Origin of the sequence: Microbacterium meiriae, assembly GCF_032364335.1 — a bacterium.
GTDB classification, from domain to species: domain Bacteria; phylum Actinomycetota; class Actinomycetes; order Actinomycetales; family Microbacteriaceae; genus Microbacterium; species Microbacterium meiriae.
Map to the genome: position 1 here is coordinate 226,691 of NZ_CP133984.1, position 454,380 is coordinate 681,070.

Sequence of the window (454,380 nt, forward strand, 5' to 3'; positions counted from 1 at the left end):
GCTGGAGCGATGTTCGCCGGTACCTCGATCTTCTTCCTCCTCGTCTACCTGGTCGTCCCGCTTCTCGCGCTGCTGCTCCTGTGGCTGATCATCTACTCGGCGGTCCGGGCGGCCCTGACTGCGCATCGCCGCGCGCTTGCCGCCGAGCGCACCACCGCGCCGGATACTCTCTGACCCTTCGCCTCCAGCGACCTCGACGGCCTCATGCGTCGTCGCTGAAGCCCCGGTGCAGGCGCAGAGCCGTTCCTCCCGTCGCCGGCTCGGGCACGTTTCTGCCCTTCTCTGCACGGGTTCCCGTCCGGGACCCCGGTGCGGGCGCAGAAGCATCCCTGATCCTGATCTCGCCTCGACCGGAACGGTTTCGCACTCCCCACCGGGTGCATCCCATTCAGTGCCGATACGGGATCAGAACGGCCCCGACACCGCCCGCCCCGGAACGTTTTCGCACTCTGCACCCGCGGGAGACCGCACGAACGGGCCGCACGAACACCCCGGACTCACGCGGTGCTCCACCCACGCCAGTCGGGACGGTCGACGATGCAGAAGCGGTTCCCCTCGGGGTCTTCCATGATGATGTAGTCCGCGTCGTCGGGGCGGCCGTCCCAGTGCACCTCCCGCGCTCCGAGTCCGGCGAGGCGCTCCACCTCCGCGGACTGGTCCTCCGCATAGATGTCGAGGTGGATGCGCGGCGGCAGCACACGCTCCGAGTGGTGCGCGTCGAGCGCGATGCACGGTGCGTCGGCGTCGCGGGGTCTGAGCACGACCCAGTCGTCCTCCGCGGGGTCTCGTTCGACGTAGTCGAGGGCGGCCTTCCAGAACGCGGTCTGGGCCGGGAGGTCGTCCACGCGGATCACGATCGACACGATCTTCAACATGCGGCGAGGGTACGGCGAGCGAACGCATCCGCGGAGGGGCTTGCGCCGCCGCGCGGATCAGCTTCCGGACCGGCCGAAGTCGCTCGTGAGCCACTCCTCGACCGACGCGAACGGGAACTCCCGCGCCGCGAACACTCCCGGCACAGTCCGCACCTCCCGCATCCGGTCGAGCCGGAACAGCCGCCAGTCGTCGCGATCGATGTCGAAGCCGACCACGTACCACCGCCCTCCGCGGAAGATATGGCGATGCGGCGCGATCACCCGCTCCGAGGCGCGATCGTGCTGGTCGGTATAGGTGAAGGCGACGCGAGCATCCTGAGCGACCGCGTCGGCGAGCGTCCCGACCGCAGCCCACTCCGCGGGCGCCGGCTCCGCGCGCAGGATCTGCGTGGACAGCGCCGTCGCCGCAGCCCGTCGCCGGAGGCCAGGCGGGAGGACCTGCTCGATCTTCCCGCGGGCGACGGCGGCGGCCGGGTCCGCAGGGCTCCACGCTTCGAGGACGAGCAACCCGGTGATGATCGTGGTGACGTCGTCGGCGTCCAGGAGCGGCGGCGGAATGCGCGTCCCCGGTCGCAGGCGGTAGGCCGCGCCGGGACCGGGGCGGGAGTGCACGTCGTAGCCGAGGTCGCGCAGGCGCTGCGCATCACGGCGGACCGTCCGCGGGCTCACGGCGAGGCGGGCGGCGAGGTCGGGCACGCTCCACTCGCCGCCGGTCTGCAGCAGCGACAGCAGATGGAGTGTGCGGTGCGAGGGGGCGTCCACGGCTCCATCATCGCGCGAGATGCGGCCGGAATCAGGACGTATCCGTCCGTAGCGTGGAGCGACACCGACCGAGAGGACCCTCATGCGCATCGCTGTCACCACCCCCAACGGCCACGTCGGGCACCACCTCACCCGGATGCTGATCCGCGCCGGCGTCCGTCCTCTGCTGCTCACCAGGGACCCCGATCGCATAGCTGCCGACCTCCGCCCCTACGTCGACGTCGCCCGGGCAGACTCGCAGGATCCCGAAGCGATCGTCGCCGCGACACGAGACGTCGATGCCCTGTACTGGGTGGATCCGTCGGTGTTCTCCGACGACCCGCTCGCCGACTACGCCCGTGCGACCGAGGCCCTGGTGGAGGCCGTCCGGGCGAACGGCGTCCGGCGGGTGGTGTTCCAGAGCAGCGTCGGGGCGGAGAAGCGGAACGGCGTCGGCGAGATCGACGGGCTGGCCGGCACGGAGGTCGCGCTCGACGCCCTCGACATCGACGTGACGCATCTGCGCTGCGGCTACTTCTTCACCAATCTGCTGCTCGATGTCGAGTCTCTGCGTGCGGGAACGCTCGCCACCGTGCTGCCGCTCGACTTCCGGATGCCGTGGGTGGCGCCGCGGGACATGGCGGAGGTCGCCGCCCTCACGCTGCTGAACGGGGAGTGGAGCGGCCGGCGGGTGCAGGGCGTGCACGGACCCGCGGACCTGGGCTGGTCTGAGGTCGCCGCGATCCTGACGCGCGAGCTCGGGCGAGAGGTGACCGCGCAGCGCATCGACGACGAGGAGATGCGCCAGGGGCTCCGTGCCGCGGGGATGCCCGAGGCGATGGCGGAGGCCGTGCTCGGGATGTCGACCGGACTCCGCGACGGCTTCGTGGCGGAGCAGCCGCGGTCCGTCCTCTCGACGACGCCGACGACTCTCGAAGCGTGGGCGCGCGAGGAGCTCGTCGGAGTGGTGTGACCGGCATCCTGCCGACACCGCTCCCGTCCGATATGGTGCGGCCATGGAGACCACATCCGAGGTGACGCACGAGACCGATGACGACGCGCGGTCGGGGATCGCGCCTGAGACCGATGAGGCCGAGCTCGCGGAGCGGCGACGGCTGGCCGTGAACAGCTTCGGATGGATCGTCGCGTGGGGTGTGTCGGTCGTGGCCCTGATCGTCGGCATCAGTCTCACGGGAGTCGGGACGGTCGAGCACATCGTCGAGTACAGCGACAGCTACGACGTCTTCACGCGAGAGGTCTGGCCCGCGGGTCTCGTGCTCCTGGGCGTGGGCGCGCTCGGGATCATCGCCACTGCCCTCGCCACCACCGTCCTCACGCAGAAGCGCTGACCCCGGACGGAGAACGCCCCCGCCGTTCGGGTCGGCGGGGGCGTCGGTTCCATGGAGTCGCGTTACTGCACGGACCAGCCTCCGTCGGAGGCGAGGATGGCGCCGTTGATGTTCACGGCGTCATCCGAGAGCAGGAAGGTGATCGACGCGGCCAGGTGCTCGGCGGTCGCGACGGTCGGGATGGCCTGCTGGAACGGGGCGAGGCGGCCGGAGCCGTACTCGGACATGTTCGGGGGCATCGGGATGCCGGTGGCGACGCCGCCGGGGGCGACGGAGTTCACGCGGATGCCCTTCGGCCCGTACATGAAGGCGGCGGACTTGGTGACCCCGATGATGCCGTGCTTGCTGGCCGTGTAGGCGTTGCCCGAGGCGTTGCCGCGCAGACCCGCCTCGCTCGACACGTTGAGGATCGCGCCGCGACCGGCCTTCTCCATGACGGGGATGACCGCGCGCATGAGCTTGAACGGCGCGGTGAGGTTGATCGCGATGACGCGGTCCCACACGGCATCCGGGGTCTCGCCCGCAGGGGAGAAGTCGTCGTTGATACCGGCGACGTTCGCGAGCCCGTCGATGCGGTCGCCCGCGGCGGCGAGCACGGCGTCGATCGCGTCCTGCTTCGTGAGGTCGCCCGCGACCGTGACGATGTCGGCATCCGGGAGCTCGGCCTTGAGGGCGTCGAGCTTCTCGGCCGCGATGTCGCTGGCGATCACGCGTCCGCCTTCCCGGGCGATGCGCGAGGCGGTGGCCTTGCCGATGCCGGAGGCGGCGCCGGTGACGATGACGGTCTTGCCAGCGAAGCGGCCGGCCGTGACCTTCTCGGTCCAGCCCTCGGAGGCGTCGTCCTGGGGGATCTCGCCGTTGTTCGCGGCGCGCACGAGGTCGTCGACGACCGACTGCGGGAGCTGGCCCTGGCTCATGGCGACGAGCTGCTGCAGGGGGAGTCCGAGCACGGGGGTGAGGAGCTCGGGGTCGGCGCCCGTCTGCTCGAAGAGGCCCCGGATGAGCGGGCCGCCGGTGGGGTCGTTCATCCAGTCGCCGATGGTGGAGTGTGCGGTGAGGGCCATGCTCTTTCTCCTTGCTCGGGTTTCGCAACGGTGCGTCTACTTATGTTCCAGTGTACGCCTGAGTACGCTCGAATGGTGCCCCGTCCTCGCAGTGAGAAGGCCCGCCAGTCCGTGCTGGAGGCGATGCGTCGTGCGCTCGCCGCAGACGGGTACGAGGCCGTGACGATCGAGGGTCTCGCGGCTGAGGCGGAGGTGTCGAAGCAGACCATCTACCGCTGGTGGCCGTCGAAGGCCGCGATCCTCGGCGAGGCGCTGCTCGAAGGCTCGGTTCCCGGGTCCGACGCGGTCGTGCCGATGACGGATGACCTCGGTGCGGACCTGCGCGCGTGGTTCACGGCGGTGTCCGCGGGGCTGGCTCGGCCCGAGGGTGTCTCGCTGGCGCGGGCGCTCATCGAGGTGACGGCGGCCGACCCGGAGCTGGGGCTGGTGTTGAATGAGCGGCTGGCGGCGCCGATTCGGGAATGGGTCTCGGAGCGGGTCTCTCGCGGGCGCGCGGACGGCGACGTGCGGGCCGACGTGGATGCCGCCGCGGTCGCCGACGAGTTCATCGCGATCGCCTCGTACTCCGCCCTGATCGGGCAGCCGTTGAGCGCGGAGCGGGTGGAGGAGACGGTGGTGCGGTTGCTGCGGGGGATCGCGGCGAGCTGAGTCTCTCGCTGGATTGCTGTGCGGCGCGACGGTCGCAGATCTCCCTGCTGTACTCGTCGGACACCTCGAGTCGAGAATATCGGTTGTGACCTCATATGTATGCTTTCATGTGTCGCATGACGCAGCGAACGTGATCTCGCGGCATTGTATTGGTGGGCTGGCGGCTGTGTGGTGGCCGTGGGTGAGGAACTGCTAGAGGTAGACATCATGCTTTTTGTCGCGGTGGGCGTAGCTCTTCTCCTCTGGGGGGCGTTGGTGGGGCGGGTCGGCAGGAAGCTCGGCACTCTTCTCGCCATCGTTCCCGTTCTGGTGTGGTTCGGCGTCCTTGCGTGGTTCGGCTCGTCGGGCAACCTCGACAGCCCGGCTGGAGATGCGCTTCCGGTGTACCTCGTGATCGGGCTCCTTGCCTTTATGGCCGGCGTCAACCTCACCGATCGCTCCGTGTCCGTGCGCAATTCACGACAGAAGCCATGACCCGATCGGCGGGTGATGCCGGCGACGAGTGTGGCGGTGACGTCTTGACCGTGCCGCCGGCCGGGGTCTGACCTGCGCGGGCCCCACGTCCGTTTCGCTGAGCCGCTCACCTTCGGCGATCACACAGTCCCCGTGGCCGTTAGCATCGCCCGTCGCTCGCTTGATCTCCGCGGATACTGCTTGACCCGACCGCTGGCGTCGAACCACCGCTGCAGCGTTTCATCATCGCGAAGTGCCACACGGCGGCGCCTGTCGCCGCGCTCGCCTCGAGCGCCGGAGCGGGCTGCGGCACAGAATCCACGCCTACGAGCACCGCCAGGAACCAACCCCATACGCACAGGGTCGCGATGAGATGACTTCGGGGGCGTGTGATCGTTGAGAACCACGTGACGGGCTTCATTGGTTCGCCGTCTTCCGGCCTTCTGTCGGTCGAGCGGCGTAGCAACAGCTCAGGACCACGGCGACCGCGGTTCCCGCGACGGTGACCGTGATCAGAATCCAGCAGAGCAGGGCGGTCAGAATCATGCTGTTGCCGAACATCGTGGCTCCCTTCTCGTGTGGCTCGGTGTGAGCGAAAGACGAATGCATCAACGACTCGCGATGCGCTGCAGATCCGCATCGGTGACGTCCTGAAAGCCGATCGACACGGGCGCGAGGCGAGCGGTGCGTGTCTTGCCGCTGTCGTCCGTGTAGTCGATAGACGGGCTCATGACGCGGAAGTCGAAGTCTCCTCCGCACGCAAGCTCCGCTGTGACGGTGTGCGACCGGGTGTCCAACGAGACCTCGTCTGCGCGGACGTCTGTTGAGCCCGGGTCGAAGCGCTGGACCGACGCCACCGCCTTAGGAACGGGGAAGTCGGCCGTTGTGCATCGCGGCATCCCGACCACGTCCGCACGGGCGTCTTCGGAAGCGAAATCGTCGGCCGGCGCACTCGTCAGCAACCAGCCGCCGACGGGCACCTGGACGATCGTCGAGGAGCCCCCGAAGACGAGGCCGACCGTATGGAACGACAGCCCCGTGGGGGGAATGGCGACAGTGAAGGTGACGTTGCCGAGCGTGACCCCGTTGGCATCGTCTCCGCGGGCGACGGTGAAGTCGCCTGGTGGGACCGAGAGGTCGTCCGAGAGCACGATGCCGGTGAGGTCCGTCCAGATCGCGTCGTCGGGCTCGGCGACGAAGATCAGGTTGATCGGATAGGTCGCGTTGGTCGGCTGGACGATCGTCGCGGATGTCCGGGCGAACGATGCGGTCGAACGCGGCATTTCCCCGGGAGAGCAGGACGCCAGGGTGGGGATGAGGCTCAGCGCGAAGATGCTCCATGTGCTCAGCGTCCCGACGAGGTTCTGACGTCGTTGCGAGACCATCGAGAACCGCGAGCGGTCGCCTCCGAGCGGATCGTCAATGAAGATGCGCGCTCCCACGTCGCGTCTGCTCGACATCACGACGAGAGTTGTGCCGAAGTCGGCGGTAGGCCGCTCTTCCCAAGAGGAAGATGGTGTACCCCGCACCCCCGACGACGACAAGCCAGAGGAGGATGACGGTGACGGCGAAGACGTTTCCGAACATTGGGGTTCCTTCGTGCTGCGGCGCTGGCGGCGTTCAATAGGTGGAGACGGATGTGCCGCTTACGCGGATCCCGATAGAGCCCTTTGTGGTTGCCCAGGCCAAGTTCGCGGTGTACCGGAGTTCCGCCCATGCCGGGCCCGCGGCGCTCTGCGTCGCCCGCTTGATGCTGCCCGATCGGGTGCAGGAGCCGGCGACGTTGTCGCAGGTGAGCGATCGCATGTCGCGAACCCTCGCGCGACCTGAAGTGCTGGTCTGATAGTCGATGACGAAGGTCGCGCTGCTGATGAGGTCGTAGACCCCCACCCGGCATCCAACCTTCCAGCCCGCGGAGCTTCTGCAACCGCTGATCGAGGACCGCGTTGCTGCGTCTGACGCACCAGTTGGAAGCTCGAGTTCGGTCCAACTCCGAGAACCGTCGGCGAAGATGCTGATGGTGCGAGTGCCGGTGCTCGTGGATTCGATCGTCGTCCGCACAGGACCCTTTCCAGCAAGTGAGTCAGGAGCTTCGCCGTGCTCCATCTTGTCGACGAGCTGATCCTGGATCTCCAGGTCGATGCCGCCCTCGGTCATCGTGGATCGGATCGCTGACTCTTCGGCGTCGGAGAGAAGTCCCGCATCGGCCGAAGCGGGAGCCGCGAGGAGCAGCGTTGTAGCCACACTCAGGCCTGCCACCAGTCCGAGGCTGGGAATGTACCGTCTCATGGATCTCCTATACGATCTGTATCTGCAGTGAGTAAAGCGCACGTATGAGGACGATTGCAATATATTTGGATGACGAACGTAGTCCAGGCGATGATGTCGGAAACGGTGCGGTTCCCGGCGCCTACAGGGGCTCACTGACTGTTGGCCTGGGAGTGATCGGCTCTTGGGTGGGCTGCTGCTGTCCGTCCGTCCGTGAACCGCGCCTGCGCGCGGTCATGGCGTCGCGGCACGGGCACGTGTTCCGTCGCGGCTGCGAGGCCCATGCGCTTCGTCGAGGCGTACACGCTCTCGGCGGTGTCGACGAGGAACGTCTCGTGCCACACGCCGACCGCTCCCGGAGCCTTGCGGGCGGCGCGGTTGAAGGCGGTCCACGCCGGACGGTGCTGCTGATCCGGGTTCGAGGCATAGGCGTAGAGCTTGTCGACGGACGACCAGAACTGCACGACGTAGGGTCCGCCCGATCCGAGGAGGAGCTGGTAGCCGAGCAGCCCGGAGGCGGGCTCGGTGCTCAGCTCGCGGAGCATGCGCGGCATGGCGACGAACGCTGGCAGCCACAGGTCGGGGCGCCACCACCGGTTGATCTGCATCCCGATGTGGAACACGACGAGCTCGCCTTCGTGGCGGTGGGTCATGCGACCCGTGACGACTTTCGACATGGCGACTCCTCGATTGGATAGTAGCGCTATCCATAATGGATAGCGCTACTATCGAAGTCAAGGGGTGGCCATGAGGATTTCCGAACTGTCAGCGCAGACCGGCGTGACCGTGCCGACGATCAAGTACTACCTGCGCAAGGGGTTGCTGCCCGAGGGCGAGCGCACCTCTGCGACGCAGGCCACGTACGGCGAGAAGCACGTCGAGCGGCTGCGCGTCATCCGGGCGCTGCTCGATGCGGGGGTGAGCATCGCCGAGACGCGACGAGTGGTCGCGGCGCTGGATGATCCGCCCGCGAACCCGCACGAGCTGCTGGGGACCGCGCACGCCGCGATCACCCCGCCGGCCGACGACGCGTTGGACCTCGCCGGCGTCGAGGCGCTCGCCGCTCGACTCGGATGGAAGCCCGGGATGTGTGACCCCGCGGTGCTGCACGCGGTCGCGCGTGCGCTGCAGGGGCTGGAGCGTGTCGGGTTCACGGTGCCGGAGGCGGTGATGGCGGAGTACCTCGCGAGTGCGCGGCGGATCGCGGATGCGGAGATCGCGGGGGTGCCGGAGGAGTCTGCGGAGGCTGCGGTGCGGTACGTGGTGCTGGGGTCGGTGCTGGTGGAGCCGTTGCTGCTGGCATTGCGGCGGGTGGCGCAGCAGGTGAGCTCGGGGGAGCGGTTTGGACTTCCCGCCTGACAGTCTTCATTCGACGCGGCTGAGTGGGGCTCGCCTAGGTACTGAGCGCCAAACGAATCGGCCTCGGTCTGGAAGGGCCCGGTGGTAGTTGTTGCGATGCTCTTCATTGGCTGCGACAGCGGCCTCCCGGGGCACTTCCCAGCAAGAGCACTGACCGACCTCCAGGATCGCGTTCACTGCGTTGCTCCAACGCTCAGTAGTGCTTCAAGATGTACCGCCACGCCGACTCCATGGGCTCGCCCGTGCGCGGCAGCGCGTACTTCTTGAACAGGGCGTTCAGTTCGCGCTTGACGGCCTTCATGGAGGATCCCTTGGTCGTCCACTGCGGGTGCACCGCATGGCTGACCAGCTGGTCGACCTCGTTGGCGATCTGGCTGACCATCACGGTCATCCCGGCGGGCTTGTGCTCCTCGAAGATGCGGGTGAGCATCCCCACGTGCGGGGCCGGCAGGTCTGCGAGCACGCCCTCCTCGTCGGAGTCCTCCACGGTCTTCAGGTCGGTGGCGACGTTGAACAGCTTCACAAGCCAGGCAACCGAGTCATCCGCGTCGGAGATCACTCTCTGCCGTAGCTGGTCCAGTCGTTCGGCGATCGAGCTGTAGGCGCCGACGTTCGCGCCACCGCCCTCGAGCTTCTTGCGGATCCGCGCGGTGAGGGAATCGACGATCTCCTGCGCGGACTTGCCCTCGTATTCGGTCGGCACAGGCGGCAGCTGCCCTGAGTCGGTCATCTTCTTGATGGTCTCGGCGTCGGCGATTACCACCGCGATGTTGCGGTCATCGACCCGGACGTTGCGCATGTGCGTGTGTACGAGCTCGCGCGTCTTCGGTCCCAGCCGCTCCCAGAGGATGTCGTCTTCGTCGCCGTCGCTCGGGATCGCGGCGTACACCTGCGCGTACCAGCGGTAGTCGTTCTCCCAGTCCGAGAGCTGCTCGTCGGGGGTGATGGTCTCCCACAGCCCCTGTGCGTAGAGGTACTCGGCTCTGTACTCCGTGCGGTCTTCGCTCTCCTGCGGGAGGCGCTCCAGGGCTTCCTGCAGCGAGTCCATTGACCCGTCGCGGGTGATCCCCACGAACCGGCGCCGCATCTCCTTCAGCGCCGCGTCCAGGCTCTGGAGCAGCGCGTCGGTCTCGATCTGCCGCCGCGCATGCTCGGGATCGCTGGGGGCGATCGCGCGCGCGAACGCTCCGCCGAGGCCGACGTAGTCGACGATCGTGCCGTAGCGCTTCGTGAACCCCGACTGCGGGTTACGCCAGGGCCTGTTCGTGCGGGTGATCGTCTGGAAGAGCGTGTGCAGCTTCATCGGCTTGTCCAGATACAGCACACCCTCGATGGGCGCGTTGAAGCCGGTGCCGAGCTTGGCGGTGACAACCAGGAACTTCAGGTCGTCGTCGACGTCGCGGAAGCGGTCCAGCAGCGCCTCCTCCTCGCCCTCGGAGAGCTTGTACGACTCGAACTCCGTCTTGCCGGTGGCGGAGATCACGACTGTTACCTCATCGCCGCGGCCCTGCTGTGCGAGCTGATCCCGAAGAGCCTGCTCGTACAGAATGCACAGCTCCTGGTCGGCGACGACGACCTGCGCCTTCATCCCGTGCGGATCGATCGAGGGGTAGAAGTGTGCGACGATGTCGGCAGCCACTTGGCGAATGCGCTCGGGATTGTGGAAGATCGCCCGGGCGTTGGCGACCCGGCGCGCGAAGGACTCCTTCTGCGTGTCGTTGAGCTCTTCCTCATCCGCCAGCGCGTCGAACGCGGCGTCTAGCTCCTCCTTGGCGACGTCGAACCGCACGGGCCTGGGGATCACCCTCATCGGCACCGTCGTGCCGTCGGCGATCGAGCGGTCCGAGTCGTAGGTGTCCAGCGCACAACCCGGGTCCCGCTCATCGCCAAACAGCTGGTAGGTGTTCCGGTCCAGGTCCGCGATCGGGGTGCCGGTGAAGCCGAACCGATGCGCGTTCGGCAGCGCCGCCCGCATGTCCGAGCCGAGCGACCCCTCCTGCGTGCGGTGGGCCTCGTCGACGAGCAGGATGACGTTCTCTCGCTCGGTGAGTACGCCGGCCCCCTTGAACTTGTGGACGGTGGTGGCGATGATGCCCCGCGCTCCGTCTCGGAGAGCCTGCTGCAGCGCGGCGGTGCTCTGGGCCTTCACCGGCTCCGGCACCCCCGCGGAGGCGAACTGCGCGAAGGTCTGGGTGACCAGCTGCGTCCGGTCGGCGACCGCGACGATGGTCGGGTTGTGCATCCGCGGGTCGAAGTAGAGCCGGGTGGCCACCCACGACATCGTGAGTGTCTTCCCTGACCCCTGCGTGTGATAGATCAGGCCCCGGGATCCTGACTCGCTGGTCGCGCGGGCGACGATCTTCTCCACAGACTCGTACTGGAAGTAGCGCGGGAGCAGCTTGATGGCCTGCCCCGAGCCGCCGTCCTGACGGTCGTACATCGCGTAGTGCTCGATGAGGTTCAGGACCACGCGGGGTGCCAGGAGACCGGTGACGCTCATCCCGACCCGCTCCCAGCCTTCAATAGTCGCCGGCACGGCGCTCGAGCCCCAGCGCTGCCAGTGATCGAGCGGAGTGCGCACGCCGGCGTACCGGAAGTCCTTGCCTTCAGTGGCGAAGGAGAGCACGTTCGAGACGAAGAACTCCGGCTGGTGCTCCTCGTAGGAGGTGTAGATGTCCTTCGCGCCGTCCTTCCAGCTCTTCACCACCGACACCGGTGTCTTGGTCTCACCGACGACCACCGGAATGCCGTTGATCCACAGCACCAGGTCGAACCGGGCGCCGCGGTAGGTGACCTCGTCGGAGACCAGCAGAGTGTTCTTCTCCGGGTGCTCGAAATCCAGCAGCTGGAACGGCTCGTCGTGGTTCGTGTCCGGCATGAGCACGGTGCCGCCGCCGCGCAGCAGGTGCGTGAACTCCTCGTTCACGACCATCAGGCCCTCGGATTCGGCCGACAGCGCGACCTGGCGCACCTTCGCGAGCACGGCGTCGGTCCTGCCGGCGAGCTCTGTGTTCAGCCTTTCGATCGAGTCCCTCAGGTCCGCCTCGATGAAGACCTGCTGTGTCGTGCGAGGGAGATTCTTGCCCTCCACGTGCGTCCAGCCGGCTTCCACCAGCAGATCGATGAGCGCGGCCTGCACCGTGCTCTTCTCGGTGTACCCGGTCATGCTGCAGCCTTCTCGTCGAGGATCAGGAATCGGTCGTAACTCTCGGGGATCTCGTGCTCACCGGAGAGCAGCACGGTGAGCAGGTTGCTGCGGAGGGTGCGGAGGGCATCGGCTGTGGTTCGAGCGGCGTCTGCTGCATTCTCAACGGCCCTCAATTGCTCAACGATCCGTTCCTGTGCATCCAAAGGAGGGAGCGCAAATGCGATCGCTGAGACCAGCTTCTGATTCACTGACGGCATCGCGCCGTGCTGCGAGAAATCGGCAAGCCGAACGTCTTGCATCACGGCCAAGAGAATGCCGGAGAGCACTCGGGGCCCTGGCACGAGCCCGATCATATGCTGGACGAATCCAGCGTGGATGCCGAGCACACGACGCTTCTCCGTCGCGAGTGCCGCACCGAGTATCGGGAAGACCACGGTCCCCGGCGGGCAAACCACCGGCTTCACAGCGGCGACGCCCTCTTCGTCGAGCCAGTCATTTGGCATCAACAACTCGCGTTCGTTGCCTGCCGCCGTCATGTCCGACACGCGGAAGTACGGCACCGAGCCGGTGGAACGACCTTGATGTTCCGCCTTGAAGGAACGCCCCGTCACGACGCGCGAGACATCCCCGAGCGTGACCGCCTCCCACGACGGCCGGGGTCGAAGCAGATGTCTGCGAACCGAGCGCGACAGCGTCTCAGCTGCCACAGCCTCGCCATCCGCCGCCTTGATCGCATCGTCGACGGCCCCCACCAGGTCCACGATCCGACGCTGCTCGATGAGCGGAGGCAGCGAGATCGGGATCGACTCGAACGCGCCCTTGCTCAGTGTCTTGCGCCTCAGAACCGTACCTACGCAGCGGGTTGACATCTCCTCGTGGAACGTTGGCCATGTAGTAAGAAGCGACATGTAACGCGGAAGAATCTGTGACCTATCGAGCGCGTAGACCGGGAAGGTCTGCGGTGTGACGAACGATCTTTCAAAGTCGGAGGGCACCACCGTGCTCGGTGCCTCGAACGCGGTGATCGTGCGGTAAACGAGGTCATCCTCGTGCAGTTCCATGAGCTTGTCGAACTTCATCGAATCGCCGCGCGCCGGCGCCCGATCAACGAGGCCCCAACCACTACGCTGCACGCCGACGATTCGATATAGGTCGTCCGCGACGACGGAGGTGAAGTCCGTCCGGCGGCGAGACACATCCGCGAGGCGGACCTCGCGCCACCCCTCACGCATCGACACCCGCCTCCCGCAGCCGCAGGTCTAGCGCCTCGCGCGCAACATCCATCGCTGCCTGTGCATCGCGCAGCGCCGCCAGCGCAGCGTTAACGTCAGCCTCAGCGCGGGTCTCTGTCTGGATGTAGCGGCCGATATTGAGGTCGTAGTCGTGCTCCCGGATCTTGTCGCGGTGCACGAGCTGCAGCGAGAGGCCGCCGTCACCGTCGATGTCCTCGCCGCGCTTGTAGGCAGCGTCGATCGCATCGACGTCGTCGTCGCTGAGGGTGTTCTGGTTCTTGCCCGGCTTGAACTTGGAGCGTGCGTCGATGAACAGCACGTGCTTCTCTCGCTCGTCGCCTTTCTGAGCTCGGAAGATCAGCAGGCACACGGGGATCGTGGTCGAGTAGAACAGGTTGTTGGGTAGCCCGATGACCGCCTCGAGCTTGTCGTGCTCGACGGCCCACTGGCGCATCTCGGCTTCGCGGCCGCCGCGGAAGAGCACGCCGTGCGGCATGACGACGCCCACACGGCCGGTGTCCTCCTTCATGGTGGAGATCATGTGCTGGATCCACGCCCAGTCGCCGTTCTTCGCCGGTGGGACGATGCCGCCCAGGGCCCTCTTGTATCGGTCCTTGGCCCAGGTGGATGCCGGCCAGTTGTCGAGCGAGAACGGCGGGTTGGCGATCACGACGTCGAACTTCCGCAGGCGGCCGTCGTCGTCGAGGAGCTTGGGCTCCCGGAAAGTGTCGCCCCGCTTGATCTCGAAGTCCTCCACGCCGTGCAGGTACAAGTTCATCCGCGCGATGCCCGCGGTGGTGAGGTTCTGCTCCTGTCCGTAGAGGAACAACGACCGGGGGTTGCCACCGGCGATCTTCACGGCTTCCGTCGTCTCCACGAGCATGCCGGCAGACCCGCAGGCCGGATCGCACACCGAGTCGCCGGCCTGGGGGGCAAGGATCTTCACCAGCAGGTGGACGACGTGTCGCGGGGTGAAGAACTCGCCGGCCTTCTTCCCGGATGCCTCAGCGAACTCCCGCAGCAGGTACTCGTAGGCCGAGCCCAGCATGTCGCCGGAGATGTGGTTGGGGTCCAGGGTCAGCTTGTCGAAGACCTGCATGAGCGCACGGAGCGCCGACTGCGGGATGCGTTCCTGGTTGGACCAGTTCACGTCCCCGAAGACGCCGGCGAGCTTGCCCGGGTTCGCCTCCTGGATGGCGACGAGGGCCTTGTTCAGCGCCTTGCCGCTGTTCTTCGTCACCTCGAACGTGTCGTCCCAGTGCGCACCGTCGGGGATGACGAAAGTCTGGTAGTCCTCGTCTTCCTGTTCCTGCGACCACTCGTCCGCTAGGTCGTCGAGTGCCTGCTCGTGGTGATAGTCATAGACATCGCTGATCCACTTGTAGAAGAGCACCGGGAACACGTATGCCTTGAAGTCGCCGGGATCGACCGGACCACGAAGTGCGTTCGCGGCACCCCACAGGGCCTGCTCCAGCTCTCGCTGCGTGAGGTGGTCAGGGTTCGCGGGTGCGAGCGTCATCGGGTCTCCTTCTCACGAGCGCGCGGCATCTCACCGCGTCACCCGATCCCTACCGTATCGGCCTACCGGCGTCCCGATATTCCACCGACGTCGGAGAGCCAATCAGCCCGCGTGCCGTGTCGCTCAACTAGCTCTTGCCTGCAGGTCTTTGCGCTGATCAAGCACTCCAGCAGCTCGTTGGCATCAACATCGAGCGCTTTAGCGATGCGTGCCAGCGACTGCACACTCATCAGGCCTGGCCCGCCCCGTAGCCGTGAACGGGCTCGCGCCGGGGAAGGCATAGGACCGCGGCCGGCCGACCCATCGCACCACCCGTATTGACGGCTTCCGAGACGCATTGAGCGCTGCCGGACTGCTCCCGTGGGCGCCCCTACTCGAACCCGCCCGTCAACCGCCCGTCGGAGACCGACCGGGACACCGAGACGAAGTGCACCACTCGCCGCACGAAGAGCACGGATGCGACGAGGACCCCGCCCACGACTCCCACCGCGAGGTTGTGCGTGGTCAGCACGAGTACGACCGGCGCCACCATCACGAACGTCTCGCTCTTCGGCATCGGCTTCAGGGTCGACGGCTTCATGCTGTGCCAGTCAAAACGCCCCGATCGCGTGGTCAGTATTCACCCCCGCCCGGTGCCCGCAAATCGATCGCCGCGACCGTAAGGTCCCGCTCCACGCCACCCTGCTGCATCAACCGCAGCATGTCCTCCTGTCGGGGCTGCCCGAGCGTGAGGCGGTACAGGGTCAAGGCGTCGAGCAACCGCTCGTACTTCTCGTGATCCCTGCTCAACGTGAACGAGGCAATCCGCCGGTGGATCCGGGCGTCCCCCTCGTACACCCACCATGGCGCGAACTGGCCCAACCGCTCGGTTTCGGGCGACGCGAGCGCGGCAGCGAACGCGGCGTCCCACGCCCCGTCCGTCGAGGACAACACGTCCTCCCAGTGCGCGGCGGCGACGTTCTTGCGCACGGCATGGCCCATGAACCGGTGCACCCGGCCTTCGCGCTGCTCGAAGTCGACGGGGTTCGACGGCAGGTTCCAGTGCACGACGGCGTGGCTCCACCAGTGGAAGTCGATCCCCTCCTGACCGATGCTCGTCGATGCCAGCACGAACGGGGCGAAGGGGCTGTTGAATGCGGCTCGCACTTCGCTCTGACGCGCCGCGACCTTCTCATCGGCGTCCGTGCCGGTGCCGCCGTAGCGCACCGCGAACCTCGTCGGGAACGGGATCTGCGCACGCTCGGCAGTCGCCTCGTGCCCGCGCAGCGTCGCCGCGTTGGTCCGCACCGCCGACGCCGCACTCGTCGCGACCTTCCACAGTCCGTCGTCGTCGAGCAGCCGGCCGCCGAGGTCGCTGCGCAACTGGTGCACGTACTCGTCGATGACCGCCTGCAGGTTTCCGTCCGCGCAATAGTCCAGCACGGCGCTCCAGTAGTGCGCACCCGGGACACCCACGGTGTCGAGGAGAGCCGCGGCATCCGGCCGGGCGAACAGCGAACGCAGACCGAGCGACAGCACCCACGCCGCATGCCACACACCCACCTCCGTCGCATCCCCCGACGCGGCACCGCGCAACGCCCGATACGCGATCGACCCCGGAGCGTGCGCGCCGAATCGGCCTAGGTCACGGTGTGCACTGGGGCCCTGATCCATCGCCTCGACCGCCGCCCGCACATAGTCCGCGAAACGGCCAGACCGCGCATCGAGCACCCGCAAGACCGACAGGGCGTTTACGCCGGTCGGCACCGCACCGGGTGTCGCGAAGAAAGCATGTGACGGCTCGGCCGCATCATCGTCGGTGGCCGTGTTCGCCGTGAACGCCTCCGCATCGACGAGGCCGCCGGCCGCACGAGCCGCCCGCAGCGGATCCCACGACTCGGCCAGAGCCGGATGCGGCCAGAACAGTGCGAGCGAGTTCATCTGCGACGGCCGCCCCGCCTCGCTCATCGCCCACGTCAGACGGCTGCTCGTCGAGTCGGTCGACAGGTCCGAACCGGCATACGCGTGGCGAGCGGCTTCATGGCTGAGCAGACCAGCGACCGCGGTCGGCACCCCGTTCCACGCCGAGAACACGACGTGCTTGGTGACATCCCCCACGCTCGAGAACACCGGACCCGGCCGGAAATACGGCATCGACGGCGGCATCCAGAGCAGCTTCCACCACTCGCGCCCGATCGTGTCGGCGGCCAGCGCGCGCAACAGTCCGTTGCCGAGATCGAGCTCCTGCCGCGCACCCACGTCGTCCCGTGTCAGCCCCCTGGTCGCGGCCAGCAACTCGCGGACCGTGGCATCGTCGCGCTCCAACGCCTCCCGCACGCTGCTCCCCGACTTGTACGTGTCCATGAACGAGGCGAAATAGGGGATCGACTTCCACTGCTCCAGATCCACCCGCGCGCCGAGGTACGTGCCGAGCCGATGCAGCGCCGACCAGTCGGAGATCTCCGCCGCGGTCGGCACCCCGCCGTCGAGTGGACGATCGACGACCATGTCCTGGTTGCGCGCGAGCGGGGGCCGCTCCGACCGCGACATGTACGGAAGCAGCACCTCCCGCACTCGGCGAGCGGATGCTGTCGCATCGCCGTCGGTGATCATGGCGAGACGGTGTGCGTCGAGCGCATCCTTGACCGACCTGACACGGACGGCGTCCTCGTCGGTGAGGAACCCGATGAGCTTGAGGAAATCGGCGTGGTGGTCCTCCCCGACCTCAGCCTGAGTCGTGTACGGCTTGAAGGGCGTCGCCGAGAGAAGCAGGACCTTGGCGCCCTCGGCGTTGAAGAGGTCGTGGGCGAGCTCACCGCCCTCTGTCGTCGGATCGAGGAGCGGGCGGAAGCGCTGGAACTCATCGAGGATGACCAGATCGGGTTGCAGCGCATCCACCCCTGCACGTGCCAGATGCCGACGCAGCTTCGCGACAAGCTCCATCACCTCGTGCCACAGTCGACCGCGGGTCGGACGTTCGCCCAGAATACGGACCTCCTCGCGGAGCTTGAGGAACCGCGCCCACAGCGACTTGTCGACGATCGCCTCCTGGTACCGACCGGCGATCTCGGGATCGGCGCCGTCAACACCCAGACGGTCCCGCGTCCACTGCACCCGCCACGCGAAGTTCCTCTCCGACTGCACCGCCCCCTGGAAGAGCCAGCGCGTCGGCGCGTCCTCGTCCACCCCGAGCGCATCCTCCGCCAGCACGCACAGGAGTGCCCGCTCGTCGCCATTGCCCGACCGCCAGCCGCCCTCCTTGAACGACGTGCCAGGGGTGAAGGAGACGAGGTTCACCTTCTTGTGGCCCGTGTCATCGGGGGCTGCGAGCTTTCGGCTCTCCCGCGCCAACAGCGTGAGCCTCGTCGCCATCGCGAGGTGCTTGGCGCCGGTGACGTTCAGACGCTGCAGGTTCTGGTTGGCGAGGTCGGCGTTGCTGCAGATGTACACGATGTCGATGCGCTTCACCGCGTCGACCTCGTTCAACTCCTGGATGGCCCTGGCGATGATCCCCCGCGCGATCACGCTCTTGCCCAACCCGGTCTCATCCGCGACGAGGAACCGCCCGCTGCCGTCGGCGCGCCCTGACCCGTAGAAACGGTCGATCACATGCTCCACCGCGTCCTGTTGGAAGCCCTTGAGCCCGCGCATCACCGCGTCGATGTCGAGACCCGTCATTGCTGCACTCCCGCGGCTTCCGTGACAGCCGCCCACACCTCGGCGAAGCCCGGCGGCAGGGCGCTGCCGCGCGCATCCTCTGGCACATGCCGCAGCACCCGCTCCACGTCCACGAGCCCCGACCGGTTCGTGGCCGACGCCCGCACGAGAAGCTCCAACAGCCCGTCACCGTTCTCTGCGACCCCCGCGCCGAACGCGGAGGTGAACGAGCCACGGCCCCCGCCGGTGCCGATCGACGCGAGACTGCCCTCTTGCAGCATGAGCCGGATGAAACGCGCCACCGCTCCGGGCTCAGTGAGATGAGCGGCGACGATCGCGTCGCCCCGACCAGGCACGTCGTCGAGCAGGTCCGCGACCACCAGGGTCTCGCGTCGGCGGCCGTCGCCATCCGTCAGTGCGATCACCACGAACGGAGTGATCTGCTCCAGGCGCAGGGCCGTGGACTCGTAGGGGGCGCCTGCGTTCGGCAGAGGCCCGGGGATCGGATCCGGCTGAGACAGCATCCGCCAGCTCAGCGTGAACCGGTCGTCCACCACCTGCGCACCCTCCGCCCACACCGCGACCGTGTATTCGCCCTCCGCGTTCACCCGAACTACGAGCCGGGCGCGGGCGAGCTCCCGCAGCGCACTCTCCAGCCGACGGTCGGCCTCCTCGTCCTGGCTGCTCTGGGCGCCGCCCGCCGTGGTGTACTCCTCGATCAGCGGAGCAAGCGACCCGAGCACTGCTTCGACCCCGAGGTGCGACTTCGGCCCCTCGGCCTCGACCATCACCTCGACGTTGTTCGACCAGGCTGGCCCAGTGGCGTTCGCCGACCCCACGAGCAGTGTCGACTGCTTGTGCGCGTGGTCGTGCACCACCACCTTTGCGTGCAATCCGCGCAGTTCTCCGGAAGCGACCGCCGAGGTCTCGGCGTCGGCGAGCGCCTGATCCACCATCTCGTCGAGCACGCGCAGCGAGAGTCCCTGCAGCGTCTCGGGCTGCAACCGATCCAGGGCCTCCGGGCGGCTGAGCAGGGTCGTTTCGCCGCCTGGTCGGGCCCGCAGAAGCCGCACGCCCTCATCGGTGACGAACGGGGAGACGACGGCGGTGCGGATGCCGTTGAGACGCGGTCTCGCGTCGCTCAATGGCCGTCCGATCCCGAAGGCATGCACCCGGATCGCGCGCACGTGGTCTGGATGCTCCCAGCGGATGCCGGTCCACGCCTCCGCCAGCCGCGCGATCCGGTCGGCGCGATCGGGGGCGAGCGCTGGGGCTGTCCGACCGTCGTCCACCAGCCAGCGCAGCAGGCCGGCCATCACGTGGTTCGAGCGCACCGTCTCCTCGTCGAGATCCTCGTCGGGCCCGCCGTCGAGGGAGACCACCGCATCCCACGTGCGGTCGTTCGTGAGGTTCCGGCTGCTGCAGACGAATCGGTAGCGGCGCTCCTCGTCCCGCTCGAACTCCAGGAACCATACCTTCGGGTGGAACAGGCGGCTCCCCGGCATCCGCACCGGGTGCACCATCGGCTCGAGGACCGTGACGAGCTCGCTCGCCGTGCCGAGACCCAGGCACCCGGCCTGGGCGAACAGGTCGATGCGCTGCGTGGCTCGGCGCACGGCTCCGAGGATGCCGACTTCGTCGTCGACTTCCACCGCGCCAGCGAACGCGAGGGGGATCGACAGGGCGGCTTCGAGGGTCATCGTGAAGCTCGTGCCCACCGCATGCGACAGGTGGAATCCAGCCGGAGGGCGCAGCAGCTCGGACAGCAGCGAGCGCGAATCGGGTTCAAGCACGAGCCAGCCCCTCATGGATGTCGCGGGCGAACTGCCGGACGGTCGCCCAGCGGAACGTCAGCAGCGCGCTGCCTGACGCCCCCTTCCACGTCTCGAGCCGCCGCGGGTTGCCGAGACGCGTCTTCGCGCCCTTGATCTTCTCGCGCTCCCGGATCATCGTTCGAGCTTCCAGGAGATCGGCGATCGAGCTCGGATCGCTGCGCTGCACGAGAGTCGTCCAGTTCTGGACGAACCGCTGCGCGGCGGGTGCGACCGGGAGCCTACTGCCACGTTCCTCCCGGAGGACGGCGAGCAGGTCATCGACACGCCACTCGTCGTAGCCCGCCGCGAGCTCCGCGGGCCACCGGGCGAGGCGATCCCGATAGTCGTCGCGGAGCTCTGCACGGTCCGCTTCCTCGGCGAGGAGCAGGTTGTAGAGCAGTTGCGCGCCGTGGAGGATCGTCGCGAAATGCTGCGCATGGCGCAGGACCCTTGCAGCCCGTTGCGGTGCTCGGGTCGCGACCACGTCCTCCCACGGAGCCCGGCGGTCGTCCTCCGGCCGGTGCTGCACGAGATGCGCCAGAAGAGTGCCGGGTGCGTGCTCGAGCACGCGATCCCGCAGCCAGCTCGCCTCCTCGGAGGTCAGCGCGAACCCGTCAGCCACCTCATCGGGGAACCCTTTCGGGATCGGTGGGGCCGACCAGAGGGAGGTGGACGTCGTCAGGCCGTCGTCGTCGACGTGCACGTGGGGGTTCGACGCCTCGAACGCCTCCGCACGGCTCGCCGGCCGGGTGAGGATGCCGTACCGCTGCAGCATCGACCAATACACCGAGGACGGCAGGGTCTGCAGGTCCCGACCAGCACGCTCGCCGAGCAGACCGTCCGCATCCGGCGAGAACCGCAGGGTCTCGATCAGCTCCAGCTCGGTCGCATCGGGCTGGCGCGTGCCACCCTTCACTCGTGACCTCGACTGTGCGGCGTACTGGAAGCACCACGGCACGAACAGCAGATAGCGCGCGCGGGTGTGCAGGGTTGACGTGCCAGGGAACAGGGCGTCGCTGATGCCGTCGCGAAGCTGCCCGATGCCCAGCTCGTCTCGGCTGTCTCTTTGCGTGAACATGGCCGCGAGTTCCCGCATCCGTCGCTGCTCCTCTGTCGACACGTCGAGCCAGGTGATCACGGACGCCATCAGGTCGCCGCCTGTCTCTTGGCCTCATGGGCTTCCCACACGCGGGTTCTGATTTCCTGCGCGTCCTGATCGGCCAGGCGCATCAGCTCCAGCAGGTGCTTGTGGTGCGCCCAGTGCCGCTGCCACAGGTCGGCGCCGACGGCCGCTTCAAAGTCGACACGAGTCGGGGATGCCTGGCGCTCGTACTCCTGTAGGCGAGCGATGCGATCTTCGATGTCAGCAACACCCCGAGATCTCGGAGAGAGCGGGGCCGTGCTGCGCATCCAGGTCAGCCAATCCTTGTTGCCCTTGCTCTGGTTGCACTTGCCGCAGGCGGGTACGAGATTGTGGATCTCGGAGATGTATCCCGTCGGCCGCTGGTTGCTCACCAGAGGACGAAGGTGGTCCCATTCCGTGCTGGTGTCGCCGCAGTAGCTGCAGCTCACATGATCGAGCATGTCGAGAATCTCGAGGGCTGCCCGGACCTCTGCCTCGGTCGGCACGACAACGGGGATGATGCCGTTCACAAACGAGTTCGTGATGCTCGAACTCCGACCCGTGATCCGCACGGGTTTCGGCATCGCGAACGTGCTGAGGAAGGTCTTCGCGGTCAATTCGCCAGTCCTGTGCCCCGCCTCGTCACTCACTAGCCCGCCGTGTCTTTCGGTGGACGCCGACGAAAAGTGCGTCCAGCGAGGTCTGCGAAGGATCCAGCGATCTCCTTTGCCTTGTCCACGCTTTCGGCGCCGACCCGCCCGGCAACCTGGATGCCCTCCGCGCCGATGCGCAACGCGGCGTCCAATCCGTCCGCACCGGCCTTGAGTAGATCGTCGCGGGTATCCGTGGCCGCCGTCGACCAGCGTCTCGACTCCCGCACCTCCGCTGCCCCCTCGATCCCGAGTCGCTCGTGGAAGGTGCCGACAGAGTCGCTCACCTTGTTTCTGGAGCGCACGATGGCCGGAGACTCGATCGGGTTGAACAGGACCTTCGAGTTCGCCAGAGTTGCGGCCTCGTCGATCTGGTCGAGGAGCTGTCGCGTGGTCCGAGTGATCAGTTCCGCGCGCTTTGCGCGAGCTGTTTGCAGGCCGACTCGGTGTTGCTCCAGTTCCTCGGGGGAGGTCTGCAGGACACGGTCGAGTTCGATCACCCCCGTCGCCTCCTGCAAATAGAAGCACTGTGCGAGGACGGCGAGCCATTCCTGTACCTCGCCATCGATCTTCTTGGACGAGGCAGCGAGTTCGTTGACAGACTTGCTTTGGAGCTTCCCCGCCAATGCCTCGATCTGCCTCAAGGCGTATGCCTGCGTGCGGGCGATCGTCATCGAGGACGCTTGCACTTTCGACCAGGTCACCTCGGAGACGCCGCCGACCTCCTTGCGGATCGTGAGTGCCTCTTCGAGCATCATGTCTACGCCGATGACGTCCGCGAGCACGGCGTCCTTCTGCGCACGCAGTACGTCATCGACCTTCTGATCGATTGCGGCGAGGTAGTCAGTGATCTCGTCCATAGTCTGTTGCATCGCAACCTGTGCCATGATTCCGGCCACACCAGCCAGCAGCGCAGGGTTTGTGAGGATCGACCCTGGTGTCTTGAGGAACTGCAGGTTCTTCGCGAACTGACCATTAGGTGCCCGAAGAGTTGCATGGAGGTTTCCGCTCGACGAGTTGGTTACCTTGGGCAGCTTTTGGGCGGCTGCCCACGACTCTTCGGTCAGCTTCATCCAGCGCCCCGAGCTCGCTGCTATCTCGGAGCCGGCCTTCGTGACAGCCGCCCCGGCGCCGAACGCGGTCTTGAGCTTGGACAGATCCAGCTCGCGAGACCGTAATCCGTGGGCCTCAATAAACTCCTCGACTGGTTCGCGCCGGCCGATCAGGGAAATTCCATCCCCATCGATGACCAACTCAATCTCGGACAGGTCCCCGTCGTCCATCCTGATGCCCCGTTCGTCGTCGGCCCGCTGGTGGACCTCTCATGATGATGGCCTAAAGCGGGGACGTACGTATGCAGCCACAGCTGCTTGGGGTTAGCGGCGCTCCGTCCCCGCGGGGGGCTCTACTCGAACCCGCCCGTCAGCCGCCCATGCATCGTCCCGCTCGAGACATTCATCCCAACGATCTCCACCGTCTTCCCCAGCCCGGCATACTTTGTCTCGATCGCATCCAAAGCCGCAACTGTCGACGCATCCCACACATGCGACCCGGACAGATCCACCACGACGCGAGACGGATCTTCTGAATACGAGAACAACGTCGTCAGATCATTGCTCGACGCGAAGAACAGCTCCCCCTCCACGACATACGTCACCACATCGCCCGCAGGCCCCAGAACCCGAGTAACTGACACGAAGTGCGCCACCCGCCGCACGAACAGCACGGACGCGACGAGCACTCCACCGACGACCCCCACCGCCAAGTTGTGCGTGATCAGCACCAGCGCCACCGTCGCCACCATCACAAACGTCTCGCTCTTCGGCATCCGCTTCAGCGTCGACGGCCGCACGCTGTGCCAGTCGAACGCCCCGATCGCGACCATGATCATCACGGCCACGAGCGCCGCCATCGGAATCGTCCCGACGAAGTCGCCGAACACGACCACCAGCAGGAACAGGAAGATCCCGGCGCAGAACGTCGAGATGCGGGTCCGCGCGCCCGACGCCTTCACGTTGATCATCGTCTGACCGATCACCGCGCACCCGCCCATGCCGCCGAACATCCCGGAGAGCACGTTCGCGACGCCCTGCCCCCACGACTCGCGCGTCTTGTTCGAGTGGGTGTCGGTGATCTCGTCGACGAGCTTCGCGGTGAGCAGCGACTCCATCAGCCCGACGAGCGCGACCCCGAGCGCGAACGGCGCGATGATCGTGAACGTCTCCCACGTCATCGGAACGTTCGGGATGAACAGCGACGGCAGACTCCGCGGCAGCTCACCCTGATCGCCCACGGTCGGCACCGTGATCCCGAAGGCGAGCACCACACCCGTCACGATGATCACCGATACGAGCGGCGCCGGCACGATCTTGGTGAGCTTCGGCATCACGAGCATCACGACGATCCCGAGCGCCACCAGCGGATACACCAACCACGGCACGTCGATGAGCTGCGGGAACTGCGAGCTGAACACGAAGATCGCCAGCGCGTTCACGAACCCGACCATCACGCTGCGGGGGATGAACCGCATCAGCTTCGCGACGCCGAGCACTCCGAGGATCACCTGGAAGATGCCGGCGAGGATGACCGTGGCGATGAAGTAGTCCAGTCCGTACGTCGGCGCGACGGGAGCGATGACGAGCGCCACGGCTCCGGTCGCCGCGGTCACCATCGCCGGCCGCCCGCCGAGGAACGCGATCGATACCGCCATGATGAACGACGAGAACAGCCCGACCTTCGGGTCGACGCCGGCGATCACCGAGAACGCGATGGCCTCCGGGATGAGCGCGAGCCCGACGACGAGCCCGGCCAGCACTTCTCGCGTCAGCAGTCGCGGGTTCTTCAAGGCTTCGAGCACCGAGGGGTGGGCGCGATACCGGGCGCGGTCGTCGACCGTCGTTGCAGACATGGAGCTCCAGGGGAAGGCGCCTCAGAGAGGAGGCAGACGTTCCAGCCTACGCGCACGGTTCAGCCTCTCCTCCGGTGCGGGCTTGGCGCCTCGGCCGCTGTCGCCTGGGCAGTCACTCTCAGAGGTAGGGCGTGAACTCCGCCGTCACATCCCGCCCTAGAGTCTGTGCGGAACGGAGAGACAGAAGGTGGCCATTCACGTGCGCTGACCAGCGTGAAGCACTGCGGACCTCGTTCGGTCCGATCTCCCTCGCCCACTGGAGCGCATACGTGCGCGAATCGAGCACCAAGAGCGTGGCGACGTCGAAGTCAAAGGACCGAAAGACGGAGAAGACCGCATTCGCACTCGTCGATGCGCTCCTCGTTCGTGCCTTCACCTGGATTCGACGGTCACCCGCGAGCACGTCGTACGACTTGGCGGAGTTCGGCTCGAGAACGCCACCGTAGACCCGAGCGGCGATGTGCTCGGCGTAGTCCCCGAGTGGCGCGTTCCCGGTCCGGACGACTCCGCGCATGCGCAGTTCGGCGAGAATCTGGGCGTATTGCGTCAGCAGCGCGGGCGTCGGCTCCGACTCGAGAGGCCGAGTTACTTCCCTAGCGAAGACCTCATCGAAGAGATCAAGAACTTCCTCGGCGGTCAGATCCCAGGCCTTCCCGCCCTTCGGAAGAGCACCGTGACGGGACCGGAGAGCGGTGCGCGCCTCTGCTATCGGCACGTCGAACCGGGCAGCGAATGCGCGGGCGGTGATCTTCACTCCTTCACGCTACCCACGACCGAGGAGAAACCAGGAAGGCTTCCGCCCACCCCACACATCCGCCAGGATGAACACGACCGCCCCGAAAGTAGCCGCCGCATGCCGTCGCAAGCCCCCTCCACCTCCCCGGACACGGCACCCGCCGCACTCCCCGGCGCCGTGGTCATCGCCGCGATCCGCCGCGTCCTCCTCTGGTCGCTGATCACCGCATTCCTCTACCCCGTATTCATGACCGCCAGCAAGGGCATCTGCCCCGGCGGGGTCGACGCGAACGGCGGGTTCATCGACTCCGCGGGCCAGCCGGTCGACGAGGCTCCGCAGTGCATCCAGCTGACGCTCGCGCCGAGCCCCCTCGTCTACATCGCCATCGCCGTCATCGTGCTGCTCGCGCTCGGTCGCGTGATGAAGGCGGCCGATGAGCGCACGGCGTTGCGGACGCTGGAGTGGGCGCTGCGCGGAGTCGGACTGTTCGTGGTGGTCGCGATCGTCGTCTCGCACGTGTGGTTCGCGCTGATCCCGATCGAGCAGTTCACCGGCGACTCCTGGAGCGTCGTCAGCCCGTTCCCGTTCGGCTCGATCGACGTCGAGGTGACGCCGATGACGACCTCGTGACGGCCTAGTCCCGCCAGTCGATCCCCACGCCGGCGATCCGTCGCCCGGCCTCATCGGCGGCGACTGGCTCCCCGACGTCCGCCCCGCGCTCGAGCGAGACGGCGGAGTGCACGATGGTGTCGGCGTACACGTGCACGAGGTTGTAGCCCTGCGCGGCGTCCTGTCCGCGGGTGGCGCCGACGGGCTGCGCGAGGTCCTGTCCGTACGCGCTCGACGAGGCGACGGCGACGGGGATCCCGGCGAAGGTGCCGAACGACGGGTGGTGCACGTGTCCCGACAGGATGCCCCGCACGTCCGTCCCCCGCAGTACCGCGGCCAGCGCGTCCTGATCCCGCAGCTCGACCGTCACGGCGAGGTCGAGCACCGTCGGCAGGGGCGGATGGTGGATGAGCAGCAGCGTGCCCTGCGGTGCCGCCGTCGACAGCTCTCCCTCCAGCCGAACCAGCTGCGACGACGGCACCTCCCCCCAATGCGCGCCGGGCACCGTCGAATCGACGACGATGACGCGCATCCCCCCGAACCACCTCACCTCGACGATCGGCTCGTCACCCGCCCCCGCGAGTCCGAGCTCCGATCGCATGGCACGGCGGTCGTCATGGTTGCCGGCCGCCCACACGACCTCGCACCCGAGCGCCGCGGCAGCGGGCGTCACGAGTTCGCGCAGTCGCCCGTACGCGGCGGCATCGCCCCGGTCCGTCAGGTCTCCCGTGAACAGCAGCGCGTCGGGACGGAGCCCCGAGGAGACGAGCCGGTCGAGCATCTCCGCCAGGTTCGCATCGGCGTCGGCCCCGCTGCCGTATAGCGGCGACCGCTCACCGGGCAGGTGCGTGTCGGAGATGTGCACGAAGGTGTGCGACGGGCGGGGGTGTTCGGTGAGGATCATGTCTCTTCCTGGTCGGCGGACGGAGGCAGGTCGGGGCAGATGTCAGACGGCGGCGGCCGTGGATCCGGGGACGAGGGTTCCCGTGAACGAGCGGCGCACGAGCGTCTCCGGCTCGTCCGCGGTGAGCAGCTGCTGCATGGTCTCGACGGCGGCCGCGGCCACCGCCTCCACGGGGATCCGCAGGGTGGTGAGCCCGAGCAGATCGGCGCCGGGCAGGATGCCGTCGCACCCGGTCACGCTCACGTCCTCCGGCACGCGGAGGCCTGCCGCGCGGGCGGCGCGCATGACGGCGAGCTGCCGGTAGTCCGAGGCGCACATGACGGCGGTCGATCCGGCGCGCACGGCGGCGAGGGCTTCGTCGACGCCGTCGTCGGGACGCGCGCCGGCCGAGATCATCGTTACGGCGACGCCCGCCGCGGTCAGGACCTCCTGCATCGCGAGCGCGCGCAGGTGCTCGGGGTACGACGCGTCGGGGCTTCCGGCGAGCACGACGACCGTCCGGTGTCCGAGCGCGATGATGTGCTCCGCGAGCAGGCGCCCGTGCCCCTCGTCGTCGTAGTGGGCGGTGTGGATGCGGCCCGCCGACTCCACGCGCCCGGCACGGAGGATCGGCACCTGGTCGGCGAAGGGCTCGAGCTGCGCCGCGGAGATGCCGCCGGTCGCGACGATGAGTCCCGCGACCCGCATGCCGAGCAGCCGGTGCAGCGCATTCACCTGCTTGGCGCCCTGCTCGTCGGCGCCGATCGTGACGGTCACGAGGTCGAGGCCGCGCTGATGCGCCTCCTCCTGCAACCGGGAGAAGAGGAGGCCGTACGCGGGGTTGCTCGCGTCGCGCAGCATGAGGCCGACGGTGCCGGTGCGTCCGGCGGCGAGCTCCGCGGCCATGGTGTTGCGTACGTACCCGAGGCGCTCGGCGGCCTCCAGGATGCGCTCCTGCGTCTCCGGCGCGAACCGGCCCTCGCCCTTCAATGCTCTGGTCGCCGTCGCCCGCGACACCCCCGCCGCCGCGGCGACGTCGCTGATCGTGACCCGCAGGGCGGGCGTCCCGGAATCCGCCCCGCTCATGCGCGCTGCTTCCGTCGGCGGGGCGCTCCGGCGCGTGAACCTCGTCCATACACGAGATACATGGTGACACCCATGATGATCATGAGCAGCACGGTGTAGACGAACGTGATGGGCATCGCGTCGAGGTTGTTCTCCCCGCGCGTGCTCTCCTGGATCGCGACGCCGAGCGGCTTGTACAGCGGGTGGTAGAGGAAGATCGCGGCGTCGTAGTCGTCGAGCAGGCTGTTGAAGTTCAGCGCCGTGATCGCGGCCGCGGTCGGCAGCACGAGCGGGATGAGCACGCGCCGGAACGTGGTCAGCGAGCGCGCTCCGAGGATGCGCGAGGCGTCTTCCAGGGAGTCCGGCACGGACGCGAAGCCCGCCTTGAGCAGCCGCAGCGTGAACGGGATCTTCACGCAGATGTACGCGACGAGCAGCAGCACCGGCGTCCCCGTGAGCACGATGTTGCCGACGAGCGGCTGCGGGGCGTCGAACGCCATCACGAAGGCCAGTGCGATCAGCACGATCGGCAGGATCCACGGGATGTGCAGCACGTACTCGATGGCCGTGGTCAGCAGGTTGCGGTGCTTCTGCATCATCCGCGCCACGAAGAGCAGGCCGCCCACCACGATGACCGCGGCGAGGGCGCTGTAGACGACGCTCACGATGAACGGCCGGAGGGCCGCCGCGCTGGAGAACACGGTGATGTAGTTGTCGAGCGTGAAGCTGTCGAGCGTGATGGATCCGGCGAGGATGCTCCGCGCGTCCACGAACGAGAAGATCACGATGAGCACGACCGGGATGAGGTAGATCACCCAGAGCAGGTAGGCGACCACGTGCACGACGGCATTCGCGAACGGGTTGCGGATCCGCTGCTTCTGGATCGGCGTCGCCACCTTCGCCACCGAGAAGTACACCCCCGACTTCTCGGCGCGGTTCATGATCGCGAGCAGGATGATCGTCGCGACACCGAGCACGATCGCCAGCAGCGCCGCGATGTCACGGGTGATCGGACTCCGCGACAGGTCGATGATGAGGGGTGCGACGGTCTGGAAGTCCGGACCGCCGAGCACGAGCGGCGCGGTCAGGGCCCCGAGGCCGATGAGGAACGTCAGCACCGTGACGGCGAAGAGCATCGGCTTCATGACCGGCAGCACGATGCGCCGCAGGATCGTCCATGTCGAGGCACCCATGAGCTTCGCGGCCTCGATCGACGCATAGTCCACCTTGCCGAGCGACGAGGACAGGAACAGCATGTGGTTCGTCGTCGTCGCGAACGTCATCACGAACACGACCGCGAAGTAGCCGGAGAACCAGTCCCGGTTCATGTCCGGCCAGATGTTCACCATCAGATTCGTGATGAAGCCGAACTTGCCGTAGATGAAGTTGTAGCCGGCCGCGAGCACGATGCCGCCGTAGATCAGGGTGGTGGCGTAGCCGAGCCAGAGGAGTTTCGCGCCGCGCACCTGGAAGTACTGCGTCACCAGCACGATGAACACCCCGACGACGTTCACCGTGACCGACAGCGTGATCGCGAGGAGGAAGCTGTTGCCGAGCGTCTTCAGCGCGCGCTCGCTGCCGAGCAGCTTCTCGACGGCGCGGATGCTGAACTGCCCGTCCGGGAAGAAGGTCGCGGCGAGCAGCTCGGCGTTCGGCAGCACGAGGAAGGCGGCGGCGAACCAGATCACGACGATGCCGGTCACCCAGGCGAGCGGCGAGCGGAGCGTCGCGCGCACGCTGCCCGGCCGTCCGCGGCGGAGGCGGGGCTTCGTCGCGGTGCCCGCCTCGGCCGCCTCGGTCGTCAGCGCGCCGGGGGTGTCGGTCATCGCCGCGGACGGCGGCGGCACCGGACGGGAGTCGTTCTGCGGAGCGCTCATGTCACGCCGCCGGGTACTGCAGGATCCACCGCGGGTCGACGTCGATGCGCACGGCGTCGCCGACGTCCCAGCGGTGCGCGCTCGCCGCGGCCGGCACGCTCACCCGGAGCGTCGCGTCGGCAGCGGAGACCGTGTAGACGCTGTGGCTGCCGTGGTACGTGCGCTCGGCGACGGTGCCGTCGAGCGACGCCGTGCCGCCGGCGGTGGCCTCGGACGGCGACGCCAGGTGCAGCTTCTCCGGCCGCACGTAGCTCTCGGCCGTGGCATCGAGGCCGGCGCCGATCGCGATAAGCTGCGCGGGCGTGAGGCGGTTGTTCTCGCCGATGAACCGGCAGACGAACGGCGTCGCGCTGCGGTCGTAGATCTCCTCCGGCGTGCCCACCTGCTGCAGGGTCCCGGCGTCGAGCACGGCGATCCGGTCGCTGAGGGTGAGCGCCTCCTCCTGGTCGTGCGTGACGTACACGGTGGTCACGCCGACCTCGTGCTGCAGCTCCTTGAGCTGTTCGCGCAGCTGCACGCGGAGCTTGGCGTCGAGGTTCGACAGCGGCTCGTCGAGCAGCAGGATACTGGGGGTGAGCGCGAGCGCCCGGGCGATGGCGACGCGCTGCTGCTGGCCGCCGGACAGTTCTGCCACGTTCTTCTCGAGCTGCGACGCGGCGAGCCCGGTGCGGTCGGTGACCTCGTCCACGCGCCGCCGCTGCTCGGCCTTCGACACCTTCTGCACCGAGAGGCCGAACGCGATGTTCTCCCGTACGTTCATGCTCGGGAACAGCGCGTAGTTCTGGAACACCATGCCCACGCCGCGCTTCTCGCTCGGCACCCGGGTCACGTCGCGGCCGGCGATGTGGATACGGCCGCCGGTGGGCTCGATGAACCCCGCGAGCGTGCGCAGGGCGGTGGTCTTGCCGCATCCGGACGGACCCAGGAGGGTGAAGAACTCACCCTCCTGGATCTCCAGATCGAGGTGCGAGACCGCACGGTGGTCGCCGAACACGACCTCGACGTCGTCGAAACGGATCATCGTCTTCTCTCTCTGCCGGTGCGGGACTGCGCGGGTCAGCCGATGTACTCGAGCGTGACCTTCTCGACCCAGGCGCCGAGGTTCTCGCTCACGAAGCCGAAGTCGATGTCCTGACGGTCGAGCGTGCCCATGAGCTCGACGACCTCGGGGTTGGCCTTCTCGACCGCGCCCTCGTTCACGGGCATGGCGTTGAACTCCGCGGCGAACTCGCCCTGGACCTCGGCGCTGCCGAACCAGTCGATGAACTCCTGCGCCTTCTCCTCGTTGTCCGTGCCGTTGATCTGGGCGATCTGCTCGGTCACGTAGGGGACGCCGTACTCGGGGACGATCATGCCCGTGCTGGTGCCGTACTCCTCGTCGCGGGCGGAGATGCCGCTCGACGGCAGCACGCCGTAGTCCACCTCGTCGCGGGTGATGCGGGCGTAGAGGTCGGTGCCCTCCACAGCGGGGGAGCCGTTGGCGTAGTACGACTTCACCAGGTCCCAGCCCTCGTCGCTCACGCCGAGGTCGCCGTCCTCGTCGAGGTGACGGGTGAGCATGCTGGCGAGCACGAGCTGCGGGGTGGCCTGGCCGAGCGCGGGGTTGACCTCGTAACGGCCGGCGAACTCCTCGTCGGTGTACAGGTCGTCGGGGTCGGTGGGGGCGTCGCTGATGCGGTTCTCGTCGTAGACCGTGACGATCGCCTGCTCCACGAGCGGCCAGAACGCGCCGTCCTTCAGGTCGCCGGCGTCTGCGGGGACCTCGCCGCTCCAGCTCGGCTCGTAGGCCGTGATGGCTTCCTCGGCCTTGAGCTGCTCGAAGAACATGTTGTTCAGGCCGAAGACCACGTCGCCGACGGGGTTGTTCTTCTCCGCGATGATGCGGTTCGTCAGGTCGGCGCCGCCGAGGCCCACGATCTCGATGTCGATGCCCGCGTCCGCCGCCTTCTCGGTGATCCACTCCCCGCGGCCGTCGCTGTTCGAGTTCGTGTAGACGATGAGGGTGTCGCCGGAGCCGCCGTCGCTGCCACCGCCGTCGCCCGCGTCTCCGTCGCCGCCCGCCGTGCATCCGGTGAGCGCGATCGCCGCCGCGGCCGTCAATCCGATGAGCGCCCAGCGCCTCTGCTGCCTGTCGGCCATGTTCGTCCCTTTCTCGCCTTCGAGGTGTGTCGATGCGACATTACCGGTTCTTGTGGTGAAGGCACAAAGATTGTCTGGTTTCGTGAGCGCGGTCGCGCGTCCGCACTCAAGGTAGGCGCGCGGCGTGAACGCGAGGATGCGACGAGGTGAACGAGTGGGATTCGTGAATGTCACCCATTAGTTGACGCTCGCGAGTCAGGTCCATAGGCTCGCTTCATGGACGGATCATCGACCAGCGGCTTGTCGCTTGCCGACCTCGCCTCCCTCGTCGAGGCAGGCGGACGAGAAGCGCCGTCTCGCTCGGGCGATGAGGTCCTGATGATCCGTCAGGCCGACGAGTTGGTCCGGCGTTCGCGTGAGCGATTGCAGGAGTCGGTCTCCACCGCGCGCTCGCATGGCGTCTCGTGGCAAGAGATCGGCGCCACGCTCGGCGTGAGCCGACAAGCAGCGTTCAAGCGATTCGGCACCAAGGGTGAGGCAGGGATGATGGCAGCGCCGGTGACAGACCTCTCGGATCGCACGAGCGCGGTATTCGCACACCTGGATGCCGGCGACTACGAGGCGGTGCGAGCACACATGACGTACGCCTGCGGTCGCGCGCTGACCAAGCGCAAACTGATGAGCGTGTGGGACCAGATCCGGAGTGACACCGGCCGCCTCGAAGCCTGCGTCGATTCGACGGTACAGACGGCGGACGGCAGCACGCCGCTGAGCACGCTCGCCAACCGGCACCTGAGTAACGGAGCGATCGTGCAGGTGACCCTGCACCACGAGGCCGGAGAGTGGATCGGCCGCGTTGCCTACAACGGCTTCGGCAAGATCACGGGCATCCTCATCGCCCCACCGGGGTCTCGCGACCTGCCGTTCTAAACTCGTTCCACCCGGGCGGCGACCTGGTCTCGCTTGTCGCGGATTCCGACCCTCATGTTCCTGCGGCGCAGTTTGCTGCGGACGACGCCGGTCGCGTAAGTGCGGTCAGCCCGCAGCGCGAGGGACCGAGGTCATGACCGGGCGGCTCCACCTCCTGCCGCACCGCTCGACACGGCCCCGTGATCTTTCCCGCCGCGACTGCCGCCCGGCCCCGCTCTTCGACGTGTAGGGGCGGGCAGGAGGAGCGGCAGACCGCGGCAGAATGCCGGCATGCATTCGAACATAACTTCGAAAGTCGGGGCCTGACGAGATAGAATGAAGCATGTCGAAAACGTCCGGACTGCGCGAGGCGATGGATCGCCTCGACGAGGCGTGGGGCGCCGCGGGCGATGTCGCCGAGCTCTCCCGCGTGCAGCTCGTCGAGGTGGCCGACGCGATCGGACTTCTGCAGCGCCGGCTCGATGCGATCCACGTCGACGTGGCCGCCGGCATCGCTCGGGAGTCGCGCGCGGAGCTCGGGGCCGACAGCTTGGCGAAGCAACGCGGGTACCGCACGGCGGCGAAGCTCATCGCCGCGACGACGGGCATCTCGACGGGGGAGGCGCAGCGCCTGGTGAAGGTCGGAGAAGCGACCGCGCCGCGGAGCGATCTGCTCGGCGCGCCGCTGCCCGCGCGGTATCCGCTCCTCGGGGAAGCACTCGCGTCGGGTGTGCTCGGAGCGCCGGCGATCGGTCTCCTCGTCGCTCTCCTCGATCGCTGCCGCGTGGCCGCCGGTGTGGAGCGCATCGCCGAGGCGGAACGCGTGCTGACCGCCGCAGCCGAAGGGCTCGAGCTCGATGCGGTGCGCAAGCTCGTCCTCCGCGCCGAAGCGTGGCTCGACCCCGACGGCGTAGCGCCGCGGGCGGAGGAACAGCGCGGTCGGCGCGGACTGCGCATCTTCGAACGTGACGGCATGGTGCATCTGCACGCGCAGCTCGATGCCGAGTCCGCTGCGCCGGTCGTCACCGCGATCCGCGGGCACGTGTCTGCCGTGTTCGCCGCCCGCCTCGAAGCCCCCGATGCGGAGTCGCCCGACGCGGATCGGCGCTCCGTCGCGATGATCCAGGCCGATGCGCTGTCCCTCTTCTGCGCGCACGCGCTCGGGTGCGAGGGCGATCGGGTGCCGCTCGCCGGGGCGACGGTGATCGTTCGGGTATCGCTGGACGATCTGCAGGCGGGAACCGGGTCGGCGACGGTCGACGGGCTCGACCAGGTGATCGACATCGGCGCCGCGCGGCGGATGGCGGCCAGCGGGGGCGTCATCCCCTGCGTCCTCGGCGGTGCGAGCGAGGTTCTGGATTGGGGCCGCGAGAAGCGCCTCTTCACCCGAGCCCAACGGCTGGCCCTCGCCGAACGGGATGGCGGGTGCGCCATGTGCGGGCTCCCGCCCGGGATGACGAAGGCTCACCACCTCCGCTGGTGGCAGCGAGATCGAGGTCCGACCGATCTCTCGAACGGGATCCTGCTCTGCGAGACCTGCCACCACCGCATCCACGACAACGGGTGGGAGATCGTGATCGAGGGTTCCGGCGTGACCGGCCGACCGTGGTTCCTTCCGCCGCGGTGGGTCGACCCGCAGCGCACACCGCGGCTGGGCGGACGGGCGCGCTTCGATGTCGCAGCGTGAGTGGGCCGCGCCTGCTCGCGGTGGTGGGTGTCGGGGTCACAGCTGGTCGGCGCCCGAAGGGAGGGGGCGCGCGACGCTCGGTCTGTCAGCGGCGAAGTCGGGAGCGGACGCGGCGGGCGGCTCGTGCGAGGGCGTCGCGCCAGGCGCCGCCCGGCCACTCGCGGCGCAGCCGCAGGCTGCCATCCTCGTTCCGTACGAGCTCGACCCGACGGCCCGCGAGAAGCGGGGACCTGCCGAGGTGTGCCGTCACGTCCGGCGCCGCTGTCAGCGGGGCGGTGAACATCCACCCGGCGTAGCGGACGGCGACGGTGAGGTCGGCGTCGCGAGCGCCGTCCTCACGGAACGCCTTCATCGGGTCCAGGGCGATGGGCACCGCGTCGAGGCGCTTCGGGCGTCGGCCGCCGATCTTGCGCTCCGAGCCTGCCGTCGACTCCGGCGCCTGTCCGGGGGTCGGCGTATCCCGCGCGACGAGGTCGACGCGGTCAGCGCGACGCTCCTTGCGAGCGTTGAGCAGCCCGGAGGGGAGGTCTTCGGTCGCCGACGAGGGCAGGGAGACCAGCCGGTCGGCGGAACCGACGGTCTCGAACACGAACGCCTCCTCGCCGTCCCGGAGCAGACGGACGCGCACGGTGAGCTGCAACCCGCCGCGCGACCAGCGCGCCGCGGTCACGGTGGCCGTGCAGGTCGTGTCCGCCTCGAACGCGGCGAAGGCGAGCAGGTCATCCCGGCGGTCGGCGCGCAGCAGAGCCGCCCGGATGCGCTGCGGGAACGACAGCCCCGCATCCACGCCGGGGCCGAATCGACGCTGCGCGAGCGGCACCACCACGTCCAGCAGGCGGTCGCGGTACTCCGTCGGGTACTTCACCATCCGTCGTCCGGCGATCCGGTTGAGGATCTTGCCGCGGAACCAGTGCCGCAGCAGCCGGTCGCGCACCTTCCCGGGCTCCGTGTTCGCCTCGACGACATCGAGCACGGTCTCCAGGTGCGGGAAGTACGACTCGGGGTCGATGCGCGACGAGCTCGCACTCCCGGGCTCCTTCACCCACGCGTAGCAGGGCTCGCTGGCGAGCACCGAGATCGTGTCGGCGGCGAAGTACGCCTGCATCACGAACAGGTGGTCCTCGAGTCGCACCTTGCCATCAGGGAAGCGGATGCCGTGCTCGCGGAGGAACGCCGTCCGGAACATCTTGTGCGGCGTCAGCATCTCCAGGATCGGGTCCTCGCCGAGCACCGCGTGCGGGATGTCGCGCTGGAAGATCTTGGCGGGCAGCTTCCGTCCGATGCCCACCTCCTTGCCGACCACGACGTCCGACCCATGCTCATCGGCGTAGTCGCACAGCCGCTCGAGTGCGCGCGGATACAGCCAGTCGTCCTGGTCGACGAACTGCACGTACGTCCCTCTGGCCTCCTCGACGCCGCGGTTGCGCGGAGTGCCGGGCCAGCCGGAGTGCGGCAGCGACAGCACCCGTACATGAGGGCGATCCTTCGCGATGCTCTCCAGCCGCGCGGCCGTCTCCTCCCCGGAGCCGTCGTCGCAGAGCAGGACCTCGAAGGCCTCCCGATCCAGCGTCTGGGCGTCGAGCGAGGCGATGAGGTCGTCGAACGACGCCTTCGGCCGGAACACCGGCACCACCACACTCACCCGCACTCGGCTGCCCGCCGCCTCGTGCCCGGTCGTACTGCTCATGGACGCCGTCCCCCCTGTGGTCGTACCCGGCTCGAATCTCCCCCGCCGGAGGTTCCAGCCAACCATCCCTTCCTGTGGAGCGCGCCAGGCTCGCGGCGGTCGCGGGTGTATGCCGGCGCCGCGGAGGAGTCAGCGCAGGGTGAGACCGATCTCGAAGGAGCGCCGCCAGGGGAGGGTCAGCTCCTCGATCCGCACGTCGTCGGCGGGCAGCATCGACTCCAGCAAGCCCGTCAGCTCGGCGCGGATGACGCGCTCCGCCGTCGCGACCTGCGCGTCGTCGGCCATCGGATAGATGTCAGGGAAGAGGGACGGCCCCGCATCCGTGCGCACCACGGCCTGGTAGGCGAAGTCGTCGAGCAGCCGGGTCAGCAGGGCGATCCGCGCGGCGCGGTCGTCGAAGGAGCCCGAGGCCCGACCGACGACGCCGGCGGCGGCCACCGCGACGACGCTGCCGAGCGTGTTCCCGGCGGTGTTCCACCCGCCGAAAGCCTCCAGGCGGCCGAGCAGTCCGGCCTCGGCGAGCGCGCGCACGAGCGCCTCGTCCGCGCCGTTCGGGTACCGCACATCCGCCAGGGCGACGTGCTCCCCGGCGTCCAGACGCTCCCGCACGAGAGCGACCGTCCCCGCGACGGCGTCCGCATCGACGACCTCGGGCCGCCCGCGGAACATGTCGTGCCGGTCGGGGTCGGGGGCGTGCAGCACGAGGGTGACGTCGCCTCCGGTGGCGACCTCCTCGGCGCCGGCCGCGCGGATCTGCCGGCTCGCCGACGCCGCGAGCGACATGTTCTCGTAGGGCGGGACGCGCTCGATGCCGTCGGCGTCCGCGCAGGCCACCGAGAACGAGGCGGTCACCCCGGCGTTCGCCGCCAGGGCCCGGGCGACGAGCGCGGCGCCCACCTCGTCGGCCCCCGGGTACATCAGCACACGCCGGCCCGACGGCAGCATCCGCATCCAGTGCCGGAGCCACACCTGCTCTGCGCTGCCCGCCGCGAAGGGGGCGGTGTCGTCGGCGGTGATCGCCAGGAAGTCGAGGGTCTCGTCCTCCACGAGGCCCAGCGTGGAGAGGTTCACGATGTGGTTGCGCAGCCGCCGAGACGAGTAGTCGGAGACGACCGCGGCGGGCACCGGAGTCAGGTCGTCGAGCGGCAGCACCTCGGTCTCACCGAGCAGTCGGTGCGCGTCGCCGCCGAGTGCGTGGATCTCCTTGCCGTGCTCCGTCCAGTAGGTCGGCTCCTCGGCGGCGGAGTAGGAGTTGCTCGCGCGGGTCACCAGCGACACCGCCGAGATGGGCAGATCGGGCCGCATCCGCCGCACCTCGCGCAGCACGTCGAGGCGCGCCAGCACGTCGCGGGTGGTGTCGTCGCTCGTGCGGCTCGCGATGAGCCCGCCGTAGAGGAGCATGTCCACCGAGACGACCAGGTGCACCGTCGCGGGGTCGGCCGCCCGCTCCCGCAGCCACCCGCCCAACGCGTCGGCGTCGCCCGCGGTCCGGTACGAGGGGAGGATCTCGGCGGGCGGGACGTCGAGGGTCACTCCGGCGACGGCCGCGACGTCGCCCGGGAGCTTGACGTTCACCGGCCGATCGTCGAGGGGGAGCAGCGCGATGCGCGGGCGGAGGGTCGGGTCGGACACGAGGAGCCTTTCGTCGGTGAAGGGGATCGCAGGTCGGGAGTCGTCGGGGATCAGGGACGGGCGATGGAGACGAGGTACGAGTAGCGGTCGCCGCGGTACACCGACTCGGCGTACTCGATCGGGCGGCTGCGGGCGTCATAGGTCGTGCGCTTCACGAGGAAGGCGGGGGAGAACGGCGGCGTCTGCAGCGCGGCGGCCTGCTCCTCGTCGAGCACGACCGCGTGGATCTCCTGGTCGGCGCGCACGGCGGTGATGCCGAACCGGGTGCGCAGGTCGTCGTAGAGCGAGTCGCCCACGATGCCGTCCTCCAGACCCGGCACGGTGTCGGCCGCGATCGAGCACACCTCCAGGCAGATCGGGATGTCGTCGGCGGTCCGGACGCGGCGGATCCGCACGACGGGGGACTGCGGGCTGAGGTTCAGGGCGTACCCTGCGGTCTGCCCGGCCGCCGCGGTGCCGACGTCGACGGAGAGGGAGCCCGGTCGCATGTTCCGGGCGAGCATGTCCTCCGAGAACGAGGTCAGCTCGAAGGCCTTGCTGATCCGCGAGGCGCTCACGAACGTGCCCGCCCCCTGGAGCCGATACACCAGTCCGTCCCGTTCGAGCTCGTCGAGGGCGCGACGCACGGTCTGCCGGTTCACCTCGAGCGACTCCGCGAGCTCGCGCTCCGTGGGCAGCTTCTCGTGGGGTGCGAGCCCCTGGTCGATGACCTTCTCCAGATGCCGCCGCACGCGTTCGTGCTTCGTGACGCCCTCGATCGCCGACATGATTCCCCCTCGTTTGGACTAACCCAATCTTGACGATCACCCCGGTTTGTGTCAATGTCTCCTCTCAGCGGTTCTTAATTGGTCTATTCCAATCCTTTGCACGGTCAACGATGAGCGGAGAATCCCCATGCACGTGAAGCACAACATGCGCCGGCGCGTCCTGGTCGCCGGGGCGCTGGGCGCGGCGACGGTCGTCGCCCTGAGCGGCTGCGCCGGTGGCGGCGGCGACGCCGACGGCCCCACCGAGATCACGTTCTCGTACCTGTGGGGCGGGGAGGAGGCGAAGGCGCTGGAGGCGATCATCGCCGACTTCAACGCCAGCCAGGACGACATCGTCGTCAAGGGCGTCTCCAGCCCCGACACCCAGAAGCAGCTCACGTCGATGTCGTCGTCGAACGGCTCCTTCGACATCTCCGACAACTTCGGCAACACCGTCGGCGCCTGGGCCTCGAAGGGCATCCTCGCGCCGCTCGACGACGCGATCGCCGCCGAGGACATCGACGTCGACGACTTCGTCCCGAGCGCCATGGAGCAGATGACCTACGACGGCACGATCTACTCGCTGCCGATCGCGATCCACAGCTTCCAGCTCCTCTACAACCCGCAGCTGCTGGAGGAGGCCGGGGTCACCCCGCCGACGACGATGGACGAGCTCGCCGCCGCCATCCCGAAGCTCACCAAGAAGGACGCCTCCGGCAAGATCACGCAGCTCGGTCTCGGCTCGGCGAACGACAGCACCACCCTCACGACCCTCGGCTACGCGTTCGGCGGCAGCTGGGACGGCGAGGACGGCCCGACCCCCGCGGAAGACGGGAACCTCGAGGCCCTGCAGTGGTACCAGGACAACGTGATCGAGCCGGTCGGCGCCGATGCCATGGCCACCTTCGTGTCCGGACAGGGCGAGTACCTCTCCACACAGGACCCGTTCTTCAGCGGCCAGGTCGCCATGATCATCGACGGCGAGTGGCGGTCGGCCAGCGCCGCCAAGATCGCCCCCGACTTCGAGTGGGGCGTGACCGCGATCCCCGCCGCCTCGCCGGACCTGGAGAACAGCACGCAGGTCACCGCGAGCACCCTGTTCATCCCCGCGAACTCGAAGCACAAGGAGGAGGCGGCCACCTTCCTCGCCTACCTCGTGAGCGACGAGCCCATGGAGAAGTTCGCCGTCGCCCTCGGCAACCTCCCGGGCCGCTCCTCCCTCGCCGGCAGCGCCGCGTTCGACGAGCTGCAGGACTTCGGTGTCTGGGCGGAGGCCGCGTCCTCCCCGAACGCGAAGTCCCTGGCCAGCCGTCCGTACAGCGCCGAGTACGCGACGGACCTCGCGACCGCGTTCGACGAGGTCGTGCGGCTGACCGCCACCCCGGAGGAGGCGATCGCGACCGTCGAGGAGCGCATGGCCTCCTACGCCTCGAAGTGAGCCGGTCCTCGTGACCACGGCAACAGCACCCCGGGTCCGGCAGGAGAACGCTCCTGCCGGACCCGGCGCTCCCGTCCGGCGGCGCCGCAGCCGCCGGACCACGCTGATCGGCCTGGCTTTCGCGTCGCCGTTCATCGTCGGCTTCCTGTTCCTGTTCGCCTATCCGATCGCGGCGTCGGCGTACTACAGCTTCACCGACTTCAACCTGTTCCAGGCGCCCGAGTGGGTGGGGCTGGACAACTACACCCAGATGTTCGCCGACGGAGTGTTCTGGAAGTCCCTCGCCAACACGGCCGTGCTCACGGTGTTCGGCGTGCCGCTCGCGATCGGCATCGCCCTGGCCGGTGCGCACCTGCTGAACACCCCGGTGCGGGGCCAGCCGCTGTATCGCGCGCTCGTGTATCTCCCCTCGATCGTGCCGGTCGTCGTCGGCGGCTACCTGTGGCGCTGGCTGCTGAACGCCCAGTACGGCTTCATCAACCACTTCCTCTCGTGGTTCGGCATCGAGGGGCCGGCCTGGCTGCAGCAGCCGGAGTGGACGAAGCCCGCCATCATCCTCATGTCGCTGTGGACCGTGGGCGGCACCATGATCATCTACCTCGCCGCCCTGCAGGAGGTGCCGAAGGAGCTGTACGAGGCGGCCGAGCTCGACGGCGCAGGCGCCTGGCGCCGATTCACCAACGTCACCTGGCCCACGGTCTCCCCGGTCACCCTGTTCCAGGTGATCGTGAGCATCATCGGATTCCTGCAGATCTTCACGCAGCCGTACATCCTGTCGCAGGAGCGCCTCAACCAGGCGGGTTCGGGCCCGGGGCAGTCGATGCTCTCGTATGCGATGTACCTGTACCAGAACGCCTTCGTGTTCCTGAAGATGGGCTACGCCTCCGCCATGGCGTGGACGCTGTTCATCGTCACGCTCGTCGTGAGCCTCATCGTGCTCGCGACCTCGAGGAAGTGGGTCCACGATGGCGCACGCTGACATCTCCGCTCCGGTGCGCCGCCCTCGTCGCACCCGCCGCACGCTCCGCCGCGTCCGGCAGCAGATCGCGGTGACGCTGCTCGCGCTGCTGTTCCTGTTCCCGTTGCTGGTGATGCTGTCGACCGCGTTCAAGACGCCAGGCGACGTGTTCTCCTCCCCGCCCACCCTGCTGCCCGCCGAGTGGACCACGGCCAACTTCGCCGAGGCGTTCGCGCAGATCCCGGTGTGGCGCTACCTCGCCAACACCCTCTTCGTCTCCGGCATGAGCATCCTCGGCACGGTCATCTCGTGTCCGCTCGTCGCCTACGCCCTCGCGAAGGTGAAGTGGCGCGGCGCCCGACCGCTCCTGATCCTCGTGCTCGCCACGATGATGCTGCCGCCGCAGGTCACGCTGATCCCGCTGTTCCTCGTGTGGAACGGGCTGGAGGCGACCAACACCTACCTCCCGCTCATCGTCCCCGCGTTCCTGGGCACGCCGTTCTTCATCTTCATGATCCGGCAGTTCCTCCTCGCGGTACCGGACGAGCTCATCGAGGCCGCCCGTCTGGACGGCGCCTCGGAGTTCCGCACCTACGCGACGATCGTCCTTCCCTTGGCGCGTCCGGCCATCGTGACCGCGGCGATCTTCCAGTTCGTCTGGGCGTGGACCGACTTCCTCAATCCCCTCATCTACCTCAACGACCAGTCGACGTACACGCTGTCCATCGGTCTGTACGCCTTCTTCGGGGAGAACGACGTGGCCTGGGGGCCGCTCATGGCTGCGTGCGTGATGTTCACGCTCCCGGCCGTGGCGATCTTCCTCCTCGGTCAGAAGTTCTTCATCGGCGGCGCCAGTGCAGGAGCCCTCAAGTGACCCACGATCCCCTCGCTCTCCTCCGCGGCCGGCTCGTCGCCTCGGTCCAGGCGTCCACGGGCGCCCCCGCCAGGGACACCCACGTCATCGGTGCGCTCGCCGAGTCTGCGCTCCTCGGCGGCGCGAGCGGTCTGCGGCTCAACGGGCCGGACGACATCCGCCGGGTGCGTCCGGTCACCGACGTGCCGATCATCGGACTCCACAAGATCTGGAACGGCGTCCGCAACGTCATCACCCCGGAGCTCGCGCTCGCCACGGGGCTGGCGGAGGCCGGGGCCGACATCATCGCGGTGGACGCCACGACGGAGCAGCTCGGCACGGACTTCCGGCTCATCGGGGAGATCGCCGCGGCGACGGGGCGACCGGTGATGGCCGACGTGTCGACGGTCGCGGAGGGCGAGCGCGCGTGGGCGGCGGGAGCGGCGGTCGTCGGCACGACCCTGTCCGGCTACACCCCGCACTCGCCGCGCCAGGACGAACCGGACCTCGACCTCGTGGCCGCGCTCGCCGCCGCGGGGATCCCGGCCATCGCCGAGGGGCGCTACCAGACCCCTGCGCAGGTACGAGCGGCCTTCGATGCCGGAGCCTTCGCCGTCGTCGTGGGCGGGGCGATCACCGATCCCATCGCCCTCACCCGCCGCTTCGTCGCCGCGACGCCGGCCGCCACGGAGCGGGCGTGATCGTCGGGGTCGACATCGGCGGCACGAAGGTCGCCGTCGCCGGGTTCCGGCAGGAGCCGGACGGCGGGCGCCGTCGCGTCACCGCCGTGCGCACCCTGTCCACTCCGGCCAGGGAGGGCGGCGAGGCCATCGTGCGGGCGGTCGTCGATGCGATCGACATGGTCCGCGGTGCGGAGCGGGTCGCGGCGGTCGGTGTGGGCACCGCCGGGGTCGTCGATCAGGACGGCGGCATCACCTCGGCGACCGATGCGATCAGCGGCTGGGCGGGCTTCCCGCTGCGCGCGGCGCTCATCCACGCCCTCGATGTGCCGGTGGCGGTCGTGAACGACGTGCACGCGGCGGCGGTCGCGGAGGCCGCGGCAGGGGCGGGTCGGGGAGCGTGCGGGCTGTTGATGGTCGCCGTCGGCACCGGCATCGGCGGAGCCGTCGTGCTCCCGGACGGTCTCCGCGCGGGCGCGACCGGCACGGCGGGGTCGGTCGGGCACACCGAACTGGCACTCCCTCTGGAGCTGGCCGGGCGTCGCTGCGGCTGCGGAGGAGTCGGACACGTCGAAGCCGTCGCCTCCGGCCCCGGGCTGGAGCAGACGTACCGGGAGCGCACGGGCACGGCGCTCACGCTGCGGGAGGTGGACGCGGCCGCTCGCGCCGGTGACGCGGTCGCCGAGGAGGTGATCGCGGAGGGGGCGCGGTTCCTCGGTCGCGCGCTGGCCGGGGCGCAGGCGCTTCTCGACGTCGAGGTCATCGCGGTCGGCGGCGGTGTGGCGGCCATCGGGGAGCGCTATCTCGCCGAGGTCGCCCGCGCCTACCGGGCGGCGGCGATGCCGGGCCCGACGGCAGCCCGCGTGCGACCCGCGGAGCTCGGGATCGATGCGACCGTCACCGGGGCTGCGGTGCTCGCGCCGGTCTGAATCCGGATTCCCACCCCGCGTTCAGCGGTAACGATATATCGTTGAGTATCGTTCACGACTGGGAGGTCATCATGAACAACGCATTCCCCTCCACCCCGTTCGGCGGAAACAGCAACGGCAGCAACAGCGGCGATTTCGTCGGCGGCCTCGGCAATCTCTTCGGCGGCTCGCAGGGTCCGGCCGGAGCGCTGTTCGAGGCGATGGACCAGCTGCGCAAGTCGTTCGAGTCGCGCCCCTCCGGCGGATCCCGCATGGCCCGCGGCGACGTGCGCGCCGCCGTCCTCTCGCTCCTCGTTGAGCGACCGATGCACGGCTACCAGATCATCAACGAGATCGCCGAGCGCAGCGGCGGCACCTGGAAGCCGAGCGCCGGTTCCGTCTACCCGACGCTCCAGCTCCTCGCCGACGAGGGCCTGATCGAGGCCGAGGAGCAGAACGGCCGCAAGACCTACGCCCTCACCGAGGCCGGCCGTGCCGTCGCCGCGGAGAGCACCGAGACCCCGCCGTGGGTGCCGTCCTCCGACAAGGACCGCAGCCGCGACGCCCGCTACAGCGCCCTGCCCAAGGCTGGGGTCGACCTCGCCGCCGCGGCCGCGCAGGTCGGGCGCAGCGGCTCGCCGGAGCAGGTGCAGCAGGCCATCGAGGTGCTCGATGAGGCCCGCCGTAGGCTGTACACGATCCTCGCCCAGGACTGACCGCGTCGTGCGGCGTCCGGCGCGGAACGGCGGAAGGATGACGCGATGACGGCAGCGGCGGCGCAGGGCCCTCACCGAGCCCGGTACCGCCGCATCCTGTCCTTCGCGAGCCGTGAGTTCGTGGCGATCTGGTGGTTCGAGCTCGTCCTTCCGCGGTTCGGGCTGCGTGGTGTCGCCGAGCGTACCCGCGCCCGCCGCATGCAGCGGTTCGCGCGGCGGTTCCATGCGCTCGCCGTCGATCTCGGCGGCCTCATGATCAAGGTCGGGCAGTTCATGTCCTCGCGCCTCGACGTGCTGCCGCCCGAGATCACGGCGGAGCTGGAGGGGCTGCAGGACGAGGTCCCGGCCGTGCCCACGCCGCAGATCCGGGCGCTCGCGGAGGCCGAGCTGGGCATGCCGCTCGAGCGTGTGTACACCTGGTTCGACGACACCCCGGTTGCGGCCGCATCCCTCGGCCAGGTGCACCGCGCCCGCCTCTCGTCGCTCGATGCCGAGGACACCGGGCTCGACGAGGTCGTGGTCAAGGTGCAGCGCCCTGGCATCGACGAGATCGTCGCCGTCGACCTCGCCGCCCTCCGCCGGGTCGCGCGGTGGTTGACCCGGGTCCGGATCGTCGCCGACCGGGTGGACGCCCCCGCCCTCGTCGAGGAGTTCGCCGTGACGAGCCTCGAGGAGATCGACTACCTCCACGAGGCCCGCAGCGCCGAGCGGTTCCGCGAGAACTTCGCCGACGACCCGCGTGTGGCCGCCCCCGAGATCGTCTGGGAGCGTACGACCCGCCGGGTGCTCACGCTGTCCGACGTGACCGCGATCAAGATCAACGACACTGCGGCTCTCCGAGCGGCAGGCATCGACCCCTCCGCGGTCGCGGATGCCTTCGCCGAGGTCATGTTCGACCAGGTCTTCACGCACCGGTTCGTGCATGCCGACCCGCACCCCGGCAACATCTTCGTCACGCCGGTCCCTTCGACGAGCTCAGGGACCCAGGGCGGCTTCCGGCTCACGTTCATCGACTTCGGCATGATGGCCGAGGTCTCCGACAACCTCCGGCAGGGACTGCGGACGCTGCTCATCGCGGTGACCGCGCGGGACAGCCGGGGCCTGGTCCGCGCCGCGAAGGAGATCGGCGTGCTCCTGCCGACCGCCGACACCGGCGAGCTGGAGCGGGCGCTGACCGCCCTCTTCGCGCGCTTCGGGGGGATGGGCTTCGCGGAGCTGAGCCGCGTGGACCCGCGGGAGTTCACCGACTTCGCCGAGGAGTTCGGCGACATGGTGCGCCGGCTCCCGCTGCAGCTCCCCGAGGACATGCTGCTCCTCATCCGGGCCGTGTCCCTCACCTCCGGCATGTGCAGTGGCCTGAATCCTGCGTTCAACGTGTGGGACGCGGCCGAGCCGTATGCCGCGCGGCTGCTCCGGGACGAGTCCGGCACCCTCATGCAGGACATGGCGGAACAGGCGATGGCGAACGCGGCCACGACCTGGCGGCTCCCGAAGCGCATCGACGACATCATCACCCGCGTCGACGACGGCAATGTGTCCTTCGACACCTCCCGACTGGAGCGGCGGCTCGACCGGCTGGAGGGCATCGCGCGACGGATCGCCTCCGGGGTCCTGTTCGCGGCGATGCTCGTGGGCGGGGCGCTGCTCGTCGGTCCGCTGCCCCCGCTGGGCATCACCCTGCTGTGGGTGTCGGTGCTGCCGCTGCTGGGCGCCCTCTTCCTGGGTCGCCGCCGCCCCCGCTGACCCCGCGCTGACCCCGCGCTGACCCGCCCGACAGCCCCGCGAGAACAGGCGCTCGCGCGGGATCAGGCGCTCTCGTGCGGGAGCGCCTGATCCCCCGCGTTCGCCTGAGCCCGCGCAGGTGGAAAGATGGTCTCTCATGGACACGCCTGACGAGAAGCCCGCCGAACGCTCCGCAGGATCGACCCGTCCGCGCACCGACGCCGTCGTGACCGGGACGCACCGCCAGGCCGCGAAGGCCTCCGAGACCGCGCGCAAGATCGTCCGCGACATCACGACGGTCCCGCCGCGTAGCGTGCACCCGGCGCTCGTCCCCGGGGTCTCGGTCGAGGAGACGGGGCGCACCTACCGCACGGACCCGCTGGTCTTCGGCGTCGCCGCCGCGTTCGCCCTCGCCTTCATCGCCTGGGGCGTGTTCGCGGGGGACAACCTCGCCGGCACGACCAGCACGGTGCTGGCCTGGGTGGTCGAGTACTTCGGCTTCTTCTTCACGACCATCGCCACGATCATCCTCGTCTTCATGCTGTTCGTCGGGTTCAGCAAGTACGGGCGCATCCCCCTCGGCCGCGACGACGAGGAGCCCGAGTTCTCGATGTTCTCGTGGATCTCGATGCTCTTCGCGGCGGGCATGGGCATCGGCCTGGTGTTCTGGGGCGCCGCCGAGCCGCTGACGTTCTTCGAGAACCCGCCGCCCGGCACCGTCGAGGCGAACACCCTCGAAGCCATGCACACCGCGCAGACCCAGGTGCTGTACCACTGGGGCCCGCAGGCCTGGGCGTTCTACGCGCTCGTCGGCGGTGCCATCGCGTACGGCGCCTACCGCCGCGGTCGCACGCCGCTGATCTCGTCGATCTTCGCCCCGCTGCTGGGCGAGAACCGCACGACGGGTCCGGTCGGCCGCACGATCGACATCTTCTCCATCATCGTGACGCTGTTCGGCACGGCCGCCTCGCTCGGCCTCGGGGCGCTGCAGATCGGCCACGGCGTCGAGATCGTCAGCGGAGCCGGACCCCTCGGCAACGGCATCCTCATCGCGGTCATCGCCGTGCTCACGGCGTGCTTCATCGCCTCCGCCGTCTCCGGCGTCTCCAAGGGCATCCGCGCGCTGTCGAATATCAACGCCGTGGTCGCCATCCTGCTCGCGTTCTTCGTGTTCTTCGTCGGTCCGACACTGCTGATCCTCAACGTGATCCCGTCGGTCGCCGTGCAGTTCCTCGGCGACCTGCCGACCATGATCGGCCGCTCCGCCTCGCAGGGTGAGGCCGCGCAGGCCTTCCTGTCGAGCTGGACGATCTTCTACTGGGCGTGGTGGATCTCGTGGTCGCCCTTCGTCGGGATGTTCATCGCGAAGATCTCGCGCGGCCGCACGCTCCGTCAGTTCGTGTCGGTCGTCATCGTGGTGCCCTCCGCGATCTCGCTCGTGTGGTTCGCGATCTTCGGCACCACGGCCATCCAGCAGCAGATGGACGGCGCGGGCCTCGTGGTCGACCCGCCGGAGGAAGTGCTGTTCGGGGTACTGGAGAACCTCCCGTTCCCGCTCGTGACCAGCATCGTCCTGATCATCCTCATCGCGATCTTCTTCATCACCGGCGCCGACTCCGCCTCGCTCGTCATGGGCACGCTGTCGCAGCAGGGCCGCCCGGAGCCGTCGCGCTGGGTCGCCGTCGTCTGGGGTGTGCTCGTGGGCGTGATCGCCGCCGTGCTGCTGGTCAGCGGGGCCGAGGGCAGCGGACTGCAGTCGCTGCAGAACGCGACGATCATCGCGGCTCTGCCGTTCGCGATCATCATGGCCTTCATGATGATCGCGTTCATGAAGGATCTGCGGCGCGATCCGCTGATCCTGCGCGACCGGTATGCTCGCGCCGCCGTCCGGCACAGCGTCATGGCCGGGCTCGAGGAGTACGGCGACGACTTCGCCCTCGTGCCCGTCGAGTACGACCACTCGGAGGACGACCTCGCCTGGATCGACGAGGACACCGTCGACGACACGCTCGCCGAGGTCTACGAAGCGGCGACCGAGGCGATCGACATCATCCCGCCGGCCGAGGTGGACGCCGCCGTCGAGGCCGCGATGGACGCCCCGGCAGACAAGGACTGAACGCGAGAGCTCAGGCGCTCACGCCGGGTCAGGCACTTCCGCGCGGAAGGCGCCTGAACCGGCGTGATCGCCTGACTCGGCGGCCGCGGTGATCCGTGCGGCCATGCCGGAGAAGATCAGTCCGTGGAAGGGCAGCACGGCGAGCCAGTACAGCCGGCCGAGGAGGCCGCGGGGGAAGAACACGGCGCGCTGTTCGTAGCGGGCGCCCTCGCCGTCGGGCACCGCGCGCAGTTCGAGCCAGGCCTCGCCCGGCACCTTCATCTCCGCGCGGAGCCGCAGCAGATGGCCTTCCTCGGTCTGCTCCACCGCCTCCACGCGCCAGAAGTCGATCGCATCCCCGACCCGGGCGGCGGTGCGGCTGCGGCGTCCGCGGCTGAGGCCCACGCCGCCGACCACGCGGTCCATGAGCCCCCGCACCGCCCAGAGCAGTGGCGACGAGTACCACCCGTTCTCCCCGCCGATCCCGAGGATGACGCGCCACAGCTCCGCGACGGATGCGCGCGTCGCGACCGACCGCTTATCCGTGAAGACGGTCCGTCCCGCCCAGTCGGGGTCGCTCGGCAGCGGGTCGCTCGGCGCTCCGGACACCTCGGCGTCCTGCCAGCTCGTCTCCACGGCGTCCGCGTCCACCCGGCCGAGGGCCAGCGCCACGGAGCGGCGATACGGCGTGAGGCCGCCGTCGGGCCGCGGGATGAGTGCGTCGACGGCGTGATCCTTCATGATGCACTCGTTCTGCAGCGAGGCCACCAGGGGCCGGGCGATGGAGCGCGGCACCGGCGTGACGAGGTTCACCCAGTGCGACGCGAGCTCCGGCGTCAGCACAGGGAGTGCCGCGATGGCGCGCTGCCGCAGTCCGGCCTCCACCGCGTACCCATTCATCATCTGGCCGTAGCGCAGCACATCCGGTCCGCCGATGTCGACGGCGCGATTCACCTGATCGTCGACCCGTGCCGCCCCGAGCAGGTAGTGCAGCACGTCGCGGACGGCGATCGGCTGGATCCGGTTGCGCACCCACTTCGGCGCCGGCATGTACGGCAGCACGTCGGTGAGGTGCCGGATCATCTCGAAGGACGCCGAGCCGGAGCCGATCACCACGCCCGCCTGCAGAACGAGGGTGGGCACCCCGGACTCCAGGAAGATCTCGCCGACGTGGACGCGGGAGCGCAGGTGCGGGGAGAGCTTCACGTCGTCCGGGTGCAGGCCGCCCAGATACACGATCCGCCGCACCCCGGCTCGGGCAGCCGCCGTGGCGACGGCGGTGGCGGCGCGCTCGTCGCTCTCCTCGAACCCCTTGCCGGCCGACATGGAGTGGATGAGGTAGTACACGACATCGACGTCGTCCACCGCGGAGGCCACGGCGTGCTCGTCGTCGGCGGACCCCTCGAAGATCTCGCACTCCTCGCCCCAGCCGAAGGAGGCCGCACGAGCGGCATCGCGCGCGAGGACCCGGACCCGGTAGCCGGCGTTCAGCAGGCGCGGGGTCAGGCGGCCGCCGATGTACCCGGTGGCGCCGAGCACGAGGGCGCGGGGTGCGGAGCCGTCGTCGCGGGGGACCGCCCGCAGGGCGTCTTCGCGACCAGTGGGCTGGGTGAGCTCGCTCATGCTCCGAGCGTAGATCCCGGGGCCGACACGGGGAACGGGCTTGCGGCCGCAGCACCGCGCCGTCACGACACGCTCGCGGGCACCCCCGGCGACAGGGTACGGTCGTATCCGTGACTTCCATCGAATCGATTCGACGAGCGCCCGCGGACCGCGCCACCCGCCGCGCGCGCGTCGCCGTCTCGGCGCTGTTCCTCACGAACGGCGCCCTGTTCGCGAACATCCTGCCGCGGTACCCCGAGATCAAGGCCGCCCTCGGCCTCGACAACCTCGGCTACGGTCTCGCGCTCGCCGCCTTCCCCGCCGGCGCGATCGCGGCCGGACTCCTGGCGGCCACGCTGATCCGTCGCTTCGGGTCGGCGCGCATCGCGGTCATCGGCACCGTCCTCACGAGTCTCGGTCTGCTGTCGGCGGCGCTGTCTCCGACCGGCGTCCTCTTCGCGATCGCGCTCTTCCTCGGCGGTGCCTCCGACGCCATCACCGATGTCGCGCAGAACGCCCACGGCCTGCGCGTGCAACGGCGGTACGGGCGCTCCATCATCAACTCCTTCCACGCCATCTGGTCCATCGGCGCGGTGCTCGGCGGAGTGATGGCCGCGGGCGCGATCGCGCTGCAGCTTCCGCTCGCCGTCCACCTGGGGATCTCGACCGCGGTGTTCGCGACGGTCGCCCTCGTCGCCCTCCGCTTCTGCCTGCCCGGCCGTGACGACGAGACGGAGGAGGACGCCGTGGCGGAACCAGAGGAGATCTCCGGCGCCGTCCGTCGCGGCATCCCGGCGCGGACGGTGGTGGCCGTGATCGCCCTGACCCTCATCGCGATGGCCGGCGCCATCGCCGAAGACGCCGGCAACTCGTGGGCCACGCTCTACCTCGGCGACTCCCTGGGGGCGGCAGCCGCGGTCGCGCCGCTCGGGTTCATCGCCCTCGTCGGCGCGCAGTTCGTCGGGCGTCTGCTCGGCGATCCGATGACCGACCGCTTCGGACAGCGCTGGGTGGCGCGGGTCGGCGGCCTCATCGCCGCCCTCGGGATGACCCTCGCTCTGCTGTTCCCGAGCGTGCCCGGCACGATCCTCGGGTTCGCGGCTGTCGGCTTCGGCATCGCCACCCTCATCCCCGCCGCGATGCATGCCGCCGATGAGCTCCCGGGGCTGCGGCCCGGTGTCGGGCTCACCGTGGTGTCCTGGCTGCTCCGGCTCGGCTTCCTGCTGTCGCCGCCGTTCGTCGGATGGCTGGCGGAGACGCAGAGCCTTCGCGCAGGGCTCGTGGTGGCGCCGGTCGCGGCGCTCGTGGCGGTGCTGCTCGCCGGCTTCCTGGACAAGCGGCGCCCGCGGAACGCGTTGGACTAGGCCGGCTCGTCCACGAGGTCGGCGCCGCTGTGCACGGCGTCCGCCTCGGCGGCCTCCTGGATCGCGGCGGTCATCCCGACGAGGAACCGCATCACGACCACGCGCTCGTCGTCGGAGAGGTCGTCCACGAGGGAGAGCATCCGGCGGTGCATCGCCCCGAGCGTCGCCCGCACCTCGTCGTCGCTGCTCACGGTCGGCACGACGATGCCGGCGCGACGGTCGGTGGGGTGGGGTTCGCGGCGCGCGTGCCCGCCCTTCTCCAGCCGGTCGATGAGTGTGGTCGTCGACGCCGTGGAGATGTCCAGCGTGCGGGCCAGGTCGATCGGGCGCACGATGCGTCCCGCCTTCTGCTCGCGCAGCAGGAACCGGAGGGCGACGAGGTCGGTCTCGTTCATCCCCATGGACGCGCGCGTGCGGGCGCGCATCGCCGTCTCGGCGCTGCGGTAGCGCCGCAGCATGTTGAGCACGTCGACCGTGGTGGCGCGCTCGCTGTCGGGGTACCAGTACCCGGAGGCGTGGAACTCGCCGGTGCTGTCGGTCACGCGACCTCTCCTTCGTCGCTGGAACCGGCCTCCCGCTCGAGCATCTCCATCGCGCCGGTCTCGACCTCTGCAGGGACGATGCGCAGGAGCCCACCCGTGATCGCGTCGGTCTCGGCGCCGATGATCTGCTCGATCCGGCGTCGCGAGACGGAGGGGAAGAGCTCCTCCAGGCGGGCGAGCAGATCGGCGTAGCGGATGTACGACGCCTCCTCGAGACTCAGTGGCTCGGGCATGGCATCCTTTCGGGGGCAGGGTTCCATCATCGCACCTCCGGAAGTCCTGATCGCCCCCGAATATCGCTAGTCAGCCTTACTGTCAGGCAGTCGAGGTACCATAGGAGGCGGGGAGGGAGGATCTCTGCATGGGGAACATCAGTACCGACGTCACGACGTCCGCGCTCGCGCGCGACGTCGACGACTTCCGTCGCGCCGACGCGCAGCTGAACCGCCGTCTCGCCGCCCGCCGCGAGCCCAACGATACCGACCGCGCGGCGATGCACTTCATCAGCACGGCGCCCGTCGAGAAGCCGGTCACTCCCCGCGATCTCGCCACGTACCTCGGCATCAGCACCGCCGCCGTCACGAGTGTCGTGCGACGGATGTCCGAGCGGGGGCAGATCGTCGTCGCCCCGCACCCCCTGGATGCCCGGTCCAAAGTTCTCCGTCCTTCGCTCCGTGATCTGCACGGTCACGGGGATGAGCTCACCCAGCGGGTCGCCGCCCTGGAGGAGGAGTTCTCCCCGGAGGAGGCCACGGTGATCTCCCGCTTCCTGCGCCGTCTCACCGACGAACTCGGCGACCTTCCCTGATCGATTTGATTTAACTAGTTAAACTAGTAAACTATCCTCGTCCAGGTTTTCTGCCACGAGGAGAAGAACATGGGAACCCTCACCTACGCGAACCTCGCCGACCCGATCGAGATCGACGACGAGCTGCTCGCCCACCTTCGCGCCGCCACCGTGACCAAGCTGCGGCGCAACGAGCCGTTCGCGCTCACGGTGCAGACCGGCGCCGACCGCACCGAGACGCTGTGGATCCACGCGTCCATTCCGATCCGCTTCGTCGTCGAGACGTCGGTCACCCTCCAGCGGCCGCTGCTGGCCCGCCTCATGCAGGCCGCGGGCTCGACCGGCGGACTCGACCTCACCGACCCCGAGCTCTCGCTCGATGCGATGTCGCGCGAACTGCACGCGATGTCCGCCTGATAACGGAGGGGTGCACAACCTGCCTCATCGCCTCGGGATCCTCTTCAAGGGCTCTCGGATTCCCGGACGGTGACGGCTACGGCGAGAACGGAGCGGGGGCTCTGGATCGCCGACCGCGGCATCCGGCCGCCGGGATTCGGGTTCCCGGCAGCCGGATGCCGTTTCTTCGTCAGAGGGCGGTGTAGCCGCCGTCGACCAGGTGGTAGCTGCCGGTGATGAAGCTGGCCGCGTCGCTCGCGAGGAACACCACGAGGTTCGCCACCTCGTCCGCCTGGCCGAGGCGACCGATCGGGTGCTTCGACACGAGGAAGTCCTTCGCCTCGTCGCCCATGTTCGCCAGGAGCGGGGTGTCGATGAAGCCGGGGCCGACCGAGTTCACGCGGACGCCCTGCGCCGAGTACTCCAGAGCGGCGGTCTTCGTCATGCCGACGACGCCGTGCTTGGCGGTGACGTAGGCGGGGGAGCCTGCGAAGCCGACGCTGCCGAGGATCGAGGCGATGTTCACGACCGAGCCGCCGCCGTTGGCGAGGATCGACGGGATCTGCGCCTTCATGTTGCGGAACACCGCGTTGAGGTTGATGGCGATCACCTTGTCCCACGCGTCTTCCTCATAGTCCGCGGTGGGCGCGGTGGCGCCGCCGATGCCGGCGTTGTTGACGCCGATGCGGAGCGGGGCGAGCGAGTTGGCGAGCTCGACCGAGGAGGCGATCCAGGCCGGGTCCGTCGCGTCGCCGACTGACGCCTCCGCGGTGCCTCCGGCGGCGCGGATCTCCTCGACGACCGCGTTCGCGTTCTCCGCGTTCAGATCGTTCACGACCACCGCCGCGCCGTTCTGCGCCAGCAGCAGGGCGACCGAGCGGCCGATGCCGCTGCCCGCTCCTGTCACGATCGCCGAGCGGTTCGAGACGTCGTACTGAGCCACTTTCGGGCTCCTTCCCGGGCGGGCGCGGTGCCGGGAGATCTTCTCGGACGGTCCGTCCTTCCCTCCAGCCTACGCCCGGAATACCGGTGTGGATTCATGTGAATGGAAATGCTCGGCCGCCTGGCTACGCTGTGGGGACCGTCTGCCGCGGGAGTGCCGACTCCGGCGGGACGAATCCGGAGGAGGCGACCAGTGGATCCGCTCGCAGATGAGTCCGAAGGCTCTCCGGGGGCGGACGCGTTCTCGCCCCTCGCCCTGGTCGTCGTCGGGGAGGATGACGGCGTGGTCGTGCGCCGTCTGCGTGCGGTGCGGCCGGATGCGGTCGTGACGGGTCTCGGGCCCGTCGATGCGGCCACCGTGGCGCACGCCTCCGCGACGGCGCATCTCGTGCTCGGCATCGGCGAAGTGACCGCCGGCGCGTGGTGCGACGCGGCTATCGCGGAGGGCGACGAGGACGGCCTGTCCCGCTTCCTCGCCCGAGCGGCGGAGGTCGAGGAGCGCCGGAGGGCTCGGCGACTCCCTCCGGACACGCCGCCGATCCTCGAGTCCTGGTCGCCGCGCTGGGCGGTGGATGCGGCCCGCCTCGGCGCTCGGATCGCCGCGGCATTCGACGGTGTCCCGGTGCGCGTCGATCACATCGGCTCGACGGCCGTGCCCAGGCTGCGCGCCAAGCCGATCATCGACCTCCAGGTGGGGGTGCGCGACCTCGCGGACGCGGATGCCGCGGAGCAGCGCCTCGGGGACGCCGGCTTCGTGAACGTGCAGCGCATCGTGCCGGACGCGCCGGGCGTCTCCCGGGACAACGCGCGGACGGGCGGCGACCCGGACGAGTGGTCGAAACGCCTGTTCGCGAGCGTGGACGCCAGGGGCCGGGCGATCGTGCACGTGCGACGCGTCGGGGCGTCGAACTGGCGATACGCCCTCCTGTTCCGAGACTGGCTGCGGGCGGACCCGGAGGCGCGCGACGAGTATGCGGCGCTCAAGACCGCGCTGGCCTCCGCGCACCGGGGCGACCGCGACTTCGACGACTACGCGCGGGCGAAGGACCACTGGTTCGACCGGGCGCAGGGGGAGATGGAGGCCTGGGCGCGAGCGACCGGGTGGGTGGCGGGCGGCCGTGGGGCGTGAGTGCCGCGGAGAGGTCCGAGCTCATGACGCAGGGCGAGGCTGCTCCTCGGCTGCGGGATCGCTGTGCTCCGGTGCCGCGTCGTCCGAGTCCTCGGGGTCATCGACATCCTCGCAGGGCTGAAGACCGCGCCTGAGCGTGGCACCCAGGCATAGCAGGACGAGAGCGACCACCCCGGCACCGACCAGGGCAAGCCGGGGGCCGGCCACCGCCACGATGATGCCGGCGGAGAGGAAGACAAGGATCTGGATGACGTTCTCGGCCATCTCGTCGAGCCCGCCGATTCGCCCCAGGTGTTCGTCCTCGACGCTCGTCTGAAAGAGCGAGGTGACGGCGACGTTGTAGGGCGCGTTGACGAGCGCGCTGATACCCACGCCGACGAGGAGGACTCCGATGTTGGGTGCCATGCCCATCACGAACTGCGCGACCACGAAGAAGGCGAGGCAGACAAGGAACAATGGTTTGACCTTCACCCACTTCACGAAGATCCCCACGAGCAAAGCAGCGACGACCGCAATCAGTCCGTTCCACGACAGCACGATTCCGAGGGTCTCGACGGGGAGGCCGAGTTCGTCGTCGAGCAGGAAGATGAGACCGAAGGAGTTGACGCCCGCAGTGAACGTCACGCCGTAGGAAGCGACCAGCATGCCGAGCGCGAGTCGATCCAGACACTCACCTTCAACGCCGCGAACCAGGTCACCAACACCGGATTCACCTACGACGGCACCGGCAACCTCACCAAAGAACCGCAAGCCGTCTACACCTACAATGGCGCTCAGCAGATGACGAAAGTGAGCAACAGCTCCGGCGACTTCGACTACAAGTACGCCGGCACCAACCAGACTGAGGTGCTGCAGCAGGAAAGCAACTCCCGCACCTACAAGCTCGTGTACGGCCGCACCAACCAGGTCGGACTTCCCGTCGTCGAGCAAGTCCAAGCAGGAAACAGCACTGCCTACATCGAGAACGACCCCGTCACCGGCGAACCCCTCATGCTCCGCAGCTCCGCCGGCGTAGAAACGCTCTACGTCTATGACGGCCTCGGTTCCCCCGTCGCCATGCTGACCGACTACGCCACACGAGCCTATGCCTATAACCTCGACCCCTTCGGCACCGCCGTCCTCACCGCAGGCGGCACCGGCAACGGCGTCGTAGAGAACCCCTTCCTGTTCAAGGGCGGCATCCAAGACCGCGCCACAGGTTGGATCCACTACGGCAACCGCTGGTACAACACCACGCTCGGACGCTGGACCCAACAAGACGCTCTCGATGTGCCGCTCGACCCCACCAACGCCAACCGCTACGCCTACGCCGGAGCCGACCCGGTGAACAACATCGATCCATTGGGTTTGGTGAGCTGCCAGAGCGGCGTAAACCGCTCAATCGCAAGCGCCGTCCTCGTCGGGGTGAGTTTTGTCGGGCTGCTCGCCGTGGGTGCGGCAGCGTCGCCCTTGGTGGCGGGCGCTATCGCGGCAACTTCCTTCGCGTATGGTGTTGCCCGAACGACTTACTACATAGGAGATGCAGCCGCCTCATGCTGAGAGGATTAGCCAAGTGGGCATGGGCCCTTATCCCGGTCGCGGTAGTTGCGGCAGTCGTTCTGGTTGTCAACAGCCCTGACCCCGGCGCGGCCATCCTTGACCTCATCTGGGCGGGGGTGGTGATAGGCCTCTTGGTGTACATCAGCGTCAGTGCGCGCCGAAAAGCCCCCGGTCCCGACAAGGATTCTTTGGACGAAGAGCAATAGCCTTCGAGCTCCAACTTCCTGGTTCGACAGGTGCGTGGTGATATCCGACCCTGCGGAGCTCGCTGGGCCGTCGATGGCCGGCGGTTGCTCTAAGATCGGCTCTTCCTGTATCCCACAGGAACTTTTCGACGCAGTACGCCTCTGTCTTCGGGCCAGCTAGGATCCCCTTGTGAGTGCGCTAAATGCGACACCCCGGCGTGAGGATGCCGTGCGGGACGACGCCCGCTTGATCGCGTGCTGCGCCCAGATCGAACCTTCACCGAGTTGCCATGCGAGCTCATATCGCCTGGCGGCTGGGGCCGCTCGCCGCCACGACAGGAACCGGGCACCTATCCCCGGATTTTGCGCTATCCCCGAGGAGGACGCCCTCCTGATCGGCACACGGAATCTCACGGATGCGCAGCGCACCAACCTCCGCGACTTGGGCCTCACGATGCTCGGACCCCGGGATTCCGCCGGCACCGAACCCCTCACCGCGCCGGACACCCTCGCTCGCCGAGCCGACGTGATCCATCTCCGCATCGATCTCGACGTGTTCGATCCGTCCATCTCGCCGGCGAGTGTCTGCGTTGCGTCCGGTGGGCTTCATGCACGAGATGTTCAGGCCGTCGTCCTTCGCGCATGCGAGCGCGTGCCCATCGGCTCCCTCACGCTGGCCTTATATGATCCTGCATTCGACCCTGAGCAGCGCCTCTGTCGGACCGCTCTTGATCTGCTGCGATGCCTTCCGGCGCACGCAGGCAGCTGACTCACGCTCCGCCGTCCTGGGTGGAAGCCAACCGCGAGCCGCGAGCAGCCTCAGTGGTCGGTGACGAAGGGTGCCATGCGCTTGTATCCGCCGTCGGCCACGGCGGTGGCGATGAATCGCGCGAGGTTCGCGCGGGTGAGTGTCGTGCGACGACCGGAGACGTGCGGGTCGACGTCGACTTCACTGAGTGGTCCGTTGACCAGCCGGGGCACGCGGACCAGCGTCCAGTCGAGTCCGCTGCGCTCCCAGGCCCCGTACTCGGCGATCTTGTCCTTCGCTAGCTCGCCGCCCAACCGGTTCAGCAGCCAGGAGATGACCTTGTCGCGCGGTCGTTTGCGGTCTCCGGGCAGCGTCAGTCCCGCGACGCTGATGCCGACATAGCGGTTGATGCCGGCGTCTGCCATCGCCGCGGTCAGCACGCGTGCGGTGTCGCGCAGCAGGGTCGTGTCTTTGCCGACAGGGCCGAGCGCGGACGCCATCGCTGCAGTCCCCTCGAGGGTGCGAGCCACCGCATCGGCGTCGCGACTGTCCCCCTCTGCGGAACCCGAAGCGATGCGTCGGGCGCTCGAAGGATGCGACCGACTCTTCCTGATGCGGCCACCGCCAATCGAGGACGTCGAACGGTATCTCTTCCCCCTCATCGATGCCGCGATGGCGGTGGGTATCCGCCAGATCGTCTTCCTGTCCCTGCAGGTGGTCGAGCACAACAAGGGCGTCCCGCACTACCGCGTGGAAAAGTATCTGGAGAAGGTCGGGGCGCCCTTCACCTTCCTCCGGCCGAACTTCTTCATGCAGAACCTCTCCACCACCTACCGCGACGACATCCGAGATCGCGACGAGATCTTCCTCCCCGCCGGGCATGCCTTCACGGCCTTCATCGACGCCCACGACATCGGAGCCGTCGCCGCCGCCGTCCTCACGTCAGCCGGGCACCTCCGGAAGAAGTACACCCTCAATGGGGAGCAGTCGCTCACCTACCGCAACGTCGCGCGGCTCCTCTCCGACGTCCTCGGCCGACCGATCCGCTATGCCAGGCCCAGCGAGAAGGAATACCTCACTCGCCTCGCCGACGAGGGCTACCCGCGGGACTACATCGACGTGCAGCGCATGATCTACCGGGTCGTCCGCTTCAACATCTCGGCGTTCCCGAACCGCGCGGTGCGGAAACTCACCGGACGCCCCGCGACGACCTTCCGCCAGTTCGCCGAACGCGAGCGCGCGGTATGGGAGCGATGACTCGGCGCCCTCTCTAGGCCCCACCTTCGGGCGGCGTTGGCGCGTCTGTACCTCGCATTTCCCGCGGGAGAAGAGCGATCACCCCGAGCTTGGCCCCGAGCCGCATGAACGAGCGTCCTGGTTCTCAGCGTGTGAGCATGAGGACACCGACCAGGGTCGCTGCCGAGGCCCCGACCAGCGCGAGCCACCCCCACCAACTCCCTCGCGGGGGTCTTCCAGTTCCGGGAGATATGCCTAGTTGAGCGCGGATCGCGTCCGCCTCCACCTCGAGTTCCTCGGAACGATCCTGCAGGTGAACGGGGGCGCCACCCGGCCATCGCATTCGGTCGCGAGAGATGCCCTCGAGTTCGTGTCGGAGCTCCTCCAGCCGGCGATGCAGTTCAGCTCGCTCTTCGGAGTCGATCTCTTCGGGACGTTCAGGAACGCTCATGGTGTCAGCACGCTACTACCTTAATTCCGGCGGGGAACGCCTTCCTTTCGGAGATGCTGTCGGAGCGTGGCTACAACACCATGGCTTTGGGTAACGCCGTCGGCACCTTCGACACCGACGCCACGGGGGTTTGCGTGGCGAGAGTGAGCGGTCCCGAGAGGGCCGCATCAGCGTGCCCCCGGGCCATGGCGAACAGGCGGCTCCCGCCTTACGTGACCACCACCGATGCGCCTGTTGCCGATGAGCCGACGACCGAGCCCAGCCGGTCGCCGACCGTGTCTTCGAGAGCTTGGACACCGCTTGAGGAGGCCTCGGCCGCGGTCGGGTGGAGGAGAGCGCTCACGAGAGAGAGTGCGGCCGCGGTCGTCACTCCGCGTCGCGTGCGGGTTCTGTTGTGCACACGGGAGGCGCTGTGAAGTGTAGTCATGAAGGGGAGCTTTCAATCGGAGTCGGGATTGCTGTCAGGGTAGAACTGCCGACGGCAGCCGGGCGCGGGACGGGGCTGCAGGCATGGGTCGAGAATCAGTGCACCCCCGTGAGCGCAGGAAGGGCCATCCAGACAGCAACGCCGACGAGCGTCACAGCGAAGAAGTAGTCCAGCCATTTCTTGGACCTCTCACCGTGAAAGAGCGCAGAGAGCCCCTGGCCAGCCAGAGTCCAGACGATGAAGGCGACCAGATTGTTGAGTGTGAAGATCACCGAGATCGCCAGGACCGCCCCCACGCTCTCACCCAGCGGCGGACGGAGGAACTGAGTGAACATCACCGCGATGATGTAGTACGCCTTCGGATTCAGCAGCAGAACTACGGCGCCCGACCAGAAGCCGACGTTGCGGGCGGCCTGCGCCGGGTCAGACGCCTGCGCCTTCCTGGCCGAACGGAAGAACTGCCACGCCAACCAGAGAACGTAGAGACTCCCCAACGCGGCCAGGACCGTCGCGACCGCGGGGTGACGAAGAACGGTGGCACCCATCCCCAGGCCGACAGCCACCGTTACGAAGAGCGTCGCAACGTGGTAGCCGAATAGGGCCGGAACGGCTCCTCTCAGGCCCCGGGCCGCGCCGATCCCCGCGAAGAACACGTTGCCCGGCCCCGGGCTGAAGGCGAGGGGAAACAGGAACACCAACAGCGCGACGACGCTCGCCACCGTCACGGCACAGGCTATTGACACGAGGCTCTTGACACGCTCCCGACGCGGGTCTAACGTACAACCAAATGGTTGCACAAACGGAGTTGAGCGAAGCGGAGGTCGACCGTGTGTTCCACGCACTGGCGACGTCGACCCGGCGGGACATCCTGCGCCGGACGATCGAGCGGGAGCAGTCCGTCTCGACCCTCGCCTCCGAGTACGAGATGTCGTTCGCCGCGGTCCAGAAACATGTGGCCGTGCTCGAGGCGGCGAACCTCATCATCAAGCGCGCCGAGGGACGCGAGCGGCTCGTCCGCGCGAACCCCGAGATGATCGCCCGCGCCAGGGCGCTCCTCGCCCGATACGAAGAGCTGTGGCGGTCGCGCATCGCCCGGCTCGACGATCTCCTGGCCGAGCCGTCCCCGCCCGCGGGGAAGCCGGCCCCCACCGACCCCACCAGCAGTCAACGCACCGAATCGCAAGGAGACTGACATGCCTGTCACGGACATCATCACGGATGCCGAGAACCTCACCATGACCGTCGTCGCCGACCTCGCCGCGCCCGTCGAGCGAGTCTGGGCCGCCTACACCGACCCGCAGCAGCTCGAGCGGTTCTGGGGTCCTCCCGGCTGGCCGGCCACCTTCACGCAGTGGGACCACACCGTCGGCGGCCGAGCCGTCTACACGATGAACGGTCCCCGCGGGGAGAAGGCCTCCGGCACGTGGGAGTTCCTGGAGATCGACGCGCCGCGCAGCTTCACGGTGCTCGACTCGTTCGCCGACGAGGACGGCACGCCAGACGCGAACCTCCCCTCCATGCGCATGACCTTCACGTTCGAGCCGACGGCAGAGGGCACGCGCATGGTCAACACGAGCCACTTCACGTCCGCCGAGGCGCTCGAGCAGGTCGTCGCGATGGGCGCCGTGGAGGGCACCCGGATGGCCATGGCCCAGCTCGACGCCGTGTTGCAGGACCTCCGCGACTACGCCCAGGGCAAGGGCACCCGGGTGGAGCTGCTGGACGACACGCACGTGCGCATCACCCGCCTCGTCGAGGGTCCGCGCGAGCTGGTGTGGCGCGCCCACTTCGAGCCCGAGCTCATCCGGCAGTGGATGCTCGGCCCGGACGGGTGGGAGATGACCGAGTGCGTGTCGGCGACCGAGGTCGGCCAGTCGTACCGGAACTCCTGGGCGCCCGTCGGCGACACGGAGGGTGAGCCGTTCGGATTCGAGGGGGAGGCGCTGCTGATCGACGCCCCGAAGCGCGCCGTCACCACCGAGCGGATGCAGGGCATGCCGACCGAGACGCTCAACGACCTCAACCTGTACGAGGAGGACGGCGCGACCCTCGTCACGGTGCTCATCGAGTACCCCGACAAGGAGACGCGGGACATGATCCTCGCCACCGGCATGGCCGACGGCATGGAGGCCTCGTTCGCGCGGCTGGAGCGGGAGCTGCTGTCCGTCTGACGCCCCGGCACTCGCGCCGGAACAGGCGGTTCTCGTCCAGAGCCGCCTGTTCCGGCGCTTCTGCCTGTGCGAAAGCGGGATAAAGTGGCGGCACGATGAGGATCACGCGCCGTACCCTGCTCCTCGGCGCCGGTGCCGGTGCCGTCTCGGTGCTTCTCGCCTCCTGCACGCCGGAGCCGGAACCGACGCCGACCCCCACTCGCACGCGCGAACCGGAGCCGCCGCCCGGTGTTCCGGCCCCGAGCGGCAGTATCCGCAGCACCTGGACCACCGACCCCTTCGCCGGGGGTGCCGCGAGCTTCACTCCCGTGGGGGTGCTCGCCGCGACCCGCACGGCGCTCGCGCAGCCCGTCGACGACCGGCTCTTCTTCGCGGGCGAGGCGACCGACGACGAGGCGCCGGGGACCGTCCGCGGCGCTCTGCGGTCGGGCCGCCGTGCCGCTCGGGAGCTCACCGTCGCTGCGGAGGACGGCGAGCGGGTGGCCGTGATCGGCGCAGGGATCGCCGGGGCGACCGCCGCCGCGCAGCTCGCGGAGGACGGCCTGCAGGTGACGGTGTTCGAAGCGCGCGACCGCGTCGGCGGTCGGATCTTCTCCCGCACGGGCGACGACTGGCCGGTTCCGGTGCAGCTCGGCGCGTGGCTGTTCGGCGACGCCGACGCGGAGCTTCTCGATGCGATCGACGAGGAGGACATGGACCTCGTCGACCTCGAGGGGGCGCGGTGGCGCTCCGCCGAGGGCGACGTCGACCCCGCGGATCCGCAGCCGGTGGAGGCCGCGGTGACCACGGCACAGGCCGCCCCGCAGGACTCCTCGGTGGCGGACGCCCTGGTGGCGGCCGGCATCGACCCGGAGGATCCCGCGACCGCCGCCCTCCTCGCGCTCCTCGCCGCACGCACGGGCGCCGACGCCGCCGACCTGTCGAGCTGGTTCGCCCCGCCGCTCCCCGACGCAGCGCTGCAGGGCGTCGGCGACGATCTGACCCCGTTCATCGAGAGCACCTTGGACGGGGTGAAGGTCGGGCTGAGCTCCCCGGTCACCCGCCTCGCCTGGGACGACACCGGGGTGAGTGTGCGCCTCGGCACCGGTGAGGCTCTCTCCTTCGACCGGGTGCTGCTGACGGTGCCGCTCGGGGTGCTGCAGGAGCAGGGAATCGAGTTCGATCCGCCGCTGCCGTTCGACAACCGCGGCGCCGTGTCCGCGCTCGGCATGGGTGCGATCGAGACGGTCTGGCTGCGGTGGGACGAGCCGTTCTGGGACGGCGACGAGGCGATCTGGCACGCGGTCGGCGAGGACATCGCGATCCCCACGTGGATCAACCTCCGCCCCTCGACCGGCGAGAACGTGCTCGTCGGGATCGTGGGCGGTGCGGCCGCGCGGGACTTCGCGGAGCTCGGGGAGGCCGAGGCCGTCGAGGCGGCGCTCGGGTCGCTGGCGCTCTACGCCTGAACCGTCTCACGTGCGGCCTCGGCCGGGGCGCTGTCCTCGGGCGGCGGCTCCGTACGAGCGCCGTCCCACGGGTCCGGCAGGCGGCTGATGAGCACGAGCGCGGTCGCCACGGCGGCGAAGACGGCCAGCGCGATCGCGCAGGAGACCGTGAACTCGACCGGACCGCTCACCTGCCGCGGGTCGAGGAAGTAGTACGGGTACCAGCCGATCAGCGGTCCGCGGATGAGTGTCGCGACGCCCCACAGCACCGGGTAGGCGAGGGTCACCGGGATCACCCGCCACGGCACCGCCCGATGCCCCGGGGCCAGGGCCCAGGCCGCGACGGTCACCGCGGGCAGCCAGAAGTGCAGCACCTGATCCGACCACGGCACGTCGATGCGGATCCCTCGGACTCCGGCCTGCCAGACCAGGATCGCGAACACGAGTCCGGCGGTGATCGTCCAGGTGAGCACGAGGGCGAGCGCCACGGTGAGCCACCGCGGATCGCGGGCTCTCCGCAGCGCGAGGACTCCGGCGATGGTCAGGAGGACGACGAAGGCGATGTTCGACTGATTGGTCAGATACGCGAAGAAGTTCTGGCTCGCGATGGTGTTCGACGCGAGTCCCCACGCGAGGCGGTGGATCAGCGCGATGAGGCAGACGGCGGCGGCGGTGAGCCGGAGCAGGCCGAAGACGGTGCGCTTGTTCACCGTCGCCTCGTCCTTTCCGCCATCCGCCGAGTCTACGGAGCGGACCCGTGCTCACGCCGCATCAGGCCCCCGCGCAGGTTCAGGCGCGGGTGAGTATGGGGGCCTGTTCTCGCGGGAATGCCTGTTCTCGCGGGGTCGGTCAGCGCCGCGGGGCGCGCGTGGACCACAGAGCCAGCGCGATGAGGGCCGGCTGGAAGAACAGACGCACGAAGCGCTTCATATCGGTGTCGAGGCCGAAGCCGTCGCGATGATGCATCCACTGGGCCACGTTGCCGGGGAACACCGCGGCGAAGAAGAGAGCGGCGACGGTGCCGACCGAGCGACGGCGGCGACGGGCGAGAAGGAGAGCGGAGCCGAGTGCGACCTCGGCGACGCCGGACGCGAGCACCGTGGTGTCCGGATCGAGCGGCAGCGATTCCGGCACCTGCGCCTGGAACTCCCCTCGGGCGAACGTGAGGTGGGAGACGCCGGCGAACACGAGCGAGGCGCCGAGGAAGATCCGGCCGATGGTGCGGGGAGTCGACATGGTGCGAGTGTACGCCCCGCGCTCTCCGTCAGATCAGGCGGCGGAGCGCTTCTTCCAGGGTGATGCCCTGCGCTTCGGCGCGGTCCCGGAGGCGGGCGTGCTCGTCGGGGGACAGCGGGACCTGGAGCACGATGGGGTCGTCCTGGGCGAGGTCGAGTCCGTCGAGGAGGTCTGAGGTCTCGGCCCACAGCGGCTGGGCGAAGTCCGCCTCCGCGACGGGCGCCGAGGTGCGGGACGGGGCCGCGGAAGTGGGCGATGGTGCAGCGGCCGCGGCGACCGGTGCAGAGGCCGCGACGGCGGCTCCGGCGTCGGTCGCGCGGGTGAACCCGGGGCCTCGCCGCGGCTCCTGCTTCTGCTGATAGGCCTTGGCGGCGGCGTTCGCGCGCTCGTCGGCGGCCTCGTTCAGGGGGTGACCGGCGTGGCCCTTGACCCAGGAGAACTCGACGTCGCGACCGCGCATGGCCTCGTCGATCCCCTCGAGGAGGTCGCGGTTCAGCACGGGCCCGCCGTCGGACTTCCGCCAGCCGCGACGCTTCCATCCGGGCATCCACTTCGTCACGGAGTCGATCACGTAGCGGCTGTCGCACTCGATGAGCAGCTTCTCGTCGGTGCCGGCCGTCGCCTGGAGCAGCTCGAGGACGGCACGGAGCTCGCCCTGGTTGTTCGTGCCGTGCGGGGAGCCGCCGGCGGCCCAGTTCGCGTCGTCGATGTACCAGGCCCAGCCGTTCGGGCCGGGGTTGCCCAGGGCGGAGCCGTCTGCGGCGGCGGTGATGGTCATCCGTCCACCGTATCGCTGGCCGCGGACGGACTTTCGCGCCGCGGTCGCACGGAATCCCCGGGAACCTGCGACGGCAGCGGGAAACAGCGACGCCGTGCGGGCGTCAGTCCTCGGGGTCGGCGTTCGCGGTGCTCTCGGCCTCGGGAGCGGGCGGGGCGACCGGGAACACGATCGAGCTCACCGAGGAGGGGGTGTCGAGGCCGAGGGTCAGTGGGTCGAGCGCCGGCGCGGCGTCGAGCGTGTCTGCGGCCGAGGTCTCGAGAGGCTCAGAGGGGAGTCCCCACTGCTTCTCTTCTTCCTCGGGTCGCTGCTGGAAGAGTCCCATGCGTCCATTGTGGCCCCCGGTCGGCGCGAGGTCGCCGTTTCCCACCGAGGTCGCAGGGATCCGGCGGGCTCGTGCGACGGGAGTGCGAATCTGCGACCGCGGGCTCACGCGTCGCGAGCGGCCTCCCGCACGGCATCGACGAGGGCGCGCCACGGACCGTCCACGGCGGAGTCGGGCAGCTCCCGCTCCCGGCGCTCGGACGGGGTGCGGGCGCGGATGCTCCACACGAACCGGTCGGCCCCCGGCTCCGTGTCGACGTCGTCGTCCCAGGGGCAGCTGTCGATGAGGCCGATCCATTCCTCGGCGTCCGGCGGCTCGGCCTCCACGCGCCACTGGCGACGGATGCCGGCGAGCCCTCCCGAGCGCACGACGGCGATGACGACGGGGGCGTCAGGCGGCGTCGGGTCCTCGGTCATCCTCATAGACTCCCACGGTCGTCCAGGCGCGTCGAGCCGCGGCGACCGTCTCCTGATCGACCGTGGCCGCTGCGGCGACCGTGGCGTCGGCGAAGTCCGTGAAGTTCGCGGTGCTCGACAGGCCGCCGGTGAGCGCCCGGTACCAGACCGTGCCGGCGCGCTCCCAGGCGTTGCCGCCGAGGTCGAGGGCGAAGAGGGCGAAGGCGCGGTTCGGGATGCCGGAGTTGATGTGCACGCCTCCGTTGTCTTCGGTCGTGCGCACGAACCCGCTCATGTGGTCGGGTTGCGGGTCTTTCCCGAGTTCATCGTCGTCGTAGGCCGTGCCCGGCGCGATCATGGAGCGCAGAGCCGACCCCTCCACGGCGTCGGTGAAGATCTCCGCCCCGATGAGCCAGCTCGCCTGGTCGGCGGACTGCCCCAGCGCGTACTGCTCGGTCAGGGCGCCGAACACGTCGGCGACGGACTCGTTCAGTGCGCCCGGCTGACCCTGATACTCCAGGTTCGCCGTGTGCTGCACGACGCCGTGGGCGAGCTCATGCCCGATCACAGTGAGCGAGCCGGTGAAGTGCTGGAACACCTCGCCGTCGCCGTCGCCGAACACCATGCGCTCGCCGTCCCAGAACGCGTTGTCGTAGTCGACGCCGTAATGGACGGTCGCGTCGAGGGGAGTGCCGGCGTCGTCGAGCGAGTTGCGGCCGAACGCGGAGAGCAGCATCTCGAACGTCGCGCCCAGGCCGTCGAACGCCTCGTTGACGGCGGTGTCGGCGACCGGCTCGTCGTCTTCCGTGCGGACCACGGCCCCCGGGAGCTGCTGCGTGTTGCCGGCGTCGCTGATCGTGCGGTTCGGCGCATCGGAGAGCTGCGCGACGAGGTCGCCGTTCTCGTCGATGGAGAGGTCGATGCGGGCGCGGAAGGGCGGGCGCCCGGCGGTGAGCGTCTGCCGGGCGGCGGCCGCGGCCTTGGGGAAGCGACCCGACTCGGCCAGGCGCGCGAGCAGGTAGGAGGGGACGACGCCGGGGTGCGGGAAGGATTCTGCGCTGCTCATGCGTCGACCCTACGCCGGGGATCGGACAGAGCAGGAGACCCGCTGCCGTTCCGCGAGGACGGCGGGAGCCATGGCAGCGGTGGCCGTGCGAGTGCTAGTCGGCTGATTCGCCACGGGAGGCGCCGGGTCGGCGACGTGCCCCGACGATGAGCAGCACGATTCCCGGCACCCCACACGGCAGGAGACCCCCAGGACTGTCGCGTAAAATCGGCCTAATGACCGACGCGCCCGACGCCACTCCCGACCTGGGCCCCGGCATCGACCCCGACGACCTCGCCACGACGCTGCGCGTCCTCGCCGAGCTGCACACGATCGACAACGAGCACCCCGACTTCGTGGCCGTGCGCCACGCGACCGCGGCGATGTTCAAGGCGGTCAAGCGCGTGCGGCGCAAGGAGATCCGGGACGCGATCGCCGAGGCGGACAAGGCCGTCGTGGCTCGCACCGCCACCGGCGCTCCCGACCGCATCGACGACGAGACGCGCGGCAACGATCTCGCCACGAGCGTGGTGGACGCGCCCATCGCCGGCGAGCTCCTCAAGCCGCGCAACTGCTACATCTGCAAGCAGCCGTACACGCTCGTCGACGCGTTCTACCACCAGCTCTGCCCTGACTGCGCGCGGTTCAGTCACGGCAAGCGCACCGCCCGCACGGACCTCACCGGCAAGCGCGCTCTACTCACCGGCGGCCGCGCGAAGATCGGCATGCACATCGCGCTGCGCCTCCTCCGCGACGGTGCGCACACCACGATCACCACCCGATTCCCGCGCGACGCGGTGCGCCGGTTCTCGGCCCTGCCGGATGCGGGCGACTGGCTGCACCGGCTGCGCGTGGTCGGCATCGACCTCCGCGACCCGGCCCAGGTGATCGGGCTCGCCGACTCGGTCGCCGCGCAGGGGCCCCTCGACATCCTCATCAACAACGCCGCCCAGACGGTCCGCCGCTCGCCGGGAGCCTATTCGCTGCTCGCCGACGCGGAGCTCCAGCCGCTGCCGGACGGCCCGCTGCCGGAGATGGAGACCTTCGGGCACACCGTCGACCCGCACCCGCAGGCGCTGCAGGCCTCGGTCGATTCGCACCCGCTGCTGTCGGTGGCCGCGCTCGGGGGCACGGTCGCAGAGCAGGGGGGACAGGCGCTCACCGCGGAAGACCTCGCACGGCTCGCGATGGCACCGGGCTCGTCCTCGCTGGAGAAGCACGCGGACGGCACGGCGATCGACGCGGGCGGACTCGTGCCGGACGTGAACCGCGTCAACAGCTGGGTGCAGTCCGTGGATCAGGTCGATCCGCTGGAGATGCTCGAGGTGCAGCTCGCCAACACGACCGCGCCGTTCCTGCTCATCAGCCGGCTGCGGGCGTCGATGGCCGCGTCGCCGTCGCGCCGGAAGTACGTCGTGAACGTCTCCGCGATGGAGGGGCAGTTCTCCCGGCGCTACAAGGGTCCAGGCCACCCGCACACGAACATGGCGAAGGCCGCGCTGAACATGCTGACCCGTACGAGCGCGGGGGAGATGCTGGAGACGGACGGCATCCTCATGACCGCCGTCGACACCGGCTGGATCACCGACGAGCGCCCGCACTACACGAAGGTCCGGCTCGCGGAGGAGGGCTTCCACGCCCCGCTCGACCTGGTCGACGGCGCCGCCCGCGTATACGACCCGATCGTGCGCGGCGAGGCCGGCGAGGACATCCACGGCGTCTTCCTCAAGGACTACGAGCCCAGCCCCTGGTGACGCCCGTTCGACTCCGTTCGAATCGCCTGAATGGTTCTATCCGGAGCCGAAACAGGGCGAATCGCGCGATTCGAAAGCCGGGTCAGCCGGGATAGGGGTGCGGGAACCAGACGGTCACGATGAGGCCTCCGCCGGTGCGGGGGGTCAGCACGAGGGTGCCGCCGTGTGTCTGGGTGATGCGCTGGACGATCGCGAGGCCGAGGCCCACCCCGGCGTGCTCCGCTCCCCGCGTGCGCTCGGTGCCGCGCTGGAAGGGTTCGACGAGCGTCGCGACCTGGGAGGCGGGGAGCTCCGCACCGGTGTTCTCCACGACGAGGGCCACCGCGTCCGGGAGGGAGTGCGTGCGCACCGCGACGGCGCCGCCGCCGTCGCCCCGGTTGTGGACGATCGCGTTGGCGACGAGGTTCATGACCAGTTGCGGCAGCAGGGCGGAGGAGCCGAGCACGGTCGCCGGGACGCCGGAGACCTCGACCTCGACCCCGCGGCGGTCGGCGAGCGGGAGGAGGGCCTCGACGGACTCCTCGGCCAGGAGCGACAGGTCGACGAGCGTCCGCGGGAAGGTGCGCTGATCCGCCCTGCTCAGCAGCAGCAGCGCCTCGGTGAGGTCGATCGCACGCGTGTTGACCTCGCGGAGCCGGTCGATGAGAGCGTCGACGTCGCGGTCGGGATCGGTGCGGGCCACGTCGAGGAGCGTCTGCGAGATGGCCAAGGGGGTCCGCAGCTCGTGCGAGGCGTTCGCGGCGAAGCGCTGCTGCTCGGAGACGTGCGCCTCCAGCTGCTCCAGCATGGTGTCGAAGACGTCGGCGAGATCGCGGAACTCGTCGCTCGGTCCCTCCATGCGGATCCGGTGCGAGAGGGAGCCCTGGGCCGCGAGTCGGGCCGCGTCGCCGATGCGGTCGAGCGGGGCCAGCATCCGTCCGGCGAGCAGCCACCCGCCGCCGAGGCCGATCGCGAGCAGGGCGACCATCACCATCGCGGCGACGGGTACGAACACTCGGATCAGATCCGAGCGGTTGGGGATGAAGAACTCGTCGTAGCGGATCTGCACATCCGGCACGTACCGCAGGAGGTAGAGCGCGACGGCCCCGAGCAGCAGGAGGCCGGAGACGACCACGATGCCCGCGTAGCTCAGCGTCAGCTTGAGGCGGACGCTCATCCCCCGCCGCCTACGCATCCGCGTCGGCTCCGATCCGGTAGCCGACGCCGGGCACCGTGAGGATCAGCCACGGCTCGCCGAGGCGCTTGCGCAGCGAGGAGACGGTGATGCGGACGGCGTTCGTGAACGGGTCGGCGTTCTCGTCCCACGCACGTTCCAGCAGCTCCTCGGCGCTGACCACCCCGCCCTCGGCGTCGACGAGCACCTCCAGCACGGCGAACTGCTTGCGGGTGAGGGCGACGTACCGGCCGTCGCGGTAGACCTCGCGGCGGAACGGGTCGAGACGAAGACCGGCGATCTCCAGCACCGGCGGTCGCGCGCGCTGTCGGCGGCGATCCAGGGCGCGCAGTCGCAGCACCAGCTCCCGCAGCTCGAACGGCTTGGTGAGGTAGTCGTCGGCGCCGAGCTCGAACCCGGAGGCCTTGTCGTCGAGGCGGTCGGCGGCCGTGAGCATGAGGATGGGGATGCCGCTGCCCGAGGCGACGATCCAGCGCGCGATGTCATCGCCGGAGGGACCCGGCACGTCGCGGTCGAGGATGGCGATGTCGTAGGCGTTGATGCCGAGCAGCTCCAGCGCGGTGTCGCCGTCGCCGGCGATGTCGGCCGCGATCGCCTCGAGCCGCAGCCCGTCGCGGACCGCCTCGGCGAGGTAGGGCTCGTCCTCGACGATCAGCACACGCATGGCAGCGATCCTACGCAGTGCGGCATATCGGCGGTGTATGGAAAACGCCATACGCCCTGGCAACCGCGTCCTCTCTTCACTGGAAGCATGAACGACCTCCACACCCCCCGAGCCGTGCGGGCACGGCGCCGTAGGCGGATCGCCACCACGGCCTCCGTGCTGGCACTCGCCGTGGTCGCCGCCGTCGCCGTGCAGCAGTCGCTGTCGGCCGCGTTCGCCGAGACCGCCCCGATCGTCACTCCCGCCGCCACCGGCTCCTCCGGCTCCGACACCGATCCGCATCCGCCGACCACCGGATCGGTGCTCGCCCCGAGCGAGGCGGACGGCGTGATCCGCGACGGCGATCAGCCGACGGTCTTCGACGTCGACAGGATCGCCGTCGGCAACCTCGACCCCGCGCTGCTCGACGCCCTCCAGCGTGCCGCCTCCGATGCCGAGGCCGACGGGGTCACGTTGCTGGTGAACAGCGGATGGCGGTCGGCGACGCTGCAGGAGCAGCTGCTCCGCGACGCGATCGACGACTACGGCTCGGAGGAGGAGGCACGTCGCTGGGTGGCGACCGCCGAGACCTCGGCGCACGTCTCCGGCGACGCGGTCGACCTCGGTCCGCTTCCGACCCTCGACTGGCTCGCCCAGCGCGGGTGGCGCTACGGGCTCTGCCAGACCTACGCCAACGAATCCTGGCACTACGAGCTGCGACCGGAGGCCGTCGAGGACGGCTGCCCGGCACAGTACGCCGATGCCACCGAAGACCCGAGGATGCAGCGATGACCGCCGTGCTCGCGGAGGGGGCGACCCTGTCACGCCTGCACGCACCGACCCTGTCCACTCTTCCGGGCGCCGTCGCCGAGAACCTCCGCCGCGTGCGGGCCGCCGCTGCGGTTCCCGTCATGGCCGTGGTCAAGGCCGACGCCTACGGTCACGGCATAGTGGCGGTGGCGACCGCCGCCGTGGCCGCGGGAGCCGAGTGGCTCGGGGTCACCGACGTCGCCGAGGGGGTCGCGCTGCGCGAGGCCGGCCTGCGCGTGCCGATCCTCGCCTGGCTGCATCCGGCGGGCATCGACGCGCCGCTCGCGGCCGCTGCGGGGGTCGACGTGGCGGTGGGCTCCGTCGAGGAGCTGCGCCAGCTCGCGGCCGATGCCACAGCTTCCGTGCGGGTGCACCTGCACCTCGACACCGGGATGGCGCGCGGAGGGTGCCCCGTGGAGGACTGGGACACTCTGCTGCGCACGGCGAGGGCGGCCCGTGGACGGATCGATGTCGTCGGGGTGATGGGGCACCTCCCCTGCGCGGACGCCGCGGATCCGCGGGCGAACGCGGCCGCGGTGCTGCGGATGCGCCAGGGGAGGGACGCGGTCCTGCGCGCCGGGTTCGGACCGCTGCTCGTGCACCTCGCGGCGACGTCGGGGGCTCTCACGGACCCCGCCACGCACTTCGACATGGTGCGGGTGGGGGCCGCCCTCGTGGGGATCGACCCGTCCGAGACGGTGTCGTTGGTCGGGGCCTCCCGGTTCACCGCGCCCGTGGTGCACAGCGCCGCCGTGCCGGCCGGAACCGTCGTGGGCTACGGGGGCACGCACACGACGGCGACGGCCACGCACCTGAGCGTCGTGGGCGTCGGGTACGCGGACGGCATCCCGCGGGAGGTCGGGCCGGGTGCGGGGGTGGAGATCGGAGGGGAACGGCACCTGATCGTCGGGAGGGTGTCGATGGATCAGATCGTCGTCGACACCGGGGGGAGGGCGCTCCCGCGGGGAGCGGTCGCGTCGGTGTTCGGGCCGGACGGCGGCGCAGTGCCGTCGGTGCAGGACTGGGCACGGTGGGCGGGCACGATCCCGCACACCATCGTCACGGGCATCGGCCCGCGAGTGAGGAGGAGCGTCGCATGACGAAGCAGGTCCTGGTCATCGGAGGGGGACAGAACCCGGAGCACGAGGTGTCGCTCGCGTCGGCCGCGGCGGTCGCCGCGGCGCTGCGGCTGGGCGGACACAGCGTCACGGCCGTGACGATCGATCGCGACGGCGTGTGGCGCGCGGACGGCATCCCGCCCGGCGTGAGTCCGGCGGCATCGTTGCAGCAGGCCCTGCCGCTGCTCGCGGCGAGCGACGTCGTGTTCCCGGCCGTGCACGGGGCGCTCGGGGAGGACGGCGCCCTCGCGGCGCTGTGCGCGCTCGCCGGGGTCCCCGTGGTCGGCTCCGCGCTGGGGGCGGGGGCGATCGGCATGGACAAATGGGCCACGAAGCTGGTGGCCCAGGCCGTGGGGCTGCGGACCGCCAGGGGGCGACTGGTCGCCGCGGAGGACATCGGCGATGTGGAGTTCGACGGCGCGGTCGTGGTCAAGCCGGTCACGGCCGGCTCGAGCCATGGCGTGAGCCTGGTGACGGAGGAGGGCGACCTGCTCACGGCGCTGCGGGGGGCAGCGCGGTTCGACCGGCGGATCCTGGTCGAGGAGGTCGTGCACGCACGGGAGATCGACGTCGCCGTGCTGCGGGAGAAGGGCGGGGTGCGGTGGGCCGCCCCGCCCCTGGAGATCCACGCGCCCGGGCTCTTCGACACCGCGACGAAGTACGACGGCACGGCCCGCTTCACGGTTCCCGCGCAGCTCGATACAGCCGCCACGACGGCGCTCAAGCGCGCGGCGATCGCGATGTTCGATGCCCTGGGGTGCGACGGCGTCGCCCGGATGGACTTCTTCCTCACGGACGAGGGCCCTGTGCTCAACGAGGTGAACACGATGCCGGGGCTGACCGCCGCCTCCCAGGTGCCGCGGATGTTCGCGGCGGCCGGGGTGGACTACGTCGACCTCGTGGGCAGGCTCGTCCGAGCGGCCGTGTGAGAGGGGCTCGACACGGCGCGTGCGGAGGCGGATGCTCACCGGAGGACGGGATCCGGGGCGGAGAGGAGCGCGAGCTCGGAGCGACGGGGCAGCCCCGCCCAGTCGCCGGGGTTGAGGCAGGCGAAGGCACCGGCCGCGGCGGCTGTGATCAGCCGCTCGGCGGGCGTCCGGCCGGCGGCCCGCTCGGCGAGGTACCCGCCGACGAAGGCGTCCCCCGCCCCGACGGTGTCGACCGGATCGATCGGCACGGCCCCGACACGATGGGGCTCGTCGTCGATGAGAGCCGTGCACCCCTCCGCGCCGCGCTTGATGATGACCTCCCGTGGTCCGAGGGCGGCGATACCACCGGCGAGGTGATCTGGATCACCGTCGCCGTCGAGGAGCAGCTTGGCCTCATCCTCCCCGGCGAAGACGATGTCCGCATCGCGGGCGAGACGACGGTAGACCGGCCTCGCTTCGGTGGGGCCCCACAGCGACGCGCGATGGTTGACGTCGAACGACACGGTCACGCCGTGCGCTCTGGCCTCCGCGACGGCGTAGAGCACAGCGTCGTGTGCACGTGGCGACAGTGCGGGAGTGATGCCGGTGATGTGCAGGAGTTGGGCCGCGCGGATCGTCGGGAGAGGCAGGTCGGACGCGGTCATGCGGGAACCGGCGCTGCCCGTGCGCGCGTAGGACACTCGGGCGAGGGACGGAGTGCGCATCTCCCGCACCATGTGAGCGGTCGGGGCTTCCGGATCCCGCACTGCATGCACCCTCACCTCCTCGGCGCGGAGCTCGCGCAGGATGAGATCGCCGAACGTGTCTGCGCCCACCCGTCCGCACCACGCTGCGGTGCCGCCCAGACGGGAGATCGCCACGGCGACGTTGCTCTCGGCCCCTCCGATGCTGAGGGTGAAGGCGGTGTTGTGGGCGAGGGGCCCGAGGCCGGCCGAGCGGAACAGAGCGAGGGTCTCACCCAGGGTCACGACGTCCACGGCCTCGACAGCCATGGACGTCGACCTCGCCGTCATCGTGCCAACCAGCCGCCGTCGACGGGCAGCACCGTTCCGTGGATGAAGGCGGCGGCATCCGACGCGAGGAAGACGACGGCACCGGCGATGTCCTCCGGAGTGCCCCAGCGGCCTGCCGGGATGCGCTCCAGGATCTGCAGGTTGCGGGCGTCGTCGGAGATCAGTGCTCGATTCATGTCGGTGCCGATGTAGCCGGGCGCGACGGCGTTCACGTTGACTCCGCGCGGCGCCCACTCGTTGCACAGCGCCTTGGTGAGCTGCGCCACCGCTCCTTTGGATGCCGCGTAGGCGGCGACGCGCAGACCGCCCTGGAAGCTGAGCAGGGAGGCCATGTTCACGATCTTGCCGTAGCGGCGCCGCAGCATGCCGGCGCCGAATCCCTGGGCGAGCTGGAAGGCCGCGCGAGTATTGACGTCCAGGAGCGTGGAGAATTCGTCGAGCGGGAAATCGACAGCATCGTGGCGGGCTTGAACACCGGCATTGTTGACGAGGATGTCCACGTCGTGCGCAACGCGCACGTCGTCGATCGCCTGCGCAATGGACGCCGTGGATGCCAGGTCGACGGACACGGCGGCCAATGCACCGCCGTGCTCCTCGGCAACGTGCTGCAGCCTGTGATCGGGTGCGCCGCGCTGCATCGTCACGACGTTGGCCCCGGCGTGCAGGAGCCCCTCCGCGACTGCCGCTCCGATGCCGCGCGAGGCTCCTGTCACGACGGCTGTCCGTCCGTCCAGCCGGAACGACGCCATGCTCACCGCCCGCCCTCCGCATCCTTTGAACCCGCTCCGACCAGCACCTTCAGTGCGGCGCCCGCCGAGGTCGCTGCGGAGAACGCCTCTGACGCCCGATCGAGTTCGAAGATGGCCACCGGGATCCGGTCGAGGCCGAGGGCGTCGCTCCGGATGAGCTCGACGGCATCGCGGAAATCATCGGTCGTGTAGACGCGGACGCCGACGACCGACTGCTCGGCGAAGGTCACCGCCTGAAGGTCGAACGGGGTCGGCTGCTTGTACACGCCGACGAGCACGATGGTGCCGCGCACGGCTGCGGCATGGGGAAGCCGAAGGGCGACGGAGGGGTGGGCGGCGGTGTCGAACACGACATCCGCGCGACCACCGAGCTGGGCACGCACATCGTCCGCCGCCGTCTCGCCTGCCGGCAGCGTCGGGAACCCCAGTTGCTCAGCGACAGTCCTTCGTTCCGAACTGGGTTCGACCACCACCACCTTCTCCGCGCCCCGATGTCGAGCGACCAGGGCGGTGAGGATGCCGATGGGACCGGCGCCGAAGACGGCGACAGTCTCGCCGCCGGTCAGTCCGGACCGGCTCACGGCGTGCGCGGCGACAGCCAGCGGCTCGACGAGGGCGGCGACCGTCGCCGACACCGCGTCGTCCAGCGGGAAGAGTCGGTCGTCGGGGAAGACCGCGAACTCGGCGAGACCGCCGGGTGCATCGATGCCATACAGCCCGAGGCGTTCGCACACATGCGTGTGTCCCGCGCGGCAGGGAGCGCACGCCCCGCAGCTCAGGAGCGGCAGCACGGCGACGCGGCGGTCCCGGAGGCGTTCGTCGGTGCTGTCGACGATTCGTCCGACGATCTCGTGCCCCATGATCAGCGGTGCCGTCGCGCGGGGGTGGGAGCCGTGCAGGATGGAGAAGTCTGTGCCGCAGAGGCCGGTGAACTCGATCCGCACGAGCGACTCCCCGTCAGCGGAGGAAGGCCGGGGAACTGAGGCGACGCGCAGCCGCTCAGGAGCGTCCCACAGCACAGCTTTCATCGTCGTCTCCATCACGAGCGCACCTCCGGGTTCAGCAGGTCGCGCGGATCGCGTCCTGCGCAGTAGTCCACGACGTTCTCGATGGCGCGTCGCTTGAGCTCCGATTCCGATTCCTCGCTGTACCAGGCGGTGTGCGGGGTCACCACCACCGAGGGCACCTGCAGCAACGCGCTCGTCCGCGGCAGCGGCTCCTGCTCGAACACGTCGAGTGCGGCGGCCTTGACTCTGCCGCTCCGCAAGGCCCGCACCAGCGCCTCCGTGTCCACGACACCACCTCGGCAGGTGTTGACCAGTACCGCGCCCGGTTTCATCTGGCTCAGTGCTCCGTCATCGATCAGGTGCCGGGTGCGCTCATCGAGCGGCACGTGCAGCGACACCACGTCGGCTTCGCGCAGGAGCTCGTGAAACCCGACCAGCCGTACATCGCCGACTCGCGTATCCGGCCGTGGATCGTGGCCGAGCACTGAGAATCCCAGCGCTGCGGCCTTGCGCGCGGTGGCGGTTCCGATCCGGCCGACGCCGACCACGCCGAACGTCAGTGCGGAGATACGGTGCAGCGGCTTGACCTCGCTGAGGCCGTACGAGCCCGCCCTGGTCCGGCGATCGAGTTCGGTCACTCCGCGGACGAGCGAGAGGGCGAGGGCGATCGCATGGTCTGAGACGTCCTCGGTCCCGTAGTCCGGCACGTTGCACACGGCGACGCCCCGGGCCGTGGCCGCGGCGACGTCGATCGTGTCGACACCGACACCGTATCGGCCGATCGCGCGCAGGCCGGGCAGCGCGTCGAGAACACGGGCGGTGATGGGCGCGTACTGCACCACGATGGCGTCCGCACCGGCGGCTGCAGCGATCACGTCGTCCTCCGAACGGCACTGGAACAGCTCAAGGTCGACGCCGTGGGCTTCGGCGACCCTTCGCTCTTCGGCGATGGCATCGTGGTCGCAGTCTGTGATGACGATCCTCATCCGACGTCTTCTCCTTCGTGACGCTGGCTCGTCCGCTGTGCGGCCGGGCGGGGTGTTGGCAACAGTAGCGGAAGTGTGTATGTTTAGGAAATCGGTTTTCTAGCGGGTCATGACGGCCCCCGACCCGGAGTACTCATCAATGGCGAAGATCACCAAAGTCCGTACCGACCTGTATCGGGTGCCGTTGACCACGCGTCTTTCGGACAGCACCCACGGCGATATGGACGACTTCGAACTCGTCGTCGTCCGCGTGACGGATGCCGACGGTGCCACCGGCATGGGGTACACATATACCGTCAACGCCGGAGGACACGCGGTCGCCCGAATGGTCGACCCGTACCTGTGCGATGTCCTCGTCGGTGAGGACGCAGATCGCATCGAGGCGCTCTGGCAGAAGATGTGGTGGCACCTGCACTACGCCGGGCGGGGCGGGCACGTCACTTCCGCGATCTCCGCCGTCGACATCGCGCTCTGGGATCTCAAGGGACGAAGGCTGGGTCAACCGCTTTGGCGGGTGTTCGGCGGCTATGACCCAGAGGTGCCCGTCTATGCGGGCGGCATCGATCTGCAGTTCTCGGTGCCGCAGCTCCTCGCTCAGGCCGATGCCTTCCGTGCCCAGGGGTTCCGGGCGATCAAGATGAAGGTCGGGCGGGACGAGCTCCGTGAGGACCTCCTCCGAGTGGAGGCGATGCGCGAGCACCTTGGCGACGGCTTCCCGCTCATGGTGGACGCCAACATGAGGTGGTCGGCCGACCGTGCCATCGCCGCGGCCCGCGAACTCCGCGCGTTCGACCTGGTGTGGTTGGAGGAGCCCGTGATCCCCGACGACCTCCCCGGGCAGGCACGCGTTCTCGCATCCGGCGGTCTTCCGATCGCAGCGGGCGAGAACCTCCATACGCTGTACGAGTTCCGTGCCGCGATCGACGCGGGTGCCGTGACCTATCCCGAGCCCGACGTGAGCAACTGCGGCGGGATGACCGTCTTTCGCAAGGTCGCCTCCCTCGCCGAGGCGCACAACCTCCCCGTGACCAGTCACGGAGTGCACGATCTCACCGTGCATTGCCTCGCCGCAGCGCCCAACCGCACCTACATGGAAGCGCACGGGTTCAGCCTCGAGTCGTACCTGAGCGAGACCATGCCCATCGTCGACGGCGCCGTGACCGCACCGGAGCGCCCGGGCCACGGTCTCGACCTCGACTTCGACAAGCTCGCGACGTTGCGAGCCTGACCGCGTCGACCGCCGTCGCGGCGGACTTTTTCACGAATGATCAAAGGAGATGTCATGAAATCGAACCGCATCATCACCGCGGCCGCCTTGGCCGCAGGAATCCTCCTCGCCGTCACCGGATGTGCGAAGCCCCTGGACGACCAAGGCTCCGCCACTGCGAACGGCGAGGGCACCGAGCAGGTGGTCGAGAGCGCCTCGGAGGCGACGTGCACGAACCCCACGCCCTCCGACAAAGAGCTCGGGGACATGAAGATCGGATTCTCCCAGTCGGAGAACGAACAGAACCCCTTCCGCGCGACCGAGACGGCCTCGGTGCGCCAGTCGGTCGAGGAGGCGGGCGCCGAGTTCGTCTACACCAACGCCAACAGCGACCAGGCGAAGCAACTCAGCGATATCCAGTCGATGATCAACCAGGGCGTCGATGCGCTCATCGTCGCGCCGATCAGCGCCACGGGTCTGCAGAGCGCCTTCGAGGCGGCCAAGAGCAAGGGCATCCCGGTCATCACGATCGACCGCGAGACCGCCGGTGAGCCCTGCACCGACTTCATCTCGTTCATGGGCTCCGACTTCGAGCGGCAGGGCGAGCGAGCGGGGGAGGCGATGATCGAAGCCCTGGGCGGCGAGGGCTCCGTCGCGGAGCTGCAGGGAGCGCCGGGCAGCGATGTGGCGACCCTCCGCACCACCGGCTTCGACACGGCCGTGAAGAACGAGGACGGCATCGATATCGTCGCGCAGCAGACGGGCAACTGGGCCACCAGCGAAGCCCAGGACGTGCTCGCCCAGCTGCTGTCATCCAACCCTGGCATCAACGCGGTGTACACCCACAGCGACACCATGGCTCTGGGGGCACTCACCGCCATCACCCAGGCCGGGCTCACCCCGGGCGAGGACGTGAAGGTCGTCTCGATCGACGGCACGAGGGAGGCCGTCGGCCACGTGGCCTCCGGCGACATCGCCGCCATCGTCGAGACGAACCCGCGCTTCGGCCCGGCCGCGCTCGACCTGCTCGCGAAGTGGTTCGCGGGGGACGACGTGGCGCAGGAGATCATCATGAAAGACGAGCTCTACACCGAGAAGAACGCTCAGGACGCGCTCGACTCCGGTCGAGCGTACTGACCCATCCCGGCGTGCAGCGAGAGGACGAGCACATGACTTCACAGGCGGGGGACGTGATCCTCGAGGCCCGTGACATCACGAAGAGCTTCAACGGCATCCGTGCACTGAAGGGCGCATCGCTCGCGCTGCGCGCCGGGGAGGTCCACGGACTTAACGGCGAGAACGGCGCCGGCAAGTCCACCCTGATCAAGATCATCACGGGGTTCTACCAGCAGGACGCGGGCGAGGTGCTCCTCGACGGACGCCCCGTGCGCTTCGACCGTCCGAAGGACTCGCAGGACGTGGGCATCAGCACCGTGTACCAGGAGGTGAACCTCATCCCGGAGCGCACGGTCGCCGAGAACATCCTCCTCGGCCGTGAGCCGCGCCGGGCTGGCCTGCTGCGCAAGCGCGCCGCGGTCGCGCAGGCCCAGGCCATTCTGGACCGTTTCGGGCTCGCCATCTCGGCGAAGGCGCAGTTGTCCTCCCTCTCGCTCGGGATGCAGCAGATGGTCGCCATCGTGCGTGCCGTCGCCTTCGACGCGCGGGCCGTGATCCTCGACGAGCCGACCTCGGCCCTGAACGGCGCCGAGATCGACATCCTGTTCGGGGTGGTGCGTCAGCTCCGTGACGAGGGCCTGGCGATCATGCTCGTCAGCCACCGCATGTCGGAGCTCTACGAGCTCTGCGATCGCTTCACGGTGCTGCGCGACGGGCGCTTCGTGGTGGAGAGCACTCCGGCCGAACTCCCGCCCGCGGAGCTGGTGAGCGCGATGCTCGGCGGCATCCGCCTGAACGAGACCGACCGGGATCCCGAGGCCCACGGCCGGCGCGTCGAGGAGCTGCGGGCCGGGCCGCCGGTGCTGGAGGTGGACGGGCTGAGCTGGGGCAACCGGCTGCACGATGTGTCGTTCGACGTGCGGCGCGGCGAGATCGTCGGCCTGCTGGGCCTGCTGGGCTCGGGCCGCACGGAGGTCTGCAAGGCTGTGTATGGGGCCATCAGACCCGACGCAGGGGAGATCAGGCTCGGCGGCGAGACTCTTGCCCGCCGGTCCCCGGCCCGCGCGCTGCGCAGCGGCATCGCCTACCTCTCGGAGGACCGTCGGCGGGAGGGGATCTTCCCCGGGCTGAGCGTGCGCGAGAACCTCACCGCCGCTGTCCTCCCGCGTCTTTCGACCCTGGGCGTGGTGCGGCCTCGGGAGCAGAGCGACATCGTCGCCCGGTTCTCCGAGGAGCTGCGCCTGAAGGCAGCCGGTCCCGAACAGCCGGTCGCGGAGCTGTCCGGAGGCAACCAGCAGAAGGTGCTGCTCGCCCGGTGGATCGCCACCGAGCCGCGGATCGTGCTGCTGGACGACCCGACCCGCGGGATCGACGTGGGCGCGAAGGCCGAGGTCCACCGCGTCATCCGCTCGCTGGCCGACCGTGGCATCGGCGTGCTGGTCACGTCGAGCGAGACCGAGGAGCTGCTGTCTCTGTGCGATCGGCTCATCGTGCTCAGCGAAGGCGCGGTGGTGGGCGAGCTCGACCCGCTGTCCGTCGATCCGGCCGACGTCGTGGGGCTCCTTTCCGCGGCTTCGGCGGCATCCCCCGCCCTGACAGGAGAGAGTGCATGACCCTCACGACGACGACAACGGTGGTCGTCCCGGAGCGGACGCCGACCCAGAAGGCCGCGCATCTCGCGCGCACGTACACCGTCTACCTCGCCCTCGTGGCGCTGGTGGTCTTCAACCTCATCGCCACCACCGGGTTCGCGACCGCCGCGACGCTCCAGAACGTGCTGTTCGCGGTCGCTCCGATCGTGCTGATCGCCGTCGGGCAGACGCTCGCCATCGGCACCGGCGGCATCGACCTGTCGGTGGGATCGATGATGGCACTGTCGTCGGCGATGCTCGCGCTGTACCTCGGCTACGGCGAGGTCGTCGCGCTGCTGACCGGCGTGCTCGTCGCGGCCGCCGTCGGCACGCTGAACGGCACGATGATCGCGTACCTGCGCATCAACCCGCTCATCACCAGCCTCGGCCTGCTGGTCGCCGTCCGGGGGCTCGCCCAGGCGCTCTCCGGGGGTGCGCGTAGCCCCATCCCCGGCGATGGGCTGTTCGGCTGGCTCGGCAACGCGGTCCTGTTCGGCATCCCGGGCGTGGCCGTGATCGCCGCCGCGATCGCGGTGCTCATCTGGCTGCTGGTGAAGAAGACCACGTTCGGCCGGTATGCGCTGTTCGCCGGATCGAACCGCGCCGCCGCGCATCTGACCGGCACACCGCGCAACCGGACCCTCATCACGATCTACACCCTGAGTGCGGGGCTGGCCGGCCTCGCGGGGGTCTTCGTCTCTGCCCGCATCGGTGCGTCGGACCCGAGCTTCATCGGCATCCACTTGGAGCTGACGGCGATCGCGGCAGTGGTGATCGGCGGCACGCCGCTCGCCGGCGGCCGCATCAACGTGGGCGGAACGGTCGCCGCGGCGCTGTTCCTCCAGGTGATCGACACCACGTTCATCATGAACAACCTCGATTTCGCATACGCGCAGGTGCTCAAGGCGGTCCTCATCGTGGTCGCCCTGTTCCTGCAGCGGGCAGGGAAGGACGCGCGATGACCGCGACGACACAGGAAGCCCCGCGGCGGGGACTCCGTCCGCAGAGCGCGGGGCCCGGCTGGGCGGCGGGCCTGCAGCGGTACGGTATCGTCGGCGTGCTCGTCGCCGTCGCCGTGGTCGCTGCGGTCGTGTCGCCCACGTTCGGCACGATCGACAACGCGGCCAACATCGTCACGGCGGCCTGCTTCATCGGCCTCATCACCATCGGGCAGAGCTTCGTGCTCATCACCGGCGGCATCGACCTGTCCGTCGGCTCGATGATCGGGCTCGGCACGGTGCTGGCGGCGCTGGCCGCCCCGGCCGGTTGGCTGGCGGCCCTGCTCGTACCGATCGCCGCCGGCATCGGCCTCGGGCTGATCAACGGGCTGCTGGTCGGCAAGGCGCGCATGGCACCGTTCATCATCACCCTGTCTGCCCTCCTCGCCGTCAATGGCATCGCGGTGGCGCTGGCCGGCTCCAGCATCGTGATCGAACGCGGGTTCTTCACGTCGATCGCGAACGGCACCGTGCTGGGCCTGCCGAACCTGGTCTGGATCCTGCTGATCGCCTTCGTCGTCGCCGCCGTCGTGCTGAATCGCACATCGTTCGGCTCCCGTATGTTCGCCCTCGGCGGCAACGAGGAGGCGGCGCGGATGATGGGGGTCAACGTCACGCGCGTGAAGATCCAGGTCTACACGATCAGCGGCGGTCTCGCCGGCCTCGCCGGCGCGCTGCTCGCGTCGCGCCTCTCGTCCGGCGTCGCCAGTCTCGGCTCCACCTACGAGCTCAAGTCCATCGCGGCCGCCGTGATCGGCGGCGTGCTCCTCACCGGCGGCGTCGGCACCATGCTCGGCGCACTCTCGGGGGTGCTCCTCATCGCCATGATCGACAACCTGATCAACCAGATGGGGTCGCTCAACGCCTACTTCCAGGATCTGTTCACCGGCGTGTTCCTCGTGCTCGCGATGATCGTGCAGACGCTCCTGAGCCGCCGCCGAGATCATTGACCATCCATCCCAGGACCTTCAGAAAGGGAACCCACATGTCGTCTCTCGACAGCAAGATCGCACTCATCACCGGAGCCGCCTCCGGCATGGGCCGCGCCATGGCCCACGGCTACGCGGCGGAGGGCGCGCATGTCGTCATCGCCGACCTTAATCTCGACGGCGCCGAGACCGTCGTGCGCGAGATCCACGAGGCGGGAGGGCAGGCATCCGCCCGCGCGCTCAACGTGGCCGACCCCGCGGCGTCCGCGGCGCTGGTCGACGGAATCGTGGCCGATCACGGCCGGCTCGACATTCTCGTCAACAATGCGGGGATCGGGCTCATCAAGGCCGTCTGGGACACTACGCCCGAGGAGTGGGACCGCATCTTCGCGGTGAACGTGAAGGGACTGTTCTTCCTCTCGCAGGCGGCCGCCGAGCCGATGCGCCGCCAGGGCAGCGGCAAGATCATCAACATGGCCTCGGTCGCCGGACGCCGCGGCGAGGCGCTCGTCACCGCGTACTGCGCCTCGAAGGCCACGGTGATCTCCATCACCCAGTCGGTCGCGCTCGCGCTGGCGCCGCACGGCGTGAACGTCAATGCGATCGCGCCCGGCGTCGTCGACACCCCGTACTGGAAGGAGGTCGACAAGCAGTTCGGCGCGATCACCGGTAAGGCCGAGGGGGAGACCTTCCAGGGCATCGGCGAGACCATCCCGCTGGGGCGCACCTCCGTCCCGTCCGACATCGTGCCGATGGCGATCTTCCTCGCCGGCCCCGGATCCGACTACATCACCGGCCAGACGTTCAACGTCGAGGGCGGGACCTACTTCAATTGATCAGGCACGAGGAGCACGCATGACCATCACCACCGCACATCCGATCCTCGGCGAGGGCTGCCTCCTCGGGGAGAAGCCCCGAATGCTCGTCGGCGGCAGCTGGCGCTCCGCCGCGGCCACTCGTCCCGTGACCAACCCCGCGACGGGTGCCGTCTTCGCCGAGGTACCCTCGGCGGATGCGAGCCACGTCGACGAGGCCGTCGCCGCCGCCGTGGGCGCACAGCGCGAGTGGGCGCGCCGCCCCGTCGCGGAGCGCGCCGCGGTGCTCGCCGAGGTCATCCGCCTCGTGGAGCAGAACGCCGAGGAGCTCGCCGCTCTCGTCGTCGCCGAGCAGGGCAAGACCATCACCGAGGCGCGCGGCGAGATCCAGGGGGTCGTCGCCTTCTTCGACTTCGCGCTCAGCCAGAAGTACCGCACGGAGGGTGAAGTCGTCACCCCGTCGGCGGCGCAACGGCAGCTGATCGTGAGGGAAGAGCCCCTCGGCGTCGTCGTCGCCATCATCCCGTGGAACTTCCCGGCCGCGATCTTCGCGCGCAAGGTGGCGCCGGCTCTGATGACGGGGAACGCCATCATCGTGAAGCCCAGTGACGTGACGCCGCTCTCCTCCCTCGCGCTCGGCCGTATCTGCCAGCAGGCGGGGGTGCCGGACGGGCTGCTGAGTGTGCTCACGGGTCGTGGAAGCGTTGTCGGGACAGCGCTGATCGACCACCCGGAGACGGCGATGATTACGGTGACCGGGTCGACGAGAGCCGGGATCGACATCCTCGAGCGCGCTGCGAAGAAGGTCATCCCGGTCTCGCTCGAGCTCGGGGGCAAGGCTCCCTTCATCGTGTTCGGCGACGCGGATCTGCCGCGCGCCGTGGAGGATGCGTTCGAGGCCCGGTTCATGAACTGCGGACAGGTGTGCACGTGCAACGAGCGCACCTACGTCCACCGCTCCGTCTTCGACGCGTTCGTCGCACAGCTCGTGGAAAAGGTGCGCGGGCTGCGCGTGGGCGACCCGATGGACGACGAGTCCCAGATGGGGCCGAAGGTCTCGGGCGAGGAGTGGTCGAAGGTCGACGAGATGGTACGAGCCGCCGTCGCCGCAGGTGCGCAGGTCGAGGTCGGCGGCGGTCGGCCCGAGGGCATGGACGAGGACCCCGGTTTCTGGTTCGCGCCGACCGTGCTGACGGGGGTCTCGAACGACATGGACATCGTGCAGCAGGAGGTCTTCGGGCCCGTGCTGCCGATCGTGCCTTTCGACGACTATGAGGAAGTCATCCAGTTCGCCAATTCCACGCCGTACGGGCTGACCGCCTACGTCTACACCACAGACATCCGTACCGCCATGCAGGCCACGGACGATCTGGCCTTCGGGGAGGTGTACGTCAACCGCGTCGGGCCGGAGGAGGTCGCCGGCTTCCACACCGGGTGGAAGATGTCCGGCCTCGGAGGCGATGACGGGCATCACGGGTTCGAGCGCTATACCCAGCGTAAGACCGTGTACGTGGACTACAGCCGAGACAGTTGACTCCGCCGGTTGCGCTGACACCGGTGCGTCGGGGGACGAGGCGTCTCGTTCCCCGACGCACCCTGCATGAGAAGATGGCGCGTGCCTGATTCATCCCCGAGCCGTGGACGGGTCCGACTGATCGACGTCGCGAACCTCGCCGGCGTGACGAAGTCCGTCGCGTCGAGGATTCTCAGCCGTGACGAGACGCTCAACGTGCGCCCGAGCACTCGCGAGCGGGTGTTGGAGGCGGCTGAGCGGCTGCAATACGCCCCGCACGCCGGGGCCCGCGCTCTTGCGGCCTCGACGACGGGCGCTCTCTCGCTTCTCATCCCCGATCTCACGAACCCGGTGTACGCCAGGATCGCGCGCGGCGCTTACCAGCGGGCCCACGAGCTCGGCTACGTGGTGCTGCTGGCCGAGGACACCGAGGAGACGGATGCCGGCACCGACTTCACCGACCTGGTCGCGGCGGGTCGCGTCGACGGGCTCCTCATCGCCAGCGCGCGACGCAATCATCCACTGGTCGAATCCGGTCGCCTCGCCGCCATCCCGCACGTGTTCGTCAACCGGACTGTGCCGGAGTCCGGTCGTAACGTGACCGTCGATCTGCGGCTCGCCAGCAGCGTCGCGTTCCAGTACTTGCACCGACTCGGACATCGCCGAATGGCCCACATCTCCGGCCCCGGAGATCTGAGCCCCGCCCGCGAGCGCGAACGCGGATTCTCCGCCGCGGCGGAACAGGCGGGTGCTCCGCCGCCGCTGGTCGTGCACGCGGATTTCTCGGAGGCCGGCGGGTACGGCGCCGTAGAGCAGATCCTGGAGGAGCGCCCCGACGTCACGGCGATCTATGCGGGGACCCTCCCGCAGTCGATCGGGGCGATGAAGGCGCTGCACGTTCGTGGCCGACGCGTTCCGGACGAGGTCTCGCTGCTCTCTGCCGATGACCTCCCGATGGCGGGGTACTTCACACCGGCGCTCACAGCACTCGAGCTGCCGCTGCAGGAACTGGGTACGGCGGCCGTCGACGAGCTCGTGCACCAGCTGCAAGGGCAGCCGGCTCGCGACGTCACGCTCAGCGCGCGGATCCGGATTATCGAACGCGGCTCGGTGTCGGCCGCGCCCTGACCGCCTCGGCGCCCGTCCGACGGCCCCTCTCGACATCTGCCTGGGAGAGGCGGATGCTGGGGGCATGGCAGCCTTCACAGCGGAGAACGCGTTCAGCGGTTTCAGCGTCGACGACATCGACGCGGCGAAAGAGTTCTACGGCACGACCCTCGGGCTCGACGTCGAGGTCAACGCGATGGGGTTCCTCGATCTGCGCCTGCCCCGCGGCGGGTCGATCCTCGTCTACGCGAAACCGAACCACACCCCGGCGAGCTTCACGATCCTGAACTTCCCGGTGGAGGACGTCGACGCCGCGGTCGAGGAGCTCAACGAGCGCGGCGTGCAGACGAAGATCTACGGCGACGACGAGTTCCCGTCGGACTCCCGCGGCATCGTCCGCGGGAACGGGCAGGGGCCGGACATCGCGTGGTTCCGCGACCCGGCGGGGAACGTGCTCGCGGTCATGCAGGCCTGACGGGGCCCGCATCGCTCACAGCCGGTCGACCGCCGTCACCGTGACGACCGCCTCGCCCGCCTCGTCGGACGCGGCGAGGTCGACGGTGGCGCTGATGCCCCAGTCGTGGTCGCCGGCAGGGTCGTCGATGATCTGCCGCGCCGACCACGCGGTCGGACCCTCGGTGAGCAGCAGCATGCGGGAGCTGCGGGCGTCCGGTCCGGTGCCGATGTCGTCGTGCTCGGCGAAGTACGCATCCAGCGCGTCCGACCAGGCGGCGGCGCCGAACGACGGGTCGAGCTCGGCCAGCGCATCCACGTCCTCACGCGCGGCGAGCTGCACGCGCCGGAAGAGTTCGTTGCGGACGAGCGTGCGGAAGGCGCGGGTGTTGCTCGTGAGGCGCTTCGGTGCGGGCGGGACGATCGGCTCGTCGGTCTCGCCGCGGGCGGCGGTCCCTGCGGTCAGCTCGCTCCACTCGTCGAGCAGGCTGGAGTCGATCTGGCGCACGAGCTCGCCGAGCCAGGCGATGAGGTCGTGGAGGTCCTCGTCCTTCCGCTCCTCGGGAATCGTCTGGGAGGCGGCGCGGTACGCGTCCGACAGGTACCGCAGGACGACGCCCTCGGAGCGGGCGATCTTGTAGAACGCGACGTACTCGCCGAACGACATGGCCCGCTCGTACATGTCACGGACGACGGACTTCGGGTGCAGGGCGAAGTCCCGGATCCACGGTTGCGCAGCGCTGAAGGTCTCGAAGGCCGCGTCGAGGAGCTCCTCCAGGGGCTTCGGGTACGTGATCCCTTCGAGGAGCTCCATGCGCTCGTCGTACTCGATGCCCTCGCGCTTCATCGCGGCGACCGCCTCGCCCCGCGCGAGGAACTCCTGCTGGCTGAGCACGGCGCGCGGATCGTCCAGCGTCGCCTCGACGATCGAGATCATGTCCAGCGCGTACGACCTCGTCCCCACCTGGGTCCCTGAGCCCGTCGAAGGGTGGGTCCCTGAGCCTTCCTGGGTCCCTGAGCCTGTCGAAGGGCGGGTCCCTGAGCCTTCCTGGGTCCCTGAGCCTGTCGAAGGGTCCAGCAGATCGAACGCCGCGAGGGCGAAGGGGGACAGCGGCTGGTTGAGCGCGAAGTTGGGCTGCAGGTCGACCGTGAGCCTGACCCCCTTCGGTGCTCCGGGCACGCCCGTGTCGAACGTCTCCACGACGCCCGATTCCCGGAGCGTCCGGAAGATCGCGAGGGCGCGGAGGGCGAGCGCACGCTGCCGGGCGCGCGGCTCATGGTTGTCGAAGACGAGCCGGCGGACGTTCCCGAACACATCATCGCCCCGGGCGATGACGTTGAGCAGCATCGCGCTGGTGATCTGCATGTGCGAGGTCAGGGTCTCCGGCGTCGCATCGATGAGCTTCCGGAACGACGGCTCTCCCCACGACACGAACCCGTCCGGGGCCTTCTTGCGGATGATCTTCCGCTTCTTCTTCGGGTCGTCGCCGGCCTTGCGGATCGCGGCGAGGTTCTCGGTCTCGTGCTCCGGGGCCTGGGCGACGACGGTACCAGCGGTGTCGTAGCCCGCGCGTCCGGCCCGGCCCGCGATCTGGTGGAACTCCCGCGCGTTGAGCTGGCGCATCCGCGTGCCGTCGAACTTCGTCAGCGCGGTGAGCAGCACGGTCCGGATGGGGACGTTGATGCCCACGCCCAGGGTGTCGGTGCCGCAGATGACCCGGAGGAGACCGCGCTGGGCGAGCTGTTCCACGAGTCGGCGGTACTTGGGCAGCATGCCGGCGTGGTGCACGCCGATGCCGGCCCGGAGGAAGCGGGAGAGCGTCTTGCCGAACGCCGTCGTGAAGCGGAAGCCGCCGATGAGGGCGGCGATCTCGTCCCGCTGCTCACGCGTCGCGACCTTCGTGCTCGACAGGGCCTGGGCCCGCTCCATGGCGGCCGCCTGCGAGAAGTGCACGATGTAGACCGGGGCCTGTCCCGTGTTCAGCAGGTCGTCGATGGTCTCGTGGATGGGCGTCGTCTCGTAGAAGAAGTGCAGCGGGACCGGGCGCTCCACTCCGGTGACCGAGGCGGTCTCCCGTCCTGTGCGACGCGTCAGGTCGGCGGCGAGGGTGGTGACGTCGCCGAGGGTGGCGGACATCAGCACGAACTGGGCCTGGGGGAGCTCGAGGAGCGGCACCTGCCAGGCCCACCCGCGGTCCGGGTCGCCGTAGAAGTGGAACTCGTCCATGACGACGAGGCCCACGTCGGCGGCATCACCCTGCCGCAGGGCCAGGTTCGCGAGGATCTCGGCGGTGCAGCAGATGATGGGGGCGTCCGCGTTCACGGCGGAGTCTCCCGTCACCATCCCCACGTTCTCGGCGCCGAACACCTCTGCCAGCGCGAAGAACTTCTCGCTGACGAGGGCCTTGATCGGCGCCGTGTAGTAGCTGCGGCGGCCGCCGACCATCGCCGCGAAGTGGGCTCCGACCGCGACGAGCGACTTTCCGGTGCCCGTCGGCGTGGACAGGATGACGTTCGCGCCGGAGACGATCTCGATGAGCGCCTCGTCCTGCGCGGGGTAGAGGCGGATGCCGGTCGACTCCGCCCATTCCACGAACGTCAGGTAGACCGCGTCGGGGTCCGCCGCGTCGGGAACGAGAGAGGGTTCGAGCCGCGGCGTGGGATTCATGGTGCTTCGATCATCCCATCTGCGTCATGTCGCCGATCCCGTGACCCCGAGCGCGGTGAGCAGCTCGTACGCCGTGGAGCGCGCGTGCACGATCACGGTCCCGAGCTGCGACGACGAGGCCGACACCGAGAGCAGGAGCTGGCCATACGGCGCGAGGATGAAGCTCAGCAGGGCCATCTGGTTCTCTCCGATGGACAGCGACACGATGGCCGACAGGGTTGGCTCCGTCCCGCCGGCGATGATCTCGGCTTCGGCCCGCGCGACCCCGAACAGGGAGCCGTTCATCGCCGCGAGCTGCTCGCCGCCGTCCTGGTCGACGCCGAGCGAGGCGATGTGTAGGCCGTCGGCCGTGCCGAGGACCGCGGTCGTCAGCTCCGGGAAGCGCTCCTCCAACTGCTGCAGACGGGTCTGCGCCGACGGGCCGACGATGCGCGACCACAGGGCCCAGTTGCCGGCGACGTCGGGGTGCATGCGGGACGGATCGGGCGTCGCGGCGGCGTCGTGCCGCCGGGCGGGTCCGGTCATGGCTTCTCCTCCGGAAGATCGAGAGCGGCGCCGGCGACACGCATCACGCTGTCGCGGTCGCGCGCGTCGGCCGCGAGGACGCGCGAGGCGGGGATGCCGTGTCGCGCGAGAGTGGCGGCGAGCGCGCGCCGGATATCGCCGATCGCTCGTCCGGCGGTGTGGCTGACGGCGATCACGACGCGATGCTCCTCGCCCGCGAAGACGTCCAGCCACTCCTCGGCGTCGACGACGAGGGTGTCGCGGTCGCCGCGCAGCCAGAGCAGCACCCGGGTGCCCGGGATCGAGACGCGCTGCCGTGCCGACGCGAAGCGCTGCTGCCCCGGGATGCCGATGAGCGCGATGGAGACCTCGGGCGTCGGCCGCCAGGTCCCGTAGTCGAGCCCGACCGTCGTGGTGGTCTTGCCGTCACCGCTCGCGAACGACATCGGCACGTCGGTGTCCACCGGCGCGACGTCGCTCAGAGCGCGGACCGCGGTCGTCTTGCCCGCGCCCACCGGACCGGCGAAGATCACCCGGTACCGCTGAGGCAGGTCGGTCCGTCGGCGCCGGGGGCGCCTCATCGTCCGCTCCCCGGGACCGGTCTTTCGCTGTCGCCCTCTCCCGAGGCCGCTCCCCACGGCCTCATGGATCACGCGCCGAGGGCGGCGACCCGGCGGTTCACCGAGGAGCGCAGCAGGGCGAGGTTCGTGGCCTGCCGATCGGCGGCCAGGTAGATGAACAGATCGTCGTCGAGCATCTTGAGCAGGTGCAGCTGCGTGTTCAGCGTCAGCAGCATGTCCTCGAGCTCGCCATCGATGCCGAGGGCATCGATCGTGCGCTTCTTGTTCTTCACGATCTCGCTGTTGAACGCGCTCGCGACCTCGAGGTCGAAGTCCGGACGGACGGAGCTCGAGGCGAGCGGCAGCCCTGATTCGAGGTCGACGATCGACGCCCCGATGAATCCGTTGATGTCGCGCTCGATGTCCGCCAGAAGCGTGTTGAGCTGATCTTGCGTGGCCATGGTTCTCCCCAGTCGTCTTCATCGCGCGCAGCAGCGACCGCCCTGTGCGGTCGTCCCCGGCGCCGCGCGACCTGTGAAGTGTATAACGTTACTCGACGAGGGGGCCAGTCTCAGACCGAGGTCGCTGCGCGGAGGGCGATGCGGACCATGTCGCCGAACGTCTGCTCGCGCTCCTGGGTCGTGGTCTCCTCGCCGGTGACGATGTGGTCGCTGACCGTGCAGATCGCGAGGGCGCGGCGCCCGTGGAACGCGGCGAGCGTGTAGAGCCCTGCCGCTTCCATCTCGACGCCGAGGATGCCGTGCCGCACGAAGGGCTCCGTGAGCTCCGGCCGGGTGCTGTAGAACTGGTCGCTCGAGAACAGCGGTCCCACGTGCACCGTGGACGACACCGGCTCCGACTCGCTCGCCTCCACCGCCGCGCGCAGCAGGGCGAAGTCGGCGAGCGGGGCGTAGTCGAGGCCGTGGAAGCGCACGCGGTTGATCCCGGAGTCGGTGCTCGCGCCGTTGGCGATGATGATGTCGCGGACCGCGAGCTTCTCGGTCAGCGCGCCGCAGGATCCGACCCGGACGATCGTCTGCACGTCGTACTCCGTGAACAGTTCCGTCGCGTAGATCGCCATCGACGGCTGCCCCATCCCCGAGCCCTGGACGGAGACCCGATGCCCCTCCCAGGTGCCGGTGAAGCCCAGCATGCCGCGCGTCTCCGAGTACAGCTCGGCGTCGTCGAGGAAGGTCTCGGCGATCCACTTCGCCCGCAGCGGATCGCCGGGGAACAGGACGACGGGGGCGATCTGACCGGGTTCCGCGGCGATGTGCGTGCTCATCCGCTCAGCGTACTCAGCCCTCGCGACGCCGGACGATCTCCCCGATCCAGAGGGGCGCGAAGGGCGAGGTGCAGCCGGGGGCGGTGGGGTAGTCGGCCAACACCTGGAGCCGTTCTCCGATCTCCACCGCCCGTCCCCGCAGGTCCGGATGGAAGATGCCGATGTTCGCGAGGGTCTCGTTCATGGCCCACTGCAGGCGCGGCGGGGCCTGCTGCAGGTCGCGGTCGATCAGGTCGAGCAGGTGCGGCAGGTCGAGACCGTCGGCGTCCTTCGTCACCCGGACCGTCGTCAGCGACCACGCGGCGGACGCGACGGTGGGATCCGCGTCGTCGAACCAGCGCCGGCGCAGCTCCTCGGCGAGGGGCGACTTCTTGAGCACGTAGTTCACGAACCAGTCGTTCACCTTGGGGGGCCTCGTCTCGCGCAGCATCGTGTCGAGCTCGTCGGCGGTGAAGTCGGCCGGACGGCACACGAGCAGGGCCAGAAGCCGGGCGGACGTCTCGCCGGTCGCCCACAGCTCCCGCGCCAGGGCCTGGTCCGTCTTGATGCGCTTCGCGAGGGCGCGCATGCGGCTCAGGTTGATGCCGTGGTCGTCGCCGCGCTTCTCGTTCGCCGCGCGCTGCTTCGGGTCCTCCAGCGCCGCGAGCTCCGCCAGCGCCTCCTCGACTGTCATCCCGCCAGGGTAACCCCGCCGACCCACCCCTTTCGGTGCGTCCCGGCCCGCTGCGGACGCACAGAGGGGGCCGGGAGGGGCGAAAGGGGGTGGGTCGGCGCTCAGTCCTCGTCGAGGAGCTCGCCGCGGATGCGACGGAGGTCTTCCATGAGGGAGCCGATGAGGATCCAGTGCTGCGAGGACGGCGGACGGATCACGAGGGGAGCGGTCAGCGCGGGGATGGCGGAGGTCAGCGGTTCGGGCTCTGCGGCGGGAGCCGTCGTCTGCACCGCGAGACGCACGTCGTGCCCGGCCCGGCGGAGCTGCTCGGCGATCGCGGCCACCGCGGGCTCTTCGCCGAGCCGGTCGTCGTAGTGGTCGAAGTAGGCGCGGGTCATGCCGATGGTCTGCGTGACGATGGGCGAGAGCCGGTCGAGCAGCGCCCTCAGCTCCTGCAGGTCGGCGCGGTGGGTCGAGCGCCGGGGGTTCAGCGTGAGCGACTCCTCCCCGGCGGCGATCGCGGCTTCGGCGGCGTCCTTCATGGGTCGCAGCAGCCGCACCTCGAGCATGAGCTCCTGCAGCCGCGCCGGAGTCTGCGGGGCGGGCAGGGCGTCCGCGAGGCGGTCGAGGCTCGCGGCGAGCTCCCGTCCGAGCAGCCCCACATCCCGCCGCGCCGGCTCGACGAGCACCGGCGGCACGATCAGCGCATTCACGACGATGCCGATCACCACCCCGATGAGGGTCTCCCCGATCCGAGCGACCGCGTACTCCGGACTCGACGACCCGAGCGCCAGCACGAGCATCGCCGAGATCGCGACCTGGTTGCCGGTGCCGGGGGACGCCCGGAAGATCCATGCCACGAGCATCGCGACGACGATCGCGAGCAGCACGATCCAGCTCGGCGAGCCGAGGAGCAGGCCGAGGCCGACGGCGATCACCACGCCGACGATCACGCCGATGCTGCGCTCCAGCGCCTTCGACAGCGACTGGTTGACGCTGGGCTGGACGACCAGCAGCGCGGCGATCGCGGCGAACACCGGCAGCTGCCCGGGGAAGATCAAGCCCGCGATCAGCCACGCGGCGATGGTCGCCGCGGCCGACTTCACCACCTGCAGCAGGGGGGAGCGCTGGGAGGCGCGGATCGCGGCGGGGATGCGCATGACCTCCACGGTAGTCGCGCCGATGTCAACCCCATCGCCGATCTCGCCCGCAGCGGGCTGAATGGAAGCACACGAACGACGAACAAGTGAGGAGCATCCCCATGGTGCAGATCATCGAGACCATCGACGTCGACGTTCCCGTCCGCACGGCGTACAACCAGTGGACGCAGTTCGAGAGCTTCCCGAAGTTCCTCGACGAGGTCGTCTCCATCACGCAGATCGACGCGACCCACACGCACTGGAAGGTGAACGTGGGGGGCGCGGAGCGTGAGTTCGACGCCGAGATCACCGAGCAGCACCCGGATGAGCGCGTCGCGTGGAACAGCGTCGGCGGCGAGACCGAGCACGCGGGCGTCGTGACGTTCCACAAGATCGACGAGAACACCACGCGTGTGACCGTCCAGCTCGACTGGGCGCCGGAGGGACTGCTGGAGAAGGTCGGTGCCCTGGTCGGCGCCGGATCCCACGCGGTGAAGAAGGACCTGAAGAACTTCAAGGAGTTCATCGAGGGCCGTGGCGTCGAGACCGGCGCCTGGCGCGGTGACGTGGACGCCTGACGCATCCTCTTCGAGGCCCGGACCGCTGCGCGCGGCCCGGGCCTCGTCGCGTGTGAGGGCTGCGGGCGTCGGAGGGGCGTGCTTGCATGGGCGCATGGACACGAGGGAGCGTCTGCGCGGTGAGGGGCGTGCCGTGCTCGCGACCGTGGTCTGCTTCGTCGGGGGAGCTCTCGCTGGGGCGTTGCTCCTCGCCGGCCCGCCGCGGCCGCTGACGGGTGAGGGAGGACTGGCGCTGCCCGCTGCGGGGGTCGCCGGCGGTGTCGCGGCCCTGGCCTTCGTCGTCAGCACTCTCCTGCACCGTCGCGATGAGGCAGCCGCGATGCCGCGCTGGCAACGGGTCGTGTCGCGCCTCTCGGCCGCCGCCCTCACCGTCGCGTTCGGGGCGGTGACGGCGATGGGTGTGCTGCTCACGGCCGAGGTGCTCGCGGCGGGCCTGTGCGGCCTCGCGCTCGGAGCCATCGGCGGCGGGCTGCTCACGGGAGTCGCGGCCGCGGTCGGCGGACGACTCGCCTTCGGTGCGGGAATCGGGCTCCGGACCGCGGACCTCGCCGGGCTCCTGTTCGGGTTCCTCGTGATCGGCACGCTGTTCGCGATGGTGACCGCCGTCGACCCCCGGTGGTGGGAGGAGAACTTCTCGCAGCTCGGGGTGGGGTGGGCGTTCAACGGCACCCTCGTCGTCGCCGGGCTGCTGATCGCCACCGTCGGCTCGTACATCGGTCGCGATCTGCATCGGCTGCTCGGGGACCACGCGCTGTCCCGGATCGCGACCGTGGTCGTGCTGTGGGCGGCCGGACTCGCTCTCGCCGCGGTCGGGCTCCTGCCGCTGTATCGAGCCCCCGTGCCGCACGACATCGCAGCCGTCGCGGCGCTGCTCCTCTTCCTCGGGGCTGCCGCGGCGACGACTTTGATCGTCCCCGGTCGGCCCCTGGCCCTCGTGGTGACCTCCGTCGCCGTCGGGGTGCTCGTGGTCGGGGCCGTGCTGCTGTGGCGGCCGCTCGGCTTCTTCCCGGTGACCGCGGTGGAGGCGGTCGTCGTCGGGCTCGGACTGCTGTGGATGACGACGCTCGTGCGGGTGCTCGCGATCCTCGTGCCGGAGGGGGCTCGTCCGTCCACGCGGCGCTCGCTCTGGGAGGGCAGGCGTTCGCGCGGGCTCAGGCGGGTGGGTGGACCAGGAGCCTGATGCGGCGCGGGAGCCTGCGTCGGCGTAGGGAGGTCGGTGGGGAGAGGGCGCGGAAGATAGGGCATCCGTCCGATGTCGAGGGGGCACCTCAGAGCGGAGTGTAGGGATACACCGAACCGTCGAGGAGACATCATGTTCGAGCACCCCTCCCTCATCCATCAGGTCACCGTCTTCGAGCAGGAGCAGATCGAGCGCGCGGTCGCCCGTCGCCGGATGCTCATCGAGCACGCGGACCAGATCGTGCCGCGTCCTGCGGGTCCGCTGCGCCGGCTGCTGCGCCTCGGACGCGGGCGAGCGTCGGCGCCGCAGGCTCCGCGCACAGCGGCGTGCGATCCGGCCGTCGCCCGATGACGGACGGCGTCGTCCTGTCCTTCCCCGGCCCTCCGGATGTCCGCGGGCAGTGGCACGATGGGTCCATGGCCCCAGCCCCCACCGCCGCGATGGTCGGGCGTGATGCCGAGCTCGCCGGGATGCGGCGCCTGTTCGACGGCGTGCGCCAGGGTGTGCCCGCCGCGCTGCTCGTGGAGGGCGAGGCGGGGATCGGCAAGTCCCGCCTGGTGCGGGAGTTCGGCGCCGAGATCGCGAACGCGGCCGACGTGCACGGGGGCTGGTGTCTCGACCTCGGCACCTCCCGCGCCCCGTTCGGCCCGCTCGCCGGCATCCTCCGCTCGATCGTGGAGCGGCTGGGCGCGGAGCGTGTGCGCGAGGCGGTCGGCGTGGGCGTCGAGGCTCTCGGCATGCTGCTGCCCGAACTCATCGACGCGCCCGCGGCCCGCGACCGCACGAGTCCCGAACGCCTGCGCGATGCCATCGCATCTCTCATCGAGGCCGCGACGGAGACGGCGCCGCAGGTCATCGTCGTCGAAGACCTGCACTGGGCCGACGACTCGACCCTCGCGATCCTCTCCTTCCTGCTGCGCACGCTCGACCGCGGCCGCCTCCTGCTGCTCATCACCTGCCGCACCGACGATGTGCGCCGAGGCGACGCGGTGAGCCGGTTCATCGGCGAGGCCACGAGGGCGCGGCTGCTCGAACGGATGACCGTGCCGCGCCTCGACGATCATGCGGTCGGCGAGCTGGTCGCACAGATCACGGGACGCGCGCCGACCGCGACGGCGCTGGAGCGGCTGCAGGTGCGCGCGGAGGGCGTCCCCTTCTTCGTCGAGGAGATCGCCGGGTGCGCCCAGGGTCCCCTGCCGGAGAGCCTGCGCGACCTGCTGCTCGCCCGCTTCGACCGCCTGGGCGACGACGCGCGCCGGGTGGTGCAGGTGATGTCCGGCGCCGAGCGGCCGCTCACGGATCCGCTGCTGCTGCGCCTCGTCGAACTTCCGGAAGATCGTGTCGAAGATGCCGTCCGTGAGGCCGTGCGCAGCGGCATCATCGTCGTCAGCGAGGACGACTACCGGTTCCGCCACGCTCTGCTGCGGGAGGCCGTGCACGGCGATCTGCTCCCCGGCGAGAGGGCGCGGCTGCACCGGGCCTACGCCGAGGCGTTGGAGGAGGGCGGGGGCGACGACGCGGCGGCGTCGGCCTACCACTGGCAGCTCGCGCAGGACGATCGTCGTGCGATCGCGGCCGCCGCCGACGCCATGCGGCAGGCGAAGGCCCAGTACGCCTTCGCCAGCGCGGCGCGGTTCGGCGAGCTCGTCCTCGAGCTCTGGCCGCTCGTGCCGGACGCGGCGGAGGCGACGGGCTTCGCGCGTCTCGACCTCCTCCACGTGCTCGGGTCGGTCCTGCGCAACGCCGGCGACGGGGAGCGCGCGCTCGCGGTCGCCAACGTCGCGCTGAGCGAGGTCGACGCGGCGACGGTCGACCCGCGACTGCACGCCCGGCTGCTGCGCAACAAGGCGCTGTACCTCGTCAACCTCGGGCGTCTCGGAGCCGTCCCGTTGCTTCAGGAGGCGCTGGCGCTCGCCGAGCGGGTCGACGACGACGTGTTCCGTGCGGAACTGCTGAATCAGCTCGCGAGTCGTCGCATGATCGCGGGTGACCGGGAGGAGGCCATCCGCCTCGCCGACGAGGCGGAGCGCCGGGCGGCGGGCGCCCCGACGACGGACCAGCTCTCGATCGCCGCGAACGTCCGTGGCGGGTCGCTGGCGCACCTCGGACGGGTCGCGGAGGGGGTGCGCGAGTACCGACGGGCACGCGACCTCGCCGCCGGATCGACGGCCGAGATGCGTTACCGCGTCAACTACTCCGACCTGCTGACGCTGCTGGGCCGCTACCGGGAGGCGGTCGCCGTCGCGGAGGAGGGTCTGCGGCGAGCCCGTGAGCTCCGCGTCGAGCGCACCTCGGGCTCGATCATGGCGCAGAACATGATCGTGCCGCTGCTGGAGCTCGGGGAGATCGACCAGGTCGAGGACATGCTGGCCCGCGATTTCCTGCAGGGCACGCTGCGGGTGTTCCGGATGTACGTGAGCATGACCCGGGTGCGGGTGCTCGCCTGGCGGGGCCGGGCCGCGGAAGCCGCGGAGACCCTGCGGGAGTGGCTGCCGGCGTTCGAGGAGACGGGGGTCTCGGAGCGGCAGATCTGGTACGACCGGATCACGATGCAGGTCGCCGTCGCCGAGAGTCAGGGCGACCTCCGCGGAGCGCTCGACGTGATCCTGGCGATGCTGGAGGACGAGCGTCCGGCGTTGCTGCATCAGCGGCGGCTGCTCCTGGAGGCGGGGGCCCTCGTGACGGCGCTGCGTGCGGGCGGCGCGGACGTCGAGGCGGCGGCCGCGGCGGTGCGGACGGCCTGGGAGGCGCAGCCGCCGGAACTCCAGGACGACGCGTGGTCGACGGTGCTGCACGCCCTTCTCGAACCGGAGCCGGCGGTGGTCGACGAGGCGCTGGTGTGTGCGGACGGGGACGACGTTCCGGTGACGTTCCGGGTGGTGCTCCGGCTCGAGCGGGCCCGGCTGCACGTCGCCGCGGGAGAGCGCGCCGAGGCGGCTGCCGTGCTGGCCGCGGCGACGGCGATCGCTGAGCGACTCGGCCACGTGCCGCTGCAGAAGGCACTGACACGGTTCGGCGATGCGTCCGGGGTGCGTCCGTCCGGACCCCGCGAGGCTGACGCGGAGCAGCTGACGGCCAGGGAGCGGCAGGTGCTCGCCCTGATCGCTGAGGGCCTGAGCAACCGCCAGATCGGGGAGCGCCTGTTCATCAGTGTGAAGACCGTCAGCGTGCACGTCTCGGCGGTGCTGCGCAAACTCGGTGTCAGCACGCGCACCGAGGCGGCGCTCGCCCATCGCACGGCCGAAGAGGCGGCATCCGGTCAGTCGGCCGTGGTAGCGTGACCGAGCATGCATGTCGGATCATCGGCATGATGCAGGCCGCTCGAGCGGCCGGTCAACAGAAAGTAGAAAACACATGGCCACTGGCACTGTGAAATGGTTCAACGCAGAGAAGGGCTTCGGCTTCATCGCTCCCGATGACGGCACCGAAGACCTCTTCGCCCACTACTCGGCTATCGCCGGCTCCGGTTTCAAGGAGCTCCGCGAGAACCAGAAGGTCGAATTCGACGCTGAGCGTGGCCCCAAGGGCATGCAGGCGGCGAACATCCGCGCTCTCTGAGCGTGCGCTGACTTCCTGAAGCCGGCCGGATCCGTACGGGTCCGGCCGGCTTTTTCGTTGCCCCGACACCTTCGAATCGCCCACTTTGCGGTATCCGGGCGCCGGATGGGACAAGGTGGGCGATTCGAAACGGGAGTGAGGCAGCCCTAACCTCCGTGTTAGATTAGGCGAGGCTTACCAAAGGCCGGACGCTCTCGCGTCGACACCCCATCTCCCATCCCGAAGGGAACGCCTGTGCGCACCTCTCGACTCCTCGCCCTCGGCGCGGCCGCCGCGCTCGCCGTGACGCTGTCCGCCTGCTCGTCCTCCGCGCCGGAGTCGACCGCGACCACCGGGGGCAACCCGGCCTCGGACGACGCGTTCCCCGTCACCATCGAGCACGTCTACGGCGAGACGACCATCGACGAGAAGCCCGAGCGCGTGGCCACCATCGCGTGGGCGAACCACGAGGTGCCGCTGGCCCTCGGCATCGTCCCGGTCGGCATGAGCAAGGCCACCTGGGGCGACGACGACGACAACGGCATCCTCCCCTGGGTCGAGGAGAAGCTCGACGAGCTCGGTGGCGAGACCCCGGTGCTCTTCGACGAGACCGACGGCATCGACTACGAGGCCGTGGCCGACACCGAGCCCGACGTCATCCTCGCCGCCTACTCCGGCCTCACGCAGGAGGAGTACGACACGCTCTCCAAGATCGCCCCGGTCGTCGCCTACCCCGACGTCGCGTGGGGCACGTCCGTCGACGACATGGTCGAGATGAACTCCAAGGCCCTGGGGCTCGAGGCTGAGGGCGAGGCCCTGATCGAGGACCTGCACGCCGACGCCGACGCCGCCCTCGCGGCCAACAGCGCGCTCGAGGGCAAGAAGGTCATCTTCGCGTTCTTCGACCCGAGTGACCTGAGCGTCATCACCTACTACACCGCGGCCGACACGCGCCCCGGCTACCTGCACGATCTCGGCCTGCCGTTCCCCGCGATCGTGGAGGAGAACAAGGACAGCGAGCAGTTCTACCTCGAGGTGAGCGCCGAGGAGGCGCAGAAGTTCGACGACGTCGACGTGCTCGTGACCTACGGCGACGACTCCACCCTCGCCACGCTGCAGGCCGACCCGCTGCTGTCGAAGATCCCGGCCATCGCGGAGGGCCGCGTCGCCATCCTTCCCGACGCCACGCCCATCGCCGCGTCGGCGAACCCGTCGGCGCTGTCGATCCCGTGGGGTCTCGAGGACTACCTGGCCATCCTCGCCGCGCCGCTCGCGAAGTAAGCTCCGCGTCCGCCCCCCAGCGGAGAGTCGTCGTGATCTCAGCACCCGTCCTCGCGCCGGACGCCGCCACCCTGCGGCGTCCGGCGGTGGTACGCACCCTCTGGATGCTCGCCGGGGTCGGTGTGATCCTCGTGCTCGTCGTGCTCTCGGTGTCGTTCGGGGTGCGGGCGGTCACCCTCGACGACATCCTCGCGGCGCTCTCCGGCCAGACCGACACCATCGCTCAGGCCGCGGTCGTCAAGCGCATCCCTCGCACGGTACTCGCGCTCCTCGTGGGGGCGGCCCTCGCCCTCGCGGGAGCGACGATGCAGGCCGTCACCCGCAACCCCGTCGCCGACCCCGGCATCCTGGGGGTCTCGAACGGCGCCTCGTTCGCGGTCGTCCTCGGCATCGCGTTCTTAGGGCTCAGCAATCCCTACGGGCAGATGGCCTTCGCGATCGTGGGCGCCGCGGCGGCCGCCGTGTTCGTCTACACCGTCGGCTCCCTCGGCCGTGGCGGGGCGACCCCGCTCAAGCTGGCCCTCGCGGGGGCGGCGACCTCCGCCGCGTTCGCCTCGCTCATCAGCGCGGTCATGCTGCCGCGGGTCGACCTGCTGCAGACGTTCCAGTCGTGGCAGATCGGCGGCGTCGGCGGGGCGGAGTGGCCGCGGATCGCGATCACCGCCCCGGTCCTCGCGGTCGGCGCCCTCATCTGCTTCCTGTGCGCACGGGGCATGAACTCCCTCGCCCTCGGCGACGACATGGCCAAGGGTCTCGGCGAGCACGTGCTACGCACCCGGATGCTGTCGGCCCTCGGTGCGGTCATCCTGGCCGGCGCGGCGACAGCGATCGCAGGGCCGATCGGGTTCGTCGGGCTCATCGTCCCCCACATGTGCCGGATGCTCGTGGGCACAGACCACCGCTGGCTGCTGCCGTTCTCGGCCCTCGCCGGCGCCGCGCTGCTCACCGCGAGCGACATCGTCGGACGCGTGATCTCGCCGTCGTCCGAGGAGATCCAGGTGGGTATCATCACGGCGATCATCGGGGCGCCGTTCTTCATCTGGATCGTCCGCCGACAGAAGGTGCGGGAGCTGTGAGCACGACCGAGCACACCCTCGTCCGCGGCGACGAGTCCGCCGCCGCCCGCACCGCGCGCATCATCGCCGGCCGCCGGGCACGCCACCGCCGTCACGCGGTGGTGACCCTCGCGCTCGGGGTCGTCGTGGTCGTGCTCTTCACGGTGGCGCTCATGGTCGGCAACACGTTCTACCCGCTCGACGAGGTCGTCCGCGTGATCCTCGGCGAGACGGTGCCCGGCGCCTCGTTCACGGTCGGCGACCTGCGCCTGCCGCGCGCCGTCCTCGCCGTCCTCACCGGCCTCGCGTTCGGTATGGCGGGCGTGACGTTCCAGACCATGCTGCGCAACCCGCTCGCCTCGCCGGACATCATCGGCATCTCGAACGGGGCCGGCGCCGCCGCGGTGTTCGGCATCGTCGTGCTCTCGCTCAACGGCCCCGCCGTCTCACTGCTCGCGCTCGTCGGTGCCCTCGTCACCGCGCTGGCGATCTACCTCCTCGCCATCAAGGGCGGCTTCGCGGGCACCCGCCTCATCCTCATCGGGATCGGCGTCGCGGCGATGCTGCAGAGCGTCATCTCCTACCTGCTGTCCCGGGCCGCGAACTGGGACATCCAGACCGCGATGCAGTGGCTCACCGGCAGCCTCAACAACGCGTCGTGGGAGCGGGTGCTGCCGATGGCGATCGCCGCCGCGATCCTCGTGCCGCTGCTGCTCTCGCAGGGCCGGGCGCTGGGCACGCTCCAGCTCGGGGACGAGTCCGCCGCGGGGCTCGGCGTGCGGGTCACCGCCACGCGCCTCGTCTTCATCCTCGGCGCCGTGGCCCTCCTCGCCTTCGCGACCGCCGCCACCGGGCCGATCGCGTTCCTCGCGTTCATGGCGGGACCCATCGCCGCGCGGCTCACCGGTCCCGGTGCCACGCTGCTGCTGCCCAGCGGCCTCGTCGGCGCGGTGCTCGTGCTCGGCGGCGACCTCATCGCCCAGTTCGCGCTCGGCGCGCGGTACCCGGTCGGCGTGGTCACCGGCGTCGTCGGCGCGCCGTACCTCATCTACCTGCTCATCCGCACCAACCGCACCGGAGGCTCGCTGTGACCGCCGCCCACCGCCTGTCCGCCGAGGGGGTCACCCTCTCCTACGGCGACCGCACCGTGGTCGAGGGCCTCGACCTGCAGATCGCGCCGGGGAAGATCACCACGATCGTCGGCGCCAACGGCTGCGGCAAGTCGACGCTGCTGCGCGCCCTCGCCCGCCTGTTGTCGCCGGGGGACGGGGAGGTCGTGCTCGACGGGAAGTCCATCCACGCCCGCCCCACGAAGGAGGTCGCGCGCATCCTCGGCCTGCTGCCGCAGTCGCCCGTGGCCCCCGAGGGCATCGCCGTCGCCGACCTCGTCGGTCGCGGACGTCATCCCCACCAGCGGGCGCTGTCGCGGTGGAGCGCGCACGACTACGAGGTCGTCGCCGACGCCCTGGACGCGACCGGGATCAGCGACCTCGCCGACCGCAGCGTGGACGAGCTCTCCGGCGGTCAGAGGCAGCGCGTCTGGATCGCGATGGCCCTCGCGCAGGAGACCGACATCCTGCTGCTGGACGAGCCGACGACGTTCCTCGACGTCGCCCACCAGGTCGAGGTGCTCGACCTGCTCACCGACCTCAGCGTCGCCCGCGGCACCACGATCGTCATGGTGCTGCACGACCTCAACCTCGCGGCGCGCTACGCCGACGAGCTGGTCGCCATGAAGGACGGTCGCGTGCACGCGATCGGCGCCCCGCAGGAGATCGTCACCGCCGAACTCGTGCAGGAGGTCTTCGGCCTCCCCAACCAGATCACCATCGACCCGGTCTCCGGCAAGCCGATGGTCACCCCCATCGGAAGGCATCATGTCCGCTGAATCCACCACGACCGAGCGCCCGACCTACATCCTCACCCGCGCCGAGGTGCGCGGCGTCGACCGCGTCTCCCCGTCGTTTGTGCGGGTGACGCTCGGCGGCGAGGAGCTCAGCGAGCTGGGGACGCCGGGGGAGGTGTACGACAGCCGGGTCAAACTCGTCTTCCCGCCCGCGTCCGGCGTGCTCGCCGAGATCGACCGGTCGACGTACGACTGGTGGGGCTCGTACCTGTCCGTCCCGGAGGAGGAGCGCGGCTCGATGCGCACCTACTCCGTGCGCGAGCTGCGGGTCGACGACGACGGCCGCACCGAGGTCGACATCGACTTCGTGCTGCACCTGGAGCCGGGGCTCACCGGTCCGGCCTCGCGGTGGGCGAGCACCGCCGCGGTGGGTCAGGAGCTGTGGCTGGTCGGCCCGCGCCGCGGCGTCGTCGCGCACGGCGGCGCGGAGTACGCGCCGGGGGCGGCGACCTCGGTGGTCCTCGTCGGCGATGAGACCGCGGCCCCCGCCATCGCCCGCATCCTGGAGGACGCCCCGCGTGACCTCCGCGGCGTCGCGTTCATCGAGGTGCCGTCGCCCGCCGACGTGCTCGCGATCGACGTGCCGGCCGGGGTCGACGTGCACTGGCTCCCGCGCGACATCGGCGAGCCGCACGGCCTTCGCCTCATCCCCGCGGTGCTCGAGTATCTGGGGGACGACGACGCCGGGGACGAGATCCGCGTCACCGACATCGAGGGGGAGGACCTCCTGTGGGAGACCCCCGAGTACTCGAGCCTGGGGGAGGAGATCCCCCGTGAGGACGACCGCGCCGGCCGCTACTTCTGGATCGCGGGCGAGAGCGGTGTCGTGACGACGCTGCGTCGGCACCTCGTGAAGGACCTCGGCGTCGACCGCGCACAGGTCGCGTTCATGGGCTACTGGCGCCGCGGCGTCGCGATGCGAGGCTGACCGCCGCTTCGAATCGCCCGAATGGCCCCATCTCCGGAGGAAATGGGGCCATTCGGGCGATTCGAACGAGGGTTACCGGGCCAGGAACTGCGTCAGGGCGGCGTTGACCTCGTCGGCGTGGGTCCAGAGGAGGCCGTGCGGGGCGCCCTCGACCTCGACGTACTCGGCCTCCGGGACGGCCTGACGGAAGCGGCGGGCGGTCGCGTCGATCGGCAGGATGTTGTCCTTCGTGCCGTGCAGGATCAGCGTGGGCTTGCCGGCGGCGGCCACGGCCTTCACGTCGTCGCGGAAGTCCTCGATCCAGGTCGGGACCACGGCGTATGCGGCGACCGGGGCGCTGGTGACGGAGAGGTTCCAGTTCGCGTCGACGACTTGCTGGCTGATGCGCGTGCCGAGGTTCTCGTCGAGGTTGTAGAAGTCCTTGTAGAACTGGGTGAACCAGGCGTAGCGGTCGCCCTTGGCGGCGGCCTCGATCCCGTCGAAGACCTCCTGCGGCACGCCCTCGGGGTTGTCGTCGCGCTGCACGAGGAAGGGCTCGAGCGACGCGAGGAAGGCGAGCTTCGCGACGCGCTCGTGGCCGTAGCGGCCGACGTAGCGGGCGAGCTCGCCGGTGCCCATGGAGAAGCCGACGAGCACGACGTCGCGGAGGTCGAGGGTCTCGAGCACCGTGTTCAGATCGGCGGCGAAGGTGTCGTAGTCGTAGCCGGAGCCGACCTTGGAGGACTGTCCGAAGCCGCGGCGGTCGTAGGTGATGACGCGGTACCCCTGGGCGAGGAGCTCGCGGGTCTGGCGCTCCCAGCTGTGCCCGTTGAGCGGGTAGCCGTGGATCAGCACGACGGGCTGACCGCTGCCCTGGTCTTCGTAGTAGAGCTCGATCGGGGTGGTGTTCTCGGTGCCGACGGTGATGTAACCCATGATGTGTTCCTTCCGATGCCGGTGAGAACGATCGTTCTCGCCTGATGTGATCAATCTAGAGAACGTTCGTTCTCATGTCAAGTAGACTTCTGGACATGACCGAAGACGAGGCGCGCGAACGCATCCTCTCCGCTGCGGAGGAGCTCTACTACCGCAAGGGCTATGCGGCGGTCGGCATGGACGAGCTCCGGTCCGCCGCCGGGGTGTCGCTGCGGCGCGTCTATTCGCTGTTTCCGGCGAAGACGGACATCGTCGCGGCGGTGCTGACGCGGAAGCACGCCGAGTGGGAGCAGGGGCTCACCGCCGCCGTGGCGCAGAGCGGGGACGACCCGCGCGCCCGCCTCCTTGCGGTCTACGGCTACCTGGAGGACTGGTTCTGCAGCGACGGGTTCCGGGGCTGCGCCTTCATCAACGCATTCGGCGAGCTCGGGGGCACGAGCCCCGAGGTCGCCGGCATCGTCCGCGCGCACAAGGCGTCGTTCCAGCAGTACATGGCGGAGCTCGTCGCGGCGACCGGCGCCCCGGTGGGCCTGGCCGCCCAGCTCTCGCTCCTCGCCGAGGGGGCGCAGAGCACGGCGGCGATCGGTGCGGACCCGGAGGCCGCCGTGCACGCTCGCCGCGCCGCCGAGGTCCTGATCGACGCCGCCCCCGCTCCGGCCTGACGCCTCCACTCGCTAACCTGGTTAGCGAAACGAAGGGGCACTGTCAAGGCCACTCCCTTCCTTCCCCGTCCGGCGTAGGGTGCGGGCATGGAGACCTCGACGAAGGGCATCGCCCGCCAGAGCCTCGTGATCGCCGCCGCCGTGTTCATGCTGATCGCCGCGGCCATCGGCGCCGGCGCCTTCGGCGGTGACTCCGTCGATGAGCTGCAGAACGGCGCGCTCTCGGCCCAAGGCTCGTACCTCGCGCCCGCCGGACCGGCCTTCTCGATCTGGTCGCTCATCTATGTGGGACTCCTCGCCTATACCGTGTGGCAGGCCCTCCCCGCGCAGCGCCGCGACGAGCGACAGCAGGCGGTCGGCGGCTGGATCGCCCTCTCGATGGTGCTCAACGGCCTCTGGCTCGTGACCGCGCGCTACCTGACGCTGTGGCTGACCGTGCTCGTGATCGCGCTCCTGCTCGCGACGCTCGCCCGCGTCATCGTGCTCCTCGGCCGGTTCCCCGCCCGCAATCTCGCTGATCGCCTCCTCACCGACGGGGCCAACGGCCTGCACTTCGGCTGGGTCACGATCGCGACGGTCGCCAACACCGCCGCCTGGCTCACGCAGACCGCCCCGGGCCTCGGGGCGGACGCCCCCGACGCCTGGGCCGTCGCCGTGCTCGTGGTCGTGCTGGTGATCGGTGCCGCGTCGGCCTGGTTCACCGGCCGCCTCGCTCCGGCGCTCGCCACCGCCTGGGGCCTGAGCTGGCTCGCGGTCGGGCGGCTCACCGGTGAGCCGGAGAGCACGGCCACCGCCATCACTGCGATCATCGTCGCGGTCCTGCTCGTCGTCGTCGGCGTCGTGGCGGTCCTCCGGCGGCGTCGCGTCGCGGGCACGCACGACCGCGCGCCGCTCGGTCGCTAGAGGACCAGCCGGTAGCCCATTCCCGACTCCGTCAGCAGGTGGACGGGCGTCGAAGGCTCGCGCTCCAGCTTCTTGCGTAGCTGGGACATGTAGAGCCGCAGGTAGCCGGAGTCGGACACCTGGGCACTGCCCCAGATCTCCTTGAGGAGATCCTGCCGGGTCACCAGCGCGCCCGGATGCCGCGCGAGGTGCTCGAGCATCCGCCACTCGGTCGGCGTGAGGTGCACCCGGGTGCCGGCGCGGGTCACGGTCTTCGTGGCGAGGTCGACGACGACGTCCCCGAACGCGACCACGGACTCACCGTTCGCGGCGACCGCGCGGCGGGAGAGCGCCCGCAGCCGGGCCAGCAGCTCGTCGACCTGGAAGGGCTTCGTGACGAAGTCGTCCGCCCCGGCGTCCAGCGCCTCCACCTTGTCGGCGGAGCCCGTCCGCCCCGACACGACGATGATGGGCACGCTCGTCCAGCCGCGGAGCGCCTGGATCACCTCGATGCCGTCGAGGCGGGGCATGCCGAGGTCGAGCATGATGAGGTCGGGATGGCTCTGCGCTGCGGCGGCGATCGCGGCGGCGCCATCGGCGGCCACGACGACCTCGTAGCCGTGCGCCGCGAGGGTGATCCGCAGCGCCCGCACCATCTGCGGGTCGTCGTCGGCGATGAGGAGCTTCACTCCGTCCCCTCCGTGTCGGAAGACCCTGCGGCGAGCGGCAGGGAGATGACCATGGTGAGTCCGCCCCCTGGGGTGTCCTCCGGAGTCAGGCTACCGCCCATGCCCTCCGTGAAACCGCGCGACAGGGCGAGCCCGAGCCCGAGCCCCGCTGTGTTGTCGGTGTCGCCGAAACGCTGGAACGGCTGGAAGACGGCATCGCGGCGTTCCGGCGCGATGCCCTCGCCGCGGTCGATGATCCGGAGCTCTGCCCGATCCCCCAGCCGGCTGCTTGACACGAGCACGCGACTGCCGTCGGGAGCGTGACGGTGGGCGTTGGCGAGCACGTTCACGAGTACCCGCTGCAAGAGCACGGGGTCCGCGTGCAGCGGCGGCAGGTCGGGGTCCAGGGCGAGCTCGACGTCGGCGGGGCCGAGACCGAGCTCGTCCACCGCGGCGAGCACGGGGCCGGCCGCGTCGATCCGCTGGGCCGAGACCGCGAGCACTCCCGCCTCCACGCGGCTCACGTCGAGGAGATCGGTGACGAGGGCGGAGAGGGTCGCGAGGCTCTCGTCCGCGGTCTCCAGCAGCTCCGCGCGGTCCTCCGCGGACAGGCCGTGCGCGCCGCGGAGCCCGCCGATCGCGGCGACCGCCGAGGCCAGCGGCCGGCGCAGGTCGTGACTGACGGCGGAGAGCAGGGCGCTGCGGACCTGGTCGGTCTCGGCGAGGGCTTCCGCCTCCCGCGCGGTCGCGCGGAGATCGGTGTGCTCGATGGCGGCGGAGAGCTGGGCGACGATCGCGTCGAGCAGTCGGCGCTCCGGACCGGCGATCGGCTCCCCGTTGAGCTCCAGCACGGCGCGCGGGCCGCCACCGGACGCGACCCCGACCGGGATGGTGGTGGCGCGGCCGTCCGGTACCGGCTCGCCGTCGCTGGCCAGCACCTCGCCGGAGGGGGTGAGCAGCCGCACCCCGCTCAGCCCGAACGCCTCCCGCGTGCGGCTGACGAGGGCGAGCACGGCGTTGTCGCCGCGGAGCACGTTCCCGGCGACGGCCGCGAGGAGCTCCGCCTCGGCGGTCGCCCGCTGCGCGGTCCGCGCCCGGCGGGCGGCCTGGTCGACGATGAGGCTCACGAGGATCGCGATGATGACATAGAGGGTGAGCGCGAGCACGTGCAGCGGGTGCGCGATCGTGATCGTGAACAGCGGGGCGACGAAGAGGAAGTCGAGGGTGATGCCGGAGAGCACCGCCGCGAACACGGCGGGACGGATGCCGCCGATGAGGGCGACCACCACGACGAGCAGCTGGTAGGCGAGCACCTCCGCCGTGATCGACTCGGGGCTGCGGACGGTGAACATCAGCCAGGACAGCAGCGGGCCGAACACGAGGGCCACGCCGAAGCCCAGCGCCTGCCGACGCCAGCCGAGCGCACCGCCGGTGATGCGGGGGAGGGCGAGCCGGCCGCCCGCAGCGGCGTGGGTCACGATGTGCACGTCGATGTCGCCCGAGCGGCGGATGACCTCGGCGCCGATCCCCGGCCCGGTGAGGGCGGCGGCGAGGCGGCCGCGCCGGCTCACCCCGATCACGAGCTGCGTGGCGTCGGCACCCTGCGCGAACTCGACGAGCGTCGCCGGGATGTCGTCCCCGACCACCTGGTGGTACGTGCCGCCGAGGGACTCGACGAGGGAGCGCTGCGCGGCGAGGGCGCCGGGGGTCTCGTCGCGCAGTCCGTCCTGGGCGGTCACGTGCACGGCGAGCAGCTCCCCGCCGGCGGAGCGTGCGGCGATGCGGGCCCCGCGGCGCAGCAGCGTCTCGCCCTCCGGGCCGCCGGTGAGGGCGACGACCACCCGCTCGCGCGCCTGCCAGGCTCCCGCGATGCCCTGTTCCGCGCGATAGCTGCGGAGCGCGCTGTCGACCTCGTCGGCGAGCCACAGCAGGGCGAGCTCCCGCAGGGCGGTGAGGTTGCCGAGCCGGAAGTAGTGCGAGAGCGCGGCGTCGATGCGCTCCGCGGGGTAGACGAGGCCGGCGGCGAGGCGGTCGCGGAGCGTCTGCGGTGCGAGGTCGACGACCTCGATCTCGTCGGCGGCGCGGACGACCGCGTCCGGGATGGTCTCGCGCTGGGCGATCCCGGTGATCTTCTCCACGACCGCGTTCAGCGACTCGATGTGCTGCACGTTCACGGTGGTGACGACGTCGATCCCCGCGTCCAGCAGCTCCTCGACGTCCTGCCAGCGCTTGGGGTTCCGCGAGCCGGGGGCGTTCGTGTGCGCGAACTCGTCCACCAGAGCGATCTCCGGGGCGAGGGAGAGCACCCCATCGAGATCGAGCTCGGAGAGGGTGACCCCGCGATGGGCGTCCTCGCGCCGCGGCACCTCGGGCAGACCGGAGGTGAGGGCGGCCGTGGCCGCACGGCCGTGGGTCTCCACGATCGCGATGACCACGTCGCGGCCTTCGTCGCGGAGCCGCCGACCCTCGGCGAGCATCTCGAAGGTCTTCCCGACGCCCGGCGCGGCGCCGAGGAGGACGCGCAGTCGTCCGCGGCGGTTCCGGTCCGTCGCGGGGCGCGGCGGCCGCTCTGCGCTCATGCACCCTCCCGGTCGTCGAGTGCGAGATTCAGCTCCGCGACGTTGATGCGCTCCTCGCCGAGGAACCCCAGGTCCCGCCCTTGAATCCTAGACTCCACGAGGGCCCGCACCTCGTCTTCGGACAGGTCGCGGGCGGCGGCCACCCGCGGCACCTGGAGCAGGGCGTACGCGACGCTGATGTGCGGGTCGAGGCCGGAGCCGGACGCGGTCACGGCATCCGCGGGGACCGCGGACGGATCGACGCCCTCCCTCGCGGCGATCTCGGCCTTCCGTGCGGCGAGGGCGGCGACGAGGTCGGGGTTCTCCGGCCCGAGGTTGCTGCCGCCGGACGACGCCCCGTCGTACCCGTCGCCGGCCGCCGAGGGGCGGGACTGGAAGTACTCGGGCAGGGCTTCACCGTCGGCATCCGTGAAGGACTGGCCGAGGAGCGCGCTGCCCCGGTCGCCGGGGAGCATCGAGCCGTTCGCCTGTGCGGGGAGGAGGAGCTGGCCGATGCCGGTGACGAGCAGCGTGTACCCGACGCCGAGGACGAGGGTGAGGACGAGCATCGCGCGGACGGCGACACCGGCGGTGCGCATCGTGGTGCGGGTGGTGGACGACATGGCGTTCCTTTCAGGCCCGGTCAGAAGCCGGGGAGGAGGCTGACGAGGAGGTCGATGAGCTTGATGCCGACGAACGGGGCGATGACGCCGCCGAGGCCGTAGACGAGCAGGTTCCGCTGCAGGATCTGCGAGGCGCTCGCCGGCCGGTACTTCACGCCGCGCAGCGCGAGCGGGATGAGGAACACGATCACGATGGCGTTGAAGATGATCGCGCTCGTGACCGCGGAGGCCGGGGAATGCAGCTGCATGATGTTCAGCGCCGCGAGTCCGGGGAACACCCCCATGAACATCGCCGGGATGATGGCGAAGTACTTCGCGATGTCGTTCGCGAGCGAGAACGTCGTCAGCGCGCCGCGGGTGATGAGCAGCTGCTTCCCGATGCGGACGATGTCGATGAGCTTGGTCGGGTCGGAGTCGAGGTCGACCATGTTGCCGGCCTCCTTGGCCGCCGAGGTGCCCGTGTTCATCGCGACGCCGACGTCGGCCTGGGCGAGCGCGGGGGCGTCGTTCGTGCCGTCCCCGGTCATCGCGACGAGACGTCCGCCCTCCTGTTCCCGGCGGATGAGGTCGAGCTTGTCCTCCGGGGTGGCCTCGGCGAGGTAGTCGTCGACGCCGGCCTCGGCCGCGATGGCCTTCGCGGTGAGGGGGTTGTCGCCGGTGATCATGACCGTGCGGATGCCCATGCTGCGCAGCTCGTCGAACCGCTCTCGGAGGCCGTCCTTGACGATGTCCTTGAGGTGCACGACCCCGAGGATCCGCGCTTCGACGGACTGGGTCCCTGAATCGGAGTGGGTCCCTGAGCCTGTCGAAGGGCCTGAGTCCGGCTGGGTCCCTGAGCCTGTCGAAGGGCCTGGGTCCGGCTGGGTCCCTGAGCCTGTCGAAGGGCCCTGCACCGCGACGACGAGGGGCGTGCCGCCGCTCGAGGCGACGTCGTCGGTGAGGGTCGCGAGCTCGTCATCGGGGGTCTGCCCCAGCCAGGCCGCCACGGCCGAGGCGGCACCCTTGCGGATCTGCGTGCCGTCGGCGAGGTCGAGACCGCTCATGCGCGTCTGCGCGGTGAACGGGACGACGACGGCGTCCGCCGGGGCCTCGACCCGGATCCCGCGGACGGCGGCGAGTTCGACGATCGATGCGCCCTCCGGCGTCGGGTCGGCGAGCGAGGAGAGGGCGGCGGTGCGCAGCAGCTCCTCGGCGTCCACCCCGGTGAGCGGCAGCACGGCGTGGGCACGGCGGTTGCCGTGGGTGATGGTGCCGGTCTTGTCGAGGAGCAGCGTGGTGACGTCGCCCGCGGCCTCCACCGCCCGCCCCGACATCGCCAGCACGTTCCGCTGCACGAGCCGGTCCATGCCCGCGATGCCGATGGCGGAGAGGAGGGCGCCGATGGTGGTCGGGATGAGGCAGACGAGCAGGGCGATGAGGACGGGGATGCTCACCGGCGACGCGGCGTACGACGCGATCGGGTTCAGCGCGAGGACCACGACGACGAAGACGATCGACAGGCTCGCGAGGAGGATGTTCAGCGCGATCTCATTCGGGGTGCGCTGCCGGCTCGCCCCCTCGACGAGGGCGATCATGCGGTCGACGAACGTCTCGCCGGGCTTCGACGTGATGCGCACGACGATCCGGTCCGACAGCACCCGGGTGCCGCCGGTGACAGCACTGCGGTCGCCGCCGGACTCGCGGACGACGGGGGCGCTCTCGCCGGTGATGGCCGACTCGTCGACCGTAGCGATGCCCGCGACGATGTCGCCGTCGCCCGGGATCAGTTCGCCCGCGGAGACGATCACGAGGTCGTCGCGCTGCAGCTCCGCCGACGACACCGTCTCCGTCGGCGCTTCGACGAGCTCGGCGACCCACCCGGCGTCCCCCTGGGTCCCCGAGCCGATGTTCTGGGTCTCTGAGCCTGTCGAAGGGCCCACCACCCGTCGCGCCATCGTCTGGGTGCGGGTGTTCCGCAGGCTCGCGGCCTGGGCCTTGCCGCGCCCTTCGGCGACCGACTCCGCGACGTTCGCGAAGAACACGGTCAGCCAGAGCCAGAGCGCGATGCCCCAGGTGAACGCCGCCGGGACGGGGGTGCCGCCGGAGGAGGCGGGCCCGCCGAGGAAGGGCTCCGCGATCGCGAGGACGGTCGTGAACGCGGCGCCGACCCAGACGAGGAGCATCACGGGGTTGCGGACGAGCGTCGCGGGGTTGAGCTTCCGGACGGCACCGGGGAGCGCCTGCACGAGCTGGGCGCCGCCGAAGGAGCGCGGCGGACGGGCGGGGACGGCAGGGGCGTCCGGCTGTTCCGGAGGGGTGGTGAGGAGGGTCATGGTCAGAGTCCTTCGGCGAGCGGTCCCAGTGCGAGCACGGGGAAGTAGGTGAGGGCCGTCACGACGACGGTCACGGTGAGGAGCAGGCCGACGAACTGCGGCCGGTGGGTGGGGAGCGTGCCGGTCGTGGCCGGCACCCGCTCCTGCGCGGCGAACGACCCGGCGAGAGCCAGCACGAGCACGATCGGGAGGAAGCGCCCGAGCAGCATCGCGACGCCCAGGGCGGTGTTGAACCACGGAGTGTTCGCGGTGAGCCCCGCGAACGCGGAGCCGTTGTTGTTCGCGGCGGAGGTGAACGCGTAGAGCACCTCGCTCATGCCGTGCACGCCCGGGTTGAGGATGCTCGTGGACTCCACGTCCTCCCGGATCCCGGGGATCGCGAAGCTCAGGGCCGTGCCGCCGAGGACGAGCACCGGGACCACGAGGATGTAGAGGCTCGCGAGGGTCATCTCCCGAGGTCCGATGCGCTTCCCGAGCCACTCCGGGGTGCGGCCGACGAGCAGCCCCCCGACGAAGACCGCAACGATCGCGAGCACGAGCATCCCGTACAGACCCGAGCCGACGCCGCCCGGAGCGACCTCGCCGAGCATCATGTTCAGCATCGGCATCATGCCCCCGAGCGCGGTGTACGAGTCGTGCATCGAGTTCACGGCCCCGGTCGAGGTGAGGGTGCTCGCGCTGCCGAAGAGGGTCGAGCCGAGGATGCCGAAGCGCTGCTCCTTGCCCTCCATCGCCGCCCCGGCGAGCTCGGGGGCGGAACCGCGTCCCGCCAGCTCCAGCGCCGAGAGCGCGGCGAGCGAGGCGAGGAACAGGGTGCCCATGACCGCGACGATCGCGTAGCCCTGCCGGTGGTCGCCGACCAGTCGGCCGAACGCGCGGGGGAGGGCGAACGGGATCACCAGGATCAGCAGCACCTCGAGGAGGTTCGTCCACCCGGTCGGGTTCTCGAAGGGGTGGGCGGAGTTCGCGTTGAAGAAGCCGCCGCCGTTGGTTCCGAGCAGCTTGATGGCCTCCTGCGACGCGACCGGACCGCCGGGGATCGTCTGCGTGCCGCCGGAGACCGTGGCGACGTCGGTGAAGCCGTTCACGTTCTGGATCACGCCGCCCGCGAGCAGGGCCACCGCGCCGATCAGGGCGAGCGGGAGGAGCAGCCGCCCCAGACCGCGGGTGAGGTCGACCCAGAAATTGCCGATCGTCGCGGAGCCGCGGCGTGCGAGACCGCGGATGAGGGCGATGGCGATGGTGAGGCCGACCGCGGCGGAGACGAAGTTCTGCACGGTGAGGCCCGCGAGCTGCACCGTGTAGCCCATGGTCTGCTCGGGCGAGTAGGACTGCCAGTTGGTGTTCGCGACGAAGGAGGCGGCGGTGTTGAACGCGAGTCCCTCCGGCACGGCGGGCAGGCCCAGCGAGGCGGGGAGGAAGGCCTGGAGCCGCTGCAGCCCGTACAGGAGCAGGAGCCCGACGAGGGAGAACAGCAGCACGCTGCGGGCATAGGCGCGCCAGGTCTGCTCGGAGCGGGGGTCGACCCCGATCACCCGGTACAGCCCGCGCTCGACGCGGAGGTCGCGCCCGGAGGTGTAGACGTGCGCGATGTAGTCGCCGAGGGGGCGGTAGAGGAGCACGAGCACGACCACGACGGCCGTGATCTGGAGGACGCCGAAGAGGACCGTCGCGTCCATCAGAAGCGCTCCGGGGCGACGAGCGCCACGACCAGGTAGACGACCGCGGCGACGGCGAGGACGGCGGCGAGGATCTCGAAGACGATCATGCGCGGTCCACCGCCTTGGCGATGAGGGACACGAGGGCGAACAGCGCCAGGGTCAGCGTGAGGTAGATGATGTCGAGCACGTCCTCGATCCAACTGCGCCGGCCGGCCGCATCCGTCGATCCTCACGGTTCCCCTACGCCCGTCCCCTGGATGCATGCGGGTTGCTCACACCTCCTGCCTTCGAATCGCGCACTTGGTCCCCAACCCGCCGCCGATGCAGCCAGGTGCGCGATTCGAAAGGGTGGCGCCGGCCCTATGCTCACGAGGTGGGGATCGGACGGATGCGGATCGGCGTCGGCGCGGGGATCGTCGCCGGGCTCGTCGTGATCGCGCTCGTGTGCGTGCTCACGGGGTTCCTGCCGCGCACGGATGCCGGTGCGCTCGGGGCGCGGATCGCGCCGGTGCTGGGGTTCGTCGTCGCGATCACGATCGTCGCCGAGCTCGCCCGCGACGCGGCGGTGTTCGACGTCGTCTCGCAGCGCCTCGCGCGCTGGGGCCGCGGGCGGGTGCTGGTGCTGTGGGCGCTGGTGGTCGTGCTCGCCGTGGTGAGCACCGTGTTCCTCTCGCTCGACACGACCGCCGTGATCGTCACCCCGGTCGTGGTGGTCCTGGCGCAGAGCATCGGCGTCTCGCCGCTGCCGTTCGCCCTGGCCACCGTCTGGCTCGCCAACACCGCGTCCCTCGCGCTGCCGGTCTCGAACCTCACCAACCTGCTCGCCGCGCCCGCGATGGGGGACGGCCCCGGGGCGTTCATCGCGCTGAGCTGGGCGCCCACGCTCGTGGGGATACTGGTGCCCGTCGCGATCCTCACGGTCCTGCATCGGCGCACGGTCTTCGGCACGTACGAGACGCCGGTGGCGCGGCGCCCCGCCGACCCCCTGCTGTTCTGGAGCGCGACCGGCATCCTCCTCGTGCTGATGCCACTGCTCGCGCTGACCCCCGACGTGTGGATCCCCGCCTCGGTCGCGGCTCTCGCCTTGATCGCGCTCTTCGCCGTCCGTCGTCGCCGGGCCCTGCGGCTCTCGCTCGTCCCGTGGCAGGCGCTCGCGCTCGCCGCGTCGCTGTTCGTGCTGGTCGAGACCGCGCACGCGCAGGGGCTGCTCGACTTCCTGACCTCGGCGACCGCGAACGGCGACTCTCTCGGCGACCTGTTCCGGCTCGCCGCGCTCGGGGCCGTGAGCGCGAACGCGATCAACAACCTCCCCGCCTACCTCGTGCTCGAACCCGCGGCAGGGGACCCGGTCGCCCTGATGGCTCTGTTGATCGGCGTGAACCTCGGTCCGCTCGTCACGCCGTGGGCCTCGCTCGCGACGCTCCTCTGGCACCATCGCGTGACGGCGCTCGGGGTGGAGCTCCGCTGGGGCCGCTTCGCCCTCTGGGGGGTCGTCGCCGCGGTCCCCACCGTCGTCCTCGCCACGCTGGCCCTGGCAGCCTCCTGACCCCCTTCGAATCGCGCACTGTGCTGCATATCCGGCCGAGATGGAGCACAGTGCGCGATTCGAACGGGGGTCAGACGCGACGCATCTCGGCGGCCAGCGCGGGGTGAGCGGCGTCGAAGCGGGTGGCGATGCGCTCGCGGACCTCGGGGGCCTTGTTCTGGCTGAGCTTGGCGCGGGCGTCGAACCGGGTGATCCGGAGCCGGAGGCCCACCGTGCCCTTCGCCGCTCGCCGGGTGCCGGGTTCGTCCTCCGCGAGGCTCCGCCCGTGCGGCTGCCCACCCTCGAAGTGGTCGGTGAGCCGGGTGAGCATGGCGTAATTCTCCTCCGCGCTCAGGATCTCGGGGGCGCCGGAGAGGTGAGCGGTGACATGGTTCCAGGTCGGGACGAGGTCTCCCGGCGCGTACAGACTCGAGGACACGTAGTCGTGCGGCCCCTGGACGATCACCAGGACCTCGTGTCGCCCGAGCTCGTGGAGCTCGTCGTCCGGGCGTCCGAAGTGGCTCACGAGCACGATGTCGTCCTCGTCCTCGTCGAGCAGAACGGGGTAGTGCGAGGCGACGAGACCGGTGGAGGTCGGCGAGACGAACGTCGCCCACGGGTGAGCGCGGATGAGGCGCTTGACCTCCTCCGGGTCGGTCATGAGGTAGCGGGGGGTGTGACGCATGGCGCCTCCTGTCGGGTGGGGGTGGGGGTGGGGGCGGGAGGAGAACTGCGGGTGCGGACGGCGAGTCCGGCGCACACGACGACCGCGAGTCCGCCGAGCACCGTGGCCAGGCCGACGTCCTCGTGGAAGAGGAAGGCTGCCCAGGTGATGCCCATGACGGGCTGCACGAGCTGGATCTGGCTCACCTGTGCCATGGGGCCGATCGCGAGGCCGCGGTACCAGGCGACGAATCCGAGGAACATGCTGACCGCGGCCAGGTAGGCGAACGCGAGCCAGGCGGTGGGGGTGGCGACGGGCGGTGCGGCGACCCCGGCGGCGATGGCCACCGCGAGCATGACGGGAGCGGCGAGCACGAGTGCCCAGGAGATCGTCTGCCAGGCACCGAGCTCGCGCGCGAGCAGGCCGCCCTCCGCGTAGCCGACGGCCGCGGCGATCACGGCCCCGAACAGCTGGACGTCGGCGGGGCGGAGCGCGCCGGGCGTGCCGTTCTGCAGCGTCGCGAAGACGAGGGCCGCGGCGGCGCCGAGGAGTGCGAAGACCCAGAACGAGGGGGACGGGCGCTCCCGGGTGCGCAGCACGACGGCGACCGCGGTCGCGGCCGGGAGGAGGCCGATCACGACCGCGCCGTGACTCGCGGGCGTGGTGGTCATGGCGAACGAGGTCAGCAGGGGGAAGCCGGCGACCACTCCGAGGGCGACGATCGCGAGTCGCGCCCACTGGACCGGGCTCGGCGGCTGCTGGCGTGTGACGAGGAGGACGAGCGCGGCGAGCACAGCGGCGACGACCGCGCGGGCGGAGCCGATGAACAGCGGCGAGAGCCCGCCCCCGAGCGCGATCCGGGTGAACGGGAGCGTGAACGAGAAGGCGACGACGCCCAGGAGGCCCCAGGCGGGACCGGCGGCGCGGGATAGCAGTGTTCCGTTCGGACGGATAACGCTACTGTGTTCTTTCATGAGTCAGGATAGCACCGCACGCATCGTGGTCGGCCTCCGGACCTGGATCGCCGCTGCCGCTCCCGGAGCCCGCCTCCCCTCGAACCGCGCGCTGACAGCCGAGTACGCGGCGAGCCCCGTGACCGTGCAGAAGGCGGTGCAGCAGCTCGTCCGCCTCGGGCTCGTCGAGGCGCGGCCCGGCGTCGGCACCTTCGTGCGCGCGGCGCGCACGGTCCTGCCGGCCGACTACGGCTGGCAGGCCGGGGCGCTCGGAGCGGCCGCCGTGCGCCTCGACGGTCTCTCCTCGGCGCAGCGCCCGACCTCGCCGGACGCGATCGGGTTGCACTCCGGGTATCCCGCTCCGGATCTCCTCCCCGAGCGGCTCGTCCGCCAGGCCCTCGTGCGCGCCTCCCGCACCGCGTCCGCCCTCACCCGCTCGCCCGCGGCCGGCGAGCCCGGACTGCAGGAGTGGTTCGCGGCGGAGCTGGCCGCGGCGGCCCCGGCCGGGATCACGGTGCCGACCGCCCGCGACGCCGTCATCATCTCCGGGAGTCAGAGCGGACTGAGCTCCATCTTCCGGGCGGTCGTCGGCGTCGGCCGGCCGCTGCTCATCGAGTCGCCGACGTACTGGGGCGCCCTGCTCGCGGCGGAGCAGGCAGGGGTCGTGCTCGTTCCCGTCCCCTCCGGTCCGCAGGGCCCGGATCCGGACGCGGTCGACAGGGCGCTCGCCGAGACCGGAGCCCGGGCGTTCTACGCGCAGCCCACGTTCGCGAACCCCACCGGCGCGCAGTGGCCGGCGGCGACCGGGGAGGCCGTCCTCGACGCGGTCCGTCGTCACGGGGCGTTCCTCATCGAGGACGATTGGGCGCACGACCTGGGCATCGACGCCGAGCCCCGTCCCGTGGCGGCCTCCGACCACGACGGTCACGTGGTCTACCTGCGCTCGCTGACGAAGAGCGTGTCGCCGTCCTTGCGGGTGGCGGCGGTGATCGCGCGCGGTCCCGCCAGGGACCGCATCCTCGCCGATCGCGCGGCGGAATCGATGTACGTCAGCGGCCTCCTGCAGACGGCCGCGCTCGACGTGGTGACCCAGCCGGCCTGGCGCACACACCTCCGCGGCTTCCGCGAGCAGCTGCGTTCGCGGCGCGATCTCCTGCTGTCGTGCCTGGCCGCCCAGGCGCCGACCGCTCTGGTGGAGGTCGTGCCGGTCGGCGGGCTCAATCTGTGGCTCCGGCTGCCGGACGGCACCGATGCCGCGGCCGTCGTCCGCGAGTGCGCGGCGCGCGGCCTGGTCATCGCGCCGGGGAGCGAGTGGTTCCCCGCCGAGCCGTCGGGGGCGTACGTACGGCTCAACTACGCGAGCGCCGACCCGTCCCGCTTCCCCGAGGCTGCGGCGATCCTCGGCGCGGTCCTCGCCGGATCCTGACCGCCGCGAAGGGTCAGGATCCGGACGGCGGCCCGGCGGGGCGGTGCGCGCGGCGGCCGGCCACCACGACGGGCCTGCCCGCCCGCTCCTGGCCGGGAAGCGGACGGGAGCGCCGGCCGTAGATGAGCTCGGACGAGTCGAGCAGCCACGGCACCAGGGTGATCGACACCCCGTGCACGAGCATGAGCTGGTTCGCCAGGCGACGGGCGCGCCGGTTGTGCAGGAAGTTCTCCCACCAGTGCCCCACGATGTACTGCGGCAGGTAGACCGTGACGACCGAGGAGCCGTGCTTCTCGCGGTACTGCCGGATGAACTGCGTCACGGGCTGCGCGAACGAGCGGTACGGCGACTCGACGATCACGAGCGGCACCGGCACGAGGTGGTCCGCCCACTCCTGCTGCAGGCGCGCGGCGTCCTCCTGGGAGACGGCCACGTGCACCGCGAGGGTCTTGTCGTGCTTGGCGGCGATCGCGTAGTCGATGGCCTTCATGACCGGCTTCTGCAGATGGTTCACGAGGACGATGGCGACGTCGCCGGAGGCGCCGAACCGGGTGGTGTCGTCGATCGCGATCTCGTGCTCGACATCCCGGTAGTAGCGCTTGACGCCGATCATCAGGAACGCCAGCACCGGGATGGCGAAGAACACGAGATAGGCGCCGTGCGTGAACTTCGTGATCGTGACGATGACGAGCACGAGCACCGTCAGCGTCGCCCCGGCGGAGTTGATGAGCAGCCCCACCCGCGCGGAACGCCGGTCCGCGGCGCCGTCGCCGTTCGGGGGGACGGGTGCGCGCAGCAGCCGTCGCCAGTGCCGCACCATGCCGATCTGGCCCAGGGAGAAGGAGACGAAGACGCCGATGATGTACAGCTGGATCAACGTCGTCAGCCGGGCCTGGAACACCACGAGCACGGCGATCGCGGCGATCCCGAGGAGGATCATGCCGTTGGAGAACACGAGCCGGTCGCCGCGGGTGTTCAGCGACTTCGGGGCGTAGCCGTCGCGGGCGAGCACGGCGCCGAGCAGGGGGAAGCCGTTGAACGCGGTGTTCGCCGCGAGGAGCAGAACGCAGGCCGTGGCCGCCTGCACGATGAAGAACGGGATGCTGCCGCCGCCGAACGTCGCCGCCGCGATCTGCGCCATCAGGCTCGGCTGCGGGGTCGTGCAGTCGAAGCCGATGAGGTCGCAGGGGTTCTCGGCGTAGTGCACGCCGGCGATGAGGGCGAGGGCGGTGAGGCCGGAGAACAGGCAGATCGCGATGGTGCCCATGAGCACCAGCGTCGACTGGGCGTTACGCACCTTCGGGGCCCGGAACGCGGGGACGCCGTTCGACACGGCCTCGACCCCGGTCAGCGCGGAGCAGCCGCTGGAGAACGCGCGGAGGATGAGCAGCAGTACGGCCGCCTGGCTGAGGCTCTCGGCCTGGACGGCGAACTCCGCGCTGGAGGCGACCGGGGCGTCGCCGAGGGCCGTGCGGACGAGCCCGGTGACGATCATGACGCCGACCGAGCCGATGAACACATACGTGGGGATGGCGAACACGAGCGAGGCCTCGCGCACCCCGCGGAGGTTCACGATGATGATGAGCACGACGAAGCCGACGGCGAGCTCCACGCGAAGAGGATCGAGACCCGGCACCGCCGAGATGATGTTGTCCACCCCGGAGGCGACCGACACCGCCACCGTCAGCACGTAGTCGACGAGGAGCGCTGCGGCCACGATCACCCCGGGGACCTCGCCGAGGTTCTTCGACGCGACCTCGTAGTCGCCGCCGCCGGAGGGGTACGCCTTGATGAGCTGCCGGTAGCTCAGCACCACCACGAGCAGCAGCACGACGACCGCCGCCGCGACGAGGGGAGTGAAGGACAGGAACGTGAGGCCGCCGATGAGCAGGATCATCACGAGCTCCTGCGGGGCGTAGGCCACCGAGCTCAGCGCGTCCGAGGCGAAGATCGGCAGCGCCATGCGCTTGGGGAGGAGCTGCTCGTCGACCTGGGCGCTCGTGAGCGGGTCGCCGAGCAGGATGCGCTTGGCGCGCGGCGGCGCGTCCGGGGTCGGCCTCGTTTGTTCTGACACGTCCGGCGACACTACGCCGACCGCAGCCGCCCTCACGCGATCCTCACGGAATCCCTACGGCGCGGTGGCGCTCCCTCACGGAATCCTCACGGCCTCCCGGTATCCTTGCGTCAGTGGGGGATCAGGTGGTTCTGGGCGTCATCGCCGTGGCGATCGGCCTCGCTGTGGGCGTCGTGCTCTTCGTGCCCTTCGTCGCGATCAGCTACCGCCGCCGCGGACGCCTCTCGCTCGGACGCACGCTGCTCTGGCTCGCGGCGCTCGTCTACTTCTGGGCCATCTGGACGTACACGCTGCTGCCGCTTCCCGACCCGGACACCATCCGCTGCGTGGGGGCGATCACCGACCCGATGTCCGTCGTGCGCGACGTGCAGAAGGCGTTCGCCGCTCCGGGCAACCCGCTGCGCCAGCCCGCCCTGCTCCAACTCGTGTTCAACGTACTGCTGTTCGTCCCGCTCGGAGCGTTCCTCCGCGTGCTGGGCGGCCGCGGCCTCCCCACCGCCCTCGTGGTCGGGTTCGGTCTGTCCCTGCTGGTGGAGACCACCCAGCTCACCGGGGTCTGGGGGCTGTACCCGTGCGCCTACCGCTTCTTCGACGTGGGCGACCTGATGACGAACACGACCGGAGCGGTCCTCGGCTCCGTCCTCGCGCTCGTGGTGCCACGGTCGCTGCGCGGAGTTCAGGCCCGTGCGGACGCCGATGAGCCCCGTCCCGTCACGCGCGGTCGCCGCGCGCTGGCGATGCTCTGCGACGGGCTCGCGAACGGCTTCGTCGTGCTCGCCGGGGGCGTCGCGGTGCAGCTCTGGCTCGAGTACGTCGTGCAGGACCGCCAGGCCGTGCTCGACGGCACCCTCGCCGGCACGGTGAGCACGGCGGCCGCCTGTGCCCTGTGGCTCGTGGTCATCCTCGTCACCGGCCGCTCGGTGGGAGATCTCGCCGTGCAGCTGCGCTACACCGGGTCGCGACTGCCGGCCGCGCTCGCCCGGCTGCTGCGCTGGGCGGGCGGCATCGGCGGACTCACGGCGCTGGGGATGCTCGGCGGGGTGTTCGACGCCCTCTCCTCGCTGCTGATCCTCGTCGCGATCGTGCTGCTGTTCACCACCCGCCAGGGTCGTGGGCTTCCCGGCCTGCTCTCCGGCCAGCACCTCGAGGACGCCCGCGTGACGCTCTCGAATCCACAGGGGTTTCCGATCACGGATCGATAACGTCGTCCTCATGAGCGTGATCCCGGTCGACGAGCACCTGATCTCCGAGGCGAAGGAGCTCCGCGACCAGCTGCAGCGCTTCCTCCGCGAGTACGAGTTCGGGATGCGCGAGGTGGAGACGAAGATCTCGATCCTCCGCGACGAGTTCACCCACGACCACGCGTACAACCCCATCGAGCACGTCAAGAGCCGGCTCAAGTCGCCGGACAGCATCGTCGAGAAGATCGCCAGGAAGGGCATCGACGACCCGGACTTCGATCGCATCCGCACGGAGATCACCGACATCGCCGGCGTGCGGGTGACGTGCAGCTTCGTCGCCGACGTCTACCGCCTGTTCGATCTGCTGACCGCGCAGGACGACGTGACCGTCCGCACGGTCAAGGACTACATCGCGAATCCGAAGCCGAACGGGTACAAGAGCCTGCACGCCATCATCGAGGTCCCCGTCTTCCTCTCGACCGGGGCGCTGGCCGTACCGGTCGAGGTGCAGTTCCGCACCATCGCGATGGACTTCTGGGCGAGCCTGGAGCACAAGATCTACTACAAGTTCTCCAACCAGGTGCCCGCGCACCTCGTCGACAGCCTCAGCGATGCCGCCGATGCCGCCGCCGAGCTCGACACCCGCATGGAGCGGCTGCACCGCGAGGCGCACGGCGTGCCGCAGCGACAGCTCGCCCCGCCTCCTCCGCCTGCGCCGCGCGTCGTCGAGGTCTGAGCGCCCCGCCTCAGGCGAGGAACTCGCGGGCGGCCGCGGACATCGCGGTGACCCCGACCTCGATCGTCGGATGGATCTCCGGCGCGAAGAAGGGTGAATGGTTGGTGGGGATGTCCTTCTCCACGGTCCCCGCCGCAAGAGCCTCGGCGAATCGGGCGGGGTCGACGCCGCCCCAGAACCAGAACACGAGCGGGACCTCGGCGTCGCGCGCGAACCACGAGACGTCCTCGCTGCCGGTGAACATGCCGGGGTCGACGACGGCCGAGTCCCCGAGCGCGCGACGCAGCGCCGAGGAGACCCGCGCCGTCGCCTCCTCGTCGTTGATCGTGGCGGGCAGCGTGTGCTGCGTGTGGATCTCGGGCTCGCGCTCGGCACCGGACGCCATGGCCTCGGCGCGCACGATCCGTTCGACGCTCTTCAGCACCTTCTCGCGCGCGTCCTCGTTCGGATAGCGGAGGCTGAGCTCCAGCTTCGCCTCGGCCGGGATGATGTTGTTCTTGAGTCCGGCGTGGATCGATCCGACGGTCACCACGGCCACGCCCTGCGGGTCGATCTCGCGGGAGGCGATCGTCTGCAGGCGCATCACGGTCGCGGCCGCCATCACGACCGGGTCGATCGTGGCGTGCGGGCGGGAGCCGTGGCCGCCGCGGCCGTGCAGGGTGACGGTGAGGCCGTCGGAGGCGGCCATCTGGGTGCCGCTGCGCACGCCGATGATGCCCGCCGGGAGCGGGGTGACGTGCTGACCGAGCACCACGTCGGGCTTCGGGTAGCGGGCGAGCAGGCCGTCGTCGAGCATGGCCCTGGCGCCGGCGCCGTACTCCTCCGCGGGCTGGATGAGCACGACGAGGGTGCCCGACCACTCCGCGCGCTCGGCGACCAGCTTCTCCACGGCCCCGATCATCGCGGTGACGTGCATGTCGTGGCCGCAGGCGTGCATCACGGGCACGGTCGTGCCGGCCGGATCGACGCCCTTCGCGGTGCTCGCGTACGCCAGACCCGTCTGCTCCTCGACCGGCAGCGCGTCCATGTCGGCGCGCACCCACACGACCGGCCGCGGGAACTCCTCCTCTTGGGTCCCTGAGCTCGTCGAAGGGCCATCCTGGGTCCCTGAGCTCGTCGAAGGGTTGTTGCGCAGCACGCCGACCACGCCGGTCACGCCGACACCTTCCTCGACGTCGAGCCCCAGGTCGCGCAGGTGCTGGGCGGCGATGCCCGCGGTCCTGGTCTCCTGGAACGACAGCTCCGGGTGCTGGTGCAGATCGATGTAGAGCGCTTCGAGGTCGATGGCCATGCGCCCGAGCCTAGCCGGGAGGTCAGGGCCGCGCGTAGGACTCCAGGGCCGGTCCCGGATGCAGCACGCCGTTCACGATCGCGCGGATCGCGAACTCGCTCGCGGCGCCGAGGGAGACCACTCCGGGGTGCAGGAGCCACTGGAGCTGCAGTCCGTCCATCACGGCGAGGATGGCGGCCGAGGCGGCGGCGATGGTCGCGGGTTCGGTCACGCCCTCCTGGGAGCAGAGCTCGCCGAACGCCGCCGTCACCTCCCGGCGCAGGGTCGTGTAGCGGTCCTCGAAGTACTCGCGGCCGGGGTGGTCGTCGGTCACCGACTCGGAGGACAGGACCGTGTAGGCCTGCACGATGCCCGGCCGCTTCTCGTTGGCGAACGCCGTGCGGACGAGGTGGAGGAAGAGCTCCGGCCCGTCGGGGATGTGCTTCTCGGCGAGGTCGGCCACGTCGGCCTGATCCCGGTAGGCGAGCACTTCGAGGAGGAGCTTCTGCTTCGAGCCGAAGTGGTGCAGGACGCCCGCGTGGGTGATGCCGACCTGTTCGGCGACATCGGCGAGGGTGCCGTTCGTCGAGCCCTTGTTGCCGAAGATCTCCACCGCCGCCTTGAGGATCTGCTCGCGCTTCTCCCGCGTGGCCGGGCGCACCCGGACCGTGTGCACATCGTCCGTCATGAGCCCACCTCCCCTCGTCGCACTCTGCTTGCCAACCAACTTACTCCTCGGTAACCTCTCCACAGCTTACTTTCTCGACAGTAAGCAAAAGCGCGGTCGGAGGCGATCCGTCGGCCGCGTCGCCGCACAAGGACCCGTGCCCAAGGAGAAGCAATGAAGCTCACGAAAACCCTGATCGCCGCCAGCGCGGTCGCCGTCCTCGGCGTCTCCGCGCTCGCCGGATGCTCGGCAGGCGGTGGATCCGGCGACGGTGCCGGATCCGCATCCCTCACCATCGCGAAGCCCGACGGTGCGATCACCACCGAGTCGAACAACCCGTTCGTCGGGGACTCCGCGGCATCGAAATACGGCTACGCCAAGGTCGTGTTCGAGACCCTGGCCCTGGTGAACCAGACGGGAGACCGCGGTACCACGCCATGGCTCGCCGAGAGCCTCGAATGGAACGACGACTACACGCAGCTCACGGTCGTCCCGCGCGCGGACGTCACCTGGAGCGACGGCGAGCCGTTCACGGCCGACGACATCGTCTTCTCCTTCGAGACCGCCTCGATCCCCGCCCTCGACACCGCCGGTCTCAAGTACGAGGGGGCCGAGGTCGACGGCGACAAGGTCGTGCTGAGCTTCGGCGACTCCAAGTACGTCAACCAGGCACGAGTGCTGCACGTGCCGATCGTTCCCAAGCACATCTGGGAGAAGTTCGAGGACCCGGCCACCGACCCCGTCACGGGCGACGACCTCGTCGGCACCGGCCCCTACGCGATGGCGAACTGGTCGACCGAGTCGGTCACGCTCGACGCGCGCGACGACTACTGGGGCGGCGACCTCGCCGTGCCGGAGCTGCACTACGTCTCGTACGGCGACAACACCGCCCTCACCACGGCCCTCGCGAACGGCGACGCCGACTGGGCGCAGGCGTTCATCCCGCAGATCGAGGAGCAGTTCCTCTCGGCCGACCCCGAGCACAACAAGTTCCTCGCCTCTCCGACCACCGGCTCCGCCACGCTGTTCATGAACCTGCAGCAGAAGCCGTTCGACGACCCCGCCTTCCGTCAGGCGCTCGCCTGGGTGATCGACCGCGACGCCTACGTCGACATCGCGCGCGAGGGGGCCAGCGAGCCGGTCTGGTCGGTCACCGGACTGTCGTCGATCCTCGAAGACGAGATCCAGCCGGAGTTCCAGGGCGTCGACTACAAGGTCGACGCCGAGAAGGCGCGTGACCTGCTGGAGACCGCCGGGTACACGTGGAAGGACGACGCGCTGATCGACCCCGACGGCACGCCCGTCTCGTTCACGCTCTCCGTCCCGTCCGGCTGGAGCGACTGGAACACCGCGCAGGAGCTCATCGCCGAGGACGTGAAGGACGGCATCGGCGCCGAGGTCAAGATCGACATGCCCGACTGGGGCGGCTGGGCCGACCCCCGCGACAACGGCACGTTCTCTGCGATCATCCACTGGCTGGAGGACAGCGGCACGGCGTACGGCCTCTACACCTCGACCATGGATCCGCGGTGGATCTCGCCCGAGGGCAAGGCCGGCTTCAACTTCGGCCGCTTCGACGACCCGGAGGCGACCGCCGCGCTGAACACCTACGCCAACGCCTCGTCCGACGAGGAGCGCACCACCGCCATCGACACGCTGCAGACGATCTTCTCCGAGCAGGTGCCGGCCATCCCGCTGGGCGCCCACCCGCTGCTGGGCGAGTTCAACACGCGCAACTACGTCGGCTGGCCGTCGGAGGACGACACCTACGCGTCCGCCGACCCGACGCAGCCGAACATCGTGCAGATCCTCACGAAGCTGAAGCCCGCCGAGTAGGACTTCGACAGGCTCAGCCACCCACGGCGGGGCTTCGACAGGCTCAGCCACCCATCTCTGGGTCCCTGAGCCTGTCGAAGGGCCCGCCCCCCCACGAAGGACACCCCATGTCAGATCCCCTGCTCACCGTGCGCGACTTCTCCGTCGTGTACGACGTCGATCCGCCCGTCGAGGCGGTGAAGAACGTGACCCTCGAACTGCAGCGCGGCGAGATCCTGGGCCTCGCTGGTGAGAGCGGCTGCGGCAAGACCACGCTCGCCTACGGGGTGCAGCGCCTGCTGCGCGCTCCGGCCGTCATCACCGGCGGCAGCGTGACCTTCCACGATGTGACCGGTGTCGACATCGACATCAACGCGCTGGACGTCGACGCGATGCAGCGATTCCGCTGGGACAAGGTCTCGATGGTGTTCCAGGGCGCGATGAACGCCCTCAACCCCGTGGCGACGATCGGCTCGCAGCTGGAGGACGTGTTCGAGATCCACCGCCCCGACATGAACCGCACGCAGCGGCGTGCCGAGGCCGAGGAGCTGCTCGAGATCGTCAAGGTCGGGCGCCAGCGCATCCGCTCCTTCCCGCACGAGCTCTCCGGCGGCATGCGCCAGCGCGTCATGATCGCGATGGCCCTCGCGCTGCGGCCGCAGCTGATGGTCATGGACGAGCCGACGACCGCGCTCGACGTGCTGGTGCAGCGGGAGATCCTCACGCAGATCTCCCAGCTGCGGCACGAGTTCGGCTTCTCGGTGATCTTCATCACCCACGACCTTCCGCTTCTGCTGGAGATCAGCGACCGGATCGCGATCATGCGCGAAGGAGAGATCATCGAGCTCGATACGGCGGAGCGCATCTGGACGCAGCCCGAGCACGAGTACACGAAGACCCTGCTGTCGTCGTTCCCCCGGCTCACCGGGGAGAGAGGGGTGCTGGTGCGATGACCACCCTCGAATTCCGTCACGTCACGAAGGCGTACAACGTCCGAGGCGCCGGTCAGATCAAAGCCCTCGACGACGTGAGCTTCACGCTGACATCCGGGCAGACGATCGGCCTGGTCGGACAGTCCGGCAGCGGCAAGTCCACGATCGCGAAGATCCTCACCCAGCTCGAGACCCCGACCAGCGGTGAGGTGCTGCTCGACGGCACGCCCATCCCGCGCCGCGGCAGAGGCCTGCGGAAGTACCGTCAGCAACTGCGCATGGTGTTCCAGGACCCGTTCGCCTCGCTCAACCCGTACCACTCGATCCGCTACCACCTGGAGCGGCCGATCCGCCTCGACGACGTGGTGCCCAAGAAGGAGACCGAGAACGAGGTGCGTCGGCTTCTCGACCGGGTGCGCCTCGATGCGGACGCGGTGATCGACCGCCGCCCCCACGAGCTGTCGGGCGGCCAGCGGCAGCGTGTGGCCATCGCCCGTGCCCTGGCCTCGCGTCCCTCGCTCCTGGTCGCCGACGAGCCGGTGTCGATGCTCGACGTGTCGATCCGGCTCGGCGTGCTGAACCTGCTGGCCGACCTGCAGCGCGAGGAGGGACTCGGCGTGCTCTACATCACGCACGACCTGGCGACCGCTCGACACTTCAGCGACGAGATCATGGTCCTCAACCAGGGGCGCGTGGTCGAGTACGGCACTGCCGACGACGTGATCCTCAACCCGCAGGATCCGTACACCCGCGAGCTGCGCGCGGCCTCTCCCGATCCGGAGAAGCACTTCGCCGCAGCGGCATCGAACGGAGGCGCCCTGTGAGCACGGCATTCCCCCAGCTCGACGACAACGACCTCGTCGCCCGCGATGCCCTCGAGGTCGGCACCACCGCGACCACGGCGGAGCGCACCAGGCGGCCGGTGCCGTGGCGCTTCTTCGCCGGTCGCGCGGCCTTCTACCTGTTCACGCTGTGGGCGGCGATCACGATCAACTTCTTCCTGCCTCGGCTCATGAAGGGGGATGCGGTCAGCTCGTACCTCGCGCGCAACCGCACCGTGAGCCCCGAGGCGGCAGATGCGCTGCGTGTGCTGCTCGGCATCGACACCGACAAGTCCATCTGGCAGCAGTACCTCGAGTACTGGGGGATGCTGCTGCGCGGCGACCTGGGCATCTCGACCCTGCACGGTCTGCGGCCGGTCGCCGAGGTGCTCGCCGCCGCCCTGCCCTGGACGCTCGGGCTGGTCGGCATCGCGACCATCATCTCGTTCGCGATCGGCACGCTGCTCGGAGCCGTCGTGGGATGGAAGCGGGGCAGCAGGCTCGACGCGATCATCCCGGTCACGACGTTCTTCAACACGATCCCGTACTTCTGGCTCGGACTCATCGCGATCGCGATCTTCTCCTCGGCCCTGAAGTGGTTCCCCTCATCGCACGCCTACGACAAGGGGCAATCGCCGGAGTGGAGTCTCGACTTCATCGGCCAGGTGATCATGCACGGCACGCTGCCGGCGCTGACCATCGTCGTCGCCTCGCTCGGCGGCTGGGTCCTCGGCATGCGCAACATGATGCTGACGGTGCTCGACGACGACTACATCACCGTCGCCCAGGCCAAGGGCATGCCCAACCGACGCGTGCTCTGGGCGTACGCGGCCCGCAACGCCGTGCTCCCGCAGATCCAGAGCTTCGCGCTGTCGATCGGCTTCATCGTCGGCGGCACGATCGTCATGGAGATGGTCTTCAGCTACCCCGGCGTTGGCAAGCTGCTGCTCGACGCGACCAACGCCAAGGACTTCGCCCTCATGCAGGGCGTGTTCCTCGTGATCACGCTGTCGGTGCTCGTGGCCAACATCCTCGCCGATGTCGTCTACGCCTACCTCGACCCGCGCACGCGCCAGATGGAGTCCTGACATGACCGTTCCCACCACCGCAGCGACGACAGCGCCCGACGGATCGGCCGTCGTCTCCGGCATGCCCGAGACCGCGACACTGCGCACCCCGCCGGCGGGAGCGCCGCCGCGCAAGACGTTCTGGTCGCAGCTCGCGCAGGCGTTCGCGATGTTCCGCAATCCCAAGTCGATCGCCGGGCTCCTCATCCTCGGGGTGTTCGTGCTCATCGCGATCCTCGCCCCGTGGATCGCCCCGTACGGACCGACCCAGAAGGACCGCACGGCGCTGCGTCAGCCGCCCTCCTGGGAGCACTGGCTGGGCACGACGCACATGGGCGAAGACGTGCTGAGCCAGATCATCTACGGCACCCGCGGGGTGATCGTCGTCGGCTTCCTCGCGGCCTTCATCGCCACGATCATCGCGATCACGATCGGTGTGATCGCCGGCTACGTGCGCGGCTGGAAGAGCGAATCGCTGTCGGCGCTGACGAACGTGTTCCTGGTGATCCCCGGCATCCCGCTCATCATCATCATCGCCTCGCAGTTCGAGAACCCGCCGCTGATCGTGATCGCCGCGGTGCTCGGGCTCACCGGGTGGGCGTGGGGCGCCCGCGTGCTGCGGGCGCAGACCATGTCGCTGCGCAACCGCGACTTCATCCAGGCCGCGCGCGCGAACGGCGAGCCGCTGCGCCGCATCATCACGGTCGAGATGCTCCCGAACCTCATGGCGCTCATCGCCTCGAGCTTCGTCGGCACCGTGACCGCGGCCATCCTCGGCCTCACGACTCTGGCCTTCATCGGGGTGATCCCTGTCAGCAACCTGAACTGGGGGACCATCCTGTTCTGGGCGCAGCAGAACGGCGCCTTCCCGCGTCTGTGGTGGTGGTACGTGCCGGCCGGGCTCTGCATCGCGATCATCGGCGTCGCGCTCTCGCTCATCAACTTCGGCATCGACGAGTACGTCAACCCGCGCCTGCGCTCGGCGGGTGAGCGAGCCAGGGCGATGAAGAAGAAGGGGCTCAACGTGAACGACGCCGTCACGGCCGTCCGCAGCGTGCCCCTGCCGGAGAAGAGCCCCGATCCCGTATCGTCGGCGACTTCGCCGGGCGCTTCCGGCACCACCGACTCCTCGAACACCGCGACACCGCACACGAACCAGAACGCGAAGTGATGACCTCTCAGACCCTGACCACCGCACTGCCCTACCAGGACCCCGACCTCACCATCCGCGAACGCGTGGCCGACCTCCTCAGTCGCATGACGCTCGAGGAGAAGGTCGGGCAGATGCTCCAGCTCGACGCTCGCGACGACATCGACGACCACGTGCTCCGGCGGCACGCGGGCTCGATCCTGCACGCCTCGGACGAGCGTCTGCGGCGGGCTGCCGTCCTGGTCGCGCAGACCCGACTCGGCATCCCGCTGCTCGTGGGCGAGGACTGCATCCACGGTCACTCCTTCTTCCCTGGGGGCACGATCTACCCGACGCAGCTCGGCATGGCGGCCTCGTGGGACCCGGCGCTCGTCGAGCGTGTGGCGCGGGCGACGGCCGAGGAGGTCGCCGTCACCGGCATCCACTGGACGTTCTCGCCGGTGCTCTGCATCGCCCGCGACCTGCGCTGGGGGCGGGTGGGGGAGACCTTCGGGGAGGACCCGTTCCTCATCGGGGAGCTGGCTTCGGCCATGGTGCGCGGCTATCAGGGTGACGGGCTCGACGACCCCACCGCGATCCTCGCCACGGCCAAGCACTTCGCCGGCTACTCGGAAACGCAGGGTGGACGCGACGCCAGCGAGGCGGACATCTCCCCGCGCAAGCTGCGCTCCTGGTTCCTGCCGCCGTTCGAGCGGGTCGCCCGCGAGGGCTGCCGGACGTTCATGCTCGGCTACCAGACGACGGACGGGGTGCCCATCACGCTGAACGAGTGGCTGCTCAGCGACGTGCTCCGTGGCGAGTGGGGCTACACCGGCACGCTCATCACCGACTGGGACAACGTAGGCCGGATGGTGTGGGAGCAGCGGGTGCAGCCCGACCTCACGCATGCGGCGGCCGCCGCGGTGCGCGCAGGGAACGACATGGTGATGACCACGCCCGGGTTCTTCGAGGGGGCGCTGGACGCGGTCGCCAGGGGGCTGCTGCCGGAGGACGCGTTCGACGACGCGGTCTCCCGCATCCTCACGCTGAAGTTCGAGCTCGGACTCTTCGAAGACCCCCGGCTGCCCCGCGACGACGTGTCCGCCGTGGTCGGCAGCGCCGCGCATGCGGAGCTCAACCTCGAGATCGCGCGCCGCTCGCTCGTGCTCCTCGAGAACGACGGCCTGCTGCCGCTGGACCCTGCGGAGCCGCTGCGGGTGGCGGTGACCGGGCCGCTCGCGGACGACGCGCAGACGCAGCTCGGCGACTGGGCGGGCGGCTCGGGCCAGGCGGGCTGGCTCGACGGACAGCCCCGCGAGATGATCACGACCGTGCTCGACGGCCTCCGCACGGTGGGCGCGTGGACGGTCACGCACACGCGCGGCGCCGACATCCTCACGCTCGCCGACGACCCCCGCGGCACGCACTTCCCGGACAACCAGCCGCGTCCTCCCGTGGTGCAGCCGTGCCCTCCGGATCCCGCGCTGATCGCGGAGGCGGTGGCCGCCGCCGAGGCCGCGGACGTCGTGGTCGCGGTGGTGGGCGATCGCATCGAGCTCGTGGGCGAGGGACGGTCCACGGCCACGCTGGAGCTCATCGGCGGTCAGAACGCCCTGCTCGATGCGCTCATCGAGACCGGGAAGCCCGTCGTCGTGGTGCTGCTGGCGTCCAAGCCTCTCGTGCTCCCGTCTTCGGTGCAGCGCGCGGCGGCCGTCGTGTGGGCGGCCAACCCGGGCATGCAGGGCGGACGGGCGTTCGCCGACATCGTCACGGGTGCCGTGGAGCCCTCGGGCCGGCTGCCGATCTCGTTCGCGCGGCACGTCGGACAGCAGCCGACCTACTACAACCAGATCCGCGGCCAGCACGGCGACCGCTACGCCGACCTCATCCAGGCGCCCGCGTGGGCCTTCGGCGAGGGCCGGTCGTACACGACCGTGGCGTACGCGGACCTGGAGCTGGAGCAGACGGAGCTGCGCCTCGGCGACACCGTGGTGGGGCACGTGACCGTGACGAACACGGGAGACCGGCCCGTCCGCGAGACCGTGCAGGCCTACGTGCGGGACGAGGTGACGAGCGTGAGCTGGACCGACCGTGAACTGAAGTCCTTCCGGCAGGTCGACCTCGCGCCGGGGGAGAGCGCCCGCGTGCGGATCGAGGTCCCCGTCGCGGACTGCGCGATCGTGACCGCCGCCGGCGTCCGCACCGTGGAGCCCGGTGCCTTCACGCTCCTCGTCGGCCCCAGCTCCCGCGAGGAGCACCTCCTCCCCGCCCCCTTCGAGATCTCCCCGTCCTGATCCCGAGACCCCGCTTCCCCGCCGAGACCCCGTCGTGTCCGCGCGGCGCAGGCGGGGTCTCGGCGCGAGGCCGGGGTCTCGGCGCCTCGATTGACCTCAAGTGCACTTGAGGTTTTACGGTGGAGGGCGTGAGTGGGACAGAGAAGAAGTCGCGATGACGTACGTGATCGCGCTGCCGTGCGTCGACCTCAAGGACAAGGCCTGCATCGACGAGTGCCCCGTCGACTGCATCTACGAGGGCGAACGGTCGCTCTACATCCACCCCGACGAGTGCGTGGACTGCGGAGCGTGCGAGCCGGTGTGCCCCGTCGAGGCGATCTACTACGAGGACGACCTCCCCGACGAGTGGCAGGACTACTACAAGGCCAACGTCGAGTTCTTCGACGAGATCGGCTCGCCCGGCGGCGCCGCCCGCACCGGACTCATCCGGCACGACCACCCCCTCATCGCCGCACTTCCGCCGCAGGAGGTGCACGAGTGACCCCGCGCATCGCCATCGTCGGCGCGGGGCCCGCGGGCATCTACGCCGCCGACCTCCTCCGGGCGCAGGTGCCGGAGGCGGCCATCGACCTGTACGAGAAGCTTCCCGCCCCGTACGGCCTCGTCCGCTACGGCGTCGCCCCCGACCACCCGCGCATCCGCAAGATCATCGATGCGCTGCACGACGTACTCCTCCAGCCCGGCATCCGGCTGCGCGGCAACGTCGAGGTCGGCGTCGATGTGACGGTCGACGAGCTCCGCCGGGCGTACGACGGCGTCGTCATTGCGACCGGAGCCGACCGTGACGTGACGTTCGACGTGCCGGGAGCCGACCTTCCCGGATCGTACGGCGCCGCGGAGTTCGTGGCCTGGTACGACGCGCACCCCGACGTCGCCCAGGGCTGGGGTCTGGAGGCGGAGTCCGTGGCCGTGCTCGGCGCAGGCAACGTCGCGCTCGACGTCACGCGCATCCTCGCGAAGCACGCCGCGGCGCTGGAGTCGACCGACACCCCCGACCACATCCTCGACGCGCTCGCCGCGAGTCGGATCCGCGACGTGCACCTCTTCGCCCGCCGCGGTCCGGCCGATGTGCGCTTCTCGGCCCTGGAGCTGCGCGAGCTGGGCGAGCAGCACGACGTGGAGGTGATCGTCGACCCCGCCGATCTCGAGCTCGACGACCATGCCGCCCGCATGCTGGAGCAGTTCTCCCAGCGCCGCATCATCGTGCGCACCCTCACGGAGTGGGCGCAGCGTCCGTCCGCCGGGGCCTCCCGGCGCATCCACCTGCACTTCCGGCATCGACCCGTCCGCGTCCTCGGTGCGGACCGCGTGGAGGGCATCGAGTTCGAGCGCACCGCGTCCGATCCGCTCGGCCGCATGGTCGGCACCGGCGAGCTCGTGCGCTACGAGGTCGGCGCCGTCTACCGGGCGATCGGCTACCTCTCCTCGCCCGTGCCCGGTGTGCCGTTCGACGCGGCGCGGGGCGTCGTGCCGAATGCGGAGGGGCGGGTGCTCGATGCCGACGGCGCGCCCGTCCCTCGCCTCTACGCCACCGGCTGGATCAAGCGCGGGCCGATCGGACTCATCGGCTCGACCAAGTCCGACGCCGCGCAGACCGTGCAGCATCTCGTCGAGGACCTCGCTGCCACTCCGTCCGCCCGCATCGACCGGGACCCGCCCCTGGACCTCCCCGGCGTGGTGGACTGGGAGGGTTGGTTGCGCATCGACGCGGCCGAGCGCCGCGCCGGAGCCGTCCGCGGCCGGGAGCGCACGAAGCTCATCGACCGCGCGGCCATGCGCGCTCACGCGACCCCCACCCCCATCCCTCTCGAGGAGAGCACCCGATGACCCGCGACCCGCACACCACCCCGCACCCCGCCGCTCCGGTGCCCACGCCGGTCGGCGAGGGGCTCAAGGCGGCGTTCCGCACCCACCCCGCCGGTGTCGCCATCATCACGGCGCAGGGCCCGGACGGCCCCGTCGGCCTCACGGCGTCGAGCGTGTCGTCGGTCGCGGTCGATCCGGCGGCCATCGTGTTCTCGGTGACCAGGGCGACCGGAAGCGCCGGGGCCATCCTCGGCGCGGAGACCTTCGTCGTGCATCTCATCGACGACGAGCACTCCGCGCTCGCCCAGAGCTTCGCGGTGAGCGGTTCCGAGCGCTTCACGCCCGAGCAGGGCTGGACGACGCTGCCGACCGGGGAGCCGCACCTGGCGGAGGCCAGGGTCGCACTGCGCTGCCGAGCGATCCAGACCGTGCCCGTCGGCTCGTCGACCGTGGTGATCGCCGAGGTGCTCGAGGTGCTCGCGGGCCGCCCCGCCCGCCCGCTCGTCTACATCGACCGCCGATTCCACGCCCTGTCCCACGACACCGCCCTCTGACCCCGTCACGAAAGGAACAACCATGTCCACTCCGTACACGCTCCCCGAGCTGCCCTACGACTACTCCGCGCTGGAGCCGCACATCTCCGGCAAGATCATGGAGCTCCACCACTCCAAGCACCACCAGGCCTACGTGACCGGCGCGAACACGGCGCTGGAGCAGCTCGCGGCGGCCCGGGACAGCGGCGACCTCGGAGCGGTGAACAAGCTCGAGAAGGACCTCGCGTTCAACCTCGGCGGCCACATCAACCACTCCGTGTTCTGGCAGAACCTCTCGCCGGAGGGCGGCGGGGCTCCGGAGGGCGAGCTCTCGGCGGCCCTGGCGGACTCCTTCGGGTCGATCGACGGCTTCCGCGCGCACTTCACCGCGACGGCCCTCGGCGTGCAGGGCTCCGGGTGGGCCGTGCTCGCCTGGGACTCGGTGGGGGCCCGCCCGGTGATCTTCCAGCTCTTCGACCAGCAGGGCAACGCGCCGCTCGGCGTCATCCCGCTGCTGCAGCTCGACGTGTGGGAGCACGCCTACTACCTCGACTACCTGAACGTGCGGGCGGACTACGTCAAGGCGTTCTGGAACCTCGTGAACTGGCCCGACGTGCAGCGCCGCTTCGAGACGGCCCGCACCGCGACCGCGGGTCTCCTCGTCCCCTGACCCCCTCTTTGCCGACCCGGCCCCTTGCGTGCGCCCCGGCCCGTTGCGATCGTCCGCAACGGGCCGGGGCGCACGCAAGGGGCCGGGTTGCGTTCAGGCGAGGGTGAGGAAGAGCTTCTCCAGGTCGGGGAGGGGGACGGCGTCGTCCTGCGCGGGGTCCTCGAGGCAGGTCTTCATGGCGGAGGCGATGATCTGGAACCCCGCCTTGTCGAGGGCGGAGGTCACGGCGGCGAGCTGCGTGACGACGGCCCGGCAGTCACCGCCGCTCTCGACCGCGGCGATCACGGCGCCGAGCTGTCCCTGTGCGCGCTTGAGGCGGTTGGCGATCTTGCGCTGCGTGTCGATGTCGACGGTGGTCATGGTCACTCCCTGAAGGCCGGCTGTGCGCTCCACTATACCCCCGGGGGTATAGTGTCTGCATACCCACCGGGGTATCGAGTGAGGAGAGAACACATGTGTCGAGCAGTCCGTTGCCGTACCTGCGGGAAGACCACCTGGGCGGGGTGCGGTCAGCACGTCGATGCCGTCCGCCGCACCGTGCCGGCATCGGACTGGTGCGCGGGCCATCCGAAGGACGAGGCCAAGAGCGGTCTCCTGGCCCGGCTGTTCGGCCGATGAGCGCGCCGCTCCGCGTCGTCATCGTCGGCGGGGTCGCCGGCGGCATGTCGGCGGCGACCCGGCTCCGGCGGCTCGCCGAGTCCGCGGACATCGTCGTCTTCGAGCGCGGGCCCGAGGTCTCCTACGCCAACTGTGGTCTGCCCTACTACGTGGGCGGCGTGATCGAGGAGCGCGACGCCCTCCTGCTGCAGACCCCGGAGCCGCTGCACCGCCGCTTCCGGCTGGACGTCCGCGTCCGTCACGACGTCGTCGGCATCGACACCGCGCGCAAGACGGTCGAGGTCGTCGATCTCGACAGCGGCCGTCGGAGCACCCACCCGTACGACCGCCTCGTGCTCGCCACCGGTGCCCGGCCCCGCGGCGACGAGCCGACCGGAGCCCTCCCCGCGCGGAGCCTGCGGACCGTGGCGGAGGCCGATGCGATCGAGGCCGCCCTCCGCCCCGGACTGCCGGTGGTCGTCGTCGGCGGCGGATACACGGGACTCGAGGCCGTCGAGAACCTCGTCGCCCGGGGCGCCGCGGTGACCCTGGTGCAGCGCGGTGCCCAGCTGCTCGGGCCGCTGGATCCGGAGATGGCCGCGCCCCTCGCGGCCGAGGTCCGGCGCCGCGGAGTCGACGTGCGACTCGGCGTCGAGGTCGTGGCCACGGCCGCGGATTCCGTGACCCTGAGCGACGGTGCCACCCTCCCTGCGGAGTTCCTCGTCGACGCCTCCGGGGTCGTGCCCGAGGTCGGACTCGCCCGCACCGCCGGGATCCGTCTTGGCGAGACCGGCGGAATCGCCGTCGACGAGGCCTGCCGCACCAGTGCGCCCGACGTCTTCGCGGTCGGCGACGGCGTCGAGAAGGCCGACCTCATCGGCGGTGGTGCGGCACTCGTGACCATGGCCGGTCTCGCCAACCGCCACGGCCGGATGGTCGCCGACGTCATCGCGGGGCGGGAGGAGTCAGCGCGCCCCGCGCTCGGCACCGGCATCGTGCAGGTGTTCGGCCTGGCCGCCGCGAAGACCGGATGGAGCGAGAAGCAGCTCCGTGCCGCGGGCCGCGACTTCTACGCCGTGCATGTGCATCCGGCGTCGCACGCCGGCTACTACCCGGGCGCGGAGACCCTCTCGATGAAGCTCCTTGCCGACCCCGCCACCGACCGCATCCTCGGGGCGCAGATCGTGGGTCGTGACGGCGTGGACAAGCGGATCGACGTCATCGCGACGGCGCTGCAGGCGGGCGTCACGGCCGCCGGTCTCGCGCACCTCGAGCTCGCGTATGCCCCGCAGTTCGGCTCCGCGAAGGATGCCGTGAACATCCTCGGCTACGTGGCCGAGAACACCCGCAGCGGCACCACGCCGACCCTCCAGTGGCACGAGCTCGACGACGCCCTGCAGGCGGGCGCAGCCCTCATCGACGTCCGCTCCGCGGGCGAGCATGCGAACGGCGCCATCCCCGGCGCGCGGAACATCCCGCTCGACGAGCTGCGTGACCGCCTCGACGAGCTGCCGGACGGGCCCCTCGTGGTGCACTGCCAGGTCGGTCTCCGGGGGCACATCGCCACCCGGCTGCTGCGGCAGCACGGGCGCGAGGTGCGCAATCTCGACGGCGGCTACCGCACCTGGCGGGACGCGACCGCAGAGTGCTGAGCTCGACGCGTTCACAACTCAGGAGAACCGGCGCACCTGCGCCCGTCAGGGCCAAAACCGCGGTCTCCGCGTGCCGTACTCCTGAGTTGTGAACGCCGCCCGGCTCAGACGAGCCGGGCGGTCGTGCCGCGGACGTTGAGCTCGTACGGAAGGGCGGCGGGCGGGCGCACGGCTTCCGGGTCGGTGAGCTTCGCGAGGACCGCGTCGGCCGCCCGTTCGCCCTGTCCGAGCGGGAACTGGTCGACCGTGGTGAGGCGGAAGAACTCGCCGAGCTCATGGCCGTCGATGCCCACGATGGACAGGTCCCCCGGCACCGCGAAGCCGAGGTCGCGCGCGGCGAGGAGCGCCCCGATCGCCATCTCGTCCGACGCGGCGAACACCGCGGTGGGACGCGGCCCCGGACGCCCGAGGAGCTGCTTCGCGGCGCGGTAGCCGCCCTCCACCGTGAAGTCCGCGGGCTCCAGGAACGCGGGGTTCAGGGGGATGCCGGCCGTGGCCAGTGCCCGCTCGAACCCGAGTCGTCGGTTCGTGGGGATGTGGAAGTCGATGTCGAACTCGGGGTTCGCGCCGATGTGGGCGATCTCGGTGTGGCCGAGGCCGAGCAGGTGCTCCGTCGCGAGCTGCGCCACGGCGACGTCGTCGACCGTGAGCGTGTCGAGCTTCGGATTGGGGCCGCCGATCGCGATGACGGGTAGGCCGAGGTCGAGGAGCTGCTGGGTCTCGTCCTCGTCCAGCTCGATGGACACGGCGATCACGGCGTCGACACGCTGGCGGCGCAGGAACGTGTCGAACACGTGGCGGCGCACGTCCTTGTCGGCGGTGATGTTGTAGAGCGTGATGTCGTAGCCGGCCCGCATCAGGGCCGCGGAGACCCCGGACAGCACGGTGCTGAAGAACCAGCGGTCGAGGAACGGCACCACGACTCCGATGTTGCGGGTGCGCCCCGACGCGAGGCTCGAGGCGCGGGAGGAGACCACGTATCCGAGCGAGGCGGCGGCGGCCTGCACGCGCTCGCGCGCGGACTCCGACACGTGCCCGCGGCCGCTCAGCGCGCGCGAGACCGTCGCGGTGGAGACGCCGGCGAGCCGGGCGACCTCGTCGATGCTCGCCATCGTGGTTCCTTCGGATCGGAGACGCCCGTGCCGCGCCCCGGGTGGAGCGCGCCACGGGCGCCGCGGTGTCAGGCCGTGGTGTACCAGACGGCGGTGTCGACCGGGACCTGGGCGCCGTCGAAAGGCTGGCTGCGGAGCAGGACGACCGCGCCTTCCGGAAGGTCGAGCGGAGCCGTGCCGAGGTTCGCCAGCACGTGGACCTCACCGCGACGGAAGGCCACGGCGTCGGGGTCGGCGTCCTCCCACACCAGCGACCCGGTGCCGAATCCGAACTCGCGACGACCGGCGAGCAGGCGCTTGTACAGGGCCAGGGTCGACGCCGGGTCGACCTCCTCGACGTCCCGGGCGTAGGCCGCCCAGTCCGCGGGCTGCGGGAGCCACGAGAGTCCGGTGTCGTTGAAGCCGAACGCCGGGGCCTCCGCCTCCCACGGCAGCGGCACACGGCAGCCATCGCGGCCGTAGCGCTCGCCGTTCGTGCGGAACCAGGTCGGGTCCTGACGGTACTCGTCCGGGATCTCCATGGCCTCGGGCAGTCCGAGCTCTTCACCCTGGTAGAGATAGGCGGAGCCGGGGAGCGCGAGCATCAGCGTGGTGGCCGCGCGGGCGCGGGCGAGGCCGATGGCCGTGTCCGGCTTGTCCGGGGTGTTCGGGCCGATGCCCTCGCCCTGCGGGTTGTCGATCGTGAGCGCCAGGCGCGTGGCGTGCCGCACGACGTCGTGGTTCGACAGCACCCAGGTGCTCGGTGCACCGACCGCGCCGAAGGCGTCCAGCGACTCACGGATCACGTCGCCGAGCGCCTTCGCGTCCCACGCCGTCATCAGGTACGGGAAGTTGAAGGTCTGGTGCATCTCGTCCGGACGCACCCAGAGCGCGGTCTCCTTCAGCGTCGGCATCCAGGCCTCGCCGCACAGGGCACGGTCGCCGTCGTATTCGGCGAGCACCTTGTGCCAGTCGCGGTAGATCTCGTGCACGCCGTCCTGGCCCCAGTACGGCACGTTCGACTCGCCGCCGCCCATGGAGTCCGCGTCGGTCGGCGGCGTGTAGTCGGGAAGCCCCTCGGTCTTGATCATGCCGTGGGCCACATCGACCCGGAAGCCGTCGACACCGCGGTCGAGCCAGAAGCGCAGGATCGAGCGGAACTCCTCCTGCACCTCCTCGTTGTTCCAGTCGAAGTCGGGCTGCGTGGCGTCGAAGATGTGCAGGTACCACTGACCCGGCGTGCCGTCGGCCTCGGTGACACGCTGCCACATGCCGCCGCCGAACACCGACTCCCAGTTGTTCGGGGGCAGTTCGCCGTTCTCACCGCGGCCGTCGCGGAAGATGTAGCGTGCGCGCTCCGGGCTGCCCGGCGCGGCCTTGAGCGCCTCCTGGAACCAGGGGTGCTGGTCGGACGAGTGGTTCGGGACGAGGTCGACGATCACGCGGATGTCGCGGGCGTGGGCCTCGGCGAGCATGAGGTCGAAGTCGGCGAGCGTGCCGAACAGCGGGTCGACGTCGCGGTAGTCGGCCACGTCGTAGCCGGCGTCGCGCTGCGGGCTCGTCATGAACGGGCTGAGCCAGATCGCGTCGACGCCGAGCTCCTGCAGCGAGTCGAGGCGACTCGTGATGCCGGGGAGGTCGCCGATGCCGTCGCCCGACGCGTCCGCGAAGGAGCGGGGGTAGATCTGGTAGATGACGGCGCTGCGCCACCACTCGGAACCGGGGGCTGCGATCTGTTCGAGCTGTGCCATGCGATCAGGCTACTGCAAACGCTTACAGTCCCGCCACCACAGGTATCGAAACGGTTCGGTGATCCCTTGTGCCCTCTCCGCCGACCCACCCCTTTCCGTCCGACCCACCCCCTTGCGGACGGCCGGAAGGGGCCGGGAGGAACGGAAGGGGGTGGGTCGACAGGGGATGAGAGTCAGGGCGTGGGCATGCCGCCGTTGACGTTCAGGGTCTCGCCGAGGACGTAGCTCGACTCCGGAGAGGCGAGGAAGACGTACGCGGGAGCGAGTTCGGCGGGCTGACCCATCCGGCCCAGAGGCGTGTCCTGGCCGAACTGGTCGATCTTCTCCTGCGGCTGCCCGTCACTCGGCTGCAGCGGGGTCCAGATCGGTCCGGGCGCCACGGCGTTCACGCGGATGCCCTTCGGCGCGAGCTGCTGGGCGAGGCCCTTCGTGAACGCGTTGATGGTCGACTTGGTCGACGCGTAGTCGACGAGGATGTCCGACGGCGAGTAGGCCTGGATGGAGGTCGTGTTGATGATCGTCGACCCCGCGGGGAGGTGCGGCAGGGCGGCCTTCGTGATCCAGAACATCGCGTACACGTTGGTCTTGAACGTGTCGTCGAACTGCTCGTCCGTCACGTCGGTGAGGGACTCCTGGAAGACCTGCTTGCCGCCGTTGTTGACGAGGATGTCGAGTCCGCCGAGCGCTGCGACGGCCTCGGCCACGAGGGTGCGGCAGTACTCCGGGTCGCGCAGGTCACCGGGGATGGTGGCCACGGTGGCACCCGCCTCGCGGAGAATCCCGGCGATGCGGCTCGCGTCCTCCTCCTCTTCGGGGAGGTAGGAGATCGCGACGTCGGCCCCCTCGCGAGCGAACGCGATGGCGGTGGCCGCGCCGATGCCCGAGTCGCCGCCTGTGATGAGCGCCTTGCGTCCGGTCAGTCGTCCGGTGCCGCGGTACGACTCCTCGCCGAGGTCGGCCTTCGGGGTGAGGTCCGCGTCGAGACCGGGCTCGCGCATGTGCTGCTTCTGCGGCTGGATGTCGGCGTAGAGCTCGACCGGGTTGGTGAAGGTGTACTGGTCGCGGGACATGGGGTGTCCTTTCCGGGAGGTCGGGGACGGGAGGACCATCGTGCGCGTCGGTCCCCGTGTCCGGCAAACGCCTTGCACGCATCCGGTCGCTTTGGTACACGCGTATATGGCCGAAAGGCACTTCCCCCCGCGCCTCCTGTCATGACAGGGTTGCGAACATCCCCCCGTGTCGCTCGCGGCATGTCCCCCGGGGGTCCTGCCGTCGAGAGGTCGTGATGTCCGCTTCCGCCCGCCGATCCGCGCCCTGGGTGGTCGTCGCCGCCCTCGTCGTCGGCGCCGTGCTCGTCGGTGCCGCCCCCGCCGTGTCCGATGCGTTCGGCGCGCGCGTGCAGCCCCCGGCTGACCCGGTGAACGACCCCGCCGCTTCGGTCGCGCTCGCCTACGAGTTCCTCGACGCCCGGGTCGACGAGTTCTGCGACGGCGAGGGCCGGTGCCTGCCGCGCAGCTACGAGGGCGGATTCTTCACCACGCCGTCCTGGGACTTCACGCCCTCCTTCGTCTACGACGACGCCCTTGTCGTCATCGCCTACACCGCCCGCGGTCTGCCGGACGACCTGCGCCGCGCGCAAGCTGTCGCGGACACCCTCCTCTTCGTGCAGGAGAACGACCCCATCGGCGACGGCCGCGTCCGCACCTCGTACGAGCCGCACGGCATCCGCCAGGGGCGCATGGAGATCACGGGGCCGGGCACCTTCACCGGCAATCAGGCCTGGGTGGGCATGGCGCTCGCCCGCCTCTTCCACGCCACCGGCGAGACGCGGTATCTCGACGGCGCGGTGCGCATCGCGGAGTGGATCCAGGACAACACCGCCGACATGACCCGCGCGCCCTACGGCTACACCGGTGGGCAGACCGATGCCGGGGTGCCGCTGGAGTGGAAGTCCACCGAGCACAACAGCGACATCGCCGGGTTCTTCACGCAGCTCGCCCAGCTCACGGGCGACGCGGTGTGGGCGGAGCGGGCGGCGGTGGCCGCAGGCTTCGTCGCGGCGATGCAGAGCGCCGACGGGCACGTGGACACCGGGACACTGCTGGACGGCAGCACGATCAACACCCGCCCGATCCCGCTCGACGCGCAGACGTGGAGCCTCCTCGGCACCGGGGACGCCCGGTACGGAGCGGCCGTCGACTGGACGCTCGCGCACCTCGTGGCCCAGGACGGTCCCTACCGAGGCCCGTCGATCAGTGACGTGGACGTGTCCAAGGTCTGGTTCGAGGGGAGCGGACACCTCGCCCTCGCGCTGCAGGAACGCGGGGCCCCTGGTGACCAGGCGCGCGCGGAGGAGCTGCTGGCCGACATCCGACTGGTGCAGCGCGACGCGGCGAACGGCGACGGCAAGGGCATCGTGGCGACTTCGACCGACGGACTCGACTCCGGCTTCGGCGACCTCTACTACGCGAGTCTGCACACCGGCACGACGGCCTGGTACCTGCTCGCGGCCGTGGGCGACAACCCCTTCCGTCTCCCCTGACCTCGTCCGTCGACCCGGCCTCTTGCGGTCGGCCCGGCCTCTTCAGTGCGCCCGCAAAGGGGTGGGACGCACGCAGAGGGGTGGGTCGACGGAGAGGTCAGGCGGCGACGCGGGCGACGGCGGCGATCGCGCTCGTGAAGAAGTCGAGACCGTCCACGCCGCTGCGCATCGCGACGGCGGTGTCCGGACCGAAACCGGGCTCCGTGGCGTGCTCGGGGTGCGGCATCAGTCCCACGACGTTGCCGGCCTCGTTCGTCAGCCCCGCGATGTCGCGCAGGGAGCCGTTCGGGTTCACGCCGGCATAGCGGAACGCCACGAGACCCTCGCCCTCGATGCGATCGAGCGTCTGCTCGTCGGCGATGTAGCCGCCGTCCGCGTTCTTCAGCGGGATGATGATCTCCTGGCCGGTGCGGAAGGCGTTGGTCCACGCGGTGTCGGCGTTCTCGACCGTGAGCTTCTGGTCGCGGCGGACGAAGTGCTGGTGCCCGTTGCGGATCAGGCCGCCGGGGAGCAGGTGCGCCTCGACGAGCATCTGGAAGCCGTTGCAGATGCCGAGGACGGGCATGCCCTTCGCGGCAGCGTCCTTGACCTCGCTCATGATGGGCGAGAGCGCGGCGATGGCGCCGGCGCGCAGGTAGTCGCCGTAGCTGAAACCGCCGGGGAGGACGAGGGCGTCGACGCCCTCGAGGTCGTGCGAGCCGTGCCACAGGGCGACCGGCTCGGCTCCCGCGATGCGGACGGCGCGCTGCGCGTCGACGTCGTCCAGCGAGCCGGGGAAGGTGACGACGCCGATGCGGACGGTCACTCCGCCACCTCGACGCCCACGACGTCTTCGATCACGGAGTTCGACAGGACCTCGTCGGCGAGGCGACGGGCCTCGGCGAGGACCTCGTCGGTGACCTCGCCCTCGACCGTGAGCTCGAAGCGCTTGCCGATGCGGACGTCGGTGAAGCCCTCGACGCCGAGGCGGGCGAAGGCGCCGGAGACGGCCTTGCCCTGCGGGTCGAGCAGTTCGGGCTTGGGCATGACGTCGACGACGATGGTGGGCATGACGGCTCCAAGAGTCGCGGGCGGACGGGCGGTTTCAGTCTACCGGCTCGCCGATGCTCCGCTGAGACCCCGGGCTCCCGTCCAGACCCCGCCCTGCGCCCGCCGCTACACCGGGGTGTCGGCGGGAAACCGGGGTCTCGGCGTCAGAGGGGGTCAGGAGTGGAAGACGGTGTGGAGGTCGCCGATCGCCTCGCGGCCGCCGAGGCCGTCGATCTCGAAGAGCACCGAGATGCCGGCGACGTGGCTGCCGAGGCGCTCGACGAGCTGGCGACCGGCGGCCAGGGTGCCCCCGGTCGCGAGGACGTCGTCGATGAGGAGAACACGCGAGCCTGCCGGCAGATCGTCGTGCATCTCGATGGTCGCGGTGCCGTACTCCAGGGCGTAGTCGACGGACGCCGCGGGCCGGGGGAGCTTGCCGGCCTTGCGGATCGGGATCAGTCCGACGCCTGCGGCGACGGCGGCCGCCCCGGCGAGGATGAAGCCGCGAGCCTCGATGCCGGCCACCACGTCGAACTGCCCCGCAAAGGGCTCGATGATCGCCTCGGTCGTCACGCGGAGGGCCTCGGCGTCGGCGAGGAGCGGCGTGATGTCGCGGAAGATGATGCCGGGCTCCGGGTAGTCCGGGATGCTGCGGATCAGGGATTCGGCGCGGGTGAGGGCGGGGGAGAGGGTGGCTTCGGGCACCGGACAAGGGTACGCCGCGTTCACAACTCCGGAGAATCCGCGGGCTCCGGGCCGATAGCGGTCGAACGGCGGCATCGGATCCCGATTCTCCTGAGTTGTGAACGGGGACCGGCGGGCACCCGGCACCCTTGACATCGTGGGAGCGCTCCCATAGAGTTCACGGAAGTTCGTGGGAGCGCTCCCACGACTCACCCACGCACCACCACCGCACGAACCCACAAAGGAGTGAACCGTGAACTCACGTGCCCGCACCCGGATCCTGGCGACAGCCGCCGTGGCATCCGTCTCCGCTCTCGCCCTGGCCGGCTGCTCCGGCAGCACCGGCGGCGACGGCGACACCGGCGGCAGCGCCGACGAGAAGGTCACACTGACCGTTACCACCTTCGGCACCTTCGGCTACGACGACCTCTACGAGGAGTACGAGAAGGCGCACCCGAACGTGACGATCGAGGCCACCAACATCGACACCGGCGGCAACGCCCGCACCGACGCCTTCACCAAGATCGCCGCCGGCTCCGGCCTCAGCGACATCGTCGCGATCGAGGAGGGCTGGCTCGGCGCCATCATGGACGTCTCCGACACCTTCGTCGACCTGCGCGACTACGGCATCGAGGACCGCAAGGACGACTGGGTCGACTGGAAGTACGGTCAGGCCACCGACGCCGACGGCCGCGTCATCGGCTACGGCACCGACATCGGCCCGAGCGGCATCTGCTACAACGGCGCCGCGTTCGAGGCCGCCGGCCTGCCCAGCGACCGCGAGTCCGTCGCCGAACTGCTCAACGGCGACTGGGAGAACTACTTCCAGGTCGGTGCCGACTACACCGAGAAGACCGGCAAGGCCTGGTACGACCACTCCGGCTTCGTCTGGAACGCCATGGTGAACCAGCTCGACGAGGGCTACTACACCGCCGACGGTGAGCTGAACGTCGAGGGCAACGACGAGCTCCAGGAGCGCTTCGAGCTCCTCGGCGCCGCGACCGAGGGCGGTCAGTCCGCAGCGCAGACCGCGTGGGACTGGAACGGCGGCAAGTCATTCGTCGACGGCACCTTCGCCACCTTCGTCTGCCCCGGCTGGATGCTCGGCGTCGTGCAGGGTCAGGTCGAGGCCGGCGGCGGCGACGCGTCGACCGGCTGGGACTTCGCGGACGTGTTCCCCGGCGGCGCGGCCAACTGGGGCGGCGCGTTCCTGTCGATCCCGGAGTCCTCGGAGCACAAGGAGGCCGCGGCCGAGCTCGCCGACTGGCTGACGCAGCCCGAGCAGCAGGTGAAGCAGTCCGCCGCCGCGGGCAACTTCCCCTCGACCATCAAGGCGCAGGAGTCCCTCGCCGATGAAGCCACGCCCAACGCGTTCTTCAACGACGCGCCGACCGGCGCCATCCTCGCCGAGCGTGCCAAGGGCGTCGTCGCGCAGTTCAAGGGCGCCGACGACTCGGTGATCCAGGAGAACGTCTTCGGCCCGGCGCTGAGCGCACTCGACCGCGGTGAGACCGACACGCAGGGGGCCTGGGACCAGGCGATCGGCCTGCTGAACGACCTCGTCGGCTGATCATCTCGCTTCGACAGGCTCAGCGACCCAGAGTGGACGCCCAGCGCCCCGAGTGGACGCCCAGCGCCCCGAGTGGACGCCCAGCGCCCCGAGTGGACGCTCAGCGCCCCGAGTGGGTGGCTGAGCCTGTCGAAGCCCCGGCAAAGGACACGCCCATGACCCTCACCGCCCCGCCGGCGGAGCCGCAGGCCGCCGCCCCCGTGGCGGCGGACGCTCCGCCGCGACGCTCCTGGCGCACCCGCGTCTCCCGTTTCGACCACCGCGCCTCTCCGTACTTCTACATCTCCCCGTTCTTCCTCCTCTTCGGGCTCATCGGCCTCTTCCCGCTGCTGTACACGGTGTGGGTCGCGGTGCACGAGTGGGATCTGTTGAAGGGCGAGGGGCCTTTCGTCGGCTTCGGCAACTTCGCGGCGATCCTCGGCGACGGCATGTTCTGGAACTCCATCCGGAACACGCTGAGCATCTTCCTGCTCTCCGCCATCCCGCAGCTCGCCGTCGCGCTGGTGATCGCGTACCTGCTGGACCGCGGACTGCGGACGCCGACGTTCTGGCGGATGAGCGTCCTCATCCCCTTCGTGGTGACGCCGGTCGCCGTGGCGATCATCTTCTCGAGCATCTTCAACGAGGCGGACGGGTTGGCCAACAACCTCCTCAACCTCGTCGGCATCGCCGATCAGCAGTGGAAGCACGACACGTTCCTGTCGCACATCGCGATCGCGGTCATGGTGAACTTCCGCTGGACCGGCTACAACGCCCTCATCCTCCTCGCCGCGATGCAGGCCGTGCCGCGCGACCTCTACGAATCGGCCGCCCTGGACGGTGCCGGGGCTGTGCGGCGGTTCTTCGCCATCACGATCCCCACCATCCGTCCGACGCTGATCTTCGTCATCATCACGGCGACCATCGGCGGCCTGCAGATCTTCGCCGAACCGCGTCTGTTCGACGTCTCCACCGCGGGCGGCATCGGCGGCAGCGATCGGCAGTTCCAGACCACCGTGCTGTTCCTCTGGGAGCTGGCGTTCTTCCGCCGGAACCTCGGCGAGGCCTCGGCCGTCGCGATCCTGCTGTTCCTCCTCATCGTCGCGATCGGCCTCATCAACTTCCTGATCTCCCGGCGCATCGCCACCGGAGACGCCCCGAAGAACCGCGCGGCCCGACGCCGCATCCGCCCGACCGGAAAGGAGGAGGCGCGATGACCGCCACCCAGGCCCTCAGCGTGCCGGAGCGGATCCGCCGCCGGCGCGGCGCCGCGAGCGGGAGCGCCGGCCTCGGCAGCCGCCCCGGCTTCCTCACCTACGGACTCCTCGCGGCCTTCGTCATCGGCGGCGCCTACCCGCTGTGGTGGTCGTTCGTCGTCGCGAGCGGGACGAACGCGACCCGCGGTGAGACCCTGCCCCTCGTCCCCGGCGGCAACTTCCTCGCGAACGCGGCGAAGGTGTTCGATGCGATCCCGTTCTGGCTCGCGCTCGGCAACTCGTTCCTCATCTCGACGATCATCACGATCTCCGTCGTCACGTTCTCGACCCTCGCCGGCTATGCGTTCGCGAAGCTGCGCTTCCGCGGGCGGGACGGCCTCATGGTGTTCGTGATCGCGACCATGGCCATCCCCACGCAGCTCGGCATCATCCCGCTGTTCATGCTGATGCGCGAGCTCGGCTGGACCGGGACGATCGGCGCGGTGATCGTGCCGACCCTCGTCACGGCGTTCGGGGTGTTCTTCATGCGGCAGTACCTCGTGGACGTCATCCCCGACGAGCTCATCGAGGCCGCCAGGGTCGACGGCGCGAACCAGTTCCGCACGTTCCTCACCGTCGGGGTGCCCGCGGCGCGGCCGGCCATGGCGATCCTCGGACTGTTCACGTTCATGACCGCCTGGACCGACTACCTCTGGCCCCTGATCGTGCTCTCCCCCCAGAACCCGACGCTGCAGACGGCGCTCAGCCAGCTGCAGTCCGGCTATTACATCGACTACTCGATCGTGCTCACCGGCGCGGTGCTCGCGACCCTTCCGCTCCTCGTGCTCTTCGTGATCGCGGGGCGGCAGCTGGTCAGTGGCATCATGGCGGGCGCGGTGAAAGGATGACCCCTATGACGCGTGCCTTCCCCTCGGACTTCCTCTTCGGCGCGGCGACCGCGGCCTACCAGATCGAGGGTGCCGCCTTCGAGGACGGACGGACGGCCTCCATCTGGGACGCCTTCTGCCGGGTGCCCGGGGCCGTGGTCGCCGGCGACGACGGGGACGTGGCGTGCGACCACTACCACCGGTACCCGCAGGACGTCGCGCTGATGAAGCAGCTCGGGCTGCAGACGTACCGCTTCTCCACCTCGTGGTCGCGGGTGCGCCCGGACGGCGGCGCGGTCAACCAGGCGGGGGTCGACTTCTACAGCCGTCTGGTCGACGAGCTCCTCGCGGCCGACATCCTGCCCTGGCTCACGCTCTACCACTGGGACATGCCGCAAGCCCTCCAGGAGGTCGGCGGCTGGACGAACCGTGACGCCGTCGACCGCTTCCTGGAGTACGCGGGCACCATGCACGACGCCCTCGGCGACCGCGTGAACGTGTGGACGACCCTCAACGAGCCGTGGTGCTCGTCCTTCCTCTCCTACACCGGGGGCGAGCACGCCCCGGGGCACACGAGCATCGCCGAGGGACTGCTGGCCTCGCACCACTTGCTCCTCGCGCACGGTGCGACGGTGCGCGAGCTCCGCGGTCGCGATGCCTCCCTCAACCTCGGCATCACGCTGAACCACACGGTCGCCGATCCCGCCGACCCGCAGAACCCCGCGGACGTGGACGCCGCCCGGCGGCTGGACGGCCAGTTCAACCGCTGGTTCCTCGACCCCATCTACCGCGGCGCGTATCCCGCCGACACCGTGGAGGACATCCGCGCGGTGGACCCCGACGCGGTCGCGCGGTTCGAGGCGGCCGTGCACGAGGGCGACCTCGACACGATCGCGCAGCCCATCGACACGCAGGGCGTGAACTACTACCACGGCGACCTCGTGTCCGGCACGGGGCCCGACGACGCCCCGGTCTCCAGCGGCCCGGAGACGGCACACGTGACCCGGAGCCCGTACCCCTCGCACGAGGGCATCCACGCGGTCGAGCGCGGGCTGCCCCGCACCGCCCAGGGCTGGGAGGTCCAGCCGGAGGGACTCACGCGACTGCTGCAGCGGTTGTGGACCGAGTACGCCGAGCCCGCGGGGGTCGTGCTCTCGGTGACGGAGAACGGCGCGGCCTATGACGACACGGTCGTGGTGGCGGACGGGGAGACCCGGGTGCCCGATGCCGACCGCACCGCGTTCCTGCGCGCGCACCTCGACGCCGTGCTGGACGCCAGGGACAGCGGTGTGGACGTGCGCGGCTACTTCTACTGGTCCCTGTTCGACAACTTCGAGTGGGCGTGGGGGTACGACAAGCGCTTCGGGATCGTCCGCGTGGACTACGACACCCAGGAGCGGACGGTCAAGGATTCCGGCCGCGAGTACGCCCGGATCATCGCCGCGCGCTCCCTCTGACCCGTTCGAATCGCCCGATTGGCTCCATCCGCGGCCGAGATGGGACCAATCGGGCGATTCGAAGCGGGGATTTTCACGGGCGAGGGTCCGGGTGGATGAGAATGGGGCGATGGAAGAGAGCAAGCGATGATGTCGCCCCGGGCGACCATCGAGGAGGTCGCGACGGCCGCCGGCGTGTCCCGGTCGACCGTGTCGCGGGTCGTCAACGGGTCGACGGCGGTCAGCCCGGAAGCGCTCGCCGCCGTGCGCGCCGCGATCGACGAGCTCAACTACGTGCCGAACCGGGCCGCGCGCTCCCTCGCCTCCCGGCAGACGCACGCGATCGCCCTCATCGTCCCCGAGGACACGTCGCGCTTCTTCGGCGACCCGTTCTTCGCGGCCATCGTGGCCGGCATCACCGGCGCCCTCCGCAGCTCCGACTACCTCCTGAACCTGCTGATCGCGAGCGACGACCCCGGCGACAAGATGACCAGCTTCGTGCGCAACGGCGGCGTCGACGGTGCTCTCATCGTGTCGCACCACACGAGTGACGCCTTCGTCGACCGGATCGCCGACGCGGTCCCCGTCGTCTACGGCGGCCGCCCGGTGCGCCGCGCCGAGGGGGACTACGTGGTCGACGTCGACAACGTCGCCGGGGCACGGGCGGCCACGCAGCGCCTCGTCGACATCGGACGCACCCGCATCGCCACGATCTCCGGTCCGCTCACGATGCCGTCGTCGACCGACCGCGTGCAGGGGTTCCGCGCCGCGCTCGCCGCCGCGGGGCTGACCCCCTTCGCGGAGGAGGAGGGCGACTACAGCGAGGCGAGCGGAGCGGACGCCGCCCGCCGGCTGCTCGCGGAAGGGCGACCGGACGCGATCTTCGTCGCCAGCGACCTCATGGCCCGAGGGGCGCTGACGGCGCTGCGGGGCGCCGGGGTGCGGGTGCCGGAGGACATCGCGCTCGTCGGCTTCGACGACTCGTCGGTGGCGCTGACCACCGATCCGCCCCTGACGACGATGCGTCAGCCGATGTACGCCCAGGGCGAGGCGATGACGCAGGTGCTGCTCTCCCGGCTCGCGGGGGAGGATCCGCCGCGCACCACGATCCTGCCGACGGAGCTCGTCGTCCGCGGTTCCGCCTGAGCCGCGTCGAGCCCGGACACGGGTGAGGCCCGATCGCGGACGACCGGGCCTCGAGGGAGCCACCGCAGCTGCGGCGACGGTTCAGTTCCCGTAGAGGGAGACGACGCCGGTGCGGTCGGCAGTCGTCATCGAGAGGTCGTCCGAGCTGCCGTTGCACTGCGGGTAGTGCATGATCGACGACGAGTCGTACGGGGTGAGCGGACGCCAGTTGTTGTCCTCGAAGCAGGTGCCGGCCTCCGGACGGGTGTGCTCGTGGCGGAAGCCGAGCACGTGGCCGAGCTCATGGCCGAGCACGTTCGTCGGCGTCCACGCTCCGGCGCTCCAGATCGAGTCGTCGATGAGCACGTTCTGCTGCCGGGCCGGCGTGCTGGGGAAGAACGCACGGGCGATGTACTGCGTCGTGGCTACCGGCTCGACGGAGAAGACGACGGCGTTGTTCCGCGTGGTGCAGTTGGCGTCCGCGCTGCTCACGTACCGGAAGTCGATCTTCGAGGACGCGGACTCCCAGAGCGCGGCGCCGCCCTCCATCGCCCGGACGACGTCGGCGTGACGGCTGCCGAACTTCGTGCTCACGCAGTAGGTGAGGTTGGCCACCTGCGACGCCGACCACTTGTCGTCGATGTTGTTGACCGTGTTGACGATGAGGCCGTCGTTGCGGGTCTCGGGGCCGATCAGCCGGTCGTAGAAGGCACGCAGCTCCTTCTTGCCGGAGATCACCTCGTCGCCGTTGACGACGTAGGCACCGTCGATGTCCCGGTAGGTGGACGACGCGAACTCCTGGTACGAGGGCGCGGAGTCGTCGGGCGACGCGGCCGTGGCGGGGATGACCGCGCTGAGGCTGAGCGCGGCCGCCGCGGTGGCGGCGAGCGCGAGTTTCTTGGTGAATCGCATGGAAGATCCTCTTCGATCTGAGCGGTGCCGCGCGTCCGGTGGGCGAGCGGTCTCCGGTCCGGACGGTGAGCATCGCTGCCACCGAGGGGCCGAAGCCCGCTCACGCTAACCGCGCCGTTTCGACGGGGTCAAGGCGCGACACGGCCCATCGTGCGCTTTCTGCACTCAGGTCAGGAATCTGCCCGATGGGCCACCGTCGAAGGTCTCGTCGGCGCTCGGCCGGACGTCGGCACCGGTGGTCGACGACCGGGCCTGGTCCTCGGTCCGTCGTCGTATGCCGGAGGTCGAGGAGGGCCACGGACGCATCTCCGCCTCCCCCTCCATCGGCTGGAGACGCGTCCGTGGCTGCTGCGGCGAGCCCCCGCGCCGCGAGTGCTCGCACCCTCCATAGGTTGAACGAGCATTCAGTGATTAATCTATCCCGAGACGGCCCGTGAGGGAATTCCGCCGGACCCGAAAGGTGGATGCCGTATGGCGCGATCGGATGAGCAGAACCGTCTGGCCCGCGAACGCGCCAGGGAGAACATCCTCCAGGCGGCGATCGAGGTCTTCAGCGAACGGGGCGTCGCCGGGGCGGGCATCGCCGAGATCACCCGTCGCGCCGGAGTGGCGCAGGGGCTGGTGAACTATCACTTCGGCGGCAAGGACCAGCTCGTCGCCGCGGTGATCGACCGCTGGTTCGAGACGATCCTGGCCTTCGCGCAGGTCGAGGGCACGCCCGACGAGATGCTCGCCGCCATCATCGACGGGGCGATCGGTGCGACGGCCTTCGCGATGCCCTTGCAGCGCGCGGTGCTCGCCATGCAGCAGCAGCCGCTGACGCATCGCCTGTTCGCGGAATCGGAGCAGCGCTATGCCGAAGGTGCGACGGCCGCGGAGGACGCCGTGCGCGCCGTCTTCCGCGCCCGAGGTGCCGAGGACCCGGCCTTGGAGGAGGTCATGCTCCGCAGCACCCTGGAGGGGGTGTTCGTGAAGTACTGCGTCTTCGGCGACACGTATCCGCTCGAGGACGCGCGGCGCTGGCTGCACCGCCGGTACGGGTTGCCGGAGCCGGACGCTGCGCTGCCGGGCGTGCCGGCGTCATACCGGGGCGAGGAGCCCCGCCCCCGCGCGACCGCGGCGCTCCGGACCGACGCGACCTGAGCCGCGGACCCCGCTCAGCCGAGCTGCATCCGCGCGAAGGCGCCGAGCACGACCCGCTCGGACTGCACGAGATATCTCTCCAGCTCCGCCGCCCCGGCTTCGGCGCCACGGGTCAGGAAGGTGTCGAGCACGGCGCGGTTCTTCCGGACGAACGGCTCGTGCAGCGCGCGGGGATCGTCGATCTTGAGGAATGCGAGGCGCAGCTCCGCCGCGACGTTCCGGTAGGTGCGGGCGAGGCGCGGGCTGTCGGCGAGGTCGACCAGCGCGACGTGGAACGCCATGTTGGCACTGCCGACCGCGCGCCAGGCGGACGTGTCGTCGGGGGAGACCCCGGCCACGGCGGCCTCGGCCGCGGCGACCGCATCGGTCATGCGCTGGACGGCGGGATGCTCCGGTTCGGACTGCCGGAGAGCCGTGCACTCGATGACCCGGCGAGCCCGGTAGATGTCGATGACGTCGGCGATCGAGGGCGAGGCCACGGAGACGCCGCGGTGCGGGATGTGCTCGACGAGTCCCTGTTCCGCGAGCACCCGGAACGCCTCGCGCAGGGTGTTCCGGGACACGTCGAAGCTCTCCGACAGCGCCGACTCGGACAGCCGGGAGCCCGGGGCGACGTCGCCGTCGATGATGCGCTGACGGAGCACGTCGGCGAGCGGGCCCTGCTGGTTCATGCCTTCATCGTAGGCGCGGTCGGTGCGGGAGATCGTGCCGATGATCACACGAAAGCAACCGCGCTGTAGCACGACGGAAACATGATTGTTGAACAATCGGGTTCTGTCCGTTCTACACTGGGGGTCACCCGACACCCACCAACGACGATGGGACCCCCTATGTCCGAGCAGTCCGCCCCCGCCCTCACCCCCGAGGACGAAGCCCGCGCCGCCCACGCGAAGAAGCGCGCCGGCCGCAGTGCCGTCATCGGCGCCATCTTCCTCATGGCGACGAGCGCCATCGGTCCCGGCTTCATCACCCAGACCGCGACGTTCACCGCCCAGATGGGAGCCGCGTTCGCGTTCGCCATCCTCGTGTCGATCCTCGTCGACATCGCGGTGCAGCTGAACATCTGGCGCATGATCACCTCGTCCGGCAAGCGCGCCGGCGAGCTCGCCAACAGCGCCATCCCGTTCTCCGGCCACGTCATCGCCGTCCTCGTCGTCATCGGCGGGCTCGCGTTCAACATCGGCAACATCGCCGGTGGCGGCCTCGGCCTCAACGCGCTGCTCGGTATCGACGCGAAGATCGGCGGCGCGCTCACCGCGGCCCTCGCCATCATCATCTTCCTCGTCAAGAAGGCCGGGAAGGTGATGGACATCGTGCTCATCGTCTTGGGCATCGGGATGATCGTGATGACGCTCGTCGTCGCGTTCATCGCCCAGCCGCCGGTCGGCGACGCCCTGCGCCAGACCTTCGTGCCCGACCAGCTCAACTTCGCCACCATCACCACGATCGTGGGCGGCACGGTCGGCGGCTACATCACCTACTCCGGCGCCCACCGCTACCTCGACTCCGGCCACGTGGGCCCGCAGTACGCGAAGCCCGTCATGCGGGCCGCCGCCAACGGCATCCTGGTGACCGGCATCATGCGCTACGTGCTGTTCCTCGCGATCCTCGGCGTGGTCGCCTCCGGCGTGGCGCTCGACCTCTCCTCGCAGGCCGCCAACCCCGCCGGCCAGGCGTTCGGCGCGGTGCTCGGCGACGCGGGTCTGCGGATCTTCGGCGCGATCTTCTGGGCCGCCGCGATCAGCTCGGTCATCGGCGCCGCGTACACCTCGGCGACGTTCCTCTCGACGTTCACCGCCAAGCTCCGCGGCGGCTGGCCGCTGCAGCTCGCCACGGTCGCGTTCATCGTGGTGTCCCTCGGTGTCTATCTCGCGATCGGCACGGCCCCGGCCGCGATCCTCGTGTTCGTCGGCGGCTTCAACGGCCTGATCCTCCCCATCGGCCTGACGGTGTTCATGTACATCGGCTGGTTCCGCCGAGACCTGCTCGGCGACCGGAAGTACCCGATGTGGCTGCTCATCGCGGGTACGGTCGTGACCGCCCTCACCTGGTACATGGGCGCCGTCTCGATCGGCCCCATCTTCGCCTTCCTCGGAATCGGAGCGTGACGACATGGCGACCATCGACCTGAACTCGGACCTCGGCGAGAACGTCCCCGACCGGATCGTCAGCGACGACGCGAGCATGCTCGAGATCGTCACGAGCGCGAACGTGTCGTGCGGATTCCACGCCGGGAGCCCGGAGGGCATCCGCGAGACCCTCGCGGCGGCGGTCGCCGGCGGCGTCGTGATCGGTGCGCACCCCGGGTACCGCGACTACGAGAACTTCGGGCGCACGAACGTCGACATCGACTCGGCCACGCTGCAGGCACATGTCGAGTACCAGCTCGGTGCCCTCCTCGGGCTCACCGCGGCGATCGGCGGGCGGGTCTCCTACGTCAAGCCGCACGGGGCCCTCTACAACACCATCGCCCGCGACGAGCGGCAGTCGAAGGACGTGGTGGCGGCCATCACGGCGATCGACCCCTCGCTCGTGCTGCTCGGCCTCGCCGGCGGCGTCGTGCTCGACGTCGCCGAACGGGCGGGGCTCGCTGTCGCGGCGGAGGCCTTCGCCGATCGCGCCTATCAGCCCGACGGTCAGCTCGTCTCGCGCACCGAGGAGGGGGCCGTGCTGCACGACCCCACCGCGGTGGCGGAGCGGATGGTGCGCCTGGCCGCGGAGGGCGTGATCCGGGCGATCGACGGCACCGACGTCGCCGTGTCCGCGCAGTCGATCTGCGTGCACGGCGACAGCCCGGGATCCGTCGCGATGGCCGCGGAGACGAAGCGGCTGCTGCAGGCGGAGGGCATCACCATCGCCCCGTTCGCCGGAGTCTGACATGGCGGTGCTCGCGACTCCCGCCCAGCTCGCCGACGCCCGGGCCGCCCGTGCGGCGCACCGCGCCGGTCACTCCGCGCCTACCAGCGGCGTCGCCCCGGGGCTGACCCAGGCGAACCTCATCGCCGTGCCCGCGGACTGGGCCTTCGAGACCCTCCTCTATGCGCAGCGCAACCCGAAGCCCTGCCCCGTCCTCGAGGTGATCGAGCAGGGCGAGGTGGAGTCGCGGCTCGCGCCGGGCAGCGACATCCGCACCGACATCGGGCGCTACCGCATCTGGCGGGACGGCGAGCTCGTCGAGGAGGTGTCCGACGCGACGGCGGCGTGGGCCGAGCATCCCGGCCTCGTCGCGTTCCTCATCGGCTGCAGCTTCACGTTCGAGACGGGGCTCGTCGAGGCCGGGATCCCGATCCGTCATCAGGAGCTCGGACGCAACGTGCCGATGTACCGCACGGCGGTGGACTGCACGCCGGCCGGGCGCCTCCGCGGCGAGATGGTGGTCTCGATGCGTCCGATCCCCGCGGACCGCGTGGCCGACGCCGTGCAGATCTCCGGGCGCACCCCGGCTGTGCACGGCGCGCCGGTGCACATCGGCGATCCGGCGTCGCTCGGCATCGCCGATGTGATGGCGCCCGACTTCGGCGACGCCCCCGAGATCCGCCCCGGCGAGATCCCCGTGTTCTGGGCGTGCGGTGTGACCCCGCAGGCGGCGATCATGGCGTCGAAGCCGCCGTTCGCCGTCACCCACGCCCCGGGGTACATGTTCGTCACCGATGTTCCGGATGCGGAGTACCGGGTCTGATGCGCATCCTCACGGCCTCCGACAGCGCGCTGCTCGTCGAGGCGGACGACCTCGAGCAGGCCATGCGGCTGAATCTGGCGTGGAGCGACATGCCCGGTGTGCTCGAGCGCATCCCCGGCGCCCGCACCGTGCTCGTGCGGTTCGATCCGCACCGCACCTCGGCCGCCGCGCTCGCGGAGGCGCTCGCCGCGACCGAGGTCGACGCGGCGGCCCTGCCCGATGCGGGGGAGGTCAGCATCCCGGTCCGCTACGACGGGGAGGATCTCGACGAGGCCGCCGCGCTCCTCGACGTCTCGGCGGAGGAGCTGGTGGCTCGTCACCTCGCCGCGGACTGGCGCGTGGCCTTCTCGGGTTTCGCTCCCGGCTTCGGCTACGCCGTGAGCGGCGACCCCCTCTTCGACGTGCCGCGGCGGTCGTCGCCGCGCACCCGGGTGCCCGCCGGCTCCGTCGCGCTCGCCGGGGCGTTCAGTGGCGTGTATCCGCGGGAGAGCCCGGGCGGCTGGCAGCTCATCGGCCGGACCGCCCTGGAGATGTGGGACATCGACCGCGACCCGCCGGCCCTGCTCGCGCCGGGTCGACGCGTGCGCTTCGTGCGTGCGGAGCGGGAGACCGTGGCGGCGTCGCCTATGGGGGTGGCCGACGCGACGCGTGTCGACCGCCGTGCGGGCGGTCCGGCGGTCGAGGTCGTGCGATCCTCGCTGCAGCTCCTCGTGCAGGACGCGGGTCGCCCCGGCTTCGCGGCCCTGGGCGTCTCGGCCTCCGGCGTCGCCGATCGTGTCGCGATGCACGCGGCGAACCGGGCGGTGGGCAACACCCCCGCCGCGGCCGTGCTGGAGAGCGTCGGCGGAGCCGTGCTGCGCTTCCACGGTGCGGGAGTGGCCGCGGTCACCGGCGCCACGGGCCCGCTCACGCTCACCGACGTTGATGGCACCGAGCGCACGCTCCTCCCCGGGGTGCCCTTCGCGACCGTCGACGGCGATGAGCTCACGCTGGGCCACCCCGACCGCGGACTCCGGTCCGTGATCGCGGTCCGCGGAGGGCTCGCTCCGGCCGCGGCGCTCGACAGTCGCGCGACCGACACGCTCGCCGGGCTGGGCCCCGCGCCGCTGTCCGTCGGCGACCTCCTCCCGATCGGAGATGCCGCCGTGGCCGCCGTCGAGCCGGATCCGGTGCCGCGCGCGCTTCCCGCGGCCGGGGAGCTGGTCGCGCTCGAGATCACCCTCGGGCCGCGCGACGACTGGTTCACCGCCGCCGGCGTCGACGCGCTCACCGGGCAGGAGTGGACGGTCACGCCGCGCTCGGACCGCGTGGGCATCCGGCTGCAGGGCGACGTGCCCCTGGAGCGGGCGGTCGGCGGCGAGCTGCCGAGCGAAGGCGCCGTGACCGGGGCCATCCAGGTGCCGCCGGACGGGCAGCCGGTGCTCTTCCTCCCCGATCATCCGCTCACCGGCGGCTACCCCATCATCGGTGCCCTCACCGATCGCAGCCTCGACCTCGCCGCCCAGCTCCCGCCGGGTGTGCGGGTGCGCTTCACCGTCAAGGAGACCTCATGACCACTGTGCTGATCGCCAACCGCGGCGAGATCGCGGTCCGCGTGATCCGCGCGTGCGCCGAGGCCGGCTACACGTCGGTCGCCGTCTACGCCGACCAGGACGCCGACGCGCTGCACGTGCGGCTCGCGGACGAGGCGATCGGCCTGGGCGGCGACACCGCGGCGACGACGTACCTGTCGGTCGAGGCGCTGATCGACGCGGCCCGCCGCAGCGGTGCCGATGCCGTGCACCCCGGCTACGGCTTCCTCTCCGAGAGCGCCGCGTTCGCGCGAGCTGTGGAGGACGCCGGACTCGTCTGGATCGGGCCCTCGCCGGAGAGCATCGACGCACTCGGCGACAAGATGACCGCGCGTCGGATCGCCCAGCGTGTGGGCGCCCCGCTCGCCGCCGGCACGGATCAGCCGTTGTCCGGACCGCAGGAGGCGGTGGCGTTCGCCGAGGAGCACGGCCTCCCGATCGCGATCAAGGCCGCGTTCGGTGGCGGCGGCCGAGGACTCAAGGTCGTCCGCGAGCTGTCGGAGGTCGCCAGCGCGTTCGACGCGGCCACCCGCGAGGCGACCGCGGCATTCGGCCGCGGGGAGTGCTTCGTGGAGCGCTTCCTGGAGAGCCCGCGGCACATCGAGGTGCAGGTGCTCGGCGACGGGCGCGGCGGCGTGGTCGTCGTGGGCGACCGCGACTGCTCCATGCAGCGGCGCAACCAGAAGCTCATCGAAGAGGCTCCCGCGCCCGGCCTGACGGAGGCGCAGCGGGCGGCGTTCCATGACGCGGCGCGGGCGATCTGCGCCGAGGTGCAGTACCGCGGCGCCGGCACGGTCGAGTTCCTCCTCGCCGCGGACGGCACGATCTCGTTCCTCGAGGTGAACACCCGGCTGCAGGTCGAGCACCCCGTGACCGAGGAGGTCACCGGGACCGACCTCGTCCGCGAGCAGTTCCGGATCGCGTTCGGCGAGGGGCCGTCCTTCACCGACACCCCGGCTCCGACCGGGCATGCGTTCGAGTTCCGCATCAACGCCGAAGACCCCGGCCGCGGATTCCTGCCCAGCCCTGGACGGGTGGACGCCCTGCGCATCCCCGGCGGACCCGGCGTGCGGTGGGACAGCGGCATCGAGGTCGGCGACACCGTGCAGCCCGCGTTCGACTCGATGATCGCGAAGCTCATCGTGCACGCGGAGACCCGGGACGCGGCGCTCGTGCGGGCGCGTCGAGGGCTGCGGGAGCTCGCTGTCGAGGGTCCGGCGACCGTGATCCCGTTCGACCTCTGCGCCATCGACGACCCCGCGTTCGCGACCGCGACCTTCGCCGTGCACACCCAGTGGATCGAGACCGTGCTGCTCCCGGCGCTGGAGTCGCAGCCGCGCCCTGCGGTCGCCCCGGTCTCCGGACTGCAGCGCTTCCCGGTGGAGATCGACGGCCGCCGCGTGATGCTCGGTCTGCCCGCGGAGCTGCTGGCCGGCATCGGCCGTCCGGCGGGAGAGGCCGCTGCACCCGTGTCTGCGGCGGACCCCTCCGAGCTCCGGGCTCCCGCGCCGGGCACGCTCGTGCGGTGGCTCGTCGACGACGGGGCCGAGGTGGCCGAGGGAGACCCGGTGGCCGTGCTCGACGCGATGAAGATGGAGACGACGGTCACCGCGCACCGCGCCGGCACCCTCACCCCTCGCGCGGACACCGGCGCGACCCTCTCCGCCGACGCCCTCCTCGCCACGATCGCCTGACCCCGCCCGTCCCGTCCCGTCCCGTCCCGTCCCGTCCCGTCCGGGTGTGCGGAGTGCGAATACGTCCCTCCCGCGCCCTTCGGACGACCCTTTTCGATCCCGCGTCCTCTGCTCCGGGAGCGTCTCCCACGTGCAGGTGCAATAACGTCCCTTCCGCGTCCCTCCGACGCCCGTTTTCGATCCCGCAGCCGCTGACCCGCACCGCGTGGGCCGGACGTGCGCGCACCGCGGCGAGCTGGCACGTTCCCGTCGGGGGAGTGCGAAAGTGCACCTCCCCCCGCCGCGGAACGCCCCATTTCGATCCCGCACTCGAGGCGGGCGAGCAAGTCCCATGAGAGTGCGAAAACGCCCCCTCCTCGTGAGAGGAAGGGGCGTTTTCCATCCCGGCTCGTGAGGTCCCGGGGTCGCGTCCCTGCCGGCGAACCGGTGGCGGTGCGAAAACGGGCCTCCGAGGGGTGCGAGAGGGGCGAAAGCCGTCCCGCACGCACCCCGACGGAGCGGGGCGGGCGTTACGCGGGGTCGCCGCCGAGGGGGCCGACGGGCTCGAGGGGCTTCGGGTCGTCGGCGCCGGTCTTGCGCGCCCGGGCGATGAGGTTGCCCAGGTGGTAAATGAGCAGCGCCGCGACCGTACCCAGCACGATCCCGCCGAAGGCGAAGTCACCGAGCTGCATCGTGAACCCGGCGATGCCGATCACGAGGGACACCGCGGCGGTGTACTGGTTGACCGGCCGGGAGAAGTCGACGCGGCTGTCCACCCAGATCTTGATGCCGATGATGCCGATGAGGCCGTAGAGCGCGGTCGTCGCCCCGCCGAGCACGCCCGCGGGGATCGAGTTGAACACCTCGCCGACCTTCGGGGAGAAGGCGAGGAGGATCGCGAACAGACCCGCCACCCAGTACACGGCGGTGGAGTACACGCGGGTCGCGGCCATGACGCCGATGTTCTCGCCGTAGGTCGTGGTGCCTGAGCCGCCGAAGCCACCCGCGATGGTCGTGGCGACGCCGTCGGCGATGAGCGCGCGGCCGGTGTGGCGGTTGATGGCGGGGTCCTCGGTCATGGTCGCGACACCGCGCACGTGGCCGACGTTCTCCGCGATGAGCACGAGCACGACGGGCAGGAACATCGCGATGGTCGACCAGGTGCCCGGCTCGACGAAGTCCGGGAACTGGAAGTGCGGGAGGCCGATCCAGGGGGCGTCCGCGATGAGCTCGGCGGGGGTCTTGTCGCCGCGGAGCGGGTTGGGCACCTCGAACGAGCCGTTGAACGCGGCCCAGATGAAGCCGACGGCGACGCCGAGGAAGATCGAGATCCGTCCGAGGAAGCCCCGGAAGAGCACGGCGAAGAGGATGATCGCGACGAGGGTGATCGTGGCGGTCACCGGGTCGAGCGCGAAGTTGCTCCAGGCGGTGGGGGCGAGGTTGAAGCCGATGAGCGCGACGATGGCGCCGGCGACGACCGGGGGCATCAGGGCGTCGACCCAGCGCAGGCCGACGAACTGCACGACGAGGCCGACGACCGCGAGGAGCACGCCCACCGCGACCACGCCCGCGAGGGCCGAGCCGGTGCCGCCCGCCGCGACGGCCGCGGTGATGGGGGCGATGAAGGCGAACGAGGAGCCGAGGTAGCTGGGCAGCTGGTTCTTCGTGATGAGGAGGAAGAGCAGCGTGCCGATGCCGCTGAAGAGCAGGGTCGTCGACACCGGGAAGCCGGTGAGCGTCGGCACGAGGAACGTGGCGCCGAACATCGCGACGACGTGCTGCGCGCCGATGGCGATGGTCGCGGGCCAGGACAGACGTTCCTCGGGGGTGACGACGGCGCCGGGCTCGACGGTGCGGCCGTTTCCGTGCAGCTTCCACAAAGCCATGCGGGCTCCTCAGGGTTCGGGATCGGGGGCGGAGTGCTGGAGCAACACTACCGATTCCTGAGTTTTCCCTGTGCGCCCCGCGGTCGCGGGGAGCGCGGTGTCAGGCGCCGAGGCGGTCGATGAGCTCGCGGTACCGGGCGGCCGTCCGGGCGACGACCTCGTCGGGCAGCACGGGGGGCTCGCCCTGCTTGTCCCAGTTCGCCGCGAGCCAGTCGCGCACGATCTGCTTGTCGAAGCTCGCCATCCGCTCGGCAGGCGTCGACCCCGTGCGCCAGGCCTCAGCGTCCCAGTACCGGGAGGAGTCGCTCGTGAGGACCTCGTCCGCGAGGCGGAGGGTGCCGTCGGCGTCGGTCCCGAACTCGAACTTCGTGTCGGCGAGGATGAGGCCCTTCTCCTCGGCGATGGCCGCGGCCCGACGGTAGATCGCGAGCGAGGCGTCGCGGAGCTCGGCCGCCCGGTCCGCCCCGACGAGCTCGACGACGCGGTCGAACGTGATGTTCTCGTCGTGCTCACCCATCGGCGCCTTGTAGGCCGGGGTGAACAGCGGCTCGGGTAGACGGTCGCCGTTCTGCAGCCCTGCCGGCAGGGCGATGCCGCACACGGTGCCGTGCTCCTGGTACTCGGCCCAGCCGGAGCCGGTGATGTACCCGCGCACCACGCACTCGATCGGCAGCATCTCGAGCGACTGGGCGAGCATGGCGCGATCGGCCACCTCCTCCGGCAGGTCGCCGTCCGTGAGGTGATTCGGCGCGTCCAGCTGGGCGAACCACCAGCGGCTGAGGCGCGTCAGCAGGGCGCCCTTGTCGGTGATGCCGGGAGAGAGCACCACGTCGAACGCGCTCACCCGGTCGGACGCGACGACGAGGATGCGGGTGTCGGCCGGGTCCTCGGAGGCGTAGAGGTCGCGGACCTTTCCGGAGTAGAGGTGTCGCCATCCGGGGATGGCCTGCGCGTTTCCTGCGGACGGTGTGCTCACCCGCCCATTATCCCGGTGATGCGTGCTTATCCGCGCCGAGACCCCGCGTTCGCGTCGAGACCCCGGGGTGAGCGCGCCGGGACCCCGGGGTCTCGCCGGAAAGACGGGGTCTCGGCGGAGGAGGGGCGGGTGTATAGTCCATGTGGACTATTCGTGCGGGGCAGGGGACAGGGCATGAGGGGGAGAGGCGTGGGGAAGAGCAGGGATGTGGTGGCGGCGCTCACGCCGCTCGGCGTCATGGTGCTGGCACTGCTCCGCGAGAGCGACATGCACCCGTACGAGATGGTGCGCCTGCTCCGCGCGCGTCACGACGACCGGCTCATCACCGTCACCAACGGCACGCTCTATCACACCGTCGCCCGACTCCAGCGGGCGGGGCTGCTCGACGAGGTCGGCACGGACCGCGAGGGCAACCGGCCGGAACGCACGACCTACACCCTCACCGACGCCGGACGGGAGGCGGTGGTCGCCTGGGTACGGCGCTCCCTTCCCCGCATCGACCGCGAGACCGACGCCCGCGTCGCGCTCGCCGAGTCGCACAACCTCGACCGGGACGACGCCGTCGCGCTGCTGCAGGAACGGCGTGAGGCCCTCGTCGCCTCGTACGCGCTCCACCACGACGGCCTCGCCGCCGCCCGCGCCAAGGGCGTCCCGCCGCAGGTCCTCGTCGAGATCGAACGGCAGGAGGCGCTGCTCGACGCCGAGCTCCGCTGGCTCGACTCCCTCCTCACCCGCCTCGACGGCGACGAGCTCCGCTGGGGCCCCGACGCCTTCGACGACACCGACCGCTACCGTGCCCAGCGAAAGGCTGCACAGCAATGACCGATTCCCGCCAGACCTCGGGGCCCGAGACGGGGCCCTTCGCCGCCGGTCACGCGCCGAAGAGTCCGTGGCCCGCGCTCTGGGCGCTCGTCATCGGGTTCTTCATGATCCTCGTCGACACCACGATCGTCTCCGTCGCGAACCCCGCGATCAAGGCCGCCCTCGACCCCGACACAAACAACCTCGACAACGTGGTGTGGGTCACCAGCGCCTACCTGCTCGCCTACGCCGTCCCGCTGCTGATCACCGGACGACTCGGCGACCGCTTCGGGCCGAAGAACATCTACCTCATCGGGCTCGCGGTCTTCACCCTCGCCTCGCTCTGGTGCGGACTGTCGACGACGCTCGAGGGCCTGATCGCTGCCCGCGCGGTCCAGGGGCTCGGCGCCGCATTCATGACGCCGCAGACCATGGCCGTGATCACCCGCACGTTCCCGCCCAACCGCCGCGGCGCGGCGATGGGCCTCTGGGGCGCCACGGCCGGCGTCGCCACTCTCGTCGGCCCCCTCGCCGGCGGTCTGCTCGTCGACGGCTTCGGGTGGCGGTGGATCTTCTTCGTCAACCTCCCCGTCGGCGTCATCGCCTTCGTGCTCGCCTGGATCCTCGTGCCGAAGCTGAAGACCCACCCGCACCGGTTCGACGTGGTCGGCGTCGTGCTCAGCGCCGTCGCGCTCTTCCTCATCGTCTTCGGGCTACAGGAGGGCGAGAAGTACGACTGGGGGACCATCGTGGGGCCGATCTCGGTCTGGGGGCTCATCATCGCGGGCGTCGTGGTGCTCGCGCTCTTCATCGTGCAGCAGGCCCGCACCCGCAGCGAACCCCTCGTGCCGCTCGCGCTCTTCCGCGACCGCAACTTCTCCGGCGCGAACGTGGCGATCGCCGCGGTCGGCTTCACGGTCACGAGCATGTCGCTGCCGATGATGTTCTTCCTGCAGACCGCACGCGGCCTCACCCCGACCGAGGCGGCGATGCTGCTGATTCCGATGGCCGTGCTGTCGGGGGTGCTCGCCCCGGTCGCCGGGAAGATCCTGGACCGTGTCGACCCGCGCCTCATCCTCGTCCCCGGCCTGATCTGCGTCGCGGCTGCCCTGGTCTGGTACTCCGCCCTGACCACGATGGACACCCCCATCCTGATGTTCCTGCTGCCGTCCGCCCTGATGGGCATCGGCAACGCGGGCATGTGGGGGCCGCTGGCGACCACGGCCACGCGCAAGCTGCCGCCGCGGCAGGCCGGTGCCGGCGCGGGCATCTACAACACCACCCGCACCATCGGCTCGGTTGTCGGCTCCGCCTCGATCGCCGCGTTCATGCAGTCGCGGCTGGAGGCGAACCTCCCCGGGCTTTCCGACGCCCCGGCCGGCACGAGCGGCGGCGCGCTGCCCCCGCAGGTCGCCGAGGGCTTCGCTGCGGGAATGTCCCAGACGCTCCTGCTGCCGGCGGGCGTCATCCTCATCGCCCTCGTCGCCTCGCTGTTCCTCCGCGGACACGACCGGAAGGACGAGCCCGTCGCCACGGCCCCTCCGGCGTGACCGCGGCGGCCCCGACACGCCGGTGTCCGCGCGGGTTCCGGCGGGGTTCGCCCTCCCGCCGAGATTCCGGTGAGCGGGAGGTGCAGGGTTAGGGTGGATGGTCGGCGGCCGCCGGGTCGCCCTTCCGAACCCCGAGGAGCACTCGACGTGAGCCGCCATCCATCCTCTCCGCCGAGCCGTCTGCGGCGGTTCGGCCGCACCGCCGGCGCGACCGCCCTCGCCGCGCTCGTCGCCGTCGGGGCGCTGCTCGCCGGAGCAGCGCCCGCCACCGCGGCCGACGACGGCGAGACCTATGTCATCGGCACCGACACGACCTTCGCGCCGTTCGAGTTCACGAACGAGTCCGGCGACCTGGTCGGCATCGACATGGATCTCCTGCGCGCGATCGCCGAGGACCAGGGCTTCGACGTGGAGATCCGCCAGCTCGGGTTCGACGCCGCCGTGCAGGCGCTGCAGTCGAACCAGGTCGACGCCGTCATGGCCGGAATGTCGATCACCGAGGAGCGCCAGCAGACGTTCGACTTCAGCGACCCGTACTTCACCAGCGGCGTGCAACTCGGCGTGCTCGAGTCCAGCGACATCGAGTCCCTCGACGACCTCGACGGCAAGACCGTCGCGGTCAAGACCGGCACGCAGGGGCAGACCTTCGCCGAGGAGAACGCCGACGAGTACGGCTTCCGCATCACGCCCTACCAGGACACGACCGACATGGTCGACGCGGTCAAGGCGGGTCAGGCCGTCGGCTACTTCGAGGACTTCCCCGTGCTCGCCTACGGCATCCAGCAGGGATCGGGCTTCCGCCTCGTCGGCGAGCCCGCGCTCGGCGGCGAGTACGGCTTCGCGGTGAACAAGGGCGAGAACGCCGAGCTCCTCGAGATGTTCAACGCCGGCCTCGCCAACCTGCAGGACTCCGGCGAGTACGACGAGATCGTCGACACCTACCTCGCGTCGGGCGACGACGCGCAGGAGGCGCAGCCCACCGACATCATCTCGGTCGCGGTGAAGTACTGGCCAGCCCTCATGCAGGGTCTGTGGCTCACCATCCTCGCCACGATCGTCGCGGTGATCGCGGCCTTCATCCTCGGGATCATCTTCGGCTTCGGGCGCCTGTCGAAGTTCGCGCCGTTCCGCTGGATCGCGACCGCGTACGTCTACGTCTTCCGCGGGACCCCGATCCTGATCCAGGCGTTCTTCGTGTTCTTCGCCATCCCGCAGCTGATCCCCGACCTCAAGTTCGACCCGTTCGTCGCCGGTGCGATCACCCTGTCGCTGAACACCGGTGCGTACATGACCGAGATCATCCGCGGCGGGATCCAGGCGGTCGACCCCGGTCAGGCGGAGGCGTCGCGCTCGCTCGGTCTCAGCCACTGGAAGACGATGCGGAAGGTCGTGCTGCCGCAGGCGTTCCGGATCATGATCCCGTCGTTCGTGAACCAGGGCATCATCACGCTGAAGGACACCTCGCTCATCAGCGTCATCGGTCTCGCCGAGCTGACCTTCGTCTCACGTCAGATCATCGCCTCGACGTATCTCTCGGCGCAGGTGCTGACGATCGTCGCCATCATCTACTTCGTCGTGATCACGCTGCTAACGCTGCTCGCGAACCGCCTGGAGAGGAAGGCCAACGCATGAGCAAGATCGAGGTCAGGGACCTGCACAAGTCCTTCGGTGACAACGAGGTGCTCAAGGGCATCGATCTCACCGTGGAGGACGGCGAGGTCATCGCGGTGATCGGCCCGTCCGGGTCGGGCAAGTCCACGCTCCTGCGCTGCCTGAACAAGCTCGAGGAGCCGACGTCGGGGCATGTCGTCATCGACGGCGTCGACCTCACGGACAAGAGCGTGAAGCTGGACGAGGTGCGGCAGCGCATCGGCATGGTGTTCCAGCACTTCAACCTGTTCCCGCACATGACCGTGCTGGAGAACATCACGCTCGCCCCGGTCGAGCTCGGCCGCATGACGAAGGCCGAGGCCCGCGACCGCGCCCGTTCGCTGCTCGAGCGCGTCGGCCTGTCGGAGAAGGCGGACGCGAAGCCCGCGTCGCTCTCCGGCGGTCAGAAGCAGCGCGTGGCCATCGCCCGTGCACTCGCGATGGACCCGGAGATCATGCTGTTCGACGAGGCCACCAGCGCCCTCGACCCGGAGATGGTCGGCGAGGTGCTGCAGGTCATCCGCGACCTCGCCGAGGGCGGTATGACCATGGTGCTCGTGACCCACGAGATGGGCTTCGCCCGCGAGGTGTCCGACCGCACGGTGTTCATGGACGGCGGCGTCGTGGTCGAGGAGGGCATCCCCGCCGACCTGTTCGGCGCCCCGAAGAACGAACGCCTCCAGGACTTCCTGTCCAAGGTCCTCTGACCCCGGCTTTCGAGTCGCGTGAATGGCTGCATTTCCGCTCGGGATGCAGCCATTCGCTACGTGAAGCGGGTCAGCGGGCGACGCGGGCAGCGATGTCGGTGCGGTGGTGGGAGCCCTCGAGGCGGATGCGGCCGATGGCGTCGTAGGCGCGGGCGCGGGCGGTGCGGAAGTCCGGGGCCACAGCGACGACGTTCAGCACACGGCCGCCCGTCGCGATGAGCGAGCCCCCGGGTGCGTCGGGGCTGGCGGTCGCGGCGTGCACCAGTCGGACGCCCTCGACCGCGGCGGCGTCGGTCAGGCCCTCGATCGGACGCCCGGTCTGCGGCGCCTCGGGATATCCCTCGCTCGCCAGGACCACGGTGATCGCGACCTCATCGCGGAACACGGGCTCCGGCTGGTCCTCGAGCGTGCCGGAGGCGGCGGCGAACAGGAGCTGGGACAGCGGGGTCTCCAGTCGCGGCAGCACGACCTGGGTCTCCGGGTCGCCGAAGCGCGCGTTGAACTCGATCACACGCACGCCCTGCGGGGTGAGGATGAGGCCGGCGTAGAGGAGCCCGATGAACGGGGTCCCCTCGGCATCGAGCTGTCGGACGACCGGGAGCGCGACGTCGTGGGTGACCTCCTCGACGAACGCCTGCTCGCTGCCGAACTGCTCCGCGAGCCAGGGCAGCGGGGAGTACGCTCCCATGCCTCCGGTGTTGGGGCCGGCGTCGCCGTCGAGGGCACGCTTGAAGTCCTGTGCCGGGCTGAGGGCGCGTACCGTGTCGCCGTCGCTGAGGAAGAACAGCGAGACCTCGGGGCCGGACAGGAACTCCTCGACCAGGACGGGGCCGGCCGGGAGGTACTGCTCCGCGTGGGCCAGGGCCTCGGCGCGGTCGGAGGTGACGATGACCCCCTTGCCCGCGGCGAGTCCATCGGCCTTGACCACGTGCGGGGCGCCGAGCTCCTTGAACGCGGCTTCGACGTCGGCGACCGTGGCAGCGCGGACCGCGCGGCCGGTCGGCACACCGGCGGCGTCCATGACGCGCTTGGCGAAGGCCTTGGAGCCCTCGAGCTGCGCGGCGGCCTTGCCGGGTCCGAAGACGGGGATGCCGCGGCCGCGGAGCTCGTCCGCGACGCCTGCCACGAGCGGAGCCTCCGGGCCGATGACGACGAGGTCGATCGCGTGCTCGTTCGCGAAGGCCGTGACCGCGGCGCCGTCCAGCGGGTCGAGGGCGACGGGGGTCGCGTCCTGCGCGATGCCGGCGTTGCCGGGGGCGACGAGGATCTCGTGCGCGGTGGACTCGGCGCGCAGCGCCAGGATGATCGCGTGCTCACGGGCACCGGAACCGAGGACGAGGATCTTCACGCGTCCAGCCTATCGAGGCACGTGCGCGGGGTTTCGGCCGGTCCGCGTTCACAACTCAGGACGATCGGCGCGGCAGCCGGGATCCGACGCATATCCGGACCGATCCGCCGCGGTTCTCCTGAGTTGTGCACGCAGGTCGGGAGGGTCAGAGCGCGATCGGGCGCTCGTCCGCGGTGTCCCAGGGCACGGTCCAGCCGGTCGCATCGAACAGCGCGTCGAGAACCATGGCGGTGAAGCCCCACACGATCGTGCCGTCCACGTCGAAGGCGGGTCCGCGGAACGTGCGGCCGGCACGGGACAGGGTCGAGGTGAAACGGGTCGCCGGGTCGAGGAGCTGGGCGACGGGGACGCGGAACACCTCGACGGTCTCCGCGTGGTCGACGGCGACGACGCGGGACGGCGACTCCCACCACGCGAGCACCGGGGTGACGAGGTGGTTGCTGGCTGCGAGGGGGATGACGGGGAGCGTGGCGAGCACCTCCACGCCGGCAGGGTCGAGGCCGGTCTCCTCCTCGGCCTCCCGCAGCGCCGTGGCGACCGCGTCGGCGTCGGCCTCTTCGGCGCGTCCGCCGGGGAAGGAGACCTGGCCCGGATGCGAGGAGAGCGTCGGAGCGCGACGTTGCAGCAGGACGTCGAGATCGCGTGCGACCGCCGCGTCCACGGTCGGTGCGGGGATGTGGTCGAGGACGCCGAAGAGGATGAGCACGGAGGCGTCGTGGGCGCCGCCCGGGTCCGCGAGCGGAGGGATCGGCACGCTCCAGGAGTGGTCGGCCGCGGCGGCGAGCAGCTCGGCCCGGGCGCCCTGCGGATGCATGCTCATGTCCTCGAGCTTATGACCCGGTCCGGGGCGGCGGATCTAGGGTGGGGGGATGGCCAGGAAGATCGACATCGTCGACGGGCGCGCGGCGCTCGGTGCCGTGCGCGACGCGGAAGCCGCGGGGACGAAGCCGGCGCGTGCGGAACTCGCGACCGCGGTGCGCTACCTGCTGCAGCTGCTCGACGAGAAGGCCCCTGGCAACAGCGTCGAGGTGCGGGTCCCGCCGTTCGGAGCCGTGCAGGTGATCCAGGGGCCGCGGCACACGCGCGGCACGCCGCCGAACGTCGTGGAGATGGACGCGGCCACCTGGATCGCGGTCGCCACCGGCGCCGAACCGTGGGCGGACGCCGCGACGGCCGGGCGCATCCACGCCTCGGGCACGCGCGCTGACCTCACCGGCGTGCTCCCGTTGCGTCCCTAGCGGCGCGCGACGACGAGCGGCACCCCGGTGCGCGGGTGCGGGAAGACGTCGACGGGCTGCCCGTAGACCTCCTCGATCCGCGCGGCCGTGAGGACCTCGTCCGGCGTGCCGGTGGCGGCGACCCGCCCGTCGGCGAGCAGGGTGACGCGGTCGGCATGCGCGAGCGCGGCGTTCAGGTCGTGCAGCACGATCGCGACCGTGACCCCGGCCTCCGCCTGGGTGCGGACCACGCGCATGACGTCTTCGTGATGCTTGAGGTCCAGCGCTGCCGTCGGCTCGTCGAGCAGCAGGATCCCGGTGCTCTGGGCGAGCACGCGGGCGAGGGCGACCCGTGCGCGCTCGCCGCCGGAGAGCGAGGGGACGGACCGCTCCCGCAGCGCCGTGACCTCGGTCGTCGCCATCGCCGTGGCCACGGCGCTGTCGTCCTCCCCGGCGGCCGGGGTCCGCGCCCACGGGGTGCGTCCCATCCGCACGACCTGCTCGACCGTGAAGGGGAAGGTGACGGTGTTCTCCTGCAGCAGCACGGCCCGGTGCCGGGCGAGGTCGCGGGGGCGGGTCGCCGCCACCGGACGGCCGTCGAGGAGGACGGTGCCCGAGACCGGGGCGATGTCTCCGGAGAGCACGCCGAACAGGGTGGACTTGCCCGCCCCGTTCGGCCCGACGAGGGCATGCACCTCCCCGGCGTGGATGTCGATGGCCGCGTCGTCGAGGATGGCGCGTCCGTCCCCGACGCGGACCGTGAGCCCGCGCCCCTGCAGCCGGAGGCTCACGCCCACCCTCCCGACCGCCGCCGCGTCCGCACGAGGAGCCAGAGGAAGAACGGGCCGCCCACGAGCGAGGTGATCATGCCGATCGGGAGGTCCGCGAGCGGCACCGCGGTGCGGGCCACGAGGTCGGCGACCGCGATGAGGAGGGCGCCGCCGAGGGCGGAGGCGATCACGAGCGGCAGGTGCGCCGGGCCGATCAGCATGCGCATGAGGTGGGGGACGACGAGTCCGGCGAAGCCGATGATCCCCGCGAAGGCCACCGCCGCGCAGACGAGCAGCGCCACGGTGACGATGACGACCATCCGCAGCAGCTCGACCGGGACGCCGAGATGCCGGGCGGTGCGCTCGCCGAGGGCGAAGAGGTCCAGACCCGGCGCCACGATCAGGGCGACGACGATCCCGATCGCCACGAGCGGCGCGACGAGCTGGATGTTCGACCAGAGCGCGCCGTTCAGCGAGCCGAGCTGCCAGAACACGATCTGCTCGCGCGTCGAGGTCGTGCCGAGGAAGGTGAGGAAGGCCATGCCGGCGCCGGCGATGGCGTTGATCGCGATGCCGGTGAGCAGCAGGGTGACCACTTCGGTGCGGCCGCCGGAGCGGCTCAGCAGGTACACCGAGAAGACGGCCACGAGGCCGCCGAGGAAGGCGAAGGCGGGCGTGGTCCACATGCCGAAGGTGGCCAGGCCGAACGTGATGCTCGCCGCCGCTCCGAGCGCCGCGCCGGACGAGACGCCGACGACGCCCGCGTCGGCGAGCGGATTGCCGAAGATGGCCTGCATGAGCACACCGGAGACCGCGAGCGCGGCGCCGACGAGCAGGCCGAGGACCAGCCGCGGGAGGCGGAGGTTGTAGATCACGCCGTCGTCGGTCGCCGCAGCCGCAGCCCCCGTGGTGTCGATGCCGAGACCGCGCAGGAGGACGCCGACGAGCGCGGTCGGCGACAGGTCGTACTGCCCGCTCGTGATCGACGCGACGCAGGTGACAAGGAGGGCCACGACGAGGGCCACGACGACCGCCGCGAAGCGCAGTCCCTGATGCCGGGTCGGCGTCGGGGTGACGACCTCGCCGGTCACGAGGCGGGTTCCGGCGCGTACAGGGCGCGCGCGAGGGCGCTGATCACGTCGGCCGACCGGGGGCCGAAGCTGAGGATCTCGGCGTCCGCCATGTCGATCACCCGGCGATGTGCGCCCGCCGGGGTCTCGGCGATGGCGGGGATGCGTTCGATGAGTCCGTCGACGCCGCCGACCGATTCCAACCCGTCTGTCATCATCACGAGCACGTCGGGCTGCGCGGCGACGAGCGCTTCCGCGGTCATCGGCTTCATGCCCTCCCAGCCGATCTCCTCGGCGACGTCGACCCCGCCGACCGCGTCGATGAGGGAGTCCGCCCCCGAGTCCTCGCCGAAGATGTAGTACGCGTTGGCGCTCCCGCGCACGTACAGAAACAGTATGCGGGCCCTGTCCGCCTCGGCGGGCGGGGTGACGGCGGCGATCTCCGCGATGGCGGCGTCGAGCTCGGCGTCGAGGCGGGCGATGAGCGCCGCACCGCGCGTCGGGACGCCGAGGGCCGTGGCGATCTCCGTCACGAGCGCGTCGGTGGTGTCGATCCGTCGGTCGCTGGAGATGACGACGACCGCGATTCCGGCGTCCCGCAGCTGCTGGCGGACCTCCTTCGGGCCGATGGTGGTGTCGGTGAGCACGACGCTCGGCGCCAGTTCGAGGATCGCCTCCGGGTTGAGCGTGTGCCCGGTCTTGGTGACGACCGAAAGGTCCTCGGTGCCGGGGAACTGCGTGGACGCGTCGCGCCCGACGACCTGATCGCCGAGCCCGAGCGCGAACACGGTGGCGGCGATCGTGCCGGAGATGTCGATCGGGAGGATGCGATCGACGTCTGTGATCTCGACCTCGTGGCCTTCGCTGTCGGTCGCGGTGACCGGGAGCGCCGGGGCGGTGTCGTCATCGACGGGGACGACCGCGTGACTCGCGAGGCACGCGGTCGAGGGACCCGTGGCCGCGCGCACATCGGCGACCAGGTCGAGATCGTCGAGAGGAGTCGATGCCTGCGGGCACGCTTCGTCGACGGGAGGTGTCGACGCGGGGTCGGAATCCGGTCCGGCACAGGCGGCCAGTCCGAGAGCCAGCGCGGCGGCGAGGAGCAGGGCAGAGGCGCGTCGCATTAGGCAAGGCTATCCTAAAACTTGACGCCCTCACCGGTGCCCCTCTACGCTCGGGATCGGCGGCTTGCTTAGCCAAGCCTAACCAAACTCCACCTTCGCCCGACTGCCGTGCGGTACCGCCGGGAGCGCACGATCGATCGCGCCCCGCGGGCCGCGGAGAACCGTGAACGCCACAGCACATACCCCCTCAGCGAGCACACGCCTGCGCGTCCTGCTCGCCGCCCTCGTCTCCTTCGTCCTCGTCGCCGCCGGGGCGATGGCCAGCCCGCCGGCGCACGCTGCCGCGGCGACCGTCACCGCAACGGTGTCGTCCGCCGACACCACCGGCTTCACCGTGCAGGTGCGGGCCGAGGGTCTGCCGGACGTGACGGGCGTCTATGCCGCACTGATCGTGTCGGGCACCGAGAGCGGCGTCTCCGTCGGTGGTGGCTACGCCGCGTTCGCGCTGCCCTTCCCGAGCGTGCAGCAGGGGGCCGCCTCCTTCACGCTGCAGGCGCCCGTCGCGTCCCTGGACCGCACGAAGACGTACGAGGTGCTCGTCTGGCAGCAGCACTCCGCGCCGACAGCCGCCACGATCTACGGCCGCGGCGACGTCACGGTGACGCCTGCGCAGTGGGACACGGTCTTCGGAACGACGCCCGTCGAGCCGGGGGAGACGGAGCCGGGCGAGACGACTCCGGGTGAGACGGAGCCCGGTGAGACGGAGCCCGGGGAGACGGAGCCCGGGGAGACGGAGCCGGGCGAGACGGAGCCGGGGGAGACGGCCCCGGGCGAGACCGAGCCGGCGCCCGCCGAAGCCGCCATCGACGTGTTCCTCGCCGACGGCACCACGCCCGCTGCGGGTGTTCGCTTCCAGGCGGGTGACGAGATCGTCGTCAAGGGCACCGGCTACGACCCGACCGCGAACGTCGGCGGGCGCGGCGTCCCGATCCCGTCGAACCTGCCCCAGGGCACCTATGTGGTCTTCGGCAACTTCGCCGCGACGTGGCAGCCCTCGCAGGGGGCGCCGTCCTCGGCGCGTTCGGTCGGTGCACAGGCCTGGGCGCTCGCCGAAGGCGTGCTGACCCAGGTCCCGGCGCAGTACCAGGGCGCGATCCGCGCACAGTGGGTGGACATCACCCCCGAGGGCTCGTTCCAGGTCACGCTCACGCTGAAGGACACTCCGGCGACGCCCGGCTCCTACGGCGTGTACACCTACCCGGCAGGCGGTGTCGTCAACGCCGACCAGGAGCGCAGCGTCCCTCTGGACTACCGCGTCGCCTCGGGGCTGACGACCACCGTGAAGGCGGCGACGGCCGATGATGGCCTCACGGTCACGGCAGCGGCGACGAAGCTCGGCGCCGTCTCGGGCGCCTACGCCGCGCTGATCGAGAAGGGCACGGAGGCCGACGTCACGGCCGGAGGCGGCTTCCTCGCGATGCAGTACGTGCGCGGCATCACCGGTGGCGGCTTCAGCGTCGACCTGACGGCGGCGGCGACAGCGCTGGACCGGTCGAAGGCCTATGAGGTGATCGTCTGGCAGCAGCACACCATGCCGAATGCGAACACGATCTACGCGCGCTCCACCGTCACCGTCACCGACGCGCAGTGGAAAGCCCTGCTGCCGTCCCCCGGGCCGTCGGTCACCACCGCCGTCACGGGAGCCTCGGCCGCGGACGGGCTCACGGTGAAGGTCACCGCCGCCGACCTCGGCGCGGTCACCGGCGCCTACGTGGCGCTCATCGAAACGGGGACCGAGGCTGACGTGACGGCCGGCGGCGGCTTCCTCGCCATGCAGTACGTCCGGAACATCGGCTTCGGAGCCTTCGCGGTCGACCTGAACGCGGCGGCGAAGCACCTCGACCGGTCGAAGACGTACGAGGTGATCGTGTGGCAGCAGCACACGATGCCGACCGCCGACACCATCCACGCGCGGGGCGCGATCACGATCACCGACGCGCAGTGGCGCGCACTGCTCGGCGAGAAGCCGACCGAGCCGAAGCCCCCGGTCACGCCGAAACCCCCGGTGACGCCGACCAAGCCGGCCGCGACCGTCCCCGGCGGGTCGCTGCGCTGGGCCATCTCGTCCTCGTTTACGAACTACATCACCGGCCCGATCGCCCAGGGTGCGATCGCCGTATCCGGTGGCGCTACCCGATCCGGCGGCCAGTTCCAGTTCGGGCAGACCGTCGGCGGCGATTTCGACGCGACGTCCGGGCGCGGCAGCGTGGTCTACCGCGGCGCGGTGCGCTTCACCGGCCACCACGGGGTGCTCGACGTCACCGTCGGCGACCCGATGATCCGGATCACCTCGGCATCCTCCGCCACGCTGTCCGTGACGAGCGGGGGTGCGCAGGTGCCGTTCGCGACCCTCGACCTCTCCCGCGCCGTCCGCACGGCGGCCGGCGGCGCCGTCACCTACACCGCGGCGCCGGCCGCCCTCACGGACGCCGGACGCGACCGCGTCCTCTCGGGGTACGGCACCACGCTCAACCCCGTCTCGTTCACGATCGGCTCCGTCGCCGCCGCGCCCTCGGGCACGACGGGAACGGTCGCGGCGGCAGCGGTCGCGCCGAAGGTCACGCTCCCGGCGACCGCGCCGACGGCCACCGGCATCGAGGCCGACGCGGAGAACCTCGCCGCGCTCGCCGCCGGGAAGGCGGCCACGGTCTCCGCCTCCGGCTTCCGTCCGAACGAGGAGGGCATCAGGGTGGTCGTGTACTCGACCCCCGTGCTGCTCGGCACCGTGACGGCGGATGCGTCGGGTGTCGCGACGTGGTCGGGTTCCCTCCCGGCGACGCTCGCGGACGGCGACCACACGCTCACCTTCCAGGGCTCCGTCGATCGCGGCCTCTCGTTCACCCTCGCCAGAGCGACCACGGAGCTCGGGGTGTGCACGGTGGAGGGAGCGATCCTGCACTGGGGCTACAAGGAGTCGTTCCGGACCTACATCGAGGGCATCGCGCGGGGTGGCTGGACGCTGACCGACGTGACGTACGAGTACCCCGCCTTCGTGTGGTCGAACGGCACCGGTTCGCTGGATGACGCGGCGCGCACGGGTCTGGTCACGTACGGCGGCAGCATCGCCTTCACGGGCCACGACGGGGCGCTGAACACGACGCTGGCGAACGCGCGTGTCGAGCTCGCAGGCGATACCGGGTACCTCGTCTTCGATGTCACCGGGACCACTCAGGATGGAGAGGCCGTGGCGCAGCAGGGGGTGCGTCTCGCGGAGTTCGCCCTCACGGACGCCGCCGTCACCGACGGTGCGCTGACCCTCGACGACGTACCCACGACACTGACCGCGGCCGGCGCCTCCGCGTTCGGCACGTATCAGGCGGGTGAGAAGCTCGACCCGGTCTCCGCCGTGATCCCGGTCGACGATGCGTGCGGCGCTCCTGCGGAGGAGGAGTCCGAGCCGGAGGCCGAAGCCGATGCGGCGGTGACCGCGATCAGCGCGCCGGTCGCCTCGGACGAGGCCACGGTGTGGCCCTGGATCGTCGGCGGTCTGGTCGTCGTGGCGCTGGCCGCGACGGGCGGGGTGCTGGTCGTGCGACGCACCCGGCGGGGGGAGCCGGCCGAGACGTCGACCGAGGTCTGAGTCCGGCGGACTGCGGAACCGCCCTTCCCGGTCATCTGGGGAGGGCGGTTCCGCATGCGGCTGCGCACACCTGCGGAGGGTGGGACAATGGAGGCATGCCCTCCCGCGACACCCATCAGACCGTCGAAGCGACCGTGCGCCGCGTGCCGCGGTACGGCGTGCTCATGGGCATCGGGGTCGTGCTGGGCGTCATCGCCGCCGGCATCCTCACGATGGTCGGCAGCTTCGAGCAGTCGCAGGCGCTCGACGTCGTCTATCCGCCCGGTCAGGTCTTCGGCTTCCTCCTGCTCTGGACCGTGCCGATCGGTCTCGCGCTCGGCGGCGTGGCCGGTCTGGTGCTCGAGCGTCTCGCCCGCCGCCACGACCGCGTCGTGACCGTCGACCGGGAGACCGTCGTCGACGACGGCACCACGGACCGCGCTTAGGCGAGCTCGGCGATCACCGGGCGGATCGCGGAGTCGAACGCCACGACGTCCCGGCGGAGCCCGTCCGTCACCGCGACCGTGAGGTCGCCGATCCACCAGATCCCGCGCTGCGACAGAGGCAGCACCTGCACGTTGAGCTCGAAGGAGTGCGCGCGGCGCCCGATGTCGCGCTCGAACTCGGCGATCGCGCTCGCGTACGCCCGGTAGGCGTCCCCGCCGGTGTGGCTCTTCATCGACCCCACGTACCGGTCGTGTGCGGCGGTGGCATAGCGGAGCGCGGTGCCGGCATGCGGTCGGATCGCCGACGAGAGCGCCTCGGCGCCGGTCGCCGGGAGGGCCACCAGCGTGTCGAAACCGTCGATCAACTCCAGCGGGACGCCCGAGTGATGAGCCCGCGGCTCCACGGTCATGTCCCAGTAGCCCTGCCACTGCGCCTCGACCTCGGGCGGGGCGTCCACCGCGTCGGGTGCGCGGACCGACAGGTCGCGGGGGGACGGCAGATCCAGGGGTGCCCGGATGCCCAGCAGCTGGCGCAGGGCGAGCGCGACGAGCACGGGGACGCTCGCGTCTTCGCGGATGAGCCACTGCGGCTTGTCGGCCATGGCCCCATCGTAGGCGGGTGCAGCAGCCGTGCGGAGCCCCGGCACGGTAATGCCCGCGGAGAGCCGCGTCAACCCTCGCTGTGATCGCCGGATCCAGGGGTAGACCTGCTGACACGTCGGCGGCCGTCGGCGGGAGTCGAGAGGAAGAACGATGTCGCAGAGCAATGCAGAAGGTGCCGCGGGCAGCGGTACGACCGAGTCTCCGGGCACCGTCCGGACCGCCGCGCACGAGGCCGCAGGCGTCGCCGACGAGGCGAAGAGTCAGGCGGCGGGCGTCGTCGAGACCGCGAAGGCCGAGGCCGGTGCCGTCGCCCATGAGGCCAAGGACCAGGTTCGCGACCTGTACCACCAGACCAAGACCGAGCTGTCGGAGCAGGCGGCGGTGCAGCAGCGCCGTGTCGCGGACGGGCTCCGGTCCGTGGGCGGGGAGCTGGGCACGATGGCCGAGCGCTCGGACGGCGGTGTCGCCGCCGACCTCGTGCGCCAGGCGTCCACCCGGATCCAGGGCATCGCGGGCTGGATCGGCGACCGCGACCCCGGTTCGCTGCTCACGGAGGTGAAGTCGTACGCACGGGCGAAGCCCGGCACGTTCATCGCCGTGGCGGCACTCGCCGGTCTCGTCGCCGGCCGGCTGACCAGAGCGCTCTCCGAGGGCGCTGCCGAGTCGGCTTCCTCGGGGTCGGGTTCCGCCGGGTCCGGCTCTTCGTCGGCCGCTGGGGCGACGGCAGCCGCCGTTCCGCCGCGTCCCGTCGTCCCCGCGGCGACCACGCCCGGGGCGGTTCCCGGTGGTGCGGGCGCGGCCGGTGTCGCCGGAGGCGCGGGAGTCGCGGAGAACACCACCCTCGGTCAGCCGCCGCTGCCGACCGATGGCACCGTCCCCGGAGCGCCGGACGGGATGAGCGGTATCGACGCCGGCACCGCGCCGTGGGGTGTCACGCCGCACGGCGAGACGGTGGACGACGGGGACACCCCGCTCTACGACCGGACGGATGCCGCCACCCGCGGGTCCGATGAAGAGGGACGACCATGACCGACCCCATCCCCACACCGTCGGAGCAGAAGGCCGAGACCACATCTCTCGGCGATCTGCTCAGCGAGGTCACCACTGACCTGTCGACCCTGATGCGGCAGGAGCTGGAGCTGGCGAAGGCCGAGCTCAAGCAATCGGCGACGCGTGCCGGCCGGGGGGCGGGCATGCTCGGCGGGGCCGGATACGGCGCGCTCATGGCCGTGTTCTTCCTGTCGGTGGCCCTCTGGTGGGCCCTCGGCGCCTATGTCACCGGTCTCGGCTGGTCGGCCGTGATCGTCGCCGTCATCTGGGCGGTGATCGCCCTCGTCCTGTTCGTGATGGGACGCAAGCAGTTGAAGAGCATCGAAGGGGCTCCGCGCACCGTGGACACCCTCAAGCGCATCCCTGATGCGGTGAAGAGGAATGAGGAGAACAAATGAGCGATTCACCCGACGCGATCCGCGCCGACATCGAGCGGACCCGAGCAGAGTTCGGCAGGGACGTCGACGCTCTCGCCGACAAGGTCACCCCCTCGAAGGTCGTGCACCGGCAGACGCAGAAGATGAAGGGCGCTGTGCGCTCGGCCGTCGACCGGGTCATGGGCGCCGCCGATGACGCCGGTGACCGCCTGGGGGACGCCTCCTCCTCGGTCGCCGATGCCGGGCGGCACACCGTCGCCAAGGCGCAGGGGAATCCGCTGGCGGTGGGCCTCATGGCCTTCGCCGCCGGCCTCGTCGTGGCCGCCGTCATCCCCGCCTCCTCGAAGGAGAAGGAGCTGGCCGAGGACATCAAGGAGAAGGCCCAGCCTCTCGTCGATGAGGCGACCGACGTCGCCAAGACGATCGGACAGGACCTCAAGGAGCCGGCGCAGGAGGCCTTCGCCGCCGTCAAGGATGAGGCCGCCGGCGCCGCAGCCCACGTCCGTGACGACGCGACCCACGCCGTCGACGAGGTGAAGGGCAGCGCTCAGGACGCTCGCGACAACGTCGCAGGCCAGAGCTGACCGTACGGAACCCCGTTGCACGAGGGCCCGGTCCGATCCGTCGGACCGGGCCCTTCGCGTCGCGGGCGAGCGTCAGTTCTCGATGCCGGTGCTTCCGGGTGCGGAGTCCGCGTGGGTGGCGGACCGACGGCTGAGCAGGATCCACGCTGCGAGCGCCAGCACCGCCCCGGTGGCGAGTCCGATCAGACCGCCGGGGTCGCCGCCGGTGGCCGCGAGGCCCGTGGTCGGCGGCGAGGGCGGTGCCGGCGGCGTCGAGGGTGACGGCGGTTCCGTCGTGGTCGGCGGCGTGCTCGGGGACGGCGGGGAGAGCGTGGCCGGGTTCGTCAGCTCGACAGCCACGACCGACCCCGCGCCGATCGTGAGCTGTGCTCCTTCGTCCGTCGTGGTCACGCCGTCGCCGCGGAACTGCGGGGTTCCCCACACGACGCCGGGGACGGCATCCGCGGTGTGCTCGGACAGCGTCACGACCGTGCCGACGGGAATCCGCCCGACGCTTCGGTCGGTGCCGTCCACGGGCAGCGTGAGCGTACCGGTGACGGGGCCGTCCGCTCCGGGGTACGAGTAGTCGACGGCGAACGTCGCGCCGGCCGGGACGAGGGGTGCGGCCGCGCCCGTGATCCGCTTCGCGACCGAGAAGCCGCCGAGACCGTCGCCATCGCCGTCGCCTCCGGCCAGGCTCGCGGTGACGGACGCCGTGGTGGTCGTGAAACTCGACCCGGAGACGGTGTTGCTGAACACCTGTCCGGTGTGCGCGTCTGCGGGCAGGCGCGTCTGGTACGAGACGCGATAGAGGCGGTCAGGCTCCGCCGGCGCGGCGAAGACCACTGTGAACGAGGAGCTGTCAGCGTCCGGGGTGAAGACATAGTCCGACCCGGCTGTGAGGGTGCGGAAGTCTGCGGCATCGAACAGGCCGCCGTTCCAGGCGTCCACGGCGACCGAACCGATCGCCACGGTGCTCGGCAACAGGCTCAGCCCCGGGGTCGCGGTGTCGGTGAGGGTCGGGCGCTCGCCGCTGAGCAGGCGTCCCGGCACCCAGATGTACCACTCGATCGTCCCGTCGGCGGTCTGCACGCCCGACTTGGTCGCGTCCGTCGGGGCCGGCTCGGAGCGCTGCGGACCGACGCCGCCACCGGGGATCTCCACGGTGATCGGGCCTCCGTCCCCGGTGGTGAAGGTCACGGTGTCGTCTTCCGTGGTCTCCTCCGCCTTCATCTGGAAGAACAGGGTGCCGCGGACGTTGTCGTGCGTGAGGACGTAGTCGCTCAGCGTGCACGTGATGGCGGTCGCCGCGACGGTGCACGTGCCGACGGTGGCGCCGTCCGGGGCTCGCAGCGGGAAGGACGAGGTGACACCGACGAAGCGGGGCGTCGTCGGAAAGCTGAGCGAGAAAGTGTCTCCGGGCTGCGCGCTGTCGGGGACGGCCCACGTGGCCTCGAGGCGGAGGGTGTCGTACAGGTGCACCTCACCTGTCGGCTCCACCACCGTCGCCGAGGTGATGGCGTCCCACTCCGCGGCGTGCGCCGCCGGCGGCACGGCGAGCCCGACCAGTGCAAGGAGGGCGATGGCGCTGCTCACGCCGACAACGCTCCTCCCCTGTCGTCGCTGCGTTCTCCTCTTCTGCGCGCGCACTGTCCACCTCTCCTGTTCTTTCCGGGAACCCCGGAAGCCGGGCCCGCCTGCTTCGGCGATAGACTCTCACATACAAAGATGATTACGCCACATATGAGGATTGATAGGTGCAGATCGCGGCGGGTGAGCCGGGAAGGAGGCGGCGAGCCGAGTGGTCGGCCGCGGGCGGTAGGCTGTTCGAGTGGCTGCCTCCCCCACCAACCCCTATTCCGAAGCCGGCGTCGACACCGCGGCGGGTGACCTCGCCGTCGAACTGATGAAGTCGTCCGTCCGTGCCACGCACGGCCCCGAGGTGCTCGGCGGCGTCGGCGGATTCGCCGGTCTGTTCGACGCCAGCGCGCTGCGGGACTTCCGTCGCCCGTTGCTCGCGACCAGCACCGACGGCGTCGGCACGAAGGTCGCCATCGCGCAGGCGATCGACAAGCACGACACGATCGGCCAGGACCTGGTCGGCATGGTCGTTGACGACATCGTCGTGGTCGGCGCGAAGCCTCTGTTCATGACCGACTACATCGCGTGCGGCAAGGTCGTCCCCGAGCGGATCGCGGACATCGTGCGCGGCATCGCCGAGGCGTGCGCGGCGACGGGCACGGCGCTGGTCGGCGGCGAGACGGCGGAGCATCCCGGCCTCCTCGGTCCGCGCGACTACGACGTCGCCGGGGCGGCGACGGGCGTGGTCGAGGCCGACGCCATCCTCGGCGCCGAGCGCGTGCAGGACGGTGATGCGGTCATCGCGGTCGCCTCCAGCGGCCTGCACTCCAACGGCTACTCGCTCGTGCGTCACATCATCACCCGCGCCGGGATCTCCTACGGTGACAACGCCGCGGACTTCGGCTCGACCTGGGGCGAGGCCCTCCTCGAGCCGACCCGGCTCTACACGCTTCCGCTGCTGCGCCTGATCGAGGCCTCCGGCGGAGTCCACGCCCTGAGCCACGTCACCGGCGGGGGCATCGCCGCCAACCTCGCCCGCGTGCTGCCGCAGGGAAGCTGGGTCGAGGTCGACCGCAGCACGTGGTCGCCGAGCCCGGTCTTCCGTGTGCTGAGCGACATCGCCGGTTCCACGCTCGAGTCCGCCGAGGGCACCTGGAACCTCGGCATCGGATTCCTCGCCGTGGTGGCGGCGGACAAGAAGGACGCCGCGATCGCGGCGCTGAACGCCGAGGGCATGCCCTCCTGGCAGGTCGGCACGGTGGGCTTCGGCCCGCGTCCGGCCGGTGAATTCGAACAGGGCGCCAAGGGCGTCGATGGTGGAGCAGTGCGCCTCGTCGGCGCCTACGCGGACGGAGCGAAGTAAGAGCCCATGTGCGGCATCGTCGGAATGGTGGGCTCTGCCCCGGTCAATCAGGACATCTACGACGCCCTCCTGCTGCTGCAGCATCGCGGGCAGGACGCGACGGGCATCGCGACTGCCGAGGCGAACGGCGTCATGCACAACGCCAAGGCTCAGGGGATGGTGCGCGAGGCGTTCCGCACCCGTGACATGCGCGGCCTGCTGGGCAACGTCGGCCTCGGCCACGTCCGCTACGCCACCAAGGGCACCGCGTCCAGCGAAGAGGAGATGCAGCCGTTCTACGTGAACGCGCCCTACGGCATCATCCTCATCCACAACGGCAACCTCACGAACACGCGCGAGCTCGCCGCCGACATGGCACAGCGCGACCGCCGGCACCTGAACTCGTCGAGCGACACCGAGCTGCTGCTCAACGTGCTCGCCGGTGAGCTGCAGGCCACGACCTCCACGGTCGACCTCGACCCCGACCGGATCTTCGAGGCCGTCGCCCGCACGCATGACCGCATCGAGGGCGCGTACGCCGTGATCGCCGTGATCGCCAACTACGGCCTGCTCGCGTTCCGGGATCCGTTCGGCATCCGTCCGCTGATCCTGGGTCGTCGTCCTTCGACCGTCGTCGGCGCGGAGGGCAAGGACGAGTGGGTCGTGGCGAGCGAGTCGCTCGTGCTCGAGAACGGCGACTACGAGGTCGTGCGCGAGATCGAGCCCGGAGAGGCCGTCTTCATCACGAACGACGGCGAGCTGTTCTCCCAGCAGTGCGCCACCGCCGCGACGCTCGCACCCTGTGCGTTCGAGTACGTCTACCTCGCCCGTCCGGACTCGGTCATGAACGGCATCTCGGTGTACGAGTCGCGCCTGCGGATGGGCGACAAGCTCGCCGACACGATCGCGAAGCACGTGCCGATGGACAAGATCGACGTGGTCATGCCGATCCCCGACTCGTCTCGTCCCGCGGCCATGGAGGTCGCCCGCAAGCTCGGCATCGAGTACCGCGAGGGCTTCTACAAGAACCGCTACGTCGGCCGGACCTTCATCATGCCGGGGCAGGCGGTGCGCAAGAAGAGCGTGCGCCAGAAGTTGAACGCCATGTCCACGGAGTTCCAGGGCAAGAACGTGCTGCTGATCGACGACTCCATCGTGCGCGGCACCACCTCGAAGGAGATCATCCAGATGGCCCGGGATGCCGGAGCCGCCTCGGTGACCTTCGCCTCCGCCGCCCCGCCGGTCCGGCACCCGCACGTGTACGGCATCAACATGCCGTCCCGGCACGAGCTCATCGCCCACGGCCGCACGATCCCCGAGATCGCCGAGGAGCTGGGCTGCGACCACCTCGTGTACCAGGAGGTCGACGACCTGAAGGCCGCGATCACCGAGGGCTCCGCGCTGGAAGACCTCGACATGAGCTGCTTCGACGGGCGCTACGTCACCGGCACCGTCACCGACGAGTACCTCGCCTGGGTGGAGGGGTCGCAGACCTCTTGATGTCCGGGTCCCTGAGCGCACCGCAGGGCCGACCCCTCTGGCAGGGGCGCGCCCTCGCGTTGGTCGGGATCGTGCTGGTCGCGTTCTCGCTGCGGTCCGCCGTCGCCTCGCTCTCCCCGGTCTTGGACCACGTCGCCGAGGACTTCCCGGTGGCCCCCGTGATCGTCGGGCTGATCGGTGCGGCCCCACCTGTCTGCTTCGCGCTGTTCGGGCTGCTGACCCCGCTGTTCGAGCGCCGGTTCGGGTTGGAGCGGATGGCGGTCGCGGCGATCGTGCTGATGGCGGCGGGCATGCTGCTGCGCGGCCTCGCCCCCGACTCCTGGAGCCTGCTGGCCGCGACCGCGGTCGTGTTCGCCGGTGTGGGGTCGGGCAACGTCCTGCTGCCGCCGCTGGTCAAGAAGTACTTCGCCGACCGGCTCGGCGTCATGATGACCGCGTACTCCACGACGCTCGCGGTCTCGACCTTCCTCCCGCCGCTGGTCGCCGTCCCGGTCGCCGACTCGCTCGGGTGGCGGATCTCGCTGGGCATGTGGGGCGTGGTGGCCGCACTCGCCCTCGTGCCGTGGGTCACGCTCCTGGTGCGCTCCCGCGGCGGCGACGATCGCCCGGTGCCGACGGAGCTCCTGGTCCCCGACCCCACCGACGGCGTGGACGATGTGCGCGACGCGGTCGCCGCCTCGACCGGGCCGATCACGACCCAGTCCGCGAGTCCCCGCGTCTTCGGCCGGCTCTGGCGGCTGCCGCTGGCGTGGGCGCTCGCCCTCGTGTTCGGCACCTCCTCGACCATGGCCTACGTCGCCTTCGCCTGGCTGCCGACCATCCTCGTGGACCTCGGCGGCGTGACCCCGGCGACCGCCGGCTTCCTGCTCTCGCTGTTCGCGCTCGTCGGGCTGCCCTGCTCCATGCTCGTGCCGGTGCTCGTCGTGCGGTTCCAGGCGACCCGCCCGCTGTTCTTCGTTGCCGTGGTCGCCGGCCTTGTCGGGCTCGCCGGCCTGCTGCTCTTCCCGACCGTCGCGCTGCCGCTGTGGGTCGCGATCTTCGGGCTCACCGCGATCATGTTCCCGCTGAGCCTCGTGCTCCTGAGCATCCGCGCCCGTACGCCGGAGAGCGCCGTCGCCCTGAGCGGCTTCGTGCAGAGCATCGGCTACGCGATCGCGGCGGTGTTCCCGCTCCTCGTCGGCCTTCTCCACGACACCAGCGGCGGGTGGCAGGTGCCGCTTCTCGTGGTGGCGGGGGTGCTGGTCGTCTCGGTGCCGGCGGGGATCATCGCGGGTCGCCGCCGCACGATCGAGGACGAGTGGGAGCGCCGCCACGGTCGCTGGTGACGATCGCGGTCAGAGCGCTCGTCGGGGTGGGGCGGTCGAGGAGCGCACGATGAGCTGCGGGTCGGTGGAGGGCATCTCGCCGACCGGGTCGTGGCCCTCGATCTGGGTGATGAGCCGCAGCGCGGCGGCGCGGCCCATGGCCTCGAACGGCTGACGGACGGTCGTCAGCGCGGGGGAGGCGTACGCGGCGAGGGCGATGTCGTCGACGCTCACCACGGAGATGTCCTCCGGCACGCTGCGCCCCGCTTCGTGCAGGGCGCGGATGAGGCCGAACGCCATCTCGTCGCTGCTGACGAAGACCGCGGTCGCCTCGGGGATCGCGGCGATGGTGCGCCCGGCCCGGTACCCGGACTCCGGGGTCCAGTCCGCCGGGATCACCGGCGGCGGGACGATGCCGCGCTCGCGGAGCGTCTGCTCCCAGGCCTCGCTGCGCTGCTGCGTCTCCGTCCAGTAGTCGTCGCCGGAGACGTGCCACACGGTCTCGTGGCCGAGGTCGAGGAGGTGCTCCACGGCGAGTCGGGCGATCGCGCGCTGGTCGACCGCGAGCGGGGCGTCCTCCTCCAGGGAGGTGCGCTCGCTGCGGGTGGCGGGCGTCCGTTCGGTGCGCGCCCGCATCGCCGGTGTGTCCAGGGCGATGGGCACGCCGAGGATGATGCCCTCCGCACCCTGCCGCTCCAGGCGGTCGAAGGCCTCGAGGAAGGCGTCGTCCGAGGCGTGGTCGGCCACCGCGGCGGTGGTCACGGTGTAGCCGTTGGCCGCCGCGGCCTGCTGGATGCCGACCCCGAGTGCGGCGGAGGAGTAGCGGTCCGTCGAGACGACGATCACGCCGAGCACGCGCGTGCGTCCCGATGCGAGCGACGCGGCTGCGGCGTGCACCCGGTAACCGAGTTCCTCGACGGCGGCCAGCACCCGTCGCGCGGTGTCGGGGCGGACGTTGTCCTGCCCGGACATGACGCGCGAGACGGTCTGCGTGGAGACGCCGGCAAGGCGGGCGACGTCGACCTGGCTGGGGGCGCGGTCGTCTTTCGGGCGGCGAGGGGACATGCCCCAATGGTAGCGATCCATCGGCGGAAAACCAGGGAGCGCGGACCTCGGCGATGCGATAATGTGAACGCAAACAATTCAGCTGGGAGTGCAATGTCCGACCTTCTCGCCGCGGCTTCCGACGGCTCGACCACCGCCGTCGCCGCGCCGGCAGACGCCGCTGCCTCCGGCGCTCCCGCCTTGTCCTGGCGCGAGGGGGAGATCCTCCGCGACGGTGTGCCCCACCGCATCCTGTCGGGCTCGATCCACTACTTCCGCGTCCACCCCGACCAGTGGGAGGACCGCCTGCGTCGGCTCGCCGCGATGGGCGCGAACACGGTCGACACCTACGTCGCCTGGAACTTCCACGAGAGGGTCGAGGGGGACATCCGCTTCGACGGCTGGCGGGACGTCGAGCGCTTCGTGCGACTGGCCGGCGAGGTCGGCCTCGACGTCTTCCTCCGACCGAGCCCCTACATCTGCGCGGAGTGGTCCAACGGCGGGTTGCCCTTCTGGCTCACCGGCAGGGTCTCGGCGCTGCGGACGAGCGACCCCGCATTCCTCGCCGCGGTCGACGCCTGGTACGACGCCCTGCTCCCGCGGCTCGCCCCTCTGCAGGCGGCCTACGGCGGGCCGATCGTGGCGATCCAGATCGAGAACGAGTACGGATCGTTCGGCAGCGATGCCGCCTACCTCGCCCACCTGCGTGACGGGCTCCGGCGACGGGGCATGGTGGAGATGCTGACGACGGCCGACGGGATCACCCCGGACATGATCGCGCACGGGAGCGTGCCGGGTGCGATGACGACGTTCACGTTCGGCACCGGGGTGCCGGTGGCGGCCTCCCTGCGTCGGCACGGGGAGGCGCTCATGTGCAGCGAGCTCTGGGGCGGCTGGTTCGACCACTGGGGCGAGCGGCACCACGTGCGCTCGGCGGACAGTATGGGCGGGACGATCCGCGAGCTCCTCGACGAGGGCGGCTCGGTCAGCCTCTACATGGCGCACGGGGGCACCAACTTCGGCCTGTGGAACGGTGCGAACCACGACCTCGTGCTGCAGCCCACGGTGACCAGCTACGACTCCGATGCCCCGATCGGCGAGGACGGCACGCTCGGGGAGAAGTTCCATGCGCTTCGCGCGCTCTTCGCCCCCTTCCACGCCGACGGACTGCCGCCCGTGCCCGACCAGCCGCGGCGGCAGTCCGCGACCTCCGCGCCTCTGGAGCGGCGAGCGAGCCTGCTCGACGTGGTCCGGGCGACCCCTGCCGCGGGCGGGCTCTCGCCGCGCCCGCTGACCTTCGAGCAGCTCGGAGCGGAGGACGGCCTCGTGGCCTACGCGGCCGACGTGTCGTTCCCGGACGAGGCGACACTGACCGTCGACGGCCTGCACGATCGTGCGGTCGTCTTCCTCGACGACCGCCGCCTCGGTGTGCTCGAGCGGGACGGCGAGACGTCCCTCGCTCTCCCGGCGGACGGCGGTTCCGGTCGGCTGGCGCTCGTCGTCGAGAGCCTCGGGCGCATCAACTACGGGCCGTACACCGGCGAGGGCAAGGGCATCATGCGCGGCGTGATGATCGGCCGCCGTCTCGTGAACGGCTGGACGCATCGCCTCCTGCCGCAGACGGCACCGGCGGTGGACGCCGCTGCCGTGGGCGGGGTGGACGGCCTCGCCGTCGCCGCGCTGGACGTCGCCGAACCCCTGGACGCGTGGCTCGCCTTCCCCGGTGGCGGCAAGGGACTGGTGTGGCTGAACGGATTCCTGCTCGGACGCTACTGGAGCGTGGGCCCGCAGGAGACGCTCTACGCCCCCGCGCCGTTGTGGCGTACCGGGCGCAACGAGATCGTGGTGCTCGACACCGACGGCCTCGGTGCGACGGTGGAGATCCGGGAGGCGCCGTCCCTCGGGGAGACCGAGGAGTTCATCGGCTCCTGAGCCGCACTCGGGCCTCGGGTGGTGACCTTCGGCCAATGTTTGCGCATACTTGACGTTCGACTCTTGTCTTAAGCCACAAGCTCGCTCTACGGTGATAGCGCAAACATCGGTTTCGATCGATGATCCATCTGCGACGCACCGGGGCGTCCCTTCCTCCGGCCGTCGCACCGTTCGAGAGGCAAGACGTGTCGACACCTTCCCGACCGCCGCGCACCGCCGTCGCTGTCAGTTCCCTGCTGGCGACGGCTCTCGCGCTCGGCGGAGCGCTCCTCCCTGCGACCGCGGCGCAGGCCGCCGATCTCGTCCCCGTCCCGCACGCGGACTACCGGCTGCACGCGGTGTCCAGCGAAGCCGATCCGTATCCGGCGCCGCCTTCGCTCGACGGCACGGCTCTCGGCGCCTTCGACGGCGACTACTCGACCCAGTGGACGTCGCGGTACTCGGCCAACGCCCCCTTCCCGCACTGGATCGCGCTCGATCTGCAGCGGCCCCTCTCGGTGAAGGCGCTGGACTATTCGGTCAAGCGCGGGCAGAGCGTCGCGGCGAAGACCGTCGAGGTGTACGTCGCGGATGACGCCGACGCCGCGCGCACCTCGCCCGCCGACGGGGGATGGGGCGCCGCCGTCGCGGCCGCGACGCTGCACGCGCCCACCGCGAACGACGAGAAGCAGCGCATCTCGCTGGAGACCGCGAAGGACGGCCGGTACGTCGCCCTCCTCATCATCGACGCGCAGGGCACCACGGGCGGCGGCGCCGGCGAGATCCAGGTGCTCTCCGACGAGGAGCTCCCGCCGATCGTGACCCAGCCGGAGACGCCGGAGCAGCCGGAGCCCGGGGACACCGTCGAGATCGCCGCGGGCGGCACCACGGCCACCGTCTCCTCCGCGTTCCCGCAGATCCTCGGCTACCGCGTGGGCGATGAGCGCCTCGGCGGACAGAAGGGCTCCCCGCGCACCTGGGCGGTCAACGGCACCGCCTATGCGTCGACCACCACCTCCACGGCGACGGCGACCGGCGTCGACTACGTCTCGACCCTGACCGGCATCGACGTCACGGTGCGCAGCAGCATCCGCGTCGCGGCGAACGGCACGGTCGAGTTCGCCGTGACCGGAGTCGACGGCTCCGCTGCGGTGAACACCCTGGCGCTCCCCGACAACGCCTTCCTCTCCGCGACGGCCGCGGACGGCGCCGTCCTCGACCGCACCGTGATCAGCCCGAACAGCACGACGAACGCCGATGAGCACATCGCTGTGGCGCCCGCGACCGCCACCGGGACGAAGGGCGCGGCTTTCGCCTTCCTCGGCGACGGGACCCTCGCCGGCAGCGTGATCACGAACGCGACGACGCAGGCCTCCGGCGGCACCGCCTCATGGAACACCCGGCTCACGACGCGGGTGACCGCGGCCGACGGCCGGACCGCGGAGATCGGCTCGAACACCTGGCTCATCCATCCGACCACCGCCGTCGACAGCCGGGTGACGACCTACGCCCTTCCGAAGGTCACGGTGCTCCTCACCGCCGATCGCAACGGCGACGAGACCGTGGACTGGCAGGACGCCGCGATCCGCTACCGGGAGGTCGACGCCCCGCGCCTCGGTGCCGACCGGGTCGCCGACCGCGTGATCAGCCGCATCCCGTTCAACTTCGCCTCGAGCGCCACGAACTACTTCGACCTCGTGCTCGACAACACCAAGCGCATCGCGAACCAGACCGACGGCCTCGGGCAGTGGGTGCTCAACAAGGGCTTCGGCAGCGAAGGACACGACTCCGCGAACACCGACTACGGCGGGAACTACAACGAGCGCGCGGGCGGCCTCGCCGACCTCAACCGTCTCGTCGACGAGGGGGCGAAGCTCAACGCCGACATGAGCGTGCACGTCAACGCCACCGAGATCTATCCGCAGGCGGACGCGTTCGACGCGGCGATCCTCGACGGCACACCGCCGTACAAGCCCGGCTGGAACTGGCTCGACCAGTCGTACTACATCAATCAGCAGACCGATCTCGGCACCGGACGCGTGCTCGACCGCTTCCAGCAGCTGCGGGACGAGGTGCCGGGGCTCAGCGGCGTCTACATCGACGTGTACTACTCCAACGGCTGGGTGGCCGAGGAGCTCGCGGACGAGCTGAACGCCATGGACCTCGAGGTCGCGACCGAGTGGGGCGACAAGTTCGTCGACAGCACGGTCTGGTCGCACTGGCCGAACGACCTCGCCTACGGCGGCAAGGACAACAAGGGCATCAACTCCACCATGGTGCGGTTCATCCAGAACGCGCAGGCGGACGTCTGGAACGACGACGTCCTGCTGGGCCAGCAGCGTCTCGTCGATGCCGAGGGCTGGGTGGGCAACCGCAACTGGGACGGCTTCATCGGCAACATCTGGTCGCAGAGCCTGCCGACGAAGTTCCTGCAGCACTTCGACCTGCAGACGTACGCGGCGGGGGCCGAGGCGACCTTCACCGACGACGTGGCGGTCCGGATCGACGGTGGTACCCGCGTCATCACGATGGACGGCGCGACCGTCCTGCGGGGCGACTCCTACCTGCTGCCGTGGCAGTCGCTGGAGTCGAGCGCCGAGTCGGGTTCGCCCGTCGACGCGGACAAGATGTACTTCTTCACGGCCTCCGGCGGTGAGAAGACCTTCGGGCTCACGGATGCCTTCCGCGGCAACACGACCTTCGACGTGTTCGCACTCGGCGACCAGGGGCGCGAAAAGGTGGACACCGTCACCGCGGTCGACGGGAAGCTGACGCTCTCCGGCGAGAAGGGGGCGGCTTACGTCGTCGTGCCCCAGGGTGGGGCGCAGCGGGCGGCGATCGAGTACCGCGACGCGGGCCTGGCCGATCCCGGGTTCAACTCGGGGTCGCTGGACGGCTGGAACCCGCGGGGCGACGTGACCATCGAGCGCACGGACCTCGGCGCGGCGAAGAACGCCTCACGGGGCGACAACATCGCGGTGTTCGGCTCATCCGCGTCCGCGATCTCGCAGACCGTCACCGGCCTCACCCCCGGGAAGCGCTACGCGTTCTCCGCGCAGGTGCAGATCGATCCGACGGCCACGCGCGACGTGAGCGTCGCGGTCGACACCGGCGCCGGCGTCGTCAGCCGCACCTGGAACCTCTCGCCGACATACAACTACATGCGCGCCGACTCCAAGGCCGGGCAGTACTACCAGCGCGGATCGGTGTCGTTCCTCGCCCCGGCCTCCGGCGACGTGATCGTCTCGGTCTCGGCGGTCGCCGGTGACGCGGCGGTGCGAGTCGACAACGCCAGGGTGATGGCGGACACGACGGCGCCGACCGCCGCGGGCACCGTGTACTCGAACGACTTCGAGGGCAACCAGCCCGGGTGGGGCCCGTTCGTGAAGGGTGACGCCAACGGCATCGACGACCCGCGTACGAGCATCTCGCGTCGGCACGACCCGTACACGAGCAGCGACTGGCGCAACACGGCCAAGCCGTTCGACTCCGGAGCCACGGCGGGCCTCGCGGTGGACTCCACCCTCACCGGTGAGCACTCGCTGATGTCGCACTCCGAGAACTCCGGCGTCGTCTACCGGACCGACCCCACGCTCGTCCCGCTGCAGGCTGGGCACACCTATCGCATCGGGTTCGACTACCAGGCCGGAGCGAGCGGAGCGTACCGCTGGCTGACCGGTACGGACGCCGTGATCGACGGGGAGATCTCCTCGACGACCCTGCGTCGCACTCCTGTCGTACAGGCGCTGGAGACCACCGCGTTCCGCGAGGACGTGATCGTGGGCTGCGGCGACTACACCTGGGTCGGTCTGGAGCGCGTCGGCGGGCCGGACGTCGACTTCGTCCTCGACGACTTCACGGTGACGGACCTCGGCCCGACGGACGGAGGCACCCCGTGCGCCACCGTCGCCGGCGAGGCCGTGACCCTGAGCCCCGGGGCGCAGACATCCTTCACCACGACCTTCACCAACAGCGAGGACATCCTGGCGGAGAACGTCGGCGTGCAGCTCGACCTCCCGGAGGGCTACATCGTCGAGGTCGCGGACGGCTCCTCGAACCTGTTCACGAAGGTCGCCCCCGGCGAGAGCGTGACGACGGACTGGCTGCTGACGGCACCGGCGTCGGCCGCGGGCTCGCCGGTGAGCATCGGCATCGCCGCCACCTACCTCGTCGACTGCGATGTGCGGACCGTGCAGACCGCGCAGGAGGCCGCTGTCGCGTCCCGCGCCCGCATCCCGAACGCGCAGATCACCGCGACCGCGAGCTCCGAGGAGACCGCGGGTGAGGACGGCACGGCGGCGAACATGCTCGACGGCAACGCCGGGACGTTCTGGCACAGCCGCTGGAGCACTGACGCCGCCGCGTATCCGCACGTGCTGACGTTCGACCTCGGTTCCGCCGAGACGGTCGACGGCATCTCCTATCTGCGTCGCGGCGCGAACCAGAACGGCCCCATCAAGGGCTTCCAGGTCGCGGTCTCCACCGACGGGCAGACCTTCACCGACGTGGCCGCGGGGGAGTGGAAGAACGTCGCGGAGTGGCAGGACGTCGACTTCGCGGCGACGACCGCGCGATACGTTCGGGTGACGGCGACCTCGTCGATCTCGGGCACGCCGTTCGCGGCCGTGGCGGAGATGGCAGTGTACGGCACCACCGCCCCGCAGGCCGGGCACGCACCGGAGGCGCGACCCGAGGACGACCTCGGGGTCTGCGCTCCGGAGACCGATCCTGCGTTGACGCTCGGCGCGGATTCCGTGCGGGCAGGGGAGACGGTCGAGGCCGTGCTCTCGGGCTTCGCGCCCGACGCCGCCGTCTCGTTCTGGCTGGACGGCGTACGGCTCGCGGACGCCACGGTCGATGCGCACGGCGCGCTCACCACGCGGGTCCTCATCCCCGCGGACGCGACGGTCGGAAAGCACCGGTTCCTCGTCAACGACGCCTCCGGCGCGGAGGTGGCCGGCGCCGCGCTCAAGGTCAAGAAGGCGAAGCCGGCGAAGACGGCCGTCCTCACCCCGTCGGTCGGCACCGCGGCGGCAGGAGACTCCCTCCGCGTGCAGCTCCGCGGCTTCGACCCCGAGGCGGTCGTGCAGCTGTGGCTGCACTCGGAGCCGGTCCGCGTGGGCGAGGTGACGATCGCTGCCGACGGCAGTGCAACGGCGACCGTCACCATCCCGGCGGCCACACCCGCGGGTGCCCATGCGCTCGTGGCGACGGACGCCGAGGGCGCCGAGCTCGCTCGTGCGGATCTCGCGGTCACCGCGGCCGCGACCGCCGCGGGTGGGGCGCTGGCCACGACCGGCGCGGAGGGGATGACGTGGCTGGCGGTCGCCGTCGGTGCGCTCGCCCTGAGCGCCCTCGGTGCGGGGCTCTGGCGACGGCGACGCAGCTGAGTCCCTCTGCTGCACACGAGAGGCCCGGGGTTCGCCCCGGGCCTCTTCTGCACGCGGCGGGGAGTTTGCCCGTTCTCCACGGGTTGCGGTTCCGAGGCCGGAGAGCGTGCCTCCGGTCCCCGATACTCGAGGGGTAGCCACGAAAGGAGCCGCACATGCCGGACGTACTCATCCGCACCGGAACGTCGACCCGAGTCCTGCAGGCGCGGCTGGAGGACGAGTTCCTGCTGCCCCCTCCTCACGCACGACCGGAGGCTCGCGCGGGCGGCCGCCGGTCTGTGCGCGGTCGAGGTGCCTAGCCCTTGACGGCGCCGGCGGCGAGACCGGAGCGCCAGTACTTCTGCAGCGTGAAGAACAGGGCGATGAGCGGGATCACGCCGAGCAGCGCCCCGAGCATGACGGAGCCCTTGTCGGGCGAGAAGTAGCTCATCATGCCGTAGAGGCCGAGCGTGACCGGCTTGAGGTCGGGGCTGGAGATCATCATGAGCGGGAGGAGGAAGTTGTTCCATGTGGCCACGAAGATGAACAGGAAGATCGTCACCATCGCGGGGCCGAGCAGCCGCAGCACGATCGTGAAGAAGATCCGGGCCTCACCGGCGCCGTCAATGCGGGCGGCCTCCAGCAGCTCCGTCGGCACCGACGACTGCGCGTAGACCATGCCGAGGAAGACGCCGAACGGCGAGACCGCCGACGGGATGATGATCGCCCACACGGTGTTCGTGAGGCCGAGCGCCTGGAACTCGATGTACAGCGGCACCGTGAGCAGGGCGACGGGCAGGAGGAGCCCCGCCATGATGATGCCGACCGCGAGCTTCTTGCCGGGGAAGGCGAACTTGGCGATCGCGTAGCCGGCCATCACGGCGAACAGCGTGCCGATGACCCCGGCGCTGAGCGAGTAGAACAGCGAGTTGCCGACCCAGCGCCAGAACAGGCCCTGCGTCCAGCCCATGAGGCTGTCGTAGTTGGCGGCGAGGTTCGGCTCGGCGAACCAGAACCCGAACGTCGAGGTGAGGTCGGTGTTGTTCTTCGTCGAGGCCACCACGAGCCAGAACACCGGCACGAGGAAGTACAGCGTGGCCACGACGAGGGCGATGATGCCGAACGTGCGGGCCGCGGGACCCGGGGCGATGGACGGGGGAGGGGCGTCCGCCGCCTGCGGCTTCCGGGAGCGCCGCTTCGTCGGCGGTGCCACGGTGACGAGTCGTGTGGTGGTCATGCGTCGCCCTTCCGCCGCTGGAGCAGTGCGTACACGATCGCGAGCACACCCGCGATCCCGGCCATGAGCAGCGAGTACGCCGACGCCGGACCGCTGCCCGACGGCGACAGTTCGCCCATCATCGTGTTGTAGGTGAGCATCATGGGCGTGAAGTCCTTGCCCATCCACGAGTTCGCGGCCTCGAGGATGACCGGCTCGTTGAACAGCTGGATCGTGCCGATGATCGACAGCAGCACCGCCAGCAGCGCGGCACCGCGCACGAGCGGCACCTTGATGCGGGTCGCGATCTGGAAGCCCGTCGCACCGTCCAGACGGGCGGCCTCGTAGAGGTCGCGGGGGATGGCCTGCAGGGCGCTGAGGAAGATGAGCATGTTGTAGCCCGTGTAGGTCCACGTCGTCATGTTCGCCATCGAGAAGAGGATCGTCTGCGGCGACATGAGGTCGGTCCCCTCCGGCAGATACGGCAGGAAGGGCGACACCTCGGGCGTGTAGAGGTAGAGCCACATCATCGCCGCGATGATGCCGGGGACCGCGTACGGGAGGAAGAAGGCGAGGCGGAACAGGGCGGGGCGGCGCACGATGAACGAGTCCAGCAGCAGGGCCAGGGCGAGGGCCGCGATGATCATCACCGGGATCTGGAACGCCGCGTAGAGCACGACCCGTCCCATGCCGGCCCAGAAGGCGCCGTCGGTCGCTGCCGCCGCGAAGTTGTCGAGGCCGACGAAGGTGTCGACGAGCTCGCCCCCGCCGTACAGACCGCCGCCGGCGGGCACCTGGGCGAAGAACGACGACCGGACCGACACGATGATGGGGATGAGGAAGACGACGGCGAACAGCAGCGCGAACGGCGCCATGAACAGCCAGCCCGTCAGCCCCTCCCGTCGGATCCGCGATCTCCTGGTCGCCGGTGCGACGGGGTGGCGCGCGGGAGGAAGGGGCGCCGCTGCCCTCGTCTCGGTCACTGTGGCCATGATGTGCCTCTCGCTCTCACGACGACGGCGGAGTGCACGATCGCCCGTGCACTCCGCCGTCGTTCATCCGATGATGCCGTCCGGTCCGGTCATTCCGCGACCGGGAGGCCGAGGTCCTTCAGCGACGTGACGGCCGTGTCCTGCGCGGTCGTGAAGATGTCGGCGACCGTGGCGGTGCCGGCGGCAGCCGCGGCGGCCGTCTCGTTCATGTTCGCCAGGGTGGAGAAGCCGGGGGCGTACGGGAAGTCGGGGTTGAGGTTCTCGGTGGCCGTGCCGAGCTCGGCCAGCACGTCCTGGCCGCCGAACTGACGCAGCATCTTCTCCGGGGTCTCCACCTCGCCCTTCGCGGCGACGACGAGGCCCTGGGAGGCGAGGTCATCGACCTGCGTGTTGAACCAGTCGTTGAACTCCATGGCGGCCTCGGGGTTCTCGCAGCCCTTCATGACCGAGACGCCGGACCCGCCGTCGGGGCCGCTCATCGCCCCGGCGCCGAAGTCGGGGAGCTGGGCGACGCGCCACTGCCCCTCGGCCGGAGTGCCGTCCAGGGAGTCGAGGAGGAAGCCGGCCTCCCAGGCCGCGCCGACGTGGCCGATGAGGCTGCCGTTGTTCAGCGCTGCCGTGAACCCTTCACCCCAGCGCTCGGTCGCAAGTGTCTGCTTGCCGTCGAGCAGGCCCTGCCAGAAGGCGGCGACCCGCTCGGAGCCCGCACCCTCGGCATCCACCTTCCACTCCTCGCCCTCCGTGGAGAACCAGGTGTCGCCGGCGGCGGCCGCCTGTCCGGAGAGCCAGTTCTGCGCCTCGTCCGGCGTGAACGCCGTGACGAACTTGCCGGCGGCGGCGGCCGTGGCGGAGGCGGCGGTCAGGTCGTCGAGCGTCGCCGGGGCGTCGAGGCCGAGCGCCTCGAACTCGGCGGTGTTGTAGAAGTAGACGAGGGGTCCGGTGTCCTGCGGGAGACCCACGATGGCGTCGCCGACGCGCATGCCGCTGAACGCTCCCGCCGAGTAGTGGTCCTCGTACTTCTCGGCCTCTGCGGCGACGTCCTCCAGCAGACCCTTCACGTAAAGCTGCGGCACCTCGGAGTATCCGGTCTGCGCGAGGCACGGGCCGTTCCCGGCCTTGATGTCGGTCTCGAGCTTGAGGATCATGTCGCTGGCCTTGCCGTCGAACTTCGTGGCCTTGACCTGGATGTCGGGGTGCTCCTCGTTCCAGCGGTCGACGATCTCGGCGACCGTGGTCATGCCCTCGCCGTCGGGGAGGCGGTGCATGTACTCGATGGTGACGGGCTCTCCGCCGGCGTCGCCGCCCCCGGAGGCGGCCGGGGCGCAGGCCGCGAGCCCGAACGCCGACACCGCGCCGAGGGCGACGACCGCGGCGACGCGGGGGGTGCGTGAGGTGGGTGCCATGCTGTTCTCCTCTTTGAGGTCATGTTCCTGCGGATCGCCCGAAGCCGGGACGCGGCGAGGGTGCGCCGTCGATCACATGCACATCAAATCAGAAAATGTTTGCGCTCACAAGACGTGGATCAGCGGAATTGCGTCGGATTTTCCAGCCCTTGAGGGAGCGCTGACATCGCGAGGGTTTCCACAGTCCGGCAGCAGGCCGCGCGGCCGGGGTGAGCGACCGGGTCGTCGCATCGCCGCCCGAGAACGACGAAACACCCGCACGAGCCGTGCGGGTGTTTCGAACCGAGGGGCTAGGCCTTCTCTAGTTCGTCTTCGTCTTCGTCCGCGTACTCGTCGGCCCACTTGTCGACGTAGGCGTCTTCGTCGGAGTCGCTCGAGTGCGCGAGCTCGCGCTCCAGCGCCGAGTAGTTCACCGACGGACTGTACGCCTTGAGTTCGCGGGCGATCTTTGTGTGCTTCGCCTTCTGACGGCCACGGCCCATGCCTGAGACCCCCTCACGAGTTAAGCTGCGGGCAGACAGGCGCCCGAGTCATTCACGACACCGGCTCGAGGCCGGTAAGAGTAGCATTCAGGATAGCACGCGGGGAACAGACCCTGGCCGCGGCCAGGCCGGCGAAGGGAGCGATCTCCATGACCGACAGCACCTCCACTCCGTCCGACGAGGCCACGCAGAACGCCGCTCTGCAGAAGGCTGTCATCGTCGGGATGCAGCTCGACCAGGACCCGCACGTTCTCGATGAGGCCGTGCGGTTCGCCCGGCTGCTGAACGCTCCGCTCGTGGTCGCCCACGTCGACATCACGCGCTTCGTCACCTACGAGGATCCGGACGGCTACGTGCACTCCGCCCCCATCGACATCAACTTCGACGCGGGCGCCGCCGAGTTCGAGGCCGTCGAGGCCGCGGCCGCCACGATCCTCGCCGGGAAGGGGGTCACCTGGACGGCGCGACAGCTCGTCGGCGACCCGGCCCTGGCCATCAAGCAGCTCGCCAACAAGCTCGACGCCCAGCTCATCGTGGTCGGCACCCGCAAGCGCGGCATCGGCGAGTCGATCCGGGAGTTCTTCACCGGCTCCGTGGCCGCCCGGCTGGCTCATCGCCAGCACCGTCCGGTGCTCGTCGTGCCCCTGGGGGAGTCGGTACCGGACGAGCAGAAGGAGATCTGGCCGGAGTGACCCGGACGCGACGAGGCCCCGCCGACGGATGTCGGCGGGGCCTCGTGCTGTGTGATGGAGGCTCAGGAGTCCGGCTGGCTCAGCGCGACCGTCACGGTGCGGGCGGCCTGATCCAGCGCGTTCTCGAGGTCGGTGACCACCGACGCCGGGAGGACGCCGCCCTTCGCCACATGGGTACGCAGGTCAGTGCGGACCCGTGCACGGAAGGCGTTCACGACGGCGTCGGCGCGGTGCAGCTCCTCGCGGCTGGTCAGCCGTGCATCCTCGCTCGCGGTGCGGGGCCGCGACTTCGCCGCCGCCCGGTCGTCCTCGGTCGCCGTCGCCAGATCGGCGCGGAGGCTCTTCATCGCCTCCTGCACGCTCTGGCGCACCTCGTTCGCGATGAGTCGGACGGTGTCGGTGATGCCCGCCTCGATGTCGGCGAGGTCGTTCTCGCGGGAGGCGAGCTCGGCGCGCCCGGCCTCGGTGATCGCGTAGATCGTGGTGCGTCCGTCGACCGTCTTGGTGACCAGCCCCTCCTCTTCGAGCTTCGCGAGGCGCGGGTAGATCGTGCCGGCGCTCGGGGTGTACGTCCCGCCGGTGCGGTCCGTGAGGGACTGGATGATGCCGTAGCCGTGCTGCGGGGACTCCGCGAGCAGCGACAGCAGGTACAGGCGCAGATCGCCGTGGGAGAAGACCGCGGGACTCATGCTTCCCACTCCGGGTCGTTCTCGATCGTCTGCGGAGCGCGGCGGAGAACCGTCACCCCTCCGGAGACGGAGTTGGCGCGGAGGTCCACGAAGCGCCCGGCGAGCTCGCCGGACGTGCCGTTGTAGGTGCTCGGGCCGGAGGTGCTGCGCTCGACGCCGTCGATGAGGAGACGACCGCTGAGCGAGCGGATCACGTAGTTCGCCGCGAGGGACTCGTCGAGCCGGACGGTCGTGCCGCCGGAGACCGAGTTCACGGTGATCGTGTTGACGTCGCCCGCGGCGTCCACCAGCGTCGAGCCGGAGACGATGTCGACCGTGGCTTTGCGGATCGCACCGGTGACGGCCACGTCGCCGGAGACGCTGTTGGCGTTGATCGAGCCGGTGAGGTTGCGCACCTGCACGTCGCCGGAGACGGAGTTCACGCTGAGGTCGCCGATGAGGGTGTCGACGATGATGTCGCCGGACACGGTGTTGAGCCGGGTGTCGTTGCGGATCCCCGACACGAGGGCGCCGGCGCTCACGACGCCCAGGGTCAGGGCGATGGAACGCGGGACGGCCACGCTCACCTCGGCGCGCGGGCCGCCGGAGCCGAAGTTCCGGAACACCTCGAGGAAGTTGTCCCAGCCCAGCTGCGGGTGGTCGATCTCGACTTCTCCGTCGCGGGATTCGATCCGGAGGTCCTTGGTGGTGACGCCGTGCACCTCAATCCGGATGCCGGGTTCGTCGTGGGCGATGACGTCGACCTGTCCGCCGACGAGGCCCACCTTGAGCCGGGTCGCGGAGGCGATGTCGATGACGCGTTCCTCGCCGGGGGCGATGAGCCACTTCTCGGTCATGTCTGCTTCTCCTGTGTCGAGGGATTCACGATATATCGTGTTGCCGTCAACATAACACGATATATCTCGATTCCAACACCCCCTCTCTCCTTCGAATCGCCTGATTGGCCCCATCTCCGCCGGAAATAGAGCCAAGCACGCGATTCGGAGGCGGGGTTGACGTTGACGTAGCGGCAACTTCTACGGTGGGAGGAGACCTGACACGGAAGGGGTGGGCGGATGGAATCGCGGGACTGGTCGATCCAGGAGATCGCGCGGCTGGCGGGCACGACGAGCCGGACGCTGCGGCACTACGACGACATCGGCCTGCTGCCGCCGTCGCGCATCGCGGCCAACGGCTACCGGCACTACGACGCGGCGGCGCTCGTGCGACTGCAGCGGATCCTCCTGCTGCGCGAGCTCGGACTCGGGTTGCCGCAGATCGCGGAGGTGCTGGGCCCTTCGACAGGCTCAGGGACCCAGGGCGGGGGCTCAGGGACCCAGGGCGGGGGCTCAGGGACCCAGGGCGGGGGCTCAGGGAGCCCGGGCGGGGGCTCGGCGGCCGAGGCGTCGGCCCTGGAGGCCCACCTCGCGCTGCTGCGCGAGGAGCAGACCCGGCTGGCGCGGCAGATCGCGTCGGTCGAATCCACCATCACGGCATTGAGAGGAGGTGAGAACCTCATGGCAGAGAACATGTTCGACGGCTTCGACCACACGCAGTACAAGCAGGAGGTCGAGGACCGCTGGGGGACGAAGGCCTACGCCGACAGCGACCGCTGGTGGCGCAGGATGAGCGACGCCGAGCGCGCCGACTGGCAGCAGCGCGTGTCCGACCTCGGACGCGACTGGATCGCCGCGGCGGAGAGCGGCATCGATCCCGCGTCCGCCGAGGCACAGGAGCTCGCGCGTCGTCACGTCGCCTGGCTCACGGGCATCCCCGGCACTCCGGCCGCCGCCCTCCGGAAGGGGCCGGATGCCGCAGCCAAGGCGTACGTCATCGGACTCGGCGAGATGTACGTCGCGGACCCGCGCTTCGGTGCGAACTACGCGACGTCCGCGGGCGGCACGCAGGGTGCGGAGTTCGTCCGCGACGCGCTCCGCATCTACGCGGACGCCGCCCTCTGATCCGTCGAGCGGCCCCTTTGCGTGCGACCCACCCCGGTGCGGTCGTACTCAAGGGGGCCGCTCGCACGCAAGGGGGTGGATCGGGGGAGGAGGGGAGGGCGTAGGGTCGTGCCATGACGGGGCGACGGAAGCGCGAGCGCGACGACCGCCCCGCGTCCGGAGTCTTCGCGGCGGCGGCGACGGCCTATGCGGCGAACTGCGCCCTCGGGGCTGCGGTGGCGGGACGGCTCATCGACACGCGTCGTTTCCGCTGGGTGCACCACGCGCTCTACATCCTGACCTGCGCGACGACCGGACTCGCCGTCGTCGTCGGTCTGGCCACTCGCACGCCGCGCAGCCGCCGCGCCGCCCTGGCCCTCCTCCCCGCTGCCGTCCCGCTGGCCGCGATCCCCTACGCCGGGACGCACACCCGGCGGCACCCGCTCGTCGCCCTCACGGCAGCGCCCTTCGTCCTCGCGGGCCTCGTGGTCTCGCGCCTCCCCTCCGACCGGAAGTGACCGTATGGAACTCCTCGACGCCATCCGCCGCCGCAAGACCACGAACGGAGCGTTCCTCCCCGACCCGGTCTCCGAGGAGCACCAGCGCATCCTCCTGGAAGCCGCAGGTCGCGCACCGTCGCAGCTCAACAGTCAGCCGTGGCGCTTCGTCGTGATCGAGAACCGGGACACGATCGACGAGATCGCGCGCATCTCCGGCGAGAGCATGACCGAGGCGATGTCGAACGGCACGTTCTTCGAGCGGTACAAGCCCTACTTCCGCTTCAGCCAGGAGGAGATGGAGGAGAAGCGCAGCGGCATGCTGTTCGACAAGCTCCCCGCGCCGCTGCGCCCCTTCACGTCGCAGGTGTTCACGAAGCGCGGCCAGACGCTGATGAACACGTTCGGGGTGCCGAAGACGCTGGGCGCGGAGAACCGCAAGCTCGTGGCCGGGTCGCCCCTCCTGCTCGGCGTCATGCTCGACCGCAGCGAGTACCGGCCGGGGCAGCTGTCGTCGTTCTACTCCGTGTTCAGCATGGGCGCGGCCATGGAGAACGTCTGGCTGACCACGGTCGAGCTGGGCATGGGCATCCAATTCATCTCGTTCCCGATGGAGGTGCCGGGGCGCTGGGACGAGATCGTGCGGCTGCTGCGGGTGCCCGACGACCTGGAGCTCATGGCCGTCTACCGGCTGGGCTACCTGCCGCCGGAGCAGCGCCGCCCGGCGATCGACTGGTCCAGCAGCCAGCGCAAGCTCGTGTCGCAGTACGTGTTCCGCGAGGACTGCGACAGCCCGCAGCAGGGCTGGGACGCGCCGCCGCGCCGGTCCTGAGTCAGGAGCCGCCGGCCGTCCGCGGCATCTGCTCGAGGTCCTTCAGAGCAGGCCCCTCGATGCGGGTGCCGTCCGCGGCGAACCGCGACGCGTGCAGCGGGCAGTCCCATGTGCACTCGGCGTCGTTCCAGTCGAGGACGCCGCCGAGGTGCGGGCACACCGCGCTGACCGCACGGGTCACGCCGTCGACGGTGGAGATGGCGACCGGGCGGCCGCCGCGGTTCGCCACCACGCCCTCGCCCTCCGCGGGCTGCGGCACCGGGACCGGCGTGGTCTCGGCCGCGACCCAGCCCTTCGTGGCCGCGGCGGCCACCTTCGCTCCCTCGACGGCGCCGCGCGCGAGGTCGGCGGGGACGGTCAGACGGGTGCCGAGGCGCAGCATCCAGGACGGACGCTCGCTGCGCTTCGTCCCGATGATCTCCTCGGTGAGCCGCAGGGCCGCGGCGGGCGCGTTCGACAGCCCCCACTTCGCGTACCCGGTGGCGATGCGGATGCGACCGAGGCCGCGCGGCAGAGCGCCGACGAAGGGGATGAGGTTGTGCGACTGGTAGTCCTGCGCGGACCAGCGGTGCGTCTCCTCCGCGTCCGGGAAGTGCAGCCGCGTCCAGGCGACGAGATCGTCGATCGCCGCGGTCTCACCGTCCGAGCGGCCGACCGGATGCCCGTTGCCGCCGACGACGAGCTGTGCCGTGTCCGCCGGACCGTCGGCAGCCGAGACCGGGCGGATCGACCGCGTGGGGCTGTCGGCGGAGATGAACGTCCCCTCCGGCACCCCGCTGGAGACCCGGAACGAGACGCAGTACGACCGCATCCCGGCGACCTTGGAGAAGTACAGGCCGCGGTCGAGGATCGGGGTCCCCGTCGCGAGGACGATGTGCTCGGCGAACATCGGGCCGGCCGTGGTCTCCACCCGAGGCTCCGGGAGGGCGTGGGCGCCCGTCACACGGACGCCGGTGTGCAGGGTGCCGCCGCCCGCGAGGAACTCCTTCGCGAGCGCGTCGGCGACGGCGACCGGGTCGATCGTCACCTGGGAATCCAGCGCGACCGCGCCCGCGACGGGGAACGGCGTCGACAGCTCGCCCGCGGTGAGCAGACGCGTCGGCAGTCCCGCCTCCCGCGCGGCGGCATGCTGGGACCGCACCGATTCGAGCCCCTCAGGACCCTGGGCGTAGGTGTGGTCGGTGCGCTCGGTGTAGCTGAGGCCGGCGGTGTCGGCGAAACCGGTGAGCCACTCCATGCCGGCGCGGTTGGCGTCGACGTACGCCTGGACGAGCGCGGCCGGATGGTGCGTGCGGATCGTGGCGAGCTGCTGCCCCTGGAGGAGGGAGAGCTTGCCCGTGTTGCCGCCCGTCGACAGCTCCGCCACATCGCCTGCATCGACGACGACGACGTCGAGTCCGGCGCGGGTCAGGAGCACCGCGGTCGAGAGTCCCGTGAGGCCTGCCCCCACGATGAGCACGTCGTGCTGCGCGCCGGGATCGAAGGGAGTGCCGTGGGGTGCGTCCTGGTCGACCTTCCAGAGTGGCTTCATGCCGACAGTCAACGCCTGTCCCCGTCCCCGCCCCAACGCCTTGACATCCGACGGTCGCGCTGTCATGCGCGACTACAGTGGCCAGCGTGAGTCTCCGTCGTGTCCTGCTCGTCGCGCTCGGCGGCACGCTGGGGACGGCGGCGCGTCTGGGCCTCGGGCTCCTCCTCCCCGACCTCGGCGGGTTCCCCCTCGCGGTGCTGCTGGCCAACGTGCTGGGCGCCCTGCTCATCGGCGTCGTGGCAGCCCGGCTCCCGGCCTCGGCGGAGCTGCGGCTGCTGCTGGGCACCGGCGTCCTCGGCGGCTTCACGACCTACAGCGCCTTCATGACCGGGACGCTGGCCCTGTGGGCGTCGGCACCGCTCCTCGCCGCCGCGTATGCCGCGGTCAGCCTCGCCCTCGGCCTCCTCGCGGCGTCCGCGGGGCTCCGGCTGGGGCGCCCGCGCCGGGGAGGGGCGACGTGAGTCCACTGCTGTTCCTCGCCGCGGCGCTCGCCGGGGGCGTCGGCGCCGTCCTGCGCTATCTCCTCGACCTCGGTGTCGCCCGGCTCGTCGGCCGGCGGTTCCCGTGGGGGATCCTGGCCGTCAACCTCACCGGCTCCTTCGCGCTGGGGCTGGTGGCGACGGCGCTTCCGGACGCGGCGTTCGTGCTCGGCGCTGGTCTGCTCGGGGGCTACACGACCTTCAGCACCGCGATGCTCGATGCGGTCGCGCTGTGGCGGGACGGCGAACGCGGCGCTGCGGCGTTCGACGCGCTCGGCATGCTCCTGCTCGGTCTCCTCGCCGCGGGGCTGGGGCTGGCGCTGGGATCCGCGCTCTAGATCGGTGCTTGCGAAGAACGGACGCGGCGCGCTACTCTCACTGCTAATCGTTTAACGCTAAACGGTTAACATCGCGCACCGCCTTCTCGTGCACCCGTCAAAGGAGACCTCGATGCCCCGCACCTCCCGCCGCGCCCTGGGCGCTCTCGCCGCCTCCGCGGCCGCCGTCCTGGCGCTCTCCGCCTGCTCCTCCTCCGCGACCGGGGAGTCCTCGGGCGGCGACATCACCCTCAGCTACGCGATCTGGGACGAGAACCAGAAGCCCGCGATGGAGGACATCGCCGCCGCCTATACCGAGGAGCACCCGAACGTCACCATCGAGATCCAGGTCACGCCCTACAAGGAGTACTTCACCAAGCTCCAGACCGCGGTGACGGGAGGGTCGGCCGCCGACGTGTTCTGGATGAACGGGCCGAACTTCCAGCTCTACGCCTCGAACGGCCCGCTCGCGCCGCTCGACGACGTGGACGCCTCCGACTACCCCCAGGGCCTCGTCGACCTCTACACCTACGACGACGCGCTCTACGGCGCCCCCAAGGACTTCGACACCGTCGCGCTCTGGTACAACAAGACGCTGTTCGACGCCGCCGGAGTGGAGTACCCCAGCGCCGGCTGGACCTGGGACGACTTCACCACCGCGGCCGCGAAGCTGACCGACCCCGCGAGCGGCCGGTTCGGCGTCGCCGCGAGCCAGTACGGCCAGGAGAACTTCTACAACTCGATCGCACAGGCCGGCGGCGAAGTCATCTCCGCGGACGGCACTGAGAGCGGCTACGGCTCGCCCGAGGCTCTCGAGGGCGTCGAGCTGTGGACCGACCTCATCGCCGACGGCTCCTCGCCCACGGCGCAGCAGATGACGGACACGAACCCGGAGGACTTCTTCCTGTCGGGCAAGGTCGCCATGTTCCAGAACGGCTCCTGGGCCGCCATCGCCTACGCGGACAACGCCGACATCGGCGACAGCGTCGACGTGGCTCCGCTGCCCGCAGGCCCGGAGGGCAATCAGAGCGTGATCCACGGCGTCGGGAACGTCGCGAACGCCAAGAGCGCGCACGTGGAGGAGGCGAAGGACTTCGCCGCCTTCGCGAGCGGCGAGCAGGCGGCGAAGATCCAGGCCGAGACCGGGACCGTGATCCCGGCGTTCAACGGCACGCAGCAGGCCTGGGTGGATGCGCTCCCGCAGTACGACCTGCAGGTCTACATCGACGCGCTGGAGACGGCCGTCCCGTACCCGGTGTCGAAGAACACCTCCGCGTGGACGAGCATCGAGAGCGAGGTGCTGTCCCAGGTCTGGTCCGGAGCGGTCTCCCCGAAGGAAGGCCTGCAGGATCTCGCGGCGCAGATGCAGACCGCGCTGGACGCCGAGCAGGAGTGACCGGATGACCGTCCTCGCGCCTCGCGCGGTCGCCCCCGCCGCCGGGCGGGCACCGGAGGCCCCGTCCTCCGGTGTCCGGCGGCGGCGCCGGACACCCGGTGCCTCGCCGTGGTGGGCCCTCGTCTTCCTCGGGCCCACCGCCCTGGGGCTGGCCGTGTTCTACCTGTGGCCGACCGTGCGCACGCTCATCATCTCCTTCACGAAGTCCGGCCCGTTCGGCGGCTCCGAGTGGATCGGGTTCGAGAACTACGTGCGGCTGTTCCAGGACCCGGAGCTCCTCGGCGCTCTGCGCAACACCGCGGTCTACACGGTGATCGCGCTGATCGGCATCCCCCTCGCGGTCGGGATCGCCGCGCTGCTGAACACCACCGGCCTCACGGGCCGCAGCGCCTACCGCACCCTCTACTTCATCCCCGTCGTCACCATGCCCGCGGCGATCGCCCTCGTCTGGCGCATGATCTACAACGGCGACTACGGCGTCCTTAACGCCGCCCTCGGCACGGTGGGCATCGACGGGCGGAGCTGGCTGACCGACCCGAACACCGCGTTGATCGCGATCGCCGTCGTCGGCATCTGGGCGGGACTGGGGACCAACATCGTCATCTTCCTCGCCGGACTCCAGGGCATCCCGGACACGATCATGGAGGCGGCCGACCTCGACGGGGCGGGCCCCGTGCGGAAGTTCTTCTCCATCACGATCCCGCTGCTGTCGCCGTCGATCTTCTTCGTCAGCGTCATCAGCGTCATCGGGGCTCTGCAGGTGTTCGACCTCATCTACATGATGCTCGGCCGCAGCAACCCCGCGATGCCGAACACCCGCACGGTCGTCTACCTGTTCTACGAAGCGGGTTTCCTCGACAACGACCGCGGGTACGCCGCCGCCGTCGCCTTCCTCCTGCTGCTGATCATCCTCGTGCTGACGATCGTGCAGTTCCGGCTGCAGAAGAAGTGGGTGCACTATGAGTGACGTCTCCCTCGACACCCGCGCGGTCGTCGGCGCCGCCCCCGCACGATCGCGGACGGCCGGCACGCCCCGGAACCGCGGACTGTGGATCGTGCACGTCGTGCTCATCGTCGGCGCCGCACTCATGGTGTTCCCGTTCGTCTGGCAGCTGCTGACCTCGTTCAAGACGCTGTCCGACTCGGTGCAGGTGCCGCCGTCGTTCCTCCCGCGCGAGTGGGTGTTCACGAACTTCGCCGAGGTCTTCGACTCGATGCCGTTCGGCCAGATGTTCCTGAACTCCGTGCTCCTCACCGTCGGACGCACGGTCGGGCAGGTCGCCCTGTGCACCATGGCGGGCTACGCGTTCGCGCGCATCGCCTTCCCCGGCCGGAACGCCCTGTTCGTCGTGTTCCTCTCGGTACTCATGGTGCCCTCGCAGCTCTACCTGCTGCCGCAGTACGAGATCATCCAGGCGCTCGGCTGGCTGAACACGTTGCAGGCGCTCATCGTGCCCGGCATCTTCAGCGCCTTCGGGACCTTCCTGATGCGCCAGTTCTTCCTCTCGATGCCGGCCGAGCTGGAGGAGGCGGCGCGGATCGACGGGGCGAATCCGTGGCAGACCTTCTGGCGGATCATGGTTCCGCTGGCGAAGCCTGGCATCATCGCACTTGTGGTGTTCACCGTGCTGTGGTCCTGGAACGATCTGCTGTGGCCGCTGATCGTGACGACCGACCCGGCGAAGATGCCGCTGTCTGTCGGACTCTCGCAGCTCGTCGGCATCCACGGCACCGATTACCCGGTGCTCATGGCCGGCGCCCTGCTGGCGACCCTGCCCATGCTGGTGACGTTCATGATCCTGCAGCGGCAGTTCATCCAGGGCATCGCGTTCAGCGGGACGAAGGGATGAGACATGGCACAGCGTGAGCACGCCCCCAGCCGCCGACCGACGCTGCGGATGGTGGCCGAACGTGCCGGGGTGTCGACCGCGACCGTGTCGTACGTCTTCTCCGGCCGCGCCGGTGCCAGCGGGGCGGGCGTGGCCGAGGCGACCGCGGCCCGGGTGCTCGCGGCCGCGGACGAGCTCAACTACCGTCCGAACACGGCGGCCCGGGCGATCCGCACCGGTCGCAGCGGCATGGTGCAGCTCTCCCTCCACATGCTGAGCGATCCGTGGTCGCTGGCGGTGGCCGACGCCGTGAACGCCGAGGCGAACAAGCACGGGCTCACGACGCTGATCCTCGCCGACGGCGACTGGCACGCGGCGCTCGACCGCGTCGAGAGCGACGTGGCATACCTCGACGGCGTCGGGCTGGACGAGGAGGACGCCCGACGGCTGGGCGACCTCGTCAAGCGCGGCCAGCGGCTCGTGGTGTTCTCGGAGCATCTGGAGCCGGACGGGTTCGACGTCATCCGCTCGGACGCGATCCCGGGGTGCGAGCTCGCGATGGACCACCTGCTGGAGCGGCACGCGGCCATCGGCTGCATCGCCGCGGAGGGCGCCGTCCGCCTCGCGGCCACGCAGGTCACGCGGTACACGCCGTATGTCGAGAAGCTCGCGGCGGCCGGCATCTCCCCGGACCCGGCATGGACCGTGACCTATGCCGAGACGCAGGCCAGCGCCTTCACCGCCGCGATCGAGCTGCTGTCGCAGGAGAACCGCCCGGACGCCGTGTACGCGACGACCGACTTCGCCGCGATCGCCGCGATCAACGCCGCCCACATGCTCGGGCTCCGCGTGCCGCACGACGTCGCGGTGGTCGGCGTCGGGAACACCCCGGACGCCCGGCTCATCGCCCCCACCCTCACCACCGTCGGCCCGACGGACTTCTACGAGCGGCAGGCGCGGATCATCGTCGAGAAGGCGCTCGAGAGCGACCCCTCACCCGGTGCGCTGCACGAGTTCCCCTGGGCCCTCGTCCCCGGCGGCTCGACCGATCTCGACGCCCCGGCAGCCCGCGGCCGCTGAGCCGCCCCCTCTTCTTCCCCCCTTTCACGAAGGACTTCTGTTGGACCTCCACATCGGCATCATCGGCTTCGGCGCGCGCTCCACCCTTCAGGAGGAGGTGCATCGGCCGGGCCACGGCTCCCGCATCACCGCCGTCTGCGACCTCGCCCCGCGTGCCCGCGAGGACGCCAGGGCGCTCGTCCCCGACGCCCTCATCACCGACTCCCTCGACGAGCTGCTCGCGTCCGGGGTCGACGCGGTCATGGTGCTGACCCCGGACGACACGCACGCCGCGCTGACCATCCGGGCGCTGGAGGCCGGGGTGCCCGTCTTCTGCGAGAAGCCCCTCGCGATCGACCTCGCCGATGCCGACCGCATGCTGGAGACGGCGCGACGGACCGGGACCCGCCTCTACATCGGCCACAACATGCGGCACATGCCCGTGATCACGCTCATGCGCGGGCTCATCCAGGCCGGGCGCATCGGGCAGGTGAAGGCCGTGTGGGTGCGGCACTTCGTGGGGCACGGCGGCGACTTCTACTTCAAGGACTGGCACGCCGACCGGAGCCGCACCACCGGACTCCTCCTGCAGAAGGGAGCGCACGACCTCGACATCATCCACTGGCTGGCGGGCGCGTACACCGAGCAGGTGGCGGCGATGGGCGGTCTCAGCGTCTACGGCGACATCACCGACCGGCGGGACCGCACGGGGGAGCGGATGCCCGACTGGTTCAGCATGGACAACTGGCCGCCGACCGCGCTCACCGGACTCCACCCTGTGGTCGACGTCGAGGACATCTCGATGGTGAACCTGCGGCTCGAGGGCGGGATCTTCGCCTCGTACCAGCAGTGCCACTTCACCCCGGACTACTGGCGGAACTACACCGTGATCGGCACCGAGGGGCGCATCGAGAACTTCGGCGACGTGGCCGGCAGCGAGGTGAAGCTGTGGAACCGTCGGCATGCCGGGGCCGCCGACGCGGACGAGGTGTTCGTCGTGCCCGAGGTGCCGGATGCCGGACACGATGGAGCCGACGCGCTGCTCGTGGCCGAGTTCCTCCGGTTCGTGCGGCACGGGGGTCTCACGGCGACCTCTCCCGTCGCGGCGCGCGAGGCCGTGGCCGCCGGCATCCTCGCCACCGCGTCCCTCCGGGGTGACGGCTCCGCGATCGCCGTCCCCCCGCTCGACCCCGATCTCGTCGCCTACTTCGAGCGCGGCCAGACCCCCTCCTCCGCCCCGTCTTCCTCCGCCGCCTGACCCCGCCCCCGCCCCACCCCGGTACGTTTTCGATCACGGGAGGAGGTTCCCGCCCGTGAGAGCGCGAAAAGGGACCGAGAACGGGGGTGCGGGGTGCGGAAGTGATCCGGCACAGCGGGGAGACAGGAAACAAGTGGGCGGCCGTTCTCAGGGAGTTCACACCGGAGCGAATGTACAAACGTACATGTACGGGTGTCCAGGGGGTGAGCGATGGCGGAGAGCGCGCGTCGGCGGCGTGACCCCGAAGCGCGTCGTCGGGAGATCGTCACCGCGACGGCCGAGCTGATCGTCGAGGTCGGGGCCGACGCCATCACGCATCGGATGGTCGCCGCCAGAGCCGGAGTGCCGCTCGGGGCGACCACCCAGTACTTCGACACCCTCGACGACCTGCGCACCGCCGCCTTCCGAGCGCTCGCGGACGAGATCGAATGCCGACTCGACGGAGTGCGGCAGACCCTCGCCGAACGGGGAGCCGGGGCCGACGTCATCGCGGCGCTCGTGTACGACAGCATCCACGACGGCCACGCGGTGCAGGCGGATCGAGCCGTGGTCACGGCAGCCGTGCACGATCCGCGTCTGCGCCAGCTCGCGCGCCACCTGTCCGACCGCCTCGTCGACCTCCTGGAGCCGACCTATGGCGCCGAGCGGGCCCGAGCGGCGATGATCTTCATCGACGGCGTCATGTGGAGCACGCAGATCCGCGACGTCGATCTCAAACAGTCCTTCCTCGAATCCGCACTGGCGCGGATCCTCGGAGAACCTCTCTCCCTCCCATCCGCAGCGACCGCCACCCCCTGACACCGAGGACCCCGCCTTGTCGAAACTCGCCATCCTCAGCCTGAAGAACCGCGCCCTCATCGCGCTCGTGACGATCGTCGCCGCGGTGTTCGGCGGGCTCGCGCTGACCAACCTCAAGCAGGAGCTCATCCCGTCGCTCGAGCTGCCGGCGCTCGTGGTCATGACCACCTACCCCGGCGCCTCGCCCGAGGTGGTCGAGAACGACGTCTCGACGCCGATCGAGTCCGCCATCCAGGGCGTGCCCGACCTGGAGTCGACGACCGCGACGAGCACGACCAACGCCTCGATCGTGCAGGCGATGTTCTCGTACGGCACCAACCTCGCGACCGCGGAGCAGAAGATCCAGCAGGCGATCAACCGCATCTCCTCGCAGCTCCCGGAGGACGTCACGCCGCAGGTGCTCTCGGTGTCGATCGACGACTTCCCGGTGATCCAGGTCGCGGTCACGGGCTTCGAGGACGCGGACAACGCCCAGGCGCAGCTCGAGAGCGTCGCGATCCCCGATCTGGAGGACGTCGACGGGGTGAACGCGGCGGAGATCGTCGGCGGCGTCGGACAGCGCATCACCATCACCCCCGACCTCGCGAAGCTCGCCGCCGCCGGGCAGAGCAGCGAGGCGATCAGCACCGCGCTGCAGCAGAACGGCACCCTCTTCCCCGGCGGTGAGATCACCGAGGACGGCGAGACCCTCACGGTGCAGACCGGCGCCAAGATCACCTCGGTCGACGAGATCGCCGCCTTGCCTCTCGTCGGCACCGCGGTGACCATCGGCGACGTCGCGACGGTGGCCCAGGTGTCGGACCCGGTGACCTCGATCTCCCGGGTCGACGGCGAGGACGCCCTGTCGATCTCCATCACCAAGCTCCCCGCCGCCAACACGGTCGAGGTGTCGCAGGGGGTGCTGGCCGCGCTCGACGAGATCGGGGAAGCGCTCCCGGACGCCGAGTTCACCGTCGTGTTCGACCAGGCGCCGTTCATCGTGCAGTCGATCGACACCCTCGCCACGGAGGGTCTGCTCGGTCTCGTGATGGCCGTGCTCGTGATCCTCGTGTTCCTGATGTCGGTGCGCTCGACGCTCGTCACCGCGATCTCCATCCCGACCTCCGTCCTCATCACCTTCATCGGGCTGCAGGCATTCGGCTACTCGCTGAACGTGCTGACCCTCGGGGCGCTCACGATCGCGATCGGCCGCGTGGTCGACGACTCCATCGTGGTGATCGAGAACATCAAGCGCCACTACGTCGGCGACGCGGACAAGGGCGATGCGATCCGTCTCGCGGTGCGCGAGGTCGCCGCGGCCATCACCGCGTCGACCATCACGACCGTGGCGGTGTTCCTGCCGATCGTGTTCGTCGGCGACATGGTGGGCGAGCTGTTCCGTCCGTTCGCGATGACGGTCACCATCGCCATGGTCGCCTCGCTCTTCGTGGCTCTGACGATCGTGCCGGTGCTGGCGTACTGGTTCCTCAAGCCCGGCAAGCCGCTCCTCGACGAGAGCGGGAACGCGATCGACCCGGAGGACCCGGCGGCCCCGCCGACGCGGCTGCAGCGCGGCTACCGCCCCATCCTCGGCTGGACGCTGAAGCACTCGGGCATCACGGTGGCACTCGCGGTGGTGGTCCTCGCCGGGACGCTCGCCGCCGCCCCGCTGATGAAGGTGAACTTCCTCAGCGACTCCGGTCAGAACACCATGACCGTGACGCAGGACCTCGGGCCGACCGCGAGCCTGCAGGCGAAGTCCGATGCCGCTGCTCCCGTCGAGGACGCCCTTCTCGACATCGACGGCATCGAGCATGTGCAGGCCTCCATCGGGTCGAGCGGCTCGGCGCTGCGCGACGCGTTCTCCGGCGGCGCGGGGATCACCTACTCGGTTCTCACCGACGGCGACGCCGATCAGGAGAAGCTGCGTGCCGAGGTGCAGGATGCCATCGACGGCCTCGGCGACGAGGTCGGCGAGGTCAACGTCGCGGCGTCCGCCGGCTTCGGCTCCAGCGACATCGAGATCACCGTGACGGCGGCGAACGGCGACGACCTCGCCACCGCGACCTCCGCCGTGGTGGAGGAGCTCGACGGCCGCGAGGGAATCGGGCAGGTCACGGACAACCTCGCCGAGGCCCTGCCGTACATCGCCGTGGTCGTGGACCGCGAGGCCGCCGCGCGGGTCGGGCTGTCCGAGGTCGCCGTCGGGTCGATCGTGTCCAACACTATGCGTCCGCAGCAGATCGGATCGGTCGAGATCGACGACACCGCGCTGACGGTGTACCTCGTCAACCCGGAGCCGCCGACGACCGTCGCCGCGCTCCAGCAGCTCGCGATCCCCACCGCGGCGGGCATCGTGCCGCTGCAGGACATCGCGACCGTCGAGCAGCGCAACGGCCCCACCTCGATCACCACCGAGCAGGGACGCCGCACCGCGACCGTCACCGTGCCGCCCGCGTCCGACAACCTCGCGGTCGCCACCCAGTCGGTCACGGAGGCGCTCGCCGCGGCGGACCTCCCGGACGGCGCCTCGGCCGAGGTCGGCGGCGTCGCCTCGCAGCAGGCCGATTCGTTCGCGCAGCTCGGCCTCGCGATGCTCGCCGCGATCCTCATCGTGTACGTGGTGATGGTGGCGACGTTCAAGTCGCTGCGGCAGCCGCTCCTGCTGCTGATCTCGGTGCCGTTCGCGGCGACCGGAGCCATCCTGCTGCAGATCGTCACGGGCGTGCCGCTGGGCGTGGCCTCGCTGATCGGTGTGCTGATGCTCATCGGCATCGTGGTGACGAACGCGATCGTGCTCGTCGACCTCGTGAACCAGTATCGGGAGAAGGGGCTGTCGACTGCGGAGGCCGTGATGGCGGGTGGGGAGAAGCGTCTGCGCCCGATCCTCATGACCGCGCTCGCCACGATCCTCGCCCTCACCCCGATGGCGCTGGGGATCACGGGGCACGGCGGGTTCATCTCCCAGCCGCTGGCCATCGTGGTGATCGGCGGACTCGTCTCCTCCACGGTGCTGACGCTCATCGTGCTGCCGACGCTGTACAACCTCGTCGAAGGGGCGCGGGAGCGCCGCCGGGCCCGCAAGGGCGAGCACCACGAGGATGCCGCCCCGGTTCCGGTCCATGCGGACGGCACACCGGTCAGCCGCCGAGAGCTGCGCGAGAACCACGGCGAGTAGCCGAGCGTTCACAACTCAGGAGAAAGGCCCCGATTCCGTCGGTGAGACGAGGATCGGGGCCTTTCCGCGTGTGTTCTCCTGAGTTGTGAACCGCGGTCAGGCGAAGGAGAGGCCCCACTCCAGCGTCCAGGTCTCGCCAGAAGCCAGACGGCGCACGCCGAGTCCGCTGTTGAACGCGTCCGCCGGAGCGGTCATCGGCTCGATCGCGATGGCGAGCGGGGTGCCGGGGTAGTTCGTCGCGGTGTACACCTGCACGAAGTCGAAGCCCTCGCCCTGCCAGAGCGTGACGGTCCGGCCGTCGGGCGCCGTGAGGGTGTGCCGCACCCGGCCGTCCGGGTCGCGCACGAGGTCCGTGAACCCCGTGTCGAGCGAGACGTCGCCGACACGGATGCCCTCGCGCAGGTCGGGGTCGGCGGGACGGGTGCCGGTCGGAAGCATGCGGTCGTCCGTCTCGAACACGGTGTGGGCCGGGACGCGGAGGACGAGGTCGTGCGGGTCGACGTCGCCGATCGTCGGGAACGGGTGCGTGCCGAGCGCGACCGGAGCCGCCGAGTCGGACCAGTTGGTGAGCGTGTGCGTGACCTCGATGCCGTCCGCGGTGAGGACGTAGGCGACGGACGTCTCGATCAGGTACGGGTAGCCGGTCTGCGGGAAGACGGTCGCGCGCAGGGTCGCGGCTCCCTCCGTCTGCTCGACCGCGTAGGCGGTGTAGCGCAGGAGCCCGTGGCTGGCGGTGGTGGTCTTCGGCTCGCTGATCGCGAGCTGACGGACGGTGCCCTCGTCGTCCCAGCGGCCGTCCCGCACCCGGTTGGGCCACGGCGTCAGCACGACTCCTGAGCATGACGGCGTCGGGACGTCGAGCGGGTAGGGCGAGACGAGGTCGACCTCGCCGATGCGCAGGCCGCGGAGCGAGGCGCCGACCTGGGCGATCTGCGCGGTCACGTCGCCGAGGCGGAGGTGGACCTGGGTGCCGGTGGGAGAGACGGAGTTCACCTCGACATCGTAGTGCCGCAGGCCGCCGGAGTGCGGGGGTCTCCCAGGGTCGCCGGGTAGACTGGGGCGGTCGGCTTCGGACACCCGCGCAGGGCGCGGACGTTTTTCAGTGTGTGAAGTGTGAGTCCAGGGGCCGATGGTGCGCGTCGATCGACGCGAATCAACCATCACAGGAATGGCCCCGGCCGCAGATCGTCCGGACTCCGCTGGATCGGAGTGCTCGCGCGTGCGCGCAGCGCTGTTCTCGTGCGAGAACGCAAGAAGGACACCCGAATGCCCAAGAACAAGAAGCCCCGTGGCGGTCGCGCCGCCGCGAACTTCGAGCCGCGCTACGGCGCCAAGAAGACCTCGTTCCACGACCGCCACCGTCCGACCGGTGGTCGCGACACGGCCCGCGACGAGCGTCCCGCTCGCGAGGACCGCGACTCCCGGGCGACCGGCGGGTACGACCGCCGCCCCGGCAGCCGCAGTCCCGGCCACCGCGGCTATCGCCCGGAGGAGACCGAGTCCGGTGCACCGAAGCGTCGGTGGAGCTCTCAGGAGCGCGCCGGCCGCGACGAGGCCCGCGGCATCCGTAATCGTGCGGAGTCCGGACGCCGCGAGGCCCCGCACCGCCGCGACGACCGCGCAGGTGCCGGCCGGTTCGACGACCGCTCCGAGCGTCCGCGGTACAACGACCGCGCAGGTGCCGGCCGCTTCGACGACCGCCCGCGGCGCGACGACCGCGGCGGCTCGCAGCGACAGGGCTTCCGCGACGGCGACCACCGCGACGGGGGACGCCCGCGCTTCGACGACCGCCGGAACGAGCGTCCGCGCTTCGACCGCGACGACCGTCCGCGGCGCGATGACCGCGGCGGCGACCGCGCCCGCGGCAACGACCAGGGGGCCGACCGCTCCTACGACGCCGCCCGTGCCCGCCGCGCCTTCGACCGCGACCGCACGCAGCGCTCCTTCGAGGGCGGGCGCGAGCGGCCGTCGACCGGCGGGGCCTACCGTACCGAGCGTCCGCGTCGGGACGAGCGCCCCCGCCGGGACGAGCGTCCGACCCGCAACGACTGGAACGCGAAGCCGAAGGCGGCGTTCGAGCAGGCCGACGACGTCGTCCACGAGCGCCTCGAGGCGCAGGCCGTGCAGGCCGTCGAGGTCGAGGGCATCACGTTCGCCGATCTCGGCCTCGGCTCGAACATCACCGAGACCCTGAACGGCATGGGGGCCGCGACGCCGTTCCCGATCCAGGCGGCGAGCATCCCCGCCGTCCTCGAGGGGCGCGACGTGCTCGCCCGCGGCCGCACGGGCTCCGGCAAGACCATCGCCTTCGGCGCGCCGCTCGTCGAGCGGGTGCTGAAGTCGCAGGCGGGCAAGCGTCGCGAGTTCGGCCGCTCGCCGCGCGCGATCATCCTCGCCCCGACGCGCGAGCTCGCGCTGCAGATCGACCGGACCATCCAGCCGATCGCCCGGAGCGTGGGCCTGTTCACGACGCAGATCTACGGCGGTGTGCCGCAGGGTCGTCAGGTGGGCGCGCTGAAGAAGGGCGTCGACATCGTCATCGGCACCCCCGGCCGCGTCGAGGACCTGATGAACCAGGGCAAGCTCGACCTGTCGGACTGCCGGATCGCGGTGCTCGACGAAGCCGACCACATGTGCGAGCTCGGGTTCGTCGAGCCCGTCCAGCGCATCCTCCGCCGCACGGCCGAGGGCAGCCAGAAGCTCCTGTTCTCCGCGACGCTCGACCGCGAGGTCGCGGCGCTCGTGGACGAGTTCCTCGTCGACCCCGCCGTGTTCGAGGTCGCGGGCGAAGACCAGGGCTCCAGCACGATCGAGCACCGGGTGCTCGTCATCGAGCACCGTGACAAGGCCGACATCCTCACCTCGCTCGTCGACCGCGAGGGCAAGACCCTGGTCTTCGCCCGCACCCGTGCCTACGCCGACATGCTGGCCGACCAGTTCGACGACGCGGGCATCCCCGCGGTCTCGCTGCACGGCGACCTCAACCAGGCCAAGCGCACGCGGAACCTGGAGAAGCTGACCTCGGGCCGGGTAAACGTCCTCGTGGCCACCGATGTGGCCGCGCGCGGCATCCACGTCGACGACATCGACCTCGTAGTCCAGGCCGACGCCCCGGACGAGTACAAGACGTACCTGCACCGCTCGGGTCGCACCGGTCGCGCGGGGCGCTCGGGCCGGGTCGTCACGCTCATCACGCGGCAGCGCCAGCGTCGGATGACCGAGCTGCTCGGTCGCGCCGAGATCGAGGCGCCGTTCGAGCAGGCGCGCGTGGACGACGACGTGATCGAGGAGATCGCGGGGCGCGTGCCGTCCGCCGCGGAACTCACCTCCTGACGCGTTCGGGATCAGAAAAGCCCCGGAGACTTCGGTCTCCGGGGCCTTTTCGCACTCGGCGCCGGGCGGGTGCGCGGGAAGCCGGGGTGTCAGGGGAGGGTGTGCTCGTGGAGGGTGGTCGTCAGGGACGTGCCGTTGAGGTCGAGGTAGAGGACGCGCTCGGTGACCGTGAGGGTCAGGGAGTTCCGGCGGGCGAGGTGGGGCGTGGCGCTCTCGATGAAGCCGGGGTCGAAGCTGTACACCCGGATGTCCTCGGAACGATGGATGCGCTTGTCGGTCCACGGCGCCATGACCTTGGCCGGATCGCGGTGTGTGTAGACCACCGTCCGGTCTGCGAGGCGGGAGGCGTGATGCAGCCGCGCGGCATCGGGAGCGCCCACCTCGATCCACACGGTCACGCGTCCCGTGAGGTCGCGCACGAGCACCGCGGGCTCCTCCGTGTCGGAGACGCTGCCGCCGAACGCGATGCCCTCCGCGAACTCGAGCCCGTAGGCGAGGACCCGGGTGAGCATGTACGCGTCGGTCTCGGACGGATGCCGGGCGGCCCGGAGCGAAACGTCTTCGTAGACCCCGCGATCGGTGTCGGCGAGCTGCATCTCGAACGTGTGGACTGTCGAACCGATCGCCATGATCCTCGAGCCTACGCGGAGCCGCGCCCTCCGGCCGACCGGGTCAGAACAGCATCGGCTGCGGCGGGGCGGCGGCCGCGCGGCCGCTCGGCGTGAACATGACCGGCCCGGCCGGCGGCGTCTCCGTCTGGACATGCCCTTGGCCCGGGCGGGACCCGCGCCGCGGATAGTCGTCTTCGTGCCGGCCGTCGAGCCCGTGCATCCGGATGAGGGGGCGAGCGCGCTTGGCGAGCCACTGCCGGTACGGCTTCGGTGCCTCGACGGACGCCCCGGGATACAGCCCGCGATACGACGACACGAGATCGGGACGGTTCTCACCGAGCCACTGGAAGAACCACGGCTTGACCCCCGGACGCAGATGCAGGGCCCCGTAGATCACGCTCCGCGCTCCGGCGGCCTTGATGCGGCGGAGGGCGTCGTCGATCGCGGGAAGGGAGTCGGTCAGATGCGGCATGATCGGCATGAGGAACACCGTGACGGGGAAGCCGGCGTCGGCGAGCGCGCGCACCGTGTCGAGGCGGGCTTGCGTGGTCGGGGCGCCCGGCTCGATCGCCTTCTGCAGCGCGTCGTCGTACATCGCGATCGACATCTGTACGTCGACCGGCACACGCTGCGCCGCCTTCTTCAGCAGCGGGATGTCCCGACGGATCAGCGTGCCCTTCGTCAGGATCGACATCGGGGTGCCGGACGCGGCCAGCGCCTCGATGATGCCGGGCATGAGGCCGTAGCGCCCCTCGGCCCGCTGGTACGGGTCGGTGTTCGTACCGAGGGCGACCGTCTCGTGCTGCCAGCTCCCGCGGCGCAGCTCCCGCTCGAGCACCTCGACGACATTGACCTTGACGACGATCTGGGTGTCGAAGTCGGCGCCGCCGTCCAAGTCGAGGTACTCGTGCGTGCCTCGGGCGAAGCAGTAGGTGCAGGCGTGGGAGCAGCCGCGATAGGGGTTGATGGTCCAGGCGAAGGGCATGCGCGACGCCCCGGGGACGTGGTTGAGCGCTGACTTCGACAGCACCTCGTGGAACGTCATGCCGGCGAACTCCGGTGTGGTCACCGTGCGGAGGACGCTCGAACGGTTCTCGAGGCCCGGCAATGCCGCCTCGTCGCTGTCCGCGAGTTTCTGTCCCTGCCACCGCATCCTCCCAGTCGAACAAAGAATCGAATCGAAGTCAAGTGAGTGTGGCACTGATGTTCGAATGGAAGAATGGGGGCATGCCCTCCTCGCCGTACGCTCAGCATGCGGCGCCGCGCTCCCCGATCTTCGGACCCGCCCTGCCGGTCGGGCTGGCGGTGACCGCGATCGGCGTGGTGCTCTCGCTCACCGGGGCGGCCGCGACCCCCGTGGCATCCCCACCGCTCCCGCGCCCCGTCGCGGTGATGCAGGTACCGACCGTGCAGAACACGGCGACCCCTGCGGCGGACCCCTGCGCCGACCCCGTGGTGCAGGCTGCGATCGCGGCCGGGGACGACGCCGCCACCGTCGCGGGGTTCGGCGGTGGAGCGCGCTTCCGTGAGGCGGTGATCGCCGGTAATGCACCCTGTGTCTCGCTCAGCGATCCCGCCCGGATCTGGGTCGTGGTCAACAAGGGGCGTCCGCTCGAACCCGCCGCCTACGAACCCGAAGGACTGAGCCAGGTGCCGCTGCAGATGACGACCCCGTCGGGCCGGGTGCGCGCGGAGGTCGCCGACGCCGCCGGGCGCATGGCGGACGCCGCCGGGGCGGCCGGGGTCGGACGCATTGGCGCGAACAACGGCTACCGTTCCTACGGCCTCCAGGTCGCGACATACGGTGCGCACGTGCGGGACCAGGGGCAGGCGGACGCGGATGCCGGCTCGGCGCGACCGGGTCACAGCGAGCATCAGACCGGTCTCGCCCTCGACGTCGTGGCCTGTGATGACGGCTGCGGCGGTCTGGACGGCTTCGGCGCGACGCGTCAGAGCGAGTGGGTGGCGGCGCACGCCTGGGAGTACGGATTCATCGTGCGCTACGAACAGGTCGGCACGCCCGTCACCGGGTACGCCCCGGAGCCCTGGCACCTGCGCTACGTCGGCACGGAGCTCGCGGCGGCGTATCACGAAGGCGGCTATCACACGCTGGAGGAGTTCTTCGGGCTCCCGGCGGCGCCCGATTACGACCACTGAGTCGGCGGGGCAGGGGTGTGATCCGCTCGCACTGAGGCATTCCACAAAGGCGATACCCAGTCCCACCCACGATGGGATGCATTCTCACAATCGCCTGTCCTGCCCCGTGTTCCCGCCGTAGACTCGCCGGAGCAACGACGCACGACACGTTCGGGAGGACGGCATGGAACGCGACATCTACGAAGAGGATCACGAGGCATTCCGCGACCTCGTCAAGGATTTCGTCAAGCGCCACGTCACGCACGAGGCGATCGAGAAGTGGGACGCCGCCGGCGAGGTGGACCGCGCCACGATGCGCGCCGCGGGTGAGGCCGGCATCATCGGGCTCTCCGTGCCGGAGGAGTTCGGCGGCGCCGGAATGCTGCAGGACTACCGCTTCCGCGCGATCGTGAACGAAGAGGTCATCGCGGCCGGAGCGGGATCGCTCGCCGGGGCCTTCGGCATCCAGGACGACCTGGCCGTGCCGTACCTCGTGCACATGGGCACGCAGGAGCAGAAGGAGAAGTGGCTGCCCCGCATGGCCACCGGTGAGGTCGTCGGCGCGCTCGCCATGACCGAGCCCGGCGCCGGCTCCGACCTCCGCGGCATCAAGACCACGGCGAAGAAGACGGACGGCGGCTACATCGTCAACGGCGCGAAGACGTTCATCTCATCGGGCGCGACCGCCGACCTCGTCGTCACGTTCGTGAAGACCGGCGAGGGCAACCGTCCCGACGCGTTCAGCCTCGTGCTCATCGAGAAGGGCATGGAGGGATTCGACAACGGCAAGAAGCTGTCCAAGATGGGCTTCCACGGCCATGACACCGCCGAGCTGTCGTTCAGCGACGTGTTCGTGCCGGAGGAGAACCTCATCGGCGGCGTCGAGGGCAAGGGCTTCATCCAGCTCATGATGAACCTGCCGCTCGAGCGCCTCTCGATCGGCGTGGCCGGAGCCGCCGCCGCGCAGGCCGCGTTCGACTGGACCGTCGCGTACACCAAGGACCGCGAGGCCTTCGGGGAGCGCATCATCGACTTCCAGAACAGCCGCTTCACCATCGCCGACATGTCCGCCACGGTCGACGCGCTGTGGGCCTTCATCGACCGCGCGCTGCTGGCCTACAAGGACGGCAGGCTCTCGGCGGAAGAGGCCGCGAAGGTCAAGTTCTGGGCGACCGAGCGTGAGTGGGAGGTCCTCGACGCCGGGGTCCAGCTCCACGGCGGCTACGGCTACATCACCGAGTACCCCATCGCCCGGGCCTTCCTCGACGCGCGTGTGCACCGCATCTACGGCGGCACGAACGAGATCATGCGCGAGATCGTCGGGCGTCAGATCGCCGGCAAGCGCTGACGTCCCCGGGCACAGCTTCGGAGATCCCCATCGACACGCCGGGGCGGCATCGTCCGCCCCGGCGTGTCGTGTCTTAGCTCCGAAGCTGTGCCCCGGGATTACGTGCGGGGCTCCGTGGCGGCCTCGCGGGCGGCCTTCGAGGCGGGGGAGGCGGCGCCGATCTTCCAGTAGCCGCAGAAGCTGACGGCGTTCCTGTCGACGCCGCGCTCGCCGACGAGCTGCTTGCGGATGCCGGAGGCCAGCGCCTGCTCTCCCGCCGCGTAGGCATGGAACGGCGCGGCGGGCAGAGTGGTACGAGCGAGGGTGTCCAGAGCGAGGGCCCCGGGCGGAATCTCCTGAGGCCGCACGACCCACACCACCTCGAGCCCCGACGGGTGCGCGAACTCCAGGGCGTCCTCCGCGGACGGGACCTCGATGATCGCCGTGCCCGAGGCGTCGGTCGGCAGGGAGGCGCTGATCGACGCGATCGCGGGGAGCGCGGTCTCGTCACCGACGAGCACCACCCGATCGGTGCCCCGCTCGGGGTTGAATGTCAGGCCCTCGTCGATGATGAGGACGTGCTCGCCGGGGACGCACGTCTCCGCCCAGCGGGACGCCGGACCGGCGGTGCCGTCGGCCGCGGAGCCGTGGAGGACGAAGTCGACATCGAGCTCGGCGCCGGTCTCGGCCGTGGCCGGGCGGTAGGCGCGCACGGTGTAGTTGCGCATCACGGGGCGCTCGCCGTCGGGGATGCGGAGGAACTTCAGGTACCCGAACATCCGGTTCGCCTTCGCGGGCACCCGCTCCAGCCCCGCCTCGCCGCCGATCGGCAGGAACAGCCGGAACCACTGGTCGTAGCCCATCGGGCGGAAGCGGTCGATCTCGCCGCCGCCCAGGGTCACCCGCACCCAGTGCGGCGCGAGCCGTTCGGTGCGGAGCACGGTGAGGTGCAGGAGCTCGGCCGTCTCCGGCTTGACCATCTTGCTGAATGCCATGGGGCACCTTTCAGGGGAGCTGCCAGGGGAAGAAGACGACGAAGATCGCGGTCGACACGGCGAGCATGACCACGGTGAAGACGGTGTCCCTCGTGCGGAACGCCACGAGGTGCCGCTCGGTCCGCGTCGGATGCGCGCCGAACGCTCGGGAGTCCATCGCGAGGGCGACGCGCTCCGCATGCCGGATGGCGCCCGCGAGCAGCGGGACGATGTACCCCCAGCCGCGGGCGATCCGCGCGAAGGGGCCGCGGCCGCCGTGGTAACCGCGCACCCGGTGCGCGGCGCGGATGACGGCGAGCTCGTGCCCGAACCGGGGCACGAAGCGGAAGGCGGCCAGGGCCGTGTACCCGATGCGGTACGGCACGCGCAGCTGCTGCACGCTCGCACGCACGAGATCGGAGCCGCTGGTGGTGAGGCCGCCGACCAGCGCGAGCGCGACGATCGATCCGAGCCGGAGCGCCGTGGCGAAGCCGATGAGGAGGGCGCCTCCGTAGAGGGTCCAGTCGCCGATCGTCACGACGGGGGCTGTGTCGGCGACCAGGGCCGCGTCGACCCACAGCGAGAAGCCGACGCCGATCGCGAGCATGCCCGCGGGCAGACCGAGCAGGAGCAGCGCGAGGAGGCGGCCCGTCACCCGCGCCCCGACGAGGATGAGGACGTACGCGAGCACGAGGAAGGCGGCCGGGGTGGCCAGGTCGCGCACGAAGACGAGGAGCAGCATCGCGGGGGCGAAGCCGGCGACCTTCGCCAACGGATTGAGGCCGTAGAGGAACTGCCGCCGCGAGGTGGCCACGAGCGGCGCATACGGATCGAGCGTGGACATCGTCACGGTGTCACCTCCCACCCGGCCTCGGCGAGCACCCGCTGCAGGGCGGGGACGCGCAACCCGGCGGAGGGGAGGATCGCGGGATCGGAGAACAGTGCCGCCGTGGGGCCCGCGGCCCGGACCCGCCCGTCGGCGAGGACGACCGTGTCGGTGGCGTGCTCCGCGACGAGCTGCAGATCGTGGGTGACGATGACGACGGTCGTGCCGTCCGCCCGGAGACTCTCCAGCAGGTCCAGGAGCTCGGCGGCCCTGGCGCGGTCCTGCCCGAAGGTGGGCTCGTCGAGGGCGAGGACGGGTGGACGGGTGATGAGGGCCGTGCCCACCGAGAGTCGTCGCTTCTCGCCGCCGGAGAGGAGGAACGGGTGCACGTCGGCCTTGTGCGTGAGCCCGAACCGCTCGAGCATCTCCGTCACGCGAGCGCTGACCTCGGCGTCCGGCACATGGCGCAGCCGGAGCCCGTGGGCGAGCTCGTCGAACACGGTGGCGGCGATGAACTGGTGCTCCGGGTTCTGGAACACGAAGCCGATCCGGGCCGCGAGATCCCGGGGGGAGGCGGTGCCCGGGTCGATGCCGTCGACGGAGACCCGGCCCTTCGGCGGCGGCACGACCCCCGCGAGGGCCTGGATCAGCGTGGTCTTGCCCGCGCCGTTCGCCCCGACGATCGCGGTGAGACTCCCCGCGGCGATGTCGAGGTCGACCCCGTGCAGGATCTCGGTGCGGCGCCGCGAGACGATGAGGCCGCGCGCCCGGATGATCGGCTCCCGGTCGACGGCGGGAGGAGCGTCGGCGAGGATCGAGGACGCGCGGGCCGGACCGGCAGGCAGGGCCGCGGCCAGTGCCTCGGGCGTCAGCGGCAGCGGGTCGAGGACGATCCCCCGGTCGCGGAGGCGGAGCGCAGCGAGCGTCGCGGCGGGCAGCCAGACCCCCATCGCCACGAGCTCGTCGGCATGCGCCCGGATGGTCTCGGCGGCCGGACCGTCGAAGACCACCCGGCCCTCGCGGTCGAGCACGACGGTGCGCGTGACGAAGCGCATCGCCGCATCGAGGTTGTGCTCGACGAGGAGGATCGCCCGGTCGCCGGCGGCCACGACCTCGGTCAGCGCCGCATACACGTCGTCGATCCCCTGCGGGTCGAGGTTCGCGGTCGGCTCGTCCAGCACGATGAGAGGGGAGCCCATCGCGAGGGCGCAGGCGATGGCGAGACGCTGTCGGCCGCCGCCGGACAGGTGGTCCGGGTTGTCGTCCCGGCGCTCCCACAGGCCCACCCGCCGCAGCGCATCCTCGACGCGGGCCCGCACGGTGCCGAGCGGGAGCAGGAGGTTCTCGGGGCCGAAAGCCACCTCGTCGTACACCGTCCCCGTGACGATCTGGGCGTCAGGGTCCTGGAAGACCATGGCGACGTGCGTGCTGAGCGTCGCGGTGTGCGCGGTGGTCGTGTCGACACCGCCGGCCTCGACGGAGCCGGACATGGTCGCGGGGAGCGCGTGCGGAATGAGGCCGTTGAGGGCGAGCGTGAGCGTCGACTTCCCGGAGCCGGACGGGCCGAGCAGCAGCACGACCTCACCGGGGTCGATGTCGAAGGTCACGTCACGGGGCGACGGATGCGCGGCATCCGCGTGGGTGAGGGTGAGCTCGCGCACGCGGAGGAGAGGCGCGGATGGGCGCACGGCAGGTCCCGGGTTCGACGGAGGGTGTGCCTCTAACTTAGCTGAGCCTTACCTGTGTTGCCAGCAGGGCACGTGCGCGATCAGCGGCGTGCGACGCCGGCGGTGCGCAGCGCCGAACCAATGGCGAGGCCGATCGCCGTCCAGGCCACCGGGCCGAGCACGGAGATCGTCAGGTACAGCAGCTGGGCCCAGAGCGGCAGGACGGCGAGGTTCGCCGCGAAGAACACCGCCACCGCCACGACGACGCCGATCACGACCGCCGAGATGAAGAACCGCCAGGCGCCCCAGGAGCGATAGCGGGTGAGGGCGGCGACACCTTCCTGGATGAGGCCGAACAGCAGCGCCGTGCCGATGAACCGCAACGACCACGCCGGGTTGAAGGCGCTCGCGATGAGCGCGGCGAACACGTGCGTGATGAGTGCCACGAGCGGCAGCCGCAGCACCTCCTGCGCGATGATGCCCGGCAGCACGTGCGAGCCCAGCACGAGGCCGTAGAGGAACAGCAGCGGGCTGGCCAGGAGGAGGGGAGTGACCCATCCGGCGATGCCGCCGAGGATGCCCGTGGCCACACCGATCGCTGCGCAGATCAGCAGCACTCTGGTCGACAGGACGGAGGTACGGGCCACGTCTCCAGCCTACTGGCGACATTCGGAGAGCCGGCCGTCGTCCACCCTGACCGATCGGCGCGATCGGGATTCGACCATCGTTCAGTTCTCGATCCGGCGCCGAGGAGCGGGTCTATCGTGAGCCGCGGTGCGGCAACGAGGCGGCATCGGGATCATCGGATCATCAGGAGCGAGATATGGGTCGAACACCCCTTCGGATCGCAGCAGCCACCACCCTGGCGACGCTGTTCATCGCATCGACGGCAACCGCAGGCTACGCAGCGACCGGGGAGGTGACGCACCCCGTTCCGGTCGCGGGGACCCCCGGGCACTACATCGTGATCATGAAGGCCGATCCCCTCGCCAGCTACGAAGGCGACGTCAAGGGACTCAAGGCGACGAAGCCCGACGAGGGCGAGCAGCTCGAGACGCAGTCGCAGGACGCGCGGCGGTACGTCAAGCACCTCGAGTCCGAGCAGAAGAGCCTCATCAACGACGTCGGCGTCACGCCGGACACGACCTACCAGGTCGTGCTCAACGGGTTCAGCGCCGACCTCTCGGGTGAGCAGGTGGACCAGCTCCGTGCCTCGAAGGACGTCCTGGGGGTGTATCCCGACGAGATCCGTCATCCCGATGCGCAGACCTCCACGGACTACCTCGGCCTCGGCGACGACCGCAAGGGCCGTGGCGGGGTGTGGCAGCAGACCGGAGGCGTGAAGAAGGCGGGCGAGGGTGTCGTGGTCGGCGTGATCGACACCGGCATCGCTCCCGAGCACCCCTCGTTCGAGGGCAAGAAGCTCAAGCAGCAGAAGAAGCAGAACAGCCGCCACAAGGGCACGGATCCCTATACCGACGGCACCTACGTGTACTTCGACAAGTCCGACGGCGGACAGTTCCGCGGCGCGATGGTCGACGGCCAGGACTGGGACGAGCGCGACTACTCCACGAAGCTCATCGGCGGGCAGTACTTCTTCGCGGGAGCGCAGGCCGCCGGGTTCGACTTCCAGTACGACTACCTCTCCCCACGCGACGGCGATGGCCACGGCTCGCACACCGCGAGCACCGCCGCGGGCGACTTCGGAGTGGAGGCCGCGGTCGAGGGCGTCGACTTCGGGACCATCTCGGGCGTCGCGCCCGCAGCGAAGGTCGCCGCGTACAAGGCCTGCTACGTCGGTCCGGACACGACCGTGACCACCGATGACATCTGCGCGCTGAGCGACCTCGTCGCCGCGATCGATCAGGCCGTCGCCGACGGTGTCGACGTGATCAACTACTCGATCGGCGGCGGCGCCGCGAGCACCGTGATGGCCCCGGAGGACCTCGCGTTCCTCAACGCCGCGGCCGCCGGCGTCTTCGTCGCGACCAGCGCCGGCAACGACGGTCCCGATCCGGTCACCGCCGACCACGCCTCGCCGTGGTACACGACGGTCGCCGCGTCCACCATCCCCACGTGGGAAGGCACCGTGCAGTTCGACGGCTTCGAGGAGGCCGGGGCGTCGGTGAGCGTGCCGTTCGGGGAGAGCGTCTCCGGGCCCTCCATCGCCGCCGTGGATGTCGCGGCGCCCGGTGCGGTGGATGCGCAGCTGTGCCTGCCGGGCACCCTCGACCCGACGAAGGTCGCGGGGCACATCGTGGTCTGCGACCGCGGCGGCAACGCGCGCGCGGAGAAGTCCCAGGTCGTGAAGGACGCCGGAGGCATCGGCATGGTGCTGGTGAACGTGCCCGGTGGCGCGGACTCGCTGGACAACGACTTCCACGCGGTGCCGACGGTGCACCTGAACGCCGTGCACCGCGCAGCCGTGCTCGCCTACGTGCAGGGCGGTGTCGATCGGCCGATCACCCTCGTCGGTGAGAACACCACCGGGGTGACCACCCCGACCCCGCAGATCGCCGGATTCTCGAGCCGTGGGCCGGTCCTGGCCGACGGCACCGACGTCCTCAAGCCGGACATCGCCGCTCCCGGCGTCGCGATCCTCGCCGCCACGCACAACGCGCCGGGCGAGGAGCCGACCTTCGGCATCCTCTCCGGAACGTCGATGGCCTCCCCGCACATCGCGGGCCTCGGGGCGCTGTACCTCGGGGAGCACCCGAGAGCGACTCCGGCGGAGATCCGTTCGGCCATGATGACCACCGCGTACGACACGGTGCTGCCCGACGGCTCGAAGAACACGGACCCCTTCGAGCAGGGTGCGGGGCAGATCGACGCGAAGCGCTACCTGAACCCGGGCCTGCTGTACCTCAACGGCTTCAAGGACTGGGCGGCCTTCCTCGACGGGAAGGGGCTGTCGGACTTCCCCGGCATCGACCCCATCGACGGCAGCGACCTGAACCAGGCATCGATCTCCATCGGCTCCCTGGCCAGCGCGCAGACCGTCACCCGCTCGGTCACCTCGACCGAGAAGGGCGTGTTCACCGCGAAGGCGTCGGTCCCGGGCGTGAAGGTCACCGTCACTCCCTCTCAGCTCGCCTTCGACAAGCCGGGACAGACGAAGACGTTCACGGTCACGTTCGACAGCACCACCGCTCCGGTCGAGCAGTGGGCCACCGGCTCCCTCACCTGGACGAGCAAGAAGAACACGGTGCGCTCGCCGATCGCGGTGTTCCCGGTCACAGCGGATGCCCCGGCCGAGGTCACCGGCAGCGGCGTCGACGGCAGCACGACGGTGGACATCATCCCCGGTCTCGACGGCGATCTGGCACTGGGCGTCTCGGGCCTCACCCCGTTCCAGCTGCTCAGCGACCCGGACAACCCGGTCGAGGGGCACTCGGGGAACGAGAAGTCGGGGGACGCGAACAAGGACGTGTCCTGGATCGTCGACGTGCCGGAGGGCGCCACGCTCTCCCGGTTCGACCTCGACTCGTCCGACGACGAGGGCAGTGACCTGGACCTCACCGTCTACCGGGTGGTGAGCCCCGACGACCTGCGCTACTACGAGCACTGGCAGTCGGCCACGGGCTCGGCCGACGAGCAGGTCACGATCCCCACGCCGACTGCGGGCACCTACCTGGTCGTGGCGAACGTGTACTCCACCACCGGGCCGATGACGTGGGACATGACCTACGCCAACGTGCTCCCGGACGGGGAGGGCTCGTTCACCGCGACGCCGAACCCGATCGCCGCGGTCCGCGGGCAGGAGACGAGCTACGAGCTGAGCTGGACCGGTCTGACCGCCGGGACCCGCTACCTCGGGCTCGTCCAGTACGGGGACTCGGCCGTGCGCACCGTGGTGACGGTCACGACGCCCGCGGAGGTCGCGCCGACGCCGACCCCCGCTCCGAAGCCGACACCGACTCCGGATCCGTCGCCGACCCCGGATCCGACTCCCGCGCCGGAGCCGACCCCGGAGCCGACCCCGCCCCCGGAGACCGACGCCCCCGGGTGATCCGGGATCGTCTGCACGACTCAGGCACGGCCGCACGACGGAATCCGTCGGGCGGCCGTGCCGTCGTCTCCGGGTCGTGCATCCGGTCGGAGCGGGGACTGCCGGGCATCCGTTCGTCGCATGGCCGCCGCCGCTCGTCGCAGCGTGCCCGGATCCGGGTGCGACGGCGGGACGCACTCCCTACCGTGGGGAGACGCAATGATGCGCCCCCAGAGGAGAACCCCATGACCGCACCTTCGTCGCGCCGCCGCGACGGCACCGGGCTCGTCGACGACGACCCCGTCATCGAGACCGACCCGAACCTCCCACCCGTCGCCCTCTCCGCGGAGCACGAGGCCAAGAGCCGCCGCTGGACCCTGCCGAAGATCCTGCTGTGGACGGCCATCGCCCTCCTCGGCGGCGTCGCCTGGGTGATGCTCGCCATCGTGCGCGGTGAGACCGTGAACGCGATCTGGTTCGTGTTCGCCGCCGTGTGCACCTACCTGATCGGCTACCGCTTCTACTCCAAGGTCATCGAGCGGTACATCACCCGCCCCGACGACCGCCGCGCCACGCCCGCGGAGGTGAAGCAGGACGGCAAGGACTACGTCCCCACCGACCGCCGGGTGCTCTACGGCCACCACTTCGCCGCCATCGCCGGCGCCGGCCCGCTCGTCGGCCCCGTGCTCGCGGCACAGATGGGCTACCTTCCCGGCACCATCTGGATCATCGTGGGCGTCGTGCTCGCGGGGGCCGTTCAGGACTACACGGTGCTCTTCTTCTCGATGCGTCGCGGCGGTCGGACCATCGGCCAGATGGCGCGGCAGGAGCTCGGCAAGATCGGCGGCACTGCGGCGATCATCGCCTCGCTGCTCATCATGCTCATCATCGTGGCGATCCTCGCGCTCGTCGTCGTCAACGCGCTCGGCGAGAGCCCGTGGGGCGTCTTCTCCGTCGCGATGACCATCCCGATCGCCCTCTTCATGGGCGTGTACCTGCGCTACCTGCGTCCCGGCAAGGTGACCGAGGTCTCGATCATCGGCTTCGTGCTGCTGATGGCCGCGATCATCGGCGGCGGCTGGGTCGCCGGCACCGAGTGGGGCCAGGCGATCTTCCACCTCGACCGCACCACGATCGCGTGGGGCATCATCATCTACGGGTTCATCGCCGCGGTGCTGCCGGTCTGGCTGCTGCTCGCACCCCGCGACTACCTCTCCACGTTCATGAAGATCGGCGTCATCGTCATGCTCGCCGGCGCGATCATCCTCGTGCGGCCGGAGATCTCGGTCCCCGCGGTCAGCATCTTCGGCGAGAACGGCATGGGACCGGTGTTCGCGGGTCCGCTCTTCCCCTTCCTGTTCGTGACGATCGCGTGCGGCGCGTTGTCCGGATTCCACGCGCTGATCGCGTCGGGCACCACACCGAAGCTCGTGGAGAAGGAGCGGCAGACCCGGTTCATCGGCTACGGCGGCATGCTCATGGAGTCGTTCGTCGCGATCATGGCCCTCGTCGCCGCGATCTCGATCGACCAGGGCATCTACTTCGCGATGAATGCCCCCGCCGCCGCGACCGGGGGCACCGTGGAGGGAGCGGTCGCCTTCGTGAACTCGCTCGGTCTGACCGGGGTGAACCTCACTCCCGACATGCTCACGGACACGGCTGCGGCGGTCGGCGAGGAATCGATCGTCTCGCGCACCGGTGGCGCTCCGACGCTCGCGCTCGGCCTCGCCCACATCATGCAGCAGGCCCTCGGCGGGCAGGCGCTCATGGCGTTCTGGTACCACTTCGCGATCATGTTCGAGGCGCTGTTCATCCTCACAGCGGTGGACGCCGGAACCCGAGTCGCGCGCTTCATGTTGCAGGACTCGATCGGCGCCTGGTTCCCGAAGTTCCGCGACGTCTCCTGGCGCCCCGGGGTGTGGATCTGCACCGCGATCATGGTGGCCGGCTGGGGAGCGATCCTCATCCTCGGCGTCACCGACCCGCTCGGCGGCATCAACACCTTCTTCCCGCTGTTCGGCATCGCGAACCAGCTGCTCGCGGCGATCGCGCTCGCCGTGGTGCTGGCCATCGTCGCCAAGCGTGGTCGCAGCTACTTCCGGTGGCTGTGGATCATCGCGCTGCCGCTCGCCTTCACCGCGGTCGTCACCATCACAGCCTCGCTCTACAAGATCTTCTCGCCGGTGCCGGCGATCGGGTACTGGGCGAACCACTTCCGCTACCTGGAGGCGCTGAACTCCGGTGACACCACGCTCGGCGCACCGGAGGTGCTGCAGGCCGTCATCCGCAACACCGCGGTGCAGGGCACGCTGTCGATCATCTTCGTGGTGCTCGCGATCATCGTCATGGTCATGGCCGTCATCGCGACTGCGAAGGCGATCCGCAACGGCGGCGGCGAGAACACCGAGGACCCGCCCGTGCCGTCGCGCCGCTTCGCCCCGGCCGGGTTCCTCCCCGACGCGGAGGAGCGCGAGCTGGAGAAGCAGTGGGAGCCGATCCTCGCCGAAGAGCGCGCGGCGGCACGGCACTGAGATGACTCACGCGATGGATCGGACGGATGCCGCGACCTCCCCGCTGCGGGCGCTGTGGAGCGCCCTCGGCCGGGTCGGCCGCGGCATCCGCTGGTACATGACGACGCTGATGGGCGACACCGCGTACGCCACGTACGCCGCCCATCACCGTCGGCATCATCCGGGCGAGGAGCCGCTGACGGAGCGGCAGTTCTGGCGTCAGCGCATGGACGACCAGGACCGCAATCCCGGTGCCCGCTGCTGCTGACCCTTCGACAGGCTCAGGGACCTTCGACAGGCTCAGGGACCCAGGGTGGGTCGCTGAGCCTGTCGAAGCGTGGGTCGCTGAGCATGTCGAAGCGCGGGTCGCTGAGCCCGCCCGCGCGTCCCTAGGCTGAGCGCATGAACGACGTCGTCCTCGCCGCGGTCCTCGGCACGCTCGGCGGCATCGCCCTCACGGCGCTGCTGCTGCTCGCCCGCCGGTTTGCGCGCGGGTCTGCCGATCTCGGCAGCGAGGCGGAGCAGGGGGCGCTGCGGGCGCTGCATCAGGCGAGCCTCGCCGCCCCGCACCTCCGCGGCGGACTGACCGGGCCGGATGCCGTCAAGGCCGCCCGGCACCTGCGGGCCCTGCTGGGCAGCGCTGCGGTCGCCATCGTCGGCGACGACGACACGGTCACGCTCGACGGCGCCGCGGACGGGCTCGAATCCGCCGCCGTGCGCATCGCCGCCCAGGTGCGCGCGTCCGGGCGACGGCAGGTGTTCCCCGCCCCGTCGCGGACGGACGACCTGGAGGCGGTCGGCGCGCCCATCCTCGTCGACGGGGTGCCGGTCGGGGTGGTCGTCGCCTTCGCGTCCCCGGTACGGGCCGCGCTCGTGCGGGCGGCGGAGGAGGTCGCAGACTGGTGCGCGGCGCAGGTCGAGCTCGGCGGACTCGAGGCCTCCCGCACCCAGCTCGCGGAGGCAGAGCTCCGGGCTCTGCGCGCGCAGATCTCCCCGCATTTCATCTACAACGCCCTCACCGCGATCGCGTCGTTCATCACGACCGACCCGGACCGGGCCCGCGACCTCGTGCTCGAGTTCGCCGATTTCACCCGATACTCCTTCCGTCGCCAGGGGGAGTTCACCACGCTCGCGGAGGAGCTGGGCAGCATCCACTCGTACCTCGAACTGGAGCGCGCGCGATTCGGCGACCGCCTGCGGGTGACGCTGCAGATCGCACCGGAGACGCTCGCGACGGTCATCCCGTTCCTCTCGGTGCAGCCGCTCGTCGAGAACGCCGTGCGGCATGGCCTGGAGCCGGGGGAGGGCGGCGGCGAGATCCGCATCACCTCCCGCGACGACGGCACGCACACCGAGATCCTCGTCGAGGACGACGGCGTGGGCATGGACCCTGACGGCCTGCGCGTTCTGCTGACGGCGCGCGAGGAGGGCGGTCACGTGGGTCTGCGGAACGTCGACACCCGGCTCCGTCAGGTCTATGGAAGCGGGGGCGGACTGGTCGTCGAGACCAACGCCGGCGCGGGTACCCTGGTGCGCATGCGAGTCCCGAAATCGCAGCCCCTCCACGACCCGGACGACGACTGAGGAGCGGCATGATCGACGTCCTCGTCGCCGACGACGAGCAGCCGGCCCTCGACGAGCTCGTGCACCTGCTGCGTGCCGACCCCCGCATCGGCGAGATCCTCACCGCGGCAAACGGCGCCGACGCGCTGCGTCAGCTCTCCGCGCGTGCGGTGCGGATCGCCTTCCTCGACATCCACATGCCCGGCCTGCTCGGCACCGAGCTCGCCCGCGCGCTCCTCGGTCTCGCGGAGCCGCCGGCCGTCGTGTTCGTCACCGCTGACGAGGCCCGCGCGGTCGAGGCGTTCGAGCTGCGCGCCGCGGACTACCTCCTCAAGCCGGTCCGGCGGGAACGGCTGCGGAGCGCCGTGGACAGGGTGGTCGCGCAGGAGGCCACCCCGCGTAGCGAGGACGAGGTGCTGCCGGTGACCGTGGGCGCGTCCGTGCGATTCGTCCGCCGCAGCGACGTGCGCTGGGTGCAGGCGCAGGGCGACTACGCGCGCCTGCACACCGAGGACGACGGCCCCGGCCACCTCGTGCGCGTCCCCCTCTCCGAGCTCGAGACCCGGTGGGCGCCCGCGGGGTTCCTCCGCATCCACCGTTCCACGCTCGTCCGGATCGCCGCGGTGACTGAGGCGCGGCTGTCGGGCGGGGACCCCGCTGTCGTCGTCGGCGCGGCCGTGCTCCCGGTGAGCAGGAGGCTCGTCCCCGCGGTGCGGGAGGCCCTCGTGCGGGGCGAGGGGACGGCATGACCGAGGCGCCGAAGCGGGTGCGGGTCACGGCGGACACCCCGCCCCGCCGTCCCTCCGCCGCCACGAGGGGGATCGCGCTGCCCGGATCACCGGTCGCGGAGGCCGATGCCGTCTACGCGCGCGCCCTGATGCGCAGCCAGCTCCGGCTCGCCCTCGGCACCGTCGCCGGCTTCGTGGTTGTCGTCGTCGCTCTGGCGCTCGGGATCGCGCTCATCCCGGAGATCGACGCCGTCGTCCTCGGCGGGCTGCCGCTGTCATGGCTCCTCCAGGCCTTCGCGTTCTATCCCGTGATCCTCGTGTTCGCGGTGCTGTACGTGCGCACGGCGGTCCGCAACGAGCGGCGGTACCGCGCCCTGCGGGACCGCGAGTGAACGCCGTGCTCGACCTCGTCGGGGTCGCCCTGGTCGTGATCGCCACCCTCCTCATCGGCGTCTACGGGCTGCGGGTGTCTCGCACGACGAGCGACTTCTTCGTGGCGTCGCGCACGGTGCGCCCGGTCTGGAACGCCTCGGCCATCAGCGGCGAGTACCTCTCCGCTGGCACCTTCCTCGGCCTCTCCGGGCTGGTGCTGCTGGACGGCGCCCGCGGGTTCTGGTTCCCCATCGGATACGCCGCGGGGTATCTGCTCGTGCTCGTCTTCGTCGCCGCGCCCCTGCGCCGCAGCGGGGCGTACACGATCCCGGACTTCGTCGAGGCCCGGCTCGACTCGACGGCCGCGCGCCGGGTCACCAGCCTCGCGGTGCTCATCATCGGCTGGCTCTACATCGTGCCGCAGCTGCACGGCGCGGGCATCACGCTCGTCGTGGTCGCCGGGTTGCCGGAGTGGGTCGGAGCCGTGACGATCGCGGTGCTCGTGGCGGCGGCGGTCGCCGCGGGCGGGATGCGCGCGATCACCTTCGTGCAGGCATTCCAATACTGGCTCAAGCTCACGGCGCTCCTCGTGCCGGTGGTGTGCATCGCGTTCGCGCTGAGCGGCGGCCCGCACGATTTCGATCCCGCGCTCGTCTTCCCCGCGGAGGCCGGGCCGTCGGGCTTCGACGCCTACGAGACCGCGTCGCTGCTGCTCGCCCTGCTCCTCGGCACGATGGGTCTGCCGCATGTCCTGGTGCGGTTCTACACGAGCCCGACGGGGGCCTCCGCGCGGCGGACGACCGTGATCGTCATCGCCATGGTGAGCGCGTTCTACGCCGTGTCGAGCGCGATGGGGCTCCTGGCGCGGATCGCTGCCCCGGACCTCGCGCGGCCCGGGATCGCCGACACCGTGGTGCTGCAGCTCCCGTCGCGGGTGTTCCCCGGGCCGGCCGGCGAGCTGCTGACGGCCCTCATCGTCGCCGGGGCCTTCGCCGCGTTCCTGGCGACCTCGGCCGGACTCGTGGTCTCGCTCGCGGGGGTCATCAGCCAGGACGTCTTCTCCGGCTCCGTGCGCTCCTTCCGGCTGTCCGCGGTGCTGTGCGCGCTCGTGCCGCTGGGGGTCGCGCTGCTCACGGTTCCCGCGGGGCTCGTGTCGAGCGTGGGGGTGGTGTTCGTCGTGGCGGCGTCGACGCTCTCGCCCGTAGTGCTGCTGGGCGTGTGGTGGCGGGGCCTCACCGCGCGTGGGGCGATCGCGGGCATGGTGTGCGGCGGTCTCGCGACCGGCCTCGCCCTGCTCGTGCACGCCGCCGTGGACGGGGTCGGCGTCGCGGCGCCCTACCTCGCGCAGCCCGCCGCCTGGACGATCCCGCTGGCGACCGGGGTCACGGTCGCCGTGTCGCTGCTCGACCCCCGCGGACCCTCACCCCGCACGGACCGCTTCCTCGCGCGCGTGCACACCCCCGACCGCGCTTGAGTCTGCTTCTGCTTCCTGGAACAGGCGATCACGCGGGTTCAGGCAGGTGAAAGCCAATCGAGCCTGAGCCCGCGCGAGTGCCTGAAGAGCGGGGAGGGTCGGTGTGGTGGGGTCAGGGGGCTCCCGCGCGGGGGCAGGCAGCGGCGCGAGAACAGGCAGGGAGCACCAAGAGTGCCTGTGTTGGCGGGAGTGCCTGAATCAGCGGGAGTGCCTCAGCGGGAGGGGGTCAGAGGGTGCGGCTGCGCGGCATCAGGCGCACCGGAGGGAGCGGCGGCGCGGGGATGCGCTGGTCGTGCCCCTCGACGACGCCGAACCGGGGGGACGCGGCCTCCCAGTCCTCGCGGGCGGCGACGATCTCGTCGTGGGAGCGCCCGGCGAAGTTCCACCACATGACGATCTCGTCCTCGAACGGCTCACCCCCGAGGAGGAACAGCAAGCCGCCCTCACTGCTCGTCACCTCGACGCCGTCGCGGGAATCACCGAGATAGAGCATGTCGTTGCGGGTCATCGCGTGCTCTGGGACGGCGGCGTCGCCCTCGACGAGGAGCAGCGCGTGCTCCCACTCGGGCCGCAGCGGCAGGCGCACGGCGGTTCCAGCCGGCACGACGATCTCCGCCCCGACGATCGGTGTGTGCACGGTCGCCGGCGAGTGCACGCCCGCGAACTCGCCGAGCACGACCGTGGCCGTGGCGTCCGATCCGGTCGCGGACGGCAGCGTCGTCGTCGGCAGATCGGTGTGCCGCTCGAAGCCGCCGTCGCCGTGGCGCGCGGACTCCGGGAGAACGACCCAGAACTGCAGCGCGTCGAGCGGGACGGGGCCGTCACCGACGGAGTACTCCGAATGCGAGATGCCGTTGCCGGCGGTCATGAGGTTGAGCTGTCCGCGTCGGAGGTCGGCGTCGCTGCCCAGCGAATCGCGGTGCCGGATCTCCCCGACGAGCGGCCAGGTCACCGTCTGCAGACCGATGTGCGGGTGCGGCTCGACGCGCATCCGGGTCTCGGCCGGGCCGAACCGGTCGAGGAAGCACCACGCGCCGATGGTGGGGAGGTTGCGATGCGGCAGCACCCGGAGCACCTCCATGCCGCGCACGCCGCCGAGCGGCACCGCCCGGGGTTCGAGGACGAGGCGGCGCTGCCCGATCATTCCGCCCTGCCCGTGGGGTCCTCGTCCGCGCCGGCCGACTCCTCCTGCACCGGGGCGTCCGCCGTCGAGCCCGGACGCTGCGGCCAGCGGATCTCGGCGCCGGGCACCTCGTGCGTCTGGAGGTACTTCGCGATGTACGGGCACAGCGGCACGATCGCGTCGCCCGTCGACGCCACGTCGGTCAGTGCCGCCGCGGCGAGCTTCCCGGCCAGGCCCTGGCCCTGGAAAGCCGGGTCGATCTCGGTGTGCAGGAACCGGATCGCGCCGGGGCGGGTGTCGAACTCGGCGAACCCGGCCAGCACGTCATCGGAACGGATCTCGTAGCGGGAGGCCTCGTCGTTGCGGGTCACGGTGATGTCGGTCATCGGATGCTCCTTCCGGCGTCTGGAACCAACCTACGCCCGGGATCGAGGGTGCGGGCCTGTGGACGTCGCCGTGCCGCTGTCCGCCGGGGTGATTACGCTGGAGGGATGCCGCAGACTCCCCGTGATCCGTATGCCGGATGGATCCCCGAGCCGGACGCGGCATCCGACCAGCCCTGGGACGACGGATGGGAGCCGACCGAGCCGCCGGAGCCCATGGACTGGGAGCCGCAGGGCGCCGGCTTCGAGCCGCCGCTCGACTGGGGCCCGGGTCCGACGACCGCGGTGACCGCTGCGCCGGCTGTCCGCCGCGCCACGCCGAGCCGGTACCCGACGGCCCGCGAGGCATTGCACACCGTGTTCGGCTACGACGACTTCCGCGGCGACCAGGCGGCCATCGTCGAGCAGGTCATCGGCGGCGGCGACGCCGTCGTCCTGATGCCCACCGGCGGCGGCAAGAGCATCACGTACCAGGTGCCGGCACTCGTCCGCGAGGGCACCGGACTGGTCATCAGCCCGCTCATCGCGCTCATGCACGACCAGGTCGACGCGCTGCGCGCCAACGGCGTGAAGGCCGCGTACCTCAACTCCACCCAGTCCATCGAGGAGCGCCGCGAGGTCGAGCGCGCCTATGTCGCCGGGGAGCTCGACCTCCTCTACGTCGCCCCGGAGCGGCTGTCGGGCGCGCAGACGACCTCCCTCTTGCAGCGCGGCACGCTCAGTGTCATCGCCATCGACGAGGCCCACTGCGTGTCGCAGTGGGGTCACGACTTCCGGCCCGACTACCTCGCGCTCGGCGACCTCGGCGAGCGGTTCCCCGGCGTCCCGCGCATGGCCCTGACCGCGACCGCGACGCGGGCCACGCACCAGGAGCTCACCGAGCGTCTGCACCTCGACGCGGCGACGCACTTCGTCGCGAGCTTCGACCGCCCCAACATCCAGTACCGGATCGTCCCGAAGGTCGACCCGCGCAAGCAGCTCGTGCAGTTCATCCGGTCGCAGCCGGAGGGCGCGGCGGGCATCGTCTACGCGCTCAGCCGGAAGTCCGTCGAGCAGACGGCGACCTATCTCGCCGCGCAGGGTCTCGACGCGTTGCCGTACCACGCGGGCCTGCCCGCCGAGGTGCGGGCGGCGAACCAGTCGCGCTTCCTCCGCGAGGACGGCGTGGTGATGGTGGCGACGATCGCGTTCGGCATGGGCATCGACAAGCCCGACGTGCGCTTCGTCGCCCACATCGACCTGCCGAAGTCGGTCGAGGGGTACTACCAGGAGACCGGCCGCGCCGGCCGCGACGGCGAGCCGTCCGTGGCGTGGATGGCGTACGGGCTCGGCGACGTCGTTCAGCAGCGCCGTCTGATCGATCAGAGTCCCGGCGACCGCACGTTCAAGATGCGCATGGGGCAGCACCTCGACGCGATGCTGGCGCTGTGCGAGACGGTGGAGTGCCGCCGGCAGAACCTCCTCGGGTACTTCGGTCAGGACTCGCAGCCCTGCGGCAACTGCGACACGTGCCTCGACGACACGGCGACCTTCGACGGGCTCGTCCCCGCGCAGAAGCTGCTGTCCACCATCGTGCGCCTCAAGCGCGAGCGGAATCAGGCCTTCGGCGCGGGCCACCTCATCGACATCCTCCGCGGTGCCTCGACCGAGCGCATCCGCCAGCAGCGGCACGACGCCCTCGCGACCTACGGCATCGGCGCCGACCTCTCCGACCAGGACTGGCGGAGCGTGGTGCGCCAGCTCCTCGCCCGGGGCATCCTCGTCGCGCAGGGCGACTACGGCACGCTCGCGCCGGGGGAGGCGGCGGCCGGGGTGCTGCGCGGCGAGACCGCGGTGCCGCTCCGGAAAGACACGATCGGACGCCCGTCCTCGCCGTCCCGCGCCCGGAAGGCGAGTGCCGCCGACGCCCTCGACGCCGGAGACCGGGAGCTGTTCGAGGCGCTGCGGGCCTGGCGGGCCGAGACCGCCAGGGAACAGGGCGTCCCGGCGTACATCGTCTTCGGTGATGCCACGCTCCGTGCTCTCGCGGAGCATCGTCCCACGTCGCACGCCGACCTCGACGGCATCACCGGCATCGGTGCGAAGAAGCGCGAGGCCTACGGCGACGGCGTGCTCGCCGTCATCGCCGCCTCCTGACGTCGACCCACCCCCTTCCGTTCGAGCCACCCCTTTGCGGACGCCCGCAGGGGGCCGGGGCGCACGGAAGGGGGTGGGTCGACGGGCCGAACCTGTCGCGAGCCGACAACGACGGGCGCGGACGGGGCGGCGGGGGGTTGGAGGATGCGGACAGGGGACTTCGTGTCGTTTTGTCGCACACCTACCATGAGAGGCATCCACCTTCGTCTCTCCGAGAGGAACGCTCATGGTCGACGCCGCCGTCCGCCCTTCGACGACACCTGACCCGCGCGAGAGCGCGACCGCCCCGCGGATCGATGTCGCCCGCCTGAACGACGCCCTGATGGGCACCTGGGGCGACGTGCGCCGCCAGGCCCGCGAGATGATCAAGGATTCCGCATTCTGGCGGAAGGACGAGCTCGGCAAGGACGACCACCGCGAGCGGGTGCTCAGCCAGCTCCACCTCCTCGTCGACAACAAGGCCGTGCACCGCGCGTTCCCGAAGCGCTTCGGCGGCGAGGAGAACAACGGCGGCAACATCGCCGGATTCGAGGAGCTCGTGGCCGCCGACCCGAGCCTGCAGATCAAGTCGGGCGTGCAGTGGGGGCTCTTCGGCTCCGCGATCCTGCAGCTCGGCACGAAGGAGCACCACGACACCTGGCTCCCCGGCGTGATGGACCTGTCAATCCCCGGTGCGTTCGCGATGACCGAGATCGGGCACGGCTCGGACGTCGCCGCCGTCGGCACGACCGCGACGTACGACCCGGAGACGGAGGAGTTCGTCATCCACACGCCGTTCCGCGGCGCGACGAAGGAGTACCTCGGCAACGCCGCCCTGCACGGCATCGCCGCGACGGTCTTCGCTCAGCTCATCACGAACGGCGTCAACCACGGCGTGCACTGCTTCTACGTGCCGCTGCGCGGCGAGGACGGCGTCGACCTCCCCGGCATCGGCCGCGAGGACGACGGCCTCAAGGGCGGACTCAACGGCATCGACAACGGCCGTCTCTCCTTCGACCAGGTGCGCATCCCGCGCACGAACCTGCTCAACCGCTACGGCGACGTCGCCGCGGACGGCACCTACTCCAGCGCGATCGACAGCCCCGGCCGCCGCTTCTTCACGATGCTCGGCACCCTCGTGCAGGGACGCGTCTCGCTCGACGGCGCCGCCTCCTGGGCCTCCGCGCTCGGTCTGCACATCGCGATCACCTACGCCACGCAGCGTCGCCAGTTCGACGGTGCGGACGGGCAGGAGGTCGTGCTGATGGACTACGGCAAGCACCAGCGCCGTCTGCTCCCGCGCCTGGCCACCACGTACGCGCAGATCTTCGCGCACGACGAGTTCCTGCAGAAGTTCGACGGCGTCTTCTCCGGTCGCACCGACACCCCGGACGACCGGGAGGACCTGGAGACGCTCGCGGCGGCGCTCAAGCCGCTGTCGACCTGGCACGCGCTCGACACCCTGCAGGAGGCCCGCGAGGCGTGCGGCGGCGCCGGCTTCATGTTCGAGAACCGGCTCGTCGGGCTCCGTGCCGACCTCGACATCTACGTCACGTTCGAAGGCGACAACAACGTCCTGCTCCAGCTCGTGGGCAAGCGGCTGCTGACCGACTATGCGAAGCAGTTCCAGGGCAAGGACGCCGCGGCGCTCGCGCGCTACGCCGTGGGGATGACCGCCGGCAAGGTGTTCCACGGTGCCGGCCTCCGTCAGCTCGGTCAGGCGGTGACCGACTTCGGTCAGGTCGCCCGGTCGGTGGAGCGCGGGCTGCGCGAGGAGCAGCAGCACGACCTCCTCGCAGGCCGCGTGCAGCAGATGGTCGCCGACATCGCGACCCGGCTGCGCGCCGCCGGCAAGGACAAGGTGCTCGGGGCGCGGCTGTTCAACGAGAACCAGGCCGAGCTCATCGAGGCGGCCAGGGCGCACGCCGAGCTCCTGCAGTGGGAGGCCTTCACCGACGCCGTCCACGCGATGGACGACGCCGAGACGAAGAAGGTCATGACCTGGCTGCGCGACCTCTTCGGTCTGCAGCTCATCGAGAAGCACCTCGCCTGGCACCTCATCCACGGACGGCTGTCCACCCAGCGGGCCGCGGCGGTGTCAAGCTACATCGATCGGCTGTGTGCGCGGCTGCGTCCGTACGCGCTCGACCTCGTCGACGCGTTCGGGTACGAGCCCGAGCACGTGCGGGCGCCCATCGCGAGCGGTGCGGAGAAGCAGCGGCAGGACGAGGCCCGTGCGTACTACGCCGACCTCGAGGCCACCGGTCAGGCGCCCGTCCTGGAGAAGACGCTCAAGCGGCAGAAGCGCTGAGTGGCGTTCCCGGACGGCGCGGACACCCGGGCCGTCCGGACAGCGGATTCATCGACGGAGGCGGATAGTCTCGGCGAGTACCGACCCGAGGAGCATCATGTCGACCGTCACCGCCTACGCCGCCCCCGCCGAAGCCGCCCCGCTCGAGAAGACCGTCATCGAGCGTCGAGAGCTCGGCCCGCACGACATCCTCATCGACATCGCCTTCGCCGGCATCTGCCACTCCGACATCCACACCGTGCGCGGCGACTGGGGTCCGCAGCAGTACCCGCTCGCCCCGGGACACGAGATCACCGGAACGGTCGCCGCGGTGGGCGCCGAGGTCACGAAGCACGCCCTCGGCGACCGCGTCGGCGTCGGCTGCCTCGTGAACTCGTGCCGGGAGTGCGTGTACTGCCTCCGCGGCGACGAGCAGTTCTGCACGCAGGGCGCCGTCGGCACCTACGGGGCGGTCGACCGCGACGGAACGATCACCCAGGGCGGCTACTCGCAGCAGGTCGTCGTCACCGAGGACTTCGTGCTGCGCATCCCGGACGCCCTGCCCCTGGACGCGGCGGCTCCGCTGCTGTGCGCGGGCATCACCACGTACTCGCCGCTGCGGCATTGGAAGGTCGGCCCCGGCACGCGCGTCGCGGTGGTCGGACTCGGCGGCCTCGGTCACATGGGCGTTCAGATCGCACACGCCCTCGGCGCGGAGGTGACCGTGCTGTCGCAGACGCTCTCGAAGCAGGACGACGGCCTCCGCCTCGGCGCCGACCGCTACTTCGCGACGAGCGACCGGGAGACCTTCCGTGACCTGCGCGGCTCCTTCGACGTGATCCTCAACACCGTGAGCGCCGTCATCGACCTCCGCTCCTACCTCGGGCTGCTCGACGTGGACGGCACCATCGTGTGCGTGGGTGCTCCGGCGGAGGCCCTCGCCCTGAACGCGGGGTCGCTGATCGCCGGACGACGCTCCATCGCCGGCTCGAACATCGGTGGCATCAGGGAGACCCAGGAGATGCTCGACTTCTGCGCGGAGCACGGCATCACCGCGCAGATCGAGGTCATTCCCGCGTCGGCGATCAATGAGGCGTACGAGCGGGTCCTCGCCTCCGACGTCCGCTACCGCTTCGTCATCGACGCCGCCACCTTCGCCGACTGACCCCCGCCCGGTCCCGGGTCCGTCCGCTGACGGTCTCCGTCCGCTCCAGTACGGGATCAAAAGCGGGCCTCCGGCCCCTGCCTGAGGAGCGATTTCCGTCCCGGCCCCGGTCCCCGTGCCGTCCGGTCCGACGCGGAATCAAAAGCACGCCTCCGCGGCCTGCATAAGGAGCGACTTCCGTCCCGCGACCGTCGAGTCCCTGGGGCCGGGACGGAAAAGTCTCCGGATGAGGACCGCGCACGTACAGTTCTGATCCCGCGCTGCTCTCGTGAAGGTCCCGCGCGCCCCCTGCGGAGAACTGCCTCCGCGCTCGGTGCGGGATGGGAAAGGGGCCGCAGGGTTGTTCCGGGAGGGCCTTTTCGATCCCGCGTTGGAGGAGTGCGTCGTGGCGGGATGGGGAACGGGCCGGGGGAGGCGGGGGAGGGGCGGAATTGAACTCGCACGAGGGGACGCGGGACGGGGCGGGTGGGGCGTCGGTGGGGGCGGATACGGTGAGGGGATGACCTCCCTCCTCCTGGGGCCGGACTCCCGTGCGCGCTGCGCGTGGGTCGGCGACGACGCAGAATACCGCCGGTACCACGACGAGGAGTGGGGAACGCCGCTGCACGGGGACCGGGCGCTGTTCGAGAAGATGGCGCTGGAGGGTTTCCAGGCGGGACTGTCGTGGATCACGATCCTCCGCAAGCGTCCGCGGTTCCGGGAGGTGTTCGCGGGCTTCGTGCCGGAGGCGGTGGCGGCGTTCGACGACGCCGACGTGGAACGGCTGATGGCCGACACCGGCATCATCCGCAACCGCGCCAAGATCCTCGCGACGATCGGCAACGCTCGGATCGTGCAGTCGATGGCCGACGGCGAGCTCGATGCGCTGATGTGGTCGTTCGCCCCGCCGGCGACCGGAACGCGGCCACGGTCGTTCTCCGAGGTCCCCGCGGTCACACTGGAGTCGACCGCACTGAGCACGGAGCTGCGCCGGCGCGGGTTCCGCTTCGTCGGCCCGACGACGATGTACGCCCTCATGCAGTCGGCGGGCATGGTGGACGACCACATCGAGGGGTGCTGGAAGGCCTGACGTCTCGCCGGAAAAGAGCGCGGGGCCACGGTCCCTCGCCCGATATACTCGGCACATCGGGGGATCTCCCGGCGCACGACGCCGGGTGGCTGCAGGCGCGCGGTCTCCCATCAGACCGTGAGGAGCAGGAGTGGCAACGCGCATGGCCGCGACACCGCCGACGCTGGCGGGGTACAGCTACGTGCGTCCACTCGGGTCCGGCGGGTTCGCCGACGTGTTCCTCTACGAACAGGACATGCCGCGTCGCGTCGTCGCCGTCAAGGTCCTGCTCGCGGATGCCGTGAACCCCGAGGTGCTGCAGACCTTCAACGTGGAAGCCGACATCTCGGCGCGACTGAGCGCCCACCCGTCGATCGTCACGATCTACCAGGCGTCCATCTCGGCGGACGGGCGGCCGTACTTCGCGATGGAGTACTGCCCCGACACGATGAGCGCGCGGTACAAGAAGGCCCCGCTCCCGCTCGCCGAGGTGCTGGACATCGGCGTGCGCATGGCCGGCGCGCTGGAGACCGTGCACAGGGCCGGGCTGCTGCACCGCGACATCAAGCCGTCGAACGTGCTCATCAACTCACTCGGCGCGCCCGTGCTGGCCGACTTCGGCATCGCAGCCGCCGTCATCGAGGAGGGTGAGGGCGAGACCATCGCGATGTCCGTGCCCTGGAGCTCCCCCGAGGTCCTCCAGGAGCGCGTGTCCGGGTCCATCCCCAGCGAGGTCTGGAGCCTCGGCGCGACGCTCTACACGCTGCTCGCCGGCCGCAGCCCGTTCGAGCGCGCCGACCGCGGCTCGAACTCCCGCGATCAGCTCACGGACCGCATCATCAAGGCGCGGTACACGGCGGTGCCCGTCCCCGGCATCCCGCCGATCATCGACGACCTCTTCGCGAGCGCCATGCATCGCGACCCGGCGAAGCGGCCGGCGAGCATGGCGGAGTTCGCGGAGAAGCTGCGCTGGGCGCAGTACGAGCTCGGCATCTCGCCGACGGCCTTCGAGGCGGCGTCGGCGGAGTGGGCTGCAGCCGCGCCGGTGAACTTCTCGGACGCGACCGTCCGCGGTCCCGTCATCACCACGGTCGCGCCCGACTCCCGGAGAGCCGCGCGTGCGGCCCGTCCGCAGGTGGCACCCCGCGAGCGGGACGACGTCCCGGCGAGCACGCGCGGCCGGACCCGGTCGCCCCTGGTCGTCGGCATCGTCGGCGCGGTGATCGGCGCGGCCGCCATCGCGGGGATCGGCACCGCGGCCCTGTTCCTCACGGGGATCCTCTGATGGCGGCAGGCAACCGCACCGGCGCCGATGCCACGACCCCACCCCGGGGCAGGCTGATCGCGCTGATCTCGGGGATCCTCGCGCTCGTGGTCGTCGTGGCACTCGCGGTGACGGCGCAGGGGTATCAGTCCCAGGAGGTGCCGCGCCTCGAGCCGGCCGTCTGGGTCATGCGCGACAGCGGACAGTACGCGCGCGTCAACACCGAGCTCGCCGAGATCGACACGGTCCGCGACGTCGACGACCCCGAGGCGGTGTGGCAGAGCGGCTCCAGTACGGTGCTGTTCGCCCAGGGGAACCGTCAGCGGTGGGACGTCGATGCGGCCAGCCCCGCCGATCTGCTCTCCGACAGCTCGGAGGAGGGCACGCCGCTCGCCTCGCAGCCGACGCCCGCCGGGACGCGCGACGTCCTCTCCGCCGGGGTCTACGTGGCCTACCGGACCGACACCGGGCAGGTGTCCGTGTCGACTCTGGCCGCCGGGGCGGGGACAGCGCTCGTCGACCCGTTCGCGGAGGTCGAGGTCGAGGAGGGGGAGGACCCGCCGACCTACACCGCCGACGCGATCGGGCTCTCCCCGGACGGCCTGCTCGTCCTCTACTCCGCGGACGAGGGAGCTGTCCGCCGTTTCGACATCGACGAGCACCGCTTCCTCGGGGATGAGTCTCCGGTGGCCGATGCGCCCGAGGCGGGTGAGGGTCTGGCGATCGCGGTCGTCGGCGAGCGCTGGGCGATGCTGCAGCCGGGGTCGGGGGAGCTGTGGCTCTCCGGACGTGATGAGGTCGTCGCCCTGGACGTCGCCGAGGACGCACGCCTGCAGCGCGGGGCCGCCGAGGGCGATGCGGTGCTCGTCGCCGATTCCGACGGCCTCGTGTCCGTTGACCTCTCGTCCGGCGAGTCCGATCGCGTGGCGGAGGCGTCCGGCGTCCCCGCCGCACCGGTCTCCGTCCGCGGGGAGACCTACGCGGCCTGGCTCGACAGCGGCGGCGGGACGCTCTGGAGCGCGGGGGAGACCACCCCGCTGCAGGTCCCTGACGAGACGCTCGACGCGGCCGCCATCGAGCCGGTCTTCCAGGGGAACGGCGACCGCGCGGTGCTCGTCGAGACCGGGACGGGGCTCATCTGGACCGCTCCGGACGGCGTGCTGATCCCGCTCGAGCAGTGGAAGATCGAGGACGACACGGAGCAGCAGGAGGGCACCATCGTCGTCGAGGACGTGGCGGAGCAGCTGCCGCCGGTCGCGGTCGACGACGCGTTCGGCGTGCGCGCGGGGGAGCAGGTCATCCTGCCCGTCCTGCTGAACGATCACGATCCGAACAAGAAGGACGTCCTGACGATCGACCCCGAGTCGGTCTCGGCAGGACTCAGCGACCCTGCGTTCGGGGACCTCGCGCTCGTGGCGAACGGGCAGTCCCTGGTCGTCGATGTGAAGGCGGGCTCCGGCCAGGCGAGCTTCACCTACGCCGTGACGGACGGCGCGGCCGTCTCGCCGCCGGCGACCGTGACGCTGACGGTCGTCGATCCCGGCGTCAACTCGGCCCCGGTCTGGTGTGGCGTCGAGGCCTGCACGCAGGACTGGCCCGCGCCGCAGATCCTGGCCGGCGGCAGCACGATCGTCTCGGCGCTCTCCGGCTGGGTGGACCCCGAGGGCGATGCGTTCATCCTGAGCGACGCCTACGAGACGGACTCCTCGGCGCCGGTGATGGTGGCGCCGACGGACGACGGCCGGGTCGCGATCCGGCACACCGATCCGAACGCCGCGGACGCCGTGATCCCGATCACGGTCGTGGTGCAGGACGTGCACGGTGCGACCGCGGAGAAGACCCTCGAGGTCCAGGTCAGTGGCAGTCCCGCGCTCCAGGCATCGGCTGTCGCGGTGACCGCGCGCGTCGGCGAGCGGCAGTCCATCCGGATCTCCGATCACCTGTCCGGAGGCTCCGGGTCGTATCGCCTCCTGGACGCCGTCCAGACCGCCGCGACCGCGCAGGGCTTCGAGGTCACCCCGAACGCGGCCGCGGGCACCGTGGAGCTGACCGCGGCGAAGCCGGGCCAGTACGTGGTGACCTACACCGTGCAGGACGTCACGACCCAAGCCGAGCAGTCCGCCGTCATCCGCATCACGGCGGTCGACGGCTCCGCGGCGCTCGCCATGGCACCCCTGACCGCGTTCGTGCGCGAGGGTGAGGACACGACCGTCGATGTGCTCCGCGCCGTGCAGAACACCAGCGGACGCGTGCTGCTGCTGTCCGACGCCGTGAGCTCCACACCGCAGCTCAACGTCCGCGTGGTCGGCAACGAGAGCCTGCGGGTGAACGGCACGACCGAGGACGGAGAGCCCGGTCTGATCGGCACGGCCACCGTCACGGTCGCGGATGGCGCGGGCGGGGCGGTGCAGGGCACGGTGAGCGTGTTCCTCACCCCGCCGTCCACCGTCACCCGCCCGATCGTCTTCCCGGACGCGGTGACGGTGCGCGCCGGTTCGCTCACGCGCATCGAGGTCGCCGCGAACGACGTCGCGCCACGCGGGGAGCCGCTCCTCGTGCTCCCGGAGGTGACGGGATCCGGCGAGCCGGACGAGCTCGTGTTCGCCGACCGCAACGCTCTGCGGTACCTGGCACCGAAGACGCCCGGCACCTACCGGCTGACGTATTCGGTCTCGCTCGAACGGAACCCGTCGCTGTCCGACGACGGCGTCGTGACGGTCACGGTCGTCCCGCCCGGAACCAACCGCGCTCCCACACCGATCACCCTCACCGGTCGCGTCCTCAGCGGCCAGACGGTCACCGTCCCCGTGCCCACGACCGGGATGGACGGCGACGGGGACCGCGTGGTCCTCTCCGGCGTCGATCAGCCGAAGAAGGGCGGCGGCACGGCGACCATCTCGGCGAACGGCGAGGCGATCGTGTACCGGGCGCCGGCAGGCGGAGTGGACGGCGGACAGGTGTCGTTCCGCTACACCGTGCGGGATCCGCAGGGCGAGGAGGGCAGCGGCGCTGTCCGCATCGGCGTCCTCGACGCGGATGTCGACGACGCCGCTCCGGTGACGTTCAGCGATTACGTCCGCGTCGAGGCAGGATCCCGCACACCGGTCGTGCTGGACCCGCGCTCGAACGACCTCGACCCTGCGCAGAGCGAGCTCGAGATCACCGCGCTCGTGCCGAACGCGCCCCCCGTCAAGGGCAATCCGCTGTACGAGCGGCTGAACGCGCTGATCGATTCGGACACCTCCCTGAAGGACGGCCGCGTCGTGCTGCGCGCCGGGGAGACGGCGGGGACGAACTCGTACTTCTACACCGTGAGATCGACGCGGACCGGGAGCACGGCGCAGGGCCTCATCGTGTTGACCGTCACCGAGGGCACGGTCGCCGATCAGCCGGTCATCGCGGACACCGTGCTCACGGCGCGCGACCGTGACGATCTCGCGGACGGCGGTGTCGATGTCGTGACGGACCGGGTGCGGTGGCCGTCCGGCGACGTCTCGTCCCTGCGCCTGAGCCTGTGGGGTGAACAGTCCGGATACACGGTGCGGGGCAACCGGATCATCGGGGAGGCGCCGAAGGAGGGCGCGCTGGTCCCCTTCCAGCTCACCGGCACCGCCGCGGGCGGACGGGACGTGGCCGCCTACGGCTTCCTGCGGATCCCGGCGTTCGACGATATGCAGGTCCAGCTCGTCCCCGGCGCGACACCGGTCGTCGTCGACGAGGACGCGTCCGTGTCGTTCGCGGTGCAGGACTACCTCGATCTGCCGTCGTCGGATGCCGTGGAGATCGGCTCCGGCGCCTTCACTGCTCAGCGGGCCGCAGCGTCGTGCGCGGCCGACGGTCCGCGCAAGGCGGAGTACCGCGCCGGTCGCGAGGCGCCATGGTCGGACACCTGCCTGATCCCGGTGCGCCTGGAAGGTCAGAAGCGCTGGTCCTTCGTCGACGTGCCGGTCAGCATCCGTCCCTCGGAGCCCCAGCTGCTGCTCTCCTCGATCTCGCACACGATCGCCCCAGGGGCCACCGAGAGCGTCGACCTCTACGCCAACATGGCCGCCTGGGAAGGCGGACGCGAGGGCAACGCGGGCTCCCTCGAGTACCGGATCGTGTACTCGGGGTCGGCGTTCGTCGTCACGCAGAGCGGGGCGAAGCTGACGATCGAGGCGCGCGCCGATGCACGACCCGGCAACACCGAGAACGTCAGCGTGACGGTGCCGCAGTACGGTCAGCCGTCGGCCTCCGTGCGCCTGGTCGTCGGCGCGGCCCCGCCCGACGCTCCACGGGGGGCCACCTTCACGAAGCAGTGCGTCGTCACCAGCGCCAACTGCTCGATCGACGTCGTCGACGTGGCCGGCGAGTACGATCCCTTCGACGGCAAGCCGGGCTCCGGCTTGCGGCTCATGTCGCTCGGGGCAGGCGCGCGCTGCGACGTCGCCTCCATCTCGACGACCGGCACCAAGACGATCACGGCGAGCTGGCCCCGCGGCGGCCAGGCTCCGGGAGGACAGTGCGTGATCCCGTTCGTCGTGGCCGACGCCCAGGGGCGGACCGGCACGGGAACCCTCACGCTCGACCTGCAGGGCTTCCCGCAGGCGCCGGCGAGCGTGACCACCGTGGGCTTCACCCGCTCGACCGTCGTGCTGGAGGTGCCGCTCGGGGAGGCGCGGCGCGCCCACCCCGGGGTGTCCGGCGTGACCATCCTTCAGGACGGGGCCGCAGCCAACGCCTCCTGCAGTCCGGCCGGTGCCGTGTACCGCTGCACGGTCAGCGGTCTGACCAACGGCGCCCCGCACACCTTCACGGCGGCCGCGGTCAACGCCGTCGGCACATCGGCGTCCACCTCGCCGCACACGAGCTGGGCCTACGCGGCTCCGGTCGTCGCGAACGCGACGGCCACGCCGGAGTATCGACCGGGTGTCTCGGACCGCGGGCGCGGGGCGGTCAGGGTCTCGATCGACGCCGCCGACGACGCCGTCTCGTTCCGGATCGAGGAGACGGGCGAGGTCATCAACCGCACGGGGGCGACCACCACCGCCGACATCGCGCTGTCGCCGGGAGCGCAGACCCTCACGATCGTCCCGATCAGCCAGTTCCAGCCGCCGACCGGCGGCGGGAACGAGGGTGGTGGCTTCCGCACGTCCGTGACGGTCGCCGGCTCCGTGTACTTCGACCCGGCGGCGACACAGGCGACCGCGGTCTCCAACACGGCGGTGAACGTCTCCGGCATCGCCGCGCAGGCCAACGGCAGCGCCAAGGGCGTCCAGGTCACCTATGTGGCGTGGCGGTCCGGCAACGTCAGCTGCACCGCGAACGGGGACGGCTCGCTGTCGGTCTCCGGCGGAGAGGTGCGCTCCGAGTCCCCCTCTCTGCAGGGGTTGCGGCCGTACCAGCTGTACTACGTCAAGGCGTGCGCGTCGAACGGCTACGGTGTGGCGGAGTCGTCCCCCACGAGCGTCTTCACGTTCACGTTCGTCGACGGCCCCGGTGGCGACACCACCTACACGGTCGCGAAGGACCCGCGGCGCGACGGGAACCGCTACGACTACGGCCTGGCCTCGGCGCCGCGCATCGACGTGGAGAACGGCTTCGTGCCGCAGTACTACCTCTACGGGCAGTGGGTCGGCGACTTCGCGCTCACCCCGGATTCGTCCCCGGGTCAGGTCCGCGCACGCGCCTGCCATGCCACGCAGACCGGCTCCTGCTCCGGAGAGGTGAACATCACCGCGACGACCGCACCGACCGTCGTCAACGCCGTGTTCCAGCCCTGCATGCCCGTCGTCGAGGGTGATGTCGTGACGGTGTCCGGCGCGGCACGCGGCTCGTACATCCTCGAGGTGACGCCCCTGGTCGACACCCCCGGCACCTTCGACGTGAAGCTCACGTGGACCGGCGCCTTCGCCACCCTGACCCCCATCACGCATCGCGTCACGGGCCTGTGCCCCTGATCGCCGAGCACACCGACACGAATACTCTTTCCCTATGCCAGCCACCGCAGCCGCCCCCGTCACCCTCGCCCCCGAACAGGCCTCCTGGTTCGCCGAGACGTTCTCGATCCTGACCGGCAACGTCGAGCAGGCGATCCTCGGCAAGCGCCACGTGGTCGAGCTCGTGCTCGCGACCGCCGTCAGCGGAGGCCACGTCCTCCTGGAGGACTACCCCGGAACCGGGAAGACGGCGCTCGCCAGGGCCGTCGCCCAGACGGTCAACGGAACGAGCAGCCGCATCCAGTTCACGCCCGACCTCCTCCCGGGTGATGTGACCGGCATCACGGTGTACGACCAGAAGGAGGGCACGTTCGAGTTCCACGCGGGGCCCGTCTTCGCGAACATCGTGCTCGCCGACGAGATCAACCGGGCGAGTCCGAAGACCCAGTCCGCGCTGCTGGAGGTCATGGAGGAGGGCACGGTCACGGTCGACGGCGTCACCCGTGCGGTCGGCTCCCCGTTCCTCGTGATGGCGACGCAGAACCCCATCGAGCAGGGCGGCACCTACCGGCTCCCCGAGGCGCAGCTCGACCGCTTCATGATCAAGGCCTCCATCGGATACCCGGACGAGGCGGCGACCATGCGCATCCTGCAGGGCGCCGGTCGCCCGAAGACGGTGCTCGACGGCATCGTGGACACCGACACGATCCTCACGATGGCGGAGATGTCGCGCGGCGTGTACGTGAACCCGCTGGTGTCGGATTACATCATGCGCATCGTCGATGCCACGCGCCGGGCGTCCGAGGTCCGTCTCGGTGCCAGTGTGCGCGGCGCCCTCGCGCTGTCCCGCCTGGTGATGACGTGGGCGGCCAAGAACGGACGCACGTTCGTCACCCCCGACGACGTGCGCGAACTCGCCGTCGTCGCCCTCGCGCACCGCCTGGTCCTCGAGCCGGAGGCCGAGTTCGACGGGGTGACGGCCGTGGCCGTCGTCGGGCAGATCCTCCTCGACGTCGAACCCCCGCGCGAGAACGGCACTGCGTGACCTTCAGCACCGAATCCCGCCTGACGCGGACGACCGCGGGCACGAGCACGTCGACGCGGACGTCCACCGTCACGCGTTACGACCGCACGCGCCGCGGTCCCGTGCGCGGCGCGGTCTTCGGCGCGCGTCGCGTCGCCCGCTCCGTGGGCCGCGCGACCAGGGCCACCGTCGGCTGGGTCCGCGAGACGGTGACCACGGCGGGCATGCTCGTGGCCGTCGCGGTGGTGCTCGGTGTGCTCGCCGGGCTGCTGTTCGGCTGGGTGGAGGCCTGGGCGGTGGCCACGATCGCGCTCGTGCTGCTGGTGGCCTGCGTCCCGTTCATCCTCGGTGCCCATGACTACCGGATCGATCTCGTGCTCGATCGCGACCGCGTCGTCGCGGGCGCCGAGATCGGCGCGACCCTGGACGTCCGCAACAACGGCGAGCGCCTCTCGCTCCCCGGTGTCGTGGACGTGCCGGTGGGCGAGGGCCTCGTCGAGGCGCACGTCCCGCTGCTGCGGCCGGGGGCGCATCATCGGGAAGAGCTGACCATCGCCGCGCACCGCCGCGGCGTCATCGACGTGGGCCCCATGACCATCACCCGCGGCGACCCGATCGGCATCCTCCGCCGCGAGCTCCGGTGGCCGGACGTGCAGCGCATCCACGTGCACCCGGTGACCGTGCGGCTCCCCAGCACCAGTGCGGGACTGATCCGCGACCTCGAGGGCACGCCGAGCACCACTCTGGTGGACGCCGACCTCTCCTTCCACGCGGTGCGCGAGTACGTCGTCGGCGACTCGCCGCGCCACATCCACTGGAAGTCCACGGCGAAGACGGGCACCCTCATGGTGCGGCAGTACGAGGAGTCCCGGCACGCGCGCATCGCCGTCATCCTGGATCTCGACCCGGAGTCGTACGCCGACGACGACGAGTTCGAGAACACCGTCAGCGCGGCCGCCTCGCTGGCGCTGCAGGGTGTGCGGGACGGCAGGGACGTGCTGTTCTCGGTGAGCAACGAGATCCCGGAGCACGGCCGCGCCGAGGTGCTGTCGATCCGTACGCTGCCCACGGTCACCCCCAAGGCTCTCCTCGACGCGACCTCCACGATCGATCAGACGGCGCGGGTGATGAGGCTCGAGGCCGTCACCGCTCTCACGGCGCAGTCGTACCCCGACCTCTCGATCGGGTTCCTGCTCACCGGGTCCGTCCTGCCGATCGAGCGTCTGCGTCACGCGGCGGTGAAGCTCCCGGCAGCCGTGGAGGCCGTCGCGGTGCGCAGTGAGCTCGGCGCGCAGCCGACGATGCGGACGGCCAGGGAGCTCGCGGTGATGACTCTCGGTGCGCTGGGCGACCTCCCCCAGATGCTCGCCCGCGGAGCGCTGCGGTGAGCGTCGGCGGGCCGAAGCGCGGACGCGCGCGATCCGGACGGGGGTTCGTGCCGTCGGCGCTTCTGCTCTGGTCTCTGGGATACGTGCTGGCCGGTGTGCTCCTCGCCACGGCGGCCGCCTGGCCCGTCTACGAGTCGTCCCGAGCCCTCGCCGTCGGGATCATCGGCGGCCTCCTCGGCATCGCCGTCGCCGTCGTCGCGCGCGTCCTGCGCTGGGGAACGCTGCTCGCCGCGGTCGCCGCGGCCGGCGTGTACCTGCTCGTCGCGGTGCCCCTCGCGATCCCCTCCGCCCTGACCTCCGTGCCCGCGTTCCTCGGCGGTGTGCGGGATGCGGTGCTTGGAGTCGTGCTGGGCTGGAAGCAGATGCTCACGCTGAATCCGCCGCTGGGGGAGTACCAGGCAGTCCTCATCCCCTTCCTCGTGGTGATGCTGTTCGGCTCATTCGTCGCCACGCTGCTCGTCTGGGGCGGGGGCAAGCGGGCGGCGGCGGCCGTCCCGGTGGTGGTGGCGATGAGCGTCTTCGGCATCGCCTTCGGTGTGAGCGGGACGTCCTCTCCCGTGACGGTGGCGGGAATCGAGCTCCCCGCGCCGCGCGAATGGCTGGTCGGGGTGGCGGTCTTCGTGGTGTCGCTGGTCTGGCTCGTCGGGCGCACGCGCCTGCAGCGCGCCGCCGCGCTGCGCAGCGTGGCGGCGGCGAACATCTCCCGTCGCGCGACCCCCGCCTGGCTCACCGTGCGCCGGCACCTCCTCTCGGCGGGGCTGGCCGTGGTCGCCCTGGCTGCGGGCTTCGCGATCGCCCCCGCCGCGGCCGGCTGGTCCGACCGCTCCGTGCTCCGCGACGAGATCGAACCCATGGTCGTGGTGCAGGAACAGCCGAGTCCGCTCAGCTCCTACCGGTCCTGGTTCTCCGGCGACACGCTGGACACGCCCGTGGTGCAGCTGGAGGGCGACCCCGGCGCCGTGGACCGCCTCCGCCTGGTGACCCTCGACGCGTACGACGGCGAGGACTTCCACATCGACGCCGACGACCGCTTCAGTCGTCTGCCGCGCTCCGCCCTCCCGGGCTCCGGCCGGGTGACGCTGGAGGTGACGATCGGCGACGCCTACCGCGGGATCTGGGTGCCGGCACCCGCCGGACTCGCGGAGGCGCCCGGATTCTCCGGGGAGCGTGCCGATGCGCTCGCCGACGGCTTCCATGTGAACGCCGACGGCGACACCGCGATCACCGTCGCCGATGCGCCCGGTGGCGGGGAGGGCCTCGTGCCCGGTGACCGCTACTCCGTGCTGATCGATGCGCCGGAGAAGCCGGGCGACATCACGGCCCTCCAGGGCGGCCGGTCGACCCTCGACGCCGATCGATTCCCCGCGCTCGTCGAGTGGGCGGAGATGCAGGAGCAGCCGCGCACCGGCGCCGGCTACCTCGAGCTGATCGATCGCCTCCGGTCGCGGGGCTACCTGAGCCACGCGCTGCTCGAGGACGCCTCCGCTGCGGAGTGGATCGCGGCGCTCCAGGCGTCCGAGGGGTACGCGTTCGCGCCCAGCTACGCCGGACACTCGGCCGCGCGCATCGAGGAGCTGTTCACCGAGCTGACGGAGCAGGAGCGGCGGGCCGGTCCCGACGCCGACCCCGAGCTGCTCGTGTCGGCGGTCGGTGACGACGAGCAGTTCTCCGTGGCCGCGGCGCTCCTCGCGCAGCACTGGGGTCTCGAATCCCGCGTGGTGCTGGGCGCACGACTCGCGACGGCGGAGGAGGTCCCGGGGATCCCGGCCTGCACCGAGGTCTGCACCGGCGCGAACATGAGCGCCTGGGTCGAGGTGCGTGCGTCGGGCGACGAGTGGATCCCGGTCGATGCGACGCCGCAGTACGCGATGCTGCCGAGCGCCATCACCGAGGGAGAGCAGCTGCCGGAGCACCCGACCGTTCCGGAGCAGCCGCGGTCCGAGGCACTGGACCCGCCGCAGGCGCAGAGCGACGCGAACAACGACGCGCCCCCGCTGGAGGAGCCGGGCTCGGAGGTCCTCGCCTTCCTGCTGCCGATCCTCAAGGGCGTCGGACTGGGGCTGCTCGCCCTGCTCCTGCTGGCCCTGCCGTTCCTCGTGCTCCTGGTCGCGAAGAGCCGACGTGCCCACGCGCGCCGCACGGCCCCGGACCCCGAGGTCCGGCTCGCCGGCGCCTGGGAGGAGCTCGCCGACGTGTACGCCGACCACGACGTGCCCATGGTCGCGCAGGGCACCCGGACGCAGCGCGCACAGTCGAGCGGTCGTGCGGCCGCGCAGCGGCTGGCCGCTCTCGTGGACCGCGCCGTCTTCGCCGAGCACCCGCCGACTCCCGACGACGCGACGGCCGCGTGGGCGATCGTGGATGCGGAGCGAGCGGAGCTGGCGAAGACGGGGACGCGGTGGCAGCGTCTGCGCACGCGTGTGCGGCCGACGTCTTTCGTCGCGAGGACGCGCTCCCTGCGTCTCCCCGGCTTCGGCGCGCGACCCACGCTCGGTACGCTCGGAGGGACCGGTTCACTGGATGACCGGAAGAAGGGGGACTCATGACCGCGCCCGCGGACTCCGGTCCGGCCACGATGCTCGCCATCATCGTCGGACTCGGCCTGCTCGTCGGCCTGGCCGTCTACGTCTGGTACGCCCTGGCGCTCTCGCGCCTGTTCCCCCGCATCGACGGGGAAGGGTGGAAGGGATGGGTGCCCGTCCTCAACGAGGCCGAGATCCTCGCCCGCGGGGGAGTGCCCGCCTGGTCGGTGGTCTTCTACTTCATCCCGCTCGTGCAGCTCTACGGCATCTACCTCAAGGTCGTCGCCACGCATCGCATCAACCGGCGGTTCGGACGGGGCGCGGGGATGACGGTCCTCGCCATCCTCCTGCCGCCCGTGTGGGCGACCATCCTCGCGTGGGGCCCGGCGCCCTATCCGGAGGGGGACCGACTCGCGGCGCTCCAGCCGGGTCCGCGCCGTAGTGCTCCGCCTTCCGCGGCTCCCGCGCGCGACGCCTCGGGGTACACGATCCCCTCCCTCGCTCCGGCGGGGAACGGATCGCCGGAGGCGCCGTCGCTGATCTTCCCGGACTACGCCGCGCCGCCCGCGGTCGCTCCGACCCCACCCCCGGGTGCCCCGCCGACCGCGGGTGCGCCGCAGGGCGAGCCCGCGGCACCGAGGTCGTTCGCGCCGCCGGTGTTCGCTCCGCCTGCCGCGCCGCCGGCTCCGTCGTCCTCGACGCCGTCTCCGTCGTTCGCACCACCGGCGCCGCCCGCGCCGTCGCCCGCGGCTGCTCCCGTTCCGCCGGCTGCGCCCGTTCCGCCGACTGCCTCGATTCCGCCTGCTGCCCCGGTTCCGCCGGCGGCGCCCGTGCTTCCGCCCGCGGTGGCTCCGACACCACCCTCTCCGGCCGCACAGCCGACGCCCTCCGCTCCCGCGCAGCCGACGACCGGCATCATGGCCGCGATGGGCGACGTACCGCCGGCCGCCCCGCAGCCCGCGCCGGCCCCTGCTCCCTCCGTGGACTCGCCGCCGAGCGAGGAGCCCGCTGCCCCCGCGCCGGCTCCGGAGGCGAACCGTGTCGTCCGACCCGTGCCGCCCTCGTTCCGCGACGGCGGTCAGCCCGAGGCCCCGCAGATGCCCACGATCCGCCCTGTTCCGTCGATGACGGCTGCGGCACCCGCGGCGGAGCAGAGCGCGCCGGCGCCTGCCCCCGCGACAGAGGCGCTCGCGGTCCCGGGCGGTCTGGTCCCCGACGTCGACAAGACCGTGGTGACACCGCGCCCGACCGACGACGACCTCGATGCCACGGTGGTGGTCGCCCGCAAGCGCGGCGTGCGGCGGGTCCTCGTGCTGGACGACGGTCGCCGGTTCTCGCTGTCCGGTGCGAGCGTCGTGATCGGCCGGAACCCCACAGGCGAGCCGGGCGAGCAGCGGCTGGCCATCCCGGACACCACGCGCACGCTGTCGAAGACCCACGCCCGCCTGGTGGTGCAGGAGGACGAGTGGCGACTGACCGACCTGCACGCCACCAACGGCGTCGTGGTGGTCGCGGACGACGGCTCGGAGACCCTCCTGGACGCCGGGGAGAGCGTGGTCGGCACCGGCCGGTTCATCCTGGGCGAAGTGGGCATGCACGTCGTCGCGGAGCGCGATTCGTGACCGTGGAATCCGTCGTCCTCCGGGTCGCCGCGCTGACCGACACCGGGCTCACGCGGACGGCCAACGAGGATGCGGTGCTCGACGCACGCCCGGTCTTCCTGGTCGCCGACGGCATGGGCGGTCACGACGCCGGTGACCGCGCCAGTGCGGCCGTCGTCGCCGCCTTCGAGCCGTTGCGGGGGCGAGCGGTCGACGTCGGCGACATCAGCGACGCTCTGAGCCGTGCCACGGCCGTGGTCGAGGCGATCGCCTCCGCGCACAAGCGCGGCGCAGGCAGCACCGTGACGGGTGTGGCCCTCGTGGAGCACGAGGGGGCGCCGCACTGGCTCGTCTTCAACGTCGGGGACTCCCGGGTGTATCGGCACCACGGCACCGAGCTGGCGCAGCTCACGATCGACCACTCCCTCGGGCAGGAGCTCGTCGATGCCGGGGAGCTCCGCCCCGAAGACCTCGCCTCGTTCTCGCGCCGCAACGTCATCACGCGGGCGGTCGGCGCTCCGGACAGCACCGCGGACAGCTGGCTCCTCCCCGTCGTCGACGGTGAGCGGCTCCTGCTGTGCTCCGACGGGCTCACCGGCGAGGTCAGCGACGAAGCCATCCGCGCGACCCTGACCATGAACGGCCGGCCGGAGACAGCAGCGTCGGCTCTGGTGCGCCGCGCGCTGCAGGGCGGCGGACGCGACAACGTCTCGGTCCTCGTGATCGACGTCGTCTCCGGCGGCGCGCGGACCCGTCCCGACGACGCGACGGGCGGACGGGCCGCGGTGTCCGCGGTCACCGACTCGATGCTCGACGGCACGACCGTCCCGGTACGGGCGCGATGAGCGGCGACGAGGTCGAGGAGACCGTCATCCTGACGCGGCGGGACCGCCGGCGGGCCGAAGCGGCCGTCGACCCGGTGCCCCCGGCGGCCGATGACACCTCGTCCGCCGTCGACGAGGCGACCATCGTGGTGGATCGCGCGAAGACGGCTCCGGCTCCCGACCGGACCGACGATGCCGCAGTAGACGCGCCCGAAAGCACCGTCGCCGATGAGCCGGACGATGCCGGACCCGAGGACGCCGCGGGTGAGGCCATCGACGACGCGACCGTGGTCGTCGATCGGTCCGCACCTCCGGCGACCGACGCCCCCGAGGACGCCACCGTGGCGGTCGCGCGTCCGGCTCGACGCCTGCGGCGGAAGAAGGGTGCCGCCGCAGCAGGCGACGGCATCGTACCGAAGACCGCCGGGCCGCGGTTCACGGTCGATTCCTTCGCCGCCCCGGACGGCGCACCGGCTCCCGCGATCTACAAGCCCCGACCGGCACCCCGCACCCCCGTCGCCCCGCCCGTCGTCGTCGGGGCGGCCGCACCCACGCGGGTGGTGGAGACCGGGCTGCCCTCCGTCGCCAAGCAGGCGCAGCGGTGGAGCGTCTTCACCCTCGCTGCGACCGTCGGCGCGAGCGTCGTGTCGGTGGCCGGTCTCGTCGTGCTGGGCTTCGTCGTCTTCGGCTGAGGAAGGAGGCGCCGTGCGGTCCTCGCTAGGGTGGGACGTCGGGGGAGGGGACGGACGGATGGATCAGGGTGTGAAGCGGTCGGCGACGACGAGCACGTCGCGGAGGCCACGTGTCGCCGGCGTGTTCGCCCTTGTGTTCGGTGCTCTGACGACGATCGTCGCGATTCCCTCGCTCGTCGCGGCGGGGACCGACCCGGGATTCCTCTTCGCGGGTCTGGTGGCTCTGGTCGTCGCAGCGGTGTCGTTCCTCTTCGCCGGCTTCGCCTTCCGGTTCGTCCGGGAGCCCTCGACGACGCTCACCGCGATGACCCCACTGCTCTGGCTCGTCGCGGCGGCGCTCTTCGTCGGTGTGCTGGGCAGCATGGGGGCCTTCGTCTACGGTCAGGTCGTTCAGAACCAGCAGAGCGCGGCCGTCGGGCTGCTCCTGCTCCCGTTGGCGGGAGGTGTCATGGTCACCGGTGCGGTGCTCGTGGGGGCGGTCGTCAGGGCGCGAAAGGCGGAAGCCGCCGGCCGCTGAGTCGGGTCAGCGCCGTCGTTCCCCGATCGGCCGGTGGGAGCGGAGGTCTCCCGCGAGCGGGCGCGCTTTCCACGTGAGGAGCAGCAGCGTCTCGAGGGCGGCGGTCAGCACGACGGCATAGAGGACGAGTCCGAGCCATCCCTCGGCGCCCACGGCGGTCAGCGCCGAGAAGACCATGGCGAAGACGACGATCAGACCGGCGAGGGCGATGAGCCGGTCTGCGGCGGCGCTGCTCTCCGTGTGCCCGCCGCGACGAGAGAGGGCGAACGATCGCGCGGTGGCCACGCCGAAGCCAGCCGTGAGGAGGAGGTTGCTCGGCAGCGAGAGCATCGCGGGAGCCATGGTCTGCGTCCACAGATCCAGGGTCACCAGCACCCCGACCACGCTCATGACGCCGAGGAGGATCGCAAGGACGCCGCGCAGCCGCGCGGCCCTGCGCACGCCATCGACGGGGGAGGGACCTGTGGTGATCATCGTGTGTCCGCCCTCTCAGACTTCGGGCTCGGGGCGGTCGAGGAGGCCGCCCTGTCGTTCGACGTCGGCCGCCGCGTCGGGCGGGGACTCCCGGCGTCGCCGGAGCACGATGAGGATGCCGAGGACCCCGAGCAGGCTCGCCCCGGCGATCGCGGCGATCAGCGCCACCTCGCGGGTGAGGATGAAGGGCGGCACGCCGTGGTCGGGGTCGACGCTCACGACCGGGGGTCGCACCGCGCTCTCCGCGGTGTCGAAGAAGGGGCTGACGGGCCCGCGCGTGGTGGGGTCGGGGAGGAGCTGGATGGCGGCCGACGGCCGGATGAAGCCCCAGCCGTTCACGTCGTCGCGGTTGTCGGCATCCGCGCGGAGTGCCGTGGCCGTCAGTCGATACGCCCACCCCGCCGGAGGACCGTCCGGGTGCGCCTGGGCGACCAGCGCGGCCGCCGCGCTCACGTAGCCGGTCGCGAAGCTCGATGCCGGGGCGTCGGAGGCGAACAGGCAGTCGCCGCCGCCCGTCGCCGCGGTGAGGACATTCGCGCCGGGGGCCGTGACGCCGACCTGCGGCCCGTGGATCGAGCTGTCGGTCGCGAGGCCGTTGGCGTCGGCCGCGCTGACGCCGAGGGCCTGTTCGTAGGCGGCGGGATACCGGGCTCCGTCTTCCGCCTCGGGGTCGGAGGCCCTGTTGCCGCCGCTGGCGACGACGAGCGCTCCGACGGCAGCAGCGTGCTCTACCGCCCCGCGCAGCGCAGGCGAGTCCGTCTCCTGTGACGATGAGACGTTGATGATGTCCGCGCCGTTGTCGGCCGCCCAGTTGATGCCGTCGGCGAGGCGCTGGGCGCTCGGGCCCCACCCCTTGTCGACGTCCTGCGGCGAATCGCTGCGGAACGCGCGCACGGACAGCAGGCGCGCGTCGGGGGCGAGGCCCACGACACCGGAGCCGGAGACGGGCTGCGCCGCGATCTGCCCCGCGATGGCCGTGCCGTGTCCGGTCAGATCGCTCAAGCCGTCGCCGCGTTCGCCGTCGCCGACGAGGTTCACACCGCCGACGACGACGCCGGCCAGATGCGGGTTGCCGGCGTCGATCCCGGAGTCGACGACCGCCACGACGACGCCCTTGCCGGTGGCGAGGCGGTTCGCGTCATCCGCGCCGAGGGCGGCGAGTGCCGACGGCGTCTCGGGAGCGAACACGACGGTGCCGGGCTCGCAGGCGCCGGTCGCCATCGACACGATCGTCGCCGGGGCGGCCGGCGTGGCCACCGCGGCGGCGGGCGTCCCCAGCACGGCTGCGCTCACCACGAGGGTGGCGAGAGCGGCACGGCGGCGCATCAGTCGGCCCCGGAGCCGGGCGACTCTCTCGCGGCCTCGGTGGTCAGCGCCGGCCCGGCGGCGAAGAACTCGATCCACGCGCTCGGCACCCGCCCCACGTCGCCCGGGGTGTAGCCGAGCTGTGCGAGTGGTCCGCTCGCCGCGTCTTCGGCCGACTCGTCCAGGACGGCGCCCGGGACGGCGTAGGCGGTGCCGGACTCGTCGACGAGCACGGCCATGCCCACCGCTTCGTCCGACGGGCCGCTCGTCTGCACGAGGGCGCCGCCGCCGACGGTGACGCCGACGCGGTCGCGATCTTCCGGCAGCTCGGTGCTGGTGGATCCGAGGACGGTGCGGGCGTCGTCACCCAGGACCGCGCACGGCGTCTCGCCGGAGGCGAGCGGCGTCAGCGGAAGCGTGGGCCAGTCATCGCCACCGGCGTTCGGCACGGTGGGCACGTCGGCCACCTCCGCCGGCGACACCTCTTCCTCGTCCGCGCCGGCCTCCTGCGCGCTGCCGAGCAGGTAGAGCTGGTACGCGAGCGGGCTGAGGCGCGCGAGCTCCCCGGTCGCGAGCGCCACGTAGCGCTCGTCCGCGGGACTGCCCTGCACGTGCACGATCGTGCCCGCCGTCAGGTCGGTCCCCGGCACCTGGGCGCCGACGGCGTTCAGCCGGATCGGCTCCAGATCGGCGCCGCTCTCGAAGAGGTTGAGCCAGCGCCCGTCGACCTCGATGACGTCGCTGGTGCCGAGGCCGACCGCGCGCAGCACCGCGTTGGCGTCGTCGGCGGGAACGGCGTACCGCAGGCCGTCGGCGATCACGAAGAGCTCGTCGCCACGCTGCACCACAGCGCCCGTGCCCGTCGACGGTGCCGCGATCGGCGCCCCCGACAGCGAGACGGCGGTGCCGGCGGCGTCGTCGACGCACGCCGTCCATGCCGTGTTGATCAGGGCACTCGGTGTCGGCAGGTCGTCGGGGGCGCCGAGGATGCCGATCGAGCCGCCGACCGGGATGCCGTCGAGGGCGGCCTGATCCGTGCGTACGACCTTGAACTCGCCGGCCGGGATGAGCAGGCGGGCGCTGGCGGTGTTGATGACGGGGTACAGCGTCCCCTCGACCGAGACGTAGCGGGCGCCCGTGTCGGTGGCGACGATGAGGCGATTGTTCTGCCAGTCGCCCGGGAGGCCCGGCTGCATGATGCCCCAGAACACGCCGACGAGGATCACGCCGACGGTGAGGGCGATGCCCGCGATCACGGCGCGCAGCGGCTTGGCGGGTTCGAGTTCCTTGCCGCCGGGGGCGCCGCCGGTGAAGGCGGAGAGGAGTCGTCGTCGGCTGAAGCCCTGGGCCTCGATCAGGTCTTTCTTGGTCGCCATCGGTCAGACGAGCCCCGCCGTGATGACCCCGAGCGGGAGCAGGAGGGCGAGCGCGACGACCTCGACCGTGTCGCCGAGTCGCGTGAGGCGGAGGCGGGCCTTCGGCGTGAGCAGCGTGAGACCGATGAGGACCACGGTCGCGACCACGAGGATGAGCAGCATCCAGGTGCGCACGTCGGGGAGGGTCAGAGCGACGGTCACACCGGTCGCGGCGAGGCCGATGGCCCCGATCGCCATCAGCACGAGCACCCCGAGACGGGCGTGCATCTGCCGCGACTGGAACATCATGCCGACGAAGGCGAGCACGCACAGCACGGCGCCCGTGACACCGCTGGCGGCGACGAGCGGGGTCGCGATCAGGGCGGCGAGGCCGAGCGCGGCACGGAGCGCGATCAGCGTGCGGGTACCGGCCGCGGCGCGACGCTTCACCTCCTCGGCATCGATGGGCTGCGGTGCGGAGAACATGTCGGCATCACTCTGCGGCGAGATCACCCGGATGCGGGTGGAGCTCAGGGCCAGCCAGGGGATGCCGTTCGCGAGCAGCGCCGTGGTCGCGAGCATCAGGGCGTACGAGGCGAGCGGATCGCCGAAGACCGCGGCCGCCGTGGCCGTGATCCCGATCGAGGCGCCGAGGGCGATGGGCACGAGGTGGATCTCGGGCTTGTCCTGGGTGACGGCCAGGCTGAGGCCCCCGACCACGACGAGTCCGAGCCCGAGAGCCGCGAGCGGCCAGCCCCAGATGCTCTGCGCGGGGACCGCGAGGTAGCCCGCGAGCCCGCCGTACGCCGCGGCGGTGAGGCCGAGCGCATGACCGGCCTCGGGCTGCCGCAGCCGCATCAGCACCGCGGCCGCGACGCTGAGCACGACCGCGCCCGATCCCGCGATGATCGCCGGGAGCAGAGACGTCGGCGGCGTCGCGACGAGGAGCACGGCGCACAGGGCGAGGAAGGTGAGGCTGACGAAGAGGGCGGTGCGGGAGCTGTCCGCGGGCGTCCAGGAGTTGTGCTGCTCCGCCGTCGCGTCGATCACGGCTTCCACGACGTCGTCGTAGATGCGCGGTTCGCGCATGAGGCCGCCGCGCACCAGGGTCAGCAGCTCGCCGTCGTGCACGCCCTGGGCCGCGGCGCCGCGAGCGGGGTCGAGGGGTGTGCCGTCCGCCCGCTGCAGCGCGTATCCGCCGTGCGTGAGGGTCGGATCCAGCACGCCGAGACTCCGAGCGAAGCCGGGGATGATCTCGACCAGGGGGACCTGCGACGGCACGCCCACGTCGAGCCTGCGGTCGTCGCTGACGACGGAGATCCGCAGCACGGTTCCTGCCACGGTGCCGCTCTGGCTCATATCGGTGGTGTCCCCCCACGTGTGCGATGCTCTCCCGCCGCAGGCGTTGCGGGGGTCCGGCCCGGACTCACTCTAGTTGACTGGCCAGATCCTATCCGTTGCGCACGCGCGGGCTGCGGCTGAGGCGGCTCGGGCCGGGTCCGGGCAATTCATCGATCGAACGTAGAAATTTCGATACGGATCTGTCCAGGCCGTTGGAAATGGGCACCGACCTGCCTTAGCCTATGTGCGGAAACAGATTGGTCGGGGGTTGTTCCGAAGTCGTCCCGTATCGGGAAGGCGCTCCCCCGCGTGTGTCCTCATGGGGACCGGAGGGAGTGAGTAATGGCTGATGTCATCTCCGCAGAAGAGGGGGCTCTGCGTCGCGGAGCCCAGGCCGTGCGGGAGACGAAGTCCGGGATCGATCAGCAGACCAAGAAGGTCCGCGGTGAGATCGAGCAGCTGCGCGGGTTCTGGACGGGTGCGGCTGCCGCATCGTTCACCACGCTGATGTCGCGGTGGGACGAGCAGGCTCGTCAGCTCAACGAGGTCCTCGTGACGCTCGAGGATGCCCTCGCCGGCACCGAGCGCGACCAGGCCGCGACCGAAGAAGCTCACCAGCAGACCATCTCGGGCCTCGGCTCGATGATGGGCGCCTGAGCGCAGACCGCAGAGATTTCAAGGAGAACATGATGCAGTCGATGTCCGTTCGCCCGGAGCAGGTCAACGCTCTCGCGGCGCAGATCCGCAGCGGGTCGCAGGGTATTCGTTCCGAGCTGGACCGCCTCGAGTCCGAGGTCAGCAAGCTGCGTGCGGCGTGGGATGGTGCCGCGCAGCAGGCCTACGACCAGGCGCAGGCCAAGTGGAACCGCTCGCTGAGCGAGATGCAGCAGCTGCTCACGCAGATCGCCGGGAAGACCGAGGAGATCTCGGGTCAGTACGTGCAGACCGACAAGTCGGCTGCGGGGCGCTTCGGCGCGTGAACCCGGGGCGCGGGTCTGACGCAGCGATGCGTCGGGCCCGCGCCGTCTGCTGTGCTTTTCGGTAAGCCACCGGACGGTACAGCAGGCGTGACGGGATCGCCGGAGGAAAGAAGAGGGGGCGTCGATGACCATCGGAATCGACCTTGATCAGATACTCGCTGAGATCAAGCGCATTCAGCGGGACATGCAGCAGCTTCCTGCTGCATCCGAGGTCGCCGTCTCGGAAGGTGGCGTGTCGGAAGCGACTGCGGAGTTTCGCGACGCCGTGAGGAGCGTCGCTGACGGCATGGGCAAGGCGACACAGAACTCGATCGTCGCGCTGAACGACGCCAATGAAGCCATGCGTCTCGCGGTCATGGCCATCGCGGAACAAGATGCAGCGATCGCCGACGAAGCGAAGCTCATCCTCTCCTTGTTGGATTCCGCCGTGGAGCAGGCTCCGACGACGCCCCAGCCGATGCCCGCAGGGGCGCAGACCTCGGAGACCTCGACGGATGAGCCCGAGGAGATGGACTACTGATGAAACGCGGACGACACCTGGTCGCTGCCGCGATCGGCGTGGTCGCGATGAGCGTCGCGGTCGCCGTGCCGGCGACAGCATCGGATGCGTCCGAGGGCGGGCTGTGGTATTTCAACCGGGGCAAGGTGCAGGCCGCACAGGACGCGGGCCTCGACGGTTCCGGAGTGACGATCGCCGTGATCGACACCCAGGTGAATCCGGATGCTCCCGGTCTGCGGGGCGCTGACCTCCAGGTGCGGGAGGAGTCGTTCTGTTTCGACGAGTCGGGAAAGCGGTATGACGCGATCTCCTCGGACTATGTCGCGGCGAATCACGGCACGAACGTCGCCTCGATGATCCTGGGCACGGGAGAGGCGGTCGGCGGCACCCCCATCAAGGGTGTGGCGCCGGGCGCGACGGTGCTCTATTACAACTCGATGATCACCACCAGCGCGCCGGAGGGAAATGATGTCGAGTCGACCTGTCTCCAGGAGAACGGGGACCTGATCGGTAGCGGCGAAACCCGGGAAGAGAGAAAGCTCGCGTCGGGTCTCGCGAAGGCGATCTCGGCTGCGGTGGACGACGGTGCGGATATCATCTCGGTTTCGCTGGGCGGGCTGGTCGACGCAGCCGATGCGGTGGCGAAGGCTCATGCCGCCGGAGTCGTGGTGTTGGGTTCGCTGCCGAACGTGGGCGGGGTCGGTGACTGGCCTTCGAGCTACAACGGTGTCGTCGCCGTGCAGGCGTTCGGTCCCGATGGCAAGATCCAGTACTCGACGTACGATCCGGTGCTCGCCGAGCCCTCGCCGAATCTGAGTGAGGACGTGAAGGTGGCGTCTCCGGGGCTGGAGATCATCGCGCAGGGCACCGCGGACTCGTGGGACGCGCAGCAACTGCGTTCGGGGACCTCATTGGCGACGCCGATCGCGGCAGGCTTCCTGGCGGTCGTGAAGCAGAAGTACCCGGAGGCGACGTCCAATCAGCTCATCCAGAGCATGATCCACAACACCGGGACGAAGGGCGAGCACGAACCGAAGTGGAACAACAGCGGCGGGTACGGGGCGATATCGCTCTCCGGCATGCTGGCTGTCGATCCGACGAAGTACCCGGATGTGAACCCGCTCTGGGACGCCGACGATGAGAACGCTGTTCCCCAGCAGGCCAACGTGGACGAGGAAGCCGCACTGCTCGCCGCGAGCGCTTCTCCGCAGCCGACGAGTGAGGCGGGCGATGATGCGGGTACCGCGGGGACGGATCTCGTACCGCTGCTGATCGGCGGTGGGGCCGTGCTCGCCATCCTCGTCATCGGCGGAGTGGTACTCGCCGTGGTGCTGACGAGCTCATCACGACGACAGAAGACGCAACAAGGGGGAGACCGATGACTGGACCGTACGAAACCGAGCTCAATCGCATTCGCGGACTCGAGGACTGGCGCATCCCGAAAGCCGCTTCCCTGCAGACGGCGCTCAACTCTCTCGTCGGTGCACTGGGCACCGTGCTGGATTCGTCGGCGTGGAAGGGCAGCTCTTTCGAAGCCGCACGAGAGTCGCTGGGGAAGCTGCAGGAGAACTTCCGCATCCTCGAAACTTACGTCGGACAGCTCACCACGACGATCGAGAACGTGAACACCTACCGCCGCAACGCGGCATCGACGGAGCTTCCGTCGACCCGCGTCGACCCGTTCTGGGCGAACGCCGCCAAGGTCGGTTCCGTCGTCGTGCACCCCGTCCTTGGGCCGCTCGCTGCGGACAAGGCGCTGGACGTCATCGGTAGCTTCCTCGGCAACAAGCGCGAGGAAGAGGCGAAGCGCATCGTGCAGCAGATCGAGCAAGATCTGACGCCGTCAGCTGAGTCGCTCAAAAGAGCCTCGGCGACGTTGGCGAACTTCGATCCACGGGTCGCGGTTCCCACACCGCCACCGAAGCCGGTGGACCCGGGCACGGATGTCACCGCTCCGCACATCACCTATCCCGCAGGTGGAAGCTCTCCCGGTGGCTCCATCCCGGGTGGCGGAGGTCACCCTGGAAGCGTGAGTCCGCCTGCCTCCCCTGGCGGTGGACAGATCGGCGGGGTGAACCCTGGTGGCTGGGAGCCGACACCTCCCGGCGGCGGCTGGGAGCCCATCCCTCCCGGTGGCTGGGAGCCGACCCCTCCCGGTGCGGGCGGCGATGATCCCTCGATCGACTCTCCCGGCGGCGGCCTGCTTCCGGGCGGGCCCGGTGGCGGTCTTCCCGGCGGTTCCGGTGGTCCTGGCGGCTCCGGTTCCGGCTCGCTTCCCGGCGGTGCCCTTCCGGGCGGGGTCTTCCCCGGCGGTGGTGGCGGCCTCGGCGGCATCGTGGGCGGCGGCGCCGGTGCGGCGGCGATCGCGGCGAGCTCAAAGATCGCCGGCTTCGGCAGCATGGGCGGACTCGGCGGTGCCGGCTTCGGGCCGGGCGCCGGCGCTGGGTTCAAGGTCGGTGGCGGTCTGCTCGGTAACTCCGCTGTCGGTGGCGTCGGCGGCGTCGGTGGAGCAGGCGGTCCTGGCGGTATGGCCGGTGCCGGCGGCGTCGGCGGGGCGGGTGCCTCGGGCACCGGGTCCTCCGGTGCGGCCGGTGCCGGTGGCCGACCCGGCATGGGCATGATGGGCGGCGCCGGTGGCGCCGACGAGGAGGAGAAGGCGAAGCGTTCGGGCCTCGGTGGTCCTATCGCGCCGAAGCTGGAGGACGACGAGGAAGCCGGCCCCCGCGCCAAGGGTGCTCGCGCCGGATCCCGCGACGAACCCACCGACTGAATGACGCCGCTCCGGTTCGAGAAGGCGCGGTACGAGGGTCGACGCGGGGGCATCGTGAACCCCGGGACCGCCTGCGGCGGTGCCCCGCGGCGAGAGTCGCGCGCAGTGGATAGGGTGCAGGTGTGTCAGTCGAGATCGTAGAGCGGCGTCGGATCGTCCTCCAGAGCGAAGACCGCCGCATCGACCTCTCCCTGCCGCTCGACGAGACCCTGGAGGACGCCCTCACTCTGAGCGGGATCCCCGACGCGGACCGGTTCGTCACGATCGGCCCCGGGGGCTACGAGATCCCCGGCGACACCGAGTGCGAAGACCTCGTCGACGGCGGCCTCTACGCGCTCATCGACCGCACGGCTCTGGCTCCGCAGGCGCGCCCGGTGGAGAAGGCGACGGGCCCGACGCGCGCCGACCACGGCGCACGGTGGTGGCTGCTGGCCGTGAGCGGGATGCTGCTCGTCGCGGTCTTCGCCCAGGGCGCCGTCGATCCTCTGATCCGGCTGCTCGTCGCCCTCCTCGTCGCCGCCGGTGCGATCGGTGGCGCCGTCGCGTGGGCGCGACGGGACTCCGCGGCGGGAGTGCGCGGCATCCTCGGGGTGCTCGCGCCGGTGCTGCTGTCGTTCGCGGCCGGCTTTCTCCTCATCCCGGCCGGGCTGGAGGACGCGTCGCACCTGTCGACCGCCACCGGGTTCCTCGCGGCCGGCATCACCACCGCGATCATCGCCGTCACGGCCAGGGCTCGGCCGATGCGCGCCGCCGCCGGCACGGCGACGGTGCTGCTCGTGGGCCTGGCCGCCGTCTGGGGCCTCGCCCTGCTGCTGCGCTGGGGGGAGGCGGAGGCCGCCGCCCTCTCGCTCGGCCTCGTGCCGCTGGGCCTGCGTGCCCTCCCGAGCAGCCTCGTCAACCTGCCCGAGGGCTACTTCATCGACTACAAGCACTTCATGACCAGCCGGTGGACCGTGCGCGGAGCCATCCCCGAGTCGGTCGGGCTGCTGCGTCCGGAGCGCATCACCGCCGTGGTCGACGATTCTTCCGCGCGCCTCATCGCGGGCACCGCCGTGCTGAGCATCGTGGCCGCGGCGATGGCTCCGGTCGCGTTCCTGCGGCCCTGGCCCGATGACGCGTTCGTGGTATCCGGCGGGATCGCTCTCCTCTGCTGCCTCGCGCTCGCCCTGCTGCTCACGCCGCGGCACACCACCTCGCGCCTCCTCCGGTGGTTCCCCCGCGCCGCAGCCGCGGTGGTCTGCCTCGTCGCCGGCATCCAGGTCGCGGCGGCCCTCGGGAGCGGCTTCCACCTGCTCGGAGCGGCCCTGCTGTTCCTCGTCGGGTTGGCGGCGGTCGCCGTCGTCATCCCGGTGTCCAAGGGCGCGAAGTCGCTGGTGTGGTCGCGGGTCGGAGACGCGTTCGAGTGGCTCGCCGTCGCGCTCGCCCTACCGTCGGCCCTGCTCTACGCGAATGCGCTCTCCCTGGTTCGTGGAATGATGGCCGGATGAGCGGGAACGGCCCATCACAGTCCTGGCCGAGCGGGGGTCCGATCCCGCCGATGGCGCCCGGCGGAGACCGTCCAGGCGAGATCCCCGCGCTGCCGCCCGCACTGATCGCGGCGCCGCCGGGCGTCGACGGCACGCCGCTCCGCCAGACGCCCGCGCCGCCCACGCCGATCGCCTCGTCGCGACGTGCCGTCCCGCGACCCGCCGAGGACCTCGGCCCCGCCTTCCGTGGAGCACCCGCCGGCACGATCCAGCGGATCGCCGCCTTCACCCTCGACGCGGCCGCCGTGTTCCTCGCGTCCGCCGTCGTCCTCGTGCTGACCCAGAGCGTGCTGCTCGCGGGCCTCACCGTCTTCGAGCTCGCCCTGTTCCTCTGGGTGCTGGAGGCGCGGACCGGCCTCACCCTCGGCAACGCCGTGCTGCGCCTGCGCAGTGCCCGCGCCGACCGGCCGTGGTCCCCGGGGATCGGGCGCCAGTTCGTCCGCGGCATCATCACCGGCGCCGGCTTCCTCGTGGCTGTCGGCAGCTGGGTCGTCGTCGCCTCCAGCGCTTGGGATCGCGGCGGCAGACGGCAGTCCTGGGCCGACCGCGTGGCCGGCACCGTCGTGGTCGCCGTGCCCGCCAAGGCGGCCATCGAGGCTCCGCCGACTCCTGCCGCGGTGGAGGCCGCTCCGCTCGCTCCGCCGCAGGTCGTGCCGCTGGTGGCGTCGCCGTCTGTCGTGGACGAGGATTCCCAGCCCACCGACGCCCGCGCGGCCTCCCGCCGCACCGAGACCCCGGAACCGGCGGCACCCGGATCGGATCGGCCGCTCTTCACCGTCGCCCCGGCGCCCGGGTCGCAGGCGGGTGCCGAGGCCCCGGCCCCTGCCCCCGAGACCGGGGCGCTGCTGCTCATCTTCGACACGGGTCAGCGCGTGCAGCTCGCCCTCCCCGTGGCCGCGAACCTCGGGCGCGGCCCCGTCGCCAGCGCCCACGACGACCGCCTCATCATCGTCACCGACCCCGACGCGTCGGTCTCGAAGACCCATCTGCGCATCGAGCACTCCCGCGGCCGCACCTGGGTCACCGACTTCGGTTCCACGAACGGCTCCGACGTCCGCAGCGACGACGGCCAGACGACCGAGCTGGTCGCGGGCGAGCGCGTGCTCCTCGACGACGCCGACCGTGTCCGCATGGGCAACCGCAGCTTCACCATCAGCCTCCTGCTAGGTACAGACAGCAGCGCCGGAGAGAGAGCATGACAGGACCCCGTCTCGCCCCGCCCCGTGTCCCCTCCGGGAGGCTCCCGGTCCAGGCCCCGCCGGAGCTGCAGCCGAACGACGGCGGCATCGGGATCCTCGGGTCGCTGCTGCCCATGCTCGGCAGCGTCGGCGCGATCGTCATGGTCACCATGTCGAACCAGTCCGTCACGGGTCTGCTCACCGGTGGCATGTTCCTGCTGTCCTCGCTCGGCTTCGTCGCCGTCAACGGCTGGCGGCAGCGCTCCCAGCGGCAGGCGGCCACGCTCGGTGCCCGCCGCGAGTATCTGGCGTACCTGACCGAGTTGCGGCAGACCGTCCGCGTCGCCGCCCGACAGCAGCGCCGCTCCGCGAACTGGCACCTGCCCGCCCCGTCGACTCTGCCGTACCTCGCGGAGGAGCGCACCCGCGTCTGGGAGCGCGGCGTCAACGACCCCGACTTCCTGTCGGTCCGCGTGGGCGTCACCGATCAGCCGCTGTGCGTCACGCTCGAAGCCCCGGAGCTCCCGCCACTGGCGCAGCTCGACCCCGTCGCCGCCTCGGCCGCGCACCGCTTCATGCTGACGCACGAGGTCCAGAAGAACCTCCCGCTCGGCGTCACCCTCCGCGACTACGCCCGCATCGAGATCACGGGCGACGAGGACGAGACCCGCGCGCTGGCGAGAGCCATGCTGCTGCATGCGGCCACCATGCACGACCCCGACGTGCTGCAGATCGTCATCGCCGCGGATACCGGCGTGCTCCCGCAGTGGGAGTGGGCGAAGTGGCTGCCGCACACGCATTCGCGCACCGTGCGGGACGGCCTCGGCGCCGCCCGCATGATCGGCTCGCAGCTGTCCGAGCTCGAGGACATGCTGCCGCCCGAGGTGCGCGAACGCTCGCGCTTCGCCCGCGACGGCTCCGGACCGAAGACGCCGCACATCGTCATCGTCACGGACGGCGCCACCACGTCGTTCAACGATGCCCTCGTCACCGGCGACGGCGTGCAGGGCGTGACCGTGATCGACCTGCCCGCCCGGTGGGGCGATCTCGACGACCCGAACGCCCTGCGCATCGCGTTCGAGACCGGCGGTGCCGGCACACGCGCCGAGCTCGTCAGCCTGCAGGTGCCCGCACGCCCGTTCGAGGCGGACGCGATCACCATCGTGGAGGCCGAGGCGACCGCCCGCCGGCTCATCGCCCTGTACTCGGGCGGCACCGCGATCGCCAGCAAGAAGAGCGCGACCGGCCAGGCCGAGCTCGTCGAGCTCCTCGGTCTTCCCGACGTGCGCGACCTCGACCTCGACGCCGCATGGGCGCCGCGCCTGGAGCGCGACCGGCTCCGCGTGCCGATCGGCCAGACCGAGGACGGCAGCCCGCTCATCCTCGACATCAAGGAATCGGCGCAGCAGGGTATGGGCCCGCACGGCCTCATCATCGGCGCCACCGGCTCCGGGAAGTCCGAGGTGCTCCGCACGCTGGTGCTGGCCCTCGCGATGACCCATTCGCCGGAGCAGCTCAACTTCGTGCTCGTCGACTTCAAGGGTGGTGCGACGTTCGCCGGTATGGCCGACATGCCGCACGTCTCGGCGATCATCACGAACCTCGGTGAGGAGATCTCCCTCGTCGACCGCATGCAGGATGCGCTCCAGGGCGAGATGGTGCGCCGCCAGGAGCTGCTGCGGGCCACCGGCCCGTTCGCCAACGTGGCCGACTACGAGAAGGCGCGTCGCGGCGGACGCACCGACCTGGCGCCGCTTCCTGCCCTGCTCATCGTCGCCGACGAGTTCTCCGAGCTCCTGTCGGCGAAGCCGGAGTTCGTCGACACGTTCGTCAACATCGGCCGCCTCGGCCGCTCGCTGCAGGTCCACCTGCTGCTGTCCTCCCAGCGGCTCGAGGAGGGAAAGCTGCGCGGCCTCGACACGCACCTCTCGTACCGCATCGGTCTTCGGACGTTCTCGGCGGCCGAGTCCCGCACGGTCCTCGGCGTGCCGGACGCCTATCATCTGCCCACCCAGCCGGGCGCCGGCATCCTGAAGTCCGACACCGAGACGATGACGCAGTTCCGCGCCGCGTACGTATCGGGCCCGCCGCCGCGTCGTCGCCGGAGGGCGTCGTCCGGCGGCTCCGGCCAGAGCACCGGCTCGACGGCGGTCGAGCTGTTCACCGCCGCGCCGGTGTGGCGGGCGGAGGCACCCGTGGACGAGCCGGAGGTCATGGTCGACGCCGAACCGGAGGAGAAGCGCAACACTTTCGAGATCGCGGTCGAGTCCATGAAGGGACGCGGCCCCGCGGCCCACCAGGTGTGGCTGCCGCCGCTGGTGACGCCGGCCACCCTCGACCAGCTCTTCGGCGACCTCGTCGAGGACCCGTCGCTCGGGCTCGTCTCCCCGCGCTGGCGGGGTGCGGGGGCGCTCACGGTCCCGCTCGGCATCGTCGACGTGCCGCTGGAGCAGCGCCGCGAGAACCTCGCGGTCTCCCTCGGCGGCGCGGCCGGCCACATGGCGATCGTCGGCGCGCCGCTGAGTGGCAAGAGCACGCTCGCGCGGACGACGGTCGCCGCGCTGGCGCTCACCCACACGCCCCAGGAGGTGCAGTTCTTCGTCATCGACTTCGGCGGCGGCAGCTTCACCGGCCTGCAGGACTTCACGCACATCAGCGGCGTCGCGACCCGCTCCGAGCCGGACGTGGTCCGCCGTACGGTCGCCGAGGTCACCAGCCTGCTGAACGCCCGCGAGGTGTACTTCCGGCAGAACGGCATCGACTCGATCGACGCGTACCGCCAGCGCCGTGCGCAGGGTCTCACCGACGACGGCTATGGCGACATCTTCCTCATCGTCGACGGCTGGGGCACGCTGCGCGCCGAGTTCGAGATGCTGGAGCCGCAGATCCAGGCGATCGCCGCGCGGGGTCTCACCTACGGCGTCCACGTCGTGATCACGGCGGCGCGTTGGATGGAGATCCGGGCGAACATCAAGGACCTCATCGGCACCCGCATCGAGCTGCGCCTGGGCGACCCGACCGACTCCGAGGTCAACCGCAAGGCGGCGGAGAACGTCACGGCCATCCCCGGCCGCGGCCTCAACGACCGCGGCCTGCAGATGCTCACGGCGCTGCCCCGCGTCGACGGGGTGGACGACGCGTCGAGCCTCGCCGATGGGATCGACGACCTCGTGGCCCGGGTCGCGGCGGCGTGGCACGGACCGGCGGGGCCGAAGCTGCGGCTGCTGCCCTCGCGCATCAGCCATGCCGACCTGCGCGCGGTGGCGGCCGCGCAGTCGCCGGACGGCACGGAGCCCCGCGAGCTGCTGCTGGGCATCGATGAGGCGAGTCTCGCGCCGTTCTCGATCGATCCGGTCGCCGAGCCGCTGCTGTACCTGTACGGCGACGCGGACTCCGGCAAGTCGTCGATGCTCCGCGGCGTGGTGCACGAGATCACGCGCCTGTACGGGCCGACCGAGGCGAAGATCTTCGTCGTCGACTACCGTCGTGCCCTCCTGGGCGAGATCCCGCAGGAGTACCTCGGCGCCTACCTCACGTCGCACGAGATGACGGAGGGCGGGATGAACGAGCTCGCCCAGTTCTTCCGCAGCCGCATCCCGGGACCCGACGTCACGCCCGACCAGCTCCGCAGCCGGTCGTGGTGGAAGGGCGCGGAAGGGTTCGTCCTCATCGACGACTACGATCTCGTGGCGACCTCGCAGGGCAACCCGGTCGCGGTCCTCGCGCCGCTCCTCGCGCAGGCGGCCGACCTCGGCCTCCATGTGATCCTCACCCGCCGCACCGGCGGGGCGAGCCGCGCCGCGTACGATCCCATCATCCAGCGCATGACCGACCTGGGTGCGACCGGCATCCTGCTCTCCGGCAGCCCCGAGGAGGGCCAGCTCATCGGCAAGGTGAAGGCGGTTCCCGCGATCCCCGGCCGTGCGCAGATCGTCAGCCGCGATCGGGGCCTCGTCTCCGCGCAGCTGCTGTGGGTGCCGCCGAGCTACGAGTGACAACCGAGGAGAGACCGAGATGACCTTCGAACCGACGCCGGCCGCAGCGCCGATGGTCCCACCCGTGCTGTACCTGCCCCTGAGCGTGACGTCGACGCCGGAGGAGCAGCTCGTCGAGATCCGGGAGCTGAAGGACGGGCGGCGTGCGCTGCTCGCCTACACCGCCCTGGACCGGCTGCTGGAGCTCGCCGGCGAGCGGCAGCCCTGGGTCCTGGTGCGCACCGAGGACCTCGGTCAGATCAAGGAGGCGCAGCCCTACGACGTCGTCATCTTCGACCTCGACGTGCCCGCGTCCTACCGCCGGAACGGAGCCATCGCATGAGCCGCATCGCGATGGACCCGGAGGTGATGGCCGTCCATGCGGACATGCACGAGGAGGCGGTCGAGCTCATCGAGACGAAGCTCTCCGGCATTCCGACGGCCGTCGACGGCGGACTCGCCTCCGACACGGTCGCCGCCATCATGCAGCGGGTGGGGGAGGGCGTCGACGCCCTGTACCGGATCAACGGCACCCTGGGAGAGATCGTCCGCGCCATCGCCGACGACGCGGAGACGAACGAACAGGACGTGATCGACCAGCTCGACCCGGTCGCGGCCATCGTCGAGGACCTCTGATGACGATCGACACGACCACATACGGCGACGCCGACCAGGTGCAGGCGGCCGCGGACTGGCTCGACCCCGACCTGAAGGACGCCGCGGACGTCTCCTCCAACGTCACGACCTTCATCCCGACCGGCGTGCGCGGGCACTGGTTCGGCGAGTCGGCGGACGACTACGTCACGATCCTCTCGCGCACGACCGACGCCGCGAAGGAGATCAAGGACCTCGCCCGTGACGCCGCCGAGAAGCTCCGGTCGTACGCCGGGCAGCTGCGGCGCATGAAGGAGGACTTCGCGACGCACCGCGACAATGCGCGGGCGGCGGGGCTTCCGGTCAACGGCATGATCATCGGCCGGCCGGTGTCCCTGATCCCGGTGTGCCCCACGTCGAGGGACGACCCCTACTGGGACGAGTGGCAGGAGCACCTCGACCGCATTGAGCTGTACAACGAGATCGCCGCCGACGTCGGCTCCTGGTGGGGCGAGCTCGAGGTCTGGATCAGCGAGAACCTCGACGGCTTCCTCGGGACCATGCCGAGCCAGTCCACGGCGGGCCAGATCCTCGCGGGCCTCGGGAAAGCGGGCGGGGAGCTGCCGAAGGCGTACCTCGAAGGACAGAAGCTCGCCTGGGAGGGAACGGCGGCTGACCTGGTCAACCACGCGGGAGAATTGCGTGAAGGCGCATCGGACTTCGTTCGTGAACTGCGCTCGGGCAACCCCGCTGTGAAGGCGGCCGCCGAGGCGGCCAATCCGAGCGGTATGCGCTGGGCGGCGGACGAAGCCGAAGACCTGGCGAGGGGCTTCTCCCGAGCGAGCAGAGCCCTTCCGCTGGTGGGATGGGGCATCGACGCCTGGAGCTTCGGGTCCGCGATGTCATCCGGGGACGACCCGTCGGCCACCGGCATCCAAATACTCGCCGGTGCCGGCGCCGCCGCAGGAGTCGGGGCGCTCGCAACGGCCGGGGTCATCACCGCCCCGGTGTGGGGTACGGCGCTGCTGGCCACCGGTGCGGCGTTCGCGGTCGGAGCCGGTGCGGTTTGGGCGTACGAGAGCTGGGTACCCCAGGACGTTCGGGAGGCGATCGACGCCGGGCTGGCGGATGGGTGGGATGCTACCGCCGACTTCGCCGAGGACGCGTGGGAGAACACCAGCGATTTCGTCGGCGACGTCGGACACAACATCGGCAAGGCGTGGAAGGGTCTGTTCGGGTGATACAGCAGGAGAAGACGAACTCGGAGACCATCTGGGTCCGCGGTCATGCCGGCTGGCAAGGTCAGCAACGTGCGACGACGGGGCTGGTCCTCTTTGCAGCAGTGTTCAGCCTCTTCGCGCTCCTTTTCAGCATGATCCTGTTCGCTGCCCCGGCACCAGCGCTGAAGCTGGTGGGTGTCGGCGTTCTCGCCGCGGTCGCTGTGGGACTTTGGCTGCTGGTGGCCCACATCCGTGTACCTCGCACGCGGATCGTCCGGGTCTCGGTGGCCGGCCCGGAGGTCGTCTTCGCCGGTGTCGGTGCGATCATCTGGCCCCTGCGCGCCTTCGCTCCCGTCGGAGCGATCCTCCTCGCGAGCGGGGTATGGAGTGTCTTCACGTCGTCCCCGGACACGGTCACGATGCGCACGCTCCTGGGCATTCTCTTGATCGGCCTGATCATGTTGATCGCCGGTACATGGTTCTGGTTTCGCGCCCCTGCGGCACATCGTCTGATACTCCGTCCCGAGGGGCTGGACCTGCGGATCCCGCGCAACAATGCGACCTTGAAATGGGAAGACGTGACCGGTGCTTCCCTCGAACGCAACCGTGTCTTCCTGCGGACGGCGAGCGTGCGGCCCTCATCCTGGGCGGTCACGGACCTCGCCAGCGACCCGGTCCTCTTGGCCGAACTCGTCACGTACTACGCGAACCGTCCCGACGCCCGTTCGGAGATCGGTGCGGGCACGCTCGCCCGCCTGCGGTCCGGGGACTTCTAGCGGCGCCTCTCAGCGGGCGCCGGCGGCGTCGGCGAGATGACGCGCCTCGTGGCCGAGGACCTTCACGATGATCCCGTGTCGCCGGAGCTCGGCGACCGTGCGGGCGCCCTCCTCGGCGTCGAGCCCCAGGGCCCGGATGTTCGCCACCACGACCACGTCTCCGGTCCGGAGCGTCGAGATGAGCCGCGCGAGGCGGTCGTTCCAGCTCTCCAGGATGTCCGGCGCCGGGTGACGGAAGCCCTCGATGGGCACGCCGAAACGGGTGAGGTCGGCGCGCTGCTCGACGACCGACGGCATGCCCTCACGAGCGACGACGAGGCCTACCAGGCGGGAGCCCGCGGGACGCGCGGTCCAGAAGTTGCGGTTCTGCTGCAGCTCCGTGAAGCACTTCGGGCACGTTGCTGCGTCGTGCGGGAGGTGGAGCGGGCTCGTCAGCGCATCGTCGAGAGACGGCGTCGTGCCCGCCGGGTCCATCGTGTCGCTCATCCCGCACCTCCGCCCTCTATTCTGCCCTGCCGGGGCGTCCCGCGGCGACCGGATCAGAGCAGTCCGAGGGCACGGACCGCCTCCCGCTCCTCCACGAGCTCCGCGACCGAGGCGTCGATGCGCGTGCGGGCCCAGTCGTCGATCTCCAGGCCCTCCACGATGCGCCACTCGCCGTCGACGGACTGCACGGGGAACGAGGAGACGAGCCCCTCCGGAACGTCGTACTCTCCGCGCGAGACGACGGCGGCGGAGGTCCAGTCCTCGGTCCCGCGGACCCAGTCGCGCACATGGTCGATCGTCGCGCTCGCGGCGGAGGCGACGGAGGACGACCCGCGGACCTCGATGATCTCCGCGCCGCGCTTGGCGACCCGGGGGATGAACGTCTGCTCCAGCCACGCCGGGACGTCGCCGACGATCCGCTCCAGGGCGTCCTGCACGGGCTTCCCGCCGACGGTCGCGTGCGACACGTCAGGGAACTGCGTGGCAGAGTGGTTGCCCCAGATGGGCACCCGCCGGACTGTGTGCACGGGGGCGCCGAGCGTCTGGGCGAGCTGGGCCCGTGCGCGGTTCTCGTCCAGCCGCGTGAGGGCGGTGAAGCGGTCGGCGGGCACGCCGTCGGCCGCCGCGGAGGCGATCAGGGCGTTCGTGTTGGCGGGGTTGCCCACCACGGTCACGCGGACGCCGGGGTCGGCGTTCGCGGCGATGGCGGCGCCCTGCGGCCCGAAGATGCCGCCGTTCGCGGCCAGCAGGTCGCCGCGCTCCATGCCGGGGCCGCGGGGGCGGGCGCCCACGAGCAGGGCGAGGTCGCATCCGTCGAAGCCGACCGCGGCGTCGTCGGTCACCTCCACGTGCTCGAGCAGGTCGAAAGCGCCGTCCTGCAGCTCCAGCGCCGCGCCCTCCGCAGCGCCGAGTCCCTGCGGGATCTCCAGCAGCCGCAGCCGCACCTTCTCATCCGGACCGAGCATGTCGCCGGCGGCGATGCGGAAGAGGAGCGCGTAGCCGATCTGTCCGCCCGCGCCGGTGATGGTGATCGTGGTGGCCATGCCACGAGCCTACGTCCGTCAGGGTGTCGGCGCGCGGAGTACCCTCGACGCATGACGTTCAATCCCGACGCCGACCTCTCCCGCAACACCACGCGCCGCCGCGGACGCACGGCGGCGATCGCGGGCGGCACCGGCATCGGCGTGCTCGGTCTCCTCGCCCTCATCGCCGGCCCCCTGCTGGGCATCGACCTCAGCGGACTGGTCGGTGGCGCGCCCGGGGGCGGGAGCGAACCCGCCGGCGGTTCGGCCATCGAGAACTGCGACACCGGTGCCGACGCGAACGCGAACGCCGAGTGCCGGCTCGCAGGCGCTCAGCTCGCACTGGACGCGTTCTGGGGGGACAACGTCGAGGGCTACCGGGCTCCGCAGAACATCGTCGTCGACGGCGCGACATCCACGCAGTGCGGAACGGCCTCCAATGCCGTGGGGCCCTTCTACTGCCCGCCGGAGGAGACCGTCTACATCGATCCCACCTTCTTCCAGCTCATGCAGGAGCAGTTCGGGGCCTCGGCCGGAAACCTCGCGCAGCTCTACATCATCGGGCACGAGTGGGGGCACCACATCCAGAACATCACCGGGACGATGGACCAGTACCCGAACAACGGCACCGGTCCCGGCAGCAACGGCGTGCGCATGGAGCTGCAGGCCGACTGCTACGCCGGCGGCTGGCTCGGCCGCATGACCGAGCAGACCGACGCCGACGGCGATCCCTACCTGGAGAAGCCGACGGAGACGCAGATCGAGGACGCCCTGAACGCGGCGGCCGCGGTCGGAGACGACCACATCCAGGAGCAGGCCGGCATGGTCAATCCGGAGAGCTGGACGCACGGCTCCAGCGCGCAGCGTCAGCGCTGGTTCGCGGAGGGATACCAGAACGGGCTCGACGCGTGCGGGCAGGTGTTCACCCTTCCCGCCGATCAGCTCGACCCGTAGGCCCGGTGATCCCGCCGTTGTCAGATAACGTGGACTCGGCAGGACCGCACGACCGGTTGGGGGACCGAACATGACGAACACCGAAGGGCTCTATCCGTCCATCGAGCCGTACGAGACCGGGGTGCTGCTCGTCGGCGACGGGCACCGCGTGGCCTGGGAGATCAGCGGCAACCCCGAGGGCAAGCCCGTGGTCTTCCTCCACGGAGGTCCGGGTAGCGGGACGTCGCCGTGGCAGCGGCAGTTCTTCGACCCCGAGGCCTACCGGATCGTCCTCCTCGATCAGCGCGGGTGCGGTCGGAGCACGCCGTCCGCCGCGGAGCCCGATGCCGATCTCCGGCACATCACCACCGCGCACCTCATCGCCGACCTCGAGCTCCTGCGCAAGAACCTCGGCATCGAGAGCTGGCAGGTGTTCGGCGGGTCCTGGGGGAGCGCCCTCGCGCTGGCCTACGCTCAGGCCCACCCGGATGTCGTCTCCGAGCTGATCCTGCGCGGCATCTTCACCCTGCGTCGCGCCGAGCTCGAGTGGTTCTACGAGGGCGGGGCGGCGGCGCTGTTCCCCGACCTGTGGGAGGACTTCATCGCGCCGATCCCGGTCCTGGAGCGCTCGCGGATGATCGAGGCGTATCACCGGCGGCTGTTCGACCCGGACCCGGCGGTCCATGAACCGGCGGCCCTCGCGTGGGCGGCGTGGGAGGCGGCGACCGTCACGCTGCGCCCCGACCCGGAGCAGATCGCGGCGATGGCCGATCCCCGCCGGGCCGTCGCTTTCGCACGCATCGAGAACCACTTCTTCGTGCACCGCGGCTGGTGGGCCGAGGGGCAGCTGCTCGCTGGGATCGACGCCATCCGGCACATCCCGACCGTGATCGTGCAGGGCCGCCACGACGTGGTCACGCCGATGATGACGGCGTGGGACCTGCACCGGGCTTGGCCGGAAGCCGACTTCCAGGTGGTCGACGACGCGGGCCATTCCGCCGCCGAACCCGGCATCCGCGCGGCTCTCCGCGCCGCGACCGATCGGTTCCGGCCCGAGGCCTGACGCGTCCCCTCAGGCGCGGAGCGCGCGCATCAGGGTCTTCACGAGGCCGACGGCGCCGCCGTCCGCGCGATGGCGGGTGAGGCCCTCGCTCACGGCCGCGCCGGTGCGGGAGGAGACGAACCACGGCGGCTTCGGGAGGATGGTCAGGCGTCCGCCGCCGTTGGCCACGGGCAGCGAGCGCGGGAACGGTCGGAAGGGGCCGCGCAGCACGGAGCGCTCCACCCGATCCAGCAGCAGGGCATTGTGGACGACGCCGATGCCGCTGCCGACGTCGTCGATCGTGCCGCCGGGGAAAGCGCCCCAGGTGAGGGTCGGGGTGATGAACCCGAAGGCGGTCCACCCGTTGATCGCGATCGAGCCGTAGTGCAGGGCGGTGAGCGCCCGCTCGAACCCGCTGCCGAGCGCCTTCTCGGTGGCCGGGTCGATGAGCAGGTTCGCGCCGAGCGTGCCCTGCAGCTTCTCGTTCGCGTGGGCGACCGCGGCGTCGAGGAACTCCTGGCCGGTGCCCGGAAGGCTCACCACGCCGAGGACCGGGGCGAAGTACTCCGTGCTCTCCAGGGCGGCGGGGTCCTCATCGCCGTCGATCTCGACGAGGAGCCGGTCCCCGAGCACGAGCGCGTCCGGGTAGTCGTCCGTGGCGGCCTGCATGCGGGAGGGGGCGCCGGGGTACCAGATGGGGCGCTCCGGAGCGGTGGCGTAGGCGTGGCGCAGCGCGGCGCGGAAGTCGTCGGCCTGGTCCCAGTCGGCGGAGAGGATGACGACCTGCCCCGCGATGCAGTTGTGGCCGCTGTTCTGCAGCCGCATGGTCGCGATGTGCTCGGCCTGATACGCGAGGTCGGCGGCCGTCCACTTCCCGGGCACGACGATGATGGGGGAGACCCCGCCGAGCTCGGCGGTGATGGGCTTCTTCAGCAGCGGGCGGTTCTCGCGGCGGCGGCGCTTCGTCGCCGCCGCGCCGTCACCGGAGGACGGCCCCCAGACGATGGTGTCGAACGTCGCCGCCGAGCCGGTGATGTGCACGTGCGCGAGGCCCGGGTGCTGGGTGAGATACGCGCCGGCCGCCGGGCCCCCGCGCACGATCCGCAGCAGTCCGGGCTCGATGAGCGGGGCGAGCGCGCGCTTGTAGACGGGGACCAGGGCGTCCTGCGTGGGGTTCACCTTCAGCAGGGCGGTGCGGTTGTGGGCGAGCAGTTCGTACAGCACGTCCAGCACGGGGATGGAGGTCACGTTCCCGGCGCCGAGCACGAGGCCCACGCCGCCGGACACCGTCGGCGTGCGCTGGGCCAGACCCGCACCCGCCCTGGCGGCGTTCGGCGTGGTCCCCGGCTCGAGCCAGACCTCGCCGGTGAATCCGGACAGCAGGAACCGGTCGATGCCGGTGAGAGGGAAGGCATGCACGCGTGCCCGGCCACCGGGCGCCCGGTCGACCCGGATGCCGTCCAGTGGATTGGCCCCGTTCGCGATCCGGGTCAGCGTGGCGATCGAGGCGTCGAGCGCCCCGAGGACGCTGTACGGACCGCTCAGCCACTCCTCGCCGCGGAGCGGATGCCGCGCGTCCAGGCCCTTGGAGGCGGCGGCGGTCGTCGCCCAGTCCTCGGCGGTCGCGGCGACGCTCGTGCGGACCTGCCGGAGCAGCGTCGCGCGCTGCGCCACGGTGAGCGCGGTCCACACCGACGTCCCTGTCTGCAGGTCGGCGACGGCGGCGTCGAGCCGCTCCGCCTCGCCTTCCCCGAGAGCGGGAACGGCAGGCGCTGTCGTGGGCGCAGAAGTCATCGGCGTCTCCTTCGAACGGGCTTTCAGCTTAGGCGTCCGCGCGGAGATCCGCCGAGTGGCGAGACGATCAGATGAGCGAGAGCTCGCGCAGCTTCGACTCCACGTCGGCGTTCGACGGCTCGACGTGGTGCGAGGCGTCGGGGTAGACGACGACGGGGATGTTCGTGCGGCCGGAGATGTCCTTCGCGATGTCGGCGGCGTCGGGGTCGGCGACCAGGTCGACGTAGGTGTACGCGACGCCGAGCTCGTCGAGCTGCTTCTTCGTGCGGATGCAGTCGCGGCACCAGTCGGCGCCGAACATCGTGATGGTGTCGGAGGCGGGGTTGGTCATGCCTCCAGCCTACGTCCGTGGGGGAGGGGCGGCTCCGAAGAAGCCCGCCAGTGCGGCGGCGAGAGGTTCTGGCGCCTCCTCCGCCATGTGGTGCCCGCTGTCGATGCCGTGGCCGCGGACATCGTCGGCCCAGTCCCGCCAGATGCGGAGAGGGTCGCCGTAGAGCTCTTCGAGATCGTCGCGTTCCGACCAGAGCACGAGCGCGGGCATCGCGAGTCGGCGCCCGGCGGCGCGATCCGCCTCCTCGTGTGTGCGGTCGATCGTGAGACCGGCGCGGTAGTCCTCGAGCATCGCCCGGATGACCGACGGCTGCCGCACCGCGTGCAGGAACTCGGCATGGTTCGCCGCGCCCATCGTCGCCGGGTCGGCCTTGGGGGCGTACCAGGCCTCCGGGTCCGCGCCGATGACGCGCTCCGGGATGTCCGGCTGGGCGAAGAAGAACCAGTGCCACCAATGCACGGCGAAGGTCGCGTCGCAGCGGCGAAGGTGCTCCGAGATCGGCAGGCAGTCCAGCAGCGCGACCTGTTCCACGGTCTCCGGGTGATCGAGGGCGAGCCGTAGCGCGACGTAGCTGCCTCGGTCGTGCCCGACAAGGCGGAAGCGGTCGTGACCGAGTCTCTCGGCGACGGCGCGGATGTCTCGGGCGACGGCACGCTTGGAATGGGCCGAGTGATCGGAGGTGGGCGCCGGGCCGCGGGAGCGTCCATAGCCGCGCAGGTCGGGGCAGATCACGGTGAAGCCGCGCTCGACGAGCAGGGGAGCCACCCGATGCCACGTCGCCGAGGTGCGGGGGTGACCGTGCAGGAGCACCACGGGCGGTCCCGAGCCACCGTGACGGACGAGGATGTCCGCCTCGGAGGTCGGGATCCGAGTGGTCGTGAAGCCGGGGAACAGCGCCTCGTCGGCGGCGCTCATCGCCCGGGGTCCGCTTCGGCCGGCAGCTCCTCGACCGGGATGATCACGACGTCCTGCACCTTCCAGTCCAAGTCGGCGATGCCCTCGGATGCGGCGGTCAGGTCGGCCGTGCGGACGGTCCGGTGATGCGGCACGACGAAGGCCTCGATGTGGAACACCTGGCCCTGATCCCGCATGCGCACGGCAGCCTGATCCACCCAGGGGCGGCTGCGCAGGTAGGAGACGACATCGCGGGCCAGCGGATGCGGCTCCGCGCTGTCGAAGGTGCGGGCCTGCTGATCCATGAGATCGACGATGGCCGTCTTCGTGTTGCGGAAGCCGTCCCAGATGATGCCGAGCGAGATGAAGAGCGCCGCGGCGCCGTCGAGCCACCAGATTCCCGCGCCCACACCGAGCACGCCGACGATCGAGGCGACCGTCGTCTGCCAGTCCGCCTTCGCCATGTCGGCGTCGGCGTAGAGCAGCTTGTTGTGCAGGACGGGAGCGAGCTTGGCCTTGGCCGGACCGTAGAAGAACACCGGTCCGACGATCACGACGGCCATGACGGCGACCATGAGCCAACCGAGCCAGATCGTCTGCCCGAACAGCTGCACCGTGCCGATGGTCGGGTGCTCCCCCCGGAGGAGTCCGGCGACGGCCTCGACGGCGAGGTTGAGGCCGACCGCGAGGAGCGCGACACCGGCGACGAGGTGCCCGACGCCCATCACGCGGTGCAGGCCGTAGGGGTGCTTCCGGGTGGGGCGGCGCCGCACGAACACCAGGGCGAGAAGGAACGCGAACTGCGGGATCAGGGACAGCATGTCCTCGATCCACGCGGTGCGCATCGCCTGGGACTCGCCCACGACGAGCGCGATCACGGTGATCGTGATCGAGGTGTAGACGATCGTGAAGATCTCCCAGCGCACGGCTTTCCGGGTCGCCTGCTGCTGTTCGTCGGGGAGTTCGGTGCGCCCGAACCGCTTCGTCTCGGTCATCGATCGGCCTCACCGTCGAGGTAGGTCTCGAGGGCCGAGAGGAAGGCGTTCTCGCCCAGGGGGACGAGCATCACGAGCTCCCGACCGCCCGCGCCCTCGATCCCGGGATAGCCGCGGGTCACGCCCGCCTTGTCGATCCACGGGGTGTCCGGGGTCAGGCCGCCGGCGACGAGATCGAGGTCGCCGGTCTCCAGCATGCCCACCAGGCTCTCCTCGGTCGCGACCGTCCAGGTGACGTGGGCGTCCAGGCTCGCGGCGAAGCCGTCGACGAGGGCGACGACCGGCCCGTGGGGCCGGCCGCCGTCTGTCTCGACCAGGCCGGGGTCGGGCGAGGTGCCGACCCGCAGCTCTCCGCCCGTGACTCGGTCCAGGGTGCCGTCCGGGTCTGCGGGGACCGTCGCTCCGCACCCGCTCAGGGCTGCGGCCACGATCAGGCCGACCAGGGCGCCGACCAGGTGGCGTCCGGCGGGCGTGCGTCGAATCCTCTCACTGCTCATGGACTCAGGATGACGCGTGGCGCCGTCCGGGTAAAGGTGTTGACGAGCGCCGTCGCGGAGGACTCACGGCTCTTGATGGTAAGGATAGCCTTACCTATAGTGGAGGCATGAGCAGCGCGTGCGAGCACCTCGAGGATCCGGACTGGGAAGCGATGGAGGGAGCCGTCCTCATCGCCGGGGACGCCGCCGATGTCGGAGCCATCGCTCGTGTCGCGTCCCGGCTCCCGTGGGATGCGCACGGCGTCATCATCATCGAGGCGGCGGCCCGTATCCAGTTCCGGCACATCGACGTCCCCCAGGGGGTCTCGGTCCGCTGGCTCCTGCGCGCCGAGGGGCCGCGCGCCCATGCCCGCGGCGAGCGTCTCGCGAACGCCGTCTACGCGTGGTGCCTGGAGTGGACGTGCAGTGAGCCCCCGGAGCACTGGACGGTGTGGCTCGGCCCGCACACCCCGCCGCACGTGGCGCGGATGGCACGCAGCCTCCTCGGCGTCGCGAACTGACCGACGCCGGCTTCAGCGGGTCCCGCCGACCACCGACGCCGTGGCGTTCGCGGTGATCGCGTCGAGCGCGCGGCGGAGCGCCGAGCTCGACGTGTGCGCGGTGTACGGGAAGTAGACGACCTCGACGCCCACCTCCGCGAACTCGCTCTCCAGCCGCAGGCCCTTCTCGGTGCCGCGCCAGTCGTCGCCCTTGAAGAAGTGCGTGAAGCGCACGTCGCGCCAGGAGTCCATCTTCGACGGCGTCGTCTCGACGTAGACGTCGTCGACGAAGGAGATGTGCCGCACGATCTCCGCACGCTCGGCGGTCGGGATGACCGGCTCGATCCCCTTGACCTGACGCAGCATCTCGTCGCTCACGACACCGGCGATCAGGATGTCGCAGTGCTGTTTGGCGTGCCGCAGCAGATTGAGGTGCCCGACGTGAAACAGGTCGAAAGCTCCGACGGCATAGCCGATACGCGTCCCCATGATCTCCCCAGATCGATCATTCCCCAGTCGAACGGATCCCCACCCGTTCGTCGCGACTCCCACAGCCGCAGACGACACTCTAGCAGGAACATGTCCTGCGGCCCATAGGAACCCATGGAACGATGGATGCCGGAGCCGATGGGGCTGCGGAACGAAGGGGACCACGTTGGGGGCAGGGGTCACGGTCATCGTGCCGACGTACAACGAGCGCGACAACGTCGCCGAACTCGTGGAGCGGACGGCGGCGGCATTGGCGGGAAGGGACGCCGAGATCCTCTTCATCGACGACAGCACCGATGACACCGCGGCCGAGGTGGAGCGCCTCGCGGCCGACGCCCCGATCGCGGTCCGGGTGCTCCATCGCGCGGACAACGTCGGGGGCCTCGGCGGCGCGGTCGTCGTCGGCCTGGGGGCCGCGAACGGCGACGTCTGCATCGTGATGGACGGCGACCTCCAGCATCCGCCGGAGCTCCTGCCGACCCTGCTGGACCGGTACGCGGACGGCGACGCGGACGTCGTCGCCGCCTCCCGCTACATCGGCGGCGGAGACACCAGCGGCCTCGGGACGGCCGTGCGCTTCGGCGTCTCCCGCGCCGCCACCTGGCTGACCCGCGCGATGTTCCCGCGGCGGCTCGCCCGGAGCACCGATCCGATGACCGGGTTCTTCCTCGTCGACCGGCGGCGACTCGATCTCGCCGCCCTGCGGCCGCAGGGCTTCAAGATCCTCCTGGAGATCCTCGCCCGCACCGATCTGCGGATCGCGGAGGTCCCGATGGAGTTCGGTGAACGCCGGCACGGCACCTCGAAGGCGAGCCTCCGGCAGGGGGCCACGTTCATCGCCCACCTGGCACGGCTGCGCTTCGGAAAGATGTCCCTGTTCGCCGCGATCGGCGTCCTCGGCGCCATCGCGAACCTCGCGATCATGTGGGCGCTGACCGCCGCGGGCGTGCCCTACGTGTGGGCGGCGATCATCGGCGCCGAGGTCACGATCGTGGGCAACTTCCTGCTGCAGGAGCGGTTCGTCTTCGCGGACATGCGCACCGACGCCCGCAGCGCCGCGGCACGCTTCGCGGCCTCGTTCACGTTCAACAACGTCGAGGCGGCCCTGCGCATCCCGGTGATGGCGCTCATGGTCGAGACGTGGCACATCTCCAGCGTGCTCGCCACGGCGCTCTCGCTCGTCGTGGCGTTCTTCGCCCGCTTCCTCTTCCACTCGCTCGTCGTGTACGCGCCCCGTCGGCGACGGGAGGAGCGGGAGGCGGCGGGTGAGCCGGAGCCGGACACCGCGACCCTGCGCATCATCCGCGCCATCGACGCGGAGGCGATGAAGCCGGGCGAGCTCTAGGCGTCGTCGGCGGACAGGTAGTCCGCGAGGGCCGCATCCGCATCCCTCGGCGTCCAGCCGGTGGCCGTGATCCGGGCGAGGTCCAGGACGCTGTTGCGCGGACGCGGCGCGATCGGTCCGGCCTGGTCGGCGAAGTACTCCTCCGTCGTCACCGGGGTGACCGCGGCCGGGTCGTGCCCGGTCAGCCGGTAGACCGCGCGGGCGATGTCGGCCCAGGAGCGCGGTTCGCCGCCCCCGGTCACGTTGTAGAGCCCGAACGGCGCCGAGACGTCGAGCAGGTGCCGGATGGCCGCGGCAAGGTCCGCCGTGAAGGTGGGCCGCCCGATCTGGTCGCCGACGACCCGCGGCGCGACGCCCCGCTCCGCCAGCGAGGCCATCGTCCGCACGAAGTTGCGGCCGTCGCCGATCACCCAGGAGGTACGCAGGATGTAGTGACGGGGCACGGTCGCGACGATCGCGTCCCCCGCCGCTTTCGTCTGCCCGTAGACGCCGAGCGGCCGGACCTCGTCCGTCTCCGTGTAGGGGCCGTCCTTCGTGCCGTCGAACACGTAGTCGCTGGACACGTGCACGAGCGTGAGGCCGTTCTCGGTCGCGATGCGGGCGAGCGCGGACACGCCCGTGACGTTCGCCGCCCAGGCCTCGGCCCGCCCCTCCGCGGTCTCGGCGTGGTCGACGGCCGTGTAGGCGGCCGCGTTGATGATCGTCCCGTAGTCGCGCCAGCGCCGTGCGACGGCCAGCTCGGGGTCGCGGAGGTCGAGCGTCTCCCTGGTCGTGTACTCGACGTGCTCCGCGTCCCCGAGAGCCGCCCGCAACGCCAGGCCGAGCTGACCGGACGCCCCGACGACGAGGGTCTTCCGCGGGCCGATCGGGGTCACGTCGGCCAGTCGAGGATGCGCCCGGTCCTTCGGGGAGATCTCGACCTGGTCGAGCGGGATCGGCCACGCGATGGCCGCCGTCTCGTCGGCGAGATTGAGGAAGGAGTACGCCGCGTCCGGCGACCAATGGTCGTTCACCAGGTAGGTGTAGGCGGTGTCCGCTTCGAGCGTCTGGTACGAATTGCCGACGCCGCGAGGCACGAGGATGGCGCGCGACGGGTCGATCTCCGCCGTGAAGACGCGCCCGAAGGTCTCGCCCGCCCGCAGATCGACCCAGGCGCCGAAGATCCGGCCGGTGGCGACGGAGACCCACTTGTCCCACGGTTCGGCATGGATGCCGCGGGTGGTGCCGATCGCGTCGTTGAACGAGATGTTGTTCTGCACGGGGCCGAAGTCCGGAAGGCCGGCGGCGACCATCTTCTCGCGCTGCCAGTTCTCCTTGAACCAGCCGCGGGCATCGCCGTGCACCGGGAGGTCGACGAGGAGCAGGCCGGGGATCGGCGTCTCGGTGATCGTGAGCGCCTTGCCGAACGCGGTCATCACTGCCCCCGGGCGGCGTAGAACGACTCCGTGGCGTCCTTGGCCGGCGCCCACCAGTCCTCGTTCGCGCGGTACCACTCGATGGTGGAGGCGAGGCCCGACTCGAAGTCGGAGAACCGCGGCGCCCAGCCGAGCTCGGTGCGCAGCTTCGTGGAGTCGATGGCATAGCGCAGATCGTGACCGGCGCGGTCCGTGACGTGGTCGTAGGCGTCGGCGGGCTGGCCCATCTGCGTGAGGATCAGCTCGACGACGGACTTGTTGTCCTTCTCGCCGTCGGCGCCGATCAGGTACGTCTGGCCGATCTCGCCCTTCTCCAGGATCGTGAGGACGGCCGAGGAGTGGTCGTCGGCATGGATCCAGTCGCGCACGTTCTGTCCGGCGCCGTACAGCTTGGGTCGGATCCCGCGCAGCACGTTCGTGATCTGGCGCGGAATGAACTTCTCCACGTGCTGGTACGGGCCGTAGTTGTTCGAGCAGTTGGAGATCGTCGCCTGCACGCCGAACGAGCGCACCCAGGCGCGCACGAGCAGGTCGCTGCCGGCCTTCGTGGACGAGTACGGCGACGAGGGGTTGTACGGCGTCTGCTCCGTGAACCGTGCCGGGTCGTCGAGCTCGAGGTCTCCGTACACCTCGTCGGTGGAGATGTGGTGGAACCGGCGATCATGCCGACGGGCGGCCTCCAGCAGCGTGTACGTGCCGATGATGTTGGTGTCGAGGAACGGCCGCGGGTCGTGCAGCGAGTTGTCGTTGTGGGACTCGGCGGCATAGTGGACGACCGCGTCGGTCCGGGCGAACAGGCTGTCGACGAGCGCGGCGTCGGCGATGTCCCCCTCGACGAGTTCGACCCGGTCGGCGGGGAGACCAGCGAGCGAGGCGCGGTTGCCGGCGTAGGTGAGCTTGTCCAGCACGGTCACGTGCGCGTCCGTGTGCGCGACCACGTGGTGCACGAAGTTCGATCCGATGAAGCCGGCGCCGCCGGTCACGAGCAGGCGGGTCATCGAGCGCCCCTTTCGAGCAGTCCGAGCAGGTAGGTTCCGTAGCCCGACTTCACGAGGGCTTCCGCGCGCGTCCGAAGCGCCTCGTCGTCGAGGAAGCCCTGACGCCAGGCGACCTCCTCCGGCACGCCGATCTTCATCCCCGTGCGGCGCTCCATCGTGCGCACGTAGTCGGCGGCGTCGGTCATCTGGTCGAAGGTCCCGGTGTCCAGCCACGCTGTCCCGCGGGGGAGGACCTCGACCTGCAGCTTGCCCCGTTCGAGGTAGGCCCGGTTCACGTCCGTGATCTCGTACTCCCCGCGAGCGCTGGGCGCCAGGTTGCGAGCGATCTCGATGACGTCGTTGTCGTAGAAGTACAGGCCGGGCACCGCGTAGTTGCTCTGCGGGGCGGCGGGCTTCTCCTCCAGGGAGACGGCCTGGCCGTCGGCGTCGAACGCCACGACTCCGTAGGCTTCCGGCTCCGCCACCCAGTACGCGAAGACCGCGCCACCGTCGATGTCCGCGAAGCGCTTGAGCTGCGTGCCGAGGCCCGGCCCGTAGAGCAGATTGTCGCCGAGGACCAGCGCGACGCTGTCGTCGCCGATGAAGTCCGCGCCGATGGTGAACGCCTGGGCGAGGCCGTCCGGCGACTCCTGCTGCGCGAAGGACAGGGAGACGCCGAACTGGGAGCCGTCTCCCAGCAGCCGCTCGAAGTGCGCGGCGTCGTGCGGCGTCGTGATGATGAGGATCTCCCGGATCCCGGCGAGCATCAGGGTCGACAGCGGGTAGTACACCATCGGCTTGTCGTAGACCGGGATCAGCTGCTTCGAGACCCCCAGCGTGATGGGGTGCAGCCGCGTGCCCGAGCCGCCCGCCAGAATGATGCCCTTCATATATGTCCCCCTCGTGAAACATCGATGCTCGTGGCGGCGTCACTGAGAGGACGGCCATCCCCTGCCGTCCGACGACCCCCACAGTCGTACGCTCGACTCTAGCGGAGAACTCGCCCTTTACACCGCCGGGGCCGAGGTCCATAGTGGGCCTCGTGGGATCCGAGGACAGCCCGGCGCTGTCCGTCACCTGGGCGCACCGTGCCGAGCAGTCGGCATCCGCCTGGGCGCGCGCACACGCCAGGGGAGAGGTTCCGAGCGTCTGGCCCTACGGGCTGGACGCTCTTCGCGACCACGCCGTCGTGGAGGTGGATGAGCTCCCCGACCCCGGCCGGATCGCACGGCTCCGCGCACGCGCCGGCGTCGGCCCGCGGCCCCGTGCCGGGTTCGCCATCGCGTGGGACGAGAACACCGCCTATCGTCTGCAGATCCTGCGGCCGCGGACGCGGTACGCCGCTGGCGTCATCTGGCTCACCGACATGGCGGCGGCCGGCGCTGCACCCGGTCGACTGGTGGCGATGCTGCGGGCGGCCACGGCGCTCTGGGTGCTGAGCGAGGCACAGGTCGTGCCCCTGCAACGGCTCCTCGGGGCCGACGCGCCCCGCATCTTCGTCGTGCCGTTCGGGATCGACCACGAGTTCTTCGGCGCGCAGCCACCCGCCGCCCGACCCCGGATCGTCAGCGCCGGCAACGATCGCGACCGGGATCCCGCGACGCTGTACGCCGCGCTCGCCCTGGTCCTCGCTGCGCGCCCGGGAGTCGATGTCGTCGTGCAGTCGCCCTCCGCGCTGCCGCCTCCGGAGGGCGTCCGGCTCGTGCGTCGGCTGCCGCACACGGAGCTCCGCGATCTGTACGCGACGGCGAGCGTCGTGGTGACCGCGACCCGCCCCAACCTGCACGCGTCAGGGATGACGGTGGCGCTGGAGGCTCTGGCCACGGCCCGCCCCGTGGTGGTCTCGGACACCCCTGGCATGCGCGATTACGTCAGCGCCCGCACCGGTGTCCTCGTCCCGCCGGAGGAGCCGGAGGTGCTGGCGGAAGCGCTGCTCGGAATGCTGGACGATCCCGACCGCGCCGCCGAGCTGGGTCGGCAGGGCCGGATCGAGGTCGAGCGCCGCTTCACGACCGCGACGATGGTCGACGCCCTCGTCCGCGGTCTCCGAGCGGACGGCTGACGTCGACGCTCAGACCGAAGGGGGCACGTCGCTGATGATGTACTTCGTCTTGCCGCCCGTGTAGGGCAGGGAGTCGACGAAGTCGGTGCGCACCGGCACCTCGTTCGCGATCCGCTCCTGCAGTGCGGCGACCGCGCTCTCGATCTGCCTCCGCGCCTCCGCGCCGTCACCCTCCACGACGCGGATGGTGATCGAGTGATCGGCGAGCTGGTGGATCTGGAAGAGACGCACGGCTTCCGGGTGTGCGGCGAACATCCCCATGAGGCGGTGCGCGAGCACGGTGCCGCTGGGGAGACGGATCATGTCCGTCGTCCGCCCCTGAGGCTGCTCCATGAGCGGGAGGGCACTGCCGCAGCGGCAGGGTTCCGATCGCAGGATGCCCTTGTCGCCGGTGCGATACCGGATCAGCGGGAAGACCCTGTTGCGCAGATCCGTGATGACGAGGTCACCCAGCTGGCCGGGGGCTGCGGGGGCCCCGTCCTCGTCCACCACCTCCACCCGGCGGACGTCGGCGAAGACGTGGAGACCGTCGCGATGAGCGCATTCCCCGGCGATCCATCCGAATTCGGAACCGCGATACTCGTCGTGGACGGGAGCGCCGAAGACCGACTCGAGCCGTGCGCGGGCGGAGGCCGTGAGCGGCGCCGCCGTCGTCGCGATCGCCTTCGGGATGGGCACGCTCAGCTTCCGGCGCTCCAGGAAATCGGCGAACTCCAGCATCGCTCCGACGTACCCCTCGATCAGGCGCGGTCGCGTCGCGGTGAGTCGTCGATGGAACGCTTCCATCGTCTGCTCCGAGATCAGACCGGCGTCGAGGTAGACCTGAGTGGTGGGCCACCAGGCGAGGTCGTTCTTGATGGTCGCCAGCCGCCCGAAGTTCCAGCGACCGACCCGGGCGAGGTCGTCGTACGGCTCGATCCCCCACCAGGAGTACATCCTCCAGCTCAGGGCCAGAGCCGGCACCCTGGCGTCGTGGAGGGTGGCGAGGGGCTCTCCCGTGCTGCCGCCCGTCAGAGCAGGGCGCGCACTGGCTTCCGTCGCCTCGGGCGTGCGCATCTCCGCCGCGTGCTGCTTGACGGTCGTCCGGTCGAGGATCGGCAACGACGCCCAGGCTTCCGGATCGGTCAGGGAATCCGGGCGGACGCCGAGCTCCCGGTAGCGGGCGCCGTAGAACGCGGAGGAGTCCATGGCGAACGCCGCGATGTCCCGAGCGAGCCTGTTCTGCATACCGGCGAACTCGGCCGGGGCCAAGCGCTCGTTCGAGAGGAGTTCACGGTGGAAGGCTCCCGCTCTCGCCCGTACGGTCGCGGCCTTGGCGCGGAAGAACGCGCCCTTCAGTGATGCGGACATGGATGGAGCCTCTCGTCATTGAGCGGGCGGGTGGGAGGGTGGGTCAGACGCGGTGGCGGCGCCGACGCTTGTGTGCGACGCCCTCGCGGAAGGCGTCCCGGTGGGCACGGCCGGCGTCCGCCCATTCGCGGCGGGAGAGGTCGGGTGCCCCGGTCAGCGTCGATGCCGCCCGCCAGGCCTCGACCACCGCTGCGGCGTCGAGGTCGCCGTCGTACAGGAGCACCCACTCGGCGCCCACTTCGCGCGCCAGCGCCTCATTCGCCTCGTTCCGCGGCACCAGCACGGGCCGTGCCATCGACAGGGCGGCGAGGACGCTGCCCGAGTTGTGCATGAAGCGGTAGGCCAGAACGATCAGCTCGGAGGAGGTGGCGAGCTGGACGAGCTCGGCATCGCTCAGGAAGTCGAGGTGCAGTTCGACGGCGGGGAGACCGGACGTCCGTTCACGGAGGTCGTCGCCGAGCTCGGGGGTGGAGGGGCGACCGCCGATCTTCAGGCTCAGCGTCGGCTCGATCGTCACCGCCTCCGCATAGGCGTCGATGAACCCTTCGAGCCCTTTGTAACGACGCACCCCGCCGAACGATCCCAGCCGACCGGGCACCCGCTCGGCGGAGGGGAACGCGGCGTACCAGTCGCGGTAGTGACCGTGCAGGATGAGGCTGTGCGGCGTGCCCGGAGGGAGCGGCGTCGTCTCGTTGATGACGATCCGATAGTCGGTGTGCCGATCGATGGACCGCAGCAGCCACAAGCGTGGCGCGTTGTCATCGGGAAGCTCGATGTTGTGGACCGTCCGCACCACGGCGATACGTCGAGACAGGCGGTGCCTGGCGACGAGGGCCGCCGTGAGGAGGAACTTGCCGGTGGACTTCCACCAGGTCGATCCGTGGAGCTTGGCCTCGGGCCAGTGCCAGTGGAAGGCGTCGTAGCGGCCGAAGAGGGCGGTCTTCCACGAGAACCGGAGATGCTCCAGGCCCTCCGTCGTCCCCAGGGCCTCGTCGAGCATCTTGTTGTACGGATTCGTCGTGGGGCGCGGGGCGCCGAGGGACTGCATCACGCGGATGCTCGACGCGGATTCGGTCATCGTGTTGTCCTCCGAGGGGCGACGGTATTCGTCGTAGCGGCGGCCGAGAGCGGCGGCGATGGTGCCGCGGCCGCGGTGGATCAGGCGGGTGCCGCGGGCGTGATGGGCGATGTCCGAGGTCGCGGTGCCGAAGGCTCGACGTGCTGCACCGACGACGATCCGGGCGATCCCACCGATCAGGGAGCGCACCCGGAGCAGACCGCGGCGCAGCCTCCCGCGGGTGAGCTGCAGGTCGATGCGGGTACCGGCATTGGCCGAGCTGAACGCCCGCTGCGCCGCCCACGCGCGGCTGAGGCGCGCGGCGACGACGAGGTCCTCGGTCTCGGACTCGTTGCACCAGACGATGCGGCCGCCTCGGCCGACGAGTTCGCGGGTGAAGAGCGTGTCCTCGCCGCCGCCGAGCCCGAGGGACGGGTCGAAGCGCACGCCGAAGCGGCGCACCGCTCGGAGGTCGAGCAGCAGGTTCCCCGCCGCGGCGACCGAGAGCACGGTCCCGGTCGGGCGGGGCGGACGACGGAACGTGCCGGATGCGAGCAGCCAGGGATCGACGTCGTCGTCCAACACGGAGATGACGCGGCCCATGACGGCATCCGCGTCGAACGCGCGCCACGTGGTGATCAGCGCCGAGAGCCAGCCGGCACGGGGGACCTCGTCGTCGTCGATGAAGGCGAGCAGGTCGCGGTCGGCGCACTCGTCCAGCAGCCGGTTCCGCGCGGCCACGATGCCCGGCGTCGGCTCGACGACGTACCGGACGGGCAGGGCGGCGTTCGCGGCCACCTCGCGCGCGGAGCCCGCGGCGTCGTTGTCGACGACCAGCACCTCCACGTCCACGCCGAGGTCCGCACACTCCGCGATCCGGTCAGGGAGTGCGCGCAGCAGCGCCGCCAGCAGCTCCGGCCGTCGGTAGGTGGGTACGCCGATCGTCACGGCGATCGCGTCGCCCGTCCCCGGTCCCCTCGTCATCCGCCTCATCCCCATGGCAGTCGTGCGCCTGTCTCCCCGCGCCGGCTCATCGTACCGTGAACGACGGGTGCGCCGAGCCGCCTCTGGCGTATAGTCGGTGTCCTGGGAGTCGACGCCGGTCGCGACTCTGGGGAATTCGACCGGCGACCCGAGCGGACCGTGTGGGCGGATCCGGGGGGAGGATCGCGTGTCAATCGTGCACGGACGGCTGGCCGTCGTCGTCGTGAACTACGCCTCGGCGCGGCTGCTCGAGCGCAATCTGGTGCTCGTGGAGCGCGAGGCTCGTGCCGTCGACGAGGAGGCCCTGGTGGTCGTCGTCGACAACTGGGCCGGTGCCGCGGAGCGCGAGGCCGCCGTCGCGGTCGCGGAGGCGCACGGATGGACCCTCATCACCCCCGAGACGAACAGCGGATTCGGCGGCGGGGTCAACATCGGGGTCACACGGGCGCTCGCCGACGGCGCGACCGACGTCCTCGTGATCAACCCGGACGCGCACATCGACCGTGCGTCTCTGGGGCGCCTGGCCGCGGTCACCGCGGCCTCGCGCACGACCCTCGCCTCGCCGGTGATCACCGACTCCGAGGGACGCACCTGGTTCGCCGGCATCGACCTCCTGCTCGACGACGGCACGATGCGGGCGCGTCGCAAGCGCCGGGCGGACGACGCGCGCCCCTACGAGCCGTGGCTGAGCGGTGCCTGCCTGTGGATCACCCGCGAGGTGTGGGCGCTCTCGGGCGGCTTCGACGACGAGTACTTCCTCTACTGGGAGGACGTCGACTTCTCGCGCCGTGTGGTCTCGGCCGGCGGGACGCTCGTGCTCGTCGAGGAGGCGACGGCCGTGCACGACGAGGGCGGCACGCAGCGCGCCGAACCCCAGCTCGCGAGGGCGAAGTCGGAGGGCTACTACTTCTACAACATCCGCAACCGGATGCTGTACGCGGTCCGGCACCTCGACGACGAGGCCGTGCACCGCTGGCGCCGGTCGATACCCCGTACCGCCCGCGAGGTGATCCTCCGCGGCGGCCGCCGACAGCTGCTGCATTCCGCCGCTCCGCTGCGCGCCTACGTCCGCGGGGTTCGCGAGGCCAGACGGATCGCGCGCCTGTCCGGCACGGAATCGAAGGGAACGTCATGGTCGTAGACGCCTACCGTCAGCTCGCCAGGGCGCAGAAGGGCCATGCCCGCGGCGCCCCCGCCTACTCGGTCTACGTGAACCGCCGACTCGGACGCGTGCTCGCCGCGCTGGCGTTCCGGCTCGGCCTCACGCCGAACCAGGTGTCGATCATCAGCGCCGTCCATTCGTTCGCCGCCATCGGCCTCATCGCCTTCGCCCCGGTCACGGTGCCGCTCGGGCTGCTCATCGCGCTCCTCCTCGTCCTCGGCTACGCGTGGGACTCCGCGGACGGTCAGGTCGCGCGGCTCCGCGGCGGCGGGAGCCCGCAGGGCGAGTGGCTGGACCACTTCATCGACACGCTCAAGATCGCGTCGCTGCACCTCGCGGTACTGATCGGCCTGTACCGGGTCCTTCCGGAGTCGCCGGCGCTGCTGCTGATCCCGATCGTGTTCAGCATCGTCGCCTCGACCACGTTCTCGGGCATGCTCCTGAACGACCTCCTCAAGGGCAAGCACGCCGTCGCGTCCACCCATGAACGCGGCGGAGGCACCCTGCGACGCTCGCTCGTGCTGCTGCCGACCGACTTCGGGCTGGTCTGCCTCGTCTTCGTCCTCTGGGGCTGGACGCCGGGATTCCTCGTCGCGTACAGCGCGCTCTGCGCCGCCGCGGTCCTGTTCCTCGCGCTCGCCGCGGTGAAGTGGTTCCGCGAGATCGGAAGGCTCGGTGACCCGGCATGACCGGCGGCTCGATCCTCATCGTGTGCGCGGCCAACGTCTGCCGGTCGCCGCTGGCCGAGCTGGAGCTGCGGCGCCGGCTCGGGGAGGGCTCCTCGCTCTCGGTGCGCAGCGCCGGCGTGCGCGCCAACGACGGAGACCCGATCTGCGCCGACGTCGCGTCGCGGCATGCCGACGAGGACTGGCGGGCACGGGCGCAGGCGCATCGAGCCCGCGAGGTCACCCCGGAGATGCTGGCCGCAGCCGACCTCGTGCTGACCGCCTCGCGCGATCTCCGGGGGGAGCTGGTGCGGGCGGCGCCGGAGCACCGCGAGCGGATGTTCACGCTGCGTGAGGCCGCGCACCTCGGCGTCGGGTTCGCGCCCGGCGGCTCCGATGTCATCGCCGACTACGTCGCTCACCTCGACCGGGCACGGACGCGTGCGGTGCCCCTCAGCGGCTCGCCGGGTCGCGGCGGCGGGCTCCGGCGTCTCCTCGGTCGTCGCTCCGTCGAGGACCCTGCCTCCATCGCGGATCGGCACGGGAGTCGGGGTCATGCCGGCACCCTCTCCGAGGTCGAGCAGGCCGTCGACGCGATCGGCGGGCAGCTCGGGAGACAGCGCCGACACTCCTCCTGACCGGAGGGTTGTGGTTTTCCACGGTCCGCACTACCATTAGCCGACGCCGTGTTCTGCATGGCTGGGGGGAAACCGGAGCCGAGGGGGCTCCGGCTGGGGATCTGGGTTCTGGGGAGCTGCAGTGTTCACTGTTTCAGCATGCCGTTCTGGGGACGGCTCATCACGCGCACGCCGTGCGCTTTTCATCGCGCCCGTCGTGGCGCTCGCGCTCGTGTTCGCCGGATGCACGGCGGCACCGGACACCGCGGCGTCGCCGGAGCCCGAGGGCACCAGCACGACCGACTGGACGCCGCCGGCCGATCCCGACGCCCAGGGGCCCACCGAGGCCCCCGCGCTGACAGAGGAGAGTGGTGCGCTGGACGCGGAGATCGCGCTGTCCACCGACATGGTCGTGACCGTCGACGACATCTCGACCACCGAGGTCACCCCCGAGACGCCGGGCGAGTATGCCGGCTCCGCCGTCGTGGTGACCGTGAAGGTCGCCAACGACTCGAAGCGGGCGCAGAGCATCGACTCCGCCGTCGTCAGCCTCGTCACGGACGACGGCGACGTCGGGGTGGCCACCACCGCGGGTCCGAACGAACCTCTCCATGGAGAGCTGGCCGCCGGCGACGAGGCCACGGGAACCTACGTCTTCATGCTCGACCCCACGAAGGGTCGCGCCGTGAAGATCAGCGTGAACTATGCCGCCGGCGAGCCGGTGGCGACCTTCGCGGGCGAGCTCTCCTGAGCCGTGGGCGCGACGACTTTCACCGCGTCTCGTACGTGACATTTTCGAAGAAGAAATCTGGGGCTGGGGAGCAACATGGGTAAGACATCCACTTCGAGGCGGGCGCTGAGCGCACTCGCGTCGGTCGTGACGGCGGCGCTGCTGATCACGGGCATGACCACGCTGGGGGCGACCGGGGCCGCGGCGGCGGATTCGCCGTCGACGCCGCCGCCGCTGCTGCAGCGGAACGACGACGTCGTGACGTCGGATCCGATTCCGACCGTGCAGATCGACAACGGCTACGTGTGGTCGCAGACCACGATCGGGTCGACCGTCTACGCGGTGGGCAAGTTCGACAACGCCAGGGCGCCGCTCGCCGTACCGGGGACCAGCCTCACCGCCCGGTCCAACGTCCTCGCATACGACATCAACACCGGTCAGCTGCTCTCGTTCGCACCGCAGGTGAACGGCGTGATCAAGGCCGTCGCCGCCTCGCCGGACGGCAGCCGCATCTACATCGGCGGCTCCTTCAACTCCGTCAACGGCCAGACGCGCTGGAACTTCGCCGCGCTGGACGCCGTGACCGGGCAGCTGGTGCCCGGGTTCTCGCCCTCGATCGGCGGCAGCGGCGTGTACGCCCTCGCCACCTCGGGCTCGAGCGTCTACGTCGGCGGTCTCTTCACGCAGGGCAACGCGACCCCGCGGAAGAACCTCGCGGCCTTCTCGGCGACGAACGGCGCGCTGCTCAGCTGGGCGCCGCAGACCGACCTCCAGGTCGACGCCATGGTGATGGACCCGGCGGGTCAGAACGTCATCGCGGCCGGCCGCTTCTCCCAGGTCAACGGCGACCTGACGATGCGCGGCACCGTCGCGCTCGACAAGACGACCGGCGCGGTGGACAGCGGATGGGCGCTGCCGCAGACGGTGAAGAACGGCTCGAACACGGGCGCGAACTCGGGCAAGGCGGGGATCTTCGGCCTCGCGGCCGACGCCAACGCCGTGTACGGCACCGGCTGGGTCTACGCGGATGCGGCCACCGGCAACCTCGAGGGCACCTTCGCGGCCGAGGCCGGAAGCGGTCAGGTCCGCTGGATCGCGGACTGCCTGGGCGACCACTACGGCGTCTACTCGACCGGCAAGACGGTCTACACCACCAGCCACACCCACGCCTGCAGCACCATGGGGATGCACCCCGAGCAGAATCCGCGCACGCACCGCTACTCGGAGGCGTACACCGCCGACGCCCGCGGTCTGCTGGGCAACCAGCCCGCCGCCGGAGGCACGTACAAGAACTGGGCCGGGACACCGGCGCCCTCGGCCTACGCCTGGACGCCGGACTGGGCCGTGGGCGTGACCACGGGCATGGGTCAGGCCGGACTCTCGATCACCGGTGCGGGGAACATGATCTCGATCGGCGGCGAGTTCCGCTCCGTGAACAACGGCCGCTTCGAGGGACTCGTGCGGTTCTCCACCAACCCGCCCGGCGGCGCGAAGGACGGCCCTCGGCTGTCGGGTGCGAACTGGACCGGCACGGCGCAGTCGTTCATCCCTGGACGCGCGCGGATCTCGATCCCCGCGAACTGGGACCGTGACGACCTCACGCTGACCTACGAACTGCGTCGGACCGGCGCCACCGCCCCGGTGGCCACCGCCACCGCCCGCGGCACCTGGTGGGACCGCCCCTCGGTGAACCTCGAGGACAAGACGGCAGCTCCCGGATCGACGCAGGAGTACACCGTCGTCGCGAAGGACAGCGCGGGCAACTCCGTCTCCAGCCAGGCGATGAGCGTGACCATCGCGGCCGGTGCCGTGTCGAACTACGTCAACGCCGTCACGGCGGACGGCCCGCAGCTCTACTACCCGCTCGGCACCGCCGCGCAGGACTGGGCCGGGTCCAACACCCCCGTGTTCGGCACGGGCGTCACCGCCTCGACCTCCGGGGTGGAGAACACGGCGACGGGCGCCTCGACCTTCACCGGGACGAGCGCGGGACGCGTGGCCTCCGGGAGCAAGATCGCCGCGCCGTCCGAATTCTCGACCGAGCTCTGGTTCAAGACCAACACCATCAGCGGCGGCAAGCTGATGGGCTACGGCGCCGCGGCGTCGGGCGAGTCGACCAGCTACGACCGTCATCTCTATATGACGAACAACGGGCGTCTCGTCTTCGGCACGTACAACGGCAGCACGCAGACCGTCCAGAACGACGCCGCGCTCAACGACAACGAGTGGCACCACGCCGTCGCGTCGCAGAGCGCGGAGGGGATGAAGCTCTACGTCGACGGCAAGCTGGTGTCGTCGCTCGCGGGGGCCACCACGGCGGAGAACTACACGGGATATTGGCGTATCGGCGGAGACAACCTCGCCGGATGGCCGTCCGAGCCGAGCTCCAAGTACTTCAAGGGGTCGTTGGACGAGGTCGCGGTCTATCCGTTCGCCCTCACGGCGACCCAGGTGAAGACGCACTACGGAATCGGCAAGGGCTTCCAGGCCCCGACCGCTGCCTTCACCGCCACGCCGACCGACCTCGCCGTCGCGTTCGACGCGGAGGCTTCGGCGCCCGCGGGCTCGGCGACGATCGCCGGCTATCGGTGGGACTTCGGCGATGACTCGGCGACGGCCACCGGCAAGACGACGAGCCACACGTACGAGGCGTCCGGCACCTACACGGTGGCGCTGACCGTCACGGACAGCAACGGACTCGCCACCACGGCGGAGAAGCAGGTCGTGGTGAAGGCACCGAACGTCCTGCCGACGGCGGCCTTCGAGACGACGGCGAACGGGCTGTCGGTCTCGGCCGATGCGTCCGCCTCGACGGACTCTGACGGCTCCCTCGCCTCCTACGCATGGAACTGGGGAGACGGCACCACTTCGACCGGTCAGGTCGCGACGCACGTCTACGCCACGCCGGGCACCCGCACGGTGACCCTGACGGTGACCGACGACCGCGGCGGGAGCGCGTCGACCACACGACAGGTCGAGGCGACGCATGCCGACCCGGTCGCCGCCTTCACCGCGACCGCGTCGGGGCTGAGCGTCAACGTCTCGGCAGCCGGATCGAGTGCGTCCGACGGCGCGACGCTGTCCTATTCGTGGAACTGGGGCGACGGGTCTCCCGCCGGTTCCGGGGCCACGGCAGGCCACACGTATGCCGCGGCCGGCGCGCATGACATCACCCTCACCGTGACCGACAGCCTCGGCGCGTCCAAGGCCGTCACGAAGACCGTGACCGTGACCGCGCAGGTCTTCGCCGCGTCCGACGCGTTCGGTCGCGTCGTGTCCAGCGGCTGGGGCGCCGCCGACAAGGGCGGCACCTGGGCGCCGATGAGCGGCTCCGCCGCAGCGCTCTCCGTCGGCGACGGCGTGGGCAAGGTCAACCTGACACCCGGTGACACCAGGGAGATGCTGCTGCAGGGCACGTCCCTTCTCGACACGTCCGCGCGGATCACCTACACCCTCGCCTCCGGGCCCTCCTCCGGGGCGGCGTACGAAGGTCTGGGCGCACGGCGCTCCGGGTCCTCGGGCTACCGGGCTCTCGCCTGGCACCGTCCTGACGGCACCACCTGGCTCGTGATCCACCGCAACGGCACGGCGATCGCCAGCACCGCCGTCTCCGGTCTCTCCTGGAGCGCGGGCAGCTCGTTCTCGCTCCTGATGGAGACGACCGGGTCGTCCACCACGACCATCCGCGCCAAGCTGTGGGCGGCGGGGTCGGCGGAGCCCGCCAACTGGCAGCTCACCACGACGGACGCGACGCCGGCTCTGCAGGTCGCCGGTGCCCCGACGGTGTTCTCCTACCGGTCGGGCAGTGGCACCGGCACCAACCTCGCCAGCTTCGACGACTTCACGCTGAAGAACCTCGGCACGCCGGCGCCGGAGCCCGAGCCGCAGCCCGAACCGGAGCCCGCGAACGTCGCTCCCACCGCCGCGTTCACCGCGACCGCGACGAACCTCACGGTCGCCGTGGACGGCAGCGCCTCGACCGACTCCGACGGCACGATCGCCTCGTACGCGTGGGACTTCGGCGACGGGACGACCGGCACCGGTGCGACCACCAGCCGCACCTACACCGCGGCGGGGACCTACACCGTCACCCTCACGGTGAAGGACGACAAGGGCGCCACGCACACCACCAGCAAGCCGGTGACCGTGACGGCGCCTCCCGTCGACCCGCAGCCCGAACCCGAACCCGAACCCGAGCCGCAGCCGGCTCCGGTGGCGGACGACGGCTTCGACCGCACCGCGGGGCCCGGCTGGGGCACCGCCACGGTCGGCGGGGCGTGGACGATCGCCGGCGGTTCGCAGGCGGCGGCGACCGTCGCCGACGGCCAGGCGAAGCTGAATCTCATCGCCGGCGACACCCGGCATGCGACGCTCAACACCACGTCCGTCGCCGATGCGGTGCTCGAGACACAGTTCCGGGTCGATCAGGCCCCGGCCGCGGGTGGCGCCTACGTCGGCGTGATCGCGCGGCAGTCGGCGGCCGGGAAGTACTTCGTCCGCGCCTGGCTGCGTCCTGACGGCACGGTCTGGCTCGTCGTGCACCGCGAAGGGACCGTCCTGCGCACGCAGGCCGTGCCCGGACTGGTGTGGGCCGCGAACACCTCGTACAACCTCGAGGTGTCCGTGACGGGGACGACGTCGGCGACCCTCTCCGCCAAGTTCTGGCCGACGGAGACGACGAAGCCGGCAGCCTGGCAGATCACCACGACCGACGCGGCACCCCTGGGTGCGGGTGCGGTGGGACTGAGCGGCAACCGCTCCGGCAGCGCGACCGCGCCGCTCGGCGTGTCGTTCGATTCGTTCCGCGTCACCGCACCGCAGTAAGATCCTGACGCATGGCCACTGCTGTCCCGATCGCGCTCCTCGCCTTCGGTGGAATCGCGGCAGTGGCCATCGTCGTGTTCGCACTCCGGCTGCTCCCGCGTACCGCCTTCGTCGTGTGGGCGGTCGTGCTGTTCTTCGTGCCTCTCTGGGTAGGGGTGAACATCAGCTTCTACTGGGCGGCGATCACGCTGCTCACCGTCCTGCTGATCATCGTGAACTGGTCGGTGGTGCCGTTGCGGGCGGCCGATGCCTGGGTCGCCGCGTTCGTCCTCGTCGTCGTCGGGTTGTACGGGTTCGGCACGGTCGACCTCGCCTCCCTCGTGGCATCGCTTCTCGAGTGGGTGATCCCCTACATCTGGGGGCGCGTGGTGCTTGCTCGCGTGACGACCGAGTGGATCACCTCGACGATCGCGGTCGTGGCGATCGTGGCCGCCGCTCTCGCGGTCGTCGAGTTCCTCACCTCCTTCAACCCCTTCGTCCTCATCCCCGGATCCGGCGTGGTGTACGACACATGGAGCCCGCTGCAGGAGCGCGGCGGGGTGCTGCGTGCGGAGGGGGCGTGGGGGCACTCGATCGCGCTCGGCGCCGCGCTGGCGATGTCCTCCGCGTTCGTCGTGGCGACGCGATGGCGACTGTTCCCGAAGATCACCGGCATCGTGCTCATCGCCACCGCCACGGTCTTCACGTTCAGCCGGGCGGGCCTGCTCACACTGGTGTTGACACTCGTCCTGTCCACCTTCCTCATCGTCGGGGTATCGACGCGCTTCCGGGTGACGGTGGCCGTCGCCGGGGTGATCGGCACCGCGATCGTCATCCCCGTCATCGATTCCGTCTTCGGTGCCGCGGGGGACGAGGCCGGAGGCAGCGCCGACTACCGCACGGACCTGCTGGTCCTCCTGGAACAGGTGCAGCTGTTCGGGAACCCCGGCGACTGGCATTCCCTCGTCTCCGGCGACTACTACCTCGGATACTTCGCCCGGTCGGTGGACAACGCGCTCGTGCTCACGCTCCTCCGGTACGGGTACGTGCCGACCCTGCTCATCATGGCGGCCGTCGTCTGCGCGGCGCTGATGGCCGTGCGGCGCTCGACGCGGAGTCCCGCCGCCCTCGCCGTCGTCGGACAGCTCCCGAGTCTGGTCGTCGTCGCCCTCATCACGCAGTACAGCATGTTCCTGTGGTTCTGCGTCGGACTCGCGGTGACCTGGGCGCGCGACGCCGGAACGCGATCCACCACCGCGGAAGAGGCCTTCCTGCGGGATCTCGGGACGGCGTCACCGCCGGCGACGACCGGACCCGCTCCACAGGTGCGGCAGACGTGAACGGGCCGTGCAAATGGCTCCTCTAGAATCGAGACCTCAGGGGGAATGGGGAGTCATGGCCGAGAGCCGGGTCAGCCTGCGTGTCATCGCGGGCTCGCTGCGCAAGTTCTGGTGGTTGATCGTGCTGTGCGGCGTCGTGGGCGCCGCGGGGTCGTACGGATACGCGTCGCTGCAGACGCCGTTGTTCCAGGCGACGACCTCGCTGTACTTCGCGCTGAACCAGGGCACGAGCGCCTCGGACCTCAACCAGGGCTCGGTGTACACCCAGAGCCAGATGCTGTCGTTCGCCCAGCTGGCGACGAGCTCGCGCGTGCTCGATCCGGTTATCGAGGAGCTCGAGCTCGACACGACGCCCCGCGCGCTCGCGAGGGACATCGAGGTGACCATCCCGCAGAGCACCGTCACCCTGCGGATCACCGGCATCACGGACGACCCGGAAGCTGCGGCCGAGCTCGCGAACGCCGTCGCCGAGCAGCTCATCACGGTCGTCAAGGACGTCGCTCCGAAGGATCCGCAGGGCGAGTCCACCATCACCGCCGAGGTCATCGACGACGCCGTCGTCCCCGAGTTCCAGTTCACTCCGAGCAAGCCCAGGGACGCGGCCCTCGGCGGTTTCCTCGGAGGCGTGCTCGGCCTTGCGGCCGCCGTGCTCATCGGTGTGCTGGACACCCGTGTCCGCAACGAGGAGGCGCTGACGCAGGCCGGCGGGGATCCCGTGCTCGGCGTCGTCTCCAAGTCGCCGCTGCTGGAGGCGCGGGGAATCGCCGTCGCCCAGGAGCCGCTCGGCCACACCTCGGAGGAGTTCCGCCGCATCCGGTCGGCGCTCGCGTACGCGAACGTGTCGTCCCGGGTGAAGGTGCTGCTGGTGACCTCCGGTATGCCCGCCGAGGGCAAGTCGACCGTGTCGGTGAATCTCGCGATGACCCTCGCCGCGCTCCGTAATTCCGTCCTGCTCATCGACGCCGACATGCGCCGCCCGCGTGCCCACGAGCACGCCGGCATCGACGGTTCGGTCGGACTCACGAGCGTCCTGCTCGACGAGGTGGAGTTCGAGGTGGCCAAGCACCGCGTCGCGGACACCACGCTGGACATCCTCCCTGCCGGGACGATCCCGCCGAACCCCGCCGAGCTGCTCACGTCGGCGCGCATGGCACAGCTTCTCGACTTCGCCGCGGCGGACTACGACTACGTCGTGATCGACTCGCCCCCGACGCTGAGCGTCGCGGACGCCAACCTCCTGGCCACCCAGACGGACGGTGTCATCCTCGTCGTCGACGCCACCAAGACGCGGCGGGCGGCACTGGCGAAGAGCATCAAATCGCTGGAATCGGGCGGCGCCCGCATCCTCGGCACGGTCCTCAACCGTGCGCGTCCGGACCGGCATCGCAGCGAGTACTACAGCGAGTGAGCGACCCGCCGTCCTCCCGGGGGAGGCGTGCAGCATATCGGCGGAAGGGCTCGAATCGTTTGCCATCGTCCAGACGGGCGGTTATTCTTCATGGGTTGCGAGGGGGGCTCGCACTTTGTCGCCGGGGTTGAAACTGCGGCGAAGCGTGGGTGATCGTGTATTCCACCCCAGAAACGGTGACATCGTGTCCTTTCCGTTCCCTGTTCGTCTCTCATCGCCAGCGGCGCCACGGCGTCGCCATCGCCTGCTCGCGGGTGCCCTGGGCGTCACCGTCGCGCTCTCCGGAGTGCTGATCGCCGCACCGGCCTCCGCGGCGGTCGCCGCCGCCTCGCCGTCGGCCCGACCGGCGGCAGCGTCTGCGGGTCCCCTCCTCTCCGACCCGATGAACCGCACCGTCGCCTCCGGCTGGGGCGCCTCTCCCGTCGGGGCCTGGCGTGTCGTCGAGGGTGCGTCGAGCGTCGGGAACGGGCAGGCGATGCTCGCCAGTCGGAAGCCCGGGATCACGGCGCGGGCGACCGTGGCCGGGGTGACCGCGGCGGATGTGTCGAGCCGCTACACGGTGACGGTCCCTGCCCTCCCCGTCGGCGGTCCGCTCTACCTGGCCCAGGCCGTCCGCATCGTCGGCAAGGACTCCTACGGTGTGCGTCTCCGCGTGCACCCCGACGGCTCCGCCTACGTGTCCGTGGTCCGGATGACCGACCTCACCACTGTGCAGAACCTGAGCGAGCGACGACTCCCCTTCCCGGTGACGACGGGCATGTCGCTGCGCGTCGCCCTCGACGTGACCGGGACCAGTCCGGTGACGCTCGCGGCCAAGGCCTGGGCGGCAGATGGGGACGAGCCGTCCGCGTGGCAGGTGACGCACGCCGATTCCTCGGCCACGCGGATCACGGCCGCGGGTGGTTACGGCTTCGCGCTGTACACGTCCTCCGGAGCGAAGGCCGCCGTCCCGCTCGCGATCGACGACGTGCTCGCAGCCGCGCCGGTGGCGACTCCCACTCCGACGCCGACGCCGACGCCCGCCCCCGCGCCGAACCCGGCTCCTGCGCCGAACCCGGTTCCGGTTCCCCCGGTGACGCCGACCACCCCGGTGACACCCGCTCCACCTGCCACCCCGGCCGGTGTCCGCGGGAAGCCGGGCGCCGCCGCCCCGGGGTCGCTGTCGTACCCGGCACCCGCCACCGCGATCTACGCGGCGCCGGGCGGATCGGACGGCGCTGCCGGTACGAAGAACTCGCCGGTGCGCACGATCGCGGCCGCGCTGCGGCTGGTACCGAACGGCGGCACCATCGTGCTCCGCGGTGGCACCTACCACGAGGAGATCGTCGTGCCGCCGCAGAAGCGCGTCACGATCCAGCCCGCTCCGAACGAGGCGGTCTGGATGGACGGCGCGAAGACCGTCACCGGCTGGAAGCCCGCAGGCAAGACCTGGACGGTCGACGGCTGGGGGACCGCGCTCGACTCGAGCCCCACATACACGAAGGGAGCGCCCGACAACACCCAGCCGGAGTGGCGCTTCGTCGATCCCGCGCACCCGATGGCCGCGCATCCGGACCAGGTGTGGGTCGCGGGCGTGCAGCTGCGGGAGGTCGCCTCCGCCGCGCAGGTCGTCGCCGGGACCTTCTTCGTCGACGATCGGGCGAAGCGGCTCGTGATCGGCACCGACCCGACGGGCAAGCCCGTGGAGGCGAGCGTGCTCACCCAGGCGCTCTCGATCCGGTCCGCCGGATCCGAGGTGCGCGGCATCGGCATCCGCCGGTACGCCACCAGCGTGCCCCAGATGGGGACCGTCATCGCCGCAGCGAGCGACATCACGCTCGCCGACGTGACGATCCGCGACAACTCGACGACCGGCTTCTACTCCTGGGCGCCGAGGACGACGTTGACGCGCGTCTCGTTGATCGGCAACGGTCTCCTCGGTGGCGGCGCCTCCCAGGCCGACGGCTTGAAGGTGAAGCAGATGCTCTCCGTCGGGAACAACGCCGAGCGCTTCAACCACTCCCCGGTGTCCGGCGCGTTCAAGGTCACCCGGACGCGCGGAGTGACCGTCACCGACAGCGCGTTCACGGGGAACGCCGGTCGTGGTCCGTGGTTCGACGAATCGGTCATCGACATCGTCTTCACGGGTAACGACGTGATCGGCAACACCGGCCACGGTGTCATGGTCGAGCTCTCGGAGCGGGCGGTCGTCGCCGACAACATCATCGCCCGCAACGGCGACTTCGGGCTGTTCGTCCTGAACTCCGGCAACGTGAAGATCTGGAACAACACCTTCGTCGGCAACGCCAACCGGAACGTCAGCATCGGTCAGGACGGTCGCCGAGCCTCCGACCCGAACGCGGCGGGCCACGATCCGCGCACGCGCTTCGCACCGCTGGCGCCGTGGATCGTGCGCAACACCGTGATGTCCAACAACGTCATGGCGGAGAGCGCGGGCAACTGCCTGGTCTGCGTACAGGACTACTCGACCACCTTCACCGGTGCGCAGATGATGTCGAGCGTGAACGGCAACCTCTACCACCGCACCGCCCCCGGCACGCCCCGATGGTTCTCGGCCTGGTCGAAGGGATCCGTCTCGCGGGATCCGGCGGTGGCAGACACCCTCGCGGCGTTCACCGCGGCGACGGGTCAGGACCGCCGCTCTCAGTTCGTGCAGGGAGCCTCCGTGGTGTCCGCCACGTATGTGCTGGCGCCCGCGCAGGCGCAGCGTCAGGCCGCAGTGGCGGTCCCCGTGCCGGCGGATATCGCCTCGGTATCGCGACTCCCCGGCAACAGCGCGACGCTGGGAGCCCTGCCGCGGTGACGATCTAGGTATGGGTTCTCTTCTCGCTGTCGGCGCCCGCGCGCTGACGATGGTCATCGCGCTGGTCTGCGGCGTTCTCACGACGCGGATGATCATCGGAGACGCGGGCGTCGGCAGCTTCGCCCTCTATACGCTGCTCACGACGATCCCGTCGCTGCTGACCTTCACCGATCTCGGCAGCGGCGCCGTGCTCGTGAACGCCGTGGCCACGAGCGACGACGTGCGGACGGACGAGAAGCTCCGCTGTCAGCTCACGTCGGTCGGCCGGGTGCTGCTGATGTTCGCGGCCTCCGCCATGGCGATCAACACCGTGCTCCTGGCCACCGGTGCCTGGGAGATCGTGTTCGGCGATGCCGGAGGAGAGCCGGGGGCGTCGCTGGCCGCCTTCTTCTGCGTGACGATCTTCTGTCTCGGTATCCCGCTGGGCATCTGGGCGCGGATCATGCTCGGGCAGCGCAAGAACCACATCGTGATCCTGCTGCAGGGCCTCATCTCGCCGCTCACGCTGGCCGGGGTGTGGCTGCTGCTGACGTTCGGTGGCGAGAATCTGCATTCCTACGCGGCGATCGCGTCGTTCGCGGCCTCGCTGATCGTCTCGATCCTCGGCGTCCTCATCACCGCTCGGACCACGTCTCCGCTGATCCCCGAGGCTGCGCGCATGGTCCTGCGCCCGCGACGGTTCCCCGGCGTACGGGTGATGGACGTGGGATGGCCGATGCTGGCTCAGATGGTGACGTATCCGATCGCGGTGGGGTCGCAGCGGTACGTGATCGCCCAGCTCGGCGGTCCGACCGACGTCGCCGAGTACGGTGTGGCCGGGCAGGTCTTCTTCGCGCTCAACGGTCTGGTGATGGCCGGTGGGCTCGCGCTCTGGCCGCATTTCGCCCGCATGCGACACCAGGGCGATCTCCGCCGCGGACCGTTCCTGCTCTCCGGACTGTTCGCCGTGGCGGTCGCCCTCGCGACGGTGGTGGTGTGGCTCGTCGGGCCGTGGCTGTTCGGGTTCATCACGCAGGGAGAGCTAGAGGTCCGGCCGACCACGATCTTCGCGTTCGGCCTCATGATCATGCTCACGGCGGCTGTCTACCCGCTCGGGATGTTCATCATGGACAAGCCCGGGATCCGATTCCAGGTGATCCCCACCCTCAGCATGGCCGCGGTCGGGGTCACCCTGGCGTTCGTCCTCACACCGATCCTCGGTATCGCCGGTCCGCTCCTCGGTGTCGCCTTCGCGCTTCTGGTCTGTCAGCTGATCCCGTTCTCGATCTACATCGTGCGTCATCGGGCGCGGCTCACGGCCGAGGCTGCCGTCTCGGCGTGAGCCCAGGTCGCGCGCGCCCGGCGCCGTGCGGATACCGGCGGGTCGTCAGTCGAGGACGCCGGCGGTGACGCCGGCGCGGTAGACCGCAGGTGCGTGCCGACGCAGGGCTTCGTCGCGGCTCTCGGCCACACTGCCCACGAGGTCGTCCCACCGTGCGCACACGTCGTCGAGTGCGGCGGCGATCGCCGGAGCATCGTCGGGTGCGACCAGCTGCGCGGTGGCATAGCCGCCCGCGGCCTCGCGCAGACCGCTGCTGTCGCTCGCGATGACGGGGCGGAGCCCCAGCACGCCCTCGACTGCAGTGTTCCCGAACGGCTCGTCCACCCGGGAGGGCACGAGCAGCACGTCGGCTTCCGCGAGGAACGGCCAGATGTCGGCGTGGAAACCCGCGAAGGTGACGGAGACCCCGGTCTCTGCGGCACGGGCGCGCAGTTCGCGCTCGTACCATTCGTATCCCTCGAAGACCGCCCCGAGGAGCGTGACCTCGACGGGCCGCCCCTCCGCCTGCACTGCCGCCGCGGCGTCGATGACGAGGTCGGGACCCTTCCGAGGCGAGAGCCGCCCGACGTACAGCACGCGGAGGGCGCCGTCGATCCGGGGCCGCGGCGGCGCGGGGTGCGGGGGCGACGCGACGCCGTTGGCGACGATCCGGGTGCGGTCGGCGAGAGCGGGCAGCGCGCGCCGGATGGTGTCGAGGCTGAAGCGGCTGTTCACGAGGGTGCGGACCGAGGCGAGGTGCGGCATGTAGAGCAGGCGGTTCACCAGCGTGCTCCCGGAGGCCTCCGCCTCGTGCACGTGACTGACCGCGCGAGTGCCGCGGAGTCGGGCCACGAGGGGCCATTGCGGAATGATGATGGTCGACACGTAGACGGCGTCGGGGCGCACGCGTCCGATCAGACGCCATGCGGCGCCGAGGCCCCGGAACATGTCGCGGAACAGGCGGGGCAGACCGCGCGGGGTGAGCAGCACCTTGCGCAGGACGAGCATCGGCAGGATGACGACCTCTGCTCCGGCGGCACGCAGCGGCGGGACGAGCAGACCCGAGCTCGGAAGGGCGACCACCACACGGGCGCCCGCCTCCACGAGACCGGTCGCGCTCTCGAGGAGCATGCGGTCCGACCCGAACATCTCGGCACCGGGATGCACGAGAAGGACGGTCTTCCTCTTCACGCCGGTGGTCATCGTGTCGCGTCCGCGGGGGCGGGTGCCCAGTCGGCGCTCCGTCGGCGCGCGCGCCGCGCGGACGCGTGGACGCTGGAGCCTTCGGACAGACGGCGGGCGAGGTCTTCGTACTCGTCCGCCACGTCGTCCCAGCGGAAGCGCGTGCGGGCGATCTCCTGCACCGCGGCTGCATGCGCGTCGCGGGTCGTGGGGTCGGCTTCGGCGGCCGCGACGTGGGTCGCGACGTCATCCGCGTCGGCGAAGAACCAGCCGTTGCCGCCGAGGACCTCCCGGTTGAAGGGCACCTCGTAGCCGATCACCGCGGTGCCCGCCCCCATGGCGCGCAGGAGCGACGGGTTGGTGCCTCCGACGGAGTGGCCGTGCAGGTAGGTGGCGGCGTGGGCGTAGAGCCCGTCGAGGAGCTCCTGGTCGTAGACGCCGCCCACGAGGCGGATCCGCTCGTCGCCCTCGCCGGCGTTCCGGATCTCCTGGATGTATCCGGCGGCGTACGGCGCGGAGCCGACGACCACGAGCGGCAGTCGCGCGGCGCTGGCGCGGTATCCGCGGACGATCTCGAGCACGTGGTTCTCCGGCTCGAACCGAGCGACGACGAGGTGGTAGCCGTTCGGAGTCAGGTCCATCTCGGCCAGGCGGTGCGTCGACGGCTGATCGAGGATCGGCGCGCCGTATCGGATGAGCTCCGTGGGCACGTCGAACTGGTGGCGGTAGTAGTCGGAGATGCCGGGGGCGTCGGCGATGAGCGCGTCCGCGGTGCGGACGCCGAACTGCTCGGCCCAGCGATAGTACGCCTTGCCGCGGGGACCCCACTTCGACCGGCGCCACTCCAGACCGTCCATGTGCAGGGCGACGGGCGCCCGGCGCAGCCGGAGCAGCGGGAGGAACGGCGAGTTCGCGGCGTTGAAGACGAAGGTCGCGTCGGGGCGGCGGTGGAAGAGCAGATGCAGGGCCGACAGCCCGGTGTGGCTGAGGGTCTCGATCTGCTTCACCGGGACCGCGGGGAGGTGTACCACGCGCATGCCGAGGTACACCTTCTCACGGTGCTCGGAGCCGCGGGTGTACACGACGACGTCGTGGCCACGGTCGGCGAGCCGTCGCCCCACCTCTTCGATGGCCGTCTCGAATCCGCCGTAGGCCGCAGGCACGCCGCGGGTCCCCACCATCGCGATCGTGAGGGGTGTCGTAGTGCTCATCCGCTCAGTATGCCCCGCTCGGCTGCGCCATGACCTTCGCGGTGCGCCACATGATCTGCAGATCGTTCATGACGGACCAGTTCTCCACGTAGCGCAGGTCGAGCCGCACGCTCTCGTCCCACGACAGGTCGCTGCGTCCGGAGACCTGCCACAGACCCGTGATCCCGGGCTTGATGTACAGGCGGCGGAACACGGTGCCGTCGTAAGCGGTGACCTCGCTGGGCAGCGGCGGCCGCGGACCGACGACGCTCATGTCGCCGACCAGCACGTTCCAGAACTGCGGGAGCTCATCCAGCGACAGCTTGCGCAGCACCTTCCCGACGCGGGTCACGCGGGGGTCGTCCTTCATCTTGAAGAGGAGGCCGGCGCCCTCGTTGTGGTCCTTCAGCGCCGCGAGCTGCTTCTCGGCGTCGGTGCGCATGGAACGGAACTTGACCATCTTGAACGTACGGCCGTCCCGGCCGACACGCTCCTGGAAGAAGAACACGGGCCCCGGAGAGTCGAGCTTGATGAGAGCGCTGAGCACAGGTGTGAGCAGCGCGATCGGAATCAGCGCGATGGCGGCCACCAGTACGTCGAGGGCGCGCTTCAGCAGGTGGACGCCGCCCTCGTAGGTCGGGATCTTCACCTGGATCAGCGGCAGGCCGTCGACCTGGCGGAGCGAGATGCGAGGACCCGCGACGTCCGTCAGGCGGCTCGAGAGGACGAGCTCGGCGGCCGTGCCTTCGAGCTGCCAGCTGAGCTGCTTGACGAAGTCGGGGGACCCCTCGGGGCGGCTCGCCACGATGATGGTGTCCGCCCCGAGCTGTGCCGCCGCGGGGGCGACGGTGTCCAGATCGCCCACGACCGGGTAGATGCTCTCCCCGATCCTGAGCGCGCCGGCATTGCGATCCAGCAACGTCGTCCCCACGACGTGGTAGCCGTTCTCCCCGCCCTTCTGCAGGGAGTCGATCACATACTCGACGTCCTCGGTGGCGCCGACCACCAGTGTCCTCGACGCGAACCGTCCGGACAGGCGCTGCCGCTGCAGCCAGCGACGCCAGGCCCAGCGGGCGAAGAGGAGACCGAGCATGCCGACCGGGAGCGCGATGAAGAACAGCGGCTGCAGCCCTTCCCACTCCAGGAGCACGCCCGCAATGGCGGTGATGCCGAAGGCGAGACCCGCCGCGTGCGCGACGCGACGGTACTCCGTGGCCCCAGACCCGAAGATGGCGGCGGCTCGGCTGTTGAGCGCCGACAGCATCAGGTACCAGGCGAGACCCAGCAATGCGGCGTTGCGCACGGCCTCGATCACCGTGACGCCGGTGAGCAGCTGGACCGCCGCCGTCAGTGCGACGGCGATCAGGATGACAGCCGCATCCGTGATCCGCAGCCGCATCCGATAGCGACGCTCCCACTGCAGGCGTCGTTCGAGCGTCGCCGAGACACGCGGCGTGCTCGCCGCATGCGTCACCGACGCGGTCGCCCGCGGAGCCGTGATCGGCGTGAAACCCGTACGAGCGATGCTCAGAGCATCCTCGACGGAAGTCATGCCGAGGCCCCTTGAGCCGTGAATGTACGCAGATAACCCCAGTGCGCCATCGTTTCCCCAGTTTTCCCCAGACCATGAACCCCACGTTCACGGACACGTCTGCGTCCCGACCCCTCGGGTCCTGCTGAAGCTTCGCGATCCCACATCGAGAAGGTGTCCTCGTCGTCCCAAACCGACGAGGCGTGCAGCAGGCACTGCAGACGGTCATCACTGTAGCGGATTCGGCCGCCCGACGGAAGCGCTTCCCGAGGGTGAGCGAAAACCCGTTCCGGAATACCGCATGCGAGGGTGCACCCGGAGCTAGTCTGTCGCGGTGACCGCGCACCCGACATCGAGTCCTCGCTTCCGTCTGCAGCCCATGCGGCCGCGCGACCCCGGTCAGCCGCATCGGGCCGCGAGTCCGCTGGAGCTCTTCTTCGACCTCGTCTTCGTGGTGGCGGTGAGCATCGCCTCGGCGCAGCTGCATCACGCGCTGAGCCACGGAGACTTCCTCCACGGGATCACCTCCTACGCGATGCTCTTCTTCGCTATCTGGTGGGCGTGGATGAACTTCACCTGGTTCGCGACCTCGTTCGACACGGACGACTGGCCGTACCGGATCGCCACGTTCGTCCAGATGGCGGGCGTCCTCATCCTCGCCGCCGGGATCCCCGGGGCCTTCGAGGAGAGCGACTTCACGCTCCCCGTGGTGGGCTACGTCGTCATGCGGATCGCGGTGGTGGCGCAGTGGCTGCGGGCCTCGCGGAACGAGGGCCCGCTCCGGCGCGTCGCTCTGCGGTACGCCCTCGGCATCGCCGTCGTGCAGGTGCTGTGGCTTCTGTTCCTGCTGATCCCGTCCGGCCCCGTGCAACTCGCGGCCTTCGTCGTCTTCGCGCTCATCGAGATCGCGGTCCCGGTGTTCGCCGAGCGCCGGCACCAGACACCCTGGCATCCGCACCACATCACGGAGCGCTACGGTCTGTTCACTCTCATCGTGCTCGGCGAGAGCCTCCTCGCCTCCGCCAACGCGATCATCGACGCGCTGGACGAGGTGGAGGCCCTGGGTCCGCTCCTGGCCATCTCGGCCCTCGCCTTCGTCGTGACGGCGGCGTTGTGGTGGATCTACTTCTGGCCGCCCCACCACCGGGCTATCACCACTCTCGGCCGTTCGCTGCGCTACGGCTACACGCACTACTTCGTCTTCGCGGCGGCCGCGGCCTTCTCCGCCGGCATCGAGGTGGAGCTGGACGTGATGACGGGGGAGAGCCATCTCGCTCCCGTGGCGGCCACCTTCACGGTGTCCATCCCGATCGCGGTGTTCCTCATCGGGATCTGGTGGGTCGCCATCCGCGACAATGCCGACCGCGTCGTCAACACGGTCATCCCCGTGGGGGCGCTGCTCGTCCTGCTCGACCCGTTCGTGCCCGTGCCGGTGGCGCTGACGGCAGCGGTCATGGTGGGGATCGTGGCGGTGCTGGTGATGCGGCCGCCGATTCCCCGCGGCGCCGCGGCGACGGACGCCTGAGCGCCGCGGTCAGACGCTGGCGGCGAACAGGTCCAGGCATTCGACGCGCAGGCGCGCGATCGCCTCGGTGTCACCGCGGAGGTGACGGATGAGGGCGTGCTGCATCATGCCGTCCGTCAGCGCATACGCGAAGAGCGGCGTGAAGCGGCAGGGCCGACCGCGCAGCTCGGAGTAGCGCTCGACCACGCGCCAGATGGCCTCCTGCAGGTCGGCCTCGACCTCCGCGATCGTGTCGCCGAAGCCGGACTCGAACAGCGATTGATTGCGGAGGTCGTACCAGAGCCGGTGCAGGCGGGCGTCGTCGTGCACGCTCCTGGCGAGCTCCTCCGCGGCGCCGGCCGCCAGGTCCTCCGCGGTCTCCGCCTCCTCCATGACGGCGAGGTAGCGGTCACCGAGCCCGCCCTTGGAGATCCGCACGGCCTCCGCGATGAGGTCGTTCTTGTCGGTGAAGTAGTAGTGCAGGGCTCCGTGCGAGAGCTCCGAATGCTGGGCGATCTCGCGGAGTCCCGTCCTGGCGAACCCGCGCTCGGCGATCGCCTCCAGCGCCGCTTCGGCCAGCGCTCGCCGGCGGATCGCGAACTTGTCCACCCCTGCGCGTTCCGCCCGCTTGGTCGCCGTCGTCATGCTGTGCCCCCGGTCTCGTCCCCTTCGGGATCGGTGCGGGCAATGCTATGGCATTCTCGCGGATCCGGACAGACGTCCAGGAAAAACTTGACAGGTGCCAAGCTGCGTGTTGCACTGGATGCGCCACGGCCGCGCATGTCCCCTGCATGCCGGCCGTCTTCGTGGCCGCGCGAGCGATTCCCCCATCGCCCCGGCCCTGCGTTGTCCGCCGAGTTCTTCGAGCGCCAGCGCTGCAGAGCGGAGCGATGTCCCCGCATCCTCCGCTCTGCTCCCGCTTCTAGGCTCCTCATCGGTCGCGCATAGCTCCCTGATTGTTCACTCGTCGAGCATCGGGGGCAACGCCGCCCACGCTCGAGAGGAGCACATCATGAGCCGAATCCCCGAACCGACGTCGACGCCGCAGGGGCCCATGTACGAAGGACGACCGCTGGATCGCGCGGACGAAGAGGTGGTCGACCAGGGCGTCGCCTTCGATCTCCGGACGCTGATGAGCCGCCGCGGGCTCCTGATCGGCGGCGGCCTCGGCCTCGGTGCCGTCGTCCTCGCCGCCTGCGCCCCGGCAGCCACCGGCTCGTCGTCGACGACCGCCACGCCCACGCCCAGCGCCGGCGCCACCGCAGCGGACTCCGCGATCACGGAGATCCCGGATGAGACCGCCGGCCCCTACCCGGGCGACGGCTCGAACGGTCCCGACGTCCTCGACGAGGCGGGGATCATCCGCCAGGACATCCGCTCGTCCATCGACGGCGGTGCCACCGCGGACGGGGTCCCGCTCTCGTTCGAGTTGCAGATCCTCGACCTCGCGAACGGAGGGGTGCCGTTCGCGGGCGTCGCCGTGTACGCCTGGCACTGCAACGCCCAGGGGGAGTACTCGCTCTACTCGTCGGGGCTCGAGGACGTCTCCTATCTCCGCGGGGTGCAGGTCGCTGACGACGACGGCAGGGTCTCCTTCACGTCCGTGTTCCCCGGGTGCTATTCGGGGCGGTGGCCCCACATCCACTTCGAGGTCTACCCGGACGCGGCGTCGATCACCGAAGCATCGAACGCGATCGCGACATCCCAGCTCGCGCTGCCCGAAGACGCCTGCGGAGCGGTCTACGCGGAGACGGCATACGCCGGATCGGCGGACAACCTGGCAAGGATCACGCTGACCTCCGACAACGTCTTCGGCGACGACGGCGGGGCATCGCAACTCGCGACGACGACGGGTAGCGTCGCCGGCGGCTACACGGCGACGCTCGTGATCGGCGTCGACACCACGACCGCCCCGAGCGCCGGTTCCGCACCGAGCGGGAGCGGGAGCGGACGCCCGCCGGGAAGTTGAGGTCGTCGGAGCGTGGTTCCGTGGATCTGTTAGACTGATCGTGCAACGTGTGCGTTTCGCCCCCTCTCGGCCGCCTCGTCGCCACTGATCAGGGCCATCCACGGACCACGCACATCGACGCGCGCGGAATCCGCCCTCGGTCTCTTCACGTGCGGAGCGCGACAGCGCGCCCGCCCCACAGCAATGAGCATGAGCATGAGCACCACCACCATCCCTCCGTCCACCCCTCTCACCTGGAAGCAGGCCGACGTCGACGTGCACGTCGCCACCCGGAACGGCGAATTCGCCGGATTCGTCGAGTTCGACGGATCCGCGCACCGACTGCGCGACGAGCGTGGCACCGATCTCGGATCCTTCCCCTCCCTCGACGACGCCTTCCGTGCGCTCGCCGAGGCGAACGAGCCGAAGCGCCCCGCGGCGTCGCCGACTCGCCCGCGCGCCCGCCGTCCGCGCATGCGGCGGGCGCGAGCCTGACTCGTATGCCGGCTCGCGTATGCGGGCGCGGTTAGTGTGGCCACAGCGATCGGCATCCGCCCTTGGCTACCTCAGCTCAAGGGCTCCCGATCGGCAGGAGAGCATCATCTCCCTTTCACCCTCCCCGTCCGTCACCGCCACTCTGGGGCCCGTGCGTCAGACCTATGCCGGCAACGCGGACTTCCCGCCGCTCGCCCGGGCCTACCGGGACGTGCAGCAGGTCGTGAAGGAGACCGGGCTCCTGCAGCGGACGCCCGTGTTCTACTCGCTCGTCGGCGCCGCGCTGGTCGTCGCCTTCGCCGGTTGCGTCGCCGGATTCTTGCTCCTCGGTGACAGCTGGTTCCAGCTGCTCATCGCCGCCGCCCTGGGCATCGTCTTCACGCAGGTCGCGTTCCTCGCCCATGAGGCCGCGCACCGCCAGATCCTCTCCACAGGACCGGCGAACTTCCGCCTGGCCCGCGTGCTCGCCGGCATCATCGGCATGAGCTACCACTGGTGGGATTCCAAGCACACCCGCCACCACGGCAACCCGAACCAGGTCGGCAAGGACCCTGACATCCAGGTCGACACCATCTCCTTCCTGGAGGAGGATGCGGCACAGTCGCGTGGCATCGTCCGGCTCATCACGCGGAAGCAGGGCTGGCTCTTCTTCCCCCTTCTGACGCTGGAGGGGCTCAACCTGCACTTCCTGGGTCTGAAGCACCTGATGACGCGCAAGAACGTGAAGGGGCGCTGGATCGAGCTCGGACTCATCGTGCTGCGGTTCGCCGTCCTCCTCGTGCCGCTGTTCCTCCTGCTGCCCGTCGGCATGGCCTTCGCGTTCCTGGGTGTACAGCTCGCGGTCTTCGGCGTCTACATGGGCGCATCCTTCGCCCCCAACCACAAGGGCATGCCGGTCATCGCGCCCGACGCCAAGCTCGACTTCTTCTCGAAGCAGGTGCGCACGTCGCGCAACATCCGCGGCGGGTGGTGGGTCACCGGGCTCATGGGAGGCCTCAATCACCAGGTGGAGCACCACCTCTTCCCGAACATGTCGCGGTTGCACCTGTCGAAGGCGCGCGGCATCGTGCGCGACTACTGCGCCGCCAACGGCATCCCGTACACGGAGACGAGTCTCGGGCGCTCGTACGCGATCGTCATCGCCTACCTGAACCGGGTGGGCCTGGCGGCGCGCGACCCGTTCGACTGCCCCGCGGCGGCACAGCTCCGTCGCGCCTGACGCACACGGATACGACGAAGGGGCGAGCAGACAGCTGCTCGCCCCTTCGTCGTATCCGCGCGGATCAGCGCTTCGAGTCGTCCGTCTCGACGACGTCGATCGTGATCTTCTCCAGCGGACGGTCGTCGTCGAGCTCGTCGTCGAGGACCTCGTCTCCGCGGAAGCTCTCGACGGACGCCTCGACGACGTCGTCCTCGTTCTCGTCGTCGTCCTCGTCGATCGTGGCCTCCGTCAGCGCGATCTCCGTGGGGAGGCTGTCGTCGCTGAAGATGCCGTCGGGGCGGATGAGCTCGCGTACCTCGGCCATGAAGCTGGTGAGCTGCTGCTGCTGCCACCGCAGCTGACGGGCTCGGTCCTCAGCGTCGCGGAGGACGGTGGAGGTGTGGCCGGTCACCGCATCGACGATCTTCTGCGACTTCACGCGGGCACGCTCGAGGATGTCCCGCGCACGGACCTGTGCGTCGGCCTCGATCGCCTGCGCCTGCGAGCGCATGAGCTTCTCGTAGCCGTCGGCCTTCGCGGAGATGCGCTGGGCGTGCTCCAGCGAGGCCGTCACCTGCTCGTTGGCGTCGGTCGTGATGCGCTCGGCGTGGGCGACGGCCTGGTTGTGGAGGACCAGGAACTCCTGCTGCGCGTCGTCCTGCCGGCGGGTGAGGGTCTCCTCGAACTCCAGCACGCGGGCGTTCATCTCGCGTACCTCGCGCTCGGCGTCCGCCCGCAGCTGGGTGGTCTCGCGCGTGACGAGGGAACGCAGCGCGGCGGCCCCCTTCTCGGCCTCGGTGCGGATCGCCGTGGCCTCCTGCGACGCCTGGCTGACCTTCTCCGCGGCGTGTGCGGCCTCGCGCTCGATGCGCGCCTCATGGGCCGTGTACTCGGTCTCCATCTTCAGTCGCACCTGGTCGGCGTCGCGCTGAGCCTGGGAGATGATGCGCTCGGCATCCGCCTCGGCCTCGGCGCGCTGCGCGGCGACTTCTTCGCGGGCAGAGGTCATCAGGCGGTCGGCCTGCACGGCGGCGTTCTGGATGAGGACGTTCGCCTGCTCCTCGGCCACCCGCAGGATCGCCTCGAACTGCTGGCGAGACGGCGCTTCCTCACCGTCGGCCTGCGGCATGTCGACGAGCTCGGAGGTGAGCGTCGCCACCTGCTGCTCCGCATCCGAGGCCTTGGCGTTCGCCGCGGCGAGCTCGGCCTCGAGGGCCTCCCGTGCCTCTCGCTCCTCGGCCTTGACCGCTTCGACCGACTCGGCCTCGCGGGCCTTCGCCTCGGCCACCTCATCGGCCGCCTGCTGGAGCTGGGCCCGCATCGATGCGAGCGCGGCGTCGACCTCGCCCTTGTCGTAGCCGCGGAATCCGATGGTGAATGCGGCCGAGGACGAGGACGACGTGTCGCGGGGATTCGTCTCGATCAGCTGATCGAAGAAGTCCGGCGACCGCTCGTCGTCGCGGGGAGTGCCCGAGGATTCGCTCATGGGTTCAAGCCTTTCTGGCGTGTCCGCGACACGAAGCGGACTTCGTTTCCGTGGACGGGATCGCAAGCACGGAGGAGGAGGCCTCCGGCATGCGCCACGACCGGGTCGTCATCCGAGTCCCCGCGGGGCGCGGCGCGCGTCTAGCCTAATTGCGTCGCCTGAGAATCGTGACCCCCATCTGCGGGGGCCGGTGAACGCTGATCAGGCCTGGCGGAACCAGCGCGCGTTGCGGTCGTCGAGCACAGGGCCCCGCTCGAACACGGAGACGGGTCCGTCGGCCACCTCGATCTGGCGGGTAGCGGCCTCCGCGGCCACCAGGGCCCGCAGCTCCCGCCACAGCGGTGCGGTCTGCGGGAAGCCGAGGTACTCGCGGAAGGTCTCGACGCGCAACAGTGTTCCCTCGGGGCCCGGAACCAGTCGTGCGACCGTGTCGTCCGGTTCCACGAAGCGGATGCCCAATGCGTCGTCGGGGAGCAGAGAGAAGCTCGTGCCGCGGTCCGCGATGACCGTGCGCACGATCTCGGCCGCGGCTGTGGGGAAGTCACGGACGACGAGCGTGGCGCCGAGATCGGCGAGGATCTCCTCCGTGCGGGCGGCGGTGTACCGATCGCCCGCACGCTGTCCCGCGGACGACGCGCTGCGCCGTACCCACCCCCGCAGGAACGCCGCTCCGACGATGAGGCCGAGGATGATCACGAAGAGAGCCGGGATCACGGCGGTGTCCACGGGCAGCGCCCCTTCCGTACCGGACGTCGGAGCGCGTCAGCGCGGGTCGGTGAGGTGGTCCAGGTGAAGATCGCCGGAGGCGTTGAGAGCCTGCACGATCTGCTGGATGCGGTGCGGGTCCACCGCTGGCGGCTCCGCGTCGTCGAAGCCGAACTGCAGGGGGATGGCGGGGTGGATCCACACGCTCGCCCGCCGGTCGATGCCGCCCTCGAGAGGCCGCCACGTCATCATGAAGCTCTCCTGTCGGCGCAGCTTCGTGGCGATGACGATCTTCAGATGCGCGAGCGTCTCATCGTCGATGAGGATCGGATCCGAGTGCCCGTCGTACCGGAGTCTTCCCATGATGCTGACGGTACACCCCTCCGGGGTCTCACCCCGTCCGGGGCGCGAGAGCAGCGGAACGGGAGCGAAGGGGGTGGCGTTCGCGTCGCGGGACGCCCGCCCTTGGTACGGTGACCGCGGAGGACACCACGTCCCCTGGGGCCGCCGAGCAAGAGAGAACTTCGAGATGAAGCGCACGTCCCGCTTGCGTCTTGGTCGCATCGGGATCGTCGCCGTGCTCGCGATCGTGCTGGGATCCCTGGTGCCGGCCCTCACCACGACCGGCTCCGCGGTCGCCGCTTCCGACGGCTACATGGTCTATCCGGCCTCGGGCAACATCCAGTCGAAGGTCGGAGACGGCTGCCTCGGCAACTATCGCGCGCACGACGGCATCGACATCTCCCGGAACGGCGGGACACCGATCCTGGCGGCGTACGACGGTGTGATCAAGAGCCGCACGTCGAACGGCGGCTACGGCAACTACGTCGATGTGCAGCACCCGGGCGGCTATGTCACCCGGTATGCCCACATGGCGGCATCCGGCTGGTACGCACCGGGGACGAAGGTCCTGCGCGGGCAGCAGATCGGCGTCGTCGGGAACACCGGCAACTCCGCCGCCTACCACCTGCACTTCGAGGTGTGGCTGAACGGCAAGGTCTACTCCCAGATCAACCAGGGTTTCACCTGCCTGTCGAACGTCACGCGAGGTGGGACGATCCCGCTGTTCTTCCCCGGTCTCGGTGTCGGCGACCCCGCGAACGTCAGCGCAGGGGACTACACGGGAGACGACAAAGCCGATCTGCTCGTCGTCGCCGGCAACGGCGACCTGCGACTCCGGAACGGGAACGGACGAGGATCGTTCGCCGCCCCCACCACGCTTTTCGGAGCGGGATGGGCGGCCTCTCGTCGGCACATCACCCATGCGGACTTCAACGGCGACGGCAACGCCGACATTCTCGTCGCCCGCTCCGACGGAGCACTGGAGTTCTGGGCCGGAACGGGTGCCGGGCAGTTCCGCCCCGCGACGACGCCCGGGTCAGGCTGGTACGGGATGCGGCACGTCGCCTCCGGGGCGGACTTCACCGGCGACGGCCGGCAGGACGTGGTCGGTGTCTCGGAGGCGGGGATCCTCACCGTCTACCGAGGAAACGGCGCTGGTGGGTTCAGCCCTCCCCACACGACGATCGGCGGCGGCTGGGAAGGATTCCACTACCTCGTCGCCGGCGATTTCGACGGAGACGGCCGGGGGGATATCGCCGCCATCGCCGGGGACGGTGTGCTGCGCATGTACAGTGGCGCGTCCGGACTGCGCTCGCCGCGACAAGTCGGGATCGGATGGCAGGAGTTCACCGAGGTCACGGGAGGCGTCGACTACAACGGAGACGGTCGCGCCGATCTCCTTGCTCGCACGGCGGCGGGTCAGCTCTACCTGTATCCCGGCAACGGCAGCGGGAGCTTCGGCGCCAAGGTGCTGGTCGCTTCCGATACCGCGGACTACCTCGCCATCGAGTAGCCGTTCCCGGACGGAAGCGCGACGCCGACGCGTATCGTGGGCGCATGGCCGCTCCGACCCTCGATGACATCGCGGCGGCGCTGTATGCGGGGCCGCCCGAGGAGTTCACAGCCGCCCGGAATGCGCGGGCGAAAGACCTCGACGATCGCGCGCTCGCCGCGGAGGTGAAGGCGCTGCGTAAGCCGGCAGTCGCCGCCTGGGTCGTCAACGTCTTCGCGCAGGAGCGTGCTGCGCAACTGGGGGAGGCCCTGGCGCTGGCCGCGGAGCTGCGCGAGGCGCAGGCGGATCTGGACGCTGCGGCGCTGGCGAAGCTCGGCCGGGAACGGCGCGCGCTGACCCGACGGCTCGCCGAGACCGCTGCGGACCTCGCGGGCTCCCGCGGAGAACGGGTGACCGCGGCGACGCGGGATGCGGTCGAGCAGACGATCTCCGCGGCGTTCTTCGACCCGGACGCGGCGGCGGCCGTGGCGTCCGGACGTCTCGTGCGGACGTTGGAACCCTCGGGCACGGCGGACGACATCCGCGACGCGGTGGCCGGGACGCTCCCCGCGCTGCAGCCGCAACCCCCGCGTCCCCCGGACGAACTGCAGGAGCGCCGGAAACGTCGGGACGCGGAACGTCGGGTGGCTGCTGCGGAGAAGGACCTCGCGGCGGCGGAGCGTGCCCTCGCGAAGGAGGACGAGGCGGTGCAGGCGCTGCACGACCGCGCCGAGGAGCTGGCCGACGGAATCGCCGAGCTGGAAGCGCAGCTGGAGCAGCTGCGTCAGGAGGCCGACCGCGTCGACCGCGACCGTCCCGCCGCGGAGAAGAGGCGCACCGCGGCCGTGGAGAAAAAGGACACCGCTGCCGAGGCCGTGCAGGCGGCGCGCGAGGCCCTCGACGGCCTCTGAGCGTCAGCTTCGGGCGGCGGTCTTCTCCTCGTCGGAGTTCGGCGTCCATCCGAACCAGCCGTCGTCGGACGGGATGACGCTCCAGTCGCCGCAGACGAAGACGGTGCTCGCCTCGTACGCGGAGGGGGCATCGTCCAGAGTCCAGGTCGGGGCGGAGGTCCGCTCCGTCTCCACGCACTCCTCCGGCAGCGCGGTCGCGCTCGCCAGCAGGAGGACGGCGTCGTCCGCGTCCTCGATGGTCGACGTCCGGAGCGTGAGGGCGGTCGCGTCGTCCGGAACCCAGTCCGCATCGACCGGCGCGTCTGTGCGGAAGGCGTCGGCATCCTCGAAGGTCCTGGTCGACTGCTTGTGCACGAGACCCTCCACGGCGGCGCATCCGCCGAGCAGCAGGGTGCCACCGAGGAGCAGGGCGGCAGCGGGGAGGAGGGTGCGTCGTGTCATGATTCCACTCTGCTCACGGGCGCGGCGAACGGCGTCCGTCGGGGGAGGTATCCCTCGTCATCATCGGGAGTGATCTCTCCCGGAGGCGCCTCCGATAGCCTCGGAGGATGCGGGAGGAAGTCCTCGAGGGCGGCAACGCGAGCGGACCCGTCGTGCGCGTGGGGAACACCGTCCGCAAGGCATGGACGGCCGCGACCCCGCACGTGATCGCCTATGTGCAGGCGATGTGGGACCGCGGAGTGGATGCGCCCGAGCCGCTCGGTCGAGACGCACAGGGGCGGCAGATCATCGAGTTCGTCCCCGGCACGCTCGCGATGGACTCCGCACCGCTCTCCGCCGCCGAGCTCGGCCGCGTGGGCGGGATGGTCCGGCGGATCCATGACGTATCGGCGCGCCATGTCCCCGCCACCGATGCGGTCTGGGAACCTCCCCTGTCAGCGCCGGCGCAGGAGCTCATCTGCCACAACGACCTGGCGCCGTGGAACCTGATGCTCGGCGACCGCTGGGTCTTCATCGACTGGGACGGCGCCGCCCCGAGCACCCGGTCCTGGGACCTCGCCTTCTCCGCGCAGACGTTCGCGCTTCCGGATCCGGCCCGCGACCCGCAGCGCTCCGCCGACGACCTGGCGGCCTTCGTCGACGGATACGGCGCCGACGAGGAGCTGCGCGCGGAGCTTCCGGACATGATGCGCCAGCGCACGCAGGCGATGCTCGATCTGCTGCGCTCGTCCGCGGAGACGGGACGCGAGCCGTGGGGGACGATGTACCGCACGGGTCACGGGGCGCACTGGAAGGCGGTGCTCGACTACGTCACCGCGCATCGGGATGTGTGGCAGCGCGCGCTGGGGTGACGTTCCGCCGGTGTGATTCTCCTAAGGTGATCGACATGAGTGACGACCTCGGCCGCGCAGTGATCGCGGATCTCTGCCGGATCCCGAACCCGGAGTCGATCGATAGGACGGCGTACGTCGACCTCGGCGGTGTCTCCCAGTTCGTCTCGATTCGCGGCCGCAGCATACGGAACCCCGTGCTCATCGTCTGTCACGGCGGTCCGGCCCTGCCGTCGCTGCCCTCGTCGTGGATCTGGCAACGAGGCGTGGAGGAGTACTTCACGGTCGTCAACTACGACCAGCGCGCGAGCGGCAAGTCCGCGAGCGCGGTATCCGAAGGCATGGACCTCAGCGTCGACCGGTACGTCGACGATCTCGCGGAGCTGATCGCGTGGCTCCAGCGGGAGCTCGGCGTGCAGAAGGTCGGAGTCCTCGGGCACAGCTGGGGGACGGTCCTCGGTCTCACTCTGGCCCAGCGGTGCCCCGACCTGCTGTGGGCGTATATCGGCGTCGGGCAGGTCATCTCCGGACCCGAGAACGAGGTGGCGAGCTTCCGCCACGCGATGCGGAGTGCTGTCGCGGACCGGAACGAGCAGGCGATCTCCGAGTTGCAGGCGCTCGGGGAGTACCCCGGTGAGGAGCCGTTGACCGTCGAACGCATCGTGACCTGCCGGAGGTGGGCGCAGTACTACGGCGGCCTCTCGGCGTATCGCTCCGACTTCGCGTACTTCACCGACTCGCAGGAGCTGTCCCCGTATTACACGGACGCCGACCTGAGCCTCATCGGTGTCGGGCAGCGCGCGACCATGCCCGAGGTGCTGCCGGCCCTGCTCGGCTTCGACGCCCGCGATCAGACGGCGTTCGAGGTGCCGATGCTCCAGTTCCTCGGACGACACGACTGGACGACGCCCACCGGGCCGGTCGCCCGCTGGCTGGAGACCGTGACGTCGCCCGCGACGCACGTCGTCTGGTTCGAGAACTCCGCACACCTGTGCATGTTCGAGGAGCCGGGGAAGTTCCTCGTGAGCCTCGTGACCTACGCGCTGCCGCATGCGGTCGCCGCGGGGAACGCAAGGGGGGACGGCTCGACGGACTCACCCGTGCCGACGTAGGTCTGCGGGCCACCCGTCCCGTTCTCCCCTCTCTCCGAACCCAGATTCTGCATCGTCGATGCAACACTTCGGCCAGGACCGGACATGAGTGGTAGTGAACGGATCATCGGAGGAACCATGGACGACACACAGCTCAACCGGCTGCTCACTCCGCACGACAAGTGGGCGGAGTCGCAGGGACTCCTTGACGCGACGTTGGAACGAGTCGTGAGGAACGCGGCAGAGCAGTATGCGCGTCCGCCGCGTCGTCGCTGCGGTGTACGCATCGCCGTCGTGGTCGGCGCCCTCCTGGGCGTGGGGGTTCTCGCGACAGCAGCCGCCGTCTACGTTGCCCCGAACTTCACTCCGGACGCCGTCATCCCGATCACGTACGTCACCGACGAGGGCAACGCCGTCGAATGCACGTACTCGCTCGCCGTCACCTCCTGGGACGGCACGAACGTCACCGAGGCCAAACAGTGGATCGCATCCCACGACTGGACGGGCGTCGGCCAGCGGGGATACGACCTCGGCGAGCAGCACCCCCTCTCCGTGGGCGACCCCGACGTGGATCCGACACTCAGCCGAGAGGACCTGGACCAGGCGACTGTTTCCACCGGCATCGTGACCGCGGTTATCGAGGAGATCCCGGCGGAGCTGCTCGACGGCGTCGGGGTCGGTACAGCAGGAACGTCGACGTGCACCTGGGTGCGGCACTGATGTCGGGCCGTCCCGACGAGTCCGTCGAATCTCTGGCCTCGATGCTCAGCGATGAGACGCTGGACCTGCCGCGTCTGATCGAGGAGAGCAAGCGAGCGCTCTTCGCGTACTTCGCACGAAGGGTCGTCTCCACTGACGACGCTGCCGATCTCACCGGTGAGGTGCTGCTCACGATGTGGCGCAAGGTCGACGCGATGCCACGAGCGCCCGTCGAAGCACGGATGTGGGCGTTCGGGATAGCCCGCAACGTGCTCGCCAACCACCGACGTACCGTATCTCGCCGGATGAAACTCAGCGACAGGCTCAGAGGCGAAGCGCTCGTCAGCGGCGATGCTCGTCCCGTGCGCGACGACGTGTGGGACGCGCTCCAAGCACTTCCAGCGGGGGACCGGGAGATCATCCAACTCCTCCACTGGGACGGTTTCTCCCTGGGGGAAGCCGCGACGATCCTCGGGAAGAAGTCGGCGACGGTCCGCAGCAGATACGCGCGTGCGCGAGCAAGGCTTCGGGCCGACCTCACCGTGGAGTCCGACCTCTAGAGGATGCGCCGTACCCCACGACGTGCGGCGATGGGGACCGCGGGGGCGATCCTCCTCAGGGGTCAGAGATGGATGGGGCCGGGGGAGGGGACGGCTGTCGGCAGGCCGCCATCGAGGATCCGCTCGACCATGCCGATAGCGCGATCGCTGAGACCGTCGCCCGGGTAGAAGTCCTCGTAGTGAGCCTCCGCCGCCTCCAACGTGGTGATGCCGCAGAGGGTGAGCAACTGACGAATGTCGTCCACGTCGCGTCCTGGTCGGTTGGCGCGGAGCTTCATAGCGAGAAGCGCGCCCTTCGAGGCGACCTGGATGATGACGCCATCTCGGTCGTAGATCGTCTCCCACTCGACAGTTCGACGCCCGAACGTCGGCACGGAATCCGCGTGCTCCACAGCGAAGTTGAACCAGCCGTCGCTCCACCCTCGTCGGTCTCCGACGCGCGAGGCCGCGGCGAGAACGGCTTCGTCACTTCCAGGGTTGATGTGAAGGGAATCGAGGTCTCCGGTGGCACGGCGGTCGAAGTACCTGATAACGAGCGCAGCGCCACCGACAAGTCGGATGCCTGCGACTTCGCCAGCGGCATGAAGCTCGCCGACCAGGTCGCGGAGGCCGGCGATGATGTCGTCGCGGTTCAGGGCGTCAGCCATCAGACGCTCGTCAGCGTGTCTCGCCAGACAAGGACACCACGCTCGAAGAACTCCGCGGGCACGTCGTCGGGTGCCGGGATCGGATCCGCCGGATCGACGTCCAGGGTACGGGGCACGTGGACCCGCCTGTTCGGCGCGTCGACCCACGCCGGAGTGGGGAGCCCCTCCTCGCGGAGGCGAAAATCCACGAGCGCTGCCAGGGCGGCGTCCCAGACGCGGTCGCCGGTCGGCTCGGGCTCCGCGAGACCGAGGACCCCACGTACGAGGCCGTGTTCGGCGTTGAGGTTGTCGCTCAGCTGGATGAACTCGCGAAGCGCGCTGTGCTTGTCACCCGCTCGCAGGTACCCGCGGATCGCCGCCGCGATGGTCGCCGCGTCGTCCCGTCGCGTTGGTGCGGAGTACAGGCGATAGCCGGCGCCACGGAGGAAGCGTTCGACTGTGCTGAACTCAGCCTCGCGGCCACCTTCCACTCGAGATACTCGGCCTTGATCGACGTTGGTTCGCTCGGCGAGATCCTTCTGCGTGAGCCCGCTGCTCTTCCGCGCAGCGCGCACGAGCACTGATGCGTTGGTCACGTCGCCTCCCCGTAAAAATGTCCTCTGAGCCATATTCTACGTCAGCTGGGACAAGGATGGGACGCCTCCGATCGGGGAAGCCGCGCCCCGTTCGTTCCAGGGCAAAGCAAAACCCCCGCCATGTAGAAGCTAGGCGAGGGTTTCTGGGCTGATTGTAATGATCAGCCTTGTGGCTCCGACCGGCATCGATCGGTGACCTTTCGAGTAAGAGTTTCGCCCTATCAGGGGTTTCTGCGGACTTGCGGGTGCTTTGAACAGTCCTGATCGCGCCTGCTTTCGGTTGCCAGCGAGTGCCGCGAGCTGGCGGTGAATCTGCGGAATAGATGCGGGGTTCTGGACATTCGGTAGCGTCTGCTCCGTGTCGATGGTCGCGCTTTATTCTTTGGCCACGAACCGATCGCGGTCCTCGTCCAGGCGCGGGGTCGCCCACGGCACCGTTTCCGCGAGCGACGCGAACCGCTCGGTGGGGTCGTCCGGCGTCGTGGGCATGCCCTCACGGTACTCGTGTCTCGCCTGCGCGAGGACTCCGGTGTTGTCTCCGCGGCCGCCAAGATGGAAGCATGACGTTCCCGCTCAACGACGAGATCGCCGCCGCCTTCGCGCAGTTCTTCTTCGGCGGCGGTAGCGGGCCGAGCCACTCCACGCTGTCACGACTCTTCGCGGGCGCCGGATACGTCGACGCTGATCCCTACGACTTGAACACGCAGGCACCGAACAAGCAGCAGCGCGTCCTCGCGGTGTTCCGAGCGGCCGAGCGGCGGCCCGCGGGCGCGCTCGTTGACGGGATGCTCAACGCGCTCCGGCTCGACGGCGCGTTTGGGAAGTATGCCGACGACAAGCACGTCGCTGACCTGCACGCGGCGGTGACCCACGCCGGCTGGGCGCTCTCGGCGTACGGACGGCTCGAGTACGCGGGCGACATCCACCTCGAGACCGGCGGTCGCGCCGCGCTCGATGAACAGCTCGAGCGGCTGCGGCGGAACATCGACGACCCGGCGGCGCTGCTCGGCGGGGCGAAGGAGCTGCTCGAAGCCGTCGCGAAGTTCGTCCTCGAGGAGGGCAACCGCCTGCCGGAGCGCGCCGACTTCCCGGCGCTGGTGGCGCTCTCGTTCGAGAAGCTGGGGCTTCGCCCGGCGGTCGTCGACGACTCGGTCCCGGGCGCGAAGCAGGTCCCCTCGATCTACCAGTCGGCGAAGACCGTAGCATTCACCGTCAACGAGCTGCGGAATCTGCAGGGCACCGGCCACGGCCGGACGCTCCTCACCGGAGTGACTGCTGAGGCGGCGCGCTACGTCATCCGCGAGGTTGTACACGTCGCCGACCTGATGTTGTCGACGCACGACCGCCAGATGGGGCGGTAGGCAGGCGCGGCCGTCGGAGGCCTTCGGGCGCGGCTAAGCCACGTCGCTCAGTAACTGATTCACCCGGCTCCGGCTGACGCCGAGCGCCTCCTGGAGCTCCTTGATGGGCGTGCCAGCTGCGCGAAGCGCCTTGCACACCGCCGCTCGCTTGGCGAGCAGCTCGGCGTGCTCGGCCTCGTTCGCCTGCAGACGTGCGACGATGTCCACTGCCTCTTTCAGCAGGGTCACCCGTGTCTCGGCGCGCTCGACGGCGGTCATGCGAACACTGTATAGCCATATGCACATATCTGTACAACCTGCTGTACAGATATGTGCAATGAGCATTACACTGAGTGGATGCCCCAGCCCAGCTCGCGCCGCGCCATCAAGGCGCAGTCGGACCCCCGCCGTATCGTCGCAACTATGACGCGGTCAATCTCTTGCGCGAAATCGCACCTCGAGCTCGACGGGGCAGGCCGATGACGCTCATCACTGCCGCGAATGGCAATCTGTCAGCGGCGAGGGGGGCCAAGAAGGACGAGTTCTACACCCAGCTGGTTGACATCGAGAAGGAGCTCAGTCACTACCGGAAACACTTCGCCGGCAAGGTCGTCTACCTCAACTGCGACGACCCAAGGGTCAGCAACTTCTTCCGTTACTTCTCCGAGAACTTTGAGGCGCTGGGCCTGAAGCGACTCATCGCCACGTGCTACCAGAGCGAGGATCCGGGCCAGTTCAGCCGGGGCGACTCCTCGCGCGCTGTCTGGCTCGAGTACGACGGCGACAAGAACGGCAACCGCGTGCCGGACGCCAACGAGATCGGCGTGCGTCCTCTCAAGGGCGATGGCGACTTCCGGAGCGCCGAGAGCGTCGAGCTGCTGCGCCAAGCGGACATCGTCGTCACGAACCCGCCATTCTCGCTGTTCCGCGAGTTCGTCGCCCAGCTCGTCGAGCACGACAAGCAGTTCATCATCCTCGGGAACATGAACGCGCTCACCTACAAGGAGATATTCCCGCTCTTCCAGAACAACCAGATGTGGTACGGCCCGAGCATCCGCAGCGGCGACCGCGAGTTTCGCGTGCCAGCCGACTACCCGCTTGAGGCTGCAGGGACCCGGGTTGATGCGGAGGGAAACCGATACATTCGCGTCAAGGGCGTTCGTTGGTTCACCAACCTCGACTATGACGAGCGGCACCGAGACCTCGAACTGACTAAGCGATACCGCGAGGCCGACTATCCGCGCTACGCGAACTTCGACGCAATCGAGGTCGGCAAAACCGCGGATATTCCGTCCGACTACGCCGGCCTCATGGGCGTCCCGATCACGTTCATCGACAAGTACAACCCAGAGCAGTTCGAGATCGTCGGGTCGAGCAAGACCTTGGGCCAGCCCATGTCCCAGATCGCCGAGAAGGGCACCTACCAGCAGGGCGGCCCACGGTTCTACCTGCCGACACCGCGCGGCTATCGACGCATGTACGACCGGATCGTCGTGCGAAACCGGCGCCTTTCGGGCGGGAATCGGGGATTGGACGCGCGTGTCGTATCGCTACCTCGGTAATAAGACCAAGCTCGCTGACTGGATCGTCGGCGAGATCGCGGAAATCGTCCCTGCTGGGTCGAGCATCGCGGACCCCATGTGCGGAACGGCCTCCGTGTCGCTCGCGCTCGCTCGTGCCGGCTACGACGTCACGGCCTCGGATGCGCTCACCTTCCCGGTAATTCACGCGCGCACGCGGCTGCTCGCGAAGAAGCCTCCCGAGTTCAAGGTGTTCGGTGGCTACGCCGAGGCACTCGAGTGGATGCGCGCCGCCGAGCCTCGACGGGGGTACTTCTCCCGCGAGCTTGGAGCCGCGGGTGCCCCAGCAAACGGCCGGGCGCCGAGGCTCTACTTCTCCGCCGAGAACGCCGCGCACATCGACGGCGTGCGTGCGGGCATTCTCGAGCTCAGGGCGGCTGGTTCGCTCACTGAGCTCGAACACAGCGTCCTGCTCCAGCATCTACTGCTCGCGACGAACAAGGTAGCGAACATCAGCGGTACCTACGGGTACTTCCGCAAGACGCTATCGAGTACTGCCCTTCGCCCGCTCACCTTCGAGCCGCTCGAGTTCGAGACCACGCCGGGCGAGCACACCGTGCTGCAGGGCTCCGTCGAGGATCTGGCGTCGTCGCTCCGAACGGAGGCGGTCTATCTTGATCCGCCGTACACGAAGCGCCAGTATGCCGGGAATTACCACGTCCTCGAGACCCTCGCCCAGGAGGACGAGCCGGTGGCAGCAGGCGACGGCGGACTGCGTCCGTGGATGGACCAGGCCTCGGACTTCTGTTACCGCCGCAGCGCCGGTCGCGCTTTCCGGGCCACGATGGAGCGGCTCGATGCTCGCCACGTGTTCATCTCCTACAGTGAGGATGGACAGGTGAGTGGGGAAGAGTTGCTCTCGATCCTGGGAGACTTCGGCAAGGTCACCGTGCACGAGCAGCCGCATCTCCGCTACCGGAGCAACGACCGAGTCAAGGACGGATCCGTGCTGGAACGTCTCTATCACGTGGAGGTCTTCTGAGCATGGCGCAGAAGCTGAACATCGAGCGCATCTGGTGGCGAAACGTCCAACCCGGCGAGTTCTATAACATCGAGCGCCACTATCAGATTCGCGGCGGTGGCGGTTCGCTGTACATCGAGGTCCCGGCGTCGATCGTGCCCGAGACGCTCGACTTTCTGGGGGTGGCCGGAACGAACGTGGACGCCCTGCCTGCGATCACAATCCAGGCCGGGGTCGCTGGCGTGCCGGGGATCTCAGGACCGATTGAGTTTCAGCGTAAGGCGGGCGGACGGATGCGGATCGCGCGGCAGAACCGGCAACAACCGAACTCGCAACGCCATCCGGCGTGGACCGTCGCTCGCGGATTCCCATCGGCACCGGACGATGTGCGGAACAAAGAGGAGGCGCGTCCGTTCTTCCCCGAGGGCGGCCTGCGCATCTACATCGCGAAGACGGTTGAAGGTGACTACTACGCTGGCTTCACCAAGGGCGTCCGCCCCACTGCCATGGCGAGGAACGACCCGGCATGGGATCTGTACACGCAGGGCAAGACCGTGGGCGGAGTGATCGATGCGGGGTGAGGTGGAGCGTGGCTGACAAGATCGATGACATCTTTGCGTCGTGGGGCGCCGGACGAAACGTGTTGCTCTACGGTCCGCCGGCAACCGGCAAGACGCGGCTCATCAGCCAGCTCTTCCAGTCGCTGCAGGAGCCTCCGGAAGGCAGCCGCGGTATCCTGTTCGATCCCAGCGACGCCGCGTCGCCCTTCAGCCGACCCAAGCAGCCGATCACGATCCCGCTCCCGGCGAAGGTCGTGTGGACCACGTTCCATCAGTCGTACGGCTACGAGGATTTCGTCCTGGGGCTCAGGCCGGCCATGGACGCCGAGGGCACCCGCCTCGAGCCGTGGGCCGGCGTGTTCCTGGATGCGGCGATCGAGCTCGCGGACGACGACTCAAAGTACAACTCCGTGGTGATCTTCATCGACGAGGTGAACCGCGGAAACGCGGCACGCATCTTCGGCGAATTCATGACTTTTCTAGACTTCGACTACCGCGACGGCGGCAGCGTCCCACTCCCAGTGCCGCTCCGACAGCTGACGTTTGCCGACGGTGCAAGCGAGCAGCTCCATCGGCCGGGTGGGGCGTCAACGACGATCCCCGACGGCTTTACCTTCCCGAGGCACGTCTACGTCGTCGCCACCATGAACAGCGTGGATCGCGCTGCGGTCCCGATCGACAGCGCGCTCGCGCGCCGGTTCGACCGGATCGAGATGCGGCCGGACCTTGACGCCCTCGCCGGTCATTGGGGCCTGGACACGACGGCGATCCCGACGCCGACTGAGGACAACTTGGAGACGTTGGACCCGTTCCAGACCGCATACCTCCTGCTCGATCGGCTCAACGTGGTCATCGCCTCCGACCTCGGCTCGGAGTTCGAGCTGGGCCACGGGCTCCTGACGCCGATTCCGGCGACGGTGACGCCCGCCGACGAATCCGAGCAGCCGATCTCAGAGACCGACGCCTGGCGAAGCCTGTCGAAAACCTGGGACGACGTGCTCTTCCCACAGCTCGAGGATCGATACTCGGGACGGCCCGAGCAGCTCATGCAGCTGCTCCACGTCGACACGGCGCCCCCGACGGGCGACTACGCGTGGACCCTGCGGGCGTCGAAGAGTGGGACTGCGCAGGCCCGTGCCCTCGCGCCGGTCCGGACGAGCGAGCTCCCGCTCGACACGATCAAACGATCCTTCAGGTGGCTGGCTCGGTAGTCGCGTCGCCGCGAATCCGACTCCAGGAGTACGGTGCCCCGGCGGTGCATCGAGTTGATGAGATCGACCTCGTCGCTCTGACCGAGGCGAACAAGCGCTGGCGACGCGCGCTTGGTCTCGCGAGCGATCCCATCCGGGTGGAGGACGTCGGCGACGGTCGCATACTGCTGCGGGCAGAGGCGGTCACCGGGCTCGTCAGGGTCGGAAGCACCGACATCGAGATCGCTCCGAAGTTTCTTAGCACGGTCGAGGGCAGCTGGCAGACCGTGCTTTGGCGCATCCTCTCGATCGTCGAGGGCGGGCATGTCGACGACGCGTTCACCACCGCACACGAACTGGCCGAGTTCTCGCTCCCCGACCTCCTCGCCGAGATGTTTCTGACGTCATACGCGAAGGGCGCTGCACGCGGCCTGCCTCGCGGTTATTGGACCGAAGCATCGTCCGGAACGGTGCTGCGCGGGAGCCTCGATGTGGCGCGCCTCGACCGGTGGATCTCACGCCCCTGGGAACTCCCGTACGTCGCCGACCTCCTCACCGACGACACCTCACTTGCACGGCTGCTGCGGTGGGCAGCGGACTGCCTTGCTGCGATCGTGAAGGCCCCCGGCCGGTCGCGCGCGATGAGGGAAATCGCCGCTGGGCTATCTCATGTAGACCGGAGGCCGCCTCACCTCCTCGACGCGCAGCGGATCGTGCTGGGCACACAGCACCAAGGGCTCGAGCCGGCACGAATCGTGGGGCTCCTCCTACTTGAGGGTGCGGGCGTCCATCACGCCAGCGGTGAGCACGCTCTGTCGGGCTTTCTCTGGAACTCCGATGCGATCTACGAGAACTACGTGTACTGGCTGTGCACCCGAGCCGCGAGTTCCCGCGGCGAGCGGGTGAGCAAGCACACGACGAAGTTCGGCGAGGTCATCGCAGGGCACGGCTCGCGACTTGAAACCACCCCCGATGTCGTCTTTCGAGACCATCAGAGCGCGGCGGTCGCCGTCATCGACTCCAAGTACAAGCGCGTTGGATCACGCCCGAAGGCCCCGGACACGTATCAGGTCCTCACCGCGGGCCACGTCCTGGGCTGTCGCAGGGTCTCCTTGGCGTACCCAGTGGCCGAGCGTGCTGAGCCGACCGTGTGGCGCGTGCCGTCAGCTCTGGGCAGCGAGGACATCGAGCTGACCGCGCTGCCGCTCAACCTCATGGCGTTGGCTCATCCGGACGGCCCTCAGCTGCTCATCGAGACGATTAGCGCCTGGCTCGACGGCGAGTTGATTCCTCCGCCCGAGATGAGCCCTCCTGAGGCGCCATGAGACCGGTCGTTATCCTCGACTCCACCACCGTGAACGGCCGCCGTCCGTTCACTCACGTGGATTTCTGAACGCGGAACACGCGCCAATGTCATCGAGAACGATGCTCAAACTCAGCCAGAGCGCTCGCTAGAGTCGGGATATTGGCGCTTACTGTCCGTACGCTGGTAACGGTGTTACTCGCTACTTGCGTTACCCGATTGCTGTCGCATGACAGGGTTCGCAGCCTCTACAACCGAGGCCAGTAGGTCAGCATCGCTTAGTTGCCGCAACGACGCTCGTTCCACAGCTTGCTCCATTGCAGGAACGACGGAGATGAAAGCTGCCGTGTCGATCTCAAACAGCTGTGGCTCCAACAACTCGCCGCCAACCCAGATCATGACTTCGAAGCCGCGGCGAACGACGGGACTCACGAAGACTTGCACGCGTCCTGGCTTCAGCAGGCACCAACGGTCTGAGCCGTCATGGCGCAGACTACGATCCGTGCGGGCAGACCTCCAGCCGCGCGAGCTTAGAATGACGTCGAGCTCATCGTCCACTCCGTGCTCGTACTCGTCATCCGCTGAGTCATAGTCCTCGTCATCAAATCCGCATGCCTCGGGGGCCCTTTGCGGAGAGCCACTGACCAACTCTCCGGCCTCTGGCACGATCGCCGCAAGTGCTTGACTGTGCGCGATATACACAGCAGCGACGAGGTCCGATACGTTCGTTTTCGCGTCTGGAGGAAGACTGTCCCACCGTGCGTGGTCGTCGCCTGTCAGCCGGGCCTGAGTATCGCTAAACCTCTTTGCCGTTTCATCGATGATGCGAACTTGGAAGGGATCCATTTCATCTCGCCATGCGTTCCCTGTCACGAGTGCTCCTTGATCTTTGGGGTTGCCGGCCGGATCAACGCCGCCCGACGGTCTGGATAATCTTCATAACCGTCTCGACGTCGCCTCCGTCTACGAGCCATGCATTCGAGTTTGGCGTGCGACTGCGATGAGGTTCCTCCTGCGGCGTGTGCATGAACTGTGCAGAGATGAGCCATGCAGGGTCATCCGACAAGCGGACGATGGCGTCGACGAGGGCTTGCACGTCTTCGTGTGTCGGTCGTGAACCGTCGCCGTGCCCTCCGTTGGTTCGTGCCATGAGCTGAACGATATGTCATTGCCGCGGACTAAAACCACAAGTTTCGTGGAGTGCGGGATGCATTCCGAAAGGATTTCTACTCATGTATCAATGAGTCCGCCATTTTTGCACGTCGCGACTCTGCGAATTGGCAGCTTTGCCTTTTCTGCGAGTGGTATTAACGCCATGTGAGGGATGGACAAATGGACCAGCCGAGCGTCACGTCGTTGACGCCGAGCGAGCGCACGGTGACGCTGATCGCCTTGGACATCGATGGCGTGCTCAACGGCTTTAAGAACACTCGCGGAGAGCAACTGGCCGTGGCGGAAGTCGGTAGGTGGAAGATCCGCTGGAGGCCGCTGGTGGTCGGAAGGCTTCGAGCGATCCTCGCTCGCTCGGACGTCCAGGGCGCCTGGCTGACTACCTGGCTGGAGCAGCCGTGGTTACTCGACGAGTTCGAGGCTGCGCTCGGTCTCGACGGGCTGATGCCTCATCGCGCAGATCATCCCTCGGTGGATACTCGCGAGGGTAAGACGATCATCGACCAACGCTTTGACCAGAGCATCGCATTCGACTCGAACTCCGAGTGGTGGTGGAAGCGTCGGGCCGCTGAACTGCTTCTTGACCGTGTGCAGCCGGCGCGATTCGCATGGATCGACGATGAAATCGGGAACGTGGGCATCAAGGCCGACCCATGGGGACCGCAACAGAATCATCAGCGCCTGCTCCTGCGGACAAGGTCCTTGCCGGGGCTCCTGCCGCGCGATCTGCAGCGGGTCGAAAGCTGGCTGAATGAGGACGCTCCCTAATAGCGCCTTTGCCGAGGCCAGTAGCCAGTCGTGCCGCTGAGGATGCGGGGCAAAGGTGGCGCTGTCATTCGGGCGGTCAAGGTCTGCTGACTCGCGGGACGTCAGCCGCCCCGAATGCTCGGTCCGGGAGATGTGGTTGGGTGCCGCCGTAGCGCTCGTAAACACGTGCAGCGTATGCCTAACGCTCATTGTGGCCGCGTGCATGTTCCACGCGGCGCGTAGCGACGTCGCGGCCCATCAACCAGGATTCCGCAAAGGGGTGTTGCCCAACGGCTCAGGCGACTGAGCACCGCCGCTGGAGCCTGAATTGAGCTCCGCCCCTGGAACGGTCCGTACGTTTCGCTCTCAACCCCGAAAAATGGGGCTTCGCGCCGATAGTTCGGATAACTGTGAATATCGGCGGTTAGAAACACACCCCTTGAAGTGAGATGGGGCTGAGCACGAGCTTAACTGTCGGAACCGCGTTGAAGTGGCACAACCCCGCTTTGCGTGCCACGCCTGGCATTGCTGACAGCATGTGTCACCCATGCTCGGTGGCCACGCCGTTGTGCGATTCAGCCAAAACTGTTCACTTGTCGTTTCCGTGCGTATTGGGTTCGGCAGAGGGTTGCGGTGGGTTTTCGTCAGCGTGTCGTACGCTGCAGCAGTGCGCCCAGGTGACTGCCGAAGACGATCGTTTTCGGCGGGAGATGGACCCCGGAGCCTAGACCGAGGAATACCCTGAATATTGTTCGCGATGCTGCGCGGGTACTCGCTGCGGGAGCCGCGTGGCTCGGATGGGTATCCCCGGTTCTCGGGACCGTCATGTATATGTGGGGCGGGGCGCCATTCCATACCGGCGCGGTGAGTGAGCTGCGGGCGCGCACGCCCGGGCCTGTCGTCAGGATCGTCGCCTGTGCGACGCGGTCGCAGAGCGCGGCGTCATCGGGTCCGGTCAGTGGTTGTGCCGGGCGTCCTGGGCTTCGGGGTCACGCATAGGAACGCCCCGTAAATTGAAAACTGTGCCACTCGCCCCAACGGTCAATGCAACTCGTCCCGGTGGTTCTTGCCGCAACCGTGCTTCTCTCCGTGCGGTCGGAGCCGCGCTGGCCGCGGTCTTCATCGTCGGCCTGAGCGCCTGCGCGCCCGATCCGGTCAGTGAATCGTTTCTCAGCGGAGAAAACACGGGCTTTGTCTCCGGCGACGGTGCGATCGTAGAGATCCCTGAGGCTGACCGTGGAGACCCTGTCGACTTCGGCGGCATCACAGAGACCGGCGAGAAGCTTGACAGCGCTGACCTTGCAGGCGAGGTTGTGGTCGTTAATTTCTGGTACGCCGGGTGTGCACCCTGCCGTGTCGAGGCGGCCGACTTGGAGAGCGTCTGGCAGGAATACAAAGGGAACGGCGTCTCGTTTGTCGGGATCAACACCCGTGATCAGGCCGATACCGCCGCCGCATTCGCCAACGAGTTCGGTGTCACCTATCCGAGCCTGATCGATGCCGACACGGCGGAGGCCAAGCTCGCCTTCGCCAAAGTCGTTCCGATCGCCGCCACCCCGACCACTCTGGTGCTCGACAAGCAGGGCCGTGTTGCCGCGCGCATTATCGGTCCGATCGAGGGTACCTCAATCCTGTCCACACTCGTCGAGGACGCCCTCGCGGAGTCGTCGTGACGATCTCGGCGACGCTATGAATCCCGAAGCGATCATCGGATCCGGCGCGCTCTGGCTCGCAATCCCTCTCGCCATGCTCGCCGGACTCGTGTCGTTCCTGTCCCCATGCGTGCTCCCTCTCGTCCCGGGCTACCTCGGCTTCCTCGGGGGAACGGCCGCTCCGCGAGGCGCTGCGTCTCGCGGAGCTCGCTCAACAACCGGGGATGCCGGATCGCCGTCGCGAGGACGGCTACTGTTCGGAGTGCTGCTGTTCATCTTCGGGTTCAGCATCGTCTTCGTGTTCATCACGGCACTCAGCGGCACGGTGGGCGTCTTCCTGCTGCAGTGGGGTGACCTGATCACACGGATCCTCGGTGTGATCATCATCATGATGGGGCTCGTGTTCCTCGGCTTCTTCGGCTTCGCCCAACGTGAGCTGCGCTTTCACATCGATTCCAAGTACGGCATTGTCGGTGCCCCGCTCCTGGGCATCGCGCTGGGCATTGGCTGGGCACCCTGCATGGGCCCGACCCTCGCCGCCATCGTGGCGATCTCTTTCAACGCCGGCGATCCCGTGCGTGCCAGCTTCCTCGGGCTCGCGTACTCCCTGGGCCTCGGTATCCCGTTCCTGCTCGTCGCTCTCGGATTCGGATGGGCGACGAAGACAATCGGGTTCCTCCGCCGACACATCCGCGTCGTGAACGCCATCGGCGGGGTGCTGCTCCTCGCGCTGGGCGCCTTGATGGTAAGCGGAATCTGGACCGACATCATGTCCCGGCTGACGGCGGTGATGGGCACCGTCATCCTTCCGCTCTAAGACTGGCGAGGCAGCGGACAGTGAAGCGGTGAGTTCCGAGGAGAGCCTCTCGATGGCCGCCGATGCCTGCAGCCCCGATCGGTTTGGTGCAGACGATGTCAACGGCGGGATCCTGCGGTTGCAGTCATCGGGGATCGACTGGCGACCCACAACGGTCGTGGCGCCACCGAGTAGGGAATGAGATGGAAGCTTGTTCGCGCATCGCCCGCGGGGTGGGGAGTGGGCAGCCCATTAGCGATTGGTCATCCACTGCTGTACAGTCAGTGTGTGCTGACTATTACTTCCCGTATCGACGTGATGAACCGGCTTGGCCGGGCGATGGCAGATCCCACGCGCTCACGGATCTTGATGACTCTGCTCGAAGGACCCAGTTATCCTGCAGTGCTTTCGCGGGACCTGGTCCTTACCCGTTCAAACGTTTCGAACCACCTGACATGCCTACGCGATTGTGGCATCGTGGTCGCCGAGCCTGAAGGTCGCCAGACCCGCTACGAGATCGCCGACCCGCATCTTGCAGCGGCCCTCGTCGCGCTCGTCGATGTGACGCTGGCTGTCGACGCGCATGCGCCGTGCGTGGATTCAGCGTGCATGGTGGTTGGTTGCTGCGCGACGGGAGTGGACGCGTGAGCGCGGCGTGCGGCTGCGAGCACGAGCCCTCTAGTACTGCTGACGAAGAATCCGACGCGGTCGAGCAGCCCTGGTGGCGAGACCGCGGGATCATGGTGCCTGTTTTCTCCGGCATAGCGTTCCTGGTCGGACTGATTCTCGAGTGGTCGGGTCAGGAGATCCCGGCGCTGGTACTGTTCTGGATCGGCCTACTGCTGGGTGCGTCGACGTTCACGCCCGGTGCGATTCGGAAGCTCTTCAAGGGCAAACTCGGCATCGGGCTGCTGATGACAATCAGCGCCATCGGAGCAGTCGTCCTCGGCTACGTGGAGGAGGCCGCGGCCCTGGCGTTCTTGTACTCCATCGCTGAGGCACTCGAGGACAAGGCGATGGACCGCGCCCGCGGCGGGCTGCGTGCACTGCTCAAGCTCGTACCGGAGACAGCGACCGTCTTGCAGGGCGGCACTGCCGTGCACGTCCAGGCGAGAGAGTTGATGGTCGGTCAGGTCATGGTTGTCCGACCGGGCGAGAGGATCGCGACCGACGGGATCGTCCGCTCCGGTCGCTCCAGCCTGGACACATCGGCTATCACTGGCGAATCGATCCCGGTCGAGGTCGAGCCCGGCGATGTGGTCTCGGCCGGCGCGATCAACAGTGTCGGTGCACTGGAGGTCGAGACAACTGCGGCCGGCAGCGACAACTCGCTCACCACGATCGTTGAGCTGGTGGAGAAGGCGCAGACGGAGAAGGGTGAGCGTGCTCGTCTAGCCGACAAGATCGCCCGACCGCTGGTGCCAGGCGTTCTGATCCTCGCGGCGCTCGTCGCGATCATCGGTTCGGTGCTGGGCGATCCTGAGGTGTGGATCACCCGCGCGCTTGTGGTACTCGTTGCGGCGTCTCCGTGTGCGCTCGCGATCTCGGTACCGCTGACGGTCGTCGCCGCGATCGGTGCGGCGAGCAAGTTCGGTGTAATCATCAAGTCCGGTGCTGTTTTCGAGCGCTTCGGTACGGTCCGCCACGTTGCCGTCGACAAGACCGGCACACTCACCCGCAACGAACCGGCAGTCACCGCCGTCCTCACCGCGAACGGCGTGACGGAGGCTCAGGCCCTGGCGTGGGCGGCAGCGTTAGAGCAGCACAGCACGCATCCTCTGGCTGCCGCGATCACCGCAGCGGCCCCGGGTACTCTGGCGGCTGCCGATGTGACCGAGCAGCCCGGGCACGGCATCGACGGCACCGTTGACGGATCGAGAATCACCGTCGGCAGCCCCCGCTGGCTGGACGCCGACGACCTGACGGACCGGGTGGCGGGGCTCGAGGAGCAGGGCATGACCGTCGTGATCGTGCACCGTGACGGGTCCCCGGTCGCCGCGATCGGCGTTCGCGACGAGCTGCGTCCCGAAGTCCCCGACGTGGTCCGGACGCTGACAAGACAGGGCATCGGCGTGACGATGCTCACCGGCGACAACACCCGCACCGCTCGTGCACTGGCTGCGCAGGCCGGCATCACTGACGTGCGAGCCGAGATGCGCCCCGAAGACAAGGCGGCCGCGATCGGTGAGCTGTCGAAGGCAGGGGCGGTCGCGATGATCGGCGACGGCATCAACGACGCTCCGGCCCTCGCTGGCGCGGACATCGGTATCGCGATGGGCGCGACCGGCTCCGACGCGGCGATCGAATCCGCGGACGTCGCGTTCACCGGCCATGATCTCCGCCTCATCCCACGGGCGTTCGATCACGCCCGCCGAGGGCGACGGATCATCAACCAGAACATCATCCTGTCGCTGCTGATCATCACGGCACTGCTCCCGCTCGCACTCTTCGGAGTGCTGGGGCTCGCGGCCGTCGTCCTGGTCCACGAGGTCGCGGAGGTCATCGTGATCCTCAACGGGCTGCGAGCCGCCCGCGCACACACTCCGCGGCTGGAAAGCTGATGCTCGCAACCATCGGATCAGCGATCGGCTTGTTCGCAGCGACCAACATCGACGACATCGTCGTGCTCACCGTGCTGTTCCTCGCCTCAAGCCGGGGGAAGCCCCGGCCCTGGCAGATCGTCGCTGGCCAGTACCTCGGGTTCATCGCCCTCGTCGTGATCAGCGTGATCGCCGCGCTCGGCCTCACGATCGTCCCGGACGAATGGGTCGGTTTCCTCGGCCTGATCCCGCTCGGCATCGGTATCTGGACGCTTGTCGCCGGCCTGCGCCGCAACGGCGATGACGATGACGACGACGCCAAGATCACCGCGGTTGGAATGTGGGGTGTTGCGGGGATCACGATTGCCAATGGGGCGGACAATATCTCTTTGTACACGCCGATCTTCCGCACCACCGCACCCGGCGACGTCGCCGTCATGATCGTCGTGTTCCTCGTTCTCGTCGCCGTCTGGTGCGCCGCTGGACGGCTGATCGGCACCAACAAGGCTGTCACTGAGGGGCTGGAACGCGTCGAGCACTGGCTCGTCCCGGCCGTGTTCATCGGTCTGGGTCTGTTCATCCTGATCGAATCCGGCGTCATCGTTCGTCTGATTGAGGTCCTCGCATGACGTCGCCCGAGGCAGAAGCTCGCCCGTCCGCTCCGCGGAAATTGTCGCCGGCACAGCGCTGGCAACTCACTGGCGGAGCGCTGCTGATCGCCGCGGTTGTTGTTCTGATCGATCAGGGAACGAAAATGTGGGCGGAAGCAAGCCTCACCGAACGCGAGCGCATCCCCCTGATCGGGCGGCCTGGCTGGTTGCAACTTGCTTACAACCCCGGAGCGGCATTCTCCTTCGGGGAGGGCTACACCTGGGTCTTCGCGCTACTCGCCGTCGCCGCCACCATCGCAGCGATCGTATTCGCACTCCGAGTTCAGCGCCCAGGTTGGGCGATCATCGTCGGCGCGCTCGGCGGAGCTGCAGCATCACACGCAGGCGATCGTCTCTTTCGGGGCCTGGATTCGCCCGCGGACATGTCGTGGACTTCCTCGCCTATGGGAACTGGTTCATCGGGAACATCGCCGACATCGTGATCTTCGCAGCGGCGATCGCGGCGCACTCCTAGTCTCGGCGACCTTCTGCGGCAGCGACTGGACCAGCCCTCCGACGCGCGTGACCTCCGCGGCTTTGGCCGCTTCGTTGCTTTTGACTCGTTGGAAATCGTCCCAACCGAGATAGGACGCCGCGTACGGGGCGGACACGCCGGAGGTGATGCCGAAGCTGGCGAGAGCAACGGCGCTGAGGGCGCGATGTCCGAGCGCCCCGCGCCGGCTGATGCGCAGCTTCCAGAAGGAGTCGCGTTCAGCGGGGGTGGGCGCGCACCCGCAGTCCTCGGATGATGCAGCTGCTTCGTTCGCGATGTGGGCGTTCACGCTTTCCCTTCTTTCAGTCGCATGGATAACGTGTTCGCGCGTCCATCGTCTCCTGGGGGGCTGCCGCTTCCGTGGCACCTCGCCACATGTGACTGATTCGCGCTGGGTATGGTCGGCGCGTAACTGCGTCGTCGCTGCGACCCGATGGCCGGGGTCCGTACATCAGTCATGGCGCTGATCCTTCTTTCGGCGCAACTGTCGTGCGACGAGAGCTGTGGCGATGACGCCAACTCCGACCACGCCTACGGCGATGATGAGGGGAATCGCGATGGCTGTGGTTTCGTCCTGGGGTGGGGATGTCGGTGCCGACGACGGCTCTGAGTTTTCCGTTTCACCGCTCGTTGTGGGGGTAGGCGACGGAGTCGACTTACCGGGTTGAGCGCGGGACTCTTCATTTCCGCATGCTGGTTTGTCCCACCCGAATTCGGGGTCCACGCCTGTCGGTGCGTAGGTGAACGTGTAGCTCTCGGAGATGGGGTGCCCATCGCTGGAGACCGCGTTCCAGAGGACGGTGTAGACACCAGGTTTTCCGAGTCTCACCGGAGTGGTGAGGACGTTGCGGTCGATAGTCGAGCACGCGCTCTCGTAGTACAGACCATCGGGGCCTTGGACCTGCGCGAAGCTGGCCTGGCTGAAGTCGATGAGCTCTCCGCTGAAGGTGAGGGCGACGGCGTCGAGCTGTGTCACCGTCTCTTCCGGCGCGGGTACCGCGTCGAGGAGGTTATCGTGCGCCATGGCCGCGGGTGCGGGGGCGACGATGATGCTCAAGGCAATCAGGGTCATGATGCTGCCGGCGAGCCAGGTCGGGCGTCGGGTCGAGGTCACCGCGATGCGTCCTTTCGGGAGGTGTGCGTGGGGAGGGTAACTGAGTTTGTGCGCTGGGGGCGCAGCACCGAGGCTGCGATCAGGGCCGCGAGCAAAGCCGCGATTCCGACGATGATGATTCCTCCGACGCGCTGGTCCTGGAGCGGGGTGGATCCCCAGCTCCGTCCCATGGCGCCGAACCACTCGGCGACGATGAGGTCTGTTCGGGTGATGGTGGCGATGCCGATGAACACCGTCGTCAGAGTCAGAGTGATGAGTGCGGTGAAGGTCCACCGCCGAGATCGCCCGGGAGCGGGCACGGCGCCATTGCGCCGGAAGAGCGAACTGACGAAGAGGCACCCGATAACGAGGAGGTGCGTGATCATCCATTCGCTTCCGAGTTGGTCGTAAAGCGACCATCGGAAGAGGTCCGAGTATGTGATCAGCCACATCGTGGCGGTGAACAGTATGGCGGTGATGATGGGGTTGAGCGCCAGCCGAATTGTTCGGCTGGCGGCAACCCACAGAAGCCATTCGAGAGCTCCGCGGCTGTCGTCGTCCCGAGGATGTATGACGGTGAGTGCGAGCACGAGGGGCGCAGCGGAAACGAGAAGTACCGGTATGACGAGGCCGAGAAGTGCGAAAGAGAGGAAACGCATACTGATCAGAGGTTCGTCGTACACAGCGAGCGGGCCACTGGTGGTCCACACGAGCGCGCCCATCCCGATCACCCAGCCGATGGTGCGCCGCATCGGCCAAGGCTGCCCGAGACGTCTCATGCGCTCCACCCCGGCAAGGTAGAAGAACACCGCGAAACCTCCCACAATCACCCACAGCAGATCAATGCTCCACGCCGTGAACCATCGCTCCGTCGTGAATTCTGGCGGGACTGGGGCGTCGGTGAGGATCTCCGCGGCCGTGGTCTGAGGAATCGTGATCGTGTCCGCGGGTGCGGCTGTTCGGGCAAGGGCCGCGGCGGCGCCGCTTGCGATACCCATGAATGCCAGCTCGACGCACACGAACATCCAGAAGGTGTTGCGGCCCTCGCCCGCTTTTGCGATGAGTCGACCGCGGTAGGCGGCTCCGAGGATGCCCATCACCACCAGCGCGAGGATCTTTGCGAGCAGGATCAGCCCATACGGCGTGACGAGGTCGTCCCATCGTCCGAGGGCAGTGAGCGCCCGGGCATACCCCGATACGGCGACGACGACGAAGGCGATGAGTGCCAACGTCGAGTACCGTCGGAGTATGTCCTCGAGGGTGGACGATGGAAGGCCCGGACGGATCACGATGAGCAATGTGAGCCCGCCGAGCCACACCGCCGCCGAAACGATATGCAGGGTGAGAGACATGACTGCCGCGTCGTGGTTGGCCAGTTCCCCGGAGTGCCCCTGAGTGGACATCGGAATCAGGCTGATGATCGCGAGCATCGTTGTGACGAGCACGGCACCGTAGCCGCGCACCGCGAATGCGAGCACGGTCACGACCGACGCGAAGATGGCGGTGATGAGCCAAGATCTTCCAAGCTCGGTGTCGAGGAGGAAACGGCCCAGTTGTGCGCCGAACTCTGCCTCCAGGCTCACCTTCGGGTTGAACGAGGACAGGAAGGTGAGGAAGGTGACCGTCCCGCTCGCGACGGTAAGAATTGCGGCACCCGCCGAGGCAAGATTGAGCGCGGTGAGGAAGGGCTTCGTGCCGGATGCGAGAGCGAACAGAGCGAACACGAGTGGTCCTACCATTGCAGCGCCAGAGAGGTTGACGAGTAGTTTCGCGACCGGGAGGCCCCAGCGAACCACCGCGCCGGGGTCGCTGGTCAGCCTCGGTGCAGCTCCTCCGCCGATCACCAGCCCGATGACGACGGCGACGATTGCAGAGACGACGAAAATCGTCAGCCCGGCGACGCGGAGAATAGGAGGCGTCACGGTGTCGCTCCCTCCGTCGAAGAGGTTTCTTCGTCAGGGTCTTTCGTGATCGGTTCTGTGCACGCATCGTTCTTCGGAAGCTGCTGAATCGCTCCGGCAAGTGCTTGGAGAACGGCGTCGGCCGACAACGTCGTCGTGTCCACATACACTTGCGCTGCGGGCTCCCGCCCGTAGGTCGTCAACCGTAGATTTGGTGTCTCCGCTTCGTCCACGATCCAATCGACGCCCCCCAAACTCACACATTGCAGCGTGGTGGGAGCCGGTGAGTCCAGCCCGCAGGTGAGCAGCACGCTGGTGGGACTTCCCCATGCGCCAGTGGCTTGCGCGTCCGTCCACACCCGCGCCTGATCACCGATAGAGTCGGGTAGCCGGGCCGTGACCTCCGCGCACAACGGATCGTTCGCTTTCGGAGCCGCCTCGAGATGCACGGTGGGAGCGCACCCGCTGAGCAGAAGCAGCGCGCCGAACGCCGCACCAAGCGAGAGCGATTTTGTCTTCACAGCGTGTTCCCTTCGTGAAAACGGAAATCCTCGCCCGCTCGCTGCTGACGAGTAGCGGTGGTGACGAGCAGCATCAATACGGTTCCCATGCTCAACGCCCACCCGATCCACGGCATAAGAACCACCGCTGGCGTGGTCCCGGTATAGAGGGGCACTTCGGTGACGTTTGCGCCTTGCGTGTTCACCGCGAGCTCTGCAAGTGGGGTCCCATCAGGGCGGATGACCTGGCTCGTGCCGGTCGTCGACACGTTCACGATGCTTCTTCCGGTTTCGATGGCGCGCATACGCGCAATAGCGAGCTGCTGGAGGTTCTCATCTGTGCCTCTGAAGTCGGCGTTGTTCGTCTGGAACACGTACAGTTGTGCGCCCTTCGCCGCGCTGTCCTCAATGACGTTGTCGTAGATGACGTCGAAACAGATCGCCAGACCGACGGGAACACCGCCGACGTTCACGAGGGGCGTGTTTGAGCCAGGCGTGTACTCGCGCTGAATGAGTCCGATGAGGTCAGGAGCGATGGCCTCGTAGAACCAACGGTCCGGGACGTATTCGCCGAAAGGCACGGGGTTGGCTTTGTCGTGGATCTGCTGCGGTCCGGCGCTCGTCCACAGGATCGACGTATTGAAAGTATCGTCGCCGCGCACGGTCGCCGCATTCACCAACACCGGAGCGCCGGCGTCTGCTACGAGTCGGTCAAGCCGGTCGGTGACGTCTGCATCCTGGAAAGGATCCGCGTCGACTGCGCCTTCTGGCCAGACGAGAAGATCCATCCCCCGACCGAGGAGAGGAGCTGTCGCCCCTTCCTGAGCCCGCATGATGTCGCCGGGTGCTTTGGTGTCGAAGTAGCCGCTTGGTCCGTTTCCTTGCACCCATCCGACACGTATGGCACCTGCCTGCGTAGTGGGGAACAGGGGGGCGAGCGCGGTGGCAGTGAGAGCGAGAACTGCGACTGCTCCCGGTCGCCGTCGTCGATGAGCGAGTGCGTCCAAGCTGCTCGCGCAGATGAGGACCGTCAGGAAGGAGAGCCCGGTAGTTCCCACCCAGGAGGCGGCTTCCGCGAACGGGCTTTGAGTAAGGGTGAATCCGATCCGCGCCCAGGGGAACCCCGTGTAAGGGAAAGTTCCCATCACGGTTTCGCGCAGCACCCACACGCCTGCGATGAGCGCAGGCGTGATCATGGAATATCCGCACCGCGAGCGGCTGGTCATCACCCTATATGCGAGCGCAATCAGCATCCCACCGGCACCAAAGAGCAGCGATTCCAGTCCGGCCAACGCCACCCAGGGGATGGGGCCGAGAAATCGTGAGACCCAGACGAGGTGGGTGAAATAGAACGCGGCCCCGTAGACGAGGGCAACCAAGAACGCCGCGGGTAGCGAACGCCCGCGCAGTGTCCACAGGCCGATCGTCACACTCGCAAAGGCCACGGGCCACCAGCCGAGCTCCGGGTACGCAAGATCCAGCGCGGCGCCGGCGATAGCGGACGCGACTATCGCAACGGGCAACGGTACTGCCGTCGACATGGTGCGTGGATCGAACCCGATGTGACGACTACACCTCCTGCGGGAGGCGATTGGGCGCCTCACGACTGCATCAACGTTGAGGGTCATCAGAGTTCAGTTTGCTGAGGTAGGAGTTATACGCGTCGAGCTCTGAGTTCCCATGCAGATCGACGTACCGGTCTGCAGCAGCAGCAGCGGCCGTGTCGCTGCGGAACCAGCGGTGCATCACGTACACCAGCATCAGCACCGTGGGCGCTTCGCCATACGACCAAGCCAGCGCGCCGGCAAGCTGTTGATCTTCGAGGGGGTCGACGCCCAGGGCCTCCGTGGGTGCGACGAACGAACCGACCAGGATCGTGCTGGCCATCATGAGAAACACTCCGAAAAACGCGTGGAGTGCGGCTTCGGCGAACACATCGAGTGCCCGCGCTCCGTGACCCAACCTCACCGGGAGTGGATCCGAAGACAGGATCGGAATGGTGAACAGCACGCCGGCGAGGAGGAACGCCAACTCGAGCATGACGTGGCCGGCAGGCAGGGCGAGGATGACGTCCGCCGAGCCCGCGAGGTAGAGGCCGTAGAAGGCGAACAGGTAGAGGGGAACCGTGCACCACGGGCTGAGCAACCACCTGGCGGCGCGACTCCGAAGACCGGTATGCGCTGCCGTGAGGATCATCCGGCCGGCTCCACGGTGCGGTGTCGCTCGGAGGAGAAGAGTGCCCGGCGAGCCCAGAACCAGCAACGGCGGCACCGTCATCATCAGGGTCAGCTGCTGGAACATGAACACAGAGACAAGGACTTCTCCGTACGCCTCTACCCCAAGGCCAGTGACTGCCGCCAGGAGAACACATCCGAGAAGAAAGCTGACGGTCCGCCAGACGGACCAGCGCCGACCATGCATCCATAGGCGGACCGCTCCGACGAGATAGAGGGCCGCAAGGACTCCGGCGATGACGGGCAACACAGGAATGGTCAGATCCGCCGGCGCGAGCAAGGACTGCAGCGTTGGCGGAGTGTCGGGGATCGCGCCGCTCACAAGCATGGTGTTGACGCGAGGTTCCCGCAGATCATTTCCGGATCACCTTGATCGTCGCCCCCGCCGCCAGGAAGACCACAGCGGCGACGGGCTGAGCTATCTCCCACACGACACCGGAGAAGGGGAAGGGCATCACCGGATTCCAGAGCACAGCCACCGCGACGAAGATCGGTACCCACCACCAATGACGGGCCTGCACGGCGAACCATGCGATGATCAGCCCGAAAATCGACGCAACAAACAGGACGAGTGGCGCCCAGCCCGCCTGGACGAGCAAAGGCGCGAGAAACAGGATGGCGGCAGCGACGAGGCTGGGGGCGAGAGCATTGCGCTGATAGGTGGAGGGAACACGTTGTTTGGGGCTCATGGGCGGGCCATCTCTTCGGCTGGTGCGGGATCTGTGGATTCGGGGCGAGAAGGCGAGGAGTGTCGGCGACTGGCGCGCAGACCCGCGATCACAAGGAACACGGCGCCGATACCCAGGGCGACATCGGCCAGATTTCCGATGAAGAGGTTTCCGTAGGCGAGGAAGTCGGTGACGTGTCCGATTCCGAACGACGGGGGAGAGAAGAGGCGATCGATGAGGTTGCCGATCGCGCCTCCCACGATGAAACCGAAGCCGACTGCTGACCATGCGTTTTGGGTTCGCGTAGCGGCTCCCACGAGCAGAGTGGTCGCGATGACGCCGACGACAGTGATGACCCAGGTCGCATCTTCGCCCAACGAGAAGATCGCCCCCGGGTTGAACGCCAATTGAAGACCGAGCCAATCGCCGACCAGGGGTATGCGCTGATCCTGGCTCAATGAGCTCAGAGCGAGGGCCTTGGTTCCCTGATCGACCAAAGTGACGATCGCGGCGATGATCAACACCACGGCGAACCTTCGTGCCCGGTCACGCATCGTGACCCCCCTCCCCAGCCGCCGTATCTCTAGAAGCCTGGGCACGGTCTTGCTGGTGGCGCCGGCGTCCGGCCAGAATCACTCCGACGACGCCGAACCCGAGAATCACTGCCAGGCCGCCGACGAAGAACACGGGCAGCATCTCGGACTCTGCTCCGCCTGATGGTGTGCCACCGTATGTCTGCCTGGCAGGAGCGGGCTCTGGCTCCTCCGTAGTGTTGTCGGATTCTTCCGGGCTGGGACTGGGATTGGGGCTCGGCGTTGCGGGTGGCGCGGTTTTCGTACTCGGTCCGGGCTGTCCGACGGTGTACGAGAACTGCCCGCTGATCGGATGCCCGTCCCCAGAGACTGTCTTCCAGCGCACTGTGAACAGACCATCGGCGGCTTCCGGGGAGAGATGCTGAGTGATCGATTGACCGCTCACCGTCGGCGAATCGACAGCAACGTCTTCTCCGCCTTCATCAAGGACCTCGATGATCGTCGTGCCGGCCTCGTTGTTGAGGGTTCCCGTGAACATCAGTGAGATCTCATCAGGCGAGCCGCTGATGGTCGAGTCGGCAACGGGGTACGACGAGTCGAAGTTGTCGTCAGCGACAGCGACCGTCGGGGTGGCGACGACGACTGCTCCTGACAACAGCACGGCGGATAAGACAATGGCGGTGCGTCTGGGGAGGTTCTTATGCATGGGTGTCGTGCTCTCCGGGATGCGATTCGGGTTCGATCTGGAAAGTGGAGTGCTCGATGCTGACGGCGAAGTGCTCGCTGACGCACTCCTGAAGAGTTGTCAGCAACGCCGCGGAGGTCTCCATGGTGACGGTGTCGTCGACCACGACGTGGGCACTGAGGGTGGGGAGGTCCGTTGAGACCTGAGTCGCGTGCAGATCATGCACCGCGACCACGTGCGGAAGGGCAAGGATGTGGCGGCGGACATCGTCCAGATCGAGACCCGGGGGTGTCGATTCCAACAGCACACGTCCGGATGCTCGCAACAGGATGAGCGTGCGAGGGATGATGAGCAGGGCGATCAAGATACCGGCGACGGCATCGGCCTGATACCAGCCGAAAGCGGCGATGAGGATCGCGCTGGCGATCACGCCTACGGAGCCGAGGGCGTCGTTGACGACCTCGAGGAATGCGGCGCGCATGTTGAGATTGCGTCCGCGGCCGCTGAACAGGACGAGCATGGATGCGATGTTGGCGACCAGGCCGACGATACCGAAGAACAGCAGGCTTCCTGACGCGATCTCTGGGGGTTCGAAGAGCCGCCGTATACCTTCGACGAGCGCGAAGATGCCGACCCCGAGGAGCAGCGCTGCTTGGGCGAGTGCTCCGAGAACCTCGGTCCTTTGCAGGCCAAAGGTGTACTTGGGGGTGGGAGGGCGATTCATGAGATGCGCCGCGGTGACGGCCATAGCCAACCCGGTGACATCGGTGAGCATGTGCGCCGCATCGACGAGTAGTGCGAGGCTGCCGGTGATGATCGCCCCGATCACCTCGATGACGAAGACCGAGGAGGTGATCGCGAAAGCGATGATCAGACGATTGCGGGGAGTGGCGTCACCCACTCCGTGCGAGTGCCCTGCTTCTGTCATGGTGATCCTTTCAGGGGCGGTCGATGATGTTGGGGGCGACGATGGCAGCATCACTCCATGCCCCCGGAATCGTGTCTGCGCCGGTTCGGGAGTACTTCGGGATGCCGACCGTGAACAGTCCGGGAATATGCGTGTTGGCTTGTGTCCGAGCACCGGTGGGTTCCGGGGCGGGTAGCCACTTGTCGCCGGGTTCGTAGCCGGTAGCGAGGATCATGGAGTGCGGCTGCATCGTCGACTCATCGGCAAATGTCACGACGGCTCCGTCGGCCTCCACGACGGGGGGCGCGTGGCTCACGCCGGCCAGAGCGGTGGGCGCGGGGCCGGAACGAATCGAGTGGTTGCGGCGCAGCCTCGGCCAGATGGACCATCGCGCTGACGGCCGCGGTCGTTCTGTTCGGGTGGATAGAGTGACATCTCGCGAGTGAGCGAGTTCTTCGGCGATCTGTACGCCGCTGAACCCTCCGCCGACCACCAACACGGTCCCCGAAGGGATCTGGCCCGGGTGTAGGTACTGACTGGAATGTAGAACCGTTCCGGGTGCCGACAGATTCTGGCGCCAGGTAGGGACTCGGGGCACTGCCGCAGATCCTGTGGCACAGACAACGTTTCGCGTTTGCACGTCCCCGATGGACGTCGAAAGGTGCAACGTGGATCCGTCTCCGCGGCGTTCCACCTCGAGAGCGCGAACGCCCCAGAGAGGTTTCACGCCGAGCGTCTTCTCTACAGAAGCCAGGTAGTCGCTCATCTCGCGACCGCCTGGATGACGGCGATTGTCCCCGGGAAAGGGGAACCCGGGGAGAGTGCTGTTGCGAGCATCGCTGAGAAGCCTCATCGAGTGCCAACGGGTTGCCCAGCTTCGTTGACCGGTCGGCGCGGAATCGATGATGACGAAGTCTTTCTGTGCCTCCAGCCCATAGGACGACAGCGCGGACGCCATCGCCAATCCAGATTGGCCGGCCCCGACGATAATCGCTCGGCGATGCGATAACGAACGCACCATCACTGCGTCCCGTTCACCGCAGCTTCGATGCCGTCCTCGAGGTCCGTCCACTTCTCCAATACGACCTGCTCCCCGTCGATGAAGAACGTCGGAGTGCTGCTGACGCCGAGTCGCTCGCCCTCATCAACGTCGAACTCCACTCGTTGTGCGGTCGCCGGATCCGCGACCGCTTCATCGAAAGCAGCCATATCCAACCCGAGCTCCACAGCGAAACCCCGGAACAGGTTCGCACGCGACTCCTGAGCCTCACCCCACTGGGCCTGTGTTTGGAACAAGCGGTGGTACATGTCTTCCAGCCGTCCCTGCTGGGCCGCCGCTTCTGCCGCGATCGCAGCGTTCTTCGAGTTGAAGTGGCCAGGCAACGGGAAATACCGGATGACGTAGGTGATCTCCCCATCAAACTTCTCACGAAGGTCCTCGACCAGCGGGTAGAAGGCGCCACACGCCTCGCACTCAAAATCGAGGAACTCGACCACGGTGACCGCTGCGTCGCCGCCATCGTCGAGCACATGTGAATTCTCTCGCACCACCTGAGGGCCGTCGTTGCCTTCTGTCTCGGGCGCGGAGGCCCGATTCTCACTGAGAAGGACGTACACCAGCGCGACGACAAGGAGGACAACGACGAGACCCACCGTGACGAGGATCGCCTTTTGAGACGCTTTCATTTCTCTCCAACCACAACACAGCACAACGAACGTGAACCCCACCGAATGTGAAGCGCCATCGTGAGATGGCTGATCGATGTCAGGTGCGCGACAGAGAGAGTTGCGTGAGGGAAAGAGTTCGTGCAAACGGGCGGTCGGGTGCGGCCCTCATCTCGGGCATGCGCGGAAGTCGCTCGCGATTTCCGTTCGGCACGCGATTTACGAAGGCTCGAGCGACGATGAGGATCAGGAAGGAGCAGACGAGGCCAAACACGCACCCTGTAAGGCCGATCAGTGCGTTCGCGGAGGCGCCGTCTATCAGGAGCCGTTCCGATGAGGCGCCACCAGAACCATGCGTCGACGAGCCAACCGCACCATAGCTCGTAAGCTCGGTTTCCATCGATGCAGTCGAGGTAGCAGTGAGATATGGAGAGGCGTCCGCGTCGCGATGACCACCGGACCATGCTCCGACAATCAAGAGCAGGGCCAACCCAAGGCCTGTAATGATCTTCGTTATCAGGAGCTTGTCAACAGACGCCGCCTGGTTACGAGACCGGCCAGACGTGATCATTTCACGAGGATGTTACCAGCCTCGACAATCAAACCGTACGGGTACGCACCCTCGTGGACGAGGCCTCCTGGACTAGTACCTACTAGGGCCCTCCATGACTGACACCACCACCAAGCGCTCCGTCCTCTTCGTCGGTGTCCACAACGCCGGACGCTCGCAGATGGCGGCCGGATGTCTCCGCGACATCGCAGGCGACCGCGTCGAGGTCCGCTCGGCGGGATCCATGCCCGCCGAGCGGTCCAACCCGACTGCTGACGAGGCGATGGGCGTGCTCGGAATCGACAGCACAGCCGAGCAGCCCAAAAGTGCTGACAACCGAAGCCGTGCAGGCGTCTGACGTCGTCATCAGTATGGGATGCGGCGAGGCCTGTCCGTTCTTTCTTGGCAAGCGCTACGAGGACTGGAAGCTGGACGACCCAGCGCGCCAGGGTATCGACGCCGTCCGTTCGAACTGCGACGACATCCGCGCACGCATCGAACAACTCGAGAGTGAACTCACCTGATCTCGTGGGCGGGATGGCAATCCGGTGGTGCATCGTCAGGAATGTGTCACCGCAAAGCGCGTAGAGAATCCGACGCCGTCCCCGTCCGAGTGACATCTAGCGTCATCTCACCGCGCTTCCGACATTATCGCGGCCGATGCACTCGTTCTCAGTGGGGTGTCCGACTGAACGGACATCCGGACGGGTGCAGCGGGGGGCTCCAGCGCACAAGACGCAGAACCTCTGATGTTTATCTGATGTACTCTGGTCTCATGAGCACCGCGACTTTCACCGATCTCCTCCGTAAGCCGAAGGATGTCCTTGCCCACATCGACGAGGGCCAGGTGCGTATCACTCGTCGGGATGGCGATGACCTGGTGATCCTTCGTGGCCACGACCTCGACACGCTCGAGCTTGGCGTGAAGCTCTCCAGTGAACTGCTCCGCGCTATCGGGCGGAACAGGGGCGATGTCGGCGCTGCGCTGCGGGAGCTCTTCGCGTGGACGAGTGAGTTCGATGAGGGCGAGCTGGCCACTTACGCGAGCGAAATTGAGCGGCTGGTTTACTCCGCCAGCGAGTTGGGCACGTTTGAACGCCTGCTGCGTGCTCAGCACGAGTGGCGGGAGACTGCTGCGGCTTACGCCATGGGTGCGCGGCCGGCTAAGCCGATCGATCTGACGGAGACGTCTGCGCGGGTCGAGCGCCCGTAATGGCGGGAAGGCGGGGATCGTCGGTTCCGCGACCGACAAGGGTCAGCGAGTACGAGATCGTCTTCGGCGACGTCGCGGCGGAGCGCGGGTGGCGCGACCTTCGCGCGACCGCGAAGAACGCCCTCGCGGATGCCTGGGACTACCTGACCGCTCACCCGACGCGGTTCGACAGCTCGCGCTGCTACCAGCTGAAGGGCAACCTATCTACAGCGGTGGTGGGCGGGAGGACCCTGCCCGTCTGGCAGTACAAGGTCACGGACGGCGCGAGGCTTCGCTACGCGGTCGACGCTCCCCAGCCGAAGGGCAAGAAGCCGGGACGGGTGATACTCATCGAGGCATCCCCGTCGCATCCGAACGACACGGACTCGTCGAAGAACTTCCGGTAGGCGCGATCCTGAGTGAAGCTCGGCACGTTCCAGGAGGTGGTGGACAAGGCGCCACGCCTCGATGCAGTGTCCAGTGGAGTCGCCATCGCTATAGTTCAGTGTCCCGTGTATAGTCATCGTGTGCTGACTATTGCTTCTCGTCTTGATGTGATGAACCGGCTGGGTCGGGCGATGGCCGACCCGACGCGTTCGAGGATCCTGCTGTCGCTGCTGGATGCCCCGGGTTATCCGGCCGAGCTCGCCCGTGATCTTGAACTGAGCCGCACGAACGTGTCGAACCATCTCACCTGTCTTCGGGGCTGTGGACTGGTGATCGCGACGCCGGAGGGTCGTCGCACGCGGTACGAGATCGCAGATCCGCACCTGACGGTGGGCCTGCGGCATCTTCTCGACGCGGTTGTGGCGGTCGATGAAGGCGTGCCGTGCGTTGACGAGAAGTGCGAGTGCTGCGCATGAGCGCGGAGTGCTGCGGCGACGACGAGCCGCGGAAGACAGGCACCATCCACCGCGTCGAGTTGTCGCTACCGCAGGGGGGAGACGGCTGCTGCGGCCCAGAGGTCGTGCAGGCGGCGGCGGGCGTATCTGCTCATGATGACGGCGATGCGTGCTGCGGCCCCGCCCTGCCACCAGCCGCCGGCGCCGATCACGAGTTCGAGGTGCGTCCACCGTGGTGGCGGGACATCGCTCTACTGCCGTCGGCGCTGTCCGGTGTGTTCCTACTCGCCGGGTACGCGTTCGAGTGGACGGGCCTGGAGATTGCCGCACTGGTGCTGCAGTGGGCAGCTCTGCTCGCTGGCGCGTACACGTTCGTTCCCGGTGCGATCCGGCGCGTGATCCGTGGCCGGCTCGGTGTCGGTCTGCTGATGACGATCGCTGCTGTCGGCGCCGTCCTGCTCGGGCACGTCGGTGAAGCAGCGACCCTGGCGTTCCTGTTCTCCCTCGCTGAGGCGCTGGAGGACCGAGCGATGGACCGCGCTAAGGAGGGCCTGCGCGCACTGCTGTCACTGATCCCGGAGACGGTGCGCGTCTCACGGCTCAGTGGCGACATCACGGTCCCTGCTGCCGATGTGCGCGAGCTCGACATCCTCGTCGTCGGAGCGGGCGAGCGTGTGGCGACCGACGGTGTCGTCGTCGAGGGACGCTCCAGCCTGGACACATCGGCGATCACCGGGGAGTCCATCCCGGTCGAGGTCGGGCCCGGCGACGTGGTCGCGGCAGGTTCGGTGAACGGGTCGGCGACGTTGCGGATCGAGGCGACCGCGGATGGCCGCGACAACTCCCTCACGCAGATCGTCTCGCTGGTGGAGCAGGCCCACGCCCGCAAGGGCGATCGGGCACGACTAGCGGATCGGATCGCGCGCCCGCTGGTTCCCGTCGTCCTGATCGCCGCGGCGCTCGTCGCGCTGTTCGGCTTCGTCGTCGGTGACCCCTGGACCTGGATCGAGCGGGCACTGGTGGTCCTGGTCGCGGCGTCCCCGTGCGCGCTGGCGATCGCGGTGCCGGTCACCGTGATCAGCGCCATCGGCTCCGCGTCGAAGTTCGGCGTGGTGATCAAGTCCGGGGAGGCGTTCGAGCAGCTCGGCACGATCCGCGCCGTCGCGCTGGACAAGACCGGGACGCTCACCCGCAACGAACCCGCGGTGGTCGACGTCCGACCCGCCGACGGGACCAATCGCGACGACCTGCTCGCCTGGGCTGCCGCCATCGAGGCGACCAGCACGCACCCCTTGGCCGCCGCGATCACCGCGGCATCCCCGAAGGCGCTGTCCGCCATCGATGTCGTGGAAGAAGCCGGCCACGGCATCGCCGGCCGCGTCGACGGCACACTCATCCGCGTCGGGAACGCGCGCTGGCTTGACCCGGCCGTGCTCAGCACCGCCGCCGAAGGGATGGCTGCGGAGGGCATGACCGTGGTCGTCGTCGAAGCCGACGGCGCTGTCGCCGGGCTCATCGGCATCCGTGACGAACTGCGCCCGGAGTCGGCCGAGACCGTGCGGATGCTCCACAGTCAGGGCATCGAGACCGTCATGCTCACCGGCGACAACGAACGCACCGCCCGCGCCATCGCCGCCCAGGCAGGCATCGACGATGTGCGGGCCGAGCAGCTGCCCGCCGACAAGGCCCACGCGATCGAATCCCTGACCACCGTCCGCCCGACGGCCATGGTCGGGGACGGCATCAACGACGCCCCAGCACTAGCGACCGCCACGGTCGGCATCGCCATGGGACTGAAAGGTTCGGCGGCCGCCATTGAGTCCGCCGATGTCGCGTTCACCGGCCACGACCTCCGCCTCATCCCCGGCGCGCTCGCGCACGCGCGCCGCGGGCGACGCATCATGACCGCGAACATCGCCCTGGCCCTCGCCATCATCATCGTGCTCTTCCCGCTGGCGCTGTTCGGCGTTCTCGGTCTGGCCGGTGTCGTCCTGGTACACGAGATCGCCGAGGTCGTCGTCATCCTCAACGGCGTCCGTGCAGCCCGACGCCCCGCTGCTCTCCGAGAGCTAGCGCCGGCACCCGAGCCCGCACGCGCCTGACCAACCCTGCGGTGATATCGCCGTCCGAGCTGGAGCCATCCTTCGTGAAGACCCCCGTCAAAGTCAGCCTCATCACCGGTGCCGTCGTTATCGTCCTCGTGATCGCAGCTCTGGTCGTGGTCATGCTGACCCGGCCCGCTGCTCCCGACCCTTCCGGCTCGGCGGGCGCACTGCCCGGCGCCCGGACTGACTCGCACGTCCTGGACGACGCCGGCCCGGATGCGCCGACGCTGGTGGAGTTTCTCGACTTCGAGTGCGAAGCCTGCGGAGCGTTCTACCCGGTGGTCGAACAGATCCGCGCCGACTATGAGGGCGAGATCAACTACGTCGTGCGGTACTTCCCATTGCCCGGACACTTCAACTCCATGAACGCCGCCCTCGCCGCCGAAGCGGCAGCTCAACAGGGCAAGTTCGAGGAGATGTACGCTCGCCTGTTCGAGACCCAGGCTCAGAGGGGCGAGCAGCAGACCTCTCACACCCAGTTGTTCCGGACGTTCGCCGAAGACCTAGGCCTCGACATGGACTCGTACGACGAAGCAATCGCCGACCCCGCCACCAAGGAAAGAGTCGAAGCAGACCGCAACGACGGCCAGTATCTCAACGTCAGTGGCACGCCGACCTTCTTCCTCGACGGCGAGAAGCTCGAGCTCACCCAGCTCAGGGACCTCACGGATGCCCTCGACGAGGCCGTCGCTCGCTGACACTATCGAGCGTGCGCGAGGCCCGCCTCAGCGGACAGACTTTGAATCAGAGGATTTCGTCGACCAACCTCTCGATGCGTGCCCGGATCTCGTCTCGGATCGGGCGAACAGCCTCGATGCCCTGACCGGCAGGATCGTCGAGCTTCCAATCCTCGTAGCGCTTGCCAGGGAAGAACGGGCAGGCGTCGCCGCATCCCATGGTGATCACGACGTCGGAGGCCTGCACGGCTTCGGTGGTGAGGATCTTGGGCTGCTCGGCGGTGATGTCGATGCCCAGTTCCTTCATCGCTTCCACGGCGATGGGGTTGATCTGGTCGGCCGGCATGGAGCCGGCGGAGCGGACCTCGATGCGGTCGCCGGCGATGTCGCGGAGGAACCCGGCAGCCATCTGGGAGCGGCCGGCGTTGTGCACGCAGACGAAGAGGACGGAGGGCTTGGTGGTGTCGGTCATGAGGGCTCCTGTGGGTGGTGGTCAGTGCGTGAGCTCATCGACGAGGGCGCGGACGCGGTCCTCGATGTCGTCGCGGATGGCTTCGACGCCCTCGCGGGATGCGAGGGCAGGGTCGCCGACGGCCCAGTCGTCGTAGCGGACGCCGGGGATGATCGGGCAGACGTCGCCGCAGCCCATCGTGATCACCACGTCGGCGGCACGGACGGCATCGTCGGTGAGGGGCTTGGGGAAGCGTTCGGCGGCCAGGTCGCCTTCGATCTCGGCGAGGATCGAGCGGACGTGCGGATGGATGACGTCCGCGGGAGCAGATCCTGCCGAGCGGGCGACAACCCTGCCGGCGGCGAGCTTGTTGACAAGCGCGGCAGCGAGCTGCGAACGCCCCGCATTGGCCACGCAGACGAACAACACCTGGGGTACAGCGGAGTCGCGGTCGCGCGTGAGGTCGGCGAGTCGCTGACGTGCGAAGCGTTCGGTGAGCGGGACAAGCGCTCCCGTGACTATTGCCGTGCGGGCGAGTGACGTGTACGACTCACGAACGATGCCCAGCACGGTCTCCGGGGCGAGCTCGGGGACCTCGGCGGCGAGCTCATCGGCGAGGTGGGTGATCCGCGCATCGAACTCGGGGTGGCCGGCGCGGCCTTCGGCGTCGCCGTCTTCGCCGGGCGCCGTCATGGTCGCAGGCGCGAAGGAGTCCAGCAGAGCGGTGACGGCGCCCCGGCGGCTGGGGTTGATGCGGTACCAGACCCAGGTGCCGCGCCGTTCGGAGGTGAGCACGTCGACGCCCTTGAGGACCTTCAGATGGTGCGACACGGTGGGCTGTGAGACGTGTGCGAGCTCGGCGAGATCGCACACGCAGGACTCGCCTCGCGGATCGGAAGCGATCGCGGAGAGCATGCGCAGGCGCAGCGGATCCGACAGAGCCTTTAAGGTCGCGGCGACGGTGGACGCCGCCTCGTGGCCGATGGCGTGGGTAGCGACCGGGCTGCAGCTGTCGACGGCGTCGGTGAGCGTGACGTTCATGAGGTGATCCTTTCGCCGGTGTAGGGATCGGTGTGGAACCAAGCGCGCGCCGCCCAGAGGGAGACGTAGACGAGTCCAACGAGGACGGGCACCTCGATGAGAGGGCCGACGACGCCCGCCAGAGCCTGCCCGGAGGCGGCGCCGAAGGTGCCGATGGCGACGGCGATGGCGAGTTCGAAGTTGTTCCCGGCCGCGGTGAAGGCCAGCGTGGTGGAGCGGGCGTAGTTCAGGCCCAGGCTCTTGCCGAGCAGGAGCCCTGCGAACCACATCAGCCCGAAGTAGACCAGCAGTGGCAGCGCGATCCGCGCGACGTCCAGCGGGTTGGCCAGGACCGCATCGCCCTGCAGCGCGAACAGCAGCACGATGGTGAACAGCAGCCCGTACAGCGCCCAGGGGCCGATCACGGGGAGGAACTTCTCCTCGTACCAGGCGCGGCCGCGACGCTTCTCGCCGATCCAGCGGGAAGCGAAGCCGGCGACGAGTGGCACGCCGAGGAAGACCAGCACGTTCAGGGCGATCTGCCAGACCGAGATCTCCAACCCCTGAGTGTCCAGACCCAGCCAGCCGGGCAGGACGGTGAGGTAGAACCAGCCCAGCAGTGAGAAGGCGACCACCTGGAAGACAGAGTTGATCGCGACGAGTACGGCGGTCGCTTCCCGATCGCCGCAGGCGAGGTCGTTCCAGATGACGACCATCGCGATGCAGCGGGCGAGACCGACGATGATCAGCCCCGTGCGGTACTCGGGCAGATCTGGCAGGAAGATCCAGGCGAGGGCGAACATGACCGCAGGGCCGACGAGCCAGTTCAGCACCAGCGAAGACACGAGGAGCTTCTTGTCGCCGGTGACGGCCGCGATCTTGTCGTAGCGGACCTTCGCGAGCACCGGGTACATCATCACCAGCAGCCCGAGCCCGATGGGCACCGAGATGCCGCCGACCTCGAGGTGGCCGAGCAGGTCCGACAGAGCGGGGACGAATCGGCCGAGGAGAAGTCCTGCGACCATGGCGAGCCCGATCCACAGTGGCAGCCACTTGTCGAGGGTGGACAGACGCCGGACGGCGGCGGGAGCGGAAGCTGCGGTTGCGGTGGTCATGCGAGCAGCGCCTCGATCTTCTCGGCGATGACGGGCTTCGGGTGCGCGCCGATGAGGATGTCCGTGCCGGTGCCGTCGCGGAAGAAGCCGAGGGTGGGGATCGACGTGACGCCAGCGGCGGTCACGGTCTCGGGATTCCGATCCGCATCGACCTTGACGATCTTCACTCGTCCGTCGTACTCGGCGGCGAGCTGCTCAAGAAGCGGAGCGACCTGGCGGCACGGACCGCACCAGGTGGCCCAGATGTCGACGACGACAGGGATGTCGGAGTCGAGAACTTCGTCCTCGAACGTGGCGTCGGTGACGGCGGTGAGCGTGCTCATGCGAAGACCTCCTCGGCCTCGATCGGAGCGGCCGGGTCGTTCTCGAGGTTCGAGAGGTAGTGCTGGGCGTCCTGAGCGGCGGCGCAGCCGGTGCCGGCGGCGGTGATCGCCTGCCGGTAGGTGTGATCGACCAGATCGCCGGCCGCGAACACCCCGGGGATGTTCGTGCGGGTGGAAGGATGATCCACTCGGACGAACCCGCCTGCGTCGGTGACGACCTGTCCTGTGACCAACTCCGAGCGGGGGTCGTGGCCGATCGCGACGAAGACACCGGTCGCCGCCAGCTCGCGCTCGGTGCCGGTGACGGTGTCACGGAGGGTGACGGATTCGAGCTTCTCGTCGCCGTTCAGCCGGGCGATCTCGCTGTTCCATGCCACCTCGATCTTCGGGTGGTCAAGCACGCGCTGCGCCATGATCTTCGAAGCGCGGACCTCGCCGCGACGGTGCACGACGGTCACCTTGCATGCGAAACGGGTGAGAAACAGGGCCTCCTCCATCGCGGAGTCCCCGCCGCCGACGACGACGATCTCCTGCTCGCGGAAGAAGAACCCATCGCAGGTGGCGCACCAGGACACGCCTCGGCCGGTGAGTCGCTCCTCATCCGGCAACCCGAGCTTGCGATAGGCGGAGCCCATGGTGAGGATCACCGCACGCGCACGGAACGTCTCACCCGCGCCAGTCACGATGGCCTTGATCGGTCCGTCGAGGTCGACGCTGACTGCGTCGTCGAGGAGGATGCGGGCGCCGAACCGCTCGGCCTGCTGACGCATCGACTCCATCAACTCCGGTCCGTTGACGGCGTCGACGAACCCAGGGAAGTTCTCCACCTCGGTCGTCGTCATCAGCGCACCACCGGTGGTCACCGAACCGGCGATAACGACCGGGGCGAGGTTTGCCCGGGCCGCGTAGATCGCGGCGGTGAAGCCTGCGGGGCCCGATCCGATGATGACCAGCTCAATCTGTTGATTCGACATGAATCTATATTGACATTCTTCAAAGTAAGGCGCAATCGGCGGCGAGACAGTTCACGGACACTGCACCTGGATGCCAAGAAGCGACCTCCCAATCGGGAAGTCGCCCTCTCGTGGGTCGGTCAGACTGCGCCGACGGGCCTTGCGCCGATCTGCGCAGTACGGATGGCGTGCCGCAGCAGCTGGCACCCTCGGCGTCGAAGCCGCCGGCACCGCCGCAGACCCCGGTGTCGGGAAGGACGAGCTCGTTGCGCTCCGCAGCCTCGTGATCTCCGGCAAGGTGAGCTGCGACGCTGCGGACCTGCTCCTAGCCCGTGAGCGCCAGGAAGGTGGGGGCGCGGCCATAAGACTTCGCACCGACGATGAACAGGTCCTTCTCGGGCTGCGCGAGCTGGCGTGCGCCGGTGGCTCCGACGGAGCCGCAGGAGTGGATGTTCGGGTCGATCTCCGAGGCGATGCTGGCCACGGCGTCGAGCACTGGCGAGGATACGGCCATCGCAGCCGTCCTGGTCGACCGTGTGCACAACGAATGGCTGGCCCTTGCGGCCGCTGTCTACGTCTTTGTCGCGCCCCTGCCGCGCGATTCCCGTCACCGTTGTGCCGTAGAGGACGCGGTCACCCAGCACATCGACGAGTGGGGTGAGGTACTCACTCACCCACTCCGCCCCCGTCGGGTAGCCGTTTGCCGGCGCCGTCCCGGTCGGCTCGAGCAGGCGACGCGCTGCAGTGTCGGTGAGCTCCGGCCAGCCTGAGAAGAGGCGTGCATGACCCCACTCGGACACGGCAGCACCAGCGGAGGAGCCACGCTCGACGACCACGTCATCGACGCCACGTTCGGTTAGATGGGCGGCTGCAGCCGGATGGCCAGCCCAAGCCCGTCATCGATCACGATGGCATCCTCGATCAGTTGCTCGATTCTCAGCGTCAGGACGGCGCCTTTGACTACAGGCGCGCAAAGTCCTGAGCGTCCACTCGCCCAGAGCTATCCGAGGAGCATCGAAGGCATCCGCGGGGCCGCCTCGCTGGCTTAGCGGACGAGGCGTGCGATGGCCTGGGATGCTTCAGTGATCTTGGCCTCGGCAATGTCTCCGCCTGCACGTGCGGCGTCGGTGACGCAGTGGCGGAGATGGTCTTCGAGAAGACCGACAGCAACGCCCTGGAGTGAGCTCGTCAGCGCTGAGATCTGGGTGAGGATGTCGATGCAGTACTTCTCCTCGTCGACCATGCGGTGGATGCCGCGGGCTTGTCCTTCGATCCGTTTGAGACGGGCGAGATAGCGGGCTTTGTCGGTGATGTAGCCGTGTTCGCCGTGTTCGCCGTGTTCGCAGGCGGTGTCGGACTCGACCTGGTCGGTCTCGATGGTGTCGGTCATCGTGGTCTCCGGTTCTGGATTGGTTATCGGTTGAGGATCGCGCGGGCCGTGGTTTCCGGGCGAAGGTCGAGTCGCCGCAGGAGCTGCGCGTTGAGGGCAACCACGATGGTGGACAGGGACATCAGGATCGCCCCGACCGACATCGGCAGCACGAACCCGATGGGGGCGAGGACGCCGGCGGCGAGGGGTACGGAGATCAGGTTGTAGCCGGCGGCCCACCAGAGGTTCTGCTTCATCTTCCGGTATGCGGCGCGGGACAGTTCGATGACGGAGAGCACCGAGCGGGGGTCGTCGCTGGCGAGGATGACTCCGGCAGAGGCGATGGCAACGTCCGTGCCGGCGCCGATCGCGAGCCCGACATCGGCCTGGGCGAGGGCGGGGGCGTCATTGACGCCGTCACCGACCATCGCGACCTTGCGTCCCTCGTTCTGGAGCTCCTGCACCTTCGCGGCCTTGTCCTCCGGTCGGACGCCGGCGAAGACACGGTCGATGCCGAGGTCCTCGGCCACGGTGTGCGCGACGGCTTCGGCATCGCCGGTGATCATCACGACCTGCACACCCAGCGCGTGCAGTGCATCGACGGCTTCGCGCGATTCCGACCGCACCTCATCGGCGAGCTTGAGAGCGCCGATCACACGGCCGTCCTGAACCACGTGGAGGATGATCGCACCGTCATTGCGCCACCGCTCGGCAACGGGCAGCTCCTGCGCATCTTCCTCGGTGAGCAGGTGCGGTCCCCCCACCCGTACAACGGTCCCGTCGACGGTCGCGGTGACGCCGACTGCGGGAGAGGAGGTGAAGTCCGAGCTGCGGGGCACGTCGAGGTGACGGTCGGCGGCGGCGCGGACGATGGCCTTGGCGAGCGGGTGTTCACTGTCGGCCTCCGCGGCGGCGGCCAGGGCGAGCACCCGGTCGGTGTCGTTGCCTTCGACGACTGAGACCTCGGAGACGGTCGGTTCGCCCTTGGTGAGGGTGCCTGTCTTGTCGAACAGCACGGTGTCGACGGTGCGCATGCTCTCCAGCGCGAGCCTGTCCTTCACGAGTACGCCACCGCGTGCGGCGCGTTCGGTGGCGATGGAGACGACCAAGGGGATTGCGAGACCGAGTGCGTGGGGGCAAGCGATGACGAGCACCGTGATGGTGCGGATGACGGCATCATCGGGAAGCCCAACGAGCGTCCACACGATCGCCGTGATCACGCCAGCGCCGAGAGCGAACCAGAACAGCCAGCCTGCCGCCGTGTCGGCAAGGCGCTGCGCGCGCGAGGACGAGCTCTGTGCTTCGGTGACCAGGCGTTGGATGCCGGCGAGAGTGGTGTCGTCACCGGTGGCGGTAATCTCCACGCGCAGCCCGGAGTCGGTCGCCACAGTTCCGGCCGTGACCTGGTCATCGATACCGCGCGTCACGGTGCGGGACTCGCCGGTGACCATTGACTCGTCCATCGACGCGCGACCGTCGACGATGCGACCGTCGGCGGGGACGCTGCCCCCGGGGCGAACGATGACGACATCACCGACGACGAGTTCGGCAGGCGAGACCGTCACGACCTGGTCACCTTCGACGCGTTCTGCTTCGTCGGGCAGGAGCGCGGCCAGGGAGTCGAGAGCGGACGTGGTCTGCGCGAGGGACCGCATCTCGATCCAGTGCCCGAGCAGCATGATCACGATGAGGAGCGCGAGCTCCCACCAGAAGTCGAGCTCGTGGTGCAGCAGGCCGAGGCTCGCACCCCAAGAGGCGATGAACGCAACGGTGATGGCGAGTCCGATGAGGAGCATCATCCCGGGCTTGCGGTCGCGGATTTCGCTGACAGCACCGACGAGGAACGGCTTTCCACCCCAGATGTACATCACTGTTCCCAGTACCGGGGACACCCAGGCCAGGCCGGGAATGTCGGGGAGGGTGTAGCCGAGGATCATCGCGAACATGCCCGACAGCGCGACGGTGGGGACGGCGAGGATCAGCATGATCCAGAACAGGCGACGGAACTGTCCGACGTGGTCGCCATGCCCCGCATGACCCCCGTGTCCACCGTGAGCGTCGTGTCCACCATGTGCGTCATGGCCGGCATGCTCGCCGTGACCCTGGTGGCCCATCGGCGCGCCGCTTCCGTGCGGTGCAGTATCGGGACCGTCGTGGTGCACGGCGGTGTCGTGGTGAGGGGTGTGGACGGGGGGGTCTTCTGTGGCCGCGGCGGGGACCGATGGGGTGTGCCCGTGCGCTGCGTGTTCGTGGGTGTGATCAGCGTCGTCGCTGTGTGGCTGGCTCATGAGGCTATCCTCCTCGGAAACGATGAAGCTGTGCGGGGCGATCCGTGTGCCGCCCCGCACAGGTGAAGCGATGTCAGGCTGCGGTCACGTACTTGGCGGGGTCAGCGTCGAACAGGGGGCCGCAGGCGGCGCAGCAGAAGTAATAGCGGGTGCCCTCGTAGTCGCGGTAGAGGCCAGCGGCTTCAGCGTCCGCTTTCACGACGGTGCTGCCGACCATCACGGGGCATTCGGCGAGCTGTTCGGCGGACGGCGCGAGGAGGTCCTTGCGTCCGTCGGCTGGGACAGAGCCGTGGCTGTTGTGGCTGCAGCAGGATCCGGAATCAGACATGTGTGTTCCTCTTTCGTGATTTCAGTGGGTTCCGACGGTTGCGTTCCGCGTCGCATGATCACGCGGTGCGGGCGCGGCGGTCGGGGATGGGTCCGCCGCCTGGCTGCGGAACGTGCGCAGGCGGAGGCTGTTGCCGACGACGAAGACGCTGGAGAACGCCATCGCGGCGCCGGCGAGCATGGGATTGAGCAGACCGAGGGCTGCCAGCGGGATGGCGGCGACGTTGTAGGCGAAGGCCCAGAACAGGTTGCCCTTGATCGTGCCGAGCGTCTTCCGAGACAGACGGATCGCGTCGGCCGCGCTGCGCAGATCGCCGCGGACGAGCGTGATGTCGCTGGCCTCGATCGCCACATCGGTGCCCGTGCCCATGGCCAACCCCAGGTCTGCCTGGGCGAGCGCGGCCGCATCGTTGACGCCGTCTCCGACCATCGCCACGACCTTGCCCTCGCGCTGCAGCCTGGTGACCACGTCGACCTTGTCTTTCGGGAGCACTTCGGCGATGACCTCATCGATGCCGACCTCAGACGCGATCTGCTCGGCCACGGCACGGTTATCTCCGGTGAGGAGCACCGGTGTCAGTCCCAGCGCCTTCAGCTGCCTGATGGCTTCGGTGCTGGTCGGCTTGATGGTGTCCGCGACGATGAGCACACCGCGTGCTTCCCCGTCCCACCCCACGGCGACCGCGGTCTTGCCCTGACGCTCTGCTTCGCTCTTCGCGGCGGCGAGATTCTCGGGAAGGCGCTGGGACCAGTCCTCGAGAAGCGACTCGCGGCCGACAAGGACGGCGTGCCCGTCGACGATGCCCTGCACTCCCTTGCCCTCGATGTTCGCGAAACCCTCGGGTGTCGGAAGCGTGCCGACCTCTTGGACTGCGGCTTTGGCGATGGCCTGCGCGATGGGATGCTCGGAGGCGTCCTCCACCGCACCCGCCAGGCGCAGCAGCTCGCCGCGGTCGACGCCGTCAGCGGTGAACACGCCGGTGAGCGTCATCCGCCCTGTGGTCACCGTCCCGGTCTTATCCAGAACGACGGTGTCCACCCGTCGCGTCGACTCGAGAACTTCCGGACCCTTGATGAGGATGCCCATCTGCGCGCCGCGGCCCGTGCCCACCAGCAGTGCGGTGGGCGTGGCAAGGCCCAGGGCGCACGGGCAGGCGATGATCAGCACCGCGACCGCGGCGGTGAACGCCGCCGCGGCAGGGAATCCCGCGCCGAGCCAAGCGCCCAGCGTGGCGATGGCGATCGCGATGACAATGGGCACGAAGATACCCGACACCCGGTCGGCGAGGCGCTGCACCTCGGCCTTGCCCGATTGGGCGTCCTCGACGAGCTTCGCCATCTGCGCCAACTGGGTGTCCGACCCGACCCTCGTCGCCCGGATGACGAGCCGGCCACCGGCATTGACCGTCGCCCCCGTGACGGAGTCTCCTTCGCCGACCTCGACCGGCACGGATTCACCGGTGAGCATGGACGCGTCGACCGCGGAGGTGCCGGAGACGATCACACCATCGGTGGCGATCTTCTCGCCGGGCCGTACGACGAACTCGTCGCCCTCTCGCAGGTCCGCGATGGGAATGCGGGTCTCGGCGCCGGCGCGAAGCACAGCAACATCCTTCGCTCCCAGCTCCAACAGCGCGCGCAGGGCGGCGCCCGCCTGCCGTTTCGCCTTCTTCTCGAAGTAGCGTCCGGCGAGGATGAACATCGTCACCGCGGCACCCACTTCGAGGTAGATGTTCGCCGCCCCGTCCGACGGTGCCACGGTGAGCTCGAACGGGTGGGTCATCCCGGGGACGCCGGCCGTGCCGAAGAACAGCGCGTAGAGCGACCACAGTAAGGCGGCTATCGTCCCCATCGAGATGAGCGTGTCCATGGTCGCCGCACCGTGCCGGAGATTCGTCCACGCTGCCTTGTGGAAAGGCCAGGCCGCCCAAACGATGACGGGGCCGGCCAGGGCGAGTGAGAGCCACTGCCAGTAAGTGAACTGCAATGCGGGGATCATCGACATCGCAATCACAGGAAGGGTCAGCACGATGGAAGCGATCAAACGGTTCCGCAGGCTCACCAGCTCCCTATCCGGAGCGTCCTCACCGTCGACTACCGCGGACGGCTCCGGTGAGGGAAGGGCGGCCGTGTAGCCGGTCTTCTCCACCTCGGCGATCAGCAGCGCCGGGTCGAACCCGTTCGGTGCGGTGACCTTCGCCTTCTCCGTCGCATAGTTCACGGTGGCGGTGACACCGTCCAGCTTGTTGAGCTTCTTCTCGATGCGCATCGCGCACGACGCGCAGGTCATCCCGCCGATCTCCAGCTCCACGCTGGACGCGGCTGCTGACTGCGTATCCGTCATGATGTCTCCTCGATCCTTCTTGCAACTCGATGCGCACTGAGCGGGTCAGTGCCCGTCGTGCTCGGCGTCGTCTTCGGTGTCCGCCTGGTCGCCGGTGGCGGGGGTCGCCTCGAGTACGAACTGTGCGGTGTGGACCTGTCCGTCGACCTGGAAGTCCAGGTACAGCAGGTAGCGGCCGGTGGTGGGTGTCTCGGCGGTGAATTCCACCTCGGGGCCGGCCAGATCGCCCGGCTGTGGTTCCTCGCCGCGCGCGTGCACATGCAGATACGCCAGGTCGCCATCGCGCAGGGCAACGAGGTGGCCGAACGCACCGAGGTACGGCTCCAGCACCGTGACGGGTTCCCCGTCCCGAGAGACCTTGACAGTCAGTTCGCTTCCAGTTCCGGCGACCAGGTCGCCGCTGACGGTCACGTCGAAGCCGTCGACCGTGTCGCTTGTCTTGACGGCGACCTCGGGCTCCGGTGTCAGCTGCCCCGCCACATCGACGGTGCGGGAGAGCGTGGCGCTCACCCCCTCAGAGGTGAAGTCCGCATACAGCCGGTACGTTCCCGCGGTATCCCAGGACCATGGCAGCGACCAGACCCCGGTCCTCGGGTCGAGTTCGGGGTGCACGTGACGGTATTCACGCCCGTCGTTGCGGACCACGATCAGGTGCAACTGCTTATCGTGGGCCTCGTCGAAATCGGTGATCGGGACACCTGAGGGATCGCGGATGTCGAAGGAGAGTTCACCGTCCGTCTCGACGTTCGCCGGCGCCTGTACGGGGCTCATTGTGAATCCCGATGCCGCGCTCATCACTCCACTCACCCCCATCTCCTGATCGTCTTTCGTGCCAGCAGCATCCTCGGGCGCTTGCGCGTCATGCGAGGAATGCCCGGCGTCCGCCCATGCGGTCACCGTGCTGTCGGGCACGAGTGCGCCCGCGGCGGCGAAGGCGGCGCCGAAGACAACGACAAGGCCCGCGCCGTAGAGGCCGAGGCGGCCCGGGGCGTTCATGAGAGTCGGACCGCCTCGTACCCGGCCTCATCGACGGCCGCGAGCACGGCCGCGTCATCCACTGCGGAACTCGTCGTGACGAGAAGCCGGCCGGTCTGCGCACTCACTTCGATGTTCTCGACGCCGGGGACCTGGCTGACCTCGCCGCGAACAGCGACCTCGCAGTGGCCGCAGCTCATCCCGCTCACCTGGTACTCGCTCGTGCTCATGATGGCTTCCTTCCCTCGATTCGGAATACCCCGGTAGGGTACTGGTATGCCTAACCATATACCCACCCAGGGTATTCCGGTCAAGGGGGTGAAGGGAGCTTCTCATGGATAAGACCAGCTCGGATGTGCTCATCGTCGGCGCGGGCGCCGCGGGTCATTCTGCGGCGGTCACGTTGCGGCGCAGCGGTTTCGACGGGTCGATCCGGATCGTGCATGCGGAGCCGTTCGCCCCGTACAACCGCACGCTGGTGACCAAGGGCATCCTTCGTGGCCTGCTCACCCCGGAGCAATCCGCGCTGCCTGCCTTGGACTCGATCGATGTCGAGACGATCCCCGGCAGCGCTGTCGGGATGGAAGAGCGGGGCATCTTGCTGCACGATGGCAGACGGCTGATATTCGCAACGGCTGTCGTGGCGACCGGCGCCGCCCCGCGTCCCCTGCAGGCGACAGGCGTCAGCGAGGGGGTCTTCACGCTGCACAGCGCGTCCGACGCGCTACGCATCCGAGGGCATGCGGGTCCGACGTTCGAAAGGCGGGTTGTCACTGTCCTCGGTGCCGGGCTGGTCGGAGCAGAAGCAGCAAGCTACCTTGTGAGCGCTGGTGCCAGAGTGCATCTCGTCGCGCGCTCCGAAATCCCCTTGGCGCACAGCCTCGGGTTGCCGATCGCCACCCGGCTCCGCGATCTGCACGCTGCGCACACGGAGTTCCATCCAGGCCGGACAGTGCGCTCCATCTCGGCTTCCGGAAGCGGGGGTGACGTACTCCTCGATGATGGGACATCTGTATCGTCAGACGTGATCGTCCTCGCCCACGGAACAGTTCCGGCTGTCTCATGGATCCGCTCAGACGGTGCCGCGATCGAGGTCGATGACCGGCTCCGTGCCAGGACGATCCCGGCAGTGTATGCGGCCGGTGGGGTCGCCGCTCATGTCGGTCCCGACGGTTCGCTCTATCGTATGGATCATTGGGATGATGCGGTGGCACAAGGGGCTCACGCCGCCCGAGCGCTGCTTCATGATCTGCACGGCGGGGACGATCCTGGCCCGTACCGGCACGTTTCCGGGTTCACGGTGAATGTGCACGGCGTCACGCTGAGTGGAGCGGGCGTCGTCTTGCCGCAGGCGACCGCGGAAACGACGTCATCGGCCGGCGGCGGCCTCGTCTCGACCTTCAGGACCGCCGACGGCAAGAGGGCGGGTGCTGTCGGGTGGTCAGCGGCAAGGGAAATCCTGGCGGTCAAGCACGAGCTGGCAGGCGGCTTCTGAGTGTGCACAGGATCGATGTCGGGCACACAGGCGGCGGTGCTAGCGTCGTGAGGAACAGGAAGGATCGAGGATGCAGGTGACGGTTCGCGCCACAAGCCCGCAGTTGTCGCTGCGCACCCTGCTGATGCTCGGCACCGCGGCCGTCCTGATCATCGTCGGCCTCCTGGGCATGCACACCTTCACCGCGGAACCTGCCGGGCACGGCTCCTCGGGCGTCGCCCATTCCGCATCGACAGTCGCTCACGTTCCGGACGCCACGGCGAGCCTCGACGACGGTGGTGCCGCTGCCTGCGACGGGCCGTGCCACGTGACCACCGGACAAGGGCAGGGTCACGACGACATGGTCACCGCCTGCGTACTCGCGTTGCTGGCCGGCCTTCTGCTCCTCGTCCCACCGACGTTTGCCCGACGCTCCGGCATCTCCCTTCGCGAGGTGACCAGCTGGTTGCGGTGGGAAGCGACCGATGCCCTCCCTCGTGGCCCCTCGTTGACGGTTCTTTCGATCAGTCGAACTTGAGTATTCGCACGCCGACCCAACTGTGGGCGGCCCTGCGGCGCCCGTTGGCGCCGCCGCTTCAGCGAACTCTCATACGACTTACGAAGGAACGACCATGAACAAGAAGATCCCCCTCGCACTCAGCACCGGCGCTCTCACCCTCGCCCTGGTACTGACCGGCTGCGCCGACACCGGCACCGCGCCGTCCGGTACCAGCAGCTCACCGTCCGCGTCGACGTCCTCGTCGGCCTCAACCGAGGCTGACGAGATGTTCGTCACGATGATGATCCCTCATCATGAGCAGGCCATCGAGATGTCGGACATTCTGCTGGCCAAGGACGGCGCGGACCCGCGGGTGGTCGAGCTCGCCGAACAGATCAAGGCGGCGCAGGGCCCGGAGATCGACAAGATGCTCGGGTGGCTCGAGGACTGGGGTGTGGAGTACGACCCCGATTCGATGGGCGGCATGGACCACGGCTCCATGGGCGGCGACGACAGCATGATGTCCGAAGAGGACATGACCATGTTGGAAGACGCCGACGCGACCGAGGCCAGCCGTTTGTTCCTCGAGCAGATGATCGTGCACCACGAAGGCGCCGTCGACATGGCACAGACGGCGCTTGACGACGCGCAGAACCCGGACGTCCTCGAGCTCGCGCAACAGGTGATCGATGACCAGACGGCGGAGATCGCCACGATGAAGGACCTCCTCGGAGAACTGTAGAACCACGCGGGGCGGGCCGATTCCCGAACGACCCGCCCTGCGTTTCCCGCGCGATCGCCCCGCGCGAAGACCGACCCCGCGGCGCGCTCCCTGCTGCCCGCGTCACAAGCCTGGCCACCCTCCTGGCCGCTACCCGGAAACCATCATGAAACGATCATTTCTTCTCGCCGCCGCAACCATCCCCGTGCTGACGCTCGTCATTACGGGCTGTACTGCCGCGCAGTCCGACGAGCCCGATGCGACACCCCGCATCGACCACATCCACGGCATCGCCGAAGACCCCCGCGGTGACGATCTGCTCGTCGCCACGCACAACGGCATCTTCACCGTCACACCGGACGGGAACGTCTCCGGACCCGTCGGCGGCCATGACTTCGATGCCATGGGATTCACTGTCACCGGCGACACCCTGTTCGCCTCCGGACACCCCGGAGAGCAAACCCCGGCCGAGCTGGGATCCCCGAACCTCGGCATCATCCGTAGCGATGACTATGGCCTCAACTGGTCGCCCATCGCCCTGAACGGAACAACCGACTTCCACGTCCTCACCGCCAGCCCCGACGGAACCCTGTACGGCATCGCTTCCAGCCAAATCGACCTGCTCTCCAGCACCGACAACGGAACGAACTGGACCACCCATGCCCCTCTAGCGGCAGCCGACCTCGCCGCCACAGAGTCCGGGCTCTATGCCGCCACCGAAGAAGGACTGCTCGTCAGCACCGACGGTGGCGACACCTTCACCCCCGTCCCCGAATCACCCCTGCTCTACGCCCTCGTAGCACGCACAGACGGCACACTCGTCGGCGCCGGCACCGACGGGGTCCTCTGGGCCCAAGATCAGAACGGGACGTGGCAGCAGCTGGGGCCACTCGACGGAGCCGTTCAAGCCCTCAGCACCATCGATGACCGCATCATCCTCGTCGATGACCGAGGCATCGTTGGTGTCACTGTCGACGGCTTCACCGTCCTCAGCCCGGCCCGGTAACCGCAGCCCACTCACGAATCCACCATGAACGAACACAAGAATCCGTTCCGGAACTTCGTCTTCTTCATCACCGCGGCAACGATCGCCGTCGTCCTCCTCGCCTTCGCCACCTACCTCGCGATTGGAGCGATCCTCTGATGTCGCCGGACGCACGATTCGATCCGCTCCGCCTGTCCGCGCTCAGCCATCGTTCCGCACCGAGCAGGCCGCCACCTCGCCCGTCGCGTGCGTACCGACTGCACCGCCGACTTGTGCGGTTAGGGATTGTGCTCCTGGCAGCCGGACCCGCGCTCGTCCTGATCCATCTGAGCACCGATACACAATACGGAAGCCACAATGGCACTTGGTGGACGTACACGGTGGCGAGCTACGACGTCGCCATCATCACCACGATCATCGGGGTAGCACTGGTCTGGCGATCGCCGCCGGCCTCCGATGAACGGCGTGAATGACTGGCCGAATCGCGGCGTCAAGAGACAGGGACATCCCAACGTCTCATGACCTTGTCGATCTCGACGAGGCCGGCGAAGCGGGCAACGTCGCGTCCACCCATGACGCGGTTCCGAGCGAGCTTCGCCGGGAACTGCTTCAGGGGAGGGATCTCGGTCTCGTGTTGCGGCGAGGGTCTGGCGTTGAGCCTGGACGGTCGCCGCTAGCGCACGCCGGAACGGAGCCACTGATCGTGTAGCAGTTGGCTCATCGCCACGCGTGGTGTCAGGTCACCGTGTCGAGCTCCACGCCGTAGTCATCGGCGTTCTGCGTTATCGGCACGAATATCGAATCATCCCCGGCGTACTCAGCGAGCTCCGGCGGGCAATCGAGATCGCCGATCGAGAGCGCACGTTCAGGTGGCAAGAGATGGGCTTGTTCGAAGCCCTTGCCCGAGGGTCGACGATTCGGTAGCCGTCAGCGAGACTGGCGGAGATCGAGGCCGAGGGCAGACTCGGACCGCAGATCATCGGCCCCTCGATTGCGGGGCATCCAGCTCAAGAAGGGCGGTATCCATGACCGACGCATCCACTCCCCCAAGCGACACCGTCAACGATCTGACCAACCCACCCGTGCCGCCGGGAGCCTTGTTGCTGGAGCTCGTGCCGGTTCCGGTCACCGACATCGAACGAGCAAAGACCTTCTACCGAGACCAGCTCGGCTTTCGGCTCGACGTCGACATCAACCCAGAGCCCGGCGTCCGCATCGTCCAGCTCACGCCACCGGGTTCGGCATGCTCGATCACCCTGGCCGAGGGCCTGCCCACGCTCGACATGCCTCCGGGGACCCTGCGAGGGCTGCACCTGGTGGTCGCCGACATCGAGGCATCTCGTGCCGAACTGGTCGAGCGCGGCGTCGAGATCAGCGAGGTCGAGGACCTCGGCGGAGTGTTCTACGCCTTCTTCGCCGACCCCGACGGCAACACCTGGTGCCTGCAGCACATGCCCTGGCGATAGCTACGACGCCGGCGAGGGCGCCGGGGTCGGTTTGATGCGGCGGGTCGGCACACGCAGGAGGACGAGCGCGACAAGGTAGATGCCGCCGACGACGATCGCGATGTCGGCGACGTTGCCGATGAACAGATCGAAGTAGCCGATGAAGTCGATGACGCCACCGCGTGCCAGGCGGTCAGCGGCATGACTGATCGCACCGCCGAGGACCAGGCCCAGCCCGATTGCCCACCAGAGCGATCCCACCCGCCACAGGTAGACCGTGATGGCGACCGCGGCGGCAGCGGCGAGGAGTCCGAGCAGCCAGGTGAAGTCGGTGCCGAGGGAGAACGCGGCGCCACGGTTGACGGTGAGTTGGAACTCGAGAACCGGTGGCAGGACGTCCTTCGATTCTCCGCCCGAGAGCGCAGAGGCGGCCCAGATCTTGGTCCATTGGTCGACGGCGACGACGACCGCTGCGATGGCCAGCCCGGCGAGGAAGGACCAGCGCACTCCCGAGCGTCGGTTCGTGGTCGGTGACGTCACTGTGCAGTTCCCTCTTCGTGCGATAGCTCGTGCCGGGCCGGTTTTCGGTTACCGGCTTCACCAGACTATTCGCTGGGCTATGGCCGAGAGGTCAGGGCTTCGACGCCAGTCACACTTTCACGGGGAACGTCGCCAAGATGACCACACCGATGACAGCGAGAGTCAGGCCCAGAATGAAGAAGGTGCGCCGGCGCCATTCGGCGCGCTGGTTCTGGGACAGCGCCGCGAAGAACAGCACGAGCGCGAAGAGCACGGTGAGCAGAGCGTAGTTGTCTCCGCGCTGGTTGTTCACGAGTGCTTCGTCGAACTTGGCGTCCGCGCGCGCGTGCAGGTCTTCCGCTTCCTCGGTCCCCGGCGGAATGTACTCCTCCCTGGCGAGGGGCCCCTGGGATACGCGCCCCTCCGCCGTCCAGGCGTCGAACGCGATCCGGAACTCGTCCGTGAAGCGTTCCTCGATGAAGGTGACGAGTTCCTGGTCGTCGTCTGCGGTGGCGAGCACCCATTCGGTGTAGATGGTCAGATCGTATTGGCGCGCCGCTTGGGCCCTGCTTTCGGCGGAGGCGGCCTGGACACGTGCGCTGGACGCTTGGCTGAAGGCGATAGACATCTCACCGCCCCATTTCGACGCCTCGAATCCGCACCATGCGGTGATGACCGCGGTTATGGACAGCAGCACCACCGTGGCCACCTCCAACCACCGGCCGGGATGAGTGACTTTCTCGGTGGCGTCCATGCGCGCCGTCTTTTAGGGCAGCACGATCTCGAATGCCGGGTCTCCGGGGGTCAGTACGCCGAGCAACTGCTTCAGGACGCCGAGGTCGCCGCGCACGTCCAGGCCCTCGGCGTCGAGGTCTCCGCCGGCGAGGCGGATGAGCCGCTCCTTGGTGAGGGTGAGATGCAGTGCGGCATCTGTGGCGGGTTCGCGCTCGACGTAGACGAGCACGCCGTTGCGGAGCGTGACGTGGAACGAGCGGTCGAGATCACTGAGTGTGATGTCGAATCCGAGGTCGAGGTCCCAGGCGCGCGGGCCGTCGACGGTGATCGCGACGGCATCGAACAGCTGTTCCGGGGTGAGCTGCGCTCGGATGGCTGGGGCGTTGGTCACGGTCGGGGTACCGAAGTTTCCCTCGCGCAGTTCGGTCGCCCCGGAGAGGAAGAAGTTGCGCCAGGTGCCGTTCTCAGCGCCGTAGCCGAGCTGCTCGAGGGTGTCGGCGTAGAGCGCCTTCGCTTCCGCATTGTTCTCCTCGGTGAAGACCGCGTGGTCGAGCAGTGTGGCCGCCCAGCGGAAGTCTCCCGAGTCGAAGGCGGCGCGGGCGAGCTCGAGGACCCGGTCGATGCCTCCGATCGCGTCGACGTAGCGCTTCGCCTGCTCCTTCGGCGCGTGCGGCCAGAGCCGAGCCGGGTTCCCGTCGAACCAGCCCATGTACCGCTGGTAGATGGCCTTTACGTTGTGGCTGACCGAGCCGTAGTAGCCGCGGGCGTGCCAGGCGTTCTCGAGCGCGGGCGGCAGCTGGATCGCCTCGGCGATCTCGGCGCCCTGCATGCCCTGGTTCAGCATCCGCAGCGTCTGGTCGTGCAGGTACCCGTACAGGTCCCGCTGCAGACCGAGGAACTCACGGATCTCCGCGTTGCCCCAGGTCGGCCAGTGGTGCGAGGTGAACACGACTTCGGCGTCGTCGCCGTAACGCTCGATGGCCTCGGTGAGGTACTGCGACCACACGTGCGGATCCCGCACGACCGCGCCCCGCAGGGTGAGCAGGTTGTGCAGCGTGTGCGTGGCGTTCTCCGCCATGCACAGCGCCCGGTACTTCGGGAAGTAGAAGTGCATCTCGCTGGGCGCCTCGGTGCCCGGCGCCATCTGGAATTCGATCTCCAGCCCGTCGACGGTGTGGGTCTGCCCCGTCTCGGTGATCTCCAGCGTCGGCGCGAGCAGGGTCGCCTCCCCGGTCGACGTCGTCTGTCCGAGACCGGCGCCGACTGCCCCCTGCGGGCCGCGTGCGAGTGCCGCGCCGTACATGTACCCGGCGCGCCGGCCCATCGCGGTGCCCGCGTAGACGTTCTCTGCCACCGCGTGCTCGACCATGCCCGCGGGGACGATGATCTCGACCCCCGCGTCGACGTCGGCCTGTGAGACGATGCCCTGCACGCCGCCGAAGTGGTCGATGTGAGAGTGGGTGTGGATGACAGCGGTGATCTTGCGGTCACCGCGGTGACGCCGGTAGAGCGCCATCGCCGCGGCTGCGGTCTCCTTCGAGATCAGCGGGTCGATCACGATCACGCCGGTGTCGCCCTCGACGAATGACATCACCGACAGGTCGAGCCCGCGGATCTGGTACAGGCCGGGCACGACCTCGAACAGGCCGTGCTTGGCGACCAGCGTGCTCTGGCGCCACAGGCTCGGGTTCACCGTCTCCGGAGCATCACCCTGCAAGAAGTCATAGGTGGACGCGTCCCAGATGATATCGCCGGCGGCGTTGCGGATCGCAGGCTCGTCTAGCGTGCCGATGAATCCTCGCTCGGCCGCCGCGAGATCCCGCTCATCGTCGAACGGGAGCCGTGCCTGCAGCTCTGCCTGCTGTTGCCGGATGGTCTCTGATGCGTCGCGCTGACCCATGATGGTGCTCCCGTCTCCGAAGAACAGTTCACGACGAGTCTTGCGGTCACGAAAGACGGTGACAACCACCTTTCGTCTGAACCTTGTGCCGGCCGCTGTCACGCGGCATCCTGAGGTATCGGATCACCGCGGGCCCCCGCGGGTGTCCGGTTCTGGGGACGAGGCTGGGGAGGCCTCACGCGGGATGCCTCATGGGTGGCGACTCCCTCGGTCGCACGTGCGGCATCCCGCACACCCGGACGGACGCTGGCTGATACCGTCGGCGCATGCCCCGACGTATGGCGGACCCTGAGTTTCGACAGCAGCAGTGGGACGATCGCTATGCGCTGCACATCGCGCCGGTCAACGAGTACGTCGACGAACTGCGTGAGGTCGGCCGCGGGTGGGCGCCGTACGTCGCGCCCCTTCATGGTGGAGTCGAAGCGCGGGTGCTGAGCATTCTTCGCGATCCAGGGCCCGCGACGCAGGACGGCAAGGGTTCGGGCTTCATCTGCGTCGAGAACAACGACGGCAGCGCCGAGCTTCAGGCGGTCCTGCTCGAGCAAGCAGCGCTATCTCCGTACGAGCTGCTGCCGTGGAATGCGTACCCCTGGTACATCAACCGCGCCCCGAAGGCGGCTGAGCTGGATGCCGGCGTCCAGACGATCCTGCACCTGCTGGAACTCGCGCCGAGGCTGAAGGTCGTGCTACTCCAGGGTGGTGATGCGGATCACGCCTGGCGCCGGTTGCTTAGGCAGTCCCCTGAGATCGAGCGTGAGCGGGGTCTCACCGTCGTTCGGACGTTTCACCCTTCGCCGCAGGCTCTCTTCGTGCGGGATCTCGAGGAGAGAGCTGCACGCGTAAAGCGACGAGCCGACGCGTTCGTCGAGGTGGCAGGTCTGCTCGAGCCCGTGCGATCGACGCCATGACGGGCACGGGGAGCTCGCCACGCGAGCGCTGATGACCGTCCGGTAACGATGGTCATCAGCGCCTTTCGCGTCTCGCACTGAGAACCGAAGGTGTCAGTAGGCGCTGATACGGTCAGCGTCGACATCAACCTGCTCGGAGAGGCATCCCTTGAACATCACAGCACCCAAGCTCGGCGCGACCATCGCACTTCTGGCACTCCTCGGCATCAGCGCCGTGGGGTGCGCATCTCCCGAACCGTCCAGCTCGTCGTCTGGCGGCGAGTCCTCCTCGTCCGAGACCGAGCAGGTCCAGGAGGAGGAAGCTCCGGAGCCGGTGAGTCTGGAGGGCTCCTGGAAGCAGAACAACTCCAACTCCGAGGACGCGTGGCAGGAGGCCACGATCACCGGTGACACGATCGAGGTCCACTGGGTCGCCGACGGCGGTGACACGAAGTCGCTGTACTGGGCCGGCACCGTCGAGGTCCCGGCAGAGGGCGACTCGTTCACCTTCGATTCGGCGAACGACACGTCCAAGACCGAGTCCTCGATCATGGCATCGAGCGACGCGACCAAGACGTTCACGTACGAGAACGACGAGCTCAGCTACGAGGTCACCGCGATGGGCACCACGATGACCGTGCGCCTCAGCCGCGAGTAAGCACTTCGCTCACTAGTCGGCACAGCCCCCACGCTCTCGGAGCGAATGGGGGCTGTTCTGTTGCAGTTGGTGGCTCGTTCCAGGCGAGTCCCGACGGACACATGGTGTCGCGAATCTTCAAGCACGCTGGTTCTCGCGCCCCGTAACGTCGAAGCCATGACAGGAAGAGGACACCGTTGAGCGCGTTGATGGGCGAAGAGATCAGGACCGCGGAGGTCAGTGGCGACATGAGGACGGCAAGAGGAACGTTCGAGGTGTCGCTCGAGCCCGCGGAGCACGATCAGGCGGGCATCCGCCGAATGGTCATCACCAAGACATGGCGGGGTGACCTTGCCGGGCAGGGGGCCGGGACGATGCTCGCAGCTGGCGATCCGGCAACCGGAAAGGCGGGCTATGTCGCCGTGGAAACCGTTGACGGCGAGCTCGACGGGTTGCGCGGAGGCTTCGCGTTCCAGCAGTTCGGAACGATGACGGCACCCGACCAACAGCTGCGCTACGAGATCGTGCCCGGCTCGGGAACCGCGGACCTGGCAGGAATCACCGGAACGCTCGACCTCGAGATCATCGACGGGAACACCGCTACCTGTTGACCTACGCGCTGAGCTGACAGCACGGGTGAAGCGCAAGCGGCTCGCCTGTTGAAGGTGTCTCAGGCCTGACTGAGATTGCTCGCGGCTTCAGTCTGCTGGTCAGGCGCGGCGGCGTCGAAGACGCGCGTTCTGATGACCTGGTCGACGCCGACGAGGCCGGCGAGCTTCACTACATCGCGGCCGCCCATGATGCGGTTCAACATGAACTGCGGCGGGAAGAGGTCCAGCAGCGGGTTCTCACCGTCGAACGACCGCGAGGTCCTGGCGGCGAAGATGCGCGTGGTGTCGAGAGCTCTGAAGCTGTCGATCGAGAGGATGGACGTTCGGGGATCGGGCCAGATCAACCGGTCCAGAGGCTTCGCACCGGTCCAGTGCTGCTTGATGCGCTTCATCACTCCGACCGAGGCGTTCGTCGCGCCGACATACGCCTGGCGGTACTCGTCGAGCACCATGACGTAGAGGCCGGGCACCCCATCCCACTTCGTGAGATCGGTGACCTCGGTCATGCCCGGTTGGCTGGTGATTGCCGCCTGCAGCGCGGCATCGAACTCGGCAGTGTCGAGGGAGGCGAAGTGCGCCATGTTGAGGTCGTAGTTCGCCAGTGCCAGCTCCTGGAGGAACGAGCACCATGCGTCTGTGTAGATGCGGTGGTCGGGGTCCTCGTATCTGTCGTCGATCGCGTCCCAGAGATACGGGTCCTCCTCGCGGTACCAGCGTTGCAGGGAGGAGCGCTTGTTGATCCGGGCGTAGGTCTCGCGCGACATGCGGAGGCCGAGCTCGCGGCTGCCGCGGACCTTGAGTCCGAAGTGCACGGCGCTTTCGACCGGACTGGTGCCTGCTCGGCGACCACGCTGCGACGAGACGGCGACCCCCCAGATCTTCCGGGCTGGTCGCGGATGCCACCGGTGCCAGAAGAGCACGTGACCGGAGTCGACGAGCATCTGCAGGGACGCGTTCGCGTCGGCGCCGATGTCGACGTTGAAGATCCGCGCAGGGTCGAACTCGAGATGCTCGCCCTCGGGGATGATGCTCTGCTGGTTCAGCTCCCACGGATCAGCATCGAGCACTAGGTAGCCGGAGTCAGTCAGCTCTCGTCGCAGCTGTGCAGCGTGCTCGGTCGACGGCGCCCAGACGAGTGTCTCGCGCGGAGTAGCGGTGATCTCGAGTTCCACGATGGCGTTCAGCCCTCGGGGCGCCACGCGGCGGCCTCGGCGGCCATCGCGGCTCGAGCAGCCGAGAGCCGGGGGAGCCTGCCGGGGTTCTTGTCCAAGTTGATCGGTGGTGTGAGGCGCACGATGACGCTGGTCTCGACGTCGCCGAGCGGGACCCGCATGTCCGCTGGCGCCGGCCAGACAGAGAGCTGGAGGCGCGCGTGCATCCACTCGTTGAGGCGTGCGTCGCCGCCGTCGGCAAGGGCGTAGTTCGCGAAGCGCTCCGGCTTCGCGAGGTTGCGCGGGACCGCATGCAGATCGAGGAAGTCGCGCAGGAGGGCGGCGAACGACCGCCGGACCGTGGACCCGCCGGTGCGGGGCTTGGACTTCGGGTTCGTGGCGAAGTGACCGTTCAGGTCGCGCGAGACCAGGCTCTCCTCGGCCTTGCCGACGTACAGGGGATGATCCGGAGCCGGCTCAAGCTGGAGATCCCGCCAGGCCTGCTCGTCGCCGTAGATGGCGTACAGTCCGGGACGGGCGGGGACGAGTTGCGCGGCCTCCATGATCGCCCAGCGCTCTCCGGTGAGCGCGGCGACGGCAGGATTGGTGAGGTCGTGCAGGGAGTCAGCGCTCACGCCGAGGTCCTGCCGAAGTGCGCACGAACCTCGTCGGCCTGCTCGGGGGTCAGCTCCCAGCGCTGGTTCTTCAAGTGGTCGGGGTAGCGCTCGCGCAGATAGCGGCGCACAGTGATGCCGGGCCGATCACCGTCGTTGTGACCGAGTTCGCGGCCGAGCTCGGCGGGGGTGATGACGTCGTGCGATGCGCTCATGAGGTCATCATGCACGATGCCCTCGTTGACCGCATTCCCACGGATTGTCCTCGAAGGTCGGCAGTGTCCCGGGTTGTTCTCAGTGCTGCAGGCCATCTTCTCGCTGAGGTGCGGAGGAGCCAGCAAGACCATACCGATCGAGGTGCACACCGCGAAGCTCGGGGAAGGCATCGGAGACGCGCTTCGGTGGCGCGGGAGTCCGCGGCACCTTCGGGGCGGGGGTGTGCTGAGCCGCACTCTGCAAGCTGGACCGAACCATGTGCGAGGTGAACTGTCGCGGCCGCATCATCAGCCGGCCGTTCCATGCGGGACCGAGATCGATGAGGTGATGGTCGGAGGAGACGATCACGTCCGCGTCGACGGCGGGGTCCTTCGCGAGGGCGAGGATGTTATTGTCCTCGTGATTCCCGATGGCATAGTCGCGGACGACCGGGTCCACGATCGCGCCTCCGGAGTCGTCGCAGGCCTCGGCGACGAACTCGATGTACTTGGCCGTGGTTCGTTCAGACTGCCCGGAGGCGATCATCAGGCGGTGGACGTTCCGCAGGATGTGCGGCGAGGTGAACAAACGCACCTGCTGATCGAACGCGAGCGAGAGAGCGTCGGATGCCGCCGAAGGGGAGGGGAGCTTGTCGGGGAGCAGCATTCCGGTGCCGCTACGGATGTGGTCGAGGTAGACGTTGATGTCGTAGACGACCGCGATCCGAGGGCGCTCCCGCTGGCTGTTCATGAGGTTCCCAAGTCCTCGATGAGCTTGAGCGTTTCCTCGGTCGTGTAGACCTTGCCGCCGCGCTCTTCGAGCATCTCGGCGTGCAGATCGTTCATCTGCTGGACGCGGAGCTTCTTCTTGAACTCCTTCATGGCGACGCGCAGGAATTCGCTGCGGTTGCCGCCGCCGAACGCATCGGCGAGCTCCTGGAGCAAAGGGACGTCCGTCTCTTCGACGGCGAAACTGATCGGTCGTGCAGCCATTCGAGGCCTCCAAGCGTGTTAGTAATGCATTAGTAATGGTACGTCGAGAGGTCGACATCGACAAGAGTGGTCTCGAATCCCGCACGCAGTTCGCGGGATATCGGCCACCATTGCGATTCGGCTTAGATGCTGGCTGATATGTTCGGCGGCATGGCCCGCAAAATCGTGCATCAGCTCGTCGACGACATCGACGGAGAAGTCCTGGAAGTCGGATCCGGCGAGGCGGTGACCTTCTCCCTGAACGGCACCGCGTACGAGATCGATCTGTCCGAGAAGAACGCAGCAGCGTTGCGAGAGGCCTTTGAGCCGTGGATCGCGGCAGCCCGCCGGGTGTCCGCCGGCGGTACTCGCGGAGGCCGTGGGCGCCGGAACTCGCAGGGCGCCGCCAAGCGCGACCTCTCGGCAATCCGCGCGTGGGCGAAGGAGAACGGTCACCAGGTCTCCGACCGCGGCCGCGTCCCCGACGCGGTGCAGCAGGCGTACGACGCCGCGCACTGAGGCCGCCGTGGGAGAGGCGCGCGGGTTCGAGCAGGGGACGAACTGGAAGGCGAAGAACGCCGCGAGTATCCGTCTGCGCGTCGGCGACGGAAAGAAGCACCCGGTTCGTTCCTCTGATGGCGCCCCGCGGCTTACGTCTGAGGAGCAGCGGCGAGCGGACGTCCTGCGTGAGCAGGAGCGTGAACGCATCGCGAAAGAGCGCCAGGCGCGCGCGGGGCGCGCACGTGGGCAACGGCGTGAGGCCGGGCTCGACGCACGCCATGCTGAGCGCGATCACACACCAAAGGGGTGGGTGCCGGCGAACCGGCGAGGGTACGTCGATCCGCTCTCGCAGGCAGCTGATCCACGGCCGACGGCGCCGCTCAAGAAGAAGAAGTTCCGTCGCGGCCGCCGCGAGCTACAGTAGCTGAATCTCAGCGGTACTGACGAGCCTGCGCCGCGAGAATCGCTTCGCGCATCACGTCGCCGAGTTCGGCGACGATGATCTCGATGCCGGCGTCGCGGATGGAAGCCGTCAGCCACGCGCCCGGGCGATGCAGGTAGCTGGCCGCCGCCTCGTCAGCCACGGCGAGGATGAGCCGGGTCGCACCGAGCTTCTGACCGGCCCAGGCGAGTTTGAACGCGTCGGTGGCGAGCTTGCGGGGCTGCGCACCCTTGAGTGCGCCGATACGGGCGTAGGCCTCCACGAGGACCATGCGGTCTGGGGTCGCCCGTCGATCTCCATGTGGGCGTCATCGATCGCGATCCGAGCGGGAGTGAGCGCGACGCCCAGCTGCTCGGCGACGGCCGCGACGATCGCGCGCTCCGCCATGCGCTGCTCCGCCATGCGCTGCTCGGCCGAGTCGGAGGCGTGCGGGGTGGCGGATGACGGACTCATTCCGCGGCCACCAGGTCCGCGCACCCGATGGCGAACTTCGACGTATAGTCGACATGGCCACAGGCACTGCTTTCTGCAGCCTGGAGCTGGTCGCTCGAGACGGGCGCTTTGCCTGCAGCGGCGTGGAGAGCGTTCACTGCTGCGAGCATCTGCTCGCGTTCATAGAGAACCCATCCGAGCTCCGTGTTGCCGTCCTCGAGCTGGACAAATTCCTGGCGCCGATAGCGCGTCTGCTGAGCACGCGTGAGCGTAGTGCGAAGGTATTCGAGGTCTTGAGACCAGGTACGGGCGGTCATGACACCCTCCTTTCGGGTCTCTACGCCAAGCCGAGGCCTAGGGTCTTCGCGAACGACTCGAGCGTCACGGTGAGTCCAGGCGAGCTGAGTTCGATGTCCGCGGTCGGGCTCACCGGCAGGGCGTCTTCGGCGCGCTCCCACAGCGCCGCGGCGCGAGCCTCGGGGAGCTGCGGACGCTGCGCGATGGTGCGGGGGCGGTAGAAGACGCCGTCGACGTCGGGATATGCCTGGTGGATGGCGCGGGCCCACGGCCGGGACAGCGACCGATCGCCAGTGTTGATCTGATCGTTCCCGCCGACGTCCGTGACCCAGGTGCTGTCGATAAGGTCGAGGAGTGTGATCTCGCGGGTGGTCGCGAACAGCACGAACCGAGGCTGCGTGCCCCCGGTCCCTCCCGCTCCGACGCCACCGCGTTCGATGACGCCTCGGTCGCTGAAGCACTCTGATAGGCAAACGAGCAGGAGGCTCTGAACTGCCGTCTCCGGTGGAACCGTGATCTGGGGCGTGACGTAGGTCACGGCGTGGTTCGGATGGTGACCCACGGGATCGGGGTGGTGATCGAATCGGCTCCCCGTGGGCCCGAAGTGGCGGAGCTCGTGCCACCGGGCAGGGTGAGCGCCGCCGGCGTCGTAGATGCGTCCGAAGATCGTGCCGGCCGGCAGCGTACGGACAGCGCTCGGGGGGAGAGGATGCGGGAACTTCGATGCGTCGGGGGCAGGAAGCGCGCTCATCGGATCGAGAACGCCTGCTCGGCCAGCGCCGCGACAGGTTCTGCGGGCTTGCCGGCTGCGAGCCACTGGGCAGGAGTCAGCTCGCCGTCTCCCAGGTCGGGGTGAGCGTGAGTGAGGAAGTACTCCACGGCCACGGGGTTCGCCCCTTCGGGCAGCGCTCGGCTCACCGTTCCCCAGCCCGGGAGCTCACCGTGGTCGGTGAACTGGAACGTCGGGAACCGCAGGCCGCGGCCGGGGCCCGGGATCGCGAAGAGAGTCCCCTCGCCGTGGCGCTGGCGCACTCGGCCTTCGGTCACGTCGAGCAGTTCTGCGACGCGCTTAGTCGGCAGCGCCTCAGCGAGGATGTCCTGCTGGCGGAGGGCCGTGAGCACGCTGGGGCGCTCTTCGACAGGCAGCGCGTTCTCCGGCTCAACGAGCGAGCCGGCTGCGCGCAGTGCGTCCAGCTCAGCCTCCGTCAGCGACGAGTGCCCAGGCTCTTCCTCGAGCCGGAGCGCCTTGTTCACGCCCTGCAGGATGCTGATGAGGTGAGCGCGCCGACCGCTGGAGCCCAGCACGTTCAGCTCGTGCGCGAGCTCCTCGGCCTCGTGGTCCGTGAATTCCACAGGACCGACGATCTTGATGGTGATCTCGCGACCTTCGTCCGACCGAGTCGCCGTGAGGTATGCGCGTCGATCGCTGCGGAGGGGGTGTGCGGTTGCGTTCGACATCATCGGATCCTAACGGTCATTAGCGAGTATAGCTTGCGTAAGCGGCGGGGGGTCACTGTTGATGCAGAACCTCAGCGATCAGGTCGACATCGTCGTAGTCGGCGCGGCCGGGGCAGGCGCCCGTGACCTAGCTATCGACGTCCCGCGTCGATGTGTTCAGAGCGACGTGACCACGTAGCTGCGTGGGCCGGCGTGCGCGCAACGTGAGCTGCCCCGCGAAATAAACAAAGTAAATACGATTCGGCTCATCGAGTTCAGCATCGAGCCGGGTTCATCATCATCCAGGCCGCTGGCGGTCCAATGACACACTTAGCTCCATCGGCGTCCGCTGAGGTCTCATTCCCGTGATTAGAAGGGCAGAGAGGTCAGATTTGTGCCACGCCCGGAGACGAGTTCTGGGCGGATGAGCACAGGGCTCAGCGGAATGCTCCTACGGAGCTGGGGCGCTCGCTAAGCCCCCAGCAACCGGTTCGGGGCAGCGCGATCTGCGCCTCGAAGTGGAGAGCGCATGAGGCCAGTCGCTTCCGGGCTGCTCGCATCATCCCGCGGAGGGTGACGATCCGCCGGTCCATCAGCTGCGAACGACGGCGCCATCGCCTTGATCAGCGCGGTGCTTGTACCGTCGTCTTCCGCCGCGGATCTCGTTGAGTGGAAGTGGGCTGAACGCGAGGCCCGCGAGGTCGAGCACTCCTGCGTTGCAGGCAAACGTGTCCCGATCGAGACTGACCACGGTCCTGCCGTCCTCGCGCTCAAACTTACCGTAAACGTGCATATGGCCGTGCATGTGCAAGCGGGGGAGCGCAGCATCAGATACACGTTGCACACGCTCTCTCTGTGCAGCAGATACGGCCAACGCCTCGGGAGGAAAATCATGCGGATTGTTCGTGAGCAGCCGCTGCACCTCCGGTACCGCGATCGCTGGAGACTCGTGCGTGAGCATAAGGTCGGCCGGGCCGCCGGCAATCGCGGCGGCTTCCATCGGTTCCGTGATGAGTTCATCCTCGAACCAGTCCTTGCCCGCAGTTCGAAACGCCTTGTCGACGCTGGACGCGCCGCCGAGCGATAGCACCTCGCGTCCCGCGATCTGAAAACGGAACGGCCGGGGGATGAGCCACACGACGTCACTGACCCTGATCGCCATACCGGAGGCGCTTTCCTGCGCCGGGGTGATGTGGTTCCACTCTTCGTGGTTGCCAGGCGTGACCAGCACGCGCTCGATGCCTGTGCGCTTCGCCCAATAATCGACCGGGCCAGTCCCGGGCTGAGCATGCTCGAAACCGTAATCTCCGAGTTGAAGGATGGTGCGCAGCGATGGGTCATGCCGACGCATCGCGGGCAGCAGCGTTTGAATCCATCCAGCATTGCCGTGGAGGTCGCCCACGACCCACACGCGCTCATCCGGCAGGTCGAAGCTGTCGGCTGTCTCATGGATCTGCATCCATCCATCATGCCCGTGAGTGCCGACTCGGACATGGCGTCGACAACTCAACGTGGAGAATGCGAAACGGCCGAGATCAGTGGGCGCCGAGCGACCATATTGTGGTCATGTTCTGGCCACCCCTGCTGCCCAGCGAAATGCCGGTGTCCCGTTAGTGACCACGAACCGGCCTGTAAAGGACCAGCTGAAGCCCGTTTTTCGGACTGCCACTAGCGACTATGTAGTGTGGGCACCGTCGGACCACTATATGGACACGAGGCGGTCACCGGCCACCCACTGCACAGTGCTAGTCGCCGATGCTCCGTTCTTGGTGATCGGGCGCGGAAAGCTCCGCCTCTTCGAAGAGTGCGGGGAACCGCAGTCGCAGCGGGCGAGGCTTGGGGGAGGTCTCCTGATTCTCACCGGTGTTAGCCTGCGGCCGCGCCGATCGCGGTTGCTCGACGTCGTGCGGACGGTAGTCGGGAACCGTGACCTCCGTTTCTGGTTCCTCTGGGTCCGCGATCCGTGGCTGAGTTTCTCGGAGTTCCGACAGTCCCATTGTGCCCGGGACTGCGGGTAGCTCGGTGGGAGCGTGCGCACCGGAATTCTCGTGTTCGCTTGTCATCGCGTCGGCGTTTGACAGGGCTGTAGCCACCAGGCGTTGCGCGGCGCGATTTGCCTCCTGTGTCGCCTCGTCCAGAGCGATCATCATGCGTTTCTTGGGCGACAGTCGGCGTTCAACAGTCGTGTGTTGTGGCACGGACAATGTCACCGCGCTGTTGCGAGCGAAAGCGGTCTCAACAGCGTCCCTCTCGAAGGCCGTGCCGAGTGTGGTGCAGCGGCGTCGATCACTCGGCGTTGGATCGGCTGGGGTTCGGTCCGGATTCTCGCGAAGCATGCCGTACGAAATGCCACGGCCCTTCTTGCCGCGCTGTTCGATCTGAACGCCTCGGGTTCTACCGACTTCGACGAAGCTGTCCCAGTCGACAACGGCTGGATCGGCGAGCGTGTTCTCGATGCTCGCCCTCAGCACGGTGAGACTAAAAGGTTGCTTGTTGCGGGGCGCACCGAACTCATCCGCGAGGTCGCATTCTGTTTCCCAGATGATGTGCCGCTGCCATTCGCGAAGCTCACTGTCCGCGGTCGACCCGGCGCGGCGAAGACCGCTCGGCTCGCCCCGCTCGAAGCGCTCGTTCGCGTCGCTGAAGGCCTGCTTGAGGTCCGCTCGCTGCTCGAAGCCGCGCTGTTCAAGAACACGCTCATGTGCCTCGACAAGGCGTGCGTGCGTGACGACTGAACTGTTGAGACTGCGGCCGGTTTTGGTCTCGATGGAGTTCGCGACGAGGTGGTTGTGCACACAGCCTGTTCGCCCGTCTCGTTGTGTTACAACGAGCACCTGTCGGCCGGGGAACCTCTCTTCTGCGAGTGCTGTCCCGAGCTTCTGAGCCGTCAGCCAGTCGTCTGGCTCTTCGGGGTCCAACTCGTCCTTCGCGAAAGACTGGATGACGTGATACGCCTGGACGAACGCGCCAGGCTTGTCCTTACCCCACTTCTTGCGGACGTCGCGCATCTGCTGCTTCGCGACCGATACCAGCATGCCGCCCACGCCGGACGCCATGACGTACCGCTCGCCATCTTGCTCGGGCTTGTCATCGAGCGCATAGTTGATCAGCGCATCGGCCGACCGCGTCGAGCTCGCCACCACAACAGGCATAACTACACCGTCCCGCGCGGCGGCAGGCCATGGTCCACGAGGCGTGCGATGCGCTTCTCGATATCGTCGGGAACATCGCGTAGCTCAGCCACCGTAAGGAGAGCCTCCGAGACCTCCCCAGCGGTCACCGGGTCGCCGATATTCAGCCGCTTCGCGATCTGATTGAGGTTGCCGCCGATATGCGCGATGTGATTGCGAATCGGACCGAGCTCGTACCCGAGCCGATCGGAGATGTCGGCCAGGCCCCAGTCGGTCACGTTCGGGCCCTGGCGCTCGATAGCCAGCGCCCTCGCTTCCACCTCGGCGGCACCCTCACGGTCAGTAATGAGCAGGCGCAGAGCTTCGGAGAAGGAGACCTCTTCGAGGTCGCGTCCGGAGGACTTGGCCAAAGCTCGCCGCACGTCGTCGACGGCTCGTTCCTCGTCGTCGCTGAACCTCAGTGTGCGGCGCTTCGCAAAGTTGACGACCCTCTTCCTCGGACGACGCGGCGTCGCTTCGCTCGCCTTGCCGGTCCTCGTCATCAGGTCGTCCCCTTCGCTCGGTTCTTTGTGCAGTCTGGGCCTTTGCTTCCCCGCTCCGCGAGGGTGGTCCCAGACTACACAAATAACGGCAAGCAGTTTATCCGTCAGACATATCGCTGCGCTCCTGTCCTTGGATACTCCTTGGTCAGGCCTCCGGCCCGACACCCGGATGAAGGCTCCCGCCTCCACGCACAGGTCGTGGCGCCACCTTCCGAAACGGAGAAACCCCATCAGCGCCTCTTCGAGGGCAGATGGGGTTTCTCTACTCGCCGCGACCGCACGGGGCCGCGGGCGACGCAACGCTCAGGCGGCTGGCTGCTTGACCGCCGTCGGCGTGCTTGAAGTCGTCGCGACCAGGGCCGGAGAAGCCGCCTGCGGCGGTCTCTCAGCTGCCTGAGCAGGAACCTGACGATCACTGCCGACTGGTTGCGTCGTAGGCTGCTCCTCAATTGATAGCAGGACGGTGACAGCCTCGATGAGGCGAGCAGCGCGCTTGGCCTCGTCCTTATCGGACGTGACCTCGTAGCGGCCGTGCTTGCCATCACGAATGATGGGTGGTTCAGGCTGGACGTCGAGAAGCTCGTACAGCTGCTCGACGGCGTCACAGCGTGCGAACGCCGCGACCTTGATCGCGTCGTTCACGTTCTTGTCGTAGGCGTCCTGCTCGGCCTGCAGCGCGGCGATCTGCGCAGCTCGGAGCTGACTACGGGTCCTTCGCATGGTGTTCTCCTAACGGTGCGGTGTAGTGGTCAGCCCCGATCAACGGGGCTCGGTCTTAGGTGGGGCTACGGTCTCCTCGCCCCTACCCGGAGGTGCAAAGGGATCGCTGCCGACGTACTGGTCCAGGTCAGCAACGCTGATACCGAGAGCCGTGAGTTCGTCCGCGAGTCGTGAGGTCAGCGCTCGGGACCGCTGCAACGGCGTGTCCCACTCGGAGCGCCAGCCGGCAGTGCAGCCGGGCGTCCGGCAAGTGATAGGGAAGCCCGAGCTCGCAGCGGATCCGTGGTCGGTGGCGCATGAGGCGGTGGCCCCGTTCGCCATGAACCTAGCGATCCACGCTCGAACGTCTTCAGCGACGAACTCGCGGGTCAGTTTCACGCTCGCAAGATCCGCATCGGAGATGGCGGAATCCGGAGGCACCAGAACCCAAGTCTTGGAACGCTTGGTGGTCGGGTCCGGCTTGATCTCGTCGATCTGCCACCCTGCCTTTCGAAGATCCGGAGCCACTCGCCGGAGCTTGCCACTCATGCCACGAGGCTCGGGCCAATAGCGATCGTCCGAGGGTCTGCGCAAGAGCTCGTGAAGGGCCTTGCCGGTACCCGTCCAGCGACGTTTGATCGTCTCGGTGATCGCCACCAGGAACTGGTCGGTGCTCACGATGTCCTCGGCGACAGAATCTTGCGCCCGCCGGTAACGGCTCAGAGTGTCTGACCCCGTTGCATGATCAAGAGCGGCCAAGATCTCGGCGAAGTCCGCCATCCGAGGCTTGTTGCCGAGTTTCACGACGGGCAGCTGCTGCAAGGTCAGAACAACAAGGTCCAACAATGCACCCACCATCGAGGCGTAGCTCGCGTTCCAAGCGGAGTTCAACTCGCGTTCTGAGCGACGCCTGTCTGCGGGGATCACCTCAAGATCTCCCCAGACGCATCGCTCGGCGAGGTCGCCGTTGAGAACGCCGATATCGATACTGGTGAATCCCAGGACGCCCTGCACCTGCATGATGCGCACGTCGTCGTCGGTGTACAGCGCGCGGTCGACATCAGCTTCACCGGTCACGAATCGGCACAAGCCGTCCGACAACCAACGCGGCATCGACGACATATTGTCGAAGACCACGCCGCGCGAGTGAGCCCCGGCGTGAAGCAGCCGGTCCGCATCGTTCGGTGGGCGCCTCACCGGCGCGGTGGTCGGATCGAACAGGGAGAAGAGCCGTCGTGCACTACTGGTCTTGGCGGTTCCCTGTTCACCGAGCAGAGCCAAGGCCGGGCACGGAAGACCGACAAGGATCGTCGCAGCGACGAGCCAGCCGATGATCAAGCCGCGGTCCGAGGCCGGCAGATTGACGAACTCCCACAATGCGTCGAGGTTTCCGCCGCGCGCAGGGACGGGCAAAGGGGCGGTCACGGCGGTGCGGCGAAACAGCACGGGAAGGTCATCGTCGCCGTCGAGGATCTCCCAGCCGGCTGCCGTCACGCGGATGACCTGCTCACTGCGATCGCCGATGTCGATGAAGATCTCGTCGTCGCTGGGGCGCGCCGTGCGCAGGTGCAGCTTGATGGGCTCGAAACTCTCCTCCGCCTCGTACTCAAGCGCGCTCATCGCCTCAGTCAACGCGTTCTGCGAGGCTGTGCGAGCGGTCCGACGCCGGTACATGCCGCCGAGTTCCTTGCGGACGGAGCGTCTGCTGCCGAGGAGAGGAATCGCTACGTGACCGCCCTTGCGAACACCGAAAGGCTTGCCATCGGTATCGACGTGAAGGTCGTAGTGATCGAGGGCCAACTCAACGAGCTGCTGCGCGGTGGACCGCTTCCCGAGCGCCTCGGGGATATCGCGGTCTTCAGGTACGCTGGTGGTAGTCAAATGCAGGATCTCCTTTCAGATCCGCCATGGGGTCGCCGAGTTGCAGCTCGGTGGCCCTTTTTGTTTCTTCCGTATGGGTAGTGCTCGCTCAGGGTTCGAGCGTGATGTCGATCTTGTGGTTGCGGTCCCTTCGTATCCGCGCCTGCACCCTGCCGTGCGCGTGTTGAGCACCAGCAGGCCGCTTCGGGGGCGAGGCAAGAGCAGGCACGCTCCCGGGAGCCGAGGAAGATCGGTAGTGCGGAAGTCACCCCCGCACTTCTCCTGCGCGGACTGCACCTATTTCGCCTCCGAGGTGCCAATAGAGAAGTGATGGGGTTCCGTCCGCATCTCCGCTCCCGTGCGCGGGTTATCTAGGCGACGGCGGGGCGCGCCACGTGCGGAACACCACGCGGAACGTGTCGGTCCCGACAGTTGCCTCGAAGTTCCGCACGGTTTCCGCGCGCAATGGGTCCGGCGAGGACGCATCACATCGCCGGCTCGAGCTGCTCCTCGATCCAACGGTCGACATCGGCCTGACGCCAGCGAACAGCGGCGCCGATCTTCACGGCCCGGGGGAGCGGCTCACCGAGCGACCGCTTGCGGTAGATAGTCGACACAGACATGCCGGTCTGGGCGGAGAGATCGTGAACGTCGAGGAGGGTGTTCGTCGTCTGTGTCATGCGGAGTCCTTTGATAGCGAGTACCAGAAATTTGTAACTTGTGAGGTACCGTAACACAAGCTACATGATTCTGGTAACTTGTAAGCATGGAATCAATGGCATACGCGGAAGCGGTGGGCGGATTTCTTGCCGCCTACCGGCGGCGGCACGGGATTACCCTTGAGGCGATCGCGACCGTTGGACGCGATTACGGAGCAACGTGGAGCCTGTCTAGCGTCCAGGCGATTGAGCGGGGCAAGGCTGCGCCGACGGTTCCGACGCTTCTCACGCTCGCACTCGCACTTGGAAAGCTCTCTGGTGAGCCGCTTCGACTCGCCGACCTTCTTGGGGCTGCGGAGTTGCTGGAACGGCCGTACGAGCTCCGTGAGGATCAGCCCGTGCGGCGGGAGTGGGTCAACCGCGTACTGTCGGGCGCACCGATCGCGCTCGAGGATGGCGACTATGCGCACGTGGGCGCCGCGCCGATAGGTGGGGATCACGAGTGGGACGAGGAACTCGAGATGGCGGCCCTTGAGCATATGAGGGTGCACGGCAGGAAGTCCGAGTCGTATGACCAGGTGGATGCACAGTGGGGGGCCATGACGGAGGTGCCCGACCGTGACACGCGTCAGAGCGCTCGTCGGCCTAGTGTGAGCCTTGCAGAGTCTCGGGCGGCAAAGAAGCTTGGGATACGCCCACCTCTGCTTCAGCAGTACGCGGCGCGACTCTGGGGCCATTCCCTTGAAGTCGAGGCCCTGCTCCGTGCCGGCGAGGACAGCACGCCGCAGGCGCGTGGGCGCGTCACGCGTGTGCTCATTGACGAACTCCGCGCATCCACCGACGGTGAAGTCTGATGGCCAGACCTCGAATGGCGATCGGAACCTACGGCACCATCCACGTGGCCGAGGTTCAGCCGGGGAAGTGGCGTGCCCGCACGCGGTATCGTTTCGCGGACGGCAAATCCCGCCAGATCGAGAAGCACGCGCCGAGCAAGGCCAAGGCGACGGCCGCGCTGAGGCATGCGCTGACCACGATCGAGGCCGACCGCGGTGGCGAGCTGAAACCGGCAACGCACCTCCGCGCCCTCGGCCAGAGGTTCTTGGAGTCCCGGCGTGAGTTGGGGCGCTCAGAAGGCACGCTGGAGACCTACGGCTATGCAGTCACCGCTCATATCGCGCCCCGGATCGGCGACCTCTCAGTCGCCGAGGCCACACCTGAACGGCTGCAGAAGTTCCGTAACGCCGTTGAGAAGGAAGCCGGCCCGGGGGCAGCAAAGAACTGCCGATCGGCGCTGAGTGGCATGCTCGGCCTAGCGGTGCGGAACGGGGCTTTGTCGCACAACCCCGTGCGTGAGCTCGAGCGCGTCACCCAAAGGAAGAAGAAGGGCAGCACCGCAATCCCGTTGGACGAACTGCCGATGTTTCTCCAGCGCGTCCGTGAGGACGAGAAGCTCAACGAGTGGGACACGGTGGATCTGATCACGTTCATGCTCGCGTCAGGGTGGCGAGTGGCCGAGGTGTGCGCGCTCGAAGCGAGCGCTATCGACTTCGCCGCCGGCACAGCTTCCGTTGTCGCGCAGAATGTGCGTGTGAAGGGGCGGGGAATTGTGCGGCAGGAGTTCGCGAAGACCGACAAGTCCGCGCGTACCACCCACTTGCCGGAAGCGACCATGCTCCTCCTTCACAAGCGGCACGAGAGGCTGCGCGCCGATACCAACCTCATCTTCCCGACTCCGCTGATGCGCCCTCGCGATCCCTCGAACACGCAGCGGGAGCTTCGAGACCGTCGCGACGGCCTGGGGTACCCGGGATTGTCAACGCACGCGTTCCGAAAGTCGGTAGCCACGATTCTTGACAAGGCTGGACTGTCCGCGACAGAGATCGCCGACTACCTCGGACACGAGAACCCGAGCATGACCCAGGACGTGTACATGAACACCATCAAGGGCTCCACCAAAGCTGCAGGCATCATGGGCCAGAAGCTGGACGGGCTGATCTAATCCGGTGCGAGAAGCAGCCCGGGGCGGAGTGAGGAGAGGGCTTCCGCTCTACCCGATCGTAGTGTCCGTGGCTGCGGATACGATCCATCGATGACTGATGAGCAGCCGCCGGCGCCTGATCCTGCGAGCGGGCTGAATCTTGCGGACGAGCTGAACCGTGACTTCTATTCGCATTCACCATCGCAGTACCTGCGAACTCGAATCGCGTTGCTCGTCGCCCTCGGCGACGCCGATGCCGCCTTGCATCCCGCGCTCGTTGGAGGTGTCCGTGCGTGGGGTATGGGCGTCGAGCTAGAGGTGCCACTAGACGACGAAGAGATCGACGGATTCGCTGTGGTCGAGTCGATCTCGATCATGTACCTCGCGGCGGAGGCACTCCTGCGGTTGTACTTCGCGCACGTGGAACCGGAGCCTTGTCCGCCGCTGAAGCTCTCGTCGTTGACGAGCTTCGCGAAGTTCAAGCAGATGGCGGGCGACTTGTTGACCAGCCCTCCGCGCAATGAGCTATTGCGCGAGGTATTCCGCGGCAGGCTCGATGCGCCTGCTGAGGTATCCGCGGAGGCATGGACAGAGGACGCTGACGTCCTTCGATTTCTCTTGACTCGGGCAGCCGCGCTGCTCGCCCGCGAGGCTAACGTGTACAACTCGACGAAGCACGGGCTTGCAGTGCAACCTCGGAAATCCGGGCTGCGCCTCGGTAGCGAGGAGGACCCGAATGGCGTGATCATCGACCACCACGGACCGTCCATCCGGTTCCTCAGCAAGGGTCCTAGCGCCGAAGAGGGGGTGCAACAGTGGCGAGAGACGATCCAGTTCGCGTTCCCTTCCATCAACCTCGCAGTTGCATCCGCTTTCGCCGACGAGATCGACGCGATCCACGCGGTGGCGAAGGCGCGCTTGACTGGTGAACAGGGCTCAGTGACGATTCGTCAGCGAGCGTTGATTGACCACCTTCGTGCCGTGCCCTTCGCTAGCAACTACACGGGGCTTCTATCTCTGGGGATGCATCGAGACTTTGGGGTCAGGATTGGGCGCTAGTTGCGTTCGGGCGACGCTGCTGCCTGAGCCTGATAGTGCGGAGTTTGTGCGGAGTCCACGACTGAAAACCCCAGAGCCTGCCCGGAGGGAGGCAGTCGCTGACGCGGAAAAACCCTGATAAGCGCATAAAAGAACCCCCGCGATGTAGAAGCTACGCGAGGGTTCCAGTGGCTCCGACCGGCATCGATCCGGTGACCTTTCGATTTTCAGTCGAACGCTCTACCAACTGAGCTACAGAGCCGCGCGGCGATGATGCTGCCGCGTCCTAGACGAAGAGCCCTCTCCGAAGAAAGAGCTCGTCGCACGGAGCGACCCTGACGGGACTTGAACCCGCGACCTCCGCCGTGACAGGGCGGCACGCTAACCAACTGCGCTACAGGGCCATACTGGTGTTTTCAATTGTATCGGATGGAGTGACCCCAACGGGATTCGAACCCGTGCTACCGCCGTGAAAGGGCGGCGTCCTAGGCCGCTAAACGATGGGGCCGAGTCAGTCCCGGGGGACTTCCTTGCCGACGCTCAAGCATAAGGGATCATCCGGGCAAATCGCGAATCGAGGCCGGAACCCGCTTCCCCCGGGCGTGTTCGAGCGGGACGATGGAGGGGCCGGGGATGCCGTTCGCGCCGTTCCAGGAGTCTGGTGCTGGTGTGAAAGTTGTTGTTACTGTGGCATCTGTGAAACCGGCGGAAGGGGCCGTGTGAACGAGAAGACCACGCAGGATGCGGCACTCGCGGCATCCGCGGACTGCGGGTGTGCGCCCACCCCGGCGGAGCGCCGTACCCTCTTCCGAGACGGGATCAGCCGCCGCGGCGCTCTCGGACTCGGCGCGCTCAGCGTCGTCGCCCTCAGCGCGTTCGGCATCTCGTCCGGTGTCACGGCCGCGCACGCCGCGTCGTATCCGAGCTGGGACGACGTGCAGAAGGCCAAGCAGAACGAGGCCTCCAAAGCCGCAGAGGTGAAGCGCATCGAGGGACTGATCCAGTCGCTCACGCAGAAGGTCTCCGAGACGCAGGCCGCGGCCGAGGTCGCCTCGACCGAGTTTTACAACGCGCAGCAGGCCTACTTCGCCGCGATCGCGGAGGCCGACTCCCTGCAGGAGAAGGCGGACGCGCAGGCCGCCGTCGCCGACGAGTCCGCCCGCAAGGCCGGCCAGGTCGCCGCACAGCTCTACCGCAACGGCGGTGACGACACCTCGCTGGAGCTGTTCTTCGCGGATTCCGCCGCCAACGCTGACGAGCTCCTCGCCCGCCTCGGCTCCATGGACAAGCTCCTCGAGTACAACAAGACCGTCTACAACGACGCGGTTGCCGCGCGGAACTCCGCACAATCGCTCAGCGATCAGGCCGTCGTCGCCCGTGACGAGCGCGACCGCCTGCAAAAGATCGCCGAAGAGAAGATGGTCGCGGCGCAGCAGGCCGCCGACGCCGCGCAGGCCGCGCTCGACGAGCAGTCCTCGAACCTCGCCACCATGCAGGCGCAGCTCGCCGCGCTGAAGGACACCACCGCGACCACCGTCGCCGGCTACCAGAAGGGCGTCGAGGAGCGCGAGAAGGAGCGCAAGCGCCGCGAAGCCGCCGAGGCCGCCGCGAACGCCGGCGGCAACAGCGGCGGCGGCGGGACCCCGGGGAGCGGCGGCTGGGTGCGTCCGCACGGCGGCTACCGCAGCTCCGGCTACGGCCCCCGCTCGCAGCAGTGCAACGCCAACGGCTGCTCATCGAGCTGGCACTACGGCGTCGACCTCGCCAACGGCTGCGGCGCGGCGATCTACGCGGCGCACTCGGGCACGGTGGACGCGGCCTTCTACAACGGCGGGTACGGCAACTACGTCCGGATCCAGCACGGCGGCGGCATCGCCACCGGATACGCGCACATCAAGCCCGGCGGCTTCGCCGTCCGGAACGGCCAGTGGGTGCGCGCCGGCCAGGTCATCGCCTATGCGGGAAACACCGGCGGTTCCTTCGGCTGCCACCTGCACTTCGAGGTCTACATCAACGGCCGCTACACGAACCCCATCGACTTCATGGCGGGCAAGGGCATCTCCGTCTGACGGACGGCTGGACAGCAGAAGACCCCCGGATGCATGGCGTCCGGGGGTCTTCGCTTCGACAGGCTCAGCGACCCAGAAGGTCAGCGACCCAGAGAGGTCGGCGACCCAGAGAGCTCAGCGACCCAGAGAGGCGGCGACCCAGATGGGTCGGGTCAGTGGCCCTGCTCGCCGAAGCGGACGATGGCCTCGTCGAGGATGCGCTGCGCCTCGGCGGCGTTGCCCCACTCGTCGACCTTGACCCACTTGTTGGGCTCGAGGTCCTTGTAGTGCTCGAAGAAGTGCGCGATCTCCTTCTTCGTGTACTCGGCGATGTCGTCGATGTCCTGGATGTGGGCCCAACGCGGGTCCTTCGAGAGCACGGCGACGAGCTTGTCGTCTCCGCCGGCCTCGTCGCTCATCTTGAGCACGGCGACGGGGCGGACCTCCACGACGACGCCCGGGTAGATCGCGTGGTCGAGCAGCACGAGCACGTCGAGCGGGTCGCCGTCCTCGCCGAGCGTGTTGTCGAAGTAGCCGTAGTCGGCCGGGTAGCCGAAGGTCGTGTAGAGCACGCGGTCGAGGTGCACTCGCCCGGTCTCGTGGTCGACCTCGTACTTCACGCGGCTGCCGCGCGGGATCTCGATGACGGCGTCGTGTGCGCCCATGCGTGTGCTCCTCAGGAAGATCGGTTGGATGCCGCGGACCAGCCTACTCGGGGGCCGCGGATCCGACCGTGACGGCCGAGGCCGTGCCCTAGCGTGGAGGGATGCCTTCCCTCGCCCCCGCCGTCGCCGAGATCCGCCTCGCCGTGCGCACCGCGCTCGCCGATCTGCCCGAGGGCTCGACCGTCGTCGTCGGCGTCTCCGGCGGCGCCGATTCGCTCGCGCTGGCGGCGGCCACCGCGTTCGAGGCTGCGAAACGCGGGGTGCGTGCGACCGCGGTCACCGTCGACCACGGTCTGCAGCAGGGGTCCGCCGAGGTCGCCGCCGAGACGGCACGCATCGCCGGACGGCTCGGGCTCGAGGCGCTCGTCGTCCGTGTCGAGGTCGACGGCGACGGCGGTCCGGAAGCGGCCGCGCGGGATGCGCGCTACCGCGTGCTCCGGGATGCGGCGGGGGACATCGGCGCGAGGGCGGTCCTGCTCGGCCACACCCTCGACGACCAGGCCGAGACCGTCCTCCTCGGACTCGCCCGCGGCTCCGGGGCGACGAGCCTGCAGGGGATGGCACCGGATCGGGAGGACGACGACGGCCTCCGCTGGCTGCGTCCTCTGCTCGGCGTGCGCCGCGAGACCACCCGCGCCTTCTGTGCCGCGACGGAGCTGCAGCCCTGGGAAGACCCGCACAACGTCGACGACCGCTACACGCGGGTACGGGTGCGTCGGCACGTGCTGCCGGTGCTGGAGGCCCAGCTCGGTCCCGGCATCGCCGAGGCGCTGGCCCGCACCGCCGAGCAGCTCCGGGAGGACGCGGAGGCGTTCGACGAGATGATCCACGAGACGATCGAGGACATCGTCGAGCATGCCGAGGCCGGGATCTCCGTGAGCGTCGCCGCGCTCGCCGCCAACCCCGCCGCGTTGCGCAACCGCATCATCCGTCTCGTGGTCGACAGCGAGTTCGGGGCGAGCCTGAGCCGTGCGCAGACGATCGAGGTCGCCCGACTCGTGACCGACTGGTCGGGTCAAGGGCCGATCGACCTGCCAGGGTGCGCCGCCGTGCGCCAGGGCGGCCGGATCGTGTTCACCGCCGCGACCCGCTGAGTCCCTGGCCGCGGCGGCGTCACGTCCTACTTCTTGCCGCCGAAGAGGCCGCCGAGGATGCCACCGAGGTCGATGCCGCCGCCGGAGCCGCTCTTGCCGCCGCCGAGGAGGCCACCCAGCACGTCACCCAACCCGCCGCCGGAGCCGGAGTCGCCTCCGCCGAGGATGCCGCCGATGACATCGCCGATCCCGCCGGAGCCCTCCGCACCCGCGTCCGCCTTCGCCGTCTTGTCCTTGGTCGCGTTGGCGATGAGACCCATCACGATCGGCGCGAGGATGGGGAGGAGCTTCCCGAAGTCGATGCCCGGGGTCGCCTTCGACTCCGTCAGCTCCTTCGTGACCTCCTTCTCCTTCCCGCCGAGGATGTGGGAGACGATCTTCTCGCCGTCCTCCTGGTCGATGTCGTCGACCGTCGCCGGGCTCGACGCGCCGCGGTGCCTGCCGAGGGCCTTCTCGATGGCCGCCGATCCTTCCGAGCTCTCCGCGTTCTTCGCGAGTCCGCCGAGGAGCACGGCGCCGCCCTGCTCGACCGCGACCTTGGCCTCGTCACGCGACACTCCGAGCTTCTGCGCGATGTCGTCGAGGGGCACCTGGCTGAGGATGTCGTGAGTCGCCATGGGGATCTCCTTCCGTCGGGGCGTGCGCCCGCGTCACCGTCAGAGTAGTGCGGTGTCGTCGCGCAGGGGAGGGTACGCGCCTGCGACCGGAGCACACCGCCGCGTCGCCTAAAATCGATCCATGCGCGCCGCGGAGATCCAGGACGACCTTGCACAGATCCTCGTCACCGAGGAGGAGATCAACGCCAAGCTCGAAGAGCTCGCGGCGCAGGTCGCGAAGGACTACGAGGGCAAGGACCTCCTCCTCGTCGGCGTGCTGAAGGGCGCGGTCATGGTCATGGCCGACTTCGCACGCGCACTGCCGTTCCACGCGCCGATGGACTGGATGGCGGTGTCGAGCTACGGCGCCAGTACGAAGTCGAGCGGTGTCGTGCAGATCCGGAAGGACCTCGACACCGACCTGCACGGCAAGCACGTGCTCATCGTCGAGGACATCATCGACTCCGGCCTCACGCTGAGCTGGCTGCTGGAGAACTTCGGGTCCCGCGGTGCGGAGTCGATCGAGGTGCTCGCGCTGCTGCGCAAACCGGAGGCCGCGAAGGTCGAGATCGACTGCAAGTACGTCGGCTTCGACATCCCCGTGGAATTCGTCGTCGGCTACGGGCTCGACTACGCCGAGCGCTACCGCAACCTCCGGGACGTCGCGGTGCTGGCGCCCCACGTGTACAGCTGACGCTTCGACAGGCTCAGCGACCCACGCTTCGACAGGCTCAGCGACCCACGCTTCGACAGGCTCAGCGACCCACGCCTCGACAGCGGCGGGGGCGTTGCGCCGTGGGTGAACGCACAGCGGCCCCCTAGCACGGAGGCGATACGCTGATCCGACCATGGATGTGAAGAAGCTCACCCGCAATCCGCTGATCTACGTCGCTCTGATCGGCGTGCTGCTCTTCGGCGGATTCCTGCTGATCTCCAACCTCGGCGCGCCGAAGCAGATCACGACGCAGGAGGGGCTCGAGCTGCTCTCCGGCAAGACCGTGACCGAGGTCGTCACCACCGATGGCGATCAGCGCGTGGACATGACGCTGTCGAAGCCGTTCGAGGGCTCCGAGAACGTCCAGTTCTACTACGTCGAGGCCCGCGCCGACGAGGTGGTCTCCGCGATCGACGCGGCCGCTCCGAAGGACGGCTTCAACGACGCCGTGCCGCGCGCGACCTGGTTCGACGGCTTCCTCTCGCTGCTGCTTCCCCTCGTGCTGCTCGGCCTGCTGTTCTGGTGGCTCCTGTCGTCCATGCAGGGCGGCGGCGGCAAGGTCATGCAGTTCGGCAAGTCCAAGGCCAAGCTTGTCAACAAGGAGACCCCGACGGTCACCTTCGCGGACGTCGCCGGAGCAGACGAGGCGATCGAGGAACTCCACGAGATCAAGGAGTTCCTGCAGGACCCGGCGAAGTTCCAGGCCATCGGCGCCCGCATCCCGAAGGGCGTGCTGCTGTACGGCCCTCCCGGAACCGGAAAGACCCTCCTCGCCCGCGCCGTCGCCGGTGAGGCCGGCGCCCCGTTCTACTCGATCTCCGGTTCCGACTTCGTCGAGATGTTCGTCGGCGTCGGTGCCTCCCGCGTGCGCGACCTCTTCAGCCAGGCCAAGGAGAACGCTCCGGCCATCATCTTCATCGACGAGATCGACGCCGTCGGTCGCCACCGCGGCGCCGGCATGGGCGGCGGAAACGACGAGCGCGAGCAGACGCTGAACCAGATGCTCGTCGAGATGGACGGCTTCGACCCGAACGCGAACGTCATCGTGATCGCGGCCACCAACCGTCCCGACATCCTCGACCCCGCGCTCCTGCGCCCCGGACGTTTCGACCGTCAGATCGGCGTCGACGCCCCCGACCTCAAGGGCCGCCAGAAGATCCTCGAGGTGCACAGCAAGGGCAAGCCGCTGTCGAAGAACGTCGACCTCGAGGTCGTCGCCCGCAAGACCCCCGGCTTCACCGGCGCCGACCTGGCGAACGTGCTCAACGAGGCCGCGCTGCTCACGGCCCGCTCGAACGCGCAGCTCATCGACAACCGCGCTCTCGACGAGGCCATCGACCGTGTGATCGCGGGTCCGCAGCGCCGCACGCGCGTGATGAAGGACAAGGAGAAGCTCATCACGGCGTACCACGAGGGCGGACACGCACTCGCGGCGGCGGCGATGAACTACACGGATCCCGTGACGAAGATCACGATCCTGCCCCGCGGCAAGGCGCTCGGCTACACGATGGTGCTGCCGCTGGACGACAAGTACTCCGTGACCCGGAACGAGCTGCAGGATCAGCTCACCTACGCCATGGGCGGCCGCGTTGCCGAGGAGATCGTCTTCCACGACCCCACCACCGGTGCCTCGAACGACATCGAGAAGGCGACCTCGATCGCTCGCAAGATGGTCATCGAGTACGGCATGACGACGCAGGTCGGCCCCGTCAAGCTCGGCACCGAGGGCGGCGACATGTTCGTCGCCCGCGACATGGGCCGCGGCCGCGAGTACTCGGAGAAGGTCGCGGAGCGCGTCGACGCCGAGGTGCGGGCGCTCATCGAGCAGGCGCACAACGAGGCGTACGCGGTGCTCAGCGAGAACCGCGACATCCTCGACCGTCTCGCTCTGGCCCTCCTCGAGGAGGAGACCCTCGACCACAACCGCATCGCCGAGATCTTCACCGAGGTGAAGAAGCTCCCGGAGCGTCCGCTGTGGCTGTCGAGTGAGGACCGCCCGGTCTCGGAGCGGCCGCCGATCGAGGTCCCGAAGAAGGACGTCTCGCTCGCCGCCTCCTTCGAGGCGCCGACGACCCCGCCGCGCCCGCAGCAGGGCTCCGCCGGAGCGGGCAGCCCTCGTCCCGCGACGGCGTGACGTGACCGTCGACAAGGGACGCGTCGAACGGCTCACCAGGGAACTCCTGGAGGCGATCGGCGAGGACCCCGATCGCCCGGGGATCAAGCAGACACCCTCGCGGATGGCCGAGCTCTACGCGGAGTTCTTCGCCGGGGTGGGCGAGGACCCCGCCGAGCCGCTCGCGCACACGATCAGCGTGACCCGCGGGCCGGCGCCGGACACCTTGCCGTCCGGCGCCGTGCTCCTGCGCGACATCCGCTTCCGCTCGGTGTGCGAGCACCACCTCCTGCCCTTCGCGGGGCATGCGCACATCGCCTACCTTCCGGGCGAGCAGGTCGTCGGCCTCGGCGCGCTCGTGCGCGTCGTGGAGATCCTCGCCGCGCGACCGCAGGTGCAGGAGCGACTGGGTGAGCAGATCGCCGACACGATCGCCGAGAACCTCGATGCGCGCGGCGTGCTCGTCGTGCTCGATGCCAGCCACGGCTGCGTGACGATGCGGGGCGGGCGGCAGACCGAAGCCTCGACGCTGACCATCGCGGCGCGCGGGGTCTACACGGATCCCGTGGCCCGTGCGGAGCTGGTGACCCTGATCGGCATGACCGTGCCGGGGCCAGGGATGTCCCGCGCATGACCGGGATCTGGGGCATCGTCAATGTCACCCCCGACTCGTTCAGCGACGGCGGGCGCTACCTCGACGCGGACCGGGCGGTCGCCCACGGCCTCCGTCTGCGTGCCGAAGGCGCGTCCGTCCTCGACGTCGGGGGCGAGTCGACCCGGCCGGGGGCGGAGCGCGTCGGGGTGGAGGAGGAGCAGCGCCGCGTCCTTCCGGTCGTCGAGCAGCTCGCGGCGGCCGGCGTCGTCGTCAGCATCGACACCCTCAACGCGTCGACCGCGGCGGCGGCCGTCCGTGCGGGGGCGCGCATCGTCAACGACGTCTCCGGCGGGCTCGCCGACCCCGACATGCGCGCCGCGGTGGCGGAGTCGGGAGCCGACTTCGCGATCGGGCACTGGCGGGGCTTCTCCGCCGACATGTACGCGAACGCCGACTATCGCCGTGTCGCCCGGGAGGTGGCCGGCGAGCTGCGCGAGCGGATCGGGGAGGCGGCGACCGCCGGCATCGCTCCGTCCCGCGTGATCGTCGACCCGGGTATCGGGTTCGCCAAGGCGGGCGGCCAGAACTGGGATGTGCTGCGGGGCCTCGACGAGATCGTGGGCCTCGGCTTCCGCGTGCTGGTCGGGACGTCGCGCAAGCGCTTCCTCGCCGACGTGCTGCAGTCGGCGGCGCCGGGCAGTGACGGCGTCTCCGAGGAGCGCCGGGACCTGGCCACCGCGGTGACGAGTGCGCTCGCGATGCGCGCCGGCGCCTGGGCGGTGCGCGTGCACGACGTCGCGGCGACCCGCGACGCCCTTGCGATCACCCGCGCCTGGGAAGGCTGAGTGCGGAGTCGGAGCGTCACCGTACCCTAGAGGCATGGACTTCCTCGACGAGATCGTGCTGACAGGGCTGACCGTGTTCGGCCACCACGGCGTCTACCCGCACGAGCGGGAGAACGGGCAGGAGTTCACGGTCGACCTCCGGCTGCGGCTCTCCCTCGAACAGGCCGCCGCCTCCGACGACGTGGCTGACACGGTCCACTACGGCGAGCTCGCGGAGCGCGTGGCCGCGGTCGTGTCGGGTGAGCCGGTGAACCTCATCGAGACCCTGGCCGAGCGGATCGCGGACGTCGCCCTCGGCGACCGCCGCGTGCAGCAGGTGACCGTGACGGTGCACAAGCCGCAGGCGCCGATCGCGCTGACCTTCGGTGATGTGGCCGTGACGGTGCATCGGACGCGGGCGCCGGAGTCGCTGGAGGACATCACGACATGAGCCGCAACCTCACGCGCCCGCCGGAGGTGCCGGGCCCCCGGCCGCCACGCCCGGAGACGGTGGCGGTCGTGGCGCTCGGCGCCAACCTCGGCGACCGCGAGGACACGATCCGCGCTGCGGCGGCACGAATCGGGCGTCTTCCGCTCGTCTCCGACGTGCGCCTGTCGCGCCTGTTCGAGACGGTGGCGCTCCGCGTGGACGGCCCCGATCCCGACGCCCCCGGCTATGTGAACGCAGTGGCTCTGGTGACCACGCGCCTCGCTCCGGAGATCCTCCTCGGCATGCTGCACGCCATCGAGGACGAGAACGGTCGCGTCCGCGGCGAGCGATGGGGTGACCGCACTCTGGACCTCGACCTCATCGCCTACGGCGACGTCGTCTCGGACGACCCACGGATCCAGTTGCCCCATCCGCGGGCGGCGGAGCGGCTGTTCGTCCTGGAGCCCTGGCTCGACGTCGCCCCCGACGCCGAGCTCGCGGGGCGCCGCGTCGCTGATCTGGCGGCGGACCTCCGCGCGCGAGGCGAGGGATGAAGCGCACCTCTGCCGGGCTGCTCGCCGTCCTCGGGCTCGTCGGCGCCGGTGCGGGGTTCATCCTCGACCAGATGCTGACGGCGACGGGGCGGGCCACGTTCACGCCGTCCCTCTTCCTCCCGGTGCTGCTCGTCCTCATCGCGGGTGCGTCGCTCGGGGTGGCCTGGCCGGTGCGGCGCAGCGTCCGGTCGGGGGTGCGCATCGACCCGTTCCGTGCCCTCCGGGCCGCGACCCTCGCGCGGGCGTCCAGCCTGCTGGGGGCGATCATGGCGGGTTTCGGCGCCGGGCCGCTGGCCTTCCTCCTCACGCGCCCCATCGATCCCCCGATAGGGTCGACTGTGGCCATGGTGGCGCTGATCGCGAGTGCGGTCGTGCTCGTCGTCGCCGCTCTCGTCGCCGAACAGTTCTGCACCCTGCCGAAGGATCCTGATGACTCAGAACCCAGAGACCGCGCCCCTGAACCCGGCGGAAGGCACTGACCTAGGCGCCCTCGACCAGGGCACCTACACGGGCCTGCGCACGGCGCGCAACGAGGCCCGCCTCGAGCTCGACGGCACCTGGCACCAGATCTCGCCGCGCTACGTGGTGTCGCAGATCGTGCAGAACGTCATCTTCCTGGCGATCGTCGTGGCGGCGGCCGTCGTGCTGAACATCGTGCTCGAACAGGACTGGGTGTGGATCCCGGCCGGGGTCATCATCCTCATCACCCTCGTGACGCTGGTCATCCTCCCGCGTCAGGCGCGGGCGATCGGCTACATGCTGCGGGCGGACGACATCGTGTTCCGCAAGGGCATCCTCTGGCAGCGCATGATCGCGGTGCCCTACGGTCGCATGCAGCTCGTCGACATCACCCAGGGGCCGCTCGACCGGGCGTTCGGCATCTCCCAGCTCAAGATGGTCACCGCGGCGGCGACCACCGGTGTGCAGATCCCCGGCCTCACCCAGGGGGCGGCCGAGGCGCTGCGCGACACGCTCATCCAGGTCGCCGAGACCCGCCGGACCGGCCTGTGAGCGAGTCGCAGCTCCCCACCGCCGCGCCAGGGCACACCTCCGCGGGCACTCCGTCGACGCACCTCGCGGACGGTGAATGGCACCGGATGCATCCGCTGACCCCGCTCTTCAAGGGCGGCCTGGCGCTCATCATCGTGGGCGGCATCGTGATCGCGAACATGCGCGATCGGGTCATCGCCTGGCTCGTGGGGCAATTCGCTCCCGAGGAGGCGCACTACGACGACTACACCGGCGGCGACCCGGTGGATTGGGTGCTCGCGAACAACTTCGCCCTGATCGCGCTGCTGGGTGTCCTGGCGCTCGTCGTGGTGCTCGTGGCGATCTTCTGGTTCGTCTGGCGCTTCCAGCAGTTCCGCATCACCGGCGACCACGTCGAGGTGCGCAAGGGCATCATCTTCCGTTCCCATCGCCGTGCGCCCCTCGACCGCGTGCAGGGTGTGAACCTCACGCGGCCGTTCCCCGCACGCATCATCGGCCTCGCGAAGCTCGAGGTCGTGGGCGCGGGCACGGATGCGAACGTCGCGCTGGAGTACCTGGCGACGCCGCGGGCCGAGGGGGTGCGCGCCGAGATCCTCCGACTCGCCTCGGGCGCGCGCGCCGCACGGCACGCCGCCCTCGACCCTCAGGGCGCAGCGACGCCCGACGGGTCCGCTCCGACCTCCGCGCGCGCACAACTCGTCGGCTCGATGAACGAGGGCGTCAACGGCTTGCTCGCCGGAGTGGACCTGCAGGACGTCGTGCCCGAGAGCGTCGTCAAGATTCCCGCCGGCCGACTGATCGGCTCGCAGCTCATCTCCGGGCTGCTGTGGCTGGTGTTCTTCGGCGTGATCTTCGCCATCGCGATCGGCAGCACCCTCATCGGCGTCCTCATCGACGGGGATCCCGACGGCGGGATCGTCCTCCTCGGCATCGGTCTCGGCATGGGCGTCCCGATGCTCATCGCGGTCGTCGGTATCACCTGGGCGCAGATCTCGAAGTCGCTGCGGTACTCCATCGCGCCCACCCCCGACGGTGTGCGCATCACCTACGGACTGCTCACCACCGTCACCGAGACCCTCCCGCCCGGCCGTATCTTCGCGGTCGAGGTGTCGCAGTCCCTGCTCTGGCGACCGTTCGGCTGGTGGACCATCAAGATCAACCGGATGAGCGGCAAGAGCGCCGCCCAGCAGTCGTCGAGCAGCGGTCAGCAGTTCAACGTCGTGCTGCCCGTCGGCAAGCGCGCGGACGTCGAGCGCGTGCTGTCGCTCGTGCTGCCCGACGTTCCGGCGGAGAATATCCCCGCGCTGTGGGATCAGGGCGTCGTCGGTCCGGCCGAGAACGACCCCTACCGGACGATGCCGCGCCGGGCGTGGTGGCGGCGGCCGGTCTCCTGGAAGCGCCACGGATACACGCTGACGACGGACGGACTGCTGCTGCGCCGCGGCATCGTGTGGCGCAAGCTCGCGGTCTTCCCGCTCGCGCGTCTCCAGGGCGTGTCTCTCAGTCAGGGCCCGATCGACCGGGCTCAGGCGGTCTCCGGAGCCCAGGTGCACACCGTGCCCGGCCCGATCACCGGCCTCCTGTCGGGGCTCGAGCGGGCCGATGCACTCGCGCTGCTCGACGAGGTCAGCATCGCCGCCGCCGAAGCGGCATCCCGCGACCACACCCACCGGTGGAGCGAGCACGCCGCGGCTCCCGTCGCGCCGCCCGCTCCGCGGCAGTTCGGCGGTCCTGCCGCTCCGATGCCGCCCGCGCCTCCCGTGTTCGGCGGCCCGGCATCAGTCCCGTCCGTGGCGCCCGCGCCCCCGGTCGCGCCGCCCTCCGCATCCCCGGGGTCGGCGGCCTCACCTGCTCCGCCGGTGCGGACTCCTGCGGTGACGCCGCCGCCGGCGCCTCCGGTGACCGCGCCCCCGGTCGCACCACCTCCGGCCCCTCCCGTCACGGCGCCCCCGGTCGCACCCCCACCTGCTCCGCCGGCACCGACCGCGCCGCCCGCGCGGCCGGTCCCGCCGGCGCGAACCGACGCGCCGCGCGAGGAGTGAGCGTGGTGCGCGACGGCCGTCTCGGCGTCGGCATCATCGGCGCGGGGCGGGTCGGACCGGTCATCGGCGCGGCGCTGGCCGGGGCCGGGCACGCGATCGTCGGGATCACCAGCGGGTCGGACGATGAGCGTGCGTCGGCGGTGCTCCCCGGCGTCCCGGTGCTGGAGACGCAGGAGGTGGTGCGGCGGTCCGAACTGGTGATCCTCGCGGTCCCTTCCGCTGAGCTGTCTGCCCTGGTCTCGGGCATCGCTGAGCTCGGCGGGTGGCAGATCGGCCAGCTCGTCCTCCACACCGATCCGGCACAGGGCATCGAGGTCCTGCGCCCGGCGGCGGAGCGCGGCGCCATCCCGTTGGCGGTGCATCCGGCGATCACGTTCACCGGGACCTCGATCGATCTCCGGCAGTTGCAGGCAGGATTCGCGGCGGTCACCGCTCCCGCCGCCGTGCTTCCGATCGCCCAGGCGCTGGCCGTCGAGATGGGGTGCGAACCGGTCGTCATCGCGGAGGCCGACCGTGCCGCCTATGCCGACGCGATCGCCACGGCCACGGAGTTCTCCCGTTCGATCATCGGACAGTCGACCTCGCGGCTCCGGGAGATCGGGGTCGAGAATCCGGGCGGCTTCCTGTCGGCCTTGGTGCAGTCGACCGTCGAGCGGGCGTTGCGCGACGCCTCGGACCCGCCACCTCTCGTCTGATCACGCGCCCGCGCCGTGCCCCCGGCTCAGCGTCCGCCGGAGAAGCCGCCGCCACCTCCGCCCCCGGAGAAGCCTCCGCCGAACGAGCCGCCGGTGCTGGACGACGTGCCGGTGGACGGGGCCGAGTAGGTCGCGGCCGCCGTGGAGGAGCTCATGAACGCCACGAGCGACGTGCGGAGAGCGAAGGACGTGGGGTCGCCGATCCACGTCGGGCCGTGCGCCTCCCGGCTGTACGCCGTCTCGAGCACCCGGCCCCACTCGTCCTCCATGCCGAACAGCATCGCGTAGGGGAGGAGGCGCTCGTACACATGGATGACGTCCGCGCCCTCCTCCGTGCGCCGTTCCGCGCCGGTGTAGGACTGCAGCATCCGCAACCGATCCTCCTCCGCGACGCGGATGAACTCGCGCACCCCCTGCAGGTGCTCGTACGCCTGCGCTCCCTCCGGAGTCAGGACCGTGTGCCGAGAGAAGGTGAAGAAGCTCGAAGCCGCGACGAGCAGCGTCCCGACGGAGATGGCCAGAAGCGCGGGTCCCGCAGACAGGCGACCGGATGCCACGGCGACGATGGCGACGACGAGACCCACCACGGCGACGGCGATGGCCACGGACTGCAGGATGACGGCAGCGCGGCTCCGCACCCTGGTCGTCAAGCCCCGGCGGGAGGCCTCCTCCTGGCCCTTCGTCGTCAGCGCGGTCATCCGCGTGGCGAAGGCCTCGCTCTCGGCCGGCAGGTCCACGACGCCGTCCGCATCCGCGTGGAGGAAGAGCGCGTCGAGCGCAGCCTGGTCGAGGGGACTCGGCGCGCTGCCCTGGGGCTGTCGTCGCAGCCGGGGCGCTTCGTCCGACGCCCCTTCCTCGATGCGCAGCGTGCCGCGGACGGCGAGGTGGACGATCTCCGCCGGGACGACGTTCTTCGCGCCGGGGATGAGCGCCGCGGCGAGCAGGGGCGGCTGGTCATCGGGGACGTCGTACTGCGCCACGATGATCCCGGTGGCGCGGCGTCGACGTCGGTCGGCGGCCACGGTCGCCACCCAGCCGGCCGCCGCGAGACCGACGGCGCCGACGGCGGCGACCACCGGCCCGACATCGGCGACGGGGTCGGGGGTCCGCGCGGATGGCTGGACCACCGTGCCGGGGTCGAAGCCGACGGCCACCGTCACCCCGTCCGCCGCTGGCAGCGGTCCGGCCTCGACGCGGAAAGTCGTGGCGTTTCCGTCTGCGACCGGTCCCTCGAGGTCGCAGGGCTCCGTGGAACCGGAAGGACCGATGTAGCACTTCGTCGCCCCGGTGAGATGGCTGCTCAGGGCGGCATCGAATCGGATGTCGGCCCGGAACGCCTCGATCGGCTGCGTGCTGTCGAGGGGGAGGAGGTCCCAGTAGAACTCGTCCGCGGCGCGGGAACCGGACGCGTCGGGTGCGCTCCCGACGATGACGTCGCGCATCTCGTATTCGATGACATAGGTGGTGAGGCCATGGACGAAGTCGTCGTCCCCGGTGAGGACGAAGAGGGTCCCGTCGTCCTCCTCGGTCTCGTACGGGACCGCGGTCCCGTCCTCGTCGGTGACCGCGATGACCCGGGTGTCGATGCCGGCGCCCTTGTACGTCGTCGCCAGGCCCCGCACGATGCCGCGGTTCTGGTCGGCGTCGGGGAAGCGGGCGACCACCGTGTCCGTCACCTGCATGCGCGCCCGGCCATCGTCGTCGAGTCCGACGTCGTAGACCGCATCCCAGGATGCGTACGAGAAGTCGTCGACATCGGCGGCCGCAGCGACCGTCGTCGCCGGGCGTTCCACGGCCATGGCGACCGAGGGGGCGAGGACCGGGATGACGGCGAGGGCGAGGACGGCGCTGGCGCGGAGGATCCGGGTGGGGGCCATGGTTCGAGGCTACCGAGCCCCGCGCCGCGGGAAGAACGCCCGCCGTCGGTCTCCGCCCGACCGGCCGGAGTCCGCCGCGCCATCTCGGTAAACTGGGTACGACTTCCAAGGAGCCCCGCACATGACTGACGCGCCCGCCGCGCCCGAAACGGCCTCGGCCGCCTCTTCCGCCGAAGAGGACATCCACGAGCAGAAGGCCGTCCGCCTCGCCAAGCGCGAGCGCCTGATCGAGAAGCGCGCGGACGCGGGTGGCGGGGCGTTCCCGGTCGCCGTGCCGGTGACGCACAGCATCCCCGCCCTGCGGGCGGAGTACGGCGACCTCGAGCCCGGAGCCGAGACCGGTGTGATCGTCGGCGTCGCCGGCCGCGTGGTCTTCAGCCGCAACACCGGCAAGCTCTGCTTCGCCACCCTCCAGGCTGGGGACGGCACCCGGATCCAGGCGATGGTCTCGCTGGCCAACGTCGGCGAGGAGTCGCTCGCCGAGTGGAAGGAGTTCGTCGACCTCGGGGACCACGTCTTCGTGCACGGCGAGGTCATCTCCAGCCGCCGCGGTGAGCTGTCGATCATGGCGGATGATTGGGCCATCGCCTCGAAGGCGATCCTGCCGCTCCCCAACGCCTACGCCGAGCTCAGCGAAGAGGGCCGGGTGCGGAGCCGCTACCTCGACCTCATCGTGCGGGAACAGGCGCGGACGACCGTGCGCGCACGCGCCGCGGTGAACGCCAGCCTGAGGTCCACGTTCGCCGCGCACGGCTACCTCGAGGTGGAGACTCCCATGTTGCAGGTGCAGCATGGCGGCGCATCCGCCCGACCCTTCATCACCCACTCCAACGCCTTCGACACCGAGCTCTACCTCCGCATCGCGCCGGAGCTCTACCTGAAGCGCGCGGTCGTGGGCGGTATCGAGCGCGTGTTCGAGATCAACCGGAACTTCCGCAACGAGGGCGCCGACTCGACCCACAGCCCGGAATTCGCGATGCTCGAGGCCTACCAGGCCTACGGCGACTACAACCAGATGGCCGCGCTCACCCAGGAGCTCGTCCAGCAGGCGGCGGTCGCGGTCGCCGGGTCGACCACGGTGACCTGGGCGGACGGCACCGAGTACGACCTGGGCGGTGAGTGGGACCGTATCTCGATGTACGAGTCGCTGTCGGCCGCCTCCGGCCGCACCGTCACGCCGACGGACGCCGTCGAGGACCTGATCGCCTTCGCCGAGGCCAACGGCGTCGACGTGCCGCCCCAGGCCACGCACGGGAAGCTCGTCGAGGAGCTCTGGGAGCACTTCGTGAAGGGTGACCTCGTGCGGCCGACCTTCGTCATGGACTTCCCCGTCGACACGTCGCCTCTCGTGCGCGAGCACCGGTCCGTCGAGGGCGTCGTGGAGAAGTGGGACCTCTACATCCGTGGCTTCGAGCTGGCGACCGGCTACTCCGAGCTCGTGGACCCGGTCATCCAGCGGGAACGGTTCGAGGAGCAGGCGAAGCTCGCCGCGCGAGGCGATGTCGAGGCCATGCCGATCGACCAGGAGTTCCTGCGGGCGCTGGAGCACGGCATGCCGCCGTCCGGGGGCATGGGCATGGGCATCGATCGCCTGCTGATGGCGATCACCGGCCTCGGCATCCGCGAGACGATCCTCTTCCCGCTGGTCAAGTAGCCGCGAGCCGCTCACTCTCCACGCCGCCCGCGGAAAGCCCACTCGGGTAGCACGGCACCGCACATCATGGTGTCCAGGAGCAGGGCGAGGCTGTAGTCGGGATCGATCTCCCTGGCCATGTCGAGGTAGCGTCCCGCGTGCGTGGCGCGGCCGAGCGCCCACGAGAGCCAGGCGGCGACCGTGAGCGGTCCGGGGCGCGCTTCTCGTGGCGCCAGGGCGGTGGCGTGTCGGACGGCGTGCAGCGCGGTACGAAGGCGCTCGCCGTCCGGCGCCGGGCCGCGACCGAGGAACACCCGTCCGATGTCGTCGGGTACCGGAGCGCCGGAGGCTGCGAAAGCCAGCTGCGCCTCCATGGTGCGGATCCCGCGGCGGTGATCGGTGGCCCACTGGGCGATGGCCGCGTCGCGCACCGGCGGGCGCCCGAGGCACCACACGAGCGCTGCGGCGGCCAGAGGCTGCAGGGGTTCACGGGCGAGGGCGACGGCTTCGAGGAAGGCGGGGATGTCGTCGAGGAGGGCGTACGCCGCGATCACCTCCGCGTCCGCCGGATCGGGGGCCTCGGCAGGCCCGGACGAAAGCGCGCCGTCGAGTCCGCGCAGCACGCGCGCGACCTGCTGCTCCTCTGCGGCGGGAACCGGCGGGAGTCCCGCGCCGGAGAACTGGTCGCCGGAGACGTCGCCGAGCGCGGAGGCGTCCGGCGGGGGAACGATGTCCGACAGCGGATGGAGCGCCGGCTCGGCGTCGTCGTAGCGGGCCCATCCCTCGGGCGTGACGCACAGGGCCTCGACGGCGCGCAGGCCCGCTCCCTCGGCGCATCCCAGCAGTGTGTCGACCATCACGGCGTGCGGCAGGACCAGGCCGTCAGGCGTGCGCTGTGGGAGCTCGTCGGTGTACACCACGACGGCCACCGCGTCGGTGCCAGGGACACGGACGACGAGCTCGACCGCCGCTGCGGCGTAGTGCAGGACCGGGACGGCGGCGTCAGGGAGGTCGAGGCGCATCGCCCCGTCGCTGCGGGTGCCGTGGAACGGGAGGAGGGCGATGCTCTCGCGCGGCGTGAAGCCGGCGAGAGCGGGCACGATACTGAGGAACTGGGCGGAGTCGGAGGCGCGGAGCACGGTTGTCATGAGGAGAGGTTCGCGTGCCTTCGCGCCCGTCGGACCGGTGATGGACCCATGTGGATGAGAATCCTGAGAAGCGCCGCCTGTGCACGATCAGTCGCTCGCGTACGATGGAGGCATGGACAACTTCTGGCTCGCCGCGGCATGGTCGCTCCTGCCGACGGTCGGCGTCAGCATCGTCTTCTTCGTCGTGCTCCGCGGCATCCTGCGGTTCGACCGCACGGAACGGAAGGTCCACGCGCAGATCGAGGCCGAGGAACGCGCCGCGCGCGGGCTGCCTCCGCGGGCCTGAGTCCAACCCATCCGCTACTGTGAAGCGAGCGCGCCGGGTCCGGTGCGCCCCGGGGTGACGATCCCCGGTGTGGGTGAGGGGGCGTGATGACCGCGGAGTCCTGGGGCTGGTGGGTCGCCGCCGTGGTCCTCGTGCTCGACATCATCATCCGCGTCACCGCCGTCATCGTCATCCCGCGCAACCGCCGCCCCACCGCGGCGATGGCCTGGCTCCTCGCCGTGTTCTTCATCCCGGTGGTCGGCGTCTTCCTGTTCCTGCTGATCGGGAACCCCCGCCTGCCGCGCGCGCGGCGCCGGAAGCAGGAACAGATCAACGAGTACATCGCCGAGACGAGCGAGCACCTGCACTTCGGGACGCTGCGGCCCCACGCCCCCGCATGGTTCGGTCCCATCGTGCAGATGAACCAGCGCCTCGGTGCCCTGCCGCTCTCCGGGGACAACGGCGCGCACCTCATCTCGGACTACCAGGAGTCGCTCGACGAGATGGCCGAGGCCATCCGCGCCGCGCAGGATTACGTGCACGTGGAGTTCTACATCCTGCAGTCCGACGACTCGACGGACAACTTCTTCCGCGCCCTCGAGGAGGTCGCCGCGCGGGGCGTGGCGGTGCGCGTGCTCCTGGACCACTGGGCGAACCGCGGCAAGCCCCGCTATCGCCAGACCATCGCGCGTCTGAACGAGATGGGCGCCGAGTGGCACCTGATGCTGCCCGTGCAGCCGCTCAAGGGCAAGATGCAGCGGCCGGATCTGCGCAACCACCGCAAGCTCCTCGTCGTGGACGGCAACATCGCCTTTCTGGGGTCTCAGAACATCACGGATTCCACCTACAACCTGCCGAAGAACATCCGGCGCGGTCTGCACTGGGTCGACCTGATGGTCAGGCTCGACGGACCCGTCGTGCTGAGCGTCAACGCGATCTTCCTCAGCGACTGGTACAGCGAGACCGATGTCGTGCTCGAAGAGATCGACATCTCCCACGCCAACATCGGCTCCGGGGACCTGGACTGCCAGGTCGTGCCCTCCGGGCCCGGCTTCGAGGTCGAGAACAACCTGCGGCTGTTCCTCGCGCTCCTCTACGCGGCGAAGAAGCAGATCATGATCGTCAGCCCGTACTTCGTGCCCGACGAGGCCCTGCTGCTGGCGGTCACCGCGGCCGTGGACCGCGGGGTCGAGGTGCAGCTGTTCGTCTCGGAGGAGGGCGACCAGGCGATGGTCTACCACGCGCAGCGCAGCTACTACGAAGCGCTGCTGCGCGCCGGCGTGCGGATCTGGATGTACCGGAAGCCGTACATCCTCCACACGAAGAGCCTCACCATCGACGACGAGGTCGCCGTCATCGGCTCGAGCAACATGGACATGCGCTCCTTCGGCCTGAACCTCGAGGTCTCGATGCTCGTGCGCGGCGAGGAGTTCGTCGCCGAGATGCGCGAGGTGGAGGACAAGTACCGGTCGCTGAGCAGGGAGCTGACCCTCGAGGAATGGATGCAGCAGCCCCTGCGCTCCACCGTGCTCGACAACCTCGCGCGGCTCACCTCCGCACTGCAGTGAGCGGGCATTCCGTCAACCCCCGTTTCGGGTGGAGGAACCCGCCGCTACCCTGAGGGCATGACTCCCCGCAGGCTCGTGATCGCCGTGTCCTCCGCGCTCGCCGCGGCCCTCGTCCTCGCCGGCTGCACGGTGGGCCCGGGCGGCACCGCACCGCACACCACGTCGGATCCCTCCAGCGGCCCCGGGAACGCCGGGAGCAGCGACGAGCAGGACGACATGGACGCGACGCTCCTCGACGACGGGCGGATGTTCGCCGTCGTGAGCTGGGGATCCTCGACGTGCCTCCCTCAGGTCGACGAGATCACCGCCGAGGGGCAGCGGGTCTCGGTCACCCTCGTCGAACCGGAAGGCGATGGCGCGACGGAGCAGGCGTGCACGGCGGACCTCGCGCCGCGGGCGAGCGTCGGCGCTCTGCCCAAGGGCGTGGACCCGACGAAGGACGTCACCCTCGTGGTGACCTACGGCGACCTGCTCGACGAGATCGATGTCGATGCCGACCCTGACGCCACGGCGACACCGGGCTCGGCGACCGAGTACCAGCCGTCGGCCGGCTGGTTCGACGACGGTGGGCTCGTCCTGTTGACCTGGGGGTCCTCCAGCTGCGCTCCGGTCGTCGAATCCGCCGAGGCCGACGGATCCACGGGGACCGTGACCTTCGTCACCGACGAGAACCAGGTCTGCACCATGGACATGGCGCCCCGGGCCACGGTGGTCGAATTCCCCGAGGATGACGTCGACGACGACGGTCCGTTCCAGCTGACGCTCGTCGGTGGCGGCCTCGACGGCACGGTCGAGGTGCGCTGAGTCCGCAGCCCCTGGTCAGAGGATGTGCACCGGGTGCCCGGTGGGCAGCGCCAGCAGGAGCGCACCGGGGTCCGCCCGGCAGGTGACGTGCACGGCCTCCCCGAACTCGTCGCCGTCGAGCTCGATCGGCGTGGGGCCGGGCGCCGCGGCCTCGGCGCGGGCGCCGCGGAAGTAGTGGACGGACGCGTCGGTGCCGCGGCGATCGAGCACGAAGCGTCCGGCGCGGAAGCGGCGCAGCACGGAGTTGTCCCACCAGATCTTCCGCCAGACGCCCAGCCAGCCGAGCACGCCGGTGGGCTGGATGACCGCGACGTCGAGGGTGGCGTCCGTGATGGAGGCGTCCGGGATGAGGGAGATGCCCGCCGGGAGCGTGCCGCAGTTCGCGAACAGGATGCTGTGCACCTTCGTGGAGTGCAAGCGTCCCGTGCCGATCTGGTACACGGCGCGGAAGGGCTTCGCGCGCGGAAGGGACCGGGCCGCGCCGTCGACGTACGCGATCCAGCCGACGGACTTCTTCAGGTCGGCTCGGGTGTTGGCGATCATGTCGGCGTCGAGACCGATGCCGGCGAGCACGACGAAGGCGTGCTCCTCCTCGCTGCCGTCCTCCCTGGTCATCCGTGCCCACCCGATGTCGATCGGATGGTGGAAGTCGCCCAGCGCGGCGCGGATCATCTCCGCAGGGTCGGTCAGCGGGAGGCCGAGGTTCCGCGCGAGGAGATTCCCGGTGCCGCTCGGGAGGATCGCGAGCGGGACACCCGTGCGGGCGATGGCTTCGGCGACCGCCCGCACCGTGCCGTCGCCGCCGGCCACGAGCACGACGTCCACCCCGCGTGCGAGCGCTTCCGCCGTCGCACCCTGCCCCGCGTCCTCGATGGTCGTCGGATAGAAAGCGGGGTGATCCCACCCCGCTTCGCGGGAGAGGTCGCGGACCTGAGCGCGCAGGCGCTTCCCGTCCACTTTCACCGGGTTGTACACGAGCGCCGCCTGCTTCAGGACGGGGGGACTCGTGGTCATGGCGCTACTCTAGACCGCCCGCCCGGGCCCTCCCCTCGCACCTCGTAGACTTGCGGGATGATCGACCTCGCACTCCTCCGCGACAACCCGGAGATCGTCCGCCGTTCGCAGGCTGCCCGTGGCAATGACCAGAGCACCGTCGACGTCGCACTCGAGGCCGACCGGTCGCGCCGCGCCGCGCTCGCCGCATTCGAGGAGCTGCGCGCCGAGCAGAACGCGTTCGGCAAGCAGGTCGCGAAGGCACCCAAGGAGGAGAAGGCCGCCCTGGTCGCGCAGGCCAAGGACCTCGCCGACCGGGTCAAGCAGGCGCAGCACGCGGCGAACGAGGCGGCCGAGGCCGCGGCCACGGCACTGGCGCGGATCGAGAACGTCGTCATCGACGGTGTCCCCGCCGGCGGTGAGGAGGACTTCGTCGAATTGCGCCGCGTGGGCGAGGTCCCCGCGTTCGACTTCGAGCCGCGCGACCACCTCGAGCTCGGTGAGATGCTCGGCGCCATCGACATGGAGCGCGGGGCCAAGGTCTCCGGAGCGCGCTTCTACTTCCTCCGCGGGATCGGCGCCCGGCTCGAGATCGCCCTCATGAACCTCGCTCTCGACAAGGCGCTGCAGAACGGCTTCGTCCCGCTCATCACGCCCACCCTCGTGCGCCCTGAGATCATGCAGGGCACCGGCTTCCTCGGCGAGCACGCCGACGAGGTCTACCACCTCGACAAGGACGACGACCTCTACCTGGTCGGCACGAGCGAGGTCGCCCTCGCCGGCTACCACAAGGACGAGATCGTCGATCTCGCGCGCGGTGCCCTCCGCTACGCCGGATGGTCGACCTGCTACCGCCGTGAGGCCGGCTCGCACGGCAAGGACACCCGCGGGATCATCCGCGTGCACCAGTTCAACAAGCTGGAGATGTTCGTCTACACCACGGCCGAGGACGCCGAGGCCGAGCATCTGCGTCTCGTCGCCCTCCAGGAGGAGATGCTGACCTCGCTCGGTCTGGCCTACCGCGTGATCGACGTCGCCGCGGGAGACCTCGGGTCGAGCGCAGCCCGCAAGTACGACATCGAGGCGTGGGTGCCCACCCAGGGCGCATTCCGCGAGTTGACGTCGACCTCGAACTGCACGACCTTCCAGGCGCGTCGTCTCGACGTGCGATACCGCCCGACGGCGGAGGACGGTGGCACGGCACCGAAGACCCAGCATGTCGCGACCCTCAACGGCACGCTCGCCACCACGCGCTGGATCGTCGCCCTGCTCGAGACGCATCAGCAGGCGGACGGCTCGGTGCGGGTCCCCGAGGTCCTGCGCCCCTACCTCGGCGGACTCGAGGTGATCCGCCCGCTCGCCGACGAGCAGAGCACCCGGTGACGGCGCCCTGGCTGGTCGGCCTCGACGTCGACGGGACCATCCTCCTCCAGGACGAGACGATGAGCCCCGGGGTTCCCGAGGCCATCACCCGTGTCCGCGAGGCGGGGCACGTGGTCACCATCGCCACCGGCCGCAGCTGGATGGCGACCCGCCGCTATGTGGAGGAGCTCGGCCTCACCGCCGACTACGTGGTGTGTTCCAACGGTGCCGTGACGATGCGCCGAGACGGGGATGACTGGGAGCGCTGGCACGTCGAGACCTTCGACCCGACACCCGTGCTGGCCCTGTTGCGGGATCGGCTTCCGGACGCCCGGTACATGGTCGAGCTCGGCTCCGGCCAGCGCCTGTTCACCGAGCAGCTCGACGACTGGACTCTCGACGGCGGACGCCAGGTCGACTTCGAGGAGCTCGGAGCCCTTCCCGTCTCCCGAATCGTCGTCGTCTCGCCCGGACACGACGAGGACGACTTCCATCGGCTCGTCGCCGACGCCGGCCTCAACGAGGTCTCCTATGCGATCGGGTGGACGGCCTGGCTGGACATCGCTCCGCAGGGCGTCGACAAGGGCACGGCCCTGGAGCGTGTGCGGGACGAACTCGGTCTCGACGCTGCGCGGGTGCTCGTCGCCGGGGACGGACGCAACGACATCGGCATGTTCGGCTGGGCCCGCAGCGGCGGCGGACGCGCGGTGGCCATGGGACAGGCGCCGGTCGAGGTGAAGGACGCCGCGGGGGAGATCACCGCCGACGTCGAGCGGGGAGGGCTCGCCGCCGCCCTGAACACGCTTCCAGCGCCCGCCCAGGTCGACGCCGGAGAATAGAACTCGGCTAGACTCGCGCCTGGTCGACAGAAGTTTCTGTCGGGAGGGTTGTCCGAGTGGCCGATGGAGCTGGTCTTGAAAACCAGTGGGCAGAGATGTCTCGTGGGTTCGAATCCCACACCCTCCGCTTCCTGAGCGCGGTACCCCCGCCGTCGCTGAATCCGAAAGGGCCCGAGTGAGCGAGAACACCCGACGCCGCCGCACCGTCGCGCGACATGGTCAGCTGCGCTCGCCCGGTCCCGTCAGCCAGCTCCTCCGGCTTCTCGCGATCAGCATGGCGGTGGTGCTCGTCAGCGGCATCGGCGTCGCGGCCTACTTCTACCTCGACTTCTCCAGCACCGTCTCCGCGAACGCCGTCGATCTCGACGGGCAGGAAGACCTGCCGCCGGACATCGGGGCCTACAAGGGTGGGTTCAACCTCGTCCTCGCCGGAGTCGACACCTGCGAGGACGACTACAAGCAGTACTTCGGCGACCGGTGCACCGGCGGCGACGCCGAGGGCACGCTCAACGACGTGAACCTGCTCGTGCACGTGTCCGAGGAGCCGCGGCGGATCACCGTCGTCAGCTTCCCGCGTGACCTCATGATCCCGATCCCGTCGTGCGAGGACGAGGACGGCAACGCCACGGCCGCGATGAGCAAGCAGCCGCTCAACGTCGCGTACACCGACGGCGGGCTGAACTGCGTCGTCCGTACGATCTCGGCGCTCACGGACCAGGAGGTGCAGTTCGCCGCCTCCGTGACGTTCGGTGGTGTCATCGAGATCACCAACGCGATCGGCGGAGTCGACGTCTGCCTCGCGAACCCGATCCGGGACCGCTACACGGGTCTGGACATGGCGGCCGGCACGCACACCGTGCAGGGCCTCGAGGCTCTGCAGTTCCTCCGCACCCGGCACGGCGTCGGCGACGGCAGCGACCTGGGCCGCATCGGCAACCAGCAGCAGTACATGTCCAGTCTCGCCCGCAAGCTCATCAGCGGCGAGGTGCTGGGCAACGTGCCGGTCATGCTGAAGCTCGCCAACACCGGCATCCAGAACCTGGAGACGAGCACGTCGCTCGCCGACCCGATGATGATCGTGCAGATCGCGCTGGCCGTGAAGTCGGTGCCGTTCGAGGACATCGTGTTCGTGCAGTATCCGACCCTGGAGGACTGGGACGACCCGAACAAGGTCGTGCCGAACGAGGAGGCCGCCGCCGCCCTCTGGGACGCGATCGAGGCCAACGCCCAGTTGCAGATCACGCACGAGAACACCAGCAACGATGGCGTCGTCGTGGAGGAACCGACGACTCCGACCGAGCCCACGGAGCCCACCACGCCGACACAGGGGGCGACGCCGACCCCCACGACGGCTCCGGACGTCGTGGCGCTTCCCGATTCCATCAAGGGCAACTCCGCCGCGCAGCAGACGTGCTCGAACGGCAACGTGCGCTGAGCGGGACTCAGGAGCTCCGCGGGCGATAGGCCGCCGGCGGATGCGTCGCGGCGACGAGGGCGCGAAGCTCCGAGAGCTCGGCCGGCGCCGCGCCCAGAGCCCGCGCCTGGACGAGGACGTTGCCGAGGGCGGTCGCCTCGACAGGCCCTGCCAGGACGGGAAGCCCGGTGCGGTCCGCCGTCGCCTGACACAGCAGCCGGTTGAGAGACCCGCCGCCGACGAGGTGGACGACGTCGAGAGGCTGTCCGGAGAGCCGGCCCGCCGTGCGGACCGCGTCGGCGAAGGCGGCGGCGATGCTCTCCACGACGAGCCGGACGAACGCCGGACGATCGGTGGGCGCGACGGCACCGTGTGCGTGCAGGAGGCCAGCGATACGCGTCGGCATGTCCCCGGGGGCCGACAGCGAGGGGTCGTTCGCGTCGAACACGGCGGAGGGCGGCGCCGTGGCGGCCGCCTGGTCGAGAAGCCCGGACAGGTCGATGGCCTTGCCGTCTTCGCTCTCCCACGCGCGCACGGTCTCGCTGAGGAGCCAGAGACCGGTCACGTTGTGGAGGACGCGGAACCGATCGTCCACACCGCGTTCGTTGGTGAAGTTCGCTTCCCTGGCCGCGTCCGTGAGGATCGGCTGAGCGTGCTCCACACCGACCAGCCCCCAGGTGCCGCAGGAGATGTACGCGGCGCGGGGCGACGTCATCGGAACGGCGGCCACCGCCGACGCGGTGTCGTGCGAACCGACCGCGATCACCGGCAGATCGGCGCCGATGCGCTCTGCCACCTCCGGGCGCAGCCGGCCGATGACCGTGCCGGGATCGACGAGGTCCGGCAGGAGGGAGGCGTCGATCCCGAGACGGGTCGCGAGCGCCACATCCCAGGTGCCGGACTCCACGTCCAGCAGGCCTGTCGTCGAGGCGTTGGTCCGTTCGGCGACGCGGGCACCGGTGAGGAGGAAGGCGAGGAGGTCCGGGATGAGGAGCGCGGTGTCGGCGTCGTGCCGGAGCTCGTCCGCCCGGAGCTGGTAGAGCGTGTTGAACGGGAGGAACTGCAGGCCGTTGCGGGCGTGGAGCTCCTCGAACGGGACCAGGGCGTGGACCTCGTCCACGCCGCCGGCGGTGCGGTCGTCGCGGTAGTGGAATGGCTCGGCGAGCAGCTCACCGGCACGCAGGAGGCCGTAGTCGACCGCCCACGAGTCGATCCCGATGGACTCGATGTTCGGTTCCCGGCGCACCGCTTCCGCGAGGCCATCGAGGACATGGGCGACGAGGGCGTCGAAGTCCCAGTGCAGACCGTCGGCGCGGGTCACCGGTCCGTTCGGGAACCGCGACACGGGCTCGAGCTCCAGGACACCCGGTCCCACTCGGCCGATCATCACCCGACCGCTCGTGGCGCCGAGATCCACCGCCGCGACCGCACGGACGTGCCGTACGGTCGCGGGCGAGCGGTCGTCGGTCATCGCAGGAACGCCGCGGCGACGCCGGAGTCGACGGGGATGTGCAGACCGGTGGTGCGGCTCAGCTCCGGGCCGGTCAGCACATAGACGGCGTCCGCGACGTTCTCCGGCACGACTTCGCGCTTGAGGATCGTGCGGTCGGCGTAGAACTGCCCGAGGTCCTCCTCCTTGACGCCGTATGTGGCCGCCCGGTTCGCTCCCCAGCCGGAGGCGAAGATCCCGGACCCGCGGACCACGCCGTCGGGGTTGATGCCGTTGACCCGGATGCCGTGCGCGCCGAGCTCCACGGCGAGCAGCCGCACCTGGTGCGCCTGGTCGGCCTTCGTCGCCGAGTACGCGATGTTGTTCGGGCCGGCGAAGACGGAGTTCTTGGAGGAGATGTAGATGATGTCGCCGCCGAGTCCCTGGTCGATGAGCACGCGCGCGGCGGTCTTCGAGACGAGGAACGAGCCCTTCGCCATCACGTCGTGCTGGAGATCCCAGTCCTTCTCGGTCGTCTCCAGCAGAGGCTTCGACAGCGAGAGGCCGGCGTTGTTCACGACGAGGTCGATGCCGCCGAACGCGAGCACCGCCTGGTCGATCGCGGCCTGCACCGCATCGGCGTCGGCGACGTTCGCGGCCACGCCGATCGCCACGTCGTCGTTCCCGAGCTCGGCGGCCGCGGCCCTGGCCTTGTCCAGGTCCAGGTCGGCGACGACCACGCAGGCGCCCTCCGCGGCGAGGCGGGTCGCGATGGCCTTGCCGATCCCGCTCGCGGCGCCGGTGACGAGGGCGATGCGGCCCTGGTGGGACTTCGGCTTCGGCATGCGCTGCAGCTTCGCCTCCTCCAGCGCCCAGTACTCGATGCGGAACTTCTCGGCGTCGGAGATGGGGGAGTACGTGGACAGCGCCTCGGCACCGCGCATGACGTTGATGGCGTTCACGTAGAACTCGCCGGCGACACGAGCGGTCTGCTTGTTCGCCCCGTAGGAGAACATGCCGACGCCGGGCACGAGGACGATCAGCGGATCCGCGCCGCGGATCGCCGGCGACTCGGCCGTGGCGTGGGCGTCGTAGTAGGCCTGGTAGTCGGCGCGGTAGGCGGCATGGAGCTCCCGCAGCCGTGCTGTCTGCTCCTCCACGGTCGCCGTGACAGGGAGGTCGAGGAGGAGCGGCTTGACCTTGGTGCGCAGGAAGTGATCGGGGCAGCTCGTGCCGAGGGCGGCGAGGGCCGGGGCCTTCTCGGAGGCGAGGAAGTCGAGGACCACGTCGCTGTCGGTGAAGTGACCGACCATCGGCTTGTCCGTCGACGCGAGCCCGCGGATGGTTCCGGCGAGGGCGGCCGCCCGCGCGCGGCGCTCCGGCTCCGGCAGGGCTTCGAAGCCCGAGCGCGTGCCGCCGAACGGTTCGGGGGACCCGTGCTCCGCGATGTAGGCGGCGGCGGTGTCGATGATCCAGAGGGAGTTCGCCTCCGCCTCCTCGGAGGAATCGCCCCAGGCGGTGATGCCGTGTCCGCCGAGGATCGTGCCGATGGCCTGCGGGTTCGCCGCCTTGATCTCCGCGATGTCCAGCCCCAGCTGGAAGCCCGGGCGGCGCCACGGCACCCAGACGACCCGGTCGCCGAAGATCGCTCTCGTGAGCTCCTCGCCGTCGGCCGCGGTGGCGATCGCGATGCCCGAGTCGGGATGGAGGTGGTCCACGTGCGGGGCATCGACCAGGCCGTGCATCGCGGTGTCGATCGAGGGGGCGGCGCCGCCCTTGCCGTGGAGGCAATAGTCGAAGGCGGCGACCATCTCGTCCTCCCGCTCGACGCCCGGATAGACGTCGACGAGCGCGCGCATGCGATCGAGGCGGAGGACGGCCAGGCCGTTCTCGGTCAGCGTGCCGAGGTCCCCGCCCGACCCCTTGACCCAGAGGAGCTCGACCGGCTGCCCGGTCACGGGGTCGATCTCGGTGCCCTTGGCGGACGTGTTGCCGCCGGCGTAGTTCGTGTTCTTGGGGTCGGCGCCCAGGCGGTTGCTCCGCGCGAGTAGTTCGGCGGCGGTGGGGTTCGTCATTGATTCTCCTGGGCGAGCCATGTCGAGCGCGGGCTGCGCTGTTCGATCATGTGAAAGATAACATGATGTGAACGTTGCGCCAAGGGGTCACCGGAGCTCGACCTCGTTCCGGAAGGGGCTGAGGCGCTCATCCGCCGGGTCGAGCTCGGTGATCAGCACGCTGATGTCCTCGCGGGTCAGGGCGCGGGCCACCGAGCGGCGATCGAGCTTGCTCGAGTCGATGCACAGCACCGTCGTCGTCGCGTTCGCGGCGAGGACCCGCTTCACTTCCGCTTCCTCCAGCGACACCTCGGACGAGCCGTCCTCGGGGTCCAGGGCGTCGGCGGAAGCGAAGAACGTGTCGTAGTACACCGACCCCAGACTGCGGACGGCGATCGGGCCGGTGAGGCTCCCCGTCGTCGGCTCGGCCGTGCCGCCGGACAGCACGGCGGTCACCCCCTCGAGCGGCTGCAGGATCTGGAACGTCTCGACCGCATTCGTGTGGACGGTGAGGTCGTTCCGCGGACCGATGAGTGAGGCGAGGGTGCTGATCGTGGTCGAGGCATCCAGCGCGAGGGTCCCCGACGGCGGGATCAGCGGAAGGGCCTTGTCGGCGATGATTCGCTTGGCGCGCGCCCGCTGCGCTCGACGGGCATCGAACGGTCGGGCCCGCGACGCCGCCGTCGCGCCGCCGCGCACCCGGCGCACGCGCCCTTCGGTCTCCAGCTCCAGCAGGTCCCGCCGGATCGTCATGGACGAGACCTCGAACAGGGTGGCCGCTGCGTCGATCGACACCCCTCCCGGCTCGTTGGCGAGCGCGACGAGGCTGTCGCGACGTCGTTGGGCGTCGAGGTTTCCGGAAAGGGTCATGGGAGGAATCTATCCGGTGACCGGTATGACCCCGGCGCTACCGGGGCGGGAGGATGCGGGATGTGAAACGGGCGATCGTCGCGGCGAAAGCGGCCTCTGCGGGCCGGTTGAGGTGGCCGTGGGTGGTGCCCGGTTCGGTGTGCACGGCGACCTCTATGCCCACCGTGGCCAGCGTCCGACCGAACGCCTCGCCGGACATCCGCAGCTCGTCGGTCTCGCTGTTCACGATGATCGTGGCGGGGAAGTCTCTGAGATCGTCGGCTGTCGCGGTGCCGGGGATCGCATGAACGTCCGCCGCGCTCACCGGGCCACCGATGTAGTTCTCGTACATGTCGAGGACGAAATCCGGACGGAACACGTCTGCCGCCGGATCGGCGTCCAGCAGCGCGCGCAGCTCGGGGCCGGGGGCATCCTGAACGGCATGCAGTGTCGGGTACGCCAGCACGGCGAGGGTTGGCCGAGGGCCAGTCCCGCGACTGAGGCGCAGGGCGGCGCCGGCGGCGAGGTTCGCTCCGGCACTGGCGCCGCCGATCGCCCACCCGCCGGTGGCGAGGCCCGACGCGACGGCCCACCGGAACGCGGCCGTCACCTCATCGTGGGGCACCGGGAAGTGGACACCGCGTCGTGGCGCCGCATCGAGTCGCACGGCCCAGGCCTCCGTCATCGGGGCGAGGCGGTAGTCGACGCTCACCACCGCGATGCCGGCTGCGGCGAGAGCGGAGGCGACGGCGTGCGCCTCCGGCATGTCCAGGTCGCCACCGGCGAAGCCGCCCCCGTGCGCCCACACCAGCCCTGGTCCGCGCGGCTCGGCGGGACGGTAGCCGCGCACGCGGAGGGGACCGTGCGGGCCGGTGAGGACATGGTCGGTCACGGTCGGCGCTGCGCGGAGGGTCATGAGGGGAATCTATCGATCCGGCACGCCCTGCCGACGCAGGACGAGCCCCGCCGCGGAGGCGCCGTAGGCATTAAACGCTCATCTGAGCGGGCAGTGTTCCGAAGTGAGCGGGCCGGGATATGCTCTGCTCCATGTCTGCATTCACCCCCGAACCCCTGCTCGCCCGGACCGCCGTCGTCACCGGGGGAGCCCGGGGCCTCGGATACGCGATGGCCGAGGCCTTGGCGGACGCCGGCGCCCGCGTCGCCCTGTTCGATCGCCTCGACACCGTGCAGGAGGCTGCCCACGACCTCGCGGCCCGCGCAGGGCGCCCGTGCCTCGGCGTCGAGGTCGACGTGACGTCGGAGGACTCCGTGAGAAGCGGACTGGACACCGTGGCTCGGGAGATCGGGGTGCCGGACATCCTCGTCAACAGCGCCGGGATCACGCTCGGGACGCCGCTGCTGGAGACCTCGACGGAGGACTGGCGGCGGCTCTTCGACGTGAATGTGACGGGCATGTTCGTCGTCAGCCGGGAGTTCGCCCGACGGCACGTCGATGCCGGGCGGGGAATCCCGGCGAGCATCGTCAACGTCTCGTCCATGTCGGCCTTCGCCGTGAACATCCCGCAGACCCAGGCCGCCTACAACGCCTCCAAGGCGGCGGTCTCGATGCTCACCAAGAGCGCGGCCATCGAATGGCATCCCCACGGGATCCGCGTCAATGCCATCGCCCCCGGCTACTTCGCGAGCGACATGACGCGGGACTTCGTCGCGGAGCATCCGGAGATGGCCGAGGACTGGGTGCGCCGCATCCCCGCGGGCCGCATGGGGGAGCCGGAGGAACTCGGCGATCTCCTCGTCTACCTCGCCAGCGAGCGCTCCCGCTACGTTCTGGGCCAGAGCATCCTCATCGACGGCGGATACACCAGCGTGTGACGACGAGGGAACCCTAGGCTGAGGGGCATGCCCGTCCCGCCCCCCGGCTCGGAGACCTTCCGTGCTGCCGCCATCGACCTCGGTGGCTCCAGCGGCCGTGTGGTCGGTGCGGTGCTCGACCGGGGTCGTCTGCACATCGAGGGGGTGCACCGCTTCCGGAACCGGGCGTTCAGCGATGAGCTGGGCCTACGGTGGGACGCCGAGAAGCTGTACCGCGATGCGGTCTCCGGCCTGAGGATCCTCCGCCGTCGAGGCGAGGCGTTCTCCAGCGTCGCGGTCGACACCTGGTCCGGCGATTACGGGCTGGTCGCCTACGGGGGCCTCGTCGAAGCACCGTTCCACCAGCGGGACTCCCGGACCGACCGCACCTTCCCGCTCGTCGACGCCGTCCTTCCCGCCGTCGACGCGTTCCGGGCGACGGGAGTCACGGCGCTCCCGATCATGACCGTCTACCAGCTCATGGCCGACAGGGAGGCCGGCCGCCTCGACGGCGTCGACCGCATGCTGCTGATGCCCGACCTGCTGTCGCACTGGCTCGGTGGTGCGCAGGTGGCGGAGGCGACCAACGTCTCCACGACCGGACTCGCGCGTCCTCGCGGACAGGGCTGGGACCACGATCGGATCGCGGCCCTCGGGGTGCCGGCGCGGATCTTCCCGGAGGTGGTCTCTCCCGGCACGATCATCGGTCGGGTCGAGCGGGGGATCCTCGGCGACGGCGACCGCACGGCCGTCACCGCTGTCGCCTCCCACGACACGGCGAGCGCGGTGGTCGCCGTTCCCGCCGTCGACGAGCACTTCGCCTTCGTCTCCTGCGGCACCTGGATCCTGACCGGCGTGGAGGTGGATCACCTCATCACCTCGGAGCGCGCGCGGCTCGCCGGTTTCACCAATGAGCTCGGCGTCGACGGCACCGTTCGGTTCCTCCGCATCGCCGCCGGCTTCTGGATCGTGAACGAGTGCATGCGCGAATGGGGTCTGGACGACTGGGGTCCTCGCAGCACGACGGTGCGCGACGAGCTCTTCGATCGGGCGGCCACACGGGACGAGCCCTCCGTGGTCATCGACACCGGTGATCCTCGCCTGCTCCGGCCGGGGCAGATGACCGCGCGCATCGCCGAGCTCGTCGCGGAGGCCGGCGGTGCCATGCCGTCCGATCGCGCCGACGTGGTCCGCCTCGTGCTCGAGAGTCTCGGAGCCTTCGTCGCCCGGCAGGTCGACGAGGCGGCTGCCCTCTCCGGGGTCGACGTGCGGGTGGTCCACCTGGTCGGGGGTGGTTCCGCGTCGGCGATCCTCGCGCAGGCGGTGGCGAACAGGTCGGGTCGGGCCGTGGAGACGGGGCCGTCGGAGGCGACCTCCATGGGCAGCATCCTCGTCCAGGCGCGCGCCCACGGCGCCGTCCACGGAAGTCTCGGTGACCTGCGACGGATCGTCAGGGCGTCGACGGCGGTGCGGCGCTACGATCCTCTCGTGCGCTGAGTGCCAGGGTGACGTCCGTCACGCGGGGGCGTCGAGCAGGCGCCGGGCCAGCGCCGCATCCGTGACGAGCGAATCGACGATCCCGGAACGCAGTGCCGCCGCGACCGCGCCGGTCTTCGATGGGCCACCCGCCACGGCGATGACCTCCGGGATCCGGCGCAGCTGCTCGGTGGACACGGCGAGCGCGCGCTCGGCCACGGATCCCACCGGCGCCCCGTCCTCGTCGATCAGCGTCGCGCAGATCTCGGCCTTCACCCCCAGGGCGAGCAGCTCGTCGAGGACCCCGGCGCGACCGGCGTTGTCGTAGAGCTGGGAGTCCGGCGGATTCCAGGAGCCGATCGCCACGACGGCCTTGGTGACGGAGTCGAACCGCCGGAAGGTCTCCAGGATCCCGGGCTCGCGCCGGAGTGCGGACGCGGTGGCGGCCGACTCCACGAGCAGCGGGGCGAAGATCGCGCGGGAACGGCCCCCGGAGACCCTGCTGACCTGGCGGATCACCTCCACGCCGTTCTCGGGAGTGGGGGCGGCGACACCGGCGAGCTGCACCACCTCGCACGTCGCCAGCGTGCGGAGATGGCCGGCCATCGCGGTCAGCGTGCGACCCGCCGTGAGCCCGAGGACGTCGCCATCCGTCACGATCTCGCTCAGCAGCTCGGCCGCGGCGCGACCGAGCCGGTCCTGGATGAGGTCGGGAGTCGCGCCGGGGGTGATCACGGCGAGGGCTCGGGTCAGGCCGAAGCGGGCCCGCAGCTGCATCGACAGGTCCAGGTCGAGGGATGCCGGAGCTTCGATGGTGATCTTCACCAGCCCCTGCGCGAGGGCGTCTTCGAGCATCCGGGCGATCTTGAAGCGCGAGACCCCGAGCTCGTCGGCGATCTCGATCTTGGTCTTGCCGTCCAGGTAGTGCCTGCGTGCGACGTGCGAGATCCGCACCAACTCGTCGGGACCCATCGCGCCTCTTCGTCTCGTGTCGGACCGTGTGCTCCCCACCCTAGCGCGCCGTCCTTCCGAACGCTCATATGAGCGCTCAGTTGTCTCATCCGTCACGGGTGGCTAATGTCGGTCGGGCACGAACGACAGCCCCTCGGAGGAGCCCGATGAAGCGCACTGCCCTGCCGTCCACCATGCGCGCGAACGTCCTGGTGCGCGCCGGCGAACTCGCGAACGAGACCCGGCCCGTTCCCGCCGCGGCACCCGACGAGGTGATCGTCCAGGTGCGCGCGGTCGGGGTGTGCGGTTCCGACGTGCACTACTTCCACGAAGGTCGGATCGGCGACTTCGTGGTCGACGCGCCTCTGGTGCTGGGCCATGAGGCCGGCGGCGTCATCGTCGCCGTCGGTGCGGACGTCGATCCGGCTCGGGTGGGGGAGCGCGTGTCGGTCGAGCCGCAGCGGCCGTGTCGCCGATGCGAGTACTGCCGCAGCGGGCGCTACAACCTCTGCCCGGACATCGCGTTCTTCGCCACGCCCCCGATCGACGGGGCCTTCGCCGAGTTCGTCGCGGTCCCCCAGGACTTCGCCTACGCCGTTCCCGACGCCATCAGCGACGAAGCGGCCGCCCTCATGGAGCCGCTGTCCGTCGCCATCGCGGCCGTGCAGAAGGCCGGCGTGCGTCCGGGGAGTCGGCTGCTCATCACGGGAGCAGGGCCGATCGGCATCGTCACGGCGCAGGCCGCCCGTGCCTTCGGGGCGACGACGATCGTGGTGAGCGACCTGATGCCGGAGCGTCGCGACGTGGCCCTGCGATTCGGCGCGACGCAGGCGGTGGACCCGGCGGTCGGCCCCTTGGGGTCCGACTTCGACGCGTTCGTCGACGCCTCGGGCTCGCCCGTGGCGGTGAAGCAGGGCATCGCCGCCCTGAAGCCCGGGGGTGTGGCCGTTCTCGTCGGGATGGGCGCGGACGAGATCGCGCTCCCCGTCTCCGTGATCCAGAACCGTGAACTCGTCGTCACGGGCGTCTTCCGCTACGCCAACACCTGGCCGCTCGCGATCGAGCTGGTCGCCTCCGGGGCGGTGGATCTCGACGCCCTGGTCACGGGCTCCTTCGGCCTCGACGAGGTGCGGGCGGCGCTGGAGTCCGCCGCGCGTCCGTCCACATTGAAGAGCATCGTCCGCCCGGACCACGCGATCGTGAGTGACTCATGACGTCGCTCGCGCAGGCCGTGGACTCCGCGCTGCCGGAAGAGCCGGAGATGCTGGCGTGCGTCGACATCCGCAAGGCGTTCGGCGGGGTACCCGTGCTGAAGGGCGTGGGCCTGCGTCTCGTGCCCGGCACGGTCACCGCGCTCGCCGGCGAGAACGGCGCGGGCAAGTCGACGCTGATGAAGATCGCGTCCGGCCAGATGAAGGCCGACTCCGGAGAGGTGCTGGTGCGGGGCGAGGTGCTCGCCTCGGGGTCGGCGCGGGACGCCCACCAGCGGGGAGTGGCGATCGTCCCGCAGGAGCTGGCATCGATCCTGGACACGACCGTGTACGAGAACATCTTCGTCGGGCGGGAGCGGCGTCATCGCTCCGGCTTCCTGGACCGCCGACGCATGGCGAGGGAAGCCAAGGAGATGCTCGCCGAGTTCGGCGTGGACATCGACCCCACCGTGCGTATGGGATCGCTTCCGGTCGGTCTGCGGCAGATCGTCGAGATCGTGAAGGCGACCAGCACCGGAGCGCGGGTGCTGCTCCTGGACGAGCCGACGAGCGCGATCGCCGAGCGTGAGGTCGCCCGCCTCCTCGAGAACATGCGGATGCTCCGGGATCGCGGGGTCGCGATCCTCTTCACGACCCACAAGATGGAGGAGATCCGGGCGATCGCCGATCGGGTGGTCGTGCTCCGCGACGGCGGCCTCGTCGCGGACGAGCCGCTGAGCGCGCTGAGCGACGACGACATCGTGACCGCGATGATCGGCCGCGAGCTGGAGGACCTCTTCCCTGATCCTGCACCGGCGACGGACGATGTGGCGCTGTCCGTCCGCGGCCTCTCGTATGCTCCTGCGCCGCGACCCGTCGACCTGCAGGTCCGCCGGGGCGAGATCGTCGGGCTCGCCGGTCTCGTCGGGGCCGGGCGCACCGAGCTCATCGAGGCCCTCTTCGGTGTGCGGCCGTCCACGGGCGGCGAGGTCGCTGTCGGTGGGCGTCCCGTCCGCCGCGGGCGGCCGGCCGATGCGATCACGGCGGGCATGGCCCTCGTCCCCGAGGACCGCAAGGGGGCAGGAGCCGTCCTCAGCATGGACATCCTCGCCAATGCGACGCTGCCGCGGTTGAGCATGTTCTCCGTCGCGGGGTGGCTGCGGGGCCGGAGTCGCGTCGACGCGGTGTCCGCCGTGATGAGCTCGGTGCGACTCCGCAGCCGCGGACTCGGGCAGACGATGGAGACGCTGTCCGGCGGGAACCAGCAGAAGGTCGTGCTGGCACGGTGGCTCACCGGTGAGGTGAAGGTGCTGCTGCTCGACGAACCGACCCGAGGCGTGGACGTCGGCGCCCGGAGCGAGATCTACCGGATCATCACCGAGCTCGCCGCCGCCGGCATGGCCGTGATCATGGCCTCCAGCGACATGCCGGAGATCCTCGCGCTGTCGCACCGCGCGCTCGTGCTCAAGGACGGCGGGATCGTCGCCGAGCTCGACCGTACGGACCTCCAGGCCCCCGACGTGCAGGACCGCATCTTCCGGCTCGCGAGCGGATTGGAGACGTCGGACGCCGGCGCCCGCCTCGCCCCCTCTGCAAAGGACGACCAATGACCGACACCCGTACCGCACCGCAGACCTTCACGTCTGACGCCGAGGCGCGACGATTCAGCCCCACCTGGTTCGGGGACCTCGCGATCCGCTACGCGATGGTCATCGTGATGGTGCTCATCATCGCCTTCTTCCTCTACCGCAGCGCGCGCTTCGGCACCGTCGACAACCTCCAGACGATCCTCGTCGCCGCTGCGCCTTTCGCGCTCATCGCCCTCGGGCAGACGCTGGTCATCCTCACGGGAGGCATCGACCTCTCCGTCGGCAGTGTGATCGCCGCCTCTGCGGTCTTCGGCAGCCTCACGGCCAAGGCGTTCCCCGACCAGGTGTGGCTGGCGATCGTCGCCGGTGTGGTGGTCGGCTTCCTGGCCGGGGCGATCAACGGCTTCGTCGTCTCCGTGATCAAGGTCCCACCCTTCATCGCCACCCTGGGCATGCTCACCCTCGCCTCCGGCGTCGCCTTCGTCGCCGGCAACGGCGCCCCCATCACCGGGCTTCCGCCGGAGTTCTCCCGCATCGCCAACGCCCAGTTCGGCGGCCTCACCCTGCCCGTCATCCTGATGATCGTGGGGATCATCGGCCTCGCGATCGTCATGCGGCGCACCGCGTGGGGCATGCGGGTCTATGCGATCGGCGGCAACCCGGTCGCGGCGGCCATCGCCGGCATCAACGTCGGAAGGACGATCTTCAGCGTCTACGCCATCTCCGGCATGCTCGCGGGGATCTCCGGAGTGATGCTCGCCAGCCGGGTGACCCTCGGGGCCCCGAACCTGGGCGTCGGGTACGAGCTCGATGCCATCGCCGCCGTCGTCATCGGCGGGGCGAGCCTGCTCGGAGGACGCGGTTCCATCTGGGGAACGGCTCTCGGCCTCCTCCTGATCCAGACCCTGAACAACGGTCTCGACATCCTCACGGTCCCCGCCTACTGGCAGAAGGTCATCAAGGGCGTCCTCATCGTCGCGGCCGTCGCCGTCGACGTCTGGGCCACCCGCCGCCGAAGCCGCTGATCCCATCCCGTCCCGTCCGCACCATCTGTTTCATCGCTCCGCACACGAGAGGAACCTCATGTTCATCAAGAAGAGCCGCATCGTCGCGGCTTTCGCCGTCAGCTCCGTCGCCGCCCTCGTCCTCGCCGGCTGCGGCGCCGGCGACCCGAACGCCGGCGGCGGCGACGGCGAGAGCGCGGAAGAGCGCATCACCATCGGAGTCAGCGTCTACGACATGTCCTCGTTCGTCACGGAGGGCAAGGAGGGGATCGAGCGGTACGCCGACGAGAACAACATCGAGATCCTGTGGAACTCCGCGGGCCTCGACGTCAACACGCAGGCCAGCCAGGTCGATCAGTACATCACCGCGGGCGTTGACGCCATCGTGGTGATCCCCGTGCAGGCCGACTCGCTGCAGCCGCAGATCGCCGCGGCAAAGGCGGCGGAGATCCCGTTCTTCGACGTCAACGCCTCGCTGTCGAGCGACGACCTCGCGGGCTCCGTGCAGCCGGACGACGTCGCCGCGGGCGAGCAGGAGGCGCAGATGATGATGGATGCGCTCGGCGGCAAAGGCAACGTGATCATCCTGCAGGGGCCGCTGGGCGGGTCCGGCGAGATCAACCGCGGCCAGGGCATCGACAACGTCCTGGCCGAGTATCCGGACGTCTCGGTCCTCGCGAAGGACACCGCCAACTGGAAGCGGGACGAGGCGGTCAACAAGGTGAGCAACTGGATCTCGGCCTTCGGTGACGACATCGACGGCGTGATCGCGCAGAACGACGACATGGGCCTCGGCGCGTTGCAGGCGCTGAAGGAAGCCGGGATGACCGACGTGCCGATCGTCGGCATCGACGGGATCGCGGATGGTCTGGAGGCCGTGAAGAACGGCGACTTCATCGGCACCTCGCTGCAGAACGGCACGGTCGAGCTCTCGGCCGGCGTCGCGTACGCGGCAGCGGTCGTTCGCGGCGAGGACGTGAAGGAGAACCCCGTCTATCTGATGCCGGCGATCACGAAGGACAATGTCGACGAGGCCATCGCCCACGTCGTCACCGAGCGTGAGGCGTTCCTCGAGAACCTCAGCGACATGACGAACAAGAACCTGAAGACCGGGAACATCGCGTTCGAGGGGCTCACGGGCCAGACCGAATGACCCCGTCCCGGACCGCGGGCGACTCCCGCGGTCCGGGACGCTCGCAGAGGAGGATCCGAATGCCGCCGACCCTCGTCGCCGGGGTGGACTCGTCCACGCAGAGCTGCAAGGTGACCGTGCACGATCTCGCCACCGGGCAGGTGATCCGCTCCGGGCGCGCGCCGCACCCGGCCGGCACCGAGGTCGATCCCGCGTCGTGGTGGGCGGCGCTGCAGGAGGCGATCGTCGCCGCGGGCGGGCTGGACGACGTCTCCGCTCTGTCCGTCGCCGCGCAGCAGCACGGTCTTGTGGCCCTCGACGCGCGTGGCGAGGTCGTCCGCGACGCCCTGCTGTGGAATGACGTCCGCAGCGCCGGGGCGGCCGCGGATCTGGTCGCGGAAGTCGGTGCCGAGGAGTTCGCGCGACGCGTGGGCGTCGTGCCGGTGGCCTCCTTCACCGCCGCCAAGCTGCGCTGGTTGCAGGAGCACGAGCCGGCGAACGTGGCGCGGGTGGCCGCGGTCGCGCTCCCGCACGACTGGTTGTCGTGGCGGTTGCGCGGATACGGTCCTGCCGGAGACAGTGTGCGCGGCCCCGACCTCGACGCGCTCGCGACCGATCGATCCGACGCCAGCGGGACGGCGTACTGGAGCCCGGCGACCGGTGCCTACGACCTGGACCTCCTGGGCCGCGCCTTCGGAAGCATCCCCGTCGTCCCCCGGGTGCTCGCCCCCGATGAGCGGATGGGCGTGACTCCCGCCGGTCTCGTCGTCGGAGCCGGCCTCGGCGACAATGCCGGCGGCGCGCTGGGCCTCGGGGCCACTCCCGGCGACGCGGTGATATCGATCGGGACCAGCGGCACGGTCTTCGCCGTCGCGGAACAGGCCATCCGCGACCCGAGCGGCGTCGTGGCGGGCTTCGCCGACGGCAGCGGGCACTATCTGCCTCTCGTCGCCACACTGAACGCGGCGCGCGTGCTCGATGCGATCGCCGGGCTGCTGGGCGTCGGACACGAGGAGCTCGCCCGCCTCGCCCTGGCGGCGCCACCCGGTGCCGGAGGCCTGGTGCTGCAGCCCTACTTCGAGGGTGAGCGGACGCCCAACCTGCCGGATGCGACGGCGACGCTGTTCGGGATGTCCCTCGCGTCGACGCGGCGGGAGACTCTCGCCCGTGCCGCCGTCGAGGGGCTGCTGTGCAGCCTCGCCGACGGCCTCGATGCGATCAGACGGTGCGAGGTGGGCGCCACCCGGGTGCTGCTGATCGGGGGAGCCGCCCGGAATCCGGCCGTCGGCCGGATCGCCGCGCAGGTCTTCGACATCCCGGTGGAGGTGCCGGGAATCGAGGAGGCCGTGGCCAGGGGCGCCGCCGTCCAGGCTGCCTGGGCTCTCACCGGCGCGCGCCCACCCTGGGATGACGCGCAGGCGCAGACGTTCCCGGTCGATCACCAGGCCCTCATCCGAGAGCAGTACACGGCGCACTGCTGACGGCACGGGGCGGGCGTCCTCCGGTCAGGCTCAGGCCCCCCAGCCGGCCTGCACGCCGCCCACGCGCTCCTCCGCGATCCGCCGCCCGTACCCGGAGGCCGCGTAGGCCGCCATCGGGTCGGCGGGGAGACCCCGTCCCTCTCGCCATTCGGCCAGCGCCGGACGGACGTCGGTGGAGAAGGCGTCCATGAAGACGGCGTGCGCCGTCAGCACGTCCCCGCTGCGCTGAGCGGTCGTCAGGGCTTCGCGGTCGACGAGCAGCGCACGCGCTGTCATCTCCTGCACGTTCAGCACGGAGCGGATCTGTCCGGGGATCTTGTCCTCGATGTTGTGGCACTGGTCCAGCATGAACGCGACGTCGGGGTTGTTCAGCCCTCCGCCCCGGATCACCTCGAACAGGATCCGGAACAGCTGGAACGGGTCGGCGGCACCCACGATGAGGTCGTCGTCCGCATAGAAGCGGGAGTTGAAGTCGAACGAGCCGAGCTTGCCGAGGCGCAGCAGCTGCATCACGATGAACTCGATGTTGGTGCCCGGCGCGTGGTGACCGGTGTCGAGGCAGACCATCGCCTTGTCGCCGAGTGCGGTCACCTGCACGTAGGACGTCCCCCAGTCCGGCACGTCGGTGTGGTAGAACGCGGGCTCGAAGAACTTGTACTCGAGCACGAGGCGCTGGTGGTCGCCGAGGCGCGCGTAGATCTGCTGCAGAGAATCGTGCAGCCGATCCTGCCGCCCGCGCAGATCCGCTTGCCCGGGATAGTTCGAGCCCTCCGCGAGCCAGATCTTCAGGTCGCGGCTGCCGGTCGCGTCCATGACGTCGATGCAGGCCAGGTGGTGATCGATGGCCTTGCGGCGGACGGCCGCATCCTCGTGGGTGAGGGCGCCGAACTTGTAGTCGTCGTCCTGGAAGGTGTTGGAGTTCACCGTGCCGAGGAAGACGCCCTGGTCCTCGGCGTGACGTCGCAGGTCGTCGAACGAGTCGACGAGGTCCCACGGGATGTGCAGCGCCACGGTCGGGGCGAGCCCGGTGTGGGCGTGGACCTGCGCGGCGTCCGCGATCTTCTCGTACGGGTCGCGGGGCGTGCCGGGAGTGCTGAACACCTTGAACCGGGTCCCGGAGTTGCCGAACGCCCAGCTGGGCAGCTCGATGCTCTGCTTCTCGAGCGCGGCGAGGATGTCGGGGGTGAGGATGCTCACGATGCACGGCCTTCGTTGTCGGTGGCGGGTGTGGCGCTCTCGCCGGCGGCGGCGAGCTGGTCTTCGAGGTGGAACACCTCGGTGAGAGGGGTGGCGGCCTGATCGGGACGGCCGTCGAGGTCGAGGAAGAAGGGGGCCATCTCGGCTTCCCAGCGTGCGGCGACGGGGGAGGCGGCGAGGTAGGCCTGCGCGGCCGCATCGTCATCGGTCTCGTAGTAGCCGAAGAGCACGCCGCCGGCACCGAGGAAGAGACTGTAGTCGCGCCGGCCGGCGGCCGCGATCTCGCGGAGCATCTCGGGACGCACCGGCGTGTGGCGGGCGAGGTACTCGGACAGCAGCTCGGGCTTCACCTGGAGCTGGAAGGCGACGCGGGTCATGCGATTCCTCTCGGAGTTCCGGCCGGCGCCCGCGGGGAGCGCCGGCCGGAGGGCGACTCAGAAGTCGAAGTCGCCGATGTTGTCGGCGTCGAACACGAACGGGTCGCCCAGCAGGACGACGCCGTCGGCGCCGACGGTGTACTCGCCGAGGTCGCCGGCCTCGAAGGTGTCGCCTTCCTCACCGGTGATGTCACCCGCGATCAGGGCCTGCGCGGCGTAGGCGGCCAGGTAGCCGAGGTCGGCCGGGTTCCACAGCGCGAAGGCGGTGACTGTGCCGTCCTCCACGTACTCGCGCATCTGGTTGGGCGTGCCGAGGCCGGTCAGCGCGACCTGGCCCTTGAAGTCGGACGTCGACAGGTAGCGCGCCGCGGCGGCGATGCCGACCGTGGTGGGCGAGACGATGCCCTTGAGGTCGGGGTGGGTCTGCAGCAGCGCGGCCGTCTTGTCGAACGACGTCTGGTCGTCATCGTCGCCGTAGACCGTCTCCACGATCGTGATGTCGGGGTACTCGCTGGCGACGTACTCCTCCATCAGCTCGATCCAGGCGTTCTGGTTCGTGGCGTTGGCCGAGGCGGAGAGGATGGCGATCTCCCCGGCGCCGCCGATCTGCTCGGCGATGAGGTCGATCTGCACCTTCGCGATGCCTTCGGAGTCGGCCTGGTTGATGAACAGGTCGCGGCAGTCGGTGTTGGTGTCGGAGTCGAAGGTGACGACCTTGACGCCGGCGTCCCTGGCCTCGTTCAACGCGTCGCAGATGGCCTGCGGGTCGTTGGCCGAGACGACGAGGGCGCCGACTCCCTGCTGCGTGGCCGTGTTGATGTAGCTGACCTGGGCGTCGGGCGTGGCCTCGGCCGGGCCGACCTCGGAGAACGTGCCGCCGAACTCCTCGACGGCTTTCTTGCCGCCCTCGCTGGACGTGTCGAAGTACGGGTTGCCGAGGTTCTTGGGCAGGAAAGTGATCGAGGCGTCCGACCCGTCGCCGCCGCCGTCTCCTCCGCCGTCGGTGGAGCCGGCGCAGCCGGTGAGTGCGACCGCCGCCGCCACCGCGAGGGCGGCGAAGGCGGTGACACGCTTGCGTGCAAACGTCATTGTTCGTTCCTTTCGTCGGGAGATGCCGCGGATGCGGCGTCCATCGGTGCCTTCGTCGCTGTGGCGGCACCGGCGGGGGGTCTGCCCGGTCGGCGGCGTGCCTTCTGCAGCCAGGCCAGGAAGCTTGCGGCCACCACCGAGATCACGAGGAGCGTGCCGGTGATGATGTTGATGACGTCGGAGGTGACGTTCACCAGGCGGAGTGCACTCGCGAGCGCTCCGATGAGGAAGGCGGCGGCGATGACGCCGTAGATCTTGCCGCGACCGCCGAACACCGACACGCCGCCGAGCACGACGGCCGCGATGACCTGGAGCTCGAGGCCGGTGGCGTTGTCGCCGCGGGCGCTGCCGTAGCGGAGCGTGTAGAAGATGCCGGCGAACGCGGCGACCGCCCCGGACAGCACGAACAGAATGAGCTTCGTGCGCTCGACGTGCACACCGGAGAAGTGGGCCGCGTCCTTCGACAGACCGATCGCGTACACCCCGCGGCCGAACGGCGTGAAGTGCAGCAGGACCGAGAAGACCGCGACGAGCACGAGGAACGGGATCGTGATGACGGGGATGGGGGTCCCGGCGATCTTCGCCTTGGCGAGAGCCGTCCAGAACTCCGGGAAGTCGGTGACGGCCGCCGTGCCGAGCAGCCCGACGGCGAGGCCGCGGAAGAGCGCGAGTGTGCCGATCGTGACGGCGAGCGAGGGCAGGCCGACGACTGTCACGAGGAAGCCGTTGAACGCTCCGCCGACCACGCCCACGACGAGGGCGGCGAGGGCCGCGAGCTCGAAAGGGATCCCCGCCTGCACCAGCGCGCCGGTGACGACGCTGGACAGTCCGACCATGCTGCCCACCGAGAGGTCGATCTCACCGGTGATCATGATGAGGGTCATCGGCAGGGCGATCAGCAGGATCGGGGCGATGTCGAGCAGCAGGTAGGTCAGCGTGATGGGCTGTCCGAACCCGCGGATGCTGGACGCCGAGACGATCGCGACGAGCAGGAGCAGACCCACGATCGCGGCCTCGCGGGTGAGCAGGAGGCGACGCCACAGGGGCTTGTCGTAGTCGCGGATGACGCGGGTGGTCGCGGTGGCGGTCGCGGTGGTCATGATTCGTCCCTCGCCTCGATGAGCCGCCGTCTCTGCCGTACCGCGAGCACGCGGTCGAGCACGATGGCGCCGATGATGAGCAGGCCGACGACGGCACGCTGCCAGAAGTCAGGGATGCCGAGGATCGGCAGCGCCCGGTTGATGGTCAGCAGGAGGACGGCGCCGATCGCCGCGCCCCAGACCGAGCCGATGCCGCCGGTGATCGCGACGCCGCCGATGACGGCCGCGCCCACCGCGTCCAGCTCCCATCCCGCTCCCGCCTGGGAGTTGATGGTGCCGTAGCGGGCCGCGTAGAAGACGCCGGCGAGTCCGGCGAGGGCCCCCGACAGGACGAAAGCGGTGAGCACGCGGCGGGTGACACGCAGGCCGTACAGCTCGGCCGCCGCCGGGTCGGAGCCGATCGCGTAGAACTCCCGGCCGCCGCGGGTGTTCTTCATGTACCAGGCGGCGACGGCGAGCACGAGGACCGCGACGATCGCGAGGATCGGGATGCCGAGGAGCTGGCCCGTGCCCAGAGCCAGGAAGTCGCGCGGCATGTCGGACGCGTTCACGCGGTCGCTGCCGGTCCACAGCACGTTGATGCCGCGGTAGGCGTAGAGGGTGCCGAGGGTGATGACCATCGCCGGCACCTTGGCGTACGCGACGAGGGCGCCGTTGATGAGGCCGAGGAGGGCGCCGAGCACCACGGCGGCGACCACGACCAGCACGATCGGGATGCCCGGGATGTCGATGAAGAGCCGACCGGTCAGGTACGCGGTCAGGCCCATGACGGAACCCACGGACAGGTCGACGTTCCGCGTGATGAGGACGATGGCCTGTCCCACCGCGACGAGCACGAGGATCGAGGGCGTCAGCAGCAGGTCGCGCCAGCCGTCGGCGCTGAACAAGAACTTGGGGTTGTTGAGGGTCGCGGCGGTCACCACGAGCACGAGGGCCAGGAGGATGCCGAACTCGCGGGCTCTGCCGAGACCGGAGATGCGCTTGGTGAGCGCGGAGACGGGGATGGCGGTGGTCACGAGCTGAGCTCCGATGCGTGCGTCGCGGCGAACATGACGTTCTCGGAGGTGGCCTCCGAGCGGGGGATCTCGGCCGTGATGCGACCCTCGCGCATCACGAGCACGCGGTCGGCCATGCCGAGGACCTCGGGCAGCTCGGACGAGATCATCAGGATCCCCATGCCCTGACCGGCGAGCTGGGACAGCAGACGGTGCACCTCGGACTTGGTGCCGACGTCGATGCCGCGGGTGGGCTCGTCGATGAGGAGCACCTGCGGCTGCGTCGCGAGCCACTTCGCGAGCACGACCTTCTGCTGGTTGCCGCCGGAGAGCGTGGCGGCGACGGTGTCGAGCGCGTGCGTCTTCACCTCCAGCCGCGAGGCCCACTCCCGGGCGGCACGGTTCTCCATCGCCGTGGTGAGCAGGCCGAGGCGGGCGAGGCGCCGACGGATCGCGAGGGTGATGTTGCCGCCGACGCCGGCTTCGATGACGAGGCCCTGCTTGCGGCGATCCTCGGGGACGAGGGCGAGCCCGGCGCGCATGGCGTCCACCGGGCGCCGGGCGCGGATACGGCGCCCCTTCATGTGCACGCTGCCCTCGCGGTACCCGTCCACGCCGAAGACGGCGCGGGCGACCTCGCTGCGTCCGGCGCCGACGAGGCCGGCCAGTCCGACGATCTCGCCGGCGCGGACGGAGAAGGAGATGTCGTGGAAGAGGCCGGGGCTGGTCAGCCCCTCGACCTCGAGCAACGGTTCGCCGATCGTCGCCTCCTGCTTCGGGAACAGCTCGGACACCTCGCGACCCACCATCTGATGGACGAGCTCGTCCACGGTGGTCTCGGCGATGGCGGAGGTCGCGATGTACGCGCCGTCCCGCATGACCGTCACGGTGTCGCAGAGCGCGAACACCTCGTCGAACCGGTGCGAGATGAAGATGAGGCCGCGGCCCTCGTCGCGCAGGCTCCGGGCGATCGCGAACAGACGCTCCACCTCGACGCCGGACAGTGCCGCGGTGGGCTCGTCCATGATGAGCAGCGTGGCGTCGAGGGAGACGGCCTTGGCGATCTCGATGACCTGCTGGTCCGCGATCGACAGGCCCTCGGCGGGACGGTCGGGGTCGATCGTGACGCCGAGGCGGGTGAAGAGCCGCTCGACCTCGTGGCGCATGGCCTTGCGATCGATCCGTCCGAACCGCCCGACCGGCTGACGGCCCATGAAGATGTTCTCGGTGACGGAGAGGTCGGGGAAGAGTGTCGGCTCCTGGTAGATCACCGCGACGCCGGCGGCCTTCGACTGCGCGGTCGAGGTGAAGTCGACGTCCTCGCCGCGGAGGCGGAAGACTCCGCCGTCGCGCTGGTAGAGACCGGCGACGATCTTCACGAGGGTCGACTTGCCGGCACCGTTCTCGCCGACGAGCGCATGGATGGAACCGGGGTGGACGGCGATGGTGCCGGAGCGCAGGGCGATCACCGACCCGAAGGCCTTCTGGACGTCGGCGAGCTCGAGCACGGGCGCCGTCGTGGGTGAGGACATCATTTCTCTCTCCATTGAGGGAATGAATCGTTTCAAACCCTGATGGAGTTGAGACTAGGGGCTGTGTTGACGCGTGTCAATACGGCGTGAGAGTCTGAGGCGATCCCCGCGGATGAGTCGTTTCAGCGGCGGGAACCGGAGGGAGGGCGCGATGGCCGTCAGTGTGCGGGAGGTCGCCGAGGACGCGGGTGTCTCCGTCGGGACCGTGTCGAACGTGCTCAACCGGCCGGAGAAGGTGGCTGCGGAGACCGTCGCTCGTGTACAGGCGTCCATCGACCGTCTCGGGTTCGTGCGCAACGACGCGGCGCGGCAGCTCCGTGCCGGGCGCAGCCGCACGATCGGGCTCGTCGTGCTCGACATCCGGAACCCGTTCTTCGCCGAGGTGATCCGCGGGGCCGAGGAGCGCGCCGACCAGCACGGACTCTCCGTCCTCGTCGCGAACAGCGACGAGAAGCAGGACCGCGAGGCGATGCACCTGGACCTCTTCGAGGAGCAGCGGGTGACGGGTGTGCTCGTCACGCCGGTGGCGGAGTCCCTGCCGCGGCTGGTGCGGATGCATGAGCGCGGTACGCACGCCGTCCTCGTCGACCGGGAATCGCAGGATGAGCGGTTCGCCTCCGTCGCCGTCGACGACGTCGAGGGCGGACGCATCGCGACGGAGCACCTGCTCGGGGTCGGCCGTCGCCGGATCGCCTTCGTCGGCGGCCCGGTCGCGCTGCGCCAGGTCTCCGATCGCCTGAGCGGCGCGCAGGCCGCGGCGGCAGCGGCAGGGGTCGGGCTGGAGTTCATCGCGACCTCCGCGCTCACCGTCGAGGAGGGGCGGCGCGCCGGGGCGCAGATCCTCGACCGTGCCGCGGGGGACCGGCCGGACGCCGTCTTCGCGGCGAACGATCTCCTGGCCCTCGGCCTCCTGCAGAGCCTGGTGATGACCGGCGATGCCCGGGTCCCCGAGGACATCGCGCTCGTCGGCTACGACGACATCGACTTCGCCGCGGCCGCCGTGATCCCGCTCAGCTCGGTGCGGCAGCCGGCCGCGCTGATCGGCTCCACCGCGGTCGACCTGCTGCTGCGGGGCCAGGACGACGTGGCGCCCGCGCCGGAGCACGTGCTGTTCCGGCCGGAGCTCGTCGCCCGCCGCTCGACCACCGGGGAGTGACCGCGGTCAGGCCGGCGTCGGCGTGGAGCGCTGGGCGCTGGCGCCCCGCATGATGCGCGCCACGGCGGTGATGAGGAAGAGCTGCCCGGTGATCCCCTCGGCGATGGCCACCGCCTGCACCCCCGATCCGACGGGGACGAGGTTGCCGTAGCCCGTCGTCGTCAGGGCGGTGAACGAGAAGAAGAGCTGATTGCCGAGCGAATCGCTCGCCGCATCGCCGAACAGCGGGGTCGGCAGCAGCAGCGACAGCAGGTTGTAGACGAAGGCGAAGAACATGCCCACGAGGATGTACGCGGTCACCGCGGCCAGGAGCGCCTCGACGTCGAGGCCTCGGCGGGTGACCTGGTGCGCGATGATGGCCCACGGCGCGACCAGCAGCGCGATCATGGAGGCGGCGGAGAGGGCGACGGCGAGGGCCGGACTGTCCGTGGCGAAGAACGCCGCGAGGAGGGCAGCGAGCCCGGCGGCCGAGAGCACGACCCACGACACCCGCTGCACGAGGGCGCGGGCCCTGGTCACGCGGAACACGATCGCGACCGTGACCAGCATCGCCAGGAACGCCCAGGGGCTGGGAACCGTGCCGGGCTGGGCCGCGCACAGTCCGTACGAGACGATGAGGAGGGCGAGCACCGCGGCATAGCCGAGGGCACCGCGCCTCGGGTCGGCCGGGGCGGCGAATCCCGCGCGGACGTGCGCTCCCGATGGCTCGGACATGGCGTCTCCTCTCGCGTCCGCGGGGGCGGGCCCTCGCAACGTGCGGCCAGTATCGCAGGGCGGCCGGCCCGCGCCGGGGAGCGTCCCGAGACCGGCGGTTCGTGACCACGCGTCGGACCCGTTATGATGGTGGGGTGCATCCGTGCTCTCGAGCCGGATGCCTGGAGACGTCGCATAGTCCGGCCTAGTGCACCACCCTGCTAAGGTGGAGTCCCCTCACGGGGACCAGGGGTTCAAATCCCCTCGTCTCCGCACGGAGAAGCCCCGACGAGTCCGCTCGCCGGGGCTTTCGTGTTCCCGGCTGCGGGGCTGTCCTCCTCACGCCTGCGTCCCGGGCATCCAGGTCGGATCAGGGGAGAGTGCGGCGGAGATCTTCCGGCTGGCCGCACCGAGCTGCCGCGCCTGCGCCGGTGTGAGGGCATCGAAGACGACGCGGCGGATGAGGGCCTGGTGGGCGGGAGTCGACTCCTCGACCTTCCGATGGCCGGCGTCGGTGAGGATGCCGAGGGTGAAGCGCCCGTCCTCCGCGTCGACTTCGCGTCGGACCCAGCCTTTCGCCTCCAGGCGAGTGATGGCGCGGGAGAGCCGGGACAGCGTGCTGTTCGCGTAGCCGGCGAGGACGCTGAGGCGGAGGGTGCGCTCCGGCGCCGAATCGAGGGCGAAGAGGATCCCGTGCTCGAAGTGGGTGAGCCCGCTGTCCCGCTGCAACTGCGCGTCGAGGGCCGCCGGGAGCCGTTCGAGGAGCGTCGCGAGTGCCGACCAGACGTCCATCTCTTCGGCGTTCAAGGGGGCGGGGGAGAGCGGCGACATTCCTCCACCGTAGCGGTTGAGCCATGCTCTTCGCTTGCTTAGGAAAGTGAACAGTGGCTAGTATGACTTGCGCAGGCAAGTCATGCGGGAGGTCCGCTGAAGCGAGAGGGAGACGGATGGAACTGGGGCTGCGCGGCAAGAGGGCGTTCATCAGCGGGTCGAGCCAGGGGATCGGCTATGCGGTCGCGTCCGCTCTCGCTGCCGAGGGGGTCGATGTCGTGATCAACGGTCGTGACGAGGGACGCGTCGACGCGGCGGTGCGCGTCCTGGCCCTCGCTCATCCCGAGGTGACCGTGTCCGGGATCGCCGCGGACTTCACCGATCCGTCGCAGGTGGCGCGGCTGACGGAGCGGCTCGGCGACGTCGACATCCTCATCAACAACGTCGGCCTCTTCGGACTCGCCGACTTCGCGGACGTCGCCGACGAGGACTGGGCGCGCTACTTCGAGGTGAACGTGATGAGCGGCGTGCGCCTCTCCCGAGCTCTCCTGCCGGGGATGCGGGAACGGGGCTGGGGGCGGATCGTCTTCGTCAGCAGCGAGTCCGGCGTCAACGTCCCGGCCGACATGGTGCACTACGGCGTGACGAAGGCGGCGATGATCGCGCTCGGCAACGGGTTGGCCAAGCTCACCCGCGGCACCGGCGTGACGGTCAACACCGTCCTGGGTGGCCCGACATACTCGGAGGGCGTCGCGGCGAGCGTCGCCGTCGTCGCAGCAGCCCAGTCCGTCTCCGTGGACGTGATGAAAGAGGCGATCATCGGACAGAACGCGACCACACTCCTGGAGCGCTTCCTCGATCCGACCGAGGTCGCGGACCTCGTCGTCTACCTCTCCAGCGTCCGGGCCTCCGCGACGAACGGCGCCGCGCTGCGGGCGGATGGGGGCGTGCTGACGGCGATGCTCTGACCCGAGCGCGTCACTCGCCGGGGCCCATGGCTTCCGGTATCCTCGCGGGCATGCCTAGACCCACCCAGACGCCGCAGCGCGAGGCCTTCGGCTCGCGGAACGTGTTCATCCTCTCGGCGATCGGCTCGGCCGTGGGTCTCGGGAACATCTGGCGCTTCCCGTACGTCGCCTACGAGGGCGGCGGCGGTGCGTTCCTCATCCCGTATCTGTGTGCGTTGTTGACGGCCGGCATCCCGCTGCTGTTCCTGGACTACGCGATCGGCCACCGGTTCCGGGGCTCCGCGCCGCTCGCGTTCCGACGCCTGCACCGGGCCGCCGAACCGCTGGGGTGGTGGCAGGTGCTGATCTGCGTCGTCATCGCGGTGTACTACGCCGTGATCGTCGCGTGGGCCGGCATGTACACCTGGTTCTCGGCCCAGCTCACCTGGGGAGCGGGCAACGAGAACGACTTCTTCTTCGTCGACTTCCTGCAGTCGGCCGATGTCGCGGAGGTCGGTCTGTCCGGGGAGTTCGTGCCGCAGGTGGGCCTCCCGCTGATCGCGGTGTGGCTGATCGTCATCGTCATCATGGCCCTCGGCGTCAAGCGCGGCATCGGTCGCGCCAACATGATCCTGATGCCGCTGCTCACCCTCATGTTCGCCGTGCTCGTGGTGCAGGCCCTCTTCCTCCCCGGCGCCCTGGACGGTCTCAACGCCTTCTTCACGCCGAACTGGGAGGCACTCGCCGACCCGGCCGTGTGGGCCTCCGCCTACGGGCACATCTTCTTCTCGCTGTCTGTCGCCTTCGGGATCATGGTGACCTACGCCTCGTACCTGAAGCGCAAGACCGACCTCACCGGCTCGGGCCTCGTGGTCGCGTTCGCCAACTCCGGTTTCGAAATCCTCGCCGGCATCGGCGTGTTCGCGGCCCTCGGGTTCATGGCACAGGCGCAGGGCACGGATGTCTCCGGCGTCGCGACCTCGGGCATCGGCCTCGCCTTCGTCGCGTTCCCGACGATCGTGTCCCAGGCGACCGGCGGGTCGATCATCGGCGTGCTGTTCTTCGGCGCCCTCGTCTTCGCCGGGATCACCTCGATGATCTCGATCCTGGAGGTGATCGTCGCGGCACTGCAGGACAAGCTCGGCTGGGCGCGGGTGCGCACCACCCTCGTCGTCTCGATCCCGCTGGCCATCATCTCCGCCGCGCTGTTCTCCACCACCACCGCGCTGTCGGTACTCGACACCACTGATGCCTTCGTCAACGCCTTCGGCATCATGGCGGTCGCCCTCGTCGCGGTGATCGTCGTGGCCTGGGTGCTGCACAAGCTGCCGCAGCTGCAGGAGCACCTGAACCGCCGTTCGAGCTTCCGCGTCGGCCTCCTCTGGCGCCTGCTCGTGGGCGTGCTGGCCCCGCTCGTGCTCGGGTACCTGCTGATCACCGAACTCCTGACGAAGATCGCGGAGCCGTACAGCGGCTACCCCGGCTGGTTCCTCGGCGTGTTCGGCTGGGGCATGGTCATCGCGTTGGTGGTCGGCGGAGTACTGCTGTCGCTGGTGCCGTGGAGCAGGCGCTCCCGCGCCAAGGACGACGTCGGCTACGACGACTTCCTGGACCAGGAGGAGTACGCCGCCGATCCGGAGACGACGAGCATCGCCGTCCCGGCCGCGCAGACGAAGGGAGCAGGGGCATGACCACCACTGCGATCGTCATGATGATCATCGCCATGGTCACGGTGTGGGGCGGCCTCATCGCCGCCGTCGTGAACCTCGCTCGGCACCCCGAGGTGGAGGACGCCGAGCCGGCGGTGCCGACCGAGCTCTGATCTCCGACCCGATCGCATCGGACCGGGACGATCGGGTGCCGGGAGGGCTGCGGCGACACGATGGTGGGGAAAGGAGGACCCCCGTGATCGGCACGCTCAACGCCCTGGTCGACCTCGTCGACGCGGACAGCGGTCAGGAGATCGACGTCGCCGCGTTCGCCCGCGCGCACGGCACCACCGAGTACCACCTGCGCCGGATGTTCTCGGCGCTCGCCGGGGTGCCGTTGACCGAATACGTGCGGCGTCGTCGGATGACGCTCGCGGGTGCGGAGCTCGCCGCCGGTGCACCGAGTCTGCTCGATGTCGCCGTTCGGCACGGCTACGGCTCGACCGAGGCGTTCGCCCGGGCGTTCCGCGCCGTGCACGGCATCGGGCCGGCGGACGCGCGTCGGCACGGGGGTCCTCTCCGCACACAACCTACGCTCCGGTTCCGCCTGAGCGTCGAAGGGAGCACCCCGATGGATGTCACCATCACCCACCGCCCCGCGTTCGCCCTCGTCGGTCATGCCGCGGAGGTCCCGCTCATCCACGTCGGCGTCAATCCGCACATCCAGGCGCACATCGCCGCCATCCCGCCGGAGGAGCACGCCCGCCTCAAGGCGCTCGGCAACGAGGAGCCCGCGGGCATCCTCGCCGTGACCGCCGACATCGATCCGGATGCCCCGGAGGGGACGCCGCTGACCTACCTGCACGGGGTGGCCGTGCGCGACGACACCGCGGTTCCGGACGAGCTCGACACCCTGCGCGTGGCGGAGGGCACGTGGGCCGTGTTCGGCGCGAGCGGCCCGTTTCCGGAGACTCTGCAGAATCTGTGGGCGGCGACGGCGACCGAGTGGTTCCCGTCGAACCCGTGGCGGCTGCGACCCGGGCCCTCGATCGTCCGCTACCGGGAGTTCACCGGCGACACGGCCTCCTGTGAGCTCTGGCTCCCCGTCGAGCAGAGCTGACCGTGGATCGGGTCGGCCCGTGGGGCTCGACCCGATGTCGGTGCTCTGGGGCACACTGACCGCACGACGACGAAGCGGGGGCAGGCCATGACGGCGACCGATCCGAAGAAGACGCTCGATGCGTACCAGGCGAAACGGGGGACCTTCCGGATCCTCGACGTGCCGCCACTGACCTATCTGATGGTCGACGGCGCCGGAGATCCGAACACCGCTCCGGCCTTCTTCGATGCGGTCGCGGCGCTCTACCCCCTTGCGTACACGCTCAAGTTCGCCAGTCGGGCCGAGCTCGGCATCGATCAGGTCGTCATGCCTCTGGAAGGCCTGTGGCATGCGCCCGACATGGCCTCGTTCACCACGCGACGCGACAAGTCGACGTGGCTCTGGACGCTCATGATCATGGTGGGCGACCACGTCACTCCCGCCCTCTTCGACCGCGCCGTCGAGACCGTCGCAGCCAAGGTCGCGAAGAAGGGGGAAGAGCTCCCGGCGCTGGCCGCCGTCCGGCGGGAGGTACTCGACGAGGGCCTGTGCGTGCAGACGCTGCACGTCGGGCCGTTCGACGACGAGGGCCCCGTGCTGGAGGAGCTGCACGAGCGCTTCGTCCCGGAGAACGGGTTGCGGCTGCGCGGGCGGCACCACGAGATCTACCTCAGCGACCGTCGTCGCACAGCCCCGGAGAAGCTGTGCACCATCTTGCGGCAGCCGGTCGAACGGATCACCTGAGCGCTTCCGCACCGGGCGTCCGGAAAGCAACCCCCTGATTCCGGCGGTCGGCGGCAGATACTCTTCGAGCATGAGCACCGTCAAGCATGCGGCGCGCGTGGCGAAGGACTCCACCGCGTTCCGGCGGACCGCCCGCGCGGGTTTCGTCGTCCTCGGCGTCATCCACATCATCATCGGCGCGATCGCCATCACGATCGCCGCGGGCGGGTCGGGTGACGCCGACCAGGACGGCGCGATGGAGCAGGTGCGCAACAACCCGGTCGGGGGACTGCTGCTGCTCGCGATCGCCGTGGGCCTCCTCGCGCTCGCCGTGTGGCAGGTGGCGAGCGGGTTCCTCGCCGCCGACCCCGCCGAGACGAAGAAGTGGGGCAAGCGTCTCAAGCTCTTCGGCATCTCCGGCACGTACCTCGTGATCGCCGGCCTGGCGCTCGTCTACGCCGTGGGCGGCCGGGCGGAGTCCTCCGACGCCTCGAAGACCCTGAGCCAGGTGGTCCTGTCCGCGCCCGGCGGGGTGGCGCTGCTCGTGGTGATCGGTCTCAGCGTCATCGGTGTCGGCATCGGCTTCATCGTCGGCGGGGTCATGCGCTCCTTCCGCAAGCTCATCGACGTGCCGACCGGAGCCGCCCGTGCCGGAGTGATGGCCCTCGGCATCGTGGGCTACATCGGCAAGGGCATCGCGGTGGGAGTCACCGGCGTGCTGTTCGTGGTGGCCGCTGTGACGCAGGATCCGGAGCGCGCCGCAGGGCTCGACGCCGCCCTGCACAGTCTCCTCACCCTGCCGTTCGGCCGCCTCATCCTCGGGGCGGTCGGCGTCGGCTTCGCGCTGTACGGCGCCTTCTGCATCGTGCGGGCCCGTCTCGCCCGCATGTCCTAGTCCTTCCGCCCGTGCACGACTTCGGAGATCGTCGCCGACGCGCCGCTCGGTAGTCGCACGGCCCGGGGTGTCTCGTCCCGTCTCCGAAGCTGTGCCCGCCCGGAGCCGGACCCGGGCCACGCGGAAGATGGGAGACTGGAACGATGAGCGCTTCTCCCGGAGTCGACGTGATCACCCCGCTGACCGAGACCGAGGTGCAGCGGATCCGCGAGGACTTCCCGATCCTGCACACCCGCGTGCACGGCCACCCCCTGGCGTACCTCGACTCGGGCGCGACGTCACAGCGCCCGGAGTCCGTGCTCGACGCCGAACGCCGCTTCGCCACCACAATGAACGCGGCCGTCCACCGCGGCGCCCACACGCTCGCGGCAGAGGCGACCGAGCTGTTCGAGGATGCCCGCAGCACGCTCGCCCGGTTCGTGGGCGCCGACGACGACGAGATCGTCTGGACCTCGAACGCCACCGAGGCCCTCAATCTCGTCGCCTACTCCCTCTCCAATGCCTCGCTCGGCCGGGGTGGTGCCGCCGCCGCAGGCCTCCGGCTCCGCGAGGGGGACGAGATCGTCACCACCGAGATGGAGCACCACGCCAACCTCATCCCGTGGCAGGAGCTCGCCGCGCGCACCGGGGCCACGCTCCGGGTCATCCCGCTCGACGACGACGGGGCCCTCCGGCTGGATGCGGCCGCGGAGCTCATCTCGGAGCGGACGAAGCTCGTGGCCTTCACCCATGTGTCGAATGTGCTGGGCGTGATCAACCCCGTCGAGACCCTCGTCGCGCTGGCCAGGGAGGTCGGTGCCCTCACGCTGCTCGATGCCTGCCAGTCGGCTCCGCACCTGCCGCTGGACCTCCACGCGCTCGGGGTCGATCTCGCCGTCCTCTCCGGCCACAAGATGCTCGGGCCCACCGGCATCGGCGCCCTGTACGGCCGGCGCGAGGTCCTCACCGCGATGCCCCCGTTCCTCACCGGCGGCTCGATGATCACGACGGTCACGACGACCGAGGCCGAATACCTGCCTCCACCGCAGCGCTTCGAAGCGGGCACGCAGCGGGTGTCCCAGGCGATCGGGCTCGCCGCCGCGGTCGACTACCTCTCCGCGGTGGGGATGGATCGCATCGCCGCGCACGAGGCCGCGTTCGGGCAGCGACTCGTCGACGGGCTCGGGGCGATCGACGGCGTGCGGGTCCTGGGTGCGGGCATCGAGCTGCCGCGCGTGGGGCTCGCAAGCTTCGACGTCGCCGGGATCCACTCGCACGACGTCGGGCAGTTCCTCGACGACCAGGGCATCGCCGTGCGCGTCGGGCACCACTGCGCGCAGCCGCTGCACCGCCGGCTCGGTGTGACCTCGTCGACGAGGGCGAGCGCCTATCTGTACACGACAGCGTCCGAGGTGGATGCCGTCATCGAGGCGGTCGCCGGGGCGATCGCGTTCTTCGGGAGGGGCGCATGAGCGACCTGCAGAGCCTGTACCAGGAGCTGATCCTCGACCACTCGCGCACGCCGCACGGCTTCGGGCTCCGCGAGGAGATCGCGGCGCAGTCGCATCAGCTCAACCCGACCTGCGGCGACGAGATCACCCTGCAGGTGCATCGCGGCGCCGACGGCGACGTGGAGGCGATCGCGTGGGAAGGACACGGGTGCGCCATCTCCCAGGCGTCCGCCTCCCTGCTCGCCGAGCTCGCCGAAGGCCTCACCGTGGACGAGCTCGAGGTGCGCATCGCGGCCTTCCGCGAGGCGATGCGCTCCCGGGGCACGATCGAGCCGGACGAGGAGCTGCTCGGCGACGCCGCGGCCCTCGGCGGGGTCTCCCGGTATGTGGCTCGCGTGAAGTGCGCCATGCTCGCCTGGGTGGCGGCCGAGGACGCGCTCACGCGCCTCTGACCTCGTCCGCTCCTGTCTCGGACCGGGAATAGCGTCGGGCGGCAGACGTTGGCCCGAGCATGACAACTCTCGGAATCATCGGAGCAGGCAACATCGGCAGCCAGGTCGCCCGAGTGGCGGTGGCCAAC

The 454,380-nt window shown here is 69.6% G+C and carries 420 protein-coding genes, 5 tRNA genes and 2 pseudogenes (1 of these 427 running past the window's edge); 237 read left to right on the plus strand and 190 right to left on the minus strand.

The window, feature by feature from the left end; translation table 11 throughout:
* Window positions 1-9 precede the first annotated feature (9 nt).
* On the plus strand, window positions 10-174 hold the full coding sequence (locus tag RI211_RS01055; protein WP_315638245.1) for a hypothetical protein: 165 nt from the start codon (window positions 10-12) through the stop codon (window positions 172-174).
* A 323-nt stretch (window positions 175-497) separates the two neighbouring features.
* Here the strand turns inward: RI211_RS01055 and RI211_RS01060 are convergent, their stop codons facing one another.
* Both RI211_RS01060 and RI211_RS01065 read right to left on the minus strand, forming a co-directional pair.
* A complete protein-coding gene (locus RI211_RS01060) occupies window positions 498-875 on the minus strand; it encodes a VOC family protein (protein ID WP_187662968.1) in 378 nt (125 codons plus the stop codon).
* Window positions 876-932: 57 nt separating this feature from the next.
* The gene (locus RI211_RS01065) at window positions 933-1,637 is read right to left on the minus strand and encodes a helix-turn-helix transcriptional regulator (RefSeq protein WP_315638244.1); all 705 of its coding nucleotides are present in this window, start codon (window positions 1,635-1,637) and stop codon (window positions 933-935) included.
* A gap of 82 nt (window positions 1,638-1,719) precedes the next feature.
* Between RI211_RS01065 and RI211_RS01070 the strand changes: the two genes are divergently transcribed.
* Together RI211_RS01070 and RI211_RS01075 are read left to right on the plus strand one after the other, a co-directional pair.
* Window positions 1,720-2,589, plus strand: a complete 870-nt coding sequence (locus tag RI211_RS01070) for an NmrA family NAD(P)-binding protein (protein ID WP_315638243.1) — start codon at window positions 1,720-1,722, stop codon at window positions 2,587-2,589.
* Between the two features lie 43 nt (window positions 2,590-2,632).
* On the plus strand, window positions 2,633-2,965 hold the full coding sequence (locus tag RI211_RS01075) for a hypothetical protein (protein ID WP_315638242.1): 333 nt from the start codon (window positions 2,633-2,635) through the stop codon (window positions 2,963-2,965).
* A 62-nt stretch (window positions 2,966-3,027) separates the two neighbouring features.
* Here RI211_RS01075 and RI211_RS01080 read toward each other — a convergent pair whose 3' ends face one another.
* Window positions 3,028-4,029: an SDR family NAD(P)-dependent oxidoreductase gene (locus RI211_RS01080; protein ID WP_315638241.1), complete on the minus strand. Its 1,002-nt coding sequence runs from the start codon at window positions 4,027-4,029 to the stop codon at window positions 3,028-3,030.
* A gap of 75 nt (window positions 4,030-4,104) precedes the next feature.
* Between RI211_RS01080 and RI211_RS01085 the strand changes: the two genes are divergently transcribed.
* Window positions 4,105-4,677: a TetR/AcrR family transcriptional regulator gene (locus RI211_RS01085; protein ID WP_259951802.1), complete on the plus strand. Its 573-nt coding sequence runs from the start codon at window positions 4,105-4,107 to the stop codon at window positions 4,675-4,677.
* Between the two features lie 177 nt (window positions 4,678-4,854).
* Window positions 4,855-5,151: a hypothetical protein gene (locus RI211_RS01090; protein WP_315638240.1), complete on the plus strand. Its 297-nt coding sequence runs from the start codon at window positions 4,855-4,857 to the stop codon at window positions 5,149-5,151.
* 587 nt (window positions 5,152-5,738) lie between these two features.
* On the opposite strand, the gene RI211_RS01095 is transcribed toward RI211_RS01090, so the two are convergent.
* The 3 genes from RI211_RS01095 to RI211_RS01105 form a co-directional block, all read right to left on the minus strand.
* Window positions 5,739-6,590 (minus strand): hypothetical protein, encoded by an 852-nt coding sequence (locus RI211_RS01095; RefSeq protein WP_315638239.1) that lies wholly within the window; start codon window positions 6,588-6,590, stop codon window positions 5,739-5,741.
* A gap of 160 nt (window positions 6,591-6,750) precedes the next feature.
* Window positions 6,751-7,419, minus strand: a complete 669-nt coding sequence (locus RI211_RS01100; RefSeq protein ID WP_315638238.1) for a hypothetical protein — start codon at window positions 7,417-7,419, stop codon at window positions 6,751-6,753.
* 131 nt (window positions 7,420-7,550) lie between these two features.
* Window positions 7,551-8,075: a monooxygenase family protein gene (locus RI211_RS01105; protein ID WP_315638237.1), complete on the minus strand. Its 525-nt coding sequence runs from the start codon at window positions 8,073-8,075 to the stop codon at window positions 7,551-7,553.
* Window positions 8,076-8,145: 70 nt separating this feature from the next.
* On the opposite strand from RI211_RS01105, the gene RI211_RS01110 reads away from it, so the two are divergent.
* A complete protein-coding gene (locus RI211_RS01110) occupies window positions 8,146-8,757 on the plus strand; it encodes a MerR family transcriptional regulator (RefSeq protein WP_315638236.1) in 612 nt (203 codons plus the stop codon).
* Between the two features lie 193 nt (window positions 8,758-8,950).
* On the opposite strand, the gene RI211_RS01115 is transcribed toward RI211_RS01110, so the two are convergent.
* The 11 genes and pseudogenes from RI211_RS01115 to RI211_RS01165 all read right to left on the minus strand — a co-directional run bounded on the left by RI211_RS01115 (window position 8,951) and on the right by RI211_RS01165 (window position 25,541).
* Window positions 8,951-11,923 carry a type I restriction endonuclease subunit R gene (locus tag RI211_RS01115; protein ID WP_315638235.1) on the minus strand — a complete coding sequence of 991 codons (2,973 nt, stop codon included), beginning with the start codon at window positions 11,921-11,923 and terminating at the stop codon, window positions 8,951-8,953.
* On the minus strand, window positions 11,920-13,137 hold the full coding sequence (locus RI211_RS01120; RefSeq protein ID WP_315638234.1) for a restriction endonuclease subunit S: 1,218 nt from the start codon (window positions 13,135-13,137) through the stop codon (window positions 11,920-11,922). Before RI211_RS01120 ends, RI211_RS01115 begins: the two co-directional genes overlap by 4 nt.
* The gene (locus RI211_RS01125; protein ID WP_315638233.1) at window positions 13,130-14,656 is read right to left on the minus strand and encodes a type I restriction-modification system subunit M; all 1,527 of its coding nucleotides are present in this window, start codon (window positions 14,654-14,656) and stop codon (window positions 13,130-13,132) included. Before RI211_RS01125 ends, RI211_RS01120 begins: the two co-directional genes overlap by 8 nt.
* Before the next feature lie 400 nt (window positions 14,657-15,056).
* Window positions 15,057-15,257, minus strand: a pseudogene (locus RI211_RS01130) (SulP family inorganic anion transporter); the annotation flags it as partial.
* Between the two features lie 11 nt (window positions 15,258-15,268).
* Window positions 15,269-18,313 carry a C-terminal helicase domain-containing protein gene (locus tag RI211_RS01135; RefSeq protein ID WP_315638232.1) on the minus strand — a complete coding sequence of 1,015 codons (3,045 nt, stop codon included), beginning with the start codon at window positions 18,311-18,313 and terminating at the stop codon, window positions 15,269-15,271.
* Window positions 18,310-20,085 (minus strand): phospholipase D family protein, encoded by a 1,776-nt coding sequence (locus tag RI211_RS01140; protein WP_315638231.1) that lies wholly within the window; start codon window positions 20,083-20,085, stop codon window positions 18,310-18,312. The genes RI211_RS01135 and RI211_RS01140 overlap by 4 nt, the downstream gene beginning before the upstream one ends.
* The gene (locus RI211_RS01145) at window positions 20,078-21,253 is read right to left on the minus strand and encodes a DUF6361 family protein (protein ID WP_315638230.1); all 1,176 of its coding nucleotides are present in this window, start codon (window positions 21,251-21,253) and stop codon (window positions 20,078-20,080) included. The genes RI211_RS01140 and RI211_RS01145 overlap by 8 nt, the downstream gene beginning before the upstream one ends.
* Window positions 21,253-21,846: an HNH endonuclease gene (locus RI211_RS01150; protein WP_315638229.1), complete on the minus strand. Its 594-nt coding sequence runs from the start codon at window positions 21,844-21,846 to the stop codon at window positions 21,253-21,255. The genes RI211_RS01145 and RI211_RS01150 overlap by 1 nt, the downstream gene beginning before the upstream one ends.
* Before the next feature lie 32 nt (window positions 21,847-21,878).
* On the minus strand, window positions 21,879-23,162 hold the full coding sequence (locus tag RI211_RS01155) for a hypothetical protein (RefSeq protein WP_315638228.1): 1,284 nt from the start codon (window positions 23,160-23,162) through the stop codon (window positions 21,879-21,881).
* A 122-nt stretch (window positions 23,163-23,284) separates the two neighbouring features.
* The gene (locus RI211_RS01160) at window positions 23,285-24,787 is read right to left on the minus strand and encodes a SulP family inorganic anion transporter (RefSeq protein WP_315638227.1); all 1,503 of its coding nucleotides are present in this window, start codon (window positions 24,785-24,787) and stop codon (window positions 23,285-23,287) included.
* A gap of 118 nt (window positions 24,788-24,905) precedes the next feature.
* A complete protein-coding gene (locus RI211_RS01165) occupies window positions 24,906-25,541 on the minus strand; it encodes a hypothetical protein (protein WP_315638226.1) in 636 nt (211 codons plus the stop codon).
* Window positions 25,542-25,640: 99 nt separating this feature from the next.
* Here RI211_RS01165 and RI211_RS01170 point away from each other — a divergent pair, with 99 nt between their 5' ends.
* Window positions 25,641-26,153, plus strand: a complete 513-nt coding sequence (locus tag RI211_RS01170; protein ID WP_315638225.1) for a hypothetical protein — start codon at window positions 25,641-25,643, stop codon at window positions 26,151-26,153.
* Between the two features lie 4 nt (window positions 26,154-26,157).
* On the opposite strand, the gene RI211_RS01175 is transcribed toward RI211_RS01170, so the two are convergent.
* Genes RI211_RS01175 through RI211_RS01195 form a run of 5 tightly spaced genes read right to left on the minus strand, consistent with a single transcriptional unit; the run spans window position 26,158 to window position 32,096 of the window.
* Window positions 26,158-27,036 carry a metallophosphoesterase gene (locus RI211_RS01175; protein ID WP_315638224.1) on the minus strand — a complete coding sequence of 293 codons (879 nt, stop codon included), beginning with the start codon at window positions 27,034-27,036 and terminating at the stop codon, window positions 26,158-26,160.
* Window positions 27,037-27,078: 42 nt separating this feature from the next.
* Window positions 27,079-28,101: a LacI family DNA-binding transcriptional regulator gene (locus RI211_RS01180; RefSeq protein ID WP_315638223.1), complete on the minus strand. Its 1,023-nt coding sequence runs from the start codon at window positions 28,099-28,101 to the stop codon at window positions 27,079-27,081.
* Window positions 28,098-29,957 carry an ABC transporter permease gene (locus RI211_RS01185; protein WP_315638222.1) on the minus strand — a complete coding sequence of 620 codons (1,860 nt, stop codon included), beginning with the start codon at window positions 29,955-29,957 and terminating at the stop codon, window positions 28,098-28,100. Before RI211_RS01185 ends, RI211_RS01180 begins: the two co-directional genes overlap by 4 nt.
* A gap of 1 nt (window position 29,958) precedes the next feature.
* Window positions 29,959-30,978 carry an ABC transporter ATP-binding protein gene (locus RI211_RS01190; protein WP_315638221.1) on the minus strand — a complete coding sequence of 340 codons (1,020 nt, stop codon included), beginning with the start codon at window positions 30,976-30,978 and terminating at the stop codon, window positions 29,959-29,961.
* 35 nt (window positions 30,979-31,013) lie between these two features.
* Complete coding sequence (locus RI211_RS01195; protein WP_315638220.1) at window positions 31,014-32,096, minus strand: extracellular solute-binding protein; 1,083 nt, start codon at window positions 32,094-32,096, stop codon at window positions 31,014-31,016.
* A gap of 216 nt (window positions 32,097-32,312) precedes the next feature.
* Between RI211_RS01195 and RI211_RS01200 the strand changes: the two genes are divergently transcribed.
* Together RI211_RS01200 and RI211_RS01205 are read left to right on the plus strand one after the other, a co-directional pair.
* Complete coding sequence (locus tag RI211_RS01200) at window positions 32,313-32,966, plus strand: hypothetical protein (RefSeq protein ID WP_315638219.1); 654 nt, start codon at window positions 32,313-32,315, stop codon at window positions 32,964-32,966.
* A 322-nt stretch (window positions 32,967-33,288) separates the two neighbouring features.
* Window positions 33,289-34,632, plus strand: coding sequence for an HNH endonuclease signature motif containing protein (locus RI211_RS01205; RefSeq protein ID WP_315638218.1), 1,344 nt, complete (start codon window positions 33,289-33,291; stop codon window positions 34,630-34,632).
* A gap of 85 nt (window positions 34,633-34,717) precedes the next feature.
* Here RI211_RS01205 and RI211_RS01210 read toward each other — a convergent pair whose 3' ends face one another.
* The 3 genes from RI211_RS01210 to RI211_RS01220 form a co-directional block, all read right to left on the minus strand.
* Window positions 34,718-36,319: a glycosyltransferase family 2 protein gene (locus tag RI211_RS01210; RefSeq protein WP_315638217.1), complete on the minus strand. Its 1,602-nt coding sequence runs from the start codon at window positions 36,317-36,319 to the stop codon at window positions 34,718-34,720.
* 129 nt (window positions 36,320-36,448) lie between these two features.
* Window positions 36,449-37,951, minus strand: a complete 1,503-nt coding sequence (locus RI211_RS01215; protein ID WP_315638216.1) for a DUF4127 family protein — start codon at window positions 37,949-37,951, stop codon at window positions 36,449-36,451.
* A gap of 50 nt (window positions 37,952-38,001) precedes the next feature.
* A complete protein-coding gene (locus tag RI211_RS01220; protein ID WP_315638215.1) occupies window positions 38,002-38,718 on the minus strand; it encodes a GntR family transcriptional regulator in 717 nt (238 codons plus the stop codon).
* 127 nt (window positions 38,719-38,845) lie between these two features.
* On the opposite strand from RI211_RS01220, the gene RI211_RS01225 reads away from it, so the two are divergent.
* The 8 genes from RI211_RS01225 to RI211_RS01260 all read left to right on the plus strand — a co-directional run bounded on the left by RI211_RS01225 (window position 38,846) and on the right by RI211_RS01260 (window position 48,088).
* Window positions 38,846-40,135 carry an ABC transporter substrate-binding protein gene (locus RI211_RS01225; RefSeq protein WP_315638214.1) on the plus strand — a complete coding sequence of 430 codons (1,290 nt, stop codon included), beginning with the start codon at window positions 38,846-38,848 and terminating at the stop codon, window positions 40,133-40,135.
* Window positions 40,136-40,145: 10 nt separating this feature from the next.
* Window positions 40,146-41,114, plus strand: a complete 969-nt coding sequence (locus RI211_RS01230) for a carbohydrate ABC transporter permease (protein WP_187662998.1) — start codon at window positions 40,146-40,148, stop codon at window positions 41,112-41,114.
* Complete coding sequence (locus RI211_RS01235; RefSeq protein WP_085604539.1) at window positions 41,101-41,967, plus strand: carbohydrate ABC transporter permease; 867 nt, start codon at window positions 41,101-41,103, stop codon at window positions 41,965-41,967. The genes RI211_RS01230 and RI211_RS01235 overlap by 14 nt, the downstream gene beginning before the upstream one ends.
* Entirely contained in the window at window positions 41,964-42,647 is a 684-nt protein-coding gene (locus RI211_RS01240; protein ID WP_315638213.1) for an N-acetylmannosamine-6-phosphate 2-epimerase, read from the plus strand. Before RI211_RS01235 ends, RI211_RS01240 begins: the two co-directional genes overlap by 4 nt.
* Window positions 42,644-43,555 (plus strand): ROK family protein, encoded by a 912-nt coding sequence (locus RI211_RS01245; protein ID WP_187663000.1) that lies wholly within the window; start codon window positions 42,644-42,646, stop codon window positions 43,553-43,555. The genes RI211_RS01240 and RI211_RS01245 overlap by 4 nt, the downstream gene beginning before the upstream one ends.
* A 71-nt stretch (window positions 43,556-43,626) precedes the next feature.
* Complete coding sequence (locus RI211_RS01250; RefSeq protein WP_187663001.1) at window positions 43,627-44,250, plus strand: PadR family transcriptional regulator; 624 nt, start codon at window positions 43,627-43,629, stop codon at window positions 44,248-44,250.
* Window positions 44,251-44,295: 45 nt separating this feature from the next.
* Complete coding sequence (locus RI211_RS01255) at window positions 44,296-45,993, plus strand: ABC1 kinase family protein (RefSeq protein ID WP_315638212.1); 1,698 nt, start codon at window positions 44,296-44,298, stop codon at window positions 45,991-45,993.
* Between the two features lie 136 nt (window positions 45,994-46,129).
* A complete protein-coding gene (locus tag RI211_RS01260) occupies window positions 46,130-48,088 on the plus strand; it encodes a BCCT family transporter (RefSeq protein ID WP_315638211.1) in 1,959 nt (652 codons plus the stop codon).
* Window positions 48,089-48,106: 18 nt separating this feature from the next.
* Here the strand turns inward: RI211_RS01260 and RI211_RS01265 are convergent, their stop codons facing one another.
* Window positions 48,107-49,690 (minus strand): SDR family oxidoreductase, encoded by a 1,584-nt coding sequence (locus RI211_RS01265; protein ID WP_315638210.1) that lies wholly within the window; start codon window positions 49,688-49,690, stop codon window positions 48,107-48,109.
* 119 nt (window positions 49,691-49,809) lie between these two features.
* Here RI211_RS01265 and RI211_RS01270 point away from each other — a divergent pair, with 119 nt between their 5' ends.
* Window positions 49,810-51,033, plus strand: coding sequence for an MFS transporter (locus RI211_RS01270; protein ID WP_315638309.1), 1,224 nt, complete (start codon window positions 49,810-49,812; stop codon window positions 51,031-51,033).
* Here the strand turns inward: RI211_RS01270 and RI211_RS01275 are convergent.
* Both RI211_RS01275 and RI211_RS01280 read right to left on the minus strand, forming a co-directional pair.
* On the minus strand, window positions 51,030-51,575 hold the full coding sequence (locus tag RI211_RS01275) for a MarR family winged helix-turn-helix transcriptional regulator (protein WP_232089158.1): 546 nt from the start codon (window positions 51,573-51,575) through the stop codon (window positions 51,030-51,032). The genes RI211_RS01270 and RI211_RS01275 overlap by 4 nt on opposite strands.
* The gene (locus RI211_RS01280) at window positions 51,572-51,808 is read right to left on the minus strand and encodes a hypothetical protein (RefSeq protein WP_060921946.1); all 237 of its coding nucleotides are present in this window, start codon (window positions 51,806-51,808) and stop codon (window positions 51,572-51,574) included. The genes RI211_RS01275 and RI211_RS01280 overlap by 4 nt, the downstream gene beginning before the upstream one ends.
* A 128-nt stretch (window positions 51,809-51,936) precedes the next feature.
* Between RI211_RS01280 and RI211_RS01285 the strand changes: the two genes are divergently transcribed.
* Together RI211_RS01285 and RI211_RS01290 are read left to right on the plus strand one after the other, a co-directional pair.
* Window positions 51,937-52,383 carry a MarR family winged helix-turn-helix transcriptional regulator gene (locus RI211_RS01285; RefSeq protein WP_315638209.1) on the plus strand — a complete coding sequence of 149 codons (447 nt, stop codon included), beginning with the start codon at window positions 51,937-51,939 and terminating at the stop codon, window positions 52,381-52,383.
* Between the two features lie 69 nt (window positions 52,384-52,452).
* A complete protein-coding gene (locus tag RI211_RS01290) occupies window positions 52,453-52,779 on the plus strand; it encodes a DUF7882 family protein (RefSeq protein WP_187663007.1) in 327 nt (108 codons plus the stop codon).
* A 169-nt stretch (window positions 52,780-52,948) separates the two neighbouring features.
* Here the strand turns inward: RI211_RS01290 and RI211_RS01295 are convergent, their stop codons facing one another.
* A complete protein-coding gene (locus tag RI211_RS01295) occupies window positions 52,949-53,701 on the minus strand; it encodes an SDR family NAD(P)-dependent oxidoreductase (protein WP_187663008.1) in 753 nt (250 codons plus the stop codon).
* Window positions 53,702-53,893: 192 nt separating this feature from the next.
* Here RI211_RS01295 and RI211_RS01300 point away from each other — a divergent pair, with 192 nt between their 5' ends.
* Window positions 53,894-54,829: a GrpB family protein gene (locus RI211_RS01300; RefSeq protein ID WP_315638208.1), complete on the plus strand. Its 936-nt coding sequence runs from the start codon at window positions 53,894-53,896 to the stop codon at window positions 54,827-54,829.
* A gap of 21 nt (window positions 54,830-54,850) precedes the next feature.
* On the opposite strand, the gene RI211_RS01305 is transcribed toward RI211_RS01300, so the two are convergent.
* Entirely contained in the window at window positions 54,851-55,579 is a 729-nt protein-coding gene (locus RI211_RS01305; protein ID WP_315638207.1) for an MFS transporter, read from the minus strand.
* On the opposite strand from RI211_RS01305, the gene RI211_RS01310 reads away from it, so the two are divergent.
* Both RI211_RS01310 and RI211_RS16975 read left to right on the plus strand, forming a co-directional pair.
* Entirely contained in the window at window positions 55,490-56,368 is an 879-nt protein-coding gene (locus tag RI211_RS01310) for an RHS repeat-associated core domain-containing protein (RefSeq protein WP_486187812.1), read from the plus strand. The genes RI211_RS01305 and RI211_RS01310 overlap by 90 nt on opposite strands.
* A gap of 414 nt (window positions 56,369-56,782) precedes the next feature.
* Window positions 56,783-57,322, plus strand: a complete 540-nt coding sequence (locus tag RI211_RS16975) for an arginase family protein (protein WP_410505942.1) — start codon at window positions 56,783-56,785, stop codon at window positions 57,320-57,322.
* 50 nt (window positions 57,323-57,372) lie between these two features.
* Here the strand turns inward: RI211_RS16975 and RI211_RS01320 are convergent, their stop codons facing one another.
* The gene (locus RI211_RS01320) at window positions 57,373-57,963 is read right to left on the minus strand and encodes an NAD(P)-dependent oxidoreductase (protein ID WP_315638204.1); all 591 of its coding nucleotides are present in this window, start codon (window positions 57,961-57,963) and stop codon (window positions 57,373-57,375) included.
* On the opposite strand from RI211_RS01320, the gene RI211_RS01325 reads away from it, so the two are divergent.
* Window positions 57,875-58,558 (plus strand): NmrA family NAD(P)-binding protein, encoded by a 684-nt coding sequence (locus RI211_RS01325; RefSeq protein ID WP_315638203.1) that lies wholly within the window; start codon window positions 57,875-57,877, stop codon window positions 58,556-58,558. The two genes, RI211_RS01320 and RI211_RS01325, sit on opposite strands and share 89 nt — an antisense overlap.
* Before the next feature lie 952 nt (window positions 58,559-59,510).
* Here RI211_RS01325 and RI211_RS01330 read toward each other — a convergent pair.
* Window positions 59,511-60,140, minus strand: coding sequence for a LysE family translocator (locus tag RI211_RS01330; protein ID WP_315638202.1), 630 nt, complete (start codon window positions 60,138-60,140; stop codon window positions 59,511-59,513).
* A gap of 62 nt (window positions 60,141-60,202) precedes the next feature.
* Between RI211_RS01330 and RI211_RS01335 the strand changes: the two genes are divergently transcribed.
* From RI211_RS01335 to RI211_RS01345, 3 genes are all read left to right on the plus strand, one after another.
* Window positions 60,203-60,607 (plus strand): ArsR/SmtB family transcription factor, encoded by a 405-nt coding sequence (locus RI211_RS01335; RefSeq protein ID WP_315638201.1) that lies wholly within the window; start codon window positions 60,203-60,205, stop codon window positions 60,605-60,607.
* Window position 60,608: 1 nt separating this feature from the next.
* Window positions 60,609-61,586: an SRPBCC family protein gene (locus RI211_RS01340; protein WP_187663010.1), complete on the plus strand. Its 978-nt coding sequence runs from the start codon at window positions 60,609-60,611 to the stop codon at window positions 61,584-61,586.
* Window positions 61,587-61,681: 95 nt separating this feature from the next.
* On the plus strand, window positions 61,682-63,034 hold the full coding sequence (locus RI211_RS01345; protein WP_315638200.1) for a flavin monoamine oxidase family protein: 1,353 nt from the start codon (window positions 61,682-61,684) through the stop codon (window positions 63,032-63,034).
* Here RI211_RS01345 and RI211_RS01350 read toward each other — a convergent pair.
* From RI211_RS01350 to RI211_RS01375, 6 genes are all read right to left on the minus strand, one after another.
* Window positions 63,025-63,723, minus strand: a complete 699-nt coding sequence (locus RI211_RS01350) for a Pr6Pr family membrane protein (protein ID WP_315638199.1) — start codon at window positions 63,721-63,723, stop codon at window positions 63,025-63,027. The two genes, RI211_RS01345 and RI211_RS01350, sit on opposite strands and share 10 nt — an antisense overlap.
* Window positions 63,724-63,862: 139 nt before the next feature.
* Window positions 63,863-64,249, minus strand: a complete 387-nt coding sequence (locus tag RI211_RS01355; protein WP_187663012.1) for a DoxX family protein — start codon at window positions 64,247-64,249, stop codon at window positions 63,863-63,865.
* A gap of 28 nt (window positions 64,250-64,277) precedes the next feature.
* Window positions 64,278-65,027, minus strand: a complete 750-nt coding sequence (locus RI211_RS01360; RefSeq protein WP_315638198.1) for a ribonuclease H family protein — start codon at window positions 65,025-65,027, stop codon at window positions 64,278-64,280.
* Between the two features lie 103 nt (window positions 65,028-65,130).
* Window positions 65,131-65,352, minus strand: a complete 222-nt coding sequence (locus RI211_RS01365; protein ID WP_315638197.1) for a hypothetical protein — start codon at window positions 65,350-65,352, stop codon at window positions 65,131-65,133.
* A gap of 104 nt (window positions 65,353-65,456) precedes the next feature.
* The gene (locus tag RI211_RS01370) at window positions 65,457-65,768 is read right to left on the minus strand and encodes a protealysin inhibitor emfourin (RefSeq protein ID WP_187663015.1); all 312 of its coding nucleotides are present in this window, start codon (window positions 65,766-65,768) and stop codon (window positions 65,457-65,459) included.
* Window positions 65,743-66,813: a M4 family metallopeptidase gene (locus RI211_RS01375; RefSeq protein WP_315638196.1), complete on the minus strand. Its 1,071-nt coding sequence runs from the start codon at window positions 66,811-66,813 to the stop codon at window positions 65,743-65,745. Before RI211_RS01375 ends, RI211_RS01370 begins: the two co-directional genes overlap by 26 nt.
* Window positions 66,814-67,028: 215 nt before the next feature.
* On the opposite strand from RI211_RS01375, the gene RI211_RS01380 reads away from it, so the two are divergent.
* A complete protein-coding gene (locus RI211_RS01380; protein ID WP_187663018.1) occupies window positions 67,029-68,546 on the plus strand; it encodes an SDR family NAD(P)-dependent oxidoreductase in 1,518 nt (505 codons plus the stop codon).
* An 82-nt stretch (window positions 68,547-68,628) separates the two neighbouring features.
* Here RI211_RS01380 and RI211_RS01385 read toward each other — a convergent pair whose 3' ends face one another.
* Together RI211_RS01385 and RI211_RS01390 are read right to left on the minus strand one after the other, a co-directional pair.
* Complete coding sequence (locus RI211_RS01385; protein WP_315638195.1) at window positions 68,629-69,702, minus strand: sensor histidine kinase; 1,074 nt, start codon at window positions 69,700-69,702, stop codon at window positions 68,629-68,631.
* A 10-nt stretch (window positions 69,703-69,712) separates the two neighbouring features.
* Entirely contained in the window at window positions 69,713-70,384 is a 672-nt protein-coding gene (locus RI211_RS01390; RefSeq protein ID WP_060923034.1) for a response regulator transcription factor, read from the minus strand.
* Window positions 70,385-70,471: 87 nt separating this feature from the next.
* On the opposite strand from RI211_RS01390, the gene RI211_RS01395 reads away from it, so the two are divergent.
* Genes RI211_RS01395 through RI211_RS01405 form a run of 3 tightly spaced genes read left to right on the plus strand, consistent with a single transcriptional unit; the run spans window position 70,472 to window position 73,220 of the window.
* Entirely contained in the window at window positions 70,472-71,155 is a 684-nt protein-coding gene (locus RI211_RS01395; RefSeq protein WP_315638194.1) for a M15 family metallopeptidase, read from the plus strand.
* Window positions 71,152-72,273, plus strand: coding sequence for an alanine racemase (alr, locus tag RI211_RS01400; protein ID WP_315638193.1), 1,122 nt, complete (start codon window positions 71,152-71,154; stop codon window positions 72,271-72,273). Before RI211_RS01395 ends, alr begins: the two co-directional genes overlap by 4 nt.
* Window positions 72,270-73,220 (plus strand): D-alanine--D-alanine ligase family protein, encoded by a 951-nt coding sequence (locus tag RI211_RS01405; protein WP_315638192.1) that lies wholly within the window; start codon window positions 72,270-72,272, stop codon window positions 73,218-73,220. Before alr ends, RI211_RS01405 begins: the two co-directional genes overlap by 4 nt.
* A gap of 35 nt (window positions 73,221-73,255) precedes the next feature.
* On the opposite strand, the gene RI211_RS01410 is transcribed toward RI211_RS01405, so the two are convergent.
* Genes RI211_RS01410 through RI211_RS01425 form a run of 4 tightly spaced genes read right to left on the minus strand, consistent with a single transcriptional unit; the run spans window position 73,256 to window position 76,975 of the window.
* Window positions 73,256-74,212 carry a sugar kinase gene (locus RI211_RS01410; protein WP_315638191.1) on the minus strand — a complete coding sequence of 319 codons (957 nt, stop codon included), beginning with the start codon at window positions 74,210-74,212 and terminating at the stop codon, window positions 73,256-73,258.
* Between the two features lie 17 nt (window positions 74,213-74,229).
* Entirely contained in the window at window positions 74,230-74,982 is a 753-nt protein-coding gene (locus RI211_RS01415; protein WP_315638308.1) for an SDR family oxidoreductase, read from the minus strand.
* A 2-nt stretch (window positions 74,983-74,984) separates the two neighbouring features.
* Entirely contained in the window at window positions 74,985-76,010 is a 1,026-nt protein-coding gene (locus tag RI211_RS01420; protein ID WP_315638190.1) for a zinc-dependent alcohol dehydrogenase, read from the minus strand.
* An 11-nt stretch (window positions 76,011-76,021) separates the two neighbouring features.
* Window positions 76,022-76,975, minus strand: a complete 954-nt coding sequence (locus RI211_RS01425) for a C-terminal binding protein (protein ID WP_315638189.1) — start codon at window positions 76,973-76,975, stop codon at window positions 76,022-76,024.
* Window positions 76,976-77,114: 139 nt separating this feature from the next.
* Here RI211_RS01425 and RI211_RS01430 point away from each other — a divergent pair, with 139 nt between their 5' ends.
* The 9 genes from RI211_RS01430 (at window position 77,115) to RI211_RS01470 (ending at window position 86,766) form a co-directional block, all read left to right on the plus strand.
* On the plus strand, window positions 77,115-78,203 hold the full coding sequence (locus RI211_RS01430) for a mandelate racemase/muconate lactonizing enzyme family protein (protein WP_315638188.1): 1,089 nt from the start codon (window positions 77,115-77,117) through the stop codon (window positions 78,201-78,203).
* Window positions 78,204-78,257: 54 nt separating this feature from the next.
* Entirely contained in the window at window positions 78,258-79,319 is a 1,062-nt protein-coding gene (locus RI211_RS01435) for an ABC transporter substrate-binding protein (RefSeq protein WP_315638187.1), read from the plus strand.
* 32 nt (window positions 79,320-79,351) lie between these two features.
* Entirely contained in the window at window positions 79,352-80,911 is a 1,560-nt protein-coding gene (locus RI211_RS01440; RefSeq protein WP_315638186.1) for a sugar ABC transporter ATP-binding protein, read from the plus strand.
* Window positions 80,908-81,891 (plus strand): ABC transporter permease, encoded by a 984-nt coding sequence (locus RI211_RS01445; RefSeq protein ID WP_315638185.1) that lies wholly within the window; start codon window positions 80,908-80,910, stop codon window positions 81,889-81,891. Before RI211_RS01440 ends, RI211_RS01445 begins: the two co-directional genes overlap by 4 nt.
* On the plus strand, window positions 81,888-82,877 hold the full coding sequence (locus RI211_RS01450; protein ID WP_315638184.1) for an ABC transporter permease: 990 nt from the start codon (window positions 81,888-81,890) through the stop codon (window positions 82,875-82,877). Before RI211_RS01445 ends, RI211_RS01450 begins: the two co-directional genes overlap by 4 nt.
* A 35-nt stretch (window positions 82,878-82,912) precedes the next feature.
* A complete protein-coding gene (locus RI211_RS01455; RefSeq protein ID WP_315638183.1) occupies window positions 82,913-83,692 on the plus strand; it encodes a glucose 1-dehydrogenase in 780 nt (259 codons plus the stop codon).
* Between the two features lie 19 nt (window positions 83,693-83,711).
* Window positions 83,712-85,205 carry an aldehyde dehydrogenase family protein gene (locus RI211_RS01460; protein WP_315638182.1) on the plus strand — a complete coding sequence of 498 codons (1,494 nt, stop codon included), beginning with the start codon at window positions 83,712-83,714 and terminating at the stop codon, window positions 85,203-85,205.
* A gap of 81 nt (window positions 85,206-85,286) precedes the next feature.
* Window positions 85,287-86,312 carry a LacI family DNA-binding transcriptional regulator gene (locus RI211_RS01465; protein ID WP_315638181.1) on the plus strand — a complete coding sequence of 342 codons (1,026 nt, stop codon included), beginning with the start codon at window positions 85,287-85,289 and terminating at the stop codon, window positions 86,310-86,312.
* 64 nt (window positions 86,313-86,376) lie between these two features.
* Window positions 86,377-86,766 carry a VOC family protein gene (locus RI211_RS01470; RefSeq protein ID WP_315638180.1) on the plus strand — a complete coding sequence of 130 codons (390 nt, stop codon included), beginning with the start codon at window positions 86,377-86,379 and terminating at the stop codon, window positions 86,764-86,766.
* 15 nt (window positions 86,767-86,781) lie between these two features.
* Here RI211_RS01470 and RI211_RS01475 read toward each other — a convergent pair whose 3' ends face one another.
* From RI211_RS01475 to RI211_RS01505, 7 genes are all read right to left on the minus strand, one after another.
* Window positions 86,782-89,412 (minus strand): DEAD/DEAH box helicase, encoded by a 2,631-nt coding sequence (locus tag RI211_RS01475; protein WP_315638179.1) that lies wholly within the window; start codon window positions 89,410-89,412, stop codon window positions 86,782-86,784.
* Window positions 89,413-89,436: 24 nt separating this feature from the next.
* Window positions 89,437-89,937: a roadblock/LC7 domain-containing protein gene (locus tag RI211_RS01480; protein ID WP_187663025.1), complete on the minus strand. Its 501-nt coding sequence runs from the start codon at window positions 89,935-89,937 to the stop codon at window positions 89,437-89,439.
* Window positions 89,934-90,497 carry a hypothetical protein gene (locus tag RI211_RS01485; RefSeq protein WP_315638178.1) on the minus strand — a complete coding sequence of 188 codons (564 nt, stop codon included), beginning with the start codon at window positions 90,495-90,497 and terminating at the stop codon, window positions 89,934-89,936. Before RI211_RS01485 ends, RI211_RS01480 begins: the two co-directional genes overlap by 4 nt.
* Window positions 90,498-90,565: 68 nt before the next feature.
* Window positions 90,566-90,937 (minus strand): roadblock/LC7 domain-containing protein, encoded by a 372-nt coding sequence (locus tag RI211_RS01490; protein WP_187663027.1) that lies wholly within the window; start codon window positions 90,935-90,937, stop codon window positions 90,566-90,568.
* A gap of 110 nt (window positions 90,938-91,047) precedes the next feature.
* Window positions 91,048-91,761 carry a purine-nucleoside phosphorylase gene (gene deoD / locus RI211_RS01495; RefSeq protein WP_315638177.1) on the minus strand — a complete coding sequence of 238 codons (714 nt, stop codon included), beginning with the start codon at window positions 91,759-91,761 and terminating at the stop codon, window positions 91,048-91,050.
* A gap of 13 nt (window positions 91,762-91,774) precedes the next feature.
* Window positions 91,775-92,434 (minus strand): DNA alkylation repair protein, encoded by a 660-nt coding sequence (locus tag RI211_RS01500; protein ID WP_292794062.1) that lies wholly within the window; start codon window positions 92,432-92,434, stop codon window positions 91,775-91,777.
* 101 nt (window positions 92,435-92,535) lie between these two features.
* A complete protein-coding gene (locus RI211_RS01505) occupies window positions 92,536-93,573 on the minus strand; it encodes an FUSC family protein (protein WP_315638176.1) in 1,038 nt (345 codons plus the stop codon).
* Window positions 93,574-93,674: 101 nt separating this feature from the next.
* Here RI211_RS01505 and RI211_RS01510 point away from each other — a divergent pair, with 101 nt between their 5' ends.
* From RI211_RS01510 to RI211_RS01555, 10 genes are all read left to right on the plus strand, one after another.
* Entirely contained in the window at window positions 93,675-94,130 is a 456-nt protein-coding gene (locus RI211_RS01510) for an SRPBCC family protein (protein ID WP_187663031.1), read from the plus strand.
* Window positions 94,131-94,224: 94 nt separating this feature from the next.
* A complete protein-coding gene (locus RI211_RS01515; protein WP_315638175.1) occupies window positions 94,225-95,310 on the plus strand; it encodes a DUF998 domain-containing protein in 1,086 nt (361 codons plus the stop codon).
* A gap of 132 nt (window positions 95,311-95,442) precedes the next feature.
* Window positions 95,443-95,661 (plus strand): hypothetical protein, encoded by a 219-nt coding sequence (locus RI211_RS01520; protein WP_187663032.1) that lies wholly within the window; start codon window positions 95,443-95,445, stop codon window positions 95,659-95,661.
* A 65-nt stretch (window positions 95,662-95,726) separates the two neighbouring features.
* On the plus strand, window positions 95,727-98,591 hold the full coding sequence (locus tag RI211_RS01525; RefSeq protein ID WP_315638174.1) for a helix-turn-helix transcriptional regulator: 2,865 nt from the start codon (window positions 95,727-95,729) through the stop codon (window positions 98,589-98,591).
* 73 nt (window positions 98,592-98,664) lie between these two features.
* Window positions 98,665-98,868 (plus strand): cold-shock protein, encoded by a 204-nt coding sequence (locus RI211_RS01530; RefSeq protein WP_025104028.1) that lies wholly within the window; start codon window positions 98,665-98,667, stop codon window positions 98,866-98,868.
* Window positions 98,869-99,102: 234 nt separating this feature from the next.
* A complete protein-coding gene (locus RI211_RS01535; protein ID WP_315638173.1) occupies window positions 99,103-100,128 on the plus strand; it encodes an iron-siderophore ABC transporter substrate-binding protein in 1,026 nt (341 codons plus the stop codon).
* Between the two features lie 32 nt (window positions 100,129-100,160).
* The gene (locus RI211_RS01540) at window positions 100,161-101,204 is read left to right on the plus strand and encodes a FecCD family ABC transporter permease (RefSeq protein WP_315638172.1); all 1,044 of its coding nucleotides are present in this window, start codon (window positions 100,161-100,163) and stop codon (window positions 101,202-101,204) included.
* A complete protein-coding gene (locus RI211_RS01545) occupies window positions 101,201-102,274 on the plus strand; it encodes a FecCD family ABC transporter permease (protein ID WP_315638171.1) in 1,074 nt (357 codons plus the stop codon). Before RI211_RS01540 ends, RI211_RS01545 begins: the two co-directional genes overlap by 4 nt.
* Window positions 102,271-103,071, plus strand: a complete 801-nt coding sequence (locus RI211_RS01550) for an ABC transporter ATP-binding protein (RefSeq protein ID WP_136051913.1) — start codon at window positions 102,271-102,273, stop codon at window positions 103,069-103,071. Before RI211_RS01545 ends, RI211_RS01550 begins: the two co-directional genes overlap by 4 nt.
* A complete protein-coding gene (locus RI211_RS01555) occupies window positions 103,061-104,017 on the plus strand; it encodes a siderophore-interacting protein (RefSeq protein ID WP_315638170.1) in 957 nt (318 codons plus the stop codon). The genes RI211_RS01550 and RI211_RS01555 overlap by 11 nt, the downstream gene beginning before the upstream one ends.
* Before the next feature lie 72 nt (window positions 104,018-104,089).
* Here RI211_RS01555 and RI211_RS01560 read toward each other — a convergent pair whose 3' ends face one another.
* Window positions 104,090-104,932, minus strand: coding sequence for an alpha/beta fold hydrolase (locus RI211_RS01560; protein WP_315638169.1), 843 nt, complete (start codon window positions 104,930-104,932; stop codon window positions 104,090-104,092).
* 95 nt (window positions 104,933-105,027) lie between these two features.
* Here RI211_RS01560 and RI211_RS01565 point away from each other — a divergent pair, with 95 nt between their 5' ends.
* Window positions 105,028-105,594, plus strand: a complete 567-nt coding sequence (locus RI211_RS01565; protein WP_315638168.1) for a TetR/AcrR family transcriptional regulator — start codon at window positions 105,028-105,030, stop codon at window positions 105,592-105,594.
* An 87-nt stretch (window positions 105,595-105,681) separates the two neighbouring features.
* Window positions 105,682-106,497 (plus strand): TspO/MBR family protein, encoded by an 816-nt coding sequence (locus RI211_RS01570; RefSeq protein ID WP_315638167.1) that lies wholly within the window; start codon window positions 105,682-105,684, stop codon window positions 106,495-106,497.
* On the opposite strand, the gene RI211_RS01575 is transcribed toward RI211_RS01570, so the two are convergent.
* From RI211_RS01575 to RI211_RS01600, 6 genes are read right to left on the minus strand one after another with little or no spacing between them, the layout of a single operon-like run.
* The gene (locus tag RI211_RS01575) at window positions 106,494-107,165 is read right to left on the minus strand and encodes a response regulator (RefSeq protein ID WP_187663044.1); all 672 of its coding nucleotides are present in this window, start codon (window positions 107,163-107,165) and stop codon (window positions 106,494-106,496) included. The genes RI211_RS01570 and RI211_RS01575 overlap by 4 nt on opposite strands.
* Complete coding sequence (locus RI211_RS01580) at window positions 107,162-109,723, minus strand: ATP-binding protein (RefSeq protein WP_315638166.1); 2,562 nt, start codon at window positions 109,721-109,723, stop codon at window positions 107,162-107,164. Before RI211_RS01580 ends, RI211_RS01575 begins: the two co-directional genes overlap by 4 nt.
* The gene (gene kdpC / locus RI211_RS01585) at window positions 109,720-110,325 is read right to left on the minus strand and encodes a potassium-transporting ATPase subunit KdpC (protein ID WP_315638165.1); all 606 of its coding nucleotides are present in this window, start codon (window positions 110,323-110,325) and stop codon (window positions 109,720-109,722) included. The genes RI211_RS01580 and kdpC overlap by 4 nt, the downstream gene beginning before the upstream one ends.
* Before the next feature lie 20 nt (window positions 110,326-110,345).
* Window positions 110,346-112,637: a potassium-transporting ATPase subunit KdpB gene (kdpB, locus tag RI211_RS01590; RefSeq protein WP_315638164.1), complete on the minus strand. Its 2,292-nt coding sequence runs from the start codon at window positions 112,635-112,637 to the stop codon at window positions 110,346-110,348.
* Window positions 112,638-112,639: 2 nt separating this feature from the next.
* A complete protein-coding gene (gene kdpA, locus RI211_RS01595; RefSeq protein ID WP_315638163.1) occupies window positions 112,640-114,316 on the minus strand; it encodes a potassium-transporting ATPase subunit KdpA in 1,677 nt (558 codons plus the stop codon).
* The gene (locus tag RI211_RS01600; protein ID WP_036292752.1) at window positions 114,316-114,405 is read right to left on the minus strand and encodes a potassium-transporting ATPase subunit F; all 90 of its coding nucleotides are present in this window, start codon (window positions 114,403-114,405) and stop codon (window positions 114,316-114,318) included. The genes kdpA and RI211_RS01600 overlap by 1 nt, the downstream gene beginning before the upstream one ends.
* 281 nt (window positions 114,406-114,686) lie before the next feature.
* Between RI211_RS01600 and RI211_RS01605 the strand changes: the two genes are divergently transcribed.
* Complete coding sequence (locus RI211_RS01605) at window positions 114,687-115,844, plus strand: SLC13 family permease (RefSeq protein WP_396654940.1); 1,158 nt, start codon at window positions 114,687-114,689, stop codon at window positions 115,842-115,844.
* A 70-nt stretch (window positions 115,845-115,914) separates the two neighbouring features.
* On the opposite strand, the gene RI211_RS01610 is transcribed toward RI211_RS01605, so the two are convergent.
* Together RI211_RS01610 and RI211_RS01615 are read right to left on the minus strand one after the other, a co-directional pair.
* Entirely contained in the window at window positions 115,915-116,508 is a 594-nt protein-coding gene (locus RI211_RS01610) for an FMN-binding negative transcriptional regulator (RefSeq protein ID WP_315638161.1), read from the minus strand.
* Complete coding sequence (locus RI211_RS01615) at window positions 116,481-117,461, minus strand: DMT family transporter (protein ID WP_315638160.1); 981 nt, start codon at window positions 117,459-117,461, stop codon at window positions 116,481-116,483. Before RI211_RS01615 ends, RI211_RS01610 begins: the two co-directional genes overlap by 28 nt.
* Between RI211_RS01615 and RI211_RS01620 the strand changes: the two genes are divergently transcribed.
* Window positions 117,460-118,866 (plus strand): aminotransferase-like domain-containing protein, encoded by a 1,407-nt coding sequence (locus tag RI211_RS01620; protein WP_315638159.1) that lies wholly within the window; start codon window positions 117,460-117,462, stop codon window positions 118,864-118,866. The two genes, RI211_RS01615 and RI211_RS01620, sit on opposite strands and share 2 nt — an antisense overlap.
* A 13-nt stretch (window positions 118,867-118,879) precedes the next feature.
* Here the strand turns inward: RI211_RS01620 and RI211_RS01625 are convergent, their stop codons facing one another.
* Window positions 118,880-120,829: an APC family permease gene (locus RI211_RS01625; RefSeq protein ID WP_396654939.1), complete on the minus strand. Its 1,950-nt coding sequence runs from the start codon at window positions 120,827-120,829 to the stop codon at window positions 118,880-118,882.
* Between the two features lie 224 nt (window positions 120,830-121,053).
* On the opposite strand from RI211_RS01625, the gene RI211_RS01630 reads away from it, so the two are divergent.
* Both RI211_RS01630 and RI211_RS01635 read left to right on the plus strand, forming a co-directional pair.
* Entirely contained in the window at window positions 121,054-122,142 is a 1,089-nt protein-coding gene (locus RI211_RS01630; RefSeq protein WP_315638158.1) for a VanZ family protein, read from the plus strand.
* Between the two features lie 10 nt (window positions 122,143-122,152).
* Complete coding sequence (locus RI211_RS01635) at window positions 122,153-122,857, plus strand: GTP pyrophosphokinase (protein WP_259954947.1); 705 nt, start codon at window positions 122,153-122,155, stop codon at window positions 122,855-122,857.
* Window positions 122,858-122,867: 10 nt separating this feature from the next.
* Here the strand turns inward: RI211_RS01635 and RI211_RS01640 are convergent, their stop codons facing one another.
* The gene (locus RI211_RS01640) at window positions 122,868-124,148 is read right to left on the minus strand and encodes an amidohydrolase (RefSeq protein ID WP_315638157.1); all 1,281 of its coding nucleotides are present in this window, start codon (window positions 124,146-124,148) and stop codon (window positions 122,868-122,870) included.
* 22 nt (window positions 124,149-124,170) lie between these two features.
* The gene (locus RI211_RS01645; protein WP_315638156.1) at window positions 124,171-124,815 is read right to left on the minus strand and encodes a TetR/AcrR family transcriptional regulator; all 645 of its coding nucleotides are present in this window, start codon (window positions 124,813-124,815) and stop codon (window positions 124,171-124,173) included.
* 153 nt (window positions 124,816-124,968) lie between these two features.
* Here RI211_RS01645 and RI211_RS01650 point away from each other — a divergent pair, with 153 nt between their 5' ends.
* From RI211_RS01650 to RI211_RS01695, 10 genes are all read left to right on the plus strand, one after another.
* Window positions 124,969-126,630 carry an ABC transporter substrate-binding protein gene (locus RI211_RS01650; protein WP_315638155.1) on the plus strand — a complete coding sequence of 554 codons (1,662 nt, stop codon included), beginning with the start codon at window positions 124,969-124,971 and terminating at the stop codon, window positions 126,628-126,630.
* 107 nt (window positions 126,631-126,737) lie between these two features.
* Window positions 126,738-127,562: an ABC transporter ATP-binding protein gene (locus RI211_RS01655; RefSeq protein WP_315638154.1), complete on the plus strand. Its 825-nt coding sequence runs from the start codon at window positions 126,738-126,740 to the stop codon at window positions 127,560-127,562.
* Window positions 127,559-128,365 carry an ABC transporter ATP-binding protein gene (locus RI211_RS01660; RefSeq protein ID WP_315638153.1) on the plus strand — a complete coding sequence of 269 codons (807 nt, stop codon included), beginning with the start codon at window positions 127,559-127,561 and terminating at the stop codon, window positions 128,363-128,365. Before RI211_RS01655 ends, RI211_RS01660 begins: the two co-directional genes overlap by 4 nt.
* Window positions 128,362-129,450: an ABC transporter permease gene (locus RI211_RS01665; protein ID WP_315638152.1), complete on the plus strand. Its 1,089-nt coding sequence runs from the start codon at window positions 128,362-128,364 to the stop codon at window positions 129,448-129,450. The genes RI211_RS01660 and RI211_RS01665 overlap by 4 nt, the downstream gene beginning before the upstream one ends.
* 1 nt (window position 129,451) lies before the next feature.
* A complete protein-coding gene (locus RI211_RS01670) occupies window positions 129,452-130,600 on the plus strand; it encodes an ABC transporter permease (RefSeq protein ID WP_315638151.1) in 1,149 nt (382 codons plus the stop codon).
* Complete coding sequence (locus RI211_RS01675) at window positions 130,600-132,852, plus strand: exo-beta-d-1,3/1,6-glucosidase (protein WP_315638150.1); 2,253 nt, start codon at window positions 130,600-130,602, stop codon at window positions 132,850-132,852. The genes RI211_RS01670 and RI211_RS01675 overlap by 1 nt, the downstream gene beginning before the upstream one ends.
* A 154-nt stretch (window positions 132,853-133,006) precedes the next feature.
* Entirely contained in the window at window positions 133,007-133,333 is a 327-nt protein-coding gene (fdxA, locus tag RI211_RS01680; protein WP_025103996.1) for a ferredoxin, read from the plus strand.
* Window positions 133,330-134,679, plus strand: coding sequence for an FAD-dependent oxidoreductase (locus RI211_RS01685; RefSeq protein ID WP_315638149.1), 1,350 nt, complete (start codon window positions 133,330-133,332; stop codon window positions 134,677-134,679). The genes fdxA and RI211_RS01685 overlap by 4 nt, the downstream gene beginning before the upstream one ends.
* Complete coding sequence (locus tag RI211_RS01690) at window positions 134,676-135,212, plus strand: flavin reductase family protein (protein ID WP_187663063.1); 537 nt, start codon at window positions 134,676-134,678, stop codon at window positions 135,210-135,212. The genes RI211_RS01685 and RI211_RS01690 overlap by 4 nt, the downstream gene beginning before the upstream one ends.
* Before the next feature lie 22 nt (window positions 135,213-135,234).
* Entirely contained in the window at window positions 135,235-135,861 is a 627-nt protein-coding gene (locus RI211_RS01695) for a superoxide dismutase (protein ID WP_025103993.1), read from the plus strand.
* Window positions 135,862-135,954: 93 nt separating this feature from the next.
* On the opposite strand, the gene RI211_RS01700 is transcribed toward RI211_RS01695, so the two are convergent.
* Window positions 135,955-136,221 carry a metal-sensitive transcriptional regulator gene (locus RI211_RS01700; RefSeq protein ID WP_187663064.1) on the minus strand — a complete coding sequence of 89 codons (267 nt, stop codon included), beginning with the start codon at window positions 136,219-136,221 and terminating at the stop codon, window positions 135,955-135,957.
* A 93-nt stretch (window positions 136,222-136,314) separates the two neighbouring features.
* Here RI211_RS01700 and RI211_RS01705 point away from each other — a divergent pair, with 93 nt between their 5' ends.
* Together RI211_RS01705 and RI211_RS01710 are read left to right on the plus strand one after the other, a co-directional pair.
* Window positions 136,315-136,479: a DUF8730 family Cys-rich protein gene (locus RI211_RS01705; RefSeq protein ID WP_315638026.1), complete on the plus strand. Its 165-nt coding sequence runs from the start codon at window positions 136,315-136,317 to the stop codon at window positions 136,477-136,479.
* Window positions 136,476-138,110: an FAD-dependent oxidoreductase gene (locus RI211_RS01710; RefSeq protein WP_315638027.1), complete on the plus strand. Its 1,635-nt coding sequence runs from the start codon at window positions 136,476-136,478 to the stop codon at window positions 138,108-138,110. The genes RI211_RS01705 and RI211_RS01710 overlap by 4 nt, the downstream gene beginning before the upstream one ends.
* A 104-nt stretch (window positions 138,111-138,214) precedes the next feature.
* On the opposite strand, the gene RI211_RS01715 is transcribed toward RI211_RS01710, so the two are convergent.
* The 3 genes from RI211_RS01715 to RI211_RS01725 all read right to left on the minus strand — a co-directional run bounded on the left by RI211_RS01715 (window position 138,215) and on the right by RI211_RS01725 (window position 142,022).
* A complete protein-coding gene (locus RI211_RS01715) occupies window positions 138,215-139,222 on the minus strand; it encodes a LacI family DNA-binding transcriptional regulator (protein ID WP_187663066.1) in 1,008 nt (335 codons plus the stop codon).
* 68 nt (window positions 139,223-139,290) lie between these two features.
* The gene (locus RI211_RS01720) at window positions 139,291-140,952 is read right to left on the minus strand and encodes a glycoside hydrolase family 13 protein (RefSeq protein ID WP_315638028.1); all 1,662 of its coding nucleotides are present in this window, start codon (window positions 140,950-140,952) and stop codon (window positions 139,291-139,293) included.
* 173 nt (window positions 140,953-141,125) lie between these two features.
* Complete coding sequence (locus RI211_RS01725; RefSeq protein WP_101847638.1) at window positions 141,126-142,022, minus strand: SDR family oxidoreductase; 897 nt, start codon at window positions 142,020-142,022, stop codon at window positions 141,126-141,128.
* Window positions 142,023-142,237: 215 nt separating this feature from the next.
* Here RI211_RS01725 and RI211_RS01730 point away from each other — a divergent pair, with 215 nt between their 5' ends.
* Window positions 142,238-143,494, plus strand: coding sequence for a YyaL domain-containing protein (locus tag RI211_RS01730; protein WP_315638029.1), 1,257 nt, complete (start codon window positions 142,238-142,240; stop codon window positions 143,492-143,494).
* 97 nt (window positions 143,495-143,591) lie between these two features.
* Here RI211_RS01730 and purQ read toward each other — a convergent pair whose 3' ends face one another.
* The 3 genes from purQ to RI211_RS01745 form a co-directional block, all read right to left on the minus strand.
* Window positions 143,592-144,299, minus strand: coding sequence for a phosphoribosylformylglycinamidine synthase subunit PurQ (purQ, locus tag RI211_RS01735; protein ID WP_187663069.1), 708 nt, complete (start codon window positions 144,297-144,299; stop codon window positions 143,592-143,594).
* Entirely contained in the window at window positions 144,296-144,544 is a 249-nt protein-coding gene (gene purS / locus RI211_RS01740; RefSeq protein ID WP_050304938.1) for a phosphoribosylformylglycinamidine synthase subunit PurS, read from the minus strand. Before purS ends, purQ begins: the two co-directional genes overlap by 4 nt.
* Window positions 144,545-144,697: 153 nt before the next feature.
* On the minus strand, window positions 144,698-145,228 hold the full coding sequence (locus tag RI211_RS01745; RefSeq protein WP_315638030.1) for an adenine phosphoribosyltransferase: 531 nt from the start codon (window positions 145,226-145,228) through the stop codon (window positions 144,698-144,700).
* Window positions 145,229-145,460: 232 nt separating this feature from the next.
* On the opposite strand from RI211_RS01745, the gene RI211_RS01750 reads away from it, so the two are divergent.
* The 5 genes from RI211_RS01750 to RI211_RS01770 all read left to right on the plus strand — a co-directional run bounded on the left by RI211_RS01750 (window position 145,461) and on the right by RI211_RS01770 (window position 151,421).
* Entirely contained in the window at window positions 145,461-146,777 is a 1,317-nt protein-coding gene (locus RI211_RS01750; RefSeq protein ID WP_315638031.1) for an ABC transporter substrate-binding protein, read from the plus strand.
* A gap of 155 nt (window positions 146,778-146,932) precedes the next feature.
* Window positions 146,933-147,973 (plus strand): carbohydrate ABC transporter permease, encoded by a 1,041-nt coding sequence (locus RI211_RS01755; RefSeq protein ID WP_187663072.1) that lies wholly within the window; start codon window positions 146,933-146,935, stop codon window positions 147,971-147,973.
* A complete protein-coding gene (locus RI211_RS01760; protein ID WP_315638032.1) occupies window positions 147,970-148,860 on the plus strand; it encodes a carbohydrate ABC transporter permease in 891 nt (296 codons plus the stop codon). Before RI211_RS01755 ends, RI211_RS01760 begins: the two co-directional genes overlap by 4 nt.
* A gap of 5 nt (window positions 148,861-148,865) precedes the next feature.
* Window positions 148,866-150,296 (plus strand): GH1 family beta-glucosidase, encoded by a 1,431-nt coding sequence (locus RI211_RS01765; protein WP_315638033.1) that lies wholly within the window; start codon window positions 148,866-148,868, stop codon window positions 150,294-150,296.
* 129 nt (window positions 150,297-150,425) lie between these two features.
* The gene (locus RI211_RS01770; protein WP_315638148.1) at window positions 150,426-151,421 is read left to right on the plus strand and encodes a LacI family DNA-binding transcriptional regulator; all 996 of its coding nucleotides are present in this window, start codon (window positions 150,426-150,428) and stop codon (window positions 151,419-151,421) included.
* An 81-nt stretch (window positions 151,422-151,502) separates the two neighbouring features.
* Here the strand turns inward: RI211_RS01770 and RI211_RS01775 are convergent, their stop codons facing one another.
* A complete protein-coding gene (locus tag RI211_RS01775; protein WP_315638034.1) occupies window positions 151,503-152,312 on the minus strand; it encodes a M57 family metalloprotease in 810 nt (269 codons plus the stop codon).
* Window positions 152,313-152,783: 471 nt separating this feature from the next.
* Here RI211_RS01775 and RI211_RS01780 point away from each other — a divergent pair, with 471 nt between their 5' ends.
* Complete coding sequence (locus tag RI211_RS01780; protein WP_315638035.1) at window positions 152,784-153,455, plus strand: TetR/AcrR family transcriptional regulator; 672 nt, start codon at window positions 152,784-152,786, stop codon at window positions 153,453-153,455.
* A gap of 14 nt (window positions 153,456-153,469) precedes the next feature.
* Here the strand turns inward: RI211_RS01780 and RI211_RS01785 are convergent, their stop codons facing one another.
* Window positions 153,470-154,126 carry a GntR family transcriptional regulator gene (locus RI211_RS01785; protein ID WP_187663077.1) on the minus strand — a complete coding sequence of 219 codons (657 nt, stop codon included), beginning with the start codon at window positions 154,124-154,126 and terminating at the stop codon, window positions 153,470-153,472.
* A 159-nt stretch (window positions 154,127-154,285) separates the two neighbouring features.
* Between RI211_RS01785 and RI211_RS01790 the strand changes: the two genes are divergently transcribed.
* Genes RI211_RS01790 through RI211_RS01810 form a run of 5 tightly spaced genes read left to right on the plus strand, consistent with a single transcriptional unit; the run spans window position 154,286 to window position 160,399 of the window.
* On the plus strand, window positions 154,286-155,563 hold the full coding sequence (locus RI211_RS01790; RefSeq protein ID WP_315638036.1) for an NRAMP family divalent metal transporter: 1,278 nt from the start codon (window positions 154,286-154,288) through the stop codon (window positions 155,561-155,563).
* 4 nt (window positions 155,564-155,567) lie between these two features.
* Window positions 155,568-156,332 (plus strand): LamB/YcsF family protein, encoded by a 765-nt coding sequence (locus tag RI211_RS01795; protein ID WP_315638037.1) that lies wholly within the window; start codon window positions 155,568-155,570, stop codon window positions 156,330-156,332.
* 1 nt (window position 156,333) lies between these two features.
* Window positions 156,334-157,134 carry a putative hydro-lyase gene (locus RI211_RS01800; RefSeq protein WP_315638038.1) on the plus strand — a complete coding sequence of 267 codons (801 nt, stop codon included), beginning with the start codon at window positions 156,334-156,336 and terminating at the stop codon, window positions 157,132-157,134.
* The gene (locus RI211_RS01805; RefSeq protein ID WP_315638039.1) at window positions 157,134-158,687 is read left to right on the plus strand and encodes a 5-oxoprolinase subunit B/C family protein; all 1,554 of its coding nucleotides are present in this window, start codon (window positions 157,134-157,136) and stop codon (window positions 158,685-158,687) included. The genes RI211_RS01800 and RI211_RS01805 overlap by 1 nt, the downstream gene beginning before the upstream one ends.
* Window positions 158,684-160,399 carry an acetyl/propionyl/methylcrotonyl-CoA carboxylase subunit alpha gene (locus tag RI211_RS01810; protein WP_315638040.1) on the plus strand — a complete coding sequence of 572 codons (1,716 nt, stop codon included), beginning with the start codon at window positions 158,684-158,686 and terminating at the stop codon, window positions 160,397-160,399. The genes RI211_RS01805 and RI211_RS01810 overlap by 4 nt, the downstream gene beginning before the upstream one ends.
* Before the next feature lie 509 nt (window positions 160,400-160,908).
* Here RI211_RS01810 and RI211_RS01815 read toward each other — a convergent pair.
* Entirely contained in the window at window positions 160,909-162,264 is a 1,356-nt protein-coding gene (locus RI211_RS01815) for a uracil-xanthine permease family protein (RefSeq protein ID WP_062766125.1), read from the minus strand.
* 100 nt (window positions 162,265-162,364) lie between these two features.
* Entirely contained in the window at window positions 162,365-163,240 is an 876-nt protein-coding gene (locus tag RI211_RS01820) for a phosphoribosylaminoimidazolesuccinocarboxamide synthase (RefSeq protein WP_315638041.1), read from the minus strand.
* Window positions 163,241-163,429: 189 nt separating this feature from the next.
* Here RI211_RS01820 and RI211_RS01825 point away from each other — a divergent pair, with 189 nt between their 5' ends.
* The 4 genes from RI211_RS01825 (at window position 163,430) to RI211_RS01840 (ending at window position 167,948) form a co-directional block, all read left to right on the plus strand.
* The gene (locus RI211_RS01825; RefSeq protein WP_313366664.1) at window positions 163,430-164,062 is read left to right on the plus strand and encodes a PadR family transcriptional regulator; all 633 of its coding nucleotides are present in this window, start codon (window positions 163,430-163,432) and stop codon (window positions 164,060-164,062) included.
* Complete coding sequence (locus RI211_RS01830) at window positions 164,059-165,591, plus strand: DHA2 family efflux MFS transporter permease subunit (RefSeq protein ID WP_315638042.1); 1,533 nt, start codon at window positions 164,059-164,061, stop codon at window positions 165,589-165,591. The genes RI211_RS01825 and RI211_RS01830 overlap by 4 nt, the downstream gene beginning before the upstream one ends.
* Window positions 165,592-165,738: 147 nt before the next feature.
* A complete protein-coding gene (locus RI211_RS01835; RefSeq protein ID WP_315638043.1) occupies window positions 165,739-167,223 on the plus strand; it encodes an amino acid ABC transporter substrate-binding protein/permease in 1,485 nt (494 codons plus the stop codon).
* Complete coding sequence (locus RI211_RS01840) at window positions 167,220-167,948, plus strand: amino acid ABC transporter ATP-binding protein (RefSeq protein ID WP_315638044.1); 729 nt, start codon at window positions 167,220-167,222, stop codon at window positions 167,946-167,948. The genes RI211_RS01835 and RI211_RS01840 overlap by 4 nt, the downstream gene beginning before the upstream one ends.
* A gap of 70 nt (window positions 167,949-168,018) precedes the next feature.
* Here RI211_RS01840 and purD read toward each other — a convergent pair whose 3' ends face one another.
* Complete coding sequence (gene purD / locus RI211_RS01845) at window positions 168,019-169,296, minus strand: phosphoribosylamine--glycine ligase (RefSeq protein ID WP_315638045.1); 1,278 nt, start codon at window positions 169,294-169,296, stop codon at window positions 168,019-168,021.
* 145 nt (window positions 169,297-169,441) lie between these two features.
* The gene (locus tag RI211_RS01850; protein ID WP_315638046.1) at window positions 169,442-170,116 is read right to left on the minus strand and encodes an NUDIX hydrolase; all 675 of its coding nucleotides are present in this window, start codon (window positions 170,114-170,116) and stop codon (window positions 169,442-169,444) included.
* Window positions 170,117-170,165: 49 nt separating this feature from the next.
* Between RI211_RS01850 and RI211_RS01855 the strand changes: the two genes are divergently transcribed.
* Window positions 170,166-170,534 (plus strand): sterol carrier family protein, encoded by a 369-nt coding sequence (locus RI211_RS01855; RefSeq protein ID WP_187663089.1) that lies wholly within the window; start codon window positions 170,166-170,168, stop codon window positions 170,532-170,534.
* On the opposite strand, the gene RI211_RS01860 is transcribed toward RI211_RS01855, so the two are convergent.
* From RI211_RS01860 to RI211_RS01870, 3 genes are read right to left on the minus strand one after another with little or no spacing between them, the layout of a single operon-like run.
* The gene (locus RI211_RS01860; RefSeq protein ID WP_315638047.1) at window positions 170,531-171,304 is read right to left on the minus strand and encodes a heme ABC transporter ATP-binding protein; all 774 of its coding nucleotides are present in this window, start codon (window positions 171,302-171,304) and stop codon (window positions 170,531-170,533) included. The genes RI211_RS01855 and RI211_RS01860 overlap by 4 nt on opposite strands.
* Window positions 171,301-172,374, minus strand: coding sequence for a FecCD family ABC transporter permease (locus RI211_RS01865; protein ID WP_315638048.1), 1,074 nt, complete (start codon window positions 172,372-172,374; stop codon window positions 171,301-171,303). Before RI211_RS01865 ends, RI211_RS01860 begins: the two co-directional genes overlap by 4 nt.
* A complete protein-coding gene (locus RI211_RS01870; protein WP_315638049.1) occupies window positions 172,371-173,477 on the minus strand; it encodes a heme/hemin ABC transporter substrate-binding protein in 1,107 nt (368 codons plus the stop codon). The genes RI211_RS01865 and RI211_RS01870 overlap by 4 nt, the downstream gene beginning before the upstream one ends.
* A gap of 163 nt (window positions 173,478-173,640) precedes the next feature.
* Here RI211_RS01870 and RI211_RS01875 point away from each other — a divergent pair, with 163 nt between their 5' ends.
* On the plus strand, window positions 173,641-177,057 hold the full coding sequence (locus RI211_RS01875) for an HtaA domain-containing protein (RefSeq protein ID WP_315638050.1): 3,417 nt from the start codon (window positions 173,641-173,643) through the stop codon (window positions 177,055-177,057).
* A gap of 95 nt (window positions 177,058-177,152) precedes the next feature.
* The gene (locus RI211_RS01880; RefSeq protein ID WP_315638051.1) at window positions 177,153-177,482 is read left to right on the plus strand and encodes a potassium transporter Trk; all 330 of its coding nucleotides are present in this window, start codon (window positions 177,153-177,155) and stop codon (window positions 177,480-177,482) included.
* Here the strand turns inward: RI211_RS01880 and RI211_RS01885 are convergent.
* Window positions 177,479-178,084, minus strand: a complete 606-nt coding sequence (locus tag RI211_RS01885; protein ID WP_315638052.1) for a zinc-binding alcohol dehydrogenase — start codon at window positions 178,082-178,084, stop codon at window positions 177,479-177,481. The genes RI211_RS01880 and RI211_RS01885 overlap by 4 nt on opposite strands.
* Before the next feature lie 151 nt (window positions 178,085-178,235).
* Here RI211_RS01885 and RI211_RS01890 point away from each other — a divergent pair, with 151 nt between their 5' ends.
* From RI211_RS01890 to RI211_RS01900, 3 genes are read left to right on the plus strand one after another with little or no spacing between them, the layout of a single operon-like run.
* Window positions 178,236-179,114, plus strand: coding sequence for a hypothetical protein (locus RI211_RS01890; protein ID WP_259952894.1), 879 nt, complete (start codon window positions 178,236-178,238; stop codon window positions 179,112-179,114).
* The gene (locus tag RI211_RS01895; protein ID WP_187663097.1) at window positions 179,111-179,533 is read left to right on the plus strand and encodes a phage holin family protein; all 423 of its coding nucleotides are present in this window, start codon (window positions 179,111-179,113) and stop codon (window positions 179,531-179,533) included. Before RI211_RS01890 ends, RI211_RS01895 begins: the two co-directional genes overlap by 4 nt.
* The gene (locus RI211_RS01900) at window positions 179,530-180,096 is read left to right on the plus strand and encodes a DUF3618 domain-containing protein (RefSeq protein ID WP_187663098.1); all 567 of its coding nucleotides are present in this window, start codon (window positions 179,530-179,532) and stop codon (window positions 180,094-180,096) included. Before RI211_RS01895 ends, RI211_RS01900 begins: the two co-directional genes overlap by 4 nt.
* A 72-nt stretch (window positions 180,097-180,168) precedes the next feature.
* On the opposite strand, the gene RI211_RS01905 is transcribed toward RI211_RS01900, so the two are convergent.
* Window positions 180,169-181,671: a DUF5979 domain-containing protein gene (locus RI211_RS01905; RefSeq protein WP_315638053.1), complete on the minus strand. Its 1,503-nt coding sequence runs from the start codon at window positions 181,669-181,671 to the stop codon at window positions 180,169-180,171.
* Window positions 181,672-181,906: 235 nt separating this feature from the next.
* On the opposite strand from RI211_RS01905, the gene purM reads away from it, so the two are divergent.
* Genes purM through RI211_RS01920 form a run of 3 tightly spaced genes read left to right on the plus strand, consistent with a single transcriptional unit; the run spans window position 181,907 to window position 185,823 of the window.
* Window positions 181,907-183,019, plus strand: a complete 1,113-nt coding sequence (gene purM / locus RI211_RS01910) for a phosphoribosylformylglycinamidine cyclo-ligase (protein ID WP_187663100.1) — start codon at window positions 181,907-181,909, stop codon at window positions 183,017-183,019.
* A 6-nt stretch (window positions 183,020-183,025) separates the two neighbouring features.
* Window positions 183,026-184,498: an amidophosphoribosyltransferase gene (gene purF / locus RI211_RS01915; protein WP_315638054.1), complete on the plus strand. Its 1,473-nt coding sequence runs from the start codon at window positions 183,026-183,028 to the stop codon at window positions 184,496-184,498.
* Window positions 184,498-185,823: an MFS transporter gene (locus tag RI211_RS01920; RefSeq protein ID WP_315638055.1), complete on the plus strand. Its 1,326-nt coding sequence runs from the start codon at window positions 184,498-184,500 to the stop codon at window positions 185,821-185,823. The genes purF and RI211_RS01920 overlap by 1 nt, the downstream gene beginning before the upstream one ends.
* Before the next feature lie 9 nt (window positions 185,824-185,832).
* On the opposite strand, the gene RI211_RS01925 is transcribed toward RI211_RS01920, so the two are convergent.
* Window positions 185,833-186,867 carry a LacI family DNA-binding transcriptional regulator gene (locus tag RI211_RS01925; protein ID WP_315638056.1) on the minus strand — a complete coding sequence of 345 codons (1,035 nt, stop codon included), beginning with the start codon at window positions 186,865-186,867 and terminating at the stop codon, window positions 185,833-185,835.
* Window positions 186,868-186,960: 93 nt separating this feature from the next.
* Between RI211_RS01925 and RI211_RS01930 the strand changes: the two genes are divergently transcribed.
* Window positions 186,961-188,778: a glycoside hydrolase family 35 protein gene (locus tag RI211_RS01930; protein ID WP_315638057.1), complete on the plus strand. Its 1,818-nt coding sequence runs from the start codon at window positions 186,961-186,963 to the stop codon at window positions 188,776-188,778.
* A 185-nt stretch (window positions 188,779-188,963) separates the two neighbouring features.
* Window positions 188,964-194,147, plus strand: a complete 5,184-nt coding sequence (locus tag RI211_RS01935) for an endo-alpha-N-acetylgalactosaminidase family protein (RefSeq protein ID WP_315638058.1) — start codon at window positions 188,964-188,966, stop codon at window positions 194,145-194,147.
* A 295-nt stretch (window positions 194,148-194,442) separates the two neighbouring features.
* On the opposite strand, the gene RI211_RS01940 is transcribed toward RI211_RS01935, so the two are convergent.
* From RI211_RS01940 to RI211_RS01955, 4 genes are all read right to left on the minus strand, one after another.
* The gene (locus RI211_RS01940) at window positions 194,443-195,363 is read right to left on the minus strand and encodes a carbohydrate ABC transporter permease (protein ID WP_315638059.1); all 921 of its coding nucleotides are present in this window, start codon (window positions 195,361-195,363) and stop codon (window positions 194,443-194,445) included.
* Window positions 195,360-196,334 (minus strand): carbohydrate ABC transporter permease, encoded by a 975-nt coding sequence (locus RI211_RS01945; RefSeq protein WP_315638060.1) that lies wholly within the window; start codon window positions 196,332-196,334, stop codon window positions 195,360-195,362. Before RI211_RS01945 ends, RI211_RS01940 begins: the two co-directional genes overlap by 4 nt.
* Before the next feature lie 89 nt (window positions 196,335-196,423).
* On the minus strand, window positions 196,424-197,737 hold the full coding sequence (locus RI211_RS01950; protein WP_315638061.1) for an ABC transporter substrate-binding protein: 1,314 nt from the start codon (window positions 197,735-197,737) through the stop codon (window positions 196,424-196,426).
* A gap of 290 nt (window positions 197,738-198,027) precedes the next feature.
* Window positions 198,028-198,219, minus strand: coding sequence for a DUF3073 domain-containing protein (locus RI211_RS01955; protein ID WP_025104705.1), 192 nt, complete (start codon window positions 198,217-198,219; stop codon window positions 198,028-198,030).
* A 149-nt stretch (window positions 198,220-198,368) separates the two neighbouring features.
* On the opposite strand from RI211_RS01955, the gene RI211_RS01960 reads away from it, so the two are divergent.
* Window positions 198,369-198,911 carry a universal stress protein gene (locus RI211_RS01960; protein WP_187663109.1) on the plus strand — a complete coding sequence of 181 codons (543 nt, stop codon included), beginning with the start codon at window positions 198,369-198,371 and terminating at the stop codon, window positions 198,909-198,911.
* A 62-nt stretch (window positions 198,912-198,973) separates the two neighbouring features.
* Here the strand turns inward: RI211_RS01960 and RI211_RS01965 are convergent, their stop codons facing one another.
* A complete protein-coding gene (locus RI211_RS01965) occupies window positions 198,974-199,600 on the minus strand; it encodes a PadR family transcriptional regulator (protein WP_315638062.1) in 627 nt (208 codons plus the stop codon).
* The gene (locus RI211_RS01970; protein WP_187663111.1) at window positions 199,597-200,436 is read right to left on the minus strand and encodes a DUF4097 family beta strand repeat-containing protein; all 840 of its coding nucleotides are present in this window, start codon (window positions 200,434-200,436) and stop codon (window positions 199,597-199,599) included. Before RI211_RS01970 ends, RI211_RS01965 begins: the two co-directional genes overlap by 4 nt.
* A 219-nt stretch (window positions 200,437-200,655) precedes the next feature.
* On the opposite strand from RI211_RS01970, the gene RI211_RS01975 reads away from it, so the two are divergent.
* From RI211_RS01975 to RI211_RS01985, 3 genes are all read left to right on the plus strand, one after another.
* A complete protein-coding gene (locus tag RI211_RS01975) occupies window positions 200,656-201,540 on the plus strand; it encodes a MerR family transcriptional regulator (RefSeq protein WP_315638063.1) in 885 nt (294 codons plus the stop codon).
* A 113-nt stretch (window positions 201,541-201,653) separates the two neighbouring features.
* On the plus strand, window positions 201,654-202,037 hold the full coding sequence (locus RI211_RS01980) for a hypothetical protein (RefSeq protein ID WP_187663113.1): 384 nt from the start codon (window positions 201,654-201,656) through the stop codon (window positions 202,035-202,037).
* Window positions 202,038-202,041: 4 nt separating this feature from the next.
* A complete protein-coding gene (locus RI211_RS01985; protein ID WP_315638064.1) occupies window positions 202,042-202,848 on the plus strand; it encodes a nitroreductase family protein in 807 nt (268 codons plus the stop codon).
* 1 nt (window position 202,849) lies between these two features.
* On the opposite strand, the gene RI211_RS01990 is transcribed toward RI211_RS01985, so the two are convergent.
* Window positions 202,850-204,379: an FAD-dependent oxidoreductase gene (locus RI211_RS01990; RefSeq protein WP_315638065.1), complete on the minus strand. Its 1,530-nt coding sequence runs from the start codon at window positions 204,377-204,379 to the stop codon at window positions 202,850-202,852.
* A gap of 86 nt (window positions 204,380-204,465) precedes the next feature.
* On the opposite strand from RI211_RS01990, the gene RI211_RS01995 reads away from it, so the two are divergent.
* The 9 genes from RI211_RS01995 to RI211_RS02035 all read left to right on the plus strand — a co-directional run bounded on the left by RI211_RS01995 (window position 204,466) and on the right by RI211_RS02035 (window position 214,672).
* On the plus strand, window positions 204,466-204,840 hold the full coding sequence (locus tag RI211_RS01995) for a FluC/FEX family fluoride channel (protein ID WP_232089161.1): 375 nt from the start codon (window positions 204,466-204,468) through the stop codon (window positions 204,838-204,840).
* Window positions 204,837-205,196, plus strand: a complete 360-nt coding sequence (locus RI211_RS02000) for a fluoride efflux transporter FluC (RefSeq protein ID WP_315638066.1) — start codon at window positions 204,837-204,839, stop codon at window positions 205,194-205,196. Before RI211_RS01995 ends, RI211_RS02000 begins: the two co-directional genes overlap by 4 nt.
* 112 nt (window positions 205,197-205,308) lie before the next feature.
* Window positions 205,309-206,571, plus strand: coding sequence for an ABC transporter substrate-binding protein (locus RI211_RS02005; protein ID WP_315638067.1), 1,263 nt, complete (start codon window positions 205,309-205,311; stop codon window positions 206,569-206,571).
* Between the two features lie 4 nt (window positions 206,572-206,575).
* On the plus strand, window positions 206,576-207,538 hold the full coding sequence (locus RI211_RS02010) for a carbohydrate ABC transporter permease (RefSeq protein WP_187663119.1): 963 nt from the start codon (window positions 206,576-206,578) through the stop codon (window positions 207,536-207,538).
* Window positions 207,531-208,421 carry a carbohydrate ABC transporter permease gene (locus RI211_RS02015; RefSeq protein ID WP_268777692.1) on the plus strand — a complete coding sequence of 297 codons (891 nt, stop codon included), beginning with the start codon at window positions 207,531-207,533 and terminating at the stop codon, window positions 208,419-208,421. The genes RI211_RS02010 and RI211_RS02015 overlap by 8 nt, the downstream gene beginning before the upstream one ends.
* Before the next feature lie 3 nt (window positions 208,422-208,424).
* Window positions 208,425-209,480 carry a LacI family DNA-binding transcriptional regulator gene (locus RI211_RS02020; protein ID WP_187663121.1) on the plus strand — a complete coding sequence of 352 codons (1,056 nt, stop codon included), beginning with the start codon at window positions 208,425-208,427 and terminating at the stop codon, window positions 209,478-209,480.
* 40 nt (window positions 209,481-209,520) lie between these two features.
* Window positions 209,521-210,717, plus strand: a complete 1,197-nt coding sequence (locus RI211_RS02025; RefSeq protein WP_197971865.1) for a Gfo/Idh/MocA family protein — start codon at window positions 209,521-209,523, stop codon at window positions 210,715-210,717.
* A 210-nt stretch (window positions 210,718-210,927) separates the two neighbouring features.
* Window positions 210,928-211,515, plus strand: a complete 588-nt coding sequence (locus RI211_RS02030) for a TetR/AcrR family transcriptional regulator (protein ID WP_315638068.1) — start codon at window positions 210,928-210,930, stop codon at window positions 211,513-211,515.
* Window positions 211,516-211,531: 16 nt separating this feature from the next.
* A complete protein-coding gene (locus RI211_RS02035; RefSeq protein WP_315638069.1) occupies window positions 211,532-214,672 on the plus strand; it encodes an efflux RND transporter permease subunit in 3,141 nt (1,046 codons plus the stop codon).
* A gap of 96 nt (window positions 214,673-214,768) precedes the next feature.
* On the opposite strand, the gene RI211_RS02040 is transcribed toward RI211_RS02035, so the two are convergent.
* Window positions 214,769-215,665 carry an aldose 1-epimerase family protein gene (locus RI211_RS02040; protein WP_315638070.1) on the minus strand — a complete coding sequence of 299 codons (897 nt, stop codon included), beginning with the start codon at window positions 215,663-215,665 and terminating at the stop codon, window positions 214,769-214,771.
* A 273-nt stretch (window positions 215,666-215,938) separates the two neighbouring features.
* Between RI211_RS02040 and RI211_RS02045 the strand changes: the two genes are divergently transcribed.
* Window positions 215,939-218,005 (plus strand): DEAD/DEAH box helicase, encoded by a 2,067-nt coding sequence (locus RI211_RS02045; RefSeq protein ID WP_315638071.1) that lies wholly within the window; start codon window positions 215,939-215,941, stop codon window positions 218,003-218,005.
* Window positions 218,006-218,094: 89 nt separating this feature from the next.
* Here RI211_RS02045 and RI211_RS02050 read toward each other — a convergent pair whose 3' ends face one another.
* Window positions 218,095-218,634 (minus strand): YaeQ family protein, encoded by a 540-nt coding sequence (locus RI211_RS02050; protein WP_315638072.1) that lies wholly within the window; start codon window positions 218,632-218,634, stop codon window positions 218,095-218,097.
* A 43-nt stretch (window positions 218,635-218,677) separates the two neighbouring features.
* On the minus strand, window positions 218,678-219,769 hold the full coding sequence (locus RI211_RS02055; protein WP_315638073.1) for an Rv2578c family radical SAM protein: 1,092 nt from the start codon (window positions 219,767-219,769) through the stop codon (window positions 218,678-218,680).
* Window positions 219,770-219,843: 74 nt separating this feature from the next.
* On the opposite strand from RI211_RS02055, the gene RI211_RS02060 reads away from it, so the two are divergent.
* Both RI211_RS02060 and RI211_RS02065 read left to right on the plus strand, forming a co-directional pair.
* Entirely contained in the window at window positions 219,844-220,773 is a 930-nt protein-coding gene (locus RI211_RS02060) for a M15 family metallopeptidase (protein ID WP_315638074.1), read from the plus strand.
* A 163-nt stretch (window positions 220,774-220,936) separates the two neighbouring features.
* The gene (locus RI211_RS02065; RefSeq protein ID WP_187663129.1) at window positions 220,937-222,100 is read left to right on the plus strand and encodes an acyl-CoA dehydrogenase family protein; all 1,164 of its coding nucleotides are present in this window, start codon (window positions 220,937-220,939) and stop codon (window positions 222,098-222,100) included.
* A 98-nt stretch (window positions 222,101-222,198) separates the two neighbouring features.
* On the opposite strand, the gene RI211_RS02070 is transcribed toward RI211_RS02065, so the two are convergent.
* The 4 genes from RI211_RS02070 to RI211_RS02085 all read right to left on the minus strand — a co-directional run bounded on the left by RI211_RS02070 (window position 222,199) and on the right by RI211_RS02085 (window position 226,193).
* Window positions 222,199-223,074, minus strand: coding sequence for a siderophore-interacting protein (locus RI211_RS02070; protein ID WP_315638075.1), 876 nt, complete (start codon window positions 223,072-223,074; stop codon window positions 222,199-222,201).
* 10 nt (window positions 223,075-223,084) lie between these two features.
* Window positions 223,085-223,897 (minus strand): energy-coupling factor transporter transmembrane component T, encoded by an 813-nt coding sequence (locus RI211_RS02075; protein WP_315638076.1) that lies wholly within the window; start codon window positions 223,895-223,897, stop codon window positions 223,085-223,087.
* Between the two features lie 2 nt (window positions 223,898-223,899).
* Window positions 223,900-225,567: an ABC transporter ATP-binding protein gene (locus tag RI211_RS02080; RefSeq protein ID WP_315638077.1), complete on the minus strand. Its 1,668-nt coding sequence runs from the start codon at window positions 225,565-225,567 to the stop codon at window positions 223,900-223,902.
* 80 nt (window positions 225,568-225,647) lie between these two features.
* Entirely contained in the window at window positions 225,648-226,193 is a 546-nt protein-coding gene (locus tag RI211_RS02085) for an ECF transporter S component (protein ID WP_315638078.1), read from the minus strand.
* 176 nt (window positions 226,194-226,369) lie between these two features.
* Here RI211_RS02085 and RI211_RS02090 point away from each other — a divergent pair, with 176 nt between their 5' ends.
* The 7 genes from RI211_RS02090 to RI211_RS02120 all read left to right on the plus strand — a co-directional run bounded on the left by RI211_RS02090 (window position 226,370) and on the right by RI211_RS02120 (window position 236,181).
* Window positions 226,370-229,555: a S8 family peptidase gene (locus RI211_RS02090; protein ID WP_315638079.1), complete on the plus strand. Its 3,186-nt coding sequence runs from the start codon at window positions 226,370-226,372 to the stop codon at window positions 229,553-229,555.
* A gap of 224 nt (window positions 229,556-229,779) precedes the next feature.
* Window positions 229,780-232,065 (plus strand): carbon starvation CstA family protein, encoded by a 2,286-nt coding sequence (locus tag RI211_RS02095; RefSeq protein WP_315638080.1) that lies wholly within the window; start codon window positions 229,780-229,782, stop codon window positions 232,063-232,065.
* 13 nt (window positions 232,066-232,078) lie between these two features.
* Complete coding sequence (locus RI211_RS02100; protein ID WP_315638081.1) at window positions 232,079-232,312, plus strand: YbdD/YjiX family protein; 234 nt, start codon at window positions 232,079-232,081, stop codon at window positions 232,310-232,312.
* 134 nt (window positions 232,313-232,446) lie between these two features.
* The gene (locus RI211_RS02105) at window positions 232,447-233,628 is read left to right on the plus strand and encodes a sensor histidine kinase (protein ID WP_315638082.1); all 1,182 of its coding nucleotides are present in this window, start codon (window positions 232,447-232,449) and stop codon (window positions 233,626-233,628) included.
* Window positions 233,629-233,636: 8 nt separating this feature from the next.
* The gene (locus tag RI211_RS02110; protein ID WP_315638083.1) at window positions 233,637-234,356 is read left to right on the plus strand and encodes a LytR/AlgR family response regulator transcription factor; all 720 of its coding nucleotides are present in this window, start codon (window positions 233,637-233,639) and stop codon (window positions 234,354-234,356) included.
* On the plus strand, window positions 234,353-234,727 hold the full coding sequence (locus RI211_RS02115) for a heavy metal transporter (protein WP_259952789.1): 375 nt from the start codon (window positions 234,353-234,355) through the stop codon (window positions 234,725-234,727). The genes RI211_RS02110 and RI211_RS02115 overlap by 4 nt, the downstream gene beginning before the upstream one ends.
* Entirely contained in the window at window positions 234,724-236,181 is a 1,458-nt protein-coding gene (locus tag RI211_RS02120) for a sodium/solute symporter (protein ID WP_315638084.1), read from the plus strand. Before RI211_RS02115 ends, RI211_RS02120 begins: the two co-directional genes overlap by 4 nt.
* 226 nt (window positions 236,182-236,407) lie before the next feature.
* Here RI211_RS02120 and RI211_RS02125 read toward each other — a convergent pair whose 3' ends face one another.
* Both RI211_RS02125 and RI211_RS02130 read right to left on the minus strand, forming a co-directional pair.
* On the minus strand, window positions 236,408-237,325 hold the full coding sequence (locus RI211_RS02125; RefSeq protein WP_315638085.1) for a pirin family protein: 918 nt from the start codon (window positions 237,323-237,325) through the stop codon (window positions 236,408-236,410).
* Window positions 237,322-237,690: a GNAT family N-acetyltransferase gene (locus tag RI211_RS02130; protein WP_315638086.1), complete on the minus strand. Its 369-nt coding sequence runs from the start codon at window positions 237,688-237,690 to the stop codon at window positions 237,322-237,324. Before RI211_RS02130 ends, RI211_RS02125 begins: the two co-directional genes overlap by 4 nt.
* A gap of 105 nt (window positions 237,691-237,795) precedes the next feature.
* On the opposite strand from RI211_RS02130, the gene recQ reads away from it, so the two are divergent.
* From recQ to RI211_RS02195, 13 genes are all read left to right on the plus strand, one after another.
* Window positions 237,796-239,823, plus strand: a complete 2,028-nt coding sequence (gene recQ / locus RI211_RS02135) for a DNA helicase RecQ (protein WP_315638087.1) — start codon at window positions 237,796-237,798, stop codon at window positions 239,821-239,823.
* Window positions 239,824-240,049: 226 nt separating this feature from the next.
* Window positions 240,050-242,113, plus strand: a complete 2,064-nt coding sequence (locus RI211_RS02140) for an acyl-CoA dehydrogenase family protein (protein WP_187663142.1) — start codon at window positions 240,050-240,052, stop codon at window positions 242,111-242,113.
* A gap of 97 nt (window positions 242,114-242,210) precedes the next feature.
* Entirely contained in the window at window positions 242,211-243,257 is a 1,047-nt protein-coding gene (locus RI211_RS02145; RefSeq protein WP_259952776.1) for an NAD(P)-dependent alcohol dehydrogenase, read from the plus strand.
* A gap of 499 nt (window positions 243,258-243,756) precedes the next feature.
* Entirely contained in the window at window positions 243,757-244,326 is a 570-nt protein-coding gene (locus RI211_RS02150; RefSeq protein ID WP_315638088.1) for a DNA-3-methyladenine glycosylase I, read from the plus strand.
* A gap of 130 nt (window positions 244,327-244,456) precedes the next feature.
* Entirely contained in the window at window positions 244,457-245,590 is a 1,134-nt protein-coding gene (locus tag RI211_RS02155; protein WP_232089163.1) for a serine/threonine-protein kinase, read from the plus strand.
* Window positions 245,590-251,508 carry an Ig-like domain-containing protein gene (locus RI211_RS02160; protein WP_315638089.1) on the plus strand — a complete coding sequence of 1,973 codons (5,919 nt, stop codon included), beginning with the start codon at window positions 245,590-245,592 and terminating at the stop codon, window positions 251,506-251,508. The genes RI211_RS02155 and RI211_RS02160 overlap by 1 nt, the downstream gene beginning before the upstream one ends.
* A 34-nt stretch (window positions 251,509-251,542) precedes the next feature.
* Window positions 251,543-252,532 carry an AAA family ATPase gene (locus RI211_RS02165; RefSeq protein ID WP_315638090.1) on the plus strand — a complete coding sequence of 330 codons (990 nt, stop codon included), beginning with the start codon at window positions 251,543-251,545 and terminating at the stop codon, window positions 252,530-252,532.
* Window positions 252,529-253,899 (plus strand): DUF58 domain-containing protein, encoded by a 1,371-nt coding sequence (locus RI211_RS02170; protein WP_268777671.1) that lies wholly within the window; start codon window positions 252,529-252,531, stop codon window positions 253,897-253,899. Before RI211_RS02165 ends, RI211_RS02170 begins: the two co-directional genes overlap by 4 nt.
* A 47-nt stretch (window positions 253,900-253,946) precedes the next feature.
* Window positions 253,947-256,445, plus strand: coding sequence for a transglutaminase domain-containing protein (locus tag RI211_RS02175; RefSeq protein WP_315638091.1), 2,499 nt, complete (start codon window positions 253,947-253,949; stop codon window positions 256,443-256,445).
* On the plus strand, window positions 256,442-258,043 hold the full coding sequence (locus tag RI211_RS02180) for a DUF5684 domain-containing protein (protein WP_187663149.1): 1,602 nt from the start codon (window positions 256,442-256,444) through the stop codon (window positions 258,041-258,043). Before RI211_RS02175 ends, RI211_RS02180 begins: the two co-directional genes overlap by 4 nt.
* Window positions 258,040-258,867: a PP2C family protein-serine/threonine phosphatase gene (locus tag RI211_RS02185; protein ID WP_315638092.1), complete on the plus strand. Its 828-nt coding sequence runs from the start codon at window positions 258,040-258,042 to the stop codon at window positions 258,865-258,867. The genes RI211_RS02180 and RI211_RS02185 overlap by 4 nt, the downstream gene beginning before the upstream one ends.
* Complete coding sequence (locus RI211_RS02190) at window positions 258,864-259,538, plus strand: hypothetical protein (protein ID WP_315638093.1); 675 nt, start codon at window positions 258,864-258,866, stop codon at window positions 259,536-259,538. Before RI211_RS02185 ends, RI211_RS02190 begins: the two co-directional genes overlap by 4 nt.
* A gap of 58 nt (window positions 259,539-259,596) precedes the next feature.
* Complete coding sequence (locus RI211_RS02195) at window positions 259,597-260,055, plus strand: hypothetical protein (RefSeq protein WP_315638094.1); 459 nt, start codon at window positions 259,597-259,599, stop codon at window positions 260,053-260,055.
* Window positions 260,056-260,061: 6 nt separating this feature from the next.
* On the opposite strand, the gene RI211_RS02200 is transcribed toward RI211_RS02195, so the two are convergent.
* From RI211_RS02200 to eccD, 4 genes are read right to left on the minus strand one after another with little or no spacing between them, the layout of a single operon-like run.
* Window positions 260,062-260,529, minus strand: a complete 468-nt coding sequence (locus RI211_RS02200; protein WP_315638095.1) for a hypothetical protein — start codon at window positions 260,527-260,529, stop codon at window positions 260,062-260,064.
* Between the two features lie 15 nt (window positions 260,530-260,544).
* Complete coding sequence (locus tag RI211_RS02205; RefSeq protein WP_315638096.1) at window positions 260,545-261,855, minus strand: S8 family serine peptidase; 1,311 nt, start codon at window positions 261,853-261,855, stop codon at window positions 260,545-260,547.
* Window positions 261,855-263,210 carry a type VII secretion protein EccB gene (gene eccB / locus RI211_RS02210; RefSeq protein WP_315638097.1) on the minus strand — a complete coding sequence of 452 codons (1,356 nt, stop codon included), beginning with the start codon at window positions 263,208-263,210 and terminating at the stop codon, window positions 261,855-261,857. Before eccB ends, RI211_RS02205 begins: the two co-directional genes overlap by 1 nt.
* Before the next feature lie 3 nt (window positions 263,211-263,213).
* Complete coding sequence (gene eccD, locus RI211_RS02215) at window positions 263,214-264,548, minus strand: type VII secretion integral membrane protein EccD (RefSeq protein WP_315638098.1); 1,335 nt, start codon at window positions 264,546-264,548, stop codon at window positions 263,214-263,216.
* Window positions 264,549-264,872: 324 nt separating this feature from the next.
* Here eccD and RI211_RS02220 point away from each other — a divergent pair, with 324 nt between their 5' ends.
* The 12 genes from RI211_RS02220 to RI211_RS02275 all read left to right on the plus strand — a co-directional run bounded on the left by RI211_RS02220 (window position 264,873) and on the right by RI211_RS02275 (window position 278,047).
* A complete protein-coding gene (locus RI211_RS02220) occupies window positions 264,873-265,187 on the plus strand; it encodes a WXG100 family type VII secretion target (protein ID WP_187663161.1) in 315 nt (104 codons plus the stop codon).
* A 41-nt stretch (window positions 265,188-265,228) separates the two neighbouring features.
* A complete protein-coding gene (locus tag RI211_RS02225) occupies window positions 265,229-265,510 on the plus strand; it encodes a WXG100 family type VII secretion target (RefSeq protein WP_081811619.1) in 282 nt (93 codons plus the stop codon).
* 124 nt (window positions 265,511-265,634) lie between these two features.
* On the plus strand, window positions 265,635-266,030 hold the full coding sequence (locus RI211_RS02230) for a hypothetical protein (protein WP_315638099.1): 396 nt from the start codon (window positions 265,635-265,637) through the stop codon (window positions 266,028-266,030).
* The gene (locus RI211_RS02235) at window positions 266,030-267,391 is read left to right on the plus strand and encodes a S8 family peptidase (protein WP_315638100.1); all 1,362 of its coding nucleotides are present in this window, start codon (window positions 266,030-266,032) and stop codon (window positions 267,389-267,391) included. Before RI211_RS02230 ends, RI211_RS02235 begins: the two co-directional genes overlap by 1 nt.
* Window positions 267,388-268,779, plus strand: coding sequence for a hypothetical protein (locus tag RI211_RS02240; RefSeq protein WP_315638101.1), 1,392 nt, complete (start codon window positions 267,388-267,390; stop codon window positions 268,777-268,779). The genes RI211_RS02235 and RI211_RS02240 overlap by 4 nt, the downstream gene beginning before the upstream one ends.
* 122 nt (window positions 268,780-268,901) lie before the next feature.
* A complete protein-coding gene (locus RI211_RS02245; RefSeq protein WP_315638102.1) occupies window positions 268,902-270,266 on the plus strand; it encodes a hypothetical protein in 1,365 nt (454 codons plus the stop codon).
* A 50-nt stretch (window positions 270,267-270,316) separates the two neighbouring features.
* Window positions 270,317-271,504 (plus strand): FHA domain-containing protein, encoded by a 1,188-nt coding sequence (locus RI211_RS02250; RefSeq protein WP_315638103.1) that lies wholly within the window; start codon window positions 270,317-270,319, stop codon window positions 271,502-271,504.
* Entirely contained in the window at window positions 271,501-275,478 is a 3,978-nt protein-coding gene (gene eccCa / locus RI211_RS02255; RefSeq protein ID WP_315638104.1) for a type VII secretion protein EccCa, read from the plus strand. The genes RI211_RS02250 and eccCa overlap by 4 nt, the downstream gene beginning before the upstream one ends.
* Window positions 275,479-275,497: 19 nt before the next feature.
* Window positions 275,498-275,800, plus strand: a complete 303-nt coding sequence (locus RI211_RS02260) for an SAV_915 family protein (protein WP_187663173.1) — start codon at window positions 275,498-275,500, stop codon at window positions 275,798-275,800.
* Complete coding sequence (locus RI211_RS02265; RefSeq protein WP_062635420.1) at window positions 275,797-276,093, plus strand: hypothetical protein; 297 nt, start codon at window positions 275,797-275,799, stop codon at window positions 276,091-276,093. The genes RI211_RS02260 and RI211_RS02265 overlap by 4 nt, the downstream gene beginning before the upstream one ends.
* A complete protein-coding gene (locus tag RI211_RS02270) occupies window positions 276,093-277,292 on the plus strand; it encodes a hypothetical protein (protein ID WP_315638105.1) in 1,200 nt (399 codons plus the stop codon). The genes RI211_RS02265 and RI211_RS02270 overlap by 1 nt, the downstream gene beginning before the upstream one ends.
* Window positions 277,271-278,047: a phosphatidylglycerol lysyltransferase domain-containing protein gene (locus RI211_RS02275; RefSeq protein WP_315638106.1), complete on the plus strand. Its 777-nt coding sequence runs from the start codon at window positions 277,271-277,273 to the stop codon at window positions 278,045-278,047. Before RI211_RS02270 ends, RI211_RS02275 begins: the two co-directional genes overlap by 22 nt.
* A 9-nt stretch (window positions 278,048-278,056) precedes the next feature.
* Here the strand turns inward: RI211_RS02275 and RI211_RS02280 are convergent, their stop codons facing one another.
* Both RI211_RS02280 and RI211_RS02285 read right to left on the minus strand, forming a co-directional pair.
* Window positions 278,057-278,533 carry a recombinase family protein gene (locus RI211_RS02280; RefSeq protein WP_071327719.1) on the minus strand — a complete coding sequence of 159 codons (477 nt, stop codon included), beginning with the start codon at window positions 278,531-278,533 and terminating at the stop codon, window positions 278,057-278,059.
* 53 nt (window positions 278,534-278,586) lie between these two features.
* A complete protein-coding gene (locus RI211_RS02285; protein WP_315638107.1) occupies window positions 278,587-279,576 on the minus strand; it encodes a malate dehydrogenase in 990 nt (329 codons plus the stop codon).
* A gap of 51 nt (window positions 279,577-279,627) precedes the next feature.
* Between RI211_RS02285 and ypfJ the strand changes: the two genes are divergently transcribed.
* Together ypfJ and pip are read left to right on the plus strand one after the other, a co-directional pair.
* Window positions 279,628-280,509 (plus strand): KPN_02809 family neutral zinc metallopeptidase, encoded by an 882-nt coding sequence (ypfJ, locus tag RI211_RS02290; RefSeq protein WP_268777667.1) that lies wholly within the window; start codon window positions 279,628-279,630, stop codon window positions 280,507-280,509.
* 70 nt (window positions 280,510-280,579) lie between these two features.
* Window positions 280,580-281,551 (plus strand): prolyl aminopeptidase, encoded by a 972-nt coding sequence (gene pip / locus RI211_RS02295; protein WP_315638108.1) that lies wholly within the window; start codon window positions 280,580-280,582, stop codon window positions 281,549-281,551.
* Window positions 281,552-281,560: 9 nt separating this feature from the next.
* Here the strand turns inward: pip and RI211_RS02300 are convergent, their stop codons facing one another.
* From RI211_RS02300 to RI211_RS02320, 5 genes are all read right to left on the minus strand, one after another.
* Window positions 281,561-283,324, minus strand: a complete 1,764-nt coding sequence (locus RI211_RS02300) for an aldehyde dehydrogenase family protein (protein ID WP_315638109.1) — start codon at window positions 283,322-283,324, stop codon at window positions 281,561-281,563.
* 67 nt (window positions 283,325-283,391) lie between these two features.
* Window positions 283,392-283,655, minus strand: coding sequence for a glutaredoxin family protein (locus RI211_RS02305; protein ID WP_071327714.1), 264 nt, complete (start codon window positions 283,653-283,655; stop codon window positions 283,392-283,394).
* Between the two features lie 9 nt (window positions 283,656-283,664).
* On the minus strand, window positions 283,665-284,570 hold the full coding sequence (locus RI211_RS02310) for an alpha/beta fold hydrolase (protein WP_315638110.1): 906 nt from the start codon (window positions 284,568-284,570) through the stop codon (window positions 283,665-283,667).
* Window positions 284,567-285,544: a cation efflux transmembrane domain-containing protein gene (locus RI211_RS02315; protein WP_315638111.1), complete on the minus strand. Its 978-nt coding sequence runs from the start codon at window positions 285,542-285,544 to the stop codon at window positions 284,567-284,569. The genes RI211_RS02310 and RI211_RS02315 overlap by 4 nt, the downstream gene beginning before the upstream one ends.
* The gene (locus RI211_RS02320) at window positions 285,541-286,041 is read right to left on the minus strand and encodes a type 2 periplasmic-binding domain-containing protein (protein WP_315638112.1); all 501 of its coding nucleotides are present in this window, start codon (window positions 286,039-286,041) and stop codon (window positions 285,541-285,543) included. The genes RI211_RS02315 and RI211_RS02320 overlap by 4 nt, the downstream gene beginning before the upstream one ends.
* A 107-nt stretch (window positions 286,042-286,148) precedes the next feature.
* Between RI211_RS02320 and RI211_RS02325 the strand changes: the two genes are divergently transcribed.
* The gene (locus tag RI211_RS02325; RefSeq protein WP_315638113.1) at window positions 286,149-286,541 is read left to right on the plus strand and encodes an SIP domain-containing protein; all 393 of its coding nucleotides are present in this window, start codon (window positions 286,149-286,151) and stop codon (window positions 286,539-286,541) included.
* Window positions 286,542-286,553: 12 nt separating this feature from the next.
* On the opposite strand, the gene RI211_RS02330 is transcribed toward RI211_RS02325, so the two are convergent.
* On the minus strand, window positions 286,554-287,009 hold the full coding sequence (locus RI211_RS02330; protein ID WP_315638114.1) for an FAD synthase family protein: 456 nt from the start codon (window positions 287,007-287,009) through the stop codon (window positions 286,554-286,556).
* A 166-nt stretch (window positions 287,010-287,175) separates the two neighbouring features.
* Here RI211_RS02330 and RI211_RS02335 point away from each other — a divergent pair, with 166 nt between their 5' ends.
* Window positions 287,176-288,354, plus strand: coding sequence for a glycosyltransferase (locus RI211_RS02335; RefSeq protein WP_232089168.1), 1,179 nt, complete (start codon window positions 287,176-287,178; stop codon window positions 288,352-288,354).
* On the opposite strand, the gene rfbD is transcribed toward RI211_RS02335, so the two are convergent.
* From rfbD to rfbA, 3 genes are read right to left on the minus strand one after another with little or no spacing between them, the layout of a single operon-like run.
* Entirely contained in the window at window positions 288,351-289,769 is a 1,419-nt protein-coding gene (gene rfbD, locus RI211_RS02340) for a dTDP-4-dehydrorhamnose reductase (RefSeq protein WP_315638115.1), read from the minus strand. The genes RI211_RS02335 and rfbD overlap by 4 nt on opposite strands.
* The gene (gene rfbB, locus RI211_RS02345) at window positions 289,769-290,767 is read right to left on the minus strand and encodes a dTDP-glucose 4,6-dehydratase (protein WP_187663185.1); all 999 of its coding nucleotides are present in this window, start codon (window positions 290,765-290,767) and stop codon (window positions 289,769-289,771) included. The genes rfbD and rfbB overlap by 1 nt, the downstream gene beginning before the upstream one ends.
* Complete coding sequence (gene rfbA, locus RI211_RS02350) at window positions 290,764-291,636, minus strand: glucose-1-phosphate thymidylyltransferase RfbA (RefSeq protein ID WP_187663186.1); 873 nt, start codon at window positions 291,634-291,636, stop codon at window positions 290,764-290,766. The genes rfbB and rfbA overlap by 4 nt, the downstream gene beginning before the upstream one ends.
* A 152-nt stretch (window positions 291,637-291,788) precedes the next feature.
* Here rfbA and RI211_RS02355 point away from each other — a divergent pair, with 152 nt between their 5' ends.
* Window positions 291,789-292,808 carry a glycosyltransferase family 4 protein gene (locus tag RI211_RS02355; RefSeq protein WP_259953553.1) on the plus strand — a complete coding sequence of 340 codons (1,020 nt, stop codon included), beginning with the start codon at window positions 291,789-291,791 and terminating at the stop codon, window positions 292,806-292,808.
* A gap of 9 nt (window positions 292,809-292,817) precedes the next feature.
* On the opposite strand, the gene RI211_RS02360 is transcribed toward RI211_RS02355, so the two are convergent.
* Entirely contained in the window at window positions 292,818-294,158 is a 1,341-nt protein-coding gene (locus RI211_RS02360) for a phenylacetate--CoA ligase family protein (RefSeq protein WP_315638116.1), read from the minus strand.
* 43 nt (window positions 294,159-294,201) lie between these two features.
* Complete coding sequence (locus RI211_RS02365; RefSeq protein WP_315638117.1) at window positions 294,202-296,199, minus strand: glycosyltransferase; 1,998 nt, start codon at window positions 296,197-296,199, stop codon at window positions 294,202-294,204.
* Between the two features lie 187 nt (window positions 296,200-296,386).
* Here RI211_RS02365 and RI211_RS02370 point away from each other — a divergent pair, with 187 nt between their 5' ends.
* From RI211_RS02370 to RI211_RS02410, 9 genes are all read left to right on the plus strand, one after another.
* Window positions 296,387-297,340 carry a glycosyltransferase family 2 protein gene (locus tag RI211_RS02370; RefSeq protein WP_315638118.1) on the plus strand — a complete coding sequence of 318 codons (954 nt, stop codon included), beginning with the start codon at window positions 296,387-296,389 and terminating at the stop codon, window positions 297,338-297,340.
* A complete protein-coding gene (locus tag RI211_RS02375) occupies window positions 297,331-298,050 on the plus strand; it encodes a CDP-alcohol phosphatidyltransferase family protein (RefSeq protein ID WP_259953558.1) in 720 nt (239 codons plus the stop codon). The genes RI211_RS02370 and RI211_RS02375 overlap by 10 nt, the downstream gene beginning before the upstream one ends.
* Entirely contained in the window at window positions 298,047-298,664 is a 618-nt protein-coding gene (locus RI211_RS02380) for an arsenate reductase/protein-tyrosine-phosphatase family protein (RefSeq protein WP_315638119.1), read from the plus strand. Before RI211_RS02375 ends, RI211_RS02380 begins: the two co-directional genes overlap by 4 nt.
* A gap of 196 nt (window positions 298,665-298,860) precedes the next feature.
* A complete protein-coding gene (locus RI211_RS02385; RefSeq protein WP_187663191.1) occupies window positions 298,861-299,394 on the plus strand; it encodes a DUF4352 domain-containing protein in 534 nt (177 codons plus the stop codon).
* Window positions 299,395-299,469: 75 nt separating this feature from the next.
* Window positions 299,470-304,197, plus strand: coding sequence for a PKD domain-containing protein (locus RI211_RS02390; RefSeq protein WP_315638120.1), 4,728 nt, complete (start codon window positions 299,470-299,472; stop codon window positions 304,195-304,197).
* Between the two features lie 11 nt (window positions 304,198-304,208).
* A complete protein-coding gene (locus RI211_RS02395) occupies window positions 304,209-305,516 on the plus strand; it encodes a hypothetical protein (protein WP_187663192.1) in 1,308 nt (435 codons plus the stop codon).
* Between the two features lie 55 nt (window positions 305,517-305,571).
* Window positions 305,572-306,924, plus strand: a complete 1,353-nt coding sequence (locus RI211_RS02400) for a tyrosine-protein kinase domain-containing protein (protein WP_187663193.1) — start codon at window positions 305,572-305,574, stop codon at window positions 306,922-306,924.
* 184 nt (window positions 306,925-307,108) lie between these two features.
* Window positions 307,109-309,727: a right-handed parallel beta-helix repeat-containing protein gene (locus RI211_RS02405; protein WP_315638121.1), complete on the plus strand. Its 2,619-nt coding sequence runs from the start codon at window positions 307,109-307,111 to the stop codon at window positions 309,725-309,727.
* 10 nt (window positions 309,728-309,737) lie between these two features.
* Window positions 309,738-311,048, plus strand: a complete 1,311-nt coding sequence (locus RI211_RS02410; RefSeq protein ID WP_315638122.1) for an MATE family efflux transporter — start codon at window positions 309,738-309,740, stop codon at window positions 311,046-311,048.
* A 45-nt stretch (window positions 311,049-311,093) separates the two neighbouring features.
* Here the strand turns inward: RI211_RS02410 and RI211_RS02415 are convergent, their stop codons facing one another.
* From RI211_RS02415 to RI211_RS02425, 3 genes are read right to left on the minus strand one after another with little or no spacing between them, the layout of a single operon-like run.
* Window positions 311,094-312,230, minus strand: coding sequence for a glycosyltransferase (locus RI211_RS02415; RefSeq protein WP_268777659.1), 1,137 nt, complete (start codon window positions 312,228-312,230; stop codon window positions 311,094-311,096).
* Window positions 312,227-313,420: a DUF1972 domain-containing protein gene (locus RI211_RS02420; RefSeq protein ID WP_315638123.1), complete on the minus strand. Its 1,194-nt coding sequence runs from the start codon at window positions 313,418-313,420 to the stop codon at window positions 312,227-312,229. Before RI211_RS02420 ends, RI211_RS02415 begins: the two co-directional genes overlap by 4 nt.
* A gap of 4 nt (window positions 313,421-313,424) precedes the next feature.
* Window positions 313,425-314,951, minus strand: a complete 1,527-nt coding sequence (locus tag RI211_RS02425; protein ID WP_268777657.1) for a sugar transferase — start codon at window positions 314,949-314,951, stop codon at window positions 313,425-313,427.
* A 313-nt stretch (window positions 314,952-315,264) separates the two neighbouring features.
* Here RI211_RS02425 and RI211_RS02430 point away from each other — a divergent pair, with 313 nt between their 5' ends.
* Entirely contained in the window at window positions 315,265-316,455 is a 1,191-nt protein-coding gene (locus RI211_RS02430) for a low temperature requirement protein A (protein ID WP_315638124.1), read from the plus strand.
* Between the two features lie 9 nt (window positions 316,456-316,464).
* Here the strand turns inward: RI211_RS02430 and RI211_RS02435 are convergent, their stop codons facing one another.
* Complete coding sequence (locus RI211_RS02435) at window positions 316,465-317,079, minus strand: TetR/AcrR family transcriptional regulator (protein WP_187663198.1); 615 nt, start codon at window positions 317,077-317,079, stop codon at window positions 316,465-316,467.
* Window positions 317,080-317,446: 367 nt separating this feature from the next.
* Here RI211_RS02435 and RI211_RS02440 point away from each other — a divergent pair, with 367 nt between their 5' ends.
* The 3 genes from RI211_RS02440 to RI211_RS02450 all read left to right on the plus strand — a co-directional run bounded on the left by RI211_RS02440 (window position 317,447) and on the right by RI211_RS02450 (window position 320,096).
* Window positions 317,447-318,403 carry an intradiol ring-cleavage dioxygenase gene (locus RI211_RS02440; RefSeq protein WP_315638125.1) on the plus strand — a complete coding sequence of 319 codons (957 nt, stop codon included), beginning with the start codon at window positions 317,447-317,449 and terminating at the stop codon, window positions 318,401-318,403.
* A 195-nt stretch (window positions 318,404-318,598) separates the two neighbouring features.
* On the plus strand, window positions 318,599-318,877 hold the full coding sequence (locus RI211_RS02445; RefSeq protein WP_315638126.1) for a hypothetical protein: 279 nt from the start codon (window positions 318,599-318,601) through the stop codon (window positions 318,875-318,877).
* Window positions 318,878-319,028: 151 nt separating this feature from the next.
* On the plus strand, window positions 319,029-320,096 hold the full coding sequence (locus tag RI211_RS02450; protein WP_232089173.1) for a fatty acid desaturase family protein: 1,068 nt from the start codon (window positions 319,029-319,031) through the stop codon (window positions 320,094-320,096).
* Between the two features lie 64 nt (window positions 320,097-320,160).
* On the opposite strand, the gene RI211_RS02455 is transcribed toward RI211_RS02450, so the two are convergent.
* From RI211_RS02455 to RI211_RS02465, 3 genes are all read right to left on the minus strand, one after another.
* Window positions 320,161-321,564: a coiled-coil domain-containing protein gene (locus tag RI211_RS02455; protein WP_315638127.1), complete on the minus strand. Its 1,404-nt coding sequence runs from the start codon at window positions 321,562-321,564 to the stop codon at window positions 320,161-320,163.
* 201 nt (window positions 321,565-321,765) lie between these two features.
* Window positions 321,766-322,290, minus strand: coding sequence for a hypothetical protein (locus tag RI211_RS02460; protein WP_315638128.1), 525 nt, complete (start codon window positions 322,288-322,290; stop codon window positions 321,766-321,768).
* Window positions 322,291-322,326: 36 nt separating this feature from the next.
* Entirely contained in the window at window positions 322,327-322,632 is a 306-nt protein-coding gene (locus RI211_RS02465; RefSeq protein WP_187663204.1) for a DUF7882 family protein, read from the minus strand.
* A gap of 166 nt (window positions 322,633-322,798) precedes the next feature.
* Here RI211_RS02465 and RI211_RS02470 point away from each other — a divergent pair, with 166 nt between their 5' ends.
* A complete protein-coding gene (locus RI211_RS02470; RefSeq protein WP_315638129.1) occupies window positions 322,799-324,124 on the plus strand; it encodes an FG-GAP-like repeat-containing protein in 1,326 nt (441 codons plus the stop codon).
* A gap of 44 nt (window positions 324,125-324,168) precedes the next feature.
* Window positions 324,169-325,014 (plus strand): transposase, encoded by an 846-nt coding sequence (locus RI211_RS02475; protein ID WP_315638130.1) that lies wholly within the window; start codon window positions 324,169-324,171, stop codon window positions 325,012-325,014.
* Between the two features lie 3 nt (window positions 325,015-325,017).
* Here RI211_RS02475 and RI211_RS02480 read toward each other — a convergent pair whose 3' ends face one another.
* A complete protein-coding gene (locus tag RI211_RS02480) occupies window positions 325,018-325,455 on the minus strand; it encodes a hypothetical protein (RefSeq protein WP_315638131.1) in 438 nt (145 codons plus the stop codon).
* 107 nt (window positions 325,456-325,562) lie between these two features.
* Between RI211_RS02480 and RI211_RS02485 the strand changes: the two genes are divergently transcribed.
* The 4 genes from RI211_RS02485 (at window position 325,563) to RI211_RS02500 (ending at window position 328,635) form a co-directional block, all read left to right on the plus strand.
* A complete protein-coding gene (locus RI211_RS02485) occupies window positions 325,563-326,306 on the plus strand; it encodes a phosphotransferase (protein ID WP_315638132.1) in 744 nt (247 codons plus the stop codon).
* A 35-nt stretch (window positions 326,307-326,341) separates the two neighbouring features.
* On the plus strand, window positions 326,342-327,397 hold the full coding sequence (locus RI211_RS02490) for an alpha/beta hydrolase (RefSeq protein ID WP_315638133.1): 1,056 nt from the start codon (window positions 326,342-326,344) through the stop codon (window positions 327,395-327,397).
* Window positions 327,398-327,514: 117 nt separating this feature from the next.
* The gene (locus RI211_RS02495) at window positions 327,515-328,096 is read left to right on the plus strand and encodes a hypothetical protein (protein ID WP_315638134.1); all 582 of its coding nucleotides are present in this window, start codon (window positions 327,515-327,517) and stop codon (window positions 328,094-328,096) included.
* A complete protein-coding gene (locus tag RI211_RS02500; protein ID WP_315638135.1) occupies window positions 328,096-328,635 on the plus strand; it encodes an RNA polymerase sigma factor in 540 nt (179 codons plus the stop codon). Before RI211_RS02495 ends, RI211_RS02500 begins: the two co-directional genes overlap by 1 nt.
* A 62-nt stretch (window positions 328,636-328,697) precedes the next feature.
* Here RI211_RS02500 and RI211_RS02505 read toward each other — a convergent pair whose 3' ends face one another.
* Together RI211_RS02505 and RI211_RS02510 are read right to left on the minus strand one after the other, a co-directional pair.
* Complete coding sequence (locus RI211_RS02505) at window positions 328,698-329,282, minus strand: hypothetical protein (protein ID WP_259953593.1); 585 nt, start codon at window positions 329,280-329,282, stop codon at window positions 328,698-328,700.
* Window positions 329,282-329,857, minus strand: coding sequence for a type II toxin-antitoxin system RelB family anti-toxin (locus tag RI211_RS02510; protein ID WP_280564767.1), 576 nt, complete (start codon window positions 329,855-329,857; stop codon window positions 329,282-329,284). The genes RI211_RS02505 and RI211_RS02510 overlap by 1 nt, the downstream gene beginning before the upstream one ends.
* Before the next feature lie 560 nt (window positions 329,858-330,417).
* Here RI211_RS02510 and RI211_RS02515 point away from each other — a divergent pair.
* On the plus strand, window positions 330,418-331,218 hold the full coding sequence (locus RI211_RS02515) for an abortive infection family protein (RefSeq protein ID WP_029266269.1): 801 nt from the start codon (window positions 330,418-330,420) through the stop codon (window positions 331,216-331,218).
* 33 nt (window positions 331,219-331,251) lie between these two features.
* On the opposite strand, the gene RI211_RS02520 is transcribed toward RI211_RS02515, so the two are convergent.
* Window positions 331,252-331,476, minus strand: a complete 225-nt coding sequence (locus RI211_RS02520) for a hypothetical protein (protein ID WP_029266267.1) — start codon at window positions 331,474-331,476, stop codon at window positions 331,252-331,254.
* A gap of 200 nt (window positions 331,477-331,676) precedes the next feature.
* On the opposite strand from RI211_RS02520, the gene RI211_RS02525 reads away from it, so the two are divergent.
* Genes RI211_RS02525 through RI211_RS02545 form a run of 5 tightly spaced genes read left to right on the plus strand, consistent with a single transcriptional unit; the run spans window position 331,677 to window position 336,813 of the window.
* Window positions 331,677-332,759, plus strand: a complete 1,083-nt coding sequence (locus RI211_RS02525; RefSeq protein ID WP_051667923.1) for an adenine-specific methyltransferase EcoRI family protein — start codon at window positions 331,677-331,679, stop codon at window positions 332,757-332,759.
* Window positions 332,737-333,759 carry a DNA adenine methylase gene (locus tag RI211_RS02530; RefSeq protein ID WP_051667921.1) on the plus strand — a complete coding sequence of 341 codons (1,023 nt, stop codon included), beginning with the start codon at window positions 332,737-332,739 and terminating at the stop codon, window positions 333,757-333,759. Before RI211_RS02525 ends, RI211_RS02530 begins: the two co-directional genes overlap by 23 nt.
* 2 nt (window positions 333,760-333,761) lie before the next feature.
* Complete coding sequence (locus tag RI211_RS02535; RefSeq protein WP_029266261.1) at window positions 333,762-334,319, plus strand: hypothetical protein; 558 nt, start codon at window positions 333,762-333,764, stop codon at window positions 334,317-334,319.
* An 8-nt stretch (window positions 334,320-334,327) separates the two neighbouring features.
* Window positions 334,328-335,509, plus strand: coding sequence for an AAA family ATPase (locus RI211_RS02540; RefSeq protein ID WP_158698515.1), 1,182 nt, complete (start codon window positions 334,328-334,330; stop codon window positions 335,507-335,509).
* Window positions 335,494-336,813 (plus strand): 5-methylcytosine restriction system specificity protein McrC, encoded by a 1,320-nt coding sequence (locus tag RI211_RS02545; RefSeq protein WP_029266257.1) that lies wholly within the window; start codon window positions 335,494-335,496, stop codon window positions 336,811-336,813. The genes RI211_RS02540 and RI211_RS02545 overlap by 16 nt, the downstream gene beginning before the upstream one ends.
* Window positions 336,814-336,986: 173 nt before the next feature.
* On the opposite strand, the gene RI211_RS02550 is transcribed toward RI211_RS02545, so the two are convergent.
* The gene (locus RI211_RS02550) at window positions 336,987-337,664 is read right to left on the minus strand and encodes a hypothetical protein (RefSeq protein ID WP_136025420.1); all 678 of its coding nucleotides are present in this window, start codon (window positions 337,662-337,664) and stop codon (window positions 336,987-336,989) included.
* Window positions 337,665-338,123: 459 nt separating this feature from the next.
* Here RI211_RS02550 and RI211_RS02555 point away from each other — a divergent pair, with 459 nt between their 5' ends.
* The 7 genes from RI211_RS02555 to RI211_RS02585 all read left to right on the plus strand — a co-directional run bounded on the left by RI211_RS02555 (window position 338,124) and on the right by RI211_RS02585 (window position 344,789).
* Window positions 338,124-338,729: an HAD domain-containing protein gene (locus tag RI211_RS02555; protein WP_029266251.1), complete on the plus strand. Its 606-nt coding sequence runs from the start codon at window positions 338,124-338,126 to the stop codon at window positions 338,727-338,729.
* Window positions 338,730-339,730: 1,001 nt separating this feature from the next.
* Window positions 339,731-340,381 (plus strand): TlpA family protein disulfide reductase, encoded by a 651-nt coding sequence (locus RI211_RS02560; RefSeq protein ID WP_029266249.1) that lies wholly within the window; start codon window positions 339,731-339,733, stop codon window positions 340,379-340,381.
* Window positions 340,382-340,397: 16 nt separating this feature from the next.
* The gene (locus tag RI211_RS02565; protein ID WP_029266247.1) at window positions 340,398-341,177 is read left to right on the plus strand and encodes a cytochrome c biogenesis CcdA family protein; all 780 of its coding nucleotides are present in this window, start codon (window positions 340,398-340,400) and stop codon (window positions 341,175-341,177) included.
* Between the two features lie 267 nt (window positions 341,178-341,444).
* On the plus strand, window positions 341,445-341,804 hold the full coding sequence (gene cmtR, locus RI211_RS02570) for a Cd(II)/Pb(II)-sensing metalloregulatory transcriptional regulator CmtR (RefSeq protein ID WP_083391616.1): 360 nt from the start codon (window positions 341,445-341,447) through the stop codon (window positions 341,802-341,804).
* On the plus strand, window positions 341,801-343,717 hold the full coding sequence (locus RI211_RS02575; protein ID WP_062635479.1) for a heavy metal translocating P-type ATPase: 1,917 nt from the start codon (window positions 341,801-341,803) through the stop codon (window positions 343,715-343,717). The genes cmtR (RI211_RS02570) and RI211_RS02575 overlap by 4 nt, the downstream gene beginning before the upstream one ends.
* On the plus strand, window positions 343,717-344,325 hold the full coding sequence (locus tag RI211_RS02580; RefSeq protein WP_029266243.1) for a cadmium resistance transporter: 609 nt from the start codon (window positions 343,717-343,719) through the stop codon (window positions 344,323-344,325). Before RI211_RS02575 ends, RI211_RS02580 begins: the two co-directional genes overlap by 1 nt.
* Window positions 344,322-344,789, plus strand: coding sequence for a signal peptidase II (locus RI211_RS02585; protein WP_231868230.1), 468 nt, complete (start codon window positions 344,322-344,324; stop codon window positions 344,787-344,789). The genes RI211_RS02580 and RI211_RS02585 overlap by 4 nt, the downstream gene beginning before the upstream one ends.
* Before the next feature lie 501 nt (window positions 344,790-345,290).
* On the opposite strand, the gene RI211_RS02590 is transcribed toward RI211_RS02585, so the two are convergent.
* From RI211_RS02590 to RI211_RS02645, 12 genes are all read right to left on the minus strand, one after another.
* Window positions 345,291-345,953 carry a copper resistance CopC family protein gene (locus RI211_RS02590; protein ID WP_051667920.1) on the minus strand — a complete coding sequence of 221 codons (663 nt, stop codon included), beginning with the start codon at window positions 345,951-345,953 and terminating at the stop codon, window positions 345,291-345,293.
* On the minus strand, window positions 345,950-347,854 hold the full coding sequence (locus tag RI211_RS02595; RefSeq protein WP_062635481.1) for a bifunctional copper resistance protein CopD/cytochrome c oxidase assembly protein: 1,905 nt from the start codon (window positions 347,852-347,854) through the stop codon (window positions 345,950-345,952). The genes RI211_RS02590 and RI211_RS02595 overlap by 4 nt, the downstream gene beginning before the upstream one ends.
* The gene (locus RI211_RS02600) at window positions 347,851-348,354 is read right to left on the minus strand and encodes a DUF3515 family protein (RefSeq protein ID WP_036331304.1); all 504 of its coding nucleotides are present in this window, start codon (window positions 348,352-348,354) and stop codon (window positions 347,851-347,853) included. The genes RI211_RS02595 and RI211_RS02600 overlap by 4 nt, the downstream gene beginning before the upstream one ends.
* Complete coding sequence (lnt, locus tag RI211_RS02605; RefSeq protein ID WP_051667918.1) at window positions 348,351-349,874, minus strand: apolipoprotein N-acyltransferase; 1,524 nt, start codon at window positions 349,872-349,874, stop codon at window positions 348,351-348,353. Before lnt ends, RI211_RS02600 begins: the two co-directional genes overlap by 4 nt.
* Window positions 349,875-349,944: 70 nt before the next feature.
* A complete protein-coding gene (locus tag RI211_RS02610; RefSeq protein ID WP_029266234.1) occupies window positions 349,945-350,895 on the minus strand; it encodes a cytochrome c oxidase assembly protein in 951 nt (316 codons plus the stop codon).
* Between the two features lie 25 nt (window positions 350,896-350,920).
* Entirely contained in the window at window positions 350,921-351,256 is a 336-nt protein-coding gene (locus RI211_RS02615) for a DUF6804 family protein (protein ID WP_029266233.1), read from the minus strand.
* Window positions 351,253-351,762, minus strand: a complete 510-nt coding sequence (locus RI211_RS02620) for a signal peptidase II (protein WP_231868231.1) — start codon at window positions 351,760-351,762, stop codon at window positions 351,253-351,255. Before RI211_RS02620 ends, RI211_RS02615 begins: the two co-directional genes overlap by 4 nt.
* A 19-nt stretch (window positions 351,763-351,781) precedes the next feature.
* Window positions 351,782-352,474, minus strand: coding sequence for a copper resistance CopC family protein (locus RI211_RS02625; protein ID WP_029266231.1), 693 nt, complete (start codon window positions 352,472-352,474; stop codon window positions 351,782-351,784).
* A complete protein-coding gene (locus tag RI211_RS02630) occupies window positions 352,467-353,381 on the minus strand; it encodes a cation diffusion facilitator family transporter (protein WP_029266230.1) in 915 nt (304 codons plus the stop codon). Before RI211_RS02630 ends, RI211_RS02625 begins: the two co-directional genes overlap by 8 nt.
* A 10-nt stretch (window positions 353,382-353,391) precedes the next feature.
* On the minus strand, window positions 353,392-354,381 hold the full coding sequence (locus RI211_RS02635) for a flavin-containing monooxygenase (RefSeq protein WP_029266228.1): 990 nt from the start codon (window positions 354,379-354,381) through the stop codon (window positions 353,392-353,394).
* Entirely contained in the window at window positions 354,381-355,046 is a 666-nt protein-coding gene (locus tag RI211_RS02640) for a DsbA family protein (RefSeq protein ID WP_029266226.1), read from the minus strand. Before RI211_RS02640 ends, RI211_RS02635 begins: the two co-directional genes overlap by 1 nt.
* A 79-nt stretch (window positions 355,047-355,125) precedes the next feature.
* Complete coding sequence (locus tag RI211_RS02645; RefSeq protein ID WP_143049227.1) at window positions 355,126-355,425, minus strand: hypothetical protein; 300 nt, start codon at window positions 355,423-355,425, stop codon at window positions 355,126-355,128.
* 265 nt (window positions 355,426-355,690) lie between these two features.
* On the opposite strand from RI211_RS02645, the pseudogene RI211_RS02650 reads away from it, so the two are divergent.
* The 6 genes and pseudogenes from RI211_RS02650 (at window position 355,691) to RI211_RS02675 (ending at window position 360,412) form a co-directional block, all read left to right on the plus strand.
* Window positions 355,691-356,099, plus strand: a pseudogene (locus RI211_RS02650) (arsenate reductase/protein-tyrosine-phosphatase family protein).
* Window positions 356,100-356,350: 251 nt separating this feature from the next.
* Window positions 356,351-356,788: a hypothetical protein gene (locus RI211_RS02655; protein ID WP_136025417.1), complete on the plus strand. Its 438-nt coding sequence runs from the start codon at window positions 356,351-356,353 to the stop codon at window positions 356,786-356,788.
* Window positions 356,788-357,174 (plus strand): hypothetical protein, encoded by a 387-nt coding sequence (locus RI211_RS02660; RefSeq protein ID WP_029266222.1) that lies wholly within the window; start codon window positions 356,788-356,790, stop codon window positions 357,172-357,174. Before RI211_RS02655 ends, RI211_RS02660 begins: the two co-directional genes overlap by 1 nt.
* A 120-nt stretch (window positions 357,175-357,294) precedes the next feature.
* The gene (gene cmtR / locus RI211_RS02665) at window positions 357,295-357,630 is read left to right on the plus strand and encodes a Cd(II)/Pb(II)-sensing metalloregulatory transcriptional regulator CmtR (RefSeq protein WP_029266220.1); all 336 of its coding nucleotides are present in this window, start codon (window positions 357,295-357,297) and stop codon (window positions 357,628-357,630) included.
* On the plus strand, window positions 357,627-359,711 hold the full coding sequence (locus tag RI211_RS02670; protein WP_231479865.1) for a heavy metal translocating P-type ATPase: 2,085 nt from the start codon (window positions 357,627-357,629) through the stop codon (window positions 359,709-359,711). The genes cmtR (RI211_RS02665) and RI211_RS02670 overlap by 4 nt, the downstream gene beginning before the upstream one ends.
* A gap of 44 nt (window positions 359,712-359,755) precedes the next feature.
* The gene (locus RI211_RS02675; RefSeq protein ID WP_029266216.1) at window positions 359,756-360,412 is read left to right on the plus strand and encodes a DsbA family protein; all 657 of its coding nucleotides are present in this window, start codon (window positions 359,756-359,758) and stop codon (window positions 360,410-360,412) included.
* A gap of 46 nt (window positions 360,413-360,458) precedes the next feature.
* Here the strand turns inward: RI211_RS02675 and RI211_RS02680 are convergent, their stop codons facing one another.
* The 12 genes from RI211_RS02680 to RI211_RS02735 all read right to left on the minus strand — a co-directional run bounded on the left by RI211_RS02680 (window position 360,459) and on the right by RI211_RS02735 (window position 371,786).
* The gene (locus RI211_RS02680; RefSeq protein WP_029266214.1) at window positions 360,459-360,863 is read right to left on the minus strand and encodes an arsenate reductase ArsC; all 405 of its coding nucleotides are present in this window, start codon (window positions 360,861-360,863) and stop codon (window positions 360,459-360,461) included.
* Window positions 360,864-360,884: 21 nt separating this feature from the next.
* Window positions 360,885-361,883: a metalloregulator ArsR/SmtB family transcription factor gene (locus RI211_RS02685; RefSeq protein WP_029266212.1), complete on the minus strand. Its 999-nt coding sequence runs from the start codon at window positions 361,881-361,883 to the stop codon at window positions 360,885-360,887.
* Complete coding sequence (gene arsB, locus RI211_RS02690; RefSeq protein ID WP_029266210.1) at window positions 361,880-362,977, minus strand: ACR3 family arsenite efflux transporter; 1,098 nt, start codon at window positions 362,975-362,977, stop codon at window positions 361,880-361,882. The genes RI211_RS02685 and arsB overlap by 4 nt, the downstream gene beginning before the upstream one ends.
* A complete protein-coding gene (trxA, locus tag RI211_RS02695) occupies window positions 362,974-363,300 on the minus strand; it encodes a thioredoxin (RefSeq protein WP_029266209.1) in 327 nt (108 codons plus the stop codon). The genes arsB and trxA overlap by 4 nt, the downstream gene beginning before the upstream one ends.
* Complete coding sequence (gene trxB, locus RI211_RS02700) at window positions 363,297-364,274, minus strand: thioredoxin-disulfide reductase (protein ID WP_029266208.1); 978 nt, start codon at window positions 364,272-364,274, stop codon at window positions 363,297-363,299. Before trxB ends, trxA begins: the two co-directional genes overlap by 4 nt.
* Before the next feature lie 304 nt (window positions 364,275-364,578).
* Window positions 364,579-364,767, minus strand: coding sequence for a hypothetical protein (locus RI211_RS16980; RefSeq protein ID WP_371511042.1), 189 nt, complete (start codon window positions 364,765-364,767; stop codon window positions 364,579-364,581).
* Between the two features lie 531 nt (window positions 364,768-365,298).
* Complete coding sequence (locus RI211_RS02710; protein WP_029266204.1) at window positions 365,299-365,643, minus strand: metal-sensitive transcriptional regulator; 345 nt, start codon at window positions 365,641-365,643, stop codon at window positions 365,299-365,301.
* A 23-nt stretch (window positions 365,644-365,666) separates the two neighbouring features.
* Window positions 365,667-367,910 carry a heavy metal translocating P-type ATPase gene (locus RI211_RS02715; RefSeq protein WP_371511043.1) on the minus strand — a complete coding sequence of 748 codons (2,244 nt, stop codon included), beginning with the start codon at window positions 367,908-367,910 and terminating at the stop codon, window positions 365,667-365,669.
* A 73-nt stretch (window positions 367,911-367,983) separates the two neighbouring features.
* Window positions 367,984-368,238 (minus strand): YHS domain-containing protein, encoded by a 255-nt coding sequence (locus tag RI211_RS02720; RefSeq protein WP_029266198.1) that lies wholly within the window; start codon window positions 368,236-368,238, stop codon window positions 367,984-367,986.
* Window positions 368,239-368,259: 21 nt separating this feature from the next.
* A complete protein-coding gene (locus RI211_RS02725) occupies window positions 368,260-370,581 on the minus strand; it encodes a heavy metal translocating P-type ATPase (protein WP_029266196.1) in 2,322 nt (773 codons plus the stop codon).
* 45 nt (window positions 370,582-370,626) lie between these two features.
* Window positions 370,627-371,577 carry a DUF8832 domain-containing protein gene (locus RI211_RS02730; protein WP_029266194.1) on the minus strand — a complete coding sequence of 317 codons (951 nt, stop codon included), beginning with the start codon at window positions 371,575-371,577 and terminating at the stop codon, window positions 370,627-370,629.
* Window positions 371,574-371,786, minus strand: coding sequence for a heavy-metal-associated domain-containing protein (locus RI211_RS02735; RefSeq protein WP_029266192.1), 213 nt, complete (start codon window positions 371,784-371,786; stop codon window positions 371,574-371,576). Before RI211_RS02735 ends, RI211_RS02730 begins: the two co-directional genes overlap by 4 nt.
* Before the next feature lie 104 nt (window positions 371,787-371,890).
* On the opposite strand from RI211_RS02735, the gene RI211_RS02740 reads away from it, so the two are divergent.
* From RI211_RS02740 to RI211_RS02760, 5 genes are all read left to right on the plus strand, one after another.
* Window positions 371,891-373,051, plus strand: coding sequence for an FAD-dependent oxidoreductase (locus tag RI211_RS02740; protein WP_051667917.1), 1,161 nt, complete (start codon window positions 371,891-371,893; stop codon window positions 373,049-373,051).
* Between the two features lie 70 nt (window positions 373,052-373,121).
* The gene (locus tag RI211_RS02745) at window positions 373,122-373,568 is read left to right on the plus strand and encodes a DUF6153 family protein (protein WP_029266188.1); all 447 of its coding nucleotides are present in this window, start codon (window positions 373,122-373,124) and stop codon (window positions 373,566-373,568) included.
* A 94-nt stretch (window positions 373,569-373,662) separates the two neighbouring features.
* Window positions 373,663-374,271: a DUF305 domain-containing protein gene (locus RI211_RS02750; protein WP_029266186.1), complete on the plus strand. Its 609-nt coding sequence runs from the start codon at window positions 373,663-373,665 to the stop codon at window positions 374,269-374,271.
* Window positions 374,272-374,416: 145 nt separating this feature from the next.
* Window positions 374,417-375,256 (plus strand): F510_1955 family glycosylhydrolase, encoded by an 840-nt coding sequence (locus RI211_RS02755; RefSeq protein WP_029266184.1) that lies wholly within the window; start codon window positions 374,417-374,419, stop codon window positions 375,254-375,256.
* 1,004 nt (window positions 375,257-376,260) lie between these two features.
* Entirely contained in the window at window positions 376,261-376,701 is a 441-nt protein-coding gene (locus RI211_RS02760) for a VOC family protein (RefSeq protein ID WP_036331298.1), read from the plus strand.
* Here the strand turns inward: RI211_RS02760 and lspA are convergent, their stop codons facing one another.
* From lspA to RI211_RS02775, 3 genes are all read right to left on the minus strand, one after another.
* A complete protein-coding gene (gene lspA / locus RI211_RS02765; RefSeq protein WP_081859717.1) occupies window positions 376,702-377,220 on the minus strand; it encodes a signal peptidase II in 519 nt (172 codons plus the stop codon).
* Between the two features lie 109 nt (window positions 377,221-377,329).
* Entirely contained in the window at window positions 377,330-377,953 is a 624-nt protein-coding gene (locus tag RI211_RS02770; RefSeq protein ID WP_051667916.1) for a hypothetical protein, read from the minus strand.
* A 12-nt stretch (window positions 377,954-377,965) separates the two neighbouring features.
* Window positions 377,966-379,834 (minus strand): alkyl/aryl-sulfatase, encoded by a 1,869-nt coding sequence (locus tag RI211_RS02775; RefSeq protein ID WP_036331343.1) that lies wholly within the window; start codon window positions 379,832-379,834, stop codon window positions 377,966-377,968.
* Window positions 379,835-380,100: 266 nt separating this feature from the next.
* On the opposite strand from RI211_RS02775, the gene RI211_RS02780 reads away from it, so the two are divergent.
* The 3 genes from RI211_RS02780 to RI211_RS02790 all read left to right on the plus strand — a co-directional run bounded on the left by RI211_RS02780 (window position 380,101) and on the right by RI211_RS02790 (window position 381,969).
* On the plus strand, window positions 380,101-380,742 hold the full coding sequence (locus RI211_RS02780; protein ID WP_029266173.1) for a uracil-DNA glycosylase family protein: 642 nt from the start codon (window positions 380,101-380,103) through the stop codon (window positions 380,740-380,742).
* Between the two features lie 148 nt (window positions 380,743-380,890).
* Window positions 380,891-381,379: a hypothetical protein gene (locus tag RI211_RS02785; RefSeq protein WP_029266170.1), complete on the plus strand. Its 489-nt coding sequence runs from the start codon at window positions 380,891-380,893 to the stop codon at window positions 381,377-381,379.
* A gap of 188 nt (window positions 381,380-381,567) precedes the next feature.
* On the plus strand, window positions 381,568-381,969 hold the full coding sequence (locus RI211_RS02790; RefSeq protein WP_197971866.1) for a DUF3224 domain-containing protein: 402 nt from the start codon (window positions 381,568-381,570) through the stop codon (window positions 381,967-381,969).
* A 59-nt stretch (window positions 381,970-382,028) separates the two neighbouring features.
* On the opposite strand, the gene RI211_RS02795 is transcribed toward RI211_RS02790, so the two are convergent.
* From RI211_RS02795 to RI211_RS02815, 5 genes are all read right to left on the minus strand, one after another.
* Window positions 382,029-383,168 carry a hypothetical protein gene (locus RI211_RS02795; RefSeq protein ID WP_062635485.1) on the minus strand — a complete coding sequence of 380 codons (1,140 nt, stop codon included), beginning with the start codon at window positions 383,166-383,168 and terminating at the stop codon, window positions 382,029-382,031.
* Window positions 383,150-383,755, minus strand: a complete 606-nt coding sequence (locus RI211_RS02800; protein WP_029266166.1) for a GIY-YIG nuclease family protein — start codon at window positions 383,753-383,755, stop codon at window positions 383,150-383,152. The genes RI211_RS02795 and RI211_RS02800 overlap by 19 nt, the downstream gene beginning before the upstream one ends.
* Complete coding sequence (locus tag RI211_RS02805; protein ID WP_071327683.1) at window positions 383,752-383,949, minus strand: hypothetical protein; 198 nt, start codon at window positions 383,947-383,949, stop codon at window positions 383,752-383,754. Before RI211_RS02805 ends, RI211_RS02800 begins: the two co-directional genes overlap by 4 nt.
* 79 nt (window positions 383,950-384,028) lie before the next feature.
* A complete protein-coding gene (locus RI211_RS02810) occupies window positions 384,029-384,679 on the minus strand; it encodes a PIN domain-containing protein (RefSeq protein ID WP_029266162.1) in 651 nt (216 codons plus the stop codon).
* Entirely contained in the window at window positions 384,676-384,921 is a 246-nt protein-coding gene (locus RI211_RS02815) for a ribbon-helix-helix domain-containing protein (RefSeq protein ID WP_029266161.1), read from the minus strand. The genes RI211_RS02810 and RI211_RS02815 overlap by 4 nt, the downstream gene beginning before the upstream one ends.
* 150 nt (window positions 384,922-385,071) lie before the next feature.
* Between RI211_RS02815 and RI211_RS02820 the strand changes: the two genes are divergently transcribed.
* The gene (locus tag RI211_RS02820) at window positions 385,072-385,419 is read left to right on the plus strand and encodes a histone-like nucleoid-structuring protein Lsr2 (protein ID WP_029266159.1); all 348 of its coding nucleotides are present in this window, start codon (window positions 385,072-385,074) and stop codon (window positions 385,417-385,419) included.
* A gap of 413 nt (window positions 385,420-385,832) precedes the next feature.
* Here RI211_RS02820 and RI211_RS02825 read toward each other — a convergent pair whose 3' ends face one another.
* Window positions 385,833-386,114, minus strand: coding sequence for a hypothetical protein (locus tag RI211_RS02825; protein WP_029266155.1), 282 nt, complete (start codon window positions 386,112-386,114; stop codon window positions 385,833-385,835).
* 29 nt (window positions 386,115-386,143) lie between these two features.
* On the opposite strand from RI211_RS02825, the gene RI211_RS02830 reads away from it, so the two are divergent.
* Window positions 386,144-386,287: a hypothetical protein gene (locus tag RI211_RS02830; RefSeq protein WP_156040315.1), complete on the plus strand. Its 144-nt coding sequence runs from the start codon at window positions 386,144-386,146 to the stop codon at window positions 386,285-386,287.
* Between the two features lie 5 nt (window positions 386,288-386,292).
* On the opposite strand, the gene RI211_RS02835 is transcribed toward RI211_RS02830, so the two are convergent.
* From RI211_RS02835 to RI211_RS02875, 9 genes are all read right to left on the minus strand, one after another.
* Window positions 386,293-386,592 carry a hypothetical protein gene (locus tag RI211_RS02835; protein ID WP_029266153.1) on the minus strand — a complete coding sequence of 100 codons (300 nt, stop codon included), beginning with the start codon at window positions 386,590-386,592 and terminating at the stop codon, window positions 386,293-386,295.
* 20 nt (window positions 386,593-386,612) lie between these two features.
* Window positions 386,613-386,957, minus strand: a complete 345-nt coding sequence (locus tag RI211_RS02840) for a hypothetical protein (protein ID WP_143049226.1) — start codon at window positions 386,955-386,957, stop codon at window positions 386,613-386,615.
* 362 nt (window positions 386,958-387,319) lie between these two features.
* Complete coding sequence (locus RI211_RS02845) at window positions 387,320-388,030, minus strand: hypothetical protein (protein ID WP_102207978.1); 711 nt, start codon at window positions 388,028-388,030, stop codon at window positions 387,320-387,322.
* A 571-nt stretch (window positions 388,031-388,601) separates the two neighbouring features.
* The gene (locus tag RI211_RS02850; RefSeq protein ID WP_051667912.1) at window positions 388,602-389,468 is read right to left on the minus strand and encodes a metallophosphoesterase family protein; all 867 of its coding nucleotides are present in this window, start codon (window positions 389,466-389,468) and stop codon (window positions 388,602-388,604) included.
* A gap of 286 nt (window positions 389,469-389,754) precedes the next feature.
* Window positions 389,755-391,161 carry a relaxase/mobilization nuclease domain-containing protein gene (locus tag RI211_RS02855; RefSeq protein ID WP_029266145.1) on the minus strand — a complete coding sequence of 469 codons (1,407 nt, stop codon included), beginning with the start codon at window positions 391,159-391,161 and terminating at the stop codon, window positions 389,755-389,757.
* A gap of 2 nt (window positions 391,162-391,163) precedes the next feature.
* On the minus strand, window positions 391,164-391,682 hold the full coding sequence (locus tag RI211_RS02860) for a MobC domain-containing protein (protein WP_029266142.1): 519 nt from the start codon (window positions 391,680-391,682) through the stop codon (window positions 391,164-391,166).
* Between the two features lie 303 nt (window positions 391,683-391,985).
* Window positions 391,986-392,402, minus strand: coding sequence for a hypothetical protein (locus RI211_RS02865; protein WP_029266140.1), 417 nt, complete (start codon window positions 392,400-392,402; stop codon window positions 391,986-391,988).
* A 39-nt stretch (window positions 392,403-392,441) separates the two neighbouring features.
* A complete protein-coding gene (locus RI211_RS02870) occupies window positions 392,442-394,262 on the minus strand; it encodes an AICE element replication initiation protein (RefSeq protein WP_051667911.1) in 1,821 nt (606 codons plus the stop codon).
* A gap of 464 nt (window positions 394,263-394,726) precedes the next feature.
* A complete protein-coding gene (locus tag RI211_RS02875; RefSeq protein ID WP_062635491.1) occupies window positions 394,727-394,921 on the minus strand; it encodes a helix-turn-helix transcriptional regulator in 195 nt (64 codons plus the stop codon).
* A gap of 95 nt (window positions 394,922-395,016) precedes the next feature.
* Between RI211_RS02875 and RI211_RS02880 the strand changes: the two genes are divergently transcribed.
* From RI211_RS02880 to RI211_RS02890, 3 genes are all read left to right on the plus strand, one after another.
* A complete protein-coding gene (locus RI211_RS02880) occupies window positions 395,017-395,754 on the plus strand; it encodes a helix-turn-helix domain-containing protein (RefSeq protein ID WP_062635493.1) in 738 nt (245 codons plus the stop codon).
* Window positions 395,754-396,899 (plus strand): site-specific integrase, encoded by a 1,146-nt coding sequence (locus RI211_RS02885; RefSeq protein ID WP_315638138.1) that lies wholly within the window; start codon window positions 395,754-395,756, stop codon window positions 396,897-396,899. Before RI211_RS02880 ends, RI211_RS02885 begins: the two co-directional genes overlap by 1 nt.
* Before the next feature lie 90 nt (window positions 396,900-396,989).
* The gene (locus RI211_RS02890; protein WP_029266130.1) at window positions 396,990-397,937 is read left to right on the plus strand and encodes a hypothetical protein; all 948 of its coding nucleotides are present in this window, start codon (window positions 396,990-396,992) and stop codon (window positions 397,935-397,937) included.
* Window positions 397,938-398,105: 168 nt separating this feature from the next.
* Here RI211_RS02890 and RI211_RS02895 read toward each other — a convergent pair.
* The 3 genes from RI211_RS02895 to RI211_RS02905 form a co-directional block, all read right to left on the minus strand.
* Window positions 398,106-398,178: transfer RNA gene (locus RI211_RS02895), tRNA-Phe, on the minus strand.
* A gap of 68 nt (window positions 398,179-398,246) precedes the next feature.
* Window positions 398,247-398,320: transfer RNA gene (locus tag RI211_RS02900), tRNA-Asp, on the minus strand.
* A gap of 31 nt (window positions 398,321-398,351) precedes the next feature.
* Window positions 398,352-398,424 (minus strand) — tRNA-Glu (locus RI211_RS02905).
* A 211-nt stretch (window positions 398,425-398,635) separates the two neighbouring features.
* Between RI211_RS02905 and RI211_RS02910 the strand changes: the two genes are divergently transcribed.
* Window positions 398,636-399,985 carry a peptidoglycan DD-metalloendopeptidase family protein gene (locus tag RI211_RS02910; RefSeq protein ID WP_315638139.1) on the plus strand — a complete coding sequence of 450 codons (1,350 nt, stop codon included), beginning with the start codon at window positions 398,636-398,638 and terminating at the stop codon, window positions 399,983-399,985.
* A gap of 152 nt (window positions 399,986-400,137) precedes the next feature.
* Here RI211_RS02910 and RI211_RS02915 read toward each other — a convergent pair whose 3' ends face one another.
* Complete coding sequence (locus RI211_RS02915) at window positions 400,138-400,629, minus strand: inorganic diphosphatase (protein ID WP_017204665.1); 492 nt, start codon at window positions 400,627-400,629, stop codon at window positions 400,138-400,140.
* Window positions 400,630-400,730: 101 nt separating this feature from the next.
* On the opposite strand from RI211_RS02915, the gene tilS reads away from it, so the two are divergent.
* Window positions 400,731-401,723, plus strand: coding sequence for a tRNA lysidine(34) synthetase TilS (tilS, locus tag RI211_RS02920; protein WP_315638140.1), 993 nt, complete (start codon window positions 400,731-400,733; stop codon window positions 401,721-401,723).
* A 26-nt stretch (window positions 401,724-401,749) separates the two neighbouring features.
* On the opposite strand, the gene RI211_RS02925 is transcribed toward tilS, so the two are convergent.
* Window positions 401,750-402,340, minus strand: coding sequence for a DUF937 domain-containing protein (locus RI211_RS02925; protein WP_315638141.1), 591 nt, complete (start codon window positions 402,338-402,340; stop codon window positions 401,750-401,752).
* 121 nt (window positions 402,341-402,461) lie between these two features.
* On the opposite strand from RI211_RS02925, the gene hpt reads away from it, so the two are divergent.
* From hpt to RI211_RS02975, 10 genes are all read left to right on the plus strand, one after another.
* Window positions 402,462-403,013, plus strand: coding sequence for a hypoxanthine phosphoribosyltransferase (hpt, locus tag RI211_RS02930; RefSeq protein WP_187663213.1), 552 nt, complete (start codon window positions 402,462-402,464; stop codon window positions 403,011-403,013).
* Between the two features lie 154 nt (window positions 403,014-403,167).
* Window positions 403,168-405,168, plus strand: a complete 2,001-nt coding sequence (gene ftsH / locus RI211_RS02935) for an ATP-dependent zinc metalloprotease FtsH (RefSeq protein WP_315638142.1) — start codon at window positions 403,168-403,170, stop codon at window positions 405,166-405,168.
* Between the two features lies 1 nt (window position 405,169).
* Window positions 405,170-405,781: a GTP cyclohydrolase I gene (gene folE / locus RI211_RS02940; protein ID WP_315638143.1), complete on the plus strand. Its 612-nt coding sequence runs from the start codon at window positions 405,170-405,172 to the stop codon at window positions 405,779-405,781.
* Entirely contained in the window at window positions 405,778-406,587 is an 810-nt protein-coding gene (gene folP / locus RI211_RS02945; RefSeq protein WP_315638144.1) for a dihydropteroate synthase, read from the plus strand. The genes folE and folP overlap by 4 nt, the downstream gene beginning before the upstream one ends.
* 34 nt (window positions 406,588-406,621) lie before the next feature.
* Window positions 406,622-407,017 carry a dihydroneopterin aldolase gene (gene folB / locus RI211_RS02950; protein WP_187663217.1) on the plus strand — a complete coding sequence of 132 codons (396 nt, stop codon included), beginning with the start codon at window positions 406,622-406,624 and terminating at the stop codon, window positions 407,015-407,017.
* Window positions 407,014-407,550: a 2-amino-4-hydroxy-6-hydroxymethyldihydropteridine diphosphokinase gene (gene folK / locus RI211_RS02955; protein ID WP_187663218.1), complete on the plus strand. Its 537-nt coding sequence runs from the start codon at window positions 407,014-407,016 to the stop codon at window positions 407,548-407,550. Before folB ends, folK begins: the two co-directional genes overlap by 4 nt.
* Window positions 407,547-408,029 (plus strand): DUF3180 family protein, encoded by a 483-nt coding sequence (locus RI211_RS02960; protein WP_315638145.1) that lies wholly within the window; start codon window positions 407,547-407,549, stop codon window positions 408,027-408,029. The genes folK and RI211_RS02960 overlap by 4 nt, the downstream gene beginning before the upstream one ends.
* Complete coding sequence (locus RI211_RS02965; RefSeq protein WP_315638146.1) at window positions 407,980-408,561, plus strand: PH domain-containing protein; 582 nt, start codon at window positions 407,980-407,982, stop codon at window positions 408,559-408,561. Before RI211_RS02960 ends, RI211_RS02965 begins: the two co-directional genes overlap by 50 nt.
* The gene (locus RI211_RS02970) at window positions 408,558-410,582 is read left to right on the plus strand and encodes a PH domain-containing protein (protein WP_315647712.1); all 2,025 of its coding nucleotides are present in this window, start codon (window positions 408,558-408,560) and stop codon (window positions 410,580-410,582) included. The genes RI211_RS02965 and RI211_RS02970 overlap by 4 nt, the downstream gene beginning before the upstream one ends.
* Window positions 410,583-410,584: 2 nt before the next feature.
* Window positions 410,585-411,277: a DUF2520 domain-containing protein gene (locus RI211_RS02975; RefSeq protein WP_259953614.1), complete on the plus strand. Its 693-nt coding sequence runs from the start codon at window positions 410,585-410,587 to the stop codon at window positions 411,275-411,277.
* A gap of 26 nt (window positions 411,278-411,303) precedes the next feature.
* On the opposite strand, the gene RI211_RS02980 is transcribed toward RI211_RS02975, so the two are convergent.
* Window positions 411,304-413,154, minus strand: a complete 1,851-nt coding sequence (locus tag RI211_RS02980) for a DUF2207 family protein (protein ID WP_315637172.1) — start codon at window positions 413,152-413,154, stop codon at window positions 411,304-411,306.
* A gap of 121 nt (window positions 413,155-413,275) precedes the next feature.
* On the opposite strand from RI211_RS02980, the gene lysS reads away from it, so the two are divergent.
* On the plus strand, window positions 413,276-414,808 hold the full coding sequence (lysS, locus tag RI211_RS02985; RefSeq protein ID WP_187663223.1) for a lysine--tRNA ligase: 1,533 nt from the start codon (window positions 413,276-413,278) through the stop codon (window positions 414,806-414,808).
* A gap of 11 nt (window positions 414,809-414,819) precedes the next feature.
* On the opposite strand, the gene RI211_RS02990 is transcribed toward lysS, so the two are convergent.
* The gene (locus tag RI211_RS02990; protein WP_315637173.1) at window positions 414,820-415,935 is read right to left on the minus strand and encodes a DUF4192 family protein; all 1,116 of its coding nucleotides are present in this window, start codon (window positions 415,933-415,935) and stop codon (window positions 414,820-414,822) included.
* Window positions 415,936-416,047: 112 nt separating this feature from the next.
* Between RI211_RS02990 and RI211_RS02995 the strand changes: the two genes are divergently transcribed.
* The 3 genes from RI211_RS02995 (at window position 416,048) to RI211_RS03005 (ending at window position 418,572) form a co-directional block, all read left to right on the plus strand.
* Window positions 416,048-416,221, plus strand: coding sequence for a hypothetical protein (locus RI211_RS02995; protein ID WP_167627854.1), 174 nt, complete (start codon window positions 416,048-416,050; stop codon window positions 416,219-416,221).
* 86 nt (window positions 416,222-416,307) lie between these two features.
* Entirely contained in the window at window positions 416,308-417,768 is a 1,461-nt protein-coding gene (gene cls / locus RI211_RS03000; protein WP_315637174.1) for a cardiolipin synthase, read from the plus strand.
* Between the two features lie 57 nt (window positions 417,769-417,825).
* On the plus strand, window positions 417,826-418,572 hold the full coding sequence (locus RI211_RS03005; protein WP_315637175.1) for a hypothetical protein: 747 nt from the start codon (window positions 417,826-417,828) through the stop codon (window positions 418,570-418,572).
* A gap of 15 nt (window positions 418,573-418,587) precedes the next feature.
* Here RI211_RS03005 and RI211_RS03010 read toward each other — a convergent pair whose 3' ends face one another.
* Complete coding sequence (locus RI211_RS03010; protein WP_187663227.1) at window positions 418,588-419,586, minus strand: diacylglycerol/lipid kinase family protein; 999 nt, start codon at window positions 419,584-419,586, stop codon at window positions 418,588-418,590.
* Between the two features lie 57 nt (window positions 419,587-419,643).
* Here RI211_RS03010 and serS point away from each other — a divergent pair, with 57 nt between their 5' ends.
* From serS to RI211_RS03030, 4 genes are all read left to right on the plus strand, one after another.
* Window positions 419,644-420,948: a serine--tRNA ligase gene (serS, locus tag RI211_RS03015; RefSeq protein WP_315637176.1), complete on the plus strand. Its 1,305-nt coding sequence runs from the start codon at window positions 419,644-419,646 to the stop codon at window positions 420,946-420,948.
* Entirely contained in the window at window positions 420,945-421,766 is an 822-nt protein-coding gene (locus RI211_RS03020) for an HAD family hydrolase (protein WP_187663229.1), read from the plus strand. The genes serS and RI211_RS03020 overlap by 4 nt, the downstream gene beginning before the upstream one ends.
* Window positions 421,767-421,808: 42 nt before the next feature.
* A tRNA-Ser gene (locus RI211_RS03025) sits at window positions 421,809-421,893 on the plus strand.
* Window positions 421,894-421,941: 48 nt separating this feature from the next.
* On the plus strand, window positions 421,942-423,201 hold the full coding sequence (locus RI211_RS03030; RefSeq protein ID WP_187663230.1) for an LCP family protein: 1,260 nt from the start codon (window positions 421,942-421,944) through the stop codon (window positions 423,199-423,201).
* 7 nt (window positions 423,202-423,208) lie between these two features.
* Here the strand turns inward: RI211_RS03030 and RI211_RS03035 are convergent, their stop codons facing one another.
* The 4 genes from RI211_RS03035 to RI211_RS03050 all read right to left on the minus strand — a co-directional run bounded on the left by RI211_RS03035 (window position 423,209) and on the right by RI211_RS03050 (window position 428,428).
* On the minus strand, window positions 423,209-424,651 hold the full coding sequence (locus RI211_RS03035; protein ID WP_315637177.1) for a rhamnulokinase: 1,443 nt from the start codon (window positions 424,649-424,651) through the stop codon (window positions 423,209-423,211).
* Window positions 424,648-426,684 carry a bifunctional aldolase/short-chain dehydrogenase gene (locus tag RI211_RS03040; RefSeq protein WP_315637178.1) on the minus strand — a complete coding sequence of 679 codons (2,037 nt, stop codon included), beginning with the start codon at window positions 426,682-426,684 and terminating at the stop codon, window positions 424,648-424,650. Before RI211_RS03040 ends, RI211_RS03035 begins: the two co-directional genes overlap by 4 nt.
* 87 nt (window positions 426,685-426,771) lie before the next feature.
* Window positions 426,772-427,533, minus strand: a complete 762-nt coding sequence (locus RI211_RS03045) for a DeoR/GlpR family DNA-binding transcription regulator (protein ID WP_315637179.1) — start codon at window positions 427,531-427,533, stop codon at window positions 426,772-426,774.
* A gap of 37 nt (window positions 427,534-427,570) precedes the next feature.
* Entirely contained in the window at window positions 427,571-428,428 is an 858-nt protein-coding gene (locus RI211_RS03050) for an alpha/beta hydrolase fold domain-containing protein (protein ID WP_315637180.1), read from the minus strand.
* 131 nt (window positions 428,429-428,559) lie between these two features.
* Here RI211_RS03050 and RI211_RS03055 point away from each other — a divergent pair, with 131 nt between their 5' ends.
* Window positions 428,560-429,345 carry an SDR family NAD(P)-dependent oxidoreductase gene (locus RI211_RS03055; protein WP_315637181.1) on the plus strand — a complete coding sequence of 262 codons (786 nt, stop codon included), beginning with the start codon at window positions 428,560-428,562 and terminating at the stop codon, window positions 429,343-429,345.
* A 27-nt stretch (window positions 429,346-429,372) separates the two neighbouring features.
* Window positions 429,373-430,821, plus strand: a complete 1,449-nt coding sequence (locus RI211_RS03060; protein WP_315637182.1) for a rhamnulokinase — start codon at window positions 429,373-429,375, stop codon at window positions 430,819-430,821.
* Window positions 430,822-430,839: 18 nt separating this feature from the next.
* Here the strand turns inward: RI211_RS03060 and RI211_RS03065 are convergent, their stop codons facing one another.
* Window positions 430,840-431,772 (minus strand): sugar-binding transcriptional regulator, encoded by a 933-nt coding sequence (locus RI211_RS03065; RefSeq protein WP_280568845.1) that lies wholly within the window; start codon window positions 431,770-431,772, stop codon window positions 430,840-430,842.
* A gap of 146 nt (window positions 431,773-431,918) precedes the next feature.
* Between RI211_RS03065 and RI211_RS03070 the strand changes: the two genes are divergently transcribed.
* Genes RI211_RS03070 through xylB form a run of 5 tightly spaced genes read left to right on the plus strand, consistent with a single transcriptional unit; the run spans window position 431,919 to window position 438,147 of the window.
* A complete protein-coding gene (locus RI211_RS03070; protein WP_315637183.1) occupies window positions 431,919-432,965 on the plus strand; it encodes an NAD(P)-dependent alcohol dehydrogenase in 1,047 nt (348 codons plus the stop codon).
* Window positions 432,962-434,551, plus strand: a complete 1,590-nt coding sequence (locus RI211_RS03075; protein ID WP_315637184.1) for a sugar ABC transporter ATP-binding protein — start codon at window positions 432,962-432,964, stop codon at window positions 434,549-434,551. The genes RI211_RS03070 and RI211_RS03075 overlap by 4 nt, the downstream gene beginning before the upstream one ends.
* On the plus strand, window positions 434,548-435,555 hold the full coding sequence (locus tag RI211_RS03080) for an ABC transporter permease (protein ID WP_315637185.1): 1,008 nt from the start codon (window positions 434,548-434,550) through the stop codon (window positions 435,553-435,555). The genes RI211_RS03075 and RI211_RS03080 overlap by 4 nt, the downstream gene beginning before the upstream one ends.
* Before the next feature lie 58 nt (window positions 435,556-435,613).
* Window positions 435,614-436,687: a substrate-binding domain-containing protein gene (locus RI211_RS03085; protein ID WP_315637186.1), complete on the plus strand. Its 1,074-nt coding sequence runs from the start codon at window positions 435,614-435,616 to the stop codon at window positions 436,685-436,687.
* Window positions 436,688-436,746: 59 nt separating this feature from the next.
* Window positions 436,747-438,147: a xylulokinase gene (gene xylB, locus RI211_RS03090; RefSeq protein WP_315637187.1), complete on the plus strand. Its 1,401-nt coding sequence runs from the start codon at window positions 436,747-436,749 to the stop codon at window positions 438,145-438,147.
* A gap of 30 nt (window positions 438,148-438,177) precedes the next feature.
* On the opposite strand, the gene rhaI is transcribed toward xylB, so the two are convergent.
* Genes rhaI through RI211_RS03120 form a run of 6 tightly spaced genes read right to left on the minus strand, consistent with a single transcriptional unit; the run spans window position 438,178 to window position 444,440 of the window.
* On the minus strand, window positions 438,178-439,344 hold the full coding sequence (gene rhaI / locus RI211_RS03095) for an L-rhamnose isomerase (RefSeq protein WP_315637188.1): 1,167 nt from the start codon (window positions 439,342-439,344) through the stop codon (window positions 438,178-438,180).
* Window positions 439,341-439,721: an L-rhamnose mutarotase gene (locus RI211_RS03100; protein WP_187663235.1), complete on the minus strand. Its 381-nt coding sequence runs from the start codon at window positions 439,719-439,721 to the stop codon at window positions 439,341-439,343. Before RI211_RS03100 ends, rhaI begins: the two co-directional genes overlap by 4 nt.
* Before the next feature lie 57 nt (window positions 439,722-439,778).
* Window positions 439,779-440,810, minus strand: coding sequence for a rhamnose ABC transporter substrate-binding protein (rhaS, locus tag RI211_RS03105; RefSeq protein WP_187663236.1), 1,032 nt, complete (start codon window positions 440,808-440,810; stop codon window positions 439,779-439,781).
* A complete protein-coding gene (locus tag RI211_RS03110; RefSeq protein ID WP_187663237.1) occupies window positions 440,807-441,910 on the minus strand; it encodes an ABC transporter permease in 1,104 nt (367 codons plus the stop codon). Before RI211_RS03110 ends, rhaS begins: the two co-directional genes overlap by 4 nt.
* The gene (locus RI211_RS03115) at window positions 441,907-442,926 is read right to left on the minus strand and encodes an ABC transporter permease (RefSeq protein WP_232089176.1); all 1,020 of its coding nucleotides are present in this window, start codon (window positions 442,924-442,926) and stop codon (window positions 441,907-441,909) included. Before RI211_RS03115 ends, RI211_RS03110 begins: the two co-directional genes overlap by 4 nt.
* Entirely contained in the window at window positions 442,923-444,440 is a 1,518-nt protein-coding gene (locus RI211_RS03120; protein WP_187663238.1) for a sugar ABC transporter ATP-binding protein, read from the minus strand. The genes RI211_RS03115 and RI211_RS03120 overlap by 4 nt, the downstream gene beginning before the upstream one ends.
* A 148-nt stretch (window positions 444,441-444,588) precedes the next feature.
* Here RI211_RS03120 and RI211_RS03125 point away from each other — a divergent pair, with 148 nt between their 5' ends.
* A complete protein-coding gene (locus tag RI211_RS03125; protein ID WP_315637190.1) occupies window positions 444,589-445,593 on the plus strand; it encodes a LacI family DNA-binding transcriptional regulator in 1,005 nt (334 codons plus the stop codon).
* A gap of 6 nt (window positions 445,594-445,599) precedes the next feature.
* Here RI211_RS03125 and RI211_RS03130 read toward each other — a convergent pair whose 3' ends face one another.
* A complete protein-coding gene (locus RI211_RS03130; RefSeq protein ID WP_315637191.1) occupies window positions 445,600-446,307 on the minus strand; it encodes an ion channel in 708 nt (235 codons plus the stop codon).
* 163 nt (window positions 446,308-446,470) lie between these two features.
* Here RI211_RS03130 and RI211_RS03135 point away from each other — a divergent pair.
* A tRNA-Ser gene (locus RI211_RS03135) sits at window positions 446,471-446,559 on the plus strand.
* A 66-nt stretch (window positions 446,560-446,625) separates the two neighbouring features.
* On the opposite strand, the gene RI211_RS03140 is transcribed toward RI211_RS03135, so the two are convergent.
* Window positions 446,626-447,117 (minus strand): MarR family winged helix-turn-helix transcriptional regulator, encoded by a 492-nt coding sequence (locus RI211_RS03140; RefSeq protein ID WP_187663241.1) that lies wholly within the window; start codon window positions 447,115-447,117, stop codon window positions 446,626-446,628.
* Window positions 447,118-447,233: 116 nt separating this feature from the next.
* Between RI211_RS03140 and RI211_RS03145 the strand changes: the two genes are divergently transcribed.
* From RI211_RS03145 to RI211_RS03185, 9 genes are all read left to right on the plus strand, one after another.
* Window positions 447,234-448,025, plus strand: coding sequence for an SDR family NAD(P)-dependent oxidoreductase (locus RI211_RS03145; protein WP_315637192.1), 792 nt, complete (start codon window positions 447,234-447,236; stop codon window positions 448,023-448,025).
* Between the two features lie 50 nt (window positions 448,026-448,075).
* Window positions 448,076-449,695: a sodium-dependent transporter gene (locus RI211_RS03150; RefSeq protein WP_280569294.1), complete on the plus strand. Its 1,620-nt coding sequence runs from the start codon at window positions 448,076-448,078 to the stop codon at window positions 449,693-449,695.
* Window positions 449,692-449,826, plus strand: coding sequence for a methionine/alanine import family NSS transporter small subunit (locus tag RI211_RS03155; RefSeq protein WP_187663244.1), 135 nt, complete (start codon window positions 449,692-449,694; stop codon window positions 449,824-449,826). The genes RI211_RS03150 and RI211_RS03155 overlap by 4 nt, the downstream gene beginning before the upstream one ends.
* 83 nt (window positions 449,827-449,909) lie before the next feature.
* Window positions 449,910-450,773, plus strand: a complete 864-nt coding sequence (locus tag RI211_RS03160; protein WP_315637193.1) for an AraC family transcriptional regulator — start codon at window positions 449,910-449,912, stop codon at window positions 450,771-450,773.
* Window positions 450,774-450,860: 87 nt separating this feature from the next.
* Window positions 450,861-451,496 carry a GyrI-like domain-containing protein gene (locus RI211_RS03165; RefSeq protein ID WP_315637194.1) on the plus strand — a complete coding sequence of 212 codons (636 nt, stop codon included), beginning with the start codon at window positions 450,861-450,863 and terminating at the stop codon, window positions 451,494-451,496.
* Between the two features lie 70 nt (window positions 451,497-451,566).
* Complete coding sequence (locus tag RI211_RS03170; protein ID WP_315637195.1) at window positions 451,567-452,370, plus strand: DUF1206 domain-containing protein; 804 nt, start codon at window positions 451,567-451,569, stop codon at window positions 452,368-452,370.
* A gap of 143 nt (window positions 452,371-452,513) precedes the next feature.
* Window positions 452,514-453,821, plus strand: a complete 1,308-nt coding sequence (locus RI211_RS03175) for a SufS family cysteine desulfurase (protein WP_315637196.1) — start codon at window positions 452,514-452,516, stop codon at window positions 453,819-453,821.
* Window positions 453,818-454,252, plus strand: coding sequence for a Fe-S cluster assembly sulfur transfer protein SufU (sufU, locus tag RI211_RS03180; RefSeq protein WP_187663249.1), 435 nt, complete (start codon window positions 453,818-453,820; stop codon window positions 454,250-454,252). The genes RI211_RS03175 and sufU overlap by 4 nt, the downstream gene beginning before the upstream one ends.
* Window positions 454,253-454,311: 59 nt before the next feature.
* Window positions 454,312-454,380, plus strand: the start of a protein-coding gene (locus RI211_RS03185) for an NADPH-dependent F420 reductase (RefSeq protein WP_315637197.1). The gene runs 573 nt beyond the window's last position; the window shows 69 of its 642 coding nt (coding positions 1-69); the start codon lies at window positions 454,312-454,314; its stop codon lies beyond the right edge, outside the window.

Coding starts and splice junctions, on each gene's coding strand:
- RI211_RS02140 (WP_187663142.1), top strand. CDS start 240,050: ATGGTCGACGCCGCCGTCCGCCCTTCGACGACACCTGACCCGCGCGAG.
- RI211_RS01790 (WP_315638036.1), top strand. CDS start 154,286: ATGTCCGAGCAGTCCGCCCCCGCCCTCACCCCCGAGGACGAAGCCCGC.
- RI211_RS03140 (WP_187663241.1), bottom strand. CDS start 447,117: ATGTCGCCGCTCTCCCCCGCCCCCTTGAACGCCGAAGAGATGGACGTC.
- RI211_RS02375 (WP_259953558.1), top strand. CDS start 297,331: ATGGTCGTAGACGCCTACCGTCAGCTCGCCAGGGCGCAGAAGGGCCAT.
- RI211_RS01705 (WP_315638026.1), top strand. CDS start 136,315: ATGTGTCGAGCAGTCCGTTGCCGTACCTGCGGGAAGACCACCTGGGCG.
- RI211_RS02015 (WP_268777692.1), top strand. CDS start 207,531: ATGAGTGACGTCTCCCTCGACACCCGCGCGGTCGTCGGCGCCGCCCCC.
- RI211_RS02115 (WP_259952789.1), top strand. CDS start 234,353: ATGACCGAGGCGCCGAAGCGGGTGCGGGTCACGGCGGACACCCCGCCC.
- RI211_RS02635 (WP_029266228.1), bottom strand. CDS start 354,381: ATGGTGCGTTCGTTATCGCATCGCCGAGCGATTATCGTCGGGGCCGGC.
- RI211_RS02960 (WP_315638145.1), top strand. CDS start 407,547: ATGAAGCGCACCTCTGCCGGGCTGCTCGCCGTCCTCGGGCTCGTCGGC.
- RI211_RS02500 (WP_315638135.1), top strand. CDS start 328,096: ATGTCGGGCCGTCCCGACGAGTCCGTCGAATCTCTGGCCTCGATGCTC.
- RI211_RS02225 (WP_081811619.1), top strand. CDS start 265,229: ATGTCCGTTCGCCCGGAGCAGGTCAACGCTCTCGCGGCGCAGATCCGC.
- RI211_RS01885 (WP_315638052.1), bottom strand. CDS start 178,084: ATGGCCGACAAGCCGCAGTGGCTCATCCGCGAAGACGCGAGCGTCCCC.
- RI211_RS01070 (WP_315638243.1), top strand. CDS start 1,720: ATGCGCATCGCTGTCACCACCCCCAACGGCCACGTCGGGCACCACCTC.
- RI211_RS01415 (WP_315638308.1), bottom strand. CDS start 74,982: ATGGCGTCGTTCCGGCTGGACGGACGGACAGCCGTCGTGACAGGAGCC.
- RI211_RS02365 (WP_315638117.1), bottom strand. CDS start 296,199: ATGACGAGGGGACCGGGGACGGGCGACGCGATCGCCGTGACGATCGGC.
- RI211_RS01435 (WP_315638187.1), top strand. CDS start 78,258: ATGAAATCGAACCGCATCATCACCGCGGCCGCCTTGGCCGCAGGAATC.
- RI211_RS02095 (WP_315638080.1), top strand. CDS start 229,780: ATGACCGCACCTTCGTCGCGCCGCCGCGACGGCACCGGGCTCGTCGAC.
- RI211_RS01890 (WP_259952894.1), top strand. CDS start 178,236: ATGTCGCAGAGCAATGCAGAAGGTGCCGCGGGCAGCGGTACGACCGAG.
- RI211_RS01080 (WP_315638241.1), bottom strand. CDS start 4,029: ATGGCCCTCACCGCACACTCCACCATCGGCGACTGGATGAACGACCCC.
- RI211_RS03005 (WP_315637175.1), top strand. CDS start 417,826: ATGACTCCCCGCAGGCTCGTGATCGCCGTGTCCTCCGCGCTCGCCGCG.
- RI211_RS02845 (WP_102207978.1), bottom strand. CDS start 388,030: ATGTCGAACGCAACCGCACACCCCCTCCGCAGCGATCGACGCGCATAC.
- eccCa (WP_315638104.1), top strand. CDS start 271,501: ATGACAGGACCCCGTCTCGCCCCGCCCCGTGTCCCCTCCGGGAGGCTC.
- RI211_RS01530 (WP_025104028.1), top strand. CDS start 98,665: ATGGCCACTGGCACTGTGAAATGGTTCAACGCAGAGAAGGGCTTCGGC.
- RI211_RS02440 (WP_315638125.1), top strand. CDS start 317,447: ATGAGCCGAATCCCCGAACCGACGTCGACGCCGCAGGGGCCCATGTAC.
- RI211_RS02260 (WP_187663173.1), top strand. CDS start 275,498: ATGACCTTCGAACCGACGCCGGCCGCAGCGCCGATGGTCCCACCCGTG.
- RI211_RS01390 (WP_060923034.1), bottom strand. CDS start 70,384: ATGCGTGTGCTGATCGTCGAGGACGAGCCCTACCTCGCCGAGGCGGTC.
- RI211_RS03045 (WP_315637179.1), bottom strand. CDS start 427,533: ATGACCCTTTCCGGAAACCTCGACGCCCAACGACGTCGCGACAGCCTC.
- trxA (WP_029266209.1), bottom strand. CDS start 363,300: ATGAGCACGCTCACCGCCGTCACCGACGCCACGTTCGAGGACGAAGTT.
- RI211_RS02825 (WP_029266155.1), bottom strand. CDS start 386,114: ATGGTCCTCGTGGAGGCCTACGCCCGTATCGGCGCACTCAAGGGTGCG.
- rfbA (WP_187663186.1), bottom strand. CDS start 291,636: ATGAAGGGCATCATTCTGGCGGGCGGCTCGGGCACGCGGCTGCACCCC.
- RI211_RS03125 (WP_315637190.1), top strand. CDS start 444,589: ATGGCCGTCAGTGTGCGGGAGGTCGCCGAGGACGCGGGTGTCTCCGTC.
- RI211_RS01640 (WP_315638157.1), bottom strand. CDS start 124,148: ATGGCCATCGACCTCGAAGCGCTCTACATCGATCTGCACCAGCACCCG.
- RI211_RS01690 (WP_187663063.1), top strand. CDS start 134,676: ATGACCCGCGACCCGCACACCACCCCGCACCCCGCCGCTCCGGTGCCC.
- RI211_RS01425 (WP_315638189.1), bottom strand. CDS start 76,975: ATGAGGATCGTCATCACAGACTGCGACCACGATGCCATCGCCGAAGAG.
- RI211_RS02980 (WP_315637172.1), bottom strand. CDS start 413,154: ATGGCCCCCACCCGGATCCTCCGCGCCAGCGCCGTCCTCGCCCTCGCC.
- RI211_RS02020 (WP_187663121.1), top strand. CDS start 208,425: ATGGCACAGCGTGAGCACGCCCCCAGCCGCCGACCGACGCTGCGGATG.
- RI211_RS01980 (WP_187663113.1), top strand. CDS start 201,654: ATGACGGGGCGACGGAAGCGCGAGCGCGACGACCGCCCCGCGTCCGGA.
- RI211_RS03070 (WP_315637183.1), top strand. CDS start 431,919: ATGAAGCGCACTGCCCTGCCGTCCACCATGCGCGCGAACGTCCTGGTG.
- RI211_RS01320 (WP_315638204.1), bottom strand. CDS start 57,963: ATGAGGGGGAAGAGATACCGTTCGACGTCCTCGATTGGCGGTGGCCGC.
- RI211_RS01410 (WP_315638191.1), bottom strand. CDS start 74,212: ATGGCTGTCGAGGCCGTGGACGTCGTGACCCTGGGTGAGACCCTCGCT.
- RI211_RS02915 (WP_017204665.1), bottom strand. CDS start 400,629: ATGGGCGCACACGACGCCGTCATCGAGATCCCGCGCGGCAGCCGCGTG.
- RI211_RS01185 (WP_315638222.1), bottom strand. CDS start 29,957: ATGAGCGCTCCGCAGAACGACTCCCGTCCGGTGCCGCCGCCGTCCGCG.
- RI211_RS01195 (WP_315638220.1), bottom strand. CDS start 32,096: ATGGCCGACAGGCAGCAGAGGCGCTGGGCGCTCATCGGATTGACGGCC.
- RI211_RS03055 (WP_315637181.1), top strand. CDS start 428,560: ATGTCTGCATTCACCCCCGAACCCCTGCTCGCCCGGACCGCCGTCGTC.
- RI211_RS01455 (WP_315638183.1), top strand. CDS start 82,913: ATGTCGTCTCTCGACAGCAAGATCGCACTCATCACCGGAGCCGCCTCC.
- RI211_RS01650 (WP_315638155.1), top strand. CDS start 124,969: ATGAAGCTCACGAAAACCCTGATCGCCGCCAGCGCGGTCGCCGTCCTC.
- ftsH (WP_315638142.1), top strand. CDS start 403,168: ATGGATGTGAAGAAGCTCACCCGCAATCCGCTGATCTACGTCGCTCTG.
- RI211_RS02250 (WP_315638103.1), top strand. CDS start 270,317: ATGGCGCCCGGCGGAGACCGTCCAGGCGAGATCCCCGCGCTGCCGCCC.
- RI211_RS01120 (WP_315638234.1), bottom strand. CDS start 13,137: ATGCGTGAGGGGTGGCGCGAGGTCCGCCTCGCGGATGTGTCTCGCCGC.
- RI211_RS01520 (WP_187663032.1), top strand. CDS start 95,443: ATGTTCGAGCACCCCTCCCTCATCCATCAGGTCACCGTCTTCGAGCAG.
- RI211_RS02330 (WP_315638114.1), bottom strand. CDS start 287,009: ATGGGGACGCGTATCGGCTATGCCGTCGGAGCTTTCGACCTGTTTCAC.
- deoD (WP_315638177.1), bottom strand. CDS start 91,761: ATGAGCACGCACATCGCCGCGGAACCCGGTCAGATCGCCCCCGTCGTC.
- RI211_RS01950 (WP_315638061.1), bottom strand. CDS start 197,737: ATGGCACCCACCTCACGCACCCCCCGCGTCGCCGCGGTCGTCGCCCTC.
- RI211_RS03170 (WP_315637195.1), top strand. CDS start 451,567: ATGAGCACCGTCAAGCATGCGGCGCGCGTGGCGAAGGACTCCACCGCG.
- RI211_RS02130 (WP_315638086.1), bottom strand. CDS start 237,690: ATGACCGACATCACCGTGACCCGCAACGACGAGGCCTCCCGCTACGAG.
- tilS (WP_315638140.1), top strand. CDS start 400,731: ATGCCTTCCCTCGCCCCCGCCGTCGCCGAGATCCGCCTCGCCGTGCGC.
- RI211_RS02645 (WP_143049227.1), bottom strand. CDS start 355,425: ATGGAAACCGAGCTTACGAGCTATGGTGCGGTTGGCTCGTCGACGCAT.
- RI211_RS02110 (WP_315638083.1), top strand. CDS start 233,637: ATGATCGACGTCCTCGTCGCCGACGACGAGCAGCCGGCCCTCGACGAG.
- RI211_RS16980 (WP_371511042.1), bottom strand. CDS start 364,767: ATGGCCGTATCCTCGCCAGTGCTCGACGCCGTGGCCAGCATCGCCTCG.
- RI211_RS01260 (WP_315638211.1), top strand. CDS start 46,130: ATGGACACGCCTGACGAGAAGCCCGCCGAACGCTCCGCAGGATCGACC.
- RI211_RS02090 (WP_315638079.1), top strand. CDS start 226,370: ATGGGTCGAACACCCCTTCGGATCGCAGCAGCCACCACCCTGGCGACG.
- RI211_RS02005 (WP_315638067.1), top strand. CDS start 205,309: ATGCCCCGCACCTCCCGCCGCGCCCTGGGCGCTCTCGCCGCCTCCGCG.
- RI211_RS02230 (WP_315638099.1), top strand. CDS start 265,635: ATGACCATCGGAATCGACCTTGATCAGATACTCGCTGAGATCAAGCGC.
- RI211_RS03010 (WP_187663227.1), bottom strand. CDS start 419,586: ATGACCACGAGTCCCCCCGTCCTGAAGCAGGCGGCGCTCGTGTACAAC.
- RI211_RS01395 (WP_315638194.1), top strand. CDS start 70,472: ATGAACGACCTCCACACCCCCCGAGCCGTGCGGGCACGGCGCCGTAGG.
- RI211_RS02445 (WP_315638126.1), top strand. CDS start 318,599: ATGAGCACCACCACCATCCCTCCGTCCACCCCTCTCACCTGGAAGCAG.
- RI211_RS01380 (WP_187663018.1), top strand. CDS start 67,029: ATGACCGACGCGCCCGACGCCACTCCCGACCTGGGCCCCGGCATCGAC.
- purF (WP_315638054.1), top strand. CDS start 183,026: ATGTGCGGCATCGTCGGAATGGTGGGCTCTGCCCCGGTCAATCAGGAC.
- RI211_RS01220 (WP_315638215.1), bottom strand. CDS start 38,718: ATGTCGGCGATCGAGGGCGTCACGAAGCACGAACGCGTGCGGCGGCAT.
- RI211_RS02455 (WP_315638127.1), bottom strand. CDS start 321,564: ATGAGCGAATCCTCGGGCACTCCCCGCGACGACGAGCGGTCGCCGGAC.
- RI211_RS01385 (WP_315638195.1), bottom strand. CDS start 69,702: ATGAGCGTCCGCCTCAAGCTGACGCTGAGCTACGCGGGCATCGTGGTC.
- RI211_RS01450 (WP_315638184.1), top strand. CDS start 81,888: ATGACCGCGACGACACAGGAAGCCCCGCGGCGGGGACTCCGTCCGCAG.
- RI211_RS01755 (WP_187663072.1), top strand. CDS start 146,933: ATGACCCTCACCGCCCCGCCGGCGGAGCCGCAGGCCGCCGCCCCCGTG.
- RI211_RS02790 (WP_197971866.1), top strand. CDS start 381,568: ATGGGCGAAGAGATCAGGACCGCGGAGGTCAGTGGCGACATGAGGACG.
- RI211_RS02525 (WP_051667923.1), top strand. CDS start 331,677: ATGACGCTCATCACTGCCGCGAATGGCAATCTGTCAGCGGCGAGGGGG.
- RI211_RS02740 (WP_051667917.1), top strand. CDS start 371,891: ATGGATAAGACCAGCTCGGATGTGCTCATCGTCGGCGCGGGCGCCGCG.
- RI211_RS02490 (WP_315638133.1), top strand. CDS start 326,342: ATGAGTGACGACCTCGGCCGCGCAGTGATCGCGGATCTCTGCCGGATC.
- RI211_RS01430 (WP_315638188.1), top strand. CDS start 77,115: ATGGCGAAGATCACCAAAGTCCGTACCGACCTGTATCGGGTGCCGTTG.
- lnt (WP_051667918.1), bottom strand. CDS start 349,874: ATGTCGACGGCAGTACCGTTGCCCGTTGCGATAGTCGCGTCCGCTATC.
- RI211_RS02205 (WP_315638096.1), bottom strand. CDS start 261,855: ATGCGCCGCCGTGCCGCTCTCGCCACCCTCGTGGTGAGCGCAGCCGTG.
- RI211_RS02965 (WP_315638146.1), top strand. CDS start 407,980: ATGACTCAGAACCCAGAGACCGCGCCCCTGAACCCGGCGGAAGGCACT.
- RI211_RS01515 (WP_315638175.1), top strand. CDS start 94,225: ATGGACACGAGGGAGCGTCTGCGCGGTGAGGGGCGTGCCGTGCTCGCG.
- RI211_RS01760 (WP_315638032.1), top strand. CDS start 147,970: ATGACCGCCACCCAGGCCCTCAGCGTGCCGGAGCGGATCCGCCGCCGG.
- RI211_RS03075 (WP_315637184.1), top strand. CDS start 432,962: ATGACGTCGCTCGCGCAGGCCGTGGACTCCGCGCTGCCGGAAGAGCCG.
- RI211_RS03085 (WP_315637186.1), top strand. CDS start 435,614: ATGTTCATCAAGAAGAGCCGCATCGTCGCGGCTTTCGCCGTCAGCTCC.
- RI211_RS02585 (WP_231868230.1), top strand. CDS start 344,322: ATGACGTCGCCCGAGGCAGAAGCTCGCCCGTCCGCTCCGCGGAAATTG.
- RI211_RS02775 (WP_036331343.1), bottom strand. CDS start 379,834: ATGGGTCAGCGCGACGCATCAGAGACCATCCGGCAACAGCAGGCAGAG.
- RI211_RS01115 (WP_315638235.1), bottom strand. CDS start 11,923: ATGACCGGGTACACCGAGAAGAGCACGGTGCAGGCCGCGCTCATCGAT.
- RI211_RS01290 (WP_187663007.1), top strand. CDS start 52,453: ATGGGAACCCTCACCTACGCGAACCTCGCCGACCCGATCGAGATCGAC.
- RI211_RS02160 (WP_315638089.1), top strand. CDS start 245,590: ATGGCGGCAGGCAACCGCACCGGCGCCGATGCCACGACCCCACCCCGG.
- RI211_RS01565 (WP_315638168.1), top strand. CDS start 105,028: ATGACCGAAGACGAGGCGCGCGAACGCATCCTCTCCGCTGCGGAGGAG.
- RI211_RS01840 (WP_315638044.1), top strand. CDS start 167,220: ATGAGCAAGATCGAGGTCAGGGACCTGCACAAGTCCTTCGGTGACAAC.
- RI211_RS02150 (WP_315638088.1), top strand. CDS start 243,757: ATGACCTCCCTCCTCCTGGGGCCGGACTCCCGTGCGCGCTGCGCGTGG.
- RI211_RS02535 (WP_029266261.1), top strand. CDS start 333,762: ATGGCGCAGAAGCTGAACATCGAGCGCATCTGGTGGCGAAACGTCCAA.
- RI211_RS01175 (WP_315638224.1), bottom strand. CDS start 27,036: ATGATCCTCACCGAACACCCCCGCCCGTCGCACACCTTCGTGCACATC.
- pip (WP_315638108.1), top strand. CDS start 280,580: ATGACGAACACCGAAGGGCTCTATCCGTCCATCGAGCCGTACGAGACC.
- RI211_RS02310 (WP_315638110.1), bottom strand. CDS start 284,570: ATGAGCGCCGCCGACGAGGCGCTGTTCCCCGGCTTCACGACCACTCGG.
- serS (WP_315637176.1), top strand. CDS start 419,644: ATGATCGACCTCGCACTCCTCCGCGACAACCCGGAGATCGTCCGCCGT.
- RI211_RS01475 (WP_315638179.1), bottom strand. CDS start 89,412: ATGAATCCCACGCCGCGGCTCGAACCCTCTCTCGTTCCCGACGCGGCG.
- RI211_RS01055 (WP_315638245.1), top strand. CDS start 10: ATGTTCGCCGGTACCTCGATCTTCTTCCTCCTCGTCTACCTGGTCGTC.
- RI211_RS02415 (WP_268777659.1), bottom strand. CDS start 312,230: ATGACCACCGGCGTGAAGAGGAAGACCGTCCTTCTCGTGCATCCCGGT.
- purS (WP_050304938.1), bottom strand. CDS start 144,544: ATGCCCACCATCGTCGTCGACGTCATGCCCAAGCCCGAACTGCTCGAC.
- RI211_RS01960 (WP_187663109.1), top strand. CDS start 198,369: ATGACCGACAGCACCTCCACTCCGTCCGACGAGGCCACGCAGAACGCC.
- RI211_RS01620 (WP_315638159.1), top strand. CDS start 117,460: ATGAGTCAGGATAGCACCGCACGCATCGTGGTCGGCCTCCGGACCTGG.
- RI211_RS02145 (WP_259952776.1), top strand. CDS start 242,211: ATGTCGACCGTCACCGCCTACGCCGCCCCCGCCGAAGCCGCCCCGCTC.
- RI211_RS01785 (WP_187663077.1), bottom strand. CDS start 154,126: ATGAACCAGCAGGGCCCGCTCGCCGACGTGCTCCGTCAGCGCATCATC.
- fdxA (WP_025103996.1), top strand. CDS start 133,007: ATGACGTACGTGATCGCGCTGCCGTGCGTCGACCTCAAGGACAAGGCC.
- RI211_RS01345 (WP_315638200.1), top strand. CDS start 61,682: ATGAGGATCACGCGCCGTACCCTGCTCCTCGGCGCCGGTGCCGGTGCC.
- RI211_RS01715 (WP_187663066.1), bottom strand. CDS start 139,222: ATGGCGAGCATCGACGAGGTCGCCCGGCTCGCCGGCGTCTCCACCGCG.
- folP (WP_315638144.1), top strand. CDS start 405,778: ATGACCGGGATCTGGGGCATCGTCAATGTCACCCCCGACTCGTTCAGC.
- RI211_RS01490 (WP_187663027.1), bottom strand. CDS start 90,937: ATGGCCACGCAAGATCAGCTCAACACGCTTCTGGCGGACATCGAGCGC.
- RI211_RS02805 (WP_071327683.1), bottom strand. CDS start 383,949: ATGAGCGCATCGCACGACGTCATCACCCCCGCCGAGCTCGGCCGCGAA.
- RI211_RS02610 (WP_029266234.1), bottom strand. CDS start 350,895: ATGCTTGTGAGCGGCGCGATCCCCGACACTCCGCCAACGCTGCAGTCC.
- RI211_RS01570 (WP_315638167.1), top strand. CDS start 105,682: ATGGAGACCTCGACGAAGGGCATCGCCCGCCAGAGCCTCGTGATCGCC.
- RI211_RS03145 (WP_315637192.1), top strand. CDS start 447,234: ATGGAACTGGGGCTGCGCGGCAAGAGGGCGTTCATCAGCGGGTCGAGC.
- RI211_RS01500 (WP_292794062.1), bottom strand. CDS start 92,434: ATGACAGTCGAGGAGGCGCTGGCGGAGCTCGCGGCGCTGGAGGACCCG.
- RI211_RS01610 (WP_315638161.1), bottom strand. CDS start 116,508: ATGCGTCACACCCCCCGCTACCTCATGACCGACCCGGAGGAGGTCAAG.
- RI211_RS01160 (WP_315638227.1), bottom strand. CDS start 24,787: ATGTCTGCAACGACGGTCGACGACCGCGCCCGGTATCGCGCCCACCCC.
- RI211_RS01445 (WP_315638185.1), top strand. CDS start 80,908: ATGACCCTCACGACGACGACAACGGTGGTCGTCCCGGAGCGGACGCCG.
- RI211_RS02750 (WP_029266186.1), top strand. CDS start 373,663: ATGAACAAGAAGATCCCCCTCGCACTCAGCACCGGCGCTCTCACCCTC.
- RI211_RS03035 (WP_315637177.1), bottom strand. CDS start 424,651: ATGACCGACGACCGCTCGCCCGCGACCGTACGGCACGTCCGTGCGGTC.
- RI211_RS02515 (WP_029266269.1), top strand. CDS start 330,418: ATGACGTTCCCGCTCAACGACGAGATCGCCGCCGCCTTCGCGCAGTTC.
- RI211_RS01920 (WP_315638055.1), top strand. CDS start 184,498: ATGTCCGGGTCCCTGAGCGCACCGCAGGGCCGACCCCTCTGGCAGGGG.
- RI211_RS03110 (WP_187663237.1), bottom strand. CDS start 441,910: ATGACCACCGCGACCGCCACCGCGACCACCCGCGTCATCCGCGACTAC.
- RI211_RS02990 (WP_315637173.1), bottom strand. CDS start 415,935: ATGACAACCGTGCTCCGCGCCTCCGACTCCGCCCAGTTCCTCAGTATC.
- RI211_RS01155 (WP_315638228.1), bottom strand. CDS start 23,162: ATGGACGACGGGGACCTGTCCGAGATTGAGTTGGTCATCGATGGGGAT.
- RI211_RS01940 (WP_315638059.1), bottom strand. CDS start 195,363: ATGACCACCACACGACTCGTCACCGTGGCACCGCCGACGAAGCGGCGC.
- RI211_RS02105 (WP_315638082.1), top strand. CDS start 232,447: ATGAACGACGTCGTCCTCGCCGCGGTCCTCGGCACGCTCGGCGGCATC.
- RI211_RS01900 (WP_187663098.1), top strand. CDS start 179,530: ATGAGCGATTCACCCGACGCGATCCGCGCCGACATCGAGCGGACCCGA.
- RI211_RS03175 (WP_315637196.1), top strand. CDS start 452,514: ATGAGCGCTTCTCCCGGAGTCGACGTGATCACCCCGCTGACCGAGACC.
- RI211_RS01720 (WP_315638028.1), bottom strand. CDS start 140,952: ATGGCACAGCTCGAACAGATCGCAGCCCCCGGTTCCGAGTGGTGGCGC.
- RI211_RS01235 (WP_085604539.1), top strand. CDS start 41,101: ATGGCGCACGCTGACATCTCCGCTCCGGTGCGCCGCCCTCGTCGCACC.
- RI211_RS01580 (WP_315638166.1), bottom strand. CDS start 109,723: ATGAGCGCAGAGCGGCCGCCGCGCCCCGCGACGGACCGGAACCGCCGC.
- RI211_RS01170 (WP_315638225.1), top strand. CDS start 25,641: ATGCCGTCGCAAGCCCCCTCCACCTCCCCGGACACGGCACCCGCCGCA.
- RI211_RS02480 (WP_315638131.1), bottom strand. CDS start 325,455: ATGACACGACGCACCCTCCTCCCCGCTGCCGCCCTGCTCCTCGGTGGC.
- RI211_RS01485 (WP_315638178.1), bottom strand. CDS start 90,497: ATGAGGCGCCCCCGGCGCCGACGGACCGACCTGCCTCAGCGGTACCGG.
- RI211_RS03120 (WP_187663238.1), bottom strand. CDS start 444,440: ATGATGTCCTCACCCACGACGGCGCCCGTGCTCGAGCTCGCCGACGTC.
- RI211_RS02180 (WP_187663149.1), top strand. CDS start 256,442: ATGACCGCGCCCGCGGACTCCGGTCCGGCCACGATGCTCGCCATCATC.
- RI211_RS02070 (WP_315638075.1), bottom strand. CDS start 223,074: ATGGCATTCAGCAAGATGGTCAAGCCGGAGACGGCCGAGCTCCTGCAC.
- RI211_RS01100 (WP_315638238.1), bottom strand. CDS start 7,419: ATGAGACGGTACATTCCCAGCCTCGGACTGGTGGCAGGCCTGAGTGTG.
- RI211_RS02305 (WP_071327714.1), bottom strand. CDS start 283,655: ATGACCAACCCCGCCTCCGACACCATCACGATGTTCGGCGCCGACTGG.
- RI211_RS02125 (WP_315638085.1), bottom strand. CDS start 237,325: ATGATCGGGCAGCGCCGCCTCGTCCTCGAACCCCGGGCGGTGCCGCTC.
- RI211_RS01190 (WP_315638221.1), bottom strand. CDS start 30,978: ATGATCCGTTTCGACGACGTCGAGGTCGTGTTCGGCGACCACCGTGCG.
- RI211_RS01105 (WP_315638237.1), bottom strand. CDS start 8,075: ATGTCGAAAGTCGTCACGGGTCGCATGACCCACCGCCACGAAGGCGAG.
- RI211_RS02200 (WP_315638095.1), bottom strand. CDS start 260,529: ATGATCACCACAGGTCCCTCCCCCGTCGATGGCGTGCGCAGGGCCGCG.
- RI211_RS01365 (WP_315638197.1), bottom strand. CDS start 65,352: ATGGGACTCTTCCAGCAGCGACCCGAGGAAGAAGAGAAGCAGTGGGGA.
- RI211_RS02030 (WP_315638068.1), top strand. CDS start 210,928: ATGGCGGAGAGCGCGCGTCGGCGGCGTGACCCCGAAGCGCGTCGTCGG.
- RI211_RS02505 (WP_259953593.1), bottom strand. CDS start 329,282: ATGGCTGACGCCCTGAACCGCGACGACATCATCGCCGGCCTCCGCGAC.
- RI211_RS01145 (WP_315638230.1), bottom strand. CDS start 21,253: ATGGCGTCCGTGATCACCTGGCTCGACGTGTCGACAGAGGAGCAGCGA.
- RI211_RS02835 (WP_029266153.1), bottom strand. CDS start 386,592: ATGACCGCCCGTACCTGGTCTCAAGACCTCGAATACCTTCGCACTACG.
- RI211_RS02720 (WP_029266198.1), bottom strand. CDS start 368,238: ATGTCTGATTCCGGATCCTGCTGCAGCCACAACAGCCACGGCTCTGTC.
- RI211_RS01670 (WP_315638151.1), top strand. CDS start 129,452: ATGACCGTTCCCACCACCGCAGCGACGACAGCGCCCGACGGATCGGCC.
- RI211_RS01250 (WP_187663001.1), top strand. CDS start 43,627: ATGAACAACGCATTCCCCTCCACCCCGTTCGGCGGAAACAGCAACGGC.
- RI211_RS03130 (WP_315637191.1), bottom strand. CDS start 446,307: ATGTCCGAGCCATCGGGAGCGCACGTCCGCGCGGGATTCGCCGCCCCG.
- RI211_RS01945 (WP_315638060.1), bottom strand. CDS start 196,334: ATGGCCACAGTGACCGAGACGAGGGCAGCGGCGCCCCTTCCTCCCGCG.
- RI211_RS02710 (WP_029266204.1), bottom strand. CDS start 365,643: ATGACCGACACCATCGAGACCGACCAGGTCGAGTCCGACACCGCCTGC.
- RI211_RS01815 (WP_062766125.1), bottom strand. CDS start 162,264: ATGGCTTTGTGGAAGCTGCACGGAAACGGCCGCACCGTCGAGCCCGGC.
- trxB (WP_029266208.1), bottom strand. CDS start 364,274: ATGTCGAATCAACAGATTGAGCTGGTCATCATCGGATCGGGCCCCGCA.
- RI211_RS02190 (WP_315638093.1), top strand. CDS start 258,864: ATGAGCGGCGACGAGGTCGAGGAGACCGTCATCCTGACGCGGCGGGAC.
- RI211_RS01990 (WP_315638065.1), bottom strand. CDS start 204,379: ATGAAGCCACTCTGGAAGGTCGACCAGGACGCACCCCACGGCACTCCC.
- RI211_RS01280 (WP_060921946.1), bottom strand. CDS start 51,808: ATGCCCGAGCCACTGAGTCTCGAGGAGGCGTCGTACATCCGCTACGCC.
- RI211_RS01265 (WP_315638210.1), bottom strand. CDS start 49,690: ATGAGCGAGCTCACCCAGCCCACTGGTCGCGAAGACGCCCTGCGGGCG.
- RI211_RS02670 (WP_231479865.1), top strand. CDS start 357,627: ATGAGCGCGGAGTGCTGCGGCGACGACGAGCCGCGGAAGACAGGCACC.
- RI211_RS01420 (WP_315638190.1), bottom strand. CDS start 76,010: ATGAAAGCTGTGCTGTGGGACGCTCCTGAGCGGCTGCGCGTCGCCTCA.
- RI211_RS01925 (WP_315638056.1), bottom strand. CDS start 186,867: ATGTCCCCTCGCCGCCCGAAAGACGACCGCGCCCCCAGCCAGGTCGAC.
- RI211_RS01930 (WP_315638057.1), top strand. CDS start 186,961: ATGTCCGACCTTCTCGCCGCGGCTTCCGACGGCTCGACCACCGCCGTC.
- RI211_RS01060 (WP_187662968.1), bottom strand. CDS start 875: ATGTTGAAGATCGTGTCGATCGTGATCCGCGTGGACGACCTCCCGGCC.
- RI211_RS02655 (WP_136025417.1), top strand. CDS start 356,351: ATGAGCACCGCGACTTTCACCGATCTCCTCCGTAAGCCGAAGGATGTC.
- RI211_RS01375 (WP_315638196.1), bottom strand. CDS start 66,813: ATGAGCAGCGCAGAATCCTTCCCGCACCCCGGCGTCGTCCCCTCCTAC.
- RI211_RS02485 (WP_315638132.1), top strand. CDS start 325,563: ATGCGGGAGGAAGTCCTCGAGGGCGGCAACGCGAGCGGACCCGTCGTG.
- RI211_RS02555 (WP_029266251.1), top strand. CDS start 338,124: ATGGACCAGCCGAGCGTCACGTCGTTGACGCCGAGCGAGCGCACGGTG.
- RI211_RS01480 (WP_187663025.1), bottom strand. CDS start 89,937: ATGACCGGACCCGCCCGGCGGCACGACGCCGCCGCGACGCCCGATCCG.
- RI211_RS01800 (WP_315638038.1), top strand. CDS start 156,334: ATGGCGGTGCTCGCGACTCCCGCCCAGCTCGCCGACGCCCGGGCCGCC.
- RI211_RS01325 (WP_315638203.1), top strand. CDS start 57,875: ATGCGTCGGGCGCTCGAAGGATGCGACCGACTCTTCCTGATGCGGCCA.
- RI211_RS02865 (WP_029266140.1), bottom strand. CDS start 392,402: ATGCGAAGGACCCGTAGTCAGCTCCGAGCTGCGCAGATCGCCGCGCTG.
- RI211_RS01095 (WP_315638239.1), bottom strand. CDS start 6,590: ATGTCGAGCAGACGCGACGTGGGAGCGCGCATCTTCATTGACGATCCG.
- RI211_RS02745 (WP_029266188.1), top strand. CDS start 373,122: ATGCAGGTGACGGTTCGCGCCACAAGCCCGCAGTTGTCGCTGCGCACC.
- RI211_RS02270 (WP_315638105.1), top strand. CDS start 276,093: ATGACGATCGACACGACCACATACGGCGACGCCGACCAGGTGCAGGCG.
- RI211_RS02995 (WP_167627854.1), top strand. CDS start 416,048: ATGGACAACTTCTGGCTCGCCGCGGCATGGTCGCTCCTGCCGACGGTC.
- RI211_RS02780 (WP_029266173.1), top strand. CDS start 380,101: ATGCCCCGACGTATGGCGGACCCTGAGTTTCGACAGCAGCAGTGGGAC.
- RI211_RS02860 (WP_029266142.1), bottom strand. CDS start 391,682: ATGACGAGGACCGGCAAGGCGAGCGAAGCGACGCCGCGTCGTCCGAGG.
- RI211_RS01525 (WP_315638174.1), top strand. CDS start 95,727: ATGGCCCCAGCCCCCACCGCCGCGATGGTCGGGCGTGATGCCGAGCTC.
- RI211_RS02420 (WP_315638123.1), bottom strand. CDS start 313,420: ATGAGCACTACGACACCCCTCACGATCGCGATGGTGGGGACCCGCGGC.
- RI211_RS02065 (WP_187663129.1), top strand. CDS start 220,937: ATGGAACGCGACATCTACGAAGAGGATCACGAGGCATTCCGCGACCTC.
- RI211_RS02265 (WP_062635420.1), top strand. CDS start 275,797: ATGAGCCGCATCGCGATGGACCCGGAGGTGATGGCCGTCCATGCGGAC.
- RI211_RS02680 (WP_029266214.1), bottom strand. CDS start 360,863: ATGACCGACACCACCAAGCCCTCCGTCCTCTTCGTCTGCGTGCACAAC.
- RI211_RS02725 (WP_029266196.1), bottom strand. CDS start 370,581: ATGACGGATACGCAGTCAGCAGCCGCGTCCAGCGTGGAGCTGGAGATC.
- RI211_RS01855 (WP_187663089.1), top strand. CDS start 170,166: ATGGCCAGGAAGATCGACATCGTCGACGGGCGCGCGGCGCTCGGTGCC.
- RI211_RS01340 (WP_187663010.1), top strand. CDS start 60,609: ATGCCTGTCACGGACATCATCACGGATGCCGAGAACCTCACCATGACC.
- RI211_RS01555 (WP_315638170.1), top strand. CDS start 103,061: ATGTCCGCTGAATCCACCACGACCGAGCGCCCGACCTACATCCTCACC.
- RI211_RS02630 (WP_029266230.1), bottom strand. CDS start 353,381: ATGACAGAAGCAGGGCACTCGCACGGAGTGGGTGACGCCACTCCCCGC.
- recQ (WP_315638087.1), top strand. CDS start 237,796: ATGCCGCAGACTCCCCGTGATCCGTATGCCGGATGGATCCCCGAGCCG.
- RI211_RS02715 (WP_371511043.1), bottom strand. CDS start 367,910: ATGAGCCAGCCACACAGCGACGACGCTGATCACACCCACGAACACGCA.
- RI211_RS02395 (WP_187663192.1), top strand. CDS start 304,209: ATGGCCACTGCTGTCCCGATCGCGCTCCTCGCCTTCGGTGGAATCGCG.
- RI211_RS02360 (WP_315638116.1), bottom strand. CDS start 294,158: ATGTCCGCATCACTGAAGGGCGCGTTCTTCCGCGCCAAGGCCGCGACC.
- RI211_RS01405 (WP_315638192.1), top strand. CDS start 72,270: ATGACGAAGCAGGTCCTGGTCATCGGAGGGGGACAGAACCCGGAGCAC.
- RI211_RS01440 (WP_315638186.1), top strand. CDS start 79,352: ATGACTTCACAGGCGGGGGACGTGATCCTCGAGGCCCGTGACATCACG.
- RI211_RS02730 (WP_029266194.1), bottom strand. CDS start 371,577: ATGAACGCCCCGGGCCGCCTCGGCCTCTACGGCGCGGGCCTTGTCGTT.
- RI211_RS02855 (WP_029266145.1), bottom strand. CDS start 391,161: ATGCCTGTTGTGGTGGCGAGCTCGACGCGGTCGGCCGATGCGCTGATC.
- RI211_RS02240 (WP_315638101.1), top strand. CDS start 267,388: ATGACTGGACCGTACGAAACCGAGCTCAATCGCATTCGCGGACTCGAG.
- RI211_RS02410 (WP_315638122.1), top strand. CDS start 309,738: ATGGGTTCTCTTCTCGCTGTCGGCGCCCGCGCGCTGACGATGGTCATC.
- RI211_RS02470 (WP_315638129.1), top strand. CDS start 322,799: ATGAAGCGCACGTCCCGCTTGCGTCTTGGTCGCATCGGGATCGTCGCC.
- RI211_RS02640 (WP_029266226.1), bottom strand. CDS start 355,046: ATGAAAGCGTCTCAAAAGGCGATCCTCGTCACGGTGGGTCTCGTCGTT.
- RI211_RS01075 (WP_315638242.1), top strand. CDS start 2,633: ATGGAGACCACATCCGAGGTGACGCACGAGACCGATGACGACGCGCGG.
- RI211_RS02315 (WP_315638111.1), bottom strand. CDS start 285,544: ATGACCGAGACGAAGCGGTTCGGGCGCACCGAACTCCCCGACGAACAG.
- alr (WP_315638193.1), top strand. CDS start 71,152: ATGACCGCCGTGCTCGCGGAGGGGGCGACCCTGTCACGCCTGCACGCA.
- RI211_RS02425 (WP_268777657.1), bottom strand. CDS start 314,951: ATGACTTCCGTCGAGGATGCTCTGAGCATCGCTCGTACGGGTTTCACG.
- RI211_RS02760 (WP_036331298.1), top strand. CDS start 376,261: ATGACCGACGCATCCACTCCCCCAAGCGACACCGTCAACGATCTGACC.
- RI211_RS02625 (WP_029266231.1), bottom strand. CDS start 352,474: ATGCATAAGAACCTCCCCAGACGCACCGCCATTGTCTTATCCGCCGTG.
- RI211_RS02465 (WP_187663204.1), bottom strand. CDS start 322,632: ATGGGAAGACTCCGGTACGACGGGCACTCGGATCCGATCCTCATCGAC.
- RI211_RS01805 (WP_315638039.1), top strand. CDS start 157,134: ATGCGCATCCTCACGGCCTCCGACAGCGCGCTGCTCGTCGAGGCGGAC.
- RI211_RS01510 (WP_187663031.1), top strand. CDS start 93,675: ATGGTGCAGATCATCGAGACCATCGACGTCGACGTTCCCGTCCGCACG.
- RI211_RS02320 (WP_315638112.1), bottom strand. CDS start 286,041: ATGAGCAGTGAGAGGATTCGACGCACGCCCGCCGGACGCCACCTGGTC.
- RI211_RS02055 (WP_315638073.1), bottom strand. CDS start 219,769: ATGCGGTGGCAGGGACAGAAACTCGCGGACAGCGACGAGGCGGCATTG.
- RI211_RS02685 (WP_029266212.1), bottom strand. CDS start 361,883: ATGAACGTCACGCTCACCGACGCCGTCGACAGCTGCAGCCCGGTCGCT.
- RI211_RS02475 (WP_315638130.1), top strand. CDS start 324,169: ATGGCCGCTCCGACCCTCGATGACATCGCGGCGGCGCTGTATGCGGGG.
- arsB (WP_029266210.1), bottom strand. CDS start 362,977: ATGACCACCGCAACCGCAGCTTCCGCTCCCGCCGCCGTCCGGCGTCTG.
- RI211_RS02100 (WP_315638081.1), top strand. CDS start 232,079: ATGGATCGGACGGATGCCGCGACCTCCCCGCTGCGGGCGCTGTGGAGC.
- RI211_RS02325 (WP_315638113.1), top strand. CDS start 286,149: ATGAGCAGCGCGTGCGAGCACCTCGAGGATCCGGACTGGGAAGCGATG.
- RI211_RS01505 (WP_315638176.1), bottom strand. CDS start 93,573: ATGCGCATCCCCGCCGCGATCCGCGCCTCCCAGCGCTCCCCCCTGCTG.
- RI211_RS01635 (WP_259954947.1), top strand. CDS start 122,153: ATGAGCGTGATCCCGGTCGACGAGCACCTGATCTCCGAGGCGAAGGAG.
- hpt (WP_187663213.1), top strand. CDS start 402,462: ATGCGCGCCGCGGAGATCCAGGACGACCTTGCACAGATCCTCGTCACC.
- RI211_RS02050 (WP_315638072.1), bottom strand. CDS start 218,634: ATGGCGATCGGTTCGACAGTCCACACGTTCGAGATGCAGCTCGCCGAC.
- RI211_RS02495 (WP_315638134.1), top strand. CDS start 327,515: ATGGACGACACACAGCTCAACCGGCTGCTCACTCCGCACGACAAGTGG.
- RI211_RS02820 (WP_029266159.1), top strand. CDS start 385,072: ATGGCCCGCAAAATCGTGCATCAGCTCGTCGACGACATCGACGGAGAA.
- kdpC (WP_315638165.1), bottom strand. CDS start 110,325: ATGTCGTCCACCACCCGCACCACGATGCGCACCGCCGGTGTCGCCGTC.
- folB (WP_187663217.1), top strand. CDS start 406,622: ATGGACTTCCTCGACGAGATCGTGCTGACAGGGCTGACCGTGTTCGGC.
- RI211_RS02400 (WP_187663193.1), top strand. CDS start 305,572: ATGGCCGAGAGCCGGGTCAGCCTGCGTGTCATCGCGGGCTCGCTGCGC.
- RI211_RS01285 (WP_315638209.1), top strand. CDS start 51,937: ATGGGGAACATCAGTACCGACGTCACGACGTCCGCGCTCGCGCGCGAC.
- lysS (WP_187663223.1), top strand. CDS start 413,276: ATGACTGACGCGCCCGCCGCGCCCGAAACGGCCTCGGCCGCCTCTTCC.
- RI211_RS03150 (WP_280569294.1), top strand. CDS start 448,076: ATGCCTAGACCCACCCAGACGCCGCAGCGCGAGGCCTTCGGCTCGCGG.
- RI211_RS01255 (WP_315638212.1), top strand. CDS start 44,296: ATGACGGCAGCGGCGGCGCAGGGCCCTCACCGAGCCCGGTACCGCCGC.
- RI211_RS01795 (WP_315638037.1), top strand. CDS start 155,568: ATGGCGACCATCGACCTGAACTCGGACCTCGGCGAGAACGTCCCCGAC.
- kdpB (WP_315638164.1), bottom strand. CDS start 112,637: ATGACCCTCCTCACCACCCCTCCGGAACAGCCGGACGCCCCTGCCGTC.
- RI211_RS01895 (WP_187663097.1), top strand. CDS start 179,111: ATGACCGACCCCATCCCCACACCGTCGGAGCAGAAGGCCGAGACCACA.
- RI211_RS01870 (WP_315638049.1), bottom strand. CDS start 173,477: ATGCGACGCGCCTCTGCCCTGCTCCTCGCCGCCGCGCTGGCTCTCGGA.
- RI211_RS03100 (WP_187663235.1), bottom strand. CDS start 439,721: ATGACCCGCGTCGCCTTCCAGCTCCAGGTGAAGCCCGAGCTGCTGTCC.
- RI211_RS01725 (WP_101847638.1), bottom strand. CDS start 142,022: ATGTCCCGCGACCAGTACACCTTCACCAACCCGGTCGAGCTCTACGCC.
- RI211_RS02390 (WP_315638120.1), top strand. CDS start 299,470: ATGGGTAAGACATCCACTTCGAGGCGGGCGCTGAGCGCACTCGCGTCG.
- RI211_RS02235 (WP_315638100.1), top strand. CDS start 266,030: ATGAAACGCGGACGACACCTGGTCGCTGCCGCGATCGGCGTGGTCGCG.
- RI211_RS02195 (WP_315638094.1), top strand. CDS start 259,597: ATGGATCAGGGTGTGAAGCGGTCGGCGACGACGAGCACGTCGCGGAGG.
- RI211_RS01660 (WP_315638153.1), top strand. CDS start 127,559: ATGACCACCCTCGAATTCCGTCACGTCACGAAGGCGTACAACGTCCGA.
- RI211_RS01200 (WP_315638219.1), top strand. CDS start 32,313: ATGGACGGATCATCGACCAGCGGCTTGTCGCTTGCCGACCTCGCCTCC.
- xylB (WP_315637187.1), top strand. CDS start 436,747: ATGCCGCCGACCCTCGTCGCCGGGGTGGACTCGTCCACGCAGAGCTGC.
- RI211_RS01975 (WP_315638063.1), top strand. CDS start 200,656: ATGGAATCGCGGGACTGGTCGATCCAGGAGATCGCGCGGCTGGCGGGC.
- RI211_RS03065 (WP_280568845.1), bottom strand. CDS start 431,772: ATGGGTCCCGACGAGTTGGTGCGGATCTCGCACGTCGCACGCAGGCAC.
- RI211_RS02285 (WP_315638107.1), bottom strand. CDS start 279,576: ATGGCCACCACGATCACCATCACCGGCGCGGGCGGACAGATCGGCTAC.
- cls (WP_315637174.1), top strand. CDS start 416,308: ATGACCGCGGAGTCCTGGGGCTGGTGGGTCGCCGCCGTGGTCCTCGTG.
- RI211_RS01615 (WP_315638160.1), bottom strand. CDS start 117,461: ATGAAAGAACACAGTAGCGTTATCCGTCCGAACGGAACACTGCTATCC.
- RI211_RS01830 (WP_315638042.1), top strand. CDS start 164,059: ATGACCGATTCCCGCCAGACCTCGGGGCCCGAGACGGGGCCCTTCGCC.
- RI211_RS02045 (WP_315638071.1), top strand. CDS start 215,939: ATGCCCAAGAACAAGAAGCCCCGTGGCGGTCGCGCCGCCGCGAACTTC.
- RI211_RS01780 (WP_315638035.1), top strand. CDS start 152,784: ATGGCGCGATCGGATGAGCAGAACCGTCTGGCCCGCGAACGCGCCAGG.
- RI211_RS03155 (WP_187663244.1), top strand. CDS start 449,692: ATGACCACCACTGCGATCGTCATGATGATCATCGCCATGGTCACGGTG.
- RI211_RS01470 (WP_315638180.1), top strand. CDS start 86,377: ATGGCAGCCTTCACAGCGGAGAACGCGTTCAGCGGTTTCAGCGTCGAC.
- RI211_RS01775 (WP_315638034.1), bottom strand. CDS start 152,312: ATGCGATTCACCAAGAAACTCGCGCTCGCCGCCACCGCGGCGGCCGCG.
- RI211_RS01225 (WP_315638214.1), top strand. CDS start 38,846: ATGCACGTGAAGCACAACATGCGCCGGCGCGTCCTGGTCGCCGGGGCG.
- RI211_RS01180 (WP_315638223.1), bottom strand. CDS start 28,101: ATGAGCGGGGCGGATTCCGGGACGCCCGCCCTGCGGGTCACGATCAGC.
- RI211_RS02770 (WP_051667916.1), bottom strand. CDS start 377,953: ATGGACGCCACCGAGAAAGTCACTCATCCCGGCCGGTGGTTGGAGGTG.
- RI211_RS02075 (WP_315638076.1), bottom strand. CDS start 223,897: ATGTCCACGCTCGATCCGTATGCGCCGCTCGTGGCCACCTCGCGGCGG.
- RI211_RS01560 (WP_315638169.1), bottom strand. CDS start 104,932: ATGGGTTACATCACCGTCGGCACCGAGAACACCACCCCGATCGAGCTC.
- RI211_RS02220 (WP_187663161.1), top strand. CDS start 264,873: ATGGCTGATGTCATCTCCGCAGAAGAGGGGGCTCTGCGTCGCGGAGCC.
- kdpA (WP_315638163.1), bottom strand. CDS start 114,316: ATGGACGCGACGGTCCTCTTCGGCGTCCTCCAGATCACGGCCGTCGTG.
- RI211_RS01655 (WP_315638154.1), top strand. CDS start 126,738: ATGTCAGATCCCCTGCTCACCGTGCGCGACTTCTCCGTCGTGTACGAC.
- RI211_RS02810 (WP_029266162.1), bottom strand. CDS start 384,679: ATGAACAGCCAGCGGGAGCGCCCTCGGATCGCGGTCGTCTACGACATC.
- RI211_RS01695 (WP_025103993.1), top strand. CDS start 135,235: ATGTCCACTCCGTACACGCTCCCCGAGCTGCCCTACGACTACTCCGCG.
- RI211_RS01605 (WP_396654940.1), top strand. CDS start 114,687: ATGCGGATCGGCGTCGGCGCGGGGATCGTCGCCGGGCTCGTCGTGATC.
- RI211_RS02735 (WP_029266192.1), bottom strand. CDS start 371,786: ATGAGCACGAGCGAGTACCAGGTGAGCGGGATGAGCTGCGGCCACTGC.
- RI211_RS02615 (WP_029266233.1), bottom strand. CDS start 351,256: ATGAGCCCCAAACAACGTGTTCCCTCCACCTATCAGCGCAATGCTCTC.
- RI211_RS02435 (WP_187663198.1), bottom strand. CDS start 317,079: ATGACGACGGCGACCAAGCGGGCGGAACGCGCAGGGGTGGACAAGTTC.
- RI211_RS01970 (WP_187663111.1), bottom strand. CDS start 200,436: ATGACCGAGAAGTGGCTCATCGCCCCCGGCGAGGAACGCGTCATCGAC.
- ypfJ (WP_268777667.1), top strand. CDS start 279,628: ATGACGTTCAATCCCGACGCCGACCTCTCCCGCAACACCACGCGCCGC.
- RI211_RS03165 (WP_315637194.1), top strand. CDS start 450,861: ATGACGGCGACCGATCCGAAGAAGACGCTCGATGCGTACCAGGCGAAA.
- eccB (WP_315638097.1), bottom strand. CDS start 263,210: ATGGCGACCAAGAAAGACCTGATCGAGGCCCAGGGCTTCAGCCGACGA.
- RI211_RS01770 (WP_315638148.1), top strand. CDS start 150,426: ATGTCGCCCCGGGCGACCATCGAGGAGGTCGCGACGGCCGCCGGCGTG.
- RI211_RS02875 (WP_062635491.1), bottom strand. CDS start 394,921: ATGACACAGACGACGAACACCCTCCTCGACGTTCACGATCTCTCCGCC.
- RI211_RS03060 (WP_315637182.1), top strand. CDS start 429,373: ATGCCCGTCCCGCCCCCCGGCTCGGAGACCTTCCGTGCTGCCGCCATC.
- RI211_RS01955 (WP_025104705.1), bottom strand. CDS start 198,219: ATGGGCCGTGGCCGTCAGAAGGCGAAGCACACAAAGATCGCCCGCGAA.
- RI211_RS01335 (WP_315638201.1), top strand. CDS start 60,203: ATGGTTGCACAAACGGAGTTGAGCGAAGCGGAGGTCGACCGTGTGTTC.
- RI211_RS01700 (WP_187663064.1), bottom strand. CDS start 136,221: ATGACCACCGTCGACATCGACACGCAGCGCAAGATCGCCAACCGCCTC.
- RI211_RS02165 (WP_315638090.1), top strand. CDS start 251,543: ATGCCAGCCACCGCAGCCGCCCCCGTCACCCTCGCCCCCGAACAGGCC.
- RI211_RS01730 (WP_315638029.1), top strand. CDS start 142,238: ATGTCCGCTTCCGCCCGCCGATCCGCGCCCTGGGTGGTCGTCGCCGCC.
- RI211_RS01370 (WP_187663015.1), bottom strand. CDS start 65,768: ATGACCGAGGACCCGACGCCGCCTGACGCCCCCGTCGTCATCGCCGTC.
- RI211_RS02380 (WP_315638119.1), top strand. CDS start 298,047: ATGACCGGCGGCTCGATCCTCATCGTGTGCGCGGCCAACGTCTGCCGG.
- rhaS (WP_187663236.1), bottom strand. CDS start 440,810: ATGACGTTTGCACGCAAGCGTGTCACCGCCTTCGCCGCCCTCGCGGTG.
- RI211_RS01675 (WP_315638150.1), top strand. CDS start 130,600: ATGACCTCTCAGACCCTGACCACCGCACTGCCCTACCAGGACCCCGAC.
- RI211_RS01210 (WP_315638217.1), bottom strand. CDS start 36,319: ATGAGCAGTACGACCGGGCACGAGGCGGCGGGCAGCCGAGTGCGGGTG.
- RI211_RS02565 (WP_029266247.1), top strand. CDS start 340,398: ATGAATCCCGAAGCGATCATCGGATCCGGCGCGCTCTGGCTCGCAATC.
- RI211_RS01110 (WP_315638236.1), top strand. CDS start 8,146: ATGAGGATTTCCGAACTGTCAGCGCAGACCGGCGTGACCGTGCCGACG.
- RI211_RS03080 (WP_315637185.1), top strand. CDS start 434,548: ATGACCGACACCCGTACCGCACCGCAGACCTTCACGTCTGACGCCGAG.
- RI211_RS02885 (WP_315638138.1), top strand. CDS start 395,754: ATGGCCAGACCTCGAATGGCGATCGGAACCTACGGCACCATCCACGTG.
- RI211_RS03040 (WP_315637178.1), bottom strand. CDS start 426,684: ATGACGAACCCCACCGCCGCCGAACTACTCGCGCGGAGCAACCGCCTG.
- eccD (WP_315638098.1), bottom strand. CDS start 264,548: ATGAGCCAGAGCGGCACCGTGGCAGGAACCGTGCTGCGGATCTCCGTC.
- RI211_RS02660 (WP_029266222.1), top strand. CDS start 356,788: ATGGCGGGAAGGCGGGGATCGTCGGTTCCGCGACCGACAAGGGTCAGC.
- sufU (WP_187663249.1), top strand. CDS start 453,818: ATGAGCGACCTGCAGAGCCTGTACCAGGAGCTGATCCTCGACCACTCG.
- RI211_RS01645 (WP_315638156.1), bottom strand. CDS start 124,815: ATGACGGACGATGTGCACACGGTCCGGGTGCGCCCGGCCACGCGGGAG.
- RI211_RS02060 (WP_315638074.1), top strand. CDS start 219,844: ATGCCCTCCTCGCCGTACGCTCAGCATGCGGCGCCGCGCTCCCCGATC.
- RI211_RS02280 (WP_071327719.1), bottom strand. CDS start 278,533: ATGAGCGACACGATGGACCCGGCGGGCACGACGCCGTCTCTCGACGAT.
- RI211_RS02815 (WP_029266161.1), bottom strand. CDS start 384,921: ATGGCTGCACGACCGATCAGTTTCGCCGTCGAAGAGACGGACGTCCCT.
- RI211_RS01205 (WP_315638218.1), top strand. CDS start 33,289: ATGTCGAAAACGTCCGGACTGCGCGAGGCGATGGATCGCCTCGACGAG.
- RI211_RS02890 (WP_029266130.1), top strand. CDS start 396,990: ATGACTGATGAGCAGCCGCCGGCGCCTGATCCTGCGAGCGGGCTGAAT.
- RI211_RS01355 (WP_187663012.1), bottom strand. CDS start 64,249: ATGTCGACTCCCCGCACCATCGGCCGGATCTTCCTCGGCGCCTCGCTC.
- RI211_RS01460 (WP_315638182.1), top strand. CDS start 83,712: ATGACCATCACCACCGCACATCCGATCCTCGGCGAGGGCTGCCTCCTC.
- RI211_RS02580 (WP_029266243.1), top strand. CDS start 343,717: ATGCTCGCAACCATCGGATCAGCGATCGGCTTGTTCGCAGCGACCAAC.
- RI211_RS01985 (WP_315638064.1), top strand. CDS start 202,042: ATGGAACTCCTCGACGCCATCCGCCGCCGCAAGACCACGAACGGAGCG.
- RI211_RS02925 (WP_315638141.1), bottom strand. CDS start 402,340: ATGGCGACTCACGACATCCTCAGCCAGGTGCCCCTCGACGACATCGCG.
- RI211_RS01850 (WP_315638046.1), bottom strand. CDS start 170,116: ATGAGCATGCATCCGCAGGGCGCCCGGGCCGAGCTGCTCGCCGCCGCG.
- RI211_RS02880 (WP_062635493.1), top strand. CDS start 395,017: ATGGCATACGCGGAAGCGGTGGGCGGATTTCTTGCCGCCTACCGGCGG.
- RI211_RS01810 (WP_315638040.1), top strand. CDS start 158,684: ATGACCACTGTGCTGATCGCCAACCGCGGCGAGATCGCGGTCCGCGTG.
- RI211_RS01360 (WP_315638198.1), bottom strand. CDS start 65,027: ATGACCATCACCGCCGCCGCAGACGGCTCCGCCCTGGGCAACCCCGGC.
- RI211_RS02755 (WP_029266184.1), top strand. CDS start 374,417: ATGAAACGATCATTTCTTCTCGCCGCCGCAACCATCCCCGTGCTGACG.
- RI211_RS02300 (WP_315638109.1), bottom strand. CDS start 283,324: ATGACTTCTGCGCCCACGACAGCGCCTGCCGTTCCCGCTCTCGGGGAA.
- RI211_RS01625 (WP_396654939.1), bottom strand. CDS start 120,829: ATGGCGCTGCCGATCTTCGCCTCGGACGCGCTGAGCTCGGTGGCCTAC.
- RI211_RS02520 (WP_029266267.1), bottom strand. CDS start 331,476: ATGACCGCCGTCGAGCGCGCCGAGACACGGGTGACCCTGCTGAAAGAG.
- folK (WP_187663218.1), top strand. CDS start 407,014: ATGAGCCGCAACCTCACGCGCCCGCCGGAGGTGCCGGGCCCCCGGCCG.
- RI211_RS01880 (WP_315638051.1), top strand. CDS start 177,153: ATGCCCTCCCGCGACACCCATCAGACCGTCGAAGCGACCGTGCGCCGC.
- RI211_RS01765 (WP_315638033.1), top strand. CDS start 148,866: ATGACGCGTGCCTTCCCCTCGGACTTCCTCTTCGGCGCGGCGACCGCG.
- RI211_RS03050 (WP_315637180.1), bottom strand. CDS start 428,428: ATGACCCTCCGCGCAGCGCCGACCGTGACCGACCATGTCCTCACCGGC.
- rfbB (WP_187663185.1), bottom strand. CDS start 290,767: ATGACCCGCCTGCTCGTGACCGGCGGCGCCGGCTTCATCGGATCGAAC.
- RI211_RS01600 (WP_036292752.1), bottom strand. CDS start 114,405: ATGATCGTCTTCGAGATCCTCGCCGCCGTCCTCGCCGTCGCCGCGGTC.
- RI211_RS01965 (WP_315638062.1), bottom strand. CDS start 199,600: ATGAGTCCCGCGGTCTTCTCCCACGGCGATCTGCGCCTGTACCTGCTG.
- RI211_RS01125 (WP_315638233.1), bottom strand. CDS start 14,656: ATGACGCTCGCACCCGCGAACCCTGACCACCTCACGCAGCGAGAGCTG.
- rfbD (WP_315638115.1), bottom strand. CDS start 289,769: ATGACCGCGTTCGGCAAGGCGCTCACGATCACCGAGACGCCGATCCCC.
- RI211_RS01135 (WP_315638232.1), bottom strand. CDS start 18,313: ATGACGGGTCTCGACATCGACGCGGTGATGCGCGGGCTCAAGGGCTTC.
- RI211_RS02850 (WP_051667912.1), bottom strand. CDS start 389,468: ATGCAGATCCATGAGACAGCCGACAGCTTCGACCTGCCGGATGAGCGC.
- RI211_RS01710 (WP_315638027.1), top strand. CDS start 136,476: ATGAGCGCGCCGCTCCGCGTCGTCATCGTCGGCGGGGTCGCCGGCGGC.
- RI211_RS02010 (WP_187663119.1), top strand. CDS start 206,576: ATGACCGTCCTCGCGCCTCGCGCGGTCGCCCCCGCCGCCGGGCGGGCA.